The organism is Larkinella harenae (assembly GCF_054780515.1).
Genome location: NZ_BAAGWE010000001.1, coordinates 922743 through 1384115 on the forward strand (window position 1 = coordinate 922743; position 461373 = coordinate 1384115).

Annotated in this window: 356 protein-coding genes, 4 tRNA genes and 3 riboswitches (2 of these 363 running past the window's edge); of the genes, 202 read left to right on the plus strand and 158 right to left on the minus strand. The window is 52.2% G+C overall.

The genetic code is table 11. The annotated features are described in order from the left end of the window. On the plus strand, positions 1 to 891 hold the 3' end of the coding sequence (locus tag ACYVH9_RS03775) for a tetratricopeptide repeat-containing sensor histidine kinase (protein WP_460634958.1). The gene continues 1152 nt to the left of window position 1, outside the view; 891 of the gene's 2043 nt are visible here — the last part of the coding sequence; its start codon lies off the left edge, out of view; its stop codon occupies positions 889 to 891. Between the two features lie 18 nt (positions 892 to 909). Here ACYVH9_RS03775 and ACYVH9_RS03780 read toward each other — a convergent pair whose 3' ends face one another. Then, the gene (locus ACYVH9_RS03780; RefSeq protein WP_460634959.1) at positions 910 to 1935 is read right to left on the minus strand and encodes a YpdA family putative bacillithiol disulfide reductase; all 1026 of its coding nucleotides are present in this window, start codon (positions 1933 to 1935) and stop codon (positions 910 to 912) included. Positions 1936 to 2181: 246 nt separating this feature from the next. Between ACYVH9_RS03780 and kefF the strand changes: the two genes are divergently transcribed. From kefF to priA, 3 genes are all read left to right on the plus strand, one after another. Then, a complete protein-coding gene (kefF, locus tag ACYVH9_RS03785; protein WP_460634960.1) occupies positions 2182 to 2772 on the plus strand; it encodes a glutathione-regulated potassium-efflux system oxidoreductase KefF in 591 nt (196 codons plus the stop codon). Between the two features lie 9 nt (positions 2773 to 2781). Then, complete coding sequence (locus ACYVH9_RS03790; RefSeq protein ID WP_460634961.1) at positions 2782 to 4668, plus strand: monovalent cation:proton antiporter-2 (CPA2) family protein; 1887 nt, start codon at positions 2782 to 2784, stop codon at positions 4666 to 4668. A gap of 147 nt (positions 4669 to 4815) precedes the next feature. Continuing rightward, the gene (gene priA, locus ACYVH9_RS03795) at positions 4816 to 7320 is read left to right on the plus strand and encodes a replication restart helicase PriA (protein WP_460634962.1); all 2505 of its coding nucleotides are present in this window, start codon (positions 4816 to 4818) and stop codon (positions 7318 to 7320) included. Positions 7321 to 7400: 80 nt separating this feature from the next. Here priA and ACYVH9_RS03800 read toward each other — a convergent pair whose 3' ends face one another. The 5 genes from ACYVH9_RS03800 to ACYVH9_RS03820 all read right to left on the minus strand — a co-directional run bounded on the left by ACYVH9_RS03800 (position 7401) and on the right by ACYVH9_RS03820 (position 12735). Further along, positions 7401 to 7967 (minus strand): dihydrofolate reductase family protein, encoded by a 567-nt coding sequence (locus ACYVH9_RS03800; protein ID WP_460634963.1) that lies wholly within the window; start codon positions 7965 to 7967, stop codon positions 7401 to 7403. Between the two features lie 31 nt (positions 7968 to 7998). Next, complete coding sequence (locus ACYVH9_RS03805; protein WP_460634964.1) at positions 7999 to 8484, minus strand: VOC family protein; 486 nt, start codon at positions 8482 to 8484, stop codon at positions 7999 to 8001. 256 nt (positions 8485 to 8740) lie between these two features. After that, on the minus strand, positions 8741 to 10534 hold the full coding sequence (locus ACYVH9_RS03810; RefSeq protein ID WP_460634965.1) for a PQQ-dependent sugar dehydrogenase: 1794 nt from the start codon (positions 10532 to 10534) through the stop codon (positions 8741 to 8743). Positions 10535 to 10681: 147 nt separating this feature from the next. Beyond that, positions 10682 to 11626, minus strand: a complete 945-nt coding sequence (locus tag ACYVH9_RS03815; protein ID WP_460634966.1) for a carbohydrate-binding family 9-like protein — start codon at positions 11624 to 11626, stop codon at positions 10682 to 10684. An 83-nt stretch (positions 11627 to 11709) separates the two neighbouring features. Then, positions 11710 to 12735 carry a helix-turn-helix transcriptional regulator gene (locus ACYVH9_RS03820; RefSeq protein ID WP_460634967.1) on the minus strand — a complete coding sequence of 342 codons (1026 nt, stop codon included), beginning with the start codon at positions 12733 to 12735 and terminating at the stop codon, positions 11710 to 11712. Positions 12736 to 12867: 132 nt separating this feature from the next. Here ACYVH9_RS03820 and ACYVH9_RS03825 point away from each other — a divergent pair, with 132 nt between their 5' ends. From ACYVH9_RS03825 to ACYVH9_RS03835, 3 genes are all read left to right on the plus strand, one after another. Next, entirely contained in the window at positions 12868 to 13257 is a 390-nt protein-coding gene (locus ACYVH9_RS03825; RefSeq protein WP_460634968.1) for a pPIWI_RE_Z domain-containing protein, read from the plus strand. 356 nt (positions 13258 to 13613) lie between these two features. After that, positions 13614 to 14075, plus strand: coding sequence for a pPIWI_RE_Z domain-containing protein (locus tag ACYVH9_RS03830; protein WP_460634969.1), 462 nt, complete (start codon positions 13614 to 13616; stop codon positions 14073 to 14075). Positions 14076 to 14078: 3 nt separating this feature from the next. Then, positions 14079 to 14267, plus strand: a complete 189-nt coding sequence (locus tag ACYVH9_RS03835) for a hypothetical protein (RefSeq protein WP_460634970.1) — start codon at positions 14079 to 14081, stop codon at positions 14265 to 14267. Positions 14268 to 14364: 97 nt separating this feature from the next. On the opposite strand, the gene ACYVH9_RS03840 is transcribed toward ACYVH9_RS03835, so the two are convergent. Then, positions 14365 to 17160 (minus strand): TonB-dependent receptor, encoded by a 2796-nt coding sequence (locus ACYVH9_RS03840; RefSeq protein WP_460634971.1) that lies wholly within the window; start codon positions 17158 to 17160, stop codon positions 14365 to 14367. 976 nt (positions 17161 to 18136) lie between these two features. Here ACYVH9_RS03840 and ACYVH9_RS03845 point away from each other — a divergent pair. From ACYVH9_RS03845 to ACYVH9_RS03950, 22 genes are all read left to right on the plus strand, one after another. Continuing rightward, the gene (locus ACYVH9_RS03845) at positions 18137 to 21100 is read left to right on the plus strand and encodes a SusC/RagA family TonB-linked outer membrane protein (protein WP_460636443.1); all 2964 of its coding nucleotides are present in this window, start codon (positions 18137 to 18139) and stop codon (positions 21098 to 21100) included. Between the two features lie 5 nt (positions 21101 to 21105). Beyond that, a complete protein-coding gene (locus tag ACYVH9_RS03850; RefSeq protein ID WP_460634972.1) occupies positions 21106 to 22449 on the plus strand; it encodes a RagB/SusD family nutrient uptake outer membrane protein in 1344 nt (447 codons plus the stop codon). Between the two features lie 7 nt (positions 22450 to 22456). Then, entirely contained in the window at positions 22457 to 23860 is a 1404-nt protein-coding gene (locus tag ACYVH9_RS03855; RefSeq protein WP_460634973.1) for a DoxX family protein, read from the plus strand. 12 nt (positions 23861 to 23872) lie between these two features. After that, positions 23873 to 25534, plus strand: a complete 1662-nt coding sequence (locus tag ACYVH9_RS03860; RefSeq protein WP_460634974.1) for a hypothetical protein — start codon at positions 23873 to 23875, stop codon at positions 25532 to 25534. A gap of 84 nt (positions 25535 to 25618) precedes the next feature. Beyond that, on the plus strand, positions 25619 to 28807 hold the full coding sequence (locus ACYVH9_RS03865; RefSeq protein WP_460634975.1) for a SusC/RagA family TonB-linked outer membrane protein: 3189 nt from the start codon (positions 25619 to 25621) through the stop codon (positions 28805 to 28807). A 34-nt stretch (positions 28808 to 28841) separates the two neighbouring features. Next, the gene (locus tag ACYVH9_RS03870) at positions 28842 to 30311 is read left to right on the plus strand and encodes a RagB/SusD family nutrient uptake outer membrane protein (protein WP_460634976.1); all 1470 of its coding nucleotides are present in this window, start codon (positions 28842 to 28844) and stop codon (positions 30309 to 30311) included. 58 nt (positions 30312 to 30369) lie between these two features. Then, positions 30370 to 32097 carry an amidohydrolase gene (locus tag ACYVH9_RS03875; protein WP_460634977.1) on the plus strand — a complete coding sequence of 576 codons (1728 nt, stop codon included), beginning with the start codon at positions 30370 to 30372 and terminating at the stop codon, positions 32095 to 32097. Between the two features lie 200 nt (positions 32098 to 32297). Next, a complete protein-coding gene (locus tag ACYVH9_RS03880) occupies positions 32298 to 33464 on the plus strand; it encodes an LLM class flavin-dependent oxidoreductase (RefSeq protein WP_460634978.1) in 1167 nt (388 codons plus the stop codon). A gap of 3 nt (positions 33465 to 33467) precedes the next feature. Continuing rightward, complete coding sequence (locus tag ACYVH9_RS03885) at positions 33468 to 34898, plus strand: APC family permease (protein WP_460634979.1); 1431 nt, start codon at positions 33468 to 33470, stop codon at positions 34896 to 34898. Between the two features lie 35 nt (positions 34899 to 34933). Further along, positions 34934 to 35545 (plus strand): c-type cytochrome, encoded by a 612-nt coding sequence (locus ACYVH9_RS03890; protein ID WP_460634980.1) that lies wholly within the window; start codon positions 34934 to 34936, stop codon positions 35543 to 35545. Further along, entirely contained in the window at positions 35542 to 36765 is a 1224-nt protein-coding gene (gene soxC / locus ACYVH9_RS03895; RefSeq protein ID WP_460634981.1) for a sulfite dehydrogenase, read from the plus strand. The genes ACYVH9_RS03890 and soxC overlap by 4 nt, the downstream gene beginning before the upstream one ends. Before the next feature lie 108 nt (positions 36766 to 36873). Further along, positions 36874 to 38298 carry a phytoene desaturase family protein gene (locus ACYVH9_RS03900; protein ID WP_460634982.1) on the plus strand — a complete coding sequence of 475 codons (1425 nt, stop codon included), beginning with the start codon at positions 36874 to 36876 and terminating at the stop codon, positions 38296 to 38298. A gap of 289 nt (positions 38299 to 38587) precedes the next feature. Continuing rightward, a complete protein-coding gene (locus ACYVH9_RS03905) occupies positions 38588 to 39199 on the plus strand; it encodes an RNA polymerase sigma factor (RefSeq protein WP_460634983.1) in 612 nt (203 codons plus the stop codon). 125 nt (positions 39200 to 39324) lie between these two features. Next, entirely contained in the window at positions 39325 to 40458 is a 1134-nt protein-coding gene (locus ACYVH9_RS03910; protein ID WP_460634984.1) for a FecR family protein, read from the plus strand. A gap of 205 nt (positions 40459 to 40663) precedes the next feature. Then, positions 40664 to 44044: a TonB-dependent receptor gene (locus ACYVH9_RS03915; protein WP_460634985.1), complete on the plus strand. Its 3381-nt coding sequence runs from the start codon at positions 40664 to 40666 to the stop codon at positions 44042 to 44044. Positions 44045 to 44078: 34 nt separating this feature from the next. Beyond that, the gene (locus ACYVH9_RS03920) at positions 44079 to 45674 is read left to right on the plus strand and encodes a RagB/SusD family nutrient uptake outer membrane protein (protein ID WP_460634986.1); all 1596 of its coding nucleotides are present in this window, start codon (positions 44079 to 44081) and stop codon (positions 45672 to 45674) included. A 33-nt stretch (positions 45675 to 45707) separates the two neighbouring features. Beyond that, positions 45708 to 47111 carry a DUF5018 domain-containing protein gene (locus ACYVH9_RS03925; RefSeq protein WP_460634987.1) on the plus strand — a complete coding sequence of 468 codons (1404 nt, stop codon included), beginning with the start codon at positions 45708 to 45710 and terminating at the stop codon, positions 47109 to 47111. Between the two features lie 51 nt (positions 47112 to 47162). Further along, on the plus strand, positions 47163 to 48266 hold the full coding sequence (locus ACYVH9_RS03930; protein WP_460634988.1) for a metallophosphoesterase: 1104 nt from the start codon (positions 47163 to 47165) through the stop codon (positions 48264 to 48266). Positions 48267 to 48270: 4 nt separating this feature from the next. Continuing rightward, positions 48271 to 49092 (plus strand): endonuclease/exonuclease/phosphatase family protein, encoded by an 822-nt coding sequence (locus ACYVH9_RS03935; protein ID WP_460634989.1) that lies wholly within the window; start codon positions 48271 to 48273, stop codon positions 49090 to 49092. Positions 49093 to 49125: 33 nt separating this feature from the next. Next, positions 49126 to 51837, plus strand: coding sequence for a PQQ-dependent sugar dehydrogenase (locus ACYVH9_RS03940; protein WP_460634990.1), 2712 nt, complete (start codon positions 49126 to 49128; stop codon positions 51835 to 51837). Between the two features lie 25 nt (positions 51838 to 51862). Continuing rightward, positions 51863 to 53419: an ADP-ribosylglycohydrolase family protein gene (locus ACYVH9_RS03945; RefSeq protein ID WP_460634991.1), complete on the plus strand. Its 1557-nt coding sequence runs from the start codon at positions 51863 to 51865 to the stop codon at positions 53417 to 53419. Between the two features lie 45 nt (positions 53420 to 53464). Further along, entirely contained in the window at positions 53465 to 54427 is a 963-nt protein-coding gene (locus ACYVH9_RS03950) for a Gfo/Idh/MocA family protein (RefSeq protein WP_460634992.1), read from the plus strand. 85 nt (positions 54428 to 54512) lie between these two features. Here the strand turns inward: ACYVH9_RS03950 and ACYVH9_RS03955 are convergent, their stop codons facing one another. Together ACYVH9_RS03955 and ACYVH9_RS03960 are read right to left on the minus strand one after the other, a co-directional pair. Continuing rightward, a complete protein-coding gene (locus tag ACYVH9_RS03955; RefSeq protein WP_460634993.1) occupies positions 54513 to 55400 on the minus strand; it encodes a cation diffusion facilitator family transporter in 888 nt (295 codons plus the stop codon). Positions 55401 to 55899: 499 nt separating this feature from the next. After that, entirely contained in the window at positions 55900 to 56319 is a 420-nt protein-coding gene (locus ACYVH9_RS03960; RefSeq protein WP_460634994.1) for a hypothetical protein, read from the minus strand. Between the two features lie 449 nt (positions 56320 to 56768). Between ACYVH9_RS03960 and ACYVH9_RS03965 the strand changes: the two genes are divergently transcribed. Beyond that, entirely contained in the window at positions 56769 to 57689 is a 921-nt protein-coding gene (locus tag ACYVH9_RS03965) for an FKBP-type peptidyl-prolyl cis-trans isomerase (RefSeq protein ID WP_460634995.1), read from the plus strand. Positions 57690 to 58341: 652 nt separating this feature from the next. Here ACYVH9_RS03965 and ACYVH9_RS03970 read toward each other — a convergent pair. From ACYVH9_RS03970 to ubiE, 5 genes are all read right to left on the minus strand, one after another. Next, positions 58342 to 58590, minus strand: a complete 249-nt coding sequence (locus ACYVH9_RS03970) for a hypothetical protein (protein WP_460634996.1) — start codon at positions 58588 to 58590, stop codon at positions 58342 to 58344. 161 nt (positions 58591 to 58751) lie between these two features. Then, a complete protein-coding gene (locus tag ACYVH9_RS03975; protein ID WP_460634997.1) occupies positions 58752 to 59147 on the minus strand; it encodes a response regulator in 396 nt (131 codons plus the stop codon). A gap of 392 nt (positions 59148 to 59539) precedes the next feature. Continuing rightward, a tRNA-Val gene (locus ACYVH9_RS03980) sits at positions 59540 to 59614 on the minus strand. 157 nt (positions 59615 to 59771) lie between these two features. Continuing rightward, entirely contained in the window at positions 59772 to 60512 is a 741-nt protein-coding gene (gene porT, locus ACYVH9_RS03985; RefSeq protein ID WP_460634998.1) for a type IX secretion/gliding motility protein PorT/SprT, read from the minus strand. Next, positions 60458 to 61183, minus strand: a complete 726-nt coding sequence (gene ubiE / locus ACYVH9_RS03990) for a bifunctional demethylmenaquinone methyltransferase/2-methoxy-6-polyprenyl-1,4-benzoquinol methylase UbiE (RefSeq protein ID WP_460634999.1) — start codon at positions 61181 to 61183, stop codon at positions 60458 to 60460. The genes porT and ubiE overlap by 55 nt, the downstream gene beginning before the upstream one ends. 179 nt (positions 61184 to 61362) lie before the next feature. On the opposite strand from ubiE, the gene ACYVH9_RS03995 reads away from it, so the two are divergent. From ACYVH9_RS03995 to ACYVH9_RS04010, 4 genes are all read left to right on the plus strand, one after another. Then, positions 61363 to 62661 (plus strand): Gfo/Idh/MocA family protein, encoded by a 1299-nt coding sequence (locus tag ACYVH9_RS03995; RefSeq protein ID WP_460635000.1) that lies wholly within the window; start codon positions 61363 to 61365, stop codon positions 62659 to 62661. A gap of 102 nt (positions 62662 to 62763) precedes the next feature. Continuing rightward, the gene (locus ACYVH9_RS04000) at positions 62764 to 63867 is read left to right on the plus strand and encodes an LBF_2804 family protein (RefSeq protein WP_460635001.1); all 1104 of its coding nucleotides are present in this window, start codon (positions 62764 to 62766) and stop codon (positions 63865 to 63867) included. 60 nt (positions 63868 to 63927) lie between these two features. Continuing rightward, a complete protein-coding gene (locus tag ACYVH9_RS04005; RefSeq protein WP_460635002.1) occupies positions 63928 to 64881 on the plus strand; it encodes a nucleoside hydrolase in 954 nt (317 codons plus the stop codon). A gap of 134 nt (positions 64882 to 65015) precedes the next feature. Then, the gene (locus ACYVH9_RS04010) at positions 65016 to 65342 is read left to right on the plus strand and encodes a hypothetical protein (RefSeq protein ID WP_460635003.1); all 327 of its coding nucleotides are present in this window, start codon (positions 65016 to 65018) and stop codon (positions 65340 to 65342) included. Positions 65343 to 65376: 34 nt separating this feature from the next. On the opposite strand, the gene ACYVH9_RS04015 is transcribed toward ACYVH9_RS04010, so the two are convergent. Further along, positions 65377 to 66927: a M28 family metallopeptidase gene (locus ACYVH9_RS04015; protein ID WP_460635004.1), complete on the minus strand. Its 1551-nt coding sequence runs from the start codon at positions 66925 to 66927 to the stop codon at positions 65377 to 65379. Positions 66928 to 67144: 217 nt separating this feature from the next. Here ACYVH9_RS04015 and ACYVH9_RS04020 point away from each other — a divergent pair, with 217 nt between their 5' ends. From ACYVH9_RS04020 to ACYVH9_RS04045, 6 genes are all read left to right on the plus strand, one after another. Beyond that, complete coding sequence (locus ACYVH9_RS04020; protein WP_460635005.1) at positions 67145 to 67834, plus strand: response regulator transcription factor; 690 nt, start codon at positions 67145 to 67147, stop codon at positions 67832 to 67834. Continuing rightward, a complete protein-coding gene (locus tag ACYVH9_RS04025; protein ID WP_460635006.1) occupies positions 67824 to 69170 on the plus strand; it encodes a sensor histidine kinase in 1347 nt (448 codons plus the stop codon). Before ACYVH9_RS04020 ends, ACYVH9_RS04025 begins: the two co-directional genes overlap by 11 nt. Positions 69171 to 69307: 137 nt before the next feature. Further along, positions 69308 to 70624: a TolC family protein gene (locus ACYVH9_RS04030; protein WP_460635007.1), complete on the plus strand. Its 1317-nt coding sequence runs from the start codon at positions 69308 to 69310 to the stop codon at positions 70622 to 70624. Beyond that, the gene (locus tag ACYVH9_RS04035) at positions 70621 to 71745 is read left to right on the plus strand and encodes an efflux RND transporter periplasmic adaptor subunit (RefSeq protein ID WP_460635008.1); all 1125 of its coding nucleotides are present in this window, start codon (positions 70621 to 70623) and stop codon (positions 71743 to 71745) included. The genes ACYVH9_RS04030 and ACYVH9_RS04035 overlap by 4 nt, the downstream gene beginning before the upstream one ends. A gap of 9 nt (positions 71746 to 71754) precedes the next feature. Continuing rightward, positions 71755 to 74880, plus strand: coding sequence for an efflux RND transporter permease subunit (locus ACYVH9_RS04040; RefSeq protein ID WP_460635009.1), 3126 nt, complete (start codon positions 71755 to 71757; stop codon positions 74878 to 74880). Between the two features lie 29 nt (positions 74881 to 74909). Then, on the plus strand, positions 74910 to 75551 hold the full coding sequence (locus ACYVH9_RS04045) for a hypothetical protein (protein ID WP_460635010.1): 642 nt from the start codon (positions 74910 to 74912) through the stop codon (positions 75549 to 75551). Positions 75552 to 75569: 18 nt separating this feature from the next. On the opposite strand, the gene ACYVH9_RS04050 is transcribed toward ACYVH9_RS04045, so the two are convergent. The 4 genes from ACYVH9_RS04050 to mutY are packed head-to-tail and all read right to left on the minus strand — an operon-like array spanning position 75570 to position 79978. Then, positions 75570 to 76928: a PrsW family glutamic-type intramembrane protease gene (locus tag ACYVH9_RS04050; protein ID WP_460635011.1), complete on the minus strand. Its 1359-nt coding sequence runs from the start codon at positions 76926 to 76928 to the stop codon at positions 75570 to 75572. 14 nt (positions 76929 to 76942) lie between these two features. Then, positions 76943 to 78286, minus strand: coding sequence for a gliding motility-associated protein GldE (gene gldE / locus ACYVH9_RS04055; RefSeq protein ID WP_460635012.1), 1344 nt, complete (start codon positions 78284 to 78286; stop codon positions 76943 to 76945). A 32-nt stretch (positions 78287 to 78318) separates the two neighbouring features. Beyond that, on the minus strand, positions 78319 to 78837 hold the full coding sequence (locus ACYVH9_RS04060) for a single-stranded DNA-binding protein (protein WP_460635013.1): 519 nt from the start codon (positions 78835 to 78837) through the stop codon (positions 78319 to 78321). A gap of 52 nt (positions 78838 to 78889) precedes the next feature. Further along, complete coding sequence (mutY, locus tag ACYVH9_RS04065) at positions 78890 to 79978, minus strand: A/G-specific adenine glycosylase (RefSeq protein WP_460635014.1); 1089 nt, start codon at positions 79976 to 79978, stop codon at positions 78890 to 78892. A 141-nt stretch (positions 79979 to 80119) separates the two neighbouring features. Between mutY and ACYVH9_RS04070 the strand changes: the two genes are divergently transcribed. The 4 genes from ACYVH9_RS04070 to ACYVH9_RS04085 all read left to right on the plus strand — a co-directional run bounded on the left by ACYVH9_RS04070 (position 80120) and on the right by ACYVH9_RS04085 (position 84055). Beyond that, a complete protein-coding gene (locus ACYVH9_RS04070) occupies positions 80120 to 80425 on the plus strand; it encodes an HU family DNA-binding protein (protein ID WP_460635015.1) in 306 nt (101 codons plus the stop codon). 81 nt (positions 80426 to 80506) lie between these two features. After that, positions 80507 to 81349, plus strand: coding sequence for a tetratricopeptide repeat protein (locus ACYVH9_RS04075; protein WP_460635016.1), 843 nt, complete (start codon positions 80507 to 80509; stop codon positions 81347 to 81349). Positions 81350 to 81642: 293 nt separating this feature from the next. Continuing rightward, a complete protein-coding gene (locus ACYVH9_RS04080; protein ID WP_460635017.1) occupies positions 81643 to 83205 on the plus strand; it encodes an Rne/Rng family ribonuclease in 1563 nt (520 codons plus the stop codon). Between the two features lie 142 nt (positions 83206 to 83347). Continuing rightward, the gene (locus ACYVH9_RS04085) at positions 83348 to 84055 is read left to right on the plus strand and encodes a TVP38/TMEM64 family protein (RefSeq protein WP_460635018.1); all 708 of its coding nucleotides are present in this window, start codon (positions 83348 to 83350) and stop codon (positions 84053 to 84055) included. A gap of 23 nt (positions 84056 to 84078) precedes the next feature. Here the strand turns inward: ACYVH9_RS04085 and ACYVH9_RS04090 are convergent, their stop codons facing one another. From ACYVH9_RS04090 to ACYVH9_RS04100, 3 genes are all read right to left on the minus strand, one after another. After that, the gene (locus ACYVH9_RS04090) at positions 84079 to 85140 is read right to left on the minus strand and encodes an NAD-dependent epimerase/dehydratase family protein (protein ID WP_460635019.1); all 1062 of its coding nucleotides are present in this window, start codon (positions 85138 to 85140) and stop codon (positions 84079 to 84081) included. A gap of 64 nt (positions 85141 to 85204) precedes the next feature. Further along, a complete protein-coding gene (locus ACYVH9_RS04095; RefSeq protein WP_460635020.1) occupies positions 85205 to 87148 on the minus strand; it encodes a KUP/HAK/KT family potassium transporter in 1944 nt (647 codons plus the stop codon). A gap of 180 nt (positions 87149 to 87328) precedes the next feature. After that, the gene (locus ACYVH9_RS04100; protein WP_460636444.1) at positions 87329 to 88642 is read right to left on the minus strand and encodes an Nramp family divalent metal transporter; all 1314 of its coding nucleotides are present in this window, start codon (positions 88640 to 88642) and stop codon (positions 87329 to 87331) included. 240 nt (positions 88643 to 88882) lie between these two features. Here ACYVH9_RS04100 and ACYVH9_RS04105 point away from each other — a divergent pair, with 240 nt between their 5' ends. The 10 genes from ACYVH9_RS04105 (at position 88883) to ACYVH9_RS04150 (ending at position 101825) form a co-directional block, all read left to right on the plus strand. Continuing rightward, entirely contained in the window at positions 88883 to 89536 is a 654-nt protein-coding gene (locus ACYVH9_RS04105) for a metal-dependent transcriptional regulator (RefSeq protein WP_460635021.1), read from the plus strand. A gap of 29 nt (positions 89537 to 89565) precedes the next feature. Further along, a complete protein-coding gene (locus ACYVH9_RS04110) occupies positions 89566 to 90642 on the plus strand; it encodes an LptF/LptG family permease (protein ID WP_460635022.1) in 1077 nt (358 codons plus the stop codon). 36 nt (positions 90643 to 90678) lie between these two features. Beyond that, positions 90679 to 91593 (plus strand): DMT family transporter, encoded by a 915-nt coding sequence (locus tag ACYVH9_RS04115; RefSeq protein WP_460635023.1) that lies wholly within the window; start codon positions 90679 to 90681, stop codon positions 91591 to 91593. Between the two features lie 47 nt (positions 91594 to 91640). Continuing rightward, complete coding sequence (locus ACYVH9_RS04120; RefSeq protein ID WP_460635024.1) at positions 91641 to 93092, plus strand: DUF6056 family protein; 1452 nt, start codon at positions 91641 to 91643, stop codon at positions 93090 to 93092. Positions 93093 to 93149: 57 nt separating this feature from the next. After that, on the plus strand, positions 93150 to 94832 hold the full coding sequence (locus tag ACYVH9_RS04125) for a hypothetical protein (RefSeq protein ID WP_460635025.1): 1683 nt from the start codon (positions 93150 to 93152) through the stop codon (positions 94830 to 94832). Between the two features lie 100 nt (positions 94833 to 94932). Then, a complete protein-coding gene (locus tag ACYVH9_RS04130; protein ID WP_460635026.1) occupies positions 94933 to 95901 on the plus strand; it encodes a glycosyltransferase in 969 nt (322 codons plus the stop codon). Positions 95902 to 96004: 103 nt separating this feature from the next. Further along, positions 96005 to 97660 carry a hypothetical protein gene (locus ACYVH9_RS04135; RefSeq protein ID WP_460635027.1) on the plus strand — a complete coding sequence of 552 codons (1656 nt, stop codon included), beginning with the start codon at positions 96005 to 96007 and terminating at the stop codon, positions 97658 to 97660. A 46-nt stretch (positions 97661 to 97706) separates the two neighbouring features. Continuing rightward, positions 97707 to 98654, plus strand: coding sequence for a glycosyltransferase family 2 protein (locus tag ACYVH9_RS04140; protein ID WP_460635028.1), 948 nt, complete (start codon positions 97707 to 97709; stop codon positions 98652 to 98654). Between the two features lie 104 nt (positions 98655 to 98758). After that, entirely contained in the window at positions 98759 to 100264 is a 1506-nt protein-coding gene (locus ACYVH9_RS04145; protein WP_460635029.1) for an MBOAT family O-acyltransferase, read from the plus strand. Between the two features lie 82 nt (positions 100265 to 100346). Then, positions 100347 to 101825, plus strand: a complete 1479-nt coding sequence (locus ACYVH9_RS04150; protein ID WP_460635030.1) for a GDSL-type esterase/lipase family protein — start codon at positions 100347 to 100349, stop codon at positions 101823 to 101825. A gap of 88 nt (positions 101826 to 101913) precedes the next feature. Here ACYVH9_RS04150 and ACYVH9_RS04155 read toward each other — a convergent pair whose 3' ends face one another. Together ACYVH9_RS04155 and prmC are read right to left on the minus strand one after the other, a co-directional pair. Continuing rightward, positions 101914 to 102888, minus strand: a complete 975-nt coding sequence (locus tag ACYVH9_RS04155; protein ID WP_460635031.1) for an AAA family ATPase — start codon at positions 102886 to 102888, stop codon at positions 101914 to 101916. 82 nt (positions 102889 to 102970) lie between these two features. Then, positions 102971 to 103816 (minus strand): peptide chain release factor N(5)-glutamine methyltransferase, encoded by an 846-nt coding sequence (gene prmC, locus ACYVH9_RS04160; protein WP_460635032.1) that lies wholly within the window; start codon positions 103814 to 103816, stop codon positions 102971 to 102973. A 123-nt stretch (positions 103817 to 103939) separates the two neighbouring features. Between prmC and ribD the strand changes: the two genes are divergently transcribed. Beyond that, positions 103940 to 104950, plus strand: a complete 1011-nt coding sequence (gene ribD, locus ACYVH9_RS04165) for a bifunctional diaminohydroxyphosphoribosylaminopyrimidine deaminase/5-amino-6-(5-phosphoribosylamino)uracil reductase RibD (protein ID WP_460635033.1) — start codon at positions 103940 to 103942, stop codon at positions 104948 to 104950. A gap of 17 nt (positions 104951 to 104967) precedes the next feature. Here the strand turns inward: ribD and nagA are convergent, their stop codons facing one another. From nagA to ACYVH9_RS04180, 3 genes are all read right to left on the minus strand, one after another. Beyond that, positions 104968 to 106116, minus strand: a complete 1149-nt coding sequence (nagA, locus tag ACYVH9_RS04170) for an N-acetylglucosamine-6-phosphate deacetylase (RefSeq protein WP_460635034.1) — start codon at positions 106114 to 106116, stop codon at positions 104968 to 104970. Positions 106117 to 106125: 9 nt separating this feature from the next. Beyond that, positions 106126 to 106884 carry a shikimate dehydrogenase family protein gene (locus tag ACYVH9_RS04175; protein WP_460635035.1) on the minus strand — a complete coding sequence of 253 codons (759 nt, stop codon included), beginning with the start codon at positions 106882 to 106884 and terminating at the stop codon, positions 106126 to 106128. A 64-nt stretch (positions 106885 to 106948) separates the two neighbouring features. Then, on the minus strand, positions 106949 to 107401 hold the full coding sequence (locus ACYVH9_RS04180; RefSeq protein WP_460635036.1) for a hypothetical protein: 453 nt from the start codon (positions 107399 to 107401) through the stop codon (positions 106949 to 106951). Positions 107402 to 107660: 259 nt separating this feature from the next. On the opposite strand from ACYVH9_RS04180, the gene ACYVH9_RS04185 reads away from it, so the two are divergent. The 9 genes from ACYVH9_RS04185 to ACYVH9_RS04225 all read left to right on the plus strand — a co-directional run bounded on the left by ACYVH9_RS04185 (position 107661) and on the right by ACYVH9_RS04225 (position 115241). Then, positions 107661 to 108854, plus strand: a complete 1194-nt coding sequence (locus tag ACYVH9_RS04185) for a putative sugar nucleotidyl transferase (protein ID WP_460635037.1) — start codon at positions 107661 to 107663, stop codon at positions 108852 to 108854. 67 nt (positions 108855 to 108921) lie between these two features. Continuing rightward, positions 108922 to 110067 carry a DNA polymerase III subunit gene (locus tag ACYVH9_RS04190; protein ID WP_460635038.1) on the plus strand — a complete coding sequence of 382 codons (1146 nt, stop codon included), beginning with the start codon at positions 108922 to 108924 and terminating at the stop codon, positions 110065 to 110067. Then, entirely contained in the window at positions 110064 to 110540 is a 477-nt protein-coding gene (locus ACYVH9_RS04195) for an ATP-dependent zinc protease family protein (RefSeq protein WP_460635039.1), read from the plus strand. Before ACYVH9_RS04190 ends, ACYVH9_RS04195 begins: the two co-directional genes overlap by 4 nt. A gap of 68 nt (positions 110541 to 110608) precedes the next feature. After that, on the plus strand, positions 110609 to 111511 hold the full coding sequence (rimK, locus tag ACYVH9_RS04200; protein ID WP_460635040.1) for a 30S ribosomal protein S6--L-glutamate ligase: 903 nt from the start codon (positions 110609 to 110611) through the stop codon (positions 111509 to 111511). Positions 111512 to 111605: 94 nt separating this feature from the next. Beyond that, positions 111606 to 112529 carry a hydroxymethylbilane synthase gene (gene hemC / locus ACYVH9_RS04205; protein WP_460635041.1) on the plus strand — a complete coding sequence of 308 codons (924 nt, stop codon included), beginning with the start codon at positions 111606 to 111608 and terminating at the stop codon, positions 112527 to 112529. A 34-nt stretch (positions 112530 to 112563) separates the two neighbouring features. Then, positions 112564 to 112995 carry a GNAT family N-acetyltransferase gene (locus ACYVH9_RS04210; protein ID WP_460635042.1) on the plus strand — a complete coding sequence of 144 codons (432 nt, stop codon included), beginning with the start codon at positions 112564 to 112566 and terminating at the stop codon, positions 112993 to 112995. 56 nt (positions 112996 to 113051) lie between these two features. Next, positions 113052 to 113768 carry a peptidylprolyl isomerase gene (locus ACYVH9_RS04215; RefSeq protein ID WP_460635043.1) on the plus strand — a complete coding sequence of 239 codons (717 nt, stop codon included), beginning with the start codon at positions 113052 to 113054 and terminating at the stop codon, positions 113766 to 113768. A 19-nt stretch (positions 113769 to 113787) separates the two neighbouring features. Next, complete coding sequence (locus tag ACYVH9_RS04220) at positions 113788 to 114690, plus strand: SDR family oxidoreductase (protein ID WP_460635044.1); 903 nt, start codon at positions 113788 to 113790, stop codon at positions 114688 to 114690. Positions 114691 to 114800: 110 nt separating this feature from the next. After that, a complete protein-coding gene (locus ACYVH9_RS04225; protein WP_460635045.1) occupies positions 114801 to 115241 on the plus strand; it encodes a hypothetical protein in 441 nt (146 codons plus the stop codon). Between the two features lie 38 nt (positions 115242 to 115279). Here ACYVH9_RS04225 and ACYVH9_RS04230 read toward each other — a convergent pair whose 3' ends face one another. Beyond that, positions 115280 to 115978: a TapB family protein gene (locus ACYVH9_RS04230; RefSeq protein ID WP_460635046.1), complete on the minus strand. Its 699-nt coding sequence runs from the start codon at positions 115976 to 115978 to the stop codon at positions 115280 to 115282. Between the two features lie 76 nt (positions 115979 to 116054). Next, complete coding sequence (locus ACYVH9_RS04235; RefSeq protein ID WP_460635047.1) at positions 116055 to 116954, minus strand: geranylgeranylglycerol-phosphate geranylgeranyltransferase; 900 nt, start codon at positions 116952 to 116954, stop codon at positions 116055 to 116057. A gap of 213 nt (positions 116955 to 117167) precedes the next feature. On the opposite strand from ACYVH9_RS04235, the gene bshA reads away from it, so the two are divergent. The 7 genes from bshA to ACYVH9_RS04270 all read left to right on the plus strand — a co-directional run bounded on the left by bshA (position 117168) and on the right by ACYVH9_RS04270 (position 122982). After that, positions 117168 to 118304: an N-acetyl-alpha-D-glucosaminyl L-malate synthase BshA gene (gene bshA / locus ACYVH9_RS04240; protein ID WP_460635048.1), complete on the plus strand. Its 1137-nt coding sequence runs from the start codon at positions 117168 to 117170 to the stop codon at positions 118302 to 118304. Positions 118305 to 118612: 308 nt separating this feature from the next. Next, positions 118613 to 118897: a hypothetical protein gene (locus ACYVH9_RS04245; protein WP_460635049.1), complete on the plus strand. Its 285-nt coding sequence runs from the start codon at positions 118613 to 118615 to the stop codon at positions 118895 to 118897. A 752-nt stretch (positions 118898 to 119649) separates the two neighbouring features. After that, complete coding sequence (locus ACYVH9_RS04250; protein ID WP_460635050.1) at positions 119650 to 119850, plus strand: hypothetical protein; 201 nt, start codon at positions 119650 to 119652, stop codon at positions 119848 to 119850. A 1-nt stretch (position 119851) separates the two neighbouring features. After that, complete coding sequence (locus tag ACYVH9_RS04255; protein WP_460635051.1) at positions 119852 to 120367, plus strand: TlpA family protein disulfide reductase; 516 nt, start codon at positions 119852 to 119854, stop codon at positions 120365 to 120367. Positions 120368 to 120429: 62 nt separating this feature from the next. Next, positions 120430 to 121179, plus strand: coding sequence for an ABC transporter ATP-binding protein (locus ACYVH9_RS04260; RefSeq protein ID WP_460635052.1), 750 nt, complete (start codon positions 120430 to 120432; stop codon positions 121177 to 121179). 11 nt (positions 121180 to 121190) lie between these two features. Next, positions 121191 to 122558 carry a hypothetical protein gene (locus ACYVH9_RS04265; protein WP_460635053.1) on the plus strand — a complete coding sequence of 456 codons (1368 nt, stop codon included), beginning with the start codon at positions 121191 to 121193 and terminating at the stop codon, positions 122556 to 122558. Positions 122559 to 122745: 187 nt separating this feature from the next. Next, positions 122746 to 122982: a hypothetical protein gene (locus tag ACYVH9_RS04270; RefSeq protein WP_460635054.1), complete on the plus strand. Its 237-nt coding sequence runs from the start codon at positions 122746 to 122748 to the stop codon at positions 122980 to 122982. Here the strand turns inward: ACYVH9_RS04270 and ACYVH9_RS04275 are convergent. The 4 genes from ACYVH9_RS04275 to cysM form a co-directional block, all read right to left on the minus strand. Then, the gene (locus tag ACYVH9_RS04275; protein WP_460635055.1) at positions 122872 to 123501 is read right to left on the minus strand and encodes a LolA family protein; all 630 of its coding nucleotides are present in this window, start codon (positions 123499 to 123501) and stop codon (positions 122872 to 122874) included. The two genes, ACYVH9_RS04270 and ACYVH9_RS04275, sit on opposite strands and share 111 nt — an antisense overlap. A 175-nt stretch (positions 123502 to 123676) precedes the next feature. Beyond that, on the minus strand, positions 123677 to 126181 hold the full coding sequence (locus tag ACYVH9_RS04280) for an FtsK/SpoIIIE family DNA translocase (protein WP_460635056.1): 2505 nt from the start codon (positions 126179 to 126181) through the stop codon (positions 123677 to 123679). A gap of 16 nt (positions 126182 to 126197) precedes the next feature. Continuing rightward, entirely contained in the window at positions 126198 to 127241 is a 1044-nt protein-coding gene (locus ACYVH9_RS04285) for a quinone-dependent dihydroorotate dehydrogenase (RefSeq protein ID WP_460635057.1), read from the minus strand. A gap of 119 nt (positions 127242 to 127360) precedes the next feature. After that, entirely contained in the window at positions 127361 to 128236 is an 876-nt protein-coding gene (gene cysM / locus ACYVH9_RS04290) for a cysteine synthase CysM (protein ID WP_460635058.1), read from the minus strand. 231 nt (positions 128237 to 128467) lie between these two features. Between cysM and ACYVH9_RS04295 the strand changes: the two genes are divergently transcribed. Continuing rightward, positions 128468 to 128914 carry a LytR/AlgR family response regulator transcription factor gene (locus tag ACYVH9_RS04295; protein WP_460635059.1) on the plus strand — a complete coding sequence of 149 codons (447 nt, stop codon included), beginning with the start codon at positions 128468 to 128470 and terminating at the stop codon, positions 128912 to 128914. 36 nt (positions 128915 to 128950) lie between these two features. Here the strand turns inward: ACYVH9_RS04295 and ACYVH9_RS04300 are convergent, their stop codons facing one another. The 5 genes from ACYVH9_RS04300 to ACYVH9_RS04320 all read right to left on the minus strand — a co-directional run bounded on the left by ACYVH9_RS04300 (position 128951) and on the right by ACYVH9_RS04320 (position 135206). Continuing rightward, positions 128951 to 130657 (minus strand): AMP-binding protein, encoded by a 1707-nt coding sequence (locus ACYVH9_RS04300; protein WP_460635060.1) that lies wholly within the window; start codon positions 130655 to 130657, stop codon positions 128951 to 128953. A gap of 127 nt (positions 130658 to 130784) precedes the next feature. Continuing rightward, positions 130785 to 131768: an N-acetyl-gamma-glutamyl-phosphate reductase gene (gene argC / locus ACYVH9_RS04305; protein WP_460635061.1), complete on the minus strand. Its 984-nt coding sequence runs from the start codon at positions 131766 to 131768 to the stop codon at positions 130785 to 130787. Beyond that, positions 131765 to 133015: a glycosyltransferase family 4 protein gene (locus ACYVH9_RS04310; protein WP_460635062.1), complete on the minus strand. Its 1251-nt coding sequence runs from the start codon at positions 133013 to 133015 to the stop codon at positions 131765 to 131767. Before ACYVH9_RS04310 ends, argC begins: the two co-directional genes overlap by 4 nt. A gap of 90 nt (positions 133016 to 133105) precedes the next feature. Beyond that, positions 133106 to 134311 carry an argininosuccinate synthase gene (locus tag ACYVH9_RS04315; protein ID WP_460635063.1) on the minus strand — a complete coding sequence of 402 codons (1206 nt, stop codon included), beginning with the start codon at positions 134309 to 134311 and terminating at the stop codon, positions 133106 to 133108. A 190-nt stretch (positions 134312 to 134501) separates the two neighbouring features. Beyond that, a complete protein-coding gene (locus tag ACYVH9_RS04320; RefSeq protein ID WP_460635064.1) occupies positions 134502 to 135206 on the minus strand; it encodes a GNAT family N-acetyltransferase in 705 nt (234 codons plus the stop codon). Positions 135207 to 135554: 348 nt separating this feature from the next. Here ACYVH9_RS04320 and aat point away from each other — a divergent pair, with 348 nt between their 5' ends. From aat to ACYVH9_RS04340, 4 genes are all read left to right on the plus strand, one after another. After that, the gene (gene aat / locus ACYVH9_RS04325) at positions 135555 to 136181 is read left to right on the plus strand and encodes a leucyl/phenylalanyl-tRNA--protein transferase (RefSeq protein ID WP_460635065.1); all 627 of its coding nucleotides are present in this window, start codon (positions 135555 to 135557) and stop codon (positions 136179 to 136181) included. Between the two features lie 114 nt (positions 136182 to 136295). After that, complete coding sequence (gene proB, locus ACYVH9_RS04330) at positions 136296 to 137324, plus strand: glutamate 5-kinase (protein WP_460635066.1); 1029 nt, start codon at positions 136296 to 136298, stop codon at positions 137322 to 137324. Between the two features lie 15 nt (positions 137325 to 137339). Next, the gene (locus ACYVH9_RS04335; protein ID WP_460635067.1) at positions 137340 to 138590 is read left to right on the plus strand and encodes a glutamate-5-semialdehyde dehydrogenase; all 1251 of its coding nucleotides are present in this window, start codon (positions 137340 to 137342) and stop codon (positions 138588 to 138590) included. A 123-nt stretch (positions 138591 to 138713) separates the two neighbouring features. Further along, positions 138714 to 139670 (plus strand): sterol desaturase family protein, encoded by a 957-nt coding sequence (locus ACYVH9_RS04340; protein ID WP_460635068.1) that lies wholly within the window; start codon positions 138714 to 138716, stop codon positions 139668 to 139670. A 282-nt stretch (positions 139671 to 139952) separates the two neighbouring features. Here ACYVH9_RS04340 and uvrA read toward each other — a convergent pair whose 3' ends face one another. Beyond that, positions 139953 to 142862 (minus strand): excinuclease ABC subunit UvrA, encoded by a 2910-nt coding sequence (uvrA, locus tag ACYVH9_RS04345; protein WP_460635069.1) that lies wholly within the window; start codon positions 142860 to 142862, stop codon positions 139953 to 139955. A 452-nt stretch (positions 142863 to 143314) separates the two neighbouring features. Then, on the minus strand, positions 143315 to 144394 hold the full coding sequence (locus ACYVH9_RS04350) for a 2Fe-2S iron-sulfur cluster-binding protein (RefSeq protein ID WP_460635070.1): 1080 nt from the start codon (positions 144392 to 144394) through the stop codon (positions 143315 to 143317). Between the two features lie 138 nt (positions 144395 to 144532). On the opposite strand from ACYVH9_RS04350, the gene ACYVH9_RS04355 reads away from it, so the two are divergent. The 4 genes from ACYVH9_RS04355 to ACYVH9_RS04370 all read left to right on the plus strand — a co-directional run bounded on the left by ACYVH9_RS04355 (position 144533) and on the right by ACYVH9_RS04370 (position 149308). After that, positions 144533 to 146461 carry a hypothetical protein gene (locus ACYVH9_RS04355; RefSeq protein ID WP_460635071.1) on the plus strand — a complete coding sequence of 643 codons (1929 nt, stop codon included), beginning with the start codon at positions 144533 to 144535 and terminating at the stop codon, positions 146459 to 146461. Positions 146462 to 146590: 129 nt separating this feature from the next. Continuing rightward, positions 146591 to 146956 carry a BlaI/MecI/CopY family transcriptional regulator gene (locus ACYVH9_RS04360; RefSeq protein ID WP_460635072.1) on the plus strand — a complete coding sequence of 122 codons (366 nt, stop codon included), beginning with the start codon at positions 146591 to 146593 and terminating at the stop codon, positions 146954 to 146956. A gap of 1 nt (position 146957) precedes the next feature. After that, positions 146958 to 148097 (plus strand): M56 family metallopeptidase, encoded by a 1140-nt coding sequence (locus ACYVH9_RS04365; RefSeq protein ID WP_460635073.1) that lies wholly within the window; start codon positions 146958 to 146960, stop codon positions 148095 to 148097. A gap of 32 nt (positions 148098 to 148129) precedes the next feature. Next, positions 148130 to 149308: a peroxiredoxin family protein gene (locus ACYVH9_RS04370; protein WP_460635074.1), complete on the plus strand. Its 1179-nt coding sequence runs from the start codon at positions 148130 to 148132 to the stop codon at positions 149306 to 149308. A 6-nt stretch (positions 149309 to 149314) separates the two neighbouring features. Here the strand turns inward: ACYVH9_RS04370 and ACYVH9_RS04375 are convergent, their stop codons facing one another. Then, entirely contained in the window at positions 149315 to 150040 is a 726-nt protein-coding gene (locus tag ACYVH9_RS04375) for a glucosamine-6-phosphate deaminase (protein ID WP_460635075.1), read from the minus strand. A 182-nt stretch (positions 150041 to 150222) separates the two neighbouring features. Here ACYVH9_RS04375 and ACYVH9_RS04380 point away from each other — a divergent pair, with 182 nt between their 5' ends. Further along, positions 150223 to 151107: a sterol desaturase family protein gene (locus ACYVH9_RS04380; RefSeq protein ID WP_460635076.1), complete on the plus strand. Its 885-nt coding sequence runs from the start codon at positions 150223 to 150225 to the stop codon at positions 151105 to 151107. Here the strand turns inward: ACYVH9_RS04380 and ACYVH9_RS04385 are convergent. Continuing rightward, positions 151070 to 151948 (minus strand): c-type cytochrome, encoded by an 879-nt coding sequence (locus ACYVH9_RS04385; protein WP_460635077.1) that lies wholly within the window; start codon positions 151946 to 151948, stop codon positions 151070 to 151072. The two genes, ACYVH9_RS04380 and ACYVH9_RS04385, sit on opposite strands and share 38 nt — an antisense overlap. A gap of 141 nt (positions 151949 to 152089) precedes the next feature. After that, a complete protein-coding gene (locus ACYVH9_RS04390; RefSeq protein WP_460635078.1) occupies positions 152090 to 153229 on the minus strand; it encodes an amidohydrolase in 1140 nt (379 codons plus the stop codon). A gap of 111 nt (positions 153230 to 153340) precedes the next feature. On the opposite strand from ACYVH9_RS04390, the gene ACYVH9_RS04395 reads away from it, so the two are divergent. Next, positions 153341 to 153697, plus strand: a complete 357-nt coding sequence (locus ACYVH9_RS04395) for a VOC family protein (protein ID WP_460635079.1) — start codon at positions 153341 to 153343, stop codon at positions 153695 to 153697. Between the two features lie 47 nt (positions 153698 to 153744). On the opposite strand, the gene ACYVH9_RS04400 is transcribed toward ACYVH9_RS04395, so the two are convergent. The 3 genes from ACYVH9_RS04400 to nagB all read right to left on the minus strand — a co-directional run bounded on the left by ACYVH9_RS04400 (position 153745) and on the right by nagB (position 160222). Continuing rightward, positions 153745 to 156624 carry a M16 family metallopeptidase gene (locus ACYVH9_RS04400; RefSeq protein ID WP_460635080.1) on the minus strand — a complete coding sequence of 960 codons (2880 nt, stop codon included), beginning with the start codon at positions 156622 to 156624 and terminating at the stop codon, positions 153745 to 153747. Positions 156625 to 156690: 66 nt separating this feature from the next. Beyond that, on the minus strand, positions 156691 to 157845 hold the full coding sequence (locus ACYVH9_RS04405) for an acyltransferase family protein (RefSeq protein ID WP_460635081.1): 1155 nt from the start codon (positions 157843 to 157845) through the stop codon (positions 156691 to 156693). A gap of 418 nt (positions 157846 to 158263) precedes the next feature. Beyond that, a complete protein-coding gene (nagB, locus tag ACYVH9_RS04410; RefSeq protein WP_460635082.1) occupies positions 158264 to 160222 on the minus strand; it encodes a glucosamine-6-phosphate deaminase in 1959 nt (652 codons plus the stop codon). Between the two features lie 357 nt (positions 160223 to 160579). On the opposite strand from nagB, the gene ACYVH9_RS04415 reads away from it, so the two are divergent. The 3 genes from ACYVH9_RS04415 (at position 160580) to ACYVH9_RS04425 (ending at position 165932) form a co-directional block, all read left to right on the plus strand. Beyond that, positions 160580 to 163324: a DUF1553 domain-containing protein gene (locus ACYVH9_RS04415; RefSeq protein ID WP_460635083.1), complete on the plus strand. Its 2745-nt coding sequence runs from the start codon at positions 160580 to 160582 to the stop codon at positions 163322 to 163324. Positions 163325 to 163329: 5 nt separating this feature from the next. Continuing rightward, positions 163330 to 164826: a DUF1501 domain-containing protein gene (locus ACYVH9_RS04420; RefSeq protein WP_460635084.1), complete on the plus strand. Its 1497-nt coding sequence runs from the start codon at positions 163330 to 163332 to the stop codon at positions 164824 to 164826. 239 nt (positions 164827 to 165065) lie between these two features. Continuing rightward, positions 165066 to 165932: a sugar phosphate isomerase/epimerase family protein gene (locus ACYVH9_RS04425; protein WP_460635085.1), complete on the plus strand. Its 867-nt coding sequence runs from the start codon at positions 165066 to 165068 to the stop codon at positions 165930 to 165932. A 212-nt stretch (positions 165933 to 166144) separates the two neighbouring features. On the opposite strand, the gene ACYVH9_RS04430 is transcribed toward ACYVH9_RS04425, so the two are convergent. Next, positions 166145 to 167680, minus strand: coding sequence for a sensor histidine kinase (locus ACYVH9_RS04430; protein ID WP_460635086.1), 1536 nt, complete (start codon positions 167678 to 167680; stop codon positions 166145 to 166147). Positions 167681 to 167739: 59 nt separating this feature from the next. Continuing rightward, positions 167740 to 168666, minus strand: a complete 927-nt coding sequence (locus ACYVH9_RS04435; RefSeq protein ID WP_460635087.1) for a helix-turn-helix domain-containing protein — start codon at positions 168664 to 168666, stop codon at positions 167740 to 167742. A gap of 120 nt (positions 168667 to 168786) precedes the next feature. Between ACYVH9_RS04435 and ACYVH9_RS04440 the strand changes: the two genes are divergently transcribed. The 5 genes from ACYVH9_RS04440 to ACYVH9_RS04460 all read left to right on the plus strand — a co-directional run bounded on the left by ACYVH9_RS04440 (position 168787) and on the right by ACYVH9_RS04460 (position 173510). Further along, positions 168787 to 169524, plus strand: coding sequence for a 3-keto-disaccharide hydrolase (locus ACYVH9_RS04440; RefSeq protein ID WP_460635088.1), 738 nt, complete (start codon positions 168787 to 168789; stop codon positions 169522 to 169524). Then, on the plus strand, positions 169521 to 170891 hold the full coding sequence (locus ACYVH9_RS04445) for a Gfo/Idh/MocA family protein (protein WP_460635089.1): 1371 nt from the start codon (positions 169521 to 169523) through the stop codon (positions 170889 to 170891). The genes ACYVH9_RS04440 and ACYVH9_RS04445 overlap by 4 nt, the downstream gene beginning before the upstream one ends. 13 nt (positions 170892 to 170904) lie before the next feature. Further along, a complete protein-coding gene (locus ACYVH9_RS04450; protein ID WP_460635090.1) occupies positions 170905 to 171798 on the plus strand; it encodes a sugar phosphate isomerase/epimerase family protein in 894 nt (297 codons plus the stop codon). Between the two features lie 32 nt (positions 171799 to 171830). Further along, the gene (locus ACYVH9_RS04455; protein WP_460635091.1) at positions 171831 to 172619 is read left to right on the plus strand and encodes a phytanoyl-CoA dioxygenase family protein; all 789 of its coding nucleotides are present in this window, start codon (positions 171831 to 171833) and stop codon (positions 172617 to 172619) included. 87 nt (positions 172620 to 172706) lie between these two features. Further along, a complete protein-coding gene (locus ACYVH9_RS04460; RefSeq protein ID WP_460635092.1) occupies positions 172707 to 173510 on the plus strand; it encodes a sugar phosphate isomerase/epimerase family protein in 804 nt (267 codons plus the stop codon). Positions 173511 to 173645: 135 nt separating this feature from the next. On the opposite strand, the gene ACYVH9_RS04465 is transcribed toward ACYVH9_RS04460, so the two are convergent. The 3 genes from ACYVH9_RS04465 to ACYVH9_RS04475 form a co-directional block, all read right to left on the minus strand. Then, entirely contained in the window at positions 173646 to 174632 is a 987-nt protein-coding gene (locus ACYVH9_RS04465; RefSeq protein WP_460635093.1) for a 2-hydroxyacid dehydrogenase, read from the minus strand. Positions 174633 to 174729: 97 nt separating this feature from the next. Beyond that, positions 174730 to 175251, minus strand: a complete 522-nt coding sequence (locus ACYVH9_RS04470; protein ID WP_460635094.1) for a hypothetical protein — start codon at positions 175249 to 175251, stop codon at positions 174730 to 174732. 96 nt (positions 175252 to 175347) lie between these two features. After that, positions 175348 to 175788 (minus strand): pyridoxamine 5'-phosphate oxidase family protein, encoded by a 441-nt coding sequence (locus tag ACYVH9_RS04475; protein ID WP_460635095.1) that lies wholly within the window; start codon positions 175786 to 175788, stop codon positions 175348 to 175350. Positions 175789 to 175970: 182 nt separating this feature from the next. Here ACYVH9_RS04475 and ACYVH9_RS04480 point away from each other — a divergent pair, with 182 nt between their 5' ends. Next, complete coding sequence (locus tag ACYVH9_RS04480; RefSeq protein ID WP_460635096.1) at positions 175971 to 176216, plus strand: hypothetical protein; 246 nt, start codon at positions 175971 to 175973, stop codon at positions 176214 to 176216. Positions 176217 to 176255: 39 nt separating this feature from the next. Then, positions 176256 to 177095: a universal stress protein gene (locus ACYVH9_RS04485; protein WP_460635097.1), complete on the plus strand. Its 840-nt coding sequence runs from the start codon at positions 176256 to 176258 to the stop codon at positions 177093 to 177095. Between the two features lie 273 nt (positions 177096 to 177368). Here ACYVH9_RS04485 and ACYVH9_RS04490 read toward each other — a convergent pair whose 3' ends face one another. The 5 genes from ACYVH9_RS04490 to ACYVH9_RS04510 form a co-directional block, all read right to left on the minus strand. After that, positions 177369 to 177767 (minus strand): thioredoxin family protein, encoded by a 399-nt coding sequence (locus ACYVH9_RS04490; protein ID WP_460635098.1) that lies wholly within the window; start codon positions 177765 to 177767, stop codon positions 177369 to 177371. 266 nt (positions 177768 to 178033) lie between these two features. After that, complete coding sequence (locus tag ACYVH9_RS04495) at positions 178034 to 181222, minus strand: efflux RND transporter permease subunit (RefSeq protein ID WP_460635099.1); 3189 nt, start codon at positions 181220 to 181222, stop codon at positions 178034 to 178036. Between the two features lie 187 nt (positions 181223 to 181409). After that, complete coding sequence (locus ACYVH9_RS04500; protein WP_460635100.1) at positions 181410 to 181760, minus strand: hypothetical protein; 351 nt, start codon at positions 181758 to 181760, stop codon at positions 181410 to 181412. Positions 181761 to 182105: 345 nt separating this feature from the next. Continuing rightward, positions 182106 to 182948 (minus strand): outer membrane beta-barrel protein, encoded by an 843-nt coding sequence (locus tag ACYVH9_RS04505; protein ID WP_460635101.1) that lies wholly within the window; start codon positions 182946 to 182948, stop codon positions 182106 to 182108. A gap of 289 nt (positions 182949 to 183237) precedes the next feature. Then, positions 183238 to 183450 carry a hypothetical protein gene (locus ACYVH9_RS04510; RefSeq protein ID WP_460635102.1) on the minus strand — a complete coding sequence of 71 codons (213 nt, stop codon included), beginning with the start codon at positions 183448 to 183450 and terminating at the stop codon, positions 183238 to 183240. 529 nt (positions 183451 to 183979) lie between these two features. Here ACYVH9_RS04510 and ACYVH9_RS04515 point away from each other — a divergent pair. Both ACYVH9_RS04515 and ACYVH9_RS04520 read left to right on the plus strand, forming a co-directional pair. Beyond that, the gene (locus ACYVH9_RS04515; RefSeq protein ID WP_460635103.1) at positions 183980 to 185737 is read left to right on the plus strand and encodes an ATP-binding protein; all 1758 of its coding nucleotides are present in this window, start codon (positions 183980 to 183982) and stop codon (positions 185735 to 185737) included. Next, positions 185734 to 186504, plus strand: coding sequence for a histidine kinase (locus ACYVH9_RS04520; RefSeq protein ID WP_460635104.1), 771 nt, complete (start codon positions 185734 to 185736; stop codon positions 186502 to 186504). The genes ACYVH9_RS04515 and ACYVH9_RS04520 overlap by 4 nt, the downstream gene beginning before the upstream one ends. 80 nt (positions 186505 to 186584) lie before the next feature. On the opposite strand, the gene ACYVH9_RS04525 is transcribed toward ACYVH9_RS04520, so the two are convergent. The 13 genes from ACYVH9_RS04525 to ACYVH9_RS04585 form a co-directional block, all read right to left on the minus strand. Beyond that, positions 186585 to 188030 carry an arylsulfatase gene (locus tag ACYVH9_RS04525; protein ID WP_460635105.1) on the minus strand — a complete coding sequence of 482 codons (1446 nt, stop codon included), beginning with the start codon at positions 188028 to 188030 and terminating at the stop codon, positions 186585 to 186587. An 18-nt stretch (positions 188031 to 188048) separates the two neighbouring features. Further along, positions 188049 to 189539, minus strand: coding sequence for a sulfatase (locus ACYVH9_RS04530; protein WP_460635106.1), 1491 nt, complete (start codon positions 189537 to 189539; stop codon positions 188049 to 188051). 35 nt (positions 189540 to 189574) lie between these two features. Beyond that, positions 189575 to 191209: a RagB/SusD family nutrient uptake outer membrane protein gene (locus ACYVH9_RS04535; RefSeq protein ID WP_460635107.1), complete on the minus strand. Its 1635-nt coding sequence runs from the start codon at positions 191207 to 191209 to the stop codon at positions 189575 to 189577. Between the two features lie 14 nt (positions 191210 to 191223). Then, on the minus strand, positions 191224 to 194196 hold the full coding sequence (locus ACYVH9_RS04540) for a SusC/RagA family TonB-linked outer membrane protein (RefSeq protein WP_460635108.1): 2973 nt from the start codon (positions 194194 to 194196) through the stop codon (positions 191224 to 191226). 474 nt (positions 194197 to 194670) lie between these two features. Beyond that, on the minus strand, positions 194671 to 197109 hold the full coding sequence (locus ACYVH9_RS04545) for a TonB-dependent receptor (RefSeq protein WP_460635109.1): 2439 nt from the start codon (positions 197107 to 197109) through the stop codon (positions 194671 to 194673). Then, on the minus strand, positions 197102 to 198259 hold the full coding sequence (locus tag ACYVH9_RS04550) for a PepSY-associated TM helix domain-containing protein (protein WP_460635110.1): 1158 nt from the start codon (positions 198257 to 198259) through the stop codon (positions 197102 to 197104). The genes ACYVH9_RS04545 and ACYVH9_RS04550 overlap by 8 nt, the downstream gene beginning before the upstream one ends. 51 nt (positions 198260 to 198310) lie before the next feature. Next, positions 198311 to 199531 carry a DUF4374 domain-containing protein gene (locus ACYVH9_RS04555; protein WP_460635111.1) on the minus strand — a complete coding sequence of 407 codons (1221 nt, stop codon included), beginning with the start codon at positions 199529 to 199531 and terminating at the stop codon, positions 198311 to 198313. A 30-nt stretch (positions 199532 to 199561) separates the two neighbouring features. Next, positions 199562 to 201958 carry a TonB-dependent receptor gene (locus tag ACYVH9_RS04560; protein WP_460635112.1) on the minus strand — a complete coding sequence of 799 codons (2397 nt, stop codon included), beginning with the start codon at positions 201956 to 201958 and terminating at the stop codon, positions 199562 to 199564. A 223-nt stretch (positions 201959 to 202181) separates the two neighbouring features. Then, positions 202182 to 203402 (minus strand): hypothetical protein, encoded by a 1221-nt coding sequence (locus ACYVH9_RS04565; RefSeq protein WP_460635113.1) that lies wholly within the window; start codon positions 203400 to 203402, stop codon positions 202182 to 202184. 9 nt (positions 203403 to 203411) lie between these two features. After that, the gene (locus ACYVH9_RS04570) at positions 203412 to 204071 is read right to left on the minus strand and encodes a hypothetical protein (RefSeq protein WP_460635114.1); all 660 of its coding nucleotides are present in this window, start codon (positions 204069 to 204071) and stop codon (positions 203412 to 203414) included. A 77-nt stretch (positions 204072 to 204148) separates the two neighbouring features. After that, positions 204149 to 204709 (minus strand): RNA polymerase sigma-70 factor, encoded by a 561-nt coding sequence (locus ACYVH9_RS04575; RefSeq protein WP_460635115.1) that lies wholly within the window; start codon positions 204707 to 204709, stop codon positions 204149 to 204151. Positions 204710 to 204969: 260 nt separating this feature from the next. Beyond that, on the minus strand, positions 204970 to 207180 hold the full coding sequence (locus ACYVH9_RS04580; RefSeq protein ID WP_460635116.1) for a TonB-dependent receptor plug domain-containing protein: 2211 nt from the start codon (positions 207178 to 207180) through the stop codon (positions 204970 to 204972). A gap of 3 nt (positions 207181 to 207183) precedes the next feature. After that, complete coding sequence (locus tag ACYVH9_RS04585; RefSeq protein WP_460635117.1) at positions 207184 to 207816, minus strand: hypothetical protein; 633 nt, start codon at positions 207814 to 207816, stop codon at positions 207184 to 207186. A gap of 122 nt (positions 207817 to 207938) precedes the next feature. Next, positions 207939 to 208146: riboswitch (cobalamin riboswitch) on the minus strand. 43 nt (positions 208147 to 208189) lie between these two features. Next, positions 208190 to 208392: riboswitch (cobalamin riboswitch) on the plus strand. A gap of 279 nt (positions 208393 to 208671) precedes the next feature. Here ACYVH9_RS04585 and ACYVH9_RS04590 point away from each other — a divergent pair. From ACYVH9_RS04590 to ACYVH9_RS04630, 9 genes are all read left to right on the plus strand, one after another. Continuing rightward, the gene (locus ACYVH9_RS04590) at positions 208672 to 210972 is read left to right on the plus strand and encodes a TonB-dependent siderophore receptor (RefSeq protein ID WP_460635118.1); all 2301 of its coding nucleotides are present in this window, start codon (positions 208672 to 208674) and stop codon (positions 210970 to 210972) included. A gap of 61 nt (positions 210973 to 211033) precedes the next feature. Next, positions 211034 to 212596: a PepSY domain-containing protein gene (locus tag ACYVH9_RS04595; protein ID WP_460635119.1), complete on the plus strand. Its 1563-nt coding sequence runs from the start codon at positions 211034 to 211036 to the stop codon at positions 212594 to 212596. Continuing rightward, positions 212589 to 214001, plus strand: a complete 1413-nt coding sequence (locus ACYVH9_RS04600; RefSeq protein WP_460635120.1) for a cobyrinate a,c-diamide synthase — start codon at positions 212589 to 212591, stop codon at positions 213999 to 214001. The genes ACYVH9_RS04595 and ACYVH9_RS04600 overlap by 8 nt, the downstream gene beginning before the upstream one ends. After that, on the plus strand, positions 213994 to 218283 hold the full coding sequence (cobN, locus tag ACYVH9_RS04605; RefSeq protein WP_460635121.1) for a cobaltochelatase subunit CobN: 4290 nt from the start codon (positions 213994 to 213996) through the stop codon (positions 218281 to 218283). The genes ACYVH9_RS04600 and cobN overlap by 8 nt, the downstream gene beginning before the upstream one ends. An 11-nt stretch (positions 218284 to 218294) precedes the next feature. Continuing rightward, on the plus strand, positions 218295 to 220229 hold the full coding sequence (locus tag ACYVH9_RS04610) for a magnesium chelatase subunit D family protein (RefSeq protein WP_460635122.1): 1935 nt from the start codon (positions 218295 to 218297) through the stop codon (positions 220227 to 220229). Next, positions 220222 to 221700 carry a cobyric acid synthase gene (locus tag ACYVH9_RS04615; protein ID WP_460635123.1) on the plus strand — a complete coding sequence of 493 codons (1479 nt, stop codon included), beginning with the start codon at positions 220222 to 220224 and terminating at the stop codon, positions 221698 to 221700. Before ACYVH9_RS04610 ends, ACYVH9_RS04615 begins: the two co-directional genes overlap by 8 nt. Continuing rightward, on the plus strand, positions 221701 to 222714 hold the full coding sequence (locus ACYVH9_RS04620) for a pyridoxal phosphate-dependent aminotransferase (RefSeq protein ID WP_460635124.1): 1014 nt from the start codon (positions 221701 to 221703) through the stop codon (positions 222712 to 222714). Next, on the plus strand, positions 222702 to 223649 hold the full coding sequence (cbiB, locus tag ACYVH9_RS04625) for an adenosylcobinamide-phosphate synthase CbiB (protein ID WP_460635125.1): 948 nt from the start codon (positions 222702 to 222704) through the stop codon (positions 223647 to 223649). The genes ACYVH9_RS04620 and cbiB overlap by 13 nt, the downstream gene beginning before the upstream one ends. Then, positions 223642 to 224211, plus strand: a complete 570-nt coding sequence (locus tag ACYVH9_RS04630) for an AAA family ATPase (protein WP_460635126.1) — start codon at positions 223642 to 223644, stop codon at positions 224209 to 224211. Before cbiB ends, ACYVH9_RS04630 begins: the two co-directional genes overlap by 8 nt. On the opposite strand, the gene cobC is transcribed toward ACYVH9_RS04630, so the two are convergent. The 9 genes from cobC to ACYVH9_RS04675 all read right to left on the minus strand — a co-directional run bounded on the left by cobC (position 224178) and on the right by ACYVH9_RS04675 (position 232585). Further along, a complete protein-coding gene (cobC, locus tag ACYVH9_RS04635; protein ID WP_460635127.1) occupies positions 224178 to 224702 on the minus strand; it encodes an alpha-ribazole phosphatase family protein in 525 nt (174 codons plus the stop codon). The two genes, ACYVH9_RS04630 and cobC, sit on opposite strands and share 34 nt — an antisense overlap. After that, positions 224687 to 225478, minus strand: a complete 792-nt coding sequence (locus ACYVH9_RS04640) for an adenosylcobinamide-GDP ribazoletransferase (protein ID WP_460635128.1) — start codon at positions 225476 to 225478, stop codon at positions 224687 to 224689. Before ACYVH9_RS04640 ends, cobC begins: the two co-directional genes overlap by 16 nt. A 1-nt stretch (position 225479) precedes the next feature. After that, positions 225480 to 226502 carry a nicotinate-nucleotide--dimethylbenzimidazole phosphoribosyltransferase gene (gene cobT, locus ACYVH9_RS04645; RefSeq protein ID WP_460635129.1) on the minus strand — a complete coding sequence of 341 codons (1023 nt, stop codon included), beginning with the start codon at positions 226500 to 226502 and terminating at the stop codon, positions 225480 to 225482. A gap of 12 nt (positions 226503 to 226514) precedes the next feature. Beyond that, the gene (locus ACYVH9_RS04650) at positions 226515 to 227027 is read right to left on the minus strand and encodes a bifunctional adenosylcobinamide kinase/adenosylcobinamide-phosphate guanylyltransferase (protein WP_460635130.1); all 513 of its coding nucleotides are present in this window, start codon (positions 227025 to 227027) and stop codon (positions 226515 to 226517) included. Beyond that, complete coding sequence (locus ACYVH9_RS04655) at positions 227024 to 227602, minus strand: cob(I)yrinic acid a,c-diamide adenosyltransferase (protein WP_460635131.1); 579 nt, start codon at positions 227600 to 227602, stop codon at positions 227024 to 227026. The genes ACYVH9_RS04650 and ACYVH9_RS04655 overlap by 4 nt, the downstream gene beginning before the upstream one ends. Before the next feature lie 21 nt (positions 227603 to 227623). Continuing rightward, the gene (locus tag ACYVH9_RS04660) at positions 227624 to 228688 is read right to left on the minus strand and encodes an ABC transporter ATP-binding protein (RefSeq protein WP_460635132.1); all 1065 of its coding nucleotides are present in this window, start codon (positions 228686 to 228688) and stop codon (positions 227624 to 227626) included. Beyond that, positions 228688 to 229767 (minus strand): FecCD family ABC transporter permease, encoded by a 1080-nt coding sequence (locus tag ACYVH9_RS04665; protein WP_460635133.1) that lies wholly within the window; start codon positions 229765 to 229767, stop codon positions 228688 to 228690. Before ACYVH9_RS04665 ends, ACYVH9_RS04660 begins: the two co-directional genes overlap by 1 nt. Continuing rightward, positions 229764 to 230966, minus strand: coding sequence for an ABC transporter substrate-binding protein (locus ACYVH9_RS04670; protein WP_460635134.1), 1203 nt, complete (start codon positions 230964 to 230966; stop codon positions 229764 to 229766). The genes ACYVH9_RS04665 and ACYVH9_RS04670 overlap by 4 nt, the downstream gene beginning before the upstream one ends. A gap of 29 nt (positions 230967 to 230995) precedes the next feature. Continuing rightward, positions 230996 to 231202: riboswitch (cobalamin riboswitch) on the minus strand. A 177-nt stretch (positions 231203 to 231379) separates the two neighbouring features. Beyond that, positions 231380 to 232585: a hypothetical protein gene (locus ACYVH9_RS04675; RefSeq protein ID WP_460635135.1), complete on the minus strand. Its 1206-nt coding sequence runs from the start codon at positions 232583 to 232585 to the stop codon at positions 231380 to 231382. A gap of 561 nt (positions 232586 to 233146) precedes the next feature. Between ACYVH9_RS04675 and ACYVH9_RS04680 the strand changes: the two genes are divergently transcribed. Beyond that, positions 233147 to 234409: a hypothetical protein gene (locus ACYVH9_RS04680; RefSeq protein ID WP_460635136.1), complete on the plus strand. Its 1263-nt coding sequence runs from the start codon at positions 233147 to 233149 to the stop codon at positions 234407 to 234409. Between the two features lie 197 nt (positions 234410 to 234606). On the opposite strand, the gene ACYVH9_RS04685 is transcribed toward ACYVH9_RS04680, so the two are convergent. The 4 genes from ACYVH9_RS04685 to ACYVH9_RS04700 all read right to left on the minus strand — a co-directional run bounded on the left by ACYVH9_RS04685 (position 234607) and on the right by ACYVH9_RS04700 (position 236991). Continuing rightward, positions 234607 to 234680, minus strand: a tRNA-Asn gene (locus ACYVH9_RS04685). Positions 234681 to 234778: 98 nt separating this feature from the next. Continuing rightward, positions 234779 to 235078 carry a hypothetical protein gene (locus tag ACYVH9_RS04690; protein ID WP_460635137.1) on the minus strand — a complete coding sequence of 100 codons (300 nt, stop codon included), beginning with the start codon at positions 235076 to 235078 and terminating at the stop codon, positions 234779 to 234781. A 71-nt stretch (positions 235079 to 235149) separates the two neighbouring features. Next, positions 235150 to 235770 carry a 16S rRNA (guanine(527)-N(7))-methyltransferase RsmG gene (rsmG, locus tag ACYVH9_RS04695; protein WP_460635138.1) on the minus strand — a complete coding sequence of 207 codons (621 nt, stop codon included), beginning with the start codon at positions 235768 to 235770 and terminating at the stop codon, positions 235150 to 235152. A gap of 57 nt (positions 235771 to 235827) precedes the next feature. Next, positions 235828 to 236991, minus strand: coding sequence for a glycosyltransferase (locus ACYVH9_RS04700; RefSeq protein ID WP_460635139.1), 1164 nt, complete (start codon positions 236989 to 236991; stop codon positions 235828 to 235830). Positions 236992 to 237163: 172 nt separating this feature from the next. Between ACYVH9_RS04700 and tgt the strand changes: the two genes are divergently transcribed. The 4 genes from tgt to ACYVH9_RS04720 all read left to right on the plus strand — a co-directional run bounded on the left by tgt (position 237164) and on the right by ACYVH9_RS04720 (position 242328). Then, on the plus strand, positions 237164 to 238294 hold the full coding sequence (gene tgt / locus ACYVH9_RS04705; protein WP_460635140.1) for a tRNA guanosine(34) transglycosylase Tgt: 1131 nt from the start codon (positions 237164 to 237166) through the stop codon (positions 238292 to 238294). 233 nt (positions 238295 to 238527) lie between these two features. Then, entirely contained in the window at positions 238528 to 239988 is a 1461-nt protein-coding gene (locus tag ACYVH9_RS04710) for an OmpA family protein (protein ID WP_460635141.1), read from the plus strand. A gap of 201 nt (positions 239989 to 240189) precedes the next feature. Continuing rightward, entirely contained in the window at positions 240190 to 241482 is a 1293-nt protein-coding gene (locus ACYVH9_RS04715; protein WP_460635142.1) for a nucleotide sugar dehydrogenase, read from the plus strand. A gap of 186 nt (positions 241483 to 241668) precedes the next feature. Beyond that, a complete protein-coding gene (locus tag ACYVH9_RS04720; protein WP_460635143.1) occupies positions 241669 to 242328 on the plus strand; it encodes a response regulator in 660 nt (219 codons plus the stop codon). 54 nt (positions 242329 to 242382) lie between these two features. Here ACYVH9_RS04720 and ACYVH9_RS04725 read toward each other — a convergent pair whose 3' ends face one another. Then, positions 242383 to 242784 (minus strand): thioredoxin family protein, encoded by a 402-nt coding sequence (locus ACYVH9_RS04725; RefSeq protein ID WP_460636445.1) that lies wholly within the window; start codon positions 242782 to 242784, stop codon positions 242383 to 242385. A 370-nt stretch (positions 242785 to 243154) separates the two neighbouring features. Between ACYVH9_RS04725 and yihA the strand changes: the two genes are divergently transcribed. Then, a complete protein-coding gene (gene yihA / locus ACYVH9_RS04730) occupies positions 243155 to 243775 on the plus strand; it encodes a ribosome biogenesis GTP-binding protein YihA/YsxC (protein WP_460635144.1) in 621 nt (206 codons plus the stop codon). 100 nt (positions 243776 to 243875) lie between these two features. Then, positions 243876 to 244355, plus strand: a complete 480-nt coding sequence (locus ACYVH9_RS04735) for a DUF5606 family protein (protein WP_460635145.1) — start codon at positions 243876 to 243878, stop codon at positions 244353 to 244355. A gap of 130 nt (positions 244356 to 244485) precedes the next feature. On the opposite strand, the gene ACYVH9_RS04740 is transcribed toward ACYVH9_RS04735, so the two are convergent. After that, on the minus strand, positions 244486 to 245628 hold the full coding sequence (locus ACYVH9_RS04740) for a TIGR03364 family FAD-dependent oxidoreductase (protein WP_460635146.1): 1143 nt from the start codon (positions 245626 to 245628) through the stop codon (positions 244486 to 244488). Positions 245629 to 245726: 98 nt separating this feature from the next. Then, positions 245727 to 246443 carry an HAD family hydrolase gene (locus ACYVH9_RS04745; RefSeq protein ID WP_460635147.1) on the minus strand — a complete coding sequence of 239 codons (717 nt, stop codon included), beginning with the start codon at positions 246441 to 246443 and terminating at the stop codon, positions 245727 to 245729. A 185-nt stretch (positions 246444 to 246628) separates the two neighbouring features. On the opposite strand from ACYVH9_RS04745, the gene ACYVH9_RS04750 reads away from it, so the two are divergent. Together ACYVH9_RS04750 and eutC are read left to right on the plus strand one after the other, a co-directional pair. Next, positions 246629 to 248014, plus strand: coding sequence for an ethanolamine ammonia-lyase subunit EutB (locus ACYVH9_RS04750; protein ID WP_460635148.1), 1386 nt, complete (start codon positions 246629 to 246631; stop codon positions 248012 to 248014). Then, a complete protein-coding gene (gene eutC / locus ACYVH9_RS04755; protein ID WP_460635149.1) occupies positions 247998 to 248762 on the plus strand; it encodes an ethanolamine ammonia-lyase subunit EutC in 765 nt (254 codons plus the stop codon). Before ACYVH9_RS04750 ends, eutC begins: the two co-directional genes overlap by 17 nt. Here the strand turns inward: eutC and ACYVH9_RS04760 are convergent. After that, positions 248759 to 249376 carry a DUF4230 domain-containing protein gene (locus ACYVH9_RS04760; protein ID WP_460635150.1) on the minus strand — a complete coding sequence of 206 codons (618 nt, stop codon included), beginning with the start codon at positions 249374 to 249376 and terminating at the stop codon, positions 248759 to 248761. The genes eutC and ACYVH9_RS04760 overlap by 4 nt on opposite strands. A gap of 192 nt (positions 249377 to 249568) precedes the next feature. Then, positions 249569 to 250882 carry a glutamyl-tRNA reductase gene (hemA, locus tag ACYVH9_RS04765; protein ID WP_460635151.1) on the minus strand — a complete coding sequence of 438 codons (1314 nt, stop codon included), beginning with the start codon at positions 250880 to 250882 and terminating at the stop codon, positions 249569 to 249571. Positions 250883 to 251202: 320 nt separating this feature from the next. Between hemA and ACYVH9_RS04770 the strand changes: the two genes are divergently transcribed. Next, positions 251203 to 252441, plus strand: a complete 1239-nt coding sequence (locus tag ACYVH9_RS04770) for a sensor histidine kinase (RefSeq protein ID WP_460635152.1) — start codon at positions 251203 to 251205, stop codon at positions 252439 to 252441. A 22-nt stretch (positions 252442 to 252463) separates the two neighbouring features. Here the strand turns inward: ACYVH9_RS04770 and ACYVH9_RS04775 are convergent, their stop codons facing one another. Continuing rightward, a complete protein-coding gene (locus ACYVH9_RS04775; RefSeq protein ID WP_460635153.1) occupies positions 252464 to 252988 on the minus strand; it encodes a hypothetical protein in 525 nt (174 codons plus the stop codon). A 43-nt stretch (positions 252989 to 253031) separates the two neighbouring features. On the opposite strand from ACYVH9_RS04775, the gene ACYVH9_RS04780 reads away from it, so the two are divergent. After that, complete coding sequence (locus ACYVH9_RS04780; RefSeq protein WP_460635154.1) at positions 253032 to 254129, plus strand: LuxE/PaaK family acyltransferase; 1098 nt, start codon at positions 253032 to 253034, stop codon at positions 254127 to 254129. Between the two features lie 52 nt (positions 254130 to 254181). Here ACYVH9_RS04780 and ACYVH9_RS04785 read toward each other — a convergent pair whose 3' ends face one another. Next, positions 254182 to 255333 carry a sigma-54-dependent transcriptional regulator gene (locus tag ACYVH9_RS04785; protein ID WP_460635155.1) on the minus strand — a complete coding sequence of 384 codons (1152 nt, stop codon included), beginning with the start codon at positions 255331 to 255333 and terminating at the stop codon, positions 254182 to 254184. A gap of 390 nt (positions 255334 to 255723) precedes the next feature. Between ACYVH9_RS04785 and ACYVH9_RS04790 the strand changes: the two genes are divergently transcribed. After that, complete coding sequence (locus ACYVH9_RS04790; protein WP_460635156.1) at positions 255724 to 258900, plus strand: SusC/RagA family TonB-linked outer membrane protein; 3177 nt, start codon at positions 255724 to 255726, stop codon at positions 258898 to 258900. 98 nt (positions 258901 to 258998) lie between these two features. Then, on the plus strand, positions 258999 to 260531 hold the full coding sequence (locus ACYVH9_RS04795) for a SusD/RagB family nutrient-binding outer membrane lipoprotein (RefSeq protein ID WP_460635157.1): 1533 nt from the start codon (positions 258999 to 259001) through the stop codon (positions 260529 to 260531). A gap of 49 nt (positions 260532 to 260580) precedes the next feature. Here the strand turns inward: ACYVH9_RS04795 and ACYVH9_RS04800 are convergent, their stop codons facing one another. Further along, on the minus strand, positions 260581 to 261561 hold the full coding sequence (locus ACYVH9_RS04800; RefSeq protein WP_460635158.1) for a pyruvate dehydrogenase complex E1 component subunit beta: 981 nt from the start codon (positions 261559 to 261561) through the stop codon (positions 260581 to 260583). Between the two features lie 234 nt (positions 261562 to 261795). On the opposite strand from ACYVH9_RS04800, the gene purH reads away from it, so the two are divergent. Genes purH through gatC form a run of 3 tightly spaced genes read left to right on the plus strand, consistent with a single transcriptional unit; the run spans position 261796 to position 264347 of the window. Next, positions 261796 to 263313, plus strand: coding sequence for a bifunctional phosphoribosylaminoimidazolecarboxamide formyltransferase/IMP cyclohydrolase (gene purH / locus ACYVH9_RS04805; protein WP_460635159.1), 1518 nt, complete (start codon positions 261796 to 261798; stop codon positions 263311 to 263313). 1 nt (position 263314) lies between these two features. Next, the gene (locus tag ACYVH9_RS04810; RefSeq protein WP_460635160.1) at positions 263315 to 264052 is read left to right on the plus strand and encodes a lysophospholipid acyltransferase family protein; all 738 of its coding nucleotides are present in this window, start codon (positions 263315 to 263317) and stop codon (positions 264050 to 264052) included. A 7-nt stretch (positions 264053 to 264059) separates the two neighbouring features. Beyond that, complete coding sequence (gene gatC / locus ACYVH9_RS04815; RefSeq protein WP_460635161.1) at positions 264060 to 264347, plus strand: Asp-tRNA(Asn)/Glu-tRNA(Gln) amidotransferase subunit GatC; 288 nt, start codon at positions 264060 to 264062, stop codon at positions 264345 to 264347. Positions 264348 to 264374: 27 nt separating this feature from the next. Here the strand turns inward: gatC and folK are convergent, their stop codons facing one another. The 4 genes from folK to ACYVH9_RS04835 all read right to left on the minus strand — a co-directional run bounded on the left by folK (position 264375) and on the right by ACYVH9_RS04835 (position 268868). After that, positions 264375 to 264866 carry a 2-amino-4-hydroxy-6-hydroxymethyldihydropteridine diphosphokinase gene (gene folK, locus ACYVH9_RS04820; protein WP_460635162.1) on the minus strand — a complete coding sequence of 164 codons (492 nt, stop codon included), beginning with the start codon at positions 264864 to 264866 and terminating at the stop codon, positions 264375 to 264377. A 3-nt stretch (positions 264867 to 264869) separates the two neighbouring features. Next, on the minus strand, positions 264870 to 265916 hold the full coding sequence (locus ACYVH9_RS04825) for an AAA family ATPase (RefSeq protein WP_460635163.1): 1047 nt from the start codon (positions 265914 to 265916) through the stop codon (positions 264870 to 264872). 54 nt (positions 265917 to 265970) lie between these two features. Beyond that, a complete protein-coding gene (locus ACYVH9_RS04830; protein ID WP_460635164.1) occupies positions 265971 to 266753 on the minus strand; it encodes a TspO/MBR family protein in 783 nt (260 codons plus the stop codon). 126 nt (positions 266754 to 266879) lie between these two features. Beyond that, positions 266880 to 268868: an OmpA family protein gene (locus tag ACYVH9_RS04835; protein WP_460635165.1), complete on the minus strand. Its 1989-nt coding sequence runs from the start codon at positions 268866 to 268868 to the stop codon at positions 266880 to 266882. 385 nt (positions 268869 to 269253) lie between these two features. Here ACYVH9_RS04835 and ACYVH9_RS04840 point away from each other — a divergent pair, with 385 nt between their 5' ends. After that, entirely contained in the window at positions 269254 to 270801 is a 1548-nt protein-coding gene (locus ACYVH9_RS04840; RefSeq protein ID WP_460635166.1) for a polysaccharide biosynthesis protein, read from the plus strand. Here ACYVH9_RS04840 and ACYVH9_RS04845 read toward each other — a convergent pair. The 3 genes from ACYVH9_RS04845 to ACYVH9_RS04855 all read right to left on the minus strand — a co-directional run bounded on the left by ACYVH9_RS04845 (position 270787) and on the right by ACYVH9_RS04855 (position 274583). Beyond that, entirely contained in the window at positions 270787 to 273003 is a 2217-nt protein-coding gene (locus ACYVH9_RS04845; RefSeq protein WP_460635167.1) for a sensor histidine kinase, read from the minus strand. The two genes, ACYVH9_RS04840 and ACYVH9_RS04845, sit on opposite strands and share 15 nt — an antisense overlap. Before the next feature lie 8 nt (positions 273004 to 273011). Next, positions 273012 to 273764, minus strand: a complete 753-nt coding sequence (locus ACYVH9_RS04850) for an ABC transporter ATP-binding protein (RefSeq protein WP_460635168.1) — start codon at positions 273762 to 273764, stop codon at positions 273012 to 273014. Positions 273765 to 273854: 90 nt separating this feature from the next. Further along, positions 273855 to 274583 carry an MlaE family ABC transporter permease gene (locus tag ACYVH9_RS04855; RefSeq protein ID WP_460635169.1) on the minus strand — a complete coding sequence of 243 codons (729 nt, stop codon included), beginning with the start codon at positions 274581 to 274583 and terminating at the stop codon, positions 273855 to 273857. Positions 274584 to 274730: 147 nt separating this feature from the next. Between ACYVH9_RS04855 and ACYVH9_RS04860 the strand changes: the two genes are divergently transcribed. Further along, positions 274731 to 275471: an SDR family oxidoreductase gene (locus ACYVH9_RS04860; RefSeq protein WP_460635170.1), complete on the plus strand. Its 741-nt coding sequence runs from the start codon at positions 274731 to 274733 to the stop codon at positions 275469 to 275471. A 167-nt stretch (positions 275472 to 275638) separates the two neighbouring features. After that, the gene (locus ACYVH9_RS04865) at positions 275639 to 276553 is read left to right on the plus strand and encodes an ROK family protein (RefSeq protein ID WP_460635171.1); all 915 of its coding nucleotides are present in this window, start codon (positions 275639 to 275641) and stop codon (positions 276551 to 276553) included. 68 nt (positions 276554 to 276621) lie between these two features. Here ACYVH9_RS04865 and murB read toward each other — a convergent pair whose 3' ends face one another. Then, positions 276622 to 277647, minus strand: coding sequence for a UDP-N-acetylmuramate dehydrogenase (gene murB / locus ACYVH9_RS04870; protein WP_460635172.1), 1026 nt, complete (start codon positions 277645 to 277647; stop codon positions 276622 to 276624). Positions 277648 to 277779: 132 nt separating this feature from the next. Here murB and ACYVH9_RS04875 point away from each other — a divergent pair, with 132 nt between their 5' ends. Then, positions 277780 to 278376, plus strand: coding sequence for an SPOR domain-containing protein (locus tag ACYVH9_RS04875; RefSeq protein WP_460635173.1), 597 nt, complete (start codon positions 277780 to 277782; stop codon positions 278374 to 278376). A gap of 57 nt (positions 278377 to 278433) precedes the next feature. Beyond that, the gene (gene gmd, locus ACYVH9_RS04880) at positions 278434 to 279546 is read left to right on the plus strand and encodes a GDP-mannose 4,6-dehydratase (RefSeq protein ID WP_460635174.1); all 1113 of its coding nucleotides are present in this window, start codon (positions 278434 to 278436) and stop codon (positions 279544 to 279546) included. A gap of 71 nt (positions 279547 to 279617) precedes the next feature. On the opposite strand, the gene ACYVH9_RS04885 is transcribed toward gmd, so the two are convergent. The 4 genes from ACYVH9_RS04885 to ACYVH9_RS04900 all read right to left on the minus strand — a co-directional run bounded on the left by ACYVH9_RS04885 (position 279618) and on the right by ACYVH9_RS04900 (position 283928). Then, on the minus strand, positions 279618 to 281147 hold the full coding sequence (locus tag ACYVH9_RS04885) for a Do family serine endopeptidase (RefSeq protein WP_460635175.1): 1530 nt from the start codon (positions 281145 to 281147) through the stop codon (positions 279618 to 279620). A 466-nt stretch (positions 281148 to 281613) separates the two neighbouring features. Further along, on the minus strand, positions 281614 to 282396 hold the full coding sequence (rnc, locus tag ACYVH9_RS04890; protein WP_460635176.1) for a ribonuclease III: 783 nt from the start codon (positions 282394 to 282396) through the stop codon (positions 281614 to 281616). A 17-nt stretch (positions 282397 to 282413) separates the two neighbouring features. Beyond that, entirely contained in the window at positions 282414 to 283667 is a 1254-nt protein-coding gene (gene fabF / locus ACYVH9_RS04895) for a beta-ketoacyl-ACP synthase II (RefSeq protein WP_460635177.1), read from the minus strand. Between the two features lie 24 nt (positions 283668 to 283691). Then, a complete protein-coding gene (locus ACYVH9_RS04900) occupies positions 283692 to 283928 on the minus strand; it encodes an acyl carrier protein (protein ID WP_128547485.1) in 237 nt (78 codons plus the stop codon). Positions 283929 to 284321: 393 nt separating this feature from the next. On the opposite strand from ACYVH9_RS04900, the gene kdsA reads away from it, so the two are divergent. From kdsA to ACYVH9_RS04915, 3 genes are all read left to right on the plus strand, one after another. Beyond that, on the plus strand, positions 284322 to 285131 hold the full coding sequence (kdsA, locus tag ACYVH9_RS04905) for a 3-deoxy-8-phosphooctulonate synthase (protein WP_460635178.1): 810 nt from the start codon (positions 284322 to 284324) through the stop codon (positions 285129 to 285131). Positions 285132 to 285192: 61 nt separating this feature from the next. After that, the gene (gene kduI, locus ACYVH9_RS04910; RefSeq protein ID WP_460635179.1) at positions 285193 to 286023 is read left to right on the plus strand and encodes a 5-dehydro-4-deoxy-D-glucuronate isomerase; all 831 of its coding nucleotides are present in this window, start codon (positions 285193 to 285195) and stop codon (positions 286021 to 286023) included. Between the two features lie 241 nt (positions 286024 to 286264). Further along, the gene (locus tag ACYVH9_RS04915; protein ID WP_460635180.1) at positions 286265 to 287299 is read left to right on the plus strand and encodes a phytanoyl-CoA dioxygenase family protein; all 1035 of its coding nucleotides are present in this window, start codon (positions 286265 to 286267) and stop codon (positions 287297 to 287299) included. A 120-nt stretch (positions 287300 to 287419) separates the two neighbouring features. Here ACYVH9_RS04915 and ACYVH9_RS04920 read toward each other — a convergent pair whose 3' ends face one another. The 3 genes from ACYVH9_RS04920 to ACYVH9_RS04930 all read right to left on the minus strand — a co-directional run bounded on the left by ACYVH9_RS04920 (position 287420) and on the right by ACYVH9_RS04930 (position 291284). Beyond that, complete coding sequence (locus ACYVH9_RS04920) at positions 287420 to 288172, minus strand: head GIN domain-containing protein (RefSeq protein WP_460635181.1); 753 nt, start codon at positions 288170 to 288172, stop codon at positions 287420 to 287422. Between the two features lie 93 nt (positions 288173 to 288265). Beyond that, complete coding sequence (locus tag ACYVH9_RS04925) at positions 288266 to 290824, minus strand: PspC domain-containing protein (RefSeq protein WP_460635182.1); 2559 nt, start codon at positions 290822 to 290824, stop codon at positions 288266 to 288268. Between the two features lie 37 nt (positions 290825 to 290861). Continuing rightward, positions 290862 to 291284 carry a PadR family transcriptional regulator gene (locus ACYVH9_RS04930; RefSeq protein ID WP_460635183.1) on the minus strand — a complete coding sequence of 141 codons (423 nt, stop codon included), beginning with the start codon at positions 291282 to 291284 and terminating at the stop codon, positions 290862 to 290864. A 272-nt stretch (positions 291285 to 291556) separates the two neighbouring features. On the opposite strand from ACYVH9_RS04930, the gene porU2 reads away from it, so the two are divergent. Further along, positions 291557 to 294964: a putative type IX secretion system sortase PorU2 gene (gene porU2 / locus ACYVH9_RS04935; protein ID WP_460635184.1), complete on the plus strand. Its 3408-nt coding sequence runs from the start codon at positions 291557 to 291559 to the stop codon at positions 294962 to 294964. A gap of 113 nt (positions 294965 to 295077) precedes the next feature. Continuing rightward, positions 295078 to 295962 carry a DMT family transporter gene (locus ACYVH9_RS04940; RefSeq protein ID WP_460635185.1) on the plus strand — a complete coding sequence of 295 codons (885 nt, stop codon included), beginning with the start codon at positions 295078 to 295080 and terminating at the stop codon, positions 295960 to 295962. A gap of 4 nt (positions 295963 to 295966) precedes the next feature. Here ACYVH9_RS04940 and ACYVH9_RS04945 read toward each other — a convergent pair whose 3' ends face one another. The 5 genes from ACYVH9_RS04945 to ACYVH9_RS04965 all read right to left on the minus strand — a co-directional run bounded on the left by ACYVH9_RS04945 (position 295967) and on the right by ACYVH9_RS04965 (position 298919). Then, a complete protein-coding gene (locus ACYVH9_RS04945) occupies positions 295967 to 296629 on the minus strand; it encodes a thiamine diphosphokinase (RefSeq protein WP_460635186.1) in 663 nt (220 codons plus the stop codon). Between the two features lie 39 nt (positions 296630 to 296668). Further along, complete coding sequence (locus ACYVH9_RS04950) at positions 296669 to 297145, minus strand: nucleoside deaminase (protein ID WP_460635187.1); 477 nt, start codon at positions 297143 to 297145, stop codon at positions 296669 to 296671. 29 nt (positions 297146 to 297174) lie between these two features. Continuing rightward, positions 297175 to 297795 carry a molybdenum cofactor guanylyltransferase gene (mobA, locus tag ACYVH9_RS04955; protein WP_460635188.1) on the minus strand — a complete coding sequence of 207 codons (621 nt, stop codon included), beginning with the start codon at positions 297793 to 297795 and terminating at the stop codon, positions 297175 to 297177. Further along, complete coding sequence (gene moaC / locus ACYVH9_RS04960) at positions 297773 to 298243, minus strand: cyclic pyranopterin monophosphate synthase MoaC (RefSeq protein ID WP_460635189.1); 471 nt, start codon at positions 298241 to 298243, stop codon at positions 297773 to 297775. The genes mobA and moaC overlap by 23 nt, the downstream gene beginning before the upstream one ends. A 91-nt stretch (positions 298244 to 298334) precedes the next feature. After that, a complete protein-coding gene (locus tag ACYVH9_RS04965; RefSeq protein ID WP_460635190.1) occupies positions 298335 to 298919 on the minus strand; it encodes a Maf family nucleotide pyrophosphatase in 585 nt (194 codons plus the stop codon). A gap of 85 nt (positions 298920 to 299004) precedes the next feature. On the opposite strand from ACYVH9_RS04965, the gene ACYVH9_RS04970 reads away from it, so the two are divergent. The 4 genes from ACYVH9_RS04970 to ACYVH9_RS04985 all read left to right on the plus strand — a co-directional run bounded on the left by ACYVH9_RS04970 (position 299005) and on the right by ACYVH9_RS04985 (position 302781). Further along, positions 299005 to 299151, plus strand: a complete 147-nt coding sequence (locus ACYVH9_RS04970) for a hypothetical protein (RefSeq protein ID WP_460635191.1) — start codon at positions 299005 to 299007, stop codon at positions 299149 to 299151. A 368-nt stretch (positions 299152 to 299519) separates the two neighbouring features. Continuing rightward, entirely contained in the window at positions 299520 to 301439 is a 1920-nt protein-coding gene (locus ACYVH9_RS04975; RefSeq protein WP_460635192.1) for a hypothetical protein, read from the plus strand. A 142-nt stretch (positions 301440 to 301581) separates the two neighbouring features. Next, the gene (locus tag ACYVH9_RS04980; RefSeq protein WP_460635193.1) at positions 301582 to 302043 is read left to right on the plus strand and encodes a MarR family winged helix-turn-helix transcriptional regulator; all 462 of its coding nucleotides are present in this window, start codon (positions 301582 to 301584) and stop codon (positions 302041 to 302043) included. A 63-nt stretch (positions 302044 to 302106) separates the two neighbouring features. After that, entirely contained in the window at positions 302107 to 302781 is a 675-nt protein-coding gene (locus ACYVH9_RS04985) for a YceI family protein (RefSeq protein ID WP_460635194.1), read from the plus strand. Between the two features lie 60 nt (positions 302782 to 302841). Here the strand turns inward: ACYVH9_RS04985 and ACYVH9_RS04990 are convergent, their stop codons facing one another. Continuing rightward, complete coding sequence (locus ACYVH9_RS04990) at positions 302842 to 303285, minus strand: type I restriction enzyme HsdR N-terminal domain-containing protein (RefSeq protein ID WP_460635195.1); 444 nt, start codon at positions 303283 to 303285, stop codon at positions 302842 to 302844. Between the two features lie 97 nt (positions 303286 to 303382). On the opposite strand from ACYVH9_RS04990, the gene ACYVH9_RS04995 reads away from it, so the two are divergent. Next, entirely contained in the window at positions 303383 to 304153 is a 771-nt protein-coding gene (locus ACYVH9_RS04995; protein ID WP_460635196.1) for an AMP nucleosidase, read from the plus strand. A gap of 65 nt (positions 304154 to 304218) precedes the next feature. Here ACYVH9_RS04995 and ACYVH9_RS05000 read toward each other — a convergent pair whose 3' ends face one another. After that, positions 304219 to 305559, minus strand: coding sequence for a tetratricopeptide repeat protein (locus tag ACYVH9_RS05000; protein ID WP_460635197.1), 1341 nt, complete (start codon positions 305557 to 305559; stop codon positions 304219 to 304221). Positions 305560 to 305971: 412 nt separating this feature from the next. On the opposite strand from ACYVH9_RS05000, the gene ACYVH9_RS05005 reads away from it, so the two are divergent. Continuing rightward, positions 305972 to 306403 (plus strand): Hsp20/alpha crystallin family protein, encoded by a 432-nt coding sequence (locus tag ACYVH9_RS05005; protein ID WP_460635198.1) that lies wholly within the window; start codon positions 305972 to 305974, stop codon positions 306401 to 306403. Between the two features lie 55 nt (positions 306404 to 306458). Here the strand turns inward: ACYVH9_RS05005 and ACYVH9_RS05010 are convergent, their stop codons facing one another. Beyond that, complete coding sequence (locus ACYVH9_RS05010) at positions 306459 to 307106, minus strand: phosphoribosylanthranilate isomerase (protein WP_460635199.1); 648 nt, start codon at positions 307104 to 307106, stop codon at positions 306459 to 306461. Between the two features lie 110 nt (positions 307107 to 307216). Between ACYVH9_RS05010 and ACYVH9_RS05015 the strand changes: the two genes are divergently transcribed. Together ACYVH9_RS05015 and ACYVH9_RS05020 are read left to right on the plus strand one after the other, a co-directional pair. After that, positions 307217 to 308461, plus strand: coding sequence for an MFS transporter (locus ACYVH9_RS05015; protein ID WP_460635200.1), 1245 nt, complete (start codon positions 307217 to 307219; stop codon positions 308459 to 308461). Positions 308462 to 308554: 93 nt separating this feature from the next. Then, positions 308555 to 309415 carry an SMP-30/gluconolactonase/LRE family protein gene (locus ACYVH9_RS05020; protein ID WP_460635201.1) on the plus strand — a complete coding sequence of 287 codons (861 nt, stop codon included), beginning with the start codon at positions 308555 to 308557 and terminating at the stop codon, positions 309413 to 309415. Between the two features lie 22 nt (positions 309416 to 309437). Here the strand turns inward: ACYVH9_RS05020 and argH are convergent, their stop codons facing one another. From argH to ACYVH9_RS05070, 10 genes are all read right to left on the minus strand, one after another. Continuing rightward, entirely contained in the window at positions 309438 to 310796 is a 1359-nt protein-coding gene (gene argH, locus ACYVH9_RS05025; RefSeq protein WP_460635202.1) for an argininosuccinate lyase, read from the minus strand. A 146-nt stretch (positions 310797 to 310942) separates the two neighbouring features. Beyond that, the gene (locus tag ACYVH9_RS05030) at positions 310943 to 311419 is read right to left on the minus strand and encodes a Dps family protein (protein WP_460635203.1); all 477 of its coding nucleotides are present in this window, start codon (positions 311417 to 311419) and stop codon (positions 310943 to 310945) included. Between the two features lie 92 nt (positions 311420 to 311511). Further along, complete coding sequence (locus ACYVH9_RS05035) at positions 311512 to 312735, minus strand: MFS transporter (protein ID WP_460635204.1); 1224 nt, start codon at positions 312733 to 312735, stop codon at positions 311512 to 311514. A 60-nt stretch (positions 312736 to 312795) separates the two neighbouring features. Further along, positions 312796 to 313440 (minus strand): 3-keto-disaccharide hydrolase, encoded by a 645-nt coding sequence (locus ACYVH9_RS05040; RefSeq protein ID WP_460635205.1) that lies wholly within the window; start codon positions 313438 to 313440, stop codon positions 312796 to 312798. 97 nt (positions 313441 to 313537) lie between these two features. Further along, a complete protein-coding gene (locus tag ACYVH9_RS05045; protein WP_460635206.1) occupies positions 313538 to 314116 on the minus strand; it encodes a PD-(D/E)XK nuclease family protein in 579 nt (192 codons plus the stop codon). A gap of 21 nt (positions 314117 to 314137) precedes the next feature. Further along, positions 314138 to 314575, minus strand: coding sequence for a DMT family transporter (locus ACYVH9_RS05050; RefSeq protein WP_460635207.1), 438 nt, complete (start codon positions 314573 to 314575; stop codon positions 314138 to 314140). Positions 314576 to 314679: 104 nt separating this feature from the next. Further along, positions 314680 to 315657 (minus strand): type I phosphomannose isomerase catalytic subunit, encoded by a 978-nt coding sequence (locus ACYVH9_RS05055; protein ID WP_460635208.1) that lies wholly within the window; start codon positions 315655 to 315657, stop codon positions 314680 to 314682. A 3-nt stretch (positions 315658 to 315660) separates the two neighbouring features. Further along, positions 315661 to 316743 carry a M20 family metallo-hydrolase gene (locus ACYVH9_RS05060; RefSeq protein WP_460635209.1) on the minus strand — a complete coding sequence of 361 codons (1083 nt, stop codon included), beginning with the start codon at positions 316741 to 316743 and terminating at the stop codon, positions 315661 to 315663. A gap of 56 nt (positions 316744 to 316799) precedes the next feature. Further along, entirely contained in the window at positions 316800 to 317684 is an 885-nt protein-coding gene (locus ACYVH9_RS05065) for a trypsin-like peptidase domain-containing protein (protein ID WP_460635210.1), read from the minus strand. Positions 317685 to 317731: 47 nt separating this feature from the next. Then, positions 317732 to 318442, minus strand: coding sequence for a LytR/AlgR family response regulator transcription factor (locus tag ACYVH9_RS05070; RefSeq protein ID WP_460635211.1), 711 nt, complete (start codon positions 318440 to 318442; stop codon positions 317732 to 317734). A gap of 443 nt (positions 318443 to 318885) precedes the next feature. Between ACYVH9_RS05070 and ACYVH9_RS05075 the strand changes: the two genes are divergently transcribed. Next, entirely contained in the window at positions 318886 to 319440 is a 555-nt protein-coding gene (locus tag ACYVH9_RS05075) for an RNA polymerase sigma factor (protein ID WP_460635212.1), read from the plus strand. A gap of 12 nt (positions 319441 to 319452) precedes the next feature. On the opposite strand, the gene ACYVH9_RS05080 is transcribed toward ACYVH9_RS05075, so the two are convergent. Both ACYVH9_RS05080 and ACYVH9_RS05085 read right to left on the minus strand, forming a co-directional pair. Further along, positions 319453 to 320868: an RtcB family protein gene (locus ACYVH9_RS05080; RefSeq protein WP_460635213.1), complete on the minus strand. Its 1416-nt coding sequence runs from the start codon at positions 320866 to 320868 to the stop codon at positions 319453 to 319455. 17 nt (positions 320869 to 320885) lie between these two features. Next, complete coding sequence (locus ACYVH9_RS05085; protein ID WP_460635214.1) at positions 320886 to 322364, minus strand: gluconokinase; 1479 nt, start codon at positions 322362 to 322364, stop codon at positions 320886 to 320888. Between the two features lie 346 nt (positions 322365 to 322710). Between ACYVH9_RS05085 and ACYVH9_RS05090 the strand changes: the two genes are divergently transcribed. Next, positions 322711 to 324066 (plus strand): FG-GAP repeat domain-containing protein, encoded by a 1356-nt coding sequence (locus ACYVH9_RS05090; protein ID WP_460635215.1) that lies wholly within the window; start codon positions 322711 to 322713, stop codon positions 324064 to 324066. A 65-nt stretch (positions 324067 to 324131) separates the two neighbouring features. Here ACYVH9_RS05090 and ACYVH9_RS05095 read toward each other — a convergent pair whose 3' ends face one another. Continuing rightward, positions 324132 to 324701 (minus strand): hypothetical protein, encoded by a 570-nt coding sequence (locus tag ACYVH9_RS05095; RefSeq protein ID WP_460635216.1) that lies wholly within the window; start codon positions 324699 to 324701, stop codon positions 324132 to 324134. Positions 324702 to 325059: 358 nt separating this feature from the next. Here ACYVH9_RS05095 and ACYVH9_RS05100 point away from each other — a divergent pair, with 358 nt between their 5' ends. The 6 genes from ACYVH9_RS05100 (at position 325060) to ACYVH9_RS05125 (ending at position 335689) form a co-directional block, all read left to right on the plus strand. After that, positions 325060 to 325650 carry an RNA polymerase sigma-70 factor gene (locus ACYVH9_RS05100; RefSeq protein ID WP_460635217.1) on the plus strand — a complete coding sequence of 197 codons (591 nt, stop codon included), beginning with the start codon at positions 325060 to 325062 and terminating at the stop codon, positions 325648 to 325650. Positions 325651 to 325699: 49 nt separating this feature from the next. Next, complete coding sequence (locus ACYVH9_RS05105) at positions 325700 to 326698, plus strand: FecR family protein (protein WP_460635218.1); 999 nt, start codon at positions 325700 to 325702, stop codon at positions 326696 to 326698. A 25-nt stretch (positions 326699 to 326723) separates the two neighbouring features. Further along, positions 326724 to 330107, plus strand: coding sequence for a SusC/RagA family TonB-linked outer membrane protein (locus ACYVH9_RS05110; protein ID WP_460635219.1), 3384 nt, complete (start codon positions 326724 to 326726; stop codon positions 330105 to 330107). 44 nt (positions 330108 to 330151) lie between these two features. Further along, the gene (locus ACYVH9_RS05115) at positions 330152 to 331819 is read left to right on the plus strand and encodes a RagB/SusD family nutrient uptake outer membrane protein (RefSeq protein WP_460635220.1); all 1668 of its coding nucleotides are present in this window, start codon (positions 330152 to 330154) and stop codon (positions 331817 to 331819) included. A 24-nt stretch (positions 331820 to 331843) separates the two neighbouring features. After that, on the plus strand, positions 331844 to 333601 hold the full coding sequence (locus ACYVH9_RS05120; protein ID WP_460635221.1) for an FAD-dependent oxidoreductase: 1758 nt from the start codon (positions 331844 to 331846) through the stop codon (positions 333599 to 333601). Between the two features lie 87 nt (positions 333602 to 333688). Then, complete coding sequence (locus ACYVH9_RS05125) at positions 333689 to 335689, plus strand: FAD-dependent oxidoreductase (protein ID WP_460635222.1); 2001 nt, start codon at positions 333689 to 333691, stop codon at positions 335687 to 335689. A gap of 93 nt (positions 335690 to 335782) precedes the next feature. Here ACYVH9_RS05125 and ACYVH9_RS05130 read toward each other — a convergent pair whose 3' ends face one another. The 3 genes from ACYVH9_RS05130 to ACYVH9_RS05140 form a co-directional block, all read right to left on the minus strand. Then, a complete protein-coding gene (locus ACYVH9_RS05130; RefSeq protein WP_460635223.1) occupies positions 335783 to 337174 on the minus strand; it encodes a hypothetical protein in 1392 nt (463 codons plus the stop codon). A gap of 306 nt (positions 337175 to 337480) precedes the next feature. Next, positions 337481 to 338779, minus strand: coding sequence for a hypothetical protein (locus ACYVH9_RS05135; RefSeq protein ID WP_460635224.1), 1299 nt, complete (start codon positions 338777 to 338779; stop codon positions 337481 to 337483). Positions 338780 to 338810: 31 nt separating this feature from the next. Further along, complete coding sequence (locus ACYVH9_RS05140; RefSeq protein WP_460635225.1) at positions 338811 to 339689, minus strand: c-type cytochrome; 879 nt, start codon at positions 339687 to 339689, stop codon at positions 338811 to 338813. Positions 339690 to 339916: 227 nt separating this feature from the next. Here ACYVH9_RS05140 and ACYVH9_RS05145 point away from each other — a divergent pair, with 227 nt between their 5' ends. Next, positions 339917 to 340690, plus strand: coding sequence for an SDR family oxidoreductase (locus ACYVH9_RS05145; protein ID WP_460635226.1), 774 nt, complete (start codon positions 339917 to 339919; stop codon positions 340688 to 340690). Between the two features lie 161 nt (positions 340691 to 340851). Beyond that, positions 340852 to 341358, plus strand: a complete 507-nt coding sequence (locus tag ACYVH9_RS05150) for a hypothetical protein (protein ID WP_460635227.1) — start codon at positions 340852 to 340854, stop codon at positions 341356 to 341358. A gap of 52 nt (positions 341359 to 341410) precedes the next feature. On the opposite strand, the gene ACYVH9_RS05155 is transcribed toward ACYVH9_RS05150, so the two are convergent. The 3 genes from ACYVH9_RS05155 to ACYVH9_RS05165 are packed head-to-tail and all read right to left on the minus strand — an operon-like array spanning position 341411 to position 343706. Further along, positions 341411 to 342223: a hypothetical protein gene (locus ACYVH9_RS05155; protein WP_460635228.1), complete on the minus strand. Its 813-nt coding sequence runs from the start codon at positions 342221 to 342223 to the stop codon at positions 341411 to 341413. Continuing rightward, a complete protein-coding gene (locus tag ACYVH9_RS05160; protein WP_460635229.1) occupies positions 342220 to 343155 on the minus strand; it encodes a hypothetical protein in 936 nt (311 codons plus the stop codon). The genes ACYVH9_RS05155 and ACYVH9_RS05160 overlap by 4 nt, the downstream gene beginning before the upstream one ends. Continuing rightward, positions 343152 to 343706, minus strand: coding sequence for a GNAT family N-acetyltransferase (locus tag ACYVH9_RS05165; protein ID WP_460635230.1), 555 nt, complete (start codon positions 343704 to 343706; stop codon positions 343152 to 343154). Before ACYVH9_RS05165 ends, ACYVH9_RS05160 begins: the two co-directional genes overlap by 4 nt. A gap of 176 nt (positions 343707 to 343882) precedes the next feature. Here ACYVH9_RS05165 and ACYVH9_RS05170 point away from each other — a divergent pair, with 176 nt between their 5' ends. From ACYVH9_RS05170 to ACYVH9_RS05185, 4 genes are all read left to right on the plus strand, one after another. Further along, positions 343883 to 344602: a 3-keto-disaccharide hydrolase gene (locus ACYVH9_RS05170; protein WP_460635231.1), complete on the plus strand. Its 720-nt coding sequence runs from the start codon at positions 343883 to 343885 to the stop codon at positions 344600 to 344602. A gap of 85 nt (positions 344603 to 344687) precedes the next feature. Further along, complete coding sequence (locus ACYVH9_RS05175; protein ID WP_460635232.1) at positions 344688 to 345569, plus strand: hydroxypyruvate isomerase family protein; 882 nt, start codon at positions 344688 to 344690, stop codon at positions 345567 to 345569. Positions 345570 to 345755: 186 nt separating this feature from the next. Continuing rightward, positions 345756 to 346157 (plus strand): hypothetical protein, encoded by a 402-nt coding sequence (locus ACYVH9_RS05180; protein WP_460635233.1) that lies wholly within the window; start codon positions 345756 to 345758, stop codon positions 346155 to 346157. 133 nt (positions 346158 to 346290) lie between these two features. After that, a complete protein-coding gene (locus ACYVH9_RS05185; RefSeq protein ID WP_460635234.1) occupies positions 346291 to 348258 on the plus strand; it encodes a hybrid sensor histidine kinase/response regulator transcription factor in 1968 nt (655 codons plus the stop codon). Between the two features lie 24 nt (positions 348259 to 348282). On the opposite strand, the gene ACYVH9_RS05190 is transcribed toward ACYVH9_RS05185, so the two are convergent. Further along, positions 348283 to 349143, minus strand: coding sequence for a sugar phosphate isomerase/epimerase family protein (locus tag ACYVH9_RS05190; protein WP_460635235.1), 861 nt, complete (start codon positions 349141 to 349143; stop codon positions 348283 to 348285). A 167-nt stretch (positions 349144 to 349310) separates the two neighbouring features. Further along, on the minus strand, positions 349311 to 349712 hold the full coding sequence (locus tag ACYVH9_RS05195; RefSeq protein ID WP_460635236.1) for a hypothetical protein: 402 nt from the start codon (positions 349710 to 349712) through the stop codon (positions 349311 to 349313). Positions 349713 to 349808: 96 nt separating this feature from the next. On the opposite strand from ACYVH9_RS05195, the gene ACYVH9_RS05200 reads away from it, so the two are divergent. Next, the gene (locus ACYVH9_RS05200; RefSeq protein WP_460635237.1) at positions 349809 to 350717 is read left to right on the plus strand and encodes a LysR family transcriptional regulator; all 909 of its coding nucleotides are present in this window, start codon (positions 349809 to 349811) and stop codon (positions 350715 to 350717) included. A 129-nt stretch (positions 350718 to 350846) separates the two neighbouring features. Beyond that, the gene (locus ACYVH9_RS05205) at positions 350847 to 352166 is read left to right on the plus strand and encodes an APC family permease (protein ID WP_460636446.1); all 1320 of its coding nucleotides are present in this window, start codon (positions 350847 to 350849) and stop codon (positions 352164 to 352166) included. Here the strand turns inward: ACYVH9_RS05205 and ACYVH9_RS05210 are convergent. Together ACYVH9_RS05210 and ACYVH9_RS05215 are read right to left on the minus strand one after the other, a co-directional pair. Beyond that, complete coding sequence (locus ACYVH9_RS05210) at positions 352127 to 356194, minus strand: AAA domain-containing protein (RefSeq protein WP_460635238.1); 4068 nt, start codon at positions 356192 to 356194, stop codon at positions 352127 to 352129. The genes ACYVH9_RS05205 and ACYVH9_RS05210 overlap by 40 nt on opposite strands. Before the next feature lie 105 nt (positions 356195 to 356299). After that, complete coding sequence (locus tag ACYVH9_RS05215; protein ID WP_460635239.1) at positions 356300 to 357373, minus strand: TerC/Alx family metal homeostasis membrane protein; 1074 nt, start codon at positions 357371 to 357373, stop codon at positions 356300 to 356302. A 193-nt stretch (positions 357374 to 357566) separates the two neighbouring features. On the opposite strand from ACYVH9_RS05215, the gene ACYVH9_RS05220 reads away from it, so the two are divergent. The 3 genes from ACYVH9_RS05220 to ACYVH9_RS05230 all read left to right on the plus strand — a co-directional run bounded on the left by ACYVH9_RS05220 (position 357567) and on the right by ACYVH9_RS05230 (position 358805). Next, entirely contained in the window at positions 357567 to 358307 is a 741-nt protein-coding gene (locus ACYVH9_RS05220) for a glycosyltransferase family 2 protein (RefSeq protein ID WP_460635240.1), read from the plus strand. Positions 358308 to 358600: 293 nt separating this feature from the next. After that, positions 358601 to 358673, plus strand: a tRNA-Gly gene (locus tag ACYVH9_RS05225). A 46-nt stretch (positions 358674 to 358719) separates the two neighbouring features. Beyond that, positions 358720 to 358805, plus strand: a tRNA-Leu gene (locus ACYVH9_RS05230). Positions 358806 to 359016: 211 nt separating this feature from the next. On the opposite strand, the gene ACYVH9_RS05235 is transcribed toward ACYVH9_RS05230, so the two are convergent. After that, positions 359017 to 359595 carry a GNAT family N-acetyltransferase gene (locus tag ACYVH9_RS05235; RefSeq protein WP_460635241.1) on the minus strand — a complete coding sequence of 193 codons (579 nt, stop codon included), beginning with the start codon at positions 359593 to 359595 and terminating at the stop codon, positions 359017 to 359019. A 262-nt stretch (positions 359596 to 359857) separates the two neighbouring features. On the opposite strand from ACYVH9_RS05235, the gene ACYVH9_RS05240 reads away from it, so the two are divergent. The 14 genes from ACYVH9_RS05240 to ACYVH9_RS05305 all read left to right on the plus strand — a co-directional run bounded on the left by ACYVH9_RS05240 (position 359858) and on the right by ACYVH9_RS05305 (position 379664). Further along, positions 359858 to 360214, plus strand: coding sequence for a hypothetical protein (locus ACYVH9_RS05240; RefSeq protein WP_460635242.1), 357 nt, complete (start codon positions 359858 to 359860; stop codon positions 360212 to 360214). A 525-nt stretch (positions 360215 to 360739) separates the two neighbouring features. Then, a complete protein-coding gene (locus tag ACYVH9_RS05245; protein WP_460635243.1) occupies positions 360740 to 361081 on the plus strand; it encodes a hypothetical protein in 342 nt (113 codons plus the stop codon). Between the two features lie 103 nt (positions 361082 to 361184). Beyond that, on the plus strand, positions 361185 to 361805 hold the full coding sequence (locus ACYVH9_RS05250) for an RNA polymerase sigma factor (RefSeq protein WP_460635244.1): 621 nt from the start codon (positions 361185 to 361187) through the stop codon (positions 361803 to 361805). A 60-nt stretch (positions 361806 to 361865) separates the two neighbouring features. After that, positions 361866 to 362969 (plus strand): FecR family protein, encoded by a 1104-nt coding sequence (locus ACYVH9_RS05255; protein WP_460635245.1) that lies wholly within the window; start codon positions 361866 to 361868, stop codon positions 362967 to 362969. A 124-nt stretch (positions 362970 to 363093) separates the two neighbouring features. After that, complete coding sequence (locus ACYVH9_RS05260) at positions 363094 to 366594, plus strand: SusC/RagA family TonB-linked outer membrane protein (protein ID WP_460635246.1); 3501 nt, start codon at positions 363094 to 363096, stop codon at positions 366592 to 366594. 100 nt (positions 366595 to 366694) lie between these two features. Then, entirely contained in the window at positions 366695 to 368215 is a 1521-nt protein-coding gene (locus ACYVH9_RS05265) for a SusD/RagB family nutrient-binding outer membrane lipoprotein (RefSeq protein ID WP_460635247.1), read from the plus strand. Between the two features lie 29 nt (positions 368216 to 368244). Then, positions 368245 to 369012: an HpcH/HpaI aldolase family protein gene (locus ACYVH9_RS05270; protein ID WP_460635248.1), complete on the plus strand. Its 768-nt coding sequence runs from the start codon at positions 368245 to 368247 to the stop codon at positions 369010 to 369012. A 115-nt stretch (positions 369013 to 369127) separates the two neighbouring features. Then, positions 369128 to 370573: a GntP family permease gene (locus ACYVH9_RS05275; RefSeq protein ID WP_460635249.1), complete on the plus strand. Its 1446-nt coding sequence runs from the start codon at positions 369128 to 369130 to the stop codon at positions 370571 to 370573. 19 nt (positions 370574 to 370592) lie between these two features. After that, complete coding sequence (locus ACYVH9_RS05280) at positions 370593 to 371471, plus strand: 2-hydroxy-3-oxopropionate reductase (RefSeq protein ID WP_460635250.1); 879 nt, start codon at positions 370593 to 370595, stop codon at positions 371469 to 371471. An 86-nt stretch (positions 371472 to 371557) separates the two neighbouring features. After that, complete coding sequence (locus tag ACYVH9_RS05285) at positions 371558 to 372679, plus strand: mannonate dehydratase (protein WP_460635251.1); 1122 nt, start codon at positions 371558 to 371560, stop codon at positions 372677 to 372679. 26 nt (positions 372680 to 372705) lie between these two features. Next, entirely contained in the window at positions 372706 to 374022 is a 1317-nt protein-coding gene (locus ACYVH9_RS05290) for an enolase C-terminal domain-like protein (RefSeq protein WP_460635252.1), read from the plus strand. A 151-nt stretch (positions 374023 to 374173) separates the two neighbouring features. Further along, positions 374174 to 378340 carry a hybrid sensor histidine kinase/response regulator transcription factor gene (locus ACYVH9_RS05295; protein ID WP_460635253.1) on the plus strand — a complete coding sequence of 1389 codons (4167 nt, stop codon included), beginning with the start codon at positions 374174 to 374176 and terminating at the stop codon, positions 378338 to 378340. Between the two features lie 73 nt (positions 378341 to 378413). Further along, on the plus strand, positions 378414 to 378668 hold the full coding sequence (locus tag ACYVH9_RS05300) for a BPTI/Kunitz domain-containing protein (RefSeq protein WP_460635254.1): 255 nt from the start codon (positions 378414 to 378416) through the stop codon (positions 378666 to 378668). Positions 378669 to 378701: 33 nt separating this feature from the next. Beyond that, positions 378702 to 379664 (plus strand): DUF6624 domain-containing protein, encoded by a 963-nt coding sequence (locus tag ACYVH9_RS05305; protein WP_460635255.1) that lies wholly within the window; start codon positions 378702 to 378704, stop codon positions 379662 to 379664. A gap of 78 nt (positions 379665 to 379742) precedes the next feature. Here the strand turns inward: ACYVH9_RS05305 and ACYVH9_RS05310 are convergent, their stop codons facing one another. After that, entirely contained in the window at positions 379743 to 380141 is a 399-nt protein-coding gene (locus ACYVH9_RS05310; RefSeq protein ID WP_460635256.1) for a hypothetical protein, read from the minus strand. Positions 380142 to 380339: 198 nt separating this feature from the next. On the opposite strand from ACYVH9_RS05310, the gene ACYVH9_RS05315 reads away from it, so the two are divergent. The 3 genes from ACYVH9_RS05315 to ACYVH9_RS05325 all read left to right on the plus strand — a co-directional run bounded on the left by ACYVH9_RS05315 (position 380340) and on the right by ACYVH9_RS05325 (position 382641). Continuing rightward, positions 380340 to 380693, plus strand: coding sequence for a hypothetical protein (locus ACYVH9_RS05315; protein WP_460635257.1), 354 nt, complete (start codon positions 380340 to 380342; stop codon positions 380691 to 380693). A gap of 371 nt (positions 380694 to 381064) precedes the next feature. After that, on the plus strand, positions 381065 to 381571 hold the full coding sequence (locus tag ACYVH9_RS05320) for a molybdopterin-dependent oxidoreductase (protein ID WP_460635258.1): 507 nt from the start codon (positions 381065 to 381067) through the stop codon (positions 381569 to 381571). 8 nt (positions 381572 to 381579) lie between these two features. Next, positions 381580 to 382641, plus strand: coding sequence for a cytochrome-c peroxidase (locus ACYVH9_RS05325; RefSeq protein ID WP_460635259.1), 1062 nt, complete (start codon positions 381580 to 381582; stop codon positions 382639 to 382641). Between the two features lie 1057 nt (positions 382642 to 383698). On the opposite strand, the gene ACYVH9_RS05330 is transcribed toward ACYVH9_RS05325, so the two are convergent. Together ACYVH9_RS05330 and ACYVH9_RS05335 are read right to left on the minus strand one after the other, a co-directional pair. After that, complete coding sequence (locus ACYVH9_RS05330) at positions 383699 to 383953, minus strand: hypothetical protein (RefSeq protein WP_460635260.1); 255 nt, start codon at positions 383951 to 383953, stop codon at positions 383699 to 383701. A gap of 112 nt (positions 383954 to 384065) precedes the next feature. After that, a complete protein-coding gene (locus ACYVH9_RS05335; protein WP_460635261.1) occupies positions 384066 to 384950 on the minus strand; it encodes an NmrA family NAD(P)-binding protein in 885 nt (294 codons plus the stop codon). 546 nt (positions 384951 to 385496) lie between these two features. Here ACYVH9_RS05335 and ACYVH9_RS05340 point away from each other — a divergent pair. After that, on the plus strand, positions 385497 to 387353 hold the full coding sequence (locus ACYVH9_RS05340; protein ID WP_460635262.1) for an SGNH/GDSL hydrolase family protein: 1857 nt from the start codon (positions 385497 to 385499) through the stop codon (positions 387351 to 387353). Between the two features lie 40 nt (positions 387354 to 387393). Here ACYVH9_RS05340 and ACYVH9_RS05345 read toward each other — a convergent pair whose 3' ends face one another. From ACYVH9_RS05345 to ACYVH9_RS05375, 7 genes are all read right to left on the minus strand, one after another. Then, positions 387394 to 390180: a DUF1553 domain-containing protein gene (locus ACYVH9_RS05345; RefSeq protein ID WP_460635263.1), complete on the minus strand. Its 2787-nt coding sequence runs from the start codon at positions 390178 to 390180 to the stop codon at positions 387394 to 387396. Between the two features lie 255 nt (positions 390181 to 390435). Next, complete coding sequence (locus tag ACYVH9_RS05350) at positions 390436 to 394287, minus strand: CotH kinase family protein (protein WP_460635264.1); 3852 nt, start codon at positions 394285 to 394287, stop codon at positions 390436 to 390438. A 435-nt stretch (positions 394288 to 394722) separates the two neighbouring features. After that, positions 394723 to 398145 (minus strand): DUF7133 domain-containing protein, encoded by a 3423-nt coding sequence (locus tag ACYVH9_RS05355; protein ID WP_460635265.1) that lies wholly within the window; start codon positions 398143 to 398145, stop codon positions 394723 to 394725. 210 nt (positions 398146 to 398355) lie between these two features. Then, positions 398356 to 399126 (minus strand): response regulator, encoded by a 771-nt coding sequence (locus ACYVH9_RS05360; protein ID WP_460635266.1) that lies wholly within the window; start codon positions 399124 to 399126, stop codon positions 398356 to 398358. A gap of 17 nt (positions 399127 to 399143) precedes the next feature. Continuing rightward, positions 399144 to 401054, minus strand: coding sequence for a histidine kinase dimerization/phosphoacceptor domain -containing protein (locus tag ACYVH9_RS05365; protein ID WP_460635267.1), 1911 nt, complete (start codon positions 401052 to 401054; stop codon positions 399144 to 399146). Continuing rightward, positions 400987 to 401712: a transmembrane-type terpene cyclase gene (locus ACYVH9_RS05370; protein ID WP_460635268.1), complete on the minus strand. Its 726-nt coding sequence runs from the start codon at positions 401710 to 401712 to the stop codon at positions 400987 to 400989. Before ACYVH9_RS05370 ends, ACYVH9_RS05365 begins: the two co-directional genes overlap by 68 nt. After that, positions 401709 to 402872 (minus strand): oxygenase MpaB family protein, encoded by a 1164-nt coding sequence (locus ACYVH9_RS05375; protein ID WP_460635269.1) that lies wholly within the window; start codon positions 402870 to 402872, stop codon positions 401709 to 401711. The genes ACYVH9_RS05370 and ACYVH9_RS05375 overlap by 4 nt, the downstream gene beginning before the upstream one ends. 359 nt (positions 402873 to 403231) lie before the next feature. On the opposite strand from ACYVH9_RS05375, the gene ACYVH9_RS05380 reads away from it, so the two are divergent. From ACYVH9_RS05380 to ACYVH9_RS05405, 6 genes are all read left to right on the plus strand, one after another. Continuing rightward, positions 403232 to 403876 (plus strand): response regulator transcription factor, encoded by a 645-nt coding sequence (locus tag ACYVH9_RS05380; protein ID WP_460635270.1) that lies wholly within the window; start codon positions 403232 to 403234, stop codon positions 403874 to 403876. Between the two features lie 92 nt (positions 403877 to 403968). Beyond that, positions 403969 to 405777, plus strand: a complete 1809-nt coding sequence (locus ACYVH9_RS05385; RefSeq protein WP_460635271.1) for an ATP-binding protein — start codon at positions 403969 to 403971, stop codon at positions 405775 to 405777. Between the two features lie 194 nt (positions 405778 to 405971). After that, positions 405972 to 409190: a SusC/RagA family TonB-linked outer membrane protein gene (locus ACYVH9_RS05390; protein ID WP_460635272.1), complete on the plus strand. Its 3219-nt coding sequence runs from the start codon at positions 405972 to 405974 to the stop codon at positions 409188 to 409190. 104 nt (positions 409191 to 409294) lie between these two features. After that, positions 409295 to 410863, plus strand: coding sequence for a RagB/SusD family nutrient uptake outer membrane protein (locus ACYVH9_RS05395; RefSeq protein WP_460635273.1), 1569 nt, complete (start codon positions 409295 to 409297; stop codon positions 410861 to 410863). 86 nt (positions 410864 to 410949) lie between these two features. Continuing rightward, a complete protein-coding gene (locus tag ACYVH9_RS05400; protein ID WP_460635274.1) occupies positions 410950 to 412032 on the plus strand; it encodes an IPT/TIG domain-containing protein in 1083 nt (360 codons plus the stop codon). Between the two features lie 71 nt (positions 412033 to 412103). Further along, positions 412104 to 413612, plus strand: a complete 1509-nt coding sequence (locus ACYVH9_RS05405) for a glycosyl hydrolase (protein ID WP_460635275.1) — start codon at positions 412104 to 412106, stop codon at positions 413610 to 413612. A gap of 16 nt (positions 413613 to 413628) precedes the next feature. Here ACYVH9_RS05405 and ACYVH9_RS05410 read toward each other — a convergent pair whose 3' ends face one another. Beyond that, positions 413629 to 417465 carry a PVC-type heme-binding CxxCH protein gene (locus tag ACYVH9_RS05410; protein ID WP_460635276.1) on the minus strand — a complete coding sequence of 1279 codons (3837 nt, stop codon included), beginning with the start codon at positions 417463 to 417465 and terminating at the stop codon, positions 413629 to 413631. Positions 417466 to 417730: 265 nt separating this feature from the next. Here ACYVH9_RS05410 and ACYVH9_RS05415 point away from each other — a divergent pair, with 265 nt between their 5' ends. The 6 genes from ACYVH9_RS05415 (at position 417731) to ACYVH9_RS05440 (ending at position 429243) form a co-directional block, all read left to right on the plus strand. After that, a complete protein-coding gene (locus ACYVH9_RS05415) occupies positions 417731 to 418348 on the plus strand; it encodes an RNA polymerase sigma-70 factor (protein ID WP_460635277.1) in 618 nt (205 codons plus the stop codon). An 84-nt stretch (positions 418349 to 418432) separates the two neighbouring features. Next, entirely contained in the window at positions 418433 to 419413 is a 981-nt protein-coding gene (locus ACYVH9_RS05420) for a FecR domain-containing protein (RefSeq protein ID WP_460635278.1), read from the plus strand. Between the two features lie 10 nt (positions 419414 to 419423). Next, positions 419424 to 422948 (plus strand): SusC/RagA family TonB-linked outer membrane protein, encoded by a 3525-nt coding sequence (locus ACYVH9_RS05425; RefSeq protein ID WP_460635279.1) that lies wholly within the window; start codon positions 419424 to 419426, stop codon positions 422946 to 422948. Positions 422949 to 422995: 47 nt separating this feature from the next. After that, on the plus strand, positions 422996 to 424528 hold the full coding sequence (locus ACYVH9_RS05430; RefSeq protein WP_460635280.1) for a RagB/SusD family nutrient uptake outer membrane protein: 1533 nt from the start codon (positions 422996 to 422998) through the stop codon (positions 424526 to 424528). A gap of 104 nt (positions 424529 to 424632) precedes the next feature. Then, on the plus strand, positions 424633 to 428094 hold the full coding sequence (locus ACYVH9_RS05435; RefSeq protein WP_460635281.1) for a VCBS repeat-containing protein: 3462 nt from the start codon (positions 424633 to 424635) through the stop codon (positions 428092 to 428094). A gap of 72 nt (positions 428095 to 428166) precedes the next feature. Continuing rightward, positions 428167 to 429243 carry an NAD(P)H-dependent flavin oxidoreductase gene (locus tag ACYVH9_RS05440; RefSeq protein WP_460635282.1) on the plus strand — a complete coding sequence of 359 codons (1077 nt, stop codon included), beginning with the start codon at positions 428167 to 428169 and terminating at the stop codon, positions 429241 to 429243. A gap of 112 nt (positions 429244 to 429355) precedes the next feature. On the opposite strand, the gene ACYVH9_RS05445 is transcribed toward ACYVH9_RS05440, so the two are convergent. Continuing rightward, on the minus strand, positions 429356 to 429622 hold the full coding sequence (locus ACYVH9_RS05445; protein ID WP_460635283.1) for a hypothetical protein: 267 nt from the start codon (positions 429620 to 429622) through the stop codon (positions 429356 to 429358). Between the two features lie 685 nt (positions 429623 to 430307). Between ACYVH9_RS05445 and ACYVH9_RS05450 the strand changes: the two genes are divergently transcribed. The 13 genes from ACYVH9_RS05450 to ACYVH9_RS05510 all read left to right on the plus strand — a co-directional run bounded on the left by ACYVH9_RS05450 (position 430308) and on the right by ACYVH9_RS05510 (position 444096). Next, on the plus strand, positions 430308 to 431264 hold the full coding sequence (locus ACYVH9_RS05450) for an aldo/keto reductase (protein WP_460635284.1): 957 nt from the start codon (positions 430308 to 430310) through the stop codon (positions 431262 to 431264). Beyond that, positions 431257 to 432297, plus strand: coding sequence for a zinc-binding alcohol dehydrogenase family protein (locus tag ACYVH9_RS05455; RefSeq protein ID WP_460635285.1), 1041 nt, complete (start codon positions 431257 to 431259; stop codon positions 432295 to 432297). The genes ACYVH9_RS05450 and ACYVH9_RS05455 overlap by 8 nt, the downstream gene beginning before the upstream one ends. Next, positions 432294 to 433106: a TIM barrel protein gene (locus tag ACYVH9_RS05460; RefSeq protein ID WP_460635286.1), complete on the plus strand. Its 813-nt coding sequence runs from the start codon at positions 432294 to 432296 to the stop codon at positions 433104 to 433106. Before ACYVH9_RS05455 ends, ACYVH9_RS05460 begins: the two co-directional genes overlap by 4 nt. A 92-nt stretch (positions 433107 to 433198) precedes the next feature. Next, the gene (locus ACYVH9_RS05465) at positions 433199 to 433540 is read left to right on the plus strand and encodes an L-rhamnose mutarotase (protein WP_460635287.1); all 342 of its coding nucleotides are present in this window, start codon (positions 433199 to 433201) and stop codon (positions 433538 to 433540) included. Between the two features lie 388 nt (positions 433541 to 433928). Next, positions 433929 to 434009, plus strand: coding sequence for a potassium-transporting ATPase subunit F (locus tag ACYVH9_RS05470; RefSeq protein WP_134027275.1), 81 nt, complete (start codon positions 433929 to 433931; stop codon positions 434007 to 434009). An 11-nt stretch (positions 434010 to 434020) separates the two neighbouring features. Then, a complete protein-coding gene (gene kdpA / locus ACYVH9_RS05475) occupies positions 434021 to 435739 on the plus strand; it encodes a potassium-transporting ATPase subunit KdpA (protein ID WP_460635288.1) in 1719 nt (572 codons plus the stop codon). Between the two features lie 12 nt (positions 435740 to 435751). Then, positions 435752 to 437821 carry a potassium-transporting ATPase subunit KdpB gene (gene kdpB / locus ACYVH9_RS05480; RefSeq protein WP_460635289.1) on the plus strand — a complete coding sequence of 690 codons (2070 nt, stop codon included), beginning with the start codon at positions 435752 to 435754 and terminating at the stop codon, positions 437819 to 437821. Between the two features lie 12 nt (positions 437822 to 437833). Next, the gene (locus ACYVH9_RS05485; protein WP_460635290.1) at positions 437834 to 438397 is read left to right on the plus strand and encodes a K(+)-transporting ATPase subunit C; all 564 of its coding nucleotides are present in this window, start codon (positions 437834 to 437836) and stop codon (positions 438395 to 438397) included. Positions 438398 to 438506: 109 nt separating this feature from the next. After that, on the plus strand, positions 438507 to 439640 hold the full coding sequence (locus ACYVH9_RS05490; RefSeq protein WP_460635291.1) for a porin: 1134 nt from the start codon (positions 438507 to 438509) through the stop codon (positions 439638 to 439640). Between the two features lie 94 nt (positions 439641 to 439734). Continuing rightward, positions 439735 to 440862 carry a sensor protein KdpD gene (locus ACYVH9_RS05495; protein WP_460635292.1) on the plus strand — a complete coding sequence of 376 codons (1128 nt, stop codon included), beginning with the start codon at positions 439735 to 439737 and terminating at the stop codon, positions 440860 to 440862. Then, positions 440859 to 442598, plus strand: coding sequence for a sensor histidine kinase (locus ACYVH9_RS05500; protein ID WP_460635293.1), 1740 nt, complete (start codon positions 440859 to 440861; stop codon positions 442596 to 442598). Before ACYVH9_RS05495 ends, ACYVH9_RS05500 begins: the two co-directional genes overlap by 4 nt. A 105-nt stretch (positions 442599 to 442703) precedes the next feature. Next, entirely contained in the window at positions 442704 to 443297 is a 594-nt protein-coding gene (locus ACYVH9_RS05505) for an SGNH/GDSL hydrolase family protein (protein WP_460635294.1), read from the plus strand. A 70-nt stretch (positions 443298 to 443367) separates the two neighbouring features. Then, entirely contained in the window at positions 443368 to 444096 is a 729-nt protein-coding gene (locus ACYVH9_RS05510; protein ID WP_460635295.1) for an esterase family protein, read from the plus strand. A gap of 30 nt (positions 444097 to 444126) precedes the next feature. Here ACYVH9_RS05510 and ACYVH9_RS05515 read toward each other — a convergent pair whose 3' ends face one another. Beyond that, positions 444127 to 446139, minus strand: coding sequence for a PAS domain-containing sensor histidine kinase (locus ACYVH9_RS05515; RefSeq protein ID WP_460635296.1), 2013 nt, complete (start codon positions 446137 to 446139; stop codon positions 444127 to 444129). 246 nt (positions 446140 to 446385) lie between these two features. Here ACYVH9_RS05515 and ACYVH9_RS05520 point away from each other — a divergent pair, with 246 nt between their 5' ends. Next, positions 446386 to 446802 carry a response regulator gene (locus ACYVH9_RS05520; RefSeq protein WP_460635297.1) on the plus strand — a complete coding sequence of 139 codons (417 nt, stop codon included), beginning with the start codon at positions 446386 to 446388 and terminating at the stop codon, positions 446800 to 446802. A 108-nt stretch (positions 446803 to 446910) separates the two neighbouring features. On the opposite strand, the gene ACYVH9_RS05525 is transcribed toward ACYVH9_RS05520, so the two are convergent. Continuing rightward, positions 446911 to 447183 (minus strand): hypothetical protein, encoded by a 273-nt coding sequence (locus ACYVH9_RS05525; protein ID WP_460635298.1) that lies wholly within the window; start codon positions 447181 to 447183, stop codon positions 446911 to 446913. A gap of 750 nt (positions 447184 to 447933) precedes the next feature. Further along, positions 447934 to 448311 (minus strand): response regulator, encoded by a 378-nt coding sequence (locus tag ACYVH9_RS05530; RefSeq protein ID WP_460635299.1) that lies wholly within the window; start codon positions 448309 to 448311, stop codon positions 447934 to 447936. 269 nt (positions 448312 to 448580) lie between these two features. On the opposite strand from ACYVH9_RS05530, the gene ACYVH9_RS05535 reads away from it, so the two are divergent. Then, complete coding sequence (locus tag ACYVH9_RS05535) at positions 448581 to 449810, plus strand: PQQ-dependent sugar dehydrogenase (protein ID WP_460635300.1); 1230 nt, start codon at positions 448581 to 448583, stop codon at positions 449808 to 449810. Positions 449811 to 449946: 136 nt separating this feature from the next. On the opposite strand, the gene ACYVH9_RS05540 is transcribed toward ACYVH9_RS05535, so the two are convergent. From ACYVH9_RS05540 to cobA, 6 genes are all read right to left on the minus strand, one after another. Beyond that, a complete protein-coding gene (locus ACYVH9_RS05540; protein ID WP_460635301.1) occupies positions 449947 to 450417 on the minus strand; it encodes a nitrate reductase associated protein in 471 nt (156 codons plus the stop codon). Between the two features lie 4 nt (positions 450418 to 450421). Beyond that, a complete protein-coding gene (locus tag ACYVH9_RS05545; RefSeq protein ID WP_460635302.1) occupies positions 450422 to 451891 on the minus strand; it encodes a rubredoxin in 1470 nt (489 codons plus the stop codon). A gap of 111 nt (positions 451892 to 452002) precedes the next feature. After that, a complete protein-coding gene (locus tag ACYVH9_RS05550; RefSeq protein ID WP_460635303.1) occupies positions 452003 to 455548 on the minus strand; it encodes a molybdopterin-dependent oxidoreductase in 3546 nt (1181 codons plus the stop codon). A gap of 105 nt (positions 455549 to 455653) precedes the next feature. Next, positions 455654 to 456955 carry a NarK family nitrate/nitrite MFS transporter gene (locus tag ACYVH9_RS05555; protein ID WP_460635304.1) on the minus strand — a complete coding sequence of 434 codons (1302 nt, stop codon included), beginning with the start codon at positions 456953 to 456955 and terminating at the stop codon, positions 455654 to 455656. A gap of 15 nt (positions 456956 to 456970) precedes the next feature. Continuing rightward, entirely contained in the window at positions 456971 to 458500 is a 1530-nt protein-coding gene (locus tag ACYVH9_RS05560; protein ID WP_460635305.1) for an alginate export family protein, read from the minus strand. Between the two features lie 321 nt (positions 458501 to 458821). Beyond that, entirely contained in the window at positions 458822 to 459604 is a 783-nt protein-coding gene (gene cobA / locus ACYVH9_RS05565) for a uroporphyrinogen-III C-methyltransferase (protein ID WP_460635306.1), read from the minus strand. Between the two features lie 280 nt (positions 459605 to 459884). Here cobA and nirB point away from each other — a divergent pair, with 280 nt between their 5' ends. Continuing rightward, positions 459885 to 461373 carry the 5' portion of a nitrite reductase large subunit NirB gene (gene nirB, locus ACYVH9_RS05570; RefSeq protein ID WP_460635307.1) on the plus strand. Its footprint extends 1031 nt past the window's final position, so only the first 1489 of its 2520 coding nucleotides appear in the window; it begins with the start codon at positions 459885 to 459887; its stop codon lies beyond the right edge, outside the window.

Below are 461373 nucleotides of genomic sequence, written 5' to 3' on the forward strand. Positions count from 1 at the left end.
CACGAACACGAACAGAAATACCAGCTTTCGCTGCTCGAAAAAAGCAATGAGCTCAAAACCAGTTATGTCATTGGCTTGTCGGTTTTTCTGGGAATGACCCTGTGCCTGGCCTTTGTCATCTGGCGTTATTACCACCGGTCCCGCCTGAACGTCAGGAGCTTGACGGAACTCAATAACCAAATGCAGCAGGCACTCTTGGCACTTGAAAACAGCCAGCGGGAAAATGCCCGACTTATGAAAATTGTGGCCCACGACCTGCGCAACCCGATTGGAGCCATGTCGTCGGTGGCGGATATGATGCTGGAAGACGACGACCGGTCGGACGATGACCGGGAGTTTTTGCGACTGATCAAAATTTCCGGCAATAACTCCCTGGAACTGGTCAACAACCTGATGCACATGAATGGGGCGTCGGGCGAGGGGTTTAAACGGGAAGACGTCAATCTGGCGGATCTGGTGCAGCATTGCGCCGACATGCTGGCGCATCGGGCCGACCAGAAGCACCAGCAAATCCGTCTGCATCTCGAACCCGTTTTGCTCCGGCTCAATTACGAAAAGATGTGGCGGGTGGTCAGTAATTTGCTTTCCAACGCCATCAAGTTCAGCCCGGAAGGAGCCGGAATTGACGTCGCAATCGACACCGATCGGGACTACGTTTATCTCATCGTCCGCGACGAAGGGATCGGTATTCCGTCGGAAGTGGGCGATAAAATTTTCGATGTTTTTACCGAATCAAAACGAAAAGGCACGTCGGGCGAAGAATCGTTTGGCCTCGGTCTTTCCATCACTCGGCAGATTGTGGAGGCTCATGCCGGAACCATTTCGTTTGAAAGCGTTCCTAATCAGGGAACGACCTTCACGATTCAACTTCCGGCTGCTCAGGCTGAGTGAACGGTTTTGACCGGATTCTCAAATCCGGTCGATCAGCTCCGCTACTTTCCGCACCGGTTTTCCGGTGATATGATCAACGATGGCTTTGGCGTGATCGCGGCCGTTTTCGATAAACACTTTTTCGGTATAGATCCCGGCCATGACGGTTCCGCAGACGTACATACCCGGCACGTTGGTCTCGAAGGTTTCCTGGTCGTAGACCGGCACCTGGGTTTCTGGATTCAGTGCCACACCACATTCCTGTAGCAACTCGGCATCGGGGATATAGCCCGTCAGTATCAGGACGAAATCGGCGGGGAGCTCGCTTTCCTCACCGCTTTGCAGGTCCGTCAGACACACTTTGCCCGGTTCGATGCGCGTCACGCAGGTGCTGAATCGCGTGTGGATTTTGCCTTCCTTGACCCGGTTTTTGACATCCGGAATCAGCCAGTATTTTACGGTTTTTCGAAAATCATCGGCCCGATGTACGATGGTGACGTGGGCGTCGGCGCGGTATAGCTCCAGCGCGGCTTCCACTGCCGAATTGGATGCGCCCACAATGACCACGTTCGTATAAGAATACTGAAACGGTTCGTCGTAGTAGTGCGTCACGTGCGGCAGGTCCTCGCCCGGAATCTGCAACGAGCGCGGTTTGTCGAAATACCCCGTGGCCAGAATCACCTTTCGCGACTGGTAGGTCAGGCCATTGGTTGTGAAAACCGTAAACAGCTCTTTTGGGTCTTCTTCATGCTCGGAGGGTTCATAGCGCGTTACATGCTTTACTTCCGTAAACAACTTGAAATTCAGGTTGAAGTAGCCTGCCACTTTGCGGTAATATTGCAAGGCTTCGTTCCGGTTGGCTTTGACGCCCGAAATGGGAAACGGAATACCGCCAATTTCAATGTTTTCGGCCGTTGAGAAAAACCGCATCATTTTCGGGTACCGCCGGATGGACTCGGTCAGACTGCCTTTTTCCAGAATCAGGTGACTTAAACCGGCTTTCGAGGCCTCAATCCCGGCGGCCAGTCCACACGGTCCTCCGCCGATGATAATTACGTCGTACATAGTTCAGCGCTCGGGGAAGCAGGTTGTATCAGCGAGCTATCAGTAGAATATCAAAAGTAACCAAAGAAGTTCTGAAAAAAGGGATATTTTCCCGAAAACCGTTACGCAGTAGGTCAGTGATTCTTTTAAAAACCGTTTCTGCGCGATGCCCGGGTTTTTATTTCGTCACATTTGGCTTAAATTTGATTGGATAGGCATGGCTATACGGTTTTTGTCTGTTAATTAAATTCCTTTTTCCCTCAACGAATGGCGTCAGTTTTAATCCTTTTTGCGCACCCCGCGCTGGAAAAGTCGCGAACCAACCGGATTCTGATGAGTGCCTGTCAGGCGGTCGAGTCGGTAACGGTCAATGATCTGTACGAAGCGTATCCTGATTTCGATATCGATGTGGACCGGGAACAGCAACTCCTGCTCGATCACGAGTACATCATTCTGCATCATCCGTTCTACTGGTACAGCGCGCCCGCGATGGTGAAGCAATGGCAGGACCTGGTGCTCGAACACAGCTGGGCCTACGGCCGGGAAGGCAATGCCTTGGTTGGAAAGAAGATTTTCAACGTCATTACCACGGGAGGCCCACACCGAGCCTATGAAGAAGGAGGCTACAATCGCTTTACAATGCCGCAGTTTCTGGCACCGTTTGACCAGACGGCTTATCTGTGCAAGATGATCTACCTGCCGCCGTTCGTCGTACACGGTACCCATCGACTCGCCGAGGAAGAAATGCACCGGTATGCCAGCCAGTACAAAAGTCTGCTGACCATGCTGACGACGGACAAGCTGGATGTTGAGGATGCCCGAAAACGCCCGTATATGAATGAGTTAATTGTTGACTAAGCGCGGATTATGAATCAAACTATACTTTTACAGGCCATTGTTTACCTGGCATCAGGTGTTGTATTTGTTCCAATTGCCAAACGGCTGGGGCTGGGTTCGGTACTGGGCTATCTGCTGGCCGGAATCGTGATTGGCCCGGCGGTACTGGGGCTGGTGGGCGACGAAGGGCAGGACATTATGCACTTTGCCGAGTTCGGCGTGATCATCATGCTGTTTCTGGTGGGGCTGGAACTCGAACCCGAACGACTCTGGAAGCTACGGATGCCGGTGTTGGGCCTGGGCGGGTTGCAGGTGTTGCTCACGGCTTTGCTGGCTGGTGGGCTGGCGGTGGCAACGGCCTTGCCGTGGCAACCCGCACTGGCGCTGGGCATGATTCTGGCCATGTCGTCGACGGCCATCGTGCTGCAAACGCTGAACGAAAAAGGGTTGATGGCAACCGCAGCCGGGCAGAATACGTTTGCGGTATTGCTGTTTCAGGACATTGCCGTCATTCCGATTCTGGCCATCATGCCCTTGCTGGCCACGTATCCGGTGGCTTCCGAAGGCGATCACCACGCCCATGTTTCCCTGGTGGCTGACCTGCCCGGCTGGCTGCGGCCGTTTGTGGTGGTGGGAGCGGTGCTGGGGCTGGTGCTGATCGGTCGGTATGTCATGGGGCCGGTGTTTCGGATCATTGCCCGAACTGGGCTGCGGGAAGTGTTTATTGCCACGGCCTTGCTGATGGTTGTCAGCATTTCGGTGTTGATGGAAATGGTGGGCCTGAGCCCGGCCCTCGGCGCTTTTGTTGCGGGCGTAGTGCTGGCCAACAGCGAATACAAACACGAGCTGGAAAGCGACATCGATCCCTTCAAAGGGTTGCTGCTGGGGCTGTTTTTTATCTCGGTGGGAGCCGCTATCAATTTTGAACTGATTGCCGAAAATCCGCTGCTGGTCATCGGTCTTGTGGTAGCGATCATGACCCTGAAAGCTTCGGTTTTAGCCGTATTGGGTAAGGTTTTTAAGTTACAGACGGATCAGAACCTGCTGTTTGCGCTGGGGCTTTGTCAGGTGGGCGAATTCGCCTTCGTGCTGTTTTCATTTGCTCAGCAGAACGGTATTTTATCGCCGGATGTCGTGGACCTGATGACGGCGGTCGTGGCCATCAGCATGGGCGTTACCCCGGTGGTTTTTCTGGTCAACGAAAAAGTACTGTTGCCACGATTAGGTACCCAAGAAACCGTTGATAAAGAACAGGATACGATTGAGGAAAAGAATACGGTAATCGTGGCGGGGTTTGGTCGGTACGGCAATATCGTCGGACGGTTTTTGCGGGCGAACAACGTCGGGACTACGGTGTTGGATTTTGATTCGGATCGGGTCGATACGCTGCGAAAACTGGGCATGAAGGTGTACTACGGCGATGCGTCGCGCTACGATTTACTCAAATCAGCCGGAGCCGCCGAAGCCCGGTTGATGATTATTGCGCTGGATTCGCCGGAGAAATCGCTTGAACTGGTCGAAACCGCGAAGAAGCATTTTCCGCACCTGCAACTGCTGGTACGGGCCGCCGACCGCGACGACGCCTATGAGCTGCTGGATGCAGGCATCAGCCACATTTACCGCGAAACCCTCGATAGCTCGCTTCGGATGGGCGTTGATGCCATGACGTTGCTCGGTTTTCGGGCGTACTCGTCGCAGCGGGCGGCCCGGTTATTTCTCAAACACGATGAGCAGGCGATGAGTGAGCTGGCCGCCGTTCGGCACGATCGCAAACAGTATTTTAGCAGCGCCCGCCAGCGCATTCGCGACCTGGAAGAATTGCTCAGTGCCGACATCAACGACCGCTGGCTGAAAGATGTCGAAGACGGTTGGGATCCCGAAAGTCTGCGGAATGAAGTTCGGCAAATGAAACCGTAACCGTATTAAAAACCGGTTGTTTCTGGCCCGAAAATGAATTCATTTTCGGGCTTTTTTGGTTCGGGCAGACCGGCGCCTGAAGTGGAAGCAAGGAACTTATCGCGGCAATTGTTAACTTGCTATAAGAAATAAAGCCATACCAACTCTGTGCAAGCGCTGCCCCTGACATTTACGTTCGACGAAGAAACTACCTATTTCGCTGACCTGATCATTCCCGTTCCGATTCCAAAAATGTTTACCTACCGCGTTCCGCGCGATATGGTTGAACGGCTGAAAGTGGGTGCCCGGGTGATTGTGCCGTTTGGCAAAAATCGGGTGTATACGGCGGTCGTGGGGCGTATTCACCACCAGCCACCGAGCAACTACCAGGCGAAATACATCCTCGAACTGCTGGACGAATACCCGTTGATCACAGCCTACCAACTGGAGCTGTTTGCCTGGATGGCCGATTATTACCTCTGCAATATTGGTGAGGTGCTGAACGTAGCCCTGCCGTCGGGACTGAAGATTACGAGCCAGTCGAAAGTGCAGTATAACCCGGATTTTGATTACCCCGAACTGCTGACCGAAGAGGAGCAGCGGTTGCTGGACGAACTTAAAAAACACGCGGCTCTGTCGTACGAGGAGCTGGGGCGGCTGGTGGGTGAAACCAACGTGCCTACTACCATCAAGTCGCTGGTGGGCAAGCGGGCGGTCATCGTGTTCGACGAAGTGCGGGAAAAATACGTGCCGAAAATGGTCCGGAAAATCCGGCTGACAAGTCGGTACGAAAACCGGGAACAGGTGCTGGCGCTAATCAATGCCTTGGAGAAATCGCCGAAGCAGCAGGAGGTGGTGATGAAATACCTGAGCTACGTGCCGGTGCAGAACAACCCAGTTCTAAACCGGAAAGGGCTCGATAAAACCATTCTGAATCAGGATGATGAAGTGTCGCAGTCGTCGCTGCAAACCTTGGTCAAGAACCAGATTTTCGAAACGTTTGAAGTAATCGTTCCCCGGTTTGCCGAAGACGATCGGCCGTACGTTGAGGTAAAACTGACGGAGGTGCAGCAACGTGCCTGCGATCAGGTGTTGAGTCAGTTCAATGAAAAAGACATTGTGCTGCTGCACGGAATAACCGGCAGTGGGAAAACGGAAGTATACATCAATCTGATTCAAAATGTGCTGGAAAGCGGCTCTCAGGCCCTGTATCTGCTGCCCGAAATTGCGCTGACGACGCAGATTGTGGTGCGGCTGAAAAAAGTCTTTGGCGACAAGCTGGGCATTTACCACTCAAAATTTTCGGATAACGAGCGGGTGGAGGTCTGGAAAGGTATTGTGGATGGGCAGTACCAGTTTGTGGTGGGCGTTCGTTCGGCGGTTTTTCTGCCGTTTGACAACCTGGGCCTGATCATTGTGGATGAGGAACACGAAACCTCCTACAAACAACACGACCCGGCTCCGCGCTACCACGCCCGCGATGTGGCCATGATGATCGCGCACTGGCAAAAGGCCAAAGTGCTACTGGGTTCGGCTACGCCCTCCATCGAGAGTTATTACCACGCACAGCAGGGCCGGTACGGTTTGGTAGAATTGCTCGAACGGTACGGCGATGCCATGTTGCCCAATATTGTGCTGGTCAATACGCGGATTGAACGGCAGCAGAAGAAGATGAAAAACGAATTTTCGTCGGTTTTGATGGAGCATCTGCAACATAATCTTGAGCGGAAGGAGCAGAGCATTCTGTTTCAGAACCGGCGCGGTTATTCGCCGTATCTACAGTGCGAAGATTGCGAGTGGACGAGCCGCTGCCCGAACTGCGACGTGAGCCTGACGTATCACATGCGCGATTCTGAACTGCGTTGCCACTATTGCGGCCACAAAGATCCCGTCCCGAAAAGCTGCCCGGCCTGCGGGTCGCCCAAGGTACGGACCATCGGTTTTGGAACCGAAAAGCTGGAAGACCAGTTACAGATTGTTTTTCCGGAAGCCCGGATTCAACGGATGGACCTGGACACGACACGGGCCAAAAATGCCTACCAGCAGATTATTTCGGAGTTTGAAGGCGGAAATGTCGATATCCTGGTCGGAACGCAGATGATCAGCAAGGGCCTGGATTTCGGCAACGTCAGCCTGGTCGGTATTTTCGACGCCGACCGCATGATCCATTACCCGGAGTTCCGGGCCGTTGAGCGGGCTTTTCAGATGATTACGCAGGTGAGCGGCCGGGCCGGACGGCGGGCCGACCGGCGGGGAAAAGTGTTGATTCAAACCAGCAACCCGCAGCAGGCCGTGTTACTCAAAGTGCTGGAGAACGACTACAAGGGGCTGTTTGAGGAAGAAATTTTGGAACGGCAGCATTACAACTACCCACCTTTTTCGCGGCTGATCAAGCTCACGGTTCGGCACACCGAGCAGCGGATCAGTCAGCAGGCGGCCCAACGGCTGGTAGCCCAATTAACCGAACGGCTGGGCGAAGCGCGGGTGCTGGGGCCGGAAGTACCGCTGGTGGAGCGCATTCGTAATCAGTTTTTGTACACGATTCTGATTAAACTCGAACGAAGCATCAGCCCGAAAGCCGCTAAGGCATTTATTCTGGATAAAATCAACGAAGTGCTGAGCGACAAGGGTTTAAAAGCCGTGACGATAGTGGCGGATGTCGACTGTCTATAAAAAAATGCTCGTTGAACTCTTGCGACATCTGCTTAGCAATCTGGTTCGATTGTTGGCTTGTGTAGCAACGTGTGGACCGCTTATCCCTTCCGATAATGCAATTCGACGACGCCATTCTGGTACACCTTGGTATTGATGAGTTGCAGGTTCTTTTTTTCGTCGGCCTCGGTGAAAAGTTTCTCGCCCTGAACTGCCACGACCGGATGGACGCCGATCACCAGTTCGTCGAAAAGGTCGTGTTTGACAAACAACTGCCAGCTTTTTAAGCCGCTTTCCACCGACAGGTTCTTGCCGCCGGTATTCTTCAGGTTCGTCATTTCCCGAATCAGCGACTCGGTATCTTCGAAGAGCAACTGTTCCGAATTTCGCCAGGTCAGATCGATCCTGGTGCGGGAAAAAACGATTTTGCGAATGTCGTTGATTTTTCGGGCAAACCGACGTTCAATTTCGGATTCGGAATGGGTTTCGGCCTGTTGCCAGTATTCGGCCAGCCCTGCGTACGAATTACCACCTACCAGAATGGCGTCCAGCGTGTCGTAGTAAGCCATCGACGATTCGAGGATTTCGTCGCTCAGCGTCATCCAGTTCTCAGGGTCGGAGGCAATACCGTCGAGTGACAGTTGCAGCGATAAGATGATCTTTCTCATGATTTGAAAAGTGGCATAAAGGGTTTCCTGTTTACGCTAAAATCGATTCAGCCGCAGCTTGTTCCAAAACCGCTACATCGATTTTCGACATTTTCAGCATGGCCTGCATCGCTCGCTGGGCTTTTGCCGGATCGGAGTCCTGCAACAACCGCTCCAGTGCTGCGGGAATAATTTGCCACGAAACGCCGAATTTGTCTTTCAACCAGCCGCAGGGGCCGGGCTGTCCGCCGTCGGCGGTGAGCTTTTCCCAATAAGCGTCTACTTCGGCCTGGGTTTCGCAGTGGACAAACAGCGAGATGCCTTCCGCAAACGTAAAATGCGGGCCGCCGTTCAGGGCCGAAAAGTGCTGGCCGTCGAGCACGAACGACACTGACAGGACGGTTCCGGCCGGAACGGGTGCGTCCTCGCCGTAGCGGCTGACGTGCGTAATCTTCGAATTTTTGAAAATGGAGGTGTACAGATTGGCGGCTTCCTCGGCCTGGTCGTTGAAAGTCAGAAACGTGGTGATCTTTTGCATGTTGTTTACTTTTTGATGATACAAAGGTAGGCGAGCCTGGATGAATTGAGGGAGGTAGAAAACGACATTGATCGGGTGGAATGCGACAACCGCTTATACAGCGAACCTGACCAAGGTTGCGGAAGTGATTACTGGCTTTCACGACGCCGAAACAGGTCTTTCATGTATAGCATGTTTGCCGAAAAGCCACGCAAACCCAAACAAAAAGCGCCCCAGGATTTGGGGCGCTTTTTGTAAAACCGGGTTCCAAAACCGTTTATTTAACCGGTACGCAATTCTTGATTTTGTAGATTCGGCCGTCGGCTTTGGTATAGATGTAGAAATCATCGTTTAGCCCTAGGCCAAATCGTAAGTCCGTTTTTTTGCTGCTGCTCAGTTGCTGGAATGTCGCGGGTTGTCCGGCCACCTGAATGGTCATTTCCTGAATGGGAGCCTGCTGGCCGATCTTCAACTGGCTGGTTTCGACGAAAAAGACCCGCCCATTGACAATATCACCAAAGATGTATTTGCCGGTGAGCGCGGGGATGGCCGTGCCGGTGTAGACAAATCCGGCCGAGAATGCATTGCCTTCGTCGTGGTCGTATTGCGCTACTGGGTAGGTGTACTTGAAGGTCGCATCGTTGGCGGGTAGCGCATAGACGCGATCCATACGACCCCGGTAGTTGATCACAAACGTGCCTTCGCGTTCCGGCCAGCCGTAATCTGCTCCGGCTACGCCCAGGTTCAGTTCTTCCGACCACGCCTGTCCAATGTCCGAAATGAGCATTTTTCCGTCGGGCGTCCAGCTGATCCGGTTGGGATTCCGGAAGCCCTGGCAGAAAATTTCGCCCAGCGCCGATGGGTCTTTGGCGTACGGGTTATGGGCCGGAATACCGTACTTCCCGTTTTTGCTGTTCCGCCCACTTGGATCGATCCGTAGTACTTTGCCCCACGGACGATGGCGGTCTTTGCAGATCCAGTAAAAACCGTTTTCCGTACAGCCTCCGTCGCCGATGCCGATGTACAGCATGCCATAATCGTCGGTTCCGGGTTTCGCCAGTGGGTTAAACGTAATTTCCTGTACGCCGTGAATTGCACTCACCATGTTGACCCGCAACAGTTCGCGGCCTGTTCCCGAAAATTCCGGGGCGGCCGGGTCCGACACCTTCCATTCCGTTAGCACCCATTGGAGCGTGACCTTGATGGAGTCGGCGTACGGGAAATCGGCGGGAGCGGCATTGGCTTTTTCGGTGTGAGTGGTATACAGCAAACCGTTGGTATAAAAATCCGGGTGGAAAGCGTAACTCCCAAAACCGGTCGCCAGCCCCGGTGTATGAATGAAGCCCGGGCGTTCTTTCGCCATTGACATATAGGGCCGCAGCGACTTGCCTTCCATTTCGTACAGGGTTCCGCGCAAATCTTCCAGGAAAAGACGGTTTTTAGAACCGGGCAACACCTGCATTTTGTTGATCCGGGCCAGCGGTACTTTCTCAGCGGTGGCCGGAGCCGTCGTAACTTCCTCGAGTTCCAGCCGCAAGCCAGACTGCGGAATTTTGGTCGGAATGGGGTCGGTCAGGAACGCACCCAGTTTTTCACTGCCGGCGTCGGTCGTGGTCAGTTTGCGTTTTGAATGAATGTACGCCGTCAGGGCGTCGATGTCGCCGTTGCTCAGGTGGGTAAAGGCGGGCATCGTTTGTTTGTATTCTTCAAAAAGTGCGTAGGCCCGGGCATCCCCGCTTTTAATGACTTCCGGGGCGTTGCGAATAAACGTTTTCAGCCAGGCCTGCGGTACCTCCATTGTCACGCTGGCCAGGTTGGGTCCAATGCTTTTTTGCAGGAAGTTATGGCAGGCCGTGCAGTTTTGCTGGAATAGTTGCTGGCCTTTGGTCAAAACCGCTTTATCCGTTGAGTAAGCGGGCCCAGGGGATGCGGTATTACCCGTAGCAATCGGTTTTTTACCGTTTTTTTGCCCAAAAGATTGAAGCGATAAGGAGATCAGTACTAAAGCGAAAAGAGGGATTCGTCTCCTGGAAAAGTGATACGTTAAATTGAGTGGGTTTCGGAATTTCATGCCATAAATTAAATTTCTGTTGAAAATTAGGGCAATATCTTACCAAAATCAACTGTAGTAAACCGGATCATTCCCATTATTTCAATTTATTCACCGGTTTCGCTCAAAACAATCGATTGATTATTCTGAGCTTCGGTCAGTGAAGGTCTATAACGTTTTGTTGGAAAACGTGATGATTGGGAAGCATTCCGGAACGTGGGAGTCCCAGACGCGGTGCGAATTCCAGGCCCAGCCGCCGTGGTCGGTGGCCGGGGCGGCTTCTTTGTACGTGTTGAAACGCGAAAAATCAATGCGCCACTGGTCGTTGGATTTGGGTGGCAGCGCCCGGCCATCAGCTTTGGCAATCAGGTCCATACTTTTCCAGGGAAAGGCCAGCTCAACCGTCCATTTTCGATCCCGATCCTTATTGTCATTGAGGGTGCCGTCGATGTGAACGGCGCTTTTCAGGCCGGGAAACCGAAAATCCCAGGAGCCGTACCGCAAACCGCGGGGGTGCTTCCGGAATCCGACGCCGTTGAACGGTTTTACCTTCGGGTTGGACAGGGCAAACTGCGGATTCTGCCCAAAACCGCCTTTTTCGTAGGCGTCTTTCCAGATAAAAAATGCTTCGTAGAGGGTGCCTAATGCGTTGATTTCGAATTCGTAATACGTGTCTTTTCCGGCGATAAAAACCTCCACGTCGTTGTCCGTGTAAATCGGATCGTTGTGGTTGGTCAGTTTGGCGTTGATGAACGGTTCCTCAATCCAGAAAGCAATGTACAGGTTCTCATTGTCCCAGCACACGGCGGCCCGCGTGTCGTGAATGGTTTGCTGGCCCGTCACCAGATCCACAAAACGCGGAGAACGCGGAAGTTTCGTCCAGATGGCCTCGTCCAGTTTTCCGTCGATCACGGGCGGTTTGGCCGTCCGGAAAGCCGTGTAGCGTTCGACGGAATTTTTGTCACAGGGGAATTGCCAGCCGCTCGTATCGGCAACGGTGGGTGCTATACGGTTTTCGCCAAAATCAGTTTGTACACGGGCACCTTGAAAAAACAGCAGACCAAGCGCAAGAACAACAAACGATGGCAGGCCAATGGGGCGGGATTTTTTCATTGAAAGAAGCAAAAGTTAATTTTAGAGAGGATGACGGCTCCCACACGGTTTTATTTTAGACATTTTTTTCGGTTGGCAGCGACTTAATACCGCTCCAGCATCGCCCGGAGGGATTCTTTCATGGCGGTAACCAGGCTCTCCGGTTGCAACACTTTCAGGTGTTCGCCGTAGCTGCGAAGATGCATCATCAGATCGCGGTTGGGGGCCAGCCGCAGCTGTACCACACATTCGGTTTCGTTGTCGCGCAGCACCACCTGCGTCTGGTGAATGGGCTTGGCTTTGACGTAGCGCCCAAACAACGGCGTAAACGACAGCACAATGTCTTCGACCGGATCGTTGGTGTCGGTAATGCCGTAGATGTGTTCGAAGAATTCCGACACGTACGCCAGCACCGAATCCGGCACAGCGCAGGGCTCGTCCAGAATGTCCAGTTCGCTCATACGGTCGAGGGCATAGGTTTTTTCGCGGTCGCTGGCTTCATCGTACCCGATCACGTACCAGCTATCGGCCACTTCGCGCAACAGAATCGGGTGCAGTGTTCGGGGACGTTCCGTGGAGGGGCGCACCTCGGTCGGCAAGCCGTCGTGTTTGCGGTAGTAGAACGATACCTGGCGGTTCTGGTTGACGGCCCGGATCAGGACTGGCACGTATTGCCGGTTACCACCCAGTACTTTCTCTTCAACATACACCACTTTTCGTCCAGACGCATTGCCATCGCCCGGCCGTACTTCACGCACAATATCCAGGCTTTGCCGCACTTTTTGCAGGGCATTGGTCAGCTCGGCCACCACGGGTGCTCCCTGCGTAGCCGCCAGTACCTCGCGGGCGTAGTCGAGGGCCTCCATGTCGTCGGGCGTAAGCATGAGCCGGAGCAGCCGGAACTGCGGATCGGTGTAATAATACCCGTTGCTGCGCTTGTCGTACGCAATGGGCGCGTCGTGGTCTTCGCGCAACCGCTGAATGTCTTTCTCCAGCGACGAAACCGACCGGATGCCGCAGTGCTCGCGAAGCAGCTCAAAAAGCCGTTGTTTGGAATACCGGCGAGGGTGACGGCTGATCACTTCGTCGATCAGGCGGTAACGTTGAAAGGCGGAACGGGTTATTGGCATGGTCAGCGGGATTGTTGTGGCAAAGCAACGAATTTTTTTTACAGAAAAGCAGAAGGGCGTAAAAAGATTACGTTCTGGCCGGATCAACTTTGTATCGTTCGATTCCTCAACCGAACCGTAAACAACAACACGATGAACGCATTACCCTCCTTTTTACCGGCCTCTGCCACCACCGCCCGCCGGTCGGCGCGGCTATCGGCCCGTCAATTGCTGGATGTTGAACTGGGCCTGTTTCTTCTTGCAGAGCTGCGGCCCACGGCTTCACCCGATGCACTGCCCGATCTACTCAGCAACGCACACCCAGGCTGGACAAACCGGCAGCATAAACTTCGGAATCGCGGAGTGGCGCTACTGACTCACCTAATGCCGTGCAGCCGCTGGCAAGACCTGCTGGAAACGTATATGGCGGCTCCGGCTGATCTTCAGGCGTACGACATCAGCCGCGACCGCAGCCGGTTTGGCTTGAAAACCGTGGGGTTTTCACGGAACCGGTTAGCCGTTCTGCGCAAAGTACTGAGTTGATGACCTTCCGTTTGATGCCTCCCTGATCAACCCTGATTGCTCCTGCAACTTCGCTCAAAACCGTTCTCCTTCCGACGACTCCATTGGACTTATAGAAACACCGCCGGTTTCGGAGGAAGATCGCTGACGTGCCAGAATGATTATTCGTCTGCACAGCTGGAAAATGGGCGATCAACAACCACGGGGCAGATCGCGTCTACTACTTATCACCCCGGGTGGCCTTCCTACCATTGATGACCAAATCGGACGGAAAAAATAATTGAAAAAAAGTTGACAACGTAAAAAGGTTACGTTCTTCTGGTTGCATTTTTGTTATGATCAACGCGTCGAACTGCCGACGGTAAACAACAATGACTATGAATGCACTGCCTTTGTCCGAATCTGCCTCTGCCCGCCAGTTGAGTCCTTTTCCTCTACACTGGCAGGAACCGCTGTCCACGCAGCTCCGGTTTCAATACGATCTGCCCGGGCAACTGGCCAACCGGCTGCTGAACGTAGAACTGGGGTTGTTTCTGCTGGCCGAATTGATGCCGCTGGCACCTCCTCAGGCGCTCCCGGATTTGCTGAACGGTGAGGGCGTTGTGTACCAGCAACGCCCCGTCTGGAAGCCTCGCCAATACCGATACCTGAACCGCGCCCGGGCGCTGCTGACTCCTTACATGGATCGAAATCGGTGGTTGCTGGCGCTGGCCCGGTACGATTCGCTGCCGAGCAGCCTGCGTTCGTTTGGGTCACACAGCAGCGGAAGCTGCGGGTCAGAAGTAAACCGGAGTAATCTACGGAATCGGGAAGAACTTTTTCGTCAAGCCCTCGCGTGATGTATGAATAAGCAGCTAAAACCCGTTTTTGCCACCACCATCATGGCTTTCAAAATCCTGTTGCTGATTGTATTTCAGAATAAACCGCTGTTGCTGGTTCGGTTAACCTGTTATTCGCTGTTGGTGCGGTGGCAGGTGCTGCTGTATCTTCTGGTCATGCAGCGACGCGGTTTTTACCGGAGCCACGGCTGATAGCGTACGGTTTTAGACATAAAACGGGCGCGGAATAACTTCGCCCGGTAGAAAACGACCCGCCCAGTTGACAGCTGGGCGGGTCGTTTTGTTACAATCAGAACGTCAATGCCAACCGGGTGAAGACAAACCGTCCGTTGAAACCAAACTGCTGACCCGTACGGGAGTAGACAAAATAGCCCGCACCCCGGTTGCCGCCAATGGTTTCATCCGGGTAAACATCGAAAAGGTTGTTCGCCCCCACCGTCAGCCGTAGATTTTGCTGAAACGCGTAACTGATCCCTAAATCGGTAATAACTTTGGCACCAAACGTCTGCTGATCGGCTTCGACGTTGGTGGCCGCATCAACAGGGCCGAAGTAAACATTGCGAAAGAACACATCCCACTTGTTGATTGCGTAGCTTACCGTCAGGTTGGCTTTGACGCGCGGAACGGCCGACTCCAGGTAAATCCGGCTCGACCGGTCGAGATAGATCGTTTCTTTCCCAACCAGCAGGGGCGAAGCTTTCACGGCACCAACCAGACTCGTGCGCACGAATGTGCCGGCTAGGTCGGCCCGGAAACGGCCCGGTCCCAGTCGTTTGGTGTAGGTAATCACCGCGTCGATTCCCTTGGTTTCGGTGTCGATGGCGTTGGCGAAGAACCGGGCGGTTTGGGCACCGGCTTGCCGCAGTAAGTCGAAAATCTCGCGATCCTGCGGAGACGCCGTGGCGCTGTTGCTGCCGGTAAACTGACCCGTGTAAATGACGCGGTCATTGATCCGGATAAAATAACCATCGACCGTAACTTTGAACGGTCCGAAATTGCCCGTCAGACCGGCGCTGTAGCTGTACGAAGTTTCCTGTTTGAGCGACGGTATCCCGAGGAGCCTCGCCGGGCGACTTTCGTTGGTAAAAGTCCCGGCGTCGATGATGGCCCCATCGACAAACAAATTGGAGGTGGCGCTGAAATACCGTTGGTGGAGCGACGGTGCCCGAAAACCGGTGTTGATAGCCGCTCGCAGGGCAAACTGTTCGCCAAATTTGTACCGCGTCGCCAGTTTCCCGTTCAAGGTTGACCCGAAATCCGAGTAATTCTCAAATCGTACGGCGGCATCCACCAGCCAGGAGGGGGTAAAATTAAATTCTACGTCTGTGTAGGCCGCAATGGCGGTGCGGGTGGCATCGACGGCATTTTCGGGCCGGAAACCGGGGAAGGCCTGGGCACCACCGGCCAGCGGAGCACCGTTGGCGGCAAAGCGGGTGGCGATGTTACCGCTGATGTCAGGAACCAGTATCGGCCTGCCGTCGCTCCCCACGCCGATCTGCAAAGCATTGCCGTAGTTCCGATAGGAGTTTTCTTCGCCTTTTACAATCTGGTAATTCTCGTACCGGTGTTCAAAACCGAATGCTACGTTGATTCCGCTGAGGGCTTCGTCGAACCGGCGGTTGAAATCGAGGTTGGTGGTGTTCTGGGCAAAACGATAGCCGCCGTCTACAAAACGGGTGGGAGAGGCCCGTTGCAAAGAAGCGTTCAGGCTGTTTTCGGTTGTGAAATCGATCTGGTTACGGCCAAAGGTGTTGCTGAAATCTGCATTCCAGGCGCCGACTTTGCCCCGAATTCCGAAGGCAATGGATTGGTCGTAGTTGTCAGTGACGATCAGTGGCAGGTAGCCGAGGGGGTAAATTTCGGCAATATTCTGGGTAATCTGAGCGGGTTGCCGCCGAAAAGCAGCCGACTCGCCCTTGCGGTAGTTCAAACCGCCAAAAGCGTAAAATTCGGCCCCGTTTTGAAGCGGAATGACGCTGTTGAGGAAGAATGAACCACCCCGGTTGGCCGATTGACCGATGCGGGAGTTAAAATCGGAGCGGGTCATACCCCGGCGTTGCAACTCAGCGTTGGTGATATCGGCACCCGTCGGGTTGGGATAAAGCGTGCGGTTGTTGTAATCCGAAAAAATCACCCCCGTAAACTCCTTCATGCGGTTGGTCGGATTGCGGAAATCGAAAGAACCCGCCAGGTTGATAAAACCACCCTGGGTTCCGATGGGCAAACCATAGTTGACGTTGGCCTGGACGTTTTCACCGTCGACGCTGCCTTCCGAATTTTTGGAGGCATAGCCGCCCGCAGTCACATTGGCGCGAACCTGGTTTACATTGTCCTCAAGCACAATGTTGATCACCCCGGCAATGGCGTCGGAACCGTATTGGGCCGATGCGCCATCGCGCAGAATCTCGATTTTTTTGATGGCCGATGTCGGAATCGCATTCAAGTCCGTTCCGACCGACCCTTTGCCAAATGTACCGTTGATGTTGACCAGTGAGGTGGTGTGTCGCCGTTTGCCGTTGATCAGAACCAGCACCTGATCAGGACCCAGCCCGCGCAACGATGCCGGATCGATGTGGTCGGTGCCGTCGCCGAGCACCTGCGTGTTGGAATTGAACGAGGGCGCCACGTAATTCAGAATCTGGTTGATGGTGACCTGCGGAACATCTCTGGCGAGCGACCGGATGTCGATCACATCGACCGGAACCGGCGTATCCAGCTGGGAGCGCGGTTCTCCGCGTGACCCCAGCACAACCACTTCGTTGAGCGTTGCGCCCTGCAAGGTGAAATCAACGGTTTGGGCCTGCCCGTTGGAAACCGTAACCTGGCGGCTTTGGGGGCTGTAGCCGGTAAAGCTGGCAATGATTGTATAGGTGCCGTCTTCCAGTTGCAGCTGGTAGCGCCCGTTGGCGTCGGTGATCGTACCCTGCCGGTTGCCTTGCAGATAAACCGATGCGCCGGGTAGGGTGGCCTGATTGTCCCGGACGGTTCCTTCAATGGTTGCTCGTTGGCCTAGTGCCGCCAGCGTTAGCAACAGGAGCAAACTGGTAAGATACCCTTTCACGGTTTTTGTTGTACAACTTTTCATAGTGCTCTTCTTGGGAAATGAATAAATAAGAAAGACAGTAACCTCCGGCTCGAAAAGCCCCGGAAGGCCGTTCTTGCAAGACAAAACAGATCTGAATCGGTTGAGGTTTACCCAGTGCCCGGTATTTAGCAAGCGGGGATTTGCCACCAAATTGCTTTCTGGAGTGAAGCAAGGTAATCGGGTAGAATCCTTTCCAGAAACCGTTCATCTTGCGGGGCCAAAATTATACTTTATTTACTTATTCTATGTAGTTAGTCTAGATTTTGTTTTTGCTCGCTACATGTTGAATAAAAACCCTCGCTGCTGAAGCAACCAGGATATAGCATAAGGATTATTAAAGGTTTGTTTTTTTGATTAATTCAGGCTTAGGATATGACATTAGAAAGAATTTGCGGTCGGTTTGAAATAAATCAGGTCCAGAAGTTGCTTTGTTGTGAGTACATTACTTTACTTTGTCTCCTGACTTAGTAGAATTTTAATTTCGCTTGCCCAGCGCTTTGTTAACCACCAGCAAAGACTTGGGATACAACTAACTTTTGCTTTTACGACAATGAAAAGGATGCTCCCGTCTTTTTCGTCATCAAGCCCGATGACGCAGGTGGTTATTTCCCATTCCGATTTGGCTCAAGAAGCCCTGGCAAGCCTCTCCTGTTGCTGTTGTTAACAGCTTTCATCGACTTTATTTCTTTCCAATTACTGGCTAACACCCCGATAGGCAGGCTCGCTGAGCTTATCTGAATTTTCGGTGGTTGATTATTCGTATGGGCCTGCTGGCCTGTCTATCGGGGTGTCGTCGCTAGTGTGCTTTACATTATATTATTTCTATACTAATACAATGGAATATATATACTATTCCGGTCGTAATCGGAACGTTACGGGTAGGCAGCGCCCTGCGAAGCTGTCCCGTCAAACCGTTCGTAGGCTATTTCCTTTTTTGGGGCTTTTCTGGCTTCTGATCGGAACGCAGTCTGTTTCGATGGCGCAAACTTCGTTCTCTGTTCAGGGAAAAGTAACCGACAAAAATGGCGAGGTGCTGCCCGGTGTCAATATCCGCATCAAAGGCACCAATCGGGGGGCTACGTCGGAGGCCGATGGCAGTTTCAACCTCACGCTTTCGGATAAAGATACTCCCCTTGTTTTCTCTTTCATCGGTTATGTAACGCAGGAAGTCGTTGCCGGAAATCAGAGTTCTTTAGCAATTCGGCTGGAGCCCGATCAACGGCAATTGAACGAGGTAATCGTGGTGGGCTACGGGACTCAGGAACGCAAAAACCTGATCGGTTCGATTGCCAAAATTGATCCGGCATCCACCAAAGACATTCCCGTCGGCAGCTTTGATGCCCAGTTGCAGGGTAAAGTTTCCGGGGTACAGATCAGCTCCAATACCGGCGTTCCGGGCGAAACCGTTAACATTCGGGTGCGCGGAGCCACTTCCATCAATGCCGACAACGATCCGCTCTACGTCGTCGATGGGGTTTTTATCAACAACAACAGCCTCCAGACCGTCGGAACTGGCGGCAAGTCGACCTCACCCATTGCTGATATTAATCCCTCTGATATTGAAAGCATCGAAGTCCTGAAAGATGCCGAAGCCACAGCGTTGTATGGTTCGCGGGGCGCCAACGGCGTGATTTTGATTACGACCAAGCGGGGCAGTTTCAACCAGAAGGCTAAAGTCAATTTCAACGCGTCGTACGGCGTCGCCAAAGCCGTCAAACTCTGGGAGTTGACGACCGGTCCCGAACACGCGCAACTTGTTAACGAATGGTGGATCAATACCGGCAAGGATACGCCGAGTTTGAATCGTACTGCCGAAAACCGTCCGTTTCGCCCGGTTTCAGAAGGCGGGCGCGGGCTGCCGGAAGAACAGCAAACCTACGACCGACTGGGTGAGTTGTTTCGTACCGGGCGGCTTCAGAACTACGATCTGTCGCTGACGGGTGGCACCAAAACGACCAAATACTACATCGGGGGGGGGTATAACCGGCAGGAAGCCATCATCAAACCGGTTTATTTCGAGCGGGCCAGCTTCAAGGTCAACCTCGATCAGCAGGTAAATGACAAGGTTCAGGTGGGCGTGAGCAACACCTTCAGCCGGACGTTCCGGAATCAGGCCCGGGCGGGCGACGGCCCCGCGGGCGGTTTGTTGCAGGCGGCTTTGCACACCCCAACCTACCTATCGCCGTTCAACGAGCAGGGCGTTCCGGTGGGCCGGGCCGGTTTCGATAACCTGACATTACTGCTCGAAAACTACGATGTAAAATCGGCCAGTCTGCGCTACATCGGTAACCTTTACGCCGATGCGCAAATTCTGCCCAATCTGCGTTTCCGCACCAGCTGGGGCATTGATTACAACAACTACAACGAATCCGAATACTGGAACAACCTGCTGATTGCAGGAAGCCCGGCGGGTCTGGCCACGTCCAGCGTTACGCAATTCACGACCTGGCTGAATGAACAAACGCTGACGTACCGGCAGAAATTCGGTAACCATTCGGTTGGCGTTCTGGTGGGTAATACTCTCCAAAGCGACCTGCTGACCCGCACGTATGCCGAAGGCCGGGGATTTGCCAACAACCAGTTCACTCAAATTTCGTCAGCTGCTACAACGGCCAGCAGCCAAAGCTGGTCGAAAAGTAATCTGGCTTCGTTTTTCTCCCGCATTGACTACAATTTTGGTGGCAAATACCTGGTCGATTTCAGCATCCGGGCCGACGGTTCGTCGCGGTTTGGAGCCAGTAACAAGTGGGGCTATTTCCCCGCCGTCGGAGCGGCCTGGCGCATCAAGCAGGAGAACTTCCTGCGGAATTCCCGAATCGTGAGCGACCTGAAGCTGAAAGCCAGCTACGGAACCACCGGGAACCAGAACGGCATCGGTAATTTCGCGGCCCAGGGTCTCTGGACGGGTGGAGCCTCCTACCAGGGCAGCCCCGGTATTGCGCCCCAGCAACTCGCCAACCCCAACCTCCAGTGGGAACGCACCAACCAGCTCAACGTAGGAGCGGATGCGGCTTTTTTCAACGACCGACTGCGCCTGGAGCTGAACGTGTACCAGAAATACACGACCAATGGTTTGCTGCAACTCGCCCTGGCCGGCACCACCGGTTTTAGCAACTACTGGAGCAATGCCGCCGAAATCAGCAACAAAGGCTTCGAGCTGGGTATTCAGTCGGACAACATCCGGCAGAGCGGCTTTACCTGGACCACCAGTTTCAACATAGCGCAGAACATCAACAAAATTGAGAAGCTGGAAAATCCACTGCGGTACGGCAGCCGTGACCTGATTCTGCAACAGCAGGGTACCCCCCTGTATTCGTTCTGGGTGTATAAGCAGCTGGGTGTCAATCCGCAAACCGGCAATGTGATTTATGAAGATGTGAACAACGATGGTCAAATAACCGTTGCTGACCGCCAGATCCTTGGCAGCATCTGGCCCAAATTCTTCGGCGGATTGACCAACAACCTGACCTACAAAGGTTTTGACCTGAACATCTTTTTTGCTTTCCAATACGGCAACAAGGTCTACAACCATAACAAATTTTTCGGTGAGGGCGGAGGAGCCCGCGATGCCGCCCGGGTTATTCTGGCCAGCAACAACGCCCGCTGGCAAAAACCGGGTGACATCACCGACGTACCGCGTCCGGATGGCATCAACATCAATAACTACCGCGACGGGGGCAGCCGCTGGCTCGAAGACGGTTCGTTCCTGCGACTCCGTTCGCTCAACCTGGGTTATTCGATTCCCAAACGCCTGACCGAAAAAGCCCGGATCGAGAATGTCCGTGTATACCTGGCCGGTAGCAACCTGTTTTTGCTGACGAAATACACCGGTCTGGACCCCGAATCCAGCGCCAGCAGCGATCCCAACCAGCAGGGCATTGACCTCGGAACGCCCCCGCAGCCCCGCAGTATCCAGATTGGCGTTAACCTAACTCTCTGAAAGTCATGAAGTCATTAGTTTATACGGTTTCCTTGGTTGCGCTGACGGTTTTCAGCTCCTGCCAGTCCTTTCTGGACGTGAAACCGCTCGAATCCATTTCCGACGATCAGACGATTGTGGATCGGGCCACCGCCGAAACCGCCGTCCGGGGAATTTACAGCGCACTCGGCAGCTCGAATTATTACGGCACCGGTTTTCAGTCCATCGGTTATTTGTCGGGCGATAATATTCAGTGGACCGGGTCACAGTCGCAGGTTCAGGAGTTCATCAACCACCGCGTCAATGCCGAAAACTCCACGGTGGCCGGTGCCTGGACGGGTATTTACCAAACCATCAACCGGGCCAATAATGTGCTGGCGAAAGTGCCGGTAGTGACCGACCCCGCGCTGACCAAAGCCCTGAAAGATCAGTATCTGGGCGAAGCCTATTTTCTGCGGGCGCTCTCCTACTTCGACCTGGCGCGCACCTGGGGCGGTGTTCCACTGATTACCAATCCGACGCTGTCGCCCACCGAGAATTCCGGCATTCCACGCAGTACGCAGGCGGCCACGTACGCCCAGGTGCTGGCCGATCTGGAAGCCGCCGAACCGCTGCTGCCAGTCACGACCGACCGCTACCGGGCCACCCGAAAAACCGTCTGGGCGCTGAAAGCCCGGTATTATCTGTACCAAAAAGACTGGGCCAAAGCCGAAGAATTCGCCACGAAGCTCCTTGACGATGCAACCAATTACGGCCTGCTCAAACCGTATAGCGCCTTTTTTACCAACGACGCCCGGGGTACCCGCGAATCGATTTTTGAGATTTTCTACAACGGCACAACGGAAGTAAACAGTCACCGGGGCCAGTGGCAACCGCAAACCAATGGCGGAACCCGGCAATGGGCTCCGAACGACGCGCTGGTGACGCTGGTCAACAACCCAGCCATAGGCGGAAACCGTAGCGTACTGGTCGCTAAAGACAACCAGAACCGCTGGTACGGCACACTTTATTACCGCAATCCGGCGTCTGACCCGACCTATATCTTCCGTATTGCCGAACTCTACCTCATCCGCTCGGAAGCGCGTGCCCAGCAAAATAAACTCACGACAGCGGCTGCCGATCTGAACGCCGTCCGCGACCGCGCGGGACTAACGGCCAGCCCGGCGACTACTCAGGCTGCTCTGTTGCTCGCCATCGAAGACGAACGCCGGGTTGAGTTTGCGCTGGAACCCCACCGCTGGTTTGATCTCGTCCGGACGGACCGGGCCGCTGCCGTTCTGAACGTCACGGACCCAAACCGGCTTTTGCTACCGATACCGGTCAATCAGTTGCTGACGGACAAGACTTTACAACAAAACCCCGGATACTGACCCCGCCATGAGCCAGCTCGAAACCCTCTCCTCCGTTTCTGAATCGGGAAAAGGAACCTCGTCGTTCGATTCGGAACCTCACCTGCCCACTACGACTGAGTGGAGCAATAGTGAGAAAACTGTTTTCCGAATCGCTTTTCTCTATTTCACGCTACAGGCTGTTCCGCTCGACTGGAAATTTTACCGCGATCTGTTCGCCATCAACTGGGCGCAGCTCTCCTACGGTGATCTTTTTCAGCTGTCGCGCTACCAGCCCCGGTTTTTTGGTGAAACGGACACGTTTGCCAACTGGGTTGTGGTGTTCGGGCTGGCACTGGTGGGAACCCTAATCTGGAGCTACCGGGATCGCAACCGCCGGGAATACCAGTCGCTGTATTACGTTCTCCGGGTGGTGTTGCGCTACCGGCTGGCGGCTGGTTTGCTGGCTTACGGTTTTCTCAAACTGTTCCCGGTACTGGCACCAACACCCTCGCTGAGCAACCTCAACACCAATTACGGCGATCTGACCGACTGGAAAATTTTCTCCCTGAGTCTGGGCGTGGTTCCATCGTACGAGTCGTTTCTGGGGGGCGTCGAAATTCTGGCGGCACTGCTGTTGCTGTACCGAAAAACCGCTTCGATTGGCGCTTTCCTGACGGTCTCGTTTCTGGGCAATGTGTTTATGTCGAACCTGGCTTACGAAGGCGGAGAATACATTTACAGTTTTTACCTGATCACCTTCGCGCTGGTGTTGCTGGCCTTTGATGCGCAACGGATTTATACCTTGCTGACGCTCGAACGTCCGACCCTTCCGAACCGCTTTCAGCCCCGGTTTTCACCGAAACAGGCGACTACGCGGCTGGTTTTAAAGAGTTCGTTCCTGCTGCTTTTTGTCGGTTTTTACGGTTTTAGCGTCTACGCCGATTATCGGCAGGGTTCCTACCAGTTTCCGCAACAGGCCGGTTTGCCCAACGCCAGCGGTCTTTACAACGTCAGCGAATTCCGGATCAACGGCCAAACGCTTCCGTATTCAAAAACCGACCCGGTGCGCTGGCAGGATGTGGTGTTTGAAAAATGGGCTACGCTCAGCATCCGGTCGAACCAACCCGTCGCGCTGGATCGCACCAACGTAGAAGTCGTTCACCGGAATGACCCGGACCGGAATTATGAGTTTGCGGGGTCAGCCGGGCGGCATTATTACCAGTATGAAACAGCCGACGATCAACAAAGCCTTACCCTGAAAAACCGGAATCCGGCTCACGCGCAGCAGTCGTTCACCTTCCAGTACAGCCGCCCGGATTCGACAACGATCATTCTTTCGGGCGTCAACGAAAAGCGTGACTCCATCTACGCCGTTTTGCAGAAAATCGACAAAAAATACCTGCTCGAAGAAGCCCGGAAAACCGGTCGTCGGGGCGGATTAAAACTGTAAACTCCATCGATTATGGCACTTGATAAACACCATCCGGGCGCACCCGTTCTGGAACCGGCATCGGCCACCGATGAGCCTGCCCAGAAAACCAAACCGTCGGCGGGTCTGCAACCCAAAGCCTGGACTGCGTTTCAGAAAATTCTGTTTCGCGTTGCTTTTGTCTTTTTTGTGCTGTTTTCCATTCCGCTCCATCTGGAATGGTACAAAAACCTCTTTCAGTTCGACTGGCTACACCTGCACTACCGTGATCTGTACGAGATTGCCCGGTTTTCGCCGAGCCTGCTGCGGTATTTCGCCGGTGGCCGGGGCGGTGGCGAAGGCGGAGGGGCACCCTTGCTGGGGTACGCCGACTGGTTTATCCTGCTGGCCATCGCCATCGTCGGTGGATTGATCTGGACGGCCCTGGATCGCAAACGCCGGGAATACAACCTTCTCTATTACTGGCTGCGTGTCATTGTGCGGTACCGCGCGGGCATTGGCATCATCGGTTTTGGCTTTACCAAGCTGTTCCCGACGCAAATGCCGTATCCGTCCGAAGGATTGCTGAACACGGATTTTGGTGATTTTACGGCACAAAAAATCTTTTGGATGTCGGTCGGCATTGTGCCCTGGTACCAGGTGTTTACCGGACTGGTCGAGATTCTGGCGGGGGCGCTGCTGTTCTTCCGGGGAACCACCACCATCGGCGCGGCATTGCTGCTGGGCGCATTGGGCGACATTGTTTTTGTCAATTTTGCCTACGACGGCGGAGTCCACGTCTACAGCTCTTATTTCGTGCTGCTGGCGGCTTTTCTGCTCGTTTACGACGCCCGGAATATTTATGACCTGCTGATTCGGGAACGGTTTACGGTTCCCGTCCGGTTTTACCCCGACTTGTCGAAAGGCTGGCTCCGGGGTGCGCGCATTGGCCTGAAAACTGCAACGTTCGGCATTTTTCTGGTGTGGTTTACCTACCTGCAATGGATCAATTTTCTGTATGATCCCTACAAGCAACCGGCGGTGAAAGGCGTGACGCAACTGCGCGGTGTCTACAACGTCACCGAGTTCCGGCTGAATAATCAGGTGATTCCGTATTCTCCGCTGGATACCGTTCGCTGGCAGCAGGCTACGTTCGAAAACTGGACGACGCTGACCTTCAAAGTCAACCGGCCGACCAAGCTGGATTTGTCCAACGGTGGAGGCTCGCCCATGCGCGATATCAACCGCACGTTCGAAGTGTCGGGCGTGGCCGGTGGTCAGCGGGTTTTCTACTACGAAGCCGACACGGTTCATAACGTTTTGTATTTGCAGGATAAAATCCGGAAAAACAACCGCGCTACCGTCGATGGCCGGGAGCTGGGCGAAGCCGAAAACCGGAGAAAACCGTCCAAACGCCCCGACAAAGATGAAGGGAAAAACGAACCGTGGATTCCGAAGGAAGCCCTAGCCATCATTGGTGACGAAGACCACAAAATTGATCCCCGGGCCTGGTCGACGCGCCGGACCCAGGGAATCCAGGATGAATCGAAGCCGGTGAAGCGAAACCGCATGATCCTGAATTATTACACCACCGATGGCTCCCGCGTTATTCTGACTGGCATCGACGAACGAAAGGATTCCATCCGCGTCGTGCTGGATCGGGCAGAGCGGAAATATGCACTGTCACCCAGCGACTTGCAGGCTGGAAAATATTAATTCCGTACCCAACTCAACGTAATCCTGATCGATCATCCCACCACAATAGCTGCGTGGGCCAAGCACGAATGTATCCCTATTTACATGAAAAAAACTATCCCAAAAAGAACAGTGAGCCGTTGGCTCAGAACCGTCGTTCTGTTGCTGATCAGTACGGCCACGGCCTTCGCCCAAAACCGACAAATTTCCGGCCTTATAACCGGACAAGACGACAAACAGCCGTTGCCGGGCGTAAACCTGGTTGTGCAGGGTACCAACGTCGGCTCGCAAACCGATGCCAGCGGCAAGTTCTCGCTCTCGGTTCCGGCATCCGCCAAAACCCTGGTGGTGACATCCATCGGTTACCTATCGCAGGAAATTTCCATCGGAAACCGGACATCCTTCAATGTTTCGTTAGCCGCCGACACGCGCCAGCTCAACGAAGTCATCGTAACCGGGTATTCCAGCGAAAGCAAGAAAGCATTTACCGGCTCGGCGTCGAAAGTGTCGGCCACGCAACTGGAAAACCGCCCAGCACAGAGTCTGGATCAACTGCTGGGCGGGCAGGCCGCCGGGGTCAACATCGTGCAGCCGAGCAGCGCGCTGAATGCTACGCCCGTGTTCCGGATTCGGGGCATCAACTCGATTACGTCTTCGGTTTATCCGCTCATTCTGGTCGATGGCGTAACGGTTTTTACCGGCTCGTCGGGCGGCTCGGTCGGTAATAATCCGCTGGCCGACATCAATCCCAGCGATATTGAAACAATTGATATTCTGAAAGATGCCTCGGCGACGGCCATCTACGGATCGCGGGCAGCCAATGGCGTGGTTGTGATTACCACCAAAAAAGGCAAGAAAGGCCGGACCAAAGTCAATTACGACGGCTGGGTGAGTTTCAGCCGACCGTTCAATTTGTTGCCGCTGCTGAATCCAGCCGAATACGTGGCCATCAAAAACGAAGCGCGGGTGAACGCCGGGCTGTCGCCGGGTTTTGTGCTGGGAAAAAATGCCGACGGCAGTGACGTCGGAACCGATTGGTACGACGTGGCTTACCAGACCGGGGTTTCGCAAAACCATACCGTCAGCGTGTCGGGTGCGAACGATGCGACCAACTATTTTCTGTCGCTCAACCATTCAGATCAGAACGGGATTCTGAAAACGAACACCTTCAAACGGCAGGCGGCCCGACTCAACCTCGAACACAAACTGAACCGCAGCATCAGCCTCGGAACCAACCTGACGTACAGCAAATCCGTTAATGCCGGTCCAAACTCGGGGGCCATTGGTCCCAATTCGGTGGCGTCGTCGTCGGGCAACAGCGTCAATACGCAGTACATTGGCCTGCAACCGCTGGCGCGTCTGACCTACATTCTGCCGCCCAACGTGCCGGTTTATAACGCCGACGGTTCGTACAACATCAACCCCGCCAACGGCAACATCGGGTACGGTCCCAACAGCACGGCGCTGGGTGTTTTCAATGCCTACAACCTGCAAACCGTTCTGGACCTGGATCGGAATTCGTCCGAGAATAACACCCTGATTGGGAGCGTATTTGCGGAGGTCGAACTGCTGAAAGATCTGAAACTGAAAACCGTGTACGGCATTGATAACTACGTAGTTGAGAACAAGGAGTTCCGGAATCCTTACAGTGGTGACGGTTTCCCGACCAATGGCGTGGCCACCAACTCCACCACCACGTATTTCCGTTCAAACTGGACCAACACACTTTCGTACAGCACCACGTTCAACGACGATCACAACCTGAAAGTCCTGGTCGGACACGAGGAAATTTACCGGAAAGTAGACGGCTGGGGTGCCAACCGCACGGGCCTGGCCGATCCGTTTTACACCAATTACCAGGGCGGTTTTACCACCATTACGCCCGCAGCCAACGTGTTTACCGAGAACGGTTTGCTTTCGTTTTTCAGCAACGTCAACTACGACTACCAACGCAAATACCTGTTTAGTTTCAACTTCCGCCGGGACGGTTTGTCGGCGCTGGCGGCTGGCAACAAGTGGGGTAACTTCGGTGGTGGTTCGGTGGGCTGGAACCTGTCGGAAGAGTCGTTTTACAAAAACTCGGTGCTGGCACATACGCTTAATGAGGTCAAAATCCGGGCCAGCTACGGCATTGTGGGCAACAGCAGCCTGAACGATTATGCCGCCTTGTCGCAGTATGGATCGAGCACCTACGCGGGCGTGGCCAGTCTGGCGTTCGGGCAGGCCGGGAACCCGGATTTGCGCTGGGAATCAAGCAAAAAAGTGGACATTGGCCTGAACGTCGGGTTGTGGAACAACCGCATCACGCTGGAAGCCGATTACTACAAAAACACCATCGACGGCCTGATTCTGAACGCTCCGCAGGCATTGTCGAAAGGCATTCCGGGCAACTCGATTGCCGCCAACGTGGGTTCGCTCTACAACGAAGGCGTCGAGCTGGCGATCAACGCGGGCATTCTGACGAAAGGCAAGCTCCAGTGGAATGCCGGTTTCAACATTGCTACGCTCAAAAACCGGGTGACGTCGCTGGGCACCGGGGGCGATATTTACCCGACCAACCTGAGCACCTTCGGCATTCAGAACATCACCCGCGTGGGCTATTCGGTGGGGTCCATTTTTGCGGTGCCGACCCTGGGCGTCAACCCGACCAACGGCAACCGGCTGTACCTCAATCGGAACGACGAAACCGTGCAGTACGACGCAGTGGCGAAGCGGTTTACGTACCTCGAAGGCGGCACGGCTCCGGCCATTGACAACTACGCCGATGGCCGGATTCAGGGGCCGTCGCTGCCGACTTACTACGGCGGTTGGAACAACAACCTAAGCTACGGCGACTTCGATCTGGCGGTCAACATCATCTTCTCCGGCGGCAACAAATTGTACAACGGAACGCGCTCGACGCTGTCCGATCAGCGGTATTTCAACAACGGCACGTTTATCAAGGATCGCTGGACCACGCCGGGCCAGGTGACGGACATTCCGAAACTCGTCTGGGGCGACAGCTTCACCGGCGGTTTTTCGTCGGCCAATACCGCCAACGTGGAAGACGGTTCGTTTGCCAAGCTGAAAAACGTGGCGCTGGGCTACCGGGTGCCGGTGCAGCGACTCGGCATTGCCAACTACATCGCGTCGGCGCGGGCGTACGTGCAGGCGGCTAACCTGTTCACGATCACGAACTACACCGGTTCGGACCCGGAAGTGTCGATCAACGGCAACTCCATCAACTCCGGCAAAGACCAGAATGTGCCGGTTAACGCGTCCGTTTTCACCCTCGGTTTGAATGTCGGTTTTTAAACGATTGGCCTTCTTCCTTTTGACATTAATTGCTATGAAATTTTTGCGACATCATACCCAACAATTGCTGCGAACGCTGGCGCTGATTCCCGCCCTGACATTGCTGCTGACGGCCTGCCACAACGATTTGCTGGACAAAACGCCGGTCACGACCATTTCCAACGATGCCGCTTACAGCACGCCCGCCAAAGTACTGGCGCAGGTCAACGGGTTGTACGCCCAGTTCAGCAGTCCGATTTTTTACGGAGGGCGGTTTCTGGTCTTCAACGAACAACGCGGCAACGAATTCAGCCAGAACGACGGCAACAACGCGACCGGCGCCAACGTCTGGAACCAGTCCATCACGGCTTCGGGCGACTTCGTCAATTCCGTCTGGAGCACGGCGTATACCACCATTAATTTAGCCAATCTGCTGATCGAAAACCTGAGCAATTCGACGGTCGTGTCGGATTCGTTGCGCAAAAGTTACACCGCCGAAGCCAAGTTCCTGCGGGCGTTCAGTTACCTGAGTCTAGTACAGACTTACGCCAAACCGTTTGCTCAGGCCAGCAATAGCCCGGCCCTGCCGCTGCGGCTGAAACCCGAAACCTCCGGTAGCAACAACGACTTTCCGTTTAGTACCGTCGCTGAAGTGTATGCTCAGATTATCAGGGATTTAAACGAGGCTGAAACGGATTTGCCCGCGGCTTATTCAACGGCCATTCTGAATGCCTCGCGGGCGCACAAGGCCACCGCCATTGCCCTCAAAACCCGGGCTTACCTGGCCAAAGGTGATTACGCCAACGTCGTCACGGAAGCGGCCAAACTAGTGCCAGCATCGGCTCCGTATCAATACACCGCCGGAACGCTGACGCACCGGCTGGAAGCCAACATTGCCACGGTTTTTGGTGGATCGTACGTCGGTGGGGAAGCCCTGTTTACCATTCCGTTCGTAAACCCCGCCGAAGCCCCCGGTTTGCAGTTTTCGCTGGCGGCCAACTACCTGTCACCCGTGCTTTATCTGAATCCGTCGGCGATTGTGGCGGACCCGGTTTTCGCGTCGGCAACCTCCACGGATGTCCGGAAAAACTTGATTACGACCAATGCCGCCGGGCAGAAGCTGCTGCGGAAATTTACGAAAAATGCCGCGCCCTACACGGATTATGTCCCGGTGATCCGCTACGCCGAAGTGCTGCTGAACTACGCCGAAGCCGCTGCCCAAACCGGTAACCTGGCCACCGCGACAGCCTTGCTCAAAGCCGTGCGAAACCGCTCGGATGCCGGTTTTAACTTCACAACAGGCGTCGGTACCAAAGACGAACTGGTGAACACCATTCTGACCGAACGGCGCATTGAGCTGCTGGGCGAAGGCTTCCGGACGCTGGATTTACTGCGCCGGGTGCAGCCACTGCCCGCCAAAACTGGTAATGCCGGAACCGCCCCTGAAATCGCGCCCACGGCGGGTAACTACGTTTGGGCCGTTCCCAGCAATGAGCTGGCGTATAACGGTTTGTCGCCGAGATAATGACTATTTATTAATGAATCCACTAACTACTTCCTGTCAAATACGATTCCTGCAAATCATGAAAAAAACGATTGCGCTACTGGCGCTGGCGGCCCTGCCAGTTCACGGGTTCAGTACCGACGCCGGTAAAGGCGACAAAGCGCCCAAAGCCGCTGCCGATAAAATTTACATCAATGGAAAGATCATCACGGTCAATGCGACCAATGCCGTAGCGCAGGCCGTGGCCGTACAGGGCGGTAAAATTCTGGACGTCGGTTCAACGGCGGCCATTTCGAAGCTGAAAGGCGCCAATACGGTCGTGGTGGATCTGGGCGGAAAAACCGTCATTCCGGGATTGATTGACGGCCATAGCCACTTCATGGGGCTGGCCCGCACCAAGATGGCGAATGTGGCGGCCCCGCCCGTCGGGCCGGTCAAGAACCTGACCGATCTGGTGGCCGAACTCCAGAAACACAAAGTCACCAAAAAGATTCCGGACGGTGAATGGATTACGGCCTTTGGTTATGATGTGGATCAGCTGGCGGAAAAACGGCACCCCACCAAAGAAGACCTCGACGGGGCTTTCCCACATAATCCGGTGGTCATTACGCACGTGTCGGGCCATATGTCGGTGGCCAATTCAGCGGCCCTGAAAATTGCCGGGATCAACAGCAACACCAAAGATCCGGCGGGCGGCTTGATTGTCCGCAAACCGGGGAGCACCGAACCCGATGGCCTGTTGCAGGAAAAGGCGCAGGGACTCATTCGGGGATTTGTGGAAAGCAAAGCGCCGACGCTGGATGATCAGCTCAACGATCTGAAAGCTCAGCAAACGTTCTACGCCAGCCATGGCATCACAACCGCGCAGGACGGTAGTACCAGTTTTGAATCGCTGGAACTGCTTCGGAAAGCCGCCGAACGCAATGCCTTGTTCATCGACATCGAAACGCTGCCCTCGTACGCCATTGTCGATAAGGTAATTGGGAATCCACAGTTTAAGTACGGTATTCTGAACAACCACTTGAAATTGAATGGTTTCAAGTTCGTGTCTGACGGCTCTCCGCAAGGAAAAACCGCTTTTTTTGGAAAACCGTACCTGACCAAAGTGCCGGGCTGCGACAACCCGGAGTGCAACGGTTTTCCGGTAACCACCCAGGAACAGTTCAATGCCGCCGTGAAGAAAGGCTTCGAAAACAACATTCAGGTGTACGTGCATTGCAACGGCGATGCGGCCATCGATATGTATCTGACGGCGATTGAAAACGCCAACCGAGAACTGAAAACGACCAGCACCAACCGGCGGCCCGTGGTGATTCATTCGCAGTTTGTGCGGCCCGATCAGCTGGACCAATACAAAAAGCTGGGCCTGGTGCCGTCGTTTTTTACAAACCACACCTTTTTCTGGGGCGATGTTCACATCCAGAACCTGGGGCAGGATCGGGCGTTTTTTTCCAGCCCGCTGAAGTCGGCGCTCAAGCGTAATATCACCTTTACGAACCATACGGATTACGTCATCACGCCTGTCGACCAGATGTTTTTGCTGTGGTCGTCGGTCAACCGGCAATCCCGTTCGGGAAAAACCATCGGGCCGGAAGAGCGCGTAACGCCCCTCGAAGGGTTGCGGGCTATCACGATCAACGGTGCATACCAGTATTTTGAAGAAAATATCAAAGGTTCTATCGAAAAAGGCAAGCTGGCCGATCTGGTGGTGCTGTCCGATGATCCGCTGACGATTGATCCTTTGAAGATCAAGGATATCGTGGTGCTGGAAACCATCAAGGAAGGCAAAACCGTATTCCGGCGATAGAACTAGCTTCTTAATTGACAGAAAAGTTAGTTGTGTTGGCATAGTAGGGAGCACCTTGACTTCCTACTATATTTTTCTTTTTCGACACGAGCGAGTAGACGTTGAACCAGAGACACAAGACCGGTTCTTCTCGCTTGCTTTGTCGATCCGTTGACGCGGCTCTGCCTTCTCGTGTCTAACTTCTTTCCATTAAAAACATCATGACTTTATCCAATATAAAAACCGTTCCTATCCGTACGTCGCAACGCGTGGCGGAGATTTCCTGGTTTAACGACATCATCGGGGGCGATACCGAGTTTCTGGGCGTTCTGGACGAGGAGCGCCGGAGCAATTTTGACCATTGCAGCGCGATTACGCGGGAAGCTGACCAACTGGGTTTCAGCTCGATTCTGTTGCCAACGGCGTATACCGTCGGGCAGGATGTGCTGACGTTTGCGTCTGGTGTTGCCCCCCAAACCGAATCCATCAATTTGCTGGCGGCCATCCGAACCGGTGAGATTCACCCGCCGATGCTGGCGCGCGCCATTGCCTCGCTCGACCACATGCTGAAAGGACGGCTGATTCTCAACATCATCAATTCCGATTTGCCCGGCACGCGCGAAAACCCGGACTTCCGCTACCGCCGTTGCGCCGAAGTTATCGAGATTTTGAAGCAGGCCTGGACGCAGGATCGCATCGATTTCAAGGGCGAGATCTACCAGTTTAACATGCCTAGCGATCCGGTAAAACCGTACCAGCAAAATGGCGGTCCGCTGCTGTATTTCGGCGGCACCTCGCCCGGTTCGCGCGAAGTCTGCGCCAAGTATTGTGACGTGTTTCTGATGTGGCCCGAATCCGAAGAAAGTTTGTACGCGACCATGCAGGATATGAGCACCCGGGCTGCTGCCGAAGGCCGAACCATTGATTTTGGCCTGCGGGTGCACATCATCGTCCGCGAAACGGAAGCCGAAGCCCGCGCCTATGCCCGGCGACTGATGTCGAAATTCGATGAACAGCGCGGGAAAGAAATCCGCAGCCGGGGTGAGGATTCCCGTTCGCTGGGCGTGGTTCGGCAGGACGAACTGCGCGAAACCGCCGACGATGATGGGTTTGTGGAAGACATTCTCTGGACGCACATCGGCAAGGTGTTTTCAGGATGCGGTGGTGGTCTGGTGGGCAGTCCGGAACAGATCATTGCCAAACTGAACCGGTACATGGATATGGGTATCCGGGCGTTTATTTTCTCCGGTTTTCCGCTGATCGAGGAGGCCAACTACTTTGCTGAGCTGGTGTTGCCGCACCTGCCGAACGTGTCAATGCCGGTATTGCAAAACCGCATTCCGGCCGAGACACCGGTCACGCCTTTAACGAACGCCGTTCTTGTATAACGCATGGAAGACCTGCAAATACAGACGGAACCCACCACCATGAAGCGGGAAATCGGCCTGCTGGACGCAACCCTGCTGGTGGCCGGGGGCATGATTGGCTCCGGGATTTTCATCGTCAGCGCCGACATTACGCGGCACATCGGCTCGGCGGGATGGCTGATTGCCGTCTGGATCATCAGCGGTTTTATGACGCTCACGGCGGCTTTGAGCTACGGCGAGCTGAGCGGCATGTACCCGAAAGCGGGGGGGCAGTATATTTATCTGAAAGAAGCCTACAATCCGCTGATTGCGTTCCTGTACGGTTGGAGCCTGTTTGCCGTGATCCAGACCGGAACGATTGCCGCCGTGGGCGTTTCGTTCTTCAAATTCCTGGCTTATTTCGTGCCGGAAATTAGCGAAGACGTAACGCTTTTGATGATTGGCTCGTTGCGGATTTCACCGGCGCAGGTGTTGGCGATTGGTCTGATTCTGCTGCTCACCTATGTCAATACCAAAGGCGTCAAAGGCGGAAAAATCATCCAGACCACGTTTACCGCGACCAAAGTCCTGAGCGTTCTGGGATTGATCGTGTTCGGTTTTATCTACCTGAAACCGGAAGTCTGGGCCGCCAACTGGACCGATGCCTGGCACCTTCGCAAGCTGGTGAGTGACGGTTCCGTGCAGGAATATGCCGGGATTCCGGCCTTGGGTGGGGCCATTGCGGCTGCGATGGTTGGTTCGGTGGTGAGCTACGACGCCTGGAACAACGTGACGTTCGTGGCCGGTGAGATCACCAACCCCAAGCGAAACATTGGGCTAAGCCTACTGCTGGGCACGCTGCTGGTGACGGTTTTGTACGTCGCCCTGAATGTGATGTTTACGGCGGTTTTGCCCTTGCAGCACATCGGTTTTACGGAAAAAGACCGCGTCGGCATTGCGGCTGCGCAGGCCATTTTCGGCATCAGCGGCACCGCCTTGTTTGCGATCATGATTATGGTGGCTACCTTCGGCTGCAACAACGGCCTGATTCTGGCGGGAGCGCGCGTGTATTACAGCATGGCAAAAGACGGATTGTTTTTTCGGAAAACCGCCCGTTTGAACCAGCATGCGGTGCCGGAATACGCACTCTGGATTCAGAGTATTGTGGCGTCGGCGCTGTGCCTGAGTGGTAAGTACGGCGATTTGCTGGATATGATTTCCTTTGTCGTGGTGCTGTTTTACATCCTGACCATCTGGGGCATTTTCATTTTGCGGAAAAAACAGCCGCACCTCGAGCGTTCCTACAAAGCGTTTGGTTACCCGGTTTTGCCCATTATTTACATCGTTATGGGCGTAGCCTTCTGCCTATTGCTGATTATCTACAAACCGACCTATACCTGGCCGGGACTGATTATTGCACTTTCGGGCGTTCCGATTTATTATTGGGTCGCCAGACGGAAAGTCATTTCATCCTAAACCGGTAAAGCATGCAAAGAAAATCCATTTTTTCAATGGTAAAGACGTTAGGATATGGTCTGATGGGTTTCTGGCTTCTCCACACGTTGCAGGCGTGTTGTCAGGCAAAGGGTCGGGATTTGTCGGCCATACCTATTCACGCTGCGCAGGGCGCCAGGATGGACACGCTGGGCTGGCCCGCTAGTTTCGGACTGGGTCGCCCGGCAACGCGCCAGGAAATTACTGCCCTGGACATTGACGTCCGGCCCGACGGTATCGGTTTGCCCATTGGTTCAGGAACCGTATCGGCAGGAAAAGCGCTGTACGCAGCCCAATGCGTGGCCTGCCACGGGGCAACCGGCACAGAAAATGCGACGCTGGGCGGTCGACTGGTGGCTACTTCTTTGAAAGATCGGCAAAAAGCCATTGGCAATTATTGGCCTTACTCCACCACCCTGTTCGATTACATCCGCCGGGCCATGCCGTTAAATGCCCCGGGCTCGCTGTCGAATCAGGAGGTATATAGCTTGACGGCGTATTTGCTGTACCTGAATAAAATTGTGGATTCAACGGCGGTGATGAACGCTCAGACGCTGCCCAAAATTGTCATGCCCGCACACTCCTTCTTTGTGCCGGATGATCGGAAAGGAGGCCGGGAAATCAAATGAGCCGAAAAATAAACCGACGTACCTTACTCGGTGGAGCCGCCACGGCTGCTGTTGCCATCACGCAAACGTCGTTTGCCAAAGCCGTTCAGATCGGTATTTCCGAAAAAGAAATCGCCCCGGACGACCCCACCAAAGTTCCGGGGACACCGCCGGGTGCTCTCGGCACGCGGTCGAAATTTGAAAAATTGGTCAAAAGTCCAACGGAAACTTCCTCCCGAACGCCGTTGCAGGATTTGTACGGGATCATTACGCCCTCGGACCTGCATTTTGAGCGACACCATGGCGGGGTACCGGTCATCGATCCGGCCAAACACCAGGTGCTGATTCACGGCATGGTCGACAGGCCAACGGTTTTTACGCTGGCGGATTTAAAACGGTTTCCGTCGGTTTCGCGCATCTGCTTTCTGGAATGTTCGGGCAATTACCGGGGTCGTGGGACCAACGAAAAACTCAGTCCGCAGGAGATTTGCGGCCTCACCAGCCAAAGCGAGTGGACCGGCGTGATGCTGTCAACCTTGTTTCGGGAAGTGGGTGTCAAGCCGAAAGCGAGCTGGTTTCTGGCCGAAGGTTCCGATGCCGCCGTGATGACCCGCAGCATTCCTGTCAGCAAAGGCTACGATGATGCCATGCTTGTGTACGCTCAGAATGGCGAGCCGCTTCGTCCGGAGCAGGGCTACCCGGTGCGGCTTTTCCTGCCCGGCTGGGAGGGCAACACCAGCGTGAAATGGCTCCGGCGACTTGAGCTCTCCGACCAGCCGTTCATGACGCGGGAGGAAACCTCGAAATACACCGAGCCGATCAAAGACGGCAAAATCCGGCAATTTAGCTTCACCATTGACGCCCGTTCGGTGATTACCTTTCCAACGTACCCAGCGGTTATTCAAAAGGGGTGGCTCGAAATCCGGGGCATTGCCTGGAGCGGGCGGGGCAAGGTAACGAAAGTGGAAGTGAGTACCGACAACGGCAAGACGTGGCAAGTGGCCGAATTGCAGGGACCGGTTTTGGACAAAGCCCACACCCGGTTTCGGTATCTCTGGCAGTGGAACGGCAGCGAAACCGTCATCATGAGCCGCGTGACCGACGAAACCGATTACCTCCAGCCAACGCTTCAGGAGTTGCTGACGGCTCGCGGCCCCGATACGGGCGGGTACCATTTGAACCCCATCACAGCCTGGCGAGTTACCTCATCAGGGCAGGTTTTGTTCCGTCCGGAAGTGTAAAAATTTAACGGTTACACAGAGTTGATCAGAGAACATCAGAGGTAATCAGGGAAAACTCTGCTAATCTCTGATGTCCTTTGATCAACTCTGTGTAATAAATCTGAAATCGTGCGTAAAACAGACTTTGACGCCGTTGTGGTCGGCTCCGGCCCGAATGGATTAGCTGCTGCCATTACCCTGCAACAAGCCGGGCTTTCGGTGTTGATCGTGGAAGGGAAACCGCAGATTGGCGGAGGGCTGCGGTCAGCGGAGTTGACCTTACCCGGCTTTGTGCACGATACTTGCTCGGCTATTCATCCGCTGGCCACCGGATCGCCGTTTTTTCGGACGTTGCCATTGGCCGACCACGGCCTGGAGTACATTGAGCCTCCGGTGGCGGCTGCTCATCCGTTCGACGACGGAACGGCGGCTGTTTTAACCCGCTCCATCGACGAAACCGCCCGCTTGCTGGGACCGGATGAAAAAGCGTATCTCGACTTCTTTAAACCACTTCTTGCCCAATGGCCCCGCATCGACGCGGATGTGTTGGGGCCATTGTCTTTTCCGAAACACCCCATCGATTTTGCCTTTTTCGGCCTGAAAGCGCTGCCGCCATCGACCTGGCTAGGCAACTGGTTCAAAACCAAACAGGCCCGGGGGTTATGGGCGGGTATGGCGGCCCACTCGATCCAGCCGCTGTCGAATTTTGCCACCTCGGCCATCGCTACGGTGTTGATGACGGTGGGGCATTTGCGCGGCTGGCCGTTGCCCAAGGGTGGTTCGCAGCAGATCGCGAATGCACTTGCATCGTACTTTGTGTCCCTGGGGGGTAAAATTGAAACGAATTTTTACGTCTCCGACCTGACTCAGTTGCCGTCGGCGAAAGCGGTTTTGTTTGACGTAACGCCCCGGCAACTGCTGCAAATCGCCGGACAGCGGTTTTCATCGCTGTACCGCTGGCAGTTGAACCGCTATCGCTACGGCATGGGCGTTTTCAAAATCGACTGGGCGCTGGACGGCCCCATTCCGTTTACCGCCGAAGGGTGCCGCCGGGCCGGAACGGTTCATCTGGGGAATACGCTGGAAGAAATTGCCGCATCGGAGCAACAGGCCGCCCGGGGAGGACATCCCGAAAAACCGTACGTGTTGCTGGCGCAGCAAAGTCTGTTCGACGAAACCCGCGCACCGGCGGGCCAGCACACGGCCTGGGCATACTGCCACGTTCCCAACGGCTCGACCCTCGACCAGACCACGGCTATTGAAAACCAGATCGAGCGGTTTGCCCCCGGTTTCCGCGACCGGATTCTGGCCCGGCACACGATGAACAGCGTTCAGATGCAGGAGCATAATCCCAACTACATCGGGGGCGATATCAACGGCGGTATTATCGACATCGGGCAACTTTTTACCCGGCCCGCCATGCGCTGGTCGCCCTACCGGACTTCGGCAAAGGGGCTGTACATCTGTTCTTCATCGACTCCACCGGGCGGGGGTGTCCACGGTATGTGTGGTTATCAGGCTGCGCAGCGGGCGTTGAAGGATTTGTTTCGCTGATCTATCTTCTCATTGCGGAGATTTTCCGCGTTCCTGTCTAAGCAACTTAAAAGGTCTTAGAGACGGGGTCGCTCACCTGGCAGGTTTGATAAAGTCAAATGTAGGCTTCTTCTGGCTTTGTACGCCTTCTTTTGCTAGCTTCTCGCGTCCATATAAAATGGTAGCTTTTGCTGAATTTGCAGATTTAACAATTGTATAACATCGAAATTGTGAAATTTTGTAATAAATTTCGGGTTGCGTAGCCGTTCTTCTCAATACCAACATTGTCTTGTTCCATTAGCGCTTGCTCGTGATCGATCGTAACAAAAGCAAGAATTTGTTCGTCCGTTCCTCCGATTCCGAATTGTTGGATTTCATCAACGAGGGGAATGAGGCCGCTTTGACCGAGTTGTATGAGCGGTATTGGGAAAGTGTGTTCCTGTATGTCGTGAAGGTTTTAAACGACCCCGACGGTGCCAGCGACGTGGTTCAGGAAACGTTCATTGCGCTTTGGCAGAAACGCGGTGAACTGGACCATATTCGCTCCTTAAAGGCTTACCTGATTTCTATTGCCCGCTACAAAGCCCTGAAATCCATTAGCCTCAGTTTATCGGAAGAACGTTACCGGACTTCCTTACTCAGTTTCTTCAACGATGTGGCCGACGATCCGGAAACCCAACTGATGGCGCAGGAGATGGACACGTTTCTCGAAAGTCAGATTCAGGCATTGCCGGATCGGATGCGGGAAGTGTTTCTGCTGAGTCGCCGGGAGCAACTGTCTCATGCCGAAATAGCGGCCCGGTTGAATATATCGGACAAAACCGTCAAAAAACAAATCTACTACGCCCTCAAGCAGTTACGCTCCGTGATGGACGAGCAGCATATGTGGACAACCATTCTGCTTTGTGCCGCCCTCTACTGACTGCTAATTTTTTTTTTCAAATTTCCCCAAAATCTCTACTACCACCTCCCTTCTTTTTGACACTACTGATCAAAAGGCGGAGTTTGGCTGTACCGTGACGGTTTTACAGGCCACTCCCGATTCGTATGACAGAAGAAGAAATTAACGAATTGTTGAATCGCTTTCGGCAGGGCACCTGTACGGATGAAGAGCGCGAGCTGCTGGAGTTGTGGTTTGAAAAAACATCTTCTCAAACTAAATGGAACTGGGAAAGCGAAAAGGCGCGGGAGCGGATGAAAGCGCAGATGCTGGCGGGCATTCAGACTACTTTGCAGGAAGACCGGGTAGTTACCCGAACGCTGTGGCCCTGGGTCAGTGCTGCGGCTTCTGTGGTGTTGCTGCTGGTTGGCGGGTGGTTCTACTGGTCGAAGCAGAACGTTCATGATAGAGGACCCGAAACCGATTACCGGGCTGAAGCGGTCGCGCCCGGCAGCCATCAGGCCATGCTGACGCTGGCCGACGGTTCTACAATTCTGGTCGACGCGGCCGCGACCGGCGTGCTGTCGACCGAAGGGGGCATTCGCGTTTCAAAAACCGGAGCGGGAAGCCTGGAATATAAAGAATCGGGAACGGTTTCGGCTGCTTCGGCCCGTAATACCTTGTCGGTGCCCAAGGGTGCGACGTTCAAAGTGACGTTGCCCGATGGAACAGATGTTTGGCTGAACTCGGCCACCCAACTCATTTACCCGGCCAGCAATACCGTTTCAGAACGGCTCGTGGAGCTGCGGGGCGAAGCTTATTTTGAGGTTCGCCCCGATAAAAACCGTCCGTTCAAAGTCATCTCGAACGGTACCGAAATCCGGGTGACCGGAACGCACTTCAACGTGTCTGCTTACGAGGATGACCGGCAGGTTTATACGACACTGGCGGAAGGCCAGGTCATTGTTTCTAATGAGGGAAATAGAGAAACGCTCCGGCCCGGGCAGCAGGCCGTCAGTGAGCCGTCGGCACCCTTGCAAATTCGGGAGGTGGATGTTGAGAGTCTGCTCGCCTGGCGGGATGGCTATTTTGTGTTCGACGATCAGGATCTGCGGTCGGTGATGAAGATGGCCGCACGTTGGTACGATGTCGAAGTGACGTACGAAGGCGACGTGCCCAACAAACGCTTTGGGGGCACATTTACCAAAACAAAAGATCTGAAAGGGCTATTGACCTACCTCGAAGAACTGGGCGGTATTCATTTTAAACAGCAAGGCAAAACAATCACGGTTATGAAATAAGACACGCACGCGCCATCATCGCCGAAAAAAGTCGGAAGTGCTGGAACACCTCCGACCCGACAGCTTGGGAAGCTGTGTTAGGCTCCTTCTAAAATGCAGTGAACATTCTCAATCAAAGGAAATCCTATCGTCACAAATGTACAAAGAAAGGGTATTACCTACACGGCGGGGCCTGGCTTCGCCCCTGGGGAAATTATTTCTCATTATGAAACTAGGTATCGTCATGGTGTTGTGCGTGGTGCTGGAAGTAACCGCAGCCGCCGTTCATGCCCAGAATGCCACGATTAAGGTCCGGAATGCCTCTCTGAAAGAAGTGTTCCGAATCTTGAAACGACAAACCGGGGTGGATTTTCTGTATGTATCAGACGACCTGAAAGATACCAAACCCGTCTCGGTAAACATCGTCAACGCGTCTCTGAACACCATTCTGGACGAATGCCTGGAAGGGCAGCCGTTGTATTACACCATCGACCGGGCGACGGTTTTGATCCGGAAAAAGCGGGAAGTTCGCCCCGAAGCGCCCCAAACCGCCCCCGAAGCCCGGGTGCCAATCAGTGGTAAGGTGTACGATACCGCCGGGGGCGAGCTGGTTGGAGCCTCGGTGCTGGTTAAAAACCGTCAGGGAATAGGCACCACCACGGACCAGAACGGGGCCTTTACGCTCCAGGCCGAAATCGGGGATGTGCTGGTGGTTTCGTTCATCGGTTTTGTTAGCAAAGAAGTGACCATCAAAAGCGAAGCCAATATCCGGGTGGTGCTGGAGCTCGAAAACAAATCGCTGGAGGATGTGGTCGTGCTGGGCTACGGGGCCACTACCAAACAAAGCCTGGTTTCGTCGGTGGCGCAGGTCAGCTCCGCCGAAATCAAAACCGCGCCCACGGCCAATCTGTCGTCCATGTTGCAGGGCCGTTTGCCGGGTCTGGTCACCCGGCAGTCGAGCGGACAACCTGGGTCCGATGGCGCTTCCCTGCTGGTTCGCGGGATGAATACCCTGAGCGGAAGCAGCCCGCTGATTATTGTAGACGGTATTGAACGGGGTTTTCCGCAGATCAACCCCGACGAAGTGGAGTCAGTTACGGTTTTAAAGGACGCAGCCTCGGCGGCTGTGTACGGTGCCCGGGCGGCCAATGGCGTGATCCTGATCACCACGAAACGGGGCAGCATTCAGAAACCGACTATCACGTACAACTCGTCCCTGGCGCTGAGCTCGAACACCCGGTTTCCAAAATTTCTGAACGGGCCGGAATACGCGTACTGGTACAACAAGGCGCAGGAAATGGACGGAATTGCCGAAACGGCACGCCGTTTTACGCCGGAGGAAATCGCCCGCATCAACAACGGCGATCCGGAAGGCGTTTTTGGCAATACCGATTGGTTTGATCTGCTGTTTAAAAAGACCGCTCCCATTTACACCAACAACCTCTCGCTCGACGGAGGAACTGAAAAATTCAAATACTTTGTGTCGGTGGGTTCGTACAACCAGTCGGGAATCATTGCCCGCACCAATAACAACCGCTATAACTTCCGGGCCAACATCGACGCTCAGGTGTCAGACCGCTTTAAGGCCGCTTTTGGCATCGCCGTCCGGGATGAAACCACCACCCAGCCCGGCCTATCGGCGGGCCTGGGCAACGCCTATGCCTCGATTTTCAGTCAGGCAATGATGTCTTATCCGTTTCTGCGGGCCACCAACGACGCCGGAATGCCGGTTGGTAGTTTCAACACCGGGAACGGCAATCAGAACCCCATTGCCGCCCGCGACCTGTCTGGCACGCAGGATACCCGGGCCAACAATCTCCAGGGAAATATTTCGCTTCAGTACGACTTTCCTTTTCTGGAAGGACTGAACGTTCGCGTGAATGGTGCTTTCGACAAAGGGTATAGCATGCGGAAGTCAGCGGTTTTGCCGTACCTGCTTTCGGTCTACAACAACGCAACCCGCACGTTTACAGAAACCTACGCCCGCCATTCGCTATCGGGGATGGCCACCATCAACCAATGGTTTGCCGATTCCTGGCAAACGACCCTGCAACCCTCGATCAATTTCAACCGAACGTTCGGGGCGCATAAAGTGGGTGGGATGCTGTTGTACGAATACATCCGCAGCAACGGCACATCCCTGTCGGCCGGTCGGCGCGGTTTTCCGATTACCGACATCATGGACCTGAATTACGGCGAGGAGGTGATCAACGATCTCGTCAAAGGCGGGCATTCGATGTTTCACCGGGCCGGTTATGTCTCCCGGCTGACCTACGATTATCAGGGCAAATACCTGGCCGAGTTCACGGGCCGTTACGACGGTTCGACGCGCTTGCCGTCTTACAATCGCTGGGGTTTGTTTCCGGCCCTGGCCGTGGGCTGGCGGATTTCGAACGAACCGTTCTTTAAGGAGAATGTGCGTTTTGTGAATGATCTCAAACTCCGGGCTTCCACCGGAAAGCTGGGAAATGATGCCGTGGGCAACTACGCCTACCTGCGGACGATGGCGATGGGGGCCGATCCGGTGGCCCTGATTGGCAATAGAATGGTCCGGTCACTGAATGTAAGTCGGGTGCCGAATCGGGATATCAAATGGGAAACGACCACCACCTACAACCTGGGTTTTGAAAGCTCGCTCTGGAACGGTTTATTGGGCGTGGAAGCGGATGTGTTTTATAACGTTACCAAAGACATTCTCCAGTCGCAAAGCGGTTTGATGCCCCCGTCTATGGGCGGTTATTTCCCGGCTACGATCAACTCCGGCGTGGTGGATAACCGCGGTTTTGAACTCATTCTGACCCACCGTAAAACCCTGGGCGATCTGTATTACAACGTGCGGGGGAACGTGAGCTGGGCCCGCAACCGAATTATCGAAACGACGGAGAATGTCAACGTGCCGGATCACCTCCGGCGAACCGGTCGCCAGATCGGCATGAAGTACGGTTTTGTGGCTGATGGCCTGTTCCAGAGCGAAGAGGAAATCGCCAACAGTGCCCTTTTTGGCCCGACGAAAGTGGGTGAGGTCAAACTCAAAGACCTGAACGGCGACGGCCGGATTACCTGGGATCAGGACTGGACGATCATTGGCCGCAGCAGTACGCCGGAAATGATGTTTGGTCTGAACCTCGGTGGGGGCTACAAAGCGTTCGACTTCAACGTATTCTTCCAGGGCGCGGCCATTGCCGATGTAGCCTTGTCGGGTCTGTACAGCAACTCGGAAGTATACGACAACACGTTTTACACGATGGCATTTTACCAGGACGGCAATTCGCCTAAATACCTGGCCGAAGGAGCCTGGACGCCCGAAAATACCAATGCCGAGTACCCACGTCTGAGTACGCTTTCGGCCCAGAGCGGGGGTAAATTTTCCTCCTGGTGGGTGCGGGATGCCTCGTATCTGCGCCTGAAAAGTTTCCAGATTGGCTACACGCTGCCCCGTGGCCTGACGCAACGGATGAAGATCGAAGGGTTACGGTTTCATATCTCGGGCAGTAACCTGTTCACCTGGACGGGCCTGAAATACATGGACCCCGAAATGCCGGATGTGAACCAGGGGTATTACCCGCAACAGAAACTGTTTGAAGGCGGTTTGAGCCTATCGTTTTAACCCACTGTGTCTTATTTGTTTACTCGCAGGAACTATGAAAATTATTTCCAAACTAAATATTGTCCTGACTAGCTGTCTGGTATGGCTGGCGGGTTGTAGCCTGGATCCGGAACTGACCGACGTCTACGGTGAGGAGGTCGCGTGGTCGAGCGAGGCCAATCTGGAACTGTCGCTGAACAAGTTTTATCCCCTGATTGGCCAGACGTATTACACGCCCCACGTCAACCAGGATGCGTATGCGGATATTCTCAAAATGAATACGCCATCGGCCAGCCAGAATCTGTTTACGCTCGGATCGTCCCAGATCACGCCGGGCGAAAACCCGCTGGGCAACTGGGACTGGGGCTATAGCTGGATTCGCAATTGCAACGAGTTTCTGGACGGGATGCAGACGTACGGCGGAAAATTGCCGGAAGCAACGCGGTTGCGGGCAGAAGCCGAAGTACGGTTTTTTCGGGCCTACGTCAATTTCGAACTGGCGAAACGCTACGGGGCCAGCATCATTCTGTTCGATCGCCTGCCCGACGGTTCGCAGCGCCCCCGCAACAACCCGGAAGAAGTCTGGAATTTTATGGCCGCTGACCTGGATTTTGCCGCGCAGCATTTGCCGGTTACGGTACCCAGCACCCTGAAGGGAAAGCTGACAAAAGGTGCGGCCTTGGGGTTGAAAGCCCGCACCCTATTGTACGCCCAGCGCTGGAAAGCGGCTTCGGATGCGGTAGCCGCGCTGGAGGCTCTGGGCTTGTACGACCTGTATCCGGATTACGAAAAGCTGTTCCAGATCCGGCGCTCGCAGGCGGTTGAAAACAAGGAGAGCATCCTGGAATTTGGATATACCTCGCCGAACTTCGGGTATTCGTTTGATTATTTCTTTACTCCGCCCGGCGATAAAGGCTATTCTCAGATCAGTCCGACGGATAATCTGGTAGCAGCTTACCAGATGGCCGATGGAACAAACTTTAGCTGGTCTAATCCGGTCCATGCCGCCAAACCGTATGTTGGCCGTGAACCCCGGTTCTACGCGTCCATTCTGTACCACGGCGCATCCTGGAAAGGGCGCACCATCGACACGCGCGAGGGAGCGGTTGACGGCTATGCCATCGGAGGAGGTACCACCAGCACGGGGTACTATATGCGGAAGTTTTTCGACGGTTCGGTCAAAACGCAGGAGGTCGGGTTTCAGCCCGGCGAACTCACTTTTTATTTCATGCGCTACGCCGAAGTGTTGCTGATCAAAGCCGAGGCCCTGGCCGAACAGGGAAATTTGTCTGATGCTTTGGCGGCCCTGAATCGCGTTCGGACGCGGGCGGGTTTTAAGCAGGCTGTTACAGCGGGGAGCAAAGAAGAGTTCATGCGGTTGCTTCGGCACGAACGGATGATCGAACTGGCTTTTGAAGGCCATCGTTTCTGGGATCTGCGCCGGTGGGATCTGGCCAAAACCGAACTGAACGGAATCAACGCGAAGGGACGGGTGCCGGTTATGGCTTCCGACAGCACCTTTACGTACCGGGAAGTGGATGCAGACAATGGCCGCAAACGGGTTTATCCGGCCAGGTATAACCGGTTTCCGATTCCTTCAGTGGAACTCCAGCGGAATGCGCTCATCCAGCAATTTGATGAATGGAAATAAGCCATTTTCCTAAACCACAATTTGTCTGAACTCATGAAAAGATCTTATATCTACCAAACCGTTGGCTGCCTGTTCGCCATGCTGGTTCTGTTTTCCTGCGAACAGGTTGATTTGGACAAGGGGGTTACGGCCCGTGTCGGCCTGCTCAATTTTGCCGTTTCTATTCCGGGCCAAACCATCGAATACCCTGCTACCAAACCGGGACCGTACGCCAATGGCGACACGATTGTGATCCGGGTGCCTTCCACCGACGAAAGCCCGCTGGATCTCAGCCGCCTGAAAACCTTTGCCAGCCTAGGCCACAACAGCACCATTGAACCCGCTTTGGGTCGGGTTACCGATTTCTCGACTCCGCAAACCGTGACCGTGACCGATGGCGACGGTGCCGTCACCCGGCATGTGATCAAGGTAGTGCCGGCGCTGCCGAAAACGGTTTTTTCCAAAGTCTGGTTTAAATCATCCGAAGCTCTGGGCATCAAGCGGACCAACATTTCGGGGGTGGCGGTAGTGGGTGAGCATTTGCTGGTGGCCGACTTCAACGCCGGCAATACCGGCGTGGACAATGGCCTGCGGGTATTGAATAAGAATACCGGCGAACTGGTTAAGTCCATTGCCCCGCCAACCACGTATTGTATGCAGGTGGTGGCCGACGACGCCAACCATTTTATCGTCAACCGCTACAATATTTATTCGGCGGGTTTCATGGTGTATTACTACGAAAACATTGATGCGGCTCCGAAACTGATCCTGAACTATCCGGCTTCGGCCGGTTGTCCCGTCAATCTGGGCCGGAAAGTCAGTGTAATCGGTAACCTGAAGTCGGGTAAAGCCTATGTTTACGCGACCACCAATGGCACTAATACGGTTTATTACTGGGAGTTTCAGGATGGGGATCCGGTATCGACTGAACCAACGATTTTGCGCTACGCTGCGGCCTCGCCCTGGACTTTTGCGCATATTCAGCGGAAGTCGCTGGACGCTTCGTCGGGTCACTACCTCACTTATTGCAACTACAACGCATCCGACCCGAACCTGCTGGAGGGAAGTCGTTTTGTGTCGTTCACACCCGACATGGACGTGACGACGCTGGCAAAGCAGAATCATTACTACAAAGTGCTGGGCTTTGATGTCTTCCGGGTCGGAGGGGAGGAGTTCACGGCCTTGCTGACTCAGGGCTACTACGCCTGGGATGCTACCCATGTAAAGGTGTTCGAAACCAACGATTTGACAAAATTCGGGCAGTTGCCGGGCTCGGCAGGTTATTCGGATTTCATGCTCTTTGAGTCGGAAGCCTACGGCGGAACGAACTACAACCGCTACGGCGACCTGGTCACCGAAGTGCGGGGCAATGAAGTCTATGTGTACGCAACCATGGCTACCAATGCGGCTAGCACCTCGGGCATCATGGTGTACAAAATGAAATACAACAAACCCTAAACCGTCGGCACCCGGAGGGACTAACCAGCCGGGTGCCTTTTTACTGGAATGGTGTTACACCTACGTAGAGCGATCGGTGGCCTACTGGTCGCCCTGATCGCGGTATGTCTTGCCGAAGAAAAAGCCGGGGCGCAGTCATACACGGCGCCGGTTTTGTCGAACAACGATTCCTGGTCGATGGTGATTGTTCCGGACCCGCAGGGCTATACCAAATTCAACAGGAATCAGCCCCTGCTCGACCTGATGCTGGCCTGGATCGAGGATAACCGCCAAAAACTGAACATCGGAATGGTGCTCTGCACCGGCGATCTGGTCGAGCACAATTATAGCACGCAAGTGCCCAAGGAAAACGGCGATCAGTTGAGCGTCTCCCAGTGGAAATGTGTCAGCGGAGCGTTTGGAAAACTGGACGGGAAATTACCGTATATCCTCTGCACCGGCAACCACGATTACGGCACCGGCAGTTCGGAAAACCGGTATTCTCAATTCAATAGCTATTTTCCGCCGACACGTAATTCCGCCAATCAGCAGTTGCTGGTGGAAATGGCTCCGAATGCGCAGGGCGTAAAAACGCTGGAAAACGCCTGTTATGAACTAAAACCGCCTGGTGGTAAGCCGTTACTGATTTTTTCGCTGGAGTTCAATCCCCGGCAAGCCGTGGTGGAATGGGCTAAGTCCGTGGCCGCCCGTCCGGCATACCGGCAACACCGGGGTGTGGTGTTGACACACAGTTACATGCGCTCCACCCAACGGAACAACGAACGCATTACGAAAGAGGATTACGCGCCCGGATTTACCGATTACACGCTGGGCGAAGACCTTTGGAAGCAGCTCATTCAGCCCGCCGACAACGTCGGTCTGGTGGTGTGCGGACATATCATCGATGTGCCTTCCCACGCCGGGCATGTGGGCTTCCGGACCGATAAAAACCGTTCGGGCAAGGTGGTAAACCAGATGCTGTTCAACGCCCAGAACGAGGGCGGCAACTGGAAAGGAAACGGGGGGGATGGCTGGATCCGGATTCTGGAGTTTTTGCCGGATGGACGAACCGTCAAAGTGAAGACGTTTTCTCCGCTTTTTGCCATTTCTCCCGCAACCCGGCATCTGGCCTGGCGAACGGAACCGTTTGATGAATTTGAATTTTACCTGGATTGATTTCGTGAAGAGAACCGTGTTTTTTAACAGTAAGCTAGGGGTTTTATGGCTGGTACTCGGGCTGATGAATTCGGTCATGGGACAGTTGAAAGAGCCTGAAATTCTGAGAGTTGTGTCGTATAATATTCGGATTGCCAGTCCGCCGTCCAAAGGCTGGGGTTTTTCTGACCTGCCCGCAACGGCGGAGGTGATCAACCGGATCAAACCCGATCTGGTAGCGCTTCAGGAAGTGGATGCGTTTACCGACCGCTCGGGCAAGGGCGTGGATCAGGCCCGGGAAATTGGAGCACGCACCGGCCTGCATTACCATTTTGCCAAAGCCATTGACCGCAGCAACGGTGATTACGGGGTAGCGGTTCTGTCCCGGTTTCCCATCGAAAAAGCGGAAAGTTACCGCCTGTCGGTGGTGTCGAAACACCCGGACGCTGAAGTACGGGCGGTGGCGGCTGTAACGGTGAAAACGCCGGTGGGCAAACTCGTTTTTCTGTCGGCTCACCTCGATCATTTGAGTGATCAGGACCGGGCGTATCAGATTAAGCAGCTGAACGCCATTCTGCGCAAATACCGTAAATTACCGGTTATTCTGGGCGCCGACCTCAACACGACGCCTGAGAATCCGGTCATCAACGGGTTAACAACGTACCTGGAAAAACCGTGTACCGATTGCGAGTGGACGTTTCCGGCCGACCGACCCAACCGGACGCTGGATTACCTGATGCTCAGCAAAAAGGCGGCTCGTACGTTCAAAAGGCGATCTTACGCAACCGTGAACGAAACGTATGCTTCGGATCATCTGCCGCTGGTGATGGAGCTTTCCCTGAAATAGAAAACCGTATACATACCCATAAACCGTATCATTTTGAGTAGAAATAGCATTTGGACCGTAGGTTTGCTGGCTTTTCATTTGGTTCTTTTTGGGCCGTTGACGCCTGACAAGCCGTCTCGTTCTTACCAGTATGAACGGGCGGAAACACCGGCGGGTACGAGCCAGGATGGAAGGCCCGATAGCACCCGGTTTACCCACAGCATCCTGGCATCCGGTTTTGATGAACCCATGCAGATGGCCATCCTGCCCGATTATAGCGTGCTGGTGGCCGAGCGTAAAGGAGCTTTACGGCTTTACGACGCCAAGGAGAAAAAACTTTCAACCGTGGCGCATCTCAATGTGTTCAGCGGAATCGAGGATGGGTTGCTCGGCGTGGCAGCAGACCCCAGTTTTGAAGCCAACCACTGGATTTACCTGTATTACGGATTGGGGGGCGACCGGAACGTGAGTGAACTGGCCCGTTTTGTTTACCGCGACGGTGTGTTGGATATGGCGTCGAAAAAGGTGCTGCTGGAAGTGCCCACCCAGCGAACTTACTGCTGTCATTCGGCGGGCTACATCACCTTCGACCCGGCGGGTTTACTCTATTTGTCCATCGGTGATAACACCAATGCGGAGGAAATTGAGGGGCACAACCCCACCGACGAGCGGCCTGGCCGCCAGCTTTCGGATGGGCAGGGCACGTCGGCCAATACCAACGACTTTCGGGGCAAAATCCTGCGCATTAAACCGGAAGCGGATGGGACCTATAGCATTCCCGACGGGAACCTGCTGCCCAAAGACGGTTCGCAGGGGCGACCGGAAATCTACGTCATGGGGTGCCGCAATCCGTTCCGGGTATCCGTTGATCCAAAAACCGGCTTTGTGTATTGGGGCGATGTGGGGCCGGATACCGAAGTTCCGGCGGAAGAAGGGAAGCTGAGTTACGACGAAATCAACCAGGCCCGGAAACCCGGTTTTTTTGGCTATCCGTACTTTCTGGGCGCAAACGAAGCCTTTCCGAAATACGATTTTGCGACCAAGAAAGAAGGTCCTCCGCAAAATCCGGCGGCTCCGGTCAATAATTCACCGAACAATACCGGGATCAAAAATTTGCCGCCCGCGCAGCCCGCTTTTATCTGGTACGGCAAAGGACCGTCGAAGCGGTGGCCGCAGGTGGGGCGGGGAGGAGCCAGCGCCATGGCGGGGCCGGTTTATTACAGTGATCGCTACCCGAATGCCCCTTACAAACTGCCCGCGTATTACAACGGCAAGCTGTTGATTTACGACTGGATTCGAAAGTGGATGATGGCCGTAACGATGGATGAACAAGGCAACTACGTCAGTATGGAGCCTTTTCTGCCCCAACTGAATGTGGTGGCCCCGATGGACATGCAGATTGCCAGAGATGGTGCCGTGTACATTCTGGCGTATGGTACCAACTGGTTTGCCAAAAATACCGATTCGGGCATCATTCGGGTGGAATACAGCGAAGGCAACCGGCGACCCATCGCCGTTGCCAGTGTTAGCAAAACCGTGGGCGCGGTTCCGCTTCCTGTGCATTTTTCGGCGAAAGATTCGAAGGATTTTGACGTGGGTGACCGGCTTTCCTATACCTGGAAAATTGGTTCAATCAGCCTGCAAGGACCGGAAGTGGATTACGTTTTCAAAAAGCCGGGTACCTACGACGTTATTCTGACGGTTACGGATTCGCAGGGAGCCGCAGCCACCACCAGCTCTCAGGTTCGGGTCGGCAATGAACCGCCCAAAGTGACCATTAGCAGCAATGCTAATCAGAGTTTTTACTGGGACAACGCGAAGTTTGATTACAAGATCACCGTTACGGATCGCGAGGATAAAACCATTGCTAAAAACCGAACCAGAGTCTCGTTTGATTACCTGCCGTTTGGCAAGGACCTGGCGAGTGTCTTGTCGGCGGGCAACGAGGATCTGAAATACGCTCCAACGAAGGCCTTCTACGAAACGCAGGATTGCAAAGCGTGTCATACCGTCGATACCAAGTCAATTGGCCCGGCGCTTAAAGAGATTGCCCGGCGGTATACCGGAAAGCCGGATGCCAAGTCTAAACTGGTCGCCAAGATTATTCAGGGCGGAAGCGGAAACTGGGGGTCGTATCCCATGCCGCCCCATCCGAACCTGACACCGGAAAAGGCCGGAGAGATCACCGATTACATCCTGAACCTGACCAAGCAGCACGAATCGTTGCCCTTAACCGGTTCGCTGCCGCTGAATCGCCACCTGGGCAAAGGGGTAGAGGGCGCTTACGTGTTGCAGGCCTCCTATACCGATGGCGGAGCACCGTCAATGGCTCCGCTGAGCGCCAGTAGCTACGTGGTTCTGCGGCATCCGCAGATCGAAATGGAAGACTACGCGGAAGGTAATGTCGGGGTGGTGATTGCGACGCTCAATACCGGTTACGTCTCCTACATCAGCAACATCACCCACGGAAAATACGCTCGTTTCGACGGGATTGACCTCACTGGAATCGGAAGCGTAAGGCTGCGGTTGCAGGAGCACGGTGCGGGCGGAACCGTTTCGGTTCATCTGGATGCGAAAGAAGGCCCGGAAATAGGCCAGTTGACAGTTCCGTCAGGTCGGCTCAACGATCTAAAAACCGGCTGGAAGGAAGTGGGTTTACCGATCAAACCCACCACCGGCAAGCATCATTTGTATTTCGTGTTCAAAAATCCGGATACGAAGCAGGCATTGTTTCACATCGACAAGATGGTCTTTGAACGTCGCTGATTAACCGTTAAAACCGTAACCCGCTATGAGACCCGTAACAAGATTACTGGGGGCAGTTTATGTATTGCTCTGCTTTTTCACTTTGAACGCATCGTTTGCCCAGTCACGCGATAAACCGCCCGTCCTGAAACTAACTAAAGAGGTACTCCGGGATAAAATAAAAGGAGGGTGGGCCGGGCAAACCATCGGAGTCACTTTCGGCTGGCCCACCGAATTTTTGTATCAGGGCACATTTATTCAGGATTATCAGACCATCCAGTGGCACGACGATTACGTAGCAGAGGCCATGCGCGTGTTTCCCGGTCTTTTCGACGACATCTACATGGATCTGACGTTTGTGGAGGTGTTCGAACGGCTGGGGCTGCAAGCACCGGCCGATTCGTTTGCGCTTGCCTATGCCCGATCAGGCTACGAACTGTGGCACGCCAATCAGGCCGGTCGCTACAATGTATTGCAGGGGATGCGCCCTCCGCAGTCGGGGCATTGGCTGCATAATCCACATGCCGATGATATTGATTTCCAGATTGAAGCGGATTTTGCGGGGCTGATGAGTCCGGCGATGCCCAACGCGGCTTCGGCCATTGCCGACAAGGTGGGGCACATCATGAACTACGGCGATGGCTGGTACGGTGGTGTTTTTGTGGCGAACCTGTACGCGCAGGCGTTTCGGAGCAAGGACGTGAATGTGGTGGTGAGCGAAGCCCTCAAGGCCATTCCGGCCCAGAGTACATTTTACCAATGCGTGGCCGATGTGATCAAATGGCACAACGCTTATCCGAACGACTGGAAACGCACCTGGTTTGAAATTCAGCAGAAATGGACGGAGGATATCGGTTGTCCCGACGGCGTTTTTCATCCTCTCGACATCGATGCCAAACTGAACTCGGCTTACGTAGTACTTGGACTGCTGTATGGGCGCGGAGATTTTACCCGAACGATGGAAATTTCCACGCGGGCAGGGCAGGATTCCGACTGCAATCCGTCGACGGCGGGCGGGGTGCTCGGTACGATGCTTGGCTACAGCCAGATTCCGGCGTATTGGTTGAATCCGCTGAAAAAAGCGGAACATACCAACTTCAGCTACACCAATCTGTCGCTTTCTAAAGTTTACGAGTTGGGCTTTAAACACGCGCTGGCGAACATCAGCCAGCAGGGCGGTAAGGTGGACGGGAATACCGTTGAAATTCGGCAGGAGACTGTCAAAACCGTTGCCTTTGAGGAAAGTTTCGCCGGTCATTTTCCCGACCACAAGCAACCCGTCAATCAGGTGAGCAGCACCGGCATCGAATTCACCGCCACCGGCATCGGTTTTGTGTTGCGGGGTCACGTGCGTAAAACAAAGCGGGATGCACCCGATACGCCCGTTCGAGCGGCTTTGTACGTGGATGGCAAACTGTTGGAAGAAGCCAATTTACCGGTTGTGAATGCCCACCGGCGAACGGAGCTGTTCTGGCGGTATCAGCTTCCGGAGGGAGCGCATCAGGTACAGGTGAAAATTATAAATCCCAACCCGGTTTACGAAATGGTGGCAACCGAAGCCGTGGTTTATGCTTCAAAAAAGCCCCAGGGAATGCGGAAATAAAACCGGTTGGTGCAGGGTTGACAGAATCGTACTAAAATTTTTACTATGAATAGACGCAAATTTGTGCAATATGCTTCAGTAGGAGCAGCTTATTTAGGAACGGGAATAGCCCTGGGCCGCAACTACGAAACCGTTGCCGGTAAACGAATAGGGATTATTGGGCTGGACACCAGCCACAGTGAAGTATTTACTAGGCTGATTAATAACGGGGGCACCGACATGCTGGGGTACCGAGTTACGGCGGCTTATCCCCACGGGAGCAAAGACATTGCTTCGGCGCTCAAAATGAAACCGGATATCACGCGCGCTGTTCAGGGCATGGGCGTGAAGCTGGTGGATTCCATTGACGTGTTGCTGGAGAATGTGGACGTGGTGCTGCTGGAATCGAACGACGGCCGGGTGCATCTGGAACAGGCCATGCCGGTTTTCAAATCCGGGAAGCGGGTTTTCATCGATAAGCCCATTGCTCCGTCGCTGGCCGATGCCAAAGCCATTTTCAAAGCCGCCGAACAATCCAATACGCCGGTTTTCAGCTCCTCGGCCCTGCGTTTTGATGCTAATGTGCAGAAAGTGGTGGCCGGAAGCATTGGGCGGGTAACCGGTGCCGACGTGTACACCCCCGCCGAAATCGACAAAGGGCATCTGGATCTGGCCTGGTACGCCATTCATGGAGTGGAAATGCTGTTTACGGTCATGGGGCCGGGTTGCAAAACCGTTAGCCGCAGCCATACCGAAGGCACCGATGTCGTGGTGGGCGTCTGGGAAGATGGCCGTATTGGCACAGTTCGGGGTATTCGCAAAGGCGCTGCCAATATTGCCGGAACGGCTTTTGGCGAAAAAGGCATTGCGCCACTCGGTCCTTTTGCCACCTATGAGCCATTGGTAAAAGCCATTGTTCAATTTTTTGACACGGGCAAAACGCCCGTATTGCCCGCCGAGACGCTGGAAATCTTTGCCTTCATCAACGCGGCTCAGGAAAGCAGGAAAGGGAAGGTAATCGCTTTATAGCACCGAATGGCCGGATAGAAATTATCCGGCCTATTTTCACGCAATGGGTTCTTTTCAATAGCTCATGGACGTTTTTGCCAGTCTGTTAGGCGGGTTCGATGTGAATCAGTACATCGTAGATAGCGGGCTTTTGGTCCATAATCGCCTTTTTGACCGCGTGGGCGATGTCGTGGCCCTGCCGGACGGTTAAGTCGCCGGGCACCTCGACGTGTAAATCCACGAAGTACTCAAACCCGGCCTTCCGGACCAGGCATTTCTCCACCCGTTGCACCAGCGGAACCGTCAGGGCGATGGTTTCGATTTCGGTTTTCCAGTCTCCCGAGGGGGATTCATCCATGATCTCGCCAAATGAAGGCCGGAAGATATGGTAGGCGTTGAACACAATGAACCCCGAGGCCAGCAGGGCGGCCCAGTCATCGGCACTTTCGTAACCCGGCCCGCCAATCAGGGCAATGCTGATGCCCACAAAAGCCGTCAGTGATGTAATGGCATCGCTGCGGTGGTGCCAGGCATCGGCTTTCACGGCGCTGCTTTCGGTTTCGGCTCCCACCTGTGCAATCCGTCGAAACAGGATTTCTTTCACCAGCACCACCCCGGCCAATACCACCAGCGTAAACGGCGCCGGCACTTCGTGGGGGATGCGAATATTCTGGATACTCTCTACCGCAATCAGAATGGCCGCACCCAGGAGCGCCATCGACACCACAATGGCCGCCAGCGGTTCGGCCTTACCGTGGCCATACGGATGATTTTGATCCGGTTTGCGAGCCGCAACCCGTAATCCAAACCATACGAAAGTGGACGTAATGATATCGGTTCCGGATTCGATGGCATCCGCAATCAAGGCGTATGAATTGCCTAACCAGCCGGCCGTCCCTTTAATTAGCAGCAAAACCAGGCTGACGGCAATGCCAATCAAGGTTGTCTTCTGCCCGCGTTCCGCCTGATGCGGTTTTATGGGTTCTGGATTCATGAAATAGCAGTTGGCCACCTAACCATTGACTAGCTGGTAATTAAAAAGTTTATCCGCTACCTCTAAAAGAACCAGTACGGTGCTAAACGGATTCATGATATGGCCGCAATTGCTTGCCCGACGGGATTGGAGACGGATTTTGGCGTCCAAGATAAGGACTTTTTAGCTTCACAGCCTGACCTGTGTGGGCCGAAGTCTCGTCAGGTAAAGTTTCGGTACGGTTTCCTGTCTGTTGGGGAGGCATTGGCAGTGGCCACTTCGAGACGGTCGTCTGTTCCGATGGCGTAGGCATTTCCGAAGGGTGACAAAAAAGCCCGGCTACAAAAGGCCGGGCTCAATAGTAGGACTGAAAAAAAGGCATGACAGATTGTGTGATAACTTGCAAACAATCATATGTACGAACAGCAGGGAAATTTAGATTGGTTGACAGCCTATTTTTTTTTGCGCGATCGTAGCTGGTTTTCTGTCGAAGGGCGATTGCCGTGCCCTGGACGATGTTCTACTTTACTTTTCGCTCAATTGCTCTGGCCAGCTTCCGGGCGGAGGCTTTTTTTGCATTAAAGCCGTTGGTACCGTTGGGGCTCACCCGGTATGTGTCGGATTCCCAGACCAGCGCGTCTTTTTTGTCGTAAACCCTGGCCCGGCAACCAATGGAAGTGCCGCCCCAGGAAGTGGCCGTAATGCCTTTGCTGGCTTCAACATCCAGCTTAATAACGAAATTGGCCTGCTGTTTGTCAGTTACTACATTCCAGGATCCTGCTTCGCGCAAACTGGCTATGAATGCCTGTTCGGTTTCCTGAATATTTTGATTTTTGGAAGTCGATTCTACATAGACCGAATTTCCTTTTTTGAATAAGTCGTCCGATTGCGCCAACGCCGTGGAAGCAACCAGAAAGAAGAGGCAAAGCAAATTTTTCATGGTGTTTGTCGGATGTTTATGGTACGCGTTTCTACTTGGTTCAACTGAAAGGTGTAATTGGCTTTCATTGATTTTATGGACCGTCATTCTTCGCCAAAGCTTGTTTTGCGAAGGATAACAAGGGCAAAATTAGACCGCTGGGCTATAGCAGACAATCCACGAAAACTAGGATTTTCGGGGATTTCAGCGAGTGAGATAGCCATAATTTGGCATTTTGCTGGCCTGTGGGCTATACATGGTGAAATTAGCTGGCCCAATCCCTCGCTTCTCCGCTATTCTGTTTTGGTGCGTAAGATCAAGCGGCAATGTGCGCGCTGCCTGCACACTGACGGAGCGGTTTTGGGCGTTATCTAGGACCAAACAGGCTCTTTTCGCTAACTTGCAACGGTTAACCAGCGATTGAGGTCTTTACCGGTAATTGCCATCTATTGTTGCTTCGTATAGTGAACATGAAATTCAGACAGCTCAGTGTTTATGTTGCCATTACGCTATGGCTGGTCGTCAGCCTGACCTCCTGCAAGAATAATTTCGAGGACCCCAGTGTGGGTATGGCAGAAAAAAACGAATTGCAAATCAGGGATTACCTGAATGCCAACCAGCTGCTTAACAGGGTAAATCGCACCAGTTCAGGCTTGTATTATTTCTTTACCGATACAACGTCAACCCGGAACAAACTGGCCCAGCTTAACGAAGAGATTGAATTTACATATACCCTGTCGCGAGTTGACGGAAACAACCTGGTGCTGTTAGATAGTGCCAACCGGACCAAGTCGGTCCATCTCCCTTTTTTACGGGGTGTTGTTATTCCGGGGCTTGAAGAGGGGCTACAGGTACTGAAAGAAGGCCAGCGCGCCCGGTTTTTTATGCCGTCCAATCTGGCCTTCGGGCAAGGTAGTCGTGTTGATACAGTAGTACCCTTCATTCCCCCCTACGTTCCGGTTGTCTTCGATGTTGAACTCATCCGCTCACGGACCGAAACCGAGCAGATTCAAAGCTACGCTACGGCTAACAACTTAGGTACACCGGATTATTCTACCGATACGGTCTGGGTGTATCGGCTGACCAAAGGCACAGGCCCCCAAATTAAATCGGCTCCGACGGCCACGCTTGACTATACCATCAGCACCTTACGGGGATCTACTCCCTTTTTGGAAAAACCGGCTGCCGAAATCAATACCGGAACCACATCGGCAACCGATATGGTCGGCCTGGTAAGGGGGCTGCGGGAACTGTATGTGGGCGACAAAGCCTTTTTGATTGTTCGATCTTCCTACAGCTATGGCAGCCAGGGCATCGTTAACGGAGAACGTTACAGCGTTCCGCCGTACGCACCCGTCGTGTACGAAGTGACCGTTAAATCGGCGAGATAAGATGCCATTGAGCGTGGTGGGATGCACAGGCTTCCTACTTTCTACTCTCTTTTAGGTCGAAGTACTTCGGAGGAAGCTTAACCGACTGTTGCTGTTTTTGTCAGCATTGAAGTCGTCTTTTTGTCTCTAACCGGTGCAACCCACACGGTATTGTGTAGCAAAAATCGCAAAAAGAGCGTTGTTTCGCAGAAAGTGGTGTCGTCAATCTGCCTGAAAAATAGGAGGTCAAGTTACTCGCCGATAGAAATATCATCAGGGGCCGATGCCGATTGGCACACTCCGGCGAATTCGTTGCCGGTTATTGTTTATTATCACGGTAGAGGCTGGGTAATCGCCAATCCGGAGGTGTATGGGTCTTCGGCAAAAGATGTCCGTTGGTGTTTGTATGATGACGAGAATCCGCTGATTTCGCTGGTGGATAACCTACCCCGATCCGTTGGCTAATTGCCCGCAACCTCAGGCTTCAGCGGTGGTTATCAGGACGGTAGAGGAGAACGAGCGAGGAGTTTAGTGTTGAGTAAAACCGTAATAGCCGGACGAGGTATGTCGTCCGGCTATTTTATAATTCGAAAGACGCCCGGCTTCGGCCGTTCTTCGGTTTATTGGTGATCAAATACGGTTATTAGCAAACCAAGAACAGGTACGCCGTGAATTATTTAAAATACAAGGTAAGCTCCCATTCATCACCCGGGATGAATCCCTTCCCAAACTTGACTTTGGTCCGTTCGAGGCCGATGGATCTAAACTGATCAAACCATTCCTGTTTATTAGGCAATTTCAGACCGGAATCTCCTTTCCATCTAAATGTAATACAGGTGCTGTTTACATCGGTCAATTTGTCCAAAAGACTGCCAAATAACTCTCGTGCATTAGGAACCCGGGGTAGAAGTTTCTGAATCATCGTGAGAGCGTTAAAGTTCTTCATCGTTCAATATAAACAAAAAGGAAGAGAATGTCATTAGTTAATTCGTTTTTCTAAGGACAACCCTCCCCATAGATCAGTCTTAGTTCGTCTGCTGCCAGGGAGTCAACGACTTCAGGCTGAATCGGTTTTCCAATTTATTAATCAAAATGGCCAGCCAGACATAAATCCCTGGCGAGTACACACCAATCCACAAAACTAAAGGGCTTCATGGCCACTTCATAAACGCCCAACTTTTGTGCTTTTTCCACCAGATCTTTTGACATAAACTGGCTGAAAAGTACAATTTTAAGGGAGCGGGTGGTTGAATTTTGTTTAAGCCATTCGATTAATTCGATTCCATCCATGCCCGGCATCGAATAATCAATCATCAGCAGAGTTGGTAGATTGTCGCTTTGAAGGGCTGAAATGATTTCCTGGGCGTCGTTAAAACCCGCAACCTGACAACTCAACTGCTGCTTTTCAAAGGCACGCTTGATTATGTTTATGATCGATTGGTCATCGTCAACGAGCCATATTTTAGGATTTTCCAGCATAATTCAGATGAGCTTTGTCTTTACAACCACGAGTTGATCAAATTGATTGCAATTCACCCGGTTAGTTTTCAGGCACTGTTGCCTACTACCGAGCGTAAGGCGTCGATTTCGGATGGAGAAAACCTGCATCGATCGCTGGAGCAACGTGGCTTTTCGCGGCAGCTTGTTAATCCTGATGTGCAAGAATGCGTAAGAGCACGGCTTCAGAGCAGGCCCGGCTGTAAGCACAGGACGATGCCTTCTTGGATAACAGGAAATGAGATTGGATGGAACTCGGGCTATGCCCTTCAAATGGACTTACGGCAAGAACGCACTTTTTTACGACTCCCCAACTTTTCGGGTGCTAAAAGTAAAAAAGCACTTACAAATATTTGTAAGTGCTTTTTTCAGTGTGGGAGTTGACGGGTTCGAACCGCCGACCCTCTGCTTGTAAGGCAGATGCTCTGAACCAGCTGAGCTAAACTCCCTTTTTGTGTTTTCCCGTTGACTATTTGTCGTCGTTTGGGAGTGCAAATATAGGGGCTTATTTGCGCGTTTTGCAAGCTTTCGAATGAAAAAAAATAATATTTTTTACAATTGACTCACCGTCAGGTGTTTTGCTGTAACGGTTTTTTCGCGTCGAATTTATTCGAAATTGAGATAGAGCGTCACCGTATGCGTTCTTAGTTTCTGAATGCCAATATTGGCCGTATTACCCTGAACAGGTTCGAACAGATTCACTAAACCGTGCGAAAATCGGATTTCGGGCGCAAATTTGAAGAATTCAAAAAATTGCTCGAAACCAATACCGTATTCGACCGACAGGTCGCGGTTTTTGGTGAGCAACTTGTTGGAACCAGCGACTTCGCGTCGGCGGACGTTAGTCTCAATGCCGAACGAGCCGCCACCTACCACATACATCCGTGAATTCATGCGTCGTTTGGACTTGTATTTAAGCAAAACGGGTAATTCCACCCATGTCGATTCGCGTACTTCCTTGCGGGTTGCCCCACTCGGATAGTTAGCTTCGACCGAGCGGGAGTAGAGCGATACAGAAGGCGTCGTTCGAACGTCGAAATGGTCGCTTAGAATGGCGTTTACAACAAACCCAACCCGAAACCCCGTCTTGTTGGGTGAAAAAAGCTGGTGGGCCGAGTCGGAGCGCACATACGCATCACTGTATTTGATGTTGAAACGCGTAATGGGAGCCGCAAACAGAAAACCGTACCGAATCGCCCTGTCTTCGTAATCTTCCAGGTGAATCCGGCGGTACCGCATCGACGACTGGGCCTGAACGTCCGGAAAAGCCAACGCCAGCAACAGACAAACCGCTATACTTTTTTTCCGATGTAAATAGAGCAAATGCCAAATGTAAGAGGTATCCATTGTGTTTGCGTAAATCCTGCCTGTTCCAGAACCCGGATAAAGTCGGGGCCGTCCGGAAACGCCTGCATTGACTCGGGCAGGTAGGTATAGGCCGATGAATCTTTCGATACCATGCGTCCAATCAACGGTAGCAGGCGATTGGTGTAAAATCCAAAAAACTGTTTGAACGGAAATTTGCGTGGCTTCGAAAACTCGAGCACCAGGCAGGTGCCGCCCGACCGGGTAACACGGTGCATATCGGTCAGCCCTTTGAGCAGGTTTTCAAAATTCCGTACACCAAACGAAACGATCACAGCATCAAAAACATTGTCTGCGAAGGGCAATCTTTCCGAGTCGCCGGAACGTAGTTCGATTTTGTTACTATATCCTAATTTCTGGATCTTCTCCCGGCCAATTTTCAGCATCCCTTCCGAAATGTCGACACCGACGATTTTATCAGGATTTAACTTCAGGGCTTCGATGGCAAAATCGCCCGTGCCGGTGGCAATGTCCAGTACGGTTTTGGGCTTTGTCGGTTGCAGCAATCGAATGGCCTTCTTGCGCCAGCGAATGTCGATTCCGGCACTGAGCAGGTGGTTCAGCAAGTCGTACTTGGGCGAAATGGAGTCGAACATTTCCTCAACCTGCTCGCGTTTGCTCGTATTTTTATCTTTATAAGGGACAACGGCCATGATAATTTGGATGAATGGCGGAATGGTTAAATTATTGAAAATGGCTGATTTATTGACTATCCATTCATCTCTTTTTATTTCGCAAAGGTACATTCAAAAACCGGGCCTTGGGTGAGAAAGTTTGTGAATCCCTGTCGGATTCCGTAGTTTTCGGACCCTATTTCTTGCCTGTATACCGTATGAATCGTTCCGATTTTCTGAAAACATCGGCGCTGGCCGGTGCCGCCGTGATGAGCCGCCCCCTGATTACGCTCGCTCAGCAATCTACTTACCGGACGGCCCTGATTGGGACCGGTTGGTGGGGCAACAACATTCTACGATGCGCCATGCAGTCGGGGCAGTCGAAGCTGGTGGCCCTGTGCGACGTCGATCAGCGGCAACTAACCAAAACCGCCGAAGAATTCGCCAAACTCACCAGCGACAAACCGAAGCTGTACCGTGATTTTCGCGAGTTGCTTTCCCGCGAGAAACCCGAGATCGTTATCGTGGCTACGCCTGATCACTGGCATCCGCTCATTGCCATTGAAGCCATGAAACAGGGCGCCCACGTTTATGTGGAAAAACCGATCGGCCACACGATCAACGAGGGCAAGGCCATGGTGAGAGCTGCCCGGCAAACCGGTAAGGTGTGCCAGGTAGGGACGCACCGGCGCGTGTCTCCACACAACGTATCCGGTATGGAGTTTCTGAAGTCGGGGAAAGCCGGCAAAATTGGAATGGCCCGGGCGTTTGTTCACTACGGTGGCGGAGCCGGGCAAATGGTGGCCGACGAAGAAGCGCCGAAAGAAATGGACTGGAATATGTGGTGCGGTCCGGCGCCGTTGCGGGCCTACAACCGGACCATGCACCCCCGCGGGTTTCGGCAGTATTTGGATTATGCCAACGGCACATTGGGTGACTGGGGTATTCACTGGATGGACCAGATTCTGTGGTGGACCGAAGAGAAGTTCCCGAAAAAAGTTTTTAGCACCGGCGGAAGAGCCATCAAAAAAGACAGCACCGATGCCCCCGACCACCAGGTGGCCACGTTTGAGTTCGAGGATTTTACGGCTGTCTGGGAACACCGCACTTTTGCGGGGAATAACGCCGAAAAAACCCACCCGCAACAGGCGGTTGGCGTGTATTTTTACGGCACCGAAGGCACCTTCCACATGGGCTGGCTCGACGGCTGGACTTTTTATCCAACGGATTCCAAGAAACCCGTTATTCATCAGGATGCTCAGCTAAACAAGCCTGATGATCAGAATATTGCCCAGCTTTGGGAAGACTTCCTGAAAGCCATTAAATCCAAAAGCTTACCAACCAGTGATATCGAAATCGGACACCGTTCGACCAACATGGCGCTGTTGGGAATGCTATCTTACAAACTGGGTCGCAGCATTGAGTGGGACGGGGAGAAGGAAGTGATTAAAAACGACGCCGAAGCCAATAAACTATTGAGCCGCCAGTACCGGGGCGAATGGAAATATCCGGTATAACGTACGGATCATCTTATTTGGCCCGGAAAGGCCGAATCACGGAATATCTGCAAACAGCTTGCCCTTCTGTACAGTTATAGCAGGAGCAAGCTGTTTTTGTACATGTCCGATTCCACCGATTCTTCTGGCGATTTTGACCAGGCCACCAAGGGCCGGACTACATTGCGTTATCTGGCTCGTGCCATGCATACCGACCATCCGTCCGATGAGCCCTTTGTGCTCAATTCCGTTGAGCGTCTGGCCATCAACCGGATCAAGGGCGCTACAATGCTGGTATCGTCGGCGTTGGGTGTGTTGTGTATCTGGGTGTTTTACCTCCCTCACGTGTTGTGGACGAACTGGTTTGTCGAAACCCATACCGCACTGGGCGATTGGCCCCTTATTAGTGTTGTTTTTGGAGCTCTGATTCTTTACCTGCTCGTTTATGCCCTGATTTTTGTGCACAATGGCGCCATCCGATTGCTGGAAATAACGTGCCAGTTTCCGCGTTTTCATGATGCCTCCTACAGCCGTCACATGAATCAGCTGGCCGAAAACAGCACGCAGCGGAGTTCGTTCCGGCTTCGACTGAGTCCGCGCCCGCTGTTGCCCTGGACGCTATCGGGGTACCTGCTCACCGTTTTATTGCTGGCTTTTCTGGTCGACGGTTTTTTTCAGGTCATTCTCCGATTGATGAGTCCGCAGCCTGTTTCGGCGGTTTTTACAGTTCTGAGCAGTACGCTGGTGGTGGGCATTGGTAATGGATGGGCTTCGTACCGTATTCTTCAGCAGGCCCAAATGCGGGTAATGGCTCCGTTGACAATCAGGCAGTTTACCAATGAATTAGCCGAAGAGTTTGGGCGGGAACCGATTTTCCGAAACCTGTTGCCTGTTATCATGAAACGGGCCGGAATTTGGGGGAAACAGAAAAATTACGCCCATTTGCTGCTGCTGGAAGCCGTTACGTACCGGTTTGCGATCTCCCCCGATCAAATGAACGTTGTCGTTCCCGACGCCGTTTCCGAACAATTGAGAAATGCTCCCGCTGCGGTTCAACAGGGCCTGGAACGGCTTTTCGTTTTCAGCATCCTCATCGACGGTCATTTATCGTCACCGGAACGCGAGCAACTCCGGCAACTTCAGCACGCGGGCGTTGTCAAAATGTCGTTGGACGTGATTGAGTCAATGCGCAGAAATTTTGCGAAAGGAGAGGGGTTGTGGGTCTAATTTCGGAAATTGGCCGGCACATTTCCTATTCCGACGAAATCCTTTCTGACCTGTTGCCTGTTGGCGTGTTCCGTCTTAACGTTTGCGCAAACCCGTTCGAAGCCGCCCGTTTCCATTATTTTAGATACCGATATTGGCCCTGATTACGATGACGTGGGTGCTATGGCGGTTTTGCACGCACTGGCCGACCGGGGAGAAGCCCGTCCATTGGCGGTTATTGCTTCCAATAAGCACGAACTTGTGGTGCCAACCATTGATCTACTGAATACCTATTTTGGACGTCCCAACTTACCGGTCGCCGTAACAAAAGGCCCCGGTGTTAATGAAGGTGCCTTTCAAAAGTGGCCCGAAATGCTCGTCGCCAACTACCCGCATACCATCCGGTCAAGCGCCGATGCGCCGGATGCTGTAACGACGTACCGGCAGATTCTGGCCAACCAACCCAATGGCAGTGTAACCATCGTAACCGTCGGTTTTTTAACCAATATGGCCAATTTGCTGGCGTCGAAACCGGATCAGTATTCGCGGCTGAACGGCAAAGAGTTGGTCCGGCAAAAAGTAAAAGAACTGGTGTCGATGGCGGGGATTTTTCCGGCTGGCCGGGAGTTCAACGTGCATAGAGACTCCGTTGCTGCGGAGAGGGCGTTTGCGGGCTGGCCCACTCCAATTATTTTCAGTGGTTTTGAGATTGGCAAGCAAATTAAAACGGGCCTTCGTCTGGCGGCTAATTCAGCTCTGACCAGCCCCGTCAAAGACGTATTTGTTCGCTGTATGCCGATGGCAAAAGAAGATAAAGACGGGCGGATGAGCTGGGATCAGACGGCGGTTTTGGTGGCGATCCGGGGTGCCGAACCGTATTATGGCCTGAAGCGGGGACGCTATGTGGCCAAGGGCGGTAACAACGGCTGGCAGGACGATCCGAAGGGAAATCATTATTACCTGACCAGCAAAATGCCGGCAGCGCAGGTAACCGAAGAAATTGAAAACCTGATGATGCACCAGCCCGGAAAATAGAGTGCGAACCAACGGTTTTGGGCGCTAACAGCTTTGCAGAAAAAAAGTTTTCTAGTTGGACTTTTTTGTGATAAGATGGGGAAAGTTAGCGGAATGTTTGTTAATTTTGAATAGCCTATCGTAACTGCTTAGCTATGTTCAGACAGTTGTTTATCGATTTCGCTGGCCGCGTTCAGCTTCGTATCACCCGCTTTGGAATAAAAGAATGGCTTTTGCTGTTCTATTTCTTCGTTCAGCCCCTCGTTTGGCAACGGTGCGTTGACGGTTTTGAGTATGCCTGGCATTTGCTGCAAATTGCCAGTTTGTTTGCCACGGCTGATATTGCTGAGCACATCGTTGGTTTGTTTCAAGGCCAGGTGGAACGTCGGCAGTTATTGACGCGCATCAAAGAATGGGGCCTGATCATCTCGGCCGTAGCCTTCCTGATCTTGTTCGTAGAAAGTTTGGTAATCGGGTTGTAAACCCTGTTCCAACCCGATTACCGACTGAAAATCCTTACCGTCCTGACTCAGCCGTAATCGGTTTCAGTGGTATTTTCTGGTCGCGCATGGCCGCATTGTACACAAACGAAGCAACGATGGTTGACGCCTGTTTCAGGTCGTCGGCAACCAGGTGATCGTAGGTGTCCATGTTGGTATGATGCGTCCGGGTGCTGTACTCAATACCGTCCTGAATAAAACCAAAACCGGCCAGCCCCACGCGGTCGAACGACACATGATCCGTGCCTCCGCTGCTTTTGGGGGCAACCGTTGTGGCGCCCAAATCGTGGAACGGTTCCAGCCATTTCGCGAAGATAGGACCGGCGGCCGTGTTGTTTTGCAGGTAAATGCCCCGAATCTTGCCCGTTCCGTTATCAACGTTGAAATAAGCTGCCAGTCGTTCTCCTTCTTTCGTGAATTTGTTGGTAGCCGGATCGATGAAATGCTTCGTAACGTAATTTTTGGAACCGTGTAAGCCTTGTTCTTCTCCACTCCAGAGCGCTATCCGAATTGTTCGACGCGGTTTCAGACCAAGTGTTTTCAGAATCCGGACGGCTTCCATCATCACCGAGCAGCCAGCCGCGTTGTCCGTTGCACCCGTTGCCGCATGCCAGGAATCGAGGTGAGCGCCCAGCATAACCACTTCATCCTTTAGTTTGGGGTCCGAACCCGGAATTTCCGCCAGCACGTTGTAGCCCTTCGTGTCATTCGTGTAAAACTTAGTTTTAACGTCCAGTTCTAGTTTAATCGGAATGCCAGCTTTGGCCATCCGGCTCAACGACAGGTAATCTTCCACCGAAACCGTCAGATCGGCCAGATCGTCGTGGGCCACGCCTTTGTCGGCATTGGCAAAGTCACCGCTGACGAACAGCGTGCCGTCTTTACTGAGCTGAGTGGAGTTTAGAATGGCTAATGCCCCGCCCTGTTTGGCGAGTTTACGCATCTTCTGGTTGAAGGCATTGCGGGTACGCATCGCCAGAATCATGTTGCGGTAGGAGGAGTCGCGGGGAGCAGCCTCCTCTTTGGTCATTTTTTCGAGATCCGCGTCCGTAAACCGTTTGGCATCGGGGTTGAACGAAGGACGGATGGCAAAGGGCTGATGAAGTAAAATAACCTTGTTTTTCAGTTTGTCGCGGTAGCCTTCCAGAGCGGTTGTATCGGATTCGTCGATATACAAAACGTCGGCCTGCTGCATTCCTTTCGTGCCCCCACTCCAGGCTCTGGGTATGGCAATGATGGTTTTGTAGTAGGGGGCCGTCATGGCGATGTAACTCCGCTCCATTTCCCAGCCTTTGCCCCATTCACCCCAGGGTTCGAGCCGGGCATTTTGCAGCCCCCATGCGGTCAGTTGGTTTTTCGTCCAGTTGGCGGCTTTCATAAAACCCGGTCCCTGCAAACGCGGTCCGTTGACGTCGGTCAGGTAGAAAGCCGTTTCCATTACCTTGGAACGGTTCAGCCCTTCTTCACGAATCTTTTTAACAACGGCCGGATCCGGTTTGTCCGATTGGCCGAAAGTGAGTAGAGCAGTGCCGAGCGACAGACCGGCGATTAAAAGTCGGGTTTTCATGAAGTGTCGGTTAAATAGTTAACTCTAAAATACGGCATGAAAAGCCGGCTACCTAGTTCAGTGAAAGTTTGTTGGGAAAGTGTTAAAAAATCAATAAATAGAACAACGTTGGATTTTTAACAGCTTGTAGTTGCCAACACATCGGCAGGGCGGTTCAGGCGCTTTGGGAACCCATCTTGACTAAAAAAGCTTTGATAAACAGACTGTTTTTCGAATTATGCACAAGGTATTACTAGTGGAAGATGATCAGCGGGTTGCTTCGTTCCTGAAAAACGGACTGACCGAAAAGCTGTTTTCGGTGGTCAGCGTGGATCGGGGGTATGAGGCTATCCAACTGGCCAATCAAAGCGATTTTGACGTGATCATTCTGGATGTGATGCTCCCGGATACGGACGGGTTTGAGGTTTGCAAAGCCATTCGCAAGCGCCATATCAGTGTGCCGGTGCTGATGCTGAGTGCCTTGAATTCGCCGGAGGAAAAAACGCACGGCCTGGATTGTGGTGCTGACGATTACTTGGGAAAACCGTTTCACTTTCCGGAACTACTGGCCCGCATCAATGCGCAGTTGCGACGCAAGGCGTTTGAAAAAGGCAATTTTGAGGATTACAGCTTTCACGACCTGAAAGTCGATGTTGATCGGCATCAGGTACACCGCGGAGCCACGGAAATCACGCTGTCGCCCCGGGAGTTCAAGCTGTTGTTGTATCTGCTGAAAAACCGGGGCAAAGTCGTCAGCCGGGCCGAAATTGCCGATGCGGTCTGGGATATTCAATTTGATACCAATACCAATATCGTTGATGTGTACATCAATTATCTGCGGAATAAAATAGACAAGGGTTTTTCGCCCACGCTGATTCAAACCATCAAGGGGCGTGGCTACCTGCTGGAAGCACGGCATGAATCTTAGACGGAAATTAACGCTGCAATCAACGGGCATTTTTGCCCTGACACTGGCTGTTGTCTTTACGGGAACATACCTGATTTTTCAGCGGCATACGCGCACCCTTTTTTTTCATAAACTCAGCGATCGGGCGTTGATTGCGGCTTTTGTTTACTTTGAAAAAGACGAGGTGAGCCGGCAGAACTACCGACGGCAAGCGGAAGCCTATCAGGCCCGGCTCAGTCACGAAACAATTCAGGTCTACAGCCAGCAGGGAGCGCTTCTTTTTGAAGACCGGGGCCCGGAAAAACCGATCAGTAAATCGCAGATTGACCGCATCGTGCGGCAAAGAGAGGTGTCTTTTGACCGGGGAGACCGGCAGTGCGTGGGTATTTATTACCGCGATAATCAGGGCGATTTTGTGATCGTGGCTTACGGCAATGATCTGTCCGGAACGGCCAAGATTCACCAATTGGGGCTTACCATGCTGATGTTCTTTACCGGAGGAATCGGGCTGAATCTGCTCCTGAATACGTTGCTGGCCAAACGAACGTTTCGGCCCTTCTCGGAAGCCATTGAGCAGGTAAATCAAATTTCGGCGGAAAGCCTCGACCAGCGCTTGCCGGTGCTGGAAGGTAAAAAAGATGAAGTACAGACGCTGATTGCCACGTTTAACTACTTCCTTGACCGGATTGAAGTGGGTGTAAAAAACCAGCAGCATTTCCTGCGGCAGGCTTCCCACGAACTCAAAACGCCACTGGCGGCTTTGATTGGTGAACTGGAGGTGGCTCTCCAGACGGATCGCTCGGCGGCCACGTACGCTCAGGTGATCCGAAATGCGCTGAGTGATGCTTACCACTTGCAGGCCATTATGGAAAGTCTGCTGCTGATCTCCCGGATGCAGGCCGATCAGTTTATTCAGCGAACTCCGCTTCGGGTCGACGAAGTGCTGTGGGAAGTGCTGGAAAAGTTGCGGGTGAAGTATCCAACCGCCGAAGTGCAGGTCGATCTGGAACGAGTCGATCCGGATACCTTGCAGATCAGCGGGAACGAGCCCCTGCTGTTTGTCGCCCTGACAAATATCATCGAGAATGCCATCAAATTTTCCAATTCCCAACCCGTTCAGATTGTCTTTCGAACTGAAGAGGAGCTCATCATTGAGGTAATCGACCGTGGAGTGGGTATTCCCCCAGCGGAAACAAACCGAATTTTCGACATGTTTTACCGCGCCAGCAACGTTCGCCGTGTCGCCGGGCACGGTCTTGGTCTGCACCTGACCCAGCGGATTCTGGAGTTGCACGGTTTTCGGTTTCGGTTCGATTCCGTGTTGGGGCAGGGGTCGGTGTTCCAAATCCTGCTGTAGCCGAAGGATAGATTGCCTTTCAACGGGATTAAGGACCACTCTAAGCAGACTTTAACGCCACTCTAACCTACTTCTAATCCAGGGCTTAATTGGGTCTAATGTAGTGCTGATACTTTTGCAATGTATTGTATATCAGCATGAAGAGATATAGATTTTTTTATTTACTTGTCCTTGTCGTTAGCCTTCTTGCTACCGGTTCGCTCCGGGCGCAAGTGCTACCCGCCGATACCATTGCGGTAAGCCGCCAACAGGCCGAGCAGCTTTTTTTGACGCAAAACCTGCAACTACTGGCCGAAAAGCTCAACATCAGCCAGGCTGACGCGCGCATTCTTCAGGCGAAGGTCTGGCCGAATCCGTCGTTGACGGTGGATCAGGTCAACTTTTGGGCGTTTCCGTACCAAACCGGGGGCGAAACCGTTTCGCCCCCGTTGATTGGCCGACGTTTTGGCCGCAATCAGCAGTTTGCTTTTCAGATCGATCAGCTCATTCAGACCGCCGGAAAGCGGAAGAAGCTGGTAGCGATTGAAGCTGTGGGGCGCGAGCGGGCGGAGCAGTATTTTATGGACTTGCTGCTCTCGCTAAAAGCAGAATTTCGGAATTCGCTGACGGATTTGAGCTTTCATCAGCAGTACGCCGATTTACTTCGTCAGCAGCTACCACTCCTGGCGGATCTGATCCGGGGGCAGCAGCGTCAGGTGCAGAGCGGCAATATTTCCCAGGCCGAACTTTTCCGGCTGAAAGCCCTCGAACTGGAACTACTGTCGGATTTGCGGGAGCGCTCTACCACCATTAATCAGGTGCAGCAGGAGCTCAAAACGTTGCTGGCATTGCCCGCAACCAGTTACCTGCGCCTGACTGATCCGGGCGTAATTCCCGATTATACGGCCTTAAAAACCGTCGGGTTTACGGCCTTGTCTGAAAAAATGCTGGAACAGAGCCCGAGGCTACGGGCTGGACGTACGGAAGTCGATTTTGCCAAAGCAACGCATCAGTATGAGCGGGCGCAACGGAAACCAGACCTGACAGCCTCCGTTGCCTACGATCGCAATGGGAACACCATGCTGGATTTTGTTGGCTTTGGCGTGTCGGTTGATCTGCCTTTTTTTAACCGGAACCAGGGAAACATCCGGGCTAGCCAGCTCGAAATAGAGAAAAACCAGCTGCAACTGACGCATACGACCAACAACCTCCAAAATCAGCTCTTCAAGGCCTACGCCGATTTTCAGTCGGCAGCCGACTTTTACGAGCGACTGGATGTGGATTATACCCGCAACCTGGACGAATTGATTCAGGGTGTAACCCGCAATTTTCAACGCAAAAACCTCAGTCTGCTGGAGTTTCTCAACTACTTCGAAGCTTTCCGCGATAACAAGCAAACGTTGCTGGAAGCGACAAAAAATCTGCAAAACAACCTGGAAGAACTTAATTATTTAACCGGCACCGACTTACTATGAATGCGACAATAATTTCTAAATCCGTGGGTTCGGCCCTACTTCTGCTCGGACTACTGGGCGGCTGCCAGTCAACTTCGGAGCAGGCATCAACAACGGCTGCCCCTACCAATGAAAATTGCTTGCCGGAAGAAACGGCCGCCAGCCGACAAACGGTTGTGGTGCAACACGCTCCGGCCGTTGAAGTGATCAAATTGACCGGAAAAGTCAATTACAATCCGGATAAAGTGGTTCGTTTTGTGCCACTGCTGGCTGGCGTTGTCGATCGGGTTACGTTTAGTTTGGGCGATTACGTCAAAAAAGGGCAGGTTCTGCTGGAAATTCGGAGTTCGGAGCTGTCCAGTTTGCAAACGGATCTGAAAACCGCCCAGGCCGAACTCCGCATGGCCGAGCGGTCGCTGTCGTCGACGCGCGACATGTATGAAGACAAGCTGGCGTCAGAGAAAGATTTGATTCAGGCCGAAAACGAGGTGGAAATGGCTAAACAGGCCATTCGGAAAGCAACGGAAACCCTGCAACTCTACGGCGGTAGCCTGGAAAAAGGTGTTCTGGTGATTCGGGCACCCGCCAACGGATACATCGTTGAAAAAACCATTGTGGCGGGTCAGCAGATTGAGAGCGGGGGCGATCCGCTGTTTACAATTTCCGATCTGAAACAAGTCTGGATTACGGCTAATGTTTACGCCGGTAACCTCCATGAGGTACAGGAAGGCATGCCGGTCGAAATTAAAACAACGGCGTATCCAGATCGGGTCTTCTACGGAAAAATCAACCGGTTTTCCAACGTGTTCGATGCCAATGAGCGGGTCATGAAAGCCCAGATTTTCATGGACAATCCGGGCCTGATGCTCAAACCGGAGATGTTTGTCAATGTGCTGGCGCGGAAACAGCGGCCCGAAACCGCCCTGGTGGTACCAACCAAAGCCGTCGTTTTCGACAACGATCAGTATTTTCTGGTCAAGTATCAGGACGAGTGTCATCTCCAGCTGATCAATCTCAAACCACTGTATCAATCCAACGATTCCACTTTTTTCAAGGGCGGAATGGAGTCCGGAGAGCGGGTTTTGATGAGCAATCCGCTGCTGGTATACAATCAATTAAAGCAAGCTACGGCGGTTAACTAAGAAAGAAGCATGTCAAAATTAGTTGAAAAGATTGTCTCGTTTGCGTTACGGAACCACCTGATTGTTTTTTTTCTGACGTTTTTGCTGCTGGTGGCCGGGGTAGTAAGCTACCTGAAAACACCCATCGAAGCGTTTCCGGATGTAACCAACACCCGTGCCCGGATCATCACCCAGTGGCCCGGACGCAGCGCCGAGGAAGTTGAAAAGTTTGTCACTCTGCCATTGACGCGCGAGATGAACACCATTCCGAAAAAGACGGAAGTTCGCTCGGTTTCGTTGTTCGGCCTTTCGGTGGTAACGGTTTTGTTTGAAGACGGTATTGAGGATTTTTACGCCCAGCAATACGCCGGAAGTCGGCTGCGAAACGTGGATTTGCCCGAAGGTACGGATGCCGAGCTGGAACCGCCCGCGGGCGCTACTGGCGAGATTTTTCGCTACGTTCTAAAGGGCTCCGGAATGCCCATTCGAGAATTGTCGGCTTTGCAGGAATGGGTGGTGGAGCGCGAGCTGGTGGCCGTGCCGGGTGTGGCGCAGGTGGTGAGTTTCGGGGGCGAGGAGAAGAGCTACGAAATTCAGGTGAATCCGGTCGAGCTGGCCAACTACAACCTGACGTCGCTGGATGTATTCGAAGCGGTTTCGAAAAGCAACATCAACGTGGGTGGGGATGTAATCACCAAAGGCAACCAGGCGTATGCCGTGCGGGGTGTTGGCTTGCTGGAAAGCACCGAAGACATCGAGAATATTCTGATCGAGAATGTGAACGGAACGCCCGTGACGGTAGGCAATGTGGCCACCGTGAGCATTACGGCCAAACCCCGGCTGGGGCAGGTGGGCTTGCAGGATGAAGACGATCTGGTAGAAGGCGTGGTGATTATGCTCCGGGGCGAAAACCCCAGCCAGGTGATTGAACGGCTGAAAGATAAAATTCATGACTTAAATACCCGGATTTTGCCGAAAGGCGTTAAGCTCGAGGCCTTTCACGACCGCACCGAACTGGTCGACAGCACAGTCAATACCGTAACCCACAACCTGATTGAAGGCGTGGTGCTGGTATCGGTTTTTGTCTTTTTGTTTCTGCTCGACTGGCGAACGACGCTGATTGTGGCCTCTGTCATTCCGCTGGCCTTCCTGTTTGCTATCACAATGCTGCGCATTCAGGGGCTGCCGGCCAACCTGATCTCCATTGGCGCGGTCGATTTTGGGCTTTTGCTGGAGGGAACGATGGTAATTGTGGAGACGGTTTTTGTGGGGTTGGATAAGAAAGCCCATGAGTTGGGGATGGAACGGTTTAACAAGATCTCTAAGCTGGGCATCATCAAGCAAAGCGCCCGAACCGTGGCCAAATCCATTTTTTTCGCCCAGATCATCCTGATCGTGGCCCTGTTGCCCATTTTCACGTTCCAGAAAGTGGAGGGAAAAATGTTTACGCCCTTGGCCTTTACGCTGGGTTACGCCCTGATTGGCTCGGCCGTTCTGAGCCTGACCTATGTACCGGCTATGTGTAAGGTGCTGCTCAACAAGAACATCATCGACCGGCATAACCCGATCACTGAATTCTTCCGCAACGGTATTTACCGCCTATTTCAGGGAGCTTTTCGTGTGCCGAAGCTGACCATTGCGGCATTCGTGGGCCTGTTTTTACTGTGTGTACTGAGTTTCAACCGGCTGGGTTCGGAGTTTATTCCCAAACTCAACGAGGGAGCGCTCTACATCCGGGCCACACTGCCGAACAGTGTTAATCTGGCCGAATCGGTGAAGCTGACCAAAGAAATGAAGGCCAAATTTCGGGAATTTCCGGAGGTGCGGTTTGTGCTGACGCAGACGGGGCGCCCCAACGACGGGACGGACCCCACCGGTTTTTTCAACATTGAATTCCACGTACAGCTTCATCCCGAAGACGAATGGAAGCGCGGGCTATCCAAGGAGAGACTGCTGGACGAGATGGAAAAATCGCTGCGGGTGTACCCCGGCACGATTTTCAGTTTCAGCCAGCCCATCATGGACAACGTGGAGGAATACGTGGCCGGGGTGAAAAGTTCGCTGGTGGTCAAGGTGTTTGGCGATGACCTGTTTCAACTGGAAAAAATTGCCGATCAGGTAGCCAATTCCATCAAGGATGTGCGGGGCGTCGAAGATCTGAACGTGTTCCGAAACATCGGTTTGCCCGAGCTCCGGATCAAGATGAACGAACGACGCATGGCCCGCTACGGCGTCAGCATGGCCGATGCACAGTCGGTGGTGGAGATGGCTATCGGGGGGAAAGCCGCTTCGCATTTTTACGAGAACGAGCGGATTTTCGATATTCGGGTTCGGTACGCGCCCGAGTTCCGGCAGTCGGATAAGGAAATTGCCAACATGCTCGTGCCGGGCAATGGCGGCACGAAAGTACCGCTTTACGAAATTGCGGATATTTCCTTCCACACGGGGCCGGCTTTCATCTACCGCGAAGGCAGCAGCCGGTACATTGCCGTGGGCTTCTCGGTTCGGGGCCGGGATCTGGGCGGTACCATTGCCGAAGCGCAGGAAAAAGTAAAGGAAAAAGTGCAACTACCCGAATCGTATAAAATGAGTTGGGCGGGCGAATTTGAAAGCCAGCAACGGGCCATTGGTCGTCTGGCGATCATTGTACCGGTTTCGCTGCTGCTGATTTTCTTCCTGTTGTATTTCAACTTCGGCAACCTGAAGGATACGCTTATTTCGCTGGTCACGATCCCGTTTGCCTTTATCGGCGGATTTCTGTCGCTCTGGCTAACCAACACCATTTTTGGTATATCGGCTGGCATCGGATTTATCATCCTGTTTGGGGTCGGTACCATCGACGGCATCATCCTGATCGGGGTAATGAAAGACAACCTGCGACGACGAATGCCGTTGAAAAAAGCGATCTCCGACGGGGTGTATTCGCGGATTCGTCCCGTCTTCATGATTGCGGTCATGGGTTCGGCAGGGTTGCTTCCGGCGGCTCTTTCATCGGGCATGGGATCGGAAATTCAGAAACCGTTGGCGATCATGATTGTGGGCGGATTGATGGTCTGTATGATTCTGTCGCTGATCGTTCTGCCACAGGTGTTTTATTGGGCTTATAAACCGTCGCGAAAAGCTAAAAAGAAAGAAATGGCTTTAACGGCGGCCTAACTAACGGCTTTTGGTAAGCACCTCTTATGATGAAAACAGCATTGATGCGGGTCGGGATGGTAGGTATGACACTCCTGAGTTCATTCTTGACCAACGCGCAGGACGATACGGGGCAGATTGCCATCACGCCTTCCTTGGGAATTCCGTGGGTCGTTTCTGCCCGGGAACGGCCCATCGGTAGTGCCGGGTTTACGTTTTCGTATTATCCCACTCCGTCTTTTTCGTACGGTTTGCGGTACGGTGCCGTGCGAACGGGTTACCGGTCTTTCTCGGCAGAAACGGGTTCGGTTCGGGGAACGATTGATCGACAGGTGGTGGCTTTTACGAGCGAATACGTCTTCACGAAGTCAAGGTGGCAGCCTTTTGTGGGTTTCGAAGCGGGTCTTTGCTTTACCAATGCTACTTTTCAGCGAAACGAAAGGCCTTCGTTGGCCGGTTTGGCCGATCGGGAACGTGTTTATTTTCCAAGCTATTTGGCTAGTTTTCCAACATTTGGTATCCAATGGCGAAAAACTCCTTCCTTTGCCGTCCGGCTGGAAGGAGTCTCGTCACTGCTTCTTTCGCCCGGTGGGCGGGAGAGCAGTAGCCTGGTGACGGACACCACTGTACCAGGCTCCGTTGTGATTGGCTTTCAGGTTGGTTTGCAGTGGCGGTTTCCGGGCGGAGTTTGAAAGAAAGGTCGCCAATTTTCAAAAACCGCTGGGAATTTTTTGTAGCTCTTCTTTCTGCGCTTTTTTGATCTGTTTTAGGCCCTCCTGAATCAGGCTCAGCACAATCGACCAACCCAATGCGCCGAGTAAAATGTGCTTGAACTGAATACCAAATAGCGACGGAAACAAAGGCAGATCGAAGCTCGCGTTCCAGAGCATATGCATGACAACCACCAATACGAACAGGCGGATAAAGGATCTTTCCTGCAGCAGTTCCCAGCGGAAGGGCCCGAAGGCCTTCAGGCGCCAGACCGCAGCCGCCGTGATGGCGGTCCAGACGATGTGGGCAAACGGAGCCATAATGCCCCGAACTACAATGTTACCCAGCGCGCTGCCAATGGAACCGTATTCGAGCAGCGCCACAAAAGCGTACCCGGCAGACTCGAACGCGGCAAAGCCCGTTCCGACGGCAGCGCCAAAAAGCAAACCGTTCAGAATCCAGGGATATTTGCGCTTATTTCGCATCAGGGCCAAAACCGTTAGCAGCTTTCCGGATTCTTCCACAATGCCGGCGCTCGAAGCTCCCAGCCAACTCGACAGAAAGCTGACATTGCTGAAGAATAGCAATGAAATCAGGATGGAAAGTATACCGCCGGTAAACAGTAATTTGACGGTTTGGTAGAGTGACACGTTCTGGGGGGCATTCATTTCCCAGAAGAAGATCAGACACGCAAAAGGAACCGCAAACGCGCCGACGAAGAGCAGGCCGGGAATAACGATGATGTTGCTGAATTGGGCAGCGGCAATGTATAGCCCCCAGAAAACGAGCAGTGAAGCAACGGCTATTCGGCCAAATAACCAGGGCTGGGGCCAGTTGACCGAAATACTTTCGAGCGGGGGCGTTGTAGCGCGGGTCCCTACGGTAAAAGCGTTTTCGATATCATCGTCGGTTCGCTTTTCGCCAATCCGGGAGAAAATGGATTTCAGGCTGAAATCTTTATCGAGCTGGTCGATACCGGCAAAAGAGGAAAACCGTTGGTAATGATCCGAATAAGGGTTGTCGGCCGCTGGCGGTTGGTTGGCTTTGGACAAATGCCAGAGTGAGGTTCCGATTTGAAGGACATCGTTGTTCAAACCAATGTCGCCCGTCATGGCTGGCGCGCCATTAAGCCGGACGTATTGATTGTCGATGGTGTAGAATTGAAGCCGGTTGCCATCGAAAAATAGGTTCAGGTGCTGATCAGCTACGTAAGGGTCAATCAGGGGCAGAACGCTTTGGGTTCCACGGCCCAGCAGCAACCGCGAATAGGGCGTCAGGGCGATGGCTTTGCCCGCGTCGGGGCCGGCAGAACATTGAAGGATGAACAGGTCGGGCGGTTGAGGGGGTGGATGATGCATTGAAGGGAGACGGGCTAGGGGTTTGCCAATTGGCTGGTTACATCTTGCCGAACGATTTCTACATGCTGGATTCGTTTGTCATCGGCCGAGAGGACTTTGAACGTAAAATCGCCGTAACCGACTTCCTGACCGGTTTGGGGAACGCGGGTAAACAATTCCAGAAGCAACCCGCCCAACGACTCGCTATCGCCTTTTACAGCGTCAAAATACGTAATATCAACGTTCAGAATTCGGCAAATATCCGTCAACAGAATTTTGCCTTCTACCACAACCGTTCGTTCATCAACCCGCTGAAACGGTAGCGTCTCTTCTTCGTCAAATTCATCATTAATATCGCCAAATATTTCTTCAATGATGTCTTCCAGTGTGATCAGGCCCCGGGTGCCGCCGTACTCATCGACCACAATGGCCATGTGTACCCGTCGCTTCTGAAAGTCCTGGAGCAAGTCGTCTATTTTCTTGGTTTCCGGAATGAAAAAGACGGGTCGGATCAAGGTTTGCCATTGAAACAAATCGTCCATATCCAGGTGGGGCAGTAAATCTTTCAGGTACAGAATTCCCTCAATTTCGTCCAGTGATTCTTTGTAAACGGGCACCCGGGAGTATCCCGACTGATTGATCTCGGCCATCAGCGCCGTAAACGTCAAATCGTCCCGGAAGGCGGTTATATCAACCCGGGCCCGCATAGCCTGACGGGCCGTCAGGTTACTGAAGTTGACAATTCCCTTGATCAGTTCGCGTTCCTCGTGGGTCGATTCGCTGCTGGTCAGTTCAACAGCCTGGTTAAGTTCTTCCATCGAAACCTTATAACCCCGGCGATGGATGCGCTGATCAATCACGCTTGTCAGGCTAACCAGTAAAACCGACAGCGGACGAAAAACCGTTGAGGCCAGGGCAACCAGGGGGGCCGTTCGGCGGGCGACGGTTAAGCTATTCTGGCTGGCGTACACCTTCGGAATAATCTCGCCAAAGAGGACAATCATCAGGGTTACAATCACCGTTACGCTGACCAGCACCCAGCCGGATGTGGGATCGAGCTGGCTTAATTTCCAGACTAGGTAGGTAATGATAACAACAATCGCAAGGTTGAGTAAGTTGTTGAAAATCAGAAGGGATGCCAGGAGCCGCCGGGGGCGGTCGAGCAGGTTCATTATGCGACGTTCGGCTGCGTTATCGCTGCTGCGACAAACCGCCCGGTCATCGGATGAAAGGGAAAAAAACGCGGCCTCAGAGGCTGAAACAATGGCGGCCAGGGCCAAAAGAACCAGTAGAATGGCGGCATAAGGGCCATAAAAACTAAGATAGGAGCTCCAGACATCGGCCTGGAGCTCCTTACCCGAAAGCGGATCGCTATCCATGTAATTGTTTCTAAGTGAACAAAAACGCGCGCTTAGAACGGTAAATCGTCATCGCCTGCGTTACTCATATCGTCGGGGACGGGTTCCGGTTTACGAGCCGCCGGGGCTGGCCGCGGAGCGGGTTGAGGAGCCGCAGGCCGGGGGGGTGGTGCGGGTGCGGCCTGTTGCCGGGGCGCTGGTGCGGGTTCTGCGTAGGCTTCTCCACCATCGCCACCGTCCTGACGGCCACCGAGGAACTGAAACGTAGTGGCTCGAACTGTCAGGGAAAACCGTTCCTTGCCTTCACGGTCCGTATACGTCTCGGTTTTCAGCCGACCTTCTACGTAAATCTGGTTGCCCTTGCGGACATATTTTTCGATGGTTTTGGCCTGGTCGTTCCAGACTTCGACCCGAAACCATTCTGTTTGATCAACTTGCTCTCCGGTGCGGGTGGTGTAGCGTTCGTTTGTGGCAACGCTAAATTTGGCAACAACCGACCCTCCATCAAGGTAGCGGACTTCGGGATCGTTACCAACATTGCCAATCAGAATCACTTTGTTCATGCTTGCCATAAAACGGTAAATAAAATGATGAATTGATAATAACTAAAGCAAGTAAAAATAGTTAAAAATGAAGACTTTTCAAATAGTCTACTATTAAAATTGGCTTTGGTAACCGTTCTGTATCAGATGGTTTACAAAAAAATAAGCCATCGGGCAGTTGTACGTTTCGGTCCTCCGGAATATCGACCAACCAGAACCGGGCGCGGATACGCTGGTGCGATAAAACGTGCGTTTTTTCGTCGGACAAACCCTTCAGAATTCCTTCCTGCAGCACCCAGTTCAACACGGCTCCTTCCGGTAATTCCCGAAACGCTTCCATGGGTTCTTCGGTTTCAACCAGGCAAAAATCGTAGAGATGCTGCCAGATATCTTTCTGGGTCCGTTTCTTCAAGGCAATACGATCGCCCTGTCGGATCACAATGTAATTAAAATACCGTTCGCGGACGGCGGTTTTCTTACTTTTCACCGGCAAAAACCGTTGCCGACCCGTCAGATACGCCTGGCATTGCTGCTGAAAGGGGCAAATCAGGCAATCGGGTGAAACCGGTGTACATTGGATGGCCCCAAACTCCATGATGGCCTGGTTATGCGTCGCCGGCTGATCGGATAACTGGATCAGTTCATTAGCCAGCGTCAGGAACGTTTTTTTTGCGGAGGTGGTGGTAATGTCTTCTTCGATGCCGAATATCCTGGCCAGAACGCGGTAAACGTTTCCATCCACTACCGCCACTTTTTCATTGAATGCAAAAGAAGCAATAGCGGCTGCGGTATAGGCTCCTACGCCCGGCAGTTTCAGCAGTTCCTGATACGTTTCCGGAAAATGTCCGCCCAGCGGGCCGGCTACATACTCCGCCGTGCGGTGCATATTTCGGGCGCGGGAATAATACCCAAGCCCCTGCCAGAGTCGTAGTAAATCGCGTTCATCGGCAGCGGCCATAGTGGCCACTGTGGGGTAAGCCAGCACAAAGCGTTCGTAGTACGGACGGCCCTGCGCAACCCGGGTTTGCTGCAGGATAATTTCTGATAACCAGATCAAATAAGGGTCGCGGGTGTGGCGCCAGGGGAGGTCCCGCTTGTGGTGTTCGTACCACCGTAACAGGGTAGTAGAAAAACCAGCTTTTACGTTGTCTAAGTCCAAAAAACGATTCAAAATAAGTCGTAACTAGGTGTCGTTGAGAAGAAAAAACCAGGAATAGTGTTTTTTCTCTAACAGGAAAAATCTACCTTTGTGCTCCCAATTTGGAGAGACTTTTTTTCAACAACTGATTGAACCTTAAAGTTTAGTACGAACGTGACGAAAGCAGACGTAATCGCAGAAATTGCCGAGAAGACAGGAATCGACAAGGCAGATGTTCAACACACTATTGAAACATTCTTCACCGTAATTAAGAGTAATCTGGCGAAGAACGAGAACATCTACGTGAGAGGGTTCGGCAGTTTCATTAACAAGAAGAGAGCCCGTAAAGTGGCCCGGAACATCTCCAAGAATACGGCGATGGTTATTGATGAGCACTTTATTCCCAGCTTTAAGCCGGCAAAAGTGTTTGTTGAACAAGTAAAAACTCAGGTTAAACGGAGCGAAAACGTTTCAGCTTAATCTTTTTGTAAGACCCAAGAGATGAGAGTCAGACAAGAGATAATAGCTTGATCTCTTGTCTGATTTCTCATGTCTGTTAACATGAACAAATCAATTTTTCTCGTCATCGGGGCTGGCATTTTGTTAACGGCAGGGCTGTATAGTCTGCCGAAAGTAGTGTTGCGCAACGAAGAACGGAAACTAATCAACGAACGAACGACCGATGCCAGCACCGCCGTTCGGGATACGGCGGTGCTTCGCACTGACCGCTCGGATTTGCACACGGCCAGCCTTTCGCCGGAACAACAGAAGGAACTCAGCCGCCTGAACCGCCGTTTTCAATCAGCGGACGCTAAACAGAAACCGGTCGTTGGCAAGGACCTGATTGAGGCCTATCGGAAAGTGAGCCGGTATGATAGTGCCGCTTACGTTGCCGAACAACTGGTGCAACTGGCTCCGACCGAGGCTAACCTGCTGCGGGCCGGAGACTTGTATTACGAAGCCTACGGGTTTGCCGTTGACAATCAGAAACTGGCAAATCTGGGCCAGAAAACCCGGGATTTTTATCAGAAAGCACTCGATAGCAACCCGAATCTGCTGGCAGCCAAGGCCAATATGGCGATGACCTACGTGACCAGTGAAACGCCAATGCAGGGGATTATGATGCTGCGGGAAGTGCTGAAAGATGACCCGACCAATGAGCTGGCTCTGTTCAATATGGGGCTGTTGTCGATGCGCTCCGGTCAGTATAACCGGGCCGTTGAACGGTTTCAGGCCATCCTGAGCAATCATCCGGACAACACGAAAGCCCAATTTTACCTGGCCATCAGTTTAGGTGAAATGGGCCGGAAAGAGGAAGCCCGGCAATTGCTGGACAAAGTGAAAGCGCGGGAAAAAGACCCGACAATCCAGGCTGCCATTAAAGAACTGGAACAGAATTTGTAACCGTACCCACAGACTAAGCTGTGGGGAATTTTAACCATTTAACACATTACCATTATGCCTTGCGGAAAGAAAAGAAAACGCCACAAAATTGCTACCCACAAGCGGAAGAAGCGCCTGAGAAAGAATCGCCATAAGAAAAAATAGGTAGACCACTCGCGGGTGGGATGTTACCATGCGGGCCGGCCAATCGGAGGACTTATTCGCTTGTGCAATGGGTGTTAACCCAGCTGCCAACGAACCGATTGCCCGGCCTTTTTCTATATTTTCAGGCCTCTTAACCGCACATTCATCTTGTGAGTAACGAATTAGTAATTAGTTCGACTCAGAAAGGTGATCGGATAGCACTTTTGCAAGACAAAAGACTGCTGGAATATCACGTTGAAGAGTCGGACAGCAGCTTTACCGTCGGCGATATTTATTTAGGAACAGTTAAGAAGTTAGTGACGGGCCTCAATGCGGCATTTGTCGACATTGGCTACGAAAAAGATGCATTTCTGCATTATTTGGACCTGGGCTCCAACATTAATTCGCTTAACAAATTCACAAAAGATGTCATCGCCAAACGGGCCAATACCGCGAAGCTGAACAACTTCAAGCTCGAACCCGAGATTGACAAGCTCGGAAAAATCGACAAGGTATTGAGTAAGAATGCACCCATTCTGGTGCAGGTTGTCAAAGAACCCATCTCGACCAAAGGACCGCGCTTATCCTGCGATATCTCCATCGCGGGGCGGTATCTGGTATTGGTGCCCTTTGCCAATACGGTCAATATGTCCAAAAAAATTACGGATAAAGCCGAACGCACGCGCCTGATGCGCCTGATGTCGTCCATAAAACCGCAGAATTTTGGCGTCATTGTCCGGACGGTGGCACAGGGTAAAGACGTTGAAGAACTGGACCGCGATCTGACCAATTCCCTCGAAAAATGGGAAAAGGGAATTGCCGCCCTGCGCGACGCCAAACCCCGCGACCGTATAATTGGCGAGATGAACCGGGCTTCATCCATCCTCCGCGACATGCTGAACGAATCCTTCGACAGCATTACCGTCGACACCCGGGAGATGTATGATGAAATTAAGACGTACATTCACACGATTGCCCCCGAAAAAGAAAAGATCGTCAAGTTTTACAACAACAACAAGACGAAGGTTTTCGAACAATTCGGGCTGGAAAAACAGATTAAATCGCTTTTTGGCCGGTCGGTTAGCTTACCGGGGGGCGGTTATCTGATCATTGAGCACACGGAGGCTCTCCACGTTATTGACGTCAACAGCGGTAACAAATCGAATTCTGAGGAAGATCAGGAAGCTACCGCGGTCAGTGTCAACAAGGAAGCAGCCAAAGAAATTGCCCGCCAGCTGCGGCTGCGCGACATGGGTGGTATCATCGTCGTTGATTTTATCGACATGAAGAAACCCGACAACAAAAAAATGATTTTCGACGTGATGCGGGAGGAAATGAAAACCGATCGCTCCAAATTCACGATTTTGCCGCTGACGAAGTTTGGTTTGATGCAAATCACGCGGCAACGGGTTCGTCCGGAAATCAATATTGTTACCAAAGAAGTTTGCCCCACTTGTGGCGGTACCGGTACCATTCAGGCTAGTATTCTGATTACCGACGCCATTGAGCAAAACCTGGAATATATTCTGACACGCCAGAACGAACGCGGTGTTCAAATCATGATGCACCCGTATCTCTACGCCTATTACACCGCGGGCTGGTGGTCTAAGCAGATGCAATGGTTTGTGAAGTACAAAACTTGGGTGACGTTGATCAAAGATAGTTCGTTTGGTATCAACGAATTTAAGTTTTATAACAAACAGGGCGAAGAAATAGAGGTGACAGCGGGCTAATCCCGAACCGTTTTTGAACCAGAAAGCCACTCGTCAGGGTGGCTTTCGGTTTTTTATCAGTTTTTAAGTATAGCATTAGGATTCGGACCGCAAATTAAACGGAGTTGAGCTTCGTTAGTTTACTACGTAAGCAAGCCGAACCATGACTCCATCTACTCCGCAATCTTCCTGGTTACAACACCTGCCCCTCATGGCTACCGGTCTGTTACTGCTGTCGCTAGGCGGAGCCTACGCCTTTGTACCCGACTTTCGTGCTTTTTTACGGGAAGCCATCGATGTGTTGTCGAGTGACGATGAGCAACGGGTTACGGCCTGGGTGGCGCGGTTTGGCTGGCGTGGACCCTTACTGGTGGTACTGGCCATGATTGCGCAGATTTTTCTGGTCATTATTCCGTCGTGGGGGCTTATGATTGTGGCCGTATTGGCCTACGGGCCGGTTTGGGGAACGGTTTTATCGCTGTTGGCAACGGCGGTGGCAGCCAGCGTAGGGTACATGGTCGGGAAGTATGTGGGTGACGTGGCGGTTCGAAAATTGGTGGGGGATAAAACGGAGGAAAAAGTGGCATCCTGGGTACAGGAATACGGTTTTTGGGCGGTGGTTTTTGCGCGAGCCTCACCGTTTATCTCGGGCGACGCCATTAGCCTGATCAGCGGCATTTCGCAAATCGGTTTTCCAAAATTTATTAGCGCGACGGTTTTGGGAGTGGTTCCGCTGACGGTTGCCATTGGGTATTTTGGCGATAATACCAGTCGGTTAAAAGAAGGCTTCATCTGGATGACCGCCGTTAGTGTAGTACTGTTTTTAGGGTACTACCTTTACCAGCGAAAAACGAAAAGAGCGGATACTTAAATCCGCCCTTTTCGTTCTACTTTCTATTTCAGAATGGGTTCCAGTGCGGCCCGGTTTTCGTCGAGCCACTGGGCAATGTCACTGACAATTTCTTTGATGCCCAGTTCGGGTTTCCAGCCGGTCAGTTTAGTTACCTTCGTATTGTCTGTCACATACAGCCGAATGTCGGCGGCCCGGTTTTCGGCTACGCTGCTGATCGGAATCGTCTTGCCGGTTACTTCCTGACAGATTTTCGTCAGTTCCTGCAACGAAGCGCTGCTTTCGACTCCGCCACCCGCGTTCAGGATTTCGCCGTTAACTTGATCAATGTTGTGCAATTCCCAGTCGATCAGCCGGTATAAGTCGGCGATGTGCAGCATGTCACGGGTTTGTTTACCCGTTCCGCCGTAACCGATGTAAGCCAGTTGCTGCTCAAAATAGTGTTTGGCGATCCAGAGCACCATGACGCCCTGGTCCACTTTTCCCATTTGCCACGGTCCAGTAATAACCCCGCAACGGTTGATGACGGTTTTCAGACCAAAAAACTCGTTGTATTCCTGAATAATGAGCTCCGAGGCCAGCTTCGTGGTGCCGTACAACGACCGGGCACCGTCGAGCGGAAAGTTCTCCGCAATGCCTTTGGACGAAACGCCCGGCACCGGTTGCTCATCCGTTAGTACAAATCGGGTATCGCTTTCATCGAAATTCAGGGTTTCGATGGTTTTGATCGGATAGACCCGGCTGGTCGACAGAAAAATGACGTTGGCTTTGGACTTCAGTGCAAAATTCAGGCAGTTGACCGTACCGAAGAGGTTGGTATTCATCAGGTAGTCGGGCGTTCCGGTCAGACCGGCCAGCACCGACGGTTCGGCTGATGCTTCAATCAGTGTATCGACCGGCGGAATGGGATCGAAGTCTTCCTTGTTCCGGATATCGCCGTGCACAAACTGGATACCGGCTTTGGTCAATCGGCTCACGTTTAATTCGGAGCCTTTGCGCTTGAGGTTGTCAAGAACGAAGATTTCGTACTGTGGATAGTTGGTCTTCAGCGATAAAGCCAGGGAGGAGCCCACAAAACCAGCTCCGCCGGTGATCAATATTTTCATTCAAGTAGAGGTTAATCAGTCGACCGTTCATTCGGGAAATCCGCTGCCGGTCAACGTATGAACATTAGGTATCGATGCGTTTTAGTTTTACGTTTTCAACCGGCCGGATTACCAGCGGTACTTTTTCAATTTTTACGGCGCTGCTGTCCAGTCCAAACCAGCGGTCTTCGGGTGTCGTATAACCTTTGATAAAGAAGTAAACGTCCATCACAATTCGCTCGCGGAACGGCAGGTCATTTTCGTAAGAGAGGAATTTTTCCAGCACCACGAACCGGAAATCACCAATAACGTTCTGGCGGCTAAGGGATTCGTACCGGCTGGTGATATCCACTTCCTTATTCTTGACCATGTCTTCGATGACCTTACGGAAAAAGAAGTTGATCCGCTGCTCGATCCGGAAGCCCAGTCTAAACGTGACTTTATAAACATCATCGGGTGCAATCGTATTCACCTTGTATTCCATTGTATACGGATCATCGGTGGTATCGACGTGGATAAACCAGTAAATATCTGCTCGCTTAGGCCGTTTCTGGAAAATGGAATAAATAACTTTCGACTCGATTTCGGCAGCCCGGGCCGCGTTGCTCATAAAAACCAGGTGCGTTGCATATTTCGGGATGCTAATGTCACGGCTGAGTTCTTTAAACGGCTGGATGTACTGGTCGATTTTGACGTATTCCGTCAACCGCAGCTTAATTTTGTTGGCATTCAGCCAGACGATCATAATACCGGCCATCACCCCGGCAATCAGAACCGATACCCAACCGCCGTGCGTAAACTTGGCCAGGTTGGCAATCAGGAAGCTGCTTTCGACCACCAGGTAAAAAAGAAGGAATAGCATGACCAGCCACGCGTTGTACTTGTGGGAGTACATGTAGTAGCTGAAGAGAATCGTACTCATGAGCATGGTCAGCGTGATGGCCAGCCCATAGGCGGCTTCCATTCGCGACGATTCCTGAAAATACAGAACGACACCGATGCAACCCGCAAACAGAAGCCAGTTGATGCTCGGAACGTATAACTGCCCTTTTTTATTGGTTGGGTAGCGCAGCCGGACCTTCGGCCAGAAGTTGAGCCGGATGGCTTCGCTAATAAGGGTAAAAGCGCCCGTTATCATGGCCTGACTCGCAATAACCGTGGCCATGGTGGCAATGACAATACCGGCAAAAAGAAACCACTCCGGCATCAGACCGTAGAAAGGATTGCGTTCACCGAGCGGTTGACCAGACAGGCTTTCAATGTAAGCGCCCTGGCCAAAGTAATTGAGAAGCAGGCAGGCTTTAACAAAAACCCAGCTGATCCGAATGTTTCCCCGGCCCGTGTGGCCCATGTCGGCATACAGCGCTTCGGCACCGGTGGTTGATAAAAATACCGCTCCCAACAGCCAGAAGGCGTCGGGGTAATCGGTCAGAAAGTGATAAACGTAGGCGGGGTTGACGGCCTGCAGGATGGACAAATCATCGACAATGCTCAAAACGCCCAGAATACCCAACATCGTGAACCAGAGTAGCATAATGGGCCCAAAAGCCGTGCCGACCACGCTGGTACCAAAGGTCTGAATCAGAAAAAGAAATGCCAGAATACCGATGACAATCGGCACCGTTGGAATATCGGGGTAAAGGATTCGGAGCCCCTCAATGGCTGAGGAAACCGAAATGGGCGGGGTGATAATACTGTCAGCCAGGAGGGCACTGCCACCGATGATCGCCGGAATGGTGAGCCAGCGGGCGTGTCGCCGGACCAGGGCATAGAGCGCAAACGTTCCCCCTTCGCCCCGGTTGTCTGCCCGTAAAATCAGGATAACGTATTTAATGGTGGTCTGTAGTGTGATTGTCCAGAAAATGCAGGACAGCGCTCCCCTGACGATGTTTTCCTGAATAGGTTGATCGGGGCCTACAATTCCCCGGAGCACGTAAAGGGGCGAAGTACCAATATCGCCGTAGATAATACCCAGTGCAACGAGCAGACCGGCTGCCGTCACCTTGTCCAGGTGTTTTTTATCTTCCATAGAGAATAGATGCCGTGCTAATTCAGGTTCGGCTAAAAAATCCGGGTAAAGATAACGTTAAAAATAGGAGAAAGGAGAAGGGGAGATAGAAAAAGGAATAACGCTCCTTTCTCCTACTCCTTTTCTCCTTTCTACAAACGGTTTTATCCTTTTATATCACCAGATTTTCCTGAAAAATGGCTATATGGTTCCGGCCAGCAGGACGATGTTCAGCACGATAATTAAACCGGCAACCACCCAGCTTACGACGGTTAGCCAGCGGGGATTGACAAAAGCGCCCATTTTCAATTTATCACCCGTGAACATCACCAGCGGAACCACAGCAAAACTCAGCTGAATGGATAAAATAACCTGACTAAAAACCAATAACTCGGAGGTGCCTTTCTCGCCGTAAAGTAGGGTGACAATCAGCGCTGGCACAATGGCAATCAGGCGCGTAATGAGCCGGCGCAACCACGGTTTGAGTCGAATGTTCAGAAAGCCCTCCATGACAATCTGGCCCGCCAGCGTACCGGTCAGTGTCGAGTTTTGGCCTGAGGCCAGCAGCGCAATGGCAAACAGAATGCTGGCCAGGGTGGCTCCCAGCAGTGGGTCCAGCAAACGGTGGGCGTCGGTGATGTCGGCAACGTCGTGATTCCCGGAAGTGTGGAAAGCGGCCGCCGATAGAATCAGAATGGCAGCGTTGATGAAAAACGCCATGAACAGCGATACCGTTGAATCGATGGTGGCAAACTTGATGGCATTTCGACGACCCGAATCGGTGCGGGCAAAGTTGCGGGTTTGCACAATGCTGGAGTGCAGGTACAGATTGTGCGGCATAACGGTTGCGCCCAGAATTCCGATGGCAATGTACAGCATACCCGGGTTGGTCACGATCTCCTTTTGCGGAACCAGTCCACCCAGAACATCCGATAGTTCGGGGCTAGCCACGATGAGTTCGTAGGCGAAACACAGCAGGATGACAAAAATCAGCGCGGCCACGATGCTTTCCAACCAGCGGAAGCCCTTGTGCTGCAGATACAACAGTAGCAACACATCCAGGGCCGTAATGCAGACACCGACACTTAACGGAATGCCGAACAGCAGGTTTAACGCCAGTGCCGACCCAATTACCTCGGCCAGGTCGCAGGCAGCAATCGCAATTTCGCACAATACCCAGAGTGCAATGGAAACCGGTCGGCTGTAGTGATCACGACAGGCCTGGGCCAGGTCGCGCCCGGTGGCAATCCCTAATTTGAGCGAAAGATGCTGTAGCAACATCGCAAACAGGTTAGAAATCAGGATAACCGACAATAACGTATAGCCAAATCGGGAACCGCCGGCGATGTCCGTGGCCCAGTTGCCGGGGTCCATGTAGCCAACGGCTATCATCAGACCTGGTCCGGTAAAAGCCAGAAGACGTTTAAAAAATGAGCCATTTTCCGGAACAGGAATACTGGCGTGAACTTCAGGTAATGATTTTGTTAGGTTCTCAGATTTCCATCCCTCTGCCATTTGGGGCGTATGTTTATTCGTAACCATAGCATTAGACAGCTACATACTTTTATTCTACTAGTAACTCAACAAATATATACTATGTTTCTAAATAAAAATTTAGATTAGTCTAAAAATTTTTTGAACAATAATAAAAAACTAAATTTGTGGGTAAATTCAGGCGGTGGAAATTAGAAACCGTTTGGGGGTCATTTACTAGTAAGTAGCAGAGATTGGGTGGGTTAAAGCCGCCCTGCGCCTATGCATTCATTCACAGAAGAAAATTATTTAAAGACCATTTATTACCTGGCTGCCCGGCAGGAGGGGGAAGTGACGACCAATTCGCTGGCCGAAATGACCGCGACCAAGGCGGCTTCGGTATCGGATATGTTGCGTAAACTGGCCGATAAACAACTGATTCATTATAAAAAATACCAGGGTGTTCGGCTGACGGAAGAAGGCGAACGGCTGGCCCTGAAAGTGATTCGGCGGCACCGGATCTGGGAAGTGTTTCTGGCCGAAAAGCTGGGCTTTGGCTGGGACGAGGTGCACGAAATGGCCGAAGAGCTGGAACACATCCGTTCGGAAGAGCTGGTTGAAAAACTGGATGCTTTTCTGGGGTACCCGCAGTTTGATCCACACGGCGATCCGATTCCGAGCCCGGCGGGTGACATGCCCACCGTTGAATACACCAAACTGTCCGATGTGTCGGTGGGGGCGGAGGTACAGGTGATGGGTGTGCTTGAGCATTCGCCGGAATTCTTGCAACACCTCGATAAAACGGGCCTGAATCTGGGCTGCCGGGTAAAAATACAGGACGTCAATGCGTTTGATAAGTCGGTTTCTGTACAAATTAACCGCGATAAAACGTTGTTTGTCAGTAACGAGGTTGCCCGAAACTTATTGGTAAACTAACCTACGTCGGGCTGACGGTAAAAGCTTTCATGAAACTTCTCGATTGGTACATTCTAAAACGGTTTCTGCTGACGTACTTCTTTGTTGTAATGGTCATCGTTCTGGTGGTCTGCGTCGTTGACTATACCGAAAAAGTAGACGATTTTTACAAACACCAGGCACCCGGAGACAAAATCATTTTCGATTATTACCTCAACTTCATTCCGTACTGGGCCAACTACATCAGTCCGCTGATGGTGTTCATTGCGACGGTTTTCATGACCTCCCGGCTGGCGGCCAAATCGGAGATTATCGCCATCCTGAGCAGTGGAATCAGTTTCATTCGACTGATGGTTCCGTACGCCATTGGGGCGCTGATTCTGAGCGTGGCCACGTATTTTCTGGTCGGGTGGGTGGTTCCGAAAGCCAATCAGACCCGGATTGCATTTGAACTGAAATACACCAAAGATCCCTACACGTATTCGGGCCGTAACATCCATATCAAGGTGGCACCCAATGTGTATGCCTACCTGGAAAGCTATAATAACCAGAGCAACACGGGGTATAAATTTACCCTGGAGAAAGTTGAAGGAAATCAGTTGATTCAGAAAATGGCGAGCGACCGCATCGAGTGGAGCCCGGAAAAGAAAAAATGGACGGTTTATAATTACAACGTTCGGACCATCAACGGGTTGCAGGAAACGTTATCCTACGGTGAAAAAGTTGACACCCTGTTGAATCTCTATCCGTCGGATTTTGACAGCGATTTCAGCTTGTTTGAAACGTTTACCTTTCCCGAATTGGATAGTTACATTGACCTGCTCACCAGCCGGGGGGCCGACGGGGTGGAAACGTACCTGCTCGAAAAGTATTCCCGGCAGACCCGCCCCTTTGCGATCCTCATTCTGACTGCTATTGGGGTGATCATGTCGGCCCGGAAAAGTCGCCGGGGCGTGGGCTGGCAGGTGGCCCTGGGGTTTATGCTGGCTTTTGTTTACCTGCTCTTTTTTATGCTGGCGAAGGGAATTGCGGAATCCGGCAACCTGGATCCGATCGTCGCCGTCTGGCTACCCAACATTGTTTTTACGCTTATTGGCGTGCTATTATACCACACAATTCCGCGCTAGATTGGTAGCGGACAACAGGCTCGCGGCCTCTGCTCCATGCTCACAAACCGTCCAACAACCGCTGATTACCTGCACCTGCATTTCCTGGTTCTGATCTGGGGATTCACGGCCATTCTGGGGCTGTTGATTTCGGTATCAGCCCTAACACTGGTAGTATACCGAACCTTGCTGGCGGCTGTTGGTTTGGCTCTGGTTTTATACGGGCAGCGGAAATGGAGTGCGGTAAAACCGTCGGATCGGTTAAAATTGCTGGCCACGGGCGTGGTGATGGCCTTGCACTGGGTCTTATTTTTCGAAGCCGCCCGCGTTGCCAACGCGTCGGTTTGTCTGGCCGGAATGGCAACCGGATCGTTGTGGACCAGTTTGCTGGAACCACTTTTCTTTCGCCGTCGGTTGCGGCTCGTTGAGGTATTGCTGGGGGCAGTCGTCATGGCGGGCCTGTACCTGATCTTTCGCTTTGAGATTGACCGGGCGGCTGGTCTCCTGATGGCCATCTTTTCGGCCATGCTGGCGGCTATTTTTACCATTCTCAATAGCCAGTTTACGCACCGCTATCCGGCCCTGACAATCACCTTTTATGAAATGTGTGGCGCTTTTGGTGGCTCACTGCTCTTTCTGGGTATATATTTGGCGTTTGGTTTGGAAAAACCGTCGGAGCTGCTGCCTCAACCGACCGACTGGCTCTGGATTTCCATTCTGGCCTTTGTCTGTACGGTTTATGCGTATTCTGCTTCGGTTCGGCTCATGCGGAAGTTTACAGCTTTTGCCATCAACCTGACGGTCAATCTGGAACCGGTTTACGGAATTATGCTGGCCTGGCTGTTTTTTGGCGACCGTGAGCGGATGACCTCCGGCTTTTACATCGGTACGCTGATCATTCTCGCAGCGGTTTTAGTGTATCCGATGTTGAGCCGAAAACTGGATAAAGGTACTGGATACTCTGTTCAATAAACCAGTTGCAAAATACCGGCACGGTATTGGTAACAAATTTCGGAACTATGAATCAACTGCTTACCCCCAACAAGTTCGTTTCACTTCTGCTGATTGGCTGCCTGCTGCTGGTCGTTTTTCCCCTGATTGCGCTCGCGTTTTATAACCAGCCTTCACCGGTGGATGACTACTGTTTTGCGGATACGGCCCGGAAGTTTGGCGTCTGGCAGGCGCAGCAATTTTACTACGACGGTTGGAGCGGGCGCTATTTTCACAACCTGATGGTACACACGGGGCCGCTCGTCTGGGGGTGGTATGGGGCGTATGCCGTTTTCCCGATTGTGCTGTTGATCTGTCTTTGGCTGGGTTTTTACTACCTGGTGCGCCAGTTGACCCGGCTGATGATGACCACCGTGGAACAGGCCATTACAGCCTCTGCCGGTTGCTTTCTTTTTATCTCCCAGCTGGTTTCGATTCCGGAGTTTTTTTACTGGTATCCCGGTTTGGCCTGTTATTCGGTTTCCTGCGTTTGTTTTCTGCTTTTACTGGGTGTGCTGGTGGAGCACGACCGGATTCAGTTTCGGCTGAATGCGAAGTTCCTGGTACTCGAATCGCTGCTGATTGCTACTATCATCGGTTCCAGCGAAACCAGCATGATTATGGCCCTGGCTCTTCTGGGCACGGTTTTGCTGGGCTTATTGATTTACCGCCGTCAACTTCCGATTTCATTGCTGCTGGTGCTGTCAATTGCCGGAATTTGCTGCTATTACCTCATTCAGGCACCCGGAAATGCCGTTCGAATGGGCGGCAACGAACGCAGTCAGGATGTGATTTTTTCCGTGACCGAAACCCTCAAATATTGCGTGTCGCATTTTCCGAAGCAGTTTACAAAAACACCAATAGTACCCATTACCATCCTTTTTCTGCCGATAGCCTACCGGCTAACCGATAGCCGCAATCCGAGTCGGCGGTATTTCGAAGTTCATCCGTTGCTGGCATTGCTGCCTTACCTGGGCCTGTTGTTTATTCTGACCCTACTTCATTTCTGGGCGGTGGGCGTTCAGCCGGTTCCTCGTTTATTAAATACCGTCAACCTGATCCTGACGGTGGGGTGGTTTTACAACGTAACCGTTTGGGTCAGAGTATTCCGGCAAAATGTTGGTGTATTGTCAATTTTCGCGCATTATCAATGGGGAATTGCGGTATTAATGGCGGTTACCCTGGGTTATATTACTTATAAAAATACTAACTTACGGCTGGCCTACGACGACCTGCGTTCTGGCCGGGCGCGGGCATTCCACGAAGCCGTTGAGCAGCGTTACGAATTGATGGCCCGCAGTGCAAGTGATACCATCGAGCTGCTTCCGTTGCCCGCCAGCCCGGTGTCGCTGGTACTGGAGGATATCCGGGAGAATCCCGAATATCTCTGGAATAAATGCTGGGCTGGATATTATCATAAAAAAGGCGTTAAGCTGCGCGAAACAACCCGTGAGCCGCAACCATTAACTACGACGAAATAAAAAATAAAATAAAAGTGCTGTGAGGTTGGATGTAGCTGCGATGATTCCCGTATTTACATGAGAAAATTGTCCTTACTGCTGGCTACACCGGTCATTTCCTGGAGTCTCCTGATGGTGCCTATTCTGGGATTCGTTTTTTTCTTTTTCCGCTACAGCCTCAACGTTCCGTGGTTCGACGACTTCGAGAGCATTCCTTATTTTCTGCAGCGCTTTCTTGACCTGCCCACCTGGTCGGAAAAAGCCGAAGCGCTGCTGCGTCCGAACAATGAGCACCGGGTCGTGTATGCCCGACTGGTGGTTGGTATTTATTACCTGCTGACGGGAACCATCAACTTTAAAGCGTACATGATCGTTGGAAATGCCTCGTTTCTGGTGATTCTGTTCTTATTTTACCGCAGTCTCCGCCGGGCTTCGTTGCCGCTATGGTACCTGCTGCCGGTTCCTTTTTTGCTTTTCAACGCGCAGAATCAGATGCTGACCTTCACGGCGCTTTTCTCCCTCCAGTATCTGGCCATTATCATGCTGGTTTTTCTGTCGGTTTATCAACTGGCCCGAAATACGCAGGTGGGCTTTGGCTTGGGTATTTTGCTGGCCTTTCTGACCACCTTCAGCATGGGCAACGGGATGCTGGTGTGGCCCGCCGGTTTAGTGGTTTTATTCTACCTGCGGGTGTGGTCGCGGCTGGCTATTTGGGGGGCATTGATGGTTATCGCCATTTTCCTGTATTTCTACGGTTATCCGGTTCAACAGGGCAATTCGGAGGGCTTTGCTTTTCTGGTAGAACATTATTTGCAGATTTTTAGCGGTTTTTTTGTGTACGTCGGCAGTGTTTTCGACCTGGTTCCGCTGTGGCCACTGATGTGGCGGAGCATGCTGCCGGAAGTGGCGGGTTTCATCATGGTCGGTTTTCTGGGTTTTTGGAGTTTTCAGCGGTTATTTCGCGATCACCGTCCGCCCACGCACTGGAACGCGTTTTTTCTGGGCTGTATTGTTTTTCTGATCTGCAACGCGGGCATTGTGGCGTTGTTCCGGACTCGGTTTGGATTCGGTATGATGCTGTGGGGCTCCTACCGGGCGTATGCGATGGTACTGGCTGCTGTTACGTACCTGATTTTTGTCGGCAATTATCGGAATAGTGAAAACCTGCTTGTGCGATGGATACCAGTTTTTTTGGTAACAGCCGTGGCAATTAACCTGACTTCCTATGTGTTTGGAATTCCTATGGCGGCCGAAAACCGGCAGTTGAATCGGGCCAAAGCTTTTAACCAGCGGTATAACCAAACCGGACAGGGCGGTTCCTACCAGACTCCGCTGGGCGATTTTATTGCCCAGAATGTAGATGTGATGCGCGAGCGGGGCTGGTATGAGCTGCCAAACCCGAGCATTATCGCCGGTGAACAAAATTTGCTGAAGGCCACTTCGGCCCCGGCAGACTCCTCAAACTGGGCTGTGCTCGATGGGGTGAAATTTATCTCCGTTGATAGCCGAGATACGGTTTATCCGCCAGACTATGCCGGAACGGTTTACCTGCTTTTGCAATCTGATCGCCGTACGTACGTGTGGGGAACAACCAAACGACGCCCATCGGAACAGAACCCATTGGCTGTCACGCCCGGTTTCAGGTCGGCCGTACCGAAATCCATTATGCAACCCGGAAAATACCGGTTGGGGGTATTTGAAATACGACCCAACGGGCAGGCGGCCGTGCGTTATACCGACCATTTTGCAACCGTTGAATAAGATGACGGAATAAAGTGCGCACTACCGGGTGTCGCATGTGTAGGATAATCTCCTATTTTTGTGGTGCCGTTCTACCTTTATTTATAAAATCGACTGTACGTTGACCGACCGAACTACTCCACACTCCGAATTAATCTATATCGTTATTCCGCTCTTCAACGATTGGGAGGCATTGGGTCTGTTGTTGGATAAAATCCGCGCAACGGTAGAGCCTCCTATTCGGAAACGGTTTCATTTTTTGATTGTCGATGATTGCTCGGTAACCAATTACCAGCGGTTGCCGACCGATACAGGGCACGCCTTATCCATCCTGCGGTTATGGCGGAATGTGGGGCATCAGAAAGCCATCGCGCTTGGGCTCTCGTATCTGGCCGATCAACCGGAGTTGCACACCACCATCGTGATGGATTCCGACGGCGAAGATCAGCCGGAAGATATTCCCAAACTGTTGGCGGCCTTATCCGAAAAGCCCGGGCAGATTGTGTTTGCCCACCGCGCCAAGCGCCAGGAGAGCCGGTTGTTCAAGACGTTCTACCTGATTTACAAAAGCGTATTTAAACTGTTGACCGGCAAGACGATTACATTTGGTAACTTCAGTGCCGTGCCACCCAATTTGTTGCGAAAACTGTCGAACGTCTCCGATATCTGGAACAATTATCCCGGTGGCGTTATTCGCTCCCGGCTGCCCTATCGCTCAATTCCGCTGGAGCGCGGGGTGCGGCTGGCTGGCGAGTCTAAAATGAACTTTGTATCACTGATTCTGCACGGTTTAAGCGCCATTTCGGTGCTGATGGAAGCTACGGCTGTTCGGATTTTTCTGTTTTGCATCATTACCGCAGCGCTTTCGTCGGTTGTTATTGCACTGGTGGTATTGCTGCGGTTTACGGACCAATTGCTGATTCCGGGATGGGCGAGTTACGTAGTGTTTTCCCTGTTTATTGTTATTCTACAAGCTTTTTTAATATCACTCCTGCTGGTGTTTATTGTCCTGACGTACCGTACGCAGTCGCATTTCATACCAGCGAAGCAATACGGGGATTTTGTGGAGCGGGTAGAGCGGGTGTATTGAGTTTAGTACTAAATTTTGCTGTAGTATGATTCATGTGTTAGAGCCACTTCGGAGATTTTCTCCGATTCTGGTTGTGTTTCCAGTTCTTTGTTTTTTATTGTTGGTGTTCATTTTTGCGGATAATATTCCCTGGATGGACGACCTGGAGGCTTTTATAGGATTTCTGGTTAATTATACAGAAGCCGATTCGTGGGCAGAAAAAGCCCACTGGCTGCTGGTTCCCAACAATGAACACCGTATCCTATTTGCCAAGCTGACCACGCTCTTTTTTTATAAGCTAACCGGCACGTTAAACTTTCGCTGGTTAATCGTGGTCGCTTCTTTCTGCTTGTTGGGAATTGTCTATATCTTCTACCGGATTTTCCGAACCATGCGGGTCCCGTTGCTGGCCTTTTTGCCGGTGACATTGATGCTGCTGCAACCCCAGCACCGGCTGACCAGCTTTTGGGCCATTACGGCTCTTCAACACCTGGCCGTTGCCATGATGATTCTCTGGATGCTATACCTGCTGGCGGTTCCAAACCGTTCCTCCATCTTCTCGGCACGGTTTGCTGGAGCCCTCTTTTTGCAGATACTCGCTTCTTATTCGATGAGCAACGGGTTGTTTGGCTGGGCAGCCGGGGTCGGGGTTCTGTTGGTGCAATGGCGACTGGAAGGTGGGAAGTATCCGTGGCGATTACTCATCTGGCTCGTCACCGGCGTTGCGGTGGTGCTGTTCTATTTTCACGACTTTGCGAGTATGCAGGGCAACGAAAGCAGCGTTCCGTTTTTGCTTAAAAATCCTCACCTGGTATTTTTTGGCTTTTTTACGTTTTTGGGCGGTTTATTTGATTTCTTTCCAACGGCTCCTATTCTGGTGCGCAGCATCTTGCCGACCTTGGCCGGAATGATGTTGTTTGGGCTGCTCGTTTGGCTCTTCAAAACAACGCTATTCCCAATTTTGTGGCGAGTTAACCGCCAACCCGCCGATCGGGCGGTTAACCACCGGCGCTACTTTTTTGTAGGCGTGTACGTTTTTTTGCTGGTCAATGCAGCGATTGTCGCCATTCTAAGGCCCCGATTCGGTTATGAAGTGATGCTGGTCGGAAATTATATGCTGTATCCGGCTTTGCTCGCCAGCACGCTTTACCTGACCACCCTGAGTGAGCTCCAGTACCCGGAAAGCCGGAGGAAATGGATGGCAAGTGGAATTCTGCTGGGCGGAGTGGTGTGGAGTGTCATGTATTTCAATCACTTGCCCCGCCTGGCGGAACAAAAGCTAACGCGAGAGACGTCAGTTTTTAACCAGAAATACAACAACATTGGTTTTGGAGCTACGGTCGGAACGCCGTACGCAGCGGCCACTGAACGCTGGATGCAAACGGCCGCTGAAAAAGGATTCTACACGTATCCTTCGGATACCTTTTACGAACCGTACGAAAAAACGTTGCAGAAACCCGCCCCAGCCGGTGGTTCCGAATTACACCTGGTGATCAAGGAAACGGAGCATGACTTTCAGATTGTGACCGACGAATGGCCGTTGCCTTCCGGAATCAATAAAGCCTGTATTGTCGTAAAATCCAAAAATCATACCTACCTGTTTCCGGCCGAAAACCTGTTTTTTACAGTGCCGTATTACCTCAAAAACCGTTTGCAGAACATCAGTGCCCGCGTATTCAAGTCATTTCTGTATCCGGGCACTTACCAGGTCGGTATCTTGGTCATGCCGAAAGGACAGACAGCTATCCGATTTTCAAACCAATATATCAATGTTCAGTAAATAAGGCTAAAAGCTAATTTTCTGATTACCATTAACTTGTACACACTTGTCCGAACCACAAATTTCAATCGTCGCTCCGCTTTATAACGAACGGGAGTCGTTCCCCCACCTTGTTTCGCGGTTAAACGCCCTGATGGAGGGTTCGTCCTTGTCCATTGAAGTAGTCCTGATCGATGATGGTAGCCGGGATAATACCGCCCAACTGATGCAGCAGCTGGCGTTGACCGACGACCGTTACCACTGTGTTTTTCTGGCCCGGAATTATGGGCACCAAATTGCGCTGACGGCCGGTATGGCGGCTGCTAAGGGCACCGAAGCGCTGTTCATCATTGATGGCGATTTGCAGGATCCGCCCGAATTACTAAATGAATTCTACGCCAAATTTCAGGAAGGGTATGATGTGGTGTATGCCGTGCGAAAAAAACGGAAAGAAGGGTTTTTCAAGAAAACGGCCTACTTTATGTTTTACCGCTTCATGAAAAGCATCTCGTATGTCGATATTCCACTGGATAGCGGGGATTTTTCGTTGATCAGCCGCCGGGTCGCCAATGTTCTGAATCAGATGCCGGAAGAAAGTCGGTTTATTCGCGGGATGCGCAGCTGGATTGGTTTCAAGCAGATTGGCGTGGAGTACGAACGGGATGCCCGCGTGGCCGGTGAAGCCAAGTATACGTTTAAGATGCTGCGTCGTTTGGCCTACAACGGTATTTTCAACTTCAGCGAATTTCCCATCAAATTCGTAACCAACCTGGGCATGTTTTCCATCGGCATCGCTTTTTTGTATTTTATTCAGACAATTATAAAAAAATACTTTTTCGGGGGCGTGCCAGAAGGCTTTACGGCTTTGCTGTTCACCATTATTCTTTTCGGGGGCATTCAATTGATCGGATTAGGGTTGATTGGGGAATACGTGCTGCGGATTTTCTTTCAGAGCAAAGGTCGTCCATTGTACATCATCCGGGAAACCATCCGAAAAAAAGAACGCCATTTATAGGTAAGAATGAAGCGTGAATAATTAAGCGTTTTTCGGCTTGCGTCAGTCAACCGCCGGACGACCCCGTCTTAATGCTTCACGCTTCATTCATCACTCCAGTAGGGATGCTATTCAATTCGCTTCAGTTTTTGTTGTTTTTTGTCGTCGTAACGCTGGCATACTACAGTTTGCCCTGGCGCGGGCGATGGGTGTTGCTGCTGGTGGCCAGTTGTTATTTCTACATGGTCTTCAAACCGGCGTACATTCTGATCCTGTTTCTGACCATTGTAATCGACTATTACGCCGGTCTCTGGCTGGAGCGAACGCAACCCGGAACCTCGCGAAAATGGCTGCTGATCCTCAGTTTATTATCCAATATCGGGATTCTGGCTTTTTTTAAATATTTTGGTTTTTTCAACGAAAGTGTCGTTGGCCTGCTCGAGCGGATCAATCTGAACGGGTTAGCGCAGCAGATCAACGCACTGGATGTTCGGTTGCTGAACAAAGTCCTGCTGTTTTTTGGACAACCTACGGCTACCTCGTTCGAACTGGTCGATAAGCTGGATATTCTGCCCATCGGTCTGTCGTTTCACACGTTTCAGGCCATGAGTTACACCATCGAAGTATACCGGGGAAATCAGAAAGCGGAGCGTAATTTCGGAATTTACGCGCTGTACGTCATGTTTTACCCGCAGTTGGTGGCCGGGCCGATTGAACGTCCGCAGAACGTTCTGCACCAGTTTCACACCCATTTTCGCTACGACTTTGAAAACCTGAAAGCCGGGTTGATGCAGATGGCCTTCGGTTTTTTCAAGAAAGTGGTCATTGCCGACCGAATGGCGGAAATCGTGAGCCATGCCTATACCAACCCCACGCAACAGAACGGCCTGACGCTGCTGGTGGCAACCGTCGCTTTTAGCATTCAGATTTACTGCGACTTTTCGGGCTATTCCGACATTGCCATTGGTGCGGCCCGAACCATGGGCTTTACGCTGATGGACAACTTCAAAACGCCCTATTTTTCGCGTTCAATTACGGAATTCTGGCGACGCTGGCATATTTCACTCTCCACCTGGTTTCGCGATTACCTGTACATCCCGCTGGGCGGCAACCGCGTCAGCCCATCCCGGCGGTATCTAAACGTGTTTATTGTGTTCCTGGTCAGCGGTTTGTGGCACGGGGCCAGCTGGAATTACGTCATCTGGGGCGGTTTACACGGAGCTTATCAACTCATGGCAGGCTGGCGCGACAAAGCTTTTGACCGGTGGGGCATTAAATTTCCGGAGGAGAATAAGGCATACCAGCTCTTTCAACTCGTTTTAACCTTTGTGCTCGTGATGCTGACGTGGGTATTTTTCCGAAACCATAAAGCACCGGTTGAAAATGCGTTTCATATTCTCGGGAAAATCATATTCTCGCCGTTCAGCGGGCCACTCCGTACGCCTTTTAATTCCGTCGAATTGTGGTTCTGTGTGTTGCTGGTTGCGGTTTTATTCGTGAAGGAGAAGTTCTACTTAACCATTCCAACGCGCAATACGGTTTTGTTTTTTGTGCTGTTTCCGCTCATCTGCTTTTTGTCTTATCTGTTCGGTGTTTTTACTTCCAATCAATTTATATACTTCCAGTTTTAAGCTAACCGGCAAGACCGTTTCCCGGGTAGCAGTAAGATCCGTCGATCGGTGGCTTTTCAGTCCATAGGCACCGATTAAGGCAATGAAAACGATCTGCAAAGGAACCCTCACACGGGTTATTCTATTTCTTCTAGTGGCCTGGATTTCGACCGGCACCCGGCTGGTTGCTCAGGAGCCACGTTTTGAATCCGAAATCAAAGCGTACGAAGCCATAGCCGTTGCCGATCCGCCCGTTCCGGGTTCCACTTTCTTCGTAGGGAGCTCGACCTGGCGGCTTTGGGGCCAAACGCTGGAAGAGGATTTCAGCCGGTTCAATCCTGTGAACCGCGGTTTTGGGGGAGCCACCATCCCGGATGTACTACGCGTAATGGATCGAATTATAGTGCCGCATCATCCCGCCCGCATCGTATTTTCCTGCGGGGGAAACGACTTGGCCAACGGCGATGCGCCCGAGACGGTTTTCAAAAACTTCAAAGCTTTTCTGGCGAGAGTCTGGGCCGAAAATCCGCTGACAGAAGTGTATTTCGTTGCCAACCGTCATTCGCCGGCCCGTAAAAAGTTCAGAAAGCAGGGCGACCGGCTTAATCAACTCGTCAACGAATTATCCGGTAAAACGGGTGGTTTGTATTACATCGATGTCGTTCCCCTGACAGATGGCAAAAATCGGAATCAGTGGTTTATGGCCGACGGTTTACACCTGAACCGTGAAGGGCAGCAGCGTTGGATTCCGGTCATTACAGCCGCGCTGGAGGAGCGGGACCGGGCGCGGACGAAAGCCGATATTGTTGATTTATACCGTCAGCGTGTGGCTGCGGGCGTTTACCAAACTGCCGATACCGTTCCGTCGCGGCAGCAAAAATTGAATATTGTGTTCATTGGGAACAGCATCACCGCGGGCGCGGGCTTGCCAGACCGTCAGACCGAGGCCCCGCCGGTGCTGGCAACCGCTTATTTGAAACAGCAGGCCGGTATTGACAGTGTCACGTTTTCGAATCAGGGCGTGAGTGGTTACACCACCGTCGATTTTCTGCCCGAAACGGCTAAAGCGTTTGGCAAGGTTGTGGCGGCAGCCGATGCATTTCGGAACGATTCAGTCGGGCAGCTGGTCTTTTCGGTGGTGCTTGGCACCAATGACAGTGCCATGCAGGGGCCAAACGGATCGCCGGTTTCGCCGGAAGCGTACCGGGGCAATCTGAAAACCATTGCGGATCGCTTGCTGGCCGATTACCCGGGCTGCAAACTGATCATTCACCACCCAATTTGGTACAGTCCCACCACGTACAACCGGTCAAAATACCTACAGGAAGGGCTGGATCGGTTGCAATCGTATTTTCCGGAGATTGACGCGCTGGTGGCGGCCTATGCCACTACCCATCCTGGTCGGGTGTATGTCGGGGATACGCGGGGATTCAATTATTTCAAAACCCACCATCTGACGGATTTTCAGCACGAAAAAGGGCAGCAGGGAACATTTTTCCTGCACCCCAACAAGAAAGGGTCAGCCACGCTGGGAATTTTCTGGGGCGAAGCGATTCGGAAAGCCGTGCAGAATGAAAGGTGAATTTCGAACCTGACAGGTCTGGGCAGCCTCGTCTAGATGGTCCTGTCTCCAAGATCTGTCAGGTTTAAATTAACTAATTGATGGGTTTTTACCGCCCAATGGCTACTTTGCGCAGAATCGAATCAATAATCTGTAAAGTCGTCACTCCATCGGCTTCGGCTTCGTAATTGAGCAGAATCCGGTGATTGAACACATCGGGTGCCACTTCTTTGATATCTTCGGGCAGCACATAATCGCGCTGGTCGAAATAGGCCAGGGCTTTGGCCGCCCGGTTGAGGTGAATGCTAGCGCGGGGCGACACCCCGTACTGAATGTAACGGTCTTCGTCGCGCAGGTTATAATCGAGCGGTCGACGCGTGGCAAACACCAGTTCAATGATGTAGCGTTCGAGGGTTTCGGAAATGGTAATCTTATTGATTTCGTTCTTGATCGCGGAAATATCCTCCTTGTCCAGTACGGGCTGGACTTCGTAGTCAAAATTCAGGTTGGCCATTCGGCGCATCACCTCCAACTCTTCGTCGCGCGACAAATACCCCACAAATACCTTCATCATGAACCGGTCGATCTGTGCTTCCGGCAGCGGATAGGTTCCTTCCTGTTCGACCGGGTTTTGGGTGGCCAGCACCAGAAACGGTTTGTCGAGCACAAACGTTTCTTCGCCAATCGTCACCTGCTTTTCCTGCATGGCTTCCAGCAGGGCCGACTGCACTTTGGCGGGCGACCGGTTTACCTCGTCGGCCAGAATCAGGTTGGCAAAAATCGGCCCTTGCTTCACTTCAAAGTCTCCCGACTTCTGGTTAAAAATCATGGTTCCTACCAAGTCTGCGGGCAGCAGATCCGGCGTGAACTGAATGCGTTGGAAGTCCAGTTGCAGGGCTTTGGCAAGGGTGTTGATGGTAAGCGTTTTGGCCAGTCCCGGAACACCTTCCAGCAAAATATGCCCGCCAGTGAACAGGCCGATCAGCAAGCGGTTGAGGAGCGCCTGTTGCCCCACAACAACCTTGCTCATCTCGTTGAATACCTGCCGGATTTTGGTATGATAGGTGATATCTAACGGAGTCATTTCTTTGGGAATTATGAACGATGAATGATAAACGATGAAGGTAGCTTGCGTTGGCCCACCACCGCTCATTGTTCATAATGTATTATTTAACCGCTTTTACAAATCGCTCTTTGCCATGAATGTCTTTGAAAATCTGAACGTTCAGGTAGCCACGTTCTTCAAAAACCTGTTGCGTTTGCGGGCCAAACCGTTCGTTGATCTCCACGTAGCACGCTCCGCCCGGGTTCAGGTGCTGCTGCCCGAAATCGGCAACGGCTTTATAAAACAACAACGGGTCCTGATCTTCAACAAATAACGCCAGATGCGGCTCATACCGTAATACATTGGCCTCCATGTGTTCGGCTTCCGACAGCGTCACGTAGGGCGGGTTGCTCACCACGCACTCAAACCGCCGGGTTTCGTCGCCAACCTTGAGAATATCGCGCTGTTCAAATTCTACCTCCGCCAACAGGGTGCGGGCGTTGAGCTGGGCCACTTCCAGGGCTTCAGGCGACAAATCCCAAGCCAGCACGGAAGCCTGTGGTAAAAACCGGGCCAGCGTAACGGCGATGCAGCCGCTGCCGGTGCCAAGGTCGATGACCCGCAACGGCCCGGTGGTTTCGGCGTAGTCCCGAACGATCAGCCGAATCAGTTCTTCGGTTTCGGGGCGCGGAATCAAAACCGCCGGAGAAACCTGAAACTCCAGTCCGCAAAACTCCGTTGTACCAATCAGGTGTTGAACGGGTTCGTGGTTATTAAGTCGCCGGACCAGTTCGTCCCAATCGGGTTGTGGGGGTGTTGCCGGAATCGGCTTCCCGGCAACGACGTCGGTTCGACGAAGCAGTAGAAAATGTTCCAGTAATAAAAACACAATGGCACGGGCCTCTTCCGGACGGTACCCCTCCAGACGGCCCACCAGCGAATCAAATAACGACTTGGCTGTAAGCATGCGGACGTAAAATTTGCGTAAATCTAACCCTTCGTCAGACAGATTTTACGGATTTTGCGGAATTCTTTACTTTCGGCCCCTAGAAACTGATCCTGAAAACCGTTGATCGACGATTTTTTATTCATGTCCCGCGCACTCGAACTGGCACGTTTAGGCCGGGGGCACGTCAGTCCGAACCCGATGGTTGGCTGCGTTATTGTACACAATCAGCGTATCATTGGCGAAGGCTGGCACCGGCAGTACGGCGGGCCACACGCCGAAGTGAATGCCGTGCGGTCGGTGACCGACGAAACCTTGCTGCCCGAGGCCACGGTTTACGTAACCCTGGAACCGTGTTCGCATTTTGGAAAGACGCCCCCCTGCGCGGATTTACTGATTGAAAAACGAGTAAAGAAAGTAGTGGTCTGTAACGACGATCCGAATCCGCTGGTAGCGGGAAAAGGACTGGCCAAACTGCGGGCCGCCGGTATCGAGGTTGAAACGGGTCTGTTGGCCGACGAAGGCCGGGAGCTGAACCGACGTTTTTTTACGTTTATTGAGCAACAGTGTCCGTATTTGATTTTGAAATGGGCCGAAACCGCCGACGGTTTTATGGCTCCGGCTGATTTTCGACCGATGCCGATTAGCGGGGCCTTGTCGCGGCAGCTGGTGCACAAATGGCGAACCGAGGAGGACGCGTTTTTGATCGGGACCAACACCGCCCGGTACGATAATCCGCAATTGAACGTTCGGCTCTGGAGCGGACGCAATCCTGTCCGGGTAGTGATTGACAAACTGCTGCAATTACCATCTTCCCTGCATCTTTTCGACAGTTTTCAGCCAACGCTGGTGTACTCGACAGTGCCCGCGCAAACCGAAACCGACAGCCGGACGACGTATGTTTCATTGAATCCCGAAGCCGACTTCCTCACCCAATTGGTGGCTGATCTCTACCGCAAAAAGATCCAGTCGGTGGTAGTGGAAGGCGGGGCGGTTTTGCTGAATAGTTTTTTGGAGCGGGGGTTGTGGGACGAAGTGAAAATTTTTAAAAGCTCGCATGTGCTGGGCGCGGGGCTGGCGGCTCCCGTGGTGCGGGGGCGGCTGGTTGATACGGAGCGGATCGGGGAAGATTGGCTGATGACGTATCGCCCCTGAAACCGTGCGACGCTCATTCAGCTATGCAGCTGGCTATTGGCGATGACGTTGGAAACCGTCAGATCGGAGGTTAGAACAACCAGGTTCGCGATAAAACCGGGCTGGATTTTTCCTAACGTATCACCCGCACCGATGATTTCGGCCGGTACCGTCGATGCCATCAGAAAAGCTTCCGAAGGCTCCAGACCGACGTGCCGAATGCTGTTCCGGACGGCATCCAGCAGCGTAATGGACGAACCGGCAAGTTTGCCTTCGTGGTTCGTAAACCGCCCGTTTTCGTAATAAAGGGTGAAATCTTCAAATCCGTGCGAAGACTTGGAGGGATTGGCCAGAATTGCGTCCGAAATCAGGAAAAGACGTTCGCCCAGCAACCGCCGGGCGATTCGGATGGCCGCCCAGTCGCAGTGAAAACCGTCGGCTACAAGGCTGGCGTGAACCGTCGGGTGATCGAAAACCGCTCCCACTACACCCGGTTCCCGGCTTTCGAACGGGCGCATGGCGTTGTACAGGTGCGTGGCCAGGCCAATACCCTGCTGAAAGAAGCTGCTTGCTTGCTCATAGGTGGCGTTGCTGTGCCCGACCGAAAGTTGAACGTGCGTTTTCGCCGTTTGTTTCAGGAGCTGAGATAGCTGGTCTGGAAGGAATAGCTCCGGCGCAATTGTTAGGAGCCGAATCACATCGTGGCCTTTTTCCAGTAACTTATTCAGTTCGGCTTCAACCGGCGGATGAATATAGGCGAGGCTATGAACACCCCGTTTTTCGGGATTAATGTACGGACCTTCTACGTGCAATCCCAGTACCCCATTCGGATTCGTTAGACGGGCTTCTCGTACCGCTTCAATGGCCGTATGAATGACCTCAAGCGAGGTTGAGTAGAGCGTTGGCAGGAGTGACGTAGTGCCATTCTTCAGGTGGGTTTGGTAAATGTGTTCGACGGTTTGGGCCGTGGGCGATTCGTTCAGAAACGCATCGGAACCGCCGTAAACCTGCAAATCAACAAAACCGGGAACCAACCACTGATTGTTCAGATCGATTTCCCCCGCATCATCGTTCAGCCGACTCGTAGTAACCTCCTGAACCAACCCGTTGGATACGCGCACGGTAGCGTCCGAAATCACGTCGGTTCCGGTAAAAACCGTTGCATGGGTCAGGGTAAAATCCTGCATGGCCGTATGTTACACTTGTTGGTTCCAGATTTCCCAGGCTTTTTCAGCCTGCAAATACAGCATAGGCAATCCGTTGTGGGTAGTCGCTCCGTGTTCGCGGCCCTGCTGCAAAAACCGGGTTTCGGTTGGATTATACACCAGGTCGTAAAGCAAATGGCGGTTGCTTAACATGCCGTACGGGATAGCCGGCGACTCGTCGATGTTGGGGTACGTGCCGACGGGCGATGTATTGATAATCAGACGGTACTCGTCCAGGATTTCGGGGGTCAAGGCTTCGTAGGACAGGGCTTCGGCGGTTTGCTGGCGGGAGATCAGCCGGTAGCGGATTTGCAGGTCGTTCAACGCTGCACTGACGGCCTTGGCGGCTCCACCGTTGCCAAGCACCAGCGCCTGGAGGGTAGCGGGGCCGATTTCCAGCGATTGAAGCCAGGCTTCCAGCGACGACCGAAAACCGTAATAGTCTGTATTGTAACCAATTTTGCGACCATCGGGCAACAGACGAATGGTATTAACGGCCCCGATACGCCCAGCCGAAGCCGGATCAAGTTCGTCCAGAAACGGAATGATTGCCTGTTTGTGCGGGATAGTCACGTTGAGGCCAACCAGATCAGGAATCGAAGCGATGAGCTGGGGAAAAGCCGCCGGATCTGGCAGTTCGAACAAATCGTAACGGCTGTCCGGAATACCTTCGTTTTCGAACTTTTGGGTGAAGTATTTCTGGGAAAATGAGTGGGTGAGTGGATACCCAATTAGACCGTATCGACGCATACAAAGGAATTAATCGGTTGCCCAAAGCTACGATCAAAACCCGTAAACCCGAGGAGAAGTAGAATTAAATTGCGCCGTTGACCACCACTGAAAAAATGGCATCCCGAATCCGGATGGTGTCTGCCTGTGAACCGGAAGGCGAGTCATTTTCCGGATCAATCACGAAGGTTGCATTCAGGTGCCCATCCAACTGGCGGGACGTGGCGTTGTAAGCATCGATCGTAACGTCGTTTTTTTCAGTCGTTGAAACGTACAAATTATAGCGCGTTCCGGTGGTGTTATCGCCAACCCGGGTGTATAGCCAGGCTGAGAGCGGGGTGCCGTTAATAGCTTCCCACTGTGTAGAATGCAGTTTGTAGGTTCCGGGTGAAAGGGGGAGCTGATTGATGCTGAGCCATTCCACCTGACCGTCTGCCCGAAAGCTGTTACATTCTTCCACCATCACATTGATGCTGTTATGGTTGAAAAGCGTAGCCGTAGACGCTGCCGACCATTCCTGCTTATTTTTCAAAGCCATGAAATTGCCGCAATTAGGAAGCTGAGGGACGCCAATCCTTTTATTGTCACAATTTAGCATTAAGCCAATTAACGCCAGCAAAAAGATGTTTTTCATGGTTGGTATGGGTGGGAACTTGCAATCCTGTATGCTATAGTGACCATTTTGACGCCAAAATGGTTTAAAAGACACACTAAAAAATTAAAAATTTAACAAAAAAACGGGCTGTCACTTTCTCAATTAAAGTCTAGATATTTGCAACCAGACTGTCGAGCAGCTTATGCACAACCTGATTTTATTTGACGATCCGACCATTCGAACGGCCTTGTTGCCTTTTACATTTACCCGGCCCGTGAGTGAAATTCGCGTCGGCATTGGCACCATCACCGAAAAATGGGCCACCCAGTTGAAGGTAACCCCCGGTTTTTTGACGGAACCGTACTTGCAAAGAAAGTATCCTTTTTCGGCAAGTACCGCGGGAATGTTCGTGAACGGTGGTGTTTGTCCTACGAAACCGCTCATTAAGGCACTGAACGGCTTGCGGCCCGGTGAAGCGTTGACGACTCCTGACGGTCTGTTGCTGGCGCTGCATGCGGAAAAAATCCAAAAAACGGTCCCTTCACCAGACGATGCCCGGACCCGAACGGTTTTCGACGAACCGCTTACCATCATCAGGAGTTTACCGGATATCTTTGTGCACAACAGCGACCAGATCCGGGCCGATTTCGAGCTGCTGACGGCGGGCCGTAAGTCGCAGCCGATCAGCGACCCGCACACGCGGTGCTACGCGCCCGAAAATATTTTTGTGGAAGAAGGGGCCGTGATTCGGGCGGCTGTGCTGAATGCGGAGGGCGGACCGATCTACATCGGAAAAAACGCGCTGATTCAGGAAGGAACGGTGATGATGGGACCCTTCGCGCTCTGCGATCATGCCACGGTCAACTGGGGTGGAAAAATGCGTAGCAATACCACCATTGGACCCTACACCAAAGTAGGTGGAGAAATCAGTAATTCGATTTTTTTCGGCTACAGCAACAAAGGTCACGACGGTTTTCTGGGCAACTCGGTCATTGGGGAATGGTGTAACCTGGGGGCGAATACCAACAATTCCAACCTCAAGAACGATTACTCGAACGTTAAACTATATAGTTACGCAACTGGCCAGTTCGAAAACCTCGAACGGTTATTTTGTGGACTGATGATGGGCGATTACACGAAAGCAGGCATCAGCACGATGTTCAATACCGGAACGGTGGTGGGGGTCAATGTCAATGTGTTCGGAGCGGGCTTCCAGCCCAAATACATGCCGTCGTTTTCGTGGGGTGGTGGCGCAGAAGGCATTACCAACTACCGGCTCGACAAGGCCATTGAGGTCGTCCGCGAAACCGTCAGCCGCCGGGGCATGGTGTTTGACGAGGTGGATGAAAACATCCTGCGGGAAGTATATCGACTGGAAAAAGGAGAAAAGACTTAAGAAGATTAACGGGGAAGGTCGTGGCGAATTAACGTTTTTTAGTCGGTGCAGCTTTCTTCCTTACACTATGCAATTTAGTGACATCATTGGACACGACGACACGAAGCGGGCGTTGATCCGGGCGGTACAAACCAATCACCTGGCGCATGCCCAGCTCTTCGACGGGCCGCCGGGTAGTGCGAATCTGGCGCTGGCGCTGGCGTTTGCGACTTACGTTAACTGCGAAAACCGGCAGGAAGCAGCAGATGGTCTGGGCGATTCCTGCGGACAGTGTGCTTCCTGCACGAAAATGCAGAAGCTGGTTCATCCGGACTTATCAATCATTTTTCCGGTTGCGGGCAGCAAAGTGACGAGCGAAACCCTGATGGCCGATTTCCGCAAGTTTGTACTCCAGCATCCGTACCGGGTGTTGGACGAATGGCTGGCGGCTGCGGGGATCAAACAGGGAAACATCCCGGTGGAGGAAGCGCGCGAATTGATGGGCAAGCTGTCCCTGAAAGCCTACGAAGGTGAGTACAAGATTGTGCTGATCTGGTGTGCCGAGAACCTGCACGCGGCTACCGCCAACGCCCTGTTGAAGCTGCTGGAAGAGCCTCCCGCCCAGACACTTTTTCTGCTGGTGACTAACCAGGCCGACAAACTGCTGATTACCATTCTGTCGCGGACGCAGCGGGTGGCCGTGCACACGTTTACGGATGAAGAAATAACCCGCCATCTGCTCGATCGTCTCCAACTGCCCGAAAAACGAGCCCGGCAGTTGGCTTATCTGGCCGACGGGAATCTGTCGGAAGCGATCCGGCTGTCGGAGGAGGAACCCGAAAAGAACGAGGCCGATCCCGGGGGCGACCGGCATGGCTGGTTTGCCGAATGGATGCGGTTGTGTTACCGGCAGGATCTGATCGCGCTCGTCAAGCAGGCTGATGTGTTTGATGCATTGGGGAAGGAAAAACAACGCGGCATTCTGGATTATAGCCTGAGTTTGTGCCGGGATTTATTTTTGTGGAAACACGGCGTTACGGAACTCTTGCGACTACCCGACGAAGAGCGTACGTTTGTAGAAAATTTTGGCAAAGTGCTTACCTCCGAACACCTCGAAAGTATGGTTGGTCAGTTGAACGAAGCGGTGTATCATATCGAACGGAATGTCCGGGCCAAAATGGTCATGATGGACCTGTCGCTTTCTTTCAGCAGTTTGATTCGCAACGGAAAATGAAACGTGCGAAGCAGAACGTCGCGGCCGAACGACCTAAACAGGTCATCGGTTTTTCGGACCGACTGGATTTTCCGGACCTGGGGTGGGCCGACGTTGAGACCAAGATTGATACCGGCGCTTATACGTCTGCCATTCACTGCACAGACGTCAAGCTGGTGCCACACGGTGACGGTTTGCGGCTACGGTTTTCACTGGTAGTAAACCGGGGGCAGAAAAAAAAGCACTTTGTAACCAATCTGTTTCAGTACAAAACCATTAAAAATTCGTTCGGGCAATCCGAGAAGCGGTTTGTTATTCAAACCCGAGTGCTCATCATGGGGCGGCTTATCCGGGCCGAATTTTCGCTGGCCAACCGGGGGGGCATGCGCTTTCCGGTACTGTTGGGCCGCAAACTATTGCGCAACAAATTTGTTGTTGACGTATCACTTCAAAACGTTTCGTATCAAATGAAACAACATGACCCGGCTTCCTGACGTTGGTCACACAGCCTGGGTTTGTTCTTCCCTGTTTTTCGATCAACCGACTTTTCTTTATTACGTATATGCGTATTGCTATTTTGTCGACCAATTCGGAGCTGTATTCCACGCAGCGTTTGGTCAAGGCCGCCGAAGAACACGGGCACGAGCCCGTTGTGATTGATCATCTGCGGTGTCAGGTGATGATTGAGGGCGGTAAGCCGGAGGTGCTTTACAAGGGCCGTCCGCTGGAGCAGATTGATGCCATTGTACCACGGATCGGGGCCTCGGCGACCGACTACGGCTGTGCGGTGGTGCGTCAATTTGAGATGATGAAAGTGTTTACAACGGCCCGTTCACAAGCCATTGCCCGGTCTCGGAATAAACTGCGAAGTTTGCAGGTTTTGTCGAAAGCGGGCGTAGGCCTGCCCAAAACCGTATTTGCCAAACAACCGAAAGAAGTCGATCCGCTGATTACATTGGTAGGGGGGCCACCTGTGGTGATTAAGCTGATTGAAGGGACGCAGGGCGTGGGGGTGGTACTGGCCGAAACCGCTAAAGCTGCCAAGTCGACCATTGAAGCTTTTTACGGTTTGAAAGCAAATGTCTTAATCCAGGAGTATATTGCCGAGGCAAAAGGGGCCGACATCCGGGCATTCGTGGTGGGCAACCGGGTAGTAGCTGCCATGAAACGCCAGGGCAAGGAAGGCGAGTTTCGGTCGAACCTGCACCGGGGCGGTTCCGGCCAGGCGGTTTTGCTGACGTCTGACGAAGAATGGACAGCCGTGAATGCCGCCAAATCGCTGGGATTACGGGTTGCGGGGGTTGATATGCTGCAATCGCAGCGGGGGCCGCTGGTGCTGGAAGTCAATTCTTCGCCGGGGCTGGAAGGCATCGAAAAAACTACCGGTATTGATATTGCTGGTCAGATTGTCGAATATATTGAAGAAAAAATCCCGACCGACGAAGTCGATACGGTTGGCGTTTAAAGGAACTGATGAAGTAGGACGGGGCCGCCCGCGTGCTGATGAACGATGAAAGCGCTGCGGTAGCTCATTACTAAGTCATCATTCAAAAAGAAGCATGAAAATCAAAATTGGAACGCGCGGCAGCCGACTGGCGCTCTGGCAGGCGTATTACATTCAGGAGTTACTGAAAACGGCGAATGTTGAATCTGAATTAGTCCTGATCGAAACCAAAGGAGATCAGATTTTGGACCGGTCACTGGCAAAAATTGGTAGCAAGGGCGTTTTTACGCAGGAACTCGAAGATCAGCTTCGGGCCGGAACCATCGACATCGCCGTTCACAGCGCCAAAGATTTACAATCGTCGCTGCCGGAGGATTTATCCATCATTGCCTTTACCGAGCGAGAACGGGTAAACGACGTTTTGATCAGCCACGACAAGAGCCTGTCGCTGACGAGTGGCCGTGAATTTGTGGTTGGTACGTCTTCGACGCGTCGGGTGGCCATGTTGAAACATTTTTGTCCGCACATCAAAACCGTCGATATGCGGGGCAACCTGCAAACCCGGCTGCGGAAACTGGAAGAAGGGCAGTGTGATGCCTTGCTGCTGGCCTACGCGGGCGTACACCGGATGGAATACGACGATTTGATTGCTGAATACCTTCCAACCCAGGAGTTTACACCGGCTGTTGGGCAAGGTAGCGTAGCCGTCGAAGCGGCTGCCAGCCTGTCACTCGATAAGCTAAATCTGGTTCGGCAACTCACGAACCACGAACCCACCGAGGCTTGCCTGAAGGCCGAACGGGCTTTTTTGCGTCGATTGGAAGGCGGTTGTAGCATTCCCGTTTTTGGGCTGGCTACCTGGCAAAACGATGAACTGCACCTGACCGGTGGAGTCGTCAGCCTGGATGGTAGCGAGTTGCTGCGCGATCAGTTCAACGGGCCTGGGGCCGAAGCCGAACAACTCGGACATGCGCTGGCCGAAAGCATTTTAGCAAAGGGGGGCGACGAAATCTTGCGGGCAGTTCGGCAAAACTTGTAACTTGTCGGCCAAAGATTTTCCAGCAACAACCCGTATGGTTAAAATTGCCCAAACCGAAGCCGAACTTCGTCGTTGCCTGCCAGCGCTGGTAACGTTGCGTCCTCACCTGACCGAAGACCAGGCCCTGGAACAAATTTTGCTCCTGCAAAAGGAAGATCGATATGTGGTCGCCTATGTCGATTCTGCCGACGAAATGGCGGCTCCGGCGGCTATTGGCTATCGGTACATGAACCTGCTATTCAGTGGTAAAACGCTGTATATTGATGATTTGTCGACATTGCCCGACCAACGCGGGAAGGGCTATGCCGGTCAATTGGTTGATTTTGTGATTGATGAAGCGCGCAAGGCGGGTTGCTCCGCAGTGACACTTGACTCGGGACACAATCCGCAGCGGTATGATGCCCACCGGCTCTACCTGAACAAACGGTTTAACATCGTCAGTCACCATTTTGCCCTGAAATTATAGTTCAGACAAAAGAAAAGAGAGAAAGAAGAACGTATAACTCTTTCCATTTATTCATTATGCGGCTATCCGTATTGTTGCTTGCTTTATTGCTAACTGGTCCTGTCTGGGCCAAAAAGCCGTCTAAAAAGAAAGATTATCTGGTTACGATCAGTACGGATTATGGGCAAATGCACCTGATTTTGTACGACCAGACGCCCCAGCACAAAGCCAACTTCATCAAGCTGACCCAGGAAAAATTCTACGACGGTTTGCTGTTTCACCGGATCATTCAGAACTTCATGATTCAGGGCGGAGATCCGGAATCGCGGACGGCCAAAACGGAGCAGATGTTGGGCAACGGCGATGTTGGTTACACCATACCGGCTGAATTTGTGCCGGAATTGTTTCACAAAAAAGGTGCGTTGGCGGCTGCCCGCGACAACAATCCAGAAAAAGCCTCGAGCGGCTGCCAGTTTTATGTGGTTCAGGGCCGGGTCTGGGATGATGAAAACTTCCGGCAGCAAACTGAACGCATCGCCCAAATGAAAGGACGGCAACCTACGGAGGAGCAGAAACAGGTTTACAAAACCTTGGGCGGTACTCCGCACCTGGACGGCAATTACACGGTTTTTGGGGAAGTGATCGACGGCCTGGCCGTAATCGACAGCGTTGCTCAACAACCCGCCAACCCCCTGAATCGTCCGACGAAAGACCTGAAAATGACGGTTTCGGGCGAGTGGATGAAAAAGAAAAAAATTACCAAACAGTTTGGATACGTATATCCAAAGCGATGAGGCCCCTATCGACAACCTTATGAAAAAACGCATTCTTATTACCGGGTCCAACGGTTTGCTTGGACAGAAGCTGGTTCACCTATTAACGCAGGCGCCTGATGTTGAGTTAATTGCTACAGCACGGGGCACCAATCGGCTGCCCGAATCGAACAACTACGTCTATCAGTCGATGGACATTACGAATCGGCAGCAAGTGCTGGATGTCGTGAGCCAGACCAAACCGGCGGTGATCATTCATACGGCAGCTATGACCAACGTAGACCAGTGTGAGGCCGAGAAGGATGCGTGCTGGGCGCAGAATGTATCGGCGGTAGAATACCTGGTGGAAGCTTGCCGGGCTAACAATACCTTTCTGGTGCACGTTTCAACGGACTTTATTTTTGATGGTTCGGCTGGGCCGTACAGCGAAGAAGCCGAAGCGAACCCGATCAGTTTCTACGGCTGGAGCAAATATGCCGCCGAAAAAGCCGTTATTCATTCAGGTATCCCCTGGGCCATTGCCCGAACGGTTCTGGTGTACGGAATTGCCCACGACATGAGCCGGACGAACATTATTCTGTGGGTGAAAAAGTCACTGGAAGAGGGGAAAACGATTAAAGTAGTGACAGACCAGTGGCGGAGCCCGACGCTGGCCGAAGACCTGGCCCAGGGCTGCTGGCTTATCGCCGATCAGAAAGCCGAAGGAATTTTTAATATCTCGGGCAAAGATTTTCTGACGCCGTACGAAATGGCTATCAAAACCGCTGATTACTTCCAGTTGGATAAGTCGCTGATTACGCAGGCCGACTCGTCGACGTTTACGCAACCGGCCCGGCGGCCACCGCGTACGGGTTTTGTGCTGGACAAACCGCGTCGTGTGCTGGGCTACGAACCCAAGAGCTTCGAAGAAGGAATTGCGGTTCTGGCCGACCAGATTTCGTAAGTAGTAAATCGTTTATGGTTTACGGTATTGGGTGTCCGGCGAGCGCACCCGCTCAATCCGTTACCTACTACCGTCAACCATACCCTGAAAACCATAAACCGAAAACCGTTATGAAATGGACCTTATTTTTGGCGTTCGCCTTCTTTTCGCTGCCTGGCCTGGCGCAGTTGCCAGCTTCCGGGCAAAAAGTAAACGGCCCGGTTACGACAAAGCGCGGTCTGGTTTTGAAAATAGGCGATACGATTCGGTTTGGTGAGGGGAAACAGGCATCGGGAGGGTATCAACACATTTATACCTCCTTCGACAAATTCGGGCAAAAAGCCGCTTCTTCGCATCTGGAAGAAGGCTACGCTTACAAATATGCGGTGGTTAAGGAGTTCCGGGAAGTCGGTTCGGGCGCCGATAAGCGGTTTGTCGCTCTGATTCGTCCGAAGGGGGGAATTAGCGTCAATTTCCGGGCGCTGGATCTGGACCCCGCTATTGAAGCCAAAGAAATCATTGCCGTCAACGGAACAGCAATCAGCAAATTGATTGCTAACAAGCAAATTTGAGCGGTTCAAGCGAAAACCGTCCTCATGGTCAGGGGTTGTTAGTTTGCCAGTTTGGTCATCATTGTGTAGCCTCTCAATTTTCCGTTTTTACTGTAGGTTTCGGTTTTGAGGTCGAACAATACGTCATCGGCCCGGTAGCTGATTGAACGGAAGTTGGCCCGAATCGGAATACCCATCGCGCGGTTGGTCATGTTGACTTCTGAGCTGACTTTGTAAGCATTGAACGTTCCGGCGGGGGTAGTCAGGTTCTCTTTACCGTCGACCATCCGGTTGACAATGTTAAAATCGATATCCATCACTTTATTGCCTTTCTGATACATTTCGGCGGTTAGTACGCCGTCGGGCAGTTTGTTGCCTTCTCCCAACTGTTTCGGATAAACCAGCTTGTTTTCCTTCACCCGGACTTCCATATCTTTCATGGCGTCGTTGGTAGCCATGATCATTCCTGATAAATCCGCAATGAGTTCTGTGCCTGTACAGGTGTAGGTTACGGCCATTTCTGGCGCTGGTTTCCCTTTGTCATCAAACGATTGGACGGCCACGTTGACCACGGTGGAACCCCCTTCCTTTCTGACATCTTTGACGGTGTAAACCATCCGGTTGACAAGCTTATCCTTCGGGTTGAAGGATTGGATTTCGTAGCTGGCTCCCGACTTGAACTTCATGCCCAGGCAGTCCTGAGCAGACGCAGTGAGCGAAAACAGGCCGATAACGAAAAGAAGGAGAACGGTTTTCATGGGTACAGGGATGGTTATAACTCCAAAAAGTACGAAGATTTTGGAAGAAGGAAATAAACGATTGAGTAAACGGGCATTAGACCCAGGCCATGCTGACAACGCCGATCAGCATGATCAGTTTGCACAGCGAACTCAGGTACGAAAAATCACGTTTGGTGTCCGCCTTGACGAGCCTGTAAACGAGCCACGCTATCGGAATGAGCAGGATGACAAACATCCAGAACAACTGCTGGTTTTGCAGCAAATGAGCGATGACGAACAGGGATACAATGAAGGTGGCAATAATCACGTAGAGAACCACTTTGGTTCGGCGAAGGCCCCAGACAATAGGGAGGGTGCGGCAGCCAAAACGAGCGTCTCCTTTGACGTCTTCCATGTCTTTGATGATTTCCCGAACCAGCGTAATGACAAATGAAAAAAGAGCGTAAATGAGGAGCAAGTCAACCTGTTGGCGGTAATAAACCGCCAGAACAATCAGCGCCAGGGCCGTTAGAAAGGCCACAATGAAGTTGCCAATGAATGGCTGACGCTTAAACTGGGCCGAGTAAAACCAGAGCAGCGTGACCGACAGAACATTCACTACGAATACCCATTTGCTGAGGTAAAAACCGATCACAACACCCAGGACGTTCAGTGCCTGGTGGGCTCCCATCGCAATCTGCCGTTTCAGATACCGTCCAATGATGACACGTTCGGGTTTGTTGACAATATCGATTTTGATATCGAAATAATCATTGATAATGTACCCGGCTGCGGCAATACAAACCGTTGAAAGGGAGAGCAAAAAAAGTTTGGAGTCCAGTAATAGGCTGGTCCAATTTTCGCGTGGGCCAACGAGCGTTACGCGGGCAAAATACTGGGTGCCTACGATGATCAGGAGGTTTTGCACCCGGACCAGCCGCAGAAATCCCAACACGAATACGTAAAAAGGTGGAGTACCCGCACGGGGCGCTTTGCTCCGGACTCTTGGGTTCATGGCCAAATGATACAATCAGTTATCAAAGATACGGTTTCCGGGCCGAATCTGCGGTGTCGTTAAAATCTTTCTCCGCCTGGTCGAAACCGTGAACACAATTGGCTGCATTTAATGTTATGGTGAGTGGTAGAAGGGCTGAAGGAGTGAAGAGGTGATGAACCATCACCCGTTTACACTTCTGACCCTACTCTCCTTCAAGCATTTATCGATTTTATGAAAATTGGCATCGTATGTTACCCGACCTTCGGGGGAAGTGGTGTTGTTGCGACGGAGCTGGGCAAAGCGCTGGCAAAAGCTGGTCACAAGATCCATTTTATTACCTACCAGCAACCGCCCCGCTTGGATTTTTTCAACGAGAATGTTTTTTACCATGAAGTAAATATACCCACCTACCCGCTCTTTCAGTTTCCTCCTTACGAATCGGCGCTTTCCAGCGCAATGGTGAACGTGGTGCAATACGAAAAATTGGATCTGCTGCACGTCCACTACGCGATCCCGCACGCTTCGGCGGCTTACATGGCGAAGATGATTCTGCGGGCACAAGGCCGGACGGTTCCATTCGTTACCACATTGCACGGTACGGATATTACGCTGGTGGGCAAAGATGCTTCTTACGAGCCTGTTGTAACGTTCAGCATCAACGAGTCAGACGGGGTAACGGCGGTTTCGGAGCATCTTCGGCAGGAGACGCTGGAGCAGTTCAACATTCGCCGGGATATTGAGGTCATTCCAAACTTTATCGATCTCGAGCGGTTCAAACGCCAGAAGAAAGACCATTTTAAAATGGCCATCTGCCCGAACGGTGAGAAGCTGATCGTGCATACGTCGAACTTCCGGCGGGTGAAACGCATTGACGATGTTGTTCAGGTATTCCACAAGATCAACCAACAGATACCGAGCAAGTTGCTATTGTCGGGGGATGGTCCGGAGCGCGTGCGCATCGAAAAACTGTGCCGCGATATGGGTATTTATGGCGATGTACGGTTTTTGGGAAAACTCGATGCCGTGGAAGAAGTGTTGTCGGTTGCGGATTTATTCCTGATGCCTTCCGAAAACGAAAGCTTTGGTCTGGCTGCGCTGGAAGCCCTCGCTTGCGAGGTTCCCCTGATCACCTCCAATGCGGGCGGGCTGCCGGAGCTGAACGTACAGGGGGTAACGGGTTTTTTGAGCAACGTAGGCGATATCGACGATATGGTAAAAAACGCCCTGTTCGTGTTGAATGACGATAACTTGCCTACGTTTAAACACAATGCCCTGGAGCGGGCGAAGGAATTTGAAATATCGCGCATTCTGCCGCTTTATGAGTCGTATTACGAAAAGGTGGTGCAAGAAAGCCGCGCGTTGGTTTGAGATTCTGATGAATAGTCACGGTGTACTTGCAATCAGAAGGCATAAGAGCGGGACACTGTCGTATTATAGGGTTCTGTTTATGGCCATTTGGAATGGGGTTTTAGGGTAAAAGTCTGTCTGATAGAGTCAACAAAAAAGCCGGTCATTGTGACCGGCTTTTTTGTTTTACAAGCTTCAATAAACTGGTTTATGGATTCGGGTTACCTGATAAGCCGTTCGCTCAATGATCTGCGGGTTTTTTAAAAATCAAGCGTGACTTTTCTTTAAAAGCTCCGTCTGACAACAAACTCCTAAACGTTGTTCAGGCTATGATCTCCAAACTTCACAACCGCTACGAAGCCCTGAATTACCTGATCCGGCGACGGGCAACCGGTACTCCCAAAGAATTGGCCGAAAAACTGGGTATTAGCGAACGGGCCTGGTACAAAATCCGCGACGAGTTGGTTAATGACCTGGGCGTACCACTGGCGTATTGCGCCGTTCGCCGGACGTATTACTATGCCGAAGAAGGGGAACTTGTCTTTCAGTTTAGGCGGAAATTGAGCGGTGAGCAGATGGAAAAGTCATCAGAATATAAATATTTTTTTGCTTAAACATATATCGAAGCTTGCATAAATTTAATTGTATTTTTAAATGAAAACTGATAATATAAAGAAATACAATAGACTGCTATCTATAGCAATATTTGCAGGAATAGGTATAAGGATTTATAGAGAAAACCTGCTCAATTTTAGAATGAATTTAATGGAGAATGGTTTTTTTTACTATATTTTTCATTGATCTTGATGATTTATTATTATTTTAAAATCAAGAAAGATAAATTATAAAAACGTCAAAATGAAATAAATAGTTAATTTGAAAATGTTTGTCGTCATTATTGTATAGTTTATTTTATATGAAAACATTATTGGAGATCCTTTTTGTTCCACAGTTTTTATTCTTAGTGGTCACCTGGCTTTTATAATTTATAAAACTCATGGCTTATCACTTAATTTTTACCCTTCATTGGGTAAATTTACAATAACCGTTGGTAATGATATTAATTTTTTGATAGAGTAGTTGTTGGAAATGCTCTATCAAATATCGCATTGTTTATATCCATGAATAAGAAAAATATTTGGTCTGCTATTAGCAGGTATCTAGGCATAATATTTATTGTGATATCTATAATTATTTATTTGCCAGCCGGAGTAAAGTGTACCTATTTTTTTAGGAATAGCCAAGATATCGTATGGGCAGTATTAGGGTTCTTTATAGGGATACTTACAGTCTATTTGTCAAATAAGATTGAGAGGAAAAATACAAGAAATTAGACGGTGAGTATGTATTATTCAATCCGAAAGAAGTGCAACAATACTGGCATTACCCCTTACAAACGGCCAACCTGTTTGAGTTCGCGTACTGGTTTTTACTGGCTTACGGGGTGTCGGATGCCTGTAAAGAGCCGTTCTCAAAAGCGTTTAGCCTGGTGCGCTCCTCTTACGGGGTCGGCTTATTACTTTGGGTAACGCTGGTTGTTTTCGTAACCGTCACCTACGCATCCTGATATGAAAACCGGTTTAACATACAGCTTATTGATTGGGGTTGTGGTGCTCATCGGGTATTTTCTCAGCCGCACCGTCAGTGCCGTGAGTCGTACCCATGAAATCCAAACCCGACGCCAAGCCCTGCCGGATTTTAGTCAATTTTCCATTCAGGCACCGTCCAGACCCGTATCACAAGCCATGCTGCAAGGCCGTACCAACATTATTATTCTCTTTAACCCCGATTGCGAGCACTGCCAGTACGAAGCCGCCAAGATCAGCAAAAATCGGGATGCGTTGAAGCGGGCTACCATCTGGATGCTGACGACCGAAAAACCGGCCCGGGTCGGCCAATTTACCCGGCAGTTCGGACTGGACACGCTCGCCAACGTTTGTGTGGGCTGCCTAACGCCGGAGGAACTCACCAAAGCCTTCGGTCCAACCTTAGTGCCGCATTTGTTTATTTACGGTCCCGACGGAAATCTGCGCAAGCAATACAAAGGCGAAACCAAGATGGAAGCTATTCTGCAATTATTGTAAACAATCAACTTGTTCTTCGGCAAGAACGGCAATGTTCTTACTAAGGGTAGTTCAGCAAATAAATGGAGCTTATAATCAAAGAACTTAGCAAATCCTATCAAGGCCGAAAAGTACTTGATTCGATTAACATAGAGTTTCGGGGTGGCAACGTTATTGGCTTGCTCGGTAAAAACGGGGCTGGCAAAACCACCTTTCTAAACTGCCTGATTGATTTAGTGCAACCCGACGCAGGAGGGTTTGTTTTTAATGGACAACCGTTAACCGGTGATCGCTTACCCTTTAAACGGGTATTGGGTGTGCTATCCGATGTACTACCACCAGTTCCGGAGTTTTCGGGATTCGATTATTTGCGATTTGTGGGAATACTACACGAGGTTGATGAAGTAACCTTTCAGCAACGATCGAAGGAATTGACGGAGTTTTTCTTCGACGATACGGAGGCTATCAAAAAAAAGATCAGTACCTATTCAACAGGTATGATCAAAAAGATTGGTCTGTGCGGAGCGCTGCTAACCGTTCCTGCTATTTTGCTGCTGGACGAACCTTTCGCCGGTCTTGATCCGCTGTCGGTCAATCAATTAATTTCATTTTTAAAGCATTACCGGCGCGCTGATCGATTCGTGGTTATTGCTTCACATGATCTGAATTATATTCAGGAAGTAGCTACCCACATCGTCATTTTGGACGAGGCAACGATCAAATTTGAAGGCGAGTTAAGTGAATTTACGGCAAATGGGACAAAAGTAATTAGCGAAGCCTTATTTGACATTCTGGTACCTAAAACGAAGACAATGGACTTTGATTGGCTCTAATCCGTATGACCATGCTACGCATATTAAGCTTCGCGCTACGTCGGCGGTTTACGGGTTATGTTAAAAATACAGAATCTGTTTGGGGGTTGATCGGGCGGATTGTGTATCTTTTACTCGTTCTTCTGTACGCAGCGGGCACAGGGTGGCTCATCGATGTGCTTGATACGATTGATGGATTATCCTTTGATTCAGGAACCTTCATCGCTGGTATGAATGGGGCTCTATGTGCTTTGTGTGTCGTGGTCGAATTTTTTCCGTCGTATAAGCAGCGGTCTGGTTTAGTATCGGCGGTTTTCCCGGTTCGTTTTATGGATCGATGGGCTGTCAACGTTTTGTATGATTCACTCACCTTTACGTTTACGGGCGCGTGGCTTGCTTTTTTCATCATCAACGCGTTGTCGACGCGTTATGCGGTTACTCAACTGATTACGTCACTGCTGATGCTGACCAGTACGGCGATTTTCGTACAATCTCTGAAAGCGTTTATTGAGCAATCCCACCGACGGCAAGTATGGTCGATGATAGGCTGGGCTATTTTAAATGCCACTATGGTTTGGGCGATCGTGCAATTTTATGCGCAGGAACGGGTGCTAATTGCAGTCCTGTTTATTGGCTTGGTAAGCCAGATTGGATTATTAATACAGCTTGATCGAACCGTGGCTGAACCGTCCGGTGCGACGTTTATCTTTAATCGTAAAATTGCAATTTTAAGTAGCTTATCACCGGTTTACAAAGTTTTTATGAGCAACGCCAAGGCTAGAAATGCCTTTGCTTTCGGCTTGTTAATAAAGGTGGTATTTCTGTTTTTTCAAGGCAGCCTTTTTGCGGGAAATGTATTTACGGCAGAATATATCCAAAAACTGTATGTTTCACCTTTGATTCTGTTTACGTATGTTGCCAATAATCTCTGGGGTTTCTTCCCGACAGTCTGGGTAAATAGTGCAATGGGTAAGCCAACGGCTGCTTATAGACTTTATCTCCAAATTCTGATTTTGCCGCTATTACTTGATTTATTTATTACACTTGGGGTAACAGTTTATACGCAACTTATCGGGCCTAATCTTATCTTATTTTACATGCTATGCACAATCCTTCTTTGTTTAAATGGAATGATTTTTTCTTTTTATAAAGCGTTTGAAGTTCACAATAGCCTCAATTTTGGACAGATGAAAAACGACAATGTCAATGGCTGGAGCATTTGTGCTTCGATTGGTTTGATGATCCTGACGATATTCGCATCGAAAACCTTACTAACGGAGGTTTTACTTGGTGTTAGCATCGGTTGGAGTATCTGGTATTTCGTATATCGAAGCGTTCCTAAAAATGCAACTAGTACCAGATATAGATTATACCATAGCTTATTTGTTAAAGATGAGTAAAGTGATATTTAGGAGAAAATCTGTTAGCCGGAACGGAACATTATAAATCGATCTACACCGTAATCATAAATCCATGAGAAAGCGCATCAACAAAACCTTCACCCGCCAACTCGATCAAACCGATTGCGGAGTAGCCTGCTTGCTGTCCCTGATTCGTTAATACGGTGGAGATGTCTCCCGAGAGCGATTGCGCGAGCTAAGTGGGACCAGCATTCAGGGAACCACCCTACTGGGATTGTGTCAGGCGGCAACCGGTCTGGGCTTTAAGGCCGAAGGCTTTGAAGCGAATGGGGTGCAAAATCTGCACGAGTTGTCATCGCAGATCCACCACTTCAACACCGGGGTATTTACTCTTGTCGAAGACGAAGAAGTTGTCGGCCACCGCTGCGTTCGGGGTAAATTTGTCGATAGAATACGTGGTTAATTTACCGCTCTTATCCGTTAATTTCCACCCTTTTACCGATTTGTCCTGTTTGTTGACGGCAATCTGCACTTTGGTAATCTGTGTATTCTTTTTTTCGGGGGTCAATTCGACTACTTCCACCGTTTGTCCACCCTGTTTCTGCTCACCAATGTATTTGTAATTGTATCCCTGTTTGTAGATGGAGTAAATCTTGGTCGGGTTGAAATCGCCACCGGCGCTGGCGTCGTAATCCTGAACGTTTACTTCGTTGGTTTCCTTGATGTAGGTAGACATCGTTTTTCCGTCGGTGAAAACTTCCTGTCCGGCCAATTTAAGTCGGAATGCATTCTTTTTCACCGTTAAATCGCCCTTGTAATTCCCTCCTTCGCCGGTGTAGCTGAATGTTGCTTTGTATGAATTCAACGCCTGATACTTTTTACTCATGGCATCGAGAACCTCCGACGCTTTTTTGTCTTTCTGCGCTACCGACGGGAGGGTTAGTCCCGCAATTAATGCCCATAATAAGGCCAATTTTTTCATATGCTTCGTCTTTTTGTAGAATGCTGGGTTATTTGCTAAAACCGCCCGCAAAGTTGCTGACCGTTTTGTAGGTAGACAAGATTTAATCCAAAAAGTTTAATGTGGGAAAGAGGAGCGGGATAAAATTAAAAGAGTGGAAGCGGCTTGCACCTAACTTCCACTCTTCCATATTGCTTTAATTCATATTCTTGAGCATCTCTTCCAGAGCGTTCATATCCTGGATGAGCACTTCGCGGGCTTTGCTTCCCTCAAACGTGCCTACAATACCGGCCGCTTCCAACTGGTCGATCAGACGACCGGCCCGGTTATACCCCAACTTCAAGCGACGCTGAATGAGTGAGGTACTACCCTGCTGGTGGTTGACAACCAGACGGGCGGCTTCGTCGAACATGGGGTCCCGGTTTTCCAGGTCGATTTCGCGTTCTTCCGTATTGCCCGATTCATCACCGGCAAATTCCGGCAGGTTGTAAGCGGAGTCATACCCGCGTTGGTTGCCCACGAACTCGCAGATTTCTTCGATTTCATTCGTATCCACAAACGGACACTGAAGCCGGGTGATGTCGGAGTTGGACGAAAACAGCATATCACCCATACCAACCAGCTGTTCGGCTCCACCCGTGTCCAGAATCGTCCGCGAGTCAATTTTGGACGTTACCTTGAACGACAGCCGGGCGGGGAAGTTGGCTTTGATCAGACCCGTAATGACGTTGACGGAAGGTCGTTGCGTTGCCACCACCAGGTGAATGCCGATGGCCCGGGCCAACTGCGCCAGTCGGGCAATGGGTTGTTCGACTTCCTTCCCTGCCGTCATCATCAAGTCGGCCAGCTCGTCGATGACCAGTACGATGTAGGGCAAAAACCGATGGCCTTTTTCGGGATTCAACCGGCGCTGGATAAACTTGGCGTTGTATTCTTTCAGATTGCGGCACTGCGCGTCTTTCAGCAGGTTATACCGATTGTCCATCTCGATACAAAGCGAATTGAGCGTATTGACCACTTTCTTCGTATCGGTGATAATCGGTTCGTCGCTGTCGGGCAGTTGTGCCAGAAAATGCCGTTCGAGTTTGTTGAACAAGGTCAATTCTACTTTTTTAGGATCGACCAGAATCAGCTTGAGCTGCGACGGGTGTTTTTTATAAATCAACGACGTCAGCAGCACGTTCAACCCGACAGATTTTCCTTGCCCGGTAGCCCCGGCCATCAGCAGGTGGGGCATTTTAGCCAGGTCGGCAACAAAGATTTCGTTCGAGATAGTTTTTCCCATCACCACCGGCAACTCAAAATTGCTTTTGGTGAATTTTTCGGTGCTGATGACCGAGCGCATGGCCACCATCTCGCGGTTTTTGTTCGGCACTTCAATCCCGATGGTGCCCTTACCCGGCATGGGAGCAATAATCCGGATGCCGAGGGCCGCCAGACTGAGGGCGATATCGTCTTCCAGGCTTTTGATCTTCGAAATCCGGACCCCGGCGGCCGGGATGATCTCGTACAGCGTGACGGTCGGCCCAATGGTTGCTTTGATGCTGTCGATGGTAATTCCGTAGTTCTGGAGCGTATCGACAATCCGGTCTTTGTTTGCTTCCAGTTCTTCGGCCGAAACCTGGGCTTTTTGGTTTTCAGGGTATTCGGTCAGCAGCTCAATAGTCGGGAATTGGTACCGGGGCAAATCGAGCGTTGGATCGTACAAACCGTGTAGTTTCAGCGCATCTTCATCTACTTCATCGGTTGGGCCTGCATACGGCTCCGCTACCGGTTGTGCAGATTCGGCTACGGGTTCGACGGGCGTATTTTCGTTGATGGTAAACGTCAACGGTTTTTTGGCCGAAGCACTCACCGGCAGGACTTTTTCCGGTTTGGGCTCGGGTTCTTCTTCCTGCGTTGGCTCCGGCACCGTGGCAACCGATGGCTGCTCCGGTTTAGGAACACCGTTCATTTTTGGTTTGACATCGATAAAATCATCCACGTCATCTTCTTCCTCCTCGTCTTCCGTTTCCTCCGAATCCGGCTCATTTCCGAAAAAAGGACGGGGGAAGGTTGTTTTCTTGGGCAGCGAAAACGTGGGAAACTTCGTGATTCCGTAGAAAAAGATGAGAAAAACGAAAAAGGCAAAACCAATGATGGCAATGCCGCCCCAGCCAATGAGGTTGAATAGCCAGACGTTGATTTCGTACCCAATGCCACCACACCATACACTGCCATCGCCAACCGAATCGGTCGCCAGCACAATATAACCTGCCAGTGAACTAAACCAGACCATGTAAAACAGGATGCCCTTTGTTGTACGGCCCAATGGAAGCGGTTCGCGGTTGAAGGCTAGTTTAAGGCCCGCCAGAAAAAGAATCAATGGCAAGCCCAGCGCGGCAATTCCAAACCACCGAAAGATGAATACGTGGGCGATGAAGGCACCCAGAATTCCCAGAAAATTCCGCATCTCGTTACCCGACTCGCGCACCGACGAATCTGTTACGGTGCTCAGGACGCTCTGATCAGCTTGTCCGGTGAGCAGATAAGAGCAGAAAGCCACGGTCAGGCCTACGGCCAGCAGCATCAGCAACCCGCCAAAAGCCAGCTTCGACTTCTGGTCGGCCTGAAAAGTAGGCCATTTCATCGAACCCGACGCAGGTCGCGCTTTTGACCGCTCGTTCCGAATGGTGTTTTGTCGGTTGATGGGTTGTGTCATTTTCGTATAAACTGCATTAAACTACCTCTTCTGCCAATACTTTGCAAATCTGTTTAGCTAACGTCGGGCCTTCGTAGATAAAACCCGTGTAGACCTGAACCAAACTGGCACCAGCCCGCAGTTTTTCGAGCGCATCTTCGGGTGTTGCAATGCCGCCGACCCCAATTATCGGGAAGGCATGACCCGACTGTTGACAAAGATAACGAATCACCTCCGTCGACCGCTGTCGGAGCGGAGCTCCGCTGACGCCCCCCATGCCGATTTTTTCAATGGTTTGGGAATCCGTCTGTAAACCGTCGCGGCTGACGGTTGTGTTGGTGGCAATGATCCCCGCGATCTGTGTTGTGTTGACAATTTCAATGATATCATCCAGCTGGCTATCCGTAAGGTCTGGGGCAATTTTGAGCAGTATAGGTTTAGCCGCCGGCTTTGTGCGGTTTTCGTCCTGCAGTCGCTGGAGAAGAGCCATCAGTGGTTCTTTCTCCTGCAACGCCCGCAGCCCCGGCGTATTGGGCGAACTGACATTTACGACGAAATAATCGACCGCATCGAACAAGTCGTGAAAACAGGCCAGGTAATCGTCCAGCGCATTCTCGTTCGGAGTCATTTTGTTCTTGCCAATATTTCCCCCAATGATCAGTCGCGGGCCGGAGGTCCGTTTGCGCAGGCGAATGGCAGCTGCTTTAGCGCCTTCGTTGTTAAATCCCATTCGGTTGATCAGTCCTTTGTCGGCTTTGAGCCGAAACAGCCGGGGGCGGTCGTTACCGGGTTGGGGGCGGGGGGTTACGGTTCCGATTTCAATAAAGCCAAAACCCAGGCAGGCCAGTTCATCAACCCATTCCGCATTCTTATCAAAACCCGCAGCCAGGCCAACCGGATTCGGGAAAGTAATGCCGAAGACCGTACGTTTCAGCCGGGGATCGTCGACAACGAACAGCTGGCGGGCCAGCCAGCGAAAACCCGGAATAGAAAGCGAAATTTTCAGGAATGAGGTAGCAAAATGGTGGATTCGTTCGGCATCAAAACGAAAGAGGAGAGGCAGGACTATGCGCTTGTACATAGCACAAATGTACTGAACTGCGGGGATGCTGTGCAAGCCGTCGGATGGATTATTAAAAACGGCATCAACTATTTTGCGACTGGCACAGCATCCCCTTCCGGATTCCGCTGTTTGTTCGGTTAATCACCAAACAGGTCGGACGAAAGGTACCGATCACCCCGGTCGCAGATGATGCAGACCAGAACGCCTTCTTCCAGTTCTTCACTGAGCTTTAGGGCTGCATGAACGGCGCCCCCACTGCTCATTCCGGCAAAGATTCCTTCTTCACGTGCCAGCCGGCGGGTCATCTGCGTCGCTTCCTCCTGGGAGACTTCGATGATGCGATCGACGCGCTCCGGATCAAAGATTTTAGGCAGGTATTCTTCGGGCCATTTGCGAATACCAGGTATCTGCGCACCTTCCGACGGCTGGCATCCAATGATCTGAATGGCCGGGTTCTGCTCCTTCAGAAACCGGGACGTTCCCATGATGGTTCCAGTAGTACCCATAGCAGAAATAAAATGAGTAATTTTACTATGAGTATTTTCCCAGATTTCGGGTCCGGTCGTGCGGTAATGTGCTAGGTAGTTGTCAGGGTTGGCAAATTGATTTAGGAGAAAGTAGCCCCCTTTTGCCGCCTGTTCTTCGGCATAATCCCGGGCTGTTTCCATCGTTTCCATCAACACGACTTTTGCGCCAAAAGCTTGCATGGTCAGGATGCGTTCACGCGTCGAATTCTTAGGTAGAACTAACTCAATGTCAACGCCGTAAAGCCTTGCAATCATGGCGAGTGCAATACCGGTATTTCCACTCGTCGCTTCAATAAGCTTGGTGCCCGGTTTTAGATCGCCACGGTCGATAGCTCCCTTGATCATACTGTAGGCAGGACGGTCTTTTACGCTTCCTCCGGGGTTCTGCCCCTCCATTTTGCCGTATAATTTGACGTTTGGATTCGGATTAAGGTGCTTTAATTCAACCAGTGGGGTGTTTCCAACAAAGTCTAGTAAGGTTGCCATGAATAATAAGGGAAGAATAAGGTCATTTTAGGGGGAACACGAAGCTGGTTTCTAAAGTTGCAGCCCGTTTGGATGTTACCGGATACCGGGTGAAATGGTACGTTAAACAACCATAAACGAAGAAAGTGAATTTTTTTTTGCTGTCTACGTATAAATTGTTGAAAAAATGTTGCTTTTGTCGTCAATAATAAGCCACATTTGTAGGGATTTACTTTAAAATAGCTACGTACTATGAAATTACAGCTTCATGCCACTCCCCGAACTAGCTACTCTGAGTACCAATTACAGGCCGTAACTCGTCATTTGAACTTGCCAGACATCGTTCTGCCGTTTTGGGGGCACCGTAAACGTATTCCGGCTTACCGGATCACGTGGCTTGAAGGCAAAGGAAACTATACCATTGTCCATTTTAGTGATGGGTCGGAGATGATTGTGTCACTGACGCTGAAGAAGCTGGAAGGTCGATTGTCGTCGGAGATTTTCGTGCGACCCCACAAAAAATGCATTATTAACTTGCTGTATTTGCAGGAAATCCGCTCTGGTAAAAGTACAACCATCTGTCTGACAAATGGCTGTGAAGTGGAGGTTTCCCGCCGAAAAACAACGCAGTTCATGCAACTGGTAGTTGCTTTCCAGCAGGAGTTCTTACCATTGACCGCTCACTACGCACTCGCATAAAGAATAAAAGAAAAGCGGTTTTGCAACCGCCTGTTCTTATTTCTTACCGATTTTTGCGAGCTCCTCATCGCGTAGGGGGCGACGTAGTATTTTACCTACGTTGCTCTTGGGTAGCTCGTCCCGAAATTCGATATGGCGTGGGCGTTTGTAGTTAGTTAATTGCTCTTTGCTGTACTTGAGAATTGCTTCGGCAGTTAGGTCCGGGTCCTTCCTGACAACAAAAATTTTAACGGCTTCGGTCGATTTTTCGTCGGGAACTCCAATACACGCAACTTCCAGTACGCCTGGACATTGGGAAATGACATCCTCAATCTCGTTGGGGTAGACATTGAAGCCCGAAACCAGAATCATGTCTTTCTTGCGGTCGACAATTCGGAAAAAACCGTCTTCATCCACTATACCAATATCTCCGGTTTTAAACCAGCCATTTTCCAGTACCTTGGCGGTTTCTTCGGGCCGGTTGTAATAGCCGGGAAATACCTGCGGTCCTTTGGCCCAGATTTCGCCGGGCATTCCCATGGGGGCTTCCGTTCCATCTTCCTGCATGATTTTCATCTCAGTGCTGGGAAGCGGCAGGCCAATGGTACCGAGTCGGGCGCTTCCGTCGCAGGGGTTGGAAGACAGAATCGGCGACGTTTCGGAAAGACCGTAGCCTTCGGCAATGGTGATGCCGGTTAGCTTTTTCCAGCGTTCAGCTACTGAGGTTTGCAACGCCATTCCGCCCGCCGACGAAATCTGGAGCTGGCTGAAGTCAACTTCAGTGATGCGGGGGTGATTGAGCAAACCGTTGTAAAGCGTATTCAAGCCGACGAACATGTTGAATTTGTACTTCTTCAGATCGTCGATGAACGCATTCATGTCTCGCGGGTTGGTGATCAATACGTTCAGGCAGCCGCTTTTGAGCGCCAGCATGGCGTTAACGGTCAGGGCATAAATATGATAGAGCGGCAGCGGGGTAATGATAATGCACTGCGGAGCTTTAATCCGGTCAATCTGCATCCAGTAGCTGCCCGCCAAGGTGTTGGCAACGATATTCCGGTGGGTTAGGGCCGCCCCTTTTGAAACACCGGTGGTGCCGCCGGTATACTGCACAAATGCTAAATCAGAACCGGTTAAAGTTACTTTTTGCACGGCATGGCGGCTGCCCCGGCTCAATGCCTCGCTGAGTGAAACGGCTTTCGACAATTGGTACGACGGAACCATCTTTTTAACGTATTTCACCACGGCGTTGACGATCTGCTTTTTCGGAAAGCCCAGCAAATCGCCAATTTGCGTGATGATGACGTGTTGTATGTCCGTTTTGTCAATGATCTTCTCCAGATTAGACGCAAAGTTGGCCAGAATGATAATGGCCTTGGCACCCGAATCCATGAACTGATGCTGCATTTCCCGGGGCGTGTACAGCGGATTGGTATTCACCACCACCAGCCCCGCTCGCAGAATGCCAAAAAGGGCAACCGGATATTGCAACAGGTTCGGCATCTGAATGGCAACCCGGTCACCTTTCTTTAAATGCAGGTCGTTTTGAAGGTAAGAGGCAAAATGGCCGGACAATGTATAGATCTCCCGGAACGTAAGCTGCTTACCCATGTTGGCATAAGCGGGCAAGTCGGCAAACTGCTCACAGCCTTCTTCAATCAGTTCGACCAATGATGGATAGGCATCGGGATCTATTTCGGCGGGAATACCTTCCGGATAAAATTTCAGCCAAGGGTACGGTTTCGCCGTTGACGGATTTTCCATGGGTTTAGAATGTTTTTTTGTAAAAATAAGACAAAACTTGGAACCGCCTACGTGCCCACGGACTTTCGTGCATAACCCTCAGCGAACCGATCACGGTCGAGGGGCTGCGTGGTTGACCGAAAAGGCGTTAAAACGCCACGGCTTTCAGACGCAATCCTGTATCCTCCGGTAACCCAAACAAAAGATTCATATTTTGGACGGCGTGGCCGGATGCACCTTTGGTTAGGTTGTCGATAATGCTGGTAATCAACAACTGGCCGTCGTGTTTTTCCAGGTGGATCAGGCATTTGTTCGTGTTGACAACCTGTTTAACATCCACTGGAGCGTCGCTTACGTGAGTAAACGGATGCCCGGCGTAATAGTTTGAAAAAAGCTGGCGGGCGTCGTCCAGGCTACCGGCATACGGTGTATACACATTCGCCATGATGCCGCGCGTAAAATCACCCCGGTAAGGCACAAAATGAATAGGTTGATCGAAGCCCGGTTGCAGGCTGTTCAGGCTTTGTCGGATTTCTTTCAGGTGCTGGTGCGTAAACGCCTTGTAAATCGAAACGTTGTTGTTCCGCCAGGTAAAATGCGTTGTTGCACTCAGCGCCTGTCCAGCACCGGTTGAGCCGGTAATAGCGCTCACCTGAACGGCTTCGGTAAGCAAACCCGCCTGAGCCAGTGGAAGCAGCGCTAACTGAATGCTGGTGGCAAAACAGCCAGGATTGGCAATTTTGGTAGCCGATTGAATGCGTTCACGCTGCAATTCTGGCAAACCGTACACAAAACCGTTCGACTCGTCGCGGAAGTCCGTGCTGAGATCAATGACTTTTAGTGTTTCCGAAATCGGATTTTCAGCCAGAAATTTAGCGGATTCGTTATGACCGGAGCAGAGGAAAATCACCGATAAACCGGCCTGATTGACCAGCTCACGGGTATCGTCGCCCGAGAAGGTTAAGTCCGTATCGCCTAGCAAATCCGTGTGGGTATTGTGAACCGGTTTTCCCGCCTGACTTTTGCTGTGGACAAAAGCGATGTTGGCGTTGGGGTGATTCAACAGAATGCGGAGCAATTCGCCACCGGTGTAACCGGCTCCGCCAATAATTCCAATATTAATTGTATTCATAGTGTTTGGTAGAGCCTAATGTGCTCATTGATGAAACGTTCCCAGGAGAACAATTGTGCCCGCTGCCGGGCTTTTGTGGCCAGTTTTTGCCGTAATTCGGCTGATCCCGTCAGGGTCAGAATCGCGTGTTTCAGCGCGTCGGCATCGGTAGGCGAAACCGTCAGGGCTGCATCGCCGACGACCTCGGGCAGGGATGAAACCGTAGAGGTGATTACCGGCAACCCGCATTGCATGGCTTCCAGGGGCGGCAAACCGAACCCTTCGAACAGCGAAGGGTAAACAAATGCCAAAGCTCCGGAATAGATCGTGGCCAGGTCTTCGTCCGGTACAAAACCGGTGAATTTCAGCCGGGAACGAATGCTTTCATTTTTTGCCAGGTCGTTCAAAACCTGATCCATTTTCCAGCCTTTCGTACCCACCAACACGAGCTTTACCTCCGCTGGTAGTTCTCCGCTTTCGGCCAGCTGCACAAAACAACGGATCAAATGATCCAGGTTTTTGCGCGGTTCGAGGGTCGCCAGACTGAGCAGATAGGGCTCATCGCCCAAACCATACTGTTGCTGTGTAGCTTTGATTCGGGCAGAATCCGTTTGCGGGTAAAACAGCGCCGGAGAAGCGGCCAGGTGAATCGGCGTAACAAGATCCGGGTCAAAACCGGTAAACTGGCAGAAATCCGCCTTTGTTGCTTCCGAAACCGTTACGACACGAGCATCCGGCGGCAGCGTGCTGATGGCATCTTTGACGGCCCGCTCACCCGCCGGAAACCATTCCGGATGGTGAATCGGAATCAGATCGTGCACCGTCAGCACTTTCCGGACGTGCGGTATTGAGGCAATATCGCCCGGAATGGCAAAAAAAGGTGAATGGTAAATTGCCCCTTTGGGAAAAAGGCTGGCCGGAAACCGCGCATCCTCGACCTTAAGGGCTTTTCGACTGCGGTAAAAACACTGACGGAGTACCTTCGATGGAATGCTTTGGGGGGAAAAGGGAGCCAGCAGTGTGTTTTCAAATGTTGCCCAGTTTTGCTCCGCAGAGCGGTTGATCAGCGGAGGGGCCTGCTTTCCGAACGTTTCCCGGGCATACCGCAGCGTTTCGGCCTGATGTGTTGGAGCAGCCAGAGAAAGCTGCACTCGATCCGACTCGTGCAGCCCTTTGATGAGCTGTTCGGCGACACGACTTACGCCCGTCTTAGCCTGACGATGGTAAAAACCGATTCCCGGAAGACTGGCGTCAATGATTACGTTCAACGGCTTCAAGAATTATGAATCATAAATGGTGAATGAGGAACGATGAATGGTTTTGCGTCAGCCCATTCATCGTTCCTCATTCATAACTCATCATTGGTTGTTGGCCTCTTTTACTTTTTCGTAAATCATGACCTGATTCGACATAACCTTCGAGAAGCCGCGCACGTCGTCGCCGGTCCAGGCGTTGTTCATTTCGCCGTAGCTACCGAACGTGGAAGACATCAGATCGAACGGTGATTCGATGCCTAAAACCTGGAAGCGGTACGGAGCCAGCAAGACGTGCACTTTGCCGGTTACGTGGGTCTGGGTGTCGCTCAGGAAAGTCTCAATGTTACGCATAACGGGGTCCAGAAACTGGCCTTCGTGCAGCATCGTGCCGTACCAGTTTGCCATTTGATCTTTCCAGTACTGTTGCCATTTGGTCAGCACGTGTTTTTCGATGGCGTGGTGCGCCTTCAGGATGATCAGCGGAGCGGGGGCTTCGAAACCGACACGGCCTTTGATTCCGATGATGGTGTCGCCCACGTGAATATCGCGCCCGATGCCAAACGGTCCGGCCAGTTCGGTCAATTGCTGAATGGCCTGAATCGGGTCTCCCACCGGTTGATCACCAATGCCTTGCAGTTCGCCTTTGGCAAAGTGCAGGGTGATCTGCTCCGGCTCGGTTTTGGTAACCTGGGTTGGCCAGGCTGACTCGGGCAGAAAACCGTCGGATGTAAGGGTTTCGCGACCGCCAACGGACGTTCCCCACAGCCCTTTGTTGATGGAATAGGCCGCTTTGTGCCATTCCTGTTCCACTCCTTTCGATTTCAGGTATTCGATTTCCGCTTCCCGCGACAGCCGCAGATCGCGGATAGGCGTAATGATTTCGGCGTCGGGAGCAATAATCCGGAACGCCATATCAAACCGTACCTGGTCGTTGCCCGCACCCGTGCTGCCGTGTGCAATGGCGCTGGCTCCGATGTTCTTGGCGTATTCGGCGACGGCGATGGCCTGGAAAATCCGTTCGGCGCTCACGCTCAGCGGGTACGTGTTGTTTTTCAGAACATTGCCATAAACCAGGTATTTCAGGCATTGCTGATAATAATCGTTGGTCTTGGCGATGGTAGCGTGGTCTTTTACACCCAATGAATACGCCCTGGATTCAATCGCTTTCAAATCTGCCTCCGAAAAGCCGCCGGTATCGACCAGCACTGAGTGGATTTCGTAACCCAGATCTTCGGACAGGTATTTCACACAAAACGAGGTGTCGAGACCTCCGCTAAACGCAAGAACTACTTTTTTCTGTTGAGACATCACAGTTGAACGATGGAACGTAAATAATGGATTGGCGCAGCGCCGTCGGCATCGGGCAGTAGATCACGAAGTGTGGGAAACCCTTTATCGTATCTTTTGGTCCTCTGCTCAGGGCGCAAAAGTAAAAAATCCCTTCCAGCCAACCGCCGAAAGGGATATAAAATCACTTGAATAACAAGATAATGACTCTTTACCCGACGGTTTCTAATTCACGCTCGGGCTTCCTGCTGCGGGGACGGTCCTGGAAACGCATCAGGATACGCTGTTTGATACGCATCCAGCGTTCGTACAGCTTCGATTCTTTCAGGAAATTCCATTTTTCCTTTTTCTCCGGTTTTTTATGCTGCTCGGGGTCGTACAACATACCCGTACACAGGCAGTGTTTCCGGTTGGTTCGGGTCAGAATATCGTAGTTGACACAGCTTGAGCACCCTTTCCAGAACGCATCGTCGGCAGGCAGCTCATTGAGTGTAACGGGTTCGTAACCCAAATCCGAGTTTATTTTCATAACGGCCAGGCTCGTCGTCAAACCGATGATTTTCGCATCGGGGTATTTCCGGCGTGACAGTTTAAAGGCTTCATTTTTAATCCGGGTAGCGATTCCGCTTTTACGGTGCTCCGGATGGACGATCAGGCCCGAGTTGGCGACAAACTTACCATGCTCCCAGGTTTCGATGTAACAAAATCCAACCCATTCGCCGTATTTCGTCGTGGCAACGATCGCTTTGCCTTCCAGCATCTTTTCCATCAGGTACAGGGGCGACCGTTTGGCAATACCCGTACCACGCGCCTTAGCGCTTACCTCCATTTCCTTGCAGATCGTTTCGGCCAGTCGAAGATGGTTTTCGTCAGCAACCTGAACTATGTAAGTATCGTCGTTTACGTCGGGAATCATCGTATGATAGAACCATTACCGGCAACCAACCGGTTGGTTTTAAAGTCAAAAGTTTGTTGTAAAAATGTTAGAAAGGGCGGAGCCGCAGGGGCGGGTGCTCACCGCATAGGCGAACAATATGGTCGGGTCCTTTCGGACCTGAACCGAAATGGCGTTGTATGGTAGAAAGTCGGTATATAGACGAGTGGTGCCATTTTTATGATTACCAAAAGCGCGACAATGATAAATGAATTGTTTCGATTGTGCAATAGTATAACGAATAAAGTGAGGAAACGTTCAGGATTTATTCGCATTTTTTCACTAACGATATTTTTATACATTTGTTATACGAACATTCTGGCAACCTGCATGTACCGTCTGTCTTCCGATGATCTGATTTATGGCTACATCAACGGGATTTTTCCGATGGCCGATACGGACAACACCCTGTACTGGTATTCGCCAGATCCCCGCGCTATCATTCCACTCGATACATACCGTCCTGCCAAATCATTGCGCCCCATCCTGAATAAAAAAGTTTTTGAAGTACGTATAAACTCTGATTTTGAGCAAGTTATGCGGTTTTGTGCTTTGCCGCGCTCCGAAAATGACGGTACCTGGATTTCCGACGAAATCATCGATGCCTATGTCGATCTGCACCAGATGGGCGTAGCGCACAGTGTTGAAACCTACATCGATAATGAGCTGGTAGGCGGTTTGTACGGGGTATCACTGGGGTCGGTTTTTTTTGGTGAATCAATGTTTTACCGGGTTCCGAATGCCTCCAAAATTGCATTTCATTACCTGATTGAAAATCTTCGAAAACAACAATTTGATTTACTGGACACTCAATTCATCAACGATAATGTCCGGCGGTTCGGGGCCATTGAAATTCCCCGACCGGAATACATGAAATTGTTGAAGCAATCCCTGCAAAAAAAAGCTAGTTTTGTGGAGTCGGCTGCCGAACCGGTGATCCACAATCGACCGGATTGAGAAACGCAGGACGGGCCGGGTCGTGCAGCCTGAAAATCTTTTGTATTTTCGCACCTTCTTACACTTCATCACGGACGGCATTCATCGGTAAGTCATTCTAATATCAGTTCAAGCGTGTCAGTTTTAGTCATTAAATTCGGTACGGCATCCATTACGATGCCGGACGGTTCTCTGAACGAATCCGTTATTGCCGATATCGCCCGGCAGGTGGCCGAATTACATCGTTCCTACCATATTGTTTTAGTATCGTCCGGGGCCGTTGGAGCCGGGAAAGGACTGATTGACGGGTATCGGGGCGAAATGGCTCAGCGAAAAGCCGCTGCGGCCGTGGGTAATTTGCTGCTACTCAATATATACAATCGCTATTTTTCCGAATACAACATCCCGATTGCCCAAACCCTTTGCGAGCGCCATCATTTTGCGGATCGGCAACAGTTCCTCCAATTGAAGGAAACCGTGCAGGAACTCTGGAAAAACGGCATCATCCCCATCGCCAACGAAAACGACGTGGTGAGCGACCGCGAGCTGAAATTCTCCGACAATGACGAGCTGGCTACCCTGATGGCCGTCGGGTTTGGCGCTTCGACACTGATGCTGTGCACGTCGGTGGGCGGGCTGCTTGACGAAGAAGGCCATGTTATTCCTACGGTTAATCAGGTCGATGAATCGGTATTTGGCATTGTCCGGAACGAAAAATCAGCATTGGGTCTCGGCGGCATGACTTCCAAACTGACTTTTGCCAAACTGGCTACGCGCATGGGGATTCGGGTCGCTATTTTCGGTCTCAAGCAACCCGACGGTATTTTGCGGGCTTTGCGGGGAGAAACGGGCACGGCTTTTCCTCCACAACTGGGGTCACCCTCGTCGCGGCAGCGCTGGCTGGGCAGTGGCAGCCTGACCGCCGGAAGGCTGCGGATTGATAATGGCGCTGTGAAGGCCCTGAAGCGCAGGAACAGTTTGCTGGCGGTTGGTGTTCGAACCGTAGAAGGCGAATTTGCCGCGGGCGAAGTGGTGGAGATTTGTGACGATGCGGGCACAGCAGTGGCCGTTGCCCGTGCTCGTCTGTCGTCCGCGCAACTGGTGCCCCAACTGAATCAGCAGAATGTGGAAGTGGCCAATGCAAATGATATTGTACTTTTGTAAAAAGACCCCCATCGAATGAACCTCATCACCCCTCTTCTCCAGGAAACGAAGCTGGCTTCGGCCGCAGTCCGGCGTTTAACGGCTGACCAGAAAACCGCACTGCTTAATCGGTTGGCCGACGTGGTTTTGGCCAATACCGAGACCATTTTGGTTGAAAACCGGAAAGACCTGGATGTCATGCCGGATACGGACCCGAAAAAGGATCGGTTGCTGCTGAACGAGAAGCGGATTGAGGATCTGGCCGAAAGCCTGCGAATGGTGGCCCAATTGCCCGATCCAAACGGGGAAATTCTACTGGAAAAAACCATTGAGCAGGGGCTTCTGCTCCGGAAGCTGGCGGTTCCGCTGGGCGTCGTAGGGGTTATTTACGAATCCCGGCCCAACGTGACGCTGGACGTGGCGTCACTCTGTTTGCGTTCGGGCAACGCCTGCGTGCTGAAAGGAGGGAAGGAAGCACATCATTCCAACCTGGCGCTGGTGGGCCTGATTCATCAGGTTTTGACCGAATTTGACGTGCCGGAAGCTGCCGTTGCGCTGATGCCCCCGGACCGGGCGGTGGTCAACGAATTGCTGACGGCCACGCGTTACGTCGATATCATTATTCCGCGCGGATCGGATTCGCTGATTCAGTATGTTCGGCAAAATTCGCTGGTGCCGACCATCGAAACCGGTGCGGGCGTCTGCCACACGTATGTGGAGCGGACGGCTGATCTGGAAAAGGCCCGCGACATTGTGGTCAACGCCAAGGTATCGCGGCCATCGGTTTGTAATTCGCTGGATTGTATTCTGGTCGATCAGGCAGTTGCCGCCGATTTTCTGCCCATGCTGGTCGATGATTTTATGAAGTGGAATGTGGAGGTTTTTGCGGATGAAGAAGCGTTCAGTGCGCTGGCGTCCGTCGATTTTCCGGCGCTTCAACGGGCCGAACGCAGTGATTTTGGTCGGGAATTCCTGGATTACAAGTGTGCTATCAAAGTCGTAGGCGATCTGGACGATGCCTTGTCACATATTCAGACGTATTCATCCCGGCATTCTGAAGCAATTGTTTCCCGCGATCCGGCGGCCATCGACCGTTTCCTGAACGAGGTAGATGCGGCCGCGGTTTATGCCAACGCGTCAACCCGTTTCACCGACGGCGGAGTCTTTGGATTGGGTGCCGAAATCGGCATTTCGACGCAGAAGCTGCACGCCCGGGGCCCTTTTGCCCTGGAGAAGTTAGTAACGGAAAAATGGGTGGTGGTAGGCGACGGCCAGGTACGTTGGTGAAGGCAGGATATTTTGTAGTTTTTGGGGATCGGGATTTATTTTTAATGAATTTCTAATCAGTTATCTGGGCACGAAGCGAGGCCAATGCCGTACTTTGCGGAGTAGTCATCGTAACGTAAGAACATGGTTGAGTACCGGGAATCTCTGCTGTTGTTAATTTCAACACCGTTGTATGCCCTCATAATCGGTGCTGAAGTGCTGTTTAGCTATTTACACCACAGGCCGTATTATTCGGTTAAGGGTGTTCTGCAAAATTGCTACCTGACTTTGCTGAACATGAGCCTCGATTTACTGGTTCGGGGTTTTTATATCGGCGTTCTGGTGTGGGTATACCAATTCCGAATCACAGAAATAACCAATCCCTGGCTTTATTGGCCTTTGTTGCTTATTCTGGAAGATTTTGCGTTTTACTGGTTGCACCGGGTGGATCACTTTTGCCGTTTATTCTGGGCCGTTCATGTGACCCATCACTCCTCGGAAGAATTTAATCTGACGGTTGGTTTTCGCTCATCAGTGATGCAACCGCTTTATCGGTTTGTTTATTTTTTGCCCCTCGCGTGGCTGGGCTTTCGGGCCGAAGATATTGTCTTCATGTATTCCGCTACCCAGATTTACGGAATTATTATTCATACGCAGTATGTTGGCCGTCTGGGCATTCTGGAATGGTTTCTGGTTACCCCCTCGCATCACCGGGTTCATCACGCGTCGAATGTGCGGTACCTGGATCGGAATATGGGCATGATGCTGATTATTTGGGACCGTCTGTTCGGTACGTTTGCCGAAGAAGTTCCCGAAGATCCCGTTCGCTACGGCCTGACGACGAACATTACGGATCATTCACCCGCCAATCTGGTTCTTCACGAATGGAAAAAGCTGGTGACCGATTTGCGTATACCCGGACCGTTTATTCAAAAAATGAAGTACGTACTGGCACCGCCGGGGTGGAGTCACGATGGCCGGAGTCAGACCGCGGACGAAATGCGCCAGGAATTAATAAGCAATGAAACCAGCGGTTTACAAACGAAAGAAATACCGCAGGTAGCAGAGGCTCAGACCGCGCTATTGGAAGTGACGAAATAGGTAATTCCTCGTTCATTCAGGAAACCAATGCCTTTACTCATGTCGCATTCCAAAATCAAAATCTGGATTTACGTTGTATTTTCAACCAAAAACCGTAACCGTCACCAGCTGATCCGTTGAAATTACCATCAGAATCTGAGACGTGTTTCCCACTGGTTTAGACGTGAGCTGGGAAGTCTGTTTGTTTACCAAACCACCCGTCAATAATTGAAATTGAGTTTTATTAACCCACGGTTTAAACCGTGGGTTAATAATCTCTATCTCTGAATCATAAAAAACGGCTTAACGGTTTCCGTCTGCGGCCAGTTCCAGGGCCAGAAACTTGCCCGTGTAACTTCCTTTGGCTTTGGCGACCTTTTCCGGCACTCCTTCGGCGATAATCTGCCCACCTTTGTTGCCGCCTTCGGGCCCTAAATCAATAACGTGATCCGAAACCTTGATTACATCCAGGTTGTGTTCGATGATCAAAACCGTATTTCCCTTGTCGGCCAACTTATTGAGTACGTTCAGCAAATGAGAAATATCCTGAAAGTGCAGCCCCGTGGTAGGCTCATCAAGAATGTAGAGCGTTTTGCCGGTATCTTTCTTCGAGAGTTCTTCCGCCAGTTTGACCCGCTGGGCCTCGCCACCCGACAGGGTAGTAGCGTGCTGGCCGAGGGTTATGTATCCCAAACCAACGTCGTTCAGTGTTTGGACTTTCCGGAGAATTTTCGGCTGACTGGTGAAAAACTCCAGAGCCTGTTCAACGGTCATATCCAGCACGTCGGCAATGGATTTACCTTTGAAGCGAACTTCCAGCGTTTCCCGGTTGAAACGTTTGCCTTTGCAGGTTTCGCACATCACGTGTACATCCGGCAAAAACTCCATTTCCACTTTTTTCATACCCGCGCCTTCACAATCTTCGCAGCGGCCGCCTTTGACATTAAACGAAAACCGTCCGGGTTTGTAGCCGCGGATTTTAGCTTCGGGAAGTTCCGCAAAAAGGGTGCGGATGTCGGAAAACATGCCGGTGTAGGTAGCCGGATTGGATCGGGGCGTTCGGCCAATCGGCGACTGATCCACCTCGATCACTTTGTCCAGGTGTTCCAGACCTTCTACGGTCTTGAAAGGCAAGGCTTCCCGCTTCGATTTGTAGAAATGCTTATTCAGAACCGGAAATAGCGTTTCGTGAATCAAAGAAGACTTGCCACTGCCCGATACCCCCGTAATGCAAACCATCTGGCCCAACGGTAATTTGAGCGTGACATTCTTGAGGTTATGGCCAGTTGCTCCTTTGATGATCAACTGATGACCGTTGCCTTTCCGGCGCTCTTTCGGCACTTCAATGGCCCGGCGACCGCTCAGGTAGGCCGCCGTTGTGCTGCCATTGGTCAGAAACTGCTCCGGTGTTCCGGCACCAACCACCTGACCGCCGTGTCGCCCGGCACCCGGGCCGATGTCCAGAATGAAATCCGACTCGAGCATCATGTCTTTGTCGTGCTCTACCACCAGAACCGTGTTGCCCAGATCGCGCAAATTTTTCAGCGAATCGATCAGCTTCACGTTGTCACGTTGGTGCAAACCAATGCTGGGTTCGTCCATAATGTAGAGAACGCCAACGAGTTGTGTGCCAATCTGGGTGGCCAGCCGGATGCGTTGGGCCTCTCCGCCGGAAAGTGTCCGCAAGGGGCGGTCGAGCATGAGATAATCCAGGCCAATATCCAGCAGAAAGCCAATCCGTTTACGGATTTCCTTCAGAATTTCCTTGGCAATCACATTCTGACGATCCGACAGGCGGCTTTCCAGATTGGTCATCCAAACCGCTAGTTCAGCAATGTCCATCCGGGCCAGTTCGGAGATGTTCTTGTTATCAATTCGGAAAAAGAGTGACTCTTTTTTCAAACGCGCCCCGTCGCATTCCGGACAGGTTTTCACGACGGTAAAATCCTTCAGCCACTCCTGAATTTTGTCAGACCGCCCGGCTGTATCCGCCGTTTCCTGCTGCCGTTTCAGAAAGGTAATAACACCCTCAAACTTAAAGTTATAATAATCCTGCCGATCGTCGGTCCGACCCGGAAACTTCTTCGACGGCATCGTCGATTCGTCTTCCGTGCCGTAAAGCAGCGCGTGCAGCAGGTCGGGCGGATACTTCTCAACCGGCGTTGTCAGGCTGAGTTTGTATTTTTTAAGAATCACCTCAATTTCCCGGAAAAACCAGAGTTCGCGGTATTCGCCCAGTGGTGCAATGGCCCCCCGGCTGATGCTCAGGGATTTGTCCGGAATAACGGATTCCTCTGTGATTTCTTCAATGACGCCCAAACCGTTACAAACCGGGCAGGAACCATACGGCGAGTTAAACGAAAAGGTATTGGGCGATGGTTCGTCATAGCTGATGCCCGACTCCGGGTCCATCAGGTTCTGGGAGAAATACGTGATCTGATTGGTTTCGTCCAGAATCTGCATGGCACCCTTCCCCTGCTTCAAGGCCGTCTGCACCGACTGACTCAGTCGATACCGGTCTTCCGGTTTGGGAACAATGCGGTCGATTACAATTTCAATATCGTGGACCTTGTACCGGTCAAGCTGCATTTTGGGGGCAATATCCTGCACGGTGCCGTCAACGCGTACCTTGGTGTAACCCAGTTTGGCAACCTGCACAAACAGTTCGCGGTAATGCCCTTTCCGGCCTTTTACGATTGGAGCCAGTAATGTCAGCTTTTTATTGGCGTAGTGCGCCAGGATCGTGTCAATAATCTGGTCCTGCGATTGCCGCTCCATTTTCCGGCCCGTCGCGTACGAAAACGCTTCGCCGGCGCGGGCGTATAAAAGCCGTAAAAAATCGTAGATTTCCGTCGTGGTCCCCACGGTAGAACGCGGGTTTTTGGACGTGGTTTTCTGTTCAATGGAAATGACGGGGCTCAGACCGTTGATCTTGTCAACGTCGGGCCGTTCCATGTTACCGATAAAGGAGCGGGCGTAGGCCGAGAAACTCTCCATGTACCGGCGCTGTCCTTCGGCATAAATCGTGTCAAACGCCAGTGACGACTTCCCACTGCCGCTGATGCCCGTTACCACCACCAGTTTATTCCGGGGAATGGCAACATCAATATTTTTTAGGTTGTGTTCGCGGGCACCCAATACCTCGATCTGTTCGTAGCCCGTTAATTCAATGTCGGTAAGCCCGTTAGTTCGGGCAGTGTTGTTTTCTGTCACGTTGTGAAGACCTTATTCTAAACACTAACAGAAAAAAAAGTTATGAAGTTTCGGGCAGGTAAAGGAAAACAGAGGGGATTGTGAAACATTCCCGAATTTCGGTTCAAGGCAGGTGCGATTGAAAGTCCAGGCCGACGCAGCAGGCCTTCTCACCAGGCTTCATTTCAATTCCCTACACGTACGGTTAGAAGCCATGGATTTATTACGGAAAAGTAGGCATCCTGAGGAAACAAAGGTACTTTTTGCGTTTTGAATTGGCGCTATTGTCGTCTCTCTTCAATAGGAGGGAAAATTCCGCCGATCGACAAGGGTTTGAATATCAATCTTTAATAGATTGATACCAGGCTTAAGCTCTTTCGGGCAATCGATGACAGCATATCAATAGGCAACCGTCCGTCGACTGCCGGTTTATGGTAAATACTTTGCGTTGATTGGCAGGGGTTCGGCTTAGCTTATACATCCAAGATCAACCCTTCGGAAGCCGGATAGCCTGTGCAGGTCAGGACCCAGCCGTTTTGCAGGTCGCGGTCCGTCAGTACATCGTTGATCGTCATGTGCACATCGCCCGCTTTCACCCGACCGGCGCAACTCGAACACCGACCACCTTTGCAGCTATACGGCAATTGGACCCCGTGATCCAGAGCCGCTTGCAAGATGGACTTGTACGCCGGAACATCAATGTCGTATTCCGTACCGCGAAACCGAAGCAAAATCTGGTGATCTTTGGCCAGCTCGGGCGGTGGCGTGCGGGTAACGGGTTCGATAACGAAATTTTCCTTTTTAATGGCCTCGAGCCGGATGCCGGTAAACACGAGCGTAAACTGGACCATGCGCATGAAGGCAAACGGGCCACACACGTACCAAAGGGCATCGGCTTGCTTAAACCTTATCAGTTCCGGCAGCATCGTTTCCAGTAGCCAGTTGTTCAGACGACCCCGCCGAATGTTGCCTTTGCTCTGCCAATTGTCCGACGGCTGGCTAAGCAAATGAATCAGTTGAAACCGCTCCGGGTGCTGCTGCCGCAGCGCTTCGAGTTGCTGGTAAAAAATAATATTTTCCTCGTTCGTATTGCAGTAAAGCAGCGTGACGTGGCTTCGGGGCTCGTCGCGCAGGGTCTGCTTTAGAATTCCGTATAAGGGCGAAATCCCGCTTCCGGCACCGATTAACACAAGATCGCGTTGCGAATCCGGGTTAGTTTCCAGCGTAAACCGCCCGGCGGGAGGAAGACTGGTGAGCGTGTCGCCCACCTGCAAATGATCGAGCAGGTAACGCGAAATCTCTCCGTTTTCAACCCGTTTGATGGTCAGTCTTAACGGCTCCGCTGGATTACCGGACAACGTGTCGCCCGGTGCCGAACTCAGTGAGTACGACCGGCGCACTTCGTGACCGAGGTGATGAAACAAAAGCGTTAGAAACTGCCCCGCGTGATACGGAACCGTTCGGTTGTTGGTGGGCTGCAAAATAAGAGTCTTCGTATTGTGCGTTTCCGGAATTATTTCGGATACCTGGAGCTGAATCAATTCCTCGTTCATGCGCGCTTATTAACTTTGTACTACCGTCTGCTAACTTTCCGTTATAGCTTAGCAAACTTTGCCAGCGCTAACAGTTAGCGCAAAGTTCGTTAACTTGGCGGGAATGAGCATTACTTTTGACGTTGAAACCGAAGTTGCATGAATAAGTTTACGTTATTGAGTATCATGTTGGGTCTGGTTGGTGTGATTTCGATGGGAACGTCGGGAAGTGGGCTGCGCATACAGCGGCTTACAACACAGGCAGATACGCTGATTGAAGTCCGGAAGGATACTTTGTTTGAAAAATACCTGAAAGATAGTGTTTACAAAGCCATCTTTCAGCGGGATACCACCATGCAAATCGACTCGGCGGCCTTGCGTGCCCTGGCCGATAGCCATAAAGTGGCGTTGCCGGAGGTGCTGACGGGCGAGCTGAACGGGTTGGCGGTTTGTGCCGGATCGCCCGTTTCGGTGCCGTATTCATCGTCGGGCGGACGGTTTTCGCCGGATAATCAGTTTGTGCTGCAACTGGTCGATGCGGCTGGAAAAGTCACCAACCTGAGCGAACCCGCCAAAGCCGGCCCATTCGGTAATGGTACGCTGATGGGCGTTATTCCTGTCAATACCGCAGCCGGAAGCCGTTATAGTTTGCGGGTAGCTTCCACGAATCCGGTCGTGAACGGAACGATGCAGAACCTGCGGGTGCTGCCACCGCCCACCGCCCGGATCGAACTGCCCGATGGGAGCAATGCCGTAACGGTTATGCCGGGTCAGCCGGCCACCTTCCGCATTGCGCTGAGCGGACACGGTCCATGGTCGTTCCTGCTGTCGGACGGCACGAAAGTGCAGAACACGATGACGACGCCTTATGAAATAACAGTAATGCCTGACAAACCAACGACTTATAAAGTAGTAAATGTCAGTGGTCCCTGTGGGAGCGGAACGGTTTCCGGCGAAATCATTGTCAACGTTAACGAAAATCCGAATCCGGAGATCGCCCTGAAAGCCCCCAATGGCGGTTACCGGATTTGTACCGGCACCCCGTTCCAGGTAGCTTTCACGGCAACGGGCAAATACCAGGCCGGTAACGGTTTTGTAGCGCAGTTGTCCGATTCGACCGGAAACTGGACCACGATCTCCAATTCCGGAACCGCCAGCCCGCTGGTGGCGCGTTTGCCGTACGGTATTTCGCCCAAGGGAAGCTACAAAATCCGGGTCATGGCCACACTGCCCTCCATTAGCAGTAAAGAGGAAAATCTGGCCGTTGCTGCTCAGGCCGTGGCGGTGTTACGCAGCGATACCGTGCGCATCGACGAAGGGAAAACCGCCGAACTGCTGGTCGATTTCGGGGGCGGTGGACCGTGGTTCGTGCTCCTCTCGGACGGAACTTACGAAAACAACATTGTCAAAAGTCCACACACGATCCGGGTGACGCCGAACAACCCAACGCCGTACGCCATCACGTCGGCGGGGGGGGCCTGCGGTGTGGGCGAGTACAGTGGTCGGGCATTTGTGAAAGTCAACATTCCGCCGTCGACCATTACGACGGGCAATCTGTCGGCCCGCACCATCTGCCACGGTGCAGAAGTGACGGTGCCGTTCACAACTGGCGGACGGTTTTACGCCAACAATAAATACATTGTGCAGGTAGCTGATACGAGCGGGCGGTTTATCAGTTTAGCCACAACCTACAAAGATGGTGTTCTGAAAGCCATGATCAGTCCGGCTTACCTGAAAGATACGCTCAATACGGTGCGGCTGCGGGTAACATCGACCAGCCCGGCGGTGGCCGGTTCCGAAACAACCATCAAGGTGCTGGCACCCAATGTGAGCCAGGCGGTGGTAGCGGGCGAAGGAACCATCCGGCCCGGTCAAACGTCCAAGGTACGCGTAGCCTTCAAGAACGGTTTGCCGCCCTGGTCGTTTGTGATGTCGGACGGCACTAAGGTTAATGGCACATTCCTCAATCCTTACGTGTTGACCGTGGCTCCAACCGCTTCGACTGAATATACGGTTACGTCCTTGAGCAGTTCCTGCGGGGCGGGTATTCCGATGGGGAAAGCGCTGGTGACTGTGGAGCAGAATTAGCGTCCGCTTCCATACTTCCTGAAAGGCCGTCAGATTGGATTAGTCAATCTGACGGCCTTTTGTGTTAAAAGCAGGCAACAGATTTTTATAATTACGAAAAATTCGTAGATTTACGAAAATGTCGTAAATATGGAGAAGTTAACCACACAGGAGGAGGAAGCTATGCTGGCCGTCTGGAAAACGCGGGTGGGTTCGGTGAAGGATTTTCTGGAACAGTTGCCGGAACCGCGTCCGCCGTATACCACGCTGGCGTCGACCATCCGGAATCTGGAACGGAAGGAATTTCTGAAAAGTGAAAAGTGGGGAAATACCTACCGCTACGAACCCCTTGTGAGCGAAGAAGAGTACAAAAAGCGGTTTATGAGCGGTTTTGTAAGCGATTATTTCAAAAATTCCTTCAAGGAATTGGTTGCTTTTTTTGCCCAGGAAAAGCAGATCAGTACCGACGAATTAAAGGAAATCATTGACATGATTGAGCAACGAAAACCCGACTGATATGCCACCATTTCCGTCGTATCTTCTTCAGGCCAATGCCGCTTTGGTCCTGTTCTTTCTGGGTTATTATAGCGTGTTTCGGCGGTTTACGTTTTATACCCTGAACCGGTTTTTTCTGCTGTTTGGTCTGGTGTTCGCGGTAATTTATCCATTACTTGATTTCACCGAATGGGTGCATTTGCAGGCACCATTTATGAATCCGATTCAACAGGTCGTTCACGAAAGCATACGCTGGCAGGTACCGGTTACCGCCGAATTTGACCGAAATCTGCCCCTGATCTTATTCTGGGCGGGCGCTGGGCTGATGGCGGGCCGGTTGATGATCCGCCTGGTGTCTCTGTTCCTGATGCACCAGAAAACCGTTTCGGCAACGCACGATGGTTTTCGTTTTCGGGCCGTCGGTGAAGCATTCAATCCGTTTTCGTTCGGGCGGACGATCTACCTGAATCCGTCCCGGTATTCCGCCGGGGAGTTGGGGCCAATTCTGCAGCATGAACAAATCCACGTTACGGAAGGACATTCGCTGGACATTCTGCTGGCGGAGTTGCTGACGGTTTTTTTCTGGTTTAATCCGGTCAGCTGGTTTTTCAAATGCGCCATCAGGGAAAACCTGGAGTTTGGGGTGGATCAGCAAATGGTCCGGCGTGGAATGGATGTTAAAGTGTACCAGTACCTGCTGCTGCGGATTGGGGCTGCGAATGTTCCGTTGGGGACCAGCTTTACGGCTTTTATGCTCAAAAAACGAATCGGGATGATGAATCAAAAACCATCGTCAGGTACTTATAGGTTGGTGTACAGTCTTTTACCGGTGATGCTGGCCGTTTTGATCCTGCCCAAGCTGGAAGGACAACCGATTCATCTTCCGGAAGAAGTCGCACCATTTTCTGCTCGTTTGCCGCTGGCAATGACTCATCCGGCGAGTCTGGATACGATTGCTGGAACAGCACATCGTATCCGGCAAATCCAGCTCAACGAGGAGGTAAAGGGCAAACCGCTTCGGGAAATAATTCTGATTACGGAAAACCGTGCCGGTCGGGGCATGGACCTTTACGTCAAACTGAACGGCGATCAGATTGAAGAACTAAAAGTCCTGGCCTTAGCCTCTCCCGAATTTATGCGCCAAAAGCGTCACAAAAAATAACGCAGGCGCCCAACAATCAATCCTGAATCTTTATGAAAACGTACATTTGCCGTGTACTTGGCATCGCTTTGGCCGTTGCGAACGGAACCGGAACGCCCGGATTTTCCCAAACCATGACGCCCGAGCGCGTCCTGAATCGGGTCGCACGGGGGCTCACTTCCCGGGAGGTGCTTCACTATCAGTATCATCGCGAACTTCACTATTTTTCAGAAGATATTCACCACAAGCTGGATGGAGCTTGTTATCTGGACTTTACCGCGTCCCGTTCGGTGCTCGGCTTTAGGTATCAATTCAGTGATTCGGACATGATTTCCGTGTATAACGGAACGGAAAAGTTTGAAGGCAATAAGCGAAACCGAACGCTGCGGGTGAACCCTCAACCCCGGCGCGCGGACTTTGAATCGCTTTCGTTCTTCTATAATTCGCCGGCAACGCTCAGGCTGGCCCTTCCTGCCATTATTTCAGACCAAACGATTCCGAAAACCGTAAAAGACACGGTTATCCAAGCGCACCATTTTTACGCCGTGACGTTTGGCTTACAACAAAAAACGCTCGGCTATCTGGGCGATTATCGCCCGCTTACGCAAGACCGAATGATTCAGTATCGGTTAATGATCGATCCGAAAACGTTTTTGCCCGTTGAAGTCATTCAATCCAATAATCGCGACCAGGATTTTACCAAAACCAGCTTTCAGTACCTGGATGCGACGGCTGCACCTGCTGATTCTTCCTGGTATTATTCCAGCTACCAGAACGACTATCAACTCACCAAACCGGAAGCCGATCAGCAACAACTCATTTCGGTGGGGCAACCCGCGCCGGACTGGACGCTTCCGGTTTTGGGTGCCGACGAGGCCGTTAGCCTTAACCAGTTGAAAGGCAAGGTTGTGTTGCTGGAGTTCTGGATTCGGAACTGTGCCTACTGCGTGGCCTCCGTACCGAAGCTGAATGCCTTGTTCGAGCGATTGAATCCGCAGGATTTCAGGTTGCTGGCCATTAACCCGTACGATTCAAAAGAAACGGTGGCGGTTTTTAAACAGAAAATCCAACCCACCTATCCGCTGTTGTATGACGGTCAGGAGGTTGCCAAAAAGTACGGTGTCGGGCAGTTTCCGGTAGTGGTACTGATCGATAAAACCGGCCAGATTATTTACTCGGGTGGGTACGAGCCGGATAAAGTTGCTGGCCTGATTGAAGCTGCGATGCGGTAGGCCCCATTACGCCAAGTCTCCGGCGGCTGCCCGGTCAACCCATACAAAACCGTTCGGGTGGGTTTGCATAATGCTGGCCGGAAAATCTTCCGTGACAGGACCTTCCAGGGCGGTTTTAATCACTGGCGCTTTTTTGCTACCACTGGCAATCAGGATGGCTTCGCGGGCGTCCATCAGTTGTTGCAGACCAGTGGTCAGGCCCAGCGTCAGGGGTGTTGGCGATGAAAAATACTTCTGACCGACGGTAATGGTGGTTTCGGCGAGTTCGGAAACGTGGGCTTTCAGGTTAAATGGTGTTCCGGGTTCGTTCAGCGCAATGTGGCCGTTCAGCCCGACGCCCACCAGAATCAGGTCAAAGCCGCCCCGCTCGTCCACAAACTGGTTCATTTGGTCGCATTCTGCTTCCAGATCGGCGGCTTTCGCGTCGAACATGCGGTATTGCTCCGGACCAATGTTTAGCGGACCAAACAGTTCGCGCTGGAGGTAGTTGGAGCAGCTGCCCTCGCTTTCCGGCCCCAGGCCCACCCACTCGTCCAACCCCACGAACGTGCAGCGATCTACGGCGGTTTTGCCTTCTTTCACCAGTTGCACCAGTGCCCGGTAGGTGCCCACGGGTGTATCGCCGGATGCGGCACAAATCAGCGCGTCGGGCTTGCGGTTCAGCAGGGCGGCAATGCGTTCGGCGGTATGACGGGAAAGCGTTTCGTAGTCGGCAAAAATCTGGAAGTTCATGGTTCGGGTTTGTTTGCCCCTAAAATACGGGGAAGCCGCGGAGAACTTCGCAAAAAACGAAAATCTATTTCTATTTCCTTTCGGGATAAGTCAGCGTTTGTTGGACCAGCAGTTTTGCCTTTTTCTAATTATTTGGTAATTTTCAAAGAGATGATTGGATAAAGTGAGTTGGATGATGACCTATGGAGCGCTTGATTCAGTATTTCGAAACCATTCCATCGTTGCACCGGAGCCTGATTCTGGTGGGCGGCATCGCGTTTTTCTGGCTGGTTGAAAGTGCGGTTCCTCTGTTTCGATTCGGGCAAACCGACGCAGATTATCGAAAAGCAGGACACGCGGGAATCAACATTTTTTTTACGCTGACCACAATTATCGTCAACTTTGTGCTGGCGTTCTTTCTGTTGCAAACCAGCGATTTTGTCATTAAGAACCGAATTGGAGTTGTGCAGTGGCTGCAACTGCCGCTCTGGGCGCAGGTGGTTGTGGGGTTGTTGCTGCTGGACTTGGTGGGAGCGTGGTTTATTCACTGGTTGCAGCACCACGTCAGGTGGTTGTGGAAATTTCACCTGATTCATCATACAGATGCGTACGTGGACACGACCACAGCAAACCGCCATCATCCGGGCGAAAGTGTGTTTCGGTTCGTGTTCACAACACTGGCGGTTTTGATGGCCGGAACCCCCATTGGCATTGTGATGCTGTATCAGGCGCTATCGGTTCTGTTGTCACAGTTCAATCACGCCAATATTCACCTGCCCCGCTGGCTGGACCGGCCGCTTGGCTGGTTTTTCGTGACGCCCAACATGCATCACGTTCACCACCATTACGTATTGCCACAAACCAACAGCAATTACGGAAACATCTTTCCGTTCTGGGATCGCTTATTCGGCACGTATATCCGGATGCCGCGCGAAGATTTGCGCTATGGGGTAGACACCCACCTGGAAAAGCACGAACATTCGCGCGTGGGTAATCTGCTCAAAATACCGTTCCAGCCGTATCGTCCGCCGGTTGGCGAGCGCCAACCGCTCACTTCAGCTCGTGCAGAAATAGATAAATCGCCTTGAGTTCATCGTCCTTGTAAGTTTTTGAAAGATATTTCCAGGGCATGAAATCGCTGAGAATACGTCCGTCGGGCGTTTTACCGGTTCGTATGGTTGCGACAAAATCGTCGGAAGTCCATTTTCCAACGTTGCCGGTCTGGGTTAGGTCCGCAATCCGGGGTTCGCCCGGGCTGTGTCCGGGGCCACCCTTAAAATTTGCTCCGTGGCAGCCCGAGCACGTAACGGCTAAATATTTGCCGTACGCGAGGTCAATCGCTGGCGTCATCACCTCAACGGGTATGGCTGCATGGTTAATCGCTTCAGCGGGAAACATTGGGAATTCACCCAGAAAGGTCAACAGGCGTCCCAATGGTTTCAGTTCTTTGGCCGGGTGTGTTTTGTCAACAGGCGGTTGGCTCTTCAGAAAACAGATCAGCGCACCCATGTCCTGGTTGGATAGCGGAGCGCTGACCTCGTGTGACGGCATGAACCAAAGTGACTTGTTATCTTTCCCCAAACCGTGCCGCAACGCCCGAATCCAGTCCTGATCCGTATAAGAGATTCCCCCTTTTCCGGGGGTTAGGTTGGCTGTGTACAACAAGCCCAGCGGACTCGTTTCATCGGCAAAAACCTGACCACTCAGGTCGTTACCGTGGCATTCCTGACAGCCCCGAATCCCGGCAATGTGTTTACCCAGGGTGTACGAAGCCGAATCCGTTGGAATGGGGAGCGATTGCAGCTTTACGTCATATACTTTGTTGGCACGTGATTCGGTCTGAAAATAAACCACGGCGTAAAAAACGATGAGAAGGAGAATGATACTGCCCAGCACAATACCGGCCCATTTCAGGATTTTCTTCAGCATGATCAGTGGCGTTTGAAAGTGAGTAATTCGAAAACGCGTTCATGCAAAAGGTATAGCTTATTGCCATGATCAAGGCAAAGTATTGATTGTGCGGCAATTATTTAAAATTCAATTGATTAATCGGTAAGCAGAGCGTATCAGCTATCGATAGTGCCGGTCGAGAAGCTGCCAGAAAAGCTGAGCCGCTGGTTCGATCAATTCATCGTTGAAGTCGTAATCGTCGTTGTGCAGCGCCGGGGAATTCTCGCCGTTGCCGATGCCGAACATAGCCCCTTTGTAGTGTTGGGTAAACAGTCCGAAATCTTCACCCCATTTAAAAGGTTCCTGCTTTTCAACGAAGTCAAATCCCAGGGTAAGGGCCGCATTTTTAATCAGCGCGAACGCTTCGCTATCGTTCTGGTTGGCAAAGAATACTTCCGTAATGGCGGTTTCAATTTCGATTCCCGTTCCCACGCTAAGAATTGTGAGCAGGTTTACGAGCTGACTGGTTAAACGCTCCATTTTCTGGCTTGTTCGGGTGCGAAGCGTCAGGTGGACCTCGCCGTAACCGGCCGAAATTCCGTATGATTTTTCGCCCAGCGTCGTATACACGGGGGTAATCAGGGCAAAATCGTCGGAGCGGCTGTCGGGGTTGATCAAGGGGCGGGACTTCTGGATGAATTCGGCCATCAGGTACATCGGGTTGATGCCTTTTTCGGGCTCGGCCGAGTGCGACACTTTACCCTGAAATGTCACAATCAGGCTTTGAACCGCGGATGTGAAGGGGCCGGGCTTGCACACAACCGTTCCTGTCGGAAAACCGGGCAGGTTGTGCAGCGCAAAGACCCTGTCGGGCCGAACGCTGTCAAAAACCGAATCATTTAGCACATCCTGAGCACCCTGACCGGTTTCTTCAGCGGGCTGGAAAAGCAGATAGACGCGCCCTTTTCGGACGGGATTTTCGGCCAGCAGCGAAGCCAGCCGGGCGAGGATCGTGGCGTGTCCGTCGTGGCCGCATTTGTGCGATACGCCTTGTGTTTGGGAGCGGTGCGAAAAACCGTTGACTTCCTGAATCGGCAGCGCGTCGATGTCGGCCCGGATCAACGTAATGGGGCCGGAGTCGGCCGTTCCGTAGTGCAGCAACAGACCGGTTTGGGCCACTTCCGTACTACTATCCGGCGCAAAGGCACTGACAAAGGTTTTGATGCGTTGCTGGGTCTGGAATTCCTGGCCGGAAACTTCCGGGAAGCGGTGGAGTTCGTGCCGGAACGCAAGGAAAGAAGTCGACTTGTCAGGCGTCATAAACCGAAAAAGAGTTCGTAAATATAATTCGCAGGAGGCTAAAGGTAGGGAAAAAGTGTGATATTGCGGACGGTTATTCAGCTGTTGGCCCACTCTCCTGATTATAAAAAAATGATTCAGTTTAAGCGTTTAGATCACATTCTGATTCCGATTTCGGAGGGAAAACGGGACGAAGCCAGGGCATTTTACGGGGGCATACTGGGCCTGAACGAAGTGCCGGGTGAGCACCCCGGCGGGGCGCTGTGGTTTGCCATCGCCGACATTGAGCTACACCTGCGCGAAGAGGCACCGGGACCGTACTCCAAACGGCATCCTGCCTTTGAAGTTGCCAATCTGGCCGAAGCCAAAGCCGGGCTGGAGCGCCGTGGGATCGAAATCTCGTATTCTTCCGATATCGACGGACGGCAGCGGTTTTTCTTCCACGATCCGTTTGGCAACCGCTTTGAGCTGCTTGAATTTGTCGGCTAAAAAAAGTGCCAACTGAACTCAGTTGGCACGGGACTAGGCGGGTTGAATCACTTGGTTTCGGGTACCAGCATCAGCTTGATAAAATTCTTGCCAAAGTATTGATTGGCAGCCTGTTTGGTACTTTCGGGTGTTACCTGTTTCAGGTATTCAGCTTCGTGCAGAATTTCGGCGGGATCGTCATTGTTGAAATATTGGTTGGCCAGATAAGCCAGCCAGAAGTTATTCTGCTTCAGTTGCACTTCCGTTTCGCGCCGGGTTTCGGCTTTAAATTTGTCGATGTCTTTGGGATCGGCTCCGTTTTGCTTGAGTTTCTCAATTTCGGCCAGGGTTCGGTTGACCAGCTTGTCCACGTTTTCGGGCGCGCAGTTAAACCCAATCCGGAACGTATAGCGCTGCGCCGGGATTTTGCCGTACGCTCCGCTGGCACTGACGCCATAAACGCCACTTTCTTCTTCCCGCAGGGTTTCGGTCAGCTTTAGTTCCAGTGCTTCGGCCAGGGCGTCAATCTGGGTGGTGTTTTCGGCATTCCAGACAAAATTACCACTAAAAACCAGCTGAACCGTTATGCGGGGTTCGAGGCCCTTGACAACCGTTTTTTCGATTTTTCCCGCCGGAATCCGAATGCCCAGATCGCGGTAGTTTTCTTTCCGATTCGTAACCGGTAAACCGCCCAGGTATTTTTCAATCAGCGGTTTAATGTCCTTTTCTTTGAAATTGCCAACGAAGAAGAAGGTAAAATCACTGGCATCGGCAAAGCGTTCTTTGTAAATAGCAAACGCACGATCAGCGTTTACCTGATCCAACCGGTTAGGTGTCAGCGGCAAACGCCGGAAATGATACGCGCCCAGCACCGACTGCACGGTATCCTGAAAGACCTTCTGGGGCGTTGGAGTTGCCAGTTGGTTTTGCAAGAAACTCTTCTGGTTCGACAGGAAACCTTTGATGACATCCACATCCTTGCGGGGCGCGGTGAAATACGCATAGACCAGTTGTAGCGCGGTTTCCAGATCGTCGGGAGTTGTGCTGCCACTGATGCCTTCGGTGGTTTCTCCAATGTACGGCGCGACGTTTACGGTTTTGCCGGTGAGGTATTTACCCAGCTGAATCTGGTTGTAATCGCCGATGCCACTCATCTGGGTGAGCGTAGAGGCAAAGCGCGCCGATTCAAAATCCTTGTCCTCGTAGAGCGAGGTGCCGCCCGGGCTGTTGGCCGAAAAGATAATCTGATCGTTTTTGAAATCCGTCGGTTTCAGAATCACCTTAATCCCGTTGCGGAGGGTCCACTCGGTGGCGCTGATGTCCCGGATTTCCTTTTCGCTCGTTACGGGATTGCCAACCGGGAGCGTTGGTAGCAATGGTTTGTCGAGTGTTTTGTCGACATAAGCCGTGAGGTTTTGGCCCGTTTTGTCAACGAGGGCCAGCACCTGCTGTTCGGTCGGGAGTTTGGCTTTATCCTTCTCGGGAGCCATAATCACAACGGCCCGGTTTTCGGGGGTAATAAACTGCTTGGCCAGGTTGTTGACATCGCCCACGGTAATACCCGGCAGGTATTTGTTCAGAAAGTCGCGGTAAACAGTAATATTGACGGGAATCTCACCGTGCAGGAAATGCTCGACGCATTCGCTGACGTAAATGCTGGAGCGGGTTTTATCGCGTTCGCGGTAGATTCGATCAACGGTTTTCTGGTATTGTTTTTTGGCCCGGTCCAGTTCGGTGTCCGTAAAGCCAAACCGGTCGACGCGGGCGTTCTCGTCCAGGATGGCCGTTATGGCCCGGGTTACATCGCCGTCTTTGGCGATCACGTAGGAGCTGAACGCATCCTGGTCGCTCAGAAAGCTACCGTAATTGCTGTATCCGGCCAGAAACGGCGGGTCAGACTGCTGCGTCAGCTCATTGATCCGGTTGCCAATCATGGAGTTGAACAGCAGGCGTTTGATCGCTTGCCGAACATCGTACAGGGTTTTGGATTTGATTTCGGGGCGTTTGTAGATAATCTGGACCATCGTATTCGGCTGTTCCGGATCGGTCACGATGGCCACTTTGGTATCTTTATGGGGCGGAATCGGATACTTCAGGCGGGGTTTAGGATTCGGTACGGCTGGAATACGGCCAAACTTTTCTTTGATCATGCTTTCGACCTGCGCAACGTCGAAATCACCAACGGCTACAACCGCCATCAGATCCGGGCGGTACCAGTCTTTGTAAAACCGTTGCAGCACCTCCGGTTTGAAGGTTTTGATGATCTCATCTTTCCCGATTGGTAATCGATCGGCGTAGCGGGATTTGTTCAGAATCAGTGGGAAGTACTTTTCGCGCATCCGCTGGCCTGCTCCGCGCCCTGACCGGGATTCTTCCAGCACTACCCCGCGTTCTTTTTCGATTTCTTCGGGGGCCATCGTCACGTTGTGCGCCCAATCTTCCAGAATCTGGAAAGCGCGCTCAAAAAGCCGGGCGGAGTCGGTCGGTACCGGCAATTGATAAACTGTTTCGTCGAACCCCGTGGATGCGTTCAGGTCAGCCCCAAACCGCACCCCGGACGATTGCAGGAAGTTGATCAGTTCATTCTTGGGAAAATTCTTCGTGCCATTGAACGCCATGTGCTCCAGGAAATGCGCCAGTCCCTGCTGGTCATCGGTTTCCAGGATCGATCCGGCATTGACGACCAACCGCAGCTCTGCCCGGTTTTTGGGTTCGGTGTTTTTACGGATGTAATACGTAAAACCGTTGGGAAGTTTACCAACTAAAATGTCGGGATCAAGCGGAATCGCCTGCTTCAGCTCAGCAGGAATACCGGCCGCTACGGCTTTGGCCGGGAGGGTTTTGGCGGGAGCAGGAGTTTTTTTGGGAGCTTTCTTAACGGGTTGTTGGGCACTCGCACCGGTTGCCAGCAAGGCCAGCATGAGGCCGGTAGCCAAAATCTTGTTCATCGTTTCAGGTTGGTTATACGGTTTGTTGCACGATTACCGTAGTTAACCCGAAATTAGTAGTATTATTTATACTTTAATAATGATTTTTTTTTGATACATCCCGTATAAAATGCCAAACCAGATCAAAACAAAGGTGAGCGCCCCTGCCAGCGAAGCGTTGTATGGACTCTCGAAATAGGGCACAAAAAATGTCTGGTACATCCATTCTTTAGCTCCAACGTCGGACCCGTCCGGCTGGGAAATCCGGATCATGTTGAGTACGCGCGGAATCAGGCCGGAAAGGAAGAAAACCGTGATGGCATTGACGCCGAAGGCAACGAACGGTTTGGTCCATTTTCGGTACCCCTGGACATCGATCAGCCAGTAGCACAACGCCAGAGTCTGCAACGCCAAACCGGATGTTAGCAGCACAAATGAGCTGGTCCAGAGTGATTTGTTGATCGGGAAGAAACCGTTCCAGAGGTAAGCGCCGAGCAGCGACAGGCAACCCACAACAAACAACCAGACGGTTTTTTCGGCTTCTGACCGGCTGCTTTTCAATAAGGTGCCGGTCAGAATGCCCGAGAGGCCCGTTGCGATGGCCGGGAGCGTACTGAGCAACCCTTCCGGATCCCAGATTTTGGAGGTTTTCCAAAGGTGTCCACCGAGCAGTGTCCGGTCGATCCACGCGCCAAGGTTTGTTTCGGGGTCCAGATTGGCCGGACCAACCCCCGGAACCGGCACGAACGTCATCATCAGCCAGTAACCGACAAGCAGAATGGCAATCAGCCAGCCCTGCGTCCGGGTAGAGGTTTTGAGGTAGATCAGCGCGCAAGCCAGGTACACCAGGGCAATCCGTTGCAACACCCCCGGAATTCGAACGGTGGTAAAGTCAAATTTGGGAAACAGGTTCAGAAACAGGCCCAGGCTAAACAAGATCAGGCTTCGCTTGATAATCTTTCCTACCATTCCCGTTTTTCCTTCCGGCCTTCCTTCTTTTTTGAGGGCGTACGAAATAGAAACACCGACGATGAACAGAAAAAAGGGGAAAATCAAATCAGTGGGTGTCCAGCCGTGCCAGTGAGCGTGCCCCAGCGGTGCGTAAATATGGCCCCAGTCGCCCGGATTATTGACCAGAATCATGGCTGCCACCGTGATGCCCCGAAAGGTATCGAGGGACAGAAGTCGAACCGTACCCACGGACTTTAATCCGTGTTCTTTAGTAATCGAAAGTTGTTCCATAAATGGTCAATGATCAGTAAATCAAAGCCTAAAGTCCGTAGGTGCGTTCGTTAAAAAGTTGAACGGCCATATTTATTAAACCGGCTTTCAGCGGGTTTGGGAGGGTATAATCAACGATCAAATCTACAGCTAAATGTACATAATTTGGCACAAGACAATAGAGGATCAAATCATAGACTTTACCAAAAGTGAACCGCATCGGCGGGCAATGAACCTTTGAGACAAAAGGGGATAAAAAAACTTGCCCCAACCTATTGCAGATGGGGCAAGTTACAACGGTATTCTATTTTCATTTCGCAACCACGAATGACACCGTTTAGTCCATGTCTTTACATGTGACTAAGTACCAGGATTGGGCGGACCCAGTGGCAACAGGTCACACGGACTAAACAGGGTCATCCGGCAGTTCGTGGATAGGCTAAAAATGCCAGCGAACAAAAGCTTCCATCGCTTCGTATTCGGCCAGACCCAGTTGGTTATACAGCCCGGCAGTGGCGCGGTTGCGTTCTTCGGCCCGCTGCCAGAATTCGCGCGCGTCGGCACCCTGATACACCACACCGTCTTTCTGCGACTGGTGCTTGAAGATACCGAGCCGTTTCCGCACCAGCTGGTCGGGCGACATCGGCACGGCCATTTCAATTTCGTGAATATCCCACTCGGCCCAGGCACCACGGTAGAGCCACACCCAGCAGTCTTTCATGAAATCTTCGTTCTTCAACCGGCGAACGGCTTCGAAGATAGCATCCAGACAGACCTTGTGGGTTCCGTGCGGATCGGCCAGGTCGCCAGCTGCGTAAATCTGATGCGGTTTTACCTCTCTGATCACATCCATTACCACCTGAATATCGTCTTCGCCCAGCGGTTTCTTTTCCACCTTGCCGGTTTCGTAGAACGGCATATTCAGGAAGTGCGCGTTTTCGACAGGAATACCAACAAACCGGCAGGTTGCTTTGGCTTCACCTTTCCGGATCAGCCCCTTTACGTACCGCACTTCTTCCGTGTCCATTTCGCTGCCCTTCTTCTTGCGCAGTGACTCGGCCGCATCCCGGAAAATTTTGGTAGCTTCCGGGCTGTCAATTCCGAATTTCTCGTTGAAATCCACCACAAAATCGGCAAAACGCAGGGCTTCATCATCGGCCACGGCAATGTTGCCGGATGTCTGATAGCCCACGTGCACCTCGTGGCCCTGATCATGCAGCCGCTGGAACGTACCACCCATCGAGATAATATCGTCGTCGGGGTGGGGGCTGAAAATCAGGCAGCGCTTGCTGGCGGGTAGGGCGCGTTCGGGGCGGTTCGTATCATCGGCGTTGGGTTTGCCGCCCGGCCATCCCGTAATGGTATGTTGAAGTTGATTGAAAACGTCGATGTTCAGATCATAGGCCTGGCCAACCTGCGCCAGCAGATCGCTCATCCCGTTATCGTTGTAATCTTTGTTGGTCAGTTTCAGAATGGGTTTGCCCAGCGTACGTGCCAGGTACGTTACGGCTTTTTTAATCATCGGCTTATCCCATTCAACCGTATCAACCAACCAGGGCGTTTGCATCCGGGTCAGGTCTGACGCGGCCGCCTGGTCAATCACAAACAGGGCATTGGGGTGCGTTTGCAGGTACGAAGCCGGTACTTGTTCGGTAACGGTTCCTTCCAGAGCCGCCCGAATGACTGGTGCTTTGCGTTCACCCCAGGCCAGCAGAACAATTCGCTTGGCACTCAAAATCGGCGCTACCCCCATTGTAATTGCCTTTTTGGGCGTTTGTGCCAAACTGCCGAAATCGCCGGCGGCTGCCGCCCGCGTCGAGTGATCGAGCATCATTAGCCGCGTGTGCGAGTTGATCAGCGAACCGGGTTCGTTGAATCCGATGTGGCCATTGCCACCGATGCCAAGCAATTGGAAATCCAGCCCACCGTACGATTGAATTTTTTCTTCGTAGGCCCGGCTGAATTCGGCGACTTTATTAGCGGGAATGGTTCCGTCGGGGATAAAGTAATTGCCTTCCGGGATATCGACGTGGTCGAACAACTGTTCCTTCATGAACCGGACGTAGCTCTGCAGCGAATCGGGTTCCATCGGGTAGTATTCGTCCAGGTTGAAGGATACCACGTTGCGGAAACTGAGTCCTTCCTGACGGTGCTGGCGAATCAATTCGGCGTAGACGGTTTTGGGCGAAGAACCCGTAGCCAGACCCAGGACGCACAATTGATCTTTTTGCTGTTTGTCACGAATCAGGTCGGCAATTTCACGAGCAACGGCACGGGACGCATCTTTGGCATCTGCGTAAATATGAGTCGGGATCTTTTCGTAAGTGATAGCCGACTGTACCGGTTCCCCCGGCTGGCGACCCGACGCGTTTTCGATAACGGAAGGTTCAGAAATCATAGCGAATGATGGTATATTGTAGTTCGAGCGGAGCGGCAAAATTCGGTATATTGATCCGTAACACCAATAAAAATATTTTAAATTTTTTTAAAAATTACGGACTTGTCCCAAATTAAAGAATCGCTTCTATTCTTGTTACTGTTTTTCTTCCAATTGTTACTACTGGTGTGGGCAACCCTGATGGGTTTGGAGGCTTATCCGCTGTGAAACGGCCGGAGCTTGAGTGTGCACACGGGATTTATTTGGGACTTTGACAAGGAAAAGTGCGGATTTTTTATAAATTTTGTATTGCTATACAGTACATTAGTGTTTTCGACTCTTTATAAAGAGTTGGTTGCCCGAAACTAAACCCTTGATATGAAACCTCAACTCCTGATGGCTGGTGGGTTGGTCGTAGTTATTGCGCTGACTCTCTCGTCGTTCCTCGGTATTTTCGAGGATAGGGTGGATTTTAATACCCAAATTAAACCGCTGCTGAACAAAAACTGCATTGCCTGCCACGGCGGGGTAAAAAAAGCATCGGATTTTAGTCTCCTCTTCAAACACGAAGCCCTGGCTCCGGCCAAATCCGGAAAACCGGCCATCGTTCCGGGCGATGCTGAAGGCAGTGAGTTTATTCGCCGGTTGTCGCTCACCGACCCGGACGAACGAATGCCGCTGGATGCCCCCCCGCTAAAACCGGAAGAAATTGAGTTGTTGCGCAAATGGATCGATCAGGGTGCCCAATGGGGCGATCACTGGGCGTATGAATCGATTGCAAAACCGGCTGTACCCAAAATCGGTACGTTCTTGTCCCGGTTGGGACTGATCGACGACGAGGAACTGCAATGGGCCAATAATGAAATTGATCATTTTGTCATTGATAAGCTCAAAGCCGAAAACCTGAAACCGTCGCCCGAAGCCGATAAAGCTACGTTGTTGCGCCGGGTATCGCTCGATTTGACAGGCTTACCACCCACGGAAAAGGAGCTCACGGATTTCGTGGCCGATTCGTCGCCGAACGCTTACGAAAAGGTGGTGGATCGGTTGCTGGCTTCACCGGCTTATGGCGAACGATGGACGGGCATGTGGCTCGATCTGGCCCGCTACGCCGATACCAAAGGTTACGAACGTGATCCGGGCCGCAGCATCTGGCGGTATCGTGACTGGCTGATTAAGGCCTTCAACCAGGATAAACCGTTCGACCAGTTTACCGTAGAACAGCTGGCGGGGGACCTGCTGCCCAATCCGACGGATGACCAGTTGATTGCCACGGGTTTTCACCGCAATACGATGACCAACGACGAGGGCGGTACGCAGGATGAGGAATTCCGCGTGGCTGCCGTAATCGACCGGGTCAATACCACCTGGGATGTGTGGCAGGGAACCACGTTTTCGTGCGTGCAGTGCCATAGCCACCCGTACGATCCGTTTGTCAACGACGAATATTACAAGTACCTGGCCTTCTTCAACAACACCCGCGACGAAGACGTGACGACCGAAACGCCGACGCTACGGTTTTATAAAAAAGAAGATTCGCTGAAAGTGGTTGAGCTCAACAGCTGGTTGAAGCAGCATTTGAAACAGCCCCGGCAGGTTCAGCAGGTCATGCAGTTTGTCCGGATTACGGAACCTAAAATCAATTCGCACGATTTTGACGAATACGTCAATGCATCGCTCCTGGATGCCAGGTTTTTTGGGATGCTTGATGCGGGCTCCGGGCGGATCAAAAATGTTGACCTGACTGCTAAAAACCGGTTGATCATGCAGTGGGGTACCAAGGGCAAAAATGCTGTGATTACGCTGCACCAGGATAGCCCAACCGGGCCGGTTTTGATGACGAGTCCGGTACCGGCCAGCCGCGACACCACCATGATTTTTGCCTTGCCGCCGGTGTCCGGGCGCCACGATCTGTACTGGACGCTGAAGAATCCCGAGACGCCCAAAGACTGGGTACAGATTAAATGGGTATCGTTTCAGACGGCTTTGCCCGGTCAGCCCGCTCATGAACTGGGCGAAATGGATTTGAAATTGGCGAGCATCCTGAACACCCGACCCGAATCAACACCCATCATGTTTGAAGGCACCGGTGATCTGGCCCGAAAAACGCATGTTTTTGAGCGGGGCAACTGGCTGGTGAAAGGCAAAGAAGTAAAGCCGGATGTACCAAAGTCGTTACCGCCGATGGCGGGCGACCTACCCAAAAACCGCCTGGGGCTGGCCCGCTGGATGGTAAGTCGGGAGCATCCGTTGACGGCCCGGGTGGCCGTGAATCGGTTTTGGGAGCAACTTTTCGGTACGGGCATTGTTGAAACCGTTGAGGACGTAGGAACGCAGGGCATTCCGCCGACGCACCGCGAGCTACTCGACTGGCTCTCGGCCGAGTTTATGGAAACGGATCAATGGAGTGTCAAGAAATTACTGAAACGAATGGTGTTGTCGGCTACCTACCGGCAGCGGTCGGAAGTGTCGCCCGAGTTGCTGGCCGAAGATCCGTTTAACAAATTACTGGCCCGTGGGCCGCGCGTACGGCTGGCAGCCGAACAAGTCCGTGATCAGGCGCTGGCGTTGACGGGGCTACTGAGTCATAAACGCTATGGCCCGAGTGTGATGCCGCCCCAGCCCGACGGCATTTGGCAATCGCCCTACAGCGGAGAAAGCTGGAAGCTAAGCGAGGGCGAAGACCGCTACCGCCGGGCGTTGTACACCTACTGGAAACGAACGGCTCCGTATCCATCCATGATCACCTTTGACAGTCCCAGCCGGGAGTTTTGCCAGCTTCGGCGTTTGCGCACCAACACCCCTTTGCAGGCTTTGGTGACGCTCAACGATCCGGTGTACGTCGAAGCAGCCCAGCGGCTGGCCGAAACCATGAAACTCCGTGGCAAAACGCCCGAACAGCAAATTCAGTCCGGTTTTCGGATCATCATGCTGCGTGATCTGGCTCCGAAAAAACTGGCGGTGCTGACCAGGTTATACCGCCATACCCAAACCTATTATCAGCAACATCCCGACGAAGCAAAGAAGTTGCTGGCCTGCGACGAAGCCACGCCCCAACTGGCCGCGCTGACCGTAACGGCCAACACCATGCTGAACCTGGATGAAGTGATTACGAAAGAATAAACCCGATGAACAAATTACTTAAAGAACTTCAGGAAGCGGCTTTGCAACGCGAAACCCGCCGGCACTTTTTGCACACCTGTTCAACGGGTCTGGGTGCGATGGCGTTGGGTTCGGTGCTGACAAGCTGCGGTTTTCTCGATAAAAAAACGGAGCAGACGGCTCTGAACGCTTCGGCTTCGAACGAACCGATGATGCCGCGTCCTTCGCAGTTTTCGCCCAAAGCCAAGCGCGTGATATACATTCACATGGCCGGTTCGCCCTCGCAGCTGGAACTGTTTGACTACAAGCCGGAATTGATGAAATACCACGGCAAAGACTGTCCGCAGGAGCTTTTGGAAGGGAAAAAGTTTGCGTTTATCCGGGGGGTGCCGAAGATGCTCGGCCCACAGGGCAAGTTTGCGCAGCATGGTCAGTCGGGTGCCTGGATTTCGGATTACCTGCCGCACCTGCAAACCGTGGCTGACGAACTGACGTTCATCAAATCCATGTACACCGACCAGTTCAACCACGCTCCGGCGCAGCTTCTGATGCATACCGGCAATGCGCGGCTGGGTCGGCCCAGTATTGGCTCATGGGTGACCTACGGTTTGGGATCTGAAAATGATAATTTGCCGGGATTTATCGTGCTGGCGTCGGGCGGGAAACAACCGGATGCGGGAAAGTCGGTCTGGGGCAGCGGTTTTCTGCCAACGGTGTACCAGGGCGTTCAATGCCGCACGGACGGTGATCCGGTGCTCTACGTTTCCGATCCGCAGGGTATGAACCGCGACATTCGGAAGCAAACCATCGACGCCATCAACGACATTAACCGCCAGCAGTACGAAGATGTGAAAGACCCGGAAATTCTGACCCGGATTTCACAATACGAGATGGCGTTCAAGATGCAAATGTCGGTGCCCGACGCGATGGATATCAAAAGCGAGCCCGAATACATTCTGAATGCGTATGGAGTTGATCCCAACAAAGGCTCGTTTGCCCGGAATTGCCTGTTGGCCCGTCGGCTGGTGGAGCGCGGAGTACGGTTTGTGCAGCTTTTCGACTGGGGTTGGGATACGCACGGCACCAGCAAGGACGGCTCCATTGAAACCGGATTGCGGGACAAGTGCACGGAGTCGGATCAGGCGGTAACAGCTTTGCTGAAAGACCTGAAACAACGTGGTTTGCTGGATGAAACGCTGGTGGTCTGGGGCGGTGAATTTGGCCGAACTCCCATGCAGGAAAACCGCGATGGCCAGACAATGCCGTTTATGGGGCGTGATCACCACCTGGATGCCTTTACGGTTTGGATGGCCGGTGGCGGGGTGAAACGTGGCTTCAGCTACGGCGAAACTGATGACATTGGCTATTATGCTACGAAAGATAAAGTTCATGTTCACGACCTTCAGGCTACGATTCTGCACCTGCTCGGCTTTGATCATACCCAACTTACCTACCAGTTTCAGGGGCGCCCGTTCCGGCTGACGGATGTGGCCGGAAAAGTAGTCAAACCGGTTTTAGCCTGATAAAGGACCCTGGAACCGTTAGGCGTTATTTTCCAAACCTGCTAAGTCTAGGCGACTCCGTTGCGAAGACCTGGCAGGTTTTGCTGTTATAAGGAATTGATCAAGAACGGTTTAAAATCTTCTTTTTTGGATTCTGTATTAAAATTTGAAAAAATAAAATTATTCCTTTTCGGTCGATGAAAGTACGTGCCTAAAATCTCGTATCATTGCGTAAAACATACGGATTGATGCACAATATGATGAATCGTAGAAAATTTCTTGGAACTTCCCTCGGCCTCAGTGCGCTTTCGCTACTGGCCCTCAATGCCTGTGAAAAATCCAAAACGATTGGTTTACAGCTGTATACCTTACGAGACGACATTCAGAAGCAGGGCATTGAGCCTATTCTGGCCGAGGTGGCCAAGCTGGGTTATAAGGAAGTCGAAAATTTTGGGTACGGGGGTGGAAAGTTTTTCGGAAAAACACCGGCAGAATACCTCAAGCTATTAAAAGATAACGGCTTGAAGGCCGTGAGTGGGCATACACTAACCGCTCGTTCTACACAAGCGGGCGCAATGGATGGCCTTACCCGGAACTGGCAGCAGGTGGTCGATGACGCGGCCGCAATTGGTCAGGAATACATCGTTATTGCGTATTTATTTGATGACGAACGGAAACCCGACGATTACAAACAATTGGTCGATCTGTTGGGTAAAGGGGAAGAAACGGCGAAAAAAGCGGGCCTGATATTAGGGTATCACAACCACGACTTTGAGTTCAACGAGCGGGTGGATGGGCAAATGCCGTACGAGCTTATCTTGACGAACACAAAAGTGCAAATGGAAATGGACCTGTACTGGATTGCCAAAACCGGTCAGAAGCCGATGGATTATTTCGCCAAATACCCAGGGCGGTTCCCGCTCTGGCACGTCAAGGATATGGCCAATACGCCGGAAAAGGAATTTGCGGAAGTAGGAACCGGTACAATTGATTTTGCGGCCATTTTTGATAAAGCCCAGGAGGCTGGCATGAAACACTATTTTGTGGAACAGGATATTTGCAAACGCCCACCGCTCGAAAGCATCAAAATCAGCATTGACAATATTCAGAAGGCCAATTGGGGATAAGCGCTTCGAGGTATGCAGCGAAAACGAGCGAACTAACTGAAAAGCCCGGATCAAACGATCCGGGCTTATGTTAATAGAGATAGTAAGTGGATTCAATGGGCTGACTATCTTTCGGATAGTAGGCCGTGTTGCATCGCATCCGCAGCATCAAAAGCAGTGGCTGATAGTTTACTACTGCCGATAGCGTTGAAATTGCGTTAGAAGATTTTTGATTAAGCCGGAAAGTAGACCTGAAAAACGGCGCCCTGGCCCGGTTCGCTGGTGGCCGTAATTAATCCCCCGTGATTTTCAACCACCTGTTGGCAAATGGCCAGACCGATGCCGGTTCCCTCGTATTCGTTTTTGGAATGCAGTCGCTGAAACATCTGGAAAATGCGCTCTTTGTTTCGCGGATCAAAACCAATACCGTTATCGGCTACGTCAATCTGGTGAAAAGAATGCGCTGTTATTGCCACTTTTGGCAGGGGCAGATGCGCGGGAAGTGCGCCACGATCGACTGGTCGGGAGTGGATAGTGATCGCCGGTGGCACGTTGGTTCGCCGGAATTTGAGCGCGTTGCTTAGCAGATTCTGAAACAGCTGTCCCAGCTCTACGGGGTCGCCGTGGATGGTTGGCATCGGATCAACGGAAACCCGGGCCTGGGTTTCCTGAATCGTTGGATCCAGATCGCTCAGTACATTGGTAATAATCTCGGCCAGTGAAACCGGGTTTAGCTCATGAGGCTGCGTTGTTAATCGGGAATACGTCAGCAGGTCGTGTATCAAATTGGACATGCGTTGCGTAGCCAAATTGATCCGACTAAGAATGTCTTTGGCGTCCGGATTCAAATCCGTTCCGTACTGAGTGGTCAGCAAATCACCGAACGACTGAATTTTGCGCAGTGGAGCCTGTAAATCGTGGCTGGCGATGTAAGCAAAGGATTGCAGACTTTGGTTGGATCGTTGCAGAGCTTCATTTTTTTGCTGCAACTCGCTTTCGGTCTTCTTCTGATCGGTAATGTTCATGAACGTGACGACGATGCCATCGTCCTGCTTCACGGCTGATACTTCAAACCATCCTTCCAGCCCTAAATCGTCACGGTAATAACTGATGCTGCTTTCGGGCTGCCCCGTTTCGGTAACGCGCACGTAAAGATCAAAAAAACCGTTGTCGGCATTTCCTGGAAACACCTTTAACAACTGTTTGCCCTCCACTTGTTCGGGCGTCATATTATTGCTGCGCAAAACGGCTTTGTTGGACATTACCATCAGATAATCGATGATTCTGCCCTGCTCATTCCGGATGGCTGTCATGTAAAAAATACTGCTGATTGACGCATCGAGCGTAGTTCGTAATTGAAAGGCCCGTTCCTGGAGCGCCAGCTGGCTCTTTTTAAGAACCGTAATATCAGTATAAGTGACAATAATCGAATCTTCGAATTTGTTGATCCATAGATCAAACCAGCCGCTGACACCGTCGGCGTAATAAGCAATTTCGGGAAGATGGCGTGCTACGCCGGTTTGCAATACCTGCCGATAGATTTCCAGTAAACCACTGCTCTCGGCCTGCGAAAAATAATCCAGATAACTGCGGCCAATCAGTTGTTCCGGTTGCTGTCCCAATATGGCGGCTCCTGCTGGGTTGATGAAGGCAAAACGAAAATCCGAAAATGCCCCCGTTTCATCGTAGATTCCTTTAAAGACGACAATACCTGATTGGTTGTTTGTAACGATATGATTAAAAATGGGATTATTTATAGTGTATTCCATATAAAGAGTCGCCACGATTTTACATTGATACAGCAAGTAGTATAAACCTGCTTACTAACCTATTTGTTAGGAATGTTGGGTGATATACTCCGCGAATCTACCGCAGGAAATGGCGCATGGATGGCGTGCAGTTGCTGCCGAAATCGGGCGGGCGTAACTCCCTGCCTTTTCCGGAAAGCTTGTACGAAATACGAAACGCTTTCAAAACCGGCCTGTTCGCTGATGAGCGTCAGGCTGTGATCGGTTCGGGTGAGTAAATCACAAGCGTAGCGAATGCGCAGGTCGGTAACAAATTGCGTGAGCGTTTGCCCCATCTGCGATTTGAAATAACGACAAAAAGCCGCTGGATTCATACTGGCCAGTTCGGCGATGGCGGGTAAGGAAACCGGTGCGCCTACCTGTTGCATCAAATGACCGATCACCCGGCTCAACCGTTCGCTCTGGCGGGTAACCTGCTGATTGGGAACATAGCCGGGCGAAACCGGGACCACGGCCTCGGAGTGGGCAATCTGATCGAGGATGTGCAGCAGGGCGGTGAGTTGGGTCAGCCCCTTTTTCTTGGTCAGCTGGTGTAATTGCCGCGCAATATCGGTTCGGAGGGGCTCAAGGAGTTTCAGCCCGATTTCCGCCCGACCCAGCAATTGGTGAATGCCTTTGGTTTCGGGCAATTCCCAGAAGGCTGCCCCCGCCAGCTGGGGCGAAAACCGCACCACAATCGCTTCTGCCAACGGCTCGCTTTCCCGTTCCGAAGCGACAGTGTCGTTTTTCCAATAGTGCGGCAGATTTGATCCAAGTAACACGATTTCTCCCGCCGAAAACCGTTCGATGCTGTGCCCGATAAACCGCAGGCCGGTGCTGCGTACGACGTAATTAAGTTCTATTTCCGGGTGGAAATGCCACGGATTGGTGAAATGGGAGAGCTGTTCGTGCCGCAAGTCGAACGAGCGATGCGGCTGTTGGGGAACGTGCAGACGGTCGGGGCGCATAACGATAAGCGATTCAATTTGCAGTTATTTTTCATCAGTTACCTTGAAATGCAAATTATGTGATAAAAATGGCAAATCCTCTGTTAGAATAATGAAAGAAAATAGCGGATTTTTGCAGTCATGATTAACACTATTCCTAAACTCTTACTTTTTTGCGCCGGTTTGTTGACGTCTGCTGCCTTTGCGCAGTCGCCGAACACACTCAGCACCGCCGAACGCAAGGCGGGCTGGCAACTGCTCTTCGATGGGAAAACCACCACAGCCTGGCGGTCTGCCTACGGAGAGCGGTTTCCGGCCAAAGGCTGGGTGGTTAAAGACGGCGAACTGCGGGGCGAACTGCAGGAAGGAGCGGAGTCGGGCGATGCCGGAGACATTGTAACGCTCAAGAAATACCGCAATTTTGAATTTGCCTTCGACTGGAAACTGGGAAAAGGTGGCAACAGCGGGGTAAAATATTTCATTGAAGAACGCCAGCCCAAACCCGCCAAAGGCTCCCAGGCCGGGTATGAATACCAACTGATCGACGATGCCGATTACATTTACAACGACAAGCACCTGCCCGCCGATCTCAAAACCGCTTCGATCTACGATGTTGTAGCTGCGAATAAGCCCGATGTTACGTTGGGGCAATGGCACCAGTCGCGCATTGTTGTGAACAAAAATCAGATTGAGCACTGGCTCGACGGCGTCAAAGTGTTGTCCGTTAACCGAAATTCCGATGCGTTCCGGCAAGGGGTTGCCGACAGTAAATTCAAGGACTACCCCGGTTTTGCTCAGATACCGGAAGGGCACATTCTGCTCCAGGATCACGGCCATAGTGTGGCGTTTCGAAATTTGAAAATTAAGCCCTTGCCATGAACCGTCGTCGATTTATCCAGGAAGGCATTGCCGCGGCTGCTACTGTATCAACGCTTGGCGTCCCCACGCTGGTACCTTCAACGGTGTTTGGAAAAAACGCGCCGTCCAATCGGATTACGGTTGGCCTGATTGGAACCGGTCGGCAGGGCTACGGCCAGAATTTGCAGGGTACCAACCTCACTGGTATTGGCGTCCGGATTCCGGGGCTGCTTGACGTCTCCGACGCACAGGTGGTGGCGGTTTGCGATGTAGACCGCTGGCGGCTGGAAAAAGCCCAGAAAACCGTGGATGAGCATTATGCCCAGAAAACCGCTGGCGGACGCTACAAAGGCTGCTCGGTACACACCGATTTTCGGGAAATCCTGGTTCGTAAGGATATTGATGCCGTTATGATTTCGACGCCGGATTTCTGGCACATACCGATGGGAATTCTGGCGGCTAAAGCCAAAAAACACATTAGTTGTGAAAAACCGCTCAGCATGAGTGTCCACCAGGGCCGGGCGCTGGTCGATGTGTTGAAAAAATACGGTGTCGTCAACCGGACCGACAGCGAGTTCCGGTCGATTCGGCCCCAGAACCACGCCGTCGAGCTGGTGCGCAATGGCCGGATTGGCAAACTTCAGAAGATCGAAATCTCGTTTCCGTCGGACCCGCCCCCGGTGCCGGCGCAGGCCGATATGCCCGTTCCCAAAGAACTGAATTACGATTTATGGCTGGGGCCCATGCCGTATGTGCCGTATACGGATATGCGGGTGCATACGCCTTTTGACATGGCAAAACGCCCGAACTGGATGCGGGTTGATACCTACGCGCAGGGCATGATTTCCAATTGGGGTGCCCATTATTTCGATATGGCGCAGTGGGCCAATAATACCGAATATTCGGGGCCGGTGGAGGTCGAGGGAAAGGGCGAGTTTCCGAAAAGCCTGTGGAATTCGATGATCAACTTTACCGTGACGTACCGCTACGCCAACGGCGTGGAAATGACTTGTCAGCAGTCGCCGACCAGCAAACCGAGCATCAAGTACATCGGTTCGGAAGGCTGGATTCTGGTTGATGATTACCCCGGCGTTGTCCGGTGCAGCAACCCCGGTTTGCTTACGTCCAAACCGGCGGGCAATGAACTGGATTTGTCGAAAACGCTCTGGGATAAGACCGACTTTGTGGAGGCTGTCAAAACCGGTCGCAAAACCCTGGAACCAATTGAGATTGGGCACCGAACGATTACCATTTCACAAATTGGACTGATTGCCTGTCAGATTGGAGCCAAGCTGCGCTGGGACCCGGAGCAAGAACTGTTTGTGGGCAACAATGCGGCCAATGCTTTGCTGGCGGCTCCGTTGGCGCGAAAAGAGTGGGTGATGTAACCGAAAATCAACCATGAGAAAGATAGCCGTTCTTTTCTTGCTCCTGCTGACGGAGTATGCGTTTGCCCAGCGGGCGCCGAAGAACCATTTTTTCGTGTTGCACAACGCAATTCGGGGCGATTCGACCTACAAAACGTTTGATCAGCAGGTTGCGCTCATTAAGAGCATGGGGTTCGACGGCGTGGAAATCAATCAACTGGATTCGTTCGAAGGAATGAAGGCCGCCCTGGACAAACACGGGTTTACCGGTTCGTATTTTTACATTAAAGTCGATCTGGATGCCCCCCTGGACGTACGGATCGAACCTGCTATTCGGGCGTTGAAGGGTTCAAAAACCGTGGTGGCACCGTTCATTGTCAGTAGTGAAAAACGGTTTACGGCCCCTTCGGAAAACGCCGACGCCGTGGTGGTACAGTACCTGCGCCGGATGGCCGACTGGGCGGAGCAATCGGGTTTGCAGGTGGCGATTTATCCCCACGTGGCCGATTACGTCGAGCGCGTCGATCACGCCCTGAATCTCGCAAAGCAAATCAACCGGCCCAATGTTGGACTAACGTTTAATCTGTGCCACTGGCTGGCCACCACGCCCCAGGCCGAACGCGGCAACTGGAAAAATATGCTGTCGACGCTGAAACCGCATCTGAAGATGATCACCATCAGCGGAGCCAACAACGTGGATGCCGCCAGCCTGGACAATGGCCCAACCGGCATTTGGAATCAGTACATTCTGCCCTTAGGGCAAGGGAGCTTCGATACCTACGAGTTGGTTCGTTATACCGTTCAGGAGCTGAACTTTCAGGGGCCGATTGGGGTGCAGTGTTATGCGATGAAAGACGATAAGGTCGCCAACCTGCGCAATACGATGGCGGTCTGGAAGCAGTATAAGGCCCAACTGGCCAAACGGTAACTCTTTCTTCTCTTATTTTTTGTTTTCTTCCCATGACATTCACCAACGAACATCTCCAGACCTATCAGCGCGACGGCTACGTTATTGTGCGCAACCTGTTCTCTAAAGCGGAAGTCGAGCGGCTTTACCGCATTGCCGTGGGCGACGAAATCCTGAGCAGTAAAACGTACGATCGGGTCGATGCGTCGGGGATGAAAACGCGGCTGGCACTGTGGTATAGCCTTGATGATAGTTTGTATAGCAAGTTTGCCCGTTCGGCGCGCATTCTGGACGGGGTCGCGCAGATTCTGGGTGGGCCGGTGGCGCATTATCACTCGAAACTCATGCAGAAAGAGCCGCGTACGGGCGGAGCCTGGGAGTGGCATCAGGACTATGGGTATTGGTATAAAAACAACGGTTTTCTGTTTCCCGACATGCTCTCGGTGCTGACGGCACTGACACCCGCAACGAAAGAAAACGGTTGCTTGCAGATGATCAAAGGATCACACAAAATGGGCCGCGTTGAGCACGGTTTTTCCGGCGAACAGGTGGGGGCTGATCTGGAAAAAGTGAACGAAGCCCTGAAAATCATGCCGCTGGAATACCTGGAAATGGAACCCGGCGACACGGCTTTTTTCCACTGCAACACCCTGCATGCTTCGGCAGCTAACCTTTCTGACAAACCGCGTTGGTCAATCATTACGGCGTATAATCTGGCCAGTAACAAACCGTATAAAGATGTTCACGAAAGCAGCTACACGGCCATTGAGCCTTATACGGGCGATCTGCTGGCCGAAACCGAAGCCGGAATTTCGGAAACGGCGGATTTTTTGGTAAAATGATAAACGGCGAGAGGAAAGTAGTAGAGATTGGCTAACTGATTCACTTTTGTCTTTGTTCTCTTATCTCACTTCTGCTATCTATCACACATGACACTCCAGTTTTTTGCTCCTGCCTGGGGAAATACCCTACCTTTTGATCAGTTTTGCCGGAATGTAAAAGCGGCCGGATACGACGGTGTTGAAATGGCTTTGCCGTTTGAAGAAGCCGAAAAGGCGGCCATTCTGGCAAATTTGGCCAAACACGGATTGCAGTTGATTGGCCAATACTGGCAGTCGCTGGAAACTGATCTGGACGAACACGCCCGGAATTACGAGCGGTATCTGCGCCATCTGAGTGCGGCCCAACCGTTGTTTATCAACTGCCAGACCGGTAAAGATTTCTATACGTTTGAGCAAAATCAACGGCTTTTTGCGCTGGCCGACCAGATTTCGACCGAAACCGGGGTGAAAATTATCCACGAAACGCACCGGGGTAAGGCGCTTTTTGCGGCCCACATCACCCGCGATTACCTGCAAAAGCGGCCTCAAATTCGACTAACTCTCGACATTTCGCACTGGTGTAATGTGCATGAATCCCTACTCGAAAATCAGGGTGAAGCCGTCGATCTGGCAATCCGTCATACCGATCACATTCACAGCCGTGTGGGGCATCCCGAAGGGCCGCAGGTCAATGACCCCCGGGCGCCGGAGTGGGCCGAAACCCTGAACGTACACCTGGCCTGGTGGGATCGGGTGGTGGCCATGCACCGCGAAAATAAAACCGGACTGACGGTAACGACCGAGTTTGGCCCCGCCACGTACATGCCCGTGTTGCCGTATACACAAATGCCCGTTGCCAGTCAGTGGGAAATCAATGTGTTTATGATGAACCTGTTGAAAGCACGGTATTAGCAGAAACCGGGAATCACCAGAGTAAAGAAGCTTGTAGAAACCCTACTTCTCCAATATGCTTCCGACGGAACCGGGTTGCTTATGGGCATCTTTGGCCTCGCTTCTTTCCAGCTTACGAAATGTGGACAGCCTATGTCAATACAACGACGTTCGGGTAATGTTTTGCAGCTGGCTATTTTCGTAAAAAGAGAGCTGGTGAAAGAGATTCTGGGCCATCTGCTGAAGGGCGTCCTGCGTTAAAAAGCCTTGGTGGGCAGTCAGCAACACACGCGGATGCGTCCGTAGCCGGTTCAGAACCGGATCGGTGATGGGTTGGTCTGTAAAGTCCTGGTGAAACCAATGACGGTCGCCAGCGTATACATCCGCTGCGTACCCGGCTAATTGCCCGTGATCGAGTGCATCAAGTACCGCCGTGGTATCGACAAGCCTGCCCCGACCGGTATTGATCAGCAGCGCCGTTGGCTTCATGCGGGCAAGACTCTGGCGGTTGATGAGTTCCTGACTCAGCAGGGTAAGCGGACAGTGGAGGGAAACCACGTCTGATTCGGCCAGCAAAACGTCCAGCGATACGAACCGGACACCCTGCCTGATTAGCGCACGGTTTAGGCGGAGATCGTGCGCCAGAATTCGGCAGCCAAATCCCTGCATGATCTTGATAAAAGCCCGTCCAATGCGGCCCGTTCCAACCACACCGACCGTTTTGGCGTGCAGATCCCGGCCCATCAAGCCATCTACCGTAAAATTGCCGGCCCTGACGCGTTCGTGGGCGAGCGGAAGATGCCGGTTTAAAGCCATAAGAAGGGCAACTGCCTGTTCAGCAACGGAATAAGGAGAATAAGTGGGTGCGTTCAGAACCGTAAGGCCCAGTTTCAGGGCAGCTTCGGTATCTACATTGTCCAGCCCAACCGAGCGCATGGCAACAATTCCAACACCCATTGATTGTAACCGAAGCAACACGGGTTCGCTCAGGTCGTCATGAACAAAGGCGCACACGGCCTGATGTCCGGCGGCCAGTGGGGCGGTTTGTTCCGTCAGGGTTTCGGTGAGAAACGTAACGGTATGGCGGTTCTGCTGGAACCACTGCCGGTCATACGCAGCCGTACTGAAAAAAGCAATTTTCATAACTTGGAACGTTTTCTAAGACAAAGGTCAGCGAAACCGACGCCGGGAGCCATGAGATCAGTCAGCCCAAAGCCTGATTTGCAGTGCGCTAGCGGGTTTATAAAGCCGTAAGGGACGATATGGTTGTCTTGTTGGCCACCGATTGTCGGGATTTTGATTCCCACAAATACGTATTGTTGTGATTCTTTTGTAGCTGATAAAAGGCGACCGCCATCAGCATCGTGGCCGGAAAAGCGGCATACCAGCCCAAGGGCGCGATGCCCAGGCCAAACACCAGGCCGTTCCAGCAACCCAGCCGAAACAACTCGCCTTTGAGCAGCATGGTCAACGCAATCAGGAGCTGAGCGGCCGCGATGACCAGAACCACGGGTTTGATAATAGCTACAAATGGACCCAGTATGAACCAGCGGTAAATGGGAATTGCCGTTATGGCGTAATCCTGATACAGTTTGGGAATCGTCAAAACCGTTGACGAGTTGAACCAGGCGGCCCAGGCAAAAAGAAGCAGAAAAGCCAGACGGGTGAGCCGGGGGCGGTGTTTGCTGCTCCAGATCGAGAACAGAAACAGCAGGTTTGCTATGATGTAGATGGGCCAGAAATAAGTCAGTGAAAAGAACATCGGAGCGATCGGTTAATGGCGTTGAGTAGATTCAAAAGGAGAACGAAAACCACCTGTGCCCCAGGTTGGGGACCTAAAACCGTTGAAAGAAAACGGTTACCGACTGTAGCTGCGGCCAGTTTTGCGGTGAATACTAATCCGGTAGACCACGGGATACACCACTTTATGATCTGCCGGAACGATTTCGCCAGGGTACCCCAGCTTCTCGTCGGCGAAAACCGGGATTTTTCGTCCTTTAAGCAAGTAGAGCGCGTAATCCCGATCATCGCCGTGCAGTTCTTCAAAAACACCTTCAATGACTACACTGCGCCAGACGTTTGGGGCAAAAATTTCGTCAATTTCAAAGGCTACCTGCGGATTTTTCCGCAGTATATCGGTTTTAGTTCCTTCGCGAGTCAGGCCGAAAAGCACATTGCCATCGTAGTAATACATCATGGGCAGGATCAGAATCCTGCCTTCGGCGGCACACCCGATGCGGCCAAAATACTGGTTGACCAACATCGTGTCGATCACCTCGGTAGTAAGTTCAGTTAGCATTATTGTGGAGCGCGGCCGGATGGAGCAAACCGCAACCCAAAGCTAAGGCGCAAGGGCGACCCGATTGGCCCGGTTCGGTCAGGGTTCAGCCTGATATAAGTCAGCCGTTTGGAAGAGCAATGTCAGCGCATCGTTAGAGAGGCTCGTCTACTTTTGCTACCGAACCCTGCACCAACACCACCATGACTTTTGAACCCACCCGGCGCCAACTCGCTTTTGTCCTCCCCGAATCATTTCGGAAAGCCGAAGTGATCTTTAGAAAACGGTTTAGCCAGGAGCCTGAGGTACACTTGGTGGTTCGGCCCAACCGGCAGCCCCGGCAGGTGGTTTCTACGCAGCAATTAAGCCGCGGGCTCTGGCATGTGATTTTAAATTGGTGGGATGGAAAAAGCCAGTACTGGACAGAAAAGGAAATTACGGTTAACTGATTTTCGGAAAACCGTCTTGTTGCCTAACCGTCGTCAACCATGAAAAAGATTCTGTTATTGACCGATTTTTCGGAGGCCGCCAAAAAGGCTATTCAGTTTGCACAGCTCCTGTTCGACCAGACTGCAACCGAATTTCATTTGCTGCACGCGTACCCCATTGAGCCCGAAACCATGTACGGAACGGTTTTTTTGATGGAGGAAGCCGAACGAAGCGCCTACCGGAGTTTGCAGACATTGCTGTCCGAACTGATGGGCACTTTTCATCCGCCGTACCATTCCTACTATATCCGCACCGTTCCCGGAAGTCCCGTGGGCGCCGTAGAAACCGTTCTGGAAAATGAAGTTTTTGATTATGTGGTGGTTGGGGCCAGCGGGGCGGGTTTGACGCCGATGCTGGGCAGTGTGGCAACCGGTCTGATTCGGCACGCCAGAACTCAGGTACTGGTGGTGCCTCAAGCCGTTCCGCTTCAACCCATTCGGGAAGTGGTGCTGGCTGCGGATTATTCCAACTTGCATAATCTTGCCTGCCTCCGGCACCTGAAAGACTTGATAACGGCTAAAAAAGCCCGTCTGACGGCCTTATCGGTGGTAGATGAACAGACGCCGTGGCTCAGGGATGGGGGAAGCGAAGAATCTATGCTGCGTATCGAAACTCTGCTGGACTCGCTGGAAACCGGGCCTTATTTCGTGCTGGACGAGAACGTTGAGGACGGGATCAATCAGTATCTGGATGAAAACCCAGTTGACCTGCTGGTGACGATTCCGCACCGGAAGTCGCTGCTGGATGTGGTCTGGAGCCGCAGCCTGACGCGCAAGCTAGCCTACCGACCCCGGGTGCCATTGCTGACGCTGTATGATCCGGAACCGGCAGAAAGATGAACGCACGAAAAAATAAAATCAGTTAATCGACCGGTTTGAACGTGAGCCAGTCGGTGGGAGGGACGGTTTACCGTCTTGTTGTCCTTATCGTCGATAATTAGAACGTAGTTGTGTACAAATGGGCGAATGGTCTGGTCGGGCGACTGGGCTAATTTGCCCATTTGTCTTTGTCGCAAACCGCTAGCATACGTGGTTAATTTTCGGGGGGCAGGGCTATGTTAGTTGATGTGGGGGTAATGAACAAAGGAGAAATGCGGCCTTGGGTGTGTGCCTCTATTGGATGTCTGGTGGAAGTGAGTGAGTTTCAAAACCGGTGGCCGAGCCAATCGAATCGTTGGTTTTGAGGTAGTTTGCTACTACCGATATCAGGTCGTCAATAGACAGGCCAACCAGCCGCCAAAGCTCAATTCCCTGCTGCAACAGGACGAACGTGGGCGTTTGGGTGACGCTGAAGCTTTGGAAAACATCCGGATGATTTACCTCATCAATTTTTAGGATATTCATTTTTCCGGCAAAACGCTGCTGAAGGTCGTCGGCCATTTTCCGCAGGGATGCGTGCTGCTGATGGTCGGCCCGTTCGGGCAACATGAAGAAAAGTAAAACCGGTAACTTCGCAACAGATGGCGCGGACTGCGGTTTTTTAGCCGTGGTATTTTGAATGGAGCTGGTCATGACGACAGTTGACTTCGAATCAATTTTCGTACGCAGTTACAAAATTGCCATTCGGAACCGTCACTTAAACTGATGTTCGTTAGCTGCTTTCGTGATTGTTTTTACTTCCGGCGGGTTGGCTCGTTGTTGGTCTGTTGGACCCAGGCTCTCGTCAGATGGCCGCGCAATTTCAATGAAAATCCCATTCGTTCGGGGGCTCCTGATCCAGATAAAAACAAAACCCGGCCATCAAAGCCGGGTTTTGTCGATACAATAAGGGGGGAACTTTAATTGTTGGTTTCGCTGGATCGGCTTCGTTTGGCGAGCGCACTCAGAATCAAATCATCGTTAATTTTGAGTTTTTTGGACTGAAACCGTTGCGCGATGCCCGCAAACAGCACGTAAAGACCCGGCACCAGCACCAGCCCGAAGATGGTGCCAATGAGCATGCCACCAGCGGCAGCCGTACCAATCGAGCGGTTTCCTAACGCACCGGCGCCGGAAGCAATACAAAGCGGAATCAAACCGGCAATGAACGCCAGCGAGGTCATCAGGATGGGCCGCAACCGTGCTACAGCCCCTTCGATGGCCGCTTTGACGATGGAAACGCCTTCCTGTTGCCGCTGGCTGGCAAATTCCACAATCAGAATGGCATTTTTCCCCAATAGACCAATCAGCATGACGAGGGCGACCTGGGCGTAGATATTGTTTTGCAGACCAGCCAGGTGCAGCGTCAGAAAAGATCCAAAAATACCGGCGGGTAACGACAGCAGCACGGGCAACGGCAGAAACAGACTTTCGTACTGGGCCGCCAGCAGCAGATACACGAAGACCAGGCAGATGGCAAAAATATAAATGGCCTGATCGCCCGACAGCACTTCCTCCCGCGACATACCGGACCATTCGTAGGAAAAACCGTTAGGCAGCGTTTTTTCTGCCACTTCTTCCACCGCCCGCAGCGCGTCTCCGCTGCTGAACCCCTTGGCGGCATCGCCGTTGATGAGGGCGGAAGTGTACATGTTGTAACGCGTCAACTGTTCGGGGCCGTATACCCGTTCCAGGGTTACAAAATTGGAATAAGGCACCATTTCGCCCTGATCGTTCTTAACGTAAAACGAGAGGACATCCTCCGGCTTGGTGCGGTATTCGGGCGCTGCCTGCACAAAAACACGGTACATTTGCCCAAAACGGATAAAATTCGTTGCGTACAAGCTTCCCATCAGGGTTTGCAGCGTGTTCATGGCGTTTTCGATGGAAACGCCTTTCTGAGCCGCCTTGTCCTGATCAACGTGCAGCATATACTGCGGGTAATCTGGATTAAAACTCGTAAAGGCATCGCTGATCTCAGGCCGTTCTTTCAAAGCGGCAATAAAGTCATCGGCTACCTTTTTGGTTTTTTGCAAATCGCCGGTACCCGTACGGTCGAGCATCCGGAGTTCAAAACCGCTGGAGTTTCCGAAGCCCGGTACCGTCGGCGGAGAAAAATACTGAATACTTGCGTCCTGAATGTGCCCGGTTTTTTCTTCCAGCTGGGCAATGACATCATCGACGGATTGTTCCCGGTCTTTCCAGTCTTTGAGGTTAATCATGCCCATTCCATACGAAGCCCCAGCCCCATCGGTCATCAGGCTGAATCCGGACAGCGTCGATACGTTCTCGACTCCTTCGATTCCGGCGGCAACTTTCTCAATTTTGTCGAGTACCTCTTCCGTCCGTTGTACCGTGGCTGCAGCCGGGGTTGTCACATTGGCGTAAATCATGCCCTGGTCTTCCGTGGGGATAAACCCGCTGGGCAGAACCGAGCTGATGCCCCAGGTTCCGGCCACAAACGCCAGCAACATCGCCACCGTGACGATCCCTTTTCGGGCGACTTTTCGTAGCAGCCGCTGGTAGCGTCCCGTCATGGCATCAAACGCCCGGTTGAAACCGGCAAAAAACCGTCCCAGCCATCCCGATGAATCCTGCGCGTGACCCGGCTTGAGCAACAGGGCGCACAGGGCTGGTGTCAGCGTCAGGGCGTTTACTCCGGAAATCAGGATGGCCACGGCCAGCGTCAATGAAAACTGGCGGTAGAATATACCGACGGGTCCTGATAGAAAGGCGACGGGAATGAAAACCGCCGACATGACCAACGTGATGGCAATCAGGGCGCTGCTGATTTCTTTCATCGCCACCATCGTCGCTTCAACGGGTGGCAGGTGATCTTCCGTCATTTTGGCGTGAACTGCTTCCACAACCACAATACCGTCGTCGACCACGATTCCAATGGCCAGCACGAGGGCAAACAGCGTGAGCAGGTTGATTGAGAAACCAATCAGACTCATGAACGCGAACGTGCCGACCAGCGCCACGGGTACGACCAATGCACAGATCAGGGTAGACCGCCAGTCCTGCAAAAACAAAAAGACCACCAGGAAAACGAGTACAAAAGCTTCCAGGAGCGTGCGAATCACTTCGTGGATGGACGCATCCAGAAAGCGCGAAACGTCGTAAGCAAAGTTGTAGGTCATGCCGGCCGGAAACGAGCGTTCCTTGATTTCGGCCATCCTCTTTTTGACGTTGTTGATGATGTCGCGGGCGTTGGAGCCAGGCCGTTGTTTGAGCATGATCGAGGCCCCCGGCCGGCCGTCGGTTTTAGACGTAACGCTGTAATCTGCCGATCCGAACTCAATCTCAGCCACGTCTTTCAGGCGCAGAATCGATCCGTCGGCATCGGCCCGCAGCACTAAATTTTCGTATTGATGCGGTTCGTTGAACTTGCCGGTATACCGCATCACGTATTGCAGGACCTGCGGATTTCGGTCGGCGCTTTCGCCCGCTTTTCCGGGCGCGGCCTCTACGTTTTGCTTCTGAATGGCGGCCACAATTTCCTCCGCCGAAATGTTATACACCGTCATGCGGTCGGGTTTGAGCCACACCCGCATCGAATACTCACGGGCGCCCATGATGTCGGCAAACCCCACACCGTCGATCCGTTTGAGTTCGGCCAGAATGTTGATGTCGGCGAAGTTGTAAATGAACTTCTCGTCCATGTCGGGGTCGGTGCTGACCAGGTTGAGGTAAAGCAGCATGCTGTTTACTTCTTTCTCCGTGATTACGCCGGCTTTGATGACTTCCGCCGGAAGCTCGTCCAACACCGATGTAACCCGGTTTTGCACGTTCATAGCCGCCATGTCGGGGTCTGTGCCGACCTTGAAAAACACCTGAATCAGCGTAGTGCCGTCGTTGCTCGAAACCGTATTCATGTAGGTCATGCCCGGAACCCCGTTGATGGCGCGTTCCAGGGGCGTAGCCACGGCTTTGGTACACACTTCAGCATTGGCACCGGTATAGGTTGCTGTTACGGTTACGGAGGGCGGGACAATATCGGGAAACTGCGTGACGGGCAGGCTGGTCAGTGCCAGCAACCCCAGCAGCGTGATAAGGATGGAGATAACCGACGATAACAGCGGTCGTCGAATGAATATATTAAACATGAAAATCTTATTTCAGGATGGGTTGATACGATAATCCGGCCTGTCCGCAGAAGGTGTTCGGACCGGACGGGGTAGAAAATACCGTTGCCAGGGTTTTGCGGGAAACCCCGGTGGAGGTATGACAAAGCACAAACAGCCGGTCAACCGGGCGGTTGATCAGCAGAAAGGGCTCTGAATCAGAATGGGATCAAACCAACTGAGGGGGAGGAGAAGGAATATCCGGTACGTGCGTCAGGGGCCGGACGGTTTGGTAGTGGCTGAAAGCCGATCGTTCTTCCTGTATCCAGGTTAAAACCGGAGCAAAAACCAGCATCTTGGTAAAAAAGTAATCCTGCTTCAGCTTAATGAGGTCGGAATCGTCGTCGGGTTCGTCGTGCTCCGGAATGGCATCGTCAATGCCAAAACAAACCTCCAGCAAAAACTCCGTGTAACTTTCGATGTCGTTGACGGACAGGTCTTCCACCCGATCGAAGCGGTGCCTCACCGATCCGTACTGGTCGGGAGAGTCAATACTCAAGTTGAGGACATGCAGGCTCATCAGCAGGCAAACCAGCCGGTGCAACAAAGATCTGTATGTCCGTTTTCTAGGAATCGACATCGAATGGGAGAAGACGACTTTACAAATATAACCCCTTCGACGACAAGCCAGCTTTGCCGGAAGATATCATCGCTAAATTGTTGGTTATATTTAATTTTTTGTCTTTTTCGTACCAGTCCGTGCCGAATGGAAACAGGGAGGGAGCAGGTTGGATGAGCAACGTTTATACTCGTGCGTGTAGATTCATCAAGGATGCAATCATGGGCAAATAAGAAGCCCCACAAACCAAGCCCGTTGTTGGCTGATTGGTGGGGCAACTTACTCGTTACGATTTATTAAAAGTTATTAAAAGCGGAATCCGAGATTGACGGCAAAGATTCGACGTTTGGTGTCGGCGTTATCAAATACGTTTTGCAACCCGTGGTTATACACTGCGTCGAGCGTTAGAGGCCCCAGATTGATACCGGCACCTAACAATCCGTTCAGGATGGCGCGGTTTAAATCATCTTTGTCCAACTGGAAATTGTTGTTTCCGATGGCTACCAGCGACGCAAATTCAGCACCTGCCTGAATCCGGAGACCCAGTGCGTTACCGATGCGTACCCCAACGTAGGCTGGAATAGCCAGGAAGTGCTGATCAATCTTGCCTTTCACCTGATCTGAAACGGAACCCGGCGTGGTGCCCTGACCCGTGCGGATCAGGTTAGTGGTCGAATTCCGGTATTCCAGACCGAGCTGCCCGAAGAAGGTACCGCCCGTACGACCGTACAAACCGGCCTGCCAGCCGATCCGGTATGAGTCATCGGGAATGGCTTCGTGTACAAACCGCGAAAAGTTAACCCCGGCGTAAATGCCGAATTTGCCTTTTTTACCCCACGATCGCTCTGTTTTATCCCGTGAGTCACGGCTCATCTGATCACTTGTGGTGGTTGTCGTCGTTGTGGTAGTCGAGTTATAGCTGTTGGCAGACGGCGTGGTAGAGTACGTCGTTGTTGATGGACTTGCCGTCATCGTCGTGCTGTCCGTTGGTGTCGTTGAATACGTGGTGCTGGAAGTCTGCGTGGTATCCGTAACCGGAGCCGTGTACGTCGATGTGGTTGTTGTTGATGTGGTATTCGTGGTAGTCTGACCAGTGGCCAGATTCGCCCCCAGAAGACTCGTTAACAGCAGTGTGAGTTGCGTTTTCATGATGGTTTGGATAACGTTAAAAAGGATATAATGCAATTTGGCTATTAAACCGTATCCTGGTCAAGATTGTTTTTATACTCAGGTGAAGTTGGCAGGTGTAGTCAAAAAACGAATAAAAATTTCTTATATTAAAGTGGTGAATTACAGGATCTTGTGCACTAGATTGTGAAAAAATATCAGAGTTGATTAAGTGATCTTGAAAACAGGTTGACTCATGCCTTGACTGCTTTATATGAACACATTGTCTGATATAAATTCTATTCCAGTACTACAAGTCTTTACCGGCTGGTTATGAATTGGTTTTCTCGAGTGCGTAGGGCTCGGAAAATAGAAACCGTTTCTCCACGGGATCAAATATATAATCACCGTCGGGCTCCGAAAGCCCTTGTTGCTCAAGGTATTCGGCTACGGCAAAGTGATTGTCAAACGTCAATGGGGTTTTGTCGTCAACCCGAAGGTGAAAAACCGATTTATCAATATCGAAGGTTACTGCGTATTTCATGGTTCGCTAGCTGTCTTTTAGAATAAGAAACAGGAAATACAATGTATAACCCTGATAGTGGACGCCTTGTTATTCTTAAACATACCGGCCTGATGCAGGGATAACCCGGGGTTGCCAAGCTGATGATCTTGCTCAGTTGTCAAAAAGCATGATCAGAAACATTTAATTTGTTGCTACTTTTGTGAAAATGGAAACATGGTTGTTTCTATACTGCTAAGGTGTGTATACAAAGAGGACATTCTGAGCAAGATTTATAGTGTTTCCAACCACAAGCTGGTCTAATGATGAAATAGGTGCTAAACTGGAGCAAGAGGTTCTTAGAACCTGTTGGATCTAAAATAGCAATTAGATAAGGTTTTGAATTGTTACCCCTTGGTATATAGTATCCCTTCTCGCTAAACTCTCTCTGTACCTTTATGATAAAGGTCATTGTCTTAACCTGGAATGCACCTTGCGTGTTTCGGTAAAGAATGGACCTGCAAAAGATTTAATTTATTTGGGTATGAATCCTTAAAGCAAATCTGGATACGTGAATAATAATAAATTATCACTCTGGAACTGGTCCATAAAACGCACGTTATCTACGGTGCAGGATCCTTTAATGAAAGAGCAAGTTCGGATTTTTTATTTCATGTTTGTCATGAATATACCGAAGTTGTTTCTTTTGGTATATGCTAATTATTGGATGCAAAATCCGCCCATTTTAGCCAGGCATGTGAGATCATTTCTGATATCTATAGGTATCCTGAAACTACTTCTATCCAGACCCAGATTTATTTATATCTTCATTCACATCCTACAGGTTATCCGCGTCGTATTCACTTGGAAAGCGTTATATGATCAGCAAATTACATGGGGGCTAAATGCCAATATACTGCTGTTTATGTACATCCTATCCGCTTTTTTTGGGCTTGGTAGAAATTGGGGCTTCATTTATTCGATCCTGAGTGTTTTGCCATTTATTATTGGTCTGGTTGGCCAAAGCGGTTTGGTTCCTCCCTTTAACGTTTTCATTCAAGAGCCTATTACGGCTGAATATCTGATTGTTGCTCTTATTAATTTTATTGTTTTACTCGTTTCCTGCTTTTATTTTCACCGGGCGTTATTTAGTGCTATTCAGGCTAAGAACGAGCTAAATGCACAGCTTCAAAATTCTCTTCGGGCTAAATCTAATTTCCTATCAACGATGTCGCATGAATTGCGAACTCCACTGAATGCCGTAATTGGAATGACGGAGCTAATGCTCCTGGAAAAGCCAAGAGAAGATCAAAAAGAAAACTTAAATGTGCTACGTTTTTCGGCCGATAACCTGCTCTCGTTAATCAACAATATTCTCGATTTTAACAAGATCGAAGCGAATAAAGTATCACTAGAGTCTATACCGTTTGCGTTGCCCAAACTGCTGGAAGATATTAGTGCTGGTTTCCGGATGGCAGCCCAGGAAAAAGGGCTTGAATTTACGCTGTCGGTTGATCCTGACTTGAACCAGCATGACGTTGTTGGGGATCCGACTCGGTTGACGCAGATTCTGTTTAATCTGGTTGGAAATGCCGTCAAATTTACTTCAGCAGGCCGGGTGGCGCTCTCTGCTGCGGTTATTGCCCGGCAAGCGGATTCCGTTGACATTCGATTTTCGGTGAAGGACACGGGCATTGGCATCAGTCCAGAACAACAACGCACTATTTTCGATCCCTTTTCCCAGGCTTCTACGGCTATTAACCGTCAATTTGGCGGAACTGGCTTGGGGCTGGCCATCGTTAAGCATCTGCTGGAGATCCATCAGTCTCGTATTCAGCTGGAAAGTGTGCCGGGGCAAGGTTCTGATTTTTATTTCAATATCCGTTACCAAACTGTTCCGGCGGAACAAACATCGTCTCTCTCAGCAGCCCGGGAGTTCCGAAAGTTGACGAACCTGCGCGTGCTGTTGGCCGAAGATAATGAGATGAATATTCTGTTGATGCAAAAGATTTTTGCTCAATGGGCAATTGACCTGACCGTCGTTCGGGATGGACGGGAAGCGCTTGCTATAATGGAAACAACTACCTTTGATGTCATTCTGATGGATATCCATATGCCGGAACTGAATGGATTTGAAACCGCCCGCCAGATCCGTCAATTAACGGATCGGCGAAAAGCCACGATTCCTATCATTGCTCTGACGGCTGCTGTTTCCACCGATATAATAGTCCAGGTGCAAGAAAGCGGGATGAACGATTATATAGAAAAGCCTTTTAGAATTAACGATTTATATCATAAGTTAGCGGACCTTTTATCCGTTGAGCAATGATCCTTTCGGAATGCGCTACCTGGCTAGTCCCGGCCAGTATTGTTGTCGTGCTGGGGCTGTTGTATTTGCTGTATCGGAGTCGGCTTCAGCGAGACAGACTGAACGACCAGCGGAAGGAGCTGGAAACTCAGCTTGCCCAGTTGCAAAAGGATAAGCAGCAGCAGGACGAGCTTCTTTCCGTCATTAGTCACGATTTGCGCAGCCCCGTTGCCAGTTTAAAAAATGAGGTTGTGCTGCTCAACGCAAAAAACGGACAACGTGACCTGCTGGCACCGATTGAGCGTGAACTGAGCGTGCTGCGCCTGACGCTGGACAATATTATTTACAAGTCGCTCTTCCATCGGAATAAATTGCCGTATTCTTCGTATTCAGTCCAGTTGGGAGAGGTTGTTGATGAGGTAGTTGAAGAATTTACGGTTTTGATCAATCAGAAAAAGCTCCAAATTAAATCCAATCGGCAACCGGCCGCCAGATCAATTGACGAAAACATTATGACCCTGATTGTTCGAAACGTGTTTTATCACATGATTAAAATGACGCCGGAACAGGGAACGATCTTTGTCAATATCCAGCAGCAGGCGTCCCGCACCGACCTTATTTTCACGGGGAGCGGGCAGGTCTCCGGTGGTGAGGTGAGCTTGCCGGCAAAACCGATTCCGAATCCTGGCTTGCTCTTTTCGGAAGAACTCATGAAATTCAGCAACGGGAAGCTACAGATCAAAGATCAATACTCAAAATTCCCAACGCTGACGCTCAGCTGGGGATAATCACCGCGTTTTGAAACCTTATTCCCGGACAGCATCGGCTTCGCTGGTAGTTGGCTGGATCACGCTGTCGAACCCAAGGGTCAACGAACTTCGGCTCCGAAGGGAAATAATGCCGAGGCCACGTGTGACTGGTTCATCAGGCGACCGAGTTCGCGCGCTTTATCCGGATTTTTGCTGGCCAGATTTGTCGTCTCCGCCGGATCTTTTGTCAAGTCGTATAGCTCAACCGGTCCGTCGGGTTGGGAGGCCGCGTTCAGCCGAACGGCTTTCCAGTTTCCCTGCCGAACGGCTTGTTTGCCGCCCTGCTCGTGGAATTCCCAGTAAAGGTACTTGTGTTTTTGCTGCGTTCCTTTTCCGGTAAGTAACGGAGCAAACGAAAGACCGTCGATGGAGCCGGGGGCTTTGGTGCCGGCCAGTTCGGCAAACGTGGGCAGCAAATCCCAGAAAGCGCCGATGTGGTTATTTTGCGTATTGGCCTTGATGGTTCCCGGCCAGCGGGCAATCATTGGTTCCCGGATGCCACCTTCGTAGAGGTCGCGTTTGACCCCGCGAAAACCGCCCCCGCTGTTAAAGAATTTCGGATCGGCACCCCCTTCCTGATGCGGGCCGTTATCGCTTGAAAAGATGACCAGCGTATTCTGGTCCAGTCCCTTTTCTTTCAAAGCCGCCAGAATCTGGCCAACGTACAAATCGAGCCGGGTAACCATTGCCGCAAATGCTGCGTGCGGATATTCCTGCGAAGCGTAGCCGCCCTCTTTGGCATCCGGACCATAATCCGCCCCCTTAAACGGTTTTTCGGCAAACTTGCCTTTATAATACGCAAAAATGCTGTCGTTGGGCACCAGCAGTTCGGCATGGGGCAGGATGTAGGGCAAAAACAGAAAGAACGGTTTTTGTGAGTCGCTCGAGCGAACAAAATCAAGCGCCTGACGCTGAATCAGGTCGGGGGCATATTGCTTTTGCTGCGTCAGATTCTCGTTCTCTTTCAGGACAATCTTTTCACCGTTGTTCCAGAGGTGATTGGGGTAATAGCGGTGGGCCAGGCTCTGGCAATTATAGCCGTAAAACCGGTCAAAGCCCTGTTGGTTGGGGTCGCCTTCAGAGCCCACCGGTCCCAGTCCCCACTTCCCGAAAGCCGCCGTTGTGTAGCCTGCTTTTTGCAACACTTCCGCCATCGTGACAACCGAATCAGCAATCGGTTGCTGGCCTTCGGGCTGGACGCCCTTGTTGCCCCGGATGTAGGTGTGGCCGGTGTGTTGCCCCGTCATGAGCGACGAACGGGAGGGGGCGCACACCGACGTGCCAGCGTAAAATTGCGTAAACCGCACACCTTCGGCCGCCATGCGGTCCAGATTCGGGGTTTTGATCAGCTTCTGGCCGTTTACGCCCAGATCGCCGTAGCCCAAGTCATCGGCTAGGATAAAGATAATATTGGGGCGTTGCGCCGACGGTTTAGGACGGTTTTGCGCGTTCCCAATCCCGTGAAGGCCGGTGATCAGAAGCAGAAGAATTAGAATGTTGGGCATGATTCGTTTGGTTGATAATTACTTGAAGATGTGTGTATTCCCTTTATCCCAGATGGGGGTCAACTGCTTCACGACTTCCGGATGGGCGTCGGCGATGTTCTGATTTTCGTGCGGATCGGATTGGTGATCGTACAGCTCCACCGTGGGTTGCTGGTCCCGGAAATAGCGAGTCAAACGGTAGCGGTCAGTGCGCACCGTGATGCCGCGCCGGTAATAGCCGTAGGCTACGTTGTTCCACGGTTTTTTCCCGTTGTTCAACAGGCCCGCAAAGCTCTTGCCGTCGGTTTGGGCCGGGGTTTTCACTCCGCACAACTCCATCAGGGTTGGGTAAATATCAATCGAGCTGACGATTTCTTTTCGAACCGCGCCCGTTTTTGAACCGGGTTTTTTGACAATCAGAACACTACGAAGCGATTGGTCAAAGATGGTGTGTTTGCCCCAAACCCGGTAGTCGCCCAAATGCCAGCCGTGATCGCTCCAGACCACCACAATCGTATTTTTGTCCAAGCCCTGCCGTTTCAGTTCGTTCAGCACTTTTCCAATCTGGACGTCGGTGTAGCTGACGGACGCGTAATACGCGTGGCGGAGCTTGCGGGCGTAGGCATCCGACACCGGTTTGTCGAGCGCAGCCTGTTCGTCACCCAAGGTGTACTGGTTGAACTCCTCGCTGGGGTGGAGGCTGGCCGGGTTCACGTTTTTGGGAACCGTTGGCGAAGGCGTCAGCGGAATGGTGGCTTCGTCGTACAAATCCCAGTATTTTTTGGGCGCATTGAACGGCAGGTGCGGTTTGAAAAAACCGACACCCAGAAAGAATGGCTTTTTTTTCTGGGCCAGTTCTTTCAACTTGGCAACGGCCAGTTTTGCCGTCAGGCCGTCGGGATAGCCTTCGTCATCAACCTCATCACCCTCGTAGGGTTTGACCTGGCCTTTCCGACTTTGGCGGTTAGAACCATCGCTGTACGCAAAAAAGGCGTTCCAGCCGGTGCCCCATTTTCCCGGATCAAACAGCATCTCGTCCCAGCTGTGGGGTAGCTCCAACTGATCGCTCTTGGCTTCCCGATATGCGTAGATATAGCCATCGGGCGAGTGGCTTATCTTGCCCATTCCTACTGTGTAATAACCGTTCCGGCGCAGGTTATCGATGAACGTTTCGGGAGCTTCGGTCCGGGGTTTGCCCGCAAGTTGCTTTTCAATGGCTTCGTTCTTGATCTCGATGGGGTTGCGGGGAAGTCTGCCGGTGAGCAGACTGTACCGGGACGCCCCGCAGGTTGGCTGCGTAACGTATTGCCGCGTAAACAGCGTGCCTTGCCGGGCCAGTTCGTCCAGATTGGGCGAGTGAATCACCGGGTTGCCGTAGCAGCGCAAATCCGGGCGCAGATCATCCACACAGATAAAAAGAACGTTGGGGCGATCCGGGGCGGTGGGGAGCGCGCGGGTCAGTCCCAGAAACAGGGCGCCCAGCCCGGCCACTGCCAGTAGCACAAAGAATTGGATAGATCGTCGGCTCATGATTTGTAAAGACTGATGGGGTATCAGTTTTAACCTTAATAGCCCGGATTTTGTAAAAAGTCGCCCGGATTGGTCACACGGTCAATCTGGGTTTGCGGAATGGGGCGAACCAGGTGCGTTTCTTTCAGGTTGACGGCGGCATCCAGGTTGTACTTTTTCACCCGTGTCAGCAACTGACCCGTGCGTTTCAGATCGTACCAGCGATCCATTTCACCCACGAGTTCGCGACCCCGCTCGTCCAGAATGAAATCCAGGTTGACATCGGCGGCTGAGATTTCCATTTGCTTTTCTTTTCCGGCGATGGCGGCCCGGTTTCGGATCACGTTGATAGAAGCGGCCGCTTCGGCGGGTTTGTTCTGACGCCAGGCCGCTTCAGCCGCAATCAGGTATAATTCGGCTAGCCGGATCACGAAAAAATCCCGGCGTCCGTCGGTGGCGTTGACACTGGTCCGCAGCGGATCAAGGTACTTTTTCAGGACCGGAAAATACCGCCGGGACAGGCCGCCAATTTCCATGTTGTTGATGGAACCGACCCAACGATCTTTGAAGTCAATGAGCCAGTACGGGGCAGCACTTTTAGCGGCATCCGTCACCGGATGCGTCACGATTTTGATGGATGTATCGCCGACTGCCACGTTTTTCCCGTTGATGACGCCAGTTCGGTTGGCCAGCCATACGGTTTTGAATGAACCGTCCCAGCGGGCGTCTTTGCTCGGGTCGAAGAGTTTGATGAGGTAGTTGGTGGGCATAAACCGCTGGTAGGGCCGTCCGTTGGCCACGTCGCGCACCATCGTCGGGTTGAAGGTGTAGTCCCAGATAAAAAACAGGTGGCTTTCGTTACCGGCTCCGTTCAGCAACGGGTCGGCGGTGAACTGCACTGACCAGATCACTTCCGGATTAACGTCATTGTTGACATCCCATAGCCGGGCATACGGTTTAACCAGCTGAAAATTGTAATTTTTAATGACCTGATTTGCCAGCCGTTCGGCTTCGGCCCAGTTGCCGCGCGTAAGCTGAACGCGGGCCAGCAATGCTTCGGAGGCCGGTTTGGTAACCCGCCCGTATTGGGCTGCCTGATCGGGCAGATGCTCAATGGCGAATTGCAAATCGGGAACGATGCCCTGCTCATAAATGGTGGCTACCGGCGTGCGTTTGGCCGTTGTCTGAACGCCAATGGTTTCTTCCTGCGAAAAATGAACATCACCGAACTGCTGCACCAGGTGAAAGTAATACAAGGCGCGTAGAAATCGGGCTTCCCCAATAATTCGGTTTTTCTCGGCATCGGTTATTCCGGTTACGTTTGGCGCGCGCCCGATTACGGCGTTGGCCTGGTTGATGCCCGTATAAAAATTGTTCCAGATGGTGGTGACAAACGCATTGGTACCCAGAAAATTGGGTGAGTAGTCGTTGATATCCGGAGAATTGGTAACTCCTCCAAAACCGTTCGTGAAGAGGTCCGTTCCGGTGATGGTCAGAAAGAAGGCTTCCTGCTGACCATAAAACGTTCGTAGGGTGGTGTACGTTGCTTTCAGCCCATCTTCGATCCCTTTCGGAGTGGCGTAATAACTCTCCGCCGTGGCTAGGCCGACCGGGTGTTCTTCCAGAATATCGTGGCAGGCCGATAATGTCAGGAAAACCGTTGCGATGAGAATAGATTGTATTTTTTTCATGACTGGAAGTAGCATTAAAACTTGAGGTTGAGACCGAACACGTAGGTCGCCGACGACATGGGAACCGTCGAGCCAACGATGCCGGTGGCCGATTCCGGATCGACCAGTTTGTAAGGCGAGAAGATAAAGGCGTTGTCGGCGGTGGCGTAGATGCGCAAACTGGAAACGCCCACTTTCGACAGCAGATTGGCCGGTAGGGTGTAGCCCAACGTGATGTTCCGGATTTTAACGAAAGAACCGTCGAAATACCGGACCGCATCAGCGTACAGCGGGGCCGAGGCTGCGTAGGGAAGCGGCATCTTGTTCGTCGGATTCTCGGGGGTCCAGTAGTCGAAGTTCAGGCTGTTGTAGCGCCCCTGCCACTGGTTGCCGCCCAGGTTGTGAAAATCGCTCCGAATGGTCTGGCCCTGGCGGGCGTATACCAGAAACGAGAAGTCGATGCCTTTGAAATTAAACCGATTGGTAAGTCCTCCGCTCCACTTCGGTACCTGCGAACCCAGAATGGTTCGGTCGTCGGCATTGATTTTTCCATCAGGAGCGTTAGTCAGGTTGCCTTCGGCATCGCGACCATTTACGTCGGCAATTTTGATGTCACCCGGACGTTGACCAACGGCGGCTGCCTCCGCGGCTTCGCCCGTTTGCCAGATTCCGACCTGTCTGTAGCTGTAAAAAACGCTGATCGGCTGGCCGATGAACCACTGGTTGCCCACATCATCGTCCCGGCCATTGAACAGCTCCACAATTTCTTCCTTGTTGGAAAACACATTCAGGTTCGCCGTCCACCGGAAGCCGGAAGGATGGTTCAAAACCGTGCCGTTCAGGGATAGTTCGATGCCCCGGTTGCGGGTGGCTCCGATGTTTTGCAGAATGGATGCGTAGCCCGATGTGATGGGAATCAGACGACTCAGCAGCAGGTCACTGGTTCGGGTGTCGTACAGTTCCAGCGAACCGGAGATGCGGTCGTTCAGGAAACCGAAATCAACGCCCAGGTTCAGCGTGCGGGAGATTTCCCACTTCAAATCCGGGTTCGGAATCACGTTTAGGCCATACCCAAAGCCCGGTTCGGTGCCGAACACGTACGTTGAGCGCGACAAACCGCCCAGAGTCTGGTAGGGCGAAATGGACGTGTTGCCGACTTCACCGTAACCGGCCCGCAATTTCAGGAAGGAAATGGCCTTGCCCCGGTGGAAGAACGATTCGTCGGAAAGTACCCAACCGGCGGAAACGGACGGGAAAAAGGCCCATTTATTACCCGCCGACAACCGGGATGAGCCGTCGGCACGCCCCGTCAGCGTCAGCAGATACCGGTCCTTGTAACCGTAATTGATCCGACCCATGTACGACAGCAACCCCCACTGAGTCAACGAACTGGCTTTGCTGGTTACTTCCACCGCGCTGCTCAGGTCGTAGAACGAAGAACTTTCCACGGGAATGTCGCGGACACCCATGGCGGAGGATTCGAAGCGGTTTTTCTGGGTACTGAACAGGCCGACCACGTTCAGGGAATGCTGGCCGACTGTGCGGTCAAAACTCAGGATGTTTTCGAGCGTGTAGGCAAAATTCTGCTGGTTGTTCACGGTGGCGGTATTGATGCTACCGGCCAGCGTTCCGTTGTAGGTTCCCTGGCGGGAGGTGCTGAAGTCCGGGCCGTAATTCAGCCGGTACGTCAGTCCTTCGGCCAGCTTGTATTCTCCGAAAAGCGTTGCAAAAACCCGGTATCGGCGGGTTTCGTCCGTATACTGACCGGGTTGGAGTTCCAGCAGCGGGTTGGTGGCATTGCCTTCCCGCGGATTCGGATACGCCACAAACCGGCCTGTGCTATCGTAGGGCATCACCAGCGGTGAAAAAGACAGCGCATTGCCGTACGGCGCGTTGGCCATCGCATTCGTCAGATCATTTGATACGGTGGCACTGACGCCCACTTTGAGTCGTTCCGTCAGCCGGGTATCGAGGTTGGCCCGAAACGAGTAGCGGGTGTAATCGGTGTTCCGCAGAATACCCTGCTCGTTGAAGTACGAACCCGACAGGTAGTAGGTCGTATTTTTTGAACCTCCACTGGCCGAAATCTGGTGGTTTTGCTGCGTACCGTTGCGCAAGATTTGGTCAAGCCAGTTATTTGAAATTCCTTTTTGGAGGTTTGCAACCTCTACATTACTCAGGAACGTCGCATCCTTACTGTTATCGTCTGGCGCAAGGCCACGGGCCACCCGGGCGTAACGGGCAAACTGATTACCATCCATTAGTGTCAGCTCCGTCTGGGCTTGCTTGACGCCATAATACCCGTCATAACTAATCACGGCTTTCCCTTCTTTTCCCTTTTTGGTTGTAATCAGAATCACACCGTTGGCACCCCGCGAACCGTAAATAGCGACCGAACTGGCATCTTTCAGCACCTCCATCGACTCAATGTCATTCGGGTTAAAATCGTTGATGCTGACTTCCGTCGGAATACCGTCGATGACATACAGCGGGTTGTTGCTGGCGTTGATGGAACGGTTTCCGCGAATGCGGATTGTCAGCGCCGACCCCGGTGCGCCCCCGGCGCGGACAATATCCACCCCGGCCAAACGACCCTGCGCATTGGAGAGGAAGTTCGGGGCTGGCGTTTCGGCGATGTCTTTGCTGGTGATGGACGAAATGGCCCCGGTCAGATCCCGTTTTTTCTGGGTACCGTATCCCACTACCACCACTTCGTTCAGGGTGTTGGTTTTCAGCTCGACGGCGAGCGGGTCTGGGGAGGTTACTGTTTGCTCCAGCGATTGATAGCCGACAAAACTAATCTGGAGCGTTGCGGGCAGGGAGGGAACCGTCAGGCTGAAAGCGCCATCAACGTCCGTTGCAGTGTAATTGGAGGTGTTTTTCTGAACGATAGTCACCCCGGGCAGTGCTTGCCCCGATTCATCTTTCACGATTCCTTTCAGAATCTGCTGGGCGTAACTTCCGCTGGTTAGCAGCAGCAATACGCACAGAAATGTAATTCTTTGCATGTATATAGATTTTACATATTATCTATAGATTTACAAGGTTTATATTCGGCAGTTTTCTCCGGGTATAAAAAGCAATCCGTTCATTCACTGCTTATGGAATCAACGAATTACCCCAAAACGTTTAATCATAATTGTGGAACGCGTTGAATATTTAGCAATACCACCGGAGCATTAACGCACTTGAATAATAAAAATGTATTTGATCTATAGTGTTTATGGGTTAATTGGGCCGCCATTTTCAACAATGACGGGGCAAAAGAATATGATGATCGGGCGAATGTCAACCGCTTTCCTAAAAAGAGGTGGATTAATTATGCATTCACTTTATAAAATACAAATCAAGATATAGAATTGGGGAAACGAATCCGGGCTTACAGAACCTGTACGCGCAAAAGTTCTACATTATTTGTAGAATATTTCGTTGCCCTTAAAAAACAAACGACTCCGATTCATAGGGTGAGTTGGCAGTTCTCGTTAGCCACCACCTTTGGCGTTTTTCTGATCGTTGTTATTAATTTTTCGACCACTTCCGGCCTTGGTCATGTTGCCGAATTCCCAGTTCAGTGAAAGCCGGACCGAGCGCATCAGGTATCGGTTGTTGAGGGTCGTTTCGAAGCCGGGGCCCCGGATCAATTCTGTTTGTCCAATATATCCGCCGAACGGACTGACAGTGGTGAGCGTAATGGCCAGTTTTCGGGCTGGTAGCTCTTTTTTGGCCGAAAAACTGTAGTAAAACCAATAGCCTTTGTTTCCCTGCAGCGTTACGCTCCGGGCATCGTAGTCGGTGTAGGCCTGCACGCTGAAGTTATTCGGAAGTTTCCAACTGCTGTTTACGTTGATCCCCCAAGCGATTCCGGCATTGCTGATGTTCAGTGCTCCACTGCGGAAACGGGCATGGCGAATGTTGGCGTTGCTGTTGACCTTCCAGCCCGGCATAATCTGAAGCGCCGTGGAGAGGTTGAGGCCGAATTGCTGGTTAGAAGCCAGATTCTGTTTGGTAATTGTGGCAATTCCCAGGGAGTCGATCCGCACCACGCTTTCGATGGAGTGATTGGTTTCCCGCCCGAACAGAGATGCATTGAGAAAGAAATCCGAATCCGTTTGCAACGCATACGTCAACTCCACCTGATTGACCTCCTCCGGGCGGAGAGCCGGGTTGCCAATTTCAATGTTTTTGGGGTCCTGGGCGTTCCGGTTGGGGTTAAGATCCCAGATCGAAGGGCGCGAAATGCGCTTGGTGTAACTCAGGGTTGCATTGGTGTTGGCACTCAGTTTTTTAAAGAGCGTGGCACTGGGTACGACGTTCCAGAAATCATTGCGGAATTCGTTCTGAAGCTCTTGCTGGCGACCTCTCATAAAAGTCCCTTCCAGCCGCGCTCCGGCGTGTAGTGCCCAGCCATTTTGCCACTTGAACTTGACCTGGCTGTAGCCCGCAACCACGTTTTGGGTATAGGTAAAAACATCGCTGCGCGACGCGACCGGTACGATCTGCGACGGATTGGACTCGTTGCTGGCCAGCACCTCGTAGGTGCTGTTGTTGTCGCGCAGAATGAGTTTGGCGCCATTTTCCCAGGTATGCTGCCCCTTTTTCGCAAACGGCAAAATGTAGTCGGTCTGAAACGTCCATTCCTGGTTGGTGCTGCGGTTATCGTTTCGTTCGCGGTACAGCAGCGTGTGGTCAGCGTCTTTCTGAAGCGCGTCGTAGTCGAAGTTGTCGGCCGAATTGTTGTGCTGGGCCATCACGTACAATTCCTCGCCCGGTTTCTGAAATTTGTGGGTGTAGCCCAGGTTGAGGTCAATACCACGGCTGGGTGCGCGGGTCGTCACGCTTTGACGAAAATCTTCCAGCAAGGTTTCGTCGGCGGCAAAGCGCTGATTGCGCTGCTCGCTGTTGTTGGGCCATTGCCCCAGCCAGCCGTTGACCGAAAAGTTGAACACATGGTTGGCATTGGGCGTATACTCCATTTGCAAATCCCCAGAACCGTGGGGCTTGCTGTTGTCGCGCACCACATGCTGGCGGATGCGACCGGTTTTTTCGAGACCCTCAAACGTCAGCCGATTTAGCGAAACTTCCTCGCGGCTGTAAATCCGGTGGATGTGAAGCGTGGAACTGATGTTCCATTTGTCGCGGCTGACCGAAAGGCGCGGATTGACGACCTGTTCCAGATTTCCGACGACGGTTTCCACCGTTCCGCTGACGTTCTGGTTCCCTTTTTTGGTAATGATATTGATGACGCCCGCTGCGCCTTCGGCATCGTACCGGGCCGACGGACTGGTAATTACTTCAACGGTTTTGATCGAATTGGCGGGCATCATGTTCAGTGCATCGGCCGCGCTGCGCGCCATTTGGCCGGAATACTTGCCGTTGATGAGAATGCGCAAATTGCGGTTGCCGCGCATGGTTACATTCCCGGCGGCATCCACGTTCAGGATGGGAGCTTTGCGGAGCACATCGGCGGCCGTTCCGCCCTGGTTGCTGATGTCCTTTTCGGCGTTGTAAATCAGCATACCCGGCTGCTGCTCCACCAATTGCCGCGATCCCGTTACGGTGACCACATTCAACTGCCTTACTTCGGGAGTCAGGAAAACCGTTCCAAGTTCGGCGAGGGGCGATTGCGGAGAAACAGAAAACGGAATCTCTTTCTGCGCATACCCCATGAAGGACAGGTTCAGGAAGTAGGAGCCAACCGCCATGTCGGCGGATTTGAAGCTGCTGTTTTCGTCGGAGTACGTGAGGGCCACCACTTTCTTGTCGGCGTCCAGAATGCCAATCGTGGCAAACTCGATTGGTTTGCGGCTTACCGAATCGGCAATGATGCCTTTGACTTGATACGGTGAGGTTTTTTGCGCACGGGTGTGGGTGAAAAGAAGGAAATAGCATGCGGTTACAAAAAGCAGGAATCGGTTATTCATGGCGGATAGGTGTCTTGCGCGATGGAACTTTGGGCTGTTTTCGCGGGCTTTTCGCTTTTTTCCGGCGCCCCCACCAGACGTAAAAACCGGTGACGGGCAAACTGGCGCAGATCAGACTGGCAACAAAGTAACTGATTTTAGTAGGCAGATTACCAATGGCACCCACGTGTAAGGCATAATTGGTCCGACGGAGCCAGTCAGCCAATCCGAGGTTGTCGATCTGCACGCTTGACGAAGGCAATTCCTGCAACGTATATTGATCCAGATAAATATCGCGCCAGGCGCCTTTGTCCATGTCGGTGCAGACGTAAATGGCGTCGGCGGGTTTCTGGGGAATTGAAACGATGATGGCATCTTTGTTGTAAACGCCCAGTTCTTCCATGCCTTTTTTAAAAGCCCGGTCCACATTGACCAGGCTGTTTTGACGTGGAGCCTGCGTGGTGTCCGATACCCCCCGTTGGTAAGGAGCCGGCGATTCACCGCCCGACGTGAGCCAGTACACGCCTTTGTTGAACCAGGCGAACCCCATGATCAGGCCGGTAAGGGTAATGATCAGCGCGACAATCAGTGCGTAAAAGCCCAGTACATTGTGCAGGTCGTAATTCAGTCGCTTAAACCGGGCTTTCCACTTGATTTTGAAGCTCTTGTCACGGCTAGTTTTATTCCATCTGGCGGGCCACCACAGGATCAGGCCGGTGATGAGCAGAACGAAAAAAATCAGGGTTGCCCAGGCCACAATCTGGTGACCCACTTCACCTTCAATCCATAAGCCGATATGACCGTCCAGAATAAAATGGAAAAAATCCTCATGATCAACGATACCGGTCACTTCCGCCGTGTACGGGTTGACATACACCAGCGAATCGGAATCCAGGCTGACTTTTGCCGTCCGTTCGTGGCCATAATACCAGATACTCAACATCTGTTTGTCGGGCAGTACGGTTTTCATTTTCTGATGAATCGCCGAAGGCGGCAGGTAGGCCGCCCCGGCGGGCCGTTCGGCGTGCAGCCAGGGTTGGGTCAGCGACTTCAGCTCCTGCTCAAAAACAAGAACGCACCCGGTCAGCGACACAATGAAAACGACAATGCCCGATGCAAGGCCCAGCCAGAGATGGAGCCAGGCATTGATTTTTTTCAGGATCAGAATCATGGCAAATGGGGAGGCCGCCCACTGCGCGAAACAGTGGGCGGTTTTTAGGATTTATTTCGTTTTTTCGAGCCGAAGAATAAAGTCAATTCCACCCATGAACTGAGCACCGGGCGTTAGTTTATCGGCCGCAACATCGTACTCCCAGATGTAGTCTTTATCGGCGGCATTGACAGCAATGTAGGCCTTGCCATCTTCCACGATCACGGCCTGTACCATGCGCTCTCCTTGGTCGGCGGGTAAATCCAGCTTTTTGATAAAGGCCCCGGTTTTGACATCGATCACCGAGAAAGAATGTTCGGCATCAATGGACTCCCCAGCAACGCGGGTCCGGACAATAGCCCTGCCGTTACCGATGTACCACATGGCAGCCCCCATGCCGTTATTAACTTTAGATGAAAAGTTGAAATAGTACGACTGATCCAGCGTCGTCGCGCCGTTTTTGATCCGGTAAACCGCTGAGGGTGATTTGTAATCGTAATTGTAAACCGGGTCGGTGATGAAGTAGATATCACCGTTTTCATCCTGAAACGAAGTCGGCGCATATACAATCGGACCGCCCGGCGTGGTCGACCGAATATCCGAAATCGTGCTTTCGACGGTCATCGCCGGATAAGTGATCACGGCAACGTTCAACTGCTGGTATACCGGCATTTTGGGATAATTCGAGAAATCGGACGAACCGAAGCTGTATCCCAAAAACAGCTTGCCCGCGCGGTATTCGGCAAAGCCCATCGCGTAGGTATCAAAACCGCTCGGGAACGCCTGCAAATCCAGCTTGCCGGTGGTAATACTCATGTCGGCTACTTTGACGATGGCGTAGCGCCCTTCGGTTTTGCCCGCGTTTTCGCCCGTGCCGAAAATCACCAGCGTCTGGTTGTCGGCCCAGACATAGGAGCTCCAATTGAGGTGCGTGAACGGCACTTCCTTGTCGACAATCAGGGCGCCGTTTTCAACGTGGTATTTACCAAACCGCCCGCTGCCGAAGTTGGCGTGGTAGTAAAAACCGTCTTTTTGAATGACATCCTGCGCATACACTTTGCCGGTCATTTCGGCTCCGTTGCCCTGTAAACTGATCGTTCCGGAGGTCAGCGAAGGGACGTCGGCAATGTAGTAGGCGATATTCGGCCAGCCACCAACCGCTACAATGGCGGAATATTGGCCCGCTTCCGGTTCGGGCGGGGTTTCGTTGCTGTCGTTGTTGCATCCGTTCAGGATCAGCGCCACCAGCGTGACAAGCATTACTTGAAGAGGGGTCTTTAGAAATCGGATCATGGGATTGATTGTTAAACGGATAGATTGTATTTAATGAAGGAAGTAGCGGAGCTTTACCGAAAAGGCGCGTCCCGGTTTTTGCAGCCGGAAATTGTCGAAGGCCAGCGCATCGGTCAGGTTGCGGCACTCGCCGGAAATGTTATAGCGGCCGTTCTGGAACGAGTAGCTCAGGGTTGCGTTATGAATCACCTGATCGGGAATGGTTGATTTCCCGCGCGCGTTGCCGAATGCTTCCCAGGTCAGGTAAAACCAGTGCACGTACTGGGTATACCAGTTGAATTGCAGGCGCGTATCCTTTCCGAAGACGTTGTTTTTGCCGAAACTCAGGTTGGCGTTACCAAAGAGCCACGGCTGGTTCGGAATTTTGTTTTTGTACGTGGCTTCGTACGTCGTCGATGAGGTGTTGCCGAATTTGGTCATGTTCACCGCGTTCTGGTACGTCGCGTTGACATTGAAGGAGAGTAGATCGGCGTAGTCGTAACGCAGTTCAGCTTCGAAGCCGGTCACCCGGACGCTCGATTTGTTTTCATTTTTCAGCGCTTTTGATCGTTGGTCGGGTACGGGATAGATGAAATCTTGCGCGTCGCGGTAAAAACCGGAAGCTTCGGCAAAAAACCGATGATTGCGGATCCGCAGGCCGTAATAACCGCCCAGATTAGCGTTGTAACTGCTTTCCGGCTTGAGGTCGGGGTTCGGCTGCACGTTCAGGCCGTCGCCAAAAACCTCTTCCACTTCCTGCAACCGGTAAGCCCGCTCGAGGGACAGCTTCAGGCCCAGATCCGGTAATACTTTGAAACGGGAGGCAACGCCGTAGCCGTATTTGTCGAAGTGCGTGTTCAGGGTCTGGTAACTGAGGTCGATCCATTTTTTTCGCTCCAGCCCTAGCCCGTAGTATTTTAAAAAGAAGGTATTGGTCCAGCGCTTGTCCAGAAATTCCTGCTGATAGGCGAAGCCGAGAATCTGCTTGTTCATGGTGCCGGGCCTGTCGTCGCTGGAGGTCTGCAACGCATTAAAACTTTCGTTACGGAGGTGGTCGAGCGTGTAGTTAAGGTTGAAGGAATGCTGCTCGTTTAGGATGTAACTCAGGTTGGCACGCACGAAGCTCCGGGGCCGGATGATGTGCGAAACCGCCCGAATTGACCCCATTTCACTGGCGGCTTTGACCGTCCAGAAACCGTCCCAGTAGTACTGCCGAAACAGCGTGTCGGCGGTAATGTAGGTGTCTTTGGAGCGTGAAGCAAAAAGGCTGAGATCGAGTCCTTTCACCAGCAGATTATTTTTTCTGTAGCGGAGCGTAGCCGTAGAGGCTTTACTTTTTCGGGTAACGTTGCCGTATACAATCGTTTGTTCAAAACCGGTTTGCAAGTCCTGCTGCCCTTCCGAATAGCCGAAACCTGCGTAGAACGCGTCGGCCCAGGCTCGGCCCGAAATCCCGGCTTCTACCTGCCCCATTGCCGACCGGAACTGGTCGTGAAACCGGCGCACATCGGCGACCACAAAGGAAGCGCCGTTCAGGTCCGTAATTTCCTGTCCGTTACGCTGCCCGCCCTGAAGAATTTCTACGCCCTTCATTTTGTAGTTGTTATCCGAGTAGTTGTAAAAACCGCTGGCTTTGATGGTGATACCGGTGGGTTTATGAACATACTGGCCCGTCAGCGCTGCCCGGTGTGTGTTGAATGAGCCGTAGCTGTGGCTGGCGTCCAGGTAGTTACGCTGGTGCTGGCTAGTGATCACGTTGACGGCCCCGCCCATTGCGTCGGAACCCAGTTGCACGGGAACCACGCCTTTGTAGACTTCGATGCGTTCGGCGAGGTTGACGGGAATCGTGTTGAGGGAAACGGCGCTGCCCAGGATTTCCAGCGGCACGCCATCGATGAAGTACTTGACGGCTTTGCCCGACAAACCGTTGATCGAAAAGTTGAAACTGGACCCTAAACCGCCCTGTTCCCGGATGCGTACCCCCGTGCTGCGGTTAAGTACCTGGTTGAGGTCGGCGGTGGTGTTGGCAAATTGCCGGGTTTCGATGGCGTTGACCGTAAACGCCTGTTCCTTCACCTGCTGCGTTTCGGTTTTGCCGAATACGTTGACCTCTTTTAAGTCCTGCTGGTTTTCTTTCAGCCGAATGGTCAGGCTGAGTGCCTGCTGAGGTTTGACGGTGACGTCCTGCGTTGCGGTGAGGTAACCAATGGCGGAAACCTGGAGGGTATAACGACCGGGGTTGGGCACCGGAAACGAGTAAAAACCGTCGGCATCGCAGGCCGTACCGTGGGGTGTATTTTTCAGGACTACCGTTGCGCCGGGAACCGCGCTGCCCGACTCGGATTGTACATACCCCGAGATGACACCGGTTTTTTGGGCAAAAACCGGTATCGAAAAAAGCCAGAAAGCGGTTAGGATAAGGTAGCGTAGTGTTTTGCCAGCTTGCATGGGTTGATCGAAAAATGGACTATCAACCAGTCAGTAGCGCCACGGCTTACTTCCCGAAGGTAGAGCGGCAAAAAAAGTGTGAATCCTTGGCGGGACCGGTGAAGACGGGTTCGTGAGAGCGCTCGTCTGGCAGGAAATGCGTCAGCAAATACGACGTTCCGGTCGATTCCGGCTATTTGAAAACGAAGTACAAACGGGGAGAGAGGAACAACGCCCGCATTGGTCAGGAGTTGAGTCGATCCAAGCGAATGACGTAATCGACCTGCTTGTCAAACTGAAGTCCCTTGCGGAGCGAACCCGTTGCGGGGTCATAAATCCAGACGTAACTGTCCTCAGTGTTGGGGTTGAGGGTGATATAAACCCTTCCGTTTTCCATCAGTACGCAGTTACGGGCAGTGCCTTTGTCAAGTGGCAGGTTAAGACGGGTTGTGGTTTGTCGGGCCAGGTCCAGCACGTAAAAATCAAAATGCGGAACCAGGTAGTGGTCCTGCATCCCCCTAAAAAGCGCCTTCCGTTCAGTACGGACAATGGCCTTGCCGTGGCCGATGGACCAAAAACCGTAGCCGTGGTTGTGAATTGGGGAAGCCGACAGGTTAAAAAAATAGTCCGGGTCGAGTGCGCCGTCCGATTTTCGGATGCGAAAAATGCCGGTGGGTTTGGAGGGATGGTCGCCCAGTGCGATGCCCGGGCACGCGATGAAGTAAAAGTCGCCGTTTTCGTCGGTGAAAAAATGCGATTGACGGGTGTTAATGCCCCCGGGGTAGGTCGAGCGGCTGTCTTTGAACGTGCGGACGGTTTTCAGGCCGGGGTACGTCAACTGCGTGACGTAAAGGGTGTCGCTGGTGGTGTAGCTATTCAGACCGGTTTTGTGATACGTGTAGCCCAGGTAGAGATCGCCGTTCAAGAACGTGGAAAAACCGATGGACATGGAATTAAAACCATCCGTGGGCTTGGGCAGGTTGACGGTTCCTTCCTGTGCTTTCAGATGATCGAGCGTAATCTTGGCGTAGCGAACTTCTGATTGCCGAAAGTCGTGACCCAGAATCAGCAGTGTATCGCCGAGCCAGTTGTAGTTGTCGACGCTCCATTGGCCTGTAAGCTGAATGCTTCCGGTTTGTTTAAATTCTTTATTTTCAACGGTATTACGGAGGAATTTGCTGTCTTTCCAGGACAGCCGATAATACTGGTTCTGGTGCACAATCAGCTCGTAAAACAGGCGGGAAGGCGTTACTCGGGTGCCCTGGGCGAGCGGATCCATAAAACCCGAATCGAGGGTATCGGTTTGAACGAGGTATTCGGCCCCGTCCTTCATCATCACGTAAAGACTGTATTTTTTCTTGTGATCCGGCGTGCTGTCTTTTTTTTCGGGCGTACAGCCAATCAGTTGAACAAGCCCCCAAAAGATAAAAAACGCAACGAAGCCGTTCCAGAAATTCCCCTTCATACGTTCGGTTCAAATATCAAACTGCATCATGAGCTGTCGCTGCATCAAGGGCGGCAGGCCCGTAAGAGAACCTTGCGGCAGAACGATCACTTCATTGGTCGCCGTTGTGCCGTAGTTCAAGGCAATGTAGTTCTGGCCTTTTTTCAGTACCACTTTTTCGCTTTTTTCGTCGGGTTGGGTGCAGACTCCCTGGATGGTTAACTCAATGTCGTGTTTGGGATTGATCATCATAGCCCCGCAAAAATCGATGCGACCGGTTTGGGTGTCGATCTCAACATTACTTTTCGGGCCAACGGAAATCGAATAAGCGCTCTCGTGCAGGTCTTTATTGGCCGTCTCAGACGTGTTCGTGACAACAATAATCCCGCGGCTTTCGGTCTGATTGTGGAGAAAAAAAAACGTGGCTCCGGCCAGGAAAAAAAGCAAGACGGCCGCGGCCTGTCGCCAGTAAGTAACCGAAAAGGACTTTTTTTGCCGGGAAGGAAGCACTTTTTCGATGTCCTGCCACATTTCCTGCTGAACCGTAAACTTGCTTTCGCCAACCGGTAGGAGCAAAACCGGGTCTGGCGTCGTGTCGTCATCGAAAAGCCAGGCTTCAACCGCCTGTTGTTCGTCGGGCGTACATTGTCCGCGGTGGTATTTTTCGATAAGCTCCCTGCTGATCTTCATGAATGCGCTTTCGGCCGAATAGATGCTTTGAGTAAAAGTAGCACAAATAAGCGTTAACCGTAAGCCGTGGTGACAAACTAGGTGAAGTATTCGGAAAGATTGGCGCGCAGGGTGGATAGTGCACGGGTAATGTGGTATTCAACGGCCCTCTCCGAAATCAATAGCGAGATGGCAATCTCTTTGTTTGATAAGCCTTGTTCGCGGCTCATTTTGAACACGTTCCGGCACTGGCAGGGCAGTGTTTCGACCAGACCGTTAATTTTTTCTTTCAGGCTATTGTAGAAAATGTCGTTTTCGGTGCCGTTATCGGCCGTATATGCACGGCTAATAGCCTCCTGGGTATATTCTTGCCGAATCTTGCTGTTGCGCAGGTATTCGAACACCTTGAATTTGGCGGATCGGAGGAGGTATCGTTCGATGGAAACCGTAATTTCCAGTTCGTCACGGCGTTCCCAGAGCGACTTAAAAATGTCCTGCACCATGCCTTTGGATACTTCTGCATCGCGCAGGTTGTTGTAACAAACCGCAAAAACCGATTCCCAATGCCGCCCATAGATATCTCGAAACGATTGTTCATCGATTTTGAAAGTGGTCGTATGGGGTGGCGCTTCGTACATACCGGGGCGAAGAAAGCGCAAATATAGTACCCTGCTTTATTTTATCTAGAATTATTCTAAATTAATTAGCAGGTAACCGGCTATGATTCGCAAAAGCCGGTGTGATAGGGTCTGCATGCTGCGTAACCCGTCCAGATCGAAACCGTTAGTCCAGAAATAAAGAACTGTCGGCGTTCCATACTGCTACCTCATTCACCAGGCGCCTGGCTGAATGAGGTAGCAGTATGGTAATTGGACCCGATCGAATTGAACCGTCCGGAACGTTTCCCGGCATTGCCAGTTTAAAAGGTAAAGTGATAGCGCAGCGAAACAGCCCGGCCCGGCAGGTTATAGCCCCGCTTTTCGTAATAATTTTCGTCGGTCAGGTTGGTCACCTGGAGGCTCACCGTATGGTGCTGCGCCAGCGTATACGAAGTGCTCAGATCAAGCACCAGGTACGCCGGATATTCGATTTCCGGATTGGCCGCATCCGTAAAATCGGTGTCTTTCCGGTGTCCTATGTAGCGGCTCAGCAGCCGGGCTCGCCATCCTTTGAACGAATCGTATTCCAGCCCCGCGTTCAGGTTCATTCGGGCCACGTTGGCAATGTCACGGCGGGTCGTATTCCCATCCGTACTGACCAGGGTTTCGGAATACCAGAGCATTGAGGTCGCGTTGCCGAATAGCCGCAGGGAGTACCGATACGCCGTCAAGGCACCAAAATCGTAGCTAACTTCGGTTTCAATCCCACTCAGATCCGAATCGGCTGCGTTGACGTAGGTAGCCCGGGCCACGATAACATCCCCGTTTGGCTGCTTTTCGTTAACCTGCGTTACAATTCGGGCGATCCGATCTCGGACATCGGTATTGAAATACGTAATGGCCGCACTGAAACCGATTTTCGGACGGCTGAACGTCAGGCCAAGGTCATAGCTAATACTGTTTTCATTGGTCAGATTTGGATTGCCGCTGGTAATGGTGATGCGTCCGGTCGTGGTACGGGTTTCGGAGTATCCGGCGACGTTGTACGCATCGGGCGTGACGAAGGCCCGTCCCACGGTGCCCTTCATCCGCAAACCGGGCAGCACCTGAACCACAGCACCCAGGCTGGGACTAATGAATGGGTTTGCGGTTTTTCCCGGTTTAAACGTGGTTAAAAGCGGAGTTTCCTGCACGGCGAAGGTGATGTTATCGTAGCGGAGACCTGGTTGTAGTGTAAGCCGATCTTGCCCAAATGTGAGCAGGCCCTGCGCGTAAAAAGCTGACGAGCGAATGGTGTAATTGGGCTGCGTGGGCGCTCGTTCGGTATCGGCATTGCTCCAACTGCGGGATTGGGTGCCGGCCTTCAGGTAATCGTACCCAATCGTAAGATGGTGCCGCCCCAACTGCCAGCTATCCTTCAACTGAATACCCTGCCAGCGGTTACCGGTATTGGCGGAGAGAAAAGGAGTGACCGGTTTCCCCGCTACATTTGTCGTCTGATTGAAGTTGTTTTCTTCCGCCGTAAAGACGCGCAGGGTTGGTTTGTGCGGACCAATCTGACCGCTCAACGCCACTTCGCCCGACTGCCGGTCCACATCTTTGAGACTGGCCTGCGTGATTCCGTATGTAATATCACCCGGCGATTCGACATCGTTCGCGGTAAATTTTTCGCCCCGAACATCGACCCGCCAGTGGGAGTTCACCTGGTAACCTGCCCGTAGGGTTCCAGAATAATAGGTAAGCTTCGTGTTCGGACGGCTCAAACCGTCATCTTTACGGTCGTCGACGGTTTCGGGCGATAGATTAGGGGGATACTTGACGGCCTGATCGCCTTTGAGCAGATTCCGAAATAGATTCCCGTTCCCCAGCCTGTAATCGTGCGCCCGCTTCAGATAGCTGACCGATGCATCAAAATCAAGTCGTTTGGTGAGATTCCCGCCGATGTTTCCCGCGGCCTGATACGTTTGAAACGAGCCGTACTCGGCGAAGGCACCACCCCGGATGGCCCCCGTTGATCGCCGGGTAATGACGTTGATAACGCCCCCCATCGCCTGAGACCCGTACAAGGCTGATGCAGGCCCTTTCAAAACCTCGACCCGTTCCACATGATTGAGTCCGATGGTAGACAGGTTGGAGGCCCCCGCCGGTCGGCCATCAATGAGCAGTAATGTCCGTTGATTGAGCCCCGAAAACTGGGGGCGGAATCCCCGGATGCCAACCCCCGACGACAGGTTTGGATACTGAATGATGTTGACCGCAGTCAATTTCTTGACCAGATCCGTGACGTCGAAGGCCGGTGTCTGCTCGATGTCACGTCGGGTTATAACCGCGATTTGCTGCGGTACTTTGTCGCGTCTGATTTCCGAACGGGTGGCCGTTACGACTACTTCACTCAGGTCGCTTTGCCGAAGGCTGTCGGGGGAAACCGACTGGGCCCGTAAAGCCGTAAGAGAGAGTATACTTAGTGCCGGATAAAGGCAGGTGAGCCTCGGGAACCAACGGGTAGATCGATCGATAGATCGTTGTTTCATATACTAAGATGGAATGACTTCGAATAAGGTATAGACGCCGATGGCGATGGAAAAAATACCGACGGCATAATTGATCAAACGAACGGCTGACTGCCAGCGGTCAATGACCCGGGTGAGCGAGAAAGCCAGTAAACAACCGTACAGTGTCATGGCAGCGATGATGCCTACACTTTGCAGCACAATGATCCAGACCGCTGTCGATGCATCGCGGGCCGCCAGCGTCAGGGCCACGGTACACGCTCCGCCCGTGCCCGCCAAACCGTGGATCATGCCGACCCAGAACGACCGGCTGACCGGTTTGGGGGAAGTGGAGGGGGTAGCTTCAGGCTCCTGAGGTTTGTGATTGCGCCGGATGGCCACAAGGCCCAGCCAGATCATCAGCGGCCCCACCACGAGTTCAACCTGTTCGGCGATGTTGAGCGACAGGGCCGATTTTAACAACAGAATAAAACAGGCAAACAGAATGAGGGTAAACGAATGGCCCAGCGCCCAGTGCGACGATCGCCAGACGATGCGCCAGATTTGCTGATGATTGCGTTTTTCGGAAGCTAGCACCGACACGGCGGCCATGTGGTCGGGTTCGAAGGAATGCTGCACACCCAGGAGCAGCGAATCCAGAAGAAGTGGGTTGATCATGTGCGTTTACAGGGATTTGAGCCGGTGGCCATCCACGAAAAATGCAAACGCAATGCAGGAGTGGCCGCCCGCCGGGGCGCACTCAATCAACTGCCTGCCTGCTTTTCTTCCCGAAAGCACACCGGATAAAACGCTTAGTGGCAGGTCTTCTGGCTCGTTCAGTTCTGACGCCTTCCCATCCCCGATAAAGGAACAGTGGCAAATCGGTCAAAACGTTTTGTTGAACTATACAGCAGCGGGAACTGCTCCGATTAACACTACGTGGGTAGTGCGACGGATTCCCTTTTAAGCGCTTCGCGATGGAAGCGCACCCGTAAGCAGCCGCAAAAGTACAATTTTATTCATACCTTTGCGCCAGTAAGTATCTACTTCATTTCTCCAACAGGAAAATGGTTCGGCTTAACCGCTGATTAATAGGGAATCGGGTGTAAATCCCGAGCTGTCGCGCAACTGTAAGTAACGCACACACTAGCTACCCGGCGTGATTCGCACGCTTGATGTTCACTGGTTTGAAAAACTGGGAAGGACGGTAGCCAGGTTACAAGTCAGGAGACCTGCCTTTTTTCTTGCTGACAATGCTTTCGCGGTCTGAAGCACGGTCAAGATTGGCTTTCTCCGGCTGGTGTATGCGTATGCCAAAACGGATTGGTGCTGCGTTCCCCAAAGCACCGGTAGCCATTGCCCGTTTGCTCCTTCCCGCTCGCACGACGAAATGCTGGCAGAGACTTTTAAACTTATTTTTTCAAGTTAAAAGCTATGCACAAGCACCCCATTGACCACCCGCGACCTGGTGGCCCATTCGCTTCATTTTTTTGTTTTCTCAGGCCGATTGCGAAACTCGTGTTACTGGTTTCGATGGCTAGCCAAACCGTATGGGGCCAGTCGGCCACCGGTATTATTCGTGGGCAGATTCAGGCCGACACCGGCGAACCCCTGACGGCCATCACTATCCGGCTGGAAGGAACCGGCCTCGGGACTTCCACCGACGAAGAAGGCCAGTTTGTCCTCAAACGCGTACCGTCGGGCACCTACACGCTCATCGCCAGTGGAATTGGCTACGAAGCCCAGAAACAAAACATTACTGTAATTTCTCATGAAACAACTGTACTCCGTTATCAGCTGAACAGCCGCACCAACGAACTTTCGGAAGTGACTGTCACGTCGGTTCACAGCTCGGCTTACTCCTCCATCAATAAGCTCCCTATTCCCACCCGGGACATGCCGGTTACGACCAGTTCGGTGTCGGCCCGTATTATCGAACAGCGCGCCGTCGATGAACTGGGCGAAGCCGTCAAAAACACAACGGGGGTTCGGGCCAACAACACCTACGGCGGTTTTCAGCATTTTACGGTTCGGGGATTCAACAACTTCGTGCTGCTGGTGGATGGGGTCCGCGACGAACGGCACAACATTTCGACCAGCGCGCCCAGCACCAACCTGGCGAATGTGGAACGGATTGAAGTGCTGAAAGGTCCGGCATCGGTGTTGTTTGGCCATTCGGCCCTGGGCGGAATCATCAATATCGTTCGGAAGCGGCCGACGGCGGAGCAGAAAGCCGATTTCTCCGCCACGTACGGGAGCTTCAACACCCGGCGGATGCGGGCGGGTGTGGGCGGTGCGCTGAGTTCAAAACTGCGCTACCGGGCCGATTTCGGTCTTTCGGCCACGGACGGTTTCCGGCAGTCGGCGGTGAGCACCAACAACGCGTACCTGGCGCTGGAGTATACGCCCACCGAAAAGGATTATTTCTACCTGACGCTCGGCGCGAATAAAGACCGCTACGCTACCGATACCGGAATCCCGATGTTGCCCGGTGGCCTCGTCTCGCCGGGAATGGATATGAATACCCGCTACAACGATCCGGCGGATTTCCTGAAGAATACCAATTACAATGTCCAGTTACAGTATGTTCGCCAACTGACTTCCAACCTGCGTCTGTCGAATCAACTGTCGTATTCCCACGACAATATCGACTATTTTTCGACCGAACAGTTGACGTTCAACGCCCGGCGCGATTCCCTGAAACGGACCTCACCTTTGTATTTCAACCACATTACCAAACCCCTTCAGAACCAGTTCGAACTGACTTATGACCTGACTACCGGACCGGTGGAACAGAAAATTCTGGCGGGATATTCGCTCAGTGTGCTGGATCGGAAAACGTATAATGCCACCATTTTTGGTCCGGGCCGATTAAGCCAGATTGCCGTACAGAATCCGGTTCTGAATCAGGGTTATATCGATTATGTGACGACGCAGTACCGGGCGTCCGACGAAACCGTACACGGTTTTTACGTGCAGGACTGGCTGCGGTTTTCGGATAAACTCAAGGCGCTGGTGGGGTTGCGGTTTGACAGTTTCAAGGGCGTCTATTACACCGACAAGGTTGATGCCGACCGAAACGTGACGGAGCGCGGTGCTCAAACACCGATTTCAAAATCGGCCCTGACGTACCGCCTGGGCCTGGTCTATCAGCCCATTCAGTCGTTGTCGGTTTACGGGTCGTATTCAACCTACTTCAAACCGTCGCGCCGGATCGCACCCAACGGCGAAATTTTCGATCCCGAAACCGGCTATCAGGCCGAGGTGGGTAGCCGTCTGGAATTGGCACGACGCTGGACGGCAACGGGATCATTGTATTACATGCGCAAGGACAACCAGGTAGAAAGTCTGCCGGGCGGTGTGTTCAAAGGCATTGGCTCCGCCGAATCAAAAGGTTTTGAGGTGGACATGCAGGGCAGTCCGCTGGCCGGACTGGACATAACAGCTGGCTATACGTTTACACAGGCTAAATATCTGCCGTTTGCCGGGAGTGATGTTAATTCCGTGGCCGGGAACACGGCGGTGCTGGCGCCCAAACACATGGTCAATGTGTGGGTTAATTATGAGCTGCCCAAAACCGTACTTCGCGGGCTGAGCCTGGGGCTGGGTTCAAACTACATGAGCGATACCTACGCCAACAGCGCGAATACCTATGTACTGCCCGCTTATACCGTTGTGGATGGGGCCGTGGGGTACCGCATCGGGCGGGTGGGCCTGCGCCTGAACGTCAACAACCTGCTCAATGAGCGTTACTTCAACAACGTCATCATTACAAACCAGTTTTATCCGGGAGCCACCCGCAACTACCTGTTGACCCTGAAATACAGTCTGTAAACGTAGAAGAATCACCGGTTTTCCAAACAGAGAACCGGTGATTCAAAACCGAAAACCGCCCATGAAGACATTCGTCAAGTGGATGTTGCTCACCCATCGTTACCTGGGGTTTGCTCTGAGCCTGCTTTTCGTCATCTGGTTTCTATCGGGCTTCGTGATGATGTACGCGGGCTTCCCGACGATGAAATACCACCAGCGTTTGCAGCAGCTTCCGCCGGCTAATCTGAGTTCGTGCCAACTGACTCCACAGCAGGCTTTAGACCGCGCCGGAATGACCGATACCGTAAAAACCGTTCGGCTGGGGATGCTGCTCGACCGACCCGTCTACCGAATTGTTACCCAGTCCAATCAGCACAGGGCTGTTTATGCGGATACGGGCGAGCTTCTGCCGCTGGTTGATACGGTTTTGGCGGGGCGGATTGCGCGGGCGTTTGTGCACAACACCAGCCGACCCGCTTCCGTCGAAACGCTGCACCAGATCGATCAGTGGATGGCGGCCCACCGTTCGCAGGGGTATCTGCCCGAGGTGCATCGCTTTGTGATGGATGATCCCGCCCGGACGTACGTCTACGTATCAATGCATACGGGTGAGGCTGTGCAGATGCTCAACGCCCGCCAACGGTTTTGGGCCTGGCTGGGGCCGATCCCGCATTGGATTTACCCAACCGTGCTGATCCGAAACCGCCCGGTATGGAGTCAGGTCGTGATCTGGCTGTCGCTGGTGGGGACGGTGATGTGCGTAGCCGGTATGGTGATGGGAGTTGTGCGGTACAAACGAAACCGGTCCAATGCCTGGGCGTTCAGCCCTTACCGGAAAAAATGGTTTCGCTGGCACCATTACACCGGATTTGCTTTTGGTATTTTTGTGTTCACCTGGACGTTGAGTGGGTTGTTCTCCATGAGTCCGATTGAATTTGGACCTGATCCCGAACGGCGGCTGACGGAATTAAAAGCCTGGTCGGGCGGCCCTCTGAATCCGGTGGGTTTTACGGTGTCTCCGGCGCGGGCTGCGGTCCTGTTTCAGCCGCATTTATTGCTTAAGGAAATGCACCTGGTTCAGCTATTTGGCCGCCCGTACTTCCTGGCTTATCAGGATGATTTTCATACCCGCTTGCTGGCCGCCGATGATCCCGGTGCGCTTCCATTCGAGCAGTTTCCGACTGGTCCACTGGTGGCTCAGCTGACGGCTTTTAACCCCGGTAAACCCGTGCTGGAAGCACGCACACTGACGGAATATGATGATTATTATTATTCAAAAAAGCAGGAAAAGAGGCTACCGGTTTTGCGCATCAAAATTGATAACCCGGCCCAGAGCTGGTATTACGTGGATCTGAAAACGGGGCAGCTGGTTCTGAAACACGAAAACGGAAGCCGTCTGGAACGCTGGCTGTACCACGGTTTGCACAGTCTGGATTTTCGATTTCTGGTGTATAAGCGTCCTTTGTGGGATCTTGTCGTCGGGTTTCTGATGCTGGGGGGTACCGTTGTTAGTGTAACGGGGCTGGTTCTAACGGCAAAATGGCTCCGGCGCAAGCGTAAAAAACGATTTAAAACAGGAAAGCAGCCGGTGAAAACCGTTGGTCGTCGCACGGTTTTGCCATCTTCCGGAAAATTTCATGACTAACACAAAGGGATTTTCGCATTTTCTGCTGGCCGCGCCGTCCAGCGGTTCCGGCAAAACCACGCTGACGCTGGGGCTGTTGCGGGCGCTGGCCAACCGGGGGTTGCGGGTGCAGCCATTTAAGTGTGGTCCGGACTACATCGACACGCTGCACCACGGCACGGCTGCAGGCCGGACCTGTATCAACCTGGATTTGTTTATGGCCACGCCGGAACACGTTCGGGAATCGTACGGGCGGTACGCGTCCGGGGCCGATGTGGCCATTACGGAAGGCGTAATGGGCCTGTTCGACGGAGCCGACCGGATGCAGGGCAGCAGCGCGTCTGTGGCCGAATGGCTGGATCAGCCGGTGATACTGGTTGTCAATGCGAAAGCGATGGCCTATTCGGTGGCTCCGCTGCTCTACGGGTTCAAACATTTTTACCCGCGTATCCGACTCGTGGGCGCCATCTTCAACTTCGTTGGGTCGGTGTCTCACTACCGCTTTTTGCAGGATGCCTGCGCCGACGTCGGCGTGGAAGCGTTGGGCTATCTGCCCGCCGATTCCCGGTTTGCCATTCCGTCGCGTCATCTGGGGCTGCACATTTCCCACGAAACGGATTACGAACAGATCATCCAGGCGCTGGCCGAAGAGCTCCCCAAAACGGTTGATCTGGATCGGTTGCTGGCGGTTACCCGATTGGCCTCCCCGCCCGTTGCTCAGCCTACCCTCCACTACCCGAAACCACTGACTCCCCGGTGGATCAGCGTTGCGCGCGATGAAGCTTTTGCGTTCACGTATCCGCAGAATCTGGACGTGTTGGCGCGCTTTGGCGAGATTACTTTTTTCAGTCCGCTGCACGACACGATCCTGCCCAAAACCGACTTTCTGTACCTGCCGGGCGGTTATCCGGAATTATACGCGTCGACGCTCAATCAGAATGAAGCCATGCGGGAGCAGATTCGGGCGTATTGCCTGGCGGGCGGAATCACCTACGCGGAGTGTGGTGGCCTGATGTACCTGGGCCAGTCCATCCAGATCGCCGACGGCCAGACTGAATCTGTCCAACATAATGACGGCCAAACCATTCCCATGACCGGCGTTCTGGACTTGAAAACGTCCATGCTGTCCGCGAAATTAACCCTCGGTTATCGGGTGGTGGAGTGGAACGGATTGAGTCTAAAAGGACACGAATTTCATTATTCCGTGCCGCACGAAACAAGCCCACAAACATCCATTGCCATCATCACCAACGCGAAAGGCGTACCGGTTGAAACCAGGTTTTACCGAACCCAAAATACCTTTGCGTCCTACGTGCACATGTACTGGGGCGACCAACCCGCGTTTATTGAACAACTGATAGCGTCAGCTACGGATGACAGAAATGCTTCTAAAACCGTCCCGGCAGACCCGCGAAACTATGTCTGAGATCAAACGCCAACGCGTAACCCGTTCCGATGGGAAAGCCATCAACCTGGTACAGCGCCGGGGGCACCTGTCGTATTGTTACAACGCCTGCTGCTGTGGCCGCGTCGATCGGGGTTATGCGCCTATCCCGGTCGAATTGTACAAAAGCGAGTGGATGCGCCGGAAAATCCGTAACGTCGTTCACCTGACTAAAGGCGGTTGCCTGGGACCCTGCACGCTGGCGAACGTCGTTACCTTGCTGTTCGACGGGCATTCGGTCTGGTTTCACTCCATCAACAGTAACTGGCAAATTGTCGCCATTTTTGATTACATCGAAAGCATGATTGCCGCCGACGGTTTTTTGCCCCCGCCCGTCGATCTGTCGGAATATGTTTTCCAATTTTATACCTGGAAAGGCTCCGAAGCTGCGACTCAATTGGGACAAACCGCAACGCCGACGAACGGAATCGTGTTTCTGACCCATGCTGATACGGACCTGCTGACGCTGAACCGGGTTTTGCAGGAATTGCCGGACGATTTCCCGAGAACCACCGGAATCAGTCTGCTGGCCATTAAAAGCGAAGCACAGATGGCGCAACTCCTCGACCGGGAAATTGGGGCGGCCCGGATTATCATTTTACGAATCCACGGTCGGCCCAGCAGCGTGCCGGGATTCAGTGAACTGGTTCGACGGGCGAAAGATAAGGGCCAGCACCTAATCGTGATCAGCGGCACCGGCGAACTGAATCCGGAGTTTGCGGCCGTTTCGACGGTTTCGCCCGCCATTCTGCATGAAACGCTGGCTTACGTTCAGGCGGGGGGCTACCAGAACCTGACGTCGCTGCTGTATTTTCTGTCGGATCACCTGCTGATGACCGGGTTTGGTGCGGAAGCTCCCATTCAGTTACCCGAACACGGTATTTACCATCCCGATTTGCCCGAAAAGGCGGACCTGATTGACTGGGTGCAGCGGCACAATTCCGACCAGCCCACCGTTGGCATCACGTTTTACCGCTCGCACTGGATCAGCGGCAACACGGTTTTTGTGGATGCGCTGATTCGTTCGCTGGAAGACAAAGGGTTGAATGCGTTGCCCGTTTTTACGTCGTCGCTGAAAGCCACCGATCCCGCTACCGACGAACCGTTTGCCTTTGCCTATTTTCAGGCGGATCGGGGTGGGATTTCGGTTGATAATCTGATCAATACGATCTCCTACGCTATGACGGATGTGCGGTTGGGCGGGGAAGAAACGGCGTCGCAACGGGCCTTGTCCCGGCTGAACGTTCCGGTGTTTCAGGCCATCACGCCGGGCATGGCACGCGCACCCTGGGAGTCGTCGAGCCGGGGACTCAATCCGCTGGATACGGCGATGAACGTGGCGATTCCCGAATTTGACGGGCGGATCATTACGGTGCCGGTTTCGTTCAAGGAAAAAGAACGGAGTGCCCGGGGGTACGTTCCGCTCGACGATCGGGTGGAGCGCGTGACGGGGCTGGCGCTGCGGTTTTCCCGTTTGCGTAACCTGCCGAATGATCAAAAGCGAATCGCCTTTATTTTCACCAATTCCAATACAAAAGCGTCGCAGATCGGAAACGCCGTCGGGCTGGATGCCCCGGCGTCACTGCTCAATATGCTGCACGCCATGCAGGCCGAAGGCTATCGGGTTGAAAACCTGCCATTAACGGGTACCGAACTGATTCACCAGCTTATTGACCGTTGTTCGTACGACCAGACCCTGCTAACATCCGCGCAGCTAAAAACCGCAGCGGGTCGGATTTCGGTAAACCGGTATGCCGACTGGTTTGCCGAACTCCCCGAAGCCCTGCGGAACAAAATGGAAAAGCAGTGGGGGCCGCCCCCCGGCGAAACCTACGTTCACGACGGACACATCGCTCTGGCGGGTTTGAACCTCGGAAATGCGTTTGTGGCCCTCCAGCCACCCCGGGGTTACGGCATGGACCCCGATGCGATTTATCACCAGCCGGATTTAGCGCCGACGCACCATTATTACGCGCTGTACCGCTGGCTGCGCGACGACTGGGGTGCCGATGCGGTGGTTCACGTCGGAAAACACGGGACGTTGGAATGGCTGCCGGGCAAAGGCATCGGGCTATCGGCCAACTGCTTTCCCGATGCGTTTCTGGGTGATCTGCCGTTATTCTATCCCTTCATTATTAATGATCCCGGCGAAGGTTCGCAGGCCAAACGGCGCGCTCATGCGGTTGTTATTGATCACCTGACCCCGCCCATGACTTCCGCCGATAGTTACGGCGAACTGGCGCAACTGACGCAGTTGGTCGACGAATATTATCAGGTTGAAACGATGGACCCGGCCAAGCTGCCGCTGTTGCAACGCCAGATTTGGACGCTCATTAAACAGACGAATCTGGATGTGGACCTGTCGGCGATGCTCAGCCGCGACCACGGTGACCACAAGCACGATTGGGACGACGAGATGACGCCCGAAGGGGTGCCGGTGAGCCTGACCGAAATGGACGGAAAAGACGTTGCGCACCTGATTGAAGACATTGACGGTTATCTCTGCGAACTGGGGGCGGCTCAGATTCGCAACGGTTTGCATACGCTGGGAGAGATGCCAACGGGGGAGTCGTTGATTGATATGCTGCAATCGCTGACGCGCCTGGCCAACGCTACGGTGCCCGGCTTGCCAGCCGAAATGGCCCGGATTTTTGGACTAGACTGGATGGATTTACAAAACCGCAAAGGTGAGCGACTCGCTTCCGTTCCGGCCAAACTGGTCGAGCTAGCGGGTCGCCCGGTTGTCACCGGCTCCGATGCGCTGGATGTTCTGGATGAATTGGGGAATCATTTATTCCGGGTGGCGCAGCAGCACCGATTTCGGAGCGATCAGGTCAATCAGATGTTGTTCGAGACGTGTGCCGAATCGCCGACGAATCCACTCTTGTCCGGTGCGCGGCAGGTGTTAACCTACGTCTGCGAACGACTTCTGCCGAATTTAGCCCGCACCGACGATGAAATTTCGAATCTCCTGCACGGTTTGTCGGGGGGCTACGTTCCGGCAGGACCCAGTGGAGCACCCACGCGTGGCATGGCCCATATTTTGCCCACTGGTCGCAATTTTTACGCCGTCGATCCGCGTGCCCTGCCCTCGCAGGCTGCCTGGGAAGTGGGTCAGCAACTGGCGCGGGAAGTGCTCGACCGACACCGGAAAGAAACGGGCCGGTATCCCGAGAGCGTCGGCATCAGCATCTGGGGAACCAGCGCCATGCGCACCAGTGGCGACGATGCCGCCGAGGTGCTGGCGCTGCTGGGGGTGCGCCCGGTCTGGCAGGCCGAAAGTCGGAGGGTGGTTGAGCTGGACGTTATTCCGCTGGCTGAGCTGGGACGCCCCCGCATTGATGTGACCACCCGGATCAGTGGCTTTTTTCGGGATGCCTTTCCGCACCTGATCGAGTTGCTGGACGAAGCCGTCCAACGCGTTATTGCGCTGGATGAACCCCTGGACCAGAACTTTGTCCGAAAGCATTATTTGGCGGATTTGGCGCAATTGCAAGCGCAGGATGTGCCGCTGGAAGAAGCCGAAGAACGGGCCGGTTACCGGATTTTCGGGGCGGCTCCCGGAACCTATGGCGCGGGAATTCTGCCGCTGATGAACGAGAAAAACTGGCATACCGATGCAGATTTAGCCCAGACCTACATCAACTGGGGGGGCTATGCCTATTCCCAGTCGGTACAGGGGGCGGATGCGCGAACCGAGTTCCGGCAGCGGCTGTCGGGAGTAGAGGTAGCACTGCACAATCAGGACAACCGCGAACACGATATTTTCGACAGTGATGATTACCTCCAGTTTCACGGGGGAATGATTGCTACGATCCGGAGTCTGACCGGTCAGCAACCGAAGCATTATTTCGGGGATTCGCAGAACCCGGCGCAGCCCGTCGTGCGCGACCTGAAAGAAGAAGCTTTGCGCGTGTTTCGCTCGCGGGTTGTCAACCCGAAATGGCTCGATAGCATCAAACGACACGGTTACAAAGGCGGTTTGGAACTGACGGCCACGGTGGATTACTTGTTCGGCTACGACGCCACGGCGCAGGTTGTGGATGACTGGATGTACGAAAAAGTGGGCGAAACTTACGCCCTTGATCCCGCCATGCAGCAGTTTTTTGCCGAAAGCAACCCCTGGGCTTTGAACGCCATTGCGGAGCGACTGCTCGAAGCGGTTCAGCGGGGCATGTGGGCAGCGCCGTCTCCCGAGATGGTGCGGGCCCTACAGGATGTATATTTGAACAGTGAAAGCCTGCTGGAAGCGCGGAGCGAGTGAACAATGAAATGATGACATACCCATTTTCGGCCCTTGTTGGGCAACCTACCCTAAAATTGGCGTTGTTGCTGTGTGCGGTCAACCCCGGCATTGGGGGCGTCTTGGTTCGGGGCGACAAAGGAACCGCGAAAAGTACGGCTGTGCGCGGGCTTTCGGCCATCATGCCACCCATTCAACGCGTGGCGGGTTCGCGGTTCAACTGCCTGCCGGATGAACCACTGGCGGAATGCGAAGCCTGCCAGCAGCCCGATCGGCGGGTGGAAGAAATTCCCGTTCCGTTCGTTGACCTTCCGCTGGGAGCCACCGAAGACCGGGTGCTGGGCAGTCTGGATCTGGAGGGGGTACTGGTGGAACGAAAACGAAAATTGCTGCCCGGTTTACTGGCTTCGGCCCACCAGGGAATTCTATACATTGACGAGGTAAACCTGCTGGCGGATCACCTGGTCGATGGGTTGCTGGATGTTGCGGCTATGGGAGTCAATACGGTTCAGCGCGACGGTTTGTCTGTTAGCCACCCGGCGCGGTTCGTTCTGATCGGTACGATGAATCCCGAGGAAGGCAATCTGCGTCCGCAGTTTCTCGACCGGTTCGGCCTGGTGGTCGATGTGGTGGCCCCGCGCGACGTCGCCGAGCGCACGGAGGTCGTTCGTCGGCGGATTGCCTTTGAAGCGAATCCGGCGGTTTTTGTGAACGAATGGGCCGCCGGGCAACAGACGTTACAACAGCAACTCCGGCAAGCCCGCCAACTGTTGCCGTCAGTTCGGTTGGCGGATGGTTTGCTGACACTCATCAGCCAGCTTTGTGCAGACTTGAACGTGGCCAGTTTGCGGGCCGATATTGTGATGCACAAAACTGCGCGAACCCTGGCTGCGTTGGCCGGGCGCACCGACGTTACCGCCGATGATATTCGGCAGGCTGCCGAATTAGCATTACCCCACCGGCAACGGAAAAAAACGAACGGAAATAACGTGCCGCCTACGCCGGATCTGGATGAGTGGTTGCCACCGAATCAGCCGCCATCGGGCCAGAACCCGTCCGAAGCGCCTTCCGCGTCCTCCGAACCTCCGCAAGCTGCAAACGAAGAAACCGATACGCAGCCCGGGCCGCAACCGGAACAGGTTTTTGGAGCTTTGCCCGTTGCAGAAACACCGGCACTAATTTCGGAGTGGCTGGAGCGAAAGCCCGTTTTGGAAGGTCGGCGAAATCCCGCGAAGGACATGGATCGGGGACGGGTCATTCGGGCTGTTCCGCAGGCTACGCCAACCGATCTGGCTGTTCCGGAAACCCTGCGGAGCGCATTGTTGCAGGATACTGATCACCTCACCATCACCCGCGCTGACCTGCACCAAACCGTGCGGGCGGGCAAAACGGGGCACCTGATTCTGTTTGTCGTGGATGCGTCGGGGTCAATGGCGGCCGGAAAGCGCATGGAAGCCGTAAAAGGCAGTGTGCTTAGCTTGTTGACGGACGCCTACCAACACCGCGACAGCGTGGGCGTTGTTGCATTTCGGGGTGTTGATGCACAGCTTTTATTGCCCCCCACCCGCGATCTGGAGCAAGCCGAACTAGCCTTACAACAGCTGCCAACGGGCGGCCGAACGCCCTTGCCCCACGCGCTTCAACTGGCCGAACAGATCGTTCAGCAGGTTGTTCTATCAGGAAATAACCAGCCGTTTCTGGTAATCCTCAGTGATGGTAAAGCCAACGTGCCCCTGCCAGGTGGTGGCGATGCCTGGCAACAAACCGTTCAGTTGGCCACGCAGTTGCAAGCGCAGCGGATTCCGGCGCTGGTGCTGGATACTGAAACCGATTACCTGCGGCTGGGCCGGGCTGCGGAACTGGCCAAAGCCTTGGGTGCGGAGTGCCGTTCGCTCAATGAGCTGTCGGTTGAGGCCCTCACCGAAACCGTATCAAACCAAATGAATGCCTTGAGAACTCATGCGTAAACTCCGCCCAATCATGTTTGTCGGAACGGCCTCCGACGTCGGGAAAAGCGTCATTACTGCCGGATTCTGCCGGATTTTTAAACAGGACGGTTTTCAGCCCGCGCCCTTTAAGGCGCAGAATATGTCGCTCAACAGCTACGCAACGCCCGACGGGTTGGAAATAGGCCGGGCGCAGGCGGTGCAGGCCGAAGCCGCGGGCATTGCCTGCCATACCGACATGAACCCGGTTTTGCTCAAACCCACCAACGATAAAAGCTCGCAGGTCATCCTGAATGGAAAACCCATTGGCAATCAGTCGGCGTATGACTATTTCATGGGGAACGACCGGGCTGGATTGTTTACAGCTGTCAAAGACGCCTTTGATCGGCTGACGGACCAATATTCGCCCGTTGTGATGGAAGGCGCGGGCAGCATTTCGGAGCTGAACCTGAAACACCGTGACATTACCAACCTGCGGATGGCGCACCACGCCGGAGCCGCTACCTACCTGATTGGCGATATCGACCGGGGTGGGTTGTTTGGCAGCGTATACGGCACCATCGCCTTGCTGACTCCCGAAGAACGGGCGCTTATCAAAGGAATCATCGTAAATAAATTTCGGGGAGACGCCCGCTTGTTTGAGGACGGAAAATGCATGTTGGAAAAACTCACGGGCGTGCCGGTAGTGGGCATCTTACCGTACTTTCGGGACATTTTTATTGAAGAGGAAGACTCGGTGGCGCTGGAACAGAAATTCCGCAAAACCGTGGCCGGGAAAATCAATGTAGCGGTTATTTTGCTGAAACGGCTTTCCAACTTTACCGACTTTGACCGGCTGGAGCAGGACCCGCGTGTGAACCTGTTTTATACCAACCAACCCGCCGACCTCGCGCAAGCCGATATTGTGATTCTTCCCGGCAGCAAAAACACCCTTGATGATTTGCTGACTCTTAAAAATAACGGAGTGGGCGCGGCCATTGTGGCGGCTTATAAAAAAGGGAAAACCGTGGTCGGCATTTGCGGAGGCTACCAGATGCTGGGCGAAACGGTGGAAGATCCCGATCACCTGGAAAGCTCGCTTGAAGCCCTGCCGGGTCTGGGACTGTTGCCCGTACGAACGGTTTTGCAGCCCGTAAAAACCACGGAGCAACGGCGGTTTACCTACCGGCAGTTGTCCCATCCCTGTCAGGGCTACGAAATTCACATGGGCCACACAACGGTCAACGGAGAGCCGAATCCCGTGGCGCGGCTGGAGAACGGTCAGCCGGACGGTTTTGTGCTGAACCGGCGCTGCTGGGGCACGTACCTGCACGGTATTCTGGACAATGACGTGGTGGTGGACGATCTGCTGGCCGACTATGCAACCCACCAAAGTGAGCACCCCTTCGATTTTCGGCACTTTAAAGAGCTGCAATACGATCGACTGGCCGAAGTAATCCGGGAACACGTGGATATGGAACAGATTTATCGAAGTTTAACGGTTGACAAATAGATGCTGCACGGACATGGCGACGACAGGGACCGCTACCAACAGCCCATCCGGGCGGATTTTAGCACCAATGTGTGGTACGGCGGGGAGCCGAAGGGACTAAAAGAACATCTTTTCAATCAGTGGGAGCGGATCAATCGCTATCCGGAAGTGGTGGCCGACAGCCTCGCCTGGCAGATAGCTGAACACCATCGCGTGGCCCCCGAGCAGGTGTTGATTAGCAGTGGCACCACCGAGAGCATTTACCTGACGGCCCAGGCATATGCCCACCGGAGAACGACCCTAGTCATCCCGGCTTTTGCCGAATACGAGGATGCGGGGCGGATGCATCACCACACGATCCAGTTTCTGCACTGGCAGGATTTGCCGTCCTTACCCCGGCTCACGAGCGACCTGGTGTTTATCTGCAATCCGAACAATCCGACGGGTAGCGGTTTTCATCAGCTGGCCGATTGGATGCGCCAGAATCCGCAAACATTGTTTGTGGTCGACGAAGCCTTTATCGAATTTACCGCTCAGCTTGATACGATTATACCACTTCTGAGCTATTTTGAAAATCTGCTGGTTATGCGCTCTCTGACGAAAGCCTACGCCATTCCGGGTTTACGGCTGGGTTATGTGGTGGGTACGCCCTCGCTCATCGAGCAACTGAAACAGTGCAAACAACCCTGGACGGTCAACGCAATGGCGCTGGCTGCCGGACAGTTTATTTTTGACCAGTACGACCGTGTGCAGGTGCCGCTGGTGCGGTTGCTGGCAGACAAGGAAACGTTCGTTGATCAGCTACGACGCCATTCTGCGGTGGAAGTATACGAAAGCAGTACCCATTTTTTCCTGGCCCGAACGCGGAAAGGAAATGCCGCTCAGCTAAAAACGTTTCTGGTGGAAAAGCACGGTTTGCTGATTCGGGATGCCAGTAACTTCCGGGGACTGGACGCCGGTCATTTTCGGGTCTGCACCCTCTCGCCCGACAAAAACCCGCTACTCGTTAACGCCCTGGCCGAATGGAGCAGTTAGTGGTATTCTCCTTGCCTTTGCTGATTGGTTACGGGCTGGACCTGCTGATCGGCGATCCTGACAACTGGCCCCACCCAGTTCGGGTGTTTGGGACGCTGATTGCCCGAGGAGAACGGTTTTTGAATCACGGTGGTAAGCGGTTCTGGAAGGGCGCTTTGCTTGCTGCCGGGCTGTGCGTGCTGACGTACCTGTTCTTTTATGGAATAAACCAGCTCATGGCGGGTATTCATCCGGCGCTCTTTGTACTCACCAACGCCCTTTTTGTCTGGTATGGGTTGGCCAACCACAGCCTGATCAGGGAGGGCAAAGCCGTTTTTCGCGTCTTGGAGCAGGAGGGTGTGGAAGCTGGCCGGCGGCAACTTTCGCGCATTGTCGGGCGGGATACGTCGCGCCTGAGTCCGCAGCAAATTCGGATTGCGGTGCTCGAAACCATGTCCGAAAACCTCAGCGATGGCGTCATTGCGCCTTTGTTTTTTTACGGATTGGCGGGCGTTCCTGGTCTGATGACCTACAAGATGATCAATACCCTCGATTCGATGATTGGCTACCGCAGCGAACGCTACGAGCAGTTTGGGAAGTTAGCCGCCCGGCTGGATGACGTGGCCAACTTCCTTCCGGCCCGGTTAACGACGGTATTGATGGCGTTGGTGACGGGGAGTGGACGCGGGTTGCGCGTTGCGGGGCAGTACGGGCATCGGCACAAAAGCCCCAATGCGGGCTACCCCGAAGCGGCTCTGGCCGGAATTCTGAACTGCCGGTTTGGCGGGCCGAACGTCTACCACGGCGTGCTGGTTGAAAAACCGTACATCGGAGCGCACGACCGGCCGATTCTGCCGGACGAAATCGGGCGGGTTAGCGGAATCAACCAGCGCGTCTGTCTGGTGATGGTCATTGGTTTGGTGGTAATTGATTTATTCGTACGGTTTTATGGGTAAGTACGTTATTTCGGGCGGGCCGGGCGCTGGCAAAAGTACCCTGCTCGACGCGCTGCGTTTGGACGGTTTTTGCTGCTTTGATGAAATTTCCCGGCAACTCATTCAGGAGGAGGTGGCTAAAGAAAGCACGTGCCTGCCGTGGCAGAATTTGCGGTGTTTTGCGCAACTGGCGTTGCAGCGGATGATTGAACAGCACCAGCGGGCTTCAATAAATACCGACGGAACGGTTTCGTTTTTTGATCGCGGGATTCCTGATATTATGGCCTACATGCAGGTTGGCGGGCTACCGGTTGATGCGTCGTGGTACCAGCTGGTTCGGCAATTTCCGTACGAACCGCTGGTGTTTATGGCCCCGCCCTGGGAAAGCATTTATGTCAACGACAGCGAGCGCTGGCAGACCTTTGCCGAAGCATCGGCATTGCACCGCGCCCTGGTCGCTACGTATCAGGTGCTTGGTTACACCATTCTGGAATTGCCCCGGGTAACGGTTTCGGAGCGGGTTATCTTTGTCCGCGATGCCGTGAAGAATCAGGGTGTACGCAGCTGCACAACGGCTCCGTAATCGACTTTAAGGGAGAAAACCGTTGCGAGTGGAAGCTTTTGGTCGGCGGCCAGGAGCAGGCGGATTACTCCGCCATGCGTCACAATTCCGGCGGTTTGATAGGGCAGGCGGATCAATTCTGCCCAGAACGCCGTAACCCGTTCGTTCATCTGAACCATGCTTTCGCCGTTAGGTGAACAAACGTTTACATAATCATCCATCCAGGCCTTTGATTCGTTCGGGTCGACGGTATCCCAGGTTTTGCCTTCCCAATCGCCAAAATGAAACTCGCACAGACGATCATCGATCATGAATGCCGGAGCCAGTTGCTCCGCCAGCTGCGTGCAGCGACGTGACGGGCTGGAATACCAGGCGTCGAGCCGGGCCGGAAGTTTATTCCGAATCTGGGCCACTTCATCCGGAAAGCTGTTCAGCAGATCGACTTCCGTCCGCCCGTAAATCAGTCCGGGGGCGACGGCGGGCGTTGTGTGGCGAATCAGGTGAATTTCCATATGAAAACCGTCAGGATGTACACGCCAATTTCGCAAACCTGCTGCGTAGCGCCCAGACAATCACCGGTATAGCCGCCGATCCATTTGGTAAAATACCGGCCCAGATACCATTTAACAGCGTACAGAAGAAGCGGAAGGATAAGGAATATGGACCGGTCTGTTAGCCAGGCTAACGTTAGCAACGGAAGTACCGCAAATAGCCCCGCCGTCACCAGCGTCCGGGTGCTGCCTGCCTGCGCAACGGGTTTGGCTTTGCTATCGGGCGCATCCCGAACGTACGGATGGGTGAACAGGAAGGTGGCCGCCATAAACCGGCTCAGGGCGTGGGCGGTGATCAGAAGCGCGACAAGCTGAACCGGTTGGATCTGGAAAATCGGGGCCAGATTCAGAAGCAGCGTAAATTTTAGACCCAGTAGCAGTAGCAATCCCACAACACCGTAGGTGCCAATCCGGCTGTCTTTCATGATTTCCAGGATTCTGGCTTTGGTCCAGCCGCCCCCGAATCCGTCGCAAACGTCGGCAAAACCGTCTTCGTGAAACGCGCCAGTGGTCAGCACCGAGGCAATCATGGAAAGAATCAGGCCCGTAGAAACATCAACCAGATAGCTCCCAACCAGCCAGCTGACGGCGGCAACAAGGCCCACAATCCAGCCCACCAGCGGCAAATACCGGGTAGCCTGGTTGAGCGCGGCATCGCTATAGCCCACCCAGCGGGGAACGGGCAGCCGGGTGTAGAACTGGATTGCCGTCAAAAAGAGTCGAAGTTCCTGCTTCATCTCAATCGTTGCGACTGACGTTGGCGCTCTCAAACGTGGCCATTTCGTTCAGGAAAGCCACCGCGCTTTGTAAAATAGGATAAGCCACGGCACAACCGGTTCCTTCGCCCAGCCGCATGCCCAGATTCAGCAAAGGCTCGGCGCCCAGGGCCGACAGCAGACACACGTGCCCTTTTTCATCGGATTGGTGGCAGAAAACCGCAAAGTTCCGAATCGAAGGCTCGAGCTGAACGGCGCACAGGAACGCGGCTGAGGCTATAAAACCGTCCACCAGAATCAGCATCCGCAAGCGGGCAGCCTCCAGAAAGGCTCCGCATAGCATGGCAATTTCAAAACCGCCGACGGCCTGTAAGGCTTCCAGCGGAGTTGGCGGGACGGATGCGTGAAAAGCCAGGGCCTGCCGCAGCAGATTCAGCTTGTGCTGATACTGGCTTTCGTCGACGCCCGTTCCTCTCCCGACGCACGCATCGACGGGAATACTCAGTAGCTTACTCATGAGGGCCGCAGCCGACGAGGTATTTCCGATGCCCATTTCGCCGAAACCGATGACATTGCAACCCGTTTGCTGAATGCGCCGGACGATGTCGCCACCCGATGCTAGGCAGCGGTCCCGTTCGTCGGTGGTCATGGCGGGGCCTTTCAGAAAACTTCGGGTACCATAAGCCACTTTGGCGTGGAGCAACTTTTCGTGGGGTTCAAAATCGTAATCGATACCCGCATCCACCAGGCAAAGTTCCAGGCCGTGCTGGCGGGTGAATACATTGATGGCCGCTCCGCCATTCAGAAAGTTAAGCACCATCTGGTGCGTTACTTCCGTCGGATAGGCACTGACTCCCTCGCGCGCAATACCGTGACTGGCCGCAAACACCACAAGGTGTGGGCGGGTGAGCCGGGGCGTCAGGCTTTGCTGGATACTTCCGATCTGGAAGGCGAGCTTTTCTAGTTGACCCAGCGCACCCAACGGTTTGGTTTTGTGGTCGATCTTTTGCCGGAGTTGCTGATCGAACGGTAGAAAAATAGCCATGAACAAAGAAGGTCAGGACGGTTTTTTTAGATAATGGGGCAACCCCGACACCATAAAAATAGCTTCGTCGGCCCGCGTAGCTACATATTGGTTTGCCCAACCCTGCAGGTCGGTGAACTTCCGGCCGATGGCGGTTTCGGCGTGGACGCCCATACCAATTTCATTAGAGATGATGATAAACGTTCCGGGTAACAGCGCCAGAGCGTCGATTTCGCCTTGAAAGGCTACCAGCGATTCATCCACATCGCTGTCGTAAGCCATGAACAAATTTGTAAGCCAGAGTGTAACGCAGTCGATAACAGCCACCCGATTGGCCAGCGGCAGGGATGCCGGGTTGCGCTCGGCTTCGTAGGTGGTCCATTCCGGTCCCCGTTCGTCCTGATGGCGTTTTACCCGACGTCCGAAATCCTCGTCCCAGATTTTGGCGGTTGCGACATAAACCGGCGCCGGGCTCAGTTGCCGGGCGCGTTCCTGCGCAAAACGGCTTTTTCCACTTCGGGTTCCGCCCGTTACGTAAATGATCATGCTTCGGTTTTAAAGCGCTTGTAGAGAAAAAGCTGCCACTTTTCCTCGGCGACGCCCGCTTTATCCATTTCGGCGCGGGCCAGCGTGAAAAACAGGTCCGATAGCCGGTTGATGTAGGCGGGAATCGCTTCGTGTACGTCGTCCGTTTTGCGAAGCGAAACCAGCCGCCGTTCGCCCCGCCGAATCTGCGTACGAATGACGTGACACAGGGCCGAAATTTCGTTGCCACCCGGTAGTAGAAAGTAATCGGAGGGTGACGTCATGGCTGCTTCCAGTTCATCAATCCATTGCTCGCAAAAGCTGGCACCGTCTTCCGGCATCGGATTGGTATTGATTTTCTTGGCACTCGACGGTCGGGCCAGGTGCGACATCATATCCATCAGGTCTTTCTGAATCCGGTGCAGATTGAGTTGCCAGGGGTGATCGGCTTCCAGCTTCACGCGCAGCAGGCCGATGGAAGAATTGGCTTCATCCAGCGTACCGATGCATTCAACCCGAACATCGTCTTTATCGACCCGGCTGCCTCCAAAGAGGCCGGTTGTTCCTTTGTCGCCTTTTTTAGTGTATATTTTCATGAGAATCTGTATTTTAAATGGTTATGGGTGGTTGGTTGATTTTTCAGGATGGATAGATGGCTGTTTGAGGACCTGGAGAGTTTCGAGAAGCGCCTGGATGGACGTGGCTTCCTGCTGATTTCCGCCCCGATTAATTGTCCAGTTCGGACGGTTTTGCTGAAAGCTTACCAACACGACGCAGGACGTGCGACCGTCTGGTTGCTCCACAACGAAGCCTTCCCGGCGGAGCGCCCGGCGCGTCCAGAAAGTCAGCTTTTCGTCGCCCAGTAGCCCAATGGCAGGGCCTTGTTCTTCAGCGTGCATGGTAAAGGTGCCGGTTGTTCGGTCGAAGAAAAAGCCCTCTTTGTCAAACGTGGCTTCAAACGCCCCGGTTAAAACCAGGTCTTCGGGTGTTCCGGTTGCCAGGCTGCCTCGGGAGTCGAGCAGCCACAACTGGTCGGCGGCTTGCAGCGCCAGATCCAGTTCGTGGGTGGATAACAGAATCGCTTTGCGGGTTTTTCGGCTTAACTGGTGCAGTAACCGCATCATTTCCACCCGGTTCGGGAGGTCGAGGTGGGCCGTTGGTTCATCGAGTAAAATCAGGGGAGTATCCTGCGCCAGCGCCCGGGCCAGCATAACCTTCTGGCGCTCCCCGTCGCTTAATTGCTGCAACCGGCGGTCCGCAAAAATGAGGGTTCCGGTTGCCTCCATGGCATGTTGCACCTTCTGATTATCCGCTGTGGTCAGTTGGCCCAGCCAGTTGGTGTGGGGTGTTCGGCCCAGCGCAACGAGTTCCCGGACCAGCAAGTTGCCGGCATCGACCCGCTCGGACAGAACCAGACTCAAGGTTTGCGCCAGTTCAGGAGCCGCTAAATCCGTCAGATTCTGTCCTATGACCGAAATATGACCGCTCAAGGGCCGTTGCAGACCCGCCAGGGTTCGCATCAGAGTGGATTTTCCGGCTCCGTTCGGACCCAGCAAACAAACGAGCTGGCTCGACCATAAATCCAGCGACAACGATTCGGCCACCGTTTGACGGGGGTGTCGTCGGCTGGTATAGCCAATGGACAGGTCTTGTGCGCTCAACAAAGGCTGTGAATCGTTCATCAGAAAGCAGAGCGTAAGTTGTTTCGTCGCACGATAATCCAGATGACAACCGGCGCACCCAGTAGGGAGGTCACAATATTGATGGGCAAAACCGCCTGCGTTCCGGGCAGTTGTGCGAGGCAATCGCAGAGCAACAGCAGGACGGTCCCGACCAGGCAGGTGGCAGGAATCAGAAGGCGGTGGTTGGCGGTATCAAACAGAGAACGGGTCAGATGGGGAACGGCGATCCCGACAAAACCGATGGGGCCACAAAAGGCCGTGATGCTGCCGGTCAGCAGGCTCGTACTGGCCAGAATCAGCAATCGGCTATAACCCACGCTCAAACCCATGCTTCGGGCGTAGTTTTCGCCCAGAAGCAAGACATTCAGCGCTTTGGATGAGGAGAAAGCCAGCAAAAGACCAACCGCCACCGCGCTTGCCAAGACGTACAAATGCGTTCCGATAACGCCCCCCAGAGAGCCAAAGGTCCACATCAGGTATTCCTGTAATTGTTCGGGCTGGCTGAAATACTGCCAGATGCTGATGACCGAAAGTGTAATGGTTCCTATCATCACTCCAACGATGAGCAGCACGATATTGTCACGTAACCGGCCCCCGATGGTTAGCACCAGCAGCAGGACCAGCGCTGATCCCAGCGATGCCATGACGACCAGTAGCCAGCTTCCGGAAAGACCGAGTTGCCGGATGGCGTAAAGGCTGGCGCTACTGCTACCACCCAGCATTACCAGGGCTACGCCCAGGCCCGCACCGGCGGTAATACCCAGCTCGGAAGGTCCCGCCAGCGGGTTTCGAAACAAGGTTTGCATTTGTAAGCCGCTGACTGATAGGCCGCAGCCTACGATCACCGCCGTAATGGCTTTCGGCAGGCGAATTTTTTGTACGATGTAGAGTTGGGCGGTATTTTCCGAACCTTGCCCAAAGACGATGTTGATTACTTCTTTGAGCGGAATGGATACGGACCCGACTGTAATATCCAGCAGAAAAAAAAGAAATGCCAGCCCCGCCAGCCCCAACAGCAATAGCTGACGCCAGGGGCGAGCCGGTGTCGGGTGCCGGGTGTCGACAGCAGATGTTGTCATTCGTTCAATTGCTTGTAGTATACGAGTTGGTGGGTAGGCAGCAGATCAGGATGCAGAATTTTGATCAGATCGGCCAGCACGGTATGCGGATTGACGGAGCCCGATTCCCAGAAATCGTTGGAGCCCCGCTTATTCGTTCGCTTGCTGTAGTTGTAGAGCTGACCGGTTTTGAACGCTTTAAAATCGGCATACCGTGCGTCTTTGGCGAGGACATCCCGTTTTGATTCAATTCCCATCAGGCCGACGTTGAGCCAGCAGTCGGCTTTCAGGGCGACGGGATAGACCGCTTCAAAATTCAGCGGAAGACTGCCCGTCGTTCGGCGGTTAACCCACGGGTAATTACCTCCGGCATCCAGAAAAAACCGGGTCATGTAGCTGTCGCCATCGGGCACAAACCAGGCGTCTTTGGAATTCATTCCGCTGAGAATGGTAGGTTTGCGGGCCACTTTTCGGGTTAACGAGGCCAGCCGGTTGTACTCTCGTTCGACCTGGGCAAATTTCTGATTGACGAGCGCTTCTTTATTGAGCAGGGCAGCCAGCAGCTTGACCCATTCGGCCCGTCCCAGCGGGGTTGTTTCCACCCATTCGGAATTGATGAGTACCGGAATGCCCGCGTTCCGAAGCGTGCGGTAACGATCCATGCGGGCATTGGGGCTTCCCATCGCCATCAGCAAATCGGGTTGCATGGCAATCAATTGTTCTTCGTTGAGCGTTTGATCGTGGCCGACTTCCTGAATCTTGCCCGACTCGATTCGCTGAATCACTTTGGGTGACGATACGTATTTGGTATTTCCCAAGCCGACAATCAAATCCTCGGCACCCAGGAAGCCTGCCAACCCAACGTGCATGGATGACATGGCGACCATACGCCGGAGCGGAATCTGAATAACCTGACTGGTTGCGTAGCCTTTGGGGGTCGGGGTGCCGCGTTGTACCAGCACATACCGTAACGTATCCGCCGTTTTTTCAAACGGACTGATGATTGAAACGAGCTTGTACGTCTTGAAATACTGGATGGTGAAACCCCGCGCGTGTTGAATGGTGACCCGGTTGGCGGAAACGGCGGTTTTTTGAGAAGCTGATGGGAGCGACTGGGCATTGGCCGGAGATCCTCCCAGGCTCCATAGAGAAGCAACCAGAAATAGAGAGCAACTGCGGAATAGACGTTTCCTCAGGCTGAGCGAATGTTGTGAAATCATAAAAAGACAAGCCTTTCTTCCGAAAGCTGTTGCGTGCTACTACTGAGGCAGGTATTCTGACTTCCCCGGCAACCCACGGCCTTCCCATTCAGCAACGAACAGTGGCACAGTTGAGTGAGCAGCCCAGACAGTGGGGTTACAGCAGCGGAGACTGTTCCGGATTTTCACCAAGTCGGCAAACCGACGGATTCCCTATTAAAACAAACCGGTTTGGCACCAAACCGGTAGTTACCTCTGTAGTTTTGGGGCAAAGGTACGATAAATAAACCGTAGGGCGTCAATCGGGCTCTGGAATGTGTCGTCAGGCGTCGCAGGAACTTATCAGCGTTGCTGTAGTATTCTGTTGGCCGAGCAGAAAAGGCGTACGCAACGGTTTGAGGAAGTTTCGGTTACACTACAGCCATTCTTGTTTTTTAGTCGCGGGCGTATTTCGAGCGCAGTCGGCGGGCCACATCATCGGCCAGGTCGTCGCGCAGGTTATTGTAGAGTTGCCAGCGGGAGGGCGCAAAAAGACTGGCCGATTTTAGCGAACTTCCGTTGAGCGCCCGCTCATCACCACTGAACGTTTCCCATTCCGTCACCCAGCTACGGTTTTCCCAGACGGGTTCTTCCCACAAGACTTTTCCCGTTTGGGTATCCAGGGCCCGCATCCGCAGGTCCAGCCCCGCGCTGATTTCCCGCCGATGAGTTGTCAGGGTGCCACTTACTTTCTCCATGATATCGACTTTGGTCGAATCGTTGATTTTCTTCTCGCCAACTTTATACGACTGATTGCTGTAGATGGTGGTAGAAGATGAGGTGATGTTTTCGTTGAAGGGCGAATAATCAGTTACCTGCATCTGGATGGCCTGGTGAAGCGGGAAGCCATCGCCAGCCTGTTCACTGGGCAGGTAAAGCCGGACAAAGGTGGAAGGGGTGGGGTTGCGGTCAATGCGCTGAAAGATCAGGTCCTGCAATTCCCGATTGTCGCCGGGGCTAATTTCGTCGGTTGGGCTGATCGGTTCGACGACAACCCGCAGGATCGCAAAAGGCAAGGCATCTTCGGATTTAGCGTAAGCCAGCCGGAAATCTGGAACCCAATCCATGGCTTTGCGGTAGTTCAAATAGGCTTCTTTAGCTGCTAAACGGTTTTCTTCGCGGTATGTAAAGGCTTGCTCGGCCACCGAATACCGGTCGGCAGCCGCCAGCTTGCGAACTTCGTTTTGCCGATCCAGGTAGGAAGAGGGATAGGCACGCAACCACTCTGTACAGGCTTCGCATTCCTTGGCGCTCCCACGCGGGGCAAATCCACGCCGGGCGTTATCGGTCAGGGTTTGCAGTTGGGTATATTCCCGAAAAACGGCTTCCCATCGAAAGGGTTCATGACGGTCTGGTGTTGCTGCCGAAGAAAGTCGTCGGATTTCGGTTTGGTGCTGGTTGTACGCATGCACGAAGGCTTCTTTCAGAATTAGAGGGGCCAACCTGTAACCCCGCTTGAAGGGGCCGTGCGGTTGCTGCAACCGTTGGGAGGCTTTTTGAACAGCAAGATCAAAAGTACCCCGATTAAGCGCTGTTTTTCCACTGCTGCACGCAGACAGCCAGGTAGCGATCAGGGCGAAAAACAGACTCAGGCGAAACATATGGTAAGCTACATTTTTTTCCACATTGGACAAGTGACCGCGCACTTGGTTTATCCTTGACCCCAAGAAAAAAACATCCGTTGGATTGTCATAAAAAAACAGCCCTTTTGGTAGAAATAGCTATTAGGGCTAGTTCTTCGACAATGGCATATCGTGGTGCAGCTACGCCGACTTTCCCACTCGCATTGACGCTACAGAATGCATCTCAATTCATACCCTACGCAACCTGAATGCGGAGATTGGTTTTGGTAAAAAAATTAAGTATTTTCCCGAATAATAAATTAGGTAGTTATTTGTGGGATCAGGAGGTGTGGCCTTCAGTAACACGCATTAAAAACACTTATCTTCGTGCGTCTTCTTTCCGCACTTTTTGTTTGGCTACAAGCCGTGTTCTTAAAACTGTACTGTGCTTGTTAATTTATTTTGAGAAGTTTACTTAAGGTTTAGTTTATTCATCGTTGGGAAAAGCTTACAGCGTTTGCGCTGAAAAAAGGAAATCAAATAGCATAAAGTCAAGGTAGGAAAATACAAATTGAACAAGTAGATAATAGATGTAGAAATATGAAATTTATTTTGCAAGTACCGAACTGGCTTCAGGGCGTCATTTTACTGAAAAAGTTGATGGCCTCATTGAGTATGATGATAACCTTTGTCATCAAGCGTAATTTTTGGAAAATAAATGTTGCTCTTCTCTGTACGGCCTACTGCATTGTCACCTCGATGCCGAATTATCTGAATTTTTCGGAAAAAGCGTTAAAAGAATCACCTTCCTACCAGTTGATTCTGGAGAATTATGAGTCATTGAGTAGACAAGCCGAGAACCCTTTTCAACCCCAGCAGGTGGAGGTCAGCTCACATTCGTCGAAAATAGCGTTCCGGTTTATACCAACCCTGCTGGTGCATTATGTTCCTGCGACGAACCTGTTGACCAAAATGTTTAGCTTGTATATCATTAATAATGTATTTGGGTTCCTGTTTTTCGTAGGTGTTTTAAGCCTGGTATTTAAGTTTTCAAATGATAAGTTATTTGCTACGCTGGTAGCCTGCAATTTCTCCGTTTTGTATACGGGCAAAAGTTTTTTCCACGATACCTATTTGTGGAACGATGGCATTGCTTTCACCTTTATTGTTTTTAGTCTTTTAAGCCGTAGTTCAATTATTATTTTGTTGTGTCTTCTGGCGGCATACTTTACGGATGAGCGCGCTATTTTCAGCGGTTTGCTAGCGTTGGTTTATCATAAAATTGTTGCTGCGGATTTCAAAAAGCCGTATCCGTTACTTGCATCAAGCGATTGGCCCTACGTTCTTTCTTTTGGAGTCTATTTTCTGATTCGGTTGTTGCTGGGATATTTTCTGGGCCTGAAAACGCCCTCCGGAGATGAGAGTGGAGTAGCCCTGTTGATCCGGTTTCGGGATTCATCCTTCACCTGGACCAATATTCTGGGCTTCGTGCTCGTCTATAAATTTGCCTGGCTTTTGATCTTCGCCCCGCTGAAGTGGATGAAACAGAATAGGGTGATACTTACGGTTTACTGCACAGGCATCGTGGCGATTGGGGTCGCAAGTTTTTCGGTGGGGGATTTAACCCGAAGTTTGTCCTACGGTTTTGTGGCTTTGCTGATTGGCTTTGTGATTTTTTATAAAAAATGCATCCAGCGGCTAAATTACCGACGGAATTTTGCGCTATTTATACTTTTGTCAGCGAATTTCTTCCTGCCCACCATTTCCGTTGTAGGAATAGTGGTAAAACTGCTTCCACCGATCGACAAAGCCCTGGTATTAGTTAGTAAGAAAAGTGATATGATTGCTGCTTATTGGTGGTAAGTAAACCAACTGTTGGGCTTTGTAAAACCCGAAACATTACCGGAATGAGTCATAATAGACTCGCTTTTCAGCATGGCAATATAAGTTTTCGGCAGGTGCTACCATCGTTTCAAATACTTGCGTTGCTACAAAGACGTTGCTGTGATATCAATAAAAAAGAGGTTACAACAAACGTTGTAACCTCTTGGTATTCAGGGCTCCCGAAGCTGGGCTCGAACCAGCGACCCTCTGATTAACAGTCAGATGCTCTAACCGACTGAGCTATTCGGGAATTGCAACCCGCCGTAGTGGGTTATTGTGGGTGCAAAAGTAAGAGACGCAATGAACTCTTGCAAGTTTTTTCTCGAAAAATCTGAAAGATTTCGGCTCTTAGAAAGCCGATGAGCCAAGAGAAGGAACACGCGCCAGGATTAACTCCTTGATCTGGCGGGCGTCACCGCGCGTGAAATTCTTGATCACAATTTCGGGACGGGCCCGAGGAATGATACGGATTGTCGAAAAAAACATGCCGTTATCGATCTCAACCCCGGAAATGTCACCGTAAAACACAAAGTTGTCGGTTCCGCCAATTAATTTATTGACGCGGAAAGTGACCCCTTTCTCGTTGAACTCGACAATGTCGCGTTTGATGGGGTCTTTAAAGCTGCTGGATTTGAAAATTTCTGCCATGTGCGTTTCGTAAGTAAGTAAGATTGTTCAACGTGCGTCAACGGTTTGGACCGGAAAACCCAGCGCTGCAACTATTTGGGGATATAAATGACCTTTTTAGTTTCAAAAAAGGGTTCATCAAAGTAATTGGATAGTTCGTAAATCCGGTATTTATCCTTGATCTCGGCCAGTTCTTCGGCCAGGTCTCCGCCTTTTAGGTACAAAACGCCGTTCCGGAGTTTATTGTTACCCGTTTTCAGAATCTTGTAGCGAACCCAGCCCAGGAACGGGTTCAGACGCGTCACCGCCCGGCTGACGACAAAATCGTACGTATTTTTCAGGTGCTCCACCCGGGCCTGTTCCGCCCGAACATTAGTCAATCCGAGCGCCGAGCTGATTTCGGTTACTACTTTAATTTTTTTTCCGATGCTATCGACCAGGTGAAAGTCGGCTAGCGGATACAGAATCGCCAGCGGAATTCCCGGAAAACCGCCCCCTGTTCCGACGTCCAGAATTTCGGTGCCCGGAACAAAGTCAACTACTTTGGCAATGCCAAGCGAATGCAGCACGTGCTTCTCGTACAGTGAATCGATGTCCTGCCGGGATATCACATTGATTTGAGCGTTCCAGTGACGGTATAGCTCTTCCAAAGCCGCAAATTGCTCCAGTTGCTGCTTCGTCAGTTTCGGAAAGTATTTTTTTAGTAAGTCCAATGGTAATAATGCATGATAAATGATATGACGGCGGTTTGCAATGGCTTCTGGCGGCCTTTATTTCCAGGTCATCCGACGGTTTTTTTTCCGTGGAAGTAGGGTGACAACGCCCATTACCGTGTAATAAATTCCCATGACGACATCCAGAAACGGAATAGCGATCCAATCGACGGTATGCCCCAATCGGTAGCTGATGCGCCCAACGATGCCCCAAAAAGCAAATAGGCGGAAGGCAAACAAGCCGGTAGCAACCAACAAAAGTTGACCCTCCGGCTGACTCATCAAAGCTGCAAGTCCTTCTCTGGGTAGACGGAGGAAAGTAATCAGGGCAATCACTGGACCCGTCAGCCAGGTTAGTACGTGCGTTAGGGATAGCAGCCCCAGCCAGAATTTATTGCGGGTTTTGTAGTATTTCCCAACCGATAAATGTCGTTGTTTCTGATGCCACCATTCCGCAAAAGTTTCCTTCGGTTTCGAATACGTAAACGTTGCGGGATGCAGGCTAATGGCTACATTACGAGACGTGGCCACTTCGTTAATGAATAAATCATCGTCGCCCCCCAAAACACGGATGTGCGAGTAAAAGCCTTTGTTGGCCAGAAACAGCGAACGACGGTACATTAGGTTGCGGCCAACACCCATATAAGGTAAACCGATGCGCGCCATCGAAAAATATTGTACGGCCGTAAACAAAGTTTCGTACCGGATAAGCCGGTTGATCCAGCCGTGCTTTTTTCGCCGTTTGTACGGCCCAAAACCTAGTACGATCTCTTTCTTGGGTGTATATAACTGATTGACCATACCGGCTAGCCAATACTCACTGGCGGGCTGGCAATCGGCATCGGTAAGCAGAACAACATCGTGCGTAGCATTCCGGATGCCCGTAGTCAGGGCGTATTTCTTGGGGGTAACGTGTTCATGCTCGCGGTCGATTCGAATAAACCGTACATGCTCAAACCGCTCGACGGCTTTTTCCAGAAACTCCCGCGTACCGTCAGTTGAGCGATCGTCCATGATCAGCACTTCAAAGGTCCGATAGACCTGATCGTCTAGCAGTGGCAGCAACGTTCGCAGATTTTCCAGTTCGTTCCAGGCGCAGACAATGATGCTAACGGCCGGATCACCGGGCTGTCCGTCGATGGGTGCAACGCCCGATGGTGACCAATTTTCGTTTGGATCGCGGTAAAATGCGGTTCTTGAAAAAACACCCAGGATGTACAAAAGTTGTACGCTTATTGCAAAAAGACACACAACCGATACAATGACGACCACCAAAATTGGAAATAAATAGCTGATTAACAGAATTTGAATACGCGGGCAAATATACAGATTTTGATTTTCGGCGTAGGACTTTCGACCTTTGCGGTTTCAAAAGATTGTTGAACGAAGTACCATGCAATTTACCATACAGGCTAACGACCCACAGTCGAAAGCACGCGCGGGGGTGATTACGACCGACCACGGTAGCATCGAAACCCCCATTTTTATGCCCGTCGGAACGGCAGGAACCGTTAAGGCGGTTCACCAGCGGGAATTGCTCACCGATGTTCGGGCCGAAATTATTCTGGGAAACACGTATCACCTGTACCTGCGACCCGGCCTGGATATTCTGGAAAAGGCGGGCGGTTTACACCGGTTTAATGGTTGGGATCATCCTATTCTGACCGATAGTGGAGGCTATCAGGTTTATTCGTTGTCCGGAACCCGTAAAATAAAAGAAGAAGGCGTCACCTTTAAATCACACATCGACGGCTCCAAACATATCTTCACACCGGAAGGGGTTATGGATATCCAGCGCACCATTGGAGCCGATATTATAATGGCTTTTGATGAGTGTACCCCGTACCCTTGCGAATACAGTTACGCCCGCGCTTCCCTGGAAATGACCCACCGCTGGCTAACCCGTTGCATCAATCGGTTCGACAGCACACCGGACAAGTACGGTTATCAGCAGACCTTATTTCCGATTGTTCAGGGCAGCACGTACAAAGATTTACGGCTGAAATCGGCTGAATTTGTGGCCGAACAACAGCGGGACGGAAATGCGATCGGGGGGTTGGCCGTGGGCGAACCGGCGGAAGAAATGTACCACATGATTGAGCATGTCAACGCGGTTCTACCGCTGGACAAACCCCGTTATCTGATGGGAGTCGGAACGCCCGAAAACATCCTGGAAGCCATCGGTCTGGGCATTGATATGTTCGATTGTGTCATGCCAACCCGAAACGCCCGACACGGTGTCGTATTTACAACGGAGGGGATTATTAATATTAAGAACGAGAAGTGGAAGGACGATTTTAGTCCGATTGATGCCGCGCTGGGAGGGTACGCAAGTAATTTTTATTCGAAGGCTTATTTGCGTCATTTAATCAAATCTGAAGAAATTTTAGGGGCCCAAATAGCCAGCCTTCAAAACCTTACCTTCTATTTATGGTTAGTGAAACAAGCTCGGGAGCAGATCAATACTGGAAATTTTACAAATTGGAAAAGCAATATGTCAAAAAAACTGATGCAACGTCTTTGATGGTAGCCAAATCCTGTTTTTCTTGTGTCGCAAAAACAAATTGGCTGAATGAACAAAGTGGTCCGTAACTTGTTTGTAAACTACCAATGTGTTGTTTGCAAACTAAGCGAAAATCTATAGTTTTGCGGCAAAGCGTTGAAAGTTGCCTAAAAACGACTGGCTTAAATTAATTGATACACGTTGTTTCACCACACTCAATGGTTTATTAACTGTCAAACAATAACCTGATAAGTATGAAAAAAGTATCCCTGTTCGTAAGGGCAATGGGACTGGCTCTTCTGGCAGCGACAGGTGCCAGTGCTCAGTATAACCCGAAAGCCTCGTATGAAGGCCCTGCAAAGCTGAACACCTGGTCAGTTTCGGTCATGGGCGGACCCACTCAATTCTTTGGAGACCTTCGGGAATATGACTTTTACCCGGTCGCAAAAACTAGTTTTGACAGCTACAATGAACGTAAGTCGGCGTTTTTTGGCGTAGCCGTTGGTAAACAACTCTCTCACCTGTTTGGTCTTCAGCTGGATGGCCAGTTTGGAAACCTGGTTGGGATGAAACGTCGGTTGTACTACTCGTATTTCCGGTCCAATTTTATCCAGACTGACCTGACGGGAAGTGTTAACCTGAAAAGCCTGTTCTTTGGAATCAACAAAATGAAGCGTTGGAAAATCGATGCCTATACGGGTATAGGGGTCATGTTTTTCAAATCAACTGCTTATGAGCTAGGAACAGGGCGGGTACGTCGCTGGACCAAAACCAACAACGGCGACGGTATTCTGCGTGACGCCAAGTATGAAAAAGACTGGGCTATCCCCGTTGGTGTAGCAGTTAACTATGAATTGAGCTCTCGTTTTGACCTGGGTCTTGATTTCCGGTTTACCAACGTGAATACCGACCGGCTCGATGCCACCATTGGTGGAAACAGCTCCAGCTATTTTGACGGTTTTGGAACGCGGGGTCAGTTTGACAACCCGTTCGAGCGGAGAGGGGAATCTAATCTCGACAAATGGGGATACGTAGCCGCTACCGTTACTTACAAATTAGGTAAGAATGCCATCAAGGTTGAGAAAGTAAACGGCAAATACGATTACGATACCACGAAAGGAACATATCACCTGCGCTGGACGGATCCGAAAAACCTGATCAAACCGCCGGTTATCCTGACGCTGGAGCAAATCGACTCTGTTGCGAAAGCAAACCGTCCGAAAGATATCGACCCACGTTTGTTGACCGATACGGATAACGACGGTGTATCTGACTACTTCGACCGTGAGCCGAACACGCCAGCTGGTAGCATTGTTTCCGGTGCTGGTGAAGCCATCGACTTCGACAAGTACGTTAGTGCAGCATTGCCGGGTATCGCCTGTGCCGAAATCCTGACAAACGTAACGTTTGACACAGATAAAAACATTATCAAGCCTCAGTTCCACGATATGCTGAACAAGGTGGTTGAACTGCTGAACAAAACGCAGTGCCGTCTGCAGCTTTCAGGTCACGCCGATCGCCGGGCTTCAGACCGTTACAACATCGCTCTGTCGCGTCGCCGGGTTGAGGCTGTGAAAAACTACCTGGTGAAACAAGGTCTGAATGATCCGAACCGGATCATTATCGACTACTTCGGTTCATTCAAACCCATCGGTGACAACTCACGGGCGGGTCTGACGAAAAACCGTCGGGTTGAATTGCGCCTGGTTCCGTAATTACGGTTCTTACAATCGAAAAACCCCGGCAGTTACGATCTGTCGGGGTTTTTTGTGTTTTGTAGAAAAAAAGCCAAATACCTTGCTAAAGGCAGGAGAGATAGGTCAGAATAGTTGATTTTATAACCCGTATTTTATATTTGGGTTTCCATTTGCAATGGAGCGCTGGATGAAAAGTCCCTTACTTTAACACGCCATATTGTGTACGAAGAATTAAAGCAGAAACAAAAACGGATTGCCGTTATCGGTCTGGGGTATGTGGGCCTTCCAATTGCGCTGGAGTTTGCCCGTCAGTTCAAGGTTATTGGCTTTGATATTAACCCCGAGCGGGTAGTGATGATGCAAAACGGCATCGATCCCTCGCATGAGCTGGAACCGGAAGCGTTTCAAAACCGGGATATTGTGTTTACCGACGACCTTGAAGTGCTGCGCCAGGCTAATTTTTTCGTAGTTGCCGTGCCGACACCGGTTGATGATTACAAGGTTCCCGATTTAAAACCCTTGCAGCGGGCTTCCGAAACCGTGGGCCGTGTGCTAAAAAAAGGCGATTTCGTTATTTATGAATCAACCGTATATCCAGGTTGTACGGAAGAAGACTGCCTGCCGATCCTAGAGCAGTATTCCGGCTTGCGTGTGGGGGCCGACTTTAAGATTGGCTATTCTCCCGAGCGCATCAATCCCGGTGACAAAGAGCGTACACTAACTACGATCTTAAAGATAGTTTCAGGGAGTGATGCCGAGGCCTTGGATGAGATTGCCGCCATTTACGGAAGTATCATTCGGGCCGGTATTTATAAAGCTCCCACCATTAAAGTTGCCGAAGCGGCCAAAGTGATCGAAAACACCCAGCGTGATCTGAACATCTCTCTGATGAATGAGTTGTCGATTATCTTCGATAAAATGGATATTGATACGCAGGAAGTGATCAAGGCCGCGGGTACAAAGTGGAACTTCCTGAAATTTACGCCCGGGCTGGTAGGAGGGCATTGCATTGGCGTCGATCCGTACTATCTACTGTATAAAGCCCGGCAGGTGGGGTATGACCCACAGGTGATTCACAGTGGCCGTCGGATCAACGACGGTATGCCTGCCTATATCGCTACAAAGCTGGTGCAAATGCTGATCAAAAAAGGCAAGGCTCCGCAGCAAACCAAGGTCCTGGTTATGGGAATTACATTCAAGGAAAATGTATCCGATATCCGTAATTCAAAAGTTGCCGATCTGGTGCGGGAGTTAATGAAGTATTCCGTTAACGTCCATATTGTCGACGAATATGCGTCACCGAATGAAGTTGCGCATGAATATAATTTGACCTTAATGGACACACCTTCAAGTAAATATGACGCCGTTGTCATGGCGGTAGCCCATGATTCGTATCGGAAGCTCGATATTGCGTATTTCCGCTCTATCATGAATGGGCAGCCCGTTTTGCTGGATCTGAAAGGATTATATGATAAGGAAGATACCGAAGGAATCGAATATTGGCGGATGTGATTAAGCTTCTTTTCAGCCACAAAAAAAGACCCGCTAGCGGGTCTTTTTTTGTGGTTGAAAAGAAAAACCGCCACCTAGACCGTTACATATTTCAGAGGAATACGTCTTAATAAAGTATATGTAAAAAAAGTGAAATAAAATTGCTTGTACATAATACTGTTCTTGCCCACCGTAACCTATTGACTTATGCAGAAAGTAACCAAACCGGGGCGGCTGGTCCCTAAGGTGTTAATTGTTGACAATCATTCCATCGTTCGTTCAGGGCTTCGTCTATTGATGAAAGAACGATACTGCGGCATTCAGGTTGACGAAGCTAAAAATGGTAGTGAGGCTTTTGGGAAAATTATCGAGCGTTCATATCATCTGGTCATTATGGACATCAATATGCAGAATACAGATACGTTCAGTTTGCTCCAGAACATACGGGCCGTAGCGCCGAATTTACCGATCATGCTATTTACAACTATGACGGAATATGCTTTTGCTAAACGGTATTTGAAACTGGGCGTAAAAGGGTACGTTAGTAAGCTGGCTGAAGACGATGAAATTCTAAAAGCGATTTATGCCCTCCTGAACGGGAAACGCTACGTTTGTTCAGACTTGAAGGAGCAGATGGCCGACGATACCCATTTCGCCAGACAACCAGACCCATTTAGCCTGCTGTCCAATCGCGAGCTGGAAGTTGCCTATCATCTTATAAGGGGAAAATCCGTAAGCCATATTGCTGATACATTGAATATTCACACCTCAACCGTTGGGACGCATAAATCCCGGATTTTTGATAAGTTAAAGGTTGATAATGTGGTTGTTATGCGAGATTTGGCCGTGTGCTATCGGTTGATATAAAAAAGCCGCGAACGAAAACCGTTGCGGCTGGTACAAGAGTAACGCCAAGAAAGTTTATAAAGCGGCTTCGCTTTTAACGGTTTTACCAATAGCCAATAATTGTTCGGGGGTTTGGTAACCTAATACGGTTTTGAGCACTTTACCGTTGCCATCGATGAACATCAGGGTGGGGTAACCTTCCACCGGGTACTTCAACGCCAGTTCCGGCCCTTCGCCGGATTCCATATCGATTTTCACGTTAATGAACTCCTGGTTGAAGAAATCGCCAACCGATTTCTGCGTGAAAACGTTTTTTTGCAGCATTTTGCAAGGACCGCACCAGGTAGTATAAGCGTCAAGAAAAACAATCTTTTTCTCCGCTTTGGCTTTGGCCAGATGAGCTTTCCAGGTGGCTTCTGCGAATTGGATGCCAGGCTCGGTGCCCGTGGGGGTTCCGGCTGCGTCTGGCTCCAGCATTTCTGCTTCTGTTGTTTCTGCTGTGGTGCTAACAACTTCGGTAGCCGAGGCCTGGTCACCTTCGGATTGACTTTGGGTGTTGCAGGCATTGGTGCCCAACGCCAGGGTGAGTAATAAAGCGATCAAGCTTGTATTCTTCATGACAGTTGATTCTTTCTGATAAAGTAATAACGTTGAAGGGTTTCCTATTCGTTTCCTTTTCGTGGAAAATTCGGGTGCTCAAACCACTTCTATGGTGCAATTTTAAGCAAAAATATCGAGTATTGGACGCCGGTTTTTGCTCCAATTAAAATTCATAATAGTACTCTTCTCAATTCTTTACGAACTTTGCAGTTCGCAAACGATTCTATAATTCGTTTGTTGCACGACTATGGAAGTAAAACAAGCAGAATTTGTGATGAGCAATTCCGATCCGACCCGGTGCCCAAAACCGGATATGCCGGAGTATGCCTTCATTGGGCGCTCAAACGTCGGGAAGTCATCGCTCATTAATATGTTGACCACCCGGCATAAGTTGGCGAAAACATCACAGACGCCCGGAAAAACTCAATTGATCAACCATTTTCTGATCAACACGGATTGGTACCTGGTCGATCTGCCGGGCTACGGTTTTGCCAAGGCACCGCAACGGGAGCGGGAAAAATGGGAACGAATGATTGACAGCTACCTGACAGACCGTCCCAATCTGATCTGCACATTTGTGCTGGTTGATGGGCGGATTGAACCGCAACGCATCGATCTGGAATTCATGGAGCGAATGGGACAGCGTGGTATACCATTTGTAATCATCTTCACAAAAACCGAAAAAATTAGTACAAACGCCCTTCATCAAATGGTGAAGAAGTATGAACAGACCATGAAGAAGACCTGGGCCGAACTGCCACCGATGTTCATTTCGTCGTCGGTAAGCAACCGGGGAAAAGAAGAGATTCTGAACTATATCGACCAGCTCAATAAAGAGTATTATCAACAGGTAAAAACAAAAAAATAAGTACGATCGATGTACTATTAAGGCTATCTTTGCCCTTCAGTTTTTACGTAAATTTGGCAATAACCAAGTTAAATTGTCCGTTACCCATTAAACACGCAGCATGGAAGCGCTGAAAGAAATTGCAAATATTGCCGGAAAGGGCGGCCTTTACCGGATCGTAAAACCCAGCCGGGCCGGAGTGATTGTGGAGTCACTTGATGAGCGAAAAGAAAAGTCAATGATTGGTCCCACCGCACGGGTTTCAGTATTGAAAGACATTTCGATTTATACGGATGACGAAGAACAGTCAAAACCGTTGGCCGATGTGTTTCTGGCGATTTACGAGAAATACGGCGATGAATTACCGATAACGCCGAAGTCGGCGTCGAATGCTGAACTGGCTGATTTCATCGGTGAAGTTGTTCCTGATTATGACCGTGACCGGGTACATATGTCAGATGTGAAGAAGATGATCAGCTGGTATTTCATTCTGCGGAAAAGTCTGCCGGAAGCCTTTGAGCAACCAACTGAAGAAACGACTGAAACAGCTTCAACTGAAGAACCGGCTGTTAGCGGGGAAGCGGAGGAGCAAAAAGCATAAAGAATTCCATTTTCAGTAATTTAAAAAGCAGGAATGGCCTTTGGCTTCCTGCTTTTTTTAATTCATTGAAGACGCCAGAATAGAGCTGGAACAAAAGACAAAATCGTTACGAATAGCTTCTCCCGCATTGCTACATGAACTTCCTCATAGTTTCTTCCGCAAAACCGGCGCTGGACGTCATGCCTTTGCCACCAATGCCGGTGATAATGTGGATGTTACCCAAATCGGCTTCAAAGATTTCGCCGGGCGTCTGCGCGTAAAAACCGGCCCAACTGCGCTGAATGCGATCCACCGGAAAGGTGACAATTCGGCGGGCTTCCTGAATAATGAGTTGATCAATGTAAGCGTTGGTATCAAAACCCAGATCGTCGGTTTGCGTAGCTGATGCGTATTCGTGCGAATCGCCGAGGATCAACGAGCCATCGAGTGCCTGTTTAAACAGGACGTGGATACCCCATTTCTTCAACTCCGCCAGGTGTTCCGGCGTCTGAAGGTTGGCGTATGACGGACATTCGGTGAAGGATTCGTACCGGCGGATGGTCAAACCCGTCAGAATATTGCCAGGAAGCGCTACCTCTGGCATCGGAACCGTTTGCATCATTTGCAGTTTACTAACCACCAAACCGCTTTGGGCGAACAAGTCGGGATACAGCAACCGGAATTCGCTACCGTTGCAGAGCAGAACGTTCTGTGCCTGAAATCGTTCGCCACTAGCCAGCTCAACTTCGGCCCCGCTGGTGGTTGATTCGCAGCGAATGACGGCGGCATTGGGCCGATACGTTGCGTTAGGGTACTTGGTGGTCAAATACGTGAGGAGCCGGTAAATCATCTGATCGGGCTCAACGCTAACTTCATTGGGAAAAAACAGAGCACCCTGCACGTAATCGGGCCGTAAAACCGGGTATTTCGCCAGGGTTTGTGCTTTTGACCACAATTCACACGGATATTCATCGGCCCGCCGTTGGTCGTAAAGCTCGTTGGCCAGCGCCCATTCGTCCGCGTCCGAAGCCACGTAAACCGAGCCGTTGGCCCGGACCGTAATATCGTATTCCTGCTGAATTTCGCCGTAAATTTCCAGGCTGCGCCGACCGTACTGATACCAACGTCCGCTCAGGCCCGACGGTACCACCTGACCAAAATTGCGGACGGTAGCGCTTACGGGTCGGTTGTCTTTTTCCAGAATCAGCACTTTTTTACCCGCCCGGGCTGCGTGAAGTGCGTGGAAGGTGCCCAGCGCGCCCGAACCGATGATGATAAAATCAAAAGAAGCCACGAAGGAAGAATTAAAAATGAGGAGGTTGTTTCGTTTCCATTTTTGGAATACAGTTTATGGTGAGTCGCTAGTAACCAATACCGTACACCCAAATTAACTTACTGTATTAGCGCTGGTAGGTCGCGTAGCGACGCCAGTAGGTGGTTGTGCGGGTGCGGTTCGAGCTGGCTGTGGCTGTGCGTGCCATTGACCACGCCCAGGTTTAAGCCCACACCAGCGGCTTGCCCCGACAACAGGTCGGATGGCGTATCGCCCAAGTTTACCACACGTTTTGGATCGGTAACGCCCAACAACCGCATTGCTTTCTGAATCATAAAAGGCTGAGGACGCCCCTGGTCGACTTCATCGCTGGCAATGGATGCCTGAATAACGGTTTGATCGGTGCCAACATAGTGTTCGTTCAAACCGTCGAGCCAGCCTAGTTTTTCGAGGATTATATTCGTCACTTTTCGGTAAAAACCGGTCGTAAGCGCAATTTTGATGTGATTTTCACGCAGAAATGCAAATGCTTCCAGGCAGCCCTCGGTGGGGTAAACAGGTTGCGTGCGGTAGTGATTTTCCAGGATTTCGGTAAACAACTGATAGGATTGATCAACTTTTTCCTTCAACTCATTGGGCGTAGCACCGTCTACCTGCTCGCGCCAAAGCGTTTCAAAGACAAACCGTTTGGACAAGCCCTGCATCGCGAGAATCCGTTCATCACTAACCGTCAAATCGGTTTGGGATGCGGCCTGGGCAAAACATCGTTCAACTTCGTGCTGGTCGCGGACGGTGGTGCCAGCCATATCAAAGACCACCAGTTGGAATGATTTCATTGGGGCAAAAATAGATAAACGATCAATCATCAAACATACAAAAGGCTAGCTTATAAATGGTTATCGGTTTATTAAATTCCTGTAATCCTTGAGCTTATCCGGGCTTCTTTGTAGATTCCATTTTGAAGCGTGTTGTCATTAGGACATCCTGATTTCGTACAACTCTTTTTGATTTTGTTACCACTATGGCGTACCGTTATTCTGTCCGGAACCTCACCTACCGTTTCGACGACTTGAAAACGCTGCTGGCAAAGGCCACTCCGTTGCGGTCGGGCGATCAGCTGGCGGGGGTAGCGGCACAAACCGCCGAGGAACGGGTGGCGGCCCAGATGGCGCTAGCCGACCTGCCGCTGACGGTTTTTCTGAACGAAGCCGTTATTCCGTACGAATCGGATGAAGTAACCCGGCTCATTATGGATTCGCACGATGCGAATGCTTTTGCTTCCATCAGCCACCTGACCGTCGGCGATTTGCGCAACTACCTGTTGTCGGACAGTGTTGACACGAACACACTGGCGGACCTGCGGTCGGGCTTACTCCCGGAGATGGTGGCGGCTGTGAGCAAATTGATGCGAAACCAGGATTTAATTACGGTAGCGGCTAAGTGTGAGGTCGTAACGCGGTTTCGGAATACGATTGGTTTAAAAGGACGGTTCTCGACGCGACTCCAACCCAACCATCCAACGGACGACTTCCGGGGCATTGCCGCCAGCATTATTGATGGGTTGTTTTACGGAAGTGGCGATGCTGTGATTGGAATCAATCCGGCTACGGATCACGTTCGTACCGTCATGCGACTCGTTGAGATGATGGATCAGATTCGACAACGGTTTGACATTCCGACGCAATCGTGCGTTTTGAGCCATATTACCACTACTTTACAGGCCATTGAACAGGGCGCGCCGGTGGATCTGGTTTTTCAGTCGATCGGTGGCACAGAAGCTGTTAATGCATCATTCGGGGTAGATCTGGCCCTGTTACGAGAGGGATTTGATGCGGGGCGTTCGTTGCAGCGGGGTTCTGTTGGTCAAAATGTCATGTATTTTGAAACGGGGCAGGGAAGTGCGCTGTCGGCGAATGCGCACCACGGCGTAGACCAGCAAACCTGCGAGGTGCGCGCGTATGCCGTTGCCCGGCTTTTTGAACCGTTGCTGGTCAATACGGTAGTCGGTTTTATCGGACCGGAATACCTGTACAATGGGAAGCAGATCATTCGGGCCGGATTGGAAGATCATTGTTGTGGAAAATTGCTGGGCCTGCCGATGGGCGTTGATATCTGCTATACCAACCACGCCGAAGCAGATCAGGATGATATGGATACTTTGCTGACCTTACTCGGCACGGCGGGCGTTAATTTTATCATGGGAATTCCTGGTGCCGACGATGTGATGCTGCACTACCAGAGCACATCCTTTCACGATGCGCTGTACGTGCGGGATTTGTGTCAGTTGCGGCCCGCACCAGAGTTTGAATCCTGGCTGTTGCGCATGGAACTGATGAACGCCGACGGAAAAATACTTCCCGTTAAAAACACCCACCGTTTACTGCAAGCTTATGAAACAACTACCTGAACAGTCCGATCCGTGGGCTTTTTTGCAGAGCCATACGTCTGCCCGGATCGCCCGGGGGCGTACGGGGCATAGCCTGCCTACGCGCGCGTTGTTGGATTTTCAGCTGGATCATGCCCGCGCCCGCGATGCTGTTTTTTCGGCGGTGGCGGTAGAGGAGCTTCTGCAAAAAATGGAAGTAATTCATCAGCCGGTTTTGCGGCTTCATAGCCAGGTGGCAGATCGATCGCAATATCTTCAACGACCGGATCTGGGCCGCAAACTGAAAACCGAAAACCTACCAGGTCTTCAAGAATGGGCAGGTTTAAACGGATTTGACCTCTGTATTGTGATCGCCGACGGTTTATCGGCCACGGCCATCAACCGTCACGCGCTGGCGGTTGTTGCCCGTTTAACAGAAGCAATCCGAAAAGTGGGCTGGACATTGGCACCAGTATGCTTGGTGGAGCAGGGGCGGGTGGCCATTGGTGACGAAATTGCGCACGCTCTGAAGGCCGAAACCGTCGTGGTGTTAATCGGCGAACGACCGGGATTGACTTCACCCGACAGCATGGGCGCTTATCTGACGTTCGGACCGAAGCCGGGGATGACTGACGAGGCACGCAACTGCATTTCCAATATCCGCCCTGAAGGATTGCCGTACGAGGCCGCTGTGCAAAAGCTGCTGTATTTGCTGACTGAGATGAGAACCCGAAAATTATCGGGCGTTCAGTTGAAGGATGAGTTTGACGACAGCCGATGGCTCCATTAGCGGAGCGGTTGTAAGGTGGCTTTCATCCGGGTAGTCAGGAAAACCTTTTTACCAGAAATCCGTTCCAGCATGGGTTTGAGAATCTTATCGGCGTTTTGCCGGGTTTGGTCCAGTATGCCGCTATTGACGGCCGACTGCCGGATCTGGCTTTCGGCCCGCCGGTATGCTTCACTGACCAGTTGGGCTTCTTCAAAAAAAGCGTATTCGGTATTGAAAACCCGCGACCGCCGGTGATCAATTTTGTAGGAACAAAGTTCGGGCTCGGGCAGGTGAACAATCAGGCTGTCACCCTGTGTGGTAATGTCCTCCGGTTTTATTTTGGTCAGGTCCAGGCAACCGACCGCTTCGCCTTCTACAATTAGCACGGCTTTGGAGTTGGGCAGCCACTCCCGCACCAGTTGGTGTTCTACAATATCCTTGAAACGGTATTTAACCAGCTCCAGCTTTCCCAATTCGGTTACTTCCTGCAAGACCACCGTCTGGGTCGTACTTTCTTTCTTCGTCAAACCACTGAAAAGCGACCAGCCACGCAGTTGCTCCCATACCACAACCAGACCAACGATGAGTAGGAGGAGAAGAAACAAACGAATTAATGTATTGAGAAAACGGGTCATAAAGAGTAGGTTAGCTGATTTACGGTTTGCAGTTTACGGTAGACGTCCATTGAGCAGAGCCTCAGATTGATTAAGATGATCAGGATTAATGATCGCAACCGTAAATTATGAATCGTAAGTCGGAGTTTATATAACGAAAAATCCCAAACCAATTGCTTAGTTTGGGACTTCAGGAAACTAATTCATCATAGGTTAGTGAAAGTTCTGCGACGCATCAACCGGTTGTTTTTCTAAATCGAACAAATCCGTCAATACATCGATCAGCGTGTCGGCTTCGCCCCGTTTGCAGGCCGCTTTCAGTTGCAAAACCGGTGCCTTCATAATTTTCTGCATGATGCTGCGCGTAATTTTCTCCACTTTCTCGGACTCTTCAGCAGTCATGTTTTTCAAATGCCGGGCAATTTCCTCTTTCCGGATTTGCTCCAGGGCATTTTTAAATTTGTTGATGGTGGGGGAAACGATCATCTCGCGCGACCAGTCATTGAAATCACCAATGGATTGATCAATAATCGCTTCGACCTGCGGAATTGACGCCATCCGACGGCTCAGGGCTTCGTCGGCCCGATTGCGGATGTGGTCGATGTTATAAAGAAGTACGCCCGGCACTTGTTCGATGTTCATGTCGACACTGCGGGGTACGGATAAATCAAAAATGTATTTGAACGTCAAGGAGTTTAGGCCCGACAATAAGTCGGCGGTAATCAGCGGTTTTTCGACCAGCACCGAGGAAATAATCACATCGGCCTTGGCAATTTCTTCCGTTAGATTCGCAAAATCGGCGACGCGGAACGAATGCTTTTCCGCCAGCGCGTCGGCTTTTGAACGAGTCCGGTTGCAGAGCGTGATCCGGGTTAGTTTGCGGGCCGCGAGGTTTTCACAGATATCTGCCCCAATCTCACCCAACCCAATAACCAGAATTGACGGGTTGGCCGAACCATGTTCTGACATGTACGGACATCCGCTGGCACCAACCAATTCTTCGATCAATTCAACGGCAGCGTACGAAACCGATGCGGCCCCGTCGCGGAAACTGGTTTCCTGCGCAACCCGTTTGTTGGTGAAGAAGATGGTGTGCATCAACCGGTGTAGGAAAGGTCCCGCCATGTCCAGATCAGCCGACCATTGATAGGCCTGTTTAACCTGGTTCGGAATCTGCATATCACCGACCACCTGCGAGTGTAACCCCGTGCAGACTTCAAACAGATGCCGGACTGCAGTGGCCTGAGTATCAAAAAAATGAAAATAAGCGAGGTAATCGTCGGTGGAAATGATTCCTTTCTCTGCGAGTAACAGGCGGGCAATGTCCTGATTTAGGTTTTGTGAAGAGGTGTAATAAACCTCCGTACGGTTGCAGGTAGAAATAACCAGTGCTTCCGTAGCTCCAAAAAACTCCCGAAGTTTGATCAGAAATTGCTTAGACTCGTCTTCGTTTAATGCAATTAGCTCTCTAACAGCCAGTGGAGCGGTTTTATGCGAAAGACTAATTGATCTAAAGAAATCGTGCATTGCTACTATTCAAATAATGCCCAAAATTACAATACAATTCTCTTACAGAAAACACTGTTGGGGTAGATTCAGTTTACTGGATACTTATTTAGAATCTCTATAAACTGTTGCAAAGTTCTCCCCTTTATATCCTATTTACAATATTATTCCGGTGAGACGGGAAATAAGCGCATTGAATTGCTCAAATTGAGCGTTATTCCGTAAGCAATGCGAAGGTACGCCCGTTACGGATGGAATAGGATGATGATGGTCAGCGGATTAACTGATAATTTTCAAGGAATGCGCAGAACGTCTGGTGGGGTTGCCTGAACCAAAAGTATATGTTAAAGTCACTCGATATATATGGTCAGCGAAATACGCTGAAAATTGTTGTTGCCCTGAATTTGCTGCTGGTTGGTACGGCTTCGCTCTTGTACACCAATAGCCTGGTGGAGAAGCTGGAAGAGCGCGAGGAGAATTATGTCCGGTTGTACGCTAAAGCCCTGATTAACATTTATAACAATGATTCCGACGAAGATGTGACCTTCATCACACAGGAGATTTTGTTCGTCAATCAGAAAAATCAGGTTGAGACTATTTACATCGACGAAACGAATACCATTGCTTATTCAAACATTGAGACCCCGCCGGGGATGACCGAGGAGGAAAAAAGGCGTCTGGAAGAAGAGGAGCTGGCGGAGATGAAAAAAGAACACAGGCCCATCGTGGTGGAGCTTGAAAACAATAAACGAGGGTTTATTTACTACCACAATTCCTCGCTGTTGACTCAACTTCGGTTTTTCCCGTACGTTCAATTAGGGGTGCTGATCACGCTCGGTTTTCTGGCTTATTTAGCCTTTAGCTCCGCCCGACGAGCCGAGCAAAACCGGGTTTGGGTTGGATTGGCCAAAGAAACCGCTCACCAATTGGGTACGCCCTTGTCGTCGCTGATGGCGTGGGTTGAATACTTCCGAACCGATCCGGCAATGGATCAATCCATTGCCGACGAAATCGAAAAAGACGTTAAACGCCTGGAAACCATCGCCACGCGATTCTCCAGCATTGGCTCTATTCCAACGCTGAAAAGCGAAGATGTTTACGAAACGGTCTATCAGTTCATTGGCTACCTTGAGAAACGGATTTCCACGAAAGTCAAAATGCACGTGGAAAATTTTCTGGTAGATGGCAAAGTGGTTAAAATTAACAAGTTGTTGTTTGAATGGGTGATCGAAAACATTTGCAAAAATGCGGTCGATGCCATGGGGGGCGTGGGTAAACTAACCATCCGGCTAATACCGCTACCGCGCAACGAAATCGCCATCGATATTACCGACACGGGTAAAGGAATCAGTAAGGCAAATTTGCAGAAAGTGTTCAATCCCGGCTACAGCACCAAAAAACGGGGGTGGGGGCTGGGGCTAACGCTGGCCAAACGGATTATCGAAGAATACCACGACGGACGGCTTTATGTCAAAAATTCTGAAGTGGGCAAAGGAACGACCTTCCGGATCTTGCTGAAGGAAAGTGTAATGGCGGAAGGGCCGATTGTGAAAGGGCAAAAAACCGTCAAGAGCAGCTGATCAGCTGCTCTTGACGAAAATTTTATAGAGGTACGGAAATTGTATCGGTTTCTACAATGTTGCTGACATTCAATTGCCGATCCCGGATACGAATGGTAAATTTAACCGGTGTCATGCGGGTGTTGCGCGTCCGTAGGAAGCTCTGCGAAAAGTCCAGTTTGCCTTCCAATGGGCTCTTCTTGTTGTCGGCTTTCAGGCGTGGAAAGAAAAGACGGTTATAAATGGGTAAATCGTAATATTCGAACTTTCCGTTGACGAGCCGGTAGGCTTTCAGTTCGTAATTGCCCCACGTTCCGTAGGCCACCGAGTCGATGTTTTGCCGCTCATCCGGTGATAAGCCCAGATCGCCGTCGCCGTCCTGAAAGCTAACGGTAATGACCACCGAGTCTTTTTCAACCTGGGAAAAGTCATCGAAAGCCGGGTATGATGTAACCGAAGGTGATCCGATGTTGGGGGTATTGCTAAAGTCGGGCGGCTCGATGCAGCAGATGACCAAAGAGGCCAATCCGAAAAAAAACAGACCATGTCGAATAAATCGCGTAGACATCGTGTTAATAGACTATCGTTCTTGTTAAATATAACTGGCTTACGTGAATAAGGCCATTTCTTCCATTACTTTGTCGTCTTCCAGCATCCGTCAGCAGCTTCGGAATCGGATTATCGGGTTAGCAGCTGAAGAGCCATCGGCGTTTGAGCCGCTCGCGCTCGATGTGTTTCAATACCAGTCCCGGTTCAATTCCATCTATGCCACCTACCTGCGGCATCTGCGGATTCAGCCTGAAAAGATACAGCGTATTGATCAGATTCCGTTTCTGCCGATTGCTTTTTTCAAACAACACACCGTTCTGACGTCTTCGGCGGAAGGGGCTGTTCCAACCAGCGGTTTACTCACTTTTGAAAGCAGCGGCACAACTGGTTCGGTCAACAGCCGCCATTATGTGCCCGATCCGGTTTTGTATGATACCGTTAGCCAACAACTCTTTGAGCGGGTTTATGGTCCACTCGACCGCTTTTATATTCTGGCCTTGTTACCGTCATACCTTGAACGAAATAACTCGTCGTTGGTGTATATGGTTCAGCGGTTTATTGAAAAAACGAGCTCGGACGTATCGGGTTTTTTTCTGCACAATACGGATGATTTGACGGCTACACTTCGGCAGCTGAGCACAGCGCCGGAACCAAACCGCAAGATCCTGCTTATCGGGGTTACGTTTGCATTGCTCGACTGGGCCGAATCCGGCACGGATTTCTCGTTTTTGCGGAGGCTTCCCGAACTGATCGTCATGGAAACCGGTGGCATGAAAGGTCGGCGGCAGGAACTAATTCGCGAAGAAGTACACGACCTGCTGACGGGCCAACTAGGTATTGAGGCCGTTCATTCTGAATACGGCATGACGGAACTTCTTTCGCAGGCGTATTCAACGGGCCAGGGGGGGTTCCGGATGTCGCCGACGCTGCGTATCCGGCTCCGCGACGTAAACGATCCCTTTCATAGTTATGAATCTTCGGAGTCGGCGAGCCGGCTGACGGGTGGAATTAATGTTATTGATCTGGCCAATCTGGATTCCTGTAGTTTTATTGAAACACAGGATTTGGGACAGTATGAAAAAGGAACACCCGATGCTTTTCGAGTCATCGGGCGTTTTGATAATTCGGATGTGCGCGGTTGCAATCTAATGGTTTTGTAGCGCGGTTTTGAGTTATTGACCAAAGCCAAAACCGCGCCTAACCGCGAATTATTTATGCGTAAGTTTCTACATCATAGCGGTTGATTTGATCACCACAAAGGATAACAAGTCGCTCAATTACGTTGCGAAGTTCGCGGACGTTGCCGGTCCAGGGGAGTGATTGAAGGTACTCCATGGCATCGGTCGTAATTTCCTTGGGCGGGGCTCCGTACTCCTCCGCAATGTCGTGCAGAAACTTTTCTGCCAACAGCGGGACGTCCTCCTGGCGATCGGCCAGGGGCGGAACATGAATCCGAATGACACTCAGCCGGTGGTACAAATCCTCGCGAAAATTACCATCTGCAATTTCTTTCCGGAGGTCTTTGTTGGTGGCAGCAATTACCCGGACATTAATTTTTATTTCCTTATCACCGCCCACGCGGGTAATTTTGTTCTCTTGCAGCGCCCGCAATACCTTGGCCTGGGCCGACAGACTCATATCGCCAATTTCATCCAGAAACAGCGTTCCGCCATCGGCCTGTTCAAACTTTCCCTGTCGCCGGGCTGCGGCACCGGTAAAGGCTCCCTTTTCGTGGCCAAACAACTCGCTCTCAATCAGTTCACTGGGAATAGCAGCGCAGTTTACCTCGATCAGTGGCATCACGGCCCGGCTGCCTTTTTCGTGGATTTGTTTGGCTACCATTTCTTTGCCGGAACCATTGGCACCCGTAATCAGAACGCGGGCTTCGGTGCGGGCTACGCGGTCGATGGTTTCTTTGACCCGGCGGATGGCGTCGGAATCGCCTACGATTTCATTGAGCTTATAAATACGCCGTTTTAGCGTTTTGGTCTCCGTAACCAGTTTTGCTTTTTCGATCGCATTGCGCACGGTTACCAGCAGGCGGTTTAGGTCGGGTGGTTTGGTGATGAAGTCGAAAGCGCCACGCTTGGTTGCTTCCACGGCATTTTCAACGTTACCGTAGGCCGAAATCATGATAAACTGAGTCCCTCTACCCATTTCGGCGGCCTTCAAAAGAAGTTCAAGGCCATCCATCTTGGGCATTTTAATGTCGCAAAGAGCAACATCGTAGCTGTTCTGCTTGATTAGATCCAGTCCTTCTTCGCCATCTTTTGCTTCGTCAACTTCGTACCCCTCATACTCTAGAATATCACGAAGTGCGTCCCGAATACTTTTTTCATCATCAACGATGATCAATCTCGCCATAGTCAGAGTGTTACTTTAATAAGAACTCCAGTTACTTGTCCGGGAAATAACTCATACGAACCTGAATTTAAACTGAAAGTAATAGAAAGGGATTTCAATTAGCAAGGGTATTTCCTTTTTTTTAGAAGGAATGAGCCAAACAGGCAGTATTTGATTTTTTTACGGGGTGTCTGGCATTGGTTTTAATATATGATACAGATATCATTTGATATAATTCTGTATTTTGTTATTAAATCATATTTTTTATAACCAGTGTTTGAAATATTGAAAGAATACCTTGTAATATCATAAAAGATGATGCAATTTACGCCAAAAGTGTCTGAAAGACACCTTATACGAGTAGCGGCCACACCCTTCTTAAATTTGCCATCTTTATTTTTAATTTCTTTTATGTATTACTCTACTTTCCTCCGAAGCCTGCTGATTATCTGGCTCATAGCTATAGTAGCTTTGGGTGCTCAGGCGCAAAACCGACAGGTAACCGGTACTGTGGTGTCCGGTAAAGATCAACAGCCCATCGCCGGGGTTTCGATTTTAATTAAGAATTCAACGGTAGGAACGACTACCGACGCAAGTGGGAAATTTTCCCTCAATGTACCGGCCAATACCACCCTCGTGTTCAGTTCTATTGGTTTCATGGCGCGTGATGTGGCCGTGGGGAACCAAACGGTGTTGACAGTAACTCTTGAAGAAGGGTTACAAAACCTTGATGAAGTCGTAGTAACGGCGCTCGGGATTAAAAAAGAAGCCAAGCGTCTGGGGTACGCAACGGCCAACGTCAGCTCCGAACAAATCACTACCAACCGTACGGTTAATTTTATGAATGCCCTGCAGGGCAAAGTGGCCGGGGTGAATATTTCCAGCCTGGGTACCGGGGCTGCCGGAACCAGTAAAATACGGATTCGGGGACAATCGTCGTTTTCCGGCCAGAACAACCCGTTGATTGTTGTGAACGGTGTGCCGATTGATAATACCAACTTTGGCCAGAACAACGGAAATACCGGTAGCGATGGCTCCATTGCTGGCCGGGATCGTAACTACTCCGACGGGGGCGATGGTCTGTCGTCCATCAACCCGGATGATATCGAAGGAATGACGGTTTTGAAAGGCGGAACGGCTGCGGCCCTGTACGGATCGCGGGCCAAAGACGGCGTCATCATGATCACCACCAAAACCAAAGGCAGCGGACAGGGCATCGGCGTCGTTTACAACACGAACTTCACGGCCGATCAGCCGCTGGACTTTACGGATTTTCAGTATGAATATGGTCAGGGCGAATACGGTGTTCGGCCCACCGCTCCGAATCCAACGACCGGCGTCTGGAGCTTTGGGGAAAAATTCAATGGACAAACCCAGGTTCTGTTCGGCGGGATAACGGTTCCGTACGAACCCGTGCGCAACCGCATCCGGAAATTTTACCGTACCGGCTCCACCTGGACCAATTCGGTTTCGGTTTCATCGGGTGGTGAAAAAGGCGGCTTTAACTTGTCGGTTTCCAATACGGACAACAAAGGCATTACGCCCAATAACACCTTCAACCGGAAAACCATCAACCTGGGCTTTAGCTACAATCTTTCGAGTAAGTTGACCGTAACCGGAACCATGAACTACTCGAACGAATACAACAAAAACCCGCCCCAGATTGCGCAGCAGGACAACAGTACGCCGACGGTTGTTTACACCATGTCGAATTCCATGCCGCTCGATGTGCTGGAGGCTAATCAAATCAATCCGGCAACGGGGAATGAATTCATCTGGTCGCGGTTTCAAAACCGTACCAATCCGTACTTTGTCCTGAGCCAGAAATTTGAAAACATCCGGCGCGACCGGCTGTTGGGCAACCTGACGGCCCGCTACAATTTCACCGACTGGCTGTACCTCCAGGGCCGCGTTGGCCAGGATTTCTGGTCGCGGGATCAGGATTATAACTTCCCAACGGGCCAGGCATCGCTGGCGGCTGCTCCAGCCGGTTTTGTAAACGGGGCTTATGTTCAGGAAGCACGTCGTTTCCGCGAGATCAACGCCGATTTCCTGATTGGGTTGAATCGTACGTTTGGAAAGGTGGGTTTAGATGTCACGCTGGGGGGCAACCAACTCTATCGCCGGAGTGATGTAAACAGCGTACTGGTAACGGATTTCATCGTGCGGGGTCTTTATATTCCGCAAAATGGCCGGGTGAAAGATCCAACCTACGGTTTGAGCGAACGGAAAGTTAATTCGTTGTACGGAGCCGCCGAATTATCGTATAATGAGTTTTTATTTTTGAACGTCACAGCGCGGAATGACTGGTTTTCGACCCTGGCACCGGGCAAGCGCAGTGTTTTGTATCCGTCCGTTACGGGAAGTTTTGTCTTTTCGCAGGCTTTCAACACCCTGCCCGGCTGGCTGAATTTTGGGAAAATCCGGGCGGCTTATGCGCAGGTGGGTAGCGATGGCGACGTGGCACCGTACTCCAACAACCTGTTTTACAGCGTAAATGCGAATTTGTTCCCGAACCCGGCGGGCCTGGGCCAACCCGTTGGTAACATCACTTCGGGTACGGTTCCCAATGCAACGTTGCGACCAAGTCGGACGGCTGAAGCGGAAGTTGGTCTTGAGCTGAAGTTGTTTAACAGCCGGCTTGGGCTGGATTTTGCCTACTATAACAAGATTACCAGCGACCAGATTGTAGCGGCTCAGACCTCCGATGCGTCGGGGTATATCAATACGTTGATTAACAGCGGTCAAAGCCGTAACCGGGGTGTTGAATTGCTGCTCACCGGAGCACCCGTTCGAACGAAAGATTTCTCCTGGGACATTACACTGAACGGTTCTTACAATGAGACGAAACTGCTGCGGTTGCTAACCGATACGCCGGGTGAACAGATTGTGGTGGGGAACGGTATTTACGTCGGTGACCTGCGGCATGTCGTTGGCCAGCCGCTGGCCCAGTTGTATACGTTTGGCTACCAGCGCGATGCTCAAGGTCGGATCATTCACGGCGGGGACGGTCTGCCCGTGCGGACAAACGCGCCGATCTCCTTTGGTTCAGCTTTGCCGAAATACATGGGCGGGATTACCAACTCATTTACGTACAAAGGCATCAACCTGTCGTTCCTGATAGATTTCAAGCTCGGCGGCAAAATGATCTCGGGAACGAACCTCAATGCTTTCCGGCACGGTTTGCAGAAAGAAACGCTGCTTGGCCGGGGCGACGCGGATAATAAAATGGTGGGCGCGGGTGTCAACGAGCGGGGCGAAGCCAATGCCGTTCGGGCTTTTGTGCAGGATTATTACTCGGTGGGTCGCTCCAAAAGCCTGGGTGAGCAGGTGGTTTACGACGCCGGTTTCTGGAAACTTCGCCAGATTTCGGTGGGCTACGACTTTACGAAAATGCTGCCCAGCCGCCTGTTTATCAAAGGAATTCGCCTGAGTGCCGTTGCTAACAACGTCGCGATCCTGAAAAAATGGGTGCCGAACATCGACCCCGAACAATTCGGTTTCAGTTCCGATAACCTGATGGGCCTCGAATCGACGGGTTTGCCTACCACCCGTAGTGTTGGCTTCAACCTGAATGTTAGATTCTAAATCGGTTTAGCGTTTAAAGTCTATAGTTTTTAGTTTAACCATCCGTGCAGAACGGCCTGAATTATAGACCAAAAATCGTAAACCAAAAACCAATTGTCATGAAAAAGAAATTCCTATATATACCATTAGTGGCGGTAATGCTGGGTGTCAGCGGTTGTGAAAAAGGGTTTGATGAGCTGAATGTCAACCCAACGGCAGCAACGTCGCTCAATCCGTTGTTTACGTTCAACAATGCGATGATTAACTCGACCTTTCCGGGGCAGACACTGGTATTCGAAAGTGCGATTGTCCAGCAGATTTTTACGCCTAATTCGGGAATTGTGGCGGGGGGAAATTACAACATCGATAACCGGGGGCCTACCGGGGCCAATACCGGAATTTGGCAACGGTATTACCGGGATGTCATTCGGTATCTGGTGGATGTGATGGATAAAACCAAAAGCGATGCCAACCGGACTAATTTGTACAACATGGCCCGGATCTGGAAAGCCTATGCGTCGATGGTGTTGACGGATAGCTACGGCGATGTACCTTATTCGCAGGCTGGGCTGGGTTTTCTGGGGGCTAATGTTACTCCTGTATACGATACGCAGGAAAGTATTTACAATGATCTGCTGAAAGAGCTGACCGAAGCTACGGCAGCTCTGGATGCGAGTAAACCCACCGAAGCCGGCGATATTATGTACGGCGGGAACATTCCGAAGTGGAAAAAACTGGGGAATTCGCTGTTGTTGCGCGCCGGAATGCGGCTCTCCAAAGTGAATCCGACGCTGGCTCAGTCAACGGCGGCCAAAGCGTTTGCGGGCGGAGTGATCACGGCGAACGCCGACAATGCCCTGATTCGGAACAACCCGAACTACCAGAATCCGGTTGGGGGAACGCTCAACTCAACGGAAGCGGCCAACTTTTACCTGACCCGCAATTTTGTCGATTACCTGCGGGCAAATGAAGATCCGCGCCTGGCTGCGATTGCGGTACGGTACGTTGGGGCGAAAAGTGGGGCTGAACAAACAGCGGCCCGCGCCAACCGCGATCCATCCGTGCAGATCGGGATGCCGCTCGGTTTTGACAACGGTACGATTCCGGCTCAGGCCACGGCAGACAAACTGGCTAGCTTTTACGATTATTCGCAGGTAGACCGGACGCGTCTGGCCCGGCTTGATGCGCCAACGTTCATGGTGACGGCGGCTCAGTCGCAGCTGCTGCTGGCCGAAGCCGCCCAACGGGGCTGGATTACGGGGAGTGCCGCTGAGTTCTACGCGGCAGGTGTAGCGGCACACATGCAGCAACTGGGTGATGCCGACGCCAATTCGGCGGTTCCGGCGGCTGCGATCACGGCCTATTTACAGAAACGCCCGTATGTTGCCGCCAGCGGTTTGGAGCAAATTAATACGCAGTATTGGCTCGCTTCTTTCCTGAATAGTCCGGAAGCGTTCGCCAATTTCCGGCGGAGCGGTTTTCCAAGGCTGACGCCCAACCCGTATCCCGGTAAGGAAATCAAGGGAAATTTCATCAACCGGATTTCTTACCCCGATTCGGAGCAATCCGTCAACAAGGCTAACCTGGATGTGGTGATTGGACGTCAGGGTCCGGATAACCTGGATACTCGTGTTTGGTGGGATAAGCAGTAAGTAAACAAAAAGGGCCGCATCTGCGGCCCTTTTTGTTTACCAGAATTTCTTATTTCTTGTACATCACCGCATCAACGGCCTCCAGCGTGCGCTTCACGTTGGGCAGAATTACTTCGATCAGCGTGGGGGCATAGGGCAGCGGCAAATCCAGGCTGTTGACCCGAATCACCGGTGCGTCCAGGTAATCGAAGGCGTTGCGTTGAATGTTGTACGTTAATTCAGACGAAATGGCAGCCAGCGGCCAGGCTTCTTCAACCACCACACACCGGTTGGTTTTCTTAACGGAGTTGATGATGGTCGCGTAGTCGATGGGGCGCACCGAACGCAGGTCGATCACTTCGGCCGAAATACCTTTCTGGGCCAGCTCTTCAGCAGCTTGCAGGGCTACTTTCATGAATTTACCAAACGAGACAATCGTCACATCGTTTCCTTCCCGCTTGATGTCGGCTTTGCCAATCGGAATCAGGTATTCTTCTTCCGGAACCTGGCCTTTGTCGCCGTACATCAGTTCAGACTCCATGAAAATAACCGGATCATTGTCGCGAATGGCTGATTTCAGCAATCCTTTGGCATCGTACGGATTCGACGGGACAACCACTTTAAGCCCCGACGTATTGGCGTACCAGTTCTCAAAGTTTTGGGAGTGTTGCGACGACAGCATCCCGGCGTTTCCGGTTGGGCCACGAAACACAATGGGGTTGGAATACTGACCACCCGACATCGACATGATCTTGGCCGAACCGTTGATGATCTGGTCGATGGCAACCAGTGAGAAGTTAAATGTCATGAATTCGATAATGGGCCGCAAACCGTTCATGGCGGCTCCGGCACCAATACCGGCAAAACCTAGTTCGGCAATGGGCGTATCGATGACCCGCTGAGGACCAAACTCGTCGAGCATGCCCTGACTGACTTTGTATGCTCCGTTGTATTCAGCCACTTCTTCGCCCATCAGGAAGACTTTCTCATCCCGGCGCATTTCTTCCGACATGGCTTCGCGAAGGGCTTCGCGGAATTGTATTTCTCTCATCGTGTGTGAGTTAGTAGTTATCGCCTTGTAAATAAACGGTCAAAAATAGGCAAAACGGGCTAAAAGAACAATTCGATTGCGCCACCATGATCAAACCAGGGGTATCAATGGGCGGCATTACCTGATTTTAGCCCGGAATTCCAAAAAGTTATACACACATTTTCAATCCGAAGTCTCCGTTCCGAACCTTTCGGTTATCTTTGCAGGCATTTAACCAGAGAAATTGTTCTCTTTATGTCGAAGACCATTCAATCAGCACTTATTTCGGTTTATTACAAAGACGGTCTGGAGCCCCTTGTTCGGCTGCTGCATCAAAACGGTGTTCTGTTGTATTCAACGGGCGGAACCCAGACGTTCATCGAGCAACTGGGCATTCCGGTAACGGCAGTGGAAGATATCACCGGCTATCCTTCCATTTTCGGCGGTCGGGTTAAAACGCTGCATCCGGTCGTGTTTGGCGGTATTCTTTACCGTCGCAATCTGGCCGAGGATGTGGCCCAGGCCAGCCGTCATGATATTAACCCAATTGACCTGGTGGTGGTTGATCTGTATCCGTTTGAAGAAACCGTTGCATCCGGAGCCTCCGACGAAGATATTATTGAAAAGATTGACATCGGCGGTATTTCACTGATTCGGGCTGCGGCCAAGAATTACGAAGACGTTCTGATTGTTTCATCGCGGAGTCAATACGCCGATCTGGTAGACCTGCTCACGGAGAAACAGGGAGCTACGGACCTGGAAGACCGTCGACGCTACGCCAAAGAAGCGTTTGCCATGTCATCGGGCTACGACCAGGCCATTCATAACTACTTTGCGAGCTCGACGCCCGATGCCGGTGATTTCCGTAAATTGCCTTCCCAATCTTTGCGCTACGGCGAAAACCCGCACCAGCAGGCAACGTTCTACGGCGACCTGAACGCCTTGTTTGAGCAGTTGAACGGAAAAGAATTATCGTACAACAACCTGGTCGATGTGGATGCCTGCGTGAGTCTGATTGATGAGTTTACGGATACCACGTTTGCGATCATTAAGCACACCAATGCCTGTGGCGTGGCAACGGCTCCCACGGCCCAGGAGGCTTACCTGAACGCGCTGGCCTGCGACCCGGTTTCGGCCTTTGGTGGGGTCATCATCACCAATGCGAAAGTTGATCTGGCTACGGCGGAAGAACTGAACAAGCTGTTCATGGAAATTCTGATTGCGCCGGAATTTGACGACGAAGCGCTGAAACTGCTGAGTTCCAAGAAAAACCGTATTCTGCTGAAGCGTAAACCGGTTGAGTTTAGCTCCAAAATGTTCAAAACCCTGCTGAACGGTGTGCTGGAGCAGGATAAAGACAATCAGACCGAAACCGCCAGCCAGTTTAAAACGGTGACGGAGAAAACCCCGACCGACAGTGAACAACGCGCATTGGAGTTTGCCCTGAAAATCTGCAAACATACCAAATCAAATACCATTGTGCTGGCCAACGACGGGCAGTTGCTGGCGAGTGGCGTCGGCCAGACCAGCCGTGTCGATGCGCTCCGGCAAGCTATTGAAAAAGCCCGGACGTTTGGCTTTGAGTTGAAAGGAGCAGTAATGGCGTCGGATGCCTTTTTCCCCTTCTCCGATTGCGTTGAAATTGCCGGCGAAGCGGGCATTACAGCGGTGGTGCAACCCGGTGGTTCCATCCGCGACAAGGACAGCATCGATGCTTGTAATCAGCGCGGCATGGCTATGGTGACTACGGGCGTTCGCCATTTCAAACATTAATATGTTATACACAATCTGGTGCGGGTTCTGGTTTCTGGCACTCTTTATTGTGCTGTTTCCGTTCATGTTTATTTTTCTGCAACGGGAAGAATGGAAACCGTATGCGCATAAAATGAATTACGTTTGGGGGCGGTTGTTTTTCTGGCTGATCGGCATGCCGATTCAGATTGAATACCGGTATCGCCCCGACCCCAAAAAAACGTATGTGTTTTGTGCGAATCACTTTTCGTATCTGGACATTGCCGTGATGGGCCTGATTCTCCGGAACTACTACGCGTTTGTCGGAAAAAGTGGCATAAAGCGAGCACCCCTGTTCGGATACATGTTTGCCAAGCTGCACATTCAGGTGGATCGGAGCCAGGCCAACAGCCGGGCGTATTCGCTCTCCAAAGGTATCCGGACGTTAAAAAGTGGCCGCAGTATCATGATTTTTCCGGAAGGTGGCATCAGAGCCAAACACCCGCCCAAAATGTTCCATCCGTTCAAAGACGGTGCCTTTACAATGGCGATTCAGCAGCAGGTGCCAATTGTACCGATTTCGTTGCTGAACAACCACGAAATTTTTCCGGACAAAAAGAAACCCCGGATGCATTGGCGACCCCTGCGGGCGGTGGTGCATCCTCCTATTGAAACCAAAGGGCTGACACAGGCCGATATTGAGCGGCTCAAGGAAGAAACGTACCGGATTATTGATGAATCCTTGATGAACCAGTCGGTCCGCGTTGCGGTCAATAATTGAAAAACCTATGAAAGTCGATCACGAAACCTTGCATAAAATTGCCCACCTGGCCCGACTTGACGTGCGGCCCGAGGAGGAGCAGCCCCTGATCGAGAGCCTGAACGACGTGCTGACCTGGATGGAACAGCTCAACGAGATCGATACCCGGGGCGTTGAGCCGTTGACGCATATTTCGGCGGAGCTGAATGTGTTGCGGGAGGACGTGGTTGCCAACCAACTGCCGCGTGAACAGGCGCTGCAAAATGCCCCGGATAAAACCGGAGAATATTTTCTGGTTCCGAAAGTGATCGAATAGAAAAGTTAGTTGGTGGACGCCCGGCTGCTACGGCGTCCACTTCCGGACTTCGCCCGTATCCGGGCATTGCTCCAGCAATTGTCGGTTGGTTTTTTGTAAAACCGGGTGAACAAACTCCGGCGCTATTTCTACCAGGGGCACCAGCGTAAACCGTCTTTCGGCCAAAAAAGGGTGGGGAATCGTCAGCGTTTCGGTTTGCTGAACGAGGTGATCAACGTAGAGTAAATCGATGTCGATGATGCGACTGCCCCATTTGTTGCGCCGGACCCGACCCAGACGGTTTTCAATGGCCTGCGTCTTGGACAGAATTTCTTCTGTCGGGAAAACGCTCAGTACTTTCAGCACCTGATTCAGGAAAGCGGGTTGATCCGTAACGCCCCAGGCAGCGGTTTCATAAAGCGCTGATTGCGCCAATACTGGTCCAACGTCGGTTTGAATGTATTCCCGGGCTTGGTGGAGGGTTGCGGCCCGATCGCCCAGATTGGCACCCAACAGCAGAAAAACCGTATACGTAGTCATGCATCAAAAGCCAATGGGGCGGTTTTTCTTCTTGGTAAAATGAACCTCTTCCTCCTGGTGGTAAATATCTGCCAGGGTCATTGGCTGGGTCGTACGGTATTCGAGGCCCCGCTCCGCTAACAAACGGTTCGCCTTTTCAACCGCCAGTTCCAAAAATTCGTAGCGGGCAATCAGCCGTCCTTTCCGCAGCAGAGCCGGATCAAGCCGGTTGATATCGGTATTGAATGTGCAGATAATCTGAATCGCCAGGCAGTCGGCCAGCAGGCCATCGGTCAGGTTGAGTAGGTTCGAGACGGCCGCATTCCGGACATCCGTTTCGCGGTCTGTCAGCACTTGTTCGGCTTCTTCAATGACCAGAATGGAATTTCGCTGTTCGAGCAGGAAAGGAATAAAACCGGGCTGTGTCATCACCTCAACCAACTGGGGTGGCAATACCAGAATCTGTTTGGAAAGTTGCGTAGTCAGGTGGCGGATCAGGTTGGTTTTTCCGGTTCCCGGTTTACCATGCAGAATGATCAGTCCTTTTTCACCCGTTGTATTGAGCCGCGTGGTTAGTTTTTCGTAAACCGGGACCAGGTCGTCGTTGTAATGTTTTTCCAGTTCAAGTGGCAACAGTTTGAGCTGCGTTTCTTCCACCACCAGTTCGTTATACTGCTGCGTAATAAGTCCGACCTTGCCCAGCGAATTATCCGGATCAGGGATCTTATGCGCATCCAGCCCTGTCAGCACCCGATCGAGTGTTGCACGGTTGGTATAGCCGCCGAGTACGGAATAGGCCTTCATGGCGGGTAGATAATGCAACCGCAGCAAAATGCCGTCTGGATGCGACCAGAACGAATGCTCTTCCTGCTTGGTAAACAGCTCGGTTCGTTCGTGAACTTTGACAAACTGCTGCTGCGTCAGGAAATCGGGCAGCGTATTTTCAAATTGGTGGCGGCAGATAAGCTGGTTCGGAAACGTCCCAAACTGGTGGACGAAATAATACACATTCGGGAAATCGTCGTCGTCGGGCGAGAACTTATACTGATCGGCAGGTAGCTTCCATGACATGCCGTAAATTTCGCTCAATACGCGCAAACCTGCAAAAAAACCGTATAAAAGGGTTTAATGGAAGGAAGGTGCCGGGTGCGATGGGGAGTGCGGACGTTGAAAAAAACGGATAATCCAGACGATGGCTGCAACAACAGCACCGACAATGGCCACCAGCGGCACTGAACCGTTGCCCTGCTGACCAGCCGCAATAGCGGCATACGCCCAGATAAAAACCAGCAGGTAGGAGAAGCTCCGCATCCGGTAAAAGACAAACAGTCCAATAGCCAGTCCAGTACCAATCAAAATTTGCGCCCATACAGGTCCACTAATGCCCCAACCGTTCCAGCCGCTGGATTCGAGCCAGACGCAAATATTGGCGATGGTCGCCACCGTTACCCAGCCAAAATACAGTCCAAACGGCACGCGGGCCAGCCAGCTTTCTGCCGTAGGCACTTCCGGCGCATTCAACCGAAGGCCGAAGTTGATGCCATAGAGCGTATATAAAATACCGATGATGAAAAGAACGGAAACAAAAAGCCATTCATTTTGAAAAATGGGCAGCCATAAGCTGTTAAACAAACCGTTCAGCATCACCAGCGGTCGGATAGCCCGAAACCGTGGATTGGTTCGTTGTGAAGGAAGAGCCTGGTAAACCGCAAAACCGATCAAACCAAGGTAGATTACGCCCCAGATGGAAAAAGCAAAACCGGCCGGGGTGAAATCCGTAAAATGTTTATCCGAAACCTGGCCGTTGGTTTGCCCGCCAAACGGCAGCGCGTTCGACAGGTAATTCATGATGATGGTTGAAATGATTATGAAAACAACCAGTATCTGTTGAATTTTATCACTTTTCATAACAAACGGGTTTACAGTTTTCGGTATTTGGTTTACAGCGGCTGATGCAATGAGGCAAGGGCTTTTCTGTAAACCGAAAACCGTAAACCATAAACCCGTTTGGGAAGCGAAGGTTTTACGTGGTTTTTAGAAACTCAGAATCTTAAACTCGGTCCGGCGGTTCCGCTGGTGTTCGTCTTCCGTTTTGGCGGCTTTCACAATCAACTGGGTTTCGCCGTATCCTTTGGCAATCAGGCGATCGGCCTCAATGCCTTTCGAAACAATGTAATCCACTGCGGCTTTGGCCCGGTTTTGCGACAGGCGCATGTTGTAGGCGTCGGGCGCGCGAACGTCGGTGTGCGAACTCAACTCGATTTTTAGCGTCGGGTTGTCTTTCAGAATGGTTACCAACTTATCCAGCTCTTCGGCAGCATCGGGCCGGATGTTGTACTTATCCAGATCGTAGTAAATATTTTCGAGCACGAAGGTTTTGCCGAGTGTTACTTTGTCCAGCAGAATCGGGACCTCATACGTGGTATCGGTTTCGGCTTTTTTCAGGAAAATAGGCGGGATACTCCGGCCCTGCATGGTGAACGACTCCCGTTTGGTCAGATAACCGGGCCGTTCGACCAGAATGGTATAGTCTTTTCCTTCCTTGAGCGGGTATTTTCCGAACGTACCGGGAGCACTCGTCAGGACTTCGCCAATGGGGGTTTCAACCCCGTCTTCGATAATGCGAACTTTAGCGGAATCGAGCGGAGCCTGGGGGGAGGCATTTTCCGAAACTGTACCGGCAATGAAATACCGTACGATTTTCGGTGCTTCGGTTGGTGGCGTTGTCGCAATCGGTGGATTATCGGTGCTGCTTTCCGAATCGTCAAAGTAGTAAATGTCGTCATCGCCCTTGCCACCCTCACGGTTGGAGGAGAAGTACCCTTTGTGGTTATCAACCAGCACCAGACCGAAATCATCGGCGGGCGAGTTGATCGGAACGCCCAGGTTTTCGACCGAAATGACGCCCTGGGAACGGGTCGCTACGAAAAGATCAAGCTTACCCAGACCCGGATGACCGTCAGAAGCAAAATACAACTTACCGTCTTCGGCAACGTACGGGAACATTTCGTCGCCCGGGGTATTGATGTCGCGACCCATGTTGACCGGTCGGCTGAATCGGCCGGAAGCATCCATGTTGGTACGATACAAGTCAATCCCGCCCACTGAGCCGGCCCGATTGGAAGCAAAATAGAGCGTTTTCCCGTCAGCCGAAAAGGCGGGGCTACCGTCCCAGGCCGTTGAATCGCTGATGGGCAGGCGCTGGGGTTCGCTCCAGACATTGTCGGCCAACCGGCTAATGTAGAGGTCCACATCCAGGCCACCTTTGCGTTTCCCGTTATTGCCCCGGGCAAAAATCATGGTTTTGCCGTCTTTCGAGAAGGCGGGTGTACCTTCGTTGGCGTCTTCTTTGAAGATCGTAGCGCTAAACTTTTCCGGATTGTTGCCGGTTTCGTCGGGTTTCTGGGCCAGTTTAATTTTGTACAAACCGGTCATGGGCAAACCGTTATTTTTGTAAACCTTTTCCTTGCGAGACGACGTAAACACCAGCTCATCCCCCCGAATTACCGGTGCGTATTCTGATCCTGGCGAATTCAGATTACCGATATTCTTGGGCTGATAAGCAATTTTCTTCTGGCTGATGACATCAATGGCTCGTAATGTTTCGGCTTCGCGCCGGGCTTTTTCCAGATTAACCTTATTCGTGGGTTTGGACGAAATGTATTGCGTCAACTGGGCCAGGGCTTCGGGGTAGTTTCCCTGAGCTTTCAGGGCATAGGCATAATACATTTTGGCATTGGCTTCCGTCGTGCCGGCTTCAATGGACTTCTGGTAAAAAGGAGCCGCTTGCGGAAAGCGGTTCGAGAGTCGGTACGATTCGGCAAGCAGGTAGTTCAGCCGGGCCACATCGTCCACGCCTTTTCCATTAGCGGCTTTTTGCAGATTATCAATGGCCAGGTTGTATTCTCCCTGTTCGAACTGACGAACACCCTTTTTATAGACCTGCATGGCAGAATTGCAACCGGCCAGCCCAATAGCTAACCCCAGCGCTACCAGCAGGGAAGAGGAGGTACTGATTTTCATATAGTTTCAGCAACGGTAATGCATGTAGATTGCCAAGTTAGTGATTTATCGCTTGGCTCTACATTTTAACGAATAGAAGTTGATTTTATTGGCCCTCTGATGACGCGAAAACCGGGTGGGCGTATACGAAAAAATCCTGCCGGTGATGGACAGGATTTTTGTAAAAGATGCAATTGAATAGAAAACGCCAAGCCTGCCCAAATAGTTTAGGGTTTGAAAAATAGTTGCTTTATTTTTCAAAATAAATGATGAATTCCGCGTTTCGCCCCTATGAGTAGCAAAAAGTACGGATCTGGACCAACTTTTGGGCGAAACCAGGTGTGGAATCGTGCACAAAATCATACGGATAATTCCGGAAAACCTATCTTTGTGCTAACGATATTATATGAGTGGATTTAAGAAGTTAGCGAGTGATACCGCTCTGTATGGCATGAGTACCATCCTGGGACGAATGCTGTACTGGTTGATGGTGCCATTACACACCCGGATTTTCGAACGCACCGGCGAAATGGCTTCCAATGTGGAGTTTTTTTCCTACGTACCGATCCTCTTGTTGGTCTACACCTTGAGTCTGGAAACGGCCTTCTTTCGCTACGCTGCCCGGCAAAAAGAAAACAAACAGCAGGTTTTTAATGAAACCTTGAGCATTGTGTTGCTACTGAGCACCGTTTCAACGGTGTTGATAACGACTTTGTCAACTCAGATTGCGGACTGGCTCGATTACCCCGGTCAGCAGTTGTTTATTACCTGGGTTGCGCTGATTGCGGCAACCGACGCCATTGTTGCCATCCCGTTTGCCCGTTTGCGGGTGGAGAACAAAGCTCGCCAGTTTGTCAAGGTAAAGTTGATCAATATCTCGATCAATGTCGCTTTAAACGTCTTTTTCCTGGTGGTCTGCCCGCAGATTTACAATGGCGAATACCTGCTTTTCCTGCAACCCTTCGTGGATCTGTTCTACGATCCTTCCATTGGGCCGGGGTATATTTTTCTGGCAAACCTGATTGCGAATCTGCTTTATTTCCCGTTGCTGCGGAAAGCATTTGCGGGTTTCCGGTTTCAGTTTGACCTACCGCAGGTAAAGGTGTTGCTGGCGTATTCATTTCCGCTGATGCTGACTACGTTGGCGGGCAACGTCAACACACTCACTGACCGCTGGTTTTTGCGTCCGTTGTTGCCGGAAGGTTTCTATCCGGGCCTAACTTCGGAGGATGTGCTGGGGATTTACGGAAACTGTTACAAACTGTCTATTTTCATGGCCTTGGCCATTCAGTCGTTCAAGTTTGCCGCCGACCCGTTCTTCTTTTCCCGCGCCGAAGATAAAAATGCCCCCGGTTTGCTGGCCGAAGTCAACAAATGGTTCGTGATCGTTTGCGTGATGATCTGGGTGGGCATCAGTTTGAACCTGGATTGGATCGGTTTGTTCATCGGAAAAACGTACCGGCAGGGGCTGGGTGTCGTACCAATTCTTTTGTTGGCGAACTTGGTGCTGGGCGTGTACTACAACATTTCGTTCTGGTTCAAACTGAGCGACAAAACCGTATACGGAACGATCATTACCGCCTTGGGCGCGGGGGTAACGGTTTTACTCAATGTATTGCTGATCCCCATTATGGGCTACACGGGCTGTGCGGTGGCATTTCTGGTCTCCAGCATTGTGATGTGTGTCACCTGCTACTTACTGGGCGAAAAGCATTATCCGGTTCCCTACGATGTATCATCGGCGTTGATCTACGTATTCAGTGGGGCGTTACTCATTTATCTGGCGTCGCAGATTGAAATCTCCAATCTTTGGCTTTCGGTGCCTTACCACCTGGCCTTGTTTATCTTGTTCGTTGGCGTTATGCTCGTAATGGAACGAAAAACCGTTATGCCCTTGCTGGCGCGCGTCCAAAATCGGGGTAGCAAGCCGGTGAGGAAATCAGAAAACGGGTAAAGTGATCCGAAAGGTGGAGCCGTTGCCCGACTGACTCTCAACCGTCAGCGTGCCGTTGTGACCTTTGGTAATGATATCGTAACTGAGCGAAAGCCCCAGACCGGTCCCTTCGCCGGTGGGCTTGGTCGTAAAGAACGGCTGAAAAAGCTTTTGTTTGACGGTTTCGGTCATGCCCATGCCATTGTCGATCACCCGGATTTCGACGTTTTTCTCAACGGTTTTTGTTTGAACTGTAACCATTGGTTTGTAAGGAGCCGATGTACTTTTCTGTTTCTCCTGAACGGCATAAAACGCGTTATTGAATAGATTCAGCAGAACCCGTCCGATTTCCTGCGGTACCATTGTAACCAGACCCACCGCCGGGTCGAAGTTGGTGATTAATTCGCAGTTGAACGTATTGTCTTTCGCGCGCAAACCGTGGTAGGCTAGCCGCAGGTATTCGTCGCACAGGGCGTTAAGTTGGCCCGGCTGCCGCTCGCCCGCACTGGTGCGAGAGTGAGCCAGCATGCTTTGAACGATGTGACTGGCTCGACTACCGTGGTGCGTGATTTTCTCCAAATTCAGCTTCAGGTCTCCCAAAAGCTCTTTTTCCAACTCGGTGTCGCGATCCGGTTTTTGTTGCTCTTCTTCCAGTTCGCTCAACAGTTCGGCGCTGACTTCCGAAAAGTTGTTAACGAAATTCAACGGGTTTTGAATTTCGTGGGCAATACCGGCGGTCAATTCGCCCAGCGACGCTAGTTTCTCTTTCTGAATCAGCTGATTCTGGGTGGTTTTCAGCTCTTCCAGGGAGGTTTGTAGCTGGGCTGTGCGCTCCTTTACCTGGTGTTCCAGGAGTTCGTTCTGGCTGGCAATAATACGGTTTCGTTCAATTTCCTGCTCTTTTTCCAGTTGTTCTTTCTCAATAGCCTGTTGGGCCACCCGCTTGCGGATCAGGTTGTAACGGTTCAGCAACGCCCCCGAAAAGAACAGAATCAGCCAGGCAAAGCAGGCACTCTCGTAGTACGTGGAATTTTGCCAGGCCCAAGTTGGAACTGCAACACTGAAGAACCGGCCTAATAAGTGCGTCATCAGGGTAAAGAGCCAGAGAACAAAGAGAGGAGTAACGGCCAGTAGTGCGTAACGGGCATCGAGCGAACCGCGTCGGATCATATTCAGGATGCCGACCGCCAGCAGCATGTAAACAACCCGAATCAGGATTTCGAGCGTGGTATCCATGAATGAAGGCGAAAGACCCGGGAACTGGTAGATGAAAAACTGCAGCACGTTCATCAGCGCCGTGAAAAGCAGAACGAAGGTGATTGATTTGTTCAATCGGGCTAAGGCAGGAACGGGCTGGATAAACTTTCGGATCGATTCAATAAAAAATGCGAAGAAAATGAGGAAGAAGAAGGAGCGGAGTAATTTGAACCAATACGGATGTTCGGGAAAAAACGCTAACTGAAGATTGTATTCGTTCCGGTCGAAGGTAAAAAACAACAGGCAGATCGCAAAGTAGAGATAAACCGTATCCCGAATCGAAAAAAAGATGTACAAATTGTAACTGATCGCCAGGAAAAGAACGCCAATCATGATCCCCTCAAAAAAATAATCTTTCCACTCATTGTCTACCCGAAACGCTTTGTAAATGGAGTAAATGCGGTTATTTTCAGTTTGAATGTAGGGCGAAATATAGGTTGGAGGAGACTGCCAAAAGGTGTTTTCTGTGCGTTGGTAGAGCGTGATTTGCTGGCCCGGTGCTAGCCGAAAAAATAAACGATTCCGCTCTGCACTACCGTTGTGCACCGGCAGCTGGCTTCTTGGAATGAGTTCGCCGGTCCGCTGGTGGTGCCAGGTGTCGCCGGCAGCCCGCGTATAGAGGTCGAAGTAAGCTACATTGAATTGGCAGAGAAATAATTTTAGCTCATGATCCAGCGTATTTTTGATTTGCATCCGGATCCAGTAGACGTGCGCCTTCCGGTTGGGATTATAGCGGGAGTCGAACCGAAAATCCGGACTGCGCTGCACCTGGTCAAAGGTCATCGTGCCCGTCCGGTCTTCCAACGTCTGAAAATAAGTGGTATCAAGCAGAATCAGCCCCGTATCCGATTTCATTTCGTAAACCGGTGGCCAGTTTTGCTGCGCCAGTGCGGTAGACGAAATACCCAGCCAGCAGACCAGAATGGCCCTGAAGACGATCGCTGAATAACGCTGAACCCGTTTCACAATGGCTGTTAACTTTCGGTTTTGGTATCCCGCAGTAGTTTATTCGCGTAAATAAATTCGTTCAACTCCGCCACGTTCGAATGCGTGATGGTGCTGCTGTCGCCTTCCCACAATTTATGGCCTTTGTAGAGGAACAGAATCTTTTCGCCGATTTCCATCATGGAATTCATGTCGTGAGTAATCACCACCGTTGTAATCTGAAACTCATCGGTAATTTCCCGGATCAGTTCATCGATTTTGATCGATGTAAGTGGATCAAGGCCGGAGTTGGGCTCATCGCAGAAAAGGTATTTGGGGTTCATCACAATGGCCCGGGCAATACCAACGCGCTTTTTCATTCCCCCGCTGATTTCCGACGGCATCCGGTCCGCAGCGGCTTCGAGTTCAACGCGTTTCAGACAAAACCGGGCCCGGTCAATCTTTTCGGATAAACTCATATCGGTCAACATGTCGAGCGGAAACCGTACATTCTCCAGCACGGTTTTGGAGTCGAACAGCGCACCACCCTGGAAAAGTACGCCCATTTCGCGCCGGATGGCTTTCTGGGTGTCTTCGTCGCCGGTCAAAAAATCGCGGCCATTGTAAAGCACCTGACCCACCTCGGGTTTGACAAGTCCGACCATGCATTTCAGCAAAACGCTTTTCCCCGTGCCGCTACCACCAATGATCAGACTGGTTTCGCCGGGTAAGAATGTGCCGGAAATCCCGGCCAGAACCGTGCGTTCGCCGAAGGTTTTCTGTATATTTTTAATCTCGATCATGATGCTTGGGTTGTTACACAGCGCTTATCAGCATTGATTCGGAACAATCAGATCAACTCTGATGCCCTCTGCCTGTGTACTAACAGAGACTTACAATAATAATTGCGCCAGTAAAAAGTCCGCGGCCAGCACCGCAATACAGCTATTGGTTACGGCGGCTGTCGAGGCCTGCCCGACTTCCAGCGCACCCCCAGATGTGTAATAGCCTTTGAAGGACGAAATGGTTGAAATCAGAAAGGCAAAAACCACGGATTTGATCAGAGCAAACGTAATATTGAACGGATTAAAATCAGAACGAAGCCCGTAAATGTATTCTTCGGATGTAATTAGTTTGGCCAATGTACCGGCAATGTAACCGCCATAAATGGATAAAAAACCAGCCAGAACGACCAGCATCGGGAACGTAATCATGGAAGCCAGTACCTTAGGCAAAACCAGGTATGAAGTCGAGTTGATTCCCATTACTTCCAGGGCGTCAATTTGCTCCGTAATGCGCATGGTGCCCAAACCGCCCGCGATGTTGGAACCGACTTTGCCGGACAAAACCACGCAGGTGATGGTAGGAGCCAGTTCTAAAACCGTCATGTCTCTGACAATTAAAGAAATAATGTAGGTCGGAACAAAGGGGCTTACCATGTTATAGGCCGTCTGAACGCAGGTCACGGCGCCAATGAACGTCGAAACAATCGAGACGATGAAGACCGAGTTGATGCCGATTTGGATGCATTCGTCCAGAACCAGTTTGGTATAGACCCCGACTTTTTCGCGGTTCCGGAATAATGACCCTAAGAAGATGAAATAACGACCGAGATAATGCATAAGCGCAAATAACAACAAAACTACGGTAAAGATAGAACGGTTTTGTGCGTATCTTGCCAAAAAACATCAAAGAGTCGATAGTCATTAATGCACCATCGGGCGTATTTAAAAAGATTGGGCAAAGGCTAGTGACCATTGACTGATTCTATGAATCCATTACTGGTAGTTACAGGCGGTACCAAAGGGATTGGGCGAGCCGTGGTTGAGCGTTTTGCGGAAGGTGGTTTTGACATCGTGGTGAGTGCCCGCAGCGAAGACGATTTACGTAAGTTAAAGCACGATATTGAAGATTCGGTAGCGGAGGTTCTCGAAGGATTCGATGAAGCCGTTATGCCGACAATCTTTCCGTTCGCGGCAGATCTGGCCCAACGAGCTGACATAAACCGGCTGATTGAGTTCATTCGCTCGCTGGCCCGTCCGGTGCAGGTGCTGGTGAATAATGTCGGCGTTTTTCTGCCCGGACAGGTGCATAACGAGCCGGAAGGCACGTTCGAAACCACCATGAATCTGAATGTGGCCAGTATCTATCACCTGACCCGTGGGCTGATTGGCGATATGATGAAACAGCGGCAGGGGCACATTTTCATGATGGGTTCGACTGCGAGTGTGACGGCCTATCCGAACGGCGGCTCGTACTGCATTTCCAAGTTTGCTCTGCTGGGACTGGCCAAAGAATTGCGCGAAGAAATGAAACCGTACGGCGTCAAAGTGACCACGTTATTGCCCGGTGCTACCTACACCGACAGTTGGGCTGCGTCTGGTTTGCCCGAAGCCCGGTTTATGCAACCAGCCGATGTGGCCGAGGTAATCTGGTCGGCCTACAACCTGTCGGCGGGTGCAGTGGTGGAAGAAATTTTGCTCCGTCCCCAGTTAGGAGACATAAAATAAAAGGGTGGGTAAATCGATCGGGGTAAGCGCGTTTCCGGCAAGAGCTAAATGAACAGGTGATTCAATATACAATATTCGCTAGTCGGTATGATCTTCCTTCGTATCTTGCGCCCTCATCACCAACAAGGTAAATAAGAAAGCATTATTTTAAACATAAAACTCCAGTAATGGAATCTGTTCAATATTTGGGTATCGACGTCGGCGGTACAAACGTTAAAATGGGGATTGTCGACGCACAAAATGGCAATATTACGAATTTCTATAGTCATGATACGGCCAGTTGGCGCGAATCAGGGCACTTTGTCGAACAGTTTGCCGATGCCATTGCGCTTCAATTGTACGCTCATAAAGAAATTAACAAAGTTGGAATTGGCTTGCCGGGAATGATTAACCGGGAGCGGACGGTTCCGCTGGAGATTACGGCCATTCCCGAATTGAACGGTGTTCCGTTGGTCGAAATGCTCAACAAACGGTTTCCAGACGTACAGTTTTTTCTGGAAAACGACGCCAATGCTGCCGCACTGGGCGAATTTTATTTTGCAGACGATGCCATTGATGAAAATTACATTTTCATTACGCTCGGAACCGGTGTAGGCGGAGCGGCCATCATCAATAAAAAAGTATTTGTTGGGGGCGACGGGAACGCGATGGAACCCGGCCATATTCCTTCGCGCAACAACCGGGTGCTCGAGCGCAACATTGGTAAAAAAGAACTGCTGGATCTGGCCAATGAAAGACGCCAGGAGTTTACCGGAGCAACGCAACTGGCCGCAGACGGCAGTATTTCAACAACCAGCCTGGTGGCTGCGGCTGCCGTGGGTGATGAACTGGCGCTGCAAATCTGGAATGAAGTGGGCGAGATGCTCGGCGATGGCCTGGTAGCCCTGATCCGAGTGCTGGATATCAAACAGATTTTGATTGGTGGTGGCTTGTCGGCCTCGTACGATTACATTCTGCCAGCGGTTGAGAAACAACTGGATTTCTGGCTGACACCGTACTACCAGAACGGACTGTCGCTTAAGCGGGCCACCCTTGGCAATGATGCCGGTTTGTTGGGCGCGGCCTCGCTGTGTTTTGAGTAAATAAGGTCGTTTTAGACAACAGAGCGGTTTTCGATCTGGCGGTACGCTGAAATCGAAAACCGCTCTTTTTACACAATATTCACTTCCGGGTTGAGCGGAATGCCAAACTTTTCGGCTACGGATTGTTGCACTTGGTGAGCAATGTCAAGAAGTTCGGTGCCGGTCGCCCCGCCGTAGTTGACCAGAACGAGCGCCTGTTTGGCATGCACCCCGGCCTGACCAATTTGCCGGCCCTTCCAGCCGCATTGCTCAATGAGCCAGCCCGCCGGTACTTTCACCGTCAGATCGCCGGTTGGATAGCCCGGTAGGCCAGGATAGAGGGCTTTCAGTTCTTCAAACTGACCTTTTGAGATCTCCGGGTTTTTAAAGAAACTTCCTGCATTACCGATTTCAGCCGGATTGGGCAATTTACTCTGCCGGATGCGCACAACGGCATCGCTAACCGCTTTAATCGTGAGATCAGCTTCCGATATACCCATTGACGCCAGCGTTTCACGAATTGCGCCGTATTCGACATGGAACACAGGTTGTTTATTCAACCGAAGGGTAATGCTGCTGATGATGTAATGTCCTTTCAATTCATGTTTGAAAACACTTTCACGATAGCCAAACCGGCAGTCGGCGTGGTTGAAAATCCGCGTTTCGCCGGTCTGAATATCAACCGCTTCCAGGTGATCGAAAACCTGTTCGATTTCAACCCCGTAAGCTCCAATATTCTGCATCGGGGCCGCCCCGGCCGTACCGGGAATTAGCGATAGATTTTCGACTCCCGCGTAACCATTGTCCACGCAAAACATCACCAGGCTATGCCAGTTGACGCCCGCCCCGAATTTTATGTAAACATGGGCATCATCTTCCCGTACGACGGTAATTCCCTGAATGGCCATTCTGATGACCAATCCTTCAAAATCACGCGTAAACAATAAGTTACTACCACCGCCCAGAATGAGCTTAGGAATAGATACGTATTCACTTAACTGAAAAAGCGTTTTGAGCTGTTCGGCCGTAGCAATTTCGACCCAGTAACGGGCGCGGGCATCGAGACCAAACGTATTATACGGTTTCAGCGATACATAGCTCTGGATATCTAGCATAGGTTATGCGTCATAAAGCTCCTCAAAGTAAGTAAAAAGAAGCCAAAACGTTGGTATATTGAATGCATTGCGCAACAAGATAGCAGACCGATTGTTGCTTAACCAGATAGTTACTAAATTTGCCGCTAAAGGATGAAAGCACATAGAGACAGAATTCGGCTGGATAGCGCGCTTATCCTGATCATTTTAGGGGTATTATCGGGCTGGATCAGTTCGTGTGCTTCCTCAAAGAAAACGGCTTCGCGCACCTCAACGACGGATTACAACGCATACAATTACGATTTGTCAGCAACACGCCCGAAATACAACATATCGGCGTCTGCACCAACCAAGCCTGCATCGTCCGCTCCGGCGGGACGACCTGCATCGGATAATCGCCGGACCCTGCCGATGGCCGAGCCATTGCACATTAACAAAAAACTGGATGCCATTCTGGACACCATTTCGGTCAGAAACCGTTCCATCCGGTATGCACAGGGGTACCGGATTCAAGTGTATGTTGGTAACGAACGGTCCGAAATAGACCGGGTGAAACGGTTTACGTACCAGAACTTTCCGGAGTTAAATCCCTATACAACCTATCGTCAGCCAACGTATCGTTTAAAAGTAGGAGATTTTATGCGCCGAATCGACGCTGAACGGTATTTGGCGCAGCTTCGCCAGCAGTTTTCGTCGGCAACACTTCTTCCGGATCGCATTGAAATTCGTCGAAGCTTATCTGTTAAATAAAATAATTTTATTTATCGATATAATATCTGTTTTCTACTGTTCCTTTGTCGATAACATATGAAAAAAGCACTTATCACTGGTATCACGGGTCAGGATGGTTCGTACCTGGCCGAACTTCTTCTGGCGAAGGGGTACGAAGTTCACGGAATCAAGCGCCGTAGCTCGTTATTTAACACCCAGCGTATTGATCATATTTACGAGGATCCGCACGAAAGTCACGTCCGCTTTCGGTTGCATTACGGTGATCTGTCTGACTCGACAAATATCATTCGGATTATTCAGGAAATTCAGCCGGATGAAATCTACAACTTAGGTGCCATGTCGCACGTTAGGGTGAGTTTCGAAGAACCCGAATACACCGCGCAAGTCGATGGAATTGGTACGCTACGCGTGCTGGAGGCTGTTCGGTTGCTGGGCTTGACGAAGAAAACCCGGATTTACCAGGCTTCCACGTCCGAACTGTACGGTGGAGTTCAGGGACACGCTCAGGCTGAAGATACGCCGTTTTACCCGCGGTCGCCGTATGCCGTTGCAAAACTGTATGGTTACTGGATCACGGTAAACTACCGCGAAGCGTACGACATGTATGCCTGCAACGGTATTCTGTTTAATCACGAATCACCGCTGCGGGGAGAAACGTTCGTTACCCGTAAAATTACCCGTGCCGTTGCCCGGATTGCGCTGGGATTACAGGACAAGGTTTACATGGGAAATCTGGACGCACAGCGCGACTGGGGCCACGCCAAAGATTATGTGGAAGCCATGTGGTTGATGCTGCAACAGGAAAAACCGGAAGATTTTGTGATTGCAACCGGTCAGACTACCCACATTCGTGACTTTATCCGAATGGCCTTTTCAGAAGTAGGCATTGAACTGGAATTTAAAGGTGAAGGGGTCAACGAAGTAGGTGTTGTCGCCAAATCGTCCCATGCTAATTATCCGCTGGAAGTGGGCAAGGAAGTCGTTTGCATCGACGAACGGTATTTTCGGCCAACCGAAGTTGATTTGCTGCTGGGCGATCCCACAAAAGCGATGACGAAGCTGGGCTGGAAGCCTAAATATGATCTGGCGGCTCTAGTGAAGGAAATGGTGGCGGCTGACATCGAGTTGTTCCAGCGTGATCAGTTGCTTGAAAAGAGCGGACACCGTGTGATGAACTACTTTGAGTAAATCTCTTTGAAGAATATATAGCAAAAAAGCCCGCTGCAACCAGCGGGCTTTTTTGTTGGGCCAATCGGTTGTTAAACCGGTACGGCGTAGTAGTACATCCGGGAGCTATTCGGATACATTCCGACCAGCATCAGACCGTCTCCTTCTTTGGTAGCGGCCATGGCGGTTTGCAGTTCTTTCACGTTACGAACCACTTTACCGTTGGCTTTTACGATGATAAATCCTTCTTCAATATCCGTATCGGCCATTTTGCCTTCGCGAATTCGTTTAACACGCACCCCGCCGGCAACGCCCAGGCGTTTCGCATCCGTGGCCGTCAGTTCTTCAAAATCGGCACCCAGGGAGCTGAGGCTGCTGGTTGAATTCGATACGGAAACGTTATCGCTTTTCTTGATGATATCGCGACCACCGTTGCGGTTGCGCAGCTCGACGCGGAAATCCCGCAGGTCACCATTCCGGTTTACGGTTACAGCGATGACATCACCCGGGCGACGGCGACCGATGATTTCGCGCATCTGGCCGTCAGAGTCTACATTCTGGCCTTCCATTTTAACGATCACGTCGCCTTTTTTCAGACCCGCAGCGGCTGAAGCACCACCTTCAACGACTTCGTTGATGTAGATACCACGGCCGATTTTAGAGCCCAGTTCCTGCGCACGCAGGCTGTTCAGTTCAACCGGGATGATACCCAGGTAACCACGTTGTACGTTACCGTATTTCACAAGGTCAGCCGACACCTTTTTCACCAGTGAGACCGGAACGGCAAAACCGTAGCCGCTGTAATAACCCGTTGCTGAAGCAATGGCGGAGTTGATCCCGACCAGTTCACCACGGAGGTTGACCAGCGCACCACCGGAGTTACCGGGGTTGATGGCGGCATCCGTTTGAATAAAGGCTTCAACCGGAGCTTCAGGGCGTTCTTCGTTGCGGTTGATGTTCTGGTCCAGAATACCAATCCGGCGGCTTTTGGCGCTAACAATACCCGCTGTAACCGTTGATTCGAGATCAAGCGGATATCCAACGGCCAGCACCCATTCGCCCAGTTTCAGAGCATCTGAATCGCCTAAAGTAATCGAGGGCAGGTTTTTTGCGTTAACCTGAATAACGGCCAGGTCAGTCAGGGGGTCCGTACCAATCACTTTGGCTTTGAAGCTGCGTTTATCGGTCATAATCACTTCCACCTCGTCGGCTCCCTGAACCACGTGGTTGTTTGTGACAATGTAACCATCCTGGCTGATGATAACACCTGAACCAGAGGCCTGGCCCCGTTGGCGTTGTGGTGCCCCATTACCACCCCGGCCAAACTCTTCGCCGAAGAAATCGCGGAAAATATCCGGAATCTGTTGTTGACGAACGGTCCGCGTGATGGTTGTTTTAATGTGCACGACAGCTGGCGTTGATGCTTCGGCGGCATAGGCAAAATCACCCGGTGCTGATTCGGGAGCGGTTAGGGCGGCTAGTCGCCCGGTAGGCGTTGTGGCTGGAGCAGATTCATTGAAAATAACATCCTGCTTGTTAAAGCCCAGGAAGTTATAAGCGGCCAGCGTAACAAAGCTCGATAACAGAGCAATAATTGCTAAAGTTTTCCAGTTGCTTTTCATGACTTGATTCTAAAATGGGTCGTTTACTGCTTTCGTATCAGTTCACTTTGATAACGAAATCCGCTTTTCCAAAAATTCGATCTACTAACGCAATTAACAAAATTTAACAACGAATGTTGATGAACCTTGCCAGTAGGAACAGGAATCGAAATGAGCGGGAAAAGCAGCATTCGCAGACGGAGACTCCTGACCTGAATTCAAAGGTATACTACCTTCATGACAACATCCATACCAGTCTAATGTTTATTCAAAGTAGTGTCATTTTGGCGGTCTTTTCTTTAATTATTCAGGGCTTAGATAGCCATTTTGACATGCCTTTTCAGGATTTGCCGCATATTATTTTGCAAATTGGCAGAAAAGCGTGCAGATTGTTGGTCAGAACAGCGTCGTCAAAACCGTCATAACTGTACTCGAGTTTCGCTATTAAAAAGAGTTTTAAAGAAGTTCGGGCAGGCCGGAGTCGCAATTAATGCGAGACGGGTTTCATCTGAAGTTGCTCACAAGCTTTTTCGGCAGCAGATTGTTCGGCTTTTTTCTTGCTATAGCCACTACCCTGCGCAAAAGGTTCATCGTTGACGGTAACCTGCGAAATAAATTCCCGGAAATGGTTATTGCCGCGCTCGGAGATGATAACAAACTCTACTTTTTTTCCTTCGCGTTGCGCCCACTCGATCAAGCGGCTCTTGTAGTTGGCGTTATTGCTGATCAGCGCTTCGAGGTCGTAATGGCCGAGCAATTCTTTGAGAATAAACTGGCGTGTAAACCGAAATCCCTTATCCAGGTAAATAGCTCCCACGAGTGCTTCCAGCGCATCACCGTACATGGACGTACGGGAAGGGACGATGCCACGGCTACGGCTACCATCGTATTCAATCAGGTTTTCCAACCCGATTTTACGCGCAATACCATTCAGGGTCTCGCGGTTTACGATTCGGGAGCGGATTTCAGTAAGAAAACCTTCGTCTTTGTAGGGAAATTTCTTGAAAAGAAACTCGGCGATAACCATGCCTAAAACGGCATCGCCGAGATACTCAAGTCTTTCATTCGATTCTTTAAACCCTTTGATCGCGGTTTCGCGCGAGGCTGAGGTGTGCCGAAACGCCAGTTGATAAAGACCAACGTTTGAGGGGGCTTCACCAATGATGTGCTCGATGGAACGCTTGAATTTCTTGCGCTCACTATCTCCCAACCGCAGTCGGAAGAAACTGAGAATAGGCTCGAGTACTGGGTTGGGTGAAGCGGCTGGCACGCGGCTAATTATGACTGTTAAGATTCAAGTTTGCGAAATATAACAGAAAAATTATGACCACCAAAACCGAACGTGTTGCTTAGTGCCACAGTAATGTCGCGTTTCTGGGCTTCGTTGAACGTAAAATTCAGTTTCGGATTAAATTGTTCGTCGTCGGTAAAATGGTTGATTGTCGGCGGAACAATCCCGTGTTTCATGGCCATCAGGCAGGCGATGGCTTCAATAGCTCCGGCGGCTCCCAACAGGTGACCGGTCATTGACTTGGTCGAACTGATATTTAATTGGTAAGCATGGTCGCCAAAAACCTTTTCAATGGCCGTTGCTTCGCTTACATCACCCAGGGGAGTTGAGGTGCCGTGTACGTTGATATAATCAACGTCTTCCGGCTTGATTCCGGCATCGTTCAGGGCATCCTTCATGACGTTCAGGGCGCCCAGACCTTCAGGATGGGGGGCCGTGATATGATACGCGTCGGATGACATCCCGCCACCGATGAGTTCGGCGTAAATTTTGGCGCCCCGCGCTTTGGCATGCTCGTATTCCTCCAGGATCAGTGCTCCTGCTCCTTCGCCCAGCACGAAACCATCGCGGTCTTTGTCGAAAGGCCGGGATGCCGTTTCCGGGGAGTCATTCCGTTCCGATAAAGCACGGAGGGCATTGAATCCACCCACGCCAGCTTCGGTTACGGCTGCTTCCGAACCGCCGGAGATGGCAATGTTCAGGCGGCCCAGGCGGATGAAATTGAAGGCGTCGATCATGGCATTGGTAGCCGATGCACAAGCCGAAACCGTTACGTAATTGACACCGTAAAAACTGTAGCGAATCGAGAGCATGCCCGAAGCGCTATCGGCAATCATTTTCGGGATGAAAAAGGGATTGTAACGGGGCGAACCATCGCCGGTCGCGTAGTTTTTCACTTCGTCCTCGAAGGTTTTGAGTCCTCCGATTCCGGAACCCCAAATTACGCCGGCTTTAGTCAAATCAAGTTTTTCAAGATCAAGCCCGGCATCCTTCACCGCTTCGTCGGCTACAATGAGCGCATACTGGGCGAAAGGATCCATTTTACGAGCATCCTGACGAGGGATAAACTGATTGATATCCAGATTTTTAACTTCGCAGGCAAATTTCGTCCGAAATTTTTCGGCATTAAATTTAGTAATCGGACCGGCGCCACTTACACCGGCAGATAAGCCGTTCCAGAACTCTTGTACTGTATTACCAATCGGCGTAAGAGCGCCCAGGCCGGTGATTACTACTCGCTTAAAAGGCATAGAATGAACTACAAAAAGAAAGGCTTATTTCACGTTCTCTTCCAGATACGAGATGGCTTGGCCTACCGTACCGATATTTTCCGCTTGGTCGTCCGGAATGGAGATGTTGAACTCTTTTTCAAATTCCATAATCAGTTCGACGGTGTCGAGCGAATCCGCGCCCAGATCGTTGGTGAAGCTGGCTTCCGGCGTTACCTCCGATTCCTCAACACCCAGTTTTTCAACAATGATTGCTTTTACTTTGTCTGCAATTTCTGACATTTCTGTATGCGTTTGGGGTTCTAAAAACTGTGCAAAGAAAGAGATTAAAAATAGTATTGTCAAATAATTTTTTCTCCCGTAGATCGTTTAAAAAGGCTTGTTTTTTTTCGTAAAAAGACAGATTAACAGGTTATTACAAAATAAAATTTCTTTTGTTAAATGAACGGGAAAGAAGAGAATAGTTCTGAGGGGCTGTCACCGAATAAATAACACCGATGCCTCCATAATCCCCAAACAAACCCTTTCAGGCCCCCAAAAAAGCCTTTGGCTACCGTCGGCCAATCCGGCTGTTTCAATTAACAAATGAAAGGATGTAAAAGTTATTGATCAAATGGCTCGGGCATTTTAATCGCTGCTCAAACCGGCCAATTACGTACTTTTGCCAAAAAAACGGTGAACATTCCCAAACTAAAACATACAGACACCGGTAACTTCTTTCTGATTGCCGGTCCATGCGCCATTGAAAATCGCGATCTGGCGCTGGAAATTGCCCAGAAGCTGATTGCCATCACCGATCGGTTGGAAATACCGTTCATTTTTAAGGGGTCTTACCGCAAGGCAAACCGCACAAAACTGGATTCGTTCACCGGGATCGGTGATCTCCCGGCCTTGGAAATCCTGCGGGAAGTAGGAGCGACGTTTGACGTACCAACCCTGACGGACTTCCACGAATCCGGCGAAGCAACGCTGGCGGCCTCCTATGTCGATGTGCTGCAAATTCCGGCGTTTTTATGCCGTCAAACGGATATGCTCACGGCCGCTGCCGAAACCGGAAAGGTCGTAAACGTGAAAAAAGGGCAGTTTATGTCGGGAGAGTCAATGGCGTTTGCCGTTGAAAAAGTCAGGGCGGTGAATCCGGAAGCAGCGGTTTTTCTGACCGATCGGGGAAATTCATTCGGCTACGGTGATCTGGTTGTCGACTACCGAAACCTGCCGATCATGCAGCAGCACGGCGTGCCGGTGGTGATGGATTGCACGCATTCGTTGCAGCAGCCCAATCAGGCTTCGGGCGTAACGGGTGGAAAACCGGCCCTGATTGCTACGATTGCTAAAGCGGCTATTGCAGTTGGAGCTGATGGATTGTTTATCGAAACCCATCCTAACCCGTCAGAAGCCAAGTCCGACGGTGCTAATATGTTGCCGCTAAATCAGTTGGAAGAGTTGCTGGAGAAACTGGTGCGAATTCGACGTGCAATCTCCTAAGCGATGAACAGTAGAAACCGTTGGCCCATCACTCTACTTTGAACGACTAACTAAGCTGACCATGCAGACTCGCTACACCACCAATCCGACTGATTTTAAACAGTACGATACCGACCGCATCCGGCGGGATTTTTTGATCGAAAGCCTGTTCCAACCTGACTCCTTTGAACTGGTTTATTCACACTATGACCGGATGATTGTGGGCGGTATCATGCCCGTTCAAGGACCGCAAGCCCTGCCAACCTACGAGGAGCTAAAGGCGGACTTCTTTTTGCAACGACGCGAGCTGGGAATTATCAATGTTGGGGGCGACGGTTTGGTAACGGTAGACGGGCAACCGTATGAACTAGCGAAAAAGGATTGTCTGTATGTCGGGCTGGGTAGTCAGGACGTGGTTTTTGCCAGCACGCAGGCCGACCAGCCCGCCAGGTTTGCGTTACTCTCTACGCCAGCGCACCGGAATTGTCCGACGGCGAAACTCACTTCAGCGGAGGCTTCACCTACTGAGATGGGAGCCCAGGAAACCGCTAATCAACGGACTATTTACAAATACATTCACGCCGACGGTTTGCAAAGCTGCCAGTTGGTGATGGGGTTGACAACGCTCAAATCCGGAAGCATCTGGAACACCATGCCACCGCACGTACACGACCGACGGATGGAGGCCTATATTTATTTCGATATACCTGAAAGTCAGCGTGTTTTTCATTTTATGGGCCATCCACAGGAAACGCGCCATCTGCTTGTTTCCAATGAACAGGCCATCCTTTCGCCCCCCTGGTCCATTCACGCGGGAGCCGGAACAACCAGTTACTCCTTTATCTGGGCTATGGCTGGTGAGAACTATACGTTTACGGATATGGATTTTGTGCAATTGGGCACTATTCGCTAACGGCAGCTTTCGTACTTTATGCCAATTCCCAGACTTTTTTGTGCCCGATTCAAAAAAGTAAAAATCATTATTTATCTTTAGATTATCATACGATAAGGAGAGTCATTATTACGTAATGGACTAGCGGGAAACGACCTTAGCGGTTGTTTCTAATGGCATTTTTTTGAGTTTCAGTAAAGACTACCAGACGATTAAATCCTCTATAAATAACCTTGGTTACACATTTACGGTATCTGAAGCTATGTCCATCGTCAAACAAACCGTTGATAAAGCCCGGAAGGCTTACAAACACCTGTTTCCCGCTCCTGTTCTAAAAGATTTTCCGACTGAAAACCTGCCCTGGATTGACCAGCTTAATCCTGATATAGAAGGGTTTGTTAGAGTATTTTCCAAAGCAGCTCAACTGCCTTACAACCTGGCTGAAAAGCTGCAATTCTGGCATAAAAACGGTTATGTAATTCTTGAAAAGGCGATTTCTGAAGATTTGATAGAGGCTTATCTGGCGGATGTGCAGGAATTAATTGACCAACATAAATCGTACGATATTACTATTCGTATCGACCGGCCGGAGTATAGCAAACACCCCGTCATGAAAATCCGCGACGTTCCACGCGAAATTATTGAAGGTCAGTATATTAAGATTATGGACTTTCATAACGCGTCGGTGGCCGGGAAGAAATTGATGTTGCATAAAGCCATTGTGGCATTTCTGGAAGCGATCTTCAATCAGAAAGTAGTGGCCATGCAAAGCCTGACGTTTTTGTACGGATCGCAACAGGAAACCCATCAGGACTTCCCGTATGTCGTACCGCAGGTTCCGAGTCATTTAGCAGCCGCCTGGATTGCACTGGAAGATGTTAAACCCGGTTCGGGAGAACTGCATTACTACGTCAAATCGCATAAAATCCGGAAGTTCGATTGGGGGAACGGTATTTTCTTTACCGAAGGATCAACAAAAAATCCGACGGATTTTGGCCGCTACCTGAGTGGCGAATGTGAGCGGCTGGGCCTGGAAAAAAAGACGCTGCTGATCAAAAAAGGGGATGTGTTGATCTGGCACGCAGCGCTGGCGCACGGCGGGGAACCGATTCTGGATCCGGAGCTGACGCGCAAGTCCTTTGTGTGTCACTATTCATCAAATCTGGGTTATTACCGACACCGTCATGATTTGGTGAATGAACCCGTTCGCTACAACCTGAATGGAGCCGACGTTTTTGGTGACCCCAAGCTGGCGATGTACGAAAACTCATTCAAGCGGGGCGAGGAAGTTGAGTAAGGCCTCTCTGCGTTTGTTTTCTGCGAAACTTCTCAAAAAAAGCGCCATCCGAACCCGGATGGCGCTTTTGATCCTACCAATCTCTATTCGTAATGCATTGTCTACAGTTACTTTATTTTGTCAGTCCACACCTTTGATGGAGCTGGCTCCGGAGGTGTTGGACCGAATGGAAGCTGCGCCCCGGTAAGTCAGGTTGCTGGCTCCGCTTGCTTCAGCATCAAGCCGGTCGGTGACATGCACCCGGGCACTGCTGGCACCGGATAAATCGACCTTGGCACTGGCTACTTTCAGGTCATACGCTTTCAGCGTGGTGGCTCCCGAAACTTCACCTTCGAGCCGTTTGGCCTGGCCGGTCAGCGTAACGCTTGATGCGCCGGAGAGATCAACCGTCAGGCGTTCGGCATCCACTTCGATCGTGGAGGAAGACGCGCCTGAAATATCAATATCAAGTTCTTTGAGGTTGCGGAATCCAGTTACGTCCGAACGGGAGGCTCCCGAAAAATCAATCGCTCGCAAGGAGGGCATGGACACATTAACGGTAACCCGCTGCCGGTTGCGATTCCAGCCCAGTTTGTCTTTGTAGCGCACTTGTAACGTGCCGTTAACAACTTTGGCTTCCAGGTCTTCGAGGTCCGAATTACGACCTGAGGCTGTAACCTTAAAACCGTTTCCCCGCGTTACATGAATTGTAAACGCACTGCCAAGATCAAGCTTATCGAAATTGCTGACATTGAAGGTGCGGGTTTCTTCCTGCGCGGTCAGGATCATCATTTCCGCCAGTTCGGTTCCTGAAGGGCTAATGGCTGCCACCGACAACAGGTTTGCCGACAACAGAAGGGAAGTCAATAAAGAAAGCGAAAAAGGCTTTTTCATGCTGAATGCTAGTTATGGAGTTTAGCTAAAGATGCAGCAAAGGGCCGGTACGTTGCATGCCTTTGCTGCATCAATTACTTTTCGGTCGTGGTACTATTCTGGACGGTTGGGGCCGTGGACGCTGCTGGCCCCGCTTGTTTTGGAACGGAGGTCGTCAACCGTACCGAATTCAGCATTGCTGGCTCCGGTCGCCTGCACATCGGCTTGACCAACATGCATGCCGGTAGCGTCGAGTTTGCAGGCACCCGTCAGGTGTGCATCCAGACGATTGACACGCCCCCGGAGCGTTGCTTTCGATGCTCCCGTTAAATGAACGTCCAACTGACTGGCTTTGGCATCAATCAACATTTTGCAGGCCCCGCTCAAGTCAACATCCAGCTTTTCAGTCGTTTCAAAACCGGTGATGATGGATTGGGTGGCACCCGAGAAATGAACGGATTTAACGTCTGGCATAGTGATTGTGATACCAATCCGACGGCGATTCCGCCATTTGAAAAGCCCTTCGTTGCGGTATTCAACGTGCAGTTCGCCGTTATCCACCCGAATCCGCAAGTCATCGATGTCTTCTTCGCGACCGTCGGCTACCACCTTGAACGTGTCACCGTGTTTAACCCGTACCGCGAAGGCTCCGCCGATATCAATTTTTGAGAAATTGCTCACTTCAAACTGGCGCGTATATTCGCCTTTGTTGAAGAAATCGTCGCCCAATTCGTTCCGGAGCACCTCGTCGATGGCGTCGTTGGTGTCGAAATCGTCCCGGTAACGGTCATCATTCAATTCGCGGGGGTGAGTCAGTGAAACCAACCCATCGACCCGGCTGAACTTCCAGAGTGAGTTTTTCATGCGTTCCAGCTCTTGTTCGCCAAACTCATTGCGAATATGACGGGCAAATGCTTCTGTCATTCGGAAAGGACGTTCGTAGGGAATATAAACCGTCACGTCAACATCCTGCCCCCGAAACCGTGACCCCGACTTAATTTCAAACGCGTTGTCAAAACGAATCAGGGAGTCTTTAACGGCCCAGCTATAAATAATGGTTTTTGCATTGCGCTGAGCAGCCTGGCGATTGGGTCCCTGCGCTTCCAGCCGTTTCATAAGTTTCCAGCTGGCACCATCAATGCCTTCCAGTTCGATCGACGTATGGAAGTCGCCGTTATTGTCGTAGATATCGTTAATGTCCAGCGTGGGAATTGCCGCCGGAGGGGCAATCGCTTCGGTTTCTTCAACATGACTCCGGCTTCTGAACTCACTGACCAGCGGAGGAACCGTGGCCGCCAGACCGATCAGCCCGGCAAACCAGATCGATAGTAGCGTGAGCGCAATAGCCGTTGTTACCATGGCCCGTTGAGAAATGATCATCAGCCCCAGAATAGCCAGCCCCAGGCCCGGTAAAAAAGCCGTGATAAAGCCCGAAAGAACCATCAGGGGCGGAACTTCCCGCTGAATCATGTACAGAATCTCATTGTCACCAAAGTTGAGACCCTGCAGGCCAAAAATGGTTCCTAGTGCGCCAAGCGACCCAATCATGACCGCAAAACCGACCACCACCAGAAACACGCCGGCCAGCACCCGGATAATTGAGATGAAACCGCGCGCCATTGGCCCCAAGGCGCTTCCTAATCCGTTGAAAATCATGGCGATTATCCGAAACGGAAACAGCAGAATTTTGGCCAGCGTACTTTCCTCGGCGGTTTCGCTGATATCAAGGCTGCGCTTGATATTGCTCTCGATGTTCGAGAGCGTAATAGGCTCCCCCTGCATTTCCATCTTTTCGGTTAAGGTATTAGCGGGCGGAGAAATGATCCAGAGAACAATGTACGCCAGAAGACCCGTACCGAACAGGAAAATGGTCAGCACAAACAGCAGCCGAACAACGCCGGAATCGATCCCGAAATAGGCAGCGATGCCCGAAGCCACGCCACCCAGCACTTTGTCATCGGGGTTGCGGTAAAATTTCTTGACGCTTTTGTCGTCTTCCAGCGTGGTCGAACCCGGGAAGGCGATCCACATGGCGATGTACAGAACCACCGTAAAGCCGGAGAGGCTGCCAAAAAATTCGCCACCGCCATTACCGAATATCCCGCTGAAAGGCGGCAGCGCCAGGATGAGCGTTACGAAAATAAGCCGTACCCAAACCGGGTCAATGTTGAAATAATTGGCGATGCCCGAAGCCACACCACCCGCAATTTTCCGGCGCAGGTCGCGGTAGAGTTTACGCGGAGGCACATTGCCAGAATGTGGAGGAACCGGTCCGCTTCCGGCAAAATTTCCGTTACCCGAACGGCTTTCGCTAACCGGCGGAACCGTTTCAAACGTTGACTGCGAGCGACTGCCACTGGCCGACGTCGTTCCGATCACATCTTCTTCTTCGATGGCTTCGAAATCGGCGACGGTTCCCATCGACAGGATTAACTCGTTGACGTCATCCAGCGTAACGACTTGCCGCGGGTTGGCCTGCTTTTCGGCCGCTTTGAGCTTATTGAGCAGTTTTTCGGCAATCCGGTTTTCAATATCGGTAATAATTTCCTGGCTGTCTTCGTAGGTCGAGAAGTAGTGTTGAATCGACGTGAGATACCCTTTTAATTTATCGTAGCCGTCTTCCTCAATGTGGAAGATTACTCCGCTTATATTTATACTGATGGTCTTTTTCATGGCAAAAAGCGTGTGAAAGAGTCGAGATGAGTTTAGGTCAGTTTTCCTGCGATGGTGTACCCGGATTGTTGCCAATGGTCGGAACCGGTGGCTCGGCTGGGGTTATTCCGTTGGTTGTTGCCTTGTGCATTTCGGTTTTACTGACAATTGAATTCACCGATTCGGATAGTTCCTGCCACGTATCGTTCATTCCTTTCAGCGACGCCCGACCAGTTTCGGTCAGCAGGTAATATTTCCGCGGAGGGCCGGAAGTGGATTCAACCCACTTATAATCAAGCAGTCCGGCATTTTTAAGCCGGGTTAACAGAGGGTAAAGTGTACCCTCTACCACCATAATGCGGGCGGAGGTCAACTCCTCCAGCATGTCGGAAGCATAGACTTCGCCCCGCGAGATGATGTGCAGAATGCAGAATTCCAGGATACCCTTCCGCATTTGCACTTGAGCATTTTCAATATTCATATCACTGCATGACGTTAAAAGCGTTGATGGAAGCAGGAGCTGATCAGTTTATCGAGTGCATTAAGTAATGATTCATCAGTTGTTGTTTACGTATAAAGGGCCCAATCAGCTCCCGGCCTTTTCCAGTTTTGATAGTTCAAAGGTACAAAAAGGTACTATGCAATGCAAGGTACTTTGAGAAGTGAACGGAACTGAAATGATGAACGGAAGAAATCGCGCGTTGAATGGTTAATTTGGGGATCAAAATATTCGTAAGTTTATTTGAGTTGTCAATGATCGCCAGTCGTATGAAAGCCGCCATTCTACTTTTTATAGGGTTAGTTTATTTTAATGAATTGTGTGCGCAAGCAAATTTATTTGGAAATGAATGGATTAACTATGAACAGAGTTACTACCGGATTCCGGTTTCAGAGAGTGGACTTTACCGGTTAACCGCCAGGGAGTTGCAGCAAGCCGGAATCGTGCTCTCGTCCATCGATCCCCTGAGTTTGCAACTGTTTCGCCGGGGTGTCGAACAGGCCATCTATGTGGCCGGTGAGTCTGATCAGCGGTTTGATGCGGAGGATTACCTCGAATTCATCGGGGAGCGAAATGACGGTCAGCAGGATTCAGTGCTGTACCGGCCTTCCGGCACTCAACCGCATTCATATTACAGCATGTATTCGGACACGGCGGCCTACTTCCTAACCTGGCGTCTGGATGGCAAGCCGGGGAAACGGATGACGGTTTTGACCGATACGACCACAAACGGCCTCACCCCGGAAGCTTACCACCGGGCCGAGCAACTGACGGTTTTAACCCATGAAATCTCGAACAACCAGGCCAACGGTGGGCCGTCGCCATATCCGTCGGCCAACGAGCTGTATTTTGAGGAAGGAGAGGGGTATACCGGTCCTCTGTTAAAAAAAGATAGCCTGGTCAGTCGAACTTTTCGGCTTGAAAACTGGGTACGGACCGCTCCCGAAACCGTTCAGCTGGACCTGCTGCTGAATGGCCGCGATAACACCACGCACCAAGTGGATGTGTTTACCGGAAAACCGCCGACTGGGCAAAAACCGTTGGCCACCGCTCAGTTCGAGTGGTTTAATACGGCCCGGATTTTGGTGGATATACCGTCGAACTCGGTATCGGAGACGCAGGAAGTAACGGTAGCTACGCAGTCGCGCGGGCCGTTCGAAACAGACCGGTATTCGGTGAGTTATTATCGGTTACGGTATCCCCAATCGTTTCGTCTGGGCGATTCGAAGGAGAAAAGACTGAATTTGTTGCCCAACCCGAAGGGCCGTTCCTTGGTTGAACTGACGGATGTTTCCACGAATCCCCAGATTTATGACTTGACCGACCCGGCTCAGCCCCGGCGCTTGCTGGCAACCCGGGCGAGTACGGTTTTGACGTTGGTGGTTCCGGATACCGAAACCGAGCGCCGGTTGCTGGTCAGTAGCCAAGTTCTCATTCCTTCGCGAATGGAACGAACGGTTTTTCGAAAAATGGATCCGGCAAAGCACAACTATTTAATGATCAGCCATGAGTCACTGATGAAGCCGGTGGGAAACGTGGCGAACCCCGTCAGGGAATACGCCGGTTATCGGGCGTCAGCGCCGGGCGGAGGCTACGATACGCTGGTCGTTACCATGAAGCAACTGTTCAATCAGTTCAGTTACGGCGAGCGCACCCCGCTGGCTATTCGCCGGTTTGCCGACTATATGCTGACGGACAAAACCGCATCGGCGGATACGACTAAATATTTGCTGCTGGTTGGTCGGGCCAATGCCTACTATCCGAACCGAACGAGTCCCGATCAGTATTACCGGGATCTGGTGCCAACCATTGGCAACGTGCCGGGGTCCGATTTGCTACTTACCGCGGGGCTGGCCGGTTATCCGGAACATGTGCCCGCCATTCCTACCGGGCGAATCAATACACTAAGCCCCGCCGATATTTTGGTGTACCTGGATAAAGTAAAAGAGTTTGAGCGAACACCCGCCAATGAACCCTGGCGTAAGCAAGTGCTGCACCTGAGCGGAGGACATTCGGCTTTTGAGCAAACGACCTTCCGGCGCATTCTGGATCAGGTGGGCCAAACTGCCCGGCAACGCTATGTGGGGGCCAACATCACTACCCGAGGTAAGCAAACCGACGAGCCTGTCGAGCGAATAGATGTGAGTCAAGCGGTCAATGCGGGAGTTTCGTTAATGACGTTTTTCGGGCATTCGTCACCCATCGTTACCGACCTGGATTTTGGCTACGCATCCAAACCGGCCTACGGATACCGCAACAAAGGACGCTATCCGCTGATGTTCTTCAACGGCTGCGGCATTGGCAATATCTTTTTTGGATCGGTGGGAAATCTCTCGACGGATTGGCTGCTGACCCCCGATAAAGGCGCAATCGCCATTCTGGCGCACAGCGGCTCGGGTTTTTCCGGCCCGCTCGAAACCTACACCCAACAGTTTTACCAGACGTTGTTTGCCGATAGCTCCTTCCTGAATAAACCGATCGGACTGATCCAGCAGGAAACCACCCGGCGGGTACTGGAAAAATATAATGGCCCTTACGACATCTCCAATGCGCATCAGATGGTGTTGCAGGGCGATCCGGTGTTGCGGTTATTTCCCCTGATAAAGCCTGATTTTAGTATCAATTCTTCAGATGTGTTGGCCAGCGAATCAACGCAAGATTCCGTACGGCTGAAAATTGTGGTGACCAATGCCGGACGGTTTGAGCCTGGCCAGCCAGTAGAGCTGGCGGTTCGGCAGCGGCAGGCTGATGGAGCCATGCGGTCGTACGGGATAAAAACACACACAGCCATTGCGTATCGGGATACCGTCGACTACGCTTTTCGACCCGATTCGCTGCTGTTGAACAACAAAACAGAACTAGTCAGTCGGTTTGAAATGGCCATCGATCCCCACAATCGGGTTGATGAGCTGGACGAAACGAACAATGTGCTGGTTTTTGATTTGAAACGGGATGCAAACGGCTATCAACTCGTGTTGCCCGATTCGGGCCAGCGGTTTCCGCCGGATCGGTTCAACCCGTTGCTGGACGTGACGTTCGACGGTTTGTTTATCCAGAATAATGCGCTGGTTTCGTCGAACCCGTTGATTCAAATCATTTTGCAGGACGAAGATCCGTACCGGATTCGGCTGGATACCGTTGGAATCGAGGTATTGCTGAAAAAACCGTGCGTGACTTGCGGGCTGGAGCGTGTATCGTTCAGTAGTCCCGAGATCAGCTGGCAACCCGCCGGTCCCGACAATCGGTTTGTCCTGCATTTCCGTCCCCAAAACCTGCCAGATGGTTTGCACACGTTACAAGTTCACGCAACGGATGTGGGCGGCAACCGACCCGGCCCGGAACCTTACGAGATTCAGTTTTGGGTAAAAGCGGAGGATAGTCTGTCGGTGGTGCGGGCAACGCCGAACCCATTTTCAATGCACACCCGGTTCCGGTTTACCATTGTCGGTAACGAGCGGCCGGAAGAGGGCCAATTCCAGATTCGGAATTTGAAGGGCCACTTGATTCGCATACTGCCGGTGCCGGTTCGCGTGGGCGAAAATACCATCCTCTGGAACGGAACCGATCAGGGCGGAATGCCCGTGCCCAATGGCGTCTATCTGTTGCAGTTGCTGTTGAATGATGGACGACAGAAAACCGGTAAGGTGGTGCTGAGTCGGTAAAGTACAACGGTTTTTGTGCCACGGCGACCGATAAAAACGGGATGGACGTAATTGATTGCGGAAGGGATTTGTTTTCTTTGCCAGCCGGATTACCTGCGGTTGACCAAGAATTGATGAAATCCGTACCATCCACGTTTACAACCACCCAATACGGCCTCTTTCTGGGACTGCTCGGGGTGATCTGTTTTAGTTTCACGGTTCCCATGACCAAGCTGGCCTTGTCGAGCTTCAACCCCTGGCTGATCAGTTTTGGGCGTCTGGCTGGAGCGGGTTTGCTTTCCCTGATTATTTTACAGCAGCAGCAAAAACTCTACCTGATCAGGAAGCACATCCGTATACTGGCGGGTATTTCGCTGGGTGTGGGGCTGGGTTTTCCGGTGTTGATGAGCGTCGCGCTGGCGTCGACATCCTCGTCTCATGCCGGTATCGTTCTGGCATTGCTGCCGCTGACAACGGCCATTTTTGGCGCTATTATTCACCGGGAATCGCATAGTAAACTTTTCTGGACCATTTCGGCCAGTGGTTGTCTGACGGTTCTGGGCTATGTGCTGTTTCGGGAGGAAGTACAGCTGCAACTGGCGGATTTGCTGCTCCTGGCTGCGGCTTTGTTTGCCAGTTTCGCTTATGCACTGGGAGCGAAGCTTTCCAGACAGATTTCCGGTCTGGATGTCATTTGTTGTGCCCTGGTTATTGTGCTCCCTCTCACGATTCCGGCCGCCCTGGTGGCCTGGTCGTATCAACCTCCACAAACCGTCGAACAGAGCGCGTTGGTGGGCTTGGTGTATGTTACGTTGTTCAGCCAGCTCTTCGGATTTGTACCGTGGTACAAAGGGCTGGCAATGGGCGGGGTGGCGCTGGTTTCGCAGCTGCAGTTATTGCAAACTTTTTTCACGCTACTAATTTCGGCCTGGCTGCTGGGTGAACACATCGGCTGGCTCGAATACGGCATTGCGTTGCTGGTAATTGCCCAAATTTATATTGCCAAAAAAGTCGATTGATTCCTTAATCCCAGCATTCCATCAGCAGCAGGTCGCCGGAACGATACTGAATGCGAACAAAACCGTCTTCGGCGGCTTCGTTGCTGCTGCCGGTTCGGTGGCCCAGCGTCAAGGCTTCGTCGTTCAGGTTATACTTCAGTCCTTCGGTTACAATACCGTCGACCACGCCCACCGGAATGAGCGAAATGGGCGTGCGTTGGGCGTACCATTTTTCGAAGAAACCGTTCAGAGGAATCACCTTCGAATGATCGTCGATCATCACAATTTTGATTTGATCCTTGTACCGGACCATGTCGGTCAGGTTCGTGATCGTATGGTCGGCCCGGCGGCCCGTAGCCCACACAATGTTGACTGCCGGAAAACCGCGTTCGATCAGGAATTCGATGCCTTTGTTGAGGTCCGTTTTGGTTTGATCGGGGGTATGCAGAATTTCAATGGGATATTGCCGTTCGCGGACGATTTCGAAGTCGGGTTGGTCGTCGAAATCACCCAGTAGTGCATCTACTTTAATGCCTAGATCGAGCACCCGCCAGATGGCATTATCGAGTACCACCACGAACGGATTCCATTCGAGCAGTTGTCCCAATAATTCCGGGTTGCAGCTCTCGCCGTTGGCAATCAGCAGCGCCGGTTCCTGTTTATCGCGTACAATGTGATGAGAAGACATGTTTTTGGAATGACGAATGAACTATGAATCTTTAATCATTCAATAAGTCTTTTTATCGGTTTTGGTCATCCAGGCTTCAAAAACCGTCCAGGCTTCGTCGCGGAGCCGTTGTTGCATCGGAATGCTGCGGGCTTCACGGGGCTTTTCCAGTTCCTGATAAATAAAATGATCGTCGAAACCCGCCTGAGCTGCGTCGGAATGCAGGCAACCGAAAACGATGCGCTCCGGTCGGGCCCAGTAAATTGCGCCCAGACACATCGGGCAGGGTTCGCAGGATGTGTAGAGGGTGCAGCCCGTTAGCTGAAACGTTTGCAGATTCCGGCAGGCATCGCGAATGGCCACCACTTCGGCATGGGCTGTTGGGTCGTTGGTGGACGTAACCTGGTTGCAGCCACGCCCGACAATCTCGCCGTTTTTAACAATCACCGCACCGAACGGGCCGCCCTGGCCCGTGTCAATGCCTTCCTGGGCAAGCCGAATGGCTTCCCGCAAAAAATCGTTGTCTTGTGCATTCATATCCATTGATGTGGTAAAAACCGTTCCGACTACGGTTTTCGGGTTTGTAACTGCTGGCGGATGATGGTCACGGCTTCGGGTGTGTTCGCGTTGGTGAATTCCCGAACGTCATCAATTTCCAGTAATTCAATGTCGTTCGCCATCAGGATGGTTCGGGGATAGGGCGTTCCTTCTTCAATTGCCCGCAGCATGGCCGGATACGCAGCCGGTTCCCAAATACAAACCGATGGTTCCGGAAACCGGTGGTCGCTGTCCCAAAAAGCCGTTGCCAGTTGATCGGTTTTACGGTTTCTAACCAGTTTCTGAAGCGACTGTTCAGAGAACAACGGCAAGTCGCAGACCATCACCAACCAAGCGTGCCGGGCCGATTGCTGCTGGAAAGCCGTCAGAATACCCGCCAGCGGTCCGGCCACCGGTGTGTCATCCACCAGTCGGTTGAACCGGCTGCCAGTTAGTTGCCGATCCTGGTCGGCATTGACCGACACGAAAACCTTCTCGCAATACCGGGCCAGCAGGTCGTACACATGTTCGTACTGCGGTTTGCCGTGGTAGCTGATCGTACTTTTATCGACACCCATGCGCGTACTGCGTCCACCGGCCAGCACCAGGCCCCGCAGTGGAGCCGGTTCAGGCATTTTGGTGGAAGTCATGTTTACCGCCGGTTTTGTCCAGCAACCGGGTTTCTTTAATCACAATGTCGTGCGAAAAGGCTTTGCACATGTCGTAAACCGTCAGGGCGGCCACCGAAGCGCCTACCAGCGCTTCCATTTCAACACCGGTTTTAGCTTCGAGGGCCGTGGTGCATTCGATAATAACCTCATTGCCTTCCGTGGTAACGCTGAACTTACAGCTATCAAGGCCGAGCGGGTGGCAGAGCGGAATCAGGTCAGACGTCCGTTTGGCGGCCATGGTTCCGGCGATAATGGCCGTTTGAAAAACCGGTCCTTTCTTCGTCTGAATATCCTGCCCCTGCAGGTGTTGCATGATTTCGCTATTCAGAACAACGATGCTGCGGGCGCGGGCCACTCGCCGGGTAACGGCTTTGTCGCCAACGTCCACCATGGATGGATTGCCTTTGGAATCAATGTGGGAAAACATAAAAAAGTGGTGCGTGATGCGTGATGAATGAAGAATCGCTTTGCCGGGTACCAGATTTTTTGGCAGCATTGACCGCCGGGCGGCCCCGTCTTTAACGCTTCACTCTTAATTCATACTTCTTTAAAGTTTGGTAAACACGGTGAACGGGGAGACCCATTACGGTGTAAAAAGAACCTTCGATGCGTTGAATGCCGATCATGCCGATGGGTTCCTGCACCCCGTAGGCACCTGCTTTGTCGAACGGGCGGTAGTTTTCAACGTACGATTGAATTTCGTACTCGTCGAGGGGATTGAAAAAAACCGTCACGACGTCGGTAAACGAAACCGTTTCTTCGGCCGACAGCAGGCAAACGCCCGTCATGACCTGGTGCGGTCGACCCGAAAGCCGTCGGAGCATGTGCATGGCTTCGTCGGCGTCGGCGGGTTTGTTCAGAATATCGGCATCGACAACCACAATCGTGTCGGCGCATAGCACCAGCTGATCACCCAGATCGTCCCGAAACCGGTCGGCTTTTTGCCGGGCCAGGAACGCCGGAACATCCACGGGGGGCATATCGGCCGGAAAGATTTCATCGGTCGGTCGAACTTCAACACGGAATGTACAGCCCATTTCTCGCAGCAGCTGATGCCGCCGGGGCGAATTAGATGCCAACACCAGTGGCCGGGTCAATTGCATGGATTTCGAAAAAATCTTTGTATACTTTAAACTGTTTAGGGGCTAACTGTATCTATCCCCTGCAAACTTACTAACTAAACTGGTCTTGAAAATACCCTTTCAAATCCGATCGGCAACACCGGAGGAGGCTGAAATGCTGATCAGGCTGGTAATTCAAACGACGCCGGAAGCTTTTGGGCTATCGCACAATCCGGCTGAGTGGGCGGAAGCGTATATAGCGAGTGTTTTTTGAAGGAACAAGTGCGTGTTGAACTTCTTGATCCTCAAAATAACTTTTTTCTGGCTTTTAGTGCTGATCAGGCGTTGGTAAGGTATGCCAAATGGCGTCAAAACTGCCCTCCGCGACGACGAAAGGGGCAAAAGGGTTTTGGAATTCAGCGTCTGTCTGTGCTGGATACCCAGATAGGAATGGGCGCGGCAGGCAATCGATGGAACACTGTTCGGGCTACGCCATTTTGGGCGGATAGAAAACCGGTGAGCTGGGCGTTTGGGAGCGGAATGAGCAGACCATCGGCTTTTGCAAACAGCGAGATTATTGGATGAAAAAAGAAGTATAGTAGCGTGAACGCAATCTGCCATCGTTTTACCGACTCCGCGATTATGCCTCCCCTGCGAACGGGATGGCTAATGGTGGTATGGCTATTGCTAACGGGTTGGACGGCGCAGGCGCAGGAGATTAAAATTCCGGTTCCTGACACCAAAAATGGGTTGCCTACGGAGGATGATTCGCTGGCCAAAGCAGCCCGGGACAGTGCAACGGCGGTGCGCGACAGCGTTTTCTACACGACCCTGAAAAACCGCATGTTTAAGCGTAAAATCACCCGGGAGCTGCACAAGTTGCTGTTTCATGACATGTACAACAGCCGGATCAAAACCGGTGACGTCAATGAAATTGAGACGAATCCTTTTGCCGCGTACCAGGGCCGGGTAATCCGTAAAATCTACATCCGGCGGCTTGAGGTGTTAGGACCCAGCGTGTATGATACCCTTCGCAAGCCCCGGAGCTGGCTCGAACGGTTTGCGAACCGGCTTCATGCGGATACCCGCGAAGGTGTGATCCGGCGCTCCTTTTTGCTCTTTGAGGAAGGCGACCGGGTTAGTCCGGATACATTGCGCGACAACGAGCGGCTGCTGCGGAATACCAATGTTTTCCACGATGCCCGCATCATTGTGGTTCCGCACGAAGATAGCCAGGGATTTGTGGATGTGTACGTCATTACCCAGGATGTGTGGTCGCTGACACCGTCGGGGAGCGTGGGCGGTTTCAACCGTTTCGACCTGCGGCTGGATCAGCGGAACTTTCGGGGACTGGCGCATACCTTCAGTAATCAGGTGCTTTACAATGCCGATGATCCGTTTCAAAAACTCGAATACCGGGGCCGCTACATTATTCCGTACATTGGGAAAACCTTCTTTACGGGGCAGGCCGACTTGATCGAGACCCGCGACCTGAAGCAGTATGCCGTACGGTTTTACCGCCCGTTTCTGACTCCGGATACCAAGTGGGCCGGTTCGATCGAAGTGAGCCACAACCGCTTTCCCCGCTATGCGGTTTTTTCCGAAGACAGCGCACAGCTCATCCGGCTGAATTACAACTACAACGATGTTTGGGCAGGTTACGCTTTCAGACCGTTTTTTAGTTTTCTGGGCGAAGGCGACGACCGGACGCGGCTGGTGGTGGCGGCCCGGTTTACCCGGCTTGCATTTACGGATCGTCCGGAAATTCGGGCCGATACCAATCAGCTGTTTCAGAATACCAACGCCACTTTGTTTACCATCGGTCTGTCGCGTCGGCGTTACGCACGGGATGTGTTGATTTACGGTTTTGGGCGTACGGAGGATGTGCCTTACGGGAGTCTGGCCGCAATTATTGTCGGGTATGATAACGCTGAACTGGGAAAACGCCGGTACATTGGTTTTAAATATTCCAAAGCCCATTACCTCGAATCGTTTGGCTACCTGTTCGGAGCTATCAACATTGGCAGTTTTTTTCGCGAGGAAAAAGGGTTGGAGCAGGGTGTTCTAACGCTGGAATCAAGCTACTTTACTCCCTTGCGCACTACCACCTGGGGCAACTGGCGGCATTTCGTGAACCTGCGGTATACGATGGGTGCACAGCGGTTTAGCAACGAGTTTGTTACGCTGAGTGGCCGGGACCGGCTCGGGATCAACAACGATAATCTGCGGGGAACGAAGCTGCTGTTGACCAATCTGGAGAATATTCTGTTCTCCCGGCTCAATATCGTTGGGTTTCGGGTGGCTATTGTTACGTTCGCAACCTTAGGCCTGGTGAGCTACCAGACCAAACGGCTGTTTCAGGGGCCGTTGTACCAGGGCTACGGTTTGGCCTTCCGGCTCCGGAACGAAAACCTGACCTTCAATAGTTTTCAGATTCGTCTGGCGTGGTACCCCAATATTCCGGGCAATAGAGCTCCCTTCCGACCTGCTTTTGAGGGGGTTCCGGCCGCCCGCTTTCGTGACTTCGATATTTCGGCACCCGAAATAATTCCATTTCGCTGAAACTTTTTTTTGATATACTGTTGTTACATTAAATGTATAAACATTATATTTGCAACGTTAATCAGAAAATGGGAATTCGGGGTTAAATAGTTTATTTTGCAACTGAACCGGAGGTACCGTTTCTCTCTTAGTACGAATGACAATGCCAATTGAAAATGACATAAAACAGACTACATCATTCCGTTCTCCCTATCACAAGATGACGGTCAATCTGATGTATACAAATGGATGGATCTGCGATGAGCAGATGCAGTTGCTAAAGCCCTACGGTTTAACCATCCAGCAGTATAACGTCCTGCGAATTCTGCGCGGTCAATATCCCAGTCCGGTCAAAGTGGCGGATATCACCGAGCGGATGCTGGATAAAATGTCGAACGCATCCCGGCTGGTCGATAAGCTTTTACTGAAAGAACTGGCCCAGCGGACCGAATGCCCGAATGATCGCCGGGCGGTCGATGTGGTGATCACGGAGAAGGGGCTGGACTTGTTGAAAATCATGGATCAGCACCAGAACCAGTGGGAAAAACGGTTTCATAATCTTTCGGAAGCGGAAGCCGAGCAATTGAACCACCTGCTGGACAAACTCCGGGGATCGTCGGAATAACGCGCTTACTTTTTTAATCAATTACTCATAATTCACCACTTCATTTACCTTAAATTCAATCTCATGTACAAGCAAATTTTAGTTGGGTTTGTCGCTATCGCCGTAGCAGTGAGCAACCCTGTAGCAGCAAGCGGAACAACTGACCGTGGCAATGACAAAACTGTCAAAACTACCGTAGCCAAAACAACAACGTACAATATTGACGTTGACAAGAGTGTGCTGACCTGGAATGGCAAAAAAGTGACGGGCGAGCACAGTGGGCCGGTTAAAGCCGAAAAAGGCTACCTGACCGTCAACGGCAGCAAATTGACCGGAGGTTTGGTATCCATTGACCTGCGCACGATGACCAGTACCGACCTGAAAGACAACAAAGAGTACCACGACAAGCTGATCAATCACCTGAAATCAGACGACTTTTTCTCCGTTGCCAAACACCCGGTTGCTACCTTCAAAATCACGAAAGTAAAAGGTGCCAGCGGCAACACTGCCGACGTAACCGGCGATTTGACGATTAAAGGCATTACGCACCCGGTGACGTTCCCGGTAACCGTTAATGTGGCAGGCAATACCCTGACCGCAACGGGAAAAGCCACCATCAACCGGGCGAAATACGATATTAAGTACGGTTCGAAGTCGTTCTTTGACAACCTGGGCGACAAAGTGATCTATGATGACTTTACCGTTGATATGAACATTGTGGCCACCGCCGACAACGCTTCAGCCGCCAAAGCGAAATAAGTACCCCTCGTAACTTCATCAACGACCGCGCTCCTGGTTACCAGGGCGCGGTTTTTTTAGTTATTCAAACCGGGGTAAGTCATCCAGAAAATCAATGGTATTGAGCTGGTAATCAACACAACAGCAGAAGTGGGTCAGACCGTTGGTGACCACAATATAAGGAGCCTGGTGGACGTGGTTGTAACGGCCAATCTGATCGAATACCTGTTGGTTGACAGTAATCTGGGGGGCTTTGCATTCGACCAGCAGAAATGGTTTTCCGGCGCGGTCAAAAACCAGAATATCCGTTCGTTTTCGCAATTGGTTGAGTTTCAGGCCACCTTCCATGCGGATTAAGGCTTTCGGATACGCATACTGATTGAGCAGCAAATGGACAACGTGCTGCCGAACCCATTCTTCCGGTGTAATCAGGACGTACTTCTTTCGGAGCACATCGAAAATATACGGTTTTCCGTCGATCTGCTTCGTATTATACTCAAAAACCGGTAGGTTTAGCGATTCCATAACCAAAAGTAAGGAACGAAGAAGGAAAGGAAGTAGGGCAGGGGAAAAAATCCGGCTCATATCGGCTCTTTTTTCCAGCCTTGCTCCCGCGTAGCCTATGAAAACAAAAAGCGAGATTGTCCGCAACTGGTTGCCCCGGTATACGGGAACGCCCATTGAGCAATTTGGCGAATATATTCTGCTGACGAATTTTATCAACTATGTTGAGCTGTTCGCCCAGAAATTCGACACCGAAATATTTGGTTTGGGGCGGGCCATGCAAACCGCCACCGCCGACAATATCACCATCATCAACTTTGGAATGGGCAGCGCTATGGCCGCCACGGTTATGGATCTGCTGACAGCCGTTAGTCCAAAAGCGGTGCTGTTTTTGGGGAAGTGCGGAGGGTTGAAAAAAACGCTGGTCGGCGACCTGATCCTGCCGATTGCTGCCATTCGGGGCGATGGAACGAGCGACGATTACCTGCGGCCCGAAATTCCGGCGTTACCGTCGTTTCGTTTGCAACGGGCGGTGTCGTCCATGATCAAAAAGCACGAGATGGATTACTGGACCGGTACGGTTTATACAACCAACCGACGCATCTGGGAGCACGACGAAAAATTCAAGAATTACCTGGTGGAAATCCGGGCGATGGCGATTGACATGGAAACCGCGACGATCTTTACCGTCGGTTTTGCCAATTCCATTCCGCACGGGGCCTTGCTGCTGGTTTCGGATAATCCGATGGTGCCGGAAGGCGTCAAAACCGAAGAAAGCGACAAACGCGTGACAGGCCTGTTCGTTGAGAAACACCTGCAAATTGGCATCGACGCTCTTCAGGAACTAGCGACCTCCGGCGAATCGGTGAAACACCTTAGATTTGAATGATGAATTAAGAGTGATGAGTAGACTTTGAAACAGCAACTTATAACTCTTAATTCATAACTCTTACCTCAATTGCAGTAATCGCTAATCGCCTTATAAGACGGCGCATAACCGAGTTCACCGGACTTGCTGAGGTCGAGGCAGCCGCCGTTTTCGTCACCGAGGCTGTGCCGGATGATACCACGGACGTAGTATACTTCGGCGTATTTGGGGTCGAGCTGGAGGGCGCTGTTGCAATCCAGAATGGCGCCTTTCTGGTCGCCCTGTTGTGAGCGGATCAGTCCACGAGTGAAATAAGCTTCTGAATACGTTGGGTTGAGTTCAATGGCTTTGTTCAGATCGGCCACCGCTCCCTTGGTGTCGTTGATTTTGTTGCGGCTAACGGCTCGGTTGAAATAGGCTTCGGGTCGCTCGGTTGAGAGGGCATCGATTTTATTTTTTGGCCGCACGGCGTTCCGCAATCCATCCAGTACGGTTTTTGAAATTTTGCCGTTGTACACCACTTTCGTTTCAACATTGTCATTTTTCGTTTCGATGGCCATGTTAAAATCCTGAATGGCTCCCCGCTGATCACCCAGTTTGTCGCGGCTGAATCCCCGGCCGTAATAAGCGCGGTAGTTGGTTGCATCGAGCGTAATCGCCCGGGCGTAATCGTTTAAAGCTCCCTTATGATCGTCCAGTTTGTTTTTGGCGAAACCCCGGTTATAAAAAGATTCGCCATCTTCGGGAGCCAGTTCAACGGCTTTAGTGAGGTCGTCAACGGCTTTCTGATATTGCCCCAGCTGCACCAGCGAAAACCCCCGGCCCGCATAAGCTTGGGCGCGTTTGGGGGTGAGCTCAATTACTTTTGAAAAATCGGGCAAGCTCCCCGCAAAATCATCCAGTTTCTGTTTGGTAATCCCACGGGCATAGAGTGCCAGCGGATTGTTAGGGTCCAGTTCAACGGTTTTTGAAAAATCCTGGAGGGCGCCCCGGTACTGCTCCAAACGACTGCGACTCACTCCCCGGTGATAATAAGCCTGCGCATCGGCAGGAGCCAGCTCGATAGCCCGGCTGAAGTCTAACAGGGCCCCGCGGTGGTCGTCCTGTTTGCTTTTGCTCACCCCACGACTTAGGTAAGCCAGCGCGTCTTTTGCGTTTAGCTCAATAGCCCGATCGTAATCCAGAATGGCGCCACGGTGGTCTTTCAAATTGGCTTTGGCAAGCCCACGGTTGTAGTAGCTGGGGGCGTTTTCGGGGTTGGAGCCGATGGCCATACTGAAATCTTGCAGAGCACCCACAAAATCGCCCGATTTACTTTTGGTGATACCGGCGTCAAAAAAATTAGCTGCCGTCTGCTGGGCTTGCAAAAGTAATGGACAAAGTAAGGCGCAAAATAGAAAGGAAAGAGAACGGTAAAGTGTAAACATAAGTAGAATTACGGTTGAACAGAAGGCAATTATGGGATAAAATTAAGACTTGATTGTCTATGCATCAACAAACGCTTGCATTAAATTTTGTCTCTTACTAGGCCATTGCTCTATTTCTTACGTCTGTGTAACCGTATTTGTAAATAAGTAAATAAACGAAACCAGTAAGGTTTTGTCGGACCCTGCCAGAATGCAATTGATGTCTTTACAGAAGTGCACCTGAACTGAGCTCTATTTTGGCCAGTTGCTGACAAAACTATTCCGCTATTATGACAATATGTCATATTTATTTAAGGAAATAAGACTTTTTATGACAAAATGGCATTAATAATTCTTTTTTTGGGATTGGTACACAAGTTGAATAAAGGGATATCGTAATCAAGAACTTTAAAACATAAACACCATACAAGTCATGAGAACCTTAGTCCAATACAACCAATTACCGTCTCTGTTTAACAACCTGGTAGCCCGTGAATTTGACCGGCATTTTAGCGCCCCTGCACTTGCCAAAACCGCTACCACCGTACCGGCTAACATCAAGGAAGATGAAACGGCTTACCACATTGAGTTGGCTGCACCGGGATTGAAAAAAGAAGATTTCTCAATCAACCTGAATAATAATCAATTGACCATTTCGGCCAAGCAGGAGCACACCGACGAAGAAAAAACGGAAAATTTTACACGCAAAGAATTTAGCTATAGCTCATTTGAGCGGAGCTTCCGTTTACCAAAAAATATCAACAGCGAGCAAATTCAGGCCGCCTATGTCGACGGTATTCTGAAAATAGAATTGCCGAAAGTTGAAAAAACGGTTGTTGAACCCAAGCAAATTGCAGTAGCGTAAGGTTAGTAAACGCATAGAAAGAAACCCCGGTCCGGTTGGATCGGGGTTTTTATTTTTAATAGCCGCGAACGTTTCTGAAGAAATGCTCTAGTTTCTGCTGATCCAGTTTGCCAGCTGTGCGGACGCTGCTGCATAGATCGAGGCCAAACGGTTGGACCGTGTCGATGGCTTCGCGGACATTCTCCGGTTTCAGGCCACCAGCGAGAAAAACCGGCACCCGGCTCTGTTCCACAATCCGGCGACTCAGGGACCAGTCGTGGCGTCGGCCCGTACCACCGAGTTCCTTGACGGCCAGCTTGGGGTTTCCCGAATCAAGCAATAAGGCATCAACTTCTTCGGCCGACTCCAGGGCTTCGTCGATACTCAGCTCATCGAGGACGTGAATGACCTGAACCAGTTTGACGCCCGGCAAGGCTGCACGCAGCACCCGGTAACTGCCTTTCGGCAGAGCATCGACCAGTTGAACGGTATTCGTCTGAACCCGATGCTGGTGCTCTATGACGGCTTCGGCCGAGGGTTCGCTTGTGAGCAGGAAGGTCGCGACGGGCGGAGGAACAGTGCGGGCAATGGCCCGGATGAGGTCATCGTCGATGATGCCTGGCCCGCTGGGCATCTTTCCGACCAGACCCACGGCGGAAGCGCCCGCAGCTACAGCCATGCGGGCCTCTTCGGTGCTGCTGATGCAACAGATTTTTACGTGCATACTGAATTAATTCAACGGCTCTGCTAGTTATTAAACAAATTAATGAACAAAGGAACAGCCACTGCATTTTATAAGCAGCAGAATCCTGCCTGAACAGTTATTTTTGTGGTATGAATACACCGACTGACGCGTATGCGTCGCTTCGTTATCCCGAATTTCGCTTTTTCGTTAGCAATAGTTTTCTGATTACCGCTACTTTGCTGATTCAGGAGGTCATTCTGGGGTACGAATTATACAAAATGACCCACGATCCGCTGGCGCTGGGTTTGGTCGGGTTGGCCGAAGCCTTGCCGTTCATTGCCTTATCGCTTTTTGGCGGGCACCTGGCCGACCGGAAAGAAAAGCGTTCCATTCTGCAAATTAGTTTGTCAGTTATTATTCTGGGTTCGGTTATTCTGTACCTGGTTTTCCAGCCGTCGGTGGTAGCCCATTTGTCACAGACGGCGCAACTGGCGGTTATTTACGGGGTGCTGGTGCTGATCGGTACGGCTAAAGGATTCTACTCGCCAACGAGTTCGTCGTTGAAACCGTTTCTCGTACCGCGGCAGCATTATGCCAACTCGTCCACCTGGTCGGGTTCCTTCTATCAGGCCGGCGCTATTGTGGGGCCGGGCATGGCGGGCTTTCTGTATGTCTGGCTGGGGCTGGACAATTCGTTGCTGGTAGTGATCGGGCTGCTGCTGGTGTGTCTGGTCCTGATTTCCATGATCAAGAAAAAGCCGGTTCCGGTGATGGAGGGGCAACAAGATGGCCTGTGGACCAGCCTGCGCGAAGGAATTCGGTTTGTTTTTCGAACCAAAATTATTCTTTATTCCATTTCTCTTGACCTGTTTTCGGTTCTGTTCGGCGGGGTAATTGCCCTACTACCCATTTTTGCCGAAGACATTCTGAAAGTAGGAGCCGAAGGTTTGGGCGTTCTTCGGGCAGCTCCGGCCATTGGTGCCATCGGAACCATGTTGTTACTGACGCGGTTTCCGCCCACCCACAATGCCTGGCGGAACATGCTCATTGCGGTGCTGGGGTTTGGCGTCTTCTCACTGGTCTTTGCTTTTTCGACGCACTTCTGGCTGTCCGTGGTGGCGTTGTTCATGACGGGGGCTTTCGACAGCGTCAGCGTTGTTATCCGAAACACCATTTTGCAGATTTTTCCGCCCGATCACATGCGGGGCCGGGTGGCGGCTGTCAACGGTATTTTTGTCAGTTCGTCGAATGAAATCGGCGCCTTTGAATCGGGGGTGGCAGCCCGGCTGCTGGGCGTGGTGCCATCGGTGGCGATGGGTGGGATCATTACGCTGCTGGTGGTAGTCTATGTTTACTACAACTCAAAAGAACTTTTTGCGGTCCGGTTAAGCTGATGGTTTTATAGTAACAAAGCGGTTGATTGGTTGGAATAACGCCGGAGGTGTCGTTACTTTCGCGAAAAGCATAAATCCATCTACCATTGAATCATGCGTCTACTAAACTTACTCCTGGGCGGCAGTATCCTGCTGACCGTTACCCTGTCGGCTTTCGAAGCGCCTAAAAAAGAAAAGAAACTCGTTAAAGTCTGGGAAACTGATTCCACGCTGCGGGTACCGGAATCGGTGCTGTATGATCCGAAAGGAAACGTGCTGTACGTGGCAAACATTGTTGGGAAAGGTGACTCGCTGGACGGCGACGGTTTTATCTCAAAAGTATCGCTCGATGGGAAGATCGAAAATCTCAAATGGACTACGGGATTGAATGCGCCCAAGGGGATGGGAATTCATAAAAACCGGCTGTACGTAACGGACGTTTACCGGCTGGTAGCTATTAACCGAACTACCGGACAGGCCGAACAAACCTGGGATGCTACGGATAAAAAGGCTTTCCTGAACGATGTAACGGTCGACAAAGACGGAACGGTGTACGTTTCTGATAACCGGAACAATAAAATTTATCGCCTGAAAGACGACAAATGGGAAGTCTGGATTGACGGCGGAGACATCAACAATCCGAACGGTTTACTGGCGGTCGGTACCAAGACTTTGATGGTCGGCAGCACCAAAATCGGCGCGTTGCAATCGCTGGATGTGGCCACTAAAAAGCTGACCAAAATTGCCGACGGGATGGCCAATACCGATGGAATTGTTGCGGTGGGGAAAGACTTTATCGTGTCTGACTGGAATGGCCGCCTGTTCTACATCACCGCCGATGGCCAGCAGCAACTTCTGATCGATACGCGAAGTGAAAAAGTCAATGCGGCTGATATCGATTACGTTCCGGGCAAAAAACTGGTGGTTGTCCCGACGTTCTTTAAAAATAAGCTGGTTGCTTACCGGCTGGAGTAAAATCGTACGCCGGAACGCAGGATTACTCCTGCGTTCCGAGCAATTGCCGGACGGCTTTTTCTACTTTCTCTATACCAAACCCCTGCATAGCGGTTTCCATGTGATTTACAATCTGGTCGTTACCCAGGTTGCCGATGCTACCCTCGTGCGTGTGCCGCAGCTCGCGCGAAGCCGTATAGCTTTCATCGGCCACTTCGGATTTAACAATCAGGTACGCTTCCCGAAAGGGAACGCCCTGCAAAACCAGTTCATTGACCCGTTCAACGGAGAACAGAAGATCGTACTTAGGGTCATCAAGCAGGTTCGGTTTTACCTGAATATTTTCCAGCATAAAATCCGTGATTTGCAGGCAATCCAGGATTTCTTCAAACGCGGGCATCAGAATTTCTTTCAAAATCTGCATGTCGCGGTGGTAGCCTGAGGGCAGGTTGCTCATCACCAGCGTCACTTCCATCGGCAGCGCTTTCAGGCGGTTGGTTTTAGCCCGCAGCAGTTCAGCCACATCGGGGTTTTTCTTGTGGGGCATGATGCTGGAACCCGTCGTCAGGGCGTCGGGCAGTGTCACAAAACCGAAATTCTGGCTGTTGTAGAGGCAGATATCCATCGCCATGCGGGAGAGCGTAGCGGCCACGGCAGCCACGGCAGTCAGCGCGGTTTGCTCGGTTTTGCCACGGCTCATCTGCGCGTACACCACGTTGACGTGCATTCCTTCAAAACCGAGCAGTTCCGTCGTCAAGGTCCGGTTGAGCGGAAACGACGATCCGTAACCGGCGCCCGAACCCAGCGGATTGCGGTTTGCCAGCCGAAAAGCCGTTTGCAACGTCAGCATATCGTCGGCCAGTGCTTCGGCGTAGGCCCCAAACCACAGCCCGAACGACGATGGCATGGCAATCTGTAAGTGTGTATACCCCGGTAGCAGATCCGCTTTGTGCTGTTCCGAACGGGCAATAAGTCGGTCGAAAACCCGCTGAACGCCCTGAGCGACCTGCCAGAGCCGGTCGCGGGTAAACAGCTTCAGATCCACCAGTACCTGATCGTTCCGTGAGCGTCCGCTGTGGATTTTCTTGCCAACATCGCCCAGTTTGCGGGTCAGCATCAGCTCCACCTGCGAGTGAACATCTTCGATGCCTTCTTCAATCGTAAACTGCCCGGCCTGGATTTGCCCATAGATATTTTTTAACTCCTCACGCAAAATGCTTAATTCCTCGCTCGTTAAGAGGTCGATGGTTTCGAGCATGGTGGTATGGGCAAGGCTGCCCAGCACGTCGAACGGCGCGAGGTAAAGGTCCATTTCGCGGTCGCGCCCGACGGTAAACCGTTCAATTTTTTCGACGGCGGCCTGGGAATCGGTATCAGTAGTTGCTTTTTGCCAGAGTTTCAAGACGGTAATGGAATCAGTGGTAAGCGGCAAAAGTAAGCGGTTCTTTCCGGACTATTGAACTGAATAGCCAAAAACCGTTATCCGGACGGTATCAGCCCCCAGCAAACCAGCCCGACGGGCTTGCAGAGCGACCGTTCCTGGGTTTGTTACCGATTCAGGAAGGCGGAATACATCCAGACCAACTTTTCCTGTTCCCGAATGTAGTCGCTCATGAGTGCGTTTGTACCTTCATCGTCGATTTCGGCCGACAATGTCAGCAAATGACGTTCTTTTTGCAGCAGGATTTTGAAGGCTTCCAGAATTTCGCCGATGGCTTTGCGGCCGTCTGACACCTCGTTGCTTTCGGCAATGCTCGAGAGCTTGGCGTATTCGGAGTACTTGTGGCCGGGCGTATGGCCGAGGGTAAGAATCCGTTCGGCAATTTCGTCGATCTTGAGCAGCGAACTCGTATACAGTTCTTCAAATTTGAGGTGCAGCTCAAAAAATTTATCGCCCTTGATGTTCCAGTGGTAGCCCCGGGTATTTTGGTAGAAAACCGAATAATTCGCCAGCAGTTCGTTCAGTAAGCTAGCCAGTTCTTCGCTTTTTTCGGTATCGAGTCCAATTCGGTTGAGTGTTTCCATAGGGTGTAAATGGTGATTAGTGATTGAGTCAAAAAACGATAGAAAACTTCATTCTGAGCAAAATATCGTCTATTTAGCAACACCGTATTGATTCAGACAGTTTCGGGAATGGCGGTTTTTAATTGCCTGCGGAGCCAGACAAAACCGCTCGCCGACACCAGGCTCAAACCCATCACCACAATCCACAGCATAGAAAAGCCCAGCCACGTAACGATTTGTGAGCCGAAAGCCGGAGCGGTAATCTGAGCTATCGCATACGCCATTGAATAAAGCGCCAGGTATTGCCCCCGATTTTGGGAAGTGGATCGTTCCACTGTAAAGGAAAGCATGAAAGGCATCGCCAGCATTTCACCCAGGGTGTTGAAAAAGACGCAGATGATGGCCAGAAAAGCCCAGGAGCCGGTGTTCAGCAGCAGGTACGAAAAACCGATCAGTAAAACACCGGCAGCAATGATAAGCGGTTTCAGGGAAGCATACCGTTTTTCGACGGTATAGACCAGCGGCATTTCCATAAAAACAATCATCAGGCCGTTCATGGTCATTAATAAACCAATCTGGGCCTCGCTCAGGTGCATAAACTGCTTGAAATACAGCGGAATCATGCTAAACAGCTGCCAGAAACCGATGGCGAAAAGTGTGGTAGCACCGGCAAAAACCAGGAACAGGTGGTCGCGATAAGGCGACCTGACGGTCACCAACTCCGTTGTTTCGTGGGTGGTGTTTATGCGGTCGGGTGGGGGCAGAAAAACCCGTAAAACGATGGCGGCAACGATGCAGGTTAGGCCATCTACCCAGAACAGAAGGCGGTAGTCAATAGCGGCCAGGTAACCACCCAGACCGCCCCCGAGCGACCAGCCTAGATTGATCGCCAGCCGGTTGAGCGAATAGGCCCGGGTCCGGTTTTCGGGGGCGCTGTAATGCGCTACTGCCGACGAAACCGCCGGCCGGAATGTTTCGCCCAGCAGGGTGTACATGAATACAACGCCACACATGGTGTAAAAACCGTGGGCAAACTGGAGGAAAATAAGGAAAAAGCCGGAAACCAGCAGGCTCAGAAACTGCACCGGATAAAAGCCGAAACGATCGGAAAGGCGGCCGCCCAGGAAGGTTCCGAATAACGCACCGGTGCCGTAAACCGTCATGACCACGCCCGCTTCCGTGACCGTATAATGCAGGTGTTGCGTCAGGTACAGGGTGAGGTACGGCAAAACCATTGTGCCGCAGCGGTTGATGAGCATGACGCCCCCCAGCAGCCAGACGGTGGTGGGCAGCCCCCGGTAAGCATCCCGGTACAAGCGTAAACTACGGCCAATCATGCCGCAAAGGTGAACGGTTGACGGGGAATAAAAAAGAAGAACTTTGTGTAAGGCCGGGGATTATTTTTTGGCCAGCTCCTGCAAATGAATGTTGCGCCAGCGAACCTCCATCGGACGTTGCACTTTGGTGCCGTGAACCTGCAACGCAATGAAGCCGCGGGTTTCGAGCGTGTCGGTAAAATCGGTGGTCTGGACGCCATTCAGGTAAATCTTGACGGTTTTGCCAACGGCTTCGATCCGGTATTTGTTCCAGTCGAATTTGCGGAATGCCTGACGGCCTTCGGCGTTGTTTTTCAGATCGGCCAGCCAGCCGCGCCGGGCTTCGTCGTACAGCCCACCGCTCCAGGCGCGGGCCGACGGATCAATTTCAGCCTGATACCCGTGTACCCGGCCGTTTTTGTAATCCGGGCGGCTTTCGCTGCGAAACTGAATGCCGGAATTCATGCCGGTGTCAACTTTCACTTCCAGTTCCAGGATGAAGTCATCGTAGTTTTTATTGGTACACAAAAACGTATTCTGGGAGTTGGGTTTGGAAATGCCCACAATTTCGCCATTCTCGATGCGGTAATCGTTTTTTACCTGCTCTCCGCGAACGGTCCAGCCGTTGAAATTTTTTCCGTTGAAGAGAGGTTGATCCTGCTCTTTCTGAAAGGTGCAGAAAATAAGCGAGAAAGAAAGAGCGGTGAGAAGGAGGAGCTTTTTCATCGTTTGAAAAGTTGTTTCGCAGCGTTTGGTGGAAAGAATTTTTTCAGAGGCTCCGCTTACCTCCTGCTGGGAAACCCAGCGAAAGGGTCTTTTCTACTCACTCCGGCGTTATAAATATCTTCGGATCGGAGATCAATTCTCGGTGTTCTTCCAGAAATTGCTTGAAAAGCCGGATTTCTTCGAGTTGCTTTTCAATCGGGTGCGTGAGCGAATAGCTTTCCACATACACGTCTTTGAAATCGGTTATCAAATATTCCATCAGCCGGATACCGCGTTTTTTCAGCGCGTGCAGGTACAGGTTCTGGTGATTGAACGTATAGCGCGGATGTTGGTAGTAGGATGTTGTTTTGATATCGACGGCTTTGAACTTCCCGATCAGATCGACATACCCGTAAAAGAGCACATCGTCGATTTCGTACTGGCAATAAACCTGGGTTTCGACGATGGGGCGGGGCAGATACCGCCGGAATTTTTCCAGAATGTCGGCGCTGAACCGTTCTTCGTCCTCACCTTTCACCACGGCATCTTCGAACCGAACACCGCGTTCCTGGGCGGCAGTGGTAGGTGTTGGTACCCGGTTGATGGTATCAAGTAATTGCTGTAGCGACATGTTTCCGCCCGTCAGGTAACGGGAAAATACATTCAGCAGCGTTGGATAAAAACGATATTTGACCATGACTTCTTTGGAACGAATGCCCTAATTCTTGACCACAAAAACCACCCCCAGCACAATCAGCAAGACGCCCACCAGTCGCCAAACTGTCAGACCGTGTTCCCGAAATCCGAGCAAACCGTAATGGTCGAGGATAACGGCGGCCAGGAGTTGCCCAGCTACGCTTAGGCTGAGCAGGTTGCCCGCACCGATGCGCGGAACGGTGATGATCACCGTAGTGACGTAGACGGCACCCAGGAGGCCGCCCGTCCATTTCCACCAGCTGATCTCTCGCAGGGCTTCAACCGATGGAACGGGCGCGCGCAGGGCGAGACTAATCACGGTCAGCGCCACAAAACCGGACCCGAAAGAAATAAGTGCCGCCAGAATGGGGTGAGCCACCACTTGGCGCAACTGGGAATTAACCCCCGACTGCACGCTTGTGGCCACCCCAACCAGAAAGGCAAAAAGGAAGTAGATCATAGAGTTAAGAGGTATAAATTATGAAGTAAGCGTTCGCTTCGCGGAGTAATGATTTTGGCAGAGCTTTTTAACGCTTACTTCATAACTCTTCATTTTTAACTCCTTTAGGGAACGTATGATTCCAGGACCGTCATCTCTCCGTCGGGTATCAGGGTTACCTGTTTCGTCGAAGCCGGGAGCAGGGTGCACTGGCCCATTTTCAGCGGGATGCGGTACCCCTCGCCGGTTTCGACGGTGAGCGAGCCGCCCACACAAACCAGAATAACGAACGAATCCAGGTGTGTGTAGTCGTGCAGCACCTCCTGATCGAAGTTCAGCACGTTGGTGACGAAGTAATCGCTGGTAACGGCGTTGACGCTCTGATTCGGCTGCGGATCGTACTGCGTTTTGTAATGGTCGTAGTGCTGGTAGTCAATGGCGTCCACGGCCAGTTCGGTATGCAGTTCACGTTTCTGGCCTTTGTCGTCCGTGCGGTCAAAGTCGTAAATACGGTAGGTAATGTCCGAAGTCTGCTGAATTTCGGCCAGCAAAATGCCCTTGCCGATGTAGTGGACCCGGCCCGCGGGCAGAAAGAACACATCGCCAGCCTGTACTTTTTCGATGTTCAGGATGTCCATCAACGTGTTGTCCGCAACGGCTTTGACGTATTCGTCTTTGGTGACTTCCCGGTTAAATCCTGAATTCAGGGTGGAGCCTTCGTCGGATTCGATGATGTACCACATCTCGGTTTTGCCAAAACTGTTGTGCCGTTCTTTCGCCAGTTTGTCGTTCGGGTGCACCTGGATCGATAGGTCGTCGTTGGCGTCGATAAACTTAACCAGCAGCGGAAATTCGTTGCCAAACTGTTCGTAAACGTGTTGGCCAACCAGTTCTTCTTTGTAGTGTTCCAGCAGTTCCTGCAAACTTTTTCCTTTCAGCGGCCCTTCAGCTACCACGGAGATATTGCCCGCAACGCCCGATATTTCCCACGTTTCTCCACAGTTGGGCAGGGGTGAAAAATCTTTTTCCAGAACGGTTTTTATTTTCTGTCCGCCCCAGATTTTGTCTTTGAAAATGGTTTCAAACGTGAGTGGGTAAAGCATGGTTTACAGGATTTGTTCCAACATTCGAATATACAACTCAATTCCCTGTTCAATTTCCCGCAAATAAATAAATTCATCCGCCGTATGTGAGCGTTCGGAATGACCGGGCCCGCATTTGAGCGATGGGCAGTCGAGCAACGCCTGATCGGAGGTGGTGGGCGACCCGTAGGTTTCGCGGCCCAGCGATAAACCAGCCTGCACAATTGGGTGATCCAGCGGAATACTGGACGGTTTTAGGCGAATGGAGCGGGGCTGAACCGTCGAACGAATGTTTTTGCGAACGGTTTCAATGATTTCTTCCAGGGTATATTGCTCCGTGACGCGCACATCGACCGTGAAGGTGCAGGTATCGGGCACAACGTTGTGCTGCGATCCGGCGTTGATCACGGTAACCGACAATTTCACCGGACCCAGGGTGGGCGACAGTTTGGGAAACGGATTGCTCGTGAGCCACGCAATGTCTTTGATGGCGTAATAAATGGCATTATCACCCTCATCGCGGGCGGCATGGCCGGATTTGCCCTTCGCCGTGCAATCAAGTACCAGCAGGCCCTTTTCGGCAACGGCCAGGTGCATCTGCGTGGGTTCGCCCACAATGGCAAAAACGATCGGTGGCAACTCGGGCAGAAGCATCTCAAGGCCTTCACGACCCGAAACTTCCTCCTCCGCCGTGGCGGCCATCACAATGTTATACGCCAGGTCCTTCTTGCCGTAAAAGTGGCAGAACGTGGCTATTAACGAAACCAGACAGCCTCCGGCATCATTGCTGCCCAACCCATAAAGCTTGCCCTCGCGCTCAATCGGTTTGAACGGATCGAGCGTCCAGGAGGCATTGGGTTTGACAGTATCGTGGTGCGAGTTGAGCAGCAGGGTCGGTTTTGACACATCAAAAAAACGGTTTTGCGCCCAGATGTTATTTTTCGTCCGTCGATACGGAATGTTCTGTTGCTGGAAAAAGCGTTCGATTACCAACGCCGTCTGGTCTTCTTCCCGGCTGAAGGAGGGCGTTGCAATGAGCCGTTTAAGCAGGTCAATCGCCGATTCGGTTTGTGTTTCCAACGAATACGCCGTTAGTTGTGAAATCATTACTTCTTTACTTCTTAAGTTCAGTTACGGTATAAGCACTTGAAGGTAGAACGGGTCTAGCCCTCATAAAATTTGATATTCAGGTCACGCAGGAATTTTTTGATAATGTCAACGTGCACACACTGCCCAACGTTCAGAAACGGATAGTTGGAAACCCGGGTCTGGCGGCCATTGACAATTACTTCACGGTCTTCAATGTCAAAACCGAGGTGCAAATGGCGGGTCGAACTTTGCATGCCATAAATGATGCCATTGGTATCGAACAGCGGGCCGCCACTTTGCCCGCGAAGACCGGGTGTGCTCATTTCAATGCCAACAATCTCGTTGTTTTCGCCCCGCAGCCGGGTGATGATGCCGTCGATGGGAAACCGGGGTGTATTGCTGCGTCCCTCGGTGGTCCATTCAATATCGTCGAGGTCGGAGTTGAACCGGTAGTTGGTAAATTCCGGGAAAGGATAGCCCAGCCGGCATAAAGTTCGGCCCGGTTTTACTTTGCTGCTATCGCGCAGAAAGGTGGCGAAAGCGTTGTACTTCAGTTGGTTGTAGCCCTTGAATTGAATGACGGCCAGATCCTGGGTGGGGTGAAAATGGTACGTAATTTCGGTAAAGCGATCAACGGTATTGACAAACTGGCTCTTGATTCGGATGATGCTTTCCTGCCGGAGGGTATATTTACTTTCGAGTTCTTCCAGCCGGCGGGTTTGATTTCGGTCGCGGGGAATGGATCGCCGTTCCCCCTGAAATTTCATGTAGTTGTGATGAATTGCATCCGAGTTGAGTAATTGTTCGGCAACGTGTTTACAGGTAATGGCACAAGCGAACTCGTTGACGAAGAACATGGTAGAACAGGCGGGGATTACTTCACTACTGCCATACCTTCGGACAATCGATACAATAGGACGAACAAAAGGGTCGACCCGCTCAATGGCTTCAACAAACATAACAAGGGAAAATAAAACGGGAGCGCAAGATAGCAAATCCTGAGCTGCTACTGGTCCAATTTTTTGTCGAGAAGGGTCAGAAAACCTTCAAATTTTTCCCGGTATGATGCGCCGAGGGGAATTTTGGCAGAACCAATAAAAACGTTTCGGTAACTGTAGCTATTGATTTTGGATAGATTCATCAGGTATGATTTGTGAATCCGAAGAAATTGCTGTTTGGGTAGAAGGGTTTCCAGGTGTGAAATGGTCTCGTTCACAACGATCACTTTTTGGTTGCTATACACCTTGCTGTAGGTACCGAATGCCTGTACATAATCGATGGCGTCGTAGTCAAAGCGTTGCATGGCATGCCCGACTTTCAGAAAGACAAAGTCGTCGTCAGCCAGGCTATTCTGATCGACCTGGATGCTTAAAGCCCGATTAACGGCTTTGGTAAAACGGGTGAAGGTAAAGGGTTTCAACAGGTAATCGGCTACGTCCATGTCAAAGCTTTCGACGGCATACTCGGTGTGAGCAGTCGTCACAATTACCGGAGGCACCTTCGGGAAGCTCCGGATTAAATCAAGGCCTGATTGATCTGGGAGGTTAATATCGAGCACAAAAAGATTGAATTCCTGTTGCTGGAGCAGTACGGTGGCTTCCTGGGCCGTGCTGCATACCTGAGGGGGCATAAATAGAGGGATTCTGGAAAAATATTCTTGCAAAATAGCAATGGCAGAATCAGAATCGTCTACAATCAGACATTGACGAGCTTTCATTGAGTGAATGAGTCAGTGAAATTATCTTCTTGGAGTTCCTGTAAATGTATTCAAACAATTTGTTTTGACAAATAATATCCTGCCTAAGAAGCTATTATTCTATTTAAAACGCTATTTGTACAGTTAAATGTTCTGTTCAACATATTACAATGAATTTTGGTAGTTACTCAGAAAATTCATGCTTACTTTTTGTGAGTTTTCTAAACAAAAGTAGGTGTTTATACTCTGTTAGATTCATTTGATAGCGTTTATATCTTCGTTTATGCAGTTATCATGAATAGAAATGACGTATGGCGGGAAAGTTGTTCTTAATAACCACATAAAATCAGTAACATCGCTGCCGCTTACAAGTCTGATGAAATACCTCCCTACAGTCAAACAACTGTAGTTTTATCAATGCTGTCTTAACGGAATGGTCACTAAACAGGAACGGGATATCAATTATGAAGCGTAAATTAAGGGATGAGGAGCTCGTGGGGGCTTATTTAACTACTCGCCGTTCGGATTACTTGGACGATTTGTATAAGCGATATGTACACAAAGTGTATGGCAGCTGCCTGACCTTTACACGGGATCCACTGAAAGCCGAAGATTATACGCACGACATTTTTTTGCAGGTTTTTATCAAAATCGATCAGTTTCAGGGGCGCTCTGCTTTTTCGACCTGGCTGTTTTCGATTTCGCAGAACTACTGCCGGCAACGAATCCGGGTGGCCAACCGGCTGGATGTTGTAAGGATGGATGACGTTGACATAGAAAATTTGCCTGACTCGGAAGGCGGTGAGGCTTCACACGCCATGCTGAACCAGTTGTCGGTTGTGATGGATACAATCGAACCGGATAAACGGGCTTTGCTGCAACTCAAGTACGTTGATAATGTTGATGTAACGGAAATTGCCCGGCAGTATAATATTAACCATAGTGCCGTCAAAATGCGCCTGAAACGTACCCGCGATCAGGTTATTGATGTGTACCAGAAACAGTTCATGATGGATTAATGGGCAGGGTGGTTAATCATCCATCCGGACAATTCTGGGCTGAAATTTTCCGACCACATCAACCAGGTCGCGTTGAAACTGCATAACCTGGTCAATGTCTTTGTACGCCATGGGGGCTTCGTCGAGGCCACCGCCGAGCAGCGTAATGCCGTTCTGATTGAGTACGTCCTGCACCCGCGACCAGGTAAAGCTGTTTTTGGCTGCCGTTCGGGAAAGTTTTCGGCCAGCACCGTGCGAAGCGGAATCGAGCGAACGACTTTCTCCCCGCCCCCGGACAATAAAACCGGGTTGCGCCATCGACCCCGGAATGATGCCCAGAACGCCTTTTCCCGCCGGAGTTGCTCCTTTGCGGTGCACAATCAGTTCCTGGGATTCAGCTCCCGGGCCCGCATGGTGTTCTTTCCAGGCAAAATTATGGTGATTTTCAACCATAGCCAGCGGCTTAACACCCAATGACCGGGCAATTTTTTGGTGAATATGGTGGTGGCAGGCCGAGGCATAATCGCCCGCCAGATTCATTGACAGCCAGTATTCCTGCCCTTCTTCGGAATCCAGCGACAACCAAGCCAGGTGTTTGGCCTCCCGGGGCAGTGGCGTTTTCTCCATCGCAACTTTGGTGAAATGATTGGCAATAGAAGCTCCCAGCCCCCGCGAGCCGGAGTGCGACAGCAACGCCAGGTAGGTGCCAACCGGTACACCGAACTCATTGGTCGGATCGGTTACGTCGGCAATACCGAATTCCACAAAATGATTGCCTGAACCCGATGTCCCGATTTGCCGGACGGCTTTGTCGTGCAACCCGCGCAGCAACGGTATTTGCCGGAATTCCGGGCGCTCCAGCACATCGTCGTCCAGGGGGTTACTGAACTCCCGGCCCGCACCAAAGAGTGTTTCGCGTTGCAGGATATTTTTCAGTCGGTTGGTTTCTCCGGTTAGCATATTTTCCGGTAAATCGTATATACTCAGGCACATCCGGCAGCCAATGTCAACGCCTACACCGTACGGAATTACGGCATTGTGGGCCGCCAGAACACCACCGATCGGCAAACCGTATCCCTGGTGGGCGTCGGGCATCAGCGCACCAGCTACCGTAACCGGCAGGCGCATGGCAATCTCCATCTGATTGATGGCCCCGGCTTCAATATGATCGGCCCCAAAAACCGTATATTCCTTCTGTTCTTCGCTCAGCGGTATTTCATCGGAGGTTGCCGAGCCCGGTTTTTCGACCAACTCGGCGGCAATCGTGCCCAGAGTTTCGTTTTCGAGGTAATCGGATGGCTGCTGCAACACCTTTTTCAGGATTTTGAGCGCTTCCGTCTGTGGGGTATGTTTGAAAAACTGCTGCATCACGCTAATGGCAATGCTGATGACTTTTCCTTCCGGATACCCGATTTTCCGGAGATCCTTACCGGTTAATTTAAGTTTCATGGCTTCGGAGGTGTGGTTTACGGCAATGCTTTCTCAAATTGCTCATAGACATTCCGGTAACGCCGGTGCCGTTCAGCGTCCGGTTCAAATGTTTGGCCGAACCGGACTTGCCGGCTGGCTTCCACTAAGGATGAAACCCGTCCGGTGGCCTTCATGGTTAACAAAATCGCGCCAATGGCCCCGCTTTCGTTGCTTTCGTTGAGCCGAACCGGAACGCCAAAAATATCGGCCATCATCTGGACCCAGAACGCTGACTGGGCAAAACCACCGTTGGCGTGGATAACCCGCGTTGGGCCGGTATGGCGGGACAAGATCCGCTCAATCCGGAGCAAATTGAATAAAACGCCCTCCAGTGCCGCCCGGATAAAATGCGAGCGTCCGTGCTGCCAGTCGACGTTCAGGTACGAACCGCGCACGCCCGCATCCCAGAGTGGAGCGCGCTCGCCCTGCAGGTAAGGCAGAAACAGCAAACCGTCGGAGCCGGGTGCAATGGTGGTGGCTTCTTCCAGCACCGCATCCGTATCAGACTGTATCAATTTTTCCGATACCCATTGCAGCACATTGGCGCCGTTGTTGGTGGGGCCACCCACAACGTAGTAATTTTTGTCGGTGGCATCATCCACATTCAGAATGTAGCTGAACAACCGCCCCCGGTCGTCGCGCAGCGGGTGTTGAATGGTGCGCCGGATGGCCCCGCTGGTCCCGATTGTGATGGTGGTGATGCCCGCTTCGATGGCTCCCGCGCCCAGATTGGCCAGGCAGCCGTCTGACGCGCCAATGTAAAGCGTTGATCCGGTTAATCCCTGGGTAACAGAACCCGGCAAGTCCGCGTCGGCCAGTTTGCCCGCGTGGGTGGTCGGAACGGGTTTTGATAACTGCTCAAGCCGGATACCGGCAAATTCGAGGGCGGGCGCGTACCAGACTTTCTGGTAGCTATCGAACAAACCCGTTGCGGTGGCAATGGAATAGTCGATCTGATACTGGCCGGTTAATTTATGCCAGATGTATTCTTTGATGGAAATCCAGCCGGTGGCCCGGCGCAGCAGCCGCAGGTTGTTTTCGCGAAACCAGGCCAGTTTGCACAGCGGTATCATCGGATGCATCGGGATACCCGTTTGCTGGTAAATCTCTTTGCCCAGGTCGGCCCGCTCGTGCCGGAGCAGGTCAGCCTGCTTTTCTGCCCGGTTGTCGGACCACAGAATGGCGTTTGTGAGCGGTTTTCCGGCATCATCAACGGCCAGGCTGCTGTGCATGGCTGCGCTGAACCCAACGGCTTCAATGGTTGCGTGCTGTGTCTGAACTTCCTGGCAAACCTCCGCCAGCACCTCCACCAGATTTTGCCAAACGTGCTCGGGGTCTTGTTCCGCATACCCGGCCTGCGGGTGGAGTGTGGTGAGCGGAGCCGATGCGTGAGCGATAATTTCGCCGGTTTCGGGTTGGAAGGCAAGCGCTTTGACGTTGGTTGTACCGATATCGACACCGAGGATGCAGTTCATACGATTAGGGGACCTGAATGCTGTGTAATGAAACGGGAAAAGTAATAGGAATAAGCAAATAAAGTAGTTGTCGGTCTGTGATTTTGAAAAACAGCGCGTTTTATGGTAAGTTTGTTGATGTTTTTATCATACAATGTCTTTCCATAGATCAATTTGTTTTTTCTCCTTTTTGTTTTTGGGTGGGTGGTTACTAGCCTGCAACCAACGTTCACAATCGAGCGCGCCGACTGAGCCATCGAATTTAAGCGGACGCGAACTTGCCCAGAAATACTGCAACAATTGCCACGCTGTACCAACACCGGATTTACTGGAAAAACACCTTTGGAAACATAACGTCCTGCCGCAAATGGCGCTTCGGATGGGTTTTTTTGCGGATTCGTTATCGCCCTTTCGGCAGATGAGCGGGCCCGACGAAATTGAGCGGGTCATTCACTCGAATGCGTTTGCCGATGCGCCCATGCTGCACCCCGACGATTGGCAGAAAATTACGGATTATTACGTAGACAATGCGCCCGAGAAGCCGTTGCCCCAAGCGGCCAAACCGTCGCTCTCGTACCAGTTGCCGTTGTTCAAAGTTCGTAAGCCGCAGCAACCGGTTGATAATCTGCTCACACTGCTGCAATATGAACCCCGTAGCCGACGGATTGCGGTGGGGAGCCGGCGCGGGAAGCTGTTGTTCCTCAACCATGACTTGCAACCGGTCGACTCCGCCATCACCTTCAACCCGCCTTCCAGTCTGCGCACCCGGGCCGACGGTAGTCTGGATGTGTTGACGATGGGAACGATGGACCCGAACGACCGGATGGATGGGGAACTGTTGCACATCCGCCGAAATCCGGTGACGCAAAACGCGGAACGGACGGTTTTACTAAATAAACTGCAACGGCCCGTCGAAGCAACGTACGCGGATTTGAACGGCGACGGAAAGGAGGATATTCTGGTGTGCCAGTTTGGCTTTTACCTGGGGCAGTTGAGTTGGTTCGAAAACACCGGAACGACTTACATTGAGCATGTTTTGGACCCTGTGCCGGGGGCCTTGCGAGCCGTCGTGACCGATATGAACAACGATGGCCGGGCCGACATTGTGGTGCTGATGTCGCAGAGTGACGAGCAGGTGGCCATTTTTAACAACGAAGGTGGAGGACGGTTCTGGAAGAAAACGGTATTGCGGTTTCCGCCGGTTTTTGGCTCCATCTACCTGGATGTAGTCGATTTTGACAAGGATGGCGATATGGATTTGCTGTATACAAATGGGGATAATGCCGACTATTCTAACACCCTGAAACGGTACCACGGCATCCGGTTGTTTCGCAACGATGGAAATTTTAAGTTCCGGCAAGTCTGGTTTTACCCGATGTACGGTGCCATGAAAGCGCTGGCCCGTGATTTTGACGGTGACGGCGATCTCGACGTAGCGGCTGTGGCCTTTTTTCCGGATTTCTCCCAAAAACGGCTGGAGAATTTTGTCTACCTGGAAAACCGGGGGAACAATCGTTTTCGGGCTAAATCGTTCCCGGAAGCCGATCAGGGGTCGTGGCTGGTGATGGATGCCGCCGATGTTGACCAGGACGGTGATGACGATATTCTGCTGGGGTCGTTTGCTTTTCGGGTAACACCTACCCCCAAAGAGCTGTTGCAACGCTGGCGGCAATCGAAAGCCGGAGTGATATTGCTGGAAAATCAGACAAAAAAACCGAAATAACAGAAGCCGTAATCCGCAGATGGATTGAAAAGGGCGGGATTGTAAGATCCCGCCCGGTATAGTTTCTACCACGTAATGGTTTTCAGGCGAACCCCTTGCGGATTTTCGGCGCTGGACAGTTTGAGAGCGGTTTTCCCTCCTTCGACCTGATAATTCTTTGTTTCCTGCTTCAGTTCATCCTTGCGGGCGTCGCGGTTGATGTTACTTTTGGGCGCGCAGGAATAAAAACCACGGTAGTTGCCGCTGCTGGGCGTGATAACAAACGTGTGACTGGCTTCATTGACTTTCACCGTTCCTTTAAAAAAGGTGTAGGCTTCGGTTCGGCAATTGTAGCTGGTGGTCGCATTGATGATGTATTCTTCGTACGTGCCGTTGGCGTGAAACTCAAACACCAGCGCCTGTTCGTAGGCGTTGCCGCTGTATTTGCCGTTGTAGTCCCAGAAGTTGGTGGGCGAGAATGTGCCGTATGACCATTTGCCGACCAGTTCCGCCGGGATTTTTCCGGTTGCGGGTGGATTCTTGGTACCACCCGATGGCGTTTCGCCGTCGGTAGGATCAATCACTTCATTACTTCCTTTTTTGCAGGCCACGGAGAGAATCACCAGCGCCAGAAGCGCAAGAAGACGCATTTTCATTGTTGTTCAGTTGTTTTTGTTGTTTATAAGTGCTGCGGATTCGCAGGACACAAAGCAAGGTAAAACCGCAGACGTGGCCAAAACCGTTCTCCCCAATGCACCAGACTGGCGACTGAATTGGTGAAAAGCGTGACTGAGTTGTAGGCGCTGATCAGGATGGACGAGCTCAGGACGCAGCGTAGGGACGATCCGTTCAAAAAAATATCAAATTTTTTCAAAAAAACACTAAGGGTAAAATAGTGCAATTAAGTCTTTAATTCGTTTAAGAGATGATGCGCCAATGGCTACCTTTACCTTATCGTCCCCAAATTCTTCCCCTGACTCCTGGCCTTCGCCATCAGTAAAAGAAGAAAAACCGATGTCGACGCATTACGATTCGGAGCTTTTTCTGCGGACAGCCTTTGAACAGGATCCCCGCAAAGGGTTTGAACTGCTGTTCCGTCAGTATTACACCCCGCTGTGTAGTCATGCGGTACGGTTTGTTTATTCCCGGCAGCTGGCCGAAGATCTGGTGAGTGAAGTATTCTACCAGTTTTACCGTTCGGAAGCATACCGAAAAGTGCGCACCTCGTACATCAGCTATTTGTTTACGGCGGTGCGAAACGAGGCCTACACGCACCTGCGCAAAGAATTTGGGAAAACGGATTCCATCGAATCCGCTACCGAAAATAACCTGCCCGGTACGCAGCCGCAGCCCGATTCGGAAGTGCACTTCAATAACCTCTTTCTCGCCGTCAACGAGGCCATCGAGCAATTACCCAACCAGTGCCGTCGGGTATTTCTGCTGAGTCGGTTCGAAAACAAAAAGTACGACGAGATTGCCGCCGAACTCCAGATTTCGCCCCGAACCGTCGAGGTTCACATCTCCAAGGCGCTGAAGCACCTGCGTCAAACACTCCGCGAAGAATGGGTCATTCTGCTCTGCCTGCTGAATCTTTTTATGTATTGAACTAAGGGGAAAGACGGTTTTCAAAGTCTCCCGTTCAAATTCCACGCAAATGAATCAATCAGTATCAAAACATACCCTGTTCGCCTACCTGGCGGGCCAGGCCAATCCGCTCGAACGGCAATTGGTGGAGGAGTGGCTGAAGAATCCGGCCCACACCGAAACCTTTCATGCCTGGCTGCTCGAATGGGAAATGCGCTCGCTGCAATTCGTACCGGACCAGGAAGCGGCTTTTGAAAAACTGGCGGAACGGCTGGAACAGCCCGAAGCCCCGGTGATGGCCCCGGCTCCGGCCCAAAAACCGTTCTTTCGGCAGTGGAGCTGGAAACCGTACCTGGTGGCGGCAACGGTTTTGATCGCCTTTGGGTTGCTGCTCTTTTCGGTTAAAGAACGAATCTTGTACCAGACCTATCAAACCAATCTGGAACAGGTAAAAACCGTTCGGCTTGAAGATGGAACCGACGTAAAACTGAAAGCGAATTCGGTGCTGATGGTGCCCCGCTTTGGGTTTCGGAATGACATCCGGGAAGTGCTGCTGAAAGGGGAAGCCAGTTTTTCGGTGACCCACAAGCAGAATAACCAGCGGTTTGTGGTCAAAACATCCGACCAGTTTCGGGTGGAGGTACTGGGCACCGAGTTTACGGTTTATGCCCGGAAGCAGAACACCAAAGTGGTTCTGGATCGCGGAAAGATCCGGGTCGACTACAAAACCGCTACCCAACAGAAGCAGCTGATCATGAAGCCCGGCGAAATGCTCATGCTGACTCAGAAAGGCAATGTTCAGCTGCGGAAACTGGCTCCCGTCAAAGCCCTGGCGGCCCGCGAAGGGCATCTCTTTTCGTTCCGGGGTACGTCGCTGTGGGAAGCCTGCTACCTGATTGGTGAACACTTTGGCAAGAAAGTGGAAATCGCCGATGACTCACTGGCGAACCGCACCATCTCCGGCGACTTCCACGCCCAAACGGCCGACGAGCTGCTGGAGCTTCTGACCGAAACCTACGTCCTCCGCATCGACTCGACCGGAAATTCTCTCCTCTTGAAAAATTATTGATTCGATCCTTTTACCATTGAATTACATGAAGAAAGCGCTTTACCAACTAAGTTTTCTGGCCGTTTTTTTGACGGGTTACCCCGTCACCGTTTTTAGTCAGACGCTCGCGGCGGCCCTGGCTATGCAGCGACCGGAGGGCCGCCCCGTGCAGGTGCAACTGAAGAATATCCTGCTGGATTTACAGCGCTATTACCAGGTCGAGATTGTTTTCGAAGACCGGATTATGAGTGGCAAGAGTGTTGCCACCAATGCACTGGATCTGAATGTATCGCTGGAAAAAAACCTCTTTAATCTGCTGCGTAATACCGGGTTGCGGGTTCGCAAGATTCGGAAAGGAACGTACGTCATTACCGAATCCCCGCGCGAGAAAGCGACGGTGATTAGCCGCGAAATCGAAGCAATAGAACTTCCTACGGCTCCGGTGTCACCCGATGAACGCTCAGGAGGAACTATGCCGGAACGAACGACTGCCCATCAGCCCGAAACCGTTGATCTGAGTATCAGCGGAACCGTTACTGACGAATCCGGGGCGGGTTTACCGGGCGTGAGCGTGGTACTGAAAGGAACCACGCGGGGCACGACAAGCGACGGTAAAGGAGCGTACCAGTTGAATGTGCCCGACGCCAGTGCGGTGCTGGTCTTCAGCTTTGTGGGTTACCTCCCGCAGGAAGTAACCGTCGGAAACCGTACCATCGTCGGGGTGAAGCTCGAAGCCGATACGAAATCACTCTCGGAAGTAGTGGTGGTGGGCTACGGAACGCAGAAAAAAGTGAACCTGACCGGGGCCGTTTCGTCCATTTCCAGCGAAGATCTCGTTCGCCGACCCGTTGGGCAGACATCCGCAGCCTTGCAGGGGATGATGCCGGGCGTGACGGTCACGCAGCGTTCGGGCCGACCGGGGGGCGATGGCGGTTCGATCCGGATCCGGGGCGTCGGTACAACCGGTAATTCTGACCCGCTGGTGTTGATTGACAATATTGAAGGGTCGATGAACAGCATTGATCCCAACCTGATCGAGTCGGTTTCAGTCCTGAAAGATGCGGCTTCGGCGTCCATCTATGGGTCGCGGGCAGCCAACGGCGTAATTCTGATCACGACCAAGCGCGCGAAGGCCAACCGGATTTCGGTCAATTACAACAACTACATTGGCTGGCAAACACCTACCAACCTGCCCAAAATGGTCAATGCCATCGACCATATGTTGCTGACCAACGAAGCCTACATAAACGTGGGCCGGTCGCCCCTGTATTCCGACGACCTGATTCAGAAATACCGCACGGAAGGCCCGGCCAACCGTGATCTGTATCCGGATACCGACTGGCAAAAAGAAGTGCTGACCGGATCGGGCTTGCAGCAGAGCCACTTTTTCAGTATCAACGGCGGTAGCGAAAAAATACGGTTTCTGACCTCCGCCGGGTATCTGGATCAAAAAGGAGTGATTGAAAATTCGAGTTTTCGGCGGTACACCCTGCGAAACAACACGGACATTCAGCTTTCGAACAAATTAAGCGCCCGCGCCGATTTACAAATTGTGGCCGCGACCACCCTCGAACCCGGACGGAGCTCCGAAGAGGTATTTCACTGGATGAACCGGATACCGGCTAACCAGATCGGTATCAACTCGAACGGAACTTGGGGCGACGGCTGGAATGGCGACAACCCGATTGCCATGTCGCGCGATGGCGGTACCCGGAAGAACAACAGTCCGTACGTGATGTTGAACGCAGCACTGGTTTATAAACCCGTTGAATCACTGACGGCCGAAATCGCCTATTCGCCCAAATATGCTCTTTCCATTAATAAGAACTTCAACAAGGCCATTCAGGCTTACAAGCCTGATGGGTCTTTGAGCTTTCTGGCCCCCGCCAGAAGTAGTCTGACAGAAACGACCGACCGCTCGCTGTATACCACCCTGCGCGCAACGCTGACGTTCGATAAAGCATACGGCGATCATGGCGTGAAAGTACTGGGCGGTTTCTCGCGCGAAGACTTCCGGAACGACAACGTGACGGGCTACCGCGAAGGCTTTCTGTTGCCGGATTATCAGGTATTAAACGCCGGAGCGTCGGACCTTCAGCGGGCGTCGGGCGGGGCGTCGGAATGGGCGTTGCAGTCGGCGTTTGGCCGCATCAATTACGATTACAAACAGAAATACCTGCTCGAAGCCAATGCCCGCTACGACGGTTCTTCGCGCTTTGCTACAGGACGTAAGTACGGTTTTTTTCCTTCGGTATCGGCGGGCTGGCGGATTTCGCAGGAAGCGTTCATGTTACCACTCTCTAACACCATCAATGAGTTGAAACTTCGCGCGTCGTGGGGGCAGCTCGGTAACCAGCTCATCGGTAACTATCCGTTTATGTCGTCGCTCCAATTCGGACCGTACTCGCTGGGCGGGCAGATTGTCAATGTGGTGGCGCTGAATACCTTGGCTAACTCCGAAATTTCGTGGGAAAAAACGGAGATGACCGACATCGGGCTGGATATGACCCTATTATCCAACCTGTCGATTACGGCGGATTACTACTACAAACGCACCAGTGATATTCTGTTGACGCTGGATATTCCGGCGATTATTGGGCTGGGGGCACCTTCCCAGAATGCCGGGATCGTGGATAACAAGGGTTGGGAATTTGGCATCAACTACAAAGGGGTGGTTCGCGATTTTCGCTACGACATTGGGTTCAATATCTCGGATGTAAAAAACAAGATCATTGATCTGCGGGGCGTCAACACCGTCGGCCTGACGGCCAACCGTGAAGGCTACCCGATTGGCTCGCTGTTTGGGTTGCAGGCGGAAGGCTTGTTCCAAACCGTTGACGAAGTGGCCGCCCACGCCCAGCAATTCGGGGTGATCAAACCCGGCGATATCAAATACAAAGATCAGAACGGCGACGGCATTATCAATGGCGATGACAATGTGGTGCTGGGAAGCACGATTCCCCGGTTTACGTACGGTAGCACGCTGAACGGTTATTACAAAGGCTTTAGCCTGAACATTGTCCTTCAGGGTGTTGGCAAAACCGATGGGCTGCTGAACGAACAGGGGATCATGCCGTTTTTCCTCGGAGGAACGGTTCAGGAACAGCACAAAGACCACTGGACGCCCGAAACTCCCAACGCAACCTTCCCCCGGTTGGCATTCAGTGAAGCCAACAACGAAAAGAACTCCAGCTTCTGGATGCGGAATGCGGCCTACCTGCGCCTGAAAAACATTCAGATTGGCTACAACCTCCCCATGACACTGACCAAAAAGGCCGGCATCAATTCGGTACGGGTGTTTGCCAACGGCCAGAACCTCCTGACCTGGGACAAATTCTGGGACGGCTACGATGTAGAATCACCGGTGGGAACCGGGCGCATCTACCCGCAGGTGAAAATGGTCAGTGTTGGACTCGATGTTAATTTTTAGGCAAGCGCCGACATTTCCTTTACTTTCTTGACAGAATCATACGAATGAAAAAGATATATAGCTGGTTTCTGTGCGCTGGGCTGATGTTGGGTACAACAGCCTGCCAAGATTACCTCGAACGTTTTCCGCTGGAAGGGCCCGCCGACAAGTCATACTTTGCCAATGCCAGTGAGCTGGAGCTGGCCGTCAACGGCTGTTACAAAGGCATGAACTTCCATCCGAGCGATAATATGCCCACCCAGTTGCTGCTCGACGACTGCTCTGATCTGGGCTGGGACCGAAACAACAGTACGCTGCAACAGATTGGGAAAGGCAGCCACGACAGTAACAACGGTTTTGTAAAGTCCGTCTGGGACAACTCGTACAAAATCATCGGTCGCTGCAATTTTATTCTGGACAACATCCACAAGCTGGACGGTAAGATGGATGCTGCGCTGCAAGCCCGCCACCGGGCCGAAGCCCGGTTTGTTCGCGCTTACATGTACCATTACCTGATTGAGTTGTACGGGGGCGTGCCGCTGGTGACGAAAATGCTGGCCTTGTCGGAAGCGCAGATTCCCCGCAGCACCAAGGAGGAGTGCGTGACGTTCATTCTGAGCGAACTGGACGAAGCCGCGAAGGATTTGCCGGTGAGCTACGACGCCCGCAATGTGGGCCGGGCCACCAAAGCGGCCGCCCTCGCCACCAAGGCCCGAACGGCATTATACAACGAAAAATGGGATAGTGCGGCTGCGGCTGCTAAAGCCGTGATGGACCTGAACCACCATAAACTACACCCGCATTATGGAGAGCTGTTTTCGTACAAGGGGCAGAATTCAAACGAAATCATCTTTGCCTTGCAGTACCTGAAAACCAGCACGGTGGTGCATAGCACCCCGCAAAACTTTCTGTCGCGGAACGCCCAGGGGGCTTCCAACAAGGTGCCGGGCCAGAACCTGATTGATGCCTACGAGTGTACGGACGGTTTGACCATCGACAAATCACCCCTCTACAGCCCGAAAGATCCGTTCAAAAACCGCGATCCCCGGCTGGATTTTACGGTGGCTGTTCCAGGTTCCAATTACTTTAATTTCAAGTTCGAAACCCACAAGGATAGCGTCAAGACGGTCAATTACACAACCAATACCCGCGTTGATAACCAGGATGCCATTCACGCGTTTGCGACGTACACGGGTTATTGCTGGCGGAAATACACCGACCTGACCGACAAAGACGACCGCAACAACTCGGAACTGAACATTATCCTGATCCGGTACGCCGAGGTGCTGCTCACCTACGCCGAAGCAAAAATCGAAGCCAACCAGATCGATCAGTCGGTATACGATGCCATCAATGCGGTGCGGCAGCGGCCTACGGTGAATATGCCCGCCATCAAAACCGGCCAGACGCAAGCCGAACTTCGGTCGATTATTCGCCGGGAACGCAAGTATGAATTGACCAATGAAGGCTTTCGATTAATGGACATCCGGCGCTGGAAACTGGCCGACAAACTCCTGAACGGTAATTTCCTGGGCCGGATTCCCAATGGATTGCTGGCCACCGCCCCTGTTATCGACGCCAATGGAACACCCGATTACAGCAACGTTCCGAACAAGGCCGGGATGCGCGTGGTTGAAGTCCGCATCTTTAAATCCAACCGGGATTACCTGTGGCCCATTCCGTACATCGAAACCGTGACGAATAAGGCAATTGTGCAGAATCCCGGTTATTAAAAACCTTAGTCCCGTTGACGCAACATGCCCACAACCCGACGCCACTTTCTGAAAGTTTCCGGCCTGAGTGGCCTGGTCCTCACCGCCGGCCTAGCCGAATTACACGCCGGTACAACGGCTTCGCTGGCCGAAAACGAATACGATTTAGTCATCATTGGCGGAACGCCCGGCGGCATTATGGCGGCCGTTGCGGCTTCCCGATTAGGTAAAAGATCGCTCATTCTGGAGCGGACGGCTCATATCGGCGGGTTGCCTGCCAACGGGCTGGGTGCCACCGATATTGCTACGCGGGGCGCCACTGGTGGGCTGTTCCTCGAATTTGTGCAGCGTATTAAAGCCCATTATGTGCAAAAATACGGGGCCGACGCGCAGCAGGTGAAAGATTGTTCCGACGGGTATCATTTCGAACCGGCGGTAGCGGCCAAAATCTTTGCTGATTTCTTGAAGGATAGCCCGAACGTTACGGTTTTGACCATGCGGCAGTTTGACTTCGAACCCGAAAACCTGACGATTCAGGCTAACCGGATTCGGAGCGTTCAGGTAACCGACCGGAACACGAAAAAGACCGAAACGTATCAGGGACGTTTTTTTATCGATGCCACCTACGAAGGCGACCTGATTGCGGCTGCGGGTGTGCCGTTTTTTCTCGGTCGGGAAGGCAAATCGGAGTACAACGAAGTCGGAGCCGGTCGGGTATACAAATACTGGGCGGGGCCCGAAGGGCCGGGATCGACGTTTCAGGGCGACAACGCTGTGCAGTCGTACAACTACCGGTTGTGCGTGACCAAGGATCCAAAAATTCGGGTAAAAATTCCAAAACCGGCGCGTTACAACCGCGAAGAGTACGTATCGCTGATCAACGATGTCAAAACCGGGCACTACACCGGTGTAGCAATGTCCAAACTCACGGACGCTCAAAAAGCGGAAAGTGAGCGCCGAGTCAAAGCCGGTTTGCCCCCCGAAATTCCCGGTATGCCCAAAGGCATTGCCTGGCTGACAAACATGGTGAAGCTGCCCAACGGTAAAAACGACGGCAACAACCAGCACCACGCTTTTATTTCCACTGATTTACCGGAAGAAAACTGGCCGTATCCAACTTCCGGCTGGGAATGGCGCGACCGCTTTGCCCAGCGGCTGCGGGAATACACCGAAGGCCTGTTCTATTTCGCACAGAACGATCCTGAACTGCCCGAATGGTTCCGGAAAGAATGTTCGGAATGGGGCTGGGCCAAAGACGAGTACACGGACAACGGTCATTTTCCCCGGCAGCTGTACGTTCGGGAAGGGCGCCGGATGAAGGGAAAATACCTTTTCAAGGCGCAGGATGCGCAGCCCGTAAAGCCGGGCAGCCGCCCTCCACTCCACGCCGACAGTATTACGGCCAGTCATTACGCGCTGGATTCGCACGCCGTGCGCAAACGGGAAGCGGGACGGATTCACCTGGACGGTTTTCTGAGCTACCCGTCGGCGGTGTATACGGTTCCGTTCGGGGTGATTGTGCCGGATTCTCCGCTGGAAAACCTGCTGGCCCCGGTTCCGGCATCGGCTACGCATATTGGCTTCTCGACGCTGCGGATGGAACCGTGCTGGATGGCGCTGGGCCAGGCCGCCGGAACTGCTGCGGCTCTGTGTGTGCAGAAAACGCAGTCTGTGCACGCGCTGTCGGTGCCGGAATTGCAGAAAGCACTGCTTCAGCAAAAAGCGATTCTAGTGTATGAAAAGGGACTTTCCGTGTCCGATCCAAACTTTGAAGCGAACCAACTGGCGGCTTTGAAAAAATAAAATTAGTATCGCAGAGCCAATCAGAGAATAGCAGGGTTCACCGGAGCAATTCTCTAATCACCTCTGTACAACAACTTTTTCAATAACATGCGATACATACTCATTACGTTTCTCAATCTAGTCCTTCTTACCTCCGCTGTTGCCCAGCAGCAGGTTGATATTTGCGTGTACGGCGGCACATCCGGGGGCGTTATGGCGGCTTATACCGCCCGAAAAGCGGGAAAAACCGTTCTGCTGATCGAACCCGGCAAACACCTCGGCGGGATGACCTCCGGCGGTTTAGGGCTGACCGATATCGGTAACAAATACGCTATCACCGGCATTGCCCGCGATTACTACCGGCGCATTGGCCAGCATTACGGCAAATTTGAACAATGGATTTTTGAGCCGCACGTCGCTGAAAATCTCTTTAATGAGTATGTGAAGCGGGGCAAAGTGGATGTGCTGTTTTCGCACCGGCTGTCGAGTGTGAAGAAAACCGGCGGGCAGATTCAGGAGCTTGTGCTCGAGAATTCGGAAAAACCGTCGGCGAAACGCACCGTTCGAGCCAAGATGTTCATCGACTGTTCGTACGAGGGCGATCTGATGGCAAAGGCTGGCGTATCGTATATCGTGGGGCGGGAAGACAACGCCAAGTACAACGAAACACTGAGCGGGGTGCAGCTGATGACGGGCCACCAACTGCCCGACGGCATTGATCCGTACAAAACGCCGGGCCAGCCGGAATCGGGCCTGGTGTGGGGCGTTAGCCCGGCAAAGCTGGAACCCAACGGTACAGGCGATGGTAAAGCTCAAGCCTATAATTACCGCATTTGTCTAACGTCCGACCCGGCCAATCAGGTGCCCATCACGCGCCCGGAAGGGTACGACTCCACACACTACGAGTTGCTCGTCCGGCTGATCAACGCCCAGCCCCAGCGGCTTACACTGAACGACTATTTCATCTGGAGTGGCATGCCCAACAAGAAAACCGATATCAACAACCGGAACGGTTTTTCGACGGATATGATCGGGATGAATTATGAGTACCCGGATGGGAGTTACGAGAAGCGGGCGCAGATTATCCGCGACCATGAGCGGTATACCAAGGGGTTGCTGTATTTCTTCGGCCATGATTCGCGGGTGCCGCAGGAGTTGCGGACGCAGATGTTGAAGTGGGGGTACCCAAAAGATGAATACACAGATAACGGGCATTGGTCACCGCAGTTGTACATTCGGGAAGCGCGCCGGATGGTGGGCGATTACGTAATGACGCAGGCCAACTGCCAGGGCAAAGAAGTAGTGAAAGATGGCGTCGGTATGGCGGCTTACACGATGGATTCGCACAACATTCAGCGGATTGTGCTGGAGAAAAATGGCAAAAAAATGGCGAAGAACGAAGGAAACGTCGAAGTGGGCGGTTTCGGGCCGTATCCGATTTCGTACCGCGCCCTGATTCCGAAAGAAGTCGAATGCCGCAACCTGCTGGTGCCGGTTTGTCTGTCGGCTACGCACATCGCCTACGGGTCAATTCGGATGGAACCGGTTTTCATGGTGCTGGGTCAGTCAACGGCCCTGGCGGCAGCGATGGCAATTGACGCAAAAACCAGCGTGCAGAAAATTGATGTGACCAAACTGCAACAGCGACTGAAAGCCGATCCGTTGGCCGACGGCAGCACGCCCGAAATCCTGGTTGATAACGAGGACAAAAACCTGACTGCGGCAACCGGCCCGTGGCGGCTGGAAAGCAAGAGCAAGGGCGGTTACGGTCCGTCGTACCTGATTCACGAAGGGCAGAGTGGCGAAGCTGCGTCGGTGCGGTTTACGCCGGATGTGGTCAAGGCGGGCAAATACCGCATCTACACCTACTTCCCGCGGCTGGCCAAAAGTACGTCTGAGTTAAGCGTTACGGTTTCTGACGGAAAGAAGAACAAGGTGGTGCCGATCAAACCGGCTGATATTGTGGTGGTGGGTCAGACTTCCGGCGAGTGGGTGGCGCTGGGTGAATACGATTTGCCCAAAGGCAAAACCGCATCCGTCGAAATTGCGGTCAAACAAGCCGATGGTCCGACGGTAGCCGATGCCGTGCTATTCGTGCCAGCCTTTTGAGTTTTTCGTTGCAAGTAAAAAAGCGCACGGCAACCGCTGTGCGCTTTTTTTATCTGTGAACACTACTCTTTCTGTACTTTCTGTTTACAAAGATTACGGGTTCCCACACCAGAAATACCCGTCGATTCGATGCGTACCCCGGAGTGGATTTCTTGCATCCGTGAGTTGGTATAACTGAGCTTTTTCCAGATGGAATTCGCCCGCCGTCTCAATTTTTCTCTGCACCGGGCTATTTGACGAGTTTGAATAATTGACCGAACTGATCAGCATGTTGCCCGGACTGGGTACCAGGTTCTGGCCCAGGGCATAGTGTTCTGTATACCGTTGAGTTGAGGGTTCTCCGATGGAAAGCGAGAACAGGGTGTTGGCCCAGACAAAGGGGATAAATCGGGTTCCTGAAAAAGGCAGGGTTGTGATGCTGATTCGGTAAGTTGCTCCTCCGTGGCTTGCTGAAGTGCCCCCACTGACAAAAATGCCCTGACCCGGGCCATTGAGGTGCTGAGCTGTCCCGGCACAGTGAATCCAGGGACCGTTATCGATGCGAAAAGTTATGCCCTCCGGCATGATCATCAGCGTCGAAACCAGCAACAGAAATTGATTCGGATTCCCTTGGCTTTTGACTTGTGCCGTAATCGTAGCCAGGATGGGCTTTTGAATACTCGTTGGGGCCGTATAAACGGCGGTGTTCTGATTGAGTGGGGCTAGCTGACCTCCACCGATCACCTCCCATTTGCTGACTTCAACCGACCGCGCTTCGTGAACCTCGACCAGCGGAACTTCCTTGATTCGGTCGTTGAGGGGCGCCAAATCATAGGCATAGATTAAAACCGCCACAGCACTTAAATCCTGTTTCTGACCAGGACGCAGCGCCTTGCGGCTGGGACTTAGAACGACTTCCGAAAACAAAGCCCAGTCGCTGAAGTGGGTGGTCTCGATCGTAACGGTTTTTTGTTGAGTATTGAGTTGAGTGTGGGGCATGGCCATCCAGATCCCTTTTTCGTTCTGATAAGCAACCTGAAGCGCTTCAGGAACCGTACCTTTCAAATCCGAATCGGTGTATTCAAAGGTCAGTTTTACCGGTTTGGCAAACGTCGTACCATGCGGTTCGAGCCGGAAAGCCAAACCGTTGCCCGCTGGGCTGGTGTTGCTGATGGATTGGATTCGAATGTTTTCTTCCTGCACCAGGGCACCCGCCGGAATGATGAGCTGAATCCGGCCATCTTCGGTAGCAACGGTACCGCCAGCAGGTCCGAGCATTACACTGACTTCGGGTTCTTCCGTCGCCTGCCCAATCGGACAGATTTTTCCTGTCGGGTCAATACTGGGGTTTTCGGGTGTAGGCACAGTTGGATTACCTGGATCAGTCGGTGTCAGAGGTAGCTCTTTTTTGCAGGCTGTCAGGCAGGCCAGCATCAGAAAGAGTATACAAAATCCCGTTCGCCCGCCGATGGCCATTTGATAAGCCATTTTACCAAGTGTTTTCATAAGGTTATTGTATTTGTTGTGCTATTATTCGCCGGTTGATCTTTTTTCAGCGCATTCGTTGGGTAAAATCAACTCGATTTGCGTACGACAAAAGTCCGAAACGGAAGAGGAAGCTGCCTACGCCGGGTGGATTTTAAACTACGAGCAACGGATTGCGAGTACGCGAGACGGTTTTTGCAAGAAAAAAGCGCACGGCAACCGCTGTGCGCTTTTTGGGTCTATGAACGCTACTCTTTCAGTACTACTTTTTATCAATACTCCGCATTCGGGTGCTTTTCCTGTCAGCGAGAAGCAATGGGTTGGAAATCAGTCTTCTGGCGTCAGGTAAAATCTACCGGTAATGGAATAGGATTCCGTCGGACAATCGACCTCCGGATCATCTTTCATCAGGCTGCCGGAAAAGGTGCCCCGGGCCAGTTTGCCTTTGATAAATTCCTCAACCACCACCGAACCGGGCATGATCTGAATGCCCCGCTCAATATCGCCGACGCAGGCGAAATGGGTTCGGTAGGCGTATTTACCCTGATTATAATGGCCTGCACTAATGCCAGTTTCGGATTTCAGGGGGTTGCCAAAGGAAAACTTTCCGGCGGCATTGCCATAAATGGCCAGGCTCAGGTAATCGTCTTCGTGGTTACCGGCGGTGAGGTACCAAAGGCCGGGGCTGGATGAATCCAGGCTGACATCGGTGTAGACACGGGTTTCGCTCTGAAACGTTATTTCAACAAAATTGGCATTGATGTAAATCGTCTTCAGGAGAATTAGCTTTTTGGGGCTTCTGGTGAAGGTGAGTTCGGCGCTGATGGTCACCTGTTTCGGCAGTGTGCCCTGTTTGGGTGCCGTGTACGTTGCGGCTTGTGACGTTTCCGGATTCGCTTTGACTTCACCTACACCGGCAACAGACCACTTCACTGATTTTACATCCCCCACTTTATCCATAGCCACCTTATAAAGCGGCTCATCAACCTCACCAGCGATTTCCCACACGAACAAATTCAACGATTCTCCGTATTGCAAATAATTACTGCGATGCCTTTTGTCATTTGTTAAAATCTCGAAACTTTCCAGGTACGCAATTTCGTAGGCGCTCCAGTCGCTGAAGTGGGGCATCGGCACGCTGATTCGCTTATGTTGCGGATCGACCTGCACGCCCGGAACATTATACCAGATTTTATCAGTACCCTGATAAGCGATTTTCAACCCATCCTTATCATTGGCCGAAACCACATCATTCGTGTACTCAAACGTCAGCGTAGCCGGTTTTTTAAACTGTAATCCATCGGGCGAAAACCGGAAGGCCTGGCCAATGCCATTGGGTGAGTGGTTGGTAATCGGCTGAATAGTGATGATGGTAGCCTGACTAACGGCACCCGCCGGAATCACCAGGTGTACTTTCCCGTCGGCTGTGACCAGGGTGCCGCCCTCCGGGCCAATGGTTTTGCTGACGGGAATACCCTCGGGCTGGCCCACTTCCGTAACGGTGCCTGGGCCGGTTTCGTGCACCGGGGGCATTGTCTCGACCGGATCAACCTCCGGGTCCTTTTTGCAGCCCGCCAGCGAACCAATCACGGCCAGCACTACAAACACGGTATGACTAATTTTCATGGCTTTTCTACACCCACCGCAGTGGTAGTAATTAGTTGAGGGAGTGAAAAAAGTGGTAGAGGGAAGCCAGCTCCTGGTCGGTATACTGAGCCGTCATTTTCCAGGGCATGTTGTCGTTGTTGATCTGGTGACCGCTGGGTGTTTTGCCGGTTCGGAGCGTGGTAATAAACTGTTGCTGGGTCCAGTTGCCGGGGTTGCCGGTGCGGGTCAGATCAGGAACGGGCGGGAACCCGGGCGCTACCGGATCACCTCCTTTGAACGTGGGCCGGTGACAGCCGCTGCACGAAACCGCCAGATATTTTCCCTGTGCGATGCCCTCGGTCGAATCCACCCTGGCAACCATCGGGCGGTTGTGATCAATTTTTTCAACGGCCAGTAGCGGCATTTTGTCCAGGTACGCCATAATTGTTACCACGGGGCCGAGCTTGTTGTCTGGTAATTCGTTGTTGACTGCGGGAACGCTCTGGCAATACGCGATGATGGCCGCCATATCCTGCTCCGAAAGCAGTGTGGTTTCGTGCGAAGGCATAAAAAGCAACGGTTTTCCGTCACGGCCAACTCCGTGGCGCAGGGCCATTACCCAATCGGCGGTGGTGTAATCGGCAGCAAGGCCGCCTTTCCCTTCGGTCAGGTTCGACGATACTAGCCGTCCGAGCGCCGGGTCGTCGATCATAATTTTACCACCCAGGTTGTCGCCGTGGCAGTCGGTACATCCTTTGATGATGGCCAGGTGTTGGCCCCGGTTCAGGGTCGTGCTGTCGGTCGGAATCGCCAGGTGTTCGGCGGCAAACTGGTAGGGCTTGTCGGCCCGGTTGCCGATGTTATTGGCGATGAAAAGATAGCCGATCAGCAGCAGGGCGATCAGCGACCCCAGTACAATGCCGGTCCATTTTAAGATTTTGCGTAGCATGTTCTTTGTATTTGTTGTGTTGATCTGGCCGCTGGCCTGTTGTTGGCCTTTGGTTTGACAAATGTCCGAAAGAATGGGTGGCAGCGGCCTACGCCGAACGGATGAAGACGTACGCAAAACGGATTTTGAGCTGAACGACCGGGTAAGCGTAGATTTAAGAGGGTACATCGGGTAAAGTGCGGCTTTTTTTCGCTTTGTTTCCTGATAACTATTCGATAAAACCGTTCATGATTCTTGATCTTTTTTCCCTTCAGGGGAAGACCGCACTCGTTACGGGGGCAAAACGTGGTATTGGAAAAGCAATGGCCCTGGCGCTGGCCGAAGCGGGTGCCGACATCATTGGCGTATCGGCAACGCTCGAACCGGGCAGTGAGGTAGAACAGGCTGTTACGGCCCTGGGACGCAAGTTTTATCCGTTTCCCGTTAATTTTGCCGACCGGGCTGCGATATATACGTTTGTAGAAACCGTTCGGGATGAATGTCCGCCCGTTGATATTCTGGTCAACAACGCCGGGAATATCCGCCGAAAACCGGCTGCGGAGCATCCGGACGAGTACTGGGACGAAATCATGGATGTAAATCTGAATTCGCAGTTCGTTCTGAGCCGGGAAATTGGCCGGGATATGCTGAATCGGGAGGTTGATTTTAACCGAAAAATTATTTTTACCGCTTCGCTACTGACGTTTCAGGGTGGAGTGACGGTGCCGGGCTATGCCGCCAGCAAAGGGGCTATCGGTTCGCTGACCAAAGCACTGGCCAACGAATGGGCTTCAAAAGGGATCAACGTTAACGCCATTGCGCCGGGGTATATTGCTACCGACAATACCGCTGCGCTTCGGGCTGATGCTGACCGGAATCCGGCCATTCTGGCGCGCATTCCGGCGGGGCGATGGGGTGAAGCCGATGATCTGAAAGGGGCTATCGTTTACCTGGCTTCGCAGGCGTCGAATTATGTCCAGGGCACCATTCTGACCGTCGATGGCGGCTGGATGGGGCGGTAAGCGAGCCAGTCGTTATACGATTTTCCGTTTTCGGTTGGTTTATCGCAGCTACGCAAATAATCTTCAAAAGTCAGCAAAAACCGTAAACGGAAAACCGCACACCGTAAAACACTCGACCTCGTTTCCTGGTTATGGTATCAAAACAACCCTCGCCATCTACCATGGAAACGAACGAAGAAAAAGATAACAAGGAAAGTTTCGACCCGCAGGCGCGGGATGACAAATATTATTCTCATGATCCTTACCAGCACGGTACGTCCGATTACGGAAAACCGAGTGAAGGTGTTGGCACCGGGCAAGGAAGAGTGAATTCAAACGATCAGAGTGATACTACCAACGAACTGGTTGGTGATGCCGAGCAATTCCGCGGAAACCACGAGCGGGAAACCCGTCCGGACAGTCACGGATCGTTCCAGGAATGGGATGTTGACCCGAACGTCATTGCTCAAAACCGGCAGGATGCCGCCAATGCCCCGGATAACGTGGAAAGTGGTCTGCCCAGCAGTGTGGAAGGCTTGCCCGACAACCCGTCGGATGAAGCCTTGTTTAACCGGCAGGGCGCAACGTATCTGGAAGAAGGCGATAAACCCTCAGAAGGCTACGACCCTCACCATATGGGCTACGGAAGCGGAGACGATGACGATAACGAAAAAGAAGACAAGTCGTAAAGTAAGTTGAACCTTAATCAAAACGGTCAGTCGGGAACGGTTGACCGTTTTTTTATAATTCCGAAGGCCGTCGCAGTGTCAACTGACGGGATTCTTTCAGAAAATGTGAGAAGTCGGTATAGCCCATCTCTTCGAACGGATACTGACTGCCGTGCTGCTGATACCGTTGCAGGGCTTTTTTGAATCGGATTACTTTCTGGCAATACTTTGGTGAATAGCCCAGTACATCGGTAAAATAACGATGTAACGACGGGTAAGAGACCCCCAGCTCGCGGCAAATCCGATCCAGATGGCGGTAGTGGCCGGGGTTGGCTTCAAACCGTGCCAGGGCACTTTGTACCACCTTAAACCGGTAGTTCTGCTCAAAATACACCAGGCGTTCTAGCAGAATAGGTTCTACTTTACCGATCCGCTCAGCGAATGAATGAGCGGTTTGCAACGGTTCTTCCAGCACCTGGGGCGGCATGAAAACGGCCAATTCCGTATTGGCATTTTCAACGTCCTGGTTCGTGAGATGGTATAACTGAGCCAGCACGCCCGGCTTAAACTTGATGTAAAACTCGTGGGCTCCGCCGGGATAAATGGAGGTGGTCAACTGGGTCAGGTTACCCAAAAACCGGGAGCCCTGTACGGTTTTAAGAATGCCGGTTTGCGGGTTGATGGACAACCAGCTGGTTGGGTGAAGACTGACGCAGATCAGGCTGGAGAGATTGGGTAAAGCGTTTAAATACAGTGGGCTGACTATAGAAGCAGGCTGGCGGATTTCAAAATAGTAGTCAACAAAAGACGCCAGGGCCGGACTGGGGTACGCCAGCCGGAAATAAGCCTCCGCTTCGTCTTCGTATATAACCCGACCTTTGTTCATGACAGTAACCGGTGCAACCATTCAATGCCCAGCCCGCTGATTAAAAACCGTTCCTTTTGGTTCTGCAACAATTGCTGCGTCCAGTCAACAAACCCACCGTCGGCGATCTCAACTTCCTGATCCTTTACCGTAATCAGCGCCTTGTATTGCAACCCCTTATAGTACGAGTTTGCCTTGCCGGGGGCGGGTTCGGTTTCAAGGTGCCAGTCGGTACGCAGTTGGGTGAGGTAAGGGCCGACCTGTTGCAATAGTCGCCCGCTATCGGATCCTCGCTGAATCAGTTTAAATCGCAAGGTATTGATTTGCAGGGAATCCCGCAAGATGGCTGTCATTACCGCGAGGTGTTCGGCCAGGCTCTGACACTCAAACTGAAAACCGCCCGTATCGCGTCCGGACGATACCAGGCAGCCAATTTTGAAATGCTGGCTGTGACCCGCTACCGCTATTTGGGGTGTCCGCACGTGTCGCTGAATGGCGCTAAACCGGAGGAGGTCAGCAGGCTGGGCTGGTTTCCAGCACCCAGTTTTTTTTAGATCCGCGCAATGCAGCGCCAGGGCATTGGTGGCATCGGCCAAAACTTCTGTACCGCGCAGGGCCGACAAAACTTTCTTCTGATCCGCCGGTGCCACCACCGAACATGACCCCAGCGGGGCCACCGGCGACAACTCGACGGGTGTAAACTGGAAGGTCTGGAAGATGTGCAGCAATTGTGTTTCCAGCGCCCGGAGGCTCATCAGATCGGTATCAGCGGGTTTGACAAAACGGTTTTTCTGGTAATGCCGCAACAAATCCGCCGGAGAAAGCCGCTGTGTTTGCCGATCGAAAACCTCGAGTAAAAGCGAGTTCAGTTCCGAAGGTGTCAGCTCGTCCGACAGAATCCGGATCAGCGCGGGTTGGTTGATGCGTTGCAATATTTTCTCCGCGATGGTCATGCTGGCAGATCGGTTACTTTTTGTTCATCAATTAGGCTGTAGCGGTATTCGTCCAGCACTTTGCCTTCTTTGTAAACCGCAGCCCGCTGAATAATGTCCAGCCCAAAACCGTTCTTTTCCAGCACGCGCATCGACGCCTTATTGTGGGGCATAACCCCCGCAAAAAGCCGGATTAGCTCCGTGTTGGCAAACGCATACCGAATCAGGTGCCGAATGGCAATCGTGGCGATGCCCCGCCCCCAGTACGGTTCGCCCAGCCAATAGCCAATTTCGCCCGATAGCCGGTGAATATCGGTTTGGGGAACAATGCCGCTGATGCCCGCGATTTGCTCGTCGACGTAAATCCCAAAAACCAGTCCGTGAGCACCTTGCGATACGGATTCAATAAACTGAATTGCGTTGTTTAGGGTGTACGGATGTGGCATGCCATCCCGCAGATTTCGCCAGATGGCGTAATTATTGGCCAACTGAACAATGGAACGGGCATCATCAAGGACCGGCGGAGCCAGCGTAATCCCGTTTTCGCAGTCGATTCGGAGTCGGGTTATCATAACCGCAAAGGTGGCAGGTGTTGGGAGCAGTTCATATGTAAAATTCTATCAATCTTGTAATAAACGCATTTGATAAAAGCTTTTTACCAAAAAAAAGTTGGTGCAACCGCCCCCGTTTTCTAATATTGTTCCGTTGTAATAGTGCAGCAAAGTATTCTTGACTTAAAAACAGTTTTATGAAAGTTTCGCTCAGCATAATGACCCGAGTGGTCTTGTTGGCTCTGGTTCTTAACGTCGCAAATCTGGTTCAATCCAACGCAACCGGACCCAAAAAAGGAAAGTGGGTTAAACTGTTTGACGGAAAGACCCTGGCGGGGTGGCACAACTACCTGAAACCTGGGCAGCCAGTGTCTGACAAATGGAAGGTGGAGGATGGAGCTATTGTACTGACGAGCCGTGGTGGTGGCGATCTGGTGACCGATAAGGAATATACCAATTATGAACTGGAGATGGAGTGGAAAATTTCGGAAGGCGGTAACAGCGGAATCATTTACCGGGTTCACGAAGATCCTAAATTCCGGGCTCCGTACAATACCGGCCCTGAAATGCAGGTTCTTGACAATGAGCGGCACCCAGACGCCAAAAAAGGCGTGAACAACAACCGTACCTCTGGTTCCCTGTACGACCTGCTTCCTCCGTCGGATCTGTCGGCTCAAAAGGTAGCGGGCGAATGGAACAAAATCCGGCTGGTGGTCAACAATGGCACCGTAGAACACTGGTTGAACGGCAAGAAAGTGGTGGAATACAAAACCAGCGGTCCGGAGTGGGATAAAATGATCAGCGAAAGCAAATTCAAAGGCTGGGAAGGTTTTAATAAGTACGATACCGGTCGGATCGCTCTGCAGGATCACGGGGATAAAGTTTGGTACCGGAACATCCGGATTCGGGAACTATAAAACCAATTTTGAATGAGTGAATGCGGGAATGATCGTCCCCCGGAGCGGTCATTACTCATCCACTCATTCGCTCATTCAAAGCACTATGAAACCTTCCTCTCGCCGGTCGGCGATCAAAACCCTGGCCGGAACGGCCCTGACTTTTTCTGTTATCGACTCCCTTGCTGCTCACATGGAAACTACCGAACAAACGGGTTATCCACCACTGAAAGGCCGCATCAATCACTCGGCCTGTAAGTGGTGCTACAGCAAAATTCCGCTGGAAGATTTCGCCAAAGCCGCTAAAGAAATTGGCCTGACGGGCATTGACCTGCTGGGACCAAACGAGTGGCCCGTGGTCAAAAAATACGGCCTGACCTGCTCAATGGCGCAGGGCGCTGGCAAAGGCATCAACGAAGGTTTTAACGATCCGAAACTTCACGATGAGCTGGTGGCCAGTTACGAAGCCATTTTCCCCAAACTGAAAGAGGCCGGTTTGAAAAACGTCATCTGTTTCTCGGGAAACCGGCACGGGATGGATGATGAAAAAGGACTGGAAAACTGCGCCGTGGGTCTGAAACGCCTGATGAGCAGCGCCGAAAAACACGGTGTGACGATGATCATGGAGCTGCTCAACAGCAAGGTGGATCACAAGGATTACATGTGCGATAAATCGGCCTGGGGCGTTGAACTGTGCAAGCGGGTGGGGTCCGACAACTTCAAGTTGCTTTATGATATTTACCACATGCAGATCATGGAAGGTGACATCATCCGGACCATCCGGCGCGACCACCCGTATTTTGGCCATTATCACACGGGCGGAAATCCGGGCCGCAATGAGATCGACAACGGGCAGGAACTTTATTATCCGGCCATCATGCAGGCTATTGTCGATACCGGTTACAAAGGCTTTGTTGCCCAAGAGTTTATCCCCAAGCGCGATCCACTGACGTCATTACGGGAAAGCATCCAGATTTGTGATGTATAGCGGTTTACAAACTCGTAGGAAAGCTTCCCATAACCTTGGGAAGCTTTTTTTATGCCCAATACAACTATTCTCCGGGCGATTTCCCAAAAGCGCTAGAGATTGACTCATTTGTGACAGCCTTTCGGGCGAATGATGCGGACCTTTGAATCATCCAAAACGGATCCAAACGCTAAACTTCCATCCGCCATGAAAACGTCCCTAAAATCCCTGATCGTTGCCTTTACGTTGATTGCCATAAGTTTCTCGGTTGCTCAGGCCGAAGCCAGCCAGCCCATTGGCCGACCTGAAAAAGTGGCTAACTTTCAAAGTGTTATGTATCTGACCATCGACGGAAAAGTCCAGGTTGCCATCAATAAAGAGCTGGGAGCCAGTGTCGTAGTTAAGTTGAAAAATAGCGCCGGGACCAACTATTTTGTTCAGCAAGTGGGCAAACGCCAGAGCTCCGTTCGGTTGCGCATGGATGTGAGTTCGCTGCCCGATGGCGTCTACCAGGTTGAAATCAGCAACGGGCTGGAGAAAATCTCGCGGGGACTGACATTGCTCACGCAAAAACCAACCGAATCGCCCCGACTCATTGCCTTCAACTAGTTGCTTGTGTAATTTCGGGCCGGGGTTTCAACCCAAAAGGCTGGCTCCGCCGGGGCTGGCCTTCTTTTATCCTGAACGAAACGGTTTAGAGGACTAATCTTCCGTATCTTTCGTTTTCTAGCCCTACGATCTGATGAAGACTAAAATACTGCTGGTAGATGATGAAGCCGATCTGGAAACGCTGGTACGACAGCGTTTTCGGAAAGCCATTCAGAACGGTTTATATGAATTTGTGTTCGCTCAGAATGGTGAACGGGCGCTGGAACGGCTGGAGGAACAATCTGACATAGATTTGGTCGTAACGGACCTGAACATGCCCGGCATGGATGGCCTGACGCTGCTGGACCGGATTTCGCAGGTAAACCGTAGCATGCCGACAGTCGTCCTGACGGCTTATGGCGATATGACTTCCGTCCGAACGGCCATGAATCGGGGGGCTTTCGATTTTCTGACCAAGCCGATTGATTTTGAAGACCTCGAAGCCACGATTGAAAAAGGCCGGCGGTACGCGCAGCAGCTGCGGGAAGCGCAGGAGCTGAAAGCGGTGGACGTGATGAAAACACGGTTTTTTACTAACATCTCCCACGAATTACGGGCACCGCTGTCATTGATTATCTCCCCGGTCGATCAGTTGCTGGAAACCGACGACCTACCCGAGCATCTGCAACAATCGCTGGTGACGGTTCGGCGGAACGCCCGGCAAATTCTGCAACTGCTGAACCAGTTGATGGCGATCGATCAACTGGAAGCCCGGCAGGTGGAACTCGTGGAACAGGTGGGCAACCTGCCCGAATTTGTGGGGCAACTCGTGGAGCTTTTCCGCCCCTCTGCCGAACTGAAAAACCTTGCGCTAAGTTACGAAACGAATTTGTCTACCGGTAGCTACCGCTTCGATGCGGGCAAGTGGGAAACCATTCTTTTTGTGCTGCTGACCAACGCCATTCGGTTTACTCCCTCGGGGGCCGTTAAAGTAGCGCTGCATCAAACCGATACCGGGGCCCGCCTGACGGTGCGCGATAGTGGAATTGGCATCACGGCCCACAAACTGCCTCATGTATTTGATCGGTATTATCAGGGTGATAATCAGCGTATCCGCGCCAATGACACCACCGGCATTAGCCTGGCACTGGTTCGGGAGCTGACCCTTCGGCTGGGCGGACATGTGCGCGTGGAAAGCCAGATCGAAGGAGGGCCGGGCGAAACAGGGACGGTTTTTATTCTTGAATTTCCGCTTCAGCGCACGAGGTATGAAGAGGGCGCTTCGGCGGTGGAAGGTCCTTCACTTGTTATTGATCTGCCCGCGCGAACCGGTGATTCTGCGGATAGCAATGCTGCTGATCTGGCCGAATCGCCCCCGCTGGTGCTGGTGGTTGAAGACAACCCCGAGTTGCGGGAGTTTATGGTGGCCGAGCTGGCCAAGACCTACCGCGTTCGGTCGACTGGCAATGGATACGATGGCTGGGTATTGGCAAAAGAAGAACTTCCAGCGATTGTCATTACTGACCTGATGGTACCACGGCTAGATGGCCACGGCCTGATCGAGCGGTTAAAAGCCGACCCCGCCACCGATCACATTGCCATTATTCTGCTGTCGTCGAGTGCGGAAGAAACGCACCGGTTGCGGGGGCTGACGCTGGGTGCCAACGACTACCTGACCAAACCGTTTCACGTTGGGGAGCTGCGGCTGCGGTTGCGCAATCTCCTGAGTCACCAACAACGGTTGCGGGAGTATTACCGCCAGCAACTTGCCCAGCCCGACAGCACGACGCCCTTGTTGAGCGTTGGCGATGAGTTTCTGCGCAAATTGTATACGCTGATTGAAGAACACCTCGATAACCCGACGCTGAGTGTGGAATGGCTGGCCGACGAACTGGCCATGAGTCGGAAGGCATTGTACCTGAAAGTGCATAACCTGACCCACTTGTCGCCCGTCGAGCTGATCCGGCAATACCGGTTGCGCAAGGCCATCGATCTATTGCGGCTGGGGCACAGTGCCGCCGAAACTGCCTACATGGTGGGCTTCGAAAGTCCGTCGTATTTCACGAAGGTTTTCCGCGAATTCTACCACCAAACGCCGACTTCCTACCGCAACAAACGATAGAAAAACGTACTTCCGGACGGTTTTCTATCGGCCTGGCGTAAGGCCCAACTGCTCGTTGTAATACCGGACGGTTTGAATCACCGAAGGCAGGTTGCTGGGTTTTTCTTTCGTATCCCGCTCAATGATGATATGACCGGAAAACCGTTGCCGCTGCAATTCCCGAAAGACGGCCGGGAAATCAATCACGCCCGTGCCTACCCGCACATCCGTAAGCTTGGGATCGTTGTAGGCGGCAATGTCTTTCAGGTGGAGTGCAATCAGATGGCCTTCCAGTTTTTTCAGGCCTTCGACCGGATTGATGCCGCTTTTGGGCCAGTGACCGATATCGGCACACACCCGGAAATTCGGATGGTTTTTGAGGGCGGCCAGCACCGAGTCCGGGTGCCAGTAGGCGCTTACGCCTTGCCAATGGTTATGCAGGGCCACTTTGATACCGTATACGCCCGCCAGACTATCCACGCTATCCCAGAGATTGACGGGTGGCTCAGCAGTGACGTACTTGACGTTCAGTTGCTTGGCCAGTTTGAATTCGCTGACCCATTTGTCAATCGTATTTCCACCGGTCAGGTAAATGGATTCCATCAATAGCCCCCGGTTGCGGATGAGTTGGTTGAGCTTGCTAATGCCTGCGGGCGACAGGTTCATAACCAGCGAATCGCCGAGTTCAGCCCCGGCTTTTCCGAACGTGTAGCCTTCAACAAATTTCAAACCAGCGCTGTCGGCTTTGGCAAGTTGTTCCGGGAAAGGAGACGGGTGGAAGGTGTACAGAGCAACGCCCAGTTTCCAATCTTTGGGGACGTTTTTTTGGGGTTTCCGTTGCGCCAGCAAACTGCCCGAAGCCAGCACACACAGCAATAAAAACAGGACGCTTTTCAGGTTCTTCATGGATCAAGGGGTCAACAGGCGTAGTCATTCCTGCAAAGGTGCAAACCAACGCTTTATTTCCCTAGTGCATCCGATTCAATATTCTCCGAACGGTTTTACCCCTATAAAATGTGAATGGGAGCTTCGGCTGGTGGAAACTCCCATTCGGGCATCGGTAAACGTTGGCGTTAGTTTGCGTACGAAATAAACCGTTGGGTTTCCGTTGCCGGGATAGCGCCGACTTCAATCTGGCGAATCACAACCTGATCACCATTGCTGATTTCGAAGAAGTACGTTCCGGTTTTCATGGTTGAAAAATCGAATTTACGCCAGTGGTTCGCCCGTTTTCCGATCAGTGTTTCTTTGTAAAGAACGGAGTTACTGGCGTCTTTCAGCCGGATCGTCACACGTTTGGGTTGACGAACAGCCAGCATTAGATTAAGTTTTTCCCGCTGCCCGAGAAATAAGTTGATTTCAAAAGCGCTTTTGTCGGAGTTGATCCGCTCTGGTGGAGCTGAGTGGGCATTTGATAGCGGAATAAATAATCCGAAAAAAAGTGTCATTAGTACTTGTTGGGGGATCGTTTTCATGATCGTATTGTTGTTTAGTTTCTGCGACAAAGGTGCGTTGTTTTGCATTATTAGCAAAACGAATTATTTTTGTCGAAACCATGAAATTTGTTCATTATGGAACTCCGGCACCTCCAGATGGTCCGAGAGGTGGCTACGTGCGGTAATCTTACCAAAGCCGCCGATCGGCTGTACCTCACTCAATCAGCACTGAGCCATCAATTGAAGGAAATTGAGAGCTATTTCAATACGCAATTGTTCATCCGTGACAAAAAACAGATGCTATTGACGGATGCCGGAGCGGTGGTGTTGGAGGCTGCCGAGAAAATTCTGCAGGAGGTGGCCGAGACCCGGGCAAAAGTTAAGCGGCTGACCGACAAGGAATCGGGCGAAGTTCGGCTGTGTACGGAATGTTATACCTCGTACCACTGGCTGTCGGGTTTTTTGCGCGAATACCGGGCGGTTTATCCAAAAGTGGACGTAAAAATCGAGATCGACGGCACGCATCACGCTTTTCGGTATTTGCTCGAAAACCGGATTGATGTGGCCATTCTGGAAGATGCCATCAATCCCAAATTCAACTACACTCCGCTCTTTCAGGATGAATTTGTGGTTATTGTCGCGCCCGATCACGAATGGGCCGGACGCGAATGGGTAACGGCCGACGAGTTTGCCGATCAGAACTACATCATGTACAACATTCCGGAAGAGCGCAGCACCAACTTTAATATGCTGTACAAAGACCGGCGTCCTCCCCGGCTTTATAAAATGACGCTGACGGAAGCCATTCTGGAAATGGTAAAAGCCGGAATGGGCGTAGCCATGCTGCCCAATTGGGTGGTTCGGCCCTACCTGCGGTCGGGCGAGATCGCGGCCATTGCGCTGACCGAAAACCGTATGCTGCGGACGTGGTATGCCGCGACCCTGAAAAACAAGCAACTGCCGCCCTATACCGTAGCTTTTATCGAAAAGCTGGCGTCGTATATGAAGGAACTCGACGGGTACGCCGTGATGTGTTCGGCTTGATGGTAAGCTGTTGCCGATTGCCTATAATCCATTATTTACCGTTTTTAACTAACCTGACTAGTGTCTTCTTCTACGGATTCTGCCCCTCTTCCCCGGCGACTGGGGCTATGGCAAGCCACGGCTTTAAATATGATCGATATGGTCGGCATCGGTCCTTTTGTGGTGTTACCGCTGGTCATTCAACTCATGGGCGGGCCGCATTTTCTGTGGGCCTGGATCTTGGGAGCGGTTATTTCGCTGATCGATGCGCTGGTTTGGTCTGAACTGGGCGCGGCTTATCCACAGGCCGGAGGAAGTTATAATTTTCTGAAAATAGCCTACGGTGAAAACCGCTGGGGCAAAATGCTTTCCTTTCTGTATGTCTGGCAAACCATGATTCAGGCTCCGCTGGTGGTAGCGTCGGGTGCCATTGGTTTCGCGCAGTATACATCTTACCTGGTTCCGCTGGGCGAGTGGGAGCGGAAGGCCGTATCCGGGGGTGTTGTTATTCTAATCACCCTGCTGTTGTACCGTAAAATTGAATCCATTGGCCGCATTAGCATTCTGCTCTGGGCGTGTGTGTTGGCCACGCTGGGCTGGATCATCTGGGGCGGTCTGACGGGCGGCCAGCAAACGGTTTCGCTAGCGTTGCCATCCGGCGATTCCATTACCGGACTCTTTGGGGCGGGGCTGGGCATTGCTTCCGTGAAAACCATTTATTGCTACCTGGGTTACTACAACGTCTGTCATTTGGGGGGCGAAATCCGCAACCCATCGCGTATTATTCCGATTAGTATGTTGATTTCGGTGGTTGGAATCGCGGTTTTGTACCTGGCCATGAACTGGAGCGTCGTCAAGGTCATTCCCTGGCAGGAAGCCCAGCACAGCGAGTTTATCATCAGTGCCGTTATTGAACGTTTGTACGGAACCCAGGCTGGCTCTATCGCTACTTTCATGGTGCTGATTGTGGCGTTTTCGTCCCTGTTTGCGGTTTTGCTGGGGTATTCGCGGGTTCCGTACGCGGCAGCCGCCGACGGCCAGTTTTTCCGCATCTTTGCCAAACTGCACCCGACTCGCCGTTTTCCGTACATTTCGCTGCTGTTTCTGGGCGGTTTAGGATTCGGCTTCAGCCTGCTTTTTCGCTTATCCGACGTCATTACCGCCATTCTGGCGATGCGCATCGTGGTGCAGTTTATTGGGCAGGCCATTGGGCTTTTGCTACTGCACCGGCGCAAGCAGGCAGGTTCTTTTCCGTTTAAAATGCCGCTCTATCCACTGCCGGTTTTGCTGGTTATTGGCATCTGGACGTTCATTTTTATCTCAACCGGGCCTACTTTTATGTTATCAGGGTTAACGGTTATTGGACTGGGCATCGTGGTATTCCTGGTTACCGCCCGGATCCGAAAACAGTGGCCGTTTGAAACGGCTGATCAGTCTGCTTCGCCCCGGGTTGATTCGCTCGATTCCTGATGGAGTTTTCCCAAACGGCCCCGCCAATACTCGCGACTGTAAACCCGCTGAAACGGCCAGTTTTTTAACCGAAGGGCGAAAGGGGTGTACGCGTGCGCGTCTTTCGGGCTGCTTTCGTAGTATAAATTATCGTCAGTGAGCAGCAACCCGGCATAGTGTCCGGCGGTTTTTCGGGTCAGATCCGCAAAAGGTAGTTCCTCGATCAGCCCGTGTTGGCTATCTTTCAATTCATCCTTGAGCAAACGAGCTCCGGAAATTCGCCCGGACTTGCGAGGCTGGGGCAAATACGCTCCTTCAGCCACCGAAAGGGCGTATTCGAGGTATTGCTTCAGAATTTTGGGGCCTTCGTTGGCTGTATTGTCTACCGTAAGTTGTTGCGGATAAATACTCGTGACAACGTATATGCGTTCCCGTGCTCTCGTTACAGCCACGTTCAAGCGGTTTTCGCCCCCTTTCGCGTTCAGGCTCCCAAACTGAGCCGATAGTTTTCCGTGGGCGTCCGGTGCGTAGCCGATGGAAAAAATGACCACATCGCGTTCGTCGCCCTGCACGTTTTCAATGTTCTTTACGAAGGTGGTTTCGCCGGAAGCCGCTGGTGTAGCAGCGGTGGCCGGGTGCGCCGTATCGGATTTAAATTCCGTCACCGCCTTGGCATTCACTGCTTCCGAAAGACCACCCACGCGTGCCAACGCACGTTCTTCCAGCAATTCCTGAATCAGCTGCTGCTGTTGAAAGTTGAACGTTACGACGCCGATGGAGCGCCCCGGTAGTTCGGTGATTAACTGATCGATCAACTCAACAACGGTGCGGGCTTCGGCCTGGTTGGTGTTGTTTTCCCAGACTCCCTTGACGTTGAGGTACCGGATGGCGGGTTCCTGGCGGTTGAGCTGATGGAAATCAGGGAGCAGTTGCAGGGAATTTCTGTAAAACAGCCGATTGGAAAAATCAATCAGATCAATCGAACGACTGCGGTAGTGACCACGCAATTGGGTTTGCGGAAAATAGTGTGTGGTCAAATCCAGCAGCGATTCTACTTCCAGTTCAACGGGGGTTTCTTCGTTGGGAGTGGTTTCGAACCGGATGCGGTACAGGTCACTGGGCTGCAATTGTTTGCTGTCGCCGGTAACGACCACCTGTTTGGCGCGGTACATGGCCGGAATCCCGTTTTCGGCAAAACACTGCGAGGCTTCGTCGAAAATGACCAGATCGAACAGCTCCGGTTTCATCGGAAAAATCGCCGATACCGATTCCGGCGAAGCCATCCAGCAGGGAACAAGCTGAAAAACTTCGTCCGAAAACTGTTCCATGAGCTTCCGAATGGGCCAGATGTTTCGTTTTTTGGTGACCTGATGGTTCAGGTCGCGGTAGGTAACGAGGTTATTGAGTCGGTTGAAAGCCAGGTTCTGGTAGGTCCGTTCGCGGAGTTTCACCAGCAGAATCTGGCGGCTGAGGGTTTGTTTCTGTTGAACGCTTTCCTGCAAGGCTGACTCCAACTGGTCGATTTTCAGGGAGGAAACCCCGCGCAGAATGGGATTTTGGACTTCGAGGTGTTCAATCCAGGCCAAGTGCAGGCTGTTCAAAAACCGCTCGACCGACAAGGGTTCGCCCAAACGCTGCACGATTTCGCGTTCGGCACTCGAAAACCGCTCCTTCAGTTGATCCGCTTCAGTCAATAAATCAATGTCCTGTTCCAGTGTTTGGACCAGTGTGCTGGCCAAATCCGGATGCTGCCAGAGCTGTTGAATTTGCGAATCGCTCAAAAAGACCTGCCACTGGCCTAACCGGGCAGAAACGTTACGACTGGTGTCGAGCAAGTACCGGACGGTTTGGGTAAATTCTCCAACCGTTTTCAGACGCGACTCGGGTAGCTGGGCCAGCCAGGGAATGGCGTTCAACCGGCGGAAAGTTTCGAGCGCCTGCCGAACCACGCGAACGGTTTGCAGCACGGTTTCTGGCGTGATCTGTTCGCCCAGTCGCTGTTCGATCTGTTGACGGAGCAATTCGAACCGGATTCGTCGTTGCACTTTTTCCAGCAAAACCGGTAAGGTGTCGTCGGCAAATGGCAAACCGTTGGCGGCTGCGAGTTGCTGCAAACCAGCTTTATCTTTACTGAACAGGCCCCAAACCGTCCGTCCGACAAACGAGGAACGGTTATGAATGGCTTCCTGGAGTCGGTGCGCCGTATTGGGTAAGTCGCTGACCGGCAGGCTCTGTTCAAGGCCGTTGCCAGACAGGCAGTCCCGGAGTTCGTTTTCAAGCCGTTCCAGGTCGTCGGAATCGGTGAGCAACAGCGGGTGGTGCGGGTGTTGCTGGATTCGGCGGAGCCACTGCCAGCGTGGTTCTGCGGGCTCGGCATTCAGGAACGTCAGCAAAGCCGTCGTTTCCCATTCTTCTTCCTGGACGGTTTGCCAGTCGGTCAATGAAAAGGCCCGGTTGGCCAGCGTTTGGGCCTGCGAATGGATAATTTGAATAAAATCCGGTAATTCATTTAACAGTTTTCGGAGCGTGGGCACCTGGGCAAATGAAAAAGCGGCAAAAGAACGTCGATCGGCCCAGGGGTGTTCGGGCCCAAGGCGATCCAGGTAAGCGCCATATTCCCGGAGCTTTCCTGCAAAGTCGGCGACCGAATCGGGCCGAAAATGGGTGTATAAATCGGCAATCGGAATGGTCTCCGCCGTTGGATCGCTGCTCAGGTACAGTTGTTTTACCGAAATGCCCGCTTCGGTTTCATCGAAAAGCGCTTCTTTGAACGTTTGCAGCTCTGCCAGTGTCTGATCGATCCGGCGGCTTTCCTGATCGAAATTTCGTTCCAGCAAAATGGCATCCAGGCTGAAATTTTGCTTCCGGTACCCTTCTACCTGCTCAATCTGTCCGGCTAGCTGGTCGTACAGCGCCTTACGATCGTTCTTGAAATCGTGAATCAGGGCCGAAAAAGGTTGCATACCGACCTGGCGCAGCCGCTCATGCACAACATCCAGCGCGGCCCGTTTCTGGCAGACAAGCAATACCCGTTTGCCTTGTGCGGCAAAATCGGCCATCAGATTCCCGATCAGCTGCGATTTTCCGGTTCCCGGCGGGCCCTGCACCACCATCGACTCGCCCGCTTTGATGCGCCGAATGGCTTCTTCCTGCGAAGCATCGATGGGTAGGGGCGTATGCAGGTTTTCTTCGCGGATGTCAGTGAGAGGAGAGGAGGGGCGCGCGAAAGGCAAAAGTGAGCCTTCTTCGTGGCCTTCCACTCGTTCTGTTTTCTCTTCGATCAATAACTCTTCGTAGTCCGGCACCAGGTACGAACCGGCCTGCGGGAAAATGCCCAGCACGGCTTCGGAGTATAGTTTCAGTTCGCCGGTTCGGTCGAGCTTTTCCAGCTCCGACTTTTTTAGGGCGTTGAACCACTGCAATTGATCCGTGAAAAGATCCGGGTTGAAATTAATTTCTAGTGGGCTATCTTTCAGCCATTCATACAGCTGCGTTCGAAAAACCGTAGCGTCTTTTTCGTATTCATCCAGGGTATGTTCCAGCACCGCATCGGGCAAAATGTACTGGTTATAGTAGGCATACGCCATCAAAAAACTACGGTTGAGCGTAATCGGTTCGTCGGCCCGGCGTATCAGCACCCATTTGTCACCCTGCTGTTCCAGGTGAACTGGAAAAAACAGCAACGGGCCGTGAATAACCGTTCCATCGGCGAGTTTGCCACGCACGAACGGATAGGCTACGTACAGATCCTTCGAACCGCGTTCCTCCTCGATAAACCGGTCGGTTCGGGCAATTTTCCGGAGCTTTTTACTGACCTCATTCACTTTCGCCAATCGACTATCGAGTACATCGCAGAGCGGAATGGCCGGGCGACGGGCGATCAACTGCCGGATGAGATCGAACGACGGTTTGTTGTCCAGAAAATCCGTTTCGTGCAAATCCAGAAACTGTTCGGCGGGCAGACTTGTCAGCAACAGCGAACGGTTTCGGCTGCTGAGGTTGGTCAGCCGTTTCAGGTAGGCTTTCAGAACGGATTGCGCTAATTGCATAGGTACGGACCCACGGGTTAAGTACCGTGCGCCGATTAACGTAGTTAAGTTTGAATAATAGCGGCCTCCACGGGGCCGCCTGGGTTGGCCCCGTGGAGGAGTATCTTACACCTCTATTTCTTCCGTTTCTTTCTTTTTCTCCGGAATCAGCCAGGAGGCCACAATACTAACGCCCAGAATGGTCAGAATGACATACAGGGAGTAAACCGTCTCAAAACCAATGGATTCCAGCTGGCTGTGGAAGATCATCTTCAAACCGATAAACGTCAGCAGGACGGCCAGACCGGTCTTGAGGAAGCGGAACTGATTCATGATGCTCGACAGGAAGAAGAACATCGACCGGAGGCCCATAATGGCAAATACGTTCGAGAAAAAGACGATGTACGGATCTTTGGTGATGGAGAAAATGGCCGGAATGGAATCGACCGCAAACACCAGGTCCGTAAAAGCGACGACGATGACGACGATGAACAGGGGCGTTACGAACAGCTTGCGGTCGGTTTTCCGACGGACGAAAAAGTGATCGATGACATTCCGGCGGTACACATTCAGGTATTTGGACGCGATTTTCACCACGGGGTGGTTTTTCGGTTCCATCTGCTGGTCTTCATCCTTTTCAAAAAACAGCTTGACGCCGGTGTACACCAGGAATGCACCAAAGATGTAGATGATCCAGTCGAACCGTTGCAGAAGGGCCGATCCGACGAAAATAAAGATAAACCGCAGGATGATGGCCCCCAGAATCCCCCAAACCAGAATCTTTTTGTAAAACTTCTCCCGCACGCCGAACGACGCGAAGATCATGATGAATACAAAAATGTTGTCGGCGGATAACGAGTATTCGACCAGGTAACCCGTGATGTATTCCAGCGCCATATTGTTCTGGAAAGCCGCCAGGCTCTGCTCAAAATTGCCCGGAACCAGATCGACGTGGCTGGCATACCGGCTTTGGATTTCTTCCAGCCGGGCCATGTCGGTAATGCCGTGAATGAGGTAACCGAAGTTTTTGAGGAAAAAATAAAAGGCAACGGAGAGCGCGACCCAGATGGCGCTCCATGTGCCGGCTTCTTTAAAACTGACCACGTGGCTTCTCTGCTTCGTAAAAGCCCCCAAATCGAAGGCCATGACCAGCAGGACGAAGAGCGTAAAGCAGGTGAAAAATATGGTTTCGTAACTCATGAGTTGGGTAATCAATTAAATTTTTAGCGTGATAGGTAGATGTAATTATGGCTATCTGACTCCATTTTGGCACAAAATTCGCCGGGTTATCAGATAGTTGCATAAGCAAACAAAATGGTTTGTGAACCAGACTGCAATATAGTGCTAATCAGTAACAGGTTATGATTTCGGTTGATTCCTTATTTTTGCAAATATGTACCATGCTAAGAAAGTTGTAGTTGTATTACCTGCCTACCGAGCCGGATTGACGCTGGAACGGACGTACCGCGAAATACCGTTCGATATTGTCGATGAAGTGATTTTAGTCGATGATGCCAGTCCGGACAATACCGTCGAAGAAGCTAACCGACTGGGTATCCGTCATGTTATCTGCCACGAAAAAAATAAAGGCTACGGCGGAAACCAGAAATCGTGCTATCGTAAAGCGCTGGAACTGAACGCTGATATTGTGGTGATGCTTCATCCGGATTACCAATACACTCCTAAGTTGATTGTTGCGATGGTCAGCCTGATCGGGAATGATTTGTACCCAGTTGTATTTGGTTCGCGGATTTTGGGAAAAGGGGCGTTAAAAGGCGGTATGCCAATTTATAAATACATCGCCAACCGGTTTCTGACCCTGACGCAGAATCTGCTGATGAACCAGAAATTGTCGGAATACCACACGGGTTATCGGGCGTTTTCGGGGGCGGTGCTCCGAAGCCTGGATTTTACCCACAATTCGGATGATTTTATCTTTGACAACGAGATGATCGCCCAGATTTTTTACAAGGGCTACGAAATTGCAGAGGTAACCTGCCCGACCAAGTATTTCGAAGAAGCCTCGTCCATTAATTTTCGGCGAAGCAGTATTTACGGTTTGGGAGTTCTGGGCGTATCGCTGCGTTACCGATTACACCGCTGGGGGATCATGCGGTGGAAGTTGCTGTCCTGAGCGGGAAATCACCAGATCAAGAGATCCGGCAGACGAATGGGAAAGCCGTAGGCTGAATTTTGCCGGACTGAATTTCATTTTATTCCGGTCGTATTTCCCTCCGGCGACGGGCAAAGCAACTGGAGGGGTGGGAAAGAGGTTTTCTTGTTATTTTTATGAATTTTAATCGGTTCATAATCAGAATGAAACCCCCTTTCTAGACAATAGGGATGAAATTTTTTCAAAAAAATGCTTGCCAAACGTCACAGACCCCTTATATTTGCATCCACAAAACGCCGGGTAACGGCGAGAATGCGAAAGTAGCTCAGCTGGTAGAGCGCGACCTTGCCAAGGTCGAGGTCGCGGGTTCGAACCCCGTCTTTCGCTCAAAGCACCCAATGTGGTGCTTTTTTTGTAAATGCGGTACCACCGCGCCGGGATGGCGGAATAGGTAGACGCGCAGGACTTAAAATCCTGTGGGCAGTAATGTCCGTACGGGTTCGATTCCCGTTCCCGGTACTTGTAATGAGCCATAGGTTGCTGATTTTTAGCGACTTATGGCTTTTTTGTTTTGAAAGGGTGAAGCGGAGCGTGGATTAGTAAGTAAAATTGGGTGAGTTGATCAGCATTTCGGCTACAATCTGATGACACGAATAAATAGACATTGGCGGAAAGTCAAAGTCGTGATTCTCCCCGCATCGGAACTGCTATTGACGCAACAAACAAATTCCTACATCCGCAGATTTCGCCTGAGAAAGTAAATGCGGTATGTCAGGTCTTTCTGATTGTAAATTTCAAATCCAAATTTGTCATACCAGGGCAGATTGGCAATCGTTGAGGTTTCCAGGTAAACCGGTCTCTGGTGTTGGCTACTATGCTGTATAACCGCTTGAAGCAACTGGCTGCCAATACCCCGGGATTGAAACGCTGGGTCGACGCCAATAAACCACAAATAAGTCATTCGTTCGCGGGGCAATACCTGCTGAATCAACTTTTCCCGGGCCAGGGTCTTTTTCAGGTTTTGGAAACCGATGCCCCGCATCACAAGCTTTGCGTTTAATAAAATGGAGCGGAGGGTCATTCGTTTCTGCTCGGGGTAGACCACCAGCGCACAAGCTTTCCGGTTGTAAGACAGAAAGACCTCGCCAAAACGCCAGCATACGTCGAACGAATAATCCATCAGGGCTTTTACGCTCTTTCGATGATTTGATCCCTGACTGATAACGTAATTGACGCTCAAGTTGGCTATAAACGCTTGGGTTAGGATCTCAACGACCCGGTTTTTATCGGTATACTCGGCCTGAATCATCGCGCAATATCTGTAGGTTTTCCGCTCCTAAGTTGCTACAAATTTGATTAGGGTACCGCACGGGCCAAGTCAAAAAGTGATTGGATAAGGGCCAGGGGGCGCGGTTCGTTCGGCTGCTGGATAAGCCAGTGGGACGCCGTTGATTGAATTGGCCAGGTGGTTTTGGTCCCGTTCCCTAAAGTTCTGCCCGAATTCGGATAAAAGGGCAATATTGCGCAGTCGATTGGCGTACATGTGATAATACCTTGATTCCACCTGCACAATGACAAACATCCCCAAAACGAACCGGTATTACGTTGTTCAGAAAGAACCGGTTTTATTGACAGAGAAACACCTTCGGGAGTTAGAACCTTCGCAAACGCCCCAACCGATTAAGCTGACCAAACCGTGGCTGATTGCATTCGGATTTCAGCCCGACCGGATGGCTAATTCGTGGAGTTTTGGCAACGCCCGGCTGGTAGCGGGCATGAACTGCTGGCTGTGCATCAACTTCCGTCGGTATATTCAATACGTTCACGAGCTACAGGATTTGTTCGAAGAACATTTTGATGATACGGTTCTGGAGCTGAAATCGCACAGTTTTTACATTACAGGACCGGCTTCCATGTCGCGGTTTTAAGCGTCAAAACACAAAACCCCGGCAAATAGCGGGGCCTGTATCTTGTTCATCCTATTTTATATGAAGTTATTTCGACGGTCGATTTAAATATTCGGTAGGGTTGCATCCCGGATTATGGGGTACTCTGCCAAATCGGCCGTCGAAAGCTCATTCCATTCATTACCACTTCTGTTGCAGAAAAATCGCATCAACCTCCGTGTGCAGCTTCGCAGTTTGCTAATCTTCGGGGTGTCGTAAAACCGTTTGCTTACAAGCAGGCTCGCCCGGTTTCGCGCTCGAAGTATACCGGCAAAATTGCTGCAAATTCAGGAATGCGGCCCTGTTTCGCGGGTTATCTTTTTGTGATCTTTCCGGTAGGTGTGTAAAGCCAGGGTAATGTAGCGTCGCGCAAACCGTCCAAAAAGAAACCGCTAAGACTGCCCTTTCGGCCCGCCAAAACCGTGCTTCGTCCCCTGGGTATGGGGTATGGGCGGAATGGAAACTGAGTTGGGTGTGAACGTATTTTTGATACGGACCACACCGATCATGGAAACGCTCACTTTTGCATTCATTCTTTCATTGCTCTTCGGCGCTGTACAGTTGTATGCATTCAACCATAAACCAGCCCGTCATCTGGCCATCCAGATAAAACGCTACCTGCTGCCGGAACTACAGCGGCAGGGTCGGCCGGGAACGACATTCTTTATCAGCTTCCGAATCGATTCTGACGAACGACTGGCCGAGGTGCAGGTTCACACGGGTGACCGTGCGTTGAACTACCTCATTAGGCAGCAGCTGGCTGGTCAGAAAATCCAGAGTCTGGGATTCGCTCGCCAGCGTGAGCATTGGATACAAATTCGGCTGGCGAGAACCGATGAAACTAGATGAATTAGCGGTATTTTCTAATTTTTTAGAAAAATAATCTTAAAGCAAGGGTTAGCTTTTTCCAAAAAAAGGCTCTTATTCATATAGGCACTGTAACTCGGTACGTATGAGTAGACGGCTACCTTCGGAAGAAGCACAACAGCTTTGGCAGGAATACCGGGCGGGTGATATGTATGCGCTTGCCAAGATCATGCAAAGTTATTACTCCGATCTTTTTCATTGGGGAATGCGGCTGCACGCTGATCGCGAGTTTGTGAAAGACTGCATTCAGGAAATCTTTCTGAATCTATGGAAGCAGCAAGGCTCGGCCCAGGTCGTAGAAAACGTACGGGCGTATCTGCTCATGGTCCTCAAATCCCGTATTTTACGGGAGCTTTCGCGCAAGCACACGACGCACCAGGCCGCCCTTTCGGATGATTACACATTTTCCGTGGAGTTCGCGGCTGATGTGCAGTGGATCGAAGAAGAAAACGAGGTGTACCAGATTCGTAAGCTGGAACGCGTAATCAACCACTTGCCCGAGCGGCAAAAAGAACTGATTTACCTGCGTTTTTACCAGAACCTAAGTTTTGAGCAAATCGCGGACGTGATGCACCTGGGCCGTCAGTCGGTCTATAACCTACTCCAGAAATCCCTGATCAGCCTCCGGAAAAACTGGCCGGTGACCAGCATCGCGTTTCTATTTATTCAGTTTACGGTTTACGGTTTTCATTGTTCAGCCGCCTGATGCGCTTCATAGTACTGACCGGGGAAGACAACAAACCGTAAACTGAAAACCGTACCAATTATGAAAAACTACGAATCCTATACGGTAGACGACTTTATTCAGGACGATGAGTTTCGGGACTGGGTACAGGGCCGTGGCAATCGGAGTTTATTCTGGCTTTCGTTTCTGCAAAAATACCCGGAAAAACGGCTAGCTTTTCAGCAGGCCGAGCAGTTTATCCGGGCGGCTACCGTAAAATCCGCGGTACTCAGCGACGCTGAAATTCGGAAAGAAACGGAAAAATTCATCGAAAAAGCAGTAGCGTATAGTGGTTACCGTCAGAATAATTCGTTGCGTAATTCGCCCCGCTGGCTGCCTGCTTATGGTGTTTGGTGGGGGGGGGCTGTAGCGGTTTTAGTGACGCTTGTAGCTGGATGGAATTGGTATTTTACGAACCATCAGGTGAATTTGCCTGGAATGAGTTTGTCTGATAATGAGGCTGCTCAGTTGGTCGAAACCCGGAATGATACGCAGCAATTTCTGCGGGTTGTGCTCAACGATAGTTCAGAGGTCTTGCTAAGCCCGAAAAGCCGGTTGCAATATCCTTCGCAGTTTTCCGGCAACGTCCGGGTTGTGTATTTACAGGGCGAAGGGAGCTTTTCAGTGACGCGTCGAAGGCAGCCGTTCATGGTGTATACCGGTGAGCTGGTGACGAAGGTGCTGGGTACCCGGTTTGTGGTGAAAGCGTTTGACATCGACCGAAAAATGACCGTTCAGGTCTTGTCAGGAAAGGTGTCAGTATACCGGAAAAAAGCGGAGCCTCTGCCGGATAGTAAAGAGGTTAACGGGTTGATTCTGAATGCGAATCAGGCGGCTATTTTCGAGAGGAGCGATGGTAATCTGACCAAAACCCTGGTGGCCAATCCTGCACCCATTCAGAAAAAAACAAAGGAGGTTTCGTTCGTGTACGATGAGGTTCCGCTGCCGGTGATCCTGCGCGAACTGGAGCGGAGCTACGGGATTCCCATTCAGTTTGATGAGCAAGCGTTTGAAGCCTGCAAAATTACCGCAATCCTTTCGAGTGAATCCCTGTACGAAAAACTGGATTTGCTCTGCAAGGCTTCTTCGGCCCGGTACGAAATAACGGATGGGCAGATTGTAATCAGTCGGAAAGGCTACCGGTAATGCCTAAAAAATGGCAGTGACAACGCCACTGCCAACGGTCTTGTATTCACGGAGAGTCGACTCGCCAAAGTAACCACTCCGTAAAAGCGTTCCGAAAACAGAACTTGTCAACCTTAACAAAACTATGAAAAAACACCTTTCCGGGCAACTCTGGTTGAAACTTATGCGGTTTTCACTGACACAAAGTTTGGTCATGTTCTCGCTGGTGGGCGCGTCGTTTGCTCACCCGAGTAACGCTCAGGAATACCTGAGCCGACGCCTGACGTTACACGCTGATAACCAGGATATCAAACGGGTATTGGCGGATATTGAAAAAGCGACGGATGTGCAGTTTGTGTATAGCTCGCAGGTGATTGAGCGAAAGCAGAAGATCAGCATCCAGGCCAACAACTCAACGCTGGAAGAGGTGTTGGTGAAGTATTTCAAACCCTTACCGGTCGACTATGAACTGGTGGGCCGGAAGGTGGTGTTGTCGGCCAGCACTGCGCCAGTCGATGAGCCGGGGGGGATTGACTTCCGGGAACGAGCGGAGCGTCTGGCTCCCAAGCGCTTACTGACGGGGCGGGTTACCGACGAAAAAAACGCGGGTCTGCCCGGCGTAACCGTGTTGATCAAAGGCTCGCAAAAAGGAACGACGACCAACGCCAGCGGGGATTTTCAACTGGATATCCCTGACGGCGGATCGACGGTTCTGGTGTTTAGTTATGTGGGTTACGTGATGCAGGAAATAACGGTGGGCAATCAATCAACCCTTAAAATTTCGCTGGAGCCGGAAAGCAAGGCGCTGAATGAGGTGGTAGTTACGGCCCTGGGAATCAAGAAACAAACCAAAAGCCTGGGATACGCAACCGCAACGGTAGGGTCGGAAGAGATGACGATCAACCGGACGGCCAATTTCATGAATGCTTTGCAGGGCAAAATGGCGGGTGTGAACATTACTCCGCTGGGTTCTGGCCCCGCCGGAACCAGTAAAATCCGGATTCGCGGCCAGTCTTCGTTTGGGGGAAACAACTCTCCGCTGATCGTGGTCAATGGCGTACCCATCGACAACACCAACTACGGAGCCCGGGGGGATGCGTCGGACCGGGGCAGTAACCGGACCTCCGACAGCGGAGACGGTTTGAGCAGCATCAACCCCGACAATATTGAAACCATGACGGTTTTGAAAGGTGCAGCTGCGTCGGCCCTCTACGGTTCGCGGGCCAAAGATGGGGTGATCATGATCACGACCAAAACCCGCGGTTCCGGCGACGGTATTGGCCTGGAATACAACTCCAATTTTACGTCCGATACGCCCCTCGATTATACGGATTACCAGTACGAATACGGCCAGGGCGAAAACGGCGTTCGGCCGACTACGACGTTTCCGACGTCGGGACAGTGGAGTTTCGGGGAGAAGTTTCAGCCCGGCATGACGCAGATTCTGTTCGACGGTGTCGAAGTGCCATACGTGCCGCAACGGAACCACATCAGGGATTTTTACCGGAAAGGCAGCACCTGGACCAATACGCTGACGCTGTCATCGGGGGGCGAAAATGGCGGTTTTAGCCTGTCGATTGCCAACCTGGACAACAACAACATTTATCCGGGGTCCAGCTACAACCGGAAAAACATCAATTTAGGCTTTACGCAAACGCTGGCAAAAAAGCTGACGGTGTCCGGTAACATCAACTATTCCAAGGAGTTTCGGAAGAATCCTCCCAACATTGCCGAGCAGGATTTCAGTCCGGTCATTATCTACAACCTGGCCAATTCGATGCCGCTGGACATTCTGGAAAAATACGCAACAGACGCCAATGGCAACGAAACCGTCTGGTCGCGGTTTACGAACCGGACAAACCCGTACTTTGCGCTGAAACGATTCGAAAACATTGATACCGACCGGATTTTTGGAAACCTCACGGCCCGCTACAACTTTACGAGCTGGTTGTTTTTACAGGCCCGGATCGGGCAGGATTTTTACGCCCGCGAGCAGGAATACAACCTCCCCACCGGTACGCAGCGCCAGCCGGCGGCTCCGGCCGGTTTTGTGAACGGGCAGTATGTACAGGACACGCGCAATGTCCGGGAGTTGAACGCCGACTTTTTGCTCAACGCCAACAAAACCTTCGGGGTTTTTGGCGTCAATGTCAACCTGGGCGGTAACCAGATGTACCGGAAAATTAGTCGGCACAACGTTTTGGTACAAGATTTCTACGTGCGTGACCTGTACACGATTGGCAACGGCCGGCAGCGGGATGCGATCTATGATTTTTCGGAACGGCAGGTGAACTCATTGTACGGTTCGGCGGAGATTTCGTACAAAGATTACATTTTTCTTAACGGTACCCTGCGCAACGACTGGTTCTCGACACTCTCGCCCGCCAACCGGAGTATTGCGTATCCGTCGGTTACGGCCAGTTTTGTGTTTTCACAGGCTTTTGCCAATTCCTTGCCGGTTTGGCTGACCTTCGGAAAAGTGCGGGCGGCCTATGCCGAAGTAGGGAGCGATACCGACGTGTCGCCGTATGCCAACAACCTGTTTTACAGCATCAATCCCCAGCAGTTTCCGGGGCCGAGCGGCACCGCCCAGCCCCTGGCCACCATCAGTGGAACGACGGTGCCCAACGCCGACCTGCGGCCCATGCGGGTGTCGGAGAAAGAAGTGGGTTTGGAGTTGCGGTTGTTCAACAACAACGTCGGGCTGGATTTAACGTATTACGACAAAGTGTCGTCCGACCAGATTCTGCGGGCGCAGACCTCCGACGCGGGTGGCTACCAGACGCAGCTGATCAATGTGGGTAAAAGCAGCAACAAAGGCCTGGAAATGCTGATAAACCTGACGCCCGTCAAGCGGACAAACTTCAACTGGAATCTGACGTTCAATGCCGCCTATAACGTCACGAAAGTACTGGATTTAGGCTCCAGCGTCAGTGACAACATGATTACGGTCGGAACCGGCGAGTTTACGGGTGAACTCCGGCAGGTGGTCGGGCAGCCGATGGGCCAGCTCTACGGTTTTGGGTACCTGCGGGATGCGCAGGGCCGGCAGGTGTTCGATGCCGGAAACGGGCGGCCTTTGCGCACTGCCACTCAGGTTTCGTTTGGGAGCGCACTGCCGAAATGGGTGGGCGGAATCACCAATGGGTTCAGTTACAAAGGCATCAACTTATCGGTTTTGGTTGACTTCAAACTTGGCCATAAAATGATTTCCGGAACCAACCACAACGCCTGGCGGCACGGATTGCACAAAGCCACGCTGGCGGGCCGGGATGAGGGGTTTGTGATTGGCGAGGGCGTCAATCCCAACGGCGAAGTGAACCGGACCAAATCGGGGGTTCAGGCGTATTACGAAACCGTGCGGTCGCAGAACATCGCCGAGGAGTTCGTGTACAATGCCGGGTTGTGGCAACTGCGGCAAATCACGCTGGGCTATGATTTTACCAAATTTCTGCCAACGGATGCCCGGTTTATCAAGGGGCTTCGGGTGAATGCCGTCGCAAACAACGTGGCGGTTCTCAAGAAATGGGTGCCCAATATTCATCCGGAGCAATTCGGGTTTCCGTCGGATAACCTCGTTGGCCTGGAAGCAACGGGCTTGCCCATCACACGCAGTATCGGTTTCAACCTGAATGTCAGATTTTAAACCGGTTTACAGTTTACGATTTTGGGTTCACGGTTAGCAGGTATGTGTCCGCTAATGCGTCAGCCCACCGTAAACCGGATACCGTAAACGCTATTTCACTATGAAAAGGATACTTGTTTTTCTCACAGTCATTGCTCTTTCCCTCACGGCCTGTGATAAGGGATTTGATGAAATGAACGTTAACCCGATTGCCCTCACGGCGGTCGAACCGGCTTTTCAGTTAAACACGGCCATTGTCAACAGCGCGCCCGGCTACGGCAACCTGAGCTACGAAACCACCATCGTGAAGCAGATGATCACGCCTTTCAGCGGGCAGGGCTCGGCGGCTAATTTTAACCAGGACAACCGGGGTGTTTCGAACGGCAATTGGAATACGTATTACCGGACGATCATCCGGGAGCTGGTCGATGTCATCGCTAAAACGAAAGATGATCCCGCCCGCTCCAATCTCCACAACATGACCCGCATCTGGAAGGCGTATTCGTTTATGATCGTGACGGATTCGTATGGCGATGTGCCCTACACGCAGGCCGGAAAGAGTTACCTGGAAGCAATCGTCAAGCCGGTTTACGATACGCAGGAGGCCATTTACACGGACATTCTGAATGAACTGGATGCGGCTTCGGCGGGTCTGGATGCGTCAAAGGCCAAAGTCGCTAGCGATGTGTTGTACGATGGCGACGTGGCGAAATGGAAGCGGCTGGGCTATTCGCTGCTGCTGCGTGGAGCCATGCGGCTGTCCAGAGTCAATCCGACCAAAGCCGCCGAATACGTTGCCAAAGCCGTAGCGGGGGGCGTCATGCAGGCCAATGCCGACAACGCGATTATCCGGCACACCGCCAGTTTTACCAATCCGGTAGGGAGTCAGCTCAATGGCGGGCAATCGGCGTTTTATTACCTGGACGAGGAGTTTGTTAGCTTTTTGCAGAAAAACAACGATCCGCGGCTGGCTTCCATCGCCGTGCGGTACGTGGGAGCTACCAGTGGAGCGCAGCAGGTCGAATCGCGGGCCAACCGCACACCAGCGGTGCAGGTGGGTGCTCCGCAGGGGTACGATAACACCACCATCAGTTCGGCCGTTGCGGCCAGCAAACTCGCCAGTTTATGGGATTACAGCCAGCTCGACAGAACCCGCATGGGCGGGCTGACGGCACCCAGTTTTCTGGTGACGCACGCGCAAACGCAGCTGTTGCTGGCCGAAGCCGCTTTTCGGAAGTGGACTGCGGGGGATGCAGCTACTTTTTACGCCAATGGTATTCGGGCGCACATGCAGCAGCTGGCCACGTACGGTGCCAATACGGCGGTGGCCGAAAGTGCAATAACGGCCTACATGACCGCCAACCCGTTAGCGGCTGGCAAGGAGCTGGAACAGATCAATACGCAATACTGGGTAGCATCGTTTCTCGTCGGTCCTGAAACCTGGGCCAATTTTCGGCGCAGTGGCTTTCCGGTCCTGAAACCGAACCCGTACCCCGGCAGCGACCTGAAGACGGAAGGCTTCATTCGCCGGTTGACGTACACGGACGCGGAGATCAATGTAAATAAAGATAATGTTGATCAGGCCATTAGTCGTCAGGGACCGAATCTGCTGGATACGCGAATCTGGTGGGATAAAAAGTAAAGTAACGGTTTTTTCGACTTTATATAAGAATGAAAAATCTCAAAAAAAGACTAAAGCAAGGCGAGACCCTGAACGGGTGTTGGTTGAATCTGGGCAGCTCCCTCACGGCCGAGATCGTAGGGAATGCCGGGTTTGACTGGGTGTTGATTGATCTGGAACACGGCGCCGGTTCGGAAAAAGATGTGCTGTATCAGCTTCAGGCGCTGGAACACACGGGAGCCGGGGTAATTGTCAGGGTAGAAAGTACCGAGAGCCAGCGAATACACCGGGTGCTCGACATGGGTGCCGAAGGAATCATGTGCCCGAAAGTGCTGAATCCGGAAGAGGCTCAGAAAGTGGTGAACGGCTTGCATTATCCGCCCCACGGCAGTCGGGGCGTAGCCAAGATGGTACGGGCAACGGGGTTTGCCCAGCACTTTCCGCAGTATTATGCCGAGGCCCGGGAAACGATTCTGGGCGTGGTGCAGATTGAAACCGTCGAAGTACTCAATCACCTGGACGAAGTAGCCGCCATCGATGGGGTCGATGTGCTGTTCATTGGGCCCGCCGACTTATCGATGGAGCTGGGAATTTTCGGGCAATTTGACCATCCGCGGTTCAAGGAAGCGCTGCGAGAAACCGTGAATGCAGCCCAGAAAGCCGGAAAAGCAACCGGCATTCTCTTTTTCAACCCGGAAGATTACCAACGCTACCACGACCTGGGCATTCGGATGATTGCCTGCGGCTCCGACGGGACCTTTGTGGCCGACGGAGCCCGCAACATGGCCAAAAAGCTGGATGCATACCGTAACGGTTAGTCGGTTTACAGTTTTCAGGTTACGGTTGCTGACGCCTGAATGCGGAACGCGCCATAAACTGAAAACCATAAACCGTAAATGAAAAACCAAAACCCTAAACTGAAAAACCGCTCTAATGTCTGATCCGCTCCTCATTCTTGCCGTTGGTGTTCTCATTGTCGTTGGTGGCATCATCGGATTGAAGTTACATCCGTTTCTGGCGCTTCTTCTCGGTGCTTTCATTGTTGCTCTACTAACTCCTGCGTCGGCCATTGAACAGTTTGCGCTGGCGAAAGGAACCGCTCCGGCCGCTGCACAGGCGCTGGCAAAAAAAAGTATTGGCGAACGGATCGCTACGGAATTCGGCACCACCTGCGGAAAAATTGGAATCCTGATTGCAATGGCGGCCATCATCGGCAAATGCATGTTGGAAAGCGGGGCCGCCGAACGCATCATCCGGTCGATGCTGCGGCTGACGGGCATCGGCAAAGCGCCGATTGCTTTCCTGGTGAGCAGTTTTTTTCTGGGCATTCCGGTTTTTTTCGATACGGTTATTTTTTTGATGATGCCACTGGCCAAGGCCATGACCCTGCGCATTGGTAAAAATTACCTGTTGCTCGTTCTCTGCATCATGGCTGGAGCTGCGATGGCGAACTCGCTGGTGCCGCCCGCGCCGGGGCCATTGTTTCTGGTGGGCGAAATGCACATTCCGATCGGATTGATGATGATTGCCGGAACCATCGTAGGGCTTTTTACCATCACAGCAGGCTACTTTTTCGCGCTCTGGGCGAACCGAAAATGGCCGATTCCGCTGCGCGATTCGCTGGATGCAAAGCTGGATGACATCAAGCTGATTGCCGCCAAGGAAGACATTCACCTGCCGGGTCTGGGCGTGTCGCTCCTGCCGGTGATGATTCCGTTGGTATTTATTTGCGCCGATACGGCTCTCAATACGATGGTAACGCCCGGCGAACCGCTGACCGAGTCAGTTTTTTTGAATAACCTGCTGAAAGTGGTCAAGTTTTTCGGTGATAAAAACATCGCCATCGTTACCGGCGGCATCGTTGCGCTGCTGGTGCTGGCGAGTCAGAAAAAAAACAGCAAAGAGGGCCTGACGCCTTTTGTGCAGGCGGCCCTGATGAGCGGGGGCGGTATTATTCTGATCACCGCAGCAGGCGGGGCCTTCGGGGGCATGTTGCAGCAAACGGGCATCAGCGCACGAATTGCCGATATGACAAAAGAATACCAGATGGCCCTGATTCCGCTCGCTTTTCTGATTGCCGCCGTGGTTCGAACGGCGCAGGGATCAGCCACGGTGGCCCTGATTACGGCTTCGGGCATTCTTTCTGGTATGGCCACCAACGCCAATCTGGAGTTCCACCCGGTTTATCTGGGATTAGCCATCGGGTGCGGTTCCAAACTCGTGCCCTGGATGAATGACGCCGGATTCTGGATAATCTGCAAACTGAGCAACTTAACGGAGCAGGAAGCCCTGAAAACCATCTCACCCCTGCTCGTTGTCATGGGGCTGGCCGGGCTGGTCGTCATTATGATTGGAGCGCAGTTGTTTCCGTTAATTTAAAACGTTTACAGTTTCTGGTATGGAAAAAATAGGATTCATTGGATTGGGCATCATGGGCAAACCCATGGCCTTACATTTAATCAAGGCGGGGTATCCGGTAACGGTTTTGCAGCAAAGCAAGGCTGCGGGCGAACTGGCGGAAGCGGGTGCCAAAACCGCATCATCCAGCAAGGAACTGGCTCAGCAGTCGGATGTAATTATTACGATGTTGCCGGATTCGCCCGATGTAGAACAGGTGGTTTCGGGACCGGAGGGCGTGTTGGACGGTATTCAAGCGGGGGCGTTGTTTATCGACATGTCGACCATTGCACCCGCTACGGCCCGGACGATTTACGAGAAGATGCAGGAAAAAGAGGTAGAAGCGCTGGATGCACCGGTGTCGGGTGGCCAGGTCGGGGCGGTTTCGGCTTCGTTATCGATCATGGTTGGAGGAAGCGAGTCCGCTTTCCAACGCGCGTTACCGATTTTTCAGGTCATGGGGAAGAATATCGTGCTGATTGGCAAACCGGGTGCCGGGCAAACCACAAAAGCCTGCAACCAGATGATCGTTGGCATCACTATTCAGGCGGTTTCGGAAGCGTTTACCCTGGCTCAGCAGGCTGGCGTTGATCTCGAAAAGATGCGGGAGGTTTTGCTGGGCGGTTTTGCCCAAAGCCGGATTCTTGACCTACATGGCAAACGGATGATCGAACGCAATTTTACACCCGGATTCAAAATCAAGCTGCATAAAAAAGACCTGGGTATCGCGTTGCAATCCGGCGAGGAGTTTTCGGTACCGCTGGTGGCAACGGCCCTGGTCGCCAACCAGATGAAAGCCGCGATGGAAGCTGGTGACGGTGAACTGGACCATAGTGCGATCATCAGGCAGGTGAACCCCCCGGGGGCTCTTCAGGATTGAGCGCTCGTCAGGATTTGCAAGCCCGAACAGGCGATTTTCCATAGCAACTATTCCTAACTAATCATTTAAAAAACGCCCTGAACGAAATGAAACGGAACGAATTTATCAAAACCGTGGCGGTGAGCTCCGTGGGAGCAGCCGCTTTGGGTGCCGAATCGGCAAACGCCAGCACTTCCAAGGCCGGCCCCAAAAAAGTGCTGATGAAAGTCGGTTGCCAGTCGGGCGGCACGTCGGTTGAGAACCTGGAGTTTAAGGCCCGACACGGCGTTTATAACCTGGATGGTGGTGCTCCGAAGACGATTCCCGGCAAGGGCTGGGACCTCGACGATTCGATGAAGAAGCGCGAAGCCTGCGAAAAATACGGCATCGCCCTGGATGCTTACCACTTTCCACTGGCGTCGTCGGGCATCGACAAGGCCGAGTATCCCAACATCATGCTGGGCAAAAGCCCGGAGCGGGACCGGGAAATTGAGATTCTGCAACAAATGATTCAGGTTGCGGGTAAAACCGGTATCAAAGTTCTGAATTACAACACCACGATCCTGCCGGTTTTGCGGACGGGCCGAACCACGGACCCCAAACGGGGCAATGCAACTTACAGTACCTGGAATTATGAAGAAGCATTGAAGCAGAACCTGCCCAAAACCGTCGCCGGTGACGTGTCCATCGAGCAGATGTTTGAACGAATCACCTACATGCTGGACCGGCTGCTTCCGGTGGCCAAAGAATACAAGGTGAAGCTGGCAAACCACATCGCCGACCCGCCGACTCCGGTAGGCTATCGGGGCATTACACGCTGGAACAGTCCGGATGTGTTTAAGGGAATTCAACGGTTTGCCAAGCTATACGACAGCGAATACCACGGATTTAACTTTTGCATCGGATCGATTGCGGAAGGGTTAAAAGATCCAAAAACCGAGATTATGCCGATTATTAAATGGGCAGGAGAGCGGAATCAGATTTTTAACGTTCATTTGCGGAACATCAAAGGCGGTTGGAACAACTTTCAGGAAGTGTATCCCGACAACGGCGACATGAATTTTCTGCACGTCGTTCGTGCTCTGCGGGATGTTGGTTATTCGGGCATGGTGATGCCCGACCACGTACCGCACCATGCCGATCATGCCAGCGGGCCACAGGCGTTTTCGTTTGCCTACGGATACATCAAGGGGCTACTCCAGGCGGTGTCTGATGACGTAAAAAGTTAAGTTGATAGTAGAACATAACGCTTTGTATGAACAATCGTTTTGCCGAAAAAACGGGTCCGCGAATTAAAGAAATTACGGTTACACCCATTGCGGTAGTGGACCCGCCGTTGCTGAATGCGGCCGGTTTGCACGCACCGTACGCCCTGCGGACCATCGTAGAGCTGGTCACCGACGATGGTATTTCGGGCATTAGCGAAATTCCGGGAAACCGTGATATCGACCTGGCCCTCGAAGCCGCCCGCGATCTGCTGATCGGGAAGGATGTCTTTCAACTCAGCGAAATCCGGCGGGTGCTGATTGGCCATTTTGGAACTGACACGGCAGCTGAACGCGGTGAAACGCCCTGGGATCAGCGCAAGATGGTACATATTTTTAGTGCTATTGAAGTGGCCTGTCTGGACATTATTGGAAAAGTGGTTGGGCGGCCCATCGTCGATTTACTGGGGGGGAAGATGCGCGATCGGGTACCTTTTTCGGCGTATCTGTTTTATAAATACGAAGGCGCGGGCGGAAAATTAGGTTTCAAAACCGACCCGAACGCGCAGGGGTGGGCCGCAGCCCGGCAGGCCAGTGCCCTGAATCCGGCCGAAATCGTCGCCCAGGCCCAGGCCATGTGCGCTGAATTCGGCTTTCAATCCATCAAGCTCAAGGGTGGGGTCTTCGAACCGCGGCAGGAAGTGAATGCCATGTTTGCGCTGCATGAGGCTTTTGGCCCGAATGTGCCGCTACGAATCGATCCCAACGCGCTCTGGAAGGTCGAAACGGCGATTCAATACGGCAAAGAAATGGAGCCGATTCTGGAATACCTTGAAGATCCGGTGCGGGGGCAGGAAGCGATGGCCCAGGTGCGGAAAGCCCTCACAACTCCGCTGGCTACCAACATGTGTACCACCTCGTTCGACGATATTCCAAACAGCATTGCCATTGGGTCGGAGGATATTATTCTGAGTGATCACCACTTCTGGGGTGGGTTGCGGTCGTCGATGACTTTGTCCGGAATCTGCGAAACCTTTGGGCGCGGTTTGTCCATGCATTCCAACAGCCATCTCGGCATTTCGCTGGCCGCGATGGTACACCTCGGCGCAGCTTTGCCGCAGGTGCCGTACGCCCTGGATACGCATTATCCGTGGCAGTCGGATGAAGTCATTACTGCCGGACGGTTTAAGTTTGAAGAGGGTTCGGTGGCTGTTCCGCAGGAGCCTGGTCTGGGCGTTGAGCTGGATCGCGGGGCGTTGGCGGCCCTGCACCAGAATTACCTCGATTGCGGCCTGACGAAGCGGGATGACGAAACTGAAATGCAAAAAGTGCAGCCCGGCTGGAAATTTCAATCGGTTCGCTGGTAGGCCATTAATGCCTGAAAAACCGCGTTTTCAAATCGGCGGTTAAAATTGCCCGCCAGAAGCTGAGGAGGAATAGGATTCGGGTATCTTTGTACGATAAATACAGTCCGTTATACAATTAATCCTGTTGCGGAGTGGTTTATTGAATACAACGATGAATCATCACAAACACCACGTCCGGTTTTGGCTGGGCGTTTTCCTTCTTTTTTTGTGGTTGCCGCCGGTTATTGGGCAGCCGGACGGCCAGACGTTCGACCACCTCGGCGTGGAAGAAGGACTCTCGCAAAGCAGTGTGTACGCCATTGCGCAGGATGCCAAAGGATTTATGTGGTTTGGCACGCGCGATGGACTCAATCGCTACGATTCCCGGCAGGTAGTGGTTTACAAAAATCAGCCGGACAATTCGTACAGCCTGGCTTCCAACACCGTCAATAGCCTGCTGGTTGACCGACGGGGGCGGCTGTGGGTAGGAACGGCAAAAGGATTGGCGCAGTTTCGATCTGAATACAATGATTTTCAGCGGGTTTTCTTCACTACGTCCGCTTCGGCCCCGCTGCGTGACTCAACCGTTCTTAGTCTGTCCGAAGATCACCGCGGGCACATCTGGATCGGAACGCTACGGGGAATATACCGGCTCAATCCCGAAAATCCGCAACGGGTTGAGCCGCTGGCGGATTTGCTCCAGAACCGAAAGCTGCTGAAAGAAGGACAGATACGAACCATTTACGAAGATGCTGCTCATCACCTCTGGATCGGGACAAATACCGGGTTGATGGAGCTGCGCCCGACCGCTTCGGGACAATACAAGCTAACGAACCATTTTCTGGAACCCACGGACGGGGCTTTTTATAACCCGTTCAACGGAATCAATGCCGTGGCCGAGGACCGCTCGGGGCGGCTCTGGCTCGGTACCGAGCGGCATGGCATTGCCTTGTTTGATAAACAAGTAGGGCGGGTGGTCACCTGGGATGCTGTACGGGGGCTCAACCTCGCAACGCAGGCGATTCGGACCATTCAGCCGGATGGGAAAGGGCATTTCTGGATTGGTACCATGTCGGGCCTGCACATTGTGACACAGGATGGCCGTAATTTCCGAACCCTGACCAACCAACCCACCGAACCCGGCTCACTCAGCGACAACTCGGTTCGCTCCATCTTTCGCGATCGCAATGGATCGGTTTGGGTGGGGTCGTACTACGGTGGGGTGGATCTCTACAGCCCGCTGGCCCGGCAGTTTGGGGCCTACCGACCCGTTAGCCGCGCGGGCGGAATACCGTTTAAAATTGCGGGACCCATGCTGCCCGCAACGGACTCGGATCAGCTCTGGCTGGGAACCGAAGACCGCGGCCTTTTTTTGCTCAACGCCGACAGAACCATTGCCCGGCAGTATACGCATCAACCCCAAAACCGTCATTCGCTTTCCAATGACAAGGTGAAGTGCCTGCTGCCCGACGGACCGAACGGTTTATGGATCGGTACGTTACAAGGGCTGAACTACCTTGATTTACGTCGGCAAACCATGACCCGGTATTTGCACGAACCGGGCAATCCAAATTCGTTGCCCAACGACCGGATTTACGACCTCAAGCGGGATGCTAACGGGGTGCTCTGGATTGTTACCAATCTGGGTGGTTTATGCCGGTTTGATCCGGAAACGCAGTCGTTTGTGCAATTGGGTCACCGCAACGAAGACCCCGGGTCGCTGATTTCGAACAACGCCACCAGCCTGCTGATCGATAGCCGGAATCAATTGTGGGTAGGGACGACCGGCGGGTTAAACCGGAAAGTACCGGACCGGGATGCATTCATTCATTTTGTTCATCAGGACAGCGAGCCCGCATCGATTAGCAGCAATCACATTACTTGTTTTTTTGAAGACCGTCAGCACCGGCTCTGGATCGGCACGCGCGATGGGGGGCTAAACCTGTTGTTGCCCGACCAACGCTCATTCCGGCATTATACCAGGGCGCAGGGATTGCCCAGCAATACGGTTTTTGGCATTCGGGAAGACGCGCGCGGACGGCTGTGGATCAGTACGGATAACGGCCTGGCCCAGCTCGATCCGGCGCAATCGAAAGCCATTACCTACAACAAACACGACGGATTGGTTTGTAAGGAGTTTACCTCAAACTCGACCTATCAGGACGCCCGCGGTTTCTTTTATTTCGGGGGCTACAACGGCATTGTTCATTTTCATCCGGACAGCATTCGGCGTAACACCACACCACCCCGACTGGCTTTTACCCAGTTGCGGTTGTTCAATGAACCGGTCAACCGGCTTTCCGATCAGGGCATCGACTACCAACGCGGATTGACTTTTACGCACCGTCAGAATGTGTTTTCGCTCGATTTTGCGGCTTTCAACTACATCAATCCTTCCAAAAACCGGTACGCGTACAAATTGCGGGGGTTTGATAACGACTGGAACTACGTGAGCGAGCCCCGGGCCATGTACATGAATCTGGCACCAGGCGACTACGTGCTTCAGGTGAAAGGAACCAACAACGACGGGGTCTGGAATTCGAAGCCGCTGGAAGTGACGATTACGGTTTTGCCGCCCATTTGGAAAACCGTCTGGGCTTATATGCTGTACGTACTGGCTTTTCTTGGTTTGCTGGGCCTGTGGTCGCGCTTCAACCGAAACCGGCTGCGGCTGACCCACGAACTGCAACTCGAGCATACTGAAAAAGCTCGGCAGCAGGAACTCCACCAGACCAAGCTGAACTTTTTCACGGAAATTGCGCACGAAATCCGCACCCCGCTGACGCTGGTAATGGCCCCCATTGACGTGCTGATGACCCATCGGCCCGACGATATGTTTCTGCAAAAGCAACTAGGAATCATGCGAGGCAGTGCCGATCGCTTGTTGCGCTTGTTGAATCAGTTGCTCGACTTCCGGAAGCACGAAACCGGCAACGTTCAGTTGCAGAAACGGGAAGTCGATCTGGTGGTGTTTCTGGAACGGATTACGGATTCGTTTCGGGAGTTTGCCCGTTCGCGGCAGGTGACACTGATCAATGAGTCGGAAGTTGGTACGCTGCCGGTCTGGATCGACGCCGGGGAGATGGAGAAAGTGGTGTCTAACCTGTTGCTGAACGCATTTAAATTTACACCGGTGGCCGGAACAATCGCCGTTCGATTGCAGCAGGAGGTCGGGGCCTCTGAAACCGATCCGCGGGTTTTACTGATCGTGGAAGACACGGGGCGCGGCATTCCAGCGGAAGAACAGGCGCATATTTTTAATCCGTTTTACCAGGTAAGGCAATTCAAAACCCGCGACTCCGGCTTTGGGCTCGGATTGGCACTTAGCAAAAGCATTGTTGAACATCACCAGGGGCAATTGACAGTAGAAAGTCGGGAGCAAGGTTTGCATACAGCAGGTTTTACGCGTTTTACGATCACCTTGCCGGGTTCGAGAACAAACGGATTCGAACGTAATTCAGCTGACAGGCTCATTGAAAATGAGCCTCTTGCTACCAAACAAACGGTTTTTGCAGAATCGATTGGGGGAGCATCCGGTGCGGAAACCAGTTCGGTTCCGGGCAAGAAGCTCATTCTGGTGGTGGAAGATCAGGACGATATCCGGGCGTACATCCGGGATCTGTTTGCCGAAACCGCTCAGGTAATGGAAGCGGCTGACGGGGGTGCGGGATGGGAAAAAGCGTCGCAGCTGTTGCCCGATCTGGTGATTACGGACGTGGCCATGCCGGTTATGGACGGTTTTGCGCTAACGCACCGGATCAAGTCCGATGCCCGCACCAGCCACATTCCGGTGATTCTGCTAACGGCTAAAGGAGCCGCGGAAAACCAGCTGACCGGGTTGCAAATCGGTGCCGACGACTACGTTGTCAAGCCGTTTCATCCGCTTTTGTTGCAGGCTCGCGTGCAGAATTTGTTGCAGCTGCGGGAACAGTTAAGGATCAAATACCACCGTATGGTGACGCTTCAGCCCCAACCGCAGGAATTGGAGCACCCCGACGACAAGTTTCTGAACCAGTTGATGGCAGTGTTAAACAAAAACCTCGGCGACGCCGATTTTAACGTCGGAAGTTTGGTGGATGAGATGAGCATGAGCCGCCCGGTTTTGTTCCGGAAAGTAAAAATGCTGACGGGCCTGTCGGTGATCGACCTGTTACGAACCACGCGTCTGAAAAAAGCCGAACATTTACTGAAACAACGAAAAGCGTCCGTTTCAGAGATCGCTTTTGCGGTGGGTTTCAGCGATCCCAAGTATTTTAGCCGGGCGTTTCGGGCGCAGTTTGGACAAACACCCACGGAATACAGCAATCAATTTGATGCACAGGGAGAAGTTGTGGTTTGACGACGGTTTTTGAATTTTATTTCCAACGCCGGACGGTCGGACTGACTCTTTACTGCAAACAAATCGGAAGAAAATGAATGTGTCGCTTAGGAAACTACTGGCCGGAGCTGCCATGCTGGGATTCGTTGTAATTGGCTGTGAGAACGGGGAAGATCCTTCGGGCAGGTGTGCGCTAAAGCCGGAAAGTGGGTCGTGTTATGCCTATTTTACCCGGTATTATTACGATCAGGCCGAAAAGCAATGCAAAACGTTTGTGTGGGGCGGTTGCGGGGGCGTTGTTCCATTCGAGACCCTGGAGGCATGTCAACAGTGTTCAGGACGTAAATAACCGCTATCTTGTAAAAGCAGAAATTACACATCCATGAAACGTTTTTTACTACTTCTGATTGGTTTGTTGCATTCGCTGGCCTACGGACAAACGTACCGGGAGCTGATCAGGAACGCGGAGGACCAATACAACGCCAAAGCATACGCTCCGTCGGTCAGCTTCTATAAGCAGGCCTTTAAGATTAAGCAGGATAAAGGCTCGGATTTTTACAACGCGGCCTGTTCAGCGGCTTTAGCGAAGGATTCAGAGCTGGCTCTGGCGTGGCTGAATCAGGCCGTCGATCAGGGCTTTAGCAACATCGGTCACCTGAAAACAGACAGCGATTTGAACAGCCTGCATCCACGGAAGGAGTGGAAGGTTTTAGTGAAAAAGCTAGAGACTAATGTCGATAAAATGGAAGCGAATTACGACAAACCGTTGCAGGCCAGGTTGACCGCCATTTATGAAGAAGATCAGAAATACCGAAAGCAAATCGACGAAGTAGGCAAAAAACACGGGTTTGAATCGAAACAAATGCGCGATCTCTGGAAAATCATCGAAGAAAAAGACAGCATCAATCTCATTCAGGTTCAATCCATTCTGGATCAGTACGGCTGGGTGGGCGAGAAAAAGGTTGGGCCTCAGGCCAATATGACGCTCTTTCTGGTGATTCAACACGCTGATCTGGCCACGCAGCAGAAATACCTGCCGATGATGCGGGAAGCCGTGAAAGCGGAAAATGCCCAGCCTAGTGCCCTGGCGTTGCTGGAAGACCGCGTGGCCCTGGGCGAAGGCCGTCGGCAAACCTACGGCAGCCAGATCGGGCAGGATAGCAAAACCGGTAAAGCATATGTGCTGCCCCTGAACGACCCGGAGCATGTCGATCAACGGCGTGCAGCGGTTGGGTTGCCTCCGCTGGCCGACTACATCCGCCACTGGAATATTCAATGGGATGTTGCGGAATACAAGAAACAGCTCCCCGAACTGGACAAGCAGGCCGGAATCAAACAACCCTGATTCTTCGGATAGCGCATTCAGCCCCCAAACCGTTCGCGTAGGCAGCGGTTTGGAGGCTGAATACTAACTGGCGCACTTCTAGATTAAATTCAACTGCACCAGCACCGATAGGAACTGATAGCAACCCGATTTGGTGTGCGCAAACTCGTCGGAGAGGTTTGTGAATTGCGAAGGAAGCGATGTATGGCGGCTAAACCGTACTTTCTCGCAGGGCAGCGGAGCGTTGGGCGCGCAGGTTTCGCAAAGGATGTCGGAACGCAGGCGGCTAAACCAAAGCTTCAGATGATTCAGACGCTGGTAGTACTCAATGGCCCGCTGGCGTAAATTTTGCTGATTATATTGCTCCAGTACATCGTCCAGCAAGGCCAGCAACTGGCTGACTTCCTGTTCATAACTATTCAGCGTCATCGTCCAGCGCTGGTTTTCAGTACGGCAATAGTCCAATTGGTGTGAATCCGGGGTGGCGATTGAGTTCATTGGGAGTTCCATCCTTTACGATATTTCCTGTAAAGCTGCCGGTTTGCCCGTCTTTTTCCCATGACGTTGGTCAGGATTCGGGCTGAGCATCGTCAGGAAATGGCGCAATACAGATCATGCCGTGGGCTAATGCAGGTCATGATTTCGGTCGGTTTTGTTGGCAATCTTTGTGTCATCAAACTTTTAATTGATACGACGATGAACACGAAACTTGCCTTGCCCGCTCAACCAGTTGCTGCATCTACTACCAGCCAGAACTGGACTACCCGATATAATAACCTGATTCATTTGCTCGAAACCGGCGACTACCGGTTTACCATGATGGGGGCCATGCTCATGTTGCAGGGCTGTATCCTGACTCCGGTTTCTCTGTTAATTTTTCAATACTTCGATTTCGGTTACAGTGATATTTTCGCCGGTGTGGCCGTAGCAGCCTTCTTCGCGGTGTTGGTGTCTAACCTGGGGTTGCTGTCAGTGCGGTTTTGTCTCAATCTTTTTGCCGTTAACGTCCTGGTACACCTGGCCATGATGGCCGTTCATTTCATACACTAAGTTAAAGTAGCGTACGGACTGCGTCCATTCAGTAAATGCGTTATATTTGTTGGAATATAACGACAATTCTACCCCGACTGGATGAAAAATTTTACCTGCTGTACGCGGAGTGGTCTTTTGTGTTTTAACCCGGTTTGCGGTCAACCACGCTTTTATGTTGACTCAAGCCGGGTTTTTGGTTTGGGCGAAGTGACAGTACTGGGCCGTCGGGGAATTGATTCCAGCAACACCGCCCAAAGCCCCGAATGGAGTTGTTCAACCGGCTTGATGTTGGCCGTGCGCTGAATCTGCTGCCGGGCTGAAGGCTTTCCCGAACCGGGCCGCAATTATTTCGTAAATCTTGCCTTGATCAATTTGTAATCGGATCGACCATGAATCAACCTGCTCTGTTTGGCCGTTTTGCCCGTAAGATTGCGGTACTTGTTTTTACGGTAAGTTTAGTAACCGGGAGTAGTTACGCGCAGGTGACGGTTTCGGGGGAAGTGGCCAAACCGCTAACGCTTCAGGCGGCTGATCTGAAAGCCCTGCCGCACGTGGAGGTGATGGGCAAAGACCGTGATGGGAAAGAACACCGGTACTCGGGTGTGGCGTTGGCTGATCTGCTCAAGCGGGCCGGAGCCACGCTCGGCGCGGAACTGCGGGGCGAAAACCTGATGAAATACGTGGTGGTCAGAGCCGTTGATGGCTATGAAGCGCTGTATGCGCTTCCCGAACTGGATCCTGATTTTGCCACTCGGACGATTATTCTGGCCGATCAGGTCGACGGAGCACCCTTACCTGCGGGTGTCGGGCCCTACCGGGTGGTGGTTCCCGGGGAGAAGAAACCGGCCCGCTGGGTCCGGGAAGTGAAGCACATCGAAGTTCGGTTTGCAAAATAAAAACGAGGATGGGGCGGTGGGCTTGTTTCGGATTGCTGTTTGTGGCCGGGCTGGTAGCCTGGAGGGCCGCCGATGAGCCGGTGCCAACGGGTCCTTATTCCCTCCAGTATCCGGCGTCTTTTGGCGGTCGTTTCAGCATTCCGGCTGATAACCCACTGACGCAGGAAGGCGTTTACCTGGGTCGGCTTTTGTTTTACGAACCGCGGTTGTCGAAGACCGGGACGGTTTCCTGCGGAAGCTGCCACCAACAGGCCCGGGCTTTTACGGATGGATTGCGCTTGAGTAAGGGCGTCAGTGAGCAACCAACGCGCCGAAATGCAATGTCGCTGGTCAATTTGCTGTGGGTGCGGAATTTTTTCTGGGATGGTCGTTCGGGCAGTCTGGAAGAACAAGCGCTGATTCCACTGGGCCATGCCGATGAGATGGGGATGAAACCGGGTGAGGCTGCGCTGGTGTTGCAGAAAACGGCGCGGTATCCCGCCCTGTTCCGGCGGGTTTTTGGCTCGGATAGCATCACCGATGCCCGGATTGGAAAAGCGATTGCCCAGTTTGAACGAACGTTGATTTCGGCCAATTCGCCGTATGATCGGTATTTGCAGGGCGCGTATACGCTGACGGCTGCCGAAGCACGCGGATTGGCGTTGTTTATGACCGCTCCCTATTCCGGCAAAGGTATTCGGGGTGGTAATTGCGCGCATTGCCACGGTGGTCCCAAACTCATGCAGGAGTTATTCCACAACAATGGTCTCGACCAGCAGGCCCGCGATCCGGGGCGGCAGGAGGTAACCCTGCGGTCGGACGACCACGGACGGTTCCGGGTGCCGAGCCTGCGAAACATTGCACTAACTGCTCCGTATATGCACGACGGGCGGTTTGCTACTTTGTTGGCGGTAATCAATCACTACAGCGACCACGTACAGCAAACACCGACCCTGGCCCCCGAATTAGTGTCGGCGCAGGCGGGTGGACTTAGGCTAACAGGTTCCGAAAAAAATGATTTATTGGCTTTTCTTCATCTGTTGACCGACACCTCATTTGTCACTAACCCGCTGTTTTCCAATCCCCACTGACGACTCTGGACACGATAACAGGAATTGAATCAAGATCAAATTTTGGCTACTCTGAAATTTATTATGATAAGTTTAGAATTATAAGATGAATCTATGTAACCCTTTCTTTAAAATTGGTTACATAGATTTTATTTCGATTATATTGGCGTACTATTTAATAGTAGGACAGAGAAAATTATAACAGCCCGGCCTGCTTAGGTCGGGCCTGTATTCCCCCACTTTATCTACTTTTTTGCCTTCAATAATCAATGGCTTTGTCCTTGTTATAATTAGAGAGATGATGGATTTACTCAATGTTACATAATTACTAGGCCCGGTGTATTTGCCGGGCTTTTTTAATAAAAAAAGGCTAATAAATTATACTCAAATTCCTGATGCAACTAATTTAAAGGGCGTTTGAAAGGATAGAAGTAGATAAATATTTTTGATTGTAATTTATTGGTAGTAAGCGATAAATGTACTTATCTGTTTCTTCCTGACAGACTTCTATTAGCAATCATACTCTTCGCCGATTGAACCGCACAAGCAGTTTAATCCTTGCTGTAGTAAATAAGTATTTTTTGTATTAATAGAGTAGCCCAATGGAAGTTATTGTTGCCTGATGAAAGAGGTAATCTAAAATAAAAATTTACTTAAGGTATTTGCTAGTATAAATAACAACCTGATTCAATAGAAGCCTTGGTCGTGTTTATTACACTGAGCGAAGCTAACTCGATCCGTTTGTTGAATTATAAAATAAAAATATTTTCATGTTTCGGTCTCTACAAATGGCAGTGGACGGCTAGGGTAATTTAGACGTAAAAAAGCGATTTCTACGGTGTTGATGATATATGTAAAATATGTTTCTAAAATATTAGAAATGGTAACGTCGAAACGCCTTTTTTTTGCGTATTTTCATCCCGATGGATTGCCTTTCTGGTTTGCTCAACACATTAACAGGCAAAATAAAGCCCGGCGCGTGGTCGGGCTTTTGTCTGTTTGACGTGAATTCGAGACTAAGGGCAAATAGAGATTGTAAGAAAAAGTTGGCTACCAGTCCTTTACTTGCTCCGTACAGTTAGAATCCGTTGAAAGCGGTCGGCTCTGGAATGGGAGTACCTATTGCTGCTTTGATGCGGTTTTGAAGTTCCAGATCCAGGATCCGGGCGTATTCGGTCCACTCTTTATCGGCAGCGGTAAAATCATCTCCTCGCTCTTTTTCTTCGGCTTTATAATGTTTTTCAGCATCTTTTACGTACGATGCGGCCAGGTTGATGGCATAATCATACATTTTTTGAATTTCCTCAAACGAAAGCTCATCTAGCTTTTTCATGTTTCCGTGTTCTGGTACGAGCAATAAACTACGGAGCGTGGCTAAATGTTGGGGACGGTTCATCAGATCCTGTCAGTTGCCGGGAAACCGGATTGCCCTCCGACGTTTTGGATCAACGGGTTGGTTTTTGTTCTGGCTGGTTATCAGCCACCATTTTGGCGATGTATTGTTGAAGCGAGGTTGTGCCCCGGTAGGGAAGGCCCGGCAGAGCGTATGGCTGATCCAAGGTAGCGGCAGTCATGTTGGCCATCGATTCCGCAGCTTTGTCCGAGAAACCCATCGTTTTCAAAGCCGGTTGCCACTGATCACGTGGCGTTTCTACGGCTTCGACGGTTTTGTGCAGCGCCAGGGCAAACGCTGCGGCTACGTCGGCTGATGAATAAACTTCCGGACCTTCTATATGGTATAATCCCGCGGTTTCGACGGGTTCGGTCAGCAACCGGGCCGCAAGCAGACCAATATCCTCAGGCGCTACCATAGGCAGTTTGAAATCAACCGGATACAGGGTGTAGACTTTTCCTTCCTGTTGGGCAGTTTGCAGCGAAAACTCCCAATTGCTCATGTAATAGGCACCCCGGATGATGCTTACTGGAATCGGCTGGCGAGCCAGTTGCTGCTCCATCTCATACAGGACGCCTAGGTCGCCGATCTGATCGCCCGGTTGGGCCCCATACGTGGATTCGGCAACAATTTTTTCCAGGCCGGAGTCTTTTAAAGCTGCCAGAATGGCTAATATGCTCCGGCGTTCTTCAGCGGCCGTATCCGTATCTGGTGGAGCGGGTGGATTGAGCAGAAACAGGCGTTTGCCCTGGCGGAAAACTCGGCTCAAGGCATCCACATCGTGTATATCAACCACCGCAGCCTGCGCTCCTCTCTGCTGCCAGTTGTCGGCTTTTTGGGGATCGCGCGTGATGACGGTGATGGGTTCTCCCTGTTTTAGTAAGGTAGTAGCTACCACTGAACCAATATGACCCGTAGCACCGAGAATGATATGCATAGGCTTAGAATTGAACGAAGGAAATGTTTGCCTTCTAAGCAACGAAAAGACGTTTTTGTTCAAATTTTATCTACGTAAAACAAAGTAGTGCCACCTCGTCGGTGCCAAATAGCTACAACCATCGTAAAAAAAATAAAAAAGTGAGTTTTAGCAGTGCGACCGGCTGCGGAACTCTTCTTTTTAGTAGTTGTTTCAGAAAGGATGGTATTTTAACAAGATCTTTCCTGGAAATTTGTGTCCAAATTTTGGATAATGGTAACGTTGGCATTTATTTTGCCTGTAACTACATTAATTAGTGACTACACAAGTGTAGTAAAATAGGACAGAGAAAAAATCGTTACAGCCCGGCTTTTTTGCCGGGTTTTGTTTTTAATGGGTCTCCGGAGGGGGGAGTTTTTCGTGTCTAAACTCCGTAGGCTGAAGCTGGCCGGAATGGTCCGCTTTGAAAAGATAGTTTGGCGGGGCCAAACTACCAGGATTTCCAACTTCCTGCGTAATTTTGGCGTTGCATAGCGCCTTTCACCTGCACTCCTGAACGCCGATTTCATGAAAAAGCTGTTTCTGCTCACCAGCCTGTTTTTCATCCTGAATACTCCTGCGGTTTTTGCCCAAACAGCCGACGAAATGATTTGGTGGAACCCTGCCAATGCCGAATCGCGGGTGATTGAAGGGCAGGCCTGGACGGGGAAAACTCTTCAACATCCGTACGACCGTTTACCGGCGGAGGCCGAAAAGAGCGTTCGGCCGATTGTCTGGAACCTGTCGCGCAATGCTGCCGGGCTGATGATTCGGTTCCGGTCCCCGGCCAGTAAAATTGTTGTGCGGTATGCCGTCAGTGGGAAACATGCCCTGCCGCATATGCCCGCAACGGGTGTCAGTGGCGTTGATTTATACGCCGGAACCAGCCACGGTGATTGGTTATGGTGCAACGGAAAATACGCTTTTGGAGACACCATTCAATACCAGTTTGCCAATCTGGGCGTCAGCGACTCACAGCATTCGCAGGGGCGCGAATACCGGTTGTATCTGCCGCTGTATAATGCCGTAAAATGGCTTGAAATTGGGGTTCCGAAGGGAGTAACCCTAACCCCGTTGCCCGTGCGGGACGACAAGCCGATTGTCGTGTACGGCACTTCCATTGCACAAGGAGCCTGCGCGTCGCGGGCTGGCATGGCCTGGACGGCCATTCTGGGACGGAAAATGGATCGGCCGCTCATCAACCTGGCGTTCTCCGGCAACGGGCAGTTGGAAAAGGAAATTGTCGAACTGTTGCCACAAATCGATGCCAAAATCTACGTGCTGGATTGTTTACCCAACCTGATAACCACCCCCGAGCGGACAGCGGAAGAGGTGAAAAAACGCATTCGGGAATCGGTCCGGACGTTGCGGCAAAAACGACCGGCGACGCCCATTCTGCTGGTCGAACACGCGGGCTATACGGACGGTGAAAGCAATCCGGCCCGGCAACGGGCTTATGAAGAGCTGAATGCGCTGACGCGTCAGATCTTTACACAATTGAAAAGCGAAGGCATTGATAACCTGCACCTGCTGCCAAAATCTGAGATCAATCTGTCGGCGGATGCGATGGTTGATGGTACCCATCCGTCGGATCTGGGCATGCAGCAATATGCCGACGCGTACGAACGGACCCTGCGCCGTGTTCTGCACGAACCTTCCGGTACGGTTTCGACCACCCAGCCCCGGACGCAGTCTCGTGATTCCCGGCTGTACGATTGGGAAACCCGTCACCGTGAAATTAGGGCCCGGCTGAAAGCCAAACCACCCCGGATCGTCTATATCGGCAACTCGATTACGCATTACTGGGGCGGAGAGCCCAAAGCTCCGCTCGCGCAGGGCGCCGACTCCTGGAAAACCGTACTGGAACCGCTGGGTGTGCAAAACCTGGGTTATGGTTGGGACCGCGTCGAGAACGTACTCTGGCGGGTATACCACGGCGAACTCGACGGTTATAAGGCGGAGCAGGTGGTACTGATGATTGGAACCAATAACATACACCTGAATTCGAACGCCGAGATTATAGCCGGGTTGAAGCAGTTGATTGGCGCGATTCAGGTGCGTCAGCCGGGCGCCGATATTCTCATGGTCGGTATTTTGCCTCGCCGGGACGAAGAGCAGCGACTGGTCGGACTCAACGAGGAACTGGCGCGGCTGGCTGGTGAAGTCAATGTGCACTTTGCGCAGCCCGGAACGGTTTTTCTGAAACCCGACGGAAAAATTGACGAAGCCCTCTTTGGCGATGGCTTGCATCCCAATGCGGAAGGTTACCGGCGGTTTGCGGAGAAATTGGTGCCGTACCTGAAAAAAGCCCCGGAAGTGGCGGCTCCCGCTCCCAAACGGAAGAAAAATAATAGCAGTAAGACGAGAGAGAAAAGACGGGTGTAGCTTCATCTTTATTCTCATGTCTTACGGCTATGATCTATTCTTATTCCTTCGTCACCACCTCGTCCAGGTTCAGCATGGCGTTGGCGGTAACGGCCAGTGCGGCTAATTCGGGGGTAGCCTCGGTACAGGCCAGGAGTTTGCGGGCCTCGTCCGGTTGCCGGCGGTATTGTTCCCGGGTTTTTCGGTACAGCCGGGTCAGCACGGCTAGCTTGGCCGTGGGCAACGGCCGGAGCATGATGCGCCGGAATCCGGCCTGAATTTGTTGCTCGGGTTTGTCGCTCTGATACCGCATCCAGTCGGCCAGATTTTGGGCGGCTTCGACGTAGACGGGGTCGTTGAGCGTCACCAGTGCCTGCAGGGGTGTATTGGTGCGCAAACGCCGGAGCTGACAAAATTCGCGACTGGGACTATCGAACGTGATCATCGACGGATACGGGGCCGTGCGTTTCCAATACGTATACAACGCCCGGCGGTAGCGATCTTCACCCTGGCTCAATTTCCAGCTTTCTCCGCTGTAGGGCGATTGCCAGATGCCGTCGGGTTGCGCGGGCATCACACTGGGACCATACTGTTTCTTACTCAGTAACCCGCTGGCCGCCAGTACCTGATCGCGTACCTGTTCGGCATTCAGCCGGACGCGCGGCCCCCGCATCAGAAAAGCATTGTTGGGGTCGTGGGCCAGTGCTTCCGGCGACGCTTTGGAATGTTGCCGGTAGGTGGCCGACAGAACGATGCGCCGGAGCAGTTTTTTAACACTCCAGTGGTCCGTTTCCATGAATTCGGCCGCCAGCCAGTCGAGCAGTTCGCGGTGTGTCGGCGGAAAGCCCTGCGTGCCCACATCTTCGACGGTTTCGACAATTCCGGTACCAAACAACTGCTCCCAAAACCGGTTTACGGCAACCCGCGCCGTTAGTGGATGCTCCCGACTTGTCATCCACAGGGCAAGCCCCAACCGGTTTTTAGGCAAATGGGCGGGCATCGGCGGCAGCGATTTGGGCACATCTGGCGTTACTTTTTTCCCTTTCACCAACCAGTTGCCGCGCTCAAAAACGTGGGTTTCCCGGAACAGATCACCGGTCCCTTCCTGCATAACGGGCAGCAAATCGGGTTTGGCATTCAGGAGTTCGGCTAGTTTGTGATCCATTTCGCCCAAGGCCGTTGCGGGTTGGCCCGGCAAAGCGGCCTGAAGAGCCACCCACTTGATCATTACCCATTCTTTGGGGTCTTTCGGGTTGTTCAGTTTCAGGTAAAGATCATGACGACCCGAAACCTTCGGAAGGGCTAACACAAAGGTAGTATCGCGCCACGGACTGCCGGTTTTGGGAACAGCCTGCCGGAGTAGGGCCGGGCCGTTTACACTATCCTGGTGCACGGTGATGACCGCTTTTTCGGACCGGGTTCCCCAGGCAATGATCAGGCGGTTTTTGTCGTTCAAATCCTGGTTTTTAACGCGGGCCGAACCGTCGTGCTGAATGGCGGTGTACATGGCACCCATCAGCGACGCGTTGACGTACTGATCGAAACTGTGGGAATTGATCTTCGGTTCGGTCAAGCGGGCAAAACGCAGGAAATTGACCATCTGCTGGGGATCAATCGGCTGTTCCGAAATCCACTTTTGTAAGTCCCGGAGTTTAACGGAGTCGGCGTCCTTGTAAAACCGTAAGGTGGGCGTGTCGCTCGGTACATCCTCGTCGCGGGAGTTATTGAAGAACGCCATGTATTTGTAATAATCTTCGTGGACGAACGGATCGTACGGGTGGCTGTGACATTGCACGCAGCCAAAGGTGGTGCCTTGCCAGACATCCCAGGTGGTGTTTACCCGGTCGATCACCGCCGACACCCGGAACTCCTCATCCTGCGTACCACCTTCATCGTTGGTCATCGTGTTGCGATGAAAGGCCGTCGCAATCAGGGCGTTATCGCGTAATGACTCGCTATCGTCGCGCTTGCCGTTCGGGTCGACTACCAGATCACCCGCCAGTTGTTCGACCGTAAACTGATCGAATGGTTTGTCTTCGTTGAAGGCTTTTATCAGCCAGTCGCGGTATCGCCACATGGGGCGGGCCAGATCAGCCTCGTACCCTTTGGTATCGGCGTAGCGGGCCAGATCGAGCCACATGCCCGCCCAGCGTTCGCCGTACGCGGGCGAGGCCAGCATTCGGTCCACCATCTTTTCGTAGGCGTTTGGGGCTTTATCATTCAGAAAAGCCGTTACTGCCTGCTCCGTGGGGGGCAGACCTGTCAAATCGAACGAGACACGCCGGATGAGCGTTACCCGGTCGGCTTCGGGCGATGGTTTTAATGGTTCCGGTCGGGGGTTGGCCAGAACGAAGTGATCTATTTCATTTTTTGCCCAGTTCGATTCATCACTTTCAGCCATGCCCAGCCGCGACCAGAAAGTACCAATCGAAGGGATTTCCGGTTTTTCAACCGGTTGGTAGGCCCAGTGTTTTCCCCATTCGGCACCCTGATCGATCCATTTGCGGAGCAATTCGATTTCTTCGTCTCTGAGGGGGGGCGCGTCCAGCGGCATCCGCTCTTCAGGATCCGTGAGCGTAAGTCGGCGAATCAGTTCACTGGCATCGGCGTTGCCCGGCACAATGGCGTGTTTGCCGGATTTGGCCGGGGCCAGGGCTTCGTGTTCGAAAAGCAGGCTATAATTCGACGCTTTTTTGACACCACCGTGGCAGGCAATGCATTGTTTATTCAGGAGTGGTTTGATTTGCGTATTGAAGTCGACGCGATCCTCCCGCACGGTTATCCAGATCAACGACGTAAGAGTAAGCAGAATTGCGAGCGCAATGCTTAGACGAAATAACGGCTTCATAACTGGGTTTAGGGGTTGCTGCAGAGCACTTCCTACAGCGGAATGGTTGGACTAATTTACGAAATTAGATTTACTTCTGGGACTTTTGAACGTTTTATGCGGTACATATAGGTCAAAATAAGCTGTAAATAAGATTAGTTGTGAACCTTTTACGGTTTCAGCAATATTATCCCATCAAACGGAAACCGCCCTGGCAAAGCTAATTTTTAGCTTTGCCAGGGCGGTTTCCGTTAATAATACTAAAACTCCCGCAGCTTAGCGGATAATCAGAATCTTCGCACTACGAACCGCCTGCCCCTGTCGTACCACCACCACATAGGTCCCGCTCGCCCCCGACAGGCGTATGTGATGCCGGTGTTGTCCAACGAAGCCTTCCATCGTCTTTTTGTACCACGGCCGTCCTAGCTCGTCAACTACTGACAATTCGCCGGGTGCTGCGGTGGTGGAATAAAAACGAACTTCAAATTCTCCATTGCTTGGATTGGGGTTCACCAGCACCAGACCGGATGCAGCATTCTGGTCGGTGCTAACGTTCAGCCGGGCGTTGGGCGCACAATTCAGCGGTTTGGGTGCCCAGTTGAGGGTATAGTTGCTGTTCTGGACTTTGGCGCTGATCTGAACGGTTTGCCCCGTTTTGACGCTGGCCGGGGTGGGGAAGTTGTAAACGTGATAGCCGTTGCCTTTCCCGGCGCTCAGCAGATCGGGCCGGAAAATATCGGCGCGGGCGGTTCCGATGGAGGTGCCGTTGGCGAAAAACTCGACAGTAAACGGTTCATTGGGTTTGTCGCGGTCCCAAACCCAGCCCCGGATGGAACCACATTCGACTTTGTCCAGATAGCCCTCAAAGTTGCCCGTCACGACTGGGGGCGGGGTAGATTGATCCGAAATACTGAGCAGAACAGTAACGGAAGTGGAGAGCGTTCCATCGGTAGCGGAGTAGGTCAGCGTCAGGTTGTCTTTGGTGGTGGTGGTTCCGCTGATGGTACGGGTGTTGGCCGCAAAGCTCAGGCCACTGGGCAACCCCGTCAGTGTATAGGTGAGCGGATCATTATTCGGGTCGGTAAAGGCCGGCAGGGTGGCACTGAACGCTGAGTTTACCGTGGCCGACAGGGGGAGTACTGAAGGGGCCACCGGAGGTTGGTTCGTTGGCGGGTTTTCCGGACCCGTGGCGGGGCAATTCAGCGGTTTGGGTGCCCAGTTGAGGGTATAGTTGCTGTTCTGAACTTTGGCGCTGATCTGAACGGTTTGCCCTGTTTTGACGCTGGCCGGGGTGGGGAAGTTGTAAACGTGATAGCCATTGCCTTTCCCGGCGCTCAGCAGATCAGACCGAAAAATGTCGGCCCGGGCGGTTCCGATGGAGGTGCCATTGGCGAAAAACTCCACGGTAAACGGTTCGTTAGGCTTGTCGGTGTCCCAGACCCAGCCCCGGATGGAACCACATTCGACCTTGTCCAGATAGCCTTCGAAGTTGCCCGTCACGACTGGGGGCGGGGTAGATTGATCCGAAATACTGAGCAGAACAGTAACGGAAGTGGAGAGGGAGCCGTCGCTGGCGGTGTAGGTCAGCGTCAGGTTGGCTTTGGCGGTAGGCGTTCCGCTGATGGTGCGGGTGTTGGCCGCAAAGCTCAGTTCACCAGGCAACCCCGTCAGCGTGTAAGTTAGCGTGGGTGAATCCGGATCGTTGAACGCTGGTAAGGTGGCCGTAAAAGGGACGTTGACCCGGGCCGACAGGAGGGGCACCGAAGGCGCTACCGGCGGTTGATTGGCGGGGGATTGGGCACCCTGGCAGGTCAGCTTTTTGGGCGAATCTTTCAGAATAAACGTGGCGCCAAGCACCCGGCCGCTCAGGGTGTGGGTTCGGTTGTCTTTCAGCGTCTCCGGAATCGAAAATGTAAAGCCATGCATGCCATTGCCTTTGCCCGCATTTAGCAAGTCCTGGCGGAAGTCATCGGCGATGATGGTGGCAACAACCCGTTGATCGTCCAGAATTTCGACATAGATAGGCGTGTTGGGCTTATTGCCATTCCAGGCCCAGCCGCGCAGAGAACGACAATCGATGCCGCCCATATAACCGTCAAAATTACCGGGTAACGACCCCTGAGGGTGGACCGTAATGGTAACGGGGTTCGAAGCCGGACTTTCACAACCCGCAACCCGGCGGCATTTTGCTGTGTAGAGTGTGTTTACTTCGGGTTTGACTTGCACCGAAATGCCGGTTTGGCCCGTACTCCAGACAACGGTTTCGCTACATCCGCTGGCCGTTAACACAACGGTCTGACCGTCCGTAATCTCGGTTGGATTGGCTGAAATGAATGGGGCGGCAGGTGCACCCGAGCAACTGTTGGTGCCAACCTGAATAAAAGGGCTGTACGTAAACTGATTGTCGCTGGTGACTTTTTTCAGGCGGTAGAAGGCGAGGGCGGACGCGTCGTTGTGGGCGAAAAAATACGTTTGCCCCGTCTGGCTGTTGCCCGTGGTGGGTATCGTGGTCACCGGATTGAAGGTAGCTCCATCGGTGCTGAATTCGAGGACAAACTCCTTGGCGTTGTTTTCGTAGCGGGTCGACCAGCTGAGGTTTTTGCCTTCGGGCACCGCTTCTCCCTGGAAGTAGGTGAGCTCAATCCCGGAATTCGAAGTCGGGAACAGGGCAAAATATTCATCCAGGAAAACCAGCCGGGCTTCAAGCCGCGACAGCAGGTACGGCAGGTCATCGGTTTTTATGGTTCCGGGCCATTTCATCGTTTCGCGGGCATAGGCTCCTTCATTGTTTAGAAGATTGTAGTTGGCCTCAATTCGGTTTTTTAATGTTTGCAGCGCAAAATCACTGCGTCGTAGCGCAAACCAACGGTTTCGCATTTTGCTCTTGAAACCGTCTGGATCCAGGGCCAGCAGCCGATCGAACAGCCCATTTTTACTGATGCTGCGAACGTCGCCCAGGTTGCGTTCGGAGGTGGTCAGGTAGCCGAGCGTTCCGTCGAGGTCCCAGGGAAGCAGGAAGTACGGTTCATTTTCTTTGTACCGGGCTACAAACTGGTTATTTCCGAAATTGTCGGACGCTTCGACTGCGTTCAGAAAAATAAAGTAATCAATCAGGTTGTCCATTTTCAGTTTGCTGGAAACCGAGGCTTTGAAATCATCGGCGGGCGACGTTACGACAAACTTGACGAGGTTGTAAAGGTTGTTCCAGTAAGGGTCCGGGTAATCCATTTCAAAACCGCCCCAGACTTCAGCCGCCGGGTTGGCCGGTGGGGCCGGAAGACCCGTAAAGGTGTTGGCTTCGCTAAAACCGTCGGCCTTGTACAGTTCGCCCCGAATTTCACCTCCATCACCGGTTTTCTTGAGTTTGAGCTGTTTCCGGTCCATCGGCTCTGTAAACATATAGACGCCGGTATAGGAGCCGTTGACAAAAACGTCGCAGTATTTTGTTCGGATGGCGGAGTTGGCATCGGGTTCCTGAGCGATATAGTAGACCTTGTGCATATCCAGCCACAAAGCATGAGCCGTAGCATTATTCAGCCGCAAGGGCTCGTTGTACATGGCCAGCAAAAACCATTTGCTGTCTTTCCGCATGCCAAGCAGAGACGTTTCCAGTTTTTCGTTGCCGTCCGGATTCTGCCAGAGCTCCATGTTATAGGACTTTTTGGGAAACCGACGCGAAATATTGCCCCGAATCCGAATGCCCATGTTGGAGGAAAAAAGGGGGTCGTTGGCGTTGGCCAACGTGAACGTTCCCTTGGTCCGGTTATCGTTATTGCTGATTTCCTGGTTGCCCTGTGTATTGATTTCAATGAGTGGCAAGCGGGTAAAATACAGCGTGTACACAACGTTGTTGTTCGTCACCTTATACGGTTTTCCGATCTCAAACGCCTGAACAGATTCCGTAAATGTATAAGCTTTGTCAAATTGAATGCTCGGGAATGCCTGTCCGGTCGGAAAGGCGGGTAGCTGATTACAAAGAATCAATTTTAGCTGATTGTCAATTTGGTAGCGCCCGGCTGCTGCGGTAACAGATTGGGCCTGGGCGGTTACAAGGCGAAGAAAGAATAGAAGCAGAAGCGCCGACAATGCAATACGCATGCGCAGGGCCGCGAAGTAATGGTGATTCATGGCATTAAGTTTTTCGACGTGGAGTATAGAATTTCGCTATCCTGAACGATTTCCGTGCAGAAGCAACCGCGGGTGATTGCTTCGCAACAACAGCAGCGGACAACAAAAGATCTGCTGTTGGGCTACTCAGGCAAAGAGATTAAGTTATTGATAAGCTGAGTTTAGTGCAATCCTGATGCCGGTATCCGTGAAGGCTTTGAGGGAGCCGATTGCCTTGAGCCACAAAAGCTCGGGTGAGGGGGGACTAATCTGGCCTACGGCGCTGTTATGCACGTCGATGACCGAAGTCTAGATTTAATGAAAAGTTAGTCAATGCCTGGGTAAGAAACCGTAAAAAGCAAAGGAGCGGCTCTTAGCCGCTCCTTTGCTTCCTTAACATACTGCCTCTACGGATGGCAACCACGCCAGTAGCTGGGTACTAGCTAGCAGCGTTGCTTACTTCAGGGTGGTCAGAAACTCAACTACATCCCGGATTTCCCGTTTCGAGAGGATGTACCCCATCGGTGGCATACTCGATGGCAGGTTTTCCCGTTTGTCGATGCGGGCCACCGGAACTTTCAGGGGTTCAGCCTCGGTCGTTTTCAGAATTAGTTCGGTTTTGGTTTCATCGGCCAGAATTCCGCTCACGGTTTGCCCGTCTTTCAGCGTCAGCGATACCATCCCGAAACCGGGCGCCAGCCGGGCGCTGGGCTCGATGAGGGCCTGTAAAAGTTGCTCACGAGTCAGTACGCTACCGATGTTGGTTAGCGACGGTCCAACGGCTCCGCCCTGTCCGCCAATGGCGTGACAACGTACGCATTGGGCCGTGGAATTGGTATTAAAAATCCGGCGTCCCATCTGGGCATTGCCGCCAAAGAGCGCATCCTGGTAATCAGCAAGACCGCTTCCGGATGGGCGGAGGGGCGCCATCTTTGCGATCAGGGCCGCCGATTTCGTAGCATCAATGGCTTCGCTTAATTCAAGTGCCAAACTGGGAGACAGTTGCTTGCTCGCCATTTTATCAATCAGACCTGATAGAATCGGTTCCGTTTTTGCCACCGGCATCCCGCCCAGCACGCGTAACAACTGCTGCTGTTCTTTCACGGACCCTTTCTCGAAGATGGCTCTGGATACCTCCGCCAATGCTTCCGGTGACAAATTCAGGCCGCTAACCAGCCCCAGTGCCGTTGCCCGGACATCGGCATCCGAATCATTCATCCCTTTTTTGATGACCGATTCAATGTCCTTATACTTTAGTTGCTGCAACGCCAGAAGACTGGCCGACCGAACGTCCGCCGACGCACTTTCTGCCATGAGTTTCGCCAGACTTCCGGCCTGGTCGGTGAGGCCAAGATTGCCCATCATCTGCGCCGTGGCTACCAGAATTACGGGTTCAGAATCCTGCAAGAGCGCATCGATTTGGGGTTGTATTTTGGCTTTTACAACGGACGGATTCCGTTGAACCGGTCCCCGGTACCGGCCATCGACGCGGTCAAGCACCGACGGATTTGCCCAGGTACCGATGGTCGCCAGTGCTTCGGCGCGCAGCTCTTTCGCCACATTTTTACGTTGCGCAAAGGCCACCAGTGTGTTCAATTGCTCGTCGCCACCTACCCGCAGGCTGGCGTTGATAGCCCGGCGCAGCAACGGTTCGGATGTAAAGCGGGTTTCTTTCAGCGTAGCAGCCAGCGCGGGGAGCGCTTTTTCGATGGACAAATCATCGTTGATGGCTCGGGCGGCCTCTGTAACGATGTATTCGTCTTTGTCCTGCAAAAATACACTGATTTTCTCGCTACTGAGTCGGCGCAACACCAGCACGGCGGCCAGCCGCAACGATTTGTTCGGATTCGTGGCCAGCGCCACCATGGGGTCCACCTGACCGATGCGCGACAGGGCGAGCACGGCGGCATGACGCAGGTACAGATCTTCATCGTTGTTGGCTTTGATCAGGTTCAGCAACGGTTCAATGGCGGGCTGGTATTTGATCCGGCCGAGGGCTTGCGCACTGAAAAACTGGACCCGCGGATTTTTGCTGGTCAGCAGCGGAAGTAGCTGCGGTCCGGCTTCCGGAGCCGCTGCGTCGCCGAGCACTTTGGCGGTCTGGGCCACAATTTCCAGATCAGCGTCTTTCAGCAGCGGCAGTAACGACACGGTATACGCTTTATCCTGCCGTTCCAATTGGCCAAGGCCCCAAATGCCATGAATACGAGCCAGTTGGTTCTGGGTCTGCGCTACGGCTTTCTGCAAAACCGCAGCCCCTTTGGCTCCGCGTTTGGCCAGCTCAAACTGTGCTTTCTGCCGGATGCGCATATCCGGGTTCGATAGCAGCGTCAATAGCTGATCTTCCGTTTGCGAACCGTAGTTCAGGGCCATCAACCGCTTGGTTTCGGCGCGGAGATCCTTTAAATCGTTCTTGTCGTTCGTAACGTCCAGTTTCCAGACGCGGCCGTAATTTTTTGTGTCCCAGCCGTTGATCCAGTCCGCAATATACAGCGCTCCGTCAGGTCCGAAACGGATGCCCGTGGGCAGAATACCGTTTAGAATGTTTTTCTCACCATCGAGCACGAAGGACGCTCCTTTGGGTTTCAGGCCAAACGACCAGATGGGCGAGCGGGCCGGATTGCCCACAAATTCAACCAGGAAAAACTTGTTGCGCCATTCTTTGCCCAGGGCCGTGCCGGGGTTGTACACCATCCCGGTCGGACCATTGTGAAAGTTCTGGATGGGCGGGATGATGTACGCGGCTTGGCCTTCCCAGCGCGGAACGTACAGTTTTTCGTCCATCCAGACTTTGTAGCTGTTATTTTTCGGATCGGTATATTTGCCGTACTGCCAGTTGGCTCGCCAGCCCGCGTCCGATCCTTCTACAACGTGCACCAGTCGTTCGCTTTCGCCGGGGTGGTCGCCGTCGTTGTCGGAGCTGATCAGGTTGCCGTATTCGTCGAATACAAATTCGTGGGTGTTCCGCAACCCTCCCGCAAAGATTTCAAAGTCCGAACCGTCGGGGTTCGACCGGGCGATGATGCCTTCGTTGGACCGGTTGTGGTTGACGCCTTCTTTGGTGGTAATATTAGCGCCGATGTCGCCGATGTTCCAGTAAATCTTGCCATCCGGTCCCTCGATCGGGTTCGACATGCCGTGGCCGCCAAAACCAATGTGAACGCCATAACCGTGGCTGATGGAGGTTTTCTGATCCAGCACACCGTCGCCGTTGGTGTCTTTCAACCGCCACAAATCCGGGGCAATGGCAACGAACGCATCTTCCGCCCGAATCAGTAGCCCTCCGGCCACATCGGACACTTCTTCAAAAAAATCGTTCAGAATGCGAGTGGCTTTGTTGGCCACGCCGTTGCCGGACGTGTCTTCCAGCCGCCACACTTCGTCTTTTTCAACGGTCAGATCGCGCCAATCGTGGCTGCCATCGCCGTTCAGGTCTTTCAGCCATTCGTTTTCCTTACTTTTTTCCGGCGCGAAAGTGCTGCGCAGGAATGCCCGCCGGTCCTCAACGGTTTTCAGGGCAATGGAGGGCGTCATCCAGTTGCGGTGTCCGCGAATGTCAAATTCGGAATTCTTCTGCCGGTTGGTCCTCGTCAGATACACCCGTCCCTGATCATCGATGGACATGGCAACCGGGTCGGGCGCGAGCGAGTCCGACGCCCACAAATCCAGTTTCAGGCCGTCGGCCAGTTTGACCGCCGTACTGCTCCGGATTTCTTTGGCCCGGGTCAAGGCCTGCGCCGGATCCTCCTGAATGACCAGCGGAGCATCGCGGGACGTACGGGATGAGCCAGCGGGCCCCATTTTCATGCAGGAAACAACGGCCAGGGCGATGGCGCCCGAAAAAAGAAGCGGTGTTCGAAAGCGTTTACTCGAAATCATAGGTTAATGGCATTAAGCGTGGTTTGGGCCAGTTATAAAATTAACGTGAGTAAGTCGGGAAGAGCCGTTTGGAGATTTCCCGGTTTTAAACCACTACGAAGATAAAGAATATATCCGGCCAACTATACCCATTGCCGGGCTATTATCGGTTTTGCACCAACGGGATCGAGCAACAGGAACGTTCGTTGGCGGTTTGATGGTCGAAAACCATTACTCCGACTGAAAGAATTGAAGGAAATGGCGCTGGTAATGCTGGCTGAGCGGAAGGTTGTAGGTATCAATCGTTACTGCTTGTTCATTGAAGGTGTTGACCTGCCCGACATTAACGGCATAGGAGCCATGAATCTGCACAAACCGGCTGTAATTGAGTCGTTTCAGAACCGTTGACAGCGGAATCTGCAGGGCGTATTTTTTGCCAGACGTAATGAGCGTCGTGTAAATGTCTTCGGCGGCCAGAAACAGAATGTCGCGGAGGTTGACTTTGATGTAATGGGAACGCTCCTTCAGAAATACCTGACCATCGATTTGCAGAATGGTGCTCTGATGAATGTCTGGCGGACCGGATGAGGTGTCGTCGGAATCTTGGGGCGGTTCGGAGCGGGAGCGGGCAAAATGATGAATGGCCAGGTCAATGGCAACCCGCAGGTCCTTGAGGTTATACGGTTTGGTCATAAAAGCCGCCGGGTACGTTGCCTTGGCCCGTTGGATGGTTTCGTCGTCGGAATAAGCCGTGAGGTAAATAACCGGTACGGCTTTCTGGGTAGTGATTCGCCGGACCGTTTCGATTCCGTCAAAAGCGCCTTTGATGGAAATATCGCAAAGCAGCAGATCCACCTCATTTTTCTGAAAGAGATCGATGGCTTTCAGGCCGTTGTTGGCTGGCCCCGTTACGCAGTAGCCCGCATCTTCCAGTTGATCGCTCAAGGCCATCGCCAGAATGGCTTCGTCTTCCACAATCAGAATATTGACTTTCTTTTCCATCGCTCAAAAAGGCACTGTTAGTTTATTAAAACGGCGTTCGCTTCTTCGATCGGGATGTGAAGCCTGAAGTACGTTCCCTGACGGTTTTCCATGGAGTAGGTACCGCCGAGCTGATCGCACAGACCGCCGATGAGCCGTTTGCCGAACGATCCGCTCCGCCGGTTCCACTGGGCCAGGTCCAGGCCGGGGCCGTTGTCCTGCACTTCCAGGACCAATCCATCTTCATTGAGCAGGCGGATCTCCAGTAAGGGATGCTGGGTCAACCGATAGGCATATTTGAAAGAGTTTGTGAGCAATTCGTTCAGAATAAGAGCAATAGGGATGGCCAAGTCCAGGTTTACCTGTTCGAAGTCGCTATGGAACCGAAAGGTGAGCTTCCCATCGGAAAAACCGTAGGCCTGGGTCAGGCTCGTCGTTAACTCCTGAATGTAGGGGCCCATATCGATCGTGGCAATCTGGTCGGTTTTGTACAATCGCTGGTGAATCAGGGACATGACCTCGATCCGTTGTTGGCCCTCCTGAAAGGCTTTAACGGCTTGCTCGTCGGTCAGGCGACTGGATTGCAGGTGCAGCAGACTGGAGACAATACTAAGGTTATTTTTAACCCGGTGGTGAAGTTCTTTCATCACCAGCCGGAGTTGCTGTGCCTGTTGCTCGATTCGGGTTTTATCCTGCGCGAGTTCGTGCGTGCGGGCCACTACTTTCTGCTCCAGTTCGCTATTTTGATCTTTGATCAACTGCTCCGTCTGGTTCCGATACTCAATAAGCTTGTGGGCGATGGCCACCGAAAACAGAATAGCGTGGGCATCGGCGCTCATCAGAAGGAGGTTCTGGATGCTCCAGGAGTAAGTGATAAAACCGTAGATGTACAGCGACAGAAACAGAATCGCAATCACCGGCATTGAGTAGGCAATCAGAAAAAGTAGCGCCGGTTTGAACCCCCGGGCGTACAGCCGAAAACCCGTAATGAACAGAAAAGCTGCCGACAGCGGAGCCGCTTGCTGATAAAGGGCCGAGATGCCGGACAACCCCAGGCAAGCGGCCAGAAACGTGGTCAGGAAAAAAGCGAAACTGACCCGGAAACCGATCCGCATAAACCGATCGCCCTGCTGGCGAATTTTCAGAAAATAATACGCAAACGTATTGGAAAGCAGGGCTGTAATGATGGGTAAGCCAAAGAAAATGCGTTCGTTTACGGAGAACGGTATAAACGGAAAGGCTTCGTAAAAGTGGCCGGAATAAATGGTGAGCTGAACCCCCAGAAACAGCAGATACGCCGATAATCGTAAATAATCCATCTCCCGGGTAATGAAGTAAATAAGGAGCTGATAAAGAACAACCGCCAGAATAACCCCAAACAGAATGCCAGACAACGTATTTAGTTTGTGGGTACTCTGGAGCAGGGCGTATTCGGGGTAAATAAAGGCCGGAAAGGATCTCCGGTTGAACCGGCTGATCCGCATCAGATAGCTTTTCTGCTGGCCGGACGAGAGGTTCAGCCGCATGATGTCATCGTTGGTTGTCAGGTATTTTTCCGCTACCGAATATTTTGAGCCTCCCTTACCGATCAGCACGGCCTGCCCCTGGGTCCACTCGTACAACTGGACGCTGGCGAAACCCAGGATGGGCACAACGGCGTAGAGGTCCTGGTCGGTTTGATTGCGAACCGCGAAGCGAAACCAGTAGACGTTGCTGGTATCAACGTTCAATTCGATTTGGCGGTAATCGAAGGGCCGGAAAGACGCCCAGATCTCGCTCAATCCATCGGCCTCGACGGTTGACTGGACAAACTCACTGTGGGCGTCTACCTGATACGCCCGCTTGATGTCACTGACCACGATAGGCTGCGCGGCCCGGCCCTCAAAGAGCCAGAGTAGGATTAGCAGGCTGCTCAGCAACAGCTTCCGGGTTGGAGTTGAAAGCGGCATGACGGTGTTGAAGGATAACGTAAATCAGATCGAGCACGAAAACGGCCAGGGCCAGCAATTGCAGAAAATACAGGTTCGGGTATTTCAGCAAAACAAACATACTCATCGCGGCATTACCAATGAAACGGCACCAGCCAACGGCGGGCTGAAAAACGCTACCCGGCGGGTGTTGCAGAAAATGGTAAATAAACATCGCTTCCATAATGACCGTGATGACGTAGGCCGACGTGGCACCCATGCTGGTGTCGTAGCCTTCCCGGAAAAAAAAATAAAAAACCGGTATCCAGAACAGAAAAACCGCCCACTCGATCAGGGCGTGGTAGGGACGAACGATGGGACTGGAGAGTTGTTTGTAACCGTACCGGAGCAGCAGCACGAAAATCAGAATGTCCAGAAAAAACCAGCCGCGTAGCCCCCAGGAAAACAGTTTGCCCATGTCGGTGACGATCAGGAAGCTCCAGGCGAACTCCCAGGCAAAATTGGCGGAACCGGCCAGGCAGGGCATCTCAATGTAGCGGTACCGAAAGCCGTTGCGAATGATGAAGAAATAGGCCAGGTTCCAGAGCACCGTTCCAACCAGAACCAGGCTGATTTGCAAGGGCGTATAATCGCAGACGTTAATCCAGTCAGTGGGCGAAAAAGTACAGGGTGTTTTCATCGCGTTGGGTATAGGGTGTCAAATTCCGAAGCCCCTTCGGTTAAGTATTCGGGAAGGTAAAACTGAACGTTCTTGTGCTGATTGAACAGGGTCGTGAGCATTTGCAGGAAGTCAACCGACATTCGGCCGAGCATCCAGCGCAGGAAGGAGTGCTTCTTTTCGACGTGTTGAGCGCCGGAACTGAGTAATTTGATCAGGTCAGCCAATTCGTGTTCTTTGGCTAGTGGTTCGGCCGGAACGCCCAGCAAGTCGCCAATTTGGTCGGTGCAATAATACCGGATCAACGTCGGAATAGTGTCTTTGAACAAAACACCCACCTGGCTTTGCGCCTGCTGAATCAGGGCCGAGGTAAGTGCTTTGCCGGCGGTCGATTTGGCCTGTTGATGGCCTAAAATGGTGTAGCCCAGTTTCAGAGCACTCGGATAATCGGGCATCAGCAACGCCGGGTCCAGACCATTCCAGTGGCTAATGACGTTCCAGCAGTGGATGTACGCATCTTTTTGTTCGCGGCTGAGCTGAAAACCGCTCATTTCCAGTCCTTCAATGATGAGGGCGCTGAAGGCCAGCAGAGTGCCGCCCATGTCTTGCTGGTTGATGGGCGCGCCGTAGGTAGCGTGGTCCCAGCCCTGCTCGTTTAGGTAATGTCGGATGCAGGCATGAATCAGCCGAACTTTCTGCGCGGTGATGATGCCGCGGCCACCGGGTGCCAGGCCGCCCGGCTCCATGGCGAAAATAACAAACTGAGCGGTTTCCATCAGTCGCCGAACCAGATTGGGCTGCCCCTGGCGGGCCGTCATGAGTCCCGTTTCGTAGAGGACGCGGGCCCCATGAGCGCAGGCGTAGGTCATGGGGAGCGCACGAAACTGAAGCAGCATGGCAATGAGAATACCGTGCGTGGCAAATAGGTCCTGTGCGGTTTTGATGGCATCCGGATTTGCCCAGGTGGGCGGGTGGGCCGTTTCGCTCAGGTACTGGTAGATATGCTGGCCAACGACGCCCGGAAAAAGCTCCTTTTTGAGTTCGTAATTGCGCGTGAGTATGGGTAGAAGTTGGTTCACTGCCGGTATACCGTGGCGCTGGATCAGATCGGCAACCACATCATCGGCTAATGGATCCTGACGGAAACGGAACGCTTCCAGTTCATCAACGGTAAGGGGCATGGGTAATTAGAGGAAAGTTTTGTCTGACAAATATGAGCAATATTGCTCATATTTGTCAGACAAAGTCCATTCTTTTATTGGATCTGGATCGGATGAAGGATCGTTTTTGTAGCTTTTGCCTTAGAAAAAGTACGGGGGATAACCAGACAGTAGAAACCTAGGGTTTACCCTAATTTTCTAAAAATGGGGGTTTCCCCTATTTCAAAGCCTAATCGCTTTATCCTATTTTTGCTAAGCAATATTCAATTTGGTCGAAATAGTTAGATAAAAAGCCAAATCGTTAAATTTATAATACAATCGCGTTGTTACACCGAAGAGAACGGTTTTCCAACGGCAATCCCGGGTAAAGTAGAGAATTGATGATACGAGTACTGATTGCGGATGACCATAATGTATTTGTGGAGGGGATTGCAGCGCTGATTTCCGGTTCATCGGAAATTGAAGTAACGGCCCGGTGTTTTGATGGAACATCGGTGGTCGCGGAGTTGAGTCATACGCCAATTGATGTGGTTTTGCTGGACATTTCCTTTCCGGGAATTGAAGATGGCCTATCCTTGTGTGAACACATTACACGGGCTTACCCCAGAACCAGGGTTATTGCGCTAACGATGCACGATGACGCGAGCCTGATTAAACGCGTGGTGAAAAAAGGAGCCCGTGGCTATTTACTGAAAAATACCACCAAAGTGGAATTGTTGCAGGCTATTCGGACGGTACACGAAGAAAAACCGTACTTCAACGAAACCATCACGAATATTCTGCTGCACGACGAACCCCGCAAAAAGCCGGGGCAGGGAACGGGTATAAAGCCAAACCTGACGCCCCGCGAGTCGGAAGTATTGTCGCTGATTGCGCAGGGATTGACCACGCAGCAGATGGCTGCGCAGTTGTTCGTCAGTGCGAAAGCTATTGAGTTTCACCGGAGTAGCTTGCTGATGAAATTTGGTGTTGGCAATACGGCTTTGCTTATCAAAACGGCCATGGAGTTGCAGTGTATTGATTAATCTGGCTTTCGAAGTTTAGCAAACAATAATTTTATATCGCTAGCGGTTTTATAGATTTTGGTAGTGAAACGAATGCCTTGCTGGCCAATCTGATGCAATCATTTTTACGGAATAAGCGGTTTCAAAAAGGAACACTGAGCGCACTGCTGCTGGGATTGGCCGCTTTGTGGGCAGGGGCACAGGCCGCATCGGAATTGTCGCCCGTCGATAGCGTAAAAAATCAGATCAGACTGCTGACCCAGGATCAGGATTACGCAGAAGCCGCCAAAGCGTATGAGTATTTAGGTGAGTTATACAATCAGCAGTACGGTTACAACAAGTATTCATTGGATGCTTATTTTAACAGTATGAAGTATTCCCACCTGCGGGGGGATTCACTGGCCTACTACGGCATTCACATCAAGATTGGCGATTACTATTCGCAGGATCTGTTCATGCAGCCGTACGCCAGAAAGTACCTGAGCAAAGCGCTTCAGTATTTCCAGCGTAAGAAAAATGTGCCGAAGGTAATCGAATGCCGGCTGGCCTTCGCCAATCTGGCACAGAAGAAGGATCCATTTCCGAAAAACCTGATTACAGAATTGCGGGAAACCGAACGAATGAGTGCGCAGTACAAGCAGAAATATTCGCAGGCTTATGCCATGAACCTGCTGGCAAACACGTACTTACGCAACAAGCAGCCCGATTCGGCCCAGCATTTTGCCAGCCGGAGCCTGCTGATAGCGCAGCGGTTGAATACATCGTCTCTGAGTATAACGTCGTTGAATGCAAACTGGCTGATTGCGCTGAATTACTTTTACCTGGGATTGGTGGAGCAGTTCAAAGACCACCCCGACGAAGCCATTGCCGCCTACCAGAAAAGTTACCAGTTGGCGGAGATTGAGAAAAACATGGGAATGCTGAGGGAAGTATCCCGGCACACCGCCGATAGCTATTCCCACAAGGGAGACTATAAAAAGGCGTACGAAAGTGCCTTGAAGACGCTGGATTTTACAAATCAGTTTTATTACTCGGAACAAACGAAAAGCATCCGTTTGCAGGAGCTGGATAGCCAGGTCAAAACGCTGGCGGTAGAAAAAAAGCTGGTTGAAGAGCAAAATCGGCATCAGCATATGATCAATATCACGCTGGCAAGTGGTTTGATAATTAGTGTATTAGGTGTTTTTGCGCTCATTTTTGGACGGCGGCAGCAGAAATTAATCAATCATCAACAAACGGTTATTGCACAACAGCAGATTCGGGACCTGGAACTGAAATCGTTGCAGGCCATGATTGAAGGTCAGGAGAGCGAACGCAGCCGGATTGCCCGGGATCTGCACGACGGACTGGGTATTCAATTATCCCGAATCAAGCTGTTTGTGGAAGCGCACCAGGAACAGTTGCCTTTGTCGGTCAAGGAGCCGCTGAACCAGTTTTTGGATGAAGCCTGTACAGAAACTCGGTTGATATCCAGTGATTTACGTCCTTATGCATTATCGACTTTTGGGTTGATTCCGGCGCTGGAAGACTTGGTGCAAAAACTTAATCTGGTGAATGAAACGGCCCTGACGCTGGAGCACTACGGAGAAGTGCCGGACCTGGGTGACGAAGCGTCAGTGATGATCTACCGCGTGGTGCAGGAGTTGTTGAATAACGCCCTGAAACACGCGGACGCCCAAACCATCACGGTGCAGATGATGACCAATGACGAAGCCGTGCTGATTAGTGTGGATGACGACGGAAAAGGTGGTGATTTTGAAACCGATTCCCTGAAAGGAAACGGCATTGCCAACATCAAATCCCGGATTTCGTACCTCGGTGGGCAGGTGATGTGGCAGAGTGAACCGGGCAAGGGAACCTCGGTCATGATTTCGCTTCCTATGCAGAAATTAGTTCGTAACCCATCGATGCTGGTAGTCTGATAATCTTAAACCTTTACTTTTTTACCTGGCTATGCCGAACTGACTTTTCTGTTGACCTGACCGTTGTCTCCTTCGCCGGGAAGCTAATGCGCTGAAGGTCTTTTGAATTCACGAAAACCTTAATTTTTACGGAACGCTCTCAGGTGCTGACCTTTGGAGAGTTGCCCATTTTTTGTCCCTTTTTTTCAATAACTATGATAAAACATGTGCTTTCGGGGGTTTTGATCCTGAGTTACTGGACGGTGGTCCAGGCCCAGGTCCGAACCAATACCGTCACTGATCCGGCAAAAACTCCGGTCGTGATGGCGTCTCTGAAAAATGCGAACGTCGGAAAATCCGATGTAAATGCGCTCGTCAAAGGCGTGGTTTCCGACGACAAAGGCAATACACTTCCGGGTGCGACGGTGTCTGTTAAAGGGACTACGCAAGGTACAACTACGGATGCCGACGGTAAGTTTTCCATCAACGTGCCCGCTGGTTCCAATGTGTTGGTGATCTCGTTCATCGGGATGAAAACGCAGGAGGTCGAAGTCGGTACGCGGACCACCCTGAACATTACGTTGCTTTCCAACGATCAATCGCTGGATGAAGTGGTGGTGATTGGGTACGGTACGGCGAAGCGTTCGGATGTAACTTCGTCGATCACTACCATTAAAGCAACGGAATTGAAAGATATTCCGGCTGCTGGGGTAGACCAGTTACTTCAAGGTAAAGCCGCCGGGGTAACAGTAACCAGCAACGGTGGCCAGCCGGGCGGTGGGGTTTCGGTGAAAGTGCGCGGGGTAACTTCCATCAACAGCAACGACCCGTTGTTTGTGATTGACGGAGTGCCGTTTGTCAATGGTAACACGTCGAACAGTACCGGTTATGCTGGTCTGGGCGGGGGCGACGGCCAAACCGGAAACAGCGTGATGGCCATGCTGAACCCGAACGATATCGAGTCCATCGACGTATTGAAAGATGCTTCAGCCCAGGCGATTTACGGTTCGCAGGCAGCCAACGGGGTCATTCTGGTGACAACGAAAAAAGGGAAGCAGGGCGAAGGCAAGATCAACTATGAAATGTATACCGGGGTTTCGGAAGTAGCCCGGCGGCTGGACCTGATGGATTTGCGGGATTTTGCCCGCTACCAGAACGAAGTACTGCCGATCATTGGTAACCCTGTCGCTGACGAATTCAAAAATCCGGATTTACTGGGCCGCGGAACCGACTGGCAGGACGCTATGTTTCAGCGCGGAGCCATCAACAACCACCAATTGAGCTTTTCGGGTGGAAAAGACAAAACAACGTACTACCTGTCTCTGAACTACTTTGATAACAAAGGGATTCTGCTGGGGTCTAATTTCAAGCGGTACTCGAGCCGGTTTAGCCTGGATACACAACTGAAAAGCTGGGCCAAAGTGGGGCTGAGCGCCAACGTGTCACGCAGCATCCAGGATGTGTCGCTGGCCGATGCCGCCGAAGGAACGATCTGGTGGGGGGCTGTAACCAGCCCGCTGGTGCCGGTGAAAAACCTCGACGGTTCCTGGGGGGGCGGCCAAACCGTCGGTGGAGTACAATACAGCAACGCCAACCTGGTGGGTAACAGCCAGTACCGGGGTAATACCAAAACCTCGAACAACGTTTTTGGTAGTGTGTATGCCGAGCTGCAACTGATGAAAGACCTGTCGTTGCGCAATGAAGTTTCGTATTCGCTGGGGCAGGACAACAATATCGCGTTTCAGCGAGCTGGTAATGTGGGTGGTACATCTTTCCGGAGCAAACTGATCGATTCCCGCTCGGATAGCTACTACTGGTCGCTGACCAACTACCTGAATTACAACAAGTATGTGGGCAAGCACGGTATTCAGGCTACGCTGGGGCACCAGGCGCAAAACTCCTATTACCAGTCGATTTCGGGCACCAAGGTCGATTTGCAGGCCAACATTTTTGACCTTAACACCGGTAGCTCCGACCAGACAACCTGGGGATTGAGCGGAGGCAAAGGCCACTGGGCAATGGAATCCTGGTTTGCCCGCGCCAACTATACCTATGATGATCGGTATTCGCTTTCGGCCAGTTTCCGCGCCGATGGTTCGTCAAACTTTGGTCCGAACAACCGCTGGGGCTACTTCCCGGGTGTGTCGGCGGGCTGGACGGTTTCGAACGAGAAATTCATGAAAGGAAGCGTTGCGAATGTGCTGAGTTATATGAAAGTACGGGCTGGTTACGGAACGGTAGGGAACCAGAACTTCCCCAGCGGTGCACCTAACCCGGCTTACGTGGGTGCAGTTCAGTTCTTCTCAGGACCGGTGGGCTTCGGCTCGTCCAACATGATCAACGGTATTCCGAACCCGAACCTGAAATGGGAATCGGTCCGGACCACCAATGCCGGGGTTGACCTGGGTTTCCTGAACGGACGCATCGACGCCACGATCGACGTGTACAAGAAAGTTACCTCCGACATGATCATCTTCCTGACTGGTCCGAACCTGATCGGGGTGGGCGACCAGTGGGATGACCTGAAAGCTCCGCTGGGCAACGCCGGTCAGATGACCAACACCGGTGTGGACATTGGCATCACAACGACCAACATCAAGAAAGGGGATTTCACCTGGAAAACCAACGCGGTATTCACGCACTTCAAGAACACCTACGACCGGGCGGCCAGTGCAGCTTCGGCGCTGGATGGGAAAGTATATTACAATAACTACCTGATTACGCATACAACGCCCGGCAACCCGGTAGGTTCTTTCTGGGGACTGGTCACCGACGGTTTGTTCCGTACGCAGGCCGAACTGGACCAAAGCCTGCCGCAGTTTGGTTACAAGGTGAACCAGAACGAAACCTGGCTGGGTGATATTCGCTACAAGGATATCAACGGCGACGGGAAAATTGACGCGCAGGACCTGACGTTCATTGGAAGTCCGCTGCCGAAATTTACCTGGGGTTTGACCAACTCGCTGAACTACAAAGATTTTGACTTCTCGTTGTTTTTGCAGGGAAGCCAGGGAGGGAAAGCTTACAACTTCCTGCGCTGGCAGTTGGAAGGGCTGAACAACGCCTGGTCAAACCAGATGCGGACCGTTACCGATCGCTACACGGAAACCAATCCCAATGGTTCGCTGCCCCGGTTTACGACCACCAACAAAAACAACACGGCCATGTCGGATCGCTACGTGGAAGATGCTTCGTACTGGCGGATTCAGAACATCACGCTGGGTTATCGGGTACCAAGAACGATCCTGAACAAGGTGAAAATGTCGAACCTGCGGATTTACGGCTCGATTCAGAACCTGAAAACCTTCACGAAGTACTCAGGCTACGATCCGGAGATCGGTGCTTTCAACAACAGCATCAAGCTCATGAACGTTGATATGGGTCACTATCCAAACCCACGGACGTTTACGATTGGCGCGAATGTTCAATTTTAAGTAATCGGTCTACGGTTTTCCGTTTACAGTGGCTGACGCACGAATTCCTAGAGGTGGTCACAAACCGTATACCGAAAACCGAATACCGTAAATCTCAAAAAATCATGAAATTAAAACCCCTATATGCCCTGGCAATTTCGGCGATGATGCTGTCTTCCTGCAAAGAAGATTTCATCGAGCGCCCCTCCCTGTCGGGCACCACAACTGGTAACTATTACAACAACGCCGAGGAGGTTCGGGGCGCAACCAGTACGCTCTACAGCGGTTTGCCCTGGCGGAATTACGAAAGCCGGGCGCAGGATGCCATCGGGGATGTGATGTCCGGTAACATGTTTACCTACACCGATGTGGATTACCTGAACTTTACGGTTTCGTCGGCTTCCGAGCGGATTGGCGCTTCCTGGGGCGCGTTTTACAAAATCATTGGTTACGCCAACGTGCTGATCAAAACCTTCGAGGAGAAGAAAGCCGCCGGCGGTGGCGCAGCCTACCTCGACCCAGCGATTGCGGAGTGCCATTTCATTCGCGGAACCTTGTATTTCTACATCGCCCGCACCTGGGGCCATGCGCCCATCATCACCGATCCAGGAGCCACGGCTCTGTCCGGGAATTTCAACATTCCGCGTTACCTGCAAAAAGACGTAATGCGGTTTGCGCTCGAAGAACTGCAAATGGCCGAAGCCGGATTGCCGGAGTCGGATGTGCCGGGCCGGTTGACGAAATACTCGGCGAAGGGCATGATGGCAAAGTTGTATCTCTACAACAAAGAGTATGCAAACGCCAAAGCGAAGGCCGAAGAAGTAATCAATTCCGGCAAATACAGCCTCGTGGCCGATTACAACGGCATGTTCACCAAAATGAGCATGAACAACAACCCCGAATCGCTCTTTTCGATCCAGCACCAGCTGGCGCAGGACCCTTGGGGAACCGGTAACATCAAAAACCCGGATCGCGGAGCCAGCGCCCTGCGGACCGCCGAAGCCGATGCCTGGGAAATGTACGTGCCATCGCTGGATATGCTGAAAGAATATGAATTTGGCGATCGGCGTCGGCAATGGTCAGTGATGGAACATGGCTGGACCAAACCGGAATGGAAACCGCAACGTGTGAACGCTCCGAAATACAACGCGTTCATGGCCAACGGCTTTAAATACGATACCCTGCAACCAACGGAAGATGGTGGTAGCCTGAGCCCGACGCGTTCCAACATCACCAAATACTTCGCCGGTCCCGGCAAGAGTTTTGGGGGGGATGCGGTTTTAGGCCAGAACTCGGGCAACAACGTGGTGTTGCTGCGCTACGCCGACATTCTGCTGATTTACGCCGAAGCCACCCTGGCTGGGGCTGCTTCAACCAATGACCCGAAGGCGCTTCAGGCGGTGAATGCCGTTCGGGCACGGGCGGGACTTGCTCCCCGAACTTCGCTGACGCTGGATCAGATTCTGCACGAACGCCGGGTGGAGTTTGCCTTCGAGGGTGACTACTGGTACGACATTCAACGTCAGGGATTTGCAAAAGCCAAGGCAATTATTGAGAAACAGAACCGTGGTTCGGTCGGAAATCCTACGTACATCACCAACTTCACCGAAGACAAGATGTATCTGCCGATTCCGGCGGGTGAAATTGTGCAGGATCCTGAGTTGGCCAAAGATCCGGTGCCGTATTACAACTAGACAATAGAGATAAGACAAGAGAAGAAAGTGAGTCGAAAGTCTCTACTCTCTTGTCTCATTTCTTACCTCTTAAACGAAGCAACAAAATGAAATTCAATAGATTCAACCAAATAGCGGGCTTGTCACTGGCGGTTTTGATGACCGGATTGGTGATGACTTCCTGCGAAAAAGATAGCGACGGGCGACCGGAATACAAGCCGGGCAACCCGGTGGCAAGCGCCATTGCACCCGACTCCGCAGCGGGAGGAACCGTAGTTACACTCACCGGAACCGGCCTGGGCGATATGCGTACGATTGTTTTCGCGAAAGACAGTGTACCCGCTGGGTTTCAGCCCACGCTGAACACCGACCAGGCGCTGATTTTCCGGGTGCCGGACGACGTGGTCGGTGGGGTACAAAACATCACGTTTACCAACAGCGAAGGCCGGTCGGTGTCGGTGCCGTTCCGGGTGCTGGCTTATCCGACGGTTTCGGAGGTTTCGAACTACAACTTCAAGAAAGATTCGGAAATTACAATCACCGGTAACAACCTGGACGATGTGGTTTCGGTGAAGCTGACCGGCACGTCGGACGTGGTGACGGTGGTGTCCAAGGAGAAACGGAAACTGGTGGTGAAAATGCCCGCAACGACGGTCAACCGGGCAACCCTCGATATCACGAATGGGACGGGTCTGCTCCGGACGACCCAGGAGTTGGTGAACGTCGATAAAGCCTACCAGATTTTCACGGATGCTTACGGAACCGGCTTTGCCGACGGTTCCTGGGGCGATGCCGGTGCAATTTCGACGAAGGAATTCAAGTCGGGAACGGCTTCGGTTGGTAAAACCTACCAGAAAGGCAACTGGCACCTGATCGCTTTTGCCAACTGGTCGACCTCGGCTATTTCGTATTCGGCGGATTATACCTACGTATCGGGCTGGATCAAAGGGGCTTCGGCAGATTACACGCTGTATTTGACCACCGACGCCAGTAAAGCCGGTTTTGGAAACTTTGACGACAAAAACAAAATCGACGTAAAAGCGGGTGTCTGGAACTACTTCAAGCTCAAGATTTCTGACATCGATTTCTGGACGGCGGGCAAGAAACTCTCGCAGGTTGGCTTCCGGATTCAGGGGCCTGATAAACAAGACGAGACGTTCTATTTCGACGATATCGTACTGATCAAGTAATTCCTTTTTACACGTGTAAAGAGCAAAGGAGGCAGGGTAACACTTGCCTCTTTTGGTGTCTGGATAGTCTTATGGAGCTTCTTTTCTGGAACAACCGCCTGGACAGATTCAAGGTACGTCGACGGCTGTTTCCTTTCTTTCTACTGGGTTTACTGGGGTGCGCGTCGGCTCCCAAATCAACCCCCAATCCAATCCCTACAGAACCCAAAACCGTTCAGGTCGAAGCCGAAACCGGCACGATGATCGGCCTTCAAACGTCCACGGCAATAGCCGGTTTTTCGGGAACGGGTTACGTGACGGGCTTCGATGAAGCCACCGACAAACTTACGCTCATGGTTAACGCCCCTGCGGGTTTGTATGAAGTATGGGTCGGCTACTCGTCTCCTACTGGCGACAAAGGGGTGGATTTTCAGGTAAACGATGAAAAGGGAAGCGGTACACTCCGGCAAACCAGTTCCGGGTTTAGTTCGGCAAAGCTGGGAATGTTCCGTCTACAGAACGGACAGAATACCGTAGCCTTTTTTCGGGGTTGGGGCCATTTTTACATCGATTATGTGCGGCTGACTCCGGCGACGGTTCTTCCACCGGCCAAACCGCCCAGAACCCTCATCGATACCCGCGCAACGGCTTCAACCCGCGCCCTATTTTCGTACCTGATCGATCAATACGGCTCCAAAGTACTTTCAGGGCAGCAGGACGATGTGGAATATATTCTGGAAAAAACCGGTAAGGAACCCGCCATTGGGTCGTTCGATCTGATGGAGTATTCTCCTAGCCGGGTGCAGCGTGGCGTTATGCCTCAACGTTCCAGCGAAGCCTGCATTGCCTGGGCGAAAAAAGGAGAGGGGCGCGGTATTGTCAGCCTGCTCTGGCACTGGAACGCGCCGATGGATCTGATCGACGAAGAACCCGATAAGCTCTGGTGGAGCGGTTTTTATACCCGGGCTACTACCTTCGACCTGGCAGCGGTTTTAGCCGATAAACCGGGCGAACGGTACCAGTTGCTGCTCCGTGATATCGACGTAATTGCCGGTGAACTGAAGAAATTCCAGACCGCCGACGTACCCGTGCTCTGGCGACCGTTGCACGAAACACCCGGCAGCTGGTTCTGGTGGGGGGCCAAAGGACCGGAACCTTTCAAGGAACTTTGGCGACTGCTGTACGACCGGCTGACGAATCACCACCAGCTGCACAACCTGATCTGGGTGTATGCCGGAACCGATTCGATTCATCCCGATTGGTACCCCGGCGATTCGTATGTTGATATGGTGGGGCTTGATATTTACACCGACGCAACGGCCAGCCTGAGCGGCAACTGGAGCAATACCCAGGCGCTTTTCAATGGAAAAAAAATGGTGGCGCTAACAGAAACGGGGAATTTGCTCGACCCGGTCAAAAGGCGTGACCTGGGCATCTGGTGGTCGTGGTTTTCGGTTTGGACGGGTGATGACCATATCAAAAAACAGCCTGTTGAGAAACTGAAAGCCGTTTATACCGACAAGGATGTAATCACCCGCGATGAGCTGCCCGACTGGCGTTCGTGGACCGGAAACGGAGGTACGGTTTCATCCCATCGGTGAAACCGTACCAACCTAGTTATTTTTTAGCCTGTTTGACCGGTTCATTGGTGCGCAGAAAGGCCACCAGGTCAATAATTTCGCTTTCCGTCAAGCCATCGAGCAAGCCGGTGGGCATCATAGAGTTGGGCGTCACCTCGCGGGACTGAATCTCGGATTTGTTTAGCACCACGGGGTCTTGCCCGACCACCCGCAGCGTAACCTGACGTTCATTTTCGCCGGCAACATTACCCGTGTAAGTTCGCCCGTTGCGCGTGGTAATGACCACCATTTTATAATCGTCCTGAATCTCTCCACTCGGGTCCAGAATATTGCTGAGCAGGTAATCCAGGTTGGTCCGGTTGGACCCCGTAATATCCGGCCCGATAATGCCGCCTTCACCGTACATCTTGTGGCACGGTCCGCAGGTACGCTGGAAAACCAGCCGGCCTTTGGTGGTGTTGGCCGCCAGCAACGCCCGGTCGGAAAGCAATTTCTGATACCGGTTATACGCTTTCTCATCGATGCCGTTTTGCTCAATTGGCCCCCAGACTTCCACAAAACCGCTGCCGACGACGCGCAGGAGTTGCCGGGCTGCGTAGGTTGGTACGTCTCGTTTCGGAATGAGGTTATTTTTCAGCGCCTGCGTCAATTGCCAGCCGTATTTCGGGCGTGAGGACATGGTCTGAACGACCTGCAATTTGTCGGCCGGGCTAAATGTTGAATAGCGTTTCAGCAGCAACTCGCCCAACGATTCCTGGTCGTAACCGGCAATGGCCCGAATGGCTTCGGTGCGCAAATTTGGTTCGTTCAATAAGGCAGGAAATTCCGTCCGTAGTTCCGGGCGTTGCCGACTGGCGATGGCTTTCAGGGCCTTTTGCCGCTGGTCGAGGGGTGCCTTCGTGTTTTTTAGCGTCACCATGGCCTGCCGGGCGGTTTCGGTATCGCCAAATTGCCCAGCCACCTGGTGGGCAAGCGAAGCGGTTTTTGGGTTGACTTTTAATTGGGCGTATACGGTTTTCCAGTTGGCGGGGGCTGTCAAATCCGAGCGGCCTTCCAGTCCGTCGCGCATTCCTTCCAACAGGCTGATCTGGTTTTTGGAGGATTTGCCGAGGGCCGTGATGAGGGTCGATGTTTGGTCGGCATCCACCGTTCGGCGGGCGACAAACCGGGCCAGCATCGGAATTTCGCAACGGGCCGTCAGCGCCAGTGCGCGTTCAGGATTTTGTTTGACAAGCGGCTCAAAACCGTACCAGATCATTTTCGGCAGGTTGTGATCTCCTTTATCCTCACCGTGCTGTATCAGCTCACCGGCGATTTTCCAGGCTGTTTCGGTGTTGACCCGCTGGAGGGCCGACGCCAGGTAGAGCCGCACCACCGCCGATTGATCCTCGCGGGCCATTTTTACAAATTTTTCCTGGGCCGCCGAAGATGCCGAACGGTCTTCGCACAACAACTGAACGGCCCAGGCCCGGATATACGGATCGTTGTCGTCCAGGGCTTTCACGAGTTCTGGTTCTTTAAAACCGCCGGTGATGTGCAGTGCCCACAAGGCCCGCAGCCGGTAATCAGCGTTTGCATTTGTTTCGAAAAGTTGCCGGAGCTGCGCGTGGATCGGGCCGTTCAGCTTGCCTTTGGTAGCCCGGTTTTGCAGGATGATCCGGGCGCGCCGGGCGTGCCAGTCGCTTTTTGACGTTTGCAGGCTGACCAGTTGGGCGTCGTTCATTTTGTTCAAATCCGAATACCGCCCGGTCCAGTTCTCGGCCAGCGAGTTTTTGGGCATAACCCGGAAAATACGTCCGGTTTCGCCGTTCAGAACTTCCTTGCCGCAAATATCGGCGTCGTGCCAGTCCAGTACATAAAGGCCGCCATCCGGACCGATTTCTACGCTAAAACCGACCCACTGCGCGTTATTAGCCTGCAAAAAGTCGTCGCCGTGGTGCCCGACGTACCCCGACCCTTTGGGCTCCAGAATATCCGATAAGATGGCGTGTTCGTGAATATTCGCCATGAAAAGCCGCCCTTGTTCGGAAGAGGGAAAGGCATCAGACTGGTACACCCGTGCTCCGCCGTGGGCCGAGCGGTGGCTGTGGTCGGCGATGGTTTTAATGTCTTCGTAGACGTACGGATTGAAGTGCTGCCCACCCTGCCGGTGGTAAATACCGCCCGGAATCACATGCCAGAGGTGCGGAATGACGCAGGCCGTCATCACGAGTTGCCCCTTGGCGTTGTAATCGATGCCCCACGGATTGCTGAAACCGTGTGCAACCACTTCAAACCGGTCTTTGATCGGATGATACCGCCAGACACCCCCGTTGATGTCAGTGCCTTCGCCCTGCAATATGTCTTCGGGAAATGGGTCGTTATGTTTGTACAGTTTGCCTTTTCCGTTCGGTTTGCGCACTTTCGACGGCGTGGCAAAACCCTGCAATCCGTAGAGCCAGCCATCGGGCCCCCAGTGTAGGCTATTCAGCGTTTCGTGCCGGTCGCGAATGCCCCAGCCCGTCAGCCGGACTTCAATGTCCTTCACGTCAGCTTTGTCGTCGCCGTTGCGATCCGGCACAAAGAGCAGGTTGGGCGGTGCGCCCAGAAACAATCCGTCAAAGCCCACGGCCATCGCAGCCGGAAACGGAATGCTGTCGAGAAAGACCTTCTGGCTGTCGGCCACGCCGTCGTGGTTGGTATCTTCCAGAATCAGAATCCGGCTGTTACCGGCTTTGGAAAAACCGTGTCCGCGCGACTCGTAATCCCGGTTTTCGGCCACCCACAACCGCCCGCGGTCGTCCCAGCAAAAGGCCATCGGCTGCGTTATCATGGGTTCTGAAGCCCAGGCGTTTACCTGGTACCCATCCTTGATGGTCATGCTTTTAACGGCTTCTTCGGGCGTCAGGAATTTGGCTTCCAAGCCTTCTTTCTGGGCCAGCCCCCAAAGCGTCGACGTATTGTACATCGAGGTATTGCCGCTGAATTCGCTCCAGTTTTGGGTCAGTTTAAGGTCATTCAGTTCGCCGGTATAGACTACCAATTGATGGCGAATGACTTCGGTATCGCCTTTTTCAATTTTCCAGTCGCCGTTCCGAGCCCGGGCCGGGCCAATACCCATCTGATCGTCTACACGCCAGGTTTGCGGATAGCCTTTGTTGTCCGGGTGGTCGAAAATGGCGATATGGGCCAGATCATTACGGCCTTCCACCTGCATACCAACATCCACCCACATGGCACGCTGGCCTTCCGCTTTTTCGTTCCGCTGTCGAGCTGCATTTACAACCTCGCCTTTAATGCCTTTGTGCCAGGGCATCCGCAGGAACAAACCGCCGTAGTTATACTTGCCGATGGTAACTTCGGTATTAGCTTTACCTTTCCATTCCAGGTCCAGCAGGAATTTACCGTCTTTTTCGCGCATCGACCAGTTCTGGGTTTCGGTCAAAACCGCTGTGCCTTTCTCATCCAGCAAGTCGTAAACCGTCTGCCATTTTACTTCGTTACCGGTGGCCTGAACAACGCTGGCCGAAACCCGGCGCCAGTAATCACCTTCCGGATGGTGGAAGTAATCCCGGCCATTGACCCGCGTAAAGCCCCAGTACAACCCCGTCTGGTGTTTATGGTGGCCGGGACTGTATTCGGTCAGCACGCCCTTGCCGTCGGGGGCTGTGATGGGGTGTATATAGGGGCGAAAATCTGGTTTTGCGTTCTGAACCAGAATTGGCGTTTTGCCGCCAACGCGAAAGACGGACAGGGTACCGGTTTTGGGGTCGTGTCGGAGTTGTAGTTTTTGGGCCGCGCCGGGTGGTTCGCCCGGAAGGGTATAGGCCGAGTACAGAAAAATACTGCCGAAGCCCAGTACGAACAGGCTAAGAAAGAGGGAAACGAATCTCATATCGGTTCAGGAGGTCATACCAGTTTTGTACTAAAGTGCCGACGGTAATCACAACTACTTACGGCAAAGAGAGGAAATATCCATAGGGAAGGCGGAGATTAAAAAAGCCCGACAATGTTAAAATAGGACCCAACTACGAAAGTATTTCTGGAAATAGTTAGGTTTAAGGAAATTTTTTATTGGAATCGTACGGTTTTAATTCCTACATTAGCTACTTAATAAAATAGTTATCTCTATTCATTGAAAATTACTCAAAAACCAGTTCATGCGGATTCGAAAACTACCCATTCGGTTAGACCAGGACGCTGAAAAGGAGATTGCCCGGCGGTTAAAAACCGGCGATGAAGCTGCTTTTGAGGAAATCTTCTACCGGTATTACAAACACCTCTACGCCATTGGCATTAAATTCCTGAAAAATGCTGACCTGGCAGAAGATGCCGTTCAGGAAATCTTCCTGAAACTCTGGGATCATCGCGAAATGCTTAACGAGGCTTACGCGATCAAGAACTTTCTCTCGATTTCCATGAAAAACCATGTTCTGAACGTGATCCGTGATCACCACCAGGACATCTGGGAGTACCTTTCCTACGAGGTAGAAGAACACCGGGGCGAAGACACCACCAGCAACATGTTTCAGTGGCAGGAATACGGCGAAATTCTGGAAAAAGGAATGCAGGGGCTCACACCACAACGCGAGAAAGTATTTCGTTTGCGCGTCTTCAACGGCCTGAACAATGAAGAGGTCGCCAGTCAGCTATCGGTTTCGGTTAATACCGTCAAAGTGCAGTTTTCCCAGGCCACCAAGTTTATAAAAGAATACCTGAACAAACACGCCGATCTGGAGGGCATTCTCCCTTTCTTCCTTTATTTTCTGCTCTCGTAATATTTTTTCTTACTTCAGTAATACCGGCTGCTTCGAATTGTGTATCTATTTAGGAATGAATAGACCTATTCCTACTATCTATTGATGAATCCAGATCTTCTACAGAAGTACGTGCGCAACGAATGCACGCCTGAAGAAGCCCAAGCGGTTTTATTGCATCTGGCGTCTGCCGATGGCCAGCGCCAGCTGCAACAACTGCTTGATGTCGATCTCAAGGACTTAAACGACTTTCCGCTCAATGCGACGGAACGGCAGGATGCCCAACGGCTTTTCAGCCGCATCAGGGCCGCTAAAAAAGCGAGTCCGGATGTTCCGGTCCGACCGTTGAGATCCCCCTGGCGCTGGATGGTTGCCGCCAGCATTGGCGTGCTACTGCTGGCCGCAGGAAGCTTCTTTTTTTACCGGCAGCTTGTTACGCCCGAAGTCATTACCCAGCAAACCGATTTCGGCGAAACCCGCCGGGTGGTCTTGCCCGACCAATCGGTCGTGACCCTGAATGGTAACACCTCGATTCGCTACCTGAAAGACTGGCAAACCGATACGCCCCGTGAGGTTTGGGTGGAAGGTGAAGCGTTTTTCGAGGTTGTGCACACCAAAAATCACCAGCGGTTTCGGGTGCACTTGCCCGCCAAAATGAATGTAGAAGTATTGGGGACACGCTTCAATGTGTACACCCGGCAAACGAAAACGAAAGTAGTGCTCAACGAGGGTCGAATTCAGATGCAGGTTGCGGATCAATTGAACAATCACCTCGTAATGCAGCCGGGTGAAATGTTTTACGCCGATACGCAGACGAAAGCTTTTTACAAGAAACGGGTGAACGTACACACCCAATCGTCCTGGCGCACCAACAAACTGGTTTTTGAAGGAACCACTCTGGCCGAAATCGCCGAGTTGCTGAAAGATACCTACGGCCTGGAAGTGGAAATTCACGACCGCGATTTGCAACGCCAGAAAGTAACGGGAACCGTTCCCGGTAAAAATGCGGATACGATTTTAAAGGGCCTTTCTGGCCTGTTTGATCTGAAAATTACCCGTAATGCCAACCATATTGTAATTGAATAACCTCTATAGCATGAAAAAAATAGTATTGTTTCTGTGGGGCTTGCTCCTGGTTGGTACCTTGCCGACCCATGCTCAGATGATTGCCTCGAATGCCCACCCGATCAGGCAGCAGCCCAAGAGTTCGGGCGCACCGCTTGTTACGCTTCGGACGGCTCTGTCGGAATTGGAAAAGCAATACCGGGTATCCTTTATCTACCGGACCGATCTGGTTGATACGAAAGTTGTATTGAACAGCTACCGGGAGCGAACCGTGGAAGAAGCGCTGTCGAACCTGTTGACCGATAAGGGGTTGACGTTTGAAAAGATTCAGGCTAACTTCTACGTCATTTTGGCCAGCAAGGAAAAAGGCAGTCGTCTTTTCCGGAAGGTCAGTCAGATTGAAAGGAAAGCTTTCGAGCCACAGATGGGCGATGAGCCGGTTACGTCTGCGGATATCAACATTATGCGACTGGAACGAATCGGGTATACAACGCTATCGGCGGATCGTTTACTGGAAGACGTTCGGGGTAAGGTGACCGACGCCAACGGTGAAGGGTTACCGGGGGTTAGCGTGGTGATCAAAGGAACAACGCGGGGCACGACCACCAACGGTGAAGGCGAGTTTACGCTCAACGTTCCTGCCAATTCAACCCTGGTTTTCAGTTTTGTGGGGTATGCTTCCAAGGAAGTTGCGGTGAACAATCGGACTGTCGTTAACGTATCGCTGGTGCAGGACGAACGCGCGCTGGAAGAGGTTGTTGTAGTGGGGTACGGAACGCAGAAACGGGCGTCGGTAACCGGAGCTGTTTCATCGGTTACACCCAAGGATCTGACGGCATTGCCGGTGATCAGTGCCGAATCAGCGATGCAGGGCCGGGTTCCGGGGGTGCGGGTGGTCAACAATGGCAGCCCGGGTCAGGCACCGATTGTCCGGATTCGGGGAATTGGCTCCATCAACTACGCATCGGGACCGCTGTACGTAATTGACGGCGTTCCGTCGGGCGATCTGAACAACCTCGATCCCAAAGACATTGAGTCGCTGGAAGTATTGAAAGACGCCAGTGCGGCCGCGATTTACGGATCGCGCGCTTCGAACGGGGTGGTCATCATCTCGACGAAAAAAGGCTCGAAAGACGGCAAACTGCATGTCAACCTGGATACGTATTTTGGAACGCAGAGTGCCTGGCGAAAACTGGATCTGCTCAATACGCAGGAATATATTCAGTACGCAACGGCTTTGCTGGGAAATGCCGGTATTGCCATGCCCGCCCGGCTGAGCAATCTGAATACGCCGATTTACGAGGGCGCTTCGCAGACATTTGCCCAAACCGAGACCAACTGGCAGGATGTTATGTTCCGGACTGCGCCGATTCAGCAGCACCAGATTTCGGTATCGGGTGGTAACAACGTGTCGCGCTTTTTTGCGTCGGCTGGTTATTTTGATCAGGAAGGGATTCTGATCGGAACGAACTACAAACGAGGCAACGTCCGGCTGAACTCAGATCATCAAATCAATAAATTCCTGTCGTTTGGGCAGACCTTGATGATTTCGTACGACAAATCGCGTACCGAGCAGGGCTTTGGCGGAGGACGGACAGCGGTGATGCAGGCCATTCGCAACCTGCCTTACTGGCCGGTTTCGGACCCGACGAAAGTGGGTGGTTACAGCTCCCCAACAGCTGCCGACGGGACAGATCCCGACAACCCGGTTCGGCTTGCCCTGCAGGATCAAAGCTACAACCAGCGGATCAAATTGCTGGGAACCCTGTTTGCTGAAATCAAATTCACGGATTTTCTGAAATACCGGTTTAGCTTCGGGGCGGACGTGGTGACCAACATTGCTCAAAACATCTATCCGATTTATAACGATGGATACAAGAGCCGTCTGCAAGCTGACCTTCAGGACAACCGGTCGTCTTTTTACTCGCCTATCCTGACCAATCAATTAACATTTGATAAGACGTTTGGCAAGCATTATATCAATGCCACGGCGGTGGTGGAGAAACAAAGCTTTCGCAGCTCAAGTCTGAATGGAAACGGTTTTCGGCCCAACAATGACATCTACGTGTTGCAGGGTATCTCGAATCCCGGTGTCACGAGCAGTCTGGAAGAAAGCAGCCTGATTTCGTACATCGGACGGGTCAACTACGAATTTGCCGGGAAATACCTCATCAGTGGATCGGTGCGCCGGGATGGGTCATCGCGGTTTGCGCCGGGCAACAAGTGGGGAACCTTCCCATCGGCTTCGTTGGGCTGGCGGGTCAGTGAAGAGGAATTCCTGAAGGCGGTGCCGTCGATCTCCGAGCTGAAAATCCGGGCCAGCTACGGGCAGACTGGGTTCAACGGAATCGGAAATTACGCCTGGCAGTCGCTAGTGTCGGCCGACAACACCAATTATGTTTTCGGTGCCAACCGGGTATTAGGCTCGTATTTCGGTGCCCTGGGAAACACCGCCCTGAAATGGGAGACAACCACGATGACCAACTTAGGGGTTGACCTGGGCCTTTTCAGCAACAAGCTGACGTTCACCGGCGAAGTCTACAACCGGCAAACCGACGGGTTACTCCTGAACGTTCCCATTCCGAACTCCATCGGGTATTCGTCGTCGCCCCTGGCCAACATTGGCAGCATGAAAAACTGGGGCTATGAGTTTCAGGTGGGTTACAGCCAGAACGAAAGTGATTTCCGCTGGAATGTATCCGCAAACATGGACATTACCCGCAACCGGGTGCTGAGTCTGGCAACTCCCAGCGCGGCCATTTACTCGGGCCGGAACGACGATTTTGGCGGAGGGGATATTACCAAAACCGAAGCGGGACATCCCATTCAGTCATTCTACGGTTATTTGGTGGAGGGAATTTACCAATCGGTGGATGAGGTGTATAACTCACCGCTGCCCCAATCCCGGCCCGAAAACCGTGAGGCTCATGACCCAACCAAAAACACCTCTGCGGGTGACATCAAGTTCAAAGACATTAATGGGGATGGGAAAATCGACGCCAGCGACCGGGTTTACCTCGGCAGCTACATTCCCAAGTTTAGCTACGGGGTCAATTTTGGGGCGAATTACAAAGGCTTCGACCTGACGCTTTATCTACAGGGTGTTTACGGAAACAAAATCTATAACGGTACGAAAGTAATTGAGCAGGGCATGTTGCGGTTGTTCAACGCCGGGAAGGATGCGCTCGATGCCTGGACACCAACCAACACGAATACGGATGTTCCGCGGGCAATTAGCGGGGATCCGAATAATAACAGCCGGACGTCCGATCGTTTTATCGAAAGTGGCTCGTACATGCGGATAAAAAACCTGAGCATCGGCTATACCATTCCGGCTAGTGTGCTGAGCCGGTTGACAGTCAATACGTTAACTAAAGCTCGTATTTATGTATCGTCGCAAAACCTGTTGACTTTTACGAAGTACACCGGTCTTGATCCGGAAATTGGCGTGAACGGAACGGCGGGCGATGCCAGCAAATTGCTGACCAACGGGATCGACTACGGACAGTATCCACAGCCGCGCACGTTGCTGATCGGCCTGAACATAGGCTTTTGATTCGAACCGATGACTATTTTGCTGAACCGTATTAACGAAGATTTCATATGAAAAATAAATTTCTTTTATCCGGTGTACTCTTCCTGGGCCTCATGGTGGGATGCCAGGAGAGTGATCTGGACAAACTGAATCCCAACGGCGTAACCGTCGATAATTTCTATAAAAATGGAGCGGAATTGTCGAGTGCCGTCAATGCCGTCTATGCGCTGGCGAAATCCAATGCCCTCACTTCGCGGGAGTGGTTTTTTCTGCATGATCTGCGAAGTGATGATGTATCGTCTGGGGGCGGACAGCTCGAAACTGCCCGTAATCAGTTGTTGATTGGAAGCTATTCGACGGATAATGGCGTAGCAAACGCCGTCTGGGCGGGCTTTTACCGGCTGATTCACCGGGCCAATGCCACACTTGATCTGTCCGAAAAGGTCGCGGATATTCCGGCGGCCGAGAAAGCTCGTCTGCTGGGCGAAGCCCGTTTTCTGCGGGCCTGGGCCTACTTCGATCTCGTTACGGTATGGGGCGGGGTTCCTTTGTACAAAAACTACGTAACCACGGTGGAAGGTTCGTTGCCGCGTTCGCCCGAAAAAGAGGTGTACGATTTCATCATCGCGGATCTGAAAGCCGCTCAGGAAGCGTTGCCGACAACTTACAATGCCGACAACCTGGGCCGGGCCACGAAAGGGGCTGCCCAGATGCTGCTGGCGCGGGTGTACCTGCAACAGGCGGATTACACCAATGCCAAAACCGAGCTGCAAAAAATCATTACCTCGGGGGTCTACAGTCTGGTGGACGAGTATTCGGACAACTTCCTGGAGGAAACGGAATTCAATAAGGAATCGATCTGGGAAATCAACTTCTTCCCGGCGGGTGGGAACTACAACTGGGATGCGGACGGGAACGGCGCAACGGCTGGCACCGAAACCGTGCGCACGCAGGAGTACTCGGCCATTGGCTGGCGGAACGTTATTCCTTCCAATAGCCTGCTGAACGAATTCGAAAAAACCGCTACGGGCCGCGATCCCCGGTTTGCAAAATCGTTTTATGTGACGGGTGATAAATACAATAACGACAAAAACACCCTGACGGATGCCGCTCAGAACGGAAACTCATCGGTGGTGGATGGACAAACCCTGCGGGTCAGCTGGCGGAAATTTTCGCTGATGTACAAAACCGATCAGTCGTATCTGACGGGTGGAATTAACCAGCGGATTATGCGTTACGCCGAAACGTTGCTGGCGATGGCCGAGGTGGAAAACGAGCTGGGCAACACGGCCGAAGCGGTCAAATACCTCAATCAGGTCCGGGCGCGGAAGAGCGTCAACATGCCGCCTTATCCGACGGCGGCTTACCCCGTTAGCACGAAAGATCAGGTGTTTAATGCCATCGTGCACGAACGGCGTGTGGAACTGGGCGGGGAGCAGATTCGTAACCGCGACATCCTGCGCTGGCGCAAAGCGAACAAACTGAAAACGGAGCCGTTTACGTACTTCCAGAAAGGCCGACACGAGTTGTTGCCCATTCCGCAGCAGGAAATAGATAACAATCCGAAAATCGAACAGGCCGACCAGAATCCCGGCTATTGATCGGCGGAATCAGTTGTGACAGTCCGAAGCGAGGAACGATGGTGAAAAACCGTCGATTCCTCGCTTTATTAGCTTTCTATAAGCCGTTATTGCCCGTGATACCCATGCATTCTTCCTCTTTTTTGTACCGGCTCGTTTTGCTTATTCCGGTTGTTTTTGTGGCGTGTCGGCACTCGGACAAAGTCCTGTTCGAGCGGATACCGTCTGACCAAACCGGAATCACATTTGCCAATACCCTCCAGCAAACCGACCGGTTGAACGCCTTTACGTTTACCAATTTTTACAACGGAGGTGGGGTAGCCATTGGGGATGTCGATAACGATGGGAAACCGGACGTGTTCTTTGGCGGTAATCAGGTAAGCGGTCGGTTGTACCTCAATCGCATCGATACCACCACGCACGCGTGGAAATTCGAGGAAAGGACCGAAGCCGCCGGCCTAACCACCAACCGCTGGTGTACGGGCGTTTCGATGGCCGACGTGAATGGCGATGGCTGGCTGGATATTTACGTAAGCGTGGCCAAACATCCCGCCATGTCTCAGTCCGAAAACCTGCTGTTCATCAATCAGGGCGTCAAAAATGGGACGCCGGTTTTTCGGGAAATGGCACGGGAGTACGGTTTGGCGGAGGCTGCTTATACCACCCAAACCGCTTTCTTTGATTATGACCTCGATGGGGATCTGGACGCCTTTCTGCTCAACACCGGTCCTGATCTGCAAAATCCGAATTACCTGCGGGTGCCGATCAACGACGGTTCGTACCCGAGCACCGGCAAGCTATACCGCAACGAAGGTCCCGGCCCGCAGGGGCATCCGGTTTTTAAGGATGTTTCGAAACAGGCTGGCATCGTTTACGAAGGGCTGGGGCTGGGGCTGGTGATCAGTGATTTCAACAAAGACGGTTACCCCGACATTTACTGCTCGAATGATTTCATCAGCAGCGATATTTTGTACCTGAATAACGGCAAAAGTTCACCCGAAAGCCCCACATTCACGAATGTAATCCGGCAGGCAACGGCTCACACCAGCCTTTACGGGATGGGCGTCGATGCGGCCGACTTCAACAACGACGGGTTGCCTGATCTTTTCCAGCTCGATATGTTGCCGGAGGACAACGCCCGTCAGAAGAAGATGCTCGCTGGCCAGGACTACGACCGCAAAGAACTCAGCATTGCCGAACCGTATCGCTACCAGATGCAGTACATGCGCAATTCGTTGCAGCTGGGACTGGGCGCTGAGGGCACGGGGGATCGGGTAAAACCACACCAAACCGCCGATGCTCTCCCGGCTGCATCCCTGCCGCTTTTCAGTGAAATTGGGTTGCTGGCGGGCGTTGCGAAAACCGACTGGAGCTGGTCGGCTCTGCTGGCCGATTATGACAACGATGGTCGGAAAGACCTGTACATCACCAACGGCTACCGCCGGGACGTAACCGACCGGGATTTTATCTCATTTACGGAGGAGTTTTCCGGTTTTGGAACAACGGAATTTCAGAAGGAAAAGCGCGAGGAACTGATGCAGAAGGTGCCGGAGGTAAAAGTACCCAACTATGCCTACCGGAACGCGGGCGATCTGACGTTTACGGACGTTTCGCAAGCCTGGGGACTGAACGATCTTTCGTATTCCAACGGAGCCGCTTATGCTGACCTGGACGGCGACGGGGATCTGGATCTGGTCGTGAATACCGTGGATTCAGAAGCCCTGGTGTACCAGAATCAAGCCCGGCAACAAAATCAGACTCACTATCTTTCGCTCAGGCTGGAAGGCGGCCCGGGCAACCGCCAGGGAATTGGCACCCGGGTGACGCTGTGGGCTGGGGGGCAGATGCAATATGCTGAGCTGGCAACGGTGCGCGGTTTTCAATCGTCGGTAGAACCGTTGCTGCATTTTGGGCTGGGGGCCTCGTCGGTCGTGGATTCGTTGCTGGTGGAATGGCCCGGCGGGGCGTCGGAACGGCAGTACCACGTCAAGCCGAACCAACGGCTGACGGTTCGTCTGGTCCAGGCGCAAAAGCAAAATAGACAACCCCGGATTGCTCCCGAAAAACCGTTGTTTGACAATATAACGGAATTGGTTGCGCTGGATTTTCAACACCGTTCTTCGGATTTCGTGGATTTTAAACAAACCGCTGCGCTGCACAAAATGCTGTCGCGTAGCGGTTTCGCGCTGGCTACCGGTGATGTAAACGGCGACGGTTTGCCGGATTGCTTTGTGGGAGGAACATACCGGGGAAGCGAAGCCGGTTTGCTGCTGCGAACACCGTCGGGCGGCTTTGTTAGAAAACCGCTTCCCGGGCATCCGAAGCGCAATGATACCGCAGCGTTGCTGTTCGACGCCGACGGCGACAAGGATTTGGATTTATACGTGGTGGCCGGAGGGTGTGAGCGGCCCGCATCGGACAAGGAATTTTACCAGGATCGGTTGTACCTGAACGATGGTCGGGGGGAGTTCAGTCCGGCTCCAACCGGTATTCTGCCGGATGTATCGGGCAGCGGTTCCTGCGTCATAGCGGCTGATTTCGACCGGGATGGGGATTTGGATCTGTTTGTAGGCGGTCGGCAAATTCCCGGTCAGTACCCATTTCCGGCCCGGAGCTATTTGCTGCGGAACGACAGTAAAAACGGTGTTGGCCGTTTTGTCGATGTTACGGCCCAGCTCTGTCCGTCTCTTCTGAAAGCTGGCCTGGTTTGTTCGGCGCTCTGGACCGACCCCGACCGCGACGGTTATCCGGATCTGTTGCTGGCTGGCGAATGGATGCCGATAACACTGCTTCAGAACACGAAAAGTGCACAACCCGCTGTTCGCGTATTCACGCAGTCACGCAGTCGCTCCTTGACGCAGTCTCAGGGTTGGTGGAACACGCTGGCGGAGGGCGATTTCGACAACGACGGTGATCTGGATTACATCGCCGGAAACGAGGGGTTGAACACACTTTATCGGGCCACGGAAAAAGAACCGATTAAGATTGTAGCCAAAGATTTCAACGGCGATGGAACGTTTGATCCGTTGATGGGCTATTTTATCAACGGAGTGCGTTATCCGGCAATGCCGCGTGACGCGCTTAACCAGCAGGTAATTCAATTCCGGCGAAAATACCAGCGGTATGCCGATTATGCCAGGGTGACCTTCGACGATTTGTTGTCGAAAGACGAACTTGACGGCGCTTACCAGGCCGAAGCAACCTACTTACAAAGCGCTTACATCGAAAATCTGGGCAACGGAGAATTTAAAATGACGCCCCTGCCACGCATGGCGCAGCAGGCGCCGGTTTTTGGCATTACGGTTCAGGATTTTAACTATGATGGCAAGCTGGATGCGGTTCTGACCGGCAATTTTTACCCGAATGAAGTCAATATGGGGCGGCAGGATGCGTCGCTGGGGCTCGTGTTGCTGGGCGATGGGCACGGAAATTTCAAGCCGTTGATGCCCCGCGAGAGCGGTTTTCGGGTTTCGGGGGATGCCCGGCGGTCGGTTTTATTGACGGGAAAAGGGTTGGATACGCTGATTGTGACGGCGGTGAATGGCCAGGGGCTGCAATTTAATCGGCGGGTGCCCGGTCGAAAATAAATATGTTCTGGACAGAGAAGGAATTTCTGCGGAGAATAAAAAGTTGAAAAAAGAAAACCGTACGAACCAATGATGTGGCCGGATAAGCGAATTCAGACGTTGTTCGGCATCGAGTTGCCCCTTATTCAGGCACCGATGGCCGGGTCAGTTTTATCGACAATGGCGGTGGCCGTTTCGGAAGCGGGTGGACTGGGTTCACTACCCTGTGCTTTGCTGAGCCCGGAGCAGATTCGGAACGAGTACGAACGCATCCGGCAACAAACGACGAAACCGGTCAATCTTAACTTTTTCTGTCACCAACTCCCTCCGGTTGATCCGGAGCGTGAAAGCCGTTGGCGAAACCGGCTGGCGGGCTATTATACGGAGTTGGGAATTGATCCGCAGACGCCCATTCCAACCTCCAGTCGGGCACCTTTTGACAGCGTATTGTGCGAACTGGTAGAAGAGCTGCGGCCCGAAGTGGTCAGTTTTCATTTTGGGTTGCCGGAGCCAGCATTGCTCGCACGGGTGAAGGCCAGTGGCGCAATGGTTTTGTCGTCGGCAACGTCGGTGGACGAAGCCGTTTGGCTTGAGGAACATGGTTGTGATGCGGTGATTGCGCAGGGAGCCGAAGCGGGCGGTCACCGTGGTATTTTTCTGAACAAGGAGACGGCGACACAAGTCGGAACGATGGCACTGGTACCGCAGGTGGTTGATGCGGTAACCATACCGGTAATCGCGGCTGGTGGCATTGCTGATGCGCGCGGTATTGCCGCTGCGTTGGTTCTTGGTGCGTCGGCGGTTCAGTTGGGGACGGCGTATCTGTTTTGCCCGGAGGCCGAAATTTCCGCGTTGTATCGATCCGCTTTAGGGGCGGCCAAAGACAACAATACGGCCATTACAAACGTGTTTACCGGCCGTCCGGCCCGTGGTATTGTCAATCGGTTGGTGCGGGAAGTAGGGCCGTTGTCGGACGCTGCGCCGGAGTTTCCGCTGGCTGGCGGGGCGCTGGTACCGCTTCGGGCCAAAGTGGAGGTGAACGGTTCCGCTGATTTTACCTCCCTGTGGGCAGGGCAGGCCGCCCGCCTGAGTCGCGCACTTCCGGCGGGTGAACTAACCCGGCAGCTGGCCGACGAAACCCTGCGGACCTTAGCTCGTTTTCGTTCGTAAAAATCGGTTCGGACGCACAGCATATCACTATAAATCACCGAAGCAGGAATCCGGAACGCCTTGCTTCGGTGATAATCGTAAAAGGCGGTTGGCAGGTGGTAAGCAAATAGAGTCAGAAATTCTCCGTAACGGATTTATTCGCATTGATGGACGGGGCATGTAACGCCCTTATCTCATCATCAAGTACGGCCTTCATGATCGTCAGCACATCGGCTGCCAGTAGCTTTTCTCCATCTTCAATCAGGCGGCTGTACGACTCATAAAGAATGTGGCATCTTCTTTCAAAGCGTGTCGTGGGAGTCACTGAAAAAACCGTGGCTTGCCCTTTGAATTGGCCGGCTATGACGGTTTCTCGCGTTTTACTGAATAAGTTAGTCATACATACAAGTTTTAAATGAAAAACACCTCGCAGCCTCTGATATCCAAAAATACGTACGTGAGTATGGGTTGTAAAGGGAGTATCGTCCGACAAATGCTTTGCTAATTGCCTCGCAAATTTTATACCAATCCATTCGAAATGAAGGGCATTTGAGGAGGATAAAAAAGCGGAATGAGTGACGAATGCTTGTTTGTTTCTTTTGTCATCTCCTAAAAAAACAAAACCCGACTCGAGTGGCCGGGCTGTTAGCTAATTCTGTCCTACCCATGCGGGTATGGGCATAAAACAGCAAAAACCAGGCCAAAACGCCCGAGTTCGGTATTTTTACTTGGTGATTTTTTCGGATTGATTACCGAGAAAACGTCCGGCTTAACCGCGCGAAAACCGGTCCGGGCGTGGAGTGAATTGCTCCCGCGGGATCATGGTTTATCTGCCGATAACCGTTCCATTCTAAGACTCAGATGGGCAACAACGGGTCGGCTGAAATAAGGGAACGCTTTGCTTCCCAAGGGGAACTGGCGGCAGGGGGCAGGTAAGATACGTTCATGAACGGTTTGGGTTAGACGGTACGGCAGCCTTGGCGAAACAGACTAGTAGAAAAAGGCGAGAAAGTGCTTACCAGAAAACAGCCGGCTGGCCTCGCAGAGGCAGGGAAGTGGCCGGTTTTGATTTTTGAGAAGAACTGATGCAGTATCGCAAATTAGGAAAAACCGACCTGACGGTTTCGCTCCTGAGTTTTGGAGCATCGCCCCTGGGCAATGTGTTCGATGAAACGGACGAAGGAGAAGGGCGCCGGGCTGTTCACGCGGCCATTGATCACGGAATTAATTTCTTCGATGTAGCCCCGTTTTATGGTGATACGCTGGCCGAAGCCCGGTTAGGGAAAGCCCTGAAAAGCAAACGAAATTCCATTTACCTGGCGACCAAGTGCGGGCGGTACGGCAACGGCGTATTTGATTTTTCGCACGACCGTATTCTGCGTAGCATTGACGAATCGCTGGAGCGCCTGCAAACCGATTACGTGGATTTGCTCACCGTACACGACATCGAGTTCGGTGAGCACGATCAGGTGGTGAACGAAGCCATTCCGGCCGCTCTGAAAATCAAGGAAATGGGTAAGGCGCGTTACGTGGGTTTTTCGGGTTTGCCGGTGCGGTATCTGGCAAAGGTTGCCCGGGAGGTGGAGGTCGATACGGTTTTATCGTGGGGGCATTACACCCTGCTGGCCGACGAAATTAACGACGAACTGGTACCACTAGCGCAGGAAAAAGGATTTGGGCTCTTGAATGCCGCTCCCCTGATGCAGCGCATTCTGTCGGATGCCCCGATACCGGTCTGGCAAAGTTCCCCCCAGGCTGTGAAAGACATGCAGCCGAAACTACTGAAACTATGCCGCGAATACGGTTTGGAACTGAGCGATGTGGCGTTAAAATATGCGGTGAGCCATCCCGTCATTGCCACCACGATTGTGGGCATTTCCGAGCAAAACCGCCTGGAACAAAACGTTCGGGCGCTCGATATTCACCTTCCTGACGAATTGCTGCAACGGATTGAAACGCTGGTCGCCCCGGTCAAAAACCAGCTGTGGTTTGAAGGAAAACCGGAAAACAACATTCCTAAGCCGACTTTACATCATGACTAAACAACGCGCCCTGGTGCTGGTCGAACCCGGAAAAACCGAAGTTCGCGAGATTGATATACCGTCGCCAAAACCGGACGAAGTCCTGCTGGAAATCAACATGGTCGGTTTTTGCGGGGGGGATTTGAACGGTTTTCGCGGGTTATTCGAATTACAGGAATACCCCAACGTACTGGGCCACGAAGTAGGCGCTACGATTCGGGAAGTGGGCAATCAGGTGCCGGCGGAGTTTCAGCCGGGCACCAAGGTCACGCTGAATCCGTATCTGAACTGCGGTCATTGCGTTTCGTGCCGGAAAGGGCGCCCGAATGCCTGCCAGGACAACAAAACGATGGGAGTTCGGCGACCGGGTGCAATGACCCGGTATATCACTGTTCCCTGGCAAAAACTGCATGCATCGTCGAAGCTGTCAACGCGCGAACTGGCGCTGGTCGAGCCGCTGACGGTCGGCTTTCACGCGGCTGCACGGGGTCGGGTGGCAGCTGGCGAAAAAGTGGCCGTTATTGGCTGCGGAATTGTGGGCATGGGGGCCATTGCTGCTTCTGTTCACCGGGGTGCCGAAGTGATTGCTGTTGACATTGACGATGCCAAAATGCGGATTGCCCGGCTGGCGGGCGCAGCCCACACCATCAACACTACCAAAGTCGATTTGCACGAAGCATTGATGGAAATCACCGATGGCGACGGGCCGGACGTAATCATCGAAGCCGTGGGCAATCCGGCAACTTACCGGGCGGCCGTGGAGGAGGTGGCTTATACGGGCCGGGTGGTATACATCGGTTACGCCAAAAAACCGGTGGATTACAGCACCGGAACGTTTGTTCGGAAAGAAATCGAAATTCTGGGCTCCCGCAATTGTCTGGGTGATTTTCCGGATGTAATCAGCTACCTGGAGGCTGGCCAATTTCCCGTCGATGCGGTGGTGAGCCGGGTGGTTTCGCTGGACGAAGCGGGAAAGGCCCTAGCTGAATGGTCGGAAAATCCCGGTCCGATTACGAAAATTATGGTTGATTTTGATAACAGTTCTGCCGTATGAAATCCGCCGTTACCATTGCCTTAGTGCCCGAACTAAAAATGGGTCCCTGGATTTACTGGAGTGACCTGGAAACAAGCATGGCCAAAGCGGCTTCGCTCGGCTTCGATGCTGTCGAATTGTTTACGGCTTCGGCAGACGCCGTGGCCCCCGACCGGCTGGCGGCTTTGAGCGAGCAGTTCGGTGTGAAAATTGCCGCCGTTGGCACTGGAGCCGGGAAAGTGATCCACGGTTTAACCCTGACCGACCCGGATGAGCAGGTGCGATCGAAAGCGGTAGCGTTCATTGCGGATATGATTGAGTTTGGGGCCGGATACGGAGCCCCGGCTATCATCGGTTCCATGCAGGGGAATGTAGCAGCCGGTGTGGAGCGCGAACAGGCATTGCAATGGCTGGCAGAAGGACTGAATATTCTGGGTAAACAGGCGGGCGATCAGGGCGTTACATTGATCTATGAGCCGCTGAATCGCTACGAAACGAACTTGGTCAACCGGCTTGAAGACGGGGTAGATCTGCTGAAATCACTGGATAATCAATACGTTAAATTGTTGGCCGATCTGTTCCACATGAACATAGAAGAAACGTCGCTGGCCGAAAGCATTCGGTTGGCGGGTTCCTACATCGGTCACGTGCATTTTGCCGATAGCAACCGGCGGCCCGTTGGTTTCGGCCACACGCCACTGGAAGACATTGCTAAGGCGTTAAAAGAAATCGATTATCAGGGATATGTTTCGGCAGAAGCGTTTCCGTGGCCCGATCCCGACCAGGCTGCTCAACAGACGATCGAGTCGTTTAAGAAGTATTTCAGATAATATTCGGTTTTGGTTTACCGTGGCTGACGCATTCGTCTGTAGCAAGCGGAGCCACCGTAAACCCAAACCGTAAACCCCAAACCATAAAATCCATGCAACGATTTTGTCTGGCTCTCGACCTGAAAGATGACCCCGATTTGATAGCCGAATACGAACAGTGGCACGCACCCGGCAGCGGCTGGCCGGAAGTCCGGGCAAACGATTTGGCCGCTGGTATTCTGGATCTGCAAATTTACCGCACCGGCAACCGGATGGTGATGATTCTGGAAACGGACGACGATTTTACATTTGAGAAGAAGGCGGTTTTGGATGCAGACAATCCGCACGTGCAAAAATGGGAGGAACTGATGTGGAAATTTCAGCAACCGCTCCCATGGGCTAAAGAGGGCGAAAAATGGGTGCTGATGGATCAAATCTTTCAGTTTGAAAAGTAACCAACTCTTTTCAATCTTGCTGTTTTACTGCCACCCCACGGGGTGGCTTTTTTATGCTATTAATCGGAGCGAAGAAGCCTGGCTTCCAGCGTTCTATTCGTCTGATCGTAAAATAGCTACTCTTCCATTTTGGAAAAATATCGTGCCATTTTGGTAGGGTTTCGCTAAGCTTCCGTTGGCGTTTGTAATTTATTTTTCAGGTATAATGCTGATTGTAAGGTGATTAATTCGTATGGGTTAAAGCCGGAGTTCTTTTTGCCAATGTAGAAGCATCACCAATCAATTCAAAAATGGAAACGCTTCTTATCCTCATTGTTTCAGCCTTTCTCTGCTTTGCCATTTTTTACAAAACCATCGACTGGTTTGAGAAAATCTAATTCATACGCTCATGATTACAATTATTTTCTGCATTGCACTGCTGGTTTTCGCCTACATGCTGTACGTGCTGATTAAACCGGAAAAATTTTAAGATAATCCACTATGAATACGGAATGGATTGGCGTCATGGCTATGTACGGACTCACCGTCCTGCTGGCCATCCCACTCGGCAAGTATCTTGCAAAAGTTTTCAAGGGCGAACCGAATGTGTTCGACTTCATGGCTCCGCTGGAGCGACTGATTTACCGGTTGGGCGGCATCGACTCCAGCCGGGACATGCACTGGAAGGAAAATCTGGTGGCCCTGCTGACGATCAACGCCGTCTGGCTCGTTTACGCCTTTGTGCTGCTGCTAACCCAGGGCAGTCTGCCGCTCAACCCTGACGGCAACCCCTCGCAAACCCCGGATCTGGCATTCAACACGGCGATCAGCTTCCTGGTCAACTGCGACTTGCAGCACTACTCGGGCGAGTCGGGCGCGACGTATCTGACGCAGGTAGCCGTCATGACCTTCCTGATGTTTGTTTCGGCGGCTACCGGTATGGCGGCTGCGGTGCTGCTGTTTCGCTCGTTTCTGCCCCAAAGCACCGAAACCGTCGGCAACTTCTACGTGCTGTTCACCCGTGCCATTACCCGGCTCTTGTTGCCCGGTTCGATCATCGTCGCCCTGATTCTGGCCTTCAACGGAACGCCGGCTTCGTTCGACGGCAAAGACACCATCGTGACGATGCAGGGCGATACCGTTGGGGTTTCGCGCGGTCCGGCGGCTGGTTTTGTGGCCATCAAGCACCTGGGAACCAACGGGGGCGGGTATTTCGGGGCCAACTCGGCGCACCCGCTGGAAAACCCCAATTACCTGACCAACATGGTGGAAATGATAGCCCAGATGATTATTCCGATTGCCATGATCTTTGCATTGGGCTTCTACATCAACCGGAAGCGGTTTGCCTGGATTGTTTACGGCGTGATGACCGTCGGGATGCTTTTTCTGCTGGTGCCCGCTATCTTTTCCGAACTGAACGGAAACCCGGCCATTGCACAGATGGGGATTGCGCAGGCGTCGGGGGCAATGGAGGGCAAGGAAGTGCGTTTCGGGGCGCTGGCGTCTTCGTACTGGAGCATTGTTACCACGATCATCTCGACGGGTTCGGTCAACAGCATGCACGACAGTTCGATGCCGCTTTCGGGGGCGATGCAACTGCTGGGCATGATGGTCAATGCCTTCTACGGCGGGGTCGGCGCGGGGCTGCTCAACTTCTATTACTTCCTGATCATCTCGGTTTTTGTGGCCGGTTTGATGGTGGGCCGCACGCCCGAGCTGTTTGGCCGAAAAGTCGAAGCACGTGAAATCAAGATTGCGTCCATCGTGGCCCTTTTGAGTGCCCTGCTGGTGAAAGGCGGTACGGCGCTGGGGGCCTGGGTTTTCTTAAACTACGGTGATGCGACCGGCTGGGCGGTAAAACCGTTGGCCTGGCTGAATAATCCCGGTTTTCACGGTTTTTCGGAAATTCTCTACGAGTTTACCTCGGCCAACGCCAACAACGGCTCGGGTTTCGAAGGGCTGGGTGACAACAACTTTTTCTGGAATTACGCCACCGGCATTGTCCTGATTCTGGGCCGGTTTATCCCCATCATTGGCCCCGTCGCAATTGCCGGTTTGCTGGCCAAAAAGAAGTACGTTCCGGAATCGGCGGGCACTTTGCCGGTCGATACGCCGACGTTCGGCCTGATGATCTTCGCGGTTATTTTCATCATCACGGCTCTTTCCTTCTTTCCGGCGTTGGCCCTGGGACCGCTGGCGGAATTTTTCAGCTTACACTAAGAAATTATAAAAATGGCACAGCCAAAACAGACCTCCCTCTTCCAGCGCGAGCTCGTTGGAAAAGCCATCCGGGAGTCATTCGTGAAGTTAAATCCGGCCGTTCTGATCAAGAATCCGGTTATGTTCACCGTCGAAGTCGGCACGCTGGTCATGGTGCTGGTAACGGCTTACATCGCCTTGTCGGGTGATCAATCGCAGGGTACGCTGGGCTATAACGGGGTTATTACGCTCATTCTGCTCGTGACGGTTTTGTTTGCCAACTTTGCCGAAGCCATTGCCGAAGCCCGCGGAAAGGCGCAGGCCGAATCGCTACGCAAAACCCGGCAGGAAACACCCGCCAAAGTGATTCGCGCGGTGGGTAATATGAAAGTGGCTGAGATCCAAACCGTTCCTTCTTCACAACTCGTGAAAGGCGATGTGTTTGTTTGTGAAGCGGGCGACATCATTCCGACCGATGGCGAGATCATCGAAGGTCTGGCCACCATCGACGAGTCGGCTATTACCGGGGAGTCGGCGCCGGTTATTCGCGAAGCCGGGGGCGACCGATCCTCGGTGACGGGCGGTACCAAGGTGCTTTCGGATAAAATCAAAGTGCAGGTGACCACCCAGCCGGGCGAGTCGTTTCTGGACAAAATGATTGCGCTGGTGGAAGGAGCCTCCCGCCAGAAAACGCCGAACGAAATTGCCCTGACGATTCTGCTGGCCGGGTTTACGCTCATCTTCATCATCGTCTGCGTGGCGCTGAAACCGTTTGCCGACTACGCCAACACGCCCATCACCATCGCAGCCCTGATTTCGCTCTTCGTCTGCCTGATTCCGACCACCATCGGCGGACTCTTATCGGCCATCGGGATTGCCGGGATGGACCGCGCCCTGCGCGCCAACGTCATTGCCAAATCGGGCCGGGCCGTCGAAACGGCGGGCGACGTAGACACGCTGCTGCTGGACAAAACCGGTACCATCACGATCGGCAACCGGAAAGCCACCCAGTTTTACCCCGCACCGGGCATTTCAAAAACCGACATGATTCGGTCGAGCGCCCTGAGTTCGCTGGCCGACGAAACACCGGAAGGCAAGTCCATCGTGGAATTAGCGGGAACTGAGGTAACTCGTAACCTGAGCACGGCGGGGGCCACGCTGATCAAGTTTACGGCCGAAACCCGTTCGTCGGGCATCGACCTGCCGCAGAATGGACCGATTAGCGAACGGCTGCGGATTCGGAAAGGAGCCACCGATTCCATCCGCAACCTGGTCACGCGGGCGGGCAACGGGTTCCCGAAAGAAACCGAGGAGCAGGCCCAGCGGATTGCCGCCAACGGCGGAACGCCCCTGATTGTAGCCCAGAATGAGCAGGTGATGGGCGTCATTGAGTTGCAGGACATCATCAAACCCGGCATTGCCGAACGCTTCGAACGGCTGCGGAAAATGGGCGTCAAAACCGTCATGGTCACGGGTGACAACCCACTGACGGCCAAGTTTATCGCCCAGAAAGCCGGGGTTGACGACTTTATTGCCGAGGCCAAACCCGAGGATAAAATGAACTACATCCGCCACGAGCAAACTGGTGGCAAGCTGGTGGCCATGATGGGCGATGGCACCAACGACGCCCCGGCGCTGGCGCAGGCCGACGTGGGCGTGGCCATGAACAGCGGTACGCAGGCGGCCAAAGAAGCCGGGAACATGGTGGACCTGGATAATGACCCGACCAAGCTGATTGAAGTGGTCGAAATCGGGAAGCAACTCCTGATCACCCGCGGTACGCTGACCACCTTCTCAATTGCCAACGACGTAGCGAAGTATTTCGCCATCGTTCCGGCCTTGTTTACGGTCTCCATCCCGGCGCTGCAAAGCCTGAACATCATGCGGTTGCACAGCCCCGAATCGGCCATCCTGTCGGCGGTCATTTTCAACGCGGTCATCATTCCGCTGCTGATTCCGCTGGCCTTGCGGGGGGTGGAATACAAACCGATTGGGGCCAGTGCGCTCCTGCTTCGGAACCTGTTCATCTACGGGTTTGGCGGGCTGTTGGCCCCTTTTATTGGCATCAAACTACTGGATTTAGTCGTCGGACTCTTTGTATAAATCGTCAAAATCATGAAAACGCATCTTGCCCCCGCTCTTCGGCTGACCCTCGTGATGCTGGTCTTATTAGCGGTCATTTATCCCCTGCTCGTTGCCGCCGTTTCCCGTCTGGCCCCGGGCGGTGGTCAGGGCGAAACTGTATCGGTAAACGGGAAAGTAGTCGGCTACGCCCGGATCGGTCAGGCCTTCACGGAGGACCGGTATTTCAACGGCCGCCCTTCGGCGGTGGATTACAACGCGGCTGGTTCGGCGGGTTCGAACAAAGGGCCGAGCAACCCGGACTACCTGAAAACCGTTCAGGCGCGCATCGACACGTTTCTGGTACACAACCCCGGTGTGCAGAAAGCCGACATTCCGGCCGAACTGGTGACGGCTTCCGGCTCGGGCCTTGACCCGGATCTGTCGCCCGCAGCGGCCAAAGTTCAAGTGGCCCGCATTGCCAAAATGCGGGGTATTTCCGCCAGTCGGCTGAATCAGCTGGTTGATGAACACACCGACGGCCCACTGCTGGGGCTTTTTGGTCCGCAAAAAGTGAATGTTCTGGCGCTGAACATCGCGCTGGATGAAGTTAAATAAACCTTGTTTGCCGCGTATGTCTTTTGTCGTGAGTTTATGACGGCGTAAATGTCATGTACGACTCAGATACAACCCAGAATGCGGCTTTCTCGAAAAGCCGTTTATCACCATGAAAAAAAAGTTAGTAAGTACCCTTACAGGATTGCTCTTGAGTGCGGGCAGCGTATTGGCCCAATCAACCACATCACCGACGGATTCAACGGCTGCGCCCGCTCCCAAACTGACCTTTTCGGGGTATGCGGAGCTCTATTATGGGCAGGATTTTGACCAGCCCAACGCACAGGAGCGCCCCGGATTTCTCTACAACCATAAGCGCAACCGGGAAGTCAACGTGAATCTGGCGTTTCTCAAAGCGGCTTACGCGGGTGAACGGGTCCGGGCAAATCTGGCCATTCAGGTGGGCACGTACGCCCAATACAACTATGCCGCCGAACAGCCGCTGCTGCGGACTATTTACGAAGCGAATGCTGGGGTTAAACTTTCCAAAAACCGTGATTTATGGCTGGACGCCGGGGTTTTTACCTCTCACATCGGTTTTGAAAGCGCCATCTCGAAAGATTGCTGGACGCTGACCCGCAGCCTGGTGGCCGAAAATTCGCCATATTACCTGGCCGGGGCCAAGCTGACTTACAACACACCCAACGGCAAATGGACGCTGCTGGGTTCGGTGCTCAACGGCTGGCAGCGCATCAACCGCCTGCCGGGTTACACCAAACCGTCGCTGAGTACGCAGGTGCAGTACAAAACCGGTTCTGTCCTTACGCTCAACTGGAGCACATTCCTGGGTTCCGACCGCCCGGATTCCCTGAAGCAAACCCGGTTTTACAATAATTTCTACGCCATCATCAACCCCACCGGCAAGTTTGGCGTCACGCTGGGCTTCGACATTGGGGCCGACCGCAAACCGCTGACCCGCGGAGGACAACGCCTTGGCACGGGAAGTTACGTCTGGTACACGCCGGTGGTCATTGCCCGGTATGCCACCAGTTCAAGGAGCTATGTTGCCGGACGCGTTGAATACTATGATGACAAAGACGGCGTGATCATCAGCACCGGCAGTACCAACGGTTTCAAAACCTGGGGTTACTCCATCAACTACGATTACGCCATTTTCCCCTCGGCCGTCTGGCGCATTGAATACCGCGGATTCAGCAGCAAGGACGCCATTTTCGCCGAAACCGCAACGGACCCGGCCCGCCGGACGAACAATGCGCTGACCACCTCGTTGGCAATCAGTTTTTAACGCAGACCGAAGAAGATAGACAAAAGAGAAAAGATGAATCCAGCTAGCTAAGAATCCTTACTCTCGTGCTTATCTTCTCACCTCTCCAACAAACATGGAAAACAGTCGCGATCAATCAGCCGAGCAGTTTCTCCGACTCATCCAGGAGTCGCGCCGGGGAAAGTTCAAAATTTACATCGGCATGAGTGCGGGGGTGGGCAAAACCTACCGGATGTTGCAGGAAGCGCACGTGCTGCTGCGGGGCGGTATCGACGTGAAAATCGGGTTTGTGGAAACGCACAACCGGGCCGAAACCCACGCACTGATCGACGGATTGCCCCTCATTGCCCGCCGGAAGCTGTTTTACCGGGGACGCGAACTGGAAGAGATGGATTTACAGGCCATTCTCAACGGCCATCCTGAACTGGTGATTGTTGATGAGCTGGCGCACACCAACGTTCCCGGTTCCAAAAACGAAAAGCGCTGGCAGGATGTGCTCGATATTCTGGATGCGGGCATCAACGTGGTCAGCGCGGTCAATATCCAGCACATTGAAAGCCTGTACGAAGAAGTACACGACATTACGGGAATCGAAGTAAGCGAGCGGGTGCCCGACCGGGTGTTGCAGGCGGCTGATGAGGTGGTGAACATCGATTTGCCCGCCGACGAACTCATTACGCGGCTGAAAGAAGGGAAAATCTACGAGTCCGCCAAGGTCGAGATGGCCCTGCGCAATTTTTTTCAGGCCGACAAAATTCTGCAACTGCGCGAACTGGCGCTCAAGGAAGTGGCCACGGCCGTAGAGCGAAAGGTCGAAACGATGCTGCCGGTCAACACGCAGTTCAAACACGAACGGCTGATGGCGTCGATCAGCAGCAATTACGTTGTGGGTCGGAAGCTGATCCGCAAAACCGCCCGGCTGGCGGCTTACTACCAGGCCCGCTGGTTTGTGCTGTACGTGCAGACGCCCGCCGAAGATCCCAACCGCATCAAACTGGAAGTGCAGCGGCATTTGATCAACAACTTAAAACTGGCTACCGAACTGGGCGCGGAAGTGATTCAGGTTAAAAACCGGAGTATCTTTAACGCGCTGGTTGAGGAATGTGAGAAACGCAAGATCACGACCGTTTGCATCGGCAAACCGCATTTTAACCTGCTTCAGGTAATCTGGCGGACCAACGCCTTCAACCGGCTGCTGAACAAGTTATCGGAATCGGACATTGACTTAGTAATTCTGTCATGACCATCAAGTTAAAAATATCGCTGGCCCTGGTCTTTCTGTTTGCCGTTCTGCTGTTGCTGGGCGGCTCGGGAATGTATTACCTGAATCAATTGGCCGACGATTCGCAGGCCATCCTGAAAGACAATTACACCTCGTTGCAGTTTGTGGGGCGTATGCAGAAGGCGTTGCTGACGCGCAATACCGACCCGGACGCTCTGAAAAGCTTTGATCAGGCACTCCGCCAGCAGGAAAAAAACCTGACGGAAGAAGGCGAAGAGGCACTGGCCGAGGCCATCCGGGTGGATTTTGACCGGCTTCGATCGGGAAACCCCAACGACTCGCTGACGCTGGCCCGCATCGGGCAGAACCTGCTGCAGCTGGGCGATATCAACCAGCAAGCCATGTTTCGCAAAAACAACGTGGCCGAACAAACAGCCAACGATGCGCTAGTCTGGCTGGTGGTGACGGGTACGGTTTGTTTTCTGATACTCTTTTCGTTCATTATCAACTTTCCCGGTTACATCGCCAACCCGCTCCGCGAACTGACACGCGGGATTCAGGAAGTGGCCAGCCGCAACTTTGAAGAACGGCTGCATTTCCGGTCGAACGACGAATTTGGTGAACTGGCACGGGCGTTCAACTCGATGGCCCACAAGCTGGACGAGTACGAGCATACGCAACTGGCCGACGTGCTGTTTGAGAAAAAACGCATCGACACGCTCATTCAGTTGATGGACAACGGCATTATCGGTCTGGATGAGAAAAAGAACATCCGGTTTGTCAATCCGGTCGCCAGCCGGTTGCTGGGGGCCGATGAAGCCGAACTGGTCGGGCGGTATGCCCCGGATGTGGCGCTGACCAACGACTTACTCCGGACGCTGCTTCAGAACCTGACGGATGCGAAAACGGAGCCGGAGACTGATCGTAAATTGCTGAAAATCTACGACGAAGGTAAGGAAAGCTACTTTAACCGCCAGACCCACGTGGTGACGCTGACCCGCACGGGCGAAGAGCAGCCGGTGGCCGCCGGGTGGGTGATTGTGCTGGAAAACATCACGGCGTATCAGGAGCGCGATCTGGCCAAAACGAACTTCATCGCCACGGTTTCGCACGAGTTGAAAACACCCATTTCCGCCATCAAAATGAGTTTGAAGTTGCTGGACGACCAGCGAATCGGAGCCTTAAACGAAGAACAGAAGGAACTGGTCAACCACGTCCGCCACGACGCCGACCGGCTGCTGAACATTACCGGCGAACTGCTGAACATGGCGCAGGTGGAATCCGGACAGATTCAGCTGACGATCAAGGCCGTGAGTCCCGCAGATTTGGTGCAGTACGCGACGAAGGCCCTGGAAGTGGCGGCTGGTCAGCGGCACATCCGGTTTGCGGTTTCGGGTCTGGAGGGTTTGCCCGCCATCAAAGCCGATCCCGATAAGGTAACCTGGGTGCTGGTCAATCTGCTGTCGAATGCCGTGCGGCACAGTCCCGGAGAAAATACGGTAGACATTACGGCCCGACAAGTTGGGAAGGAGGTAGAGTTTATGGTACGGGATTACGGCCCGGGCCTGCGTCCGGAACACCGCTCCCGGGTTTTCGACCGGTATTTTCGCGCGCCGGGTCCCAGTGGGCAGTCGGGTGGCACGGGTCTGGGACTGGCCATTTCCAAAGAGTTTATTCAGTCGATGGGGGGTGAAATCGGACTGAAAGACAATGTGGAGCCGGGGGCCGCTTTCTACTTCCGGCTGGCCGTTGCCTAACGAGTTTATATATAGCTGGCGGTATAATTGTTCTGTAAACAGCAAGAAAAGCACGGACAAAACTCTACGGCTACGTATTTTTGTCGGAACCATTACCTACCCTGCATGACCTGGTACGAGGAAGAAGTTCAGCAACTCGAAAAAAAGATTCACGCGACCACCGACCGGGCCGGTCGCACGGTTTTTTACGGCAGTTCGACCATCCGGTTGTGGGAAACTCTGCCACAGGATTTTCCGGATAGACAGGTGTTGAACATCGGTTTTGGCGGCTCGACGCTGGCGGCCTGCGACTGGTTTTTTGAACGGCTGGTGCTCCCGACGAAACCCCGTGCACTTATCTTTTATGCCGGTGATAACGATCTGGGCGATGGGCGGTTAGCGGAGGAAGTTTTTCTGTTTTTCGGGGCCTTGATTACCAAAATGCAGCAGCATTTACCCGACATACCCTTTACGTTTGTTTCCATCAAACCGAGTCCGGCCCGTTGGCACATTATTGACCGCATTCGGCTCGCTAACGACTTGATTCGTCAGAAAATAAGTGAATTGCCCGGGTGTTGTTACGTGGATGTTTTTGCATCCATGCTCGACAGCAAAGGCCATCCGCGCTGGGAATTGTTTGAACAGGACGGATTGCATCTGAACCCGAAGGGATACGCGCTCTGGAAACAGATCCTGACGCAGCACCCCGAGATTTTTTAACAAATCCTTTAAGCCTGACGTTATTCCGGTACCTCAAAACTGTGCATATTGCCAACAGAACGGGGTTTATATGCAGCGGGAATACCACAAGTGGTTTAGCAATCGTCTGGACCGGGATATGGAACTGTTGGTTTTCGGCCATGCCGGTGCGCGGGTGCTGGTGTTTCCAACCCGGCGGGGACGGTTTTACGATTTCGAAGATTTTGGGTTGGTCGAGTCTCTGGCGGACAAGGTGGAAAACGGCAACCTGCAACTTTTTTGCGTTGATAGCGTCGACGCCGAAAGTCTGTACAGCAAAGTGGTTCCCCCGCACGAGCGCGTTCAGCGCCACCTGCACTACGAAGGCTACATTTTAGAAGAAGTGCTGCCTTTCACCCGTCAGAAAAACCCGCAGCCGTACATGATCGCCTTCGGGTGCAGTTTTGGGGCATTTCATGCCGTAAATATTGCCCTGCGTCATCCCGAGTGGTTTGGTAAAGTGGTGGCACTCAGCGGTCGGTACGATCTGTCGACGCCGGTTGAATTTTTCCGGGGGCTGTTCGATTCGTATTACGACGAAACGATTTATTACAATACGCCCACGCATTTTCTGCCCAATCTGCACGACGACGAGACGTTGAGGTTACTTCGCCGGATGCACTTTCTGCTCGCCATTGGGCGGGAAGACCCGTTTCTTGAAAACAACCAGGCGTTGAGCGCAACTTTGGCCGAAAAACAGATTCCGCACGATTTATACGTTTGGGAGGGCCGCGCTCACCAGGCCGCCGACTGGCAGCAAATGGTAAAAGTGTATTTATAGAGGGCCGTTCTGACCTTCAAAAGCGCTGTTTTACTGGGGGAAGTAGAGGCTAAAGGTCGCCCCCTGATTGGGTTGGCTGGTGGCTGTGATTGCTCCACCGTGGTTGAGGGTAACTTTCTCGCAAATGGCCAGCCCAATGCCCGTGCCCACGTATTCGCTCCGGCCGTGTAACCGCTGAAAAATCTGAAAAATGCGGTCGAGGTACTTTTCGTCAAAACCGATTCCGTTGTCTGAAACGTTGATGCAATGATAAACCGCAGCCATCCGGGCGGGTTTTACGGATGGGGGCAGGGCGCTGGCCGGCAGGCGGTGGGCGGTGATGGTGATAACGGGGTTTATACCCGGGCGACGGAATTTCAGGGCGTTGCTCAACAGGTTGGTAAAGAGCTGACTGAGTTGGGAAAAGTCACCGGGTAGGACTGGCAACGGGCTTACGTGGATCTGAGCGCCGGTTTCCTGAATGGCCAGTTCCAAATCCAGCAGTGAATTTTGAACAACGTCGTTGAGCGCGATGGGTCGGGAAGCCTGCTGCCGGGTCGAAATACGGGAAAACGTGAGCAGATCGCGAATGAGGGTCGACATGCGTCCGCTGGCAACCTGCATCCGGTCAATCATGTCTTTGCCTACCGGACCCAGTTGCCCGCCATATTGATCCTGCAAAATGGTGCCAAACGACTGGATTTTACGCAAAGGCTCCTGCAAGTCATGACTGGCAATGTAAGCGAACTGCTCCAGATTCTGGTTGGATCGCTGCAAATCCCGGATGGTTTCGGCCAGTTCTTCGTTTCGGGCGGCCAGCTCTTCGGTGCGTTCCCGGACCTGTTGTTCCAGATCCTGCTTATACTGCCGTTCGGTGGTAATTTCCTGGGTGACGCCAATGATGCGGATGGGCTGGCCCGTGGGCGAGTAGGAGGGAAGTCCCGACGCCTTGATCCAGTGCCGACTGCCGTCGGGCCAGATAACCCGGTATTCGGCCTGGTAAATGCCGTGGGTATTGATAGCCTGAGCCACCGCCTGTTCGACCAGCGGGCGGTCTTCATCCACAATCGTGCGCAGCAAATCTTCAAAATGAAACGTAGCTTCCGGGCCCAGTCCGAAGTTGGCTTTGCATTGGGGTGTGCACTCCATCCGGTTGGTGGTCAAATCCAGATCATACGAACCCAGTTTTCCGGCGTCGAGCGCCAGGGTTAATCGTTGGGTGAGCTGAAGCAAGGTGGCCTGAGCCGATTCGGTTTGCTGGCGGGCCGCTACCTGTCCGGTAACATCGGTTGCGGTAACCATGCTGCCGTAAATTTCACCGGCGGTGTTGTAAAGGGCCTTGCAGATAAAGTTGTAGTAGCCAGTAGATACTTGTTCGTTTCGACGAAAATGAATCGGTTGTTCGGGCTGATAAAAAGTTTCGCCCGTTGCCTGAACCAGCCGGAGTTGTTCTAGTAACGAAGGCGTGGCCAGGGCCGGGATTGCTTCGGCAAAGGGTCGGCCAACAACCGAATCATCACAATCAAACATGGCCAGCATGTTTTCATTAATGGTTCGGATCATCAACTGATCGCCGATAAAAACCGCTTTGGCAACTGGTGAGTTAAAAAATACATTCTGGGAGAAGAGCTCACTTTCCTCGATTTTCTGCTGCGCTACCATCGTTTGGGTCACGTCCTGCACCGTACCGCTAAACCGTACCGCCAACCCCTGTTCGTTGCGAATGGTTTGTCCTTTGGCGTGAACCCACCGGAAGGTTCCCGACGGATTTAAGGTTCGGAAGGTAATGTCATGGTCAGCCGTATTAAAGGGGCTAACGGATTGGGCATTGGCCCGCGCTACTCGTTCCCGATCGTCGGAATGGACTTGTTGCAGCAAAAGTGCTGGCGTTACCGGGAGGTCGGCCGGCAAACCAAAGAGCTCTTTGCAGATGCTGGAATATTGAATCTGGCCGGTCAAAAGATTTAAATCCCAGGTGCCGACGTGGGCGGCCAGTAAAGCCGAGCGGAGACGTTCGTTTTCAGCAACGATGTCATTCTCGGCAGATGAAGTGGGCTGGCTCATGGGCAAGTTTCATGACAATGCTGGAACGTGAACAGCTTCTGTCAGGAGCGATTGGCGAGTAAATATAATAGATACTTGGTTGCTATGGAGGGCGCTGGTTTTCAAAAAATTTAATTGGCGGTTTGCGTTACAATAAAGTAGATCAACGCCGTATCTTTGCTAGTGTATACAGGCACCTGAAGGGGGCATGAAGAAGAGCACGGGCATTCTGTGTTTAGTGTCAATAAACGATAACAAAGTTAACGAATGCCATTGTGTAATGAGTGTGAGTGCGTTTTCATCGTAGATGACGACGAAGATGATCAGTTTCTTATACAGCAGGTTTTTCAGCTGTATAGTCCGGAGTGTCGGATCAAGTTGCTCTCGAATGGCGTTGAATTGATTGAGGCACTGGAGCAGGCTCGTAAGCTGCCCGCTTTGGTGATACTGGACCTGAATATGCCCTACATGGGAGGCATGGAAGCCCTGGAGCTGATCCGGCAAAAAAACGTATTAAATACCTTGCCCATTGTTATCCTGACTACGTCGGATCAACAGATAGACCAGCAGCGGGCTTTGCGCCTGGGAGCCAACGGCTTTGTGACCAAACCGACCATGCTGGAGGGCTACAATCAGTTAATACTTAAAATTCGAAAAGAGTGGCTTCTTGGGCGCTGTATATAAGAAATTAAGGTTGGAAACAGGGAGACGAAAAAACCGTTACGACATCAGGTAACGGTTTTTTCATTAAAAAGCATGTAGAGATGGTGAGTGCGCAAACGTAAGTTGCGCTTATTCCTGCAACTGGGCCTGGAGAAACGGACCCGCCTGCGTGATCGCTTTCCGGAATGCTTTCTCTTTTTCGCCAATCAGGTCAAAGCAGTAATATTGAATCTGGGAGCCGACTGGACGCTGGACACCTTGCTGAACTTCCCCTTTAAACTGGGGGAAAATTTCGCGCTGAAAATATTCCTCCACCGCCAGGGTCAGGAACATTTCGCAGGTGCTTGACCGAAAACCGGTCAGTAAATGAGTAGTGCTGGTAATTCTGATATTATTAAACATATGGGAGGGTTAAAAAAGAGGTTTTCAACTCAATTAACTGACCCAAGCAACCTGCCATCACATTCTATCTACGCTTCGCTAATAGGGTATCAATTTATACGATAGGCTCCAGATACGTCTGGATGGAAACTTTTAATTTCAATCAAATGAATGTTCCGGCGAAAAACCGGGCGTTTTGGTTATTACAATGGTACTAACTGTCTATTAGTATAAATAATGGTTTGTCTGATAAAGGGGTGGAAGTACAAGGATAAAAGGAAATTAATTAATTGCTAAAATCGGTTACAAAAATCAGTCCAATACTTTTTTTAGGCTTTACCATTTCTGAAAAAGCCCCGTTCTTTGCCGTAGATTTTATCGATTTTGTCTTCTGAGCCGAAGCCGGGTAGTACTAAAAAAGTAAGTAGTTGATGGGCGGAATTAATGCGGTCGGATAAAGGGGTTGTTCGTTTGTAATTGCTGATTTTCAGTAGTTTGTAATTGGTTATCTGTTCAGCTTTGAAGCGTGTTTCTTAGAAGTGAGCTGAGGTCAGCAGAATAAAAAAAATACAAGCATCATCAAAAAAGGCCTGAATTTAAAAATATAAAAAAAGTTTGACTGACGGATTGGAGATCGACAGAGTCTGGGGGTTTTTACCTTTTTTAGCAGTCGCCGGAACGCGTTTTTGCAAGATGGCACAAATCTTGATAGGTATTTTTACGGAATCGAGTCTAGGTATAAATTGGGGCTACCCCCGACCTGACTCCGTCTTATGAATACGTCTCCAGCAGACCTTCTATTTTAACCAATAAATCCTGCATAGCAAACGGTTTCATCAGAAACGCATCGGGCGCTGCCTGGGAAACGCCCTGTCTGGCAATTGGCAGATCAGCGCCGGAGATTAAGATAACGGGCAGCTTGATGGAAGAGGCCCGCAGACTTTCCAGAACTTCCAATCCGCTGAAATGCGGCATCAACAAATCCAACAGAAGCAAATCCGGGCGCTTTTCCGAACGAAGCCAGTTCAGTACTTCCCGGCCATCGTTGGCAATCAGAACTTCATAGCCGGCCCGGGTAAGTTGAAGGGTTAACAACTGCCTGTAAGCAGCATCATCGTCTACAATCAGAATCTTTTGCTTTTTGTTCATCTTCGTTCGACCACTGCATCAATTCCTGGGCGAAATTGATCTGACCTCATGCTGTGCAAAGCTGCTAGAAGTGGGCGGTTTTCTGAATTAAACGTAAATTAAGTGGAATTGTTTTGCGGAGTAGTGCTATAAATTCCAGGTATTACTTGGTAAGAAATACCGAATCCCGGCGGACCATTGCCTCATCAGCGGGCCCGTTTCGAAACACTCATAGAGCGCCCCGGTTGTAAGGACTGATCTTCAAACGAACGAATGTTCTTTCTATGCAAATGAAAAATCTATGGATTAAGTCCCTACTTGTGGGGTTGGCTGGTGTAACTTCTCTAAATTCCTGCACAAAAGATCATCTCATTGATGCCAAAGTACCCGAAACCAATAAAGAACCGACGTCGGCCAGTATTCAGGGCAATGTTTTTGAACCAGCGCTGGTCGATGCTACCAACGAACGGGTGGCACAATTGAAGCTTCCCGCAGGATTTGGCATTGCCAAGTTTGCCGATCAACTGGTAAAACCCCGAATGCTGGCGGTTGGCTCATCAGGGGATGTATACGTTACCAGCCGCGAGGAAGGCAAAGTAAGGCTCTTGCGCGACACGAACGGCGACGGAAAAGCGGATGTGAATCAGGAGGTGGCCTCGCTCAAAGCTGTACACGGTATCACCATTCATGCCAATAAGATGTATCTGGTGACGATCAAGGAACTATACCGCGCTGATATCAATTCAGATGGAACCTTGGGCGCTCCCCAGCTACTGATTAATGATTTGCCCGACGGCGGCCAGCATCCCAACCGCACCCTTGCGTTTGGGCCGGATGGGTACATGTACATCACGGTAGGCAGCACCTGTAATGCCTGCGCCGAACCCAATGCCGAACACGCAACGATTCTGCGGGCCGATGCTGATGGGAAGAATCGCAAAATTTACGCGAGCGGTTTGCGTAACACCATCGGTTTTGGCTGGCATCCGGAAACAAAAGAACTCTGGGGCCTTGACCACGGAATCGACTGGCTGGGCGACGAGCAGCAGAAGGAAGAACTAAACCAGATCAAAGAAGGGGCGTTCTACGGCTGGCCGTATATTTACGGTGATGGAAATTACAATCCGCACCCCCGGCCCATGGGCGACACCACGTACGCGCAGATTCTGGCCAAGACTACTTTGCCCAGCTTATCATATGAAGCGCACGCGGCTCCGATGGGTATGATCTTTTATACCGGTTCCGGGGCCGCTGGCGGTTTTCCGGCGGAGTATCAGCACGATGCATTTGCTACCATGCGCGGATCGTGGAACCGTATGCAGCCTGCGGGTTACAAAGTGGTACGGATTCATTTCGAGAATGGCAAGCCTGCGCGCGTTGATGATTTTGTGACGGGATTTCTGGTGGACAACAACCGTGCTCAATTTGGTCGGCCGGTTGGTATTGCCACCATGCCCGACGGCTCGTTGCTGTTTACGGATGATAACAACGGCGTGGTGTACCGGGTGAGCAAAAAGTAAAGCTTGATTGTTCATGATCAGCCTGTTATAAAAAGCCCGCGGCTCAATCGAACCGCGGGCTTTTTATGCTTTTCATGACAGGTTACGGGTGTAATCCGATCGTTTGGGAAATATTGATGGGGGCCTTAGAAAGTCGTCAACCGATCCCGAACTCCCGCAGTGCGCGTGGGAAGTTGCGCCCTTCGTGTCCCGACCGACTCAGTTTGACCAACGCAAACCGTTGCAGCATATCCAGGTTCAGCCAGTCTGAGAGGAAGATTGGGGCGCATTTCCATTCCAGGGCTTTCTGCTGAACTTCGTCTGGCACCTCCCGGAGGTTTTCCCAGCTGGCATCGACCGTCGGCAGTTCACTGGCGGCTAGCTGAAAATACGTTTCGACCAGTTGTCCGACCCGCAGGCGATAGGCTGCAATTTCGGCGGACGTAAAACAGGGGAGAGCGGCCAGCTCCCGTTTTTCGGCAACACTGAATTTAACCCATTGGGGCAATTTGAGTTTGATGCCGCAGGTGTCGAGCTTGTACCGCACGATCATCGGGATGCAGCGGAGCGAATCGACAAAGTCGTTCTCAAAATGAAAATAAACGGGCGTGAGGGCGTGTGCTTTCATGGCTTTAGAGGGTAATTGGAGCGGTATTTTTCCACGGAATGATCTGGAGCTCGGCCTTTGGGGCATCGCAGGTAGCACACGTGTAGCTTTCCGGTAAATCACGAAACAGCACACCCGCCGGGATACCGTTCCGGCTGTCGCCATACTGAGAATCATAAACCGTCAGGCAGTGCGGGCACTGATGGAGCAATGGATTATAACCCGGCGATGGTTCGTTTTTTTCGGCTTCCGGACGTACGGTTTCGAGGGGTTCCGGTGGGCGGTGGGTGCTGAATTTCCGGCACAGGCGCTGGAGCTGGTAAGGCAAATGAATTTTGAGCAAACCCTTCTCAAAGAGGCAATACGTTCGGCTGTTCGGATTAAAGTTTTCGGTGAAATACAGGTCGTAGACGCTGAATAAGGCAAGCTGTCCAATCGAAATCAGGGGCCGCCGACGGATCAAAACAGAGCCAAAAACTTCGGATTTGGGGCGAGTCTGCACACCAAAACACAGCCCGAAGGTGCGGGTGTCGTTTTTCTCGAAAAACCGTAAAACATATTTCTTTAGCTGGTTGCCTTCGTCGGAATGATCTTCCGTTTGCCAGGCCAGCTCGTTGGCCGCGTGCCGGACGTTGATGTTGTGTTTGCCCATGATCTGCGACCATCGTGGCCGGTCTTTTTCTTCAATGCCTTTGATAATGAGCGATTTCCAGGGTGTTACGCAGATTTCGCCGATTCGGGTTTTCAGGCAAAGAGTACAAAGGTCGAGCAGGAAGGCCACCGGAAATTGTTCGTCACGGCGGTACAGCCCCAGCCACGAACGCTGGCCGTAGCGATTAAAGCCCTCGTAATAAGGCAGCGAGAACTCCGGCAGCTCAACATCTTGCGTAACGGGTTGGGTGATGAATGTCCGGTTGGTGGTAACCGCCTGATAAAGCCCTTTGCTATCGTTGATTTGGCCGTCCAGCATGGTGTCTTCTACCAGCCGCGCCAGTCGGCCGACCTCGTTCGTGTAAATCAGTTCCGGCCAGCAAAAAACCGTATTGGTCTGTTTAAACCGTACGTACAGGTACCAGAAATGCGGTTCGGTCGAGGCAATAAAATTGAGGTTGCTGGTAAAAAAAGGCGTAAAGCTCTGGTTGGCATCCGACAGGTTAACTTTCAGCCGGGGGGCGTAATCGAACTGATCCAGTACGGTATGGTACTCGCTTTCCCGCAGCCAGGCACCGGTATGAAACACTTCGTCACCACAGTACGAACTGATGAGGTTGGGCCACTGATCGGTATTCGTCTCAAAGCGTACGGGCAGCGTTTTTAGCTTTTTCTCTAACGCCCGCAATTCTTCGTAATGCACCAGCATCAGCAATTGCTGGCGGTTTCCAAACCGCACTTCCCGAACCCGCGCTTCGTGCGTTGCCAGCAGCACCTGTTGCAGCGTTCCCGGTGACACGATCCCCGCCGGAAGGTTGATTTTTAAGGTATAGTAATCGCGCATGGCAGTTATGAATTAAGAGTTGGCTCCGGCATCAGCTTAGGGCTTCTTCGCTTTGATTAGTAGAGCTTTTAGCTTGAATGCCAGACCATACAGGTTTAAGTGGGTCAAACACTAGCTACCTGGTGTGATTAATTCTTCACTCATAATTTTTGATTCTTCACTCTTTAAAAGAATACTGCGTACTTCGGGTCGGCAGGAGCCGCAGCCAGTACCAGCGCCGGTTGTCTGGCAGAGCTGCTGGAAGTCTGTGCAACCGTTTTGAATAGCCCGCTCCAGATTACCTTGCCCAACTGCGTTGCAGGAACACACCAGTTTACCGGCCACCGGATCGACCTTTTTGCTGGAACGTAGGAGTTGCAACCGCTTTTCGGATAGTTCAAGACCGTTGGCAATCAGATCGCGGAATTCCTGAAACTCGTTTTTGTCACCGACCAGAATCGCACCCACCAGCTTGTCATTGTGTACAATGCACTTTTTGTAATACCGTTTTGCCCGGTCGATGAAAACAATCTCTTCGTATTCCGAACCCGCGTGGGGCGGTACCTCGGCCAGCCCAATGCTGCACAGGTGAAGTCCTTCCATTTTCAGAATGTTCATGGAAACACTGCCCCGATACGGCTGGGAAATATCCCCGGCGATGAACCGCGCGGCCGCTTCGGCCTGCTGTTCGGCAGCCAGGGTGATGCCCCACATCTGCCCGCGCCACTGCGCCAGCTCGCCGGCGGCAAAAATGGCCGGATCAGAGGTTTGCAGATAATCATTGACTACCACGCCCCGGCTGCACTCCAACCCGGCTGCCCGGGCCAGTTCGACGCTGGGCACGGTGCCGATGGCCATGACCACCACCTGGCAGTCGAGCTTTCGGCCCGATTTGAGCCAGACGCCTTCCACCCGTCCGGTGCCCTGAAAAGTCTGAACTTCCTCGTTGAAATAAATATCGATGCCCCGATCCAGCAATTCACGGTAGAGCAGATCGCTGGCTAATGGGTCCAACTGGCGCTCCATAAACCGTCCTGATCGTTGCACCACCGTTACCCGAACGTTCATCAACCGCAGGGAAGCGGCCAGTTCGAGACCCAGTAAACCACCGCCCACAATCACGGCATGCGCCCGGCCATCGTCCGTCAGGAAGGGCAGGAGCGAGTCGGCATCCAGCCGCGAACGCATGTTGAAAATGCCCGGCAGGCGCGGTATCCCTTTTGGCATGAAGGCGCTGCTTCCCGTGCCGAGCAGGAGTTTATCGTACGTGTGTTCAGAACCGTTGCTGTCAATAACAACTTTGGCGTTGCGGTCGATGTGTTCAATGCTGACGCCCTTATGAACGGTTAGGTTGGTTTCGGCGAATTGATCTTCCCGTAGTTTAACGAGCTGTTCCCACGTCTGCGCTCCGCTGATGTAATCGGGCAGCAGAACGCGGTTGTAGAACGGGTAGATTTCCTTGGAAAAGACATGGATTTCATCTTCCTGATTGAGTTGGCGGTAGGCATTGATGAAGCCCAGCCCGGCGGAGCCCGCGCCGATGATGATAATTTTTTCGGACGGTTTTTGGTACGGTAAAACGTCGACCGCCGAAAATTTAAAATCGGGTTCTTTCGACTTCGGATCAACCAACGCGTTGGTCAGATTATTGGCGCGGTTCAGGTCGCTGTTGAGTTGCTTCCCCCAATGCATGGGCAGAAAACACAGGCCCGGCCGAACGTCGTCTGTCAACTGCGCTTTGACCCGCACCTCCCCGCGACGGCCTTTCACAACCACCAGCTGGCCTTCCCGAATGCCGCGGTTTCGGGCATCGTCGGGGTGAATTTGCAGCAGCGGTTGTGGAACGTGCTGGTTCAGTTTGGCCACCCGCCCCGTTTTGGTCATTGTATGCCATTGGTCGCGAATGCGGCCCGTGGTCAGCACCAGCGGAAAATCCTCGTCCGTTGGCTCGGAAGCATTGCCGTCGGGCACGGCGTGAATCTGAGCGCGCTGGTTGGGGGTGTAAAACCGGTGATCGGTAAAAAGCCGCTGCGTGCCAATCCCGTTCCCGCTGTTCTTCGTCTGTGCCGAATAGGGCCATTGGATGGTTCGCATCTCCCGGAGCCGCTCATAACTGACGCCCGTCATATCAACGTTCGTACCGGCGGTGCTCTGTGCATATTCGCGGTACACCTCCGCGCTGTTTTGGTAATTGAAGGCTTCCTGAAAGCCCAGTTTCTGCGCAAACCGCCAGATGATTTCGGCATCGGGCAGGGTTTCGCCGGGCGCGTCGAGCACTTTGGGCAGGTACGTAATCCGGCGCTCGGCGTTGGTCATGGTACCTTCTTTTTCGAGCCAGGCTGCAGCGGGCAATACCACATCGGCAAACGCCACGGTATCGGCGCGGTTGGAAATATCCTGAACGACCACAAACCGGGCGTTCTTCAGTGCTTTTTCGGCTTTGTTTACGTCCGGCAGGCTCACCAGGGGGTTGGTGTTGATGATCCAGATGGCTTTCAGTTTGTCATCAGCCAGCGCATCAACCATTTCGGTAGCGGTCAGGCCCGGTTTGGCTGCAATCTGAACCGGGCTATTCCAGAACGCTTCCAGTTCGGCGCGGTGGGCAGCGTTGGTTACATCGCGGTGGGCAGGCAGGCCGTTGGCCAAACCACCCACTTCCCGGCCACCCATGGCGTTGGGCTGCCCCGTCAGCGAAAAAGGACCGTTGCCGGGCTTCCCGATTCGCCCCGTAATCAGGTGCAGATTGATCAGCGACAGGTTTTTGTGAACACCAACGACTGATTGGTTCATGCCCATCGTCCAGAGCGACAGAAAGCCCTTCGAGCGACCAATCCAGTGGGCAGTTTGGCGAATTGCTTCCGGCTCAATGCCGCAGAGGTCGGCAGCTTCTTCCACGGTTCGCTGCATGACCTGCTCGCGGTAGGCCGAAAAACCGTCGGCGTGATTCGTGATGAAATCAGCATCAATCTGATCATTCTCAATCAGCAACCGACCGATGGCGTTGTTCAGAACAATATCGGTGCCGGGCCGGATGGGCAGATGCAGATCCGATGAGCGGGCGGTGTCGGTTCGGCGCGGATCGACACAAATGATCCGGACATGCGGGTTGGCGGCTTTGTGCGCTTCAATCCGTCGCCAGAGAATCGGGTGGCACCAGGCTGGATTGGCTCCCTGCACGTAAAAAAGGTCGGCCTCCTCGATATCATCGTAGCAGATCGGCACTGAATCTTCGCCCAGTGACAGTTTATAGCCAACCACCGCCGAACTCATGCAAAGCCGCGAGTTGGTATCGATGTTGTTGGAGCCGATAAAGCCTTTGATCAGCTTGTTGACCAGGTAATATTCTTCCGTCAGGCACTGCCCCGACACATAAAAGGCCACCGAGTCCGGGCCGTATTTTTGAATGAACGTTCGAAAAACGGCGGCCGTACGTTCCAGCGCCGTGTCCCAGCTAACGCGTTGCAGAGGCATGGAACGGTGGGCGCGCATCTGCGGATACAGCAACCGGTCTGACCCATCCATGACCGTGTAGTGCAGGTTCATACCCTTCGAACAAAGCATACCCCGGTTGGAGGGGTGTTGCTTGTCGCCCTCAACGGTCAAGCGTCCGTTCGGTTCCTGTTTGACCACAATGCCGCAGCCAACTCCACAATAACAACAGGTCGTTTGATGAGCCATGATTTCAGAATTATGAGTTAAGAGTGAGGAGTTATGAGTTAAATGTTAGCTCCGCAAAAATCATGAACTGGCAGCGCCAACTCATAACTCCTCATTCTTAACTCCTTACGCGGTTTGTAATTCGGTTTCTACGGTTTTGACAACGGCGGATTTGCCAAAGTTGACCAGGAACAAAAGCAACCCCACGGCGGCAACGAGTGCGCCGATATACAGGAAAGCCTGGCCGTACGTAATGGATTGCGATTTGAACAGGAAGCCCATCAGCATACCGCCGATGTTGCCGCCCGCTCCGACTACGCCGGAGATCACGCCCACGGCTTTGGGGTTTACGAAGGGAACAATGGCGTACGTGCCGCCATTGGCCATTTTCAGGAACAGGGCAAATAGCAGCATCGAGCCAATGGCCATTGCCAGGTTACCCGATTGGGCAAACAGCGCAATGCCGATGCCCTCCAGCAGCAGCATGCTGGCCAGCAGGATGCCTTTGCCACGCATTCCGTATTTCTGACCCACTCTGTCGGCAACGATACCACCCAGCGCCCGGGCGAAAATGTTCATGAAGCCAAAGAGCATGGCCCAGAAGCCAGCTTCGGTTTCTTCCATGTGAAAATTGTCGAAGAAGTACAGGGATGCGACGCCGTCGAAAGTAATTTCCATGCCGAAGCAGCAGGCGTAGGCCAGGGCGAGCGCCCAGACGCGAATGTCGGCGCAGGCTTTCCAGAAACTGATTTTTTCGCCTTTTGTCGCGCGTTGCTCCACTTGGTCGTAATTGCCATTAGGGGTATCGGCGGTAAACCGGTAGTATACGAACGCCATAACCAGCATCATCACGCCCGGCACCACCATCGCCATGCGCCAGGCGTCGGATTTGGCGTATCCAAAACCAATAATGGTAGCCATAATCACCGGCATCGCCAGTTGCGTAATTCCTCCGCCGAGGTTACCCCAGCCGCCGGCAACGGCGTTGGCGGTTCCTTTGATACTTGGAGCAAACATCACCGAGGTATGGAATTGCGTGATGACAAACGAGGCTCCGATAACGCCAATCGCCAGCCGAAACAGCAGAAAGGTTGTGTAATCGTGGGCCAGGCCAACAAACATCACGGGCAGGGAACCCAGCACCAGCAGGGCTGTGTACGTTTTGCGCGGTCCCCAGGTGTCGCAAAGTTTGCCCACCAGCAGCCGGGCGAAAATCGTAGCCGAAACCGCAGCAATAATGGTGTTGCCCACCTGCGGTTTGGTCAATCCCAGGTCGGCCCGGATGGCGGGCATCAGCGGAGCCAGTCCGAACCAGCCGAAGAAGCACACAAAAAAGGTCAGCCAAGTGATGTGAAACGTGCGCATCTGGATGCCCTTGAAACTAAAAATCCGGAGCGATTCGAGCGGTTGGTTTGTAGTTGCTTTCATGTCAGTATCGGTTTTTTATTTGGCGAAAAAGTCCGGTCGGATATTGATCATCAGGTAAGCCCAGGTTCCGAGCTTGTTTTTCTGGTCCATAGTGCCCTGTTTGCTGTATTCCAGCGTGTTGGTGCCGTTCATAAGGGCGTAGCCGCCTTCCAGTGTCGTGAATTTGTTCAGGGTATACGTGGCGGTAAAATCATACTCGACACCGAGCGTCGGTGCCAGAGTCGCCCCCGCCGGAGCGTCGGGCAGCTGGTTGTACGTGGTAGCCGCCAAAGCGAAATAGTGAACGTCCAGCCCGGTGGTCAGGCGTTTTCCAGCATACTTGAATTTGAGGAATGCATCCTGCAAACCGCCAGCGGGTGAGCCGGTACCGACGTAGAAGTAGTCCATATAGCCCCAATGTTTGTGGGGTGTACCGTACAGCGGGTCAAATCGGTTGGTTTCGCCCCCTTTGAGCGTGTTGGCGTGGTTGCCGGAAAGCACTTCATAGCCCGGACTGACGCTGAACAAGCCCTTCTGAAAAACCGCATTGATGCCGTAATGATGGGCCTTCCGAATGCGCAAGCCGTCGCGGTCGCGGCCATTTTGCCAGTAGCCAAAGGCTTGCCACTGCACAGGCAGAAATGTACCGGACGCGTGGCCCAACTGCCCCGTTAGCATGGCACCGTAAGTGATGCGGGAATGAACGCCCGGCCGGTCGTAACGGCGGCCATATACGTAACCTGTTGAAACGTTGCCGATGGAATCTGTGCGGTATTTGGAGAAATCGTCTTTGAAAACCAGCGCCGAGAATTTGGTCCGGTTGAACTTCCGGGTCAGGTACAAGAGCTGGAATGCTTTAAACTGTTGATTCTGTCCGTTGGTACTGACGGCATTGGCCACCACCGGTGCTCCTCCTTTGCCGCTTGTAGGCAGAAAACCGCCCGGAATCGGCAGCGTCACGTTTTTCGTCGAAAGGGCTGAGGTGGGGGCGTTGGCTGGCGTGTAGCCCGTTCCGGTGAGCCCGGCAGCGTCGGAGTTCTGGTTGAAGCCCAGTCCCAGATCCAGCGCCCAGCCGTGATGTTGGGCTTTTAACAGCGCTGCATCAAACCGACGGCCCTGTTGCAGCCAGTCGAGATTCCCCAGCAGCCGAACGTCGTCGTACACCAGCTCCTGTCGCCCAATTTTCAGCGACAGCCTATCAAGGGGAGCAAATTTGAGGGTCGAGTCGGCGCGGTTGATCAGCACCAGGTCCGCCCAGGCTTCGTGCATCATAAGCCGGTTTCCGTCGGCTACACTGATGGTAGAGGCATCCTGCCCCCAAACCCGAACATCCTGCACCGCCACGCCAAAGGTGATACGATTCCACTGGTAACCGAACGTCAGGCGGGTGCGCTGCGACGTAAAAGCAGCCGCCCGGCTATCGCGCGGGCTGAGGTTGCCGTAACCGTCGCGCAGTTCGGTGCGGGTGCGTAACTGCCCGATCAGCGAAAACTGCGCCTGTAGTTGCGTTGAAATAAGCAGCGTTAGGGCGCTAATCGTTACGATCCGTATAAGGTTGCTATTCATAAATCGAATGGCCAGATGAGAGAGAAAATGAAACCGGTAGGCAAAAAATATCCCGCGTTGCCCCGAAAAGGCGACGGGCAGGCAATGGCCTGAAAGGACGGTTAGTAGCAGTGAACGAGCGGCCTATTCACCTGAAGGATGGAAAGGAGCGATTTGCTTTACGTGCGTTTTTTCATTTTCTTTGAGATGTTTGTGTTTTACATAGACAACCTGTTTTTGCCGATCCAAAGGTGCCCCCACACCGGATCGGCTTTTTTTGGGTTTATGGTTTACAGTTTACAGTAGCTGACGCGCTAGACTGAATGCGCGAACGAACCGGTGTCAGCTACCGTAAACCGAATACTGAAAACCGTCAACCGGTACACTCCGCATGCATTCGGCCAGGTAGGACGGATGCAGCGTAACGACCTCGCCAATAACCATGACCGCGGGCGCCCCCACGCCCTGTTCGGCCACCAGATGCGGCATCTTCCAGACCTGTCCCAAAACGCACTGCTCATCGATGCGCGTTCCGTTCTGGACAATGGCCATCGGCAGGTGACCCCGCCCGGCCTGGCAGTAAAGTGCGCAGATTTCCGCTAGTTTGTTCATGCCCATCAAAATCACCACCGTGGCTTTGGACTGCACCGCCAGCCGCAGGTCGTCGGAGAGCTCGCCGTGACGCGTGGTGCCCGTAATCACCCAGAAGCTTTCGCTCACGTTCCGGCAGGTCACCGGAATGCCCTGCGAAGCCGGAACGGCAATACTGCTGGATACGCCCGGTACCACTTCGCAGGGAATACCGTAGTGGCGTGCGTGCTCGTATTCCTCAAAACCGCGCCCGAACACGTAAGAGTCTCCCCCTTTCAGCCGGACTACGTGGCCGTGTTCCTGCGCCAGCCGGACGATTAGCTGGTTAATTTCTTCCTGCGTGAACGACGCTTTACCAGCCCGTTTCCCAACGTATGTCTTCAGAGCGTGAGCGGGTGCGTATTCCAGTAAAGTTGCGTTGGCCAGATCATCGTACAATACGACATCGGCTTTTCGGAGCGCCCTGACCCCCTTCAAGGTGATCAATTCGCCGTCGCCGGGACCCGCCCCCACGAGTGTAAGCTTTGGCTGCATCATGCTACTGATTTTTGATGGTGTTATAGTGTAAATATACTATATATATAAATATTGCTATTGATAAAATCTGTGTCAAAAATAGAGGTAATATTTTGCAAAACAATAGTAATTTGTTAAAAATAAGATTAAAAATTGAGTTGTATAGAATTAAATATTAGGTTTTTGGAAAAAATCAGTATAGTTTTGAAGTGTGATATTTGAATTATTTACTGGGGGTATTCTTTGAATATTGCAATATAAAAACAGGTTTGTTTTACTCTTATAGTTACTTATGACTATGAATACAAACACAAACAAGCGGATCATTGTGATTGGTAATGGCATGGTGGGCTACAAGTTCTGCGAAAAGCTGATTGCCAAAGAAAAAAATGAACGACGGTTTTCACTGACGGTTTTTGGGGAAGAGCCCCGGGTGGCTTACGACCGGGTTCATCTAAGCGCCTACTTTGCCGGAAAAACCGCCGAAGACCTGACCATGGCGCCGGAAGCGTGGTACGCCGAGAATGGGATTCAACTGTATCTAACCGATCCGGTGGTTGACATCGACCGGGAACGCAAGGAAGTGCGTTCGCACCACGGTCTGGTAGTGCCTTATGACTACCTGATCCTGGCAACCGGTTCGGGCGCATTTGTGCCGCCGGTTGCGGGTGTCGAGAAAGACGGGGTGTTCGTCTACCGCACCATCGAAGACCTGGACCTTATTCAGGCCCACGCGCGGAAGGCCCGGAAAGGTGCTGTGCTGGGGGGCGGTTTGCTGGGGCTGGAAGCCGCCAAAGCGCTGCTTGATCTGGGGTTGGAAGAAGCGCACGTCGTTGAATTTGCACCGCGCCTAATGCCCCGGCAAATCGACGATGCCGGATCGAAAATTCTTCAGGCCCAACTGGAGTCGCTGGGGCTGAACATCCACCTGTCGAAAAGTACGCAGCAGCTTACCGGGGAGGATGTCATTACCGGAATGGAGTTTGCCGATGGCTCGACGCTGGAAGTAGATATGCTGGTGATTTCCGCCGGGATTCGCCCGCGCGATGAGCTGGCGAAAGCAAGCGGTCTGGAAACGCACCCCCGCGGGGGCGTGGTGGTCGACAATTTTCTCCAGACGTCCGACTCGTCCATTTTTGCCATCGGCGAATGTGCCGTAGTGCACCACATGATTTATGGGCTGGTAGCGCCCGGTTACGAAATGGCCGAGGTGGTGGCCTCCCGGCTGATGGGCGACACGAAGGAGTTCAAGCCGTTTGATATGTCGACCAAGCTGAAACTGATTGGTACGGATGTGGGGAGTTTTGGTGATCCATTTGTGGCCGAGCCAGCCAGCCGAACCATCGTTTACGAGAACAAAGCGAAAGGAGTTTACAAACGGGTGAACATCTCGCCGGACGGCAAAGAATTGTTGGGTGGAGTTCTGGTGGGCGATGCCGAGCAGTATAATATGCTGCTGCAAACCTGCAAGAATAAAACTGTACTGCCGCCCAATCCGGAAGACCTGATTCTGGGCGCGCGTGGGGGCGAAGAAGCGGGTGCTGGCGTGATGAGTCTGCCCGACGATGCGCTGATCTGTTCTTGCGAAGCCATTACGAAAGCCATGCTCTGCCACGAAATCGGCGAGAAAGGCCATACCACCGTTGAGGCACTCAAGAAAAGCACCAAAGCCTGCACGGGGTGTGGGGGCTGCACACCCCTGGTGAAAGACCTGATTCAGGGCGTGATGAAACAGCAGGGTTTGTACGTCCGAAACATCATTTGCGAACATTTCGACTACACCCGGC

What these genes read in the sequence shown, in the direction of transcription:
- ACYVH9_RS04995 (WP_460635196.1), top strand. Translation starts at nt 303,383, where the DNA reads ATGAAAACAAAAAGCGAGATTGTCCGCAACTGGTTGCCCCGGTATACG.
- ACYVH9_RS05130 (WP_460635223.1), bottom strand. Translation starts at nt 337,174, where the DNA reads ATGAAAACACTTGGTAAAATGGCTTATCAAATGGCCATCGGCGGGCGA.
- ACYVH9_RS03815 (WP_460634966.1), bottom strand. Translation starts at nt 11,626, where the DNA reads ATGAAAAAATCCCGCCCCATTGGCCTGCCATCGTTTGTTGTTCTTGCG.
- ACYVH9_RS05015 (WP_460635200.1), top strand. Translation starts at nt 307,217, where the DNA reads ATGAATACACCGACTGACGCGTATGCGTCGCTTCGTTATCCCGAATTT.
- ACYVH9_RS04665 (WP_460635133.1), bottom strand. Translation starts at nt 229,767, where the DNA reads ATGACAACATCTGCTGTCGACACCCGGCACCCGACACCGGCTCGCCCC.
- ACYVH9_RS04925 (WP_460635182.1), bottom strand. Translation starts at nt 290,824, where the DNA reads ATGAAAAAGACCATCAGTATAAATATAAGCGGAGTAATCTTCCACATT.
- ACYVH9_RS05235 (WP_460635241.1), bottom strand. Translation starts at nt 359,595, where the DNA reads ATGATTCAGGCCGAGTATACCGATAAAAACCGGGTCGTTGAGATCCTA.
- ACYVH9_RS04595 (WP_460635119.1), top strand. Translation starts at nt 211,034, where the DNA reads ATGAAGACATTCGTCAAGTGGATGTTGCTCACCCATCGTTACCTGGGG.
- ACYVH9_RS05320 (WP_460635258.1), top strand. Translation starts at nt 381,065, where the DNA reads ATGAATCAACCTGCTCTGTTTGGCCGTTTTGCCCGTAAGATTGCGGTA.
- ACYVH9_RS04770 (WP_460635152.1), top strand. Translation starts at nt 251,203, where the DNA reads ATGTTAAAGTCACTCGATATATATGGTCAGCGAAATACGCTGAAAATT.
- ACYVH9_RS04760 (WP_460635150.1), bottom strand. Translation starts at nt 249,376, where the DNA reads ATGACCCGTTTTCTCAATACATTAATTCGTTTGTTTCTTCTCCTCCTA.
- ACYVH9_RS04040 (WP_460635009.1), top strand. Translation starts at nt 71,755, where the DNA reads ATGTCAAAATTAGTTGAAAAGATTGTCTCGTTTGCGTTACGGAACCAC.
- ACYVH9_RS05155 (WP_460635228.1), bottom strand. Translation starts at nt 342,223, where the DNA reads ATGAACAAAGGTCGGGTTATATACGAAGACGAAGCGGAGGCTTATTTC.
- ACYVH9_RS05005 (WP_460635198.1), top strand. Translation starts at nt 305,972, where the DNA reads ATGAGAACCTTAGTCCAATACAACCAATTACCGTCTCTGTTTAACAAC.
- ACYVH9_RS04990 (WP_460635195.1), bottom strand. Translation starts at nt 303,285, where the DNA reads ATGGAATCGCTAAACCTACCGGTTTTTGAGTATAATACGAAGCAGATC.
- ACYVH9_RS05500 (WP_460635293.1), top strand. Translation starts at nt 440,859, where the DNA reads ATGACCATCAAGTTAAAAATATCGCTGGCCCTGGTCTTTCTGTTTGCC.
- ACYVH9_RS04930 (WP_460635183.1), bottom strand. Translation starts at nt 291,284, where the DNA reads ATGAATATTGAAAATGCTCAAGTGCAAATGCGGAAGGGTATCCTGGAA.
- cobT (WP_460635129.1), bottom strand. Translation starts at nt 226,502, where the DNA reads ATGGCTATTTTTCTACCGTTCGATCAGCAACTCCGGCAAAAGATCGAC.
- ACYVH9_RS04920 (WP_460635181.1), bottom strand. Translation starts at nt 288,172, where the DNA reads ATGAAAAAGCCTTTTTCGCTTTCTTTATTGACTTCCCTTCTGTTGTCG.
- ACYVH9_RS04320 (WP_460635064.1), bottom strand. Translation starts at nt 135,206, where the DNA reads ATGATTCCCGACGTAAACGACGATACTTACATAGTTCAGGTTGCTGAC.
- ACYVH9_RS04385 (WP_460635077.1), bottom strand. Translation starts at nt 151,948, where the DNA reads ATGCTGAAGAAAATCCTGAAATGGGCCGGTATTGTGCTGGGCAGTATC.
- ACYVH9_RS04745 (WP_460635147.1), bottom strand. Translation starts at nt 246,443, where the DNA reads ATGAAATCATTCCAACTGGTGGTCTTTGATATGGCTGGCACCACCGTC.
- ACYVH9_RS05430 (WP_460635280.1), top strand. Translation starts at nt 422,996, where the DNA reads ATGAAAAATAAATTTCTTTTATCCGGTGTACTCTTCCTGGGCCTCATG.
- ACYVH9_RS05165 (WP_460635230.1), bottom strand. Translation starts at nt 343,706, where the DNA reads ATGATAACCCGACTCCGAATCGACTGCGAAAACGGGATTACGCTGGCT.
- ACYVH9_RS05450 (WP_460635284.1), top strand. Translation starts at nt 430,308, where the DNA reads ATGCAGTATCGCAAATTAGGAAAAACCGACCTGACGGTTTCGCTCCTG.
- murB (WP_460635172.1), bottom strand. Translation starts at nt 277,647, where the DNA reads ATGCTAGATATCCAGAGCTATGTATCGCTGAAACCGTATAATACGTTT.
- ACYVH9_RS05100 (WP_460635217.1), top strand. Translation starts at nt 325,060, where the DNA reads ATGTCGACGCATTACGATTCGGAGCTTTTTCTGCGGACAGCCTTTGAA.
- ACYVH9_RS05380 (WP_460635270.1), top strand. Translation starts at nt 403,232, where the DNA reads ATGATACGAGTACTGATTGCGGATGACCATAATGTATTTGTGGAGGGG.
- ACYVH9_RS05070 (WP_460635211.1), bottom strand. Translation starts at nt 318,442, where the DNA reads ATGAAAGCTCGTCAATGTCTGATTGTAGACGATTCTGATTCTGCCATT.
- ACYVH9_RS04095 (WP_460635020.1), bottom strand. Translation starts at nt 87,148, where the DNA reads ATGGAAGATAAAAAACACCTGGACAAGGTGACGGCAGCCGGTCTGCTC.
- ACYVH9_RS05195 (WP_460635236.1), bottom strand. Translation starts at nt 349,712, where the DNA reads ATGAAAACGATCCCCCAACAAGTACTAATGACACTTTTTTTCGGATTA.
- ACYVH9_RS05400 (WP_460635274.1), top strand. Translation starts at nt 410,950, where the DNA reads ATGAAATTCAATAGATTCAACCAAATAGCGGGCTTGTCACTGGCGGTT.
- ACYVH9_RS05415 (WP_460635277.1), top strand. Translation starts at nt 417,731, where the DNA reads ATGCGGATTCGAAAACTACCCATTCGGTTAGACCAGGACGCTGAAAAG.
- ACYVH9_RS04365 (WP_460635073.1), top strand. Translation starts at nt 146,958, where the DNA reads ATGCCACCATTTCCGTCGTATCTTCTTCAGGCCAATGCCGCTTTGGTC.
- ACYVH9_RS04670 (WP_460635134.1), bottom strand. Translation starts at nt 230,966, where the DNA reads ATGATTTCACAACATTCGCTCAGCCTGAGGAAACGTCTATTCCGCAGT.
- ACYVH9_RS05440 (WP_460635282.1), top strand. Translation starts at nt 428,167, where the DNA reads ATGTGGCCGGATAAGCGAATTCAGACGTTGTTCGGCATCGAGTTGCCC.
- ACYVH9_RS05535 (WP_460635300.1), top strand. Translation starts at nt 448,581, where the DNA reads ATGAAAAATCTATGGATTAAGTCCCTACTTGTGGGGTTGGCTGGTGTA.
- ACYVH9_RS03830 (WP_460634969.1), top strand. Translation starts at nt 13,614, where the DNA reads ATGAATGCACTGCCTTTGTCCGAATCTGCCTCTGCCCGCCAGTTGAGT.
- ACYVH9_RS05120 (WP_460635221.1), top strand. Translation starts at nt 331,844, where the DNA reads ATGCCCACAACCCGACGCCACTTTCTGAAAGTTTCCGGCCTGAGTGGC.
- ACYVH9_RS03835 (WP_460634970.1), top strand. Translation starts at nt 14,079, where the DNA reads ATGAATAAGCAGCTAAAACCCGTTTTTGCCACCACCATCATGGCTTTC.
- hemC (WP_460635041.1), top strand. Translation starts at nt 111,606, where the DNA reads ATGAAAATCAAAATTGGAACGCGCGGCAGCCGACTGGCGCTCTGGCAG.
- ACYVH9_RS05220 (WP_460635240.1), top strand. Translation starts at nt 357,567, where the DNA reads ATGTACCATGCTAAGAAAGTTGTAGTTGTATTACCTGCCTACCGAGCC.
- ACYVH9_RS04435 (WP_460635087.1), bottom strand. Translation starts at nt 168,666, where the DNA reads ATGCGCCCCGACCGTCTGCACGTTCCCCAACAGCCGCATCGCTCGTTC.
- ACYVH9_RS05095 (WP_460635216.1), bottom strand. Translation starts at nt 324,701, where the DNA reads ATGAAAATGCGTCTTCTTGCGCTTCTGGCGCTGGTGATTCTCTCCGTG.
- moaC (WP_460635189.1), bottom strand. Translation starts at nt 298,243, where the DNA reads ATGTTTTCCCACATTGATTCCAAAGGCAATCCATCCATGGTGGACGTT.
- ACYVH9_RS04335 (WP_460635067.1), top strand. Translation starts at nt 137,340, where the DNA reads ATGAACCTCATCACCCCTCTTCTCCAGGAAACGAAGCTGGCTTCGGCC.
- ACYVH9_RS04210 (WP_460635042.1), top strand. Translation starts at nt 112,564, where the DNA reads ATGGTTAAAATTGCCCAAACCGAAGCCGAACTTCGTCGTTGCCTGCCA.
- ACYVH9_RS04975 (WP_460635192.1), top strand. Translation starts at nt 299,520, where the DNA reads ATGCCTCCCCTGCGAACGGGATGGCTAATGGTGGTATGGCTATTGCTA.
- ACYVH9_RS03960 (WP_460634994.1), bottom strand. Translation starts at nt 56,319, where the DNA reads ATGAAAAATTTGCTTTGCCTCTTCTTTCTGGTTGCTTCCACGGCGTTG.
- ACYVH9_RS05505 (WP_460635294.1), top strand. Translation starts at nt 442,704, where the DNA reads ATGACCTGGTACGAGGAAGAAGTTCAGCAACTCGAAAAAAAGATTCAC.
- ACYVH9_RS04520 (WP_460635104.1), top strand. Translation starts at nt 185,734, where the DNA reads ATGATCCTTTCGGAATGCGCTACCTGGCTAGTCCCGGCCAGTATTGTT.
- ACYVH9_RS04585 (WP_460635117.1), bottom strand. Translation starts at nt 207,816, where the DNA reads ATGATCAACCCACTTCTTCTGGATTCGCTGCTCCTGGGTGTGCAGCAT.
- ACYVH9_RS04785 (WP_460635155.1), bottom strand. Translation starts at nt 255,333, where the DNA reads ATGGCGAGATTGATCATCGTTGATGATGAAAAAAGTATTCGGGACGCA.
- ACYVH9_RS04375 (WP_460635075.1), bottom strand. Translation starts at nt 150,040, where the DNA reads ATGAACTTCCAGATTTTTGCCGACTACGAAACGCTTTCCCGTCATACC.
- ACYVH9_RS05125 (WP_460635222.1), top strand. Translation starts at nt 333,689, where the DNA reads ATGCGATACATACTCATTACGTTTCTCAATCTAGTCCTTCTTACCTCC.
- ACYVH9_RS04465 (WP_460635093.1), bottom strand. Translation starts at nt 174,632, where the DNA reads ATGAAAATTGCTTTTTTCAGTACGGCTGCGTATGACCGGCAGTGGTTC.
- folK (WP_460635162.1), bottom strand. Translation starts at nt 264,866, where the DNA reads ATGACTACGTATACGGTTTTTCTGCTGTTGGGTGCCAATCTGGGCGAT.
- ACYVH9_RS04950 (WP_460635187.1), bottom strand. Translation starts at nt 297,145, where the DNA reads ATGAATGCACAAGACAACGATTTTTTGCGGGAAGCCATTCGGCTTGCC.
- ACYVH9_RS04565 (WP_460635113.1), bottom strand. Translation starts at nt 203,402, where the DNA reads ATGAAGGGGAATTTCTGGAACGGCTTCGTTGCGTTTTTTATCTTTTGG.
- ACYVH9_RS04945 (WP_460635186.1), bottom strand. Translation starts at nt 296,629, where the DNA reads ATGTCTTCTCATCACATTGTACGCGATAAACAGGAACCGGCGCTGCTG.
- ACYVH9_RS03820 (WP_460634967.1), bottom strand. Translation starts at nt 12,735, where the DNA reads ATGCCAATAACCCGTTCCGCCTTTCAACGTTACCGCCTGATCGACGAA.
- ACYVH9_RS03945 (WP_460634991.1), top strand. Translation starts at nt 51,863, where the DNA reads ATGAGACCCGTAACAAGATTACTGGGGGCAGTTTATGTATTGCTCTGC.
- aat (WP_460635065.1), top strand. Translation starts at nt 135,555, where the DNA reads ATGTACCGTCTGTCTTCCGATGATCTGATTTATGGCTACATCAACGGG.
- ACYVH9_RS03840 (WP_460634971.1), bottom strand. Translation starts at nt 17,160, where the DNA reads ATGAAAAGTTGTACAACAAAAACCGTGAAAGGGTATCTTACCAGTTTG.
- ACYVH9_RS05455 (WP_460635285.1), top strand. Translation starts at nt 431,257, where the DNA reads ATGACTAAACAACGCGCCCTGGTGCTGGTCGAACCCGGAAAAACCGAA.
- ACYVH9_RS03885 (WP_460634979.1), top strand. Translation starts at nt 33,468, where the DNA reads ATGGAAGACCTGCAAATACAGACGGAACCCACCACCATGAAGCGGGAA.
- ACYVH9_RS03925 (WP_460634987.1), top strand. Translation starts at nt 45,708, where the DNA reads ATGAAAAGATCTTATATCTACCAAACCGTTGGCTGCCTGTTCGCCATG.
- ACYVH9_RS04640 (WP_460635128.1), bottom strand. Translation starts at nt 225,478, where the DNA reads ATGAAGCAGGAACTTCGACTCTTTTTGACGGCAATCCAGTTCTACACC.
- ACYVH9_RS04475 (WP_460635095.1), bottom strand. Translation starts at nt 175,788, where the DNA reads ATGCTAACTGAACTTACTACCGAGGTGATCGACACGATGTTGGTCAAC.
- ACYVH9_RS05520 (WP_460635297.1), top strand. Translation starts at nt 446,386, where the DNA reads ATGCCATTGTGTAATGAGTGTGAGTGCGTTTTCATCGTAGATGACGAC.
- fabF (WP_460635177.1), bottom strand. Translation starts at nt 283,667, where the DNA reads ATGCCTTTTAAGCGAGTAGTAATCACCGGCCTGGGCGCTCTTACGCCG.
- ACYVH9_RS05140 (WP_460635225.1), bottom strand. Translation starts at nt 339,689, where the DNA reads ATGCTACGCAAAATCTTAAAATGGACCGGCATTGTACTGGGGTCGCTG.
- ACYVH9_RS05350 (WP_460635264.1), bottom strand. Translation starts at nt 394,287, where the DNA reads ATGAATCACCATTACTTCGCGGCCCTGCGCATGCGTATTGCATTGTCG.
- ACYVH9_RS05115 (WP_460635220.1), top strand. Translation starts at nt 330,152, where the DNA reads ATGAAAAAGATATATAGCTGGTTTCTGTGCGCTGGGCTGATGTTGGGT.
- ACYVH9_RS04965 (WP_460635190.1), bottom strand. Translation starts at nt 298,919, where the DNA reads ATGCAATTGACCCGGCCACTGGTGTTGGCATCTAATTCGCCCCGGCGG.
- ACYVH9_RS04315 (WP_460635063.1), bottom strand. Translation starts at nt 134,311, where the DNA reads ATGTCTCAACAGAAAAAAGTAGTTCTTGCGTTTAGCGGAGGTCTCGAC.
- ACYVH9_RS03880 (WP_460634978.1), top strand. Translation starts at nt 32,298, where the DNA reads ATGACTTTATCCAATATAAAAACCGTTCCTATCCGTACGTCGCAACGC.
- ACYVH9_RS04400 (WP_460635080.1), bottom strand. Translation starts at nt 156,624, where the DNA reads ATGAACAAGATTTTGGCTACCGGCCTCATGCTGGCCTTGCTGGCAACC.
- ACYVH9_RS04470 (WP_460635094.1), bottom strand. Translation starts at nt 175,251, where the DNA reads ATGTTCTTTTCACTGACTTATTTCTGGCCCATCTACATCATAGCAAAC.
- ACYVH9_RS05035 (WP_460635204.1), bottom strand. Translation starts at nt 312,735, where the DNA reads ATGATTGGCCGTAGTTTACGCTTGTACCGGGATGCTTACCGGGGGCTG.
- ACYVH9_RS04620 (WP_460635124.1), top strand. Translation starts at nt 221,701, where the DNA reads ATGCTGCACGGACATGGCGACGACAGGGACCGCTACCAACAGCCCATC.
- cbiB (WP_460635125.1), top strand. Translation starts at nt 222,702, where the DNA reads ATGGAGCAGTTAGTGGTATTCTCCTTGCCTTTGCTGATTGGTTACGGG.
- ACYVH9_RS04875 (WP_460635173.1), top strand. Translation starts at nt 277,780, where the DNA reads ATGAAAGCACATAGAGACAGAATTCGGCTGGATAGCGCGCTTATCCTG.
- ACYVH9_RS04015 (WP_460635004.1), bottom strand. Translation starts at nt 66,927, where the DNA reads ATGAAAACCCGACTTTTAATCGCCGGTCTGTCGCTCGGCACTGCTCTA.
- ACYVH9_RS03870 (WP_460634976.1), top strand. Translation starts at nt 28,842, where the DNA reads ATGAAATTTTTGCGACATCATACCCAACAATTGCTGCGAACGCTGGCG.
- mobA (WP_460635188.1), bottom strand. Translation starts at nt 297,795, where the DNA reads ATGACTTCCACCAAAATGCCTGAACCGGCTCCACTGCGGGGCCTGGTG.
- ACYVH9_RS04680 (WP_460635136.1), top strand. Translation starts at nt 233,147, where the DNA reads ATGAAATTTATTTTGCAAGTACCGAACTGGCTTCAGGGCGTCATTTTA.
- ACYVH9_RS04025 (WP_460635006.1), top strand. Translation starts at nt 67,824, where the DNA reads ATGAATCTTAGACGGAAATTAACGCTGCAATCAACGGGCATTTTTGCC.
- ACYVH9_RS05435 (WP_460635281.1), top strand. Translation starts at nt 424,633, where the DNA reads ATGCATTCTTCCTCTTTTTTGTACCGGCTCGTTTTGCTTATTCCGGTT.
- ACYVH9_RS04230 (WP_460635046.1), bottom strand. Translation starts at nt 115,978, where the DNA reads ATGAAAACCGTTCTCCTTCTTTTCGTTATCGGCCTGTTTTCGCTCACT.
- ACYVH9_RS04500 (WP_460635100.1), bottom strand. Translation starts at nt 181,760, where the DNA reads ATGAGCCTGCATGTCCTCAACTTGAGTATTGACTCTCCCGACCAGTAC.
- ACYVH9_RS03920 (WP_460634986.1), top strand. Translation starts at nt 44,079, where the DNA reads ATGAAAATTATTTCCAAACTAAATATTGTCCTGACTAGCTGTCTGGTA.
- ACYVH9_RS05405 (WP_460635275.1), top strand. Translation starts at nt 412,104, where the DNA reads ATGGAGCTTCTTTTCTGGAACAACCGCCTGGACAGATTCAAGGTACGT.
- ACYVH9_RS05270 (WP_460635248.1), top strand. Translation starts at nt 368,245, where the DNA reads ATGAAAAATCTCAAAAAAAGACTAAAGCAAGGCGAGACCCTGAACGGG.
- ACYVH9_RS05060 (WP_460635209.1), bottom strand. Translation starts at nt 316,743, where the DNA reads ATGATTTCACAACTAACGGCGTATTCGTTGGAAACACAAACCGAATCG.
- ACYVH9_RS03805 (WP_460634964.1), bottom strand. Translation starts at nt 8,484, where the DNA reads ATGCAAAAGATCACCACGTTTCTGACTTTCAACGACCAGGCCGAGGAA.
- ACYVH9_RS05295 (WP_460635253.1), top strand. Translation starts at nt 374,174, where the DNA reads ATGAATCATCACAAACACCACGTCCGGTTTTGGCTGGGCGTTTTCCTT.
- ACYVH9_RS05470 (WP_134027275.1), top strand. Translation starts at nt 433,929, where the DNA reads ATGATTACAATTATTTTCTGCATTGCACTGCTGGTTTTCGCCTACATG.
- gldE (WP_460635012.1), bottom strand. Translation starts at nt 78,286, where the DNA reads ATGGATAGCGATCCGCTTTCGGGTAAGGAGCTCCAGGCCGATGTCTGG.
- ACYVH9_RS04370 (WP_460635074.1), top strand. Translation starts at nt 148,130, where the DNA reads ATGAAAACGTACATTTGCCGTGTACTTGGCATCGCTTTGGCCGTTGCG.
- ACYVH9_RS05200 (WP_460635237.1), top strand. Translation starts at nt 349,809, where the DNA reads ATGGAACTCCGGCACCTCCAGATGGTCCGAGAGGTGGCTACGTGCGGT.
- ACYVH9_RS04690 (WP_460635137.1), bottom strand. Translation starts at nt 235,078, where the DNA reads ATGGCAGAAATTTTCAAATCCAGCAGCTTTAAAGACCCCATCAAACGC.
- ACYVH9_RS04650 (WP_460635130.1), bottom strand. Translation starts at nt 227,027, where the DNA reads ATGATCATTTACGTAACGGGCGGAACCCGAAGTGGAAAAAGCCGTTTT.
- ACYVH9_RS04615 (WP_460635123.1), top strand. Translation starts at nt 220,222, where the DNA reads ATGCGTAAACTCCGCCCAATCATGTTTGTCGGAACGGCCTCCGACGTC.
- ACYVH9_RS04560 (WP_460635112.1), bottom strand. Translation starts at nt 201,958, where the DNA reads ATGCAAGCTGGCAAAACACTACGCTACCTTATCCTAACCGCTTTCTGG.
- ACYVH9_RS05265 (WP_460635247.1), top strand. Translation starts at nt 366,695, where the DNA reads ATGAAAAGGATACTTGTTTTTCTCACAGTCATTGCTCTTTCCCTCACG.
- ACYVH9_RS04985 (WP_460635194.1), top strand. Translation starts at nt 302,107, where the DNA reads ATGTACAAGCAAATTTTAGTTGGGTTTGTCGCTATCGCCGTAGCAGTG.
- ACYVH9_RS04675 (WP_460635135.1), bottom strand. Translation starts at nt 232,585, where the DNA reads ATGTTTCGCCTGAGTCTGTTTTTCGCCCTGATCGCTACCTGGCTGTCT.
- ACYVH9_RS04225 (WP_460635045.1), top strand. Translation starts at nt 114,801, where the DNA reads ATGAAATGGACCTTATTTTTGGCGTTCGCCTTCTTTTCGCTGCCTGGC.
- ACYVH9_RS04775 (WP_460635153.1), bottom strand. Translation starts at nt 252,988, where the DNA reads ATGTCTACGCGATTTATTCGACATGGTCTGTTTTTTTTCGGATTGGCC.
- ACYVH9_RS05530 (WP_460635299.1), bottom strand. Translation starts at nt 448,311, where the DNA reads ATGAACAAAAAGCAAAAGATTCTGATTGTAGACGATGATGCTGCTTAC.
- ACYVH9_RS05325 (WP_460635259.1), top strand. Translation starts at nt 381,580, where the DNA reads ATGGGGCGGTGGGCTTGTTTCGGATTGCTGTTTGTGGCCGGGCTGGTA.
- ACYVH9_RS04850 (WP_460635168.1), bottom strand. Translation starts at nt 273,764, where the DNA reads ATGATCGAGATTAAAAATATACAGAAAACCTTCGGCGAACGCACGGTT.
- ACYVH9_RS04455 (WP_460635091.1), top strand. Translation starts at nt 171,831, where the DNA reads ATGACATTCACCAACGAACATCTCCAGACCTATCAGCGCGACGGCTAC.
- ACYVH9_RS04720 (WP_460635143.1), top strand. Translation starts at nt 241,669, where the DNA reads ATGCAGAAAGTAACCAAACCGGGGCGGCTGGTCCCTAAGGTGTTAATT.
- ACYVH9_RS04255 (WP_460635051.1), top strand. Translation starts at nt 119,852, where the DNA reads ATGAAAACCGGTTTAACATACAGCTTATTGATTGGGGTTGTGGTGCTC.
- ACYVH9_RS04265 (WP_460635053.1), top strand. Translation starts at nt 121,191, where the DNA reads ATGCTACGCATATTAAGCTTCGCGCTACGTCGGCGGTTTACGGGTTAT.
- ACYVH9_RS05215 (WP_460635239.1), bottom strand. Translation starts at nt 357,373, where the DNA reads ATGAGTTACGAAACCATATTTTTCACCTGCTTTACGCTCTTCGTCCTG.
- ACYVH9_RS05375 (WP_460635269.1), bottom strand. Translation starts at nt 402,872, where the DNA reads ATGCCCCTTACCGTTGATGAACTGGAAGCGTTCCGTTTCCGTCAGGAT.
- ACYVH9_RS04835 (WP_460635165.1), bottom strand. Translation starts at nt 268,868, where the DNA reads ATGAAAATCAGTACCTCCTCTTCCCTGCTGGTAGCGCTGGGGTTAGCT.
- ACYVH9_RS05210 (WP_460635238.1), bottom strand. Translation starts at nt 356,194, where the DNA reads ATGCAATTAGCGCAATCCGTTCTGAAAGCCTACCTGAAACGGCTGACC.
- ACYVH9_RS05465 (WP_460635287.1), top strand. Translation starts at nt 433,199, where the DNA reads ATGCAACGATTTTGTCTGGCTCTCGACCTGAAAGATGACCCCGATTTG.
- ACYVH9_RS05000 (WP_460635197.1), bottom strand. Translation starts at nt 305,559, where the DNA reads ATGTTTACACTTTACCGTTCTCTTTCCTTTCTATTTTGCGCCTTACTT.
- bshA (WP_460635048.1), top strand. Translation starts at nt 117,168, where the DNA reads ATGAAAATTGGCATCGTATGTTACCCGACCTTCGGGGGAAGTGGTGTT.
- kdpA (WP_460635288.1), top strand. Translation starts at nt 434,021, where the DNA reads ATGAATACGGAATGGATTGGCGTCATGGCTATGTACGGACTCACCGTC.
- ACYVH9_RS04610 (WP_460635122.1), top strand. Translation starts at nt 218,295, where the DNA reads ATGACATACCCATTTTCGGCCCTTGTTGGGCAACCTACCCTAAAATTG.
- ACYVH9_RS04900 (WP_128547485.1), bottom strand. Translation starts at nt 283,928, where the DNA reads ATGTCAGAAATTGCAGACAAAGTAAAAGCAATCATTGTTGAAAAACTG.
- ACYVH9_RS04105 (WP_460635021.1), top strand. Translation starts at nt 88,883, where the DNA reads ATGCATTCATTCACAGAAGAAAATTATTTAAAGACCATTTATTACCTG.
- ACYVH9_RS05340 (WP_460635262.1), top strand. Translation starts at nt 385,497, where the DNA reads ATGAAAAAGCTGTTTCTGCTCACCAGCCTGTTTTTCATCCTGAATACT.
- ACYVH9_RS05335 (WP_460635261.1), bottom strand. Translation starts at nt 384,950, where the DNA reads ATGCATATCATTCTCGGTGCTACGGGTCATATTGGTTCAGTGGTAGCT.
- ACYVH9_RS04300 (WP_460635060.1), bottom strand. Translation starts at nt 130,657, where the DNA reads ATGGAAAATCCGTCAACGGCGAAACCGTACCCTTGGCTGAAATTTTAT.
- ACYVH9_RS05040 (WP_460635205.1), bottom strand. Translation starts at nt 313,440, where the DNA reads ATGAAAAAGCTCCTCCTTCTCACCGCTCTTTCTTTCTCGCTTATTTTC.
- ACYVH9_RS03950 (WP_460634992.1), top strand. Translation starts at nt 53,465, where the DNA reads ATGAATAGACGCAAATTTGTGCAATATGCTTCAGTAGGAGCAGCTTAT.
- nagB (WP_460635082.1), bottom strand. Translation starts at nt 160,222, where the DNA reads ATGATTTCTGAACCTTCCGTTATCGAAAACGCGTCGGGTCGCCAGCCG.
- kdpB (WP_460635289.1), top strand. Translation starts at nt 435,752, where the DNA reads ATGGCACAGCCAAAACAGACCTCCCTCTTCCAGCGCGAGCTCGTTGGA.
- ACYVH9_RS04295 (WP_460635059.1), top strand. Translation starts at nt 128,468, where the DNA reads ATGAAATTACAGCTTCATGCCACTCCCCGAACTAGCTACTCTGAGTAC.
- ACYVH9_RS05065 (WP_460635210.1), bottom strand. Translation starts at nt 317,684, where the DNA reads ATGTTTGTTGAAGCCATTGAGCGGGTCGACCCTTTTGTTCGTCCTATT.
- ACYVH9_RS03970 (WP_460634996.1), bottom strand. Translation starts at nt 58,590, where the DNA reads ATGATTCAGAAACTTCTACCCCGGGTTCCTAATGCACGAGAGTTATTT.
- ACYVH9_RS04980 (WP_460635193.1), top strand. Translation starts at nt 301,582, where the DNA reads ATGCCAATTGAAAATGACATAAAACAGACTACATCATTCCGTTCTCCC.
- ACYVH9_RS04790 (WP_460635156.1), top strand. Translation starts at nt 255,724, where the DNA reads ATGTATTACTCTACTTTCCTCCGAAGCCTGCTGATTATCTGGCTCATA.
- ACYVH9_RS05240 (WP_460635242.1), top strand. Translation starts at nt 359,858, where the DNA reads ATGACAAACATCCCCAAAACGAACCGGTATTACGTTGTTCAGAAAGAA.
- ACYVH9_RS05055 (WP_460635208.1), bottom strand. Translation starts at nt 315,657, where the DNA reads ATGCTTTACCCACTCACGTTTGAAACCATTTTCAAAGACAAAATCTGG.
- ACYVH9_RS04810 (WP_460635160.1), top strand. Translation starts at nt 263,315, where the DNA reads ATGTTATACACAATCTGGTGCGGGTTCTGGTTTCTGGCACTCTTTATT.
- ACYVH9_RS04555 (WP_460635111.1), bottom strand. Translation starts at nt 199,531, where the DNA reads ATGATCCGATTTCTAAAGACCCCTCTTCAAGTAATGCTTGTCACGCTG.
- ACYVH9_RS03955 (WP_460634993.1), bottom strand. Translation starts at nt 55,400, where the DNA reads ATGAATCCAGAACCCATAAAACCGCATCAGGCGGAACGCGGGCAGAAG.
- ACYVH9_RS03845 (WP_460636443.1), top strand. Translation starts at nt 18,137, where the DNA reads ATGGCGCAAACTTCGTTCTCTGTTCAGGGAAAAGTAACCGACAAAAAT.
- ACYVH9_RS04535 (WP_460635107.1), bottom strand. Translation starts at nt 191,209, where the DNA reads ATGAAAAAAATACAATCTATTCTCATCGCAACGGTTTTCCTGACATTA.
- ACYVH9_RS04525 (WP_460635105.1), bottom strand. Translation starts at nt 188,030, where the DNA reads ATGCCCAACATTCTAATTCTTCTGCTTCTGATCACCGGCCTTCACGGG.
- ACYVH9_RS05425 (WP_460635279.1), top strand. Translation starts at nt 419,424, where the DNA reads ATGAAAAAAATAGTATTGTTTCTGTGGGGCTTGCTCCTGGTTGGTACC.
- prmC (WP_460635032.1), bottom strand. Translation starts at nt 103,816, where the DNA reads ATGCTTACAGCCAAGTCGTTATTTGATTCGCTGGTGGGCCGTCTGGAG.
- purH (WP_460635159.1), top strand. Translation starts at nt 261,796, where the DNA reads ATGTCGAAGACCATTCAATCAGCACTTATTTCGGTTTATTACAAAGAC.
- ACYVH9_RS05485 (WP_460635290.1), top strand. Translation starts at nt 437,834, where the DNA reads ATGAAAACGCATCTTGCCCCCGCTCTTCGGCTGACCCTCGTGATGCTG.
- ACYVH9_RS05490 (WP_460635291.1), top strand. Translation starts at nt 438,507, where the DNA reads ATGAAAAAAAAGTTAGTAAGTACCCTTACAGGATTGCTCTTGAGTGCG.
- ACYVH9_RS03890 (WP_460634980.1), top strand. Translation starts at nt 34,934, where the DNA reads ATGGTAAAGACGTTAGGATATGGTCTGATGGGTTTCTGGCTTCTCCAC.
- ACYVH9_RS04940 (WP_460635185.1), top strand. Translation starts at nt 295,078, where the DNA reads ATGAAATCCGTACCATCCACGTTTACAACCACCCAATACGGCCTCTTT.
- tgt (WP_460635140.1), top strand. Translation starts at nt 237,164, where the DNA reads ATGCAATTTACCATACAGGCTAACGACCCACAGTCGAAAGCACGCGCG.
- ACYVH9_RS04865 (WP_460635171.1), top strand. Translation starts at nt 275,639, where the DNA reads ATGGAATCTGTTCAATATTTGGGTATCGACGTCGGCGGTACAAACGTT.
- ACYVH9_RS05370 (WP_460635268.1), bottom strand. Translation starts at nt 401,712, where the DNA reads ATGAAAACACCCTGTACTTTTTCGCCCACTGACTGGATTAACGTCTGC.
- ACYVH9_RS04915 (WP_460635180.1), top strand. Translation starts at nt 286,265, where the DNA reads ATGTCCATCGTCAAACAAACCGTTGATAAAGCCCGGAAGGCTTACAAA.
- ACYVH9_RS04235 (WP_460635047.1), bottom strand. Translation starts at nt 116,954, where the DNA reads ATGAACCCAAGAGTCCGGAGCAAAGCGCCCCGTGCGGGTACTCCACCT.
- ACYVH9_RS05275 (WP_460635249.1), top strand. Translation starts at nt 369,128, where the DNA reads ATGTCTGATCCGCTCCTCATTCTTGCCGTTGGTGTTCTCATTGTCGTT.
- rimK (WP_460635040.1), top strand. Translation starts at nt 110,609, where the DNA reads ATGCGTATTGCTATTTTGTCGACCAATTCGGAGCTGTATTCCACGCAG.
- ACYVH9_RS05150 (WP_460635227.1), top strand. Translation starts at nt 340,852, where the DNA reads ATGGAAACGAACGAAGAAAAAGATAACAAGGAAAGTTTCGACCCGCAG.
- ACYVH9_RS04010 (WP_460635003.1), top strand. Translation starts at nt 65,016, where the DNA reads ATGTTCAGACAGTTGTTTATCGATTTCGCTGGCCGCGTTCAGCTTCGT.
- ACYVH9_RS04405 (WP_460635081.1), bottom strand. Translation starts at nt 157,845, where the DNA reads ATGGAACAACTTTCGATTACTAAAGAACACGGATTAAAGTCCGTGGGT.
- porU2 (WP_460635184.1), top strand. Translation starts at nt 291,557, where the DNA reads ATGATCGCCAGTCGTATGAAAGCCGCCATTCTACTTTTTATAGGGTTA.
- ACYVH9_RS04725 (WP_460636445.1), bottom strand. Translation starts at nt 242,784, where the DNA reads ATGCTGGAGCCAGACGCAGCCGGAACCCCCACGGGCACCGAGCCTGGC.
- ACYVH9_RS04855 (WP_460635169.1), bottom strand. Translation starts at nt 274,583, where the DNA reads ATGCATTATCTCGGTCGTTATTTCATCTTCTTAGGGTCATTATTCCGG.
- ACYVH9_RS04060 (WP_460635013.1), bottom strand. Translation starts at nt 78,837, where the DNA reads ATGGCAAGCATGAACAAAGTGATTCTGATTGGCAATGTTGGTAACGAT.
- ACYVH9_RS05075 (WP_460635212.1), top strand. Translation starts at nt 318,886, where the DNA reads ATGAAGCGTAAATTAAGGGATGAGGAGCTCGTGGGGGCTTATTTAACT.
- ACYVH9_RS05525 (WP_460635298.1), bottom strand. Translation starts at nt 447,183, where the DNA reads ATGTTTAATAATATCAGAATTACCAGCACTACTCATTTACTGACCGGT.
- ACYVH9_RS04115 (WP_460635023.1), top strand. Translation starts at nt 90,679, where the DNA reads ATGCTCACAAACCGTCCAACAACCGCTGATTACCTGCACCTGCATTTC.
- ACYVH9_RS04125 (WP_460635025.1), top strand. Translation starts at nt 93,150, where the DNA reads ATGAGAAAATTGTCCTTACTGCTGGCTACACCGGTCATTTCCTGGAGT.
- ACYVH9_RS03810 (WP_460634965.1), bottom strand. Translation starts at nt 10,534, where the DNA reads ATGAAATTCCGAAACCCACTCAATTTAACGTATCACTTTTCCAGGAGA.
- ACYVH9_RS04540 (WP_460635108.1), bottom strand. Translation starts at nt 194,196, where the DNA reads ATGCAAAGAATTACATTTCTGTGCGTATTGCTGCTGCTAACCAGCGGA.
- ACYVH9_RS04655 (WP_460635131.1), bottom strand. Translation starts at nt 227,602, where the DNA reads ATGAAAATATACACTAAAAAAGGCGACAAAGGAACAACCGGCCTCTTT.
- ACYVH9_RS04035 (WP_460635008.1), top strand. Translation starts at nt 70,621, where the DNA reads ATGAATGCGACAATAATTTCTAAATCCGTGGGTTCGGCCCTACTTCTG.
- ACYVH9_RS05045 (WP_460635206.1), bottom strand. Translation starts at nt 314,116, where the DNA reads ATGGTCAAATATCGTTTTTATCCAACGCTGCTGAATGTATTTTCCCGT.
- ACYVH9_RS04220 (WP_460635044.1), top strand. Translation starts at nt 113,788, where the DNA reads ATGAAAAAACGCATTCTTATTACCGGGTCCAACGGTTTGCTTGGACAG.
- ACYVH9_RS05105 (WP_460635218.1), top strand. Translation starts at nt 325,700, where the DNA reads ATGAATCAATCAGTATCAAAACATACCCTGTTCGCCTACCTGGCGGGC.
- ACYVH9_RS04840 (WP_460635166.1), top strand. Translation starts at nt 269,254, where the DNA reads ATGAGTGGATTTAAGAAGTTAGCGAGTGATACCGCTCTGTATGGCATG.
- ACYVH9_RS05495 (WP_460635292.1), top strand. Translation starts at nt 439,735, where the DNA reads ATGGAAAACAGTCGCGATCAATCAGCCGAGCAGTTTCTCCGACTCATC.
- ACYVH9_RS04145 (WP_460635029.1), top strand. Translation starts at nt 98,759, where the DNA reads ATGCTATTCAATTCGCTTCAGTTTTTGTTGTTTTTTGTCGTCGTAACG.
- ACYVH9_RS05135 (WP_460635224.1), bottom strand. Translation starts at nt 338,779, where the DNA reads ATGAAAATTAGTCATACCGTGTTTGTAGTGCTGGCCGTGATTGGTTCG.
- ACYVH9_RS03860 (WP_460634974.1), top strand. Translation starts at nt 23,873, where the DNA reads ATGGCACTTGATAAACACCATCCGGGCGCACCCGTTCTGGAACCGGCA.
- ACYVH9_RS04460 (WP_460635092.1), top strand. Translation starts at nt 172,707, where the DNA reads ATGACACTCCAGTTTTTTGCTCCTGCCTGGGGAAATACCCTACCTTTT.
- gatC (WP_460635161.1), top strand. Translation starts at nt 264,060, where the DNA reads ATGAAAGTCGATCACGAAACCTTGCATAAAATTGCCCACCTGGCCCGA.
- ACYVH9_RS05020 (WP_460635201.1), top strand. Translation starts at nt 308,555, where the DNA reads ATGCGTCTACTAAACTTACTCCTGGGCGGCAGTATCCTGCTGACCGTT.
- ACYVH9_RS04440 (WP_460635088.1), top strand. Translation starts at nt 168,787, where the DNA reads ATGATTAACACTATTCCTAAACTCTTACTTTTTTGCGCCGGTTTGTTG.
- ACYVH9_RS04180 (WP_460635036.1), bottom strand. Translation starts at nt 107,401, where the DNA reads ATGGCTTTGAAAAATAAGCAGGAATGGTCGGCAGCGTCTACGGCTACG.
- ACYVH9_RS04825 (WP_460635163.1), bottom strand. Translation starts at nt 265,916, where the DNA reads ATGTCATGGAAGCTACCTGCCGATCAGTATAAGTTCTCGCCCGACGAC.
- ACYVH9_RS04245 (WP_460635049.1), top strand. Translation starts at nt 118,613, where the DNA reads ATGATCTCCAAACTTCACAACCGCTACGAAGCCCTGAATTACCTGATC.
- ACYVH9_RS05010 (WP_460635199.1), bottom strand. Translation starts at nt 307,106, where the DNA reads ATGCACGTAAAAATCTGTTGCATCAGCAGCACCGAAGAGGCCCGCATG.
- ACYVH9_RS03855 (WP_460634973.1), top strand. Translation starts at nt 22,457, where the DNA reads ATGAGCCAGCTCGAAACCCTCTCCTCCGTTTCTGAATCGGGAAAAGGA.
- kduI (WP_460635179.1), top strand. Translation starts at nt 285,193, where the DNA reads ATGCAGACTCGCTACACCACCAATCCGACTGATTTTAAACAGTACGAT.
- ACYVH9_RS04030 (WP_460635007.1), top strand. Translation starts at nt 69,308, where the DNA reads ATGAAGAGATATAGATTTTTTTATTTACTTGTCCTTGTCGTTAGCCTT.
- ACYVH9_RS05385 (WP_460635271.1), top strand. Translation starts at nt 403,969, where the DNA reads ATGCAATCATTTTTACGGAATAAGCGGTTTCAAAAAGGAACACTGAGC.
- ACYVH9_RS04275 (WP_460635055.1), bottom strand. Translation starts at nt 123,501, where the DNA reads ATGAAAAAATTGGCCTTATTATGGGCATTAATTGCGGGACTAACCCTC.
- ACYVH9_RS05260 (WP_460635246.1), top strand. Translation starts at nt 363,094, where the DNA reads ATGAAAAAACACCTTTCCGGGCAACTCTGGTTGAAACTTATGCGGTTT.
- ACYVH9_RS05360 (WP_460635266.1), bottom strand. Translation starts at nt 399,126, where the DNA reads ATGGAAAAGAAAGTCAATATTCTGATTGTGGAAGACGAAGCCATTCTG.
- ACYVH9_RS04800 (WP_460635158.1), bottom strand. Translation starts at nt 261,561, where the DNA reads ATGAGAGAAATACAATTCCGCGAAGCCCTTCGCGAAGCCATGTCGGAA.
- ACYVH9_RS04340 (WP_460635068.1), top strand. Translation starts at nt 138,714, where the DNA reads ATGGTTGAGTACCGGGAATCTCTGCTGTTGTTAATTTCAACACCGTTG.
- ACYVH9_RS04450 (WP_460635090.1), top strand. Translation starts at nt 170,905, where the DNA reads ATGAGAAAGATAGCCGTTCTTTTCTTGCTCCTGCTGACGGAGTATGCG.
- ACYVH9_RS04085 (WP_460635018.1), top strand. Translation starts at nt 83,348, where the DNA reads ATGACTCCATCTACTCCGCAATCTTCCTGGTTACAACACCTGCCCCTC.
- ACYVH9_RS03910 (WP_460634984.1), top strand. Translation starts at nt 39,325, where the DNA reads ATGACAGAAGAAGAAATTAACGAATTGTTGAATCGCTTTCGGCAGGGC.
- ACYVH9_RS05390 (WP_460635272.1), top strand. Translation starts at nt 405,972, where the DNA reads ATGATAAAACATGTGCTTTCGGGGGTTTTGATCCTGAGTTACTGGACG.
- ACYVH9_RS05510 (WP_460635295.1), top strand. Translation starts at nt 443,368, where the DNA reads ATGCAGCGGGAATACCACAAGTGGTTTAGCAATCGTCTGGACCGGGAT.
- ACYVH9_RS04280 (WP_460635056.1), bottom strand. Translation starts at nt 126,181, where the DNA reads ATGACACAACCCATCAACCGACAAAACACCATTCGGAACGAGCGGTCA.
- ACYVH9_RS04155 (WP_460635031.1), bottom strand. Translation starts at nt 102,888, where the DNA reads ATGACTCCGTTAGATATCACCTATCATACCAAAATCCGGCAGGTATTC.
- ACYVH9_RS04570 (WP_460635114.1), bottom strand. Translation starts at nt 204,071, where the DNA reads ATGAAGATCAGCAGGGAGCTTATCGAAAAATACCACCGCGGACAATGT.
- ACYVH9_RS04630 (WP_460635126.1), top strand. Translation starts at nt 223,642, where the DNA reads ATGGGTAAGTACGTTATTTCGGGCGGGCCGGGCGCTGGCAAAAGTACC.
- ACYVH9_RS05050 (WP_460635207.1), bottom strand. Translation starts at nt 314,575, where the DNA reads ATGATCTACTTCCTTTTTGCCTTTCTGGTTGGGGTGGCCACAAGCGTG.
- ACYVH9_RS03780 (WP_460634959.1), bottom strand. Translation starts at nt 1,935, where the DNA reads ATGTACGACGTAATTATCATCGGCGGAGGACCGTGTGGACTGGCCGCC.
- eutC (WP_460635149.1), top strand. Translation starts at nt 247,998, where the DNA reads ATGAAACAACTACCTGAACAGTCCGATCCGTGGGCTTTTTTGCAGAGC.
- ACYVH9_RS04590 (WP_460635118.1), top strand. Translation starts at nt 208,672, where the DNA reads ATGGCTAGCCAAACCGTATGGGGCCAGTCGGCCACCGGTATTATTCGT.
- ACYVH9_RS04360 (WP_460635072.1), top strand. Translation starts at nt 146,591, where the DNA reads ATGGAGAAGTTAACCACACAGGAGGAGGAAGCTATGCTGGCCGTCTGG.
- ACYVH9_RS04750 (WP_460635148.1), top strand. Translation starts at nt 246,629, where the DNA reads ATGGCGTACCGTTATTCTGTCCGGAACCTCACCTACCGTTTCGACGAC.
- ACYVH9_RS04050 (WP_460635011.1), bottom strand. Translation starts at nt 76,928, where the DNA reads ATGCATCATCCACCCCCTCAACCGCCCGACCTGTTCATCCTTCAATGT.
- ACYVH9_RS05280 (WP_460635250.1), top strand. Translation starts at nt 370,593, where the DNA reads ATGGAAAAAATAGGATTCATTGGATTGGGCATCATGGGCAAACCCATG.
- ACYVH9_RS05205 (WP_460636446.1), top strand. Translation starts at nt 350,847, where the DNA reads ATGATCGATATGGTCGGCATCGGTCCTTTTGTGGTGTTACCGCTGGTC.
- ACYVH9_RS05395 (WP_460635273.1), top strand. Translation starts at nt 409,295, where the DNA reads ATGAAATTAAAACCCCTATATGCCCTGGCAATTTCGGCGATGATGCTG.
- ACYVH9_RS04885 (WP_460635175.1), bottom strand. Translation starts at nt 281,147, where the DNA reads ATGAAAAGCAACTGGAAAACTTTAGCAATTATTGCTCTGTTATCGAGC.
- cysM (WP_460635058.1), bottom strand. Translation starts at nt 128,236, where the DNA reads ATGGCAACCTTACTAGACTTTGTTGGAAACACCCCACTGGTTGAATTA.
- ACYVH9_RS05290 (WP_460635252.1), top strand. Translation starts at nt 372,706, where the DNA reads ATGAACAATCGTTTTGCCGAAAAAACGGGTCCGCGAATTAAAGAAATT.
- ACYVH9_RS05030 (WP_460635203.1), bottom strand. Translation starts at nt 311,419, where the DNA reads ATGGAAACACTCAACCGAATTGGACTCGATACCGAAAAAAGCGAAGAA.
- ACYVH9_RS04490 (WP_460635098.1), bottom strand. Translation starts at nt 177,767, where the DNA reads ATGACCAGCTCCATTCAAAATACCACGGCTAAAAAACCGCAGTCCGCG.
- ACYVH9_RS05180 (WP_460635233.1), top strand. Translation starts at nt 345,756, where the DNA reads ATGAAAACGTCCCTAAAATCCCTGATCGTTGCCTTTACGTTGATTGCC.
- ACYVH9_RS05110 (WP_460635219.1), top strand. Translation starts at nt 326,724, where the DNA reads ATGAAGAAAGCGCTTTACCAACTAAGTTTTCTGGCCGTTTTTTTGACG.
- ACYVH9_RS04660 (WP_460635132.1), bottom strand. Translation starts at nt 228,688, where the DNA reads ATGAACGATTCACAGCCTTTGTTGAGCGCACAAGACCTGTCCATTGGC.
- ACYVH9_RS05255 (WP_460635245.1), top strand. Translation starts at nt 361,866, where the DNA reads ATGAAAAACTACGAATCCTATACGGTAGACGACTTTATTCAGGACGAT.
- cobC (WP_460635127.1), bottom strand. Translation starts at nt 224,702, where the DNA reads ATGGAAATTCACCTGATTCGCCACACAACGCCCGCCGTCGCCCCCGGA.
- ACYVH9_RS04550 (WP_460635110.1), bottom strand. Translation starts at nt 198,259, where the DNA reads ATGATTCTGATCCTGAAAAAAATCAATGCCTGGCTCCATCTCTGGCTG.
- ACYVH9_RS04390 (WP_460635078.1), bottom strand. Translation starts at nt 153,229, where the DNA reads ATGACGCCTGACAAGTCGACTTCTTTCCTTGCGTTCCGGCACGAACTC.
- ACYVH9_RS05160 (WP_460635229.1), bottom strand. Translation starts at nt 343,155, where the DNA reads ATGACCATCGCGGAGAAAATATTGCAACGCATCAACCAACCCGCGCTG.
- ACYVH9_RS04600 (WP_460635120.1), top strand. Translation starts at nt 212,589, where the DNA reads ATGACTAACACAAAGGGATTTTCGCATTTTCTGCTGGCCGCGCCGTCC.
- ACYVH9_RS04195 (WP_460635039.1), top strand. Translation starts at nt 110,064, where the DNA reads ATGAAACGTGCGAAGCAGAACGTCGCGGCCGAACGACCTAAACAGGTC.
- ACYVH9_RS04380 (WP_460635076.1), top strand. Translation starts at nt 150,223, where the DNA reads ATGGAGCGCTTGATTCAGTATTTCGAAACCATTCCATCGTTGCACCGG.
- ACYVH9_RS04860 (WP_460635170.1), top strand. Translation starts at nt 274,731, where the DNA reads ATGAATCCATTACTGGTAGTTACAGGCGGTACCAAAGGGATTGGGCGA.
- ACYVH9_RS04545 (WP_460635109.1), bottom strand. Translation starts at nt 197,109, where the DNA reads ATGAATAACCGATTCCTGCTTTTTGTAACCGCATGCTATTTCCTTCTT.
- ACYVH9_RS04150 (WP_460635030.1), top strand. Translation starts at nt 100,347, where the DNA reads ATGAAAACGATCTGCAAAGGAACCCTCACACGGGTTATTCTATTTCTT.
- ACYVH9_RS04175 (WP_460635035.1), bottom strand. Translation starts at nt 106,884, where the DNA reads ATGCGTCGATACGGTCTAATTGGGTATCCACTCACCCACTCATTTTCC.
- ACYVH9_RS04795 (WP_460635157.1), top strand. Translation starts at nt 258,999, where the DNA reads ATGAAAAAGAAATTCCTATATATACCATTAGTGGCGGTAATGCTGGGT.
- ACYVH9_RS04190 (WP_460635038.1), top strand. Translation starts at nt 108,922, where the DNA reads ATGCAATTTAGTGACATCATTGGACACGACGACACGAAGCGGGCGTTG.
- ACYVH9_RS04355 (WP_460635071.1), top strand. Translation starts at nt 144,533, where the DNA reads ATGAATAAGTTTACGTTATTGAGTATCATGTTGGGTCTGGTTGGTGTG.
- ACYVH9_RS03800 (WP_460634963.1), bottom strand. Translation starts at nt 7,967, where the DNA reads ATGAGAAAGATCATCTTATCGCTGCAACTGTCACTCGACGGTATTGCC.
- ACYVH9_RS05245 (WP_460635243.1), top strand. Translation starts at nt 360,740, where the DNA reads ATGGAAACGCTCACTTTTGCATTCATTCTTTCATTGCTCTTCGGCGCT.
- ACYVH9_RS05185 (WP_460635234.1), top strand. Translation starts at nt 346,291, where the DNA reads ATGAAGACTAAAATACTGCTGGTAGATGATGAAGCCGATCTGGAAACG.
- ACYVH9_RS03915 (WP_460634985.1), top strand. Translation starts at nt 40,664, where the DNA reads ATGAAACTAGGTATCGTCATGGTGTTGTGCGTGGTGCTGGAAGTAACC.
- ACYVH9_RS05305 (WP_460635255.1), top strand. Translation starts at nt 378,702, where the DNA reads ATGAAACGTTTTTTACTACTTCTGATTGGTTTGTTGCATTCGCTGGCC.
- ubiE (WP_460634999.1), bottom strand. Translation starts at nt 61,183, where the DNA reads ATGGCCGTTGTCCCTTATAAAGATAAAAATACGAGCAAACGCGAGCAG.
- ACYVH9_RS05330 (WP_460635260.1), bottom strand. Translation starts at nt 383,953, where the DNA reads ATGAAAAAGCTAGATGAGCTTTCGTTTGAGGAAATTCAAAAAATGTAT.
- ACYVH9_RS04580 (WP_460635116.1), bottom strand. Translation starts at nt 207,180, where the DNA reads ATGAAACAACGATCTATCGATCGATCTACCCGTTGGTTCCCGAGGCTC.
- ACYVH9_RS04505 (WP_460635101.1), bottom strand. Translation starts at nt 182,948, where the DNA reads ATGAAAACGCAACTCACACTGCTGTTAACGAGTCTTCTGGGGGCGAAT.
- ACYVH9_RS04530 (WP_460635106.1), bottom strand. Translation starts at nt 189,539, where the DNA reads ATGAGCCGACGATCTATCCAATTCTTTGTGCTACTGGCAGTGGCCGGG.
- porT (WP_460634998.1), bottom strand. Translation starts at nt 60,512, where the DNA reads ATGGATACCTCTTACATTTGGCATTTGCTCTATTTACATCGGAAAAAA.
- nagA (WP_460635034.1), bottom strand. Translation starts at nt 106,116, where the DNA reads ATGCAGGATTTTACCCTGACCCATGCAACGGTTTTTACCGGAACCGAC.
- ACYVH9_RS04485 (WP_460635097.1), top strand. Translation starts at nt 176,256, where the DNA reads ATGAAAAAGATTCTGTTATTGACCGATTTTTCGGAGGCCGCCAAAAAG.
- ACYVH9_RS04100 (WP_460636444.1), bottom strand. Translation starts at nt 88,642, where the DNA reads ATGGCAGAGGGATGGAAATCTGAGAACCTAACAAAATCATTACCTGAA.
- ACYVH9_RS03850 (WP_460634972.1), top strand. Translation starts at nt 21,106, where the DNA reads ATGAAGTCATTAGTTTATACGGTTTCCTTGGTTGCGCTGACGGTTTTC.
- ACYVH9_RS04480 (WP_460635096.1), top strand. Translation starts at nt 175,971, where the DNA reads ATGACTTTTGAACCCACCCGGCGCCAACTCGCTTTTGTCCTCCCCGAA.
- ACYVH9_RS04830 (WP_460635164.1), bottom strand. Translation starts at nt 266,753, where the DNA reads ATGAAAAGTGATAAAATTCAACAGATACTGGTTGTTTTCATAATCATT.
- soxC (WP_460634981.1), top strand. Translation starts at nt 35,542, where the DNA reads ATGAGCCGAAAAATAAACCGACGTACCTTACTCGGTGGAGCCGCCACG.
- ACYVH9_RS04020 (WP_460635005.1), top strand. Translation starts at nt 67,145, where the DNA reads ATGCACAAGGTATTACTAGTGGAAGATGATCAGCGGGTTGCTTCGTTC.
- cobN (WP_460635121.1), top strand. Translation starts at nt 213,994, where the DNA reads ATGTCTGAGATCAAACGCCAACGCGTAACCCGTTCCGATGGGAAAGCC.
- gmd (WP_460635174.1), top strand. Translation starts at nt 278,434, where the DNA reads ATGAAAAAAGCACTTATCACTGGTATCACGGGTCAGGATGGTTCGTAC.
- ACYVH9_RS05460 (WP_460635286.1), top strand. Translation starts at nt 432,294, where the DNA reads ATGAAATCCGCCGTTACCATTGCCTTAGTGCCCGAACTAAAAATGGGT.
- ACYVH9_RS05250 (WP_460635244.1), top strand. Translation starts at nt 361,185, where the DNA reads ATGAGTAGACGGCTACCTTCGGAAGAAGCACAACAGCTTTGGCAGGAA.
- ACYVH9_RS05355 (WP_460635265.1), bottom strand. Translation starts at nt 398,145, where the DNA reads ATGATTTCGAGTAAACGCTTTCGAACACCGCTTCTTTTTTCGGGCGCC.
- ACYVH9_RS03825 (WP_460634968.1), top strand. Translation starts at nt 12,868, where the DNA reads ATGAACGCATTACCCTCCTTTTTACCGGCCTCTGCCACCACCGCCCGC.
- ACYVH9_RS03965 (WP_460634995.1), top strand. Translation starts at nt 56,769, where the DNA reads ATGAAATTCAGACAGCTCAGTGTTTATGTTGCCATTACGCTATGGCTG.
- ACYVH9_RS04045 (WP_460635010.1), top strand. Translation starts at nt 74,910, where the DNA reads ATGAAAACAGCATTGATGCGGGTCGGGATGGTAGGTATGACACTCCTG.
- ACYVH9_RS05560 (WP_460635305.1), bottom strand. Translation starts at nt 458,500, where the DNA reads ATGAATAGCAACCTTATACGGATCGTAACGATTAGCGCCCTAACGCTG.
- ACYVH9_RS04735 (WP_460635145.1), top strand. Translation starts at nt 243,876, where the DNA reads ATGGAAGCGCTGAAAGAAATTGCAAATATTGCCGGAAAGGGCGGCCTT.
- argC (WP_460635061.1), bottom strand. Translation starts at nt 131,768, where the DNA reads ATGAATACAATTAATATTGGAATTATTGGCGGAGCCGGTTACACCGGT.
- ACYVH9_RS04420 (WP_460635084.1), top strand. Translation starts at nt 163,330, where the DNA reads ATGAACAAATTACTTAAAGAACTTCAGGAAGCGGCTTTGCAACGCGAA.
- kefF (WP_460634960.1), top strand. Translation starts at nt 2,182, where the DNA reads ATGGCGTCAGTTTTAATCCTTTTTGCGCACCCCGCGCTGGAAAAGTCG.
- ACYVH9_RS04510 (WP_460635102.1), bottom strand. Translation starts at nt 183,450, where the DNA reads ATGAAATACGCAGTAACCTTCGATATTGATAAATCGGTTTTTCACCTT.
- yihA (WP_460635144.1), top strand. Translation starts at nt 243,155, where the DNA reads ATGGAAGTAAAACAAGCAGAATTTGTGATGAGCAATTCCGATCCGACC.
- ACYVH9_RS04425 (WP_460635085.1), top strand. Translation starts at nt 165,066, where the DNA reads ATGAATCGTAGAAAATTTCTTGGAACTTCCCTCGGCCTCAGTGCGCTT.
- ACYVH9_RS05085 (WP_460635214.1), bottom strand. Translation starts at nt 322,364, where the DNA reads ATGAACTGCATCCTCGGTGTCGATATCGGTACAACCAACGTCAAAGCG.
- ACYVH9_RS05170 (WP_460635231.1), top strand. Translation starts at nt 343,883, where the DNA reads ATGAAAGTTTCGCTCAGCATAATGACCCGAGTGGTCTTGTTGGCTCTG.
- ACYVH9_RS05545 (WP_460635302.1), bottom strand. Translation starts at nt 451,891, where the DNA reads ATGCGCGATTACTATACCTTAAAAATCAACCTTCCGGCGGGGATCGTG.
- ACYVH9_RS03875 (WP_460634977.1), top strand. Translation starts at nt 30,370, where the DNA reads ATGAAAAAAACGATTGCGCTACTGGCGCTGGCGGCCCTGCCAGTTCAC.
- ACYVH9_RS04110 (WP_460635022.1), top strand. Translation starts at nt 89,566, where the DNA reads ATGAAACTTCTCGATTGGTACATTCTAAAACGGTTTCTGCTGACGTAC.
- ACYVH9_RS05345 (WP_460635263.1), bottom strand. Translation starts at nt 390,180, where the DNA reads ATGAAGCCGTTATTTCGTCTAAGCATTGCGCTCGCAATTCTGCTTACT.
- ACYVH9_RS03995 (WP_460635000.1), top strand. Translation starts at nt 61,363, where the DNA reads ATGAATCGTTCCGATTTTCTGAAAACATCGGCGCTGGCCGGTGCCGCC.
- ACYVH9_RS05420 (WP_460635278.1), top strand. Translation starts at nt 418,433, where the DNA reads ATGAATCCAGATCTTCTACAGAAGTACGTGCGCAACGAATGCACGCCT.
- ACYVH9_RS05090 (WP_460635215.1), top strand. Translation starts at nt 322,711, where the DNA reads ATGGCGCTTCGGATGGGTTTTTTTGCGGATTCGTTATCGCCCTTTCGG.
- ACYVH9_RS05540 (WP_460635301.1), bottom strand. Translation starts at nt 450,417, where the DNA reads ATGAAAGCACACGCCCTCACGCCCGTTTATTTTCATTTTGAGAACGAC.
- ACYVH9_RS04350 (WP_460635070.1), bottom strand. Translation starts at nt 144,394, where the DNA reads ATGAACGAGGAATTGATTCAGCTCCAGGTATCCGAAATAATTCCGGAA.
- ACYVH9_RS04415 (WP_460635083.1), top strand. Translation starts at nt 160,580, where the DNA reads ATGAAACCTCAACTCCTGATGGCTGGTGGGTTGGTCGTAGTTATTGCG.
- ACYVH9_RS04260 (WP_460635052.1), top strand. Translation starts at nt 120,430, where the DNA reads ATGGAGCTTATAATCAAAGAACTTAGCAAATCCTATCAAGGCCGAAAA.
- cobA (WP_460635306.1), bottom strand. Translation starts at nt 459,604, where the DNA reads ATGCAGCCAAAGCTTACACTCGTGGGGGCGGGTCCCGGCGACGGCGAA.
- ACYVH9_RS04395 (WP_460635079.1), top strand. Translation starts at nt 153,341, where the DNA reads ATGATTCAGTTTAAGCGTTTAGATCACATTCTGATTCCGATTTCGGAG.
- ACYVH9_RS03790 (WP_460634961.1), top strand. Translation starts at nt 2,782, where the DNA reads ATGAATCAAACTATACTTTTACAGGCCATTGTTTACCTGGCATCAGGT.
- ACYVH9_RS04495 (WP_460635099.1), bottom strand. Translation starts at nt 181,222, where the DNA reads ATGTTTAATATATTCATTCGACGACCGCTGTTATCGTCGGTTATCTCC.
- ACYVH9_RS04000 (WP_460635001.1), top strand. Translation starts at nt 62,764, where the DNA reads ATGTCCGATTCCACCGATTCTTCTGGCGATTTTGACCAGGCCACCAAG.
- ACYVH9_RS05175 (WP_460635232.1), top strand. Translation starts at nt 344,688, where the DNA reads ATGAAACCTTCCTCTCGCCGGTCGGCGATCAAAACCCTGGCCGGAACG.
- ACYVH9_RS05410 (WP_460635276.1), bottom strand. Translation starts at nt 417,465, where the DNA reads ATGAGATTCGTTTCCCTCTTTCTTAGCCTGTTCGTACTGGGCTTCGGC.
- ACYVH9_RS04075 (WP_460635016.1), top strand. Translation starts at nt 80,507, where the DNA reads ATGAACAAATCAATTTTTCTCGTCATCGGGGCTGGCATTTTGTTAACG.
- ribD (WP_460635033.1), top strand. Translation starts at nt 103,940, where the DNA reads ATGTCCCGCGCACTCGAACTGGCACGTTTAGGCCGGGGGCACGTCAGT.
- ACYVH9_RS05080 (WP_460635213.1), bottom strand. Translation starts at nt 320,868, where the DNA reads ATGAAACTTAAATTAACCGGTAAGGATCTCCGGAAAATCGGGTATCCG.
- ACYVH9_RS04090 (WP_460635019.1), bottom strand. Translation starts at nt 85,140, where the DNA reads ATGAAAATATTGATCACCGGCGGAGCTGGTTTTGTGGGCTCCTCCCTG.
- ACYVH9_RS04445 (WP_460635089.1), top strand. Translation starts at nt 169,521, where the DNA reads ATGAACCGTCGTCGATTTATCCAGGAAGGCATTGCCGCGGCTGCTACT.
- ACYVH9_RS04215 (WP_460635043.1), top strand. Translation starts at nt 113,052, where the DNA reads ATGCGGCTATCCGTATTGTTGCTTGCTTTATTGCTAACTGGTCCTGTC.
- ACYVH9_RS05190 (WP_460635235.1), bottom strand. Translation starts at nt 349,143, where the DNA reads ATGAAGAACCTGAAAAGCGTCCTGTTTTTATTGCTGTGTGTGCTGGCT.
- ACYVH9_RS05550 (WP_460635303.1), bottom strand. Translation starts at nt 455,548, where the DNA reads ATGGCTCATCAAACGACCTGTTGTTATTGTGGAGTTGGCTGCGGCATT.
- ACYVH9_RS04185 (WP_460635037.1), top strand. Translation starts at nt 107,661, where the DNA reads ATGCACAACCTGATTTTATTTGACGATCCGACCATTCGAACGGCCTTG.
- ACYVH9_RS05145 (WP_460635226.1), top strand. Translation starts at nt 339,917, where the DNA reads ATGATTCTTGATCTTTTTTCCCTTCAGGGGAAGACCGCACTCGTTACG.
- ACYVH9_RS05555 (WP_460635304.1), bottom strand. Translation starts at nt 456,955, where the DNA reads ATGAAAGCAACTACAAACCAACCGCTCGAATCGCTCCGGATTTTTAGT.
- ACYVH9_RS04430 (WP_460635086.1), bottom strand. Translation starts at nt 167,680, where the DNA reads ATGGAATACACTATAAATAATCCCATTTTTAATCATATCGTTACAAAC.
- ACYVH9_RS05365 (WP_460635267.1), bottom strand. Translation starts at nt 401,054, where the DNA reads ATGCCGCTTTCAACTCCAACCCGGAAGCTGTTGCTGAGCAGCCTGCTA.
- ACYVH9_RS05445 (WP_460635283.1), bottom strand. Translation starts at nt 429,622, where the DNA reads ATGACTAACTTATTCAGTAAAACGCGAGAAACCGTCATAGCCGGCCAA.
- ACYVH9_RS05310 (WP_460635256.1), bottom strand. Translation starts at nt 380,141, where the DNA reads ATGAACTCAATCGCCACCCCGGATTCACACCAATTGGACTATTGCCGT.
- ACYVH9_RS05515 (WP_460635296.1), bottom strand. Translation starts at nt 446,139, where the DNA reads ATGAGCCAGCCCACTTCATCTGCCGAGAATGACATCGTTGCTGAAAAC.
- ACYVH9_RS05315 (WP_460635257.1), top strand. Translation starts at nt 380,340, where the DNA reads ATGAACACGAAACTTGCCTTGCCCGCTCAACCAGTTGCTGCATCTACT.
- ACYVH9_RS04285 (WP_460635057.1), bottom strand. Translation starts at nt 127,241, where the DNA reads ATGTACAAGCGCATAGTCCTGCCTCTCCTCTTTCGTTTTGATGCCGAA.
- ACYVH9_RS05285 (WP_460635251.1), top strand. Translation starts at nt 371,558, where the DNA reads ATGAAACGGAACGAATTTATCAAAACCGTGGCGGTGAGCTCCGTGGGA.
- ACYVH9_RS05300 (WP_460635254.1), top strand. Translation starts at nt 378,414, where the DNA reads ATGAATGTGTCGCTTAGGAAACTACTGGCCGGAGCTGCCATGCTGGGA.
- ACYVH9_RS03975 (WP_460634997.1), bottom strand. Translation starts at nt 59,147, where the DNA reads ATGCTGGAAAATCCTAAAATATGGCTCGTTGACGATGACCAATCGATC.
- hemA (WP_460635151.1), bottom strand. Translation starts at nt 250,882, where the DNA reads ATGCACGATTTCTTTAGATCAATTAGTCTTTCGCATAAAACCGCTCCA.
- ACYVH9_RS04710 (WP_460635141.1), top strand. Translation starts at nt 238,528, where the DNA reads ATGAAAAAAGTATCCCTGTTCGTAAGGGCAATGGGACTGGCTCTTCTG.
- ACYVH9_RS03865 (WP_460634975.1), top strand. Translation starts at nt 25,619, where the DNA reads ATGAAAAAAACTATCCCAAAAAGAACAGTGAGCCGTTGGCTCAGAACC.
- ACYVH9_RS04120 (WP_460635024.1), top strand. Translation starts at nt 91,641, where the DNA reads ATGAATCAACTGCTTACCCCCAACAAGTTCGTTTCACTTCTGCTGATT.